Source organism: Ensifer sp. EB106-05-01-XG146 (genome assembly GCF_058791875.1).
In genome coordinates this window covers 506,960-966,416 of the sequence record NZ_JBYTDX010000003.1, presented here as the reverse complement: position 1 = coordinate 966,416, position 459,457 = coordinate 506,960, and the positions used below count along the sequence as shown (strand labels likewise).

The following is a 459,457-nucleotide window of genomic DNA, read 5'->3' as shown; positions in this document are numbered from 1 at the left end:
TCGGCCGAGGAACCGTATGGATCTCTTTCTTCCCGACGGTTCGCCCAAGGGCCTGGTGGTCTTCGTCCACGGCGGGTACTGGCTACAGCTCGACAAGAGCTTCTGGTCGCACCTGGCGGCCGGAGCAGTGGAGCGCGGCTATGCCGTCGCGATGCCGTCCTACACGCTCTGCCCAAAGATTCGCATTGCCGGGATCGTCGAAGAGGTCGCCGCCGCTATAAGCGAGGCATCGAAACGCGTCGAGGGTCCCTTGATGCTGACCGGCCATTCGGCCGGCGGCCACCTCGTCAGCCGAATGATCACGACGACCGCGCCGCTTTCGCCTGATGTCCAGGGCCGGATCCGCAACGTCGTCTCGATCTCCGGCGTGCATGACCTGCGCCCGATCATGTCGACGGCCATGAACGAGAAGCTCGCGATCGACGAGGCCGAGGCACTTTCACAGAGCCCGGCACTGCTGCGGCCGATGCCAGACGCCCGCATCACCTGCTGGGTCGGAGGCGGCGAGCGTGCGGAGTTCCTGCGTCAGAACGCGCTTCTTGCCAATATCTGGACCGGATTGGGTGCAACGACGGCTGCTGTCGCGGAGCCGGACCGGCACCACTTCAACGTCGTCGACGGCCTTGCCGACGCCAAGCATCCCCTGGTGCGGACGTTACTGTTGGGCGTGTGAACGTCGGGCTGGGTCGCTCCCGTATTCCCTTGATAAGGGTATGAAGCGCTTCTATCTGCGCCATATCTCGGTGTTTGTATCGCTACTATATCCGTCAAAACTGACTAGAGTGCTCCTCCCGGTCTCGCCGGAAGCGAGCGACGCAAAATGAAGGCAAGCATGGAGACGCCGTCGACCGTCATCGATCTCGCTTCGATCGTCCAAACCTCGCTGGCGCCCGTCTTTCTTCTCGCCGGCACTGCCGGCTTTGTCAGTGTCTATGCCTCCCGGCTTGGCAGGGTGTCCGATCGCGTCAACGAGATCGGGGAGAAATACGAGCAGAACGACGCGCGGCGGATGCAGCTTGACTATCTGCGCCGGCGGACGCTGGCGCTCGAGATCGCCGTTGCGCTGGGGACTTTCGCGGCGATCTGCACGGGCTGCGCCATTCTCAATCTGCTCGCCGGCGCGCTTGCCTTCGGGTTTCGCGAGGAGAACCTTTTCTGGTTTTTCGGCGGCGCGATCGTCTCGCTCATCGGGTCGCTGTTGGCTTTCCTGTTCGAGATGCTGATCGCCGGGCGGAACATGCTGCGCCAGATGCGCATGGATCAGGCAGCGTCGGGCGGCGACTGATGCCGGTGCCGCCGTCAGCTTTCAGGCGAATTCAACCGTCGCCTGCGCCTCGTTGACTACGTACTCGATCTTGGCGACCGGCATCGGTCCCGGTTCTTCGCACACATTTTGGCGATCGGCTTGCCCATCTCCATCGTATCGAGCACCGCCAGGATGTCACGGCTCTCGGCGATCAATTCGGAAAAACGGATGAGGACGTCTGTCCGCCGCCGGAGCGGCATGCGCGAACAGACACCCTGTCGAAACCGCGTGGCCGCGATATCGCAGGCGACGTCGATGTCGGCGGCGTTGCCATGGCGCGATCGATCTTCAGGGGCGTCTGACGTGGCACTCGCCGGGGATCGCTTTCGATCGCGATTTGATCGGGGCCGTTAGAGCAAGCGCGAGAGAGCGTCAACTCTCCCATCGCGACATCGTTTCCGGTGCCGGCCATGACGCGTTCAATCTGACGCGCCGGGTCCGGCGCGAACGGGTGGGGAAGAAGTAGTCGGTCCGGGACCGGGAGAAAGTGTGGGACCGGAGCCGTCGGGTGAGCCGTAAAGCTGCCGTGGAATGGTCAGCAAATGGCCCCGATACGGCCGCATCGAGCCCATTCCAACGTTCCATCGTCGCGGCGCATTCGGTATCCGGCCGACCTTAGGGGCGATTGAAAGTCAGTGTCGCTCCTGATCACGTCATGCGCATCAGAGAGGAATGAATATGATCACCGGTTACAAACCCGTCGCGTCGCTCGCGGCGGCAGTCTTTAGCTTCATGGTCGTCAGTCCCGCATCCGCCCTTGAGATCGCTCAGGCCGAAACGACCCAGCCGACGCAGGGCCAGGCTGGCAGCAAGGGCCCGGACGCTGCGATCAGCGACCAGAAAATCGAGGCCTTCGCGGTTGCCTATCTTCAGGTCGACAAGGTCAGGCAGGAATATTCCGCCAAGATAGAAGCAACGTCGGATGCAACGGCGAAGAAGGACTTGGAGACCGAAGCCAGCAAGAAAATGGTCGAGGCGGTACAAGCCTCACCGACCATTTCGATCGAAGAGTATTCGGCAATCCTTACAGCTGCACAGAGTGATCCGGCAGTCGCCAAGAAGGTTCAGGCAAAACTCCAAGACACCGCTCCGACACAGCAATAACCGGCTTGGACGCAACCAGTTTGACAGAGACAAATGGGTAGCCCGCACCAGGTGCGGGCTACCCGCTACGAAATGGATCTTCGCCGATCTGCCTGACCAAGGTCCAGCGCTTCAAGATCGCCTGATTATCCTCCTCCGCTTCCCTGTTGTCCTTTGACGATCACCTACGACCAGCTCGCGATCTATCTCGCTGAAACCGGCAATGAGCGCGCCAGTTCGGGCGCCTGGCAAGAATTCCGGCGAGTGCTGTAGTCTCGCGCTCGAGCACTTCGGGCGTAATTCCGATGCATCGTCCTTCGAGGCTCAGAGACATCGCCATCGATCAGGATGCTGAGTCTGTCACGGTCGGGATCCGCAGCGCATCAGCCAGGATGGAGGCTTTTCTGAGCCTTGCCGGACGTTTCGGCCAGCTGCGTCTTCTCCACATTGAGTATCCAATCCCGGAAGGTCGCAATCTTTGGATTGTCCTGGGCGTGCTCGGGGCACACCAGGTAATAGGCAAACTCGTCTATCAAAGCCGCGTCCAGGAGCTTCACCAACTCACCGCTGGCGAGTTCCGCTGCAATCATTGCAGCGGGCAGCAACCCTGCGCCATGGCCAGACAGGATCGCCTTCAAAATAAGGCTGCTATCGTCAAACGACGGACCGCGGGGAGAACGGAACTCTTCCACGCCATTTGCCTGGAACCAAAGGCTCCATCCCTTGCGGTCGGCATCATGGACATGCGGCCAGCGGATGAGATCGTCCGCGCATCGAGGGACGCCGAGGCGATCGACGAGATCAGGGGCTGCCACGGCGACCATCTCGACGGTTACGACGCGGTCGCTGCGCAAGCCCGGATAACGGCCGGCACCATGACGCACCGCGACATCGACGCTGCCGCGAGAGAAATCGGCAAGGGTGCTGCTTGCGACGATTTGGAGATCGATTTCGGGGCTGATCTCCTGGAAGGAGTGCATGCGCGGCAAGAGCCATGCCGATGCGAAGAATGGCGTGACGCTGACTGTCAGCATGCCGCTGTCGTTGGAGGCCATGACGCGTCGCGAGGCTTCGGCAATCTGGCGAAAGGCATTGCGGACCGCTGGCAGGTAGTCCCGGCCCGCATCGGTCAAATAGATGCCGCGTGTCACTCGTTCGAACAGCTTCACGCCAAGATGTGTCTCGAGCGATTTCAACATCTGGCTGACCGCGCCCGGAGTGACGCAAAGCTCGTCGGCCGCCATCTTGACCGAGAGATGGCGGGCGGCGGCCTCGAAAGCCTTCAGGGCATTGAGCGGGGGAAGGTGGCGGCTCATGATTTAGATTTTCTAAGTTATAGGGATGATTAAATCTGGTTTGTCGGCCGAGTATGATGTGCTTTATCACATTAAACTGTGCTTGTCTCGCTCCTCACGAGGAACAGGAGGCGCGATTGAAGATAGATAGATTTTCTAATGTATTTCGCTCACCGCAGTCGGGAAAAATTGAATGACGATAGTTTCGGATGATTTCACTTTGCTCAGCCTCACGGAGATCGGAGACAGAATCAAAAGAGGGAGCATTTCCTCGCTGGCGATCACCGAGGCGCAGCTTCGGCGCATCGCGCGACTGGAACCGGACCTCCACGCCTATGCGCAGGTGATGGACACAAGCGCGCTGGAACAGGCGAAGGTGGCGGATGAGGAAATCGCCGCTGGACGCCATCGCGGCCCGCTGCACGGCGTTCCGATCGCCGTCAAAGACCTGTGCTGGATCGAAGGCGTGCCAACCAGGGCTGGCACACTCGTCCATGGCAATTTTGTTCCGGACGAAGACGCCACTGTCGTCAGACGCCTCAGGCAAGCAGGCGCGATCATTATCGGCAAGACGCAAATGACCGAGGGAGCGTATTCGGACTACCATCCGGCAATAACCCCGTCTGTCAATCCGTGGAGCGCGGACTACTGGACCGGGATTTCCTCGAGCGGTTCAGCTGTCGCGGCGGCAGCGGGCCTTTGTTTCGGTGCGATCGCGTCCGACACCGGCGGCTCGATCCGCTGGCCGGCGGCCGCAAATGGTGTCACGGGCCTCAAACCGACATGGGGGCGCGTCAGCCGGCACGGCGTTTTCGATCTCGCTCCCTCCCTCGACCACCTCGGTACGATTGCGCGAAGCGCCATGGATGCGGGGATCATTCTTGCCGCCATCGCGGGAAGTGATCCGAAGGACCCAACGGCGGCGGCGCAACCGGTGCCGGATTTCGCTTCCGCTTCGCGAAGCGGGGTCGGCGGTCTGCGGATAGGCTTTGATCCAGGGTGGAACAGCGAGGACGTGGAGCCTCAGACACAGGCCGCACTCGCCGCTGCCTCGGACGTTTTTTCCGATCTTGGCGCGCACATGGTCGAGATCAGGTTCCCGGACGTGAGCCAGGCCGTTGCCGATTGGGTGCCGAACTGCGCCGTGGAGGCGGCAGCCGTTCACGCGCGAGACTTTGCTGCGAACAAAGACTTGTACGGGCCTATCCTTGCCGGCGTCATTGAAAAGGGCAAAGCCGTCTCGGAGGCGGAGTATCAGCAGATCCTTCTGCGACGCGCGATTTTCCGCCGTGACGTCGAAGCCTTGTTTGCATCCGTCGACCTGATTTTGACCCCGGTTCAGCCGTTCGCTCCCCTGACACTCGCTGCCATCGCGACACTTGGTGAGCAGCCGGATCTGATCGCTAGGCTGCAGCGCTATACCTGCCCCCTCGATATGAGCGGCCATCCGGCACTGACTTTCCCTGCAGGTGTCGCAAAGGACGAGATGCCGATCGGCCTTCAATTGCTGGCTGGTCAGTTCCAGGAACTGACCCTTGTGCGCGCCGGAGCGGCATTCCAGGGGCATACGGCTTGGCACCAGAGACACCCGGGAAAAGGGTGACGGAGACGAACGATCATGAACGCTCACCGCCAGCGCCAAGGCATCTTCTACGGATGGGTCGTCGTCGCCGCGACGTTTACGCTGACATTCGTAGGTTTTGGTAGCGCCTATACCTTCAGCGCCTTCATCGAGGTATTGCAGCAGGATCTCGGGGCATCGCGTGGCTCCGTTTCGCTTGTTTTTTCTTTGGCAGGGTTTTTGTACTTCGCCCTGGGCGTGATTTCCGGTCCCCTTGCGGATCGGTTCGGAGCAAGATCGCTTTGCCTTGTCGGCATGGTGCTTGTCGGCTTCGGCCTTGCCTTGGCGGGCCAGGCGCGCACCATCGCCGAGGTCTATGCCGCCTATGGGCTCGGAATAGGTCTGGGCGTGGGATGTGCCTATGTGCCGGCCCTTGGGGCCGTTCAGCGCTGGTTCGTCGCGCGACGTGGCCTGGCATCGGGTCTTGCGGTCAGCGGTATCGGCTTGGGCACGCTTGTCATGCCGCCGCTGGCGACTTGGTTGATCGCCGCTTTGGGCTGGAGAGAGGCCTATCTGGTGCTCGGTGGAGCGGCCGCGGCCTTCGGCATAGGCGCCGCATTGCTGCTCGAAAACGATCCGGGGCGACGTGGTCTTCGGCCGGACGGAGTCTTCGTCGAACCGGGCGTCGTGAATTCGGCGGCAAAGGAGGGCGTTTCGGTCAAGGATGCGATACGGACTCGGCAATTTGTCGGCATGTATGTCGCATGCCTGTTGAGTGCAGTCGGCGTGTTCGTTCCCTTTGTTCATCTCGTCCCGTTTGCAGTCGATCACCAGATCGCTCCGACGGTCGGCGTCCTCCTCCTGAGCGCGATCGGCGTTGGGAGCACTGCGGGGCGCTTCTGCCTTGGGGGGCTTGCCGATCGTTTGGGTCGCGACACTTTCCTGGCGGCAATGTACGCGGGCATCGCCGTGTCGCTTGCGGTTTGGGCCTCTGCGACCGGGCTTTTGGCCCTTGTTGCCTTCGCTCTGTTGTTCGGATTGTTCTACGGTGGCTGGGTCGCGGTGCTGCCGGCCGTGGTTGCCGATCATTTCGGCCGCCGCAATGTGGGCGGGATCATCGGGCTTCTTTACACGAGCGTCGCAATCGGCACGCTGATCGGCCCGAGCCTCGCCGGCTTTATCTACGACGCCAGCCACAGTTACTTCCCGGCCATTGCGATCAGCGGAGGCGCCAACGCGGTGGCCGCGCTTGTGGCGATCGTGACCATCGGTCTCAAATCAAGAACGGCTGCGGAAGGGCTTTGAACTGGCGGTGCAGTTTTTTCGTCCGTTTCGCAATTGGATATCGCTGCCATGCGTTCGCATTGCTTGCGATAAATTGCTAACGATACAACCAATGAGATATGGTCGAGGGTGAGGGAACGAATGCCGTTCCATCCCTTGAGCGTTTCGCTTGCCGTCACGCATGGCCCCAATCGAAGCCGGCCGAAGAATGGGCCTCGATACTTTGTGAGGGGGCGGTTGCGCAGGTGCCAGGAGCACGAGCCCAACACCCCCCTTTAGCGGGCGTAGTATTTCAGCCAGCCCGTCGGCCATGGACTTCGTCTCGGTGTCGGTCTTATCCGGGCCGTCATCGCGAAGAATAGCGGCTACAGAATTCAGACGTGCGGCCAGGGCCTGCCGGGTGGGATTGCAAAGGACGAACGCAGTGAAGGATCTATCCCTAGAGCCAATCGCGACCGCCTCCGTTGAGAGGGAAGTCGACGCCACTCGTGGCGGTACCGATGCGATGCCCCTTCAGAGGATCGTTGCGGAACTTGGCTTGCCATCCGAGCCTGCGGCTGTCCTGATCGGCTCGGGGCAGAACTCGGTGGCCTACGAGCTTGACGGCAGGATCCTTCGATTGCCGCGTCATTGCGGCGCTGAACGCGACCTGGTGCGCGAAGCCGCGGCGCTTCGCGCGGTGCGGCCGCTTCTCCCGGTGCCGGTACCTGATCTTGAGGTGCGCCGCATCGACGGCCAATTCGTCTCGCTGCACGCCAAGATCTTGGGCGAACCGCTTTCGGACCTGACCGGCCTGAGGATAGGCGCACAGAGGGTTTTGGCCGCGGATCTTGCCGCCTTTCTAAAGGCTCTGCATTCGCTCCCCATCGACAGCGTGGAGGCCGAGCCTGCCGAGGCGTCTTCATCCGAGTGGAATGGCCTTTTGGCGCAATGCGAAGCAGTGGCCTTTCCTCTGCTTTCGCCTGATGTCGTTACCGGTCTGCGGAAGCGCTTTTCCGACTTTTTAGCGACCTGCGACGCGCTTCCGCAGTGCCTTATTCACGGGGATTTTGGGACCGGAAACATTCTCGTCGATCGCGGCAGACTTTCAGGCGTCATCGATTTCTCCGGCTGCGGCCCCGGCGACCCAGCTTACGATTTTGCGAGCCTCGCGGCAGGGCTTGGTGACCCGTTCGTCGACCTGGTGCTCGCGCACTTTTCCCCAGACACGGCGGCAAGGGATCGTATGGGTTTTTATCGAATGACCTTTCCGCTTCTCGACATTCTGTACGGCGTCGAAAACCGCGACCCGGAGACAGTCCGCGCGGGCGTGCACGCCTTTGCGGCGTAGTCCGCTCATCCTCTCACCGGGATTTGCTTCGGCCCACCTCATCCGAACGCGGTTCGATGTCCGCCATTGGGCGCGATGTGGACTTCGCGCCTCGGTTTACAGCATCGAAAAAAGCCGTTCGGCTCTCGTTTTTTTGCGCAATCGGGGAACAGCGGGCCAAGCCTATTCGTTGAGTGAGACGGGAAAATGTGTCGGAACGAGGAGGGGTTCGCGAAGCAATGTCGGGTGAGCCATCAAATCGCCCCGGTGCGTATATTTCGTTTCCCTACGACCGAACCATGCTGGGAGAGTTTCGACGGGCTTTTCCCCGGGCCAGATGGAGCGATGATAGGCGCAATTGGTTTATTCCGGGCAAGACTGCCGACCGCCGGTTTACCAGATGGATGGACGGCCAATTGTCGGAACGAGATCCGTTCGGTGAATCAAAGGGCAGGGACGCTTACGACTTCGATCCCATCGGCAGTCCGTATCTGGAGGCAGGCGATGACCTTTGCCTGCGGACACCTTTCTCCCGCACCATCGTTGAGGAATTGCGACAGGTGCCGTGGGCGCATTGGGATGACAATTCCAGGACGTGGCATGTTCCGTTCCGCTCCTACGAGGAATTGCGGAAACGGTGGCCTGTGATCGAAGCGGCCGCCCGCCGCAATGAACCGGATGCACGAAAGCAACGCCGACTTGCGTCGCGGGGGTCCGCCGAGGAACTGGAAGCGAGAAGTCGCAGCGTCGAACGGAGAAGACGGCGATACCCTGTTCCTGCGGTTTTTCCACCACAGCTCGGGCGTGCCGTCTCCACTGAAACTTACGGCGTCGTAATATTCATCGGGATTTCACAGGAGATTGTCCCTCGAACTTTCTCCTGCTCGTATCCATTCATGAACAATAGCCTGATGGAGTTTGTCTGGGCCTCCTGGCGGCCCGCAACACTGTCGGAATTGATCTCTGTATGGCCGGCACGCACCGGTCCCCATCATCGAAGCGGCTGGTGGCTTCCAGATCTGGAGGAATTGCGGGTTTCCAGGAAACAGGCCCGAACTCAAGAGCGCCGGCGCGCGGCATCCCGTTCTCATCGGGCGATTGCCGACGCGGGACGACCAAATGCACATTGATCGCTTTTGAAACAGGCAAAAGGTCATTCTCTGCTGACACGCCACACGACATTGCCGACATCGTCGGCAACCAGCAAACTACCCGTCTTATCGATTGCCACGCCGGCCGGGCGCCCCATGGCGCTGCCGCCTTTGCCGACGAACCCGGTGAGGACATCTTTTGGCCGGCCGCTGGGCTTGCCATTCAAAAACGGGACGAAGATGACCTTGTAGCCGCTGGGTACGCTTCGGTTCCAGGAGCCATGCTGTCCAACGAATGCGCCGTTCGAATAGGTGGGGCCGAGCGACGAGCCCCTCGAGAACACCAGTCCCAATGATGCCGTGTGGGCGCCCAGCGCGTAGTCGGGCTTGATGGCCCTTGCGACGAGGTCAGGACGCTGCGGCCTGACGCGGGTGTCGACGTTCTGGCCGAAGTAGCTGTAGGGCCAGCCATAGAAGGCGCCATCGCGCACGGATGTCATGTAGTCCGGGACGAGATCGTCACCGAGTTCGTCGCGTTCGTTGACCGCGACCCACAGCTTTCCATTCTGAGGGTTCCAGGAGAGCCCGTTGGGATTGCGCAGGCCCGAGGCGAAGGGGCGCATGTGGCCGCTTGCCTTGTCGATCTCGAGCACGGCTGCACGGTGCCGTTCGACGGCCATGCCGTTTTCGGCAACATTGCTGTTGGAGCCGACCGTAACGTAGAGCTTGCGGCCGTCCGGGCTTGCGATCACATCCTTGGTCCAATGGTGATTGAGATCGCCGGGCGGTAGATCCGCGATCTTTTGCGGCGGCGCCGTGATCCGGGTCTGTCCGTTCGAATAGGGGAAGGCGACGAGAGCGTCGGTGTTGGCGACATAGAGCTTGCCCCGCGACAGCGTCATGCCGAAAGGCGAGTTGAGACCTTCGGCGAACGTGGTCCGCAGGTCGGCCACCCCGTCGCCATCGGTGTCGCGAAGCAGCGTGATCCTGTTTGCGCTTGGTGTGGTGGCGCCAGCGCGCTTCATGGCCGCGCTCATGAAGACCTTCTTCAGGCTGAAGCCCTCGTCGTGTTTGGCCGGAGCATTGCTTTCGGCCACCAGAACGTCACCGTTGGGAAGGACGCGCAGCCAGCGCGGATGGTCAAAATTCGTCGCAAAGGCGTTGACCTTCAATCCTTTGGCAGCGAGTGGATGTTCTCCGCCCCGCCACCCGGTCGCATCGGCGATGTTGACCGTCGGGATCACGGTTGGGCGTGGTTTTGGCAGAACCGGATCCGAACCGTATCCAACCTTGCCGGTGTTGCTCGCTGTCTGCCTGGCTGAGACGTTGGCGCAACCCGCCAGTAAAGCTGCGGTTAGGAGGATGACGACTGCCGCACACGGGAAACGGTTTTGCATTGGAAGGCCTCCGCAGGGATTGGCCCATCTCATCGTGAGGCGCAACGGCGCCTCGCAACATTCCAACCACAAAACAGCAAGGGTTGCGACTTGTTCCCGGCGGTAGGAACGTTTGAAGAACTTTCCCCTGTCACAATGCCTGTAAGCGGCCTATAAGACACGAATGGTTCAGCGAGCTGGAAGTGCAGATCTCCCTCTTCATGGCGGCAGGGTTCCCCCGTGGCTCGGCGATCGCATGACGAAGCTCGGGACGATCATCGCCGAAGCCATCGTCATCGAATACGGCCGTGACGAGTTTCTGCGCCGTCTGGCCCATCCTTTCTGGTTCCAGTCCTTCGGCTGCGTCATGGGCATGGATTGGCACTCATCAGGCATCACCACCAGCGTCATCGGCGCTCTCAAGCGCGGTCTCGCTCCTCGTTCGCGGGATCTCGGGATAAGCGTCTGCGGCGGTCGCGGACGACATTCGCGGCAGACGCCAGACGAACTGATCGCCATCGGCAACCGCGTCGGCATCGATGGTGCCGGCCTTGCGGCCACCAGCCGGCTTGTTGCAAAGGTCGATAGTGCCGCGGTCCAGGACGGCTTCGACCTCTACCTGCACGGTTTCATCGTCGCTGACGATGGCAAATGGGTGGTGGTACAGCAAGGCATGAACGGCGATAAACGCCAGGCCCGGCGCTATCATTGGTTGTCGGAGGGCGTTTCCAGCTTCGTCGACGCTCCCCATGCGGCGATCGAGGGAAAAGGTCAGGGGGAAATCGTCAATCTCGCAGACAGACGGGCTGCCGCATCACGCCACGGGCAGCTTGAGCTTTTGGCATCGCTTGGGCCTGACCGAATTGTCCGGGAAGTCGTCGCTCTGGATCCAAAGGGTAAACCGAAGGAGGCCGATCAGCCGTTGCTCCCACATCTCGTGATGCCGGCACATCACGACGTACGGGATGAAAACGTCAACATGCGACGGCTGCATGCGACACTTTCTGCGGCTGCCGATCGCGGGCCGGAAGATTTCGAGCAGCTTTTGATGGTTCCGGGCGTCGGTGCCCGTACGGTCAACGCGCTCGCGATGGTGGCTGAAGTCGTTCATGGCGCGCCTTGCCGTTTCGCCGATCCGGCGCGGTTTTCGCTTGCGCACGGTGGCAAGGACCGCCATCCGTTTCCCGTGCCCCTCAAGGTGTACGACCACACGATCGCGGTCATGCGATCGGCCGTGACGAAAGCGCGGCTCGGACTTGGCGAGGAACTGGAGGCGCTGAAGCGCCTTGACGACCAGGCACGGCAGCTCGAAAGATACGCCACCGGCCCGGACCTCAAGGAAATTGTTGCCGGAGAGTTTCGCCACTCGCCCGAATGGGGCGGTCGCAGTGTGTTTGGATGGGAGGAGACTGGCGGATCGGCCGAGCAGAAGTCGCTGGAACCGACGCCGTCGAACGCTCACCGTCAGGCACGCTAGAAAATCGAGTGGCCGGCGCTGGTTCAGCGAGATGAGCTTCAGTCGAGGGGCGGGAGCGAGATATTCCTTGGGGAAGGATGCCTTAGCCGATCTTCTCTCCCACCTCCAATAGATAAGCGTCATAGCCGAACAACAAATCCTGGCTCAGGTCCTTGCCGTCGAACCGCGCTATAAAGTCGTCAAGGTCGGCCTGACGCGAGAAGCCCATCGCCATGGCAGACATGCTTTCGATGTCGCCCTCTTCGTCCTCGTAAGTCGCGCTCATCTCCAGGACACCCAACCGATCGAAGTTCGCTTGCATGTGGAATGAAAGCCAGACCAGGTATTCCAGCGGGTAGCCGGGATTCCTCCCGTATGTCACCACAAAGGGATAAGCTGAACGGAACCGGCTGGCCAGAACTTCGCCATCGGTGGCAAAGACGAGCAGATCGCTATCCTCATCGAGGTTGTGAAGTTCGATTGTCAAATCATGCTTGCGCAACGCAACGTAGCCGCCAAGTTGGTCCCACGGCAAGGAAGTCAAGATGATCTCGCGCCATCGTGTGATGGCGACATCGAGATCGGTGCGGACCAAGAACATGAAGAAACCCTACAGCGTCACGACACAATCAAGAGCTTTCAGCCTTGCATAGTGCACGCTATAGTCAATAGATATTAGCGGCGCCTAAATTCATGGTAACGAGGGAGTTATCGTGATTTGAGAGGCGCCGGCGAACATCAGCTTCGCCGGCTGGCGGATCTATCGCCAGTATCCCCGCCCGGTATCGACCGATGACCGTCCCACGACGTAGCCGATGGTAAAGGCGAGGGCGCCGATCAGCAATCCGAGAGTGGTCGCGGTGTGAGGATGATCTGCTGCGGCAGTCGCGACAGCGCTCGTCTCTCTCTTCACTGCTTCGGTGGCTGTCTGCGCAGCTTTGCGAACGCCAGCGAGAGGTTCTTCGGGTGTGCCGGTAAAGCCGGCTTTTAGATCGTCGTCTTTGGCCATCGCCTTCTTCTCCTATCGCGTATGCAGGAGAAACCGAGGACAGCGCCATCGGTTCCGAATCCTTGGAAAGATCTTTTTTAAAGCACCAATTTGCTAGCGACCTTGTGCCCAGAGTTCTTCGGCAAAGTCCTAGTGGGTCGACAAGATCCGGTTGTTCAACGCTCCTTGATACGTCTTCCTGGTCGCAATTTTGTTCTCCAGCGACTCGAGGATGTCCTCGCAGAAGTCGACGTCGTAGAGTTCACGAATGGTCTGGAGACCACCGGGCGTGAACACGTTTATCTCAAGCAGCTTGTCGCCGACGATGTCGAGGCCGACCAGGAACATGCCATCTTCGACAAGCTTCGGGCGTAAGGTCTCGGCGATCGCCAGCATTTCCTTTGTCACATGCGCCCGTTTTGGCGTCCCACGCGCGTGAATATTGGAGCGCACGTCTCCCTTCGCGGGAACGCGCCTGAACGCAGCGTAGACGTCGCCGCGCTGCAAAGGTCGCCCGTTCATGAGAAACAATCTGGTATCTCCTTCCGACGCCTTAGGAAGGTAACATTGCGCAATGAGATAGCCGACCTCACCCACCGCATCGATGATTTGATTGAGGTTGGATTCGGTGCTGCTTCCGACCCGAAAAACGTTCTTGCCGCCAGATCCCTGTAGCGGTTTGATGATTACGCCGTCTGAATGATCGTCGATAAACGCCCTGATCTCCTCGATGTCCTTGGAAATCAAAGTGGTCGGACGAACGATGGCCGGGAAATCCTGGAAGTAAAGCTTGTCTTGCGCCAAGGCCAGACCACATGGGTCGTTGACGACGATCGTGCCTCTTTCTGCGGCAAGCCGACCAAAATTTGCACCCGCATGCGCGGCCCAGGGGCGAGTATCGGCATCCAGCGACGGATCGTTCCGTAAGAACAGAACATCCACCTCTTCAACATTGACAAGGGCTCTTTGCTGTTCGGGCGCGATCAAAGCGCGTAGCAGAGTTTCGGACTTCTTGGGGCGTGCGTCGCCAAGATGTGCCGCCCGGATCATCAATGCGTCGTCGGGCCCAAGTATGAAGTCACCCGGCGTGATGTAGAGGACCTCATGGCCACGAGCAAGCGCAGCAAGCGCCAAGGATGTTGTCGTATAGGACGGCCTTTCGGTTTCGATCGCGTTGACAAGGAAGGCGATGCGCATGGGGGCTCCTGGCTTAAGACAAGGGTGCAACCGGCCACACCCGGTACAATGGCCCCGAAGGCGACTTTAGGGGCCCGAAGCGTGTGGGGCTCGCGTTAGACCCAACCTGAAGACGACATGAAGGATCCGTTGCATTAACGCTCCTCGCTGCTACTGGTTCCTGTCAGTCTTGATTGTCTCCGCAGATGCGCCCTAACCCGATGGCCAGGGTTCCAGCTAGGTGATGTCTCTAATGTTCGGACCGGAGGGTCTGGCAAGTCTCGGACGAGGATTAAGTGCGGGCTCAGCGTCAATCTCCTGGCTATGTCCGCATGGCACACAGCCGCACTGGGGTGCCTGCACGCGGACACGACCGACAGGCAGAGGGCGCTCAAGCTCCCTCTGCCTCTTAAATGGTTCAGCGCTTGTGATGGACGCTTTGCAGACCGTAAACCGGCGTCTGAATACCCTCCAATCGTGCCTTCAGTTGCAGTGACAGGTACTGCGAATAATGGCGCGATTGGTGCAAGTTACCACCATGGAACCACAGGGCATCCTGTTGCGTGGGCTTCCACATGTTGCGCTGCTCGCCCTCCCAGGGGCCGGGGTCCTTCGGCGTATCGGAGCCAAGTCCCCAGACCTTGCCGACCCTGTCGGCTGTCTCCTGGTCGATGAGATCGGCGACCCAGCCATTCATCGAGCCGTAGCCCGTCGCATAGACGATGACGTCGGCCGGGATCTCCTTGCCGTCAGCCAGTTTTATCGAGGTTTCGGTGATCTCTTCCACCTGTCCTGCGGCAAGCTTCACCTTGCCGTCGATGATCAGCTGCGACGCGCCGATATCGATGTAGTATCCGGACCCGCGGCGCAGGTACTTCATGAAGAGACCTGAGCCATCCGCGCCCCAATCGAGTTGGAAGCCCGCCTTTTCCAGCGCCGCGTAGAAATCGGCGTCGCGCTCGCGCATCTTGTCGTAAAGCGGGATCTGGAACTCGTGCATGATCCGGTAGGGAAGCGACGCAAAGATGAGATCCGCCTTGCCCGTCGTTACGCCGTTGGCCAGCGCCTGTTCCGAATAAAGCCCACCGAGGCCGATATCCATCAGCGTGTCGGACTTGACGATATGGGTCGTCGAGCGCTGGATCATCGTGACGTCGACGCCCGCCTCGTACAGCGCGGCACAGATGTCGTGGGCCGAATTGTTGGAACCGATCACAACGACCTTCTTGCCCTTGTAGCCATCCGGCCCCGGGTGCTGCGAGGAATGATGCTGGTCACCAACAAAGCGCTCACGGCCGTTGAAATTCGGAATGTTGGCCTTGCCAGACATGCCGGTCGCAAAGACGAGCTGCTTTGGCCGCAACACCACTTCCTCACCGTCGCGGTCAACGACGATGGTCCATTCCTTCGCGGCTTCGTCCCATTTTGCCGATTTGGCGGTGGAGCGTGTCCAGTAGTTCAGCTCCATCACCTTGGTATAGAATTCCAGCCAGTCGCCAATCTTGTCCTTCGGTGCGAAGACCGGCCAGTTCTTCGGGAAATCGATGTAGGGCAGGTGGTCGTACCAGACGGGGTCATGCAGGCAGAGCGACTTGTAGCGCTTGCGCCAGCTGTCGCCTGGCCGGTCGTTCTTTTCGAGGATGATGGTGGGCACGCCAAGTTGGCGAAGCCGGGCCCCGAGCGCAATGCCGCCCTGTCCGCCGCCGATGATCACGACATAGGGTTGCGTCTCATAGCCGAGCGTGCGCTCCTCGTGCTCGCGCTCCTCCTTCCAGGTTTTCGTGCCGACATTCTGGCCGTGCTTGGCGCCAAGTGGCCGGGTAAAGCCGGATTTCTCCTCGTGGCCCTTGAGTTCGGCCAGTGCCGTCAGCAGCGTCCAGATCAGGCCGTTCTTGATGCGCACGAGGCCGTAGCCGCGTCCCGTCGCAGTCTCGAACGAGATCCAGCTTTCAAGCACGCCATCCGCCTCGGTTGCTTCTTCGCCGGCGGCGACGCGCCAGTTGGAGGGTTTTGCAGAGGCAAGCTGTGCCTGAAGCATGTCGCGCACCTCGTCCCGGCCTTCGACAGTCTTGAGGTTCCAGGTGAAGGCGACGAGGTCGCGCCAGTAGCATTCCTCTGCAAAGAGGTTGACCGCATCGTCGATACGGCCGGTTTCGAGTGCAGCGCCAAGGGCATCAAGCTGTGCCTGAACGCGGGTGGTGGGGGTCTTCTCGAGCATCCTTTATCCTCCTGCTCTGTGATGACAAACGGAACGGCTCCTCAACCGTCCCGCAATGGGGACCGGCCTAACGCTTGAGGTCGATCAGTATTTTCAGGTGCGTACCGGCGGGATCGAGCAACTGGTCGAACCCTGCCGAAACAGCTTCGCTCAGTGAGACATGTTTGGTGACGATGCGGCGAGCCGGTATTTGGCCGCTCGCGATCAGGCGCGCCACGCGCGGCCAGTAGTGGGTCGGATAGGCCCAGGAACCGCGGATATCGATGTCCTTGAAGGTCACGTCAAACCAGTTCAGCGGGTTCTCGCCTGGATGAAGGCCGGTCTGCACGACGACGCCCTGCTTGCGCACTGCGCTCGCGCAGTTCTTGAGCGCATGTTCGTTGCCGACGCATTCGATGGCGACATCGCAGCCAACGCCGCCCTCGGTTTCGGCCTGGACAACATCGCTGACCTTTTCGATCTTGGGATTGATGGTGCGGACCTCGCGGAGTGCTTCCTTCGCCAGTGAAAGCCGCGTCTCGTTGAGATCGGAGAGAAAAATCTTCGACGCGCCGGCCGCCCGCGCTGCCATGGCAACGAGAATGCCGATCGGTCCTGCGCCCGTGACCAGCACGCTGTTGCCGGCGGTGACGCTGCCGCGATCGCACGCATATACGGCGACTGCGGTCGGCTCTATCAGCGCGGCTTCTTCGTCGGATAGCGCATCGGGAATGGGCTGGACATTGTAGTCGTTGAGCAGCGCCGCTTCCGCCATTCCGCCGGAGTGCCAGGATAGGCCGGCCAGTGCCAGGTTGGCGCTCAGGTGAAACAGACCACGGTCGGCATAATAGTCTCCGCGGCGCGGCATGATCAGCGGCTGGACGGAGACCCTGTCGCCCGGCTTCACATGGCTAACCCCTTCGCCGATCGCCTTCACGACGCCGCCGAATTCATGGCCGAGGATCTGCGGTCCATGAGCACCCGTGAAGGGATGCGGTTCCTTCGGGATGAAGATCGGGCCATAGGCGTATTCGTGCAGATCGGTCCCGCAGATGCCGCAGAAACGATTTTCCACCAGTACCTCACCGGGGCCAGGGGCAGGCGGAGCGTCGACATCGTCAATGCGTAGGTCCTTGGCGGCGTGAAAGCGCAGAGCTTTCATTGTGTTTCCTCCTGTTTGTTCTTGCACAGGAGAGGCAGCAAGCAGCATGCCAGATCGCAACTGCGTCTATTTTGTTTGTGATATCAAAGGCTTGAAACGTGACGGGAGCGAAAGTCACCGAAAATGCAACAGTCCGGGTGCAACAGGTGTTGCAGGCGTTGCGTCAGTTGAGCCGCTTCAGACGGCGGTGGATCGTGGAACGGTTGACGCCGAGCTTTCTCGCAAGCGCCGAAACGTTGTCGCCGCAGTCCCTGAGTGCCTGGCGTAACGCATCATCCTCGCCGGGCAACGAGTGGATGGCTTCGGAGAAGAGATGTTCCGGCAGGCACTCGCTATCGATGAGACCATTTTCGGAAAGGGCCGCGGCCACGCGCAGAACATTGGAAAGCTCACGCAGATTTCCGGGCCATTCATGCGCGAGCAAGGCCGCCCGAGCCGTCTTGTCGATGCGGTAGGACTCGTGGTTCTCCTTCTCGACACGAGCGCGTAATTGATCGATCAGCCAGCTAAGATCCTGACGCTCTCGCAAGGCGGGGAGCGAGAGCGTTGCGGCGTTCAGGCGGTAATAGAGGTCTTCCCGGAAACGGCCCTGCTTAACCAGTTCCGCCAGATCGCGGTGGGAGGCGGAGACGACGCGCAGGCGGATTGGCCGGGCCTTCAGCGCCCCAATCGGCTGAATCTCATTTTCCGAGAGCACGCGCAACAGCCGGCTTTGCAGCGTGAACGGCATGTCGCCGATCTCGTCGAGGAACAGGGTGCCACCGTCCGCATCCTCGATCAGGCCGCGCTTACCTTTCTGGCTGGCGCCCGTGAATGCACCGGGTGCGTAGCCGAACAGTTCGGATTCGATGAGATGTTCGGGAATGGCTGCGCAATTTACGGCGACGAAATTGCCATTGTCGCCGCAGCTGTCATGGATCGCGCGAGCAAGATACTCCTTGCCGCTGCCCGTCTCCCCTTGAATGAGAATTGGGATGCGGCGTGTGGCCAATTTTGCCGCGCGGGTCTGCACCCGTTCCATTGTCGCGTCGCCCTGGCTGAGATCGCGCAGGGCCCGGGGGAGGCGCGCTTCGGGCGCGGCGGGCGTGCGCAGGCTGACGACGGGCGCGATGGCGCTGGCGAATAGGACTAGGCCGCTCTTGGCTCTCAGCAAGCGTTCGCCGTTCGGACGACCGCGCATGAAGTTGGGCAAATCGTCCACGTCGATATCGAACACCTCCGAGAGCGGAAGGCCGAGGAAATTGCGTGTCTGGAGGCCGCGGATGTTCATCGAGCGGGCGAGTGCGCCGAAGCCACCATGGGTCATACCGGTGATGCGGCCGCTGCCGTCGAGGGCGATGGCGGCGTCCGGGTCGACATCCAGGAATTCCGGGGAGCGGGCAAGCCGCAGGACCCAGTCGTTGCGGGTGCGGGTCATGAGGTTGGCAAGCTCGATCCGCCGCGCAGTGGCGGATACCAGATGCAGCGCCAGCTGCTGGCTTGCCTTGGCAGTGGGCGACCGGAGCTGGGAGATGTCGAGCACGGCGGTCAGATCGCCGAGCGTGTCGAAGACCGGCGCCGCCGTACAGGTCAGCCCGATATGGCTCGCGTCGAAATGGTCGTCCTGATGGATGATGACCGGCTGGCCGGAGACGATGCACGCCCCGACGGCACAGGTGCCCGCCCGGCTCTCAGACCACTCCGAGCCGAGATAGAGGCCCGCCTTGCGCAGCTGATTGTCGAAGGTCGGATCCCCCATGAAATCGACGGTGACGCCGCGGGCATCGGACAGCAACAGGACATAGTTCTGTTCGGCGACTTGGTTGAACAGCCCTTCAAGCCCGGAACGCCCGATGCGGATCAGTTCTTCCGCCTGTTCGCGATGCTCGCGCAGCTTCGATCCCGGAACGATATAGGCTTCCTGCGCGATCGTCGGATCCAGCTTGTAATCATTGAGGCAGCGAAGCCAGGATTGGACGACGGGCTCGTCGCGTGGGCTCGCGGCCCCGGAGGCGACTCGTTCTATCTCACGAATATGCGACAGCGACGTCGACATCGAGCGCCCTCCTGACGGGAAAGCTGACACACTCTCATCGACAACGTCAAGCCAACGGTGGACGGTGACGTGCGTCAGCCAAGCGCTTGCCGACGAGGCCTATCGAGGTCTGGGCTGCACGTCGTTGAGATCGGCAGCGTTCTGGCATTAACACCCCATTGCCTGAGTGCTTCCCATCCCATGCGCGATAGCCCTAGGATATGGGGTTCGCTGCCCCTTCCTCCGTCTGGAGGTAGCTGATCACGGCGTCGGCGATCATTCGGCGATGGCGGCCGATCGTGGCCGATTCGGAAAGGTCCCTGCGAAAGATAGTTCCGAATGTATATCGGTTCGAAACCCGGAAGAAGCAGAAGGCACTGATCAGCATATGCACATCTATCGGGTCGGCCTTTCGCTTGAATGCACCCTCAGCGATACCGCGTTCCAGAATGCCCGCGATCGTTTCGATGACCGAGACATTCAGATCACGGATCGCTTCCGACCGCAGCATATGCGCTGCGTGGTGGATGTTTTCGATGCTGACCAATCGCACAAAGTCGGGATTGGCCTCGTCGTGGTCGAATGTGCTGGAAATTAGCGTACGCAACGCCTCTTCCGGGGCAAGGCTTGAAAGCTTCAGGTCCTCCTCGAGCGTGCGGATCTTGCGATAGGCGCGCTCAAGCACGGACAGGTAAAGTCCCTCCTTGCCCCCGAAATAGTAATAGATCATGCGCTTGGAGGTTCGGGTCCGTTCTGCGATCGCGTCAACGCGTCCGCCCGCAAGGCCGTGCGTCGAGAACTCTTCCGTGGCGACGACAAGGATGTCTTCCTTGGTGCGTTCCGGATCGTTCTTCCGACTTGCCTCAACCCGCCCCGCCATTCTTTTTCATCACTCCCCCGGCACTCGCCGAAATTTTCCAATGAAACCAAATCGAAACGGGCGAGCGCAGAGGCTCGCCACACCGCCTCCCGTGAGATTCATATTGAGGTTACGGGGGTCTTTCAAGAGAGTCTGCTTGACATACGTACTAGTTCGTACATTTTGTAGTGGCGAAGACGACTTGAGGAGGATGTGTTCGCACCGGTGCCCTGACGCCGCCCCGTGACGCCAATGTGATGCGCGGGCGCCAAGACGGCACTCCGCTTTGGGAGGAGCGCATGATCCGCATTATCGATTTCTATTTCTTCGCGCTGAAGGTGGCGATTGCCTTGCTGCTTGCCGGCATGGTCGTCCTCGTCTTCGGCAACGTCGTTTTGCGCTATGCGTTCAATCAGGGCATCACGGTCTCTGAGGAGCTATCACGCATCTTCTTCGTCTGGCTCACGTTTCTTGGCGCCGTGGTTGCCTTGCGCGAACACGGGCATCTCGGCGTTGATACGCTCATCAAACGACTGCCGCCGGCCGCCGCGAAGGTCGCGGTGCTTCTTGGCCATGTGTTGATGCTCTACGCTACCTGGCTGATGATCAGCGGCAGCTGGACGCAGACGCTCATCAACCTGCATGTCGGCGCGCCTGCGACTGGGCTTTCCATGGGCTTCTTCTATGGGGCCGGTCTCGCCTTTGGGGTACCCGCATTCCTCATCCTGCTTGCCGACGCTTTCGCCATCGCGACCGGACGCATCGACGTGACGACGGCGGAACTGGTGCGCGACAGCGAAGACGAAGTGGCGCTTGACCCACACCCCACGGCCACGCTCGGGCCGCTGCCCGTCAAACGCTGAGGACGAGCCGATGACGGTCACCATCTTCCTTGGCGCACTTCTCGGCCCCATGGCGCTCGGCGTGCCGATTGCATTTGCGCTGATCATCAGCGGCGTCGCCCTGATGCTCTTTCTCGGGCTCTTCGATGCACAGATCGTCGCCCAAAACGTCTTGAACGGCGCCGACAGCTTTCCGTTGATGGCCGTGCCCTTCTTCCTGCTTGCAGGCGAGGTCATGAACACCGGCGGGCTTTCCCGCCGCATCGTCGCCCTGGCGATGGCCATGGTCGGTCACATCCGCGGCGGCCTCGGCTTCGTGGCGATCTTTGCCGCCTGCATTCTTTCCAGCCTCTCTGGTTCAGCTGTCGCCGACGCGGCGGCCCTCGGCGCGCTGCTTCTGCCGATGATGCTGAAGAGCGGTCATGATCCGGCGCGCGCCGGAGGGCTGCTTGCCTCTGCATCGATCATCGGGCCTATCATTCCGCCGTCGATCGGCTTCATCCTCTATGGTGTGGTTGGCGGCGTCTCGATCACCAAGCTCTTTCTTGCGGGCATTTTCCCGGGTTTGATGATCGCCGCGGCCCTTTGCATCACTTGGCTTATCGTCGCTCGCAAGGAGCAGTTCGAGCTCCCGCCAAGACAAAGCGCCCGCGTGCGGCTTGGAGCGCTGCTCGACAGTGTCTGGGCGCTTCTGTTGCCGGTGATCATCATCGTTGGTCTGAAGTTTGGTGTTTTCACGCCAACCGAAGCCGGCGTTGTTGCGGCGGTCTACGCCCTGTTCGTCTCGATGGTCATCTACCGCGAGCTGACGCCGGGCCAGCTCTTCCATGTCTTCGTAGCGGCCGCGAAAATTACATCCGTCGTGATGTTCCTGGTTGCCTGCGCTGCCGTTTCCGCCTGGCTGATTACGGTTGCAGACGTCCCCGGTGCGCTTGCCGCGCTTGTCGAACCGCTGATGGACAACCAGACCCTTCTGCTCATCGCAATCATGGTCCTGATCGTTGTCGTCGGGACAGCGATGGACATGACACCGACGATCCTCGTCATGACGCCGGTTCTGATGCCGATCATCAAGCAAGCGGGGATCGACCCGGTCTATTTCGGCGTGCTGTTTATCATCAACAATTCGATCGGCCTGATCACCCCGCCAGTGGGCACCGTTCTCAACGTTATCTGCGGCGTCTCGAAACTGACGATGGAGGACCTGATGAAGGGCGTGTGGCCCTTCCTCATTGCCGAACTGATCGTCCTTTTCCTGCTCGTCCTGTTCCCAGAACTGGTGACCGTACCGGTCTCCTGGTTCGGGCACTGACGGCAACTTTTTATTGCGCTTCAACAGGCCGGCGGGATTACCGGCTCAATCTGGGAGGATAACATGTTGAACCGATTTACAAAAATGGCACTGGGCGTCGCCCTGCCGATCGTTTTGTTTGCAGCAGCGCCAACGCTTGCAGAGATACGCGACCAGACCATCAAGTTCGCGTCAGCCAACAACAAGGGTCACCCCCAAGTGACGGGCATGGAGAAGTTCGCCGAGCTCGTGAATGAAAAGAGTGGCGGCAAGATCGAGGTGAAGCTGTTCCCCGGCGGCACGCTTGGTGGTGACGTGCAGACCGTCTCCGCTCTCCAGGGCGGCGTTATCGAGATGACCGTGTTGAACGCCGGTATTCTTGCCAACAACGTCAAGCAATTCGGTGCCGTCGACCTTCCTTTCCTCTTCAATAGTGGCGAGGAGGCGGACAAGGTGATGGATGGCCCCTTTGGCGAGAGCCTCAGCAAGCTTTTGCCCGATACCGGCCTAGTCGGACTTGGATACTGGGAACTCGGCTTCCGCAATCTCACGAACAATCGCCATGCAGTGACCAAGCTTGAAGACATCAAAGGTCTGAAGATCCGCACCATCCAATCTCCGATCCCGATCGAACTCTTCAACACGCTCGGCGCGAATGCCGTGCCGCTGCCTTATACGGAACTCTACACCGCGCTTGAGACTGGGACGGTTGATGGGCAGGAGAACCCGGCGGCAAACATCCTGAATGCCAAATTCTACGAAGTGCAGAAATACATGACGCTGACCCGTCACCAGTACAATCCGCAGATCGTGCTCGTCAGCAGGAAATTCTGGGATGGCCTGAACGACGAGGAAAAGACCGTCCTGCAGGCGGCCGCGACCGAGGCCCGCGACTATCAGCGCAAGGTCTCGCGCGAGGCGGATACCGCAGCCCTTGAGGAAATCCGCAAGACAGGCATGGAGGTCAGCGAATTCAGTCCCGAGGAGACGCAGAAGCTGCGCGACGCCGTCAAGCCGGTGATCGAGAAGTTTAGCGCCGAGATCGGCGCTGACACCGTGCAGTTGTTGTTCAAGGAGATAGGTGCCGCGCGGGGCCAGTAACCGCGCGAATACTTCGGCCCGCCCGCAAAGTCGCGGCGGGCCGCAGGCTGGCTGCCCTTTGCAACGGGCTCAGAAGATGGAAACGGAAACAATGTCCGAAACGCTTGTAAGACCCTTGAAGGCGGGCCTGATCGGTGCAGGCATCCAGGCCTCGTTGACGCCCGCCATGCACATGGCCGAAGGTGCAGCTCAGGGACTCCGCTATGCTTATGAGCTTATCGATCTTTCCGAAATTGGTGCGACGGAAAATGATCTGCCGCGGCTGCTCGCCGACGCTGAGAGGCAGGGGTTTGCCGGCCTCAACATAACCCATCCGTGCAAGCAGGCGGTCATTGCCCATCTCGATGAACTCTCGCCAGACGCACACAGGCTCGGTGCCGTCAACACGGTCGTGCTCACAGGAGGGCGACGATATGGCCACAACACCGATTGGTGGGGCTTTGCGGAAGGCTTCAGGCGCGGATTGCCCGATGCAGATCTTTCCTCGGGCGTGCAACTGGGAGCAGGAGGTGCGGGCGTCGCAACAGCCTATGCCGCGCTTTCGTTTGGCCTGAAGCGTCTCATCGTTTTCGATCGCGAGCCGGAACGGGCGCGATTGCTTGCCGCGATGCTGACCGCCTTGTTTCCAGAAGCCGACATCACCGCCGGTACGGACCTTTCTGTTGCGATGCGATCGGCATCCGGGTTGATTCACGCCACGCCGACCGGCATGGCGAACTATCCCGGGATGCCGCTTGACGCCGAACTTCTCGATCCGCGGCACTGGGTCGCCGAGATCGTCTATTTCCCGCTCGAAACGCCGCTGCTTTCAGAAGCGAGGCGACGCGGATGCCGCACGCTCGACGGTGGAGGAATGGCGGTATTCCAGGCAGTTGGCGCTTTTCGCCTGTTTACAGGTCTTGAGCCCGACACAACGCGGATGCTTGCCCATTTCAAGGCAATGACCGGCTGATTCCCGAAAATTCCACCGAGGAGCAAGTGATGAAGACCTCGATAGCAACGGTTTCGCTCAGCGGCGACCTCAAGGACAAGCTGCGTGCCATCGCCAAGGCGGGCTTTGCCGGTGTCGAAATCTTCGAGAACGATTTCCTCGCCTTTGACGAGAGCCCGCGTCAGGTTGGCCGCATGGTGCGAGATTTCGGTTTGGAGATCAGTCTGTTTCAGCCGTTCCGGGATTTTGAGGGCATGCCGGAGCCGTTGAGAGCCCGAACGTTCGACCGTGCCGAGCGCAAGTTCGACTTGATGGAGGAGCTCGGCACCGACCTCGTCCTTGTCTGTTCCAATGTCTCGCCGGCTGCCGTTGGTGGCATTGACAGGGCGGCCGCGGACTTTAGCGAACTAGGCGAAAGGGCCGCAAAGCGGGGCTTGCGCGTCGGTTACGAAGCGCTCGCCTGGGGACGTCATATCAGCGATCATCGAGACGCCTGGGAAATCGTCCGGCGCGCCGATCACCCGAGTATCGGGCTGATTCTCGACAGCTTTCATACGCTGTCGCGCAAGATCGAGATCAACTCGATCCGCTCCATCCCGAAGGAGAAGATCTTCATAGTCCAGTTGGCCGACGCCCCGCTGATCGACATGGATCTGCTGTATTGGAGCCGGCACTTCCGCAATATGCCGGGCGAGGGCGATCTCCCAGTGACAGACTTTACCCGCGCGGTGGCGGCAACTGGATATGACGGCTATCTATCGCTCGAAATCTTCAACGACCAATTTCGTGGAGGCAACCCCAGTGCGATCGCTGTCGATGGATATCGCTCGCTGATTTATCTCGGGGATCAGGTCAAGCGCGCCGAACCGGATACTCGTTTGCCGGTCCCCATAATGCCCCCTCGCGTCGACGTGAGAGGTGTAGCGTTCGTGGAGTTCAGTGCCTCGGAAGAGGAAGCAGGCGAACTCGAAGCGTTGCTCGTTTCAGTCGGATTCACGAAAACAGCACAACATCGGACGAAACAAGTGGTGGTCTATCGCCAGGGCGCCATCAATTTGGTGGTCAACACCGAGCGCGAAGGCTTTGCCAGCGCTTGCTATCTCGTTCACGGCACGTCCGCCTATGCCTTCGGCCTCATGGTGGATGATGCTGCGGCGACGGTAGAAAGGGCACGGGTGCTTGGGGCAGAACCATTCGAGCAGCCGGTTGGTCCAGGCGAGCTCGTGGTTCCGGCGATCCACGGCGTGGGCGGAGGGCTCATCTATTTTCTGGACGACAAATCCGAGCTCTCCAAGATCTGGGAGGTCGAGTTTGAGCCAGTGCGCGACGGCGGCTCTGTCATCGCGGCCGGATTATGCTCCATCGATCACATCGCTCAGACCGTAAAATATGAGGAAATGCTAACCTGGCTGCTCTTCTACACATCGCTACTCGATGCTCATAAGACGCCGATGATCGACATCGTCGATCCAGCAGGCATCGTTCGCAGCCAGGTCGTGGAAAATGACGCCGGCACGTTGCGCCTGACACTGAACGGCGCGGAAAATCGCAACACGCTGGCCGGCCGGTTCATCGCCGAAACCTTCGGTTCCGGCGTCCAGCATCTGGCCTTTGCCACCGATGACATTTTTTCGACCGCGCAGGCGTTGCGCGCCAATGGTTTCAAGGCGCTACCGATTTCGCCGAACTACTACAATGACGTTGAAGCGCGCTTCGGTCTCGACGTTCAACTCGTCGAAAGGCTGAAGTCCGAAAACATCCTCTATGACCGCGACGAGGACGGCGAGTATTACCAGCTCTACAGCCCGACCTTTGGCGAAGGTTTCTTCTTCGAGATCGTCGAAAGACGGGGCTATCGCGGCTACGGAGCCGCCAACGCGATTTTTCGCATTGCAGCGCTACGAAAGTACCTGAGGCCAGAGGGGCTGCCAAAAGGCTGACAGCCTAGCGATGGTAATTCTTTCCGTTGCTAGGGAAAGTTCGCGCCCGGTTCCCGGCCGATGGCATGCCCTATGCTGAAATCCTTTGGCGCACGACCCTTCAACCGGTCAAGCCGCGTGCGAACGGACTCTGGCCGCGAGCAGTCGCCGCCTGGAATGCTCATCTTGGAGTGGTGAGATACTCGTAAGCTTTGAAACAACTGGTGGCGGGGTTCGATTCCGTTCAGGGAGTTGCACAGCGCGAAGGTTTCTCTGGCAAGGGCAGCCCGCATCGTTGCTGCAGCCGGATAAAAACCGGCAGCAAGGTCGCCGCCGGTTCCTCAACGCGAAGCTTAAAAGTTTCTTTGGAAGCGCACGACACCACCGAAGGCGTCCTCGTGTCCGCGAAACCCGCGAAAAGCGGTGTAGTCGAGTTCCGGCGTGATCTTGAAGCCCGGCACGACCTCGTATGCAACGTTGAGCGCCGCGTTCCAGGTACCGTCCTCTTCGAAGTCGATCTGCGTGTTTATCGTCGCCTTCTCGCTGATCTTGGCGGAGAAGCCGCCCCACATCGCCCATTCGCCGTACCAGCTTCCATAATAATTCGGCCGGCTCGGGTCGGATTGGTAGGCAGCCATGACGAACAGGGAGAACGCGTCGGTGACGTCGAGGTTGACGCGCGCCTTGAAGGCCCAGGCATCATAGCGCGTGTCATAGGCCGCCATGCCGAAAAGCGTCATCCGGTCCGCTTCGTATTTCACCCCGCCGAGGAGGTGGGGAATGCTGTCGGCCCGTAGGTCAAACCACTCGCGGCTTGCCACGCCGGACGCGTCGACCGCCTCCAGTTCCCAGGAGCCATTGCCTTCCTCTGCGCCCACCATGGCGGAAAAGCCGTTGCCGAAGTCGTGGGTATAGCTCGCCTGCATCGTGCGGTCGCCCGAGTAGTAAATGACGTCGTCGTAGATGACGTTGCCGGCACCCCAGGTCCAGTTGGCAAAGAGCGAATCGGCGATGCCGACCGAGAAGCCGGCAAGCTCGATAAGCGCTTCCGAAATGTAGATGCGCTCGCCAGATGCCTTGTGCTCGAAGCGCGTCTCCAGATAGGAGCGCAGCGTACCGAACTCGGTTTCATTGCGAGCGTCGAAGCGCAGTGTCGCCCGCGCCTTGCCGGGCAAGCCATCGAGCGAGCCGCCCCAGTAGACATCGTCGCCGGCCGCAACCTCGTGGCGCAGGTAGCCGCTGATCTTCAGGCAGGTTTCGGTGCCCGGAACATAGAAGAAACCGTTGCCATAGGCATCGCAGACGCGGACATATTCGACCGGTTCCGCGTCTGCAGCCGTTGCCGCTTGGGTGGCGGCCATCAGGCAGAGCGCCGCTGCGGCACCTTTCAGGAGGAGAAGTGCCGTAGCACTGGTTGGTTTGTACATATCGAGTTCGTTCCCTTGTCGGTTCTTGAAAATTGGCAAAGCTTCGCCGGCTCCGTCCGTGGCGTGCGGGACAAGCGGGTGCTGAGCGGGTCTGTATGGAATGAGAGAAAAAAGGGCCGGTATCGTTTGCGATACCGGCCAGTCGGGGGTTACCCGCGCGGCGGCCAGACTTCGCCGGCAAGGCCGGTTTTCGGTTCACCGAGAAGCGGCGTCTTCAGGGCGCGGATGCCGTCGATGCTGATCAGCCAGATGATGTTGCGGTCGTATTCGGTAAAGACCGCGAAGCTGGCGTTTTCATAGGTGTATTCGGGCATTTCCTCAGGCTTGGGGAAGCGCGGCACGTAGTAGCCGGCGATCTTCGGATCCTTCGGGTCCTTGACGTCGAAGATCTGCAGGCCGGCATTGTAGAAGGCATAGGGCAGGATGCCGTCGCGGCTGTGACCCGGCTGGTGGGTCGTGCCGGAACGCTTCGGACCGAAGCTGCCGCGCCGCTGGCAATAGTCGGTGAATTCGGCCTCTGCCGGGGGTGTCGGACGCGGGAAGGTGGCGACGACCTTCGGGTCCTTCGGATCCTTGGCGTCGATGACCAGCACGTCCTTGTAGGGCTCGTAGCAGTTGGAGTTCATCGGGTAGCCGTTGGCAAAGACATAGCCGGTGCGCTCGTACTGGCTGGTATCGGCATTGTCGAATTCGGTACCGGCAAAGCTTGGCGGGATGCTCAGATGACCCATCATTTCCGGCGTGCCGGGATTGGTGAGATCGAAGGTGTAGAAGCCGAGGCCGCCCATCGCGCCGAAGCCGATCTTGCCACCTTTTTCCACCGGCTTCGGCAGGAACAGCGGCATGCGCGAGCCCATCCAAGACGTGCGGTTGCCGGCGCGCGGGTTCATCAGGTAGGCGTCCTCGCTTGCCTTGTCGCCGACGACCTGTCCGGGAACGGTGACCTGGCTGACGAAAAGAGGATTGGCCGGGTCCGTCATGTCCCAAGCCTGGTAGCCCGGCGAATGCAGGTAGTCCGGATACTCGGTCAATGCGTAGCTGTCGTCGGGCGCCGACGAGAGGTACATGTACTTGCCGCCAAACCAGGCGGGTGCGTCGAGCGAACCGGAGCCCTGCTGCTTGCCGATGGGCGCGTCCGGGTTGTTGATGTCGGTCGTGCGGGTGGCGATCAGCGTCCAGTCACTCGGCAGCGGCCCGTTCATCTCGTAGACCTTGAAGCCCTTGAGCGAATTGTAGTGGCGTAGCGTCTCGACGATGTCGGGCTGGGTGCGCTTGTTGTCGAGAATGCCGAAGCGGCCGATCTCGTAGGAGGCTACGACGACGTTTTTCTGGAGCTTTTCACTCCAGGCAATCGTCATACCGCCGAAATAGTCCTGGACCGTCTTGGCGTCCCAGTCTTCGCTTGAACCGTCCTGTCCCCAGACGCCGCCCTTGGAATAGACGACCTTGGCCTTGGCCGGGTCGGTGATGTCGAGCACGCGCATGTAGTCGCGGTCATGCAGGTACATGTAGCGCTTGCCGTCAAAATCCGCGACGTCGGGCCAGGCATGCCAGGGCGACGTGATGTGCGGGTAGAAGGCGATTTCCTCGACGTTGCTCTTGTAGGTTTTGTCGTCCCAATGGGTGAGCTGGCCGGGGAAGTTCGGCGATGCGCCGAGTGCTGTGGCGCGCGGCGCGTTGAACTTGCCCGTCGCCGGATCCATGCCGTAGTCCTTGCCCGGCGTCAGCGCCGGCGGCTGCTTGTCGTAGGTCAGTTCCGACCAGCGCTTGAGGTGGGGATCCTGGATGTTGATCTCCGTCGGTACTTCCTTTTCCCAACCCGCGGCAAGCGCAGTGCCCGCGGCCAGACACAAAATTGAGCACGTGATGATCAGCCTTCTCGGCATGTTGGTCTCCTCCTGGAATATCGGTGAACGGACGCGTCCAAGGCTGGCAGCGGCGCAAGCAAACGACAGCTCGGCGGCGAACACACCCCTGTGTCGCGTTCCGAATTCTTCTTTCGTCGTGTCAGTTGATCGCGAAGGCCTCCTCATGCCCGCGCAAATCACGCCGCTTCCGTTTGCTTAGGCGCCATGAAACAGGGTCGCTTTCCCCATAACAATCGCCTTAATCAGCATTAATTCATGCGGATTTCTTATGAGTTCCCGGGCGTGTTGATGGTTTGCGGGATGCAGATGACGCAACTTCCCCTTCCTCGACGGCGTAGACTTCGAGCGGATAGCCGAAATGCTCGTCCATCAGGATCCGAGCGCGTTCGGCGTTGCGGTCGAGTACGGCCTCCATCAGCTCGGTGTGCGGACCGATGGATTGCGCCTTATGCAGCGCGGCCATGGCCTCCGCGTAGCCGGTCGTCTCTCCGTGCGCCGCGCGCAGAACAGGGGCGAAGGCGAGGAACCGGTAGTGGCGTTGGAGCTGGTCGGAGATGGTCGAGCGGAAGTGCATCAGCCAACTCGATTGCGCAGCGCTCAAGAGGGCGGCGTGAAATGCCTCGTGCCGTTCCATCCAGGTATCCACGGCAAGGTCGGAAGAATCCTCGACGATCGTCTTGCAGCGAGACAGACGGTAGTGCGCCGTGACGATCGCCGATTCCCATTCCGAGCCGCCGCGCTCCATGGCTTCCAGCAACAGAGGGATTTCGACGACTGCGCGGGCTTTTGTCAGATCCTCCAGCCCCTTGCGCGACACGGGTGCGACGGTGAAGCCGCGGTTGGAGATCGCCACCACCAGCCGCTCGGCCTCCAGCCGCGACAGCGCCTCTCGAAGAGGCGTCCGCCCGACATCATAGGTCTTGCTCAGAAGGTCGGGCCGCAACGGCGCCCCCGGTTGCAGGCGGGCCATGAGGATCTCGTTTCGCAAAATCCTGTAGGCGGCCTCTGTTTTTGTGCTGTTTTCCTGCTCGTCGACCAAAGGCACCTCCAAAATTCACCGCCCGAATGTTCGGTAATCATATATGCGAGAATAATATATGATAATCGCCAATTGCTATAATTGTATACTATATCGTTGACTTTGCCGTTGGGCTGCGCTTCCTCATCGCTCGTGCTGTCACTGCGACAGCTGGAGGAGGAACCCATGGCCAACACAAAATCGAAACTCATCACAGGCCTGATGGCGGCGGGCCTGGTGCTTGCCGGCATCGGTTCGGCGGCTGCCGATCCGATCCGCATCGGCATCGCCAATTTCGGCGAACACCCACCGCTCAACGCCGCCATCGCCGGCTTCAAGGCGGCGCTCGCCGAAAACGGCTTCGTCGAGGGCAAGGACGTCGTCTACACGGAGAGCCACACCAATTTCGACGCCTCGCTGGTGCCGCAGATGATCGCCAAGCTGCAGGCCGAACAGCCAAAGCTCGTCTACACCGTCACCACCCCGGTTTCGCAGATCGCCAAGAAGGCGCTCGCAGGCTCCGGCATCCCGGTGATCTTCACGGCCGTGACCGATCCGGTCGCCGCCAAGCTCGTCCCGTCCAAGGAAAGCGGCGACGACGGCATCACTGGGGCGACCGACAGCCAGGACATGGCGGCCGTGCTCGCGTTTACCAAGAAGCTTCTGCCGAACGCCAAGCGCCTCGGTCTGCCTTACAATCCGGGCGAAGCCAACGACGTTGCGCTGCTTGAAGCGGTGCGCAAAATTGCGCCTGAGCAGGGCTTTGAAGTCGTCGAAGTCGGCGTCGACAACCTCAACGACATCCAGCAGCGCATCACCTCGCTCTCCGGTAAGGTCGACGTCATCTATGGCCCGACCTCCAACATGATCCAGCCGGCGATCGCGGCGGTCGCGTCGGCCGCGCGCCAGGCGGGCATCCCGGTCGTCAATGCCGTCGATACTGCCGTACAGGAGGGTTTCGTGCCGGCAAGCTTTGCCGTCAACTACGAGCAGGTCGGCAAGAATGCCGGCAAGATTGCGGCTGAACTCTTGAAGGGCAAGGACCCGAAGTCCATTGCTCCTGTTTTCCCTGCCTATGAGGACCACCAGGCACTGATCTCGAAGAAGGCGATGGCCGCCTTCGGCGTCGAGATCCCGGATTCGCTCGCCGACTGCAACTGCATCGTCGAGTAATCCGACGCCAGCAACGGCGGCGGCCACGACGCCGCCGTCCATGAGCGCGCCCCGCGCGCCCTGTCCATTCGTATTTACATGAATTCCGGAAGCAAGGCTGCGGAGGCGGCCTCTACGGAATTGCTCAGAGGAGGAACGGATGCTCGAAATCCGATCTGCACGAAAGGTCTTCTACAAGGGGCAGCCCGACGAGAAGATCGCCCTCAACGATCTCAGCCTGACGCTTCCGACCGGCAACTTCGCCATCGTCATCGGATCGAACGGCGCCGGCAAGAGCAGCATGCTCAATGCCATTTCCGGCGCGCTCATGCTCGATTCAGGCAAGATCCTCATCAACGGCGACGATGTGACGGCACTGCCCGTGCACAAACGTGCGACACGGGTGGCCCGGGTCTTCCAGGATCCGATGAAAGGCACCGCCGCCTCGATGACGGTTGCGGAAAACATGCTGCTTGCCGAATTGCGCGGCAAGAAACTCGGCCTTGGCCGAGGCCTCAATGCCAGGCGGCTCGCGAGCTACCGCGAACGCCTCGCGGCGCTGAACCTTGGGCTGGAAAATCGGCTGGACACGCGCGTCGAACTGCTCTCCGGCGGCCAGCGCCAATCGCTTTCGCTGATCATGGCGACCTGCGACCAGCCGGATCTGCTGCTCCTCGACGAGCACACCGCAGCCCTCGATCCCCGCACGGCTGACATCGTCATGCAGGCGACGGTACGCGCGGTCGAAGCCTTCAATCTCACCACCCTGATGGTGACGCACAACATGCAGCACGCTGTCGATTTCGGCCATAGCGTGGTGATGCTCGATGCCGGCCAGATCCGGCTCGAGATCACCGGCGCGGAAAAGGCCGAGGTCACGATCCCGAAACTCATCGGTCACTTCGGCATGAAGACCGACCGGATGCTGCTCGCAAGCTGAGACGGACATGGAAACGGTTTCTACGATATTTTCGAACTTCATCACGCTCGTCCCGGTCACGCTGGCGCAGAGCCTCATCCTTTCCTTCATCGTTCTCGGCATCATGCTGCCGTTCCGCACACTGAATTTTCCGGACCTGACGAGCGAGGGCGCATTCCCGCTCGGCGGCTGCGTCTGCGCGCTGTCGCTCGCCGGTGGCGCACCCGGTTGGCTGGCGATCCTCGTTGCGATGGCCGCAGGCTTCCTGGCGGGTAGCTGCACGGCCTTCGTGCATCTGCGCTTCCGCATCCACACGCTGCTTGCCGGCATTCTGATGATGACGATGCTCTACTCGATCAATCTGCGGCTGATGGGCAAGTCCAACCTCTCGGTGTACGGCACGCCAACCATTTTCGATGGCGTACCCTTTGCCGAGCCGGGTTTCCCGGTCGCGAAGATCGTCGTTGCAGGACTGCTCGGCATTGCCGTCTATTGCCTTTTGAACCTCTATTTCCGGACCGAACGCGGAACGGCCATGCGCGCCGTCGGCTCCAACCCGGATATGGCGGAAGCGCAGGGGATCAGCATCTGGGCCTTCACCATCGGCGGGGTCGGTCTAGCCGGTGCCTTCTCGGCCACCAGCGGCGCGCTCATGGTGCAGTCGCAGGGGTTTGCGGACGTCAACATGGGCATCGGTACGCTGATCAACGGTCTTGCGGCGCTGATGATCGGCGAAGCCATTGTCGGCAAGCAGACGATCCGGCGCCAGCTTGCGGCACCCTTCGTCGGAGCCATCGTCTACTACCAGCTTGTCTCGCTCTGCCTTGCCGCCGGCATGCCGCCGACCGACCTGAAACTTGCCACCGGCCTCTTCGTGCTCGCCATGCTGGCGCTCCCAACCCTCAAGCGCGCCCGCGGCCCCATGCCGGCCCGCGAAACCGTCCGTGAATAGAAGGACTGCCCCATGAACATCGATATCCATGCTGTCGAGGCGCTCGACCGCGACGACCCGCTCGCGGCCTTCAAGAAGCGCTTTGATTTGCCCGAAGGCGTCACCTATCTCGACGGCAATTCGCTCGGCGCGGCGCTCTTTGCCTCCTATGCCGAAATCGAGAAGGCCGCGAAACTCGAATGGGGCCGCGACCTCATTCGCAGCTGGAACACGGCTGGCTGGTTCGCCCTGCCGCTGACGCTCGGCGACCGCGTCGGCCGCCTCATTGGCGCAGCACCCGGCCAGACGGCCGTGACCGACCACACCTCGGCCAATGTCTACAAGGCGCTGCACGCCGCACTCGGCCTCAATGCGGAGCGCAAGGTCATTGTCGCGGAAAGCGAGAGCTTCCCGACCGATCTTTACATGGCTGAGGGCGTGATTGCGACGCGGCCCGGTACCGTCCTGCGGCTTGAGGGCGTCGATGGCCCGCGGATCGAAGACGTGATCGACGAGAGCGTCGCCGTGGTGCTCGTCAATCACGTCAACTACAAGACCGGCGCTCTGCGCGATATGGCGGCGCTGACCAAGCGCGCGCACGATGTGGGTGCGCTCGTCGTCTGGGATCTCTGCCATTCGGCCGGTGCGCTGCCGGTGGAACTCGATCGCTGCAACGTCGATTTCGCCGTCGGTTGCACCTACAAGTATCTGAATGGTGGCCCCGGTGCGCCAGCCTTTATCTATGTCGCCAGGCGCCATCAGGAAAAGGCCAGCCAACCGCTCAGTGGCTGGTGGGGCCACGCCCGTCCATTCGCTTTCGAGCGCAATTACGACGGCGGCGCGGGCATCTTGCGCTTCCTCTCCGGCACGCAGCCAATCCTGTCGCTGCGCACGCTTTCGGCCGCGCTCGATCTTTGGGATGAAGTGGACATGACGGCCATCCGCCGGAAGAGCATCGCACTCACCGACCTCTTCATAAAGCTCGTCGAAGCGCGTTGCGGCGCGCATGGCCTGAAGCTGGTCGGTCCAAGCGACGGCACGGTGCGCGGCAGCCAGGTCTCCTTCGAGCACGAGGGGGCCTATGAAATCATGCAGGCTCTGATCGAGCGGGGCGTCATCGGTGACTTCCGCGCCCCGGCCACCATCCGTTTCGGTTTCACACCGCTCTATACGAGTTTTAAGGATGTGTGGAACGCCGTGGACGTGCTGCATGACGTGATGGAGACTGGCGCTTGGCGCGACGCCCGCTTTGCTGTCCGTAGCGCCGTGACCTGATCGCGATCGCTTGTGAAAAATGGAAAAGCGCTTTCTCTGTCCGGGAAGGCGCTTTTTTTCGTTTGTGCTGGCTCGAGACTTATCACATCTCGATATCAATTCATTCAACCTATGTGGATTGTTATATTAGACCGCTGATTGCATCCATTACCGGAACAGGAAGGCGCAGCCTCTGAAGGAATGGCGAAAAGGCAATCTCATGGCTCAGGATACGCATGCTCAGCTCTATATCGGCGGCAAATGGAGGGCGACCTCTGAGGCGCTCGCCGTCATCAACCCCGCCAATGAGGATGTCATCGGCAAGGTGGCGGTCGCCCGCGAGACGGATCTCGCCGATGCAACAGACGCTGCCTGGCAGGGCTTTCAGGTCTGGAGCCGGAAATCGCCGGCTGCCCGCGCGGCGATCATCCTGAAGGCGGCCCAGCTTATGCGCGAGCGCTCAGAGGAGATCGCGCGTTCGATCACGCTCGAAAACGGCAAGCCGCTTTCCGAGGCGCGGTCCGAGGTCATTCGCGGTTGCGAATTCTTCGAATGGGACGCCGGCGAATGCGTGCGTCTCTACGGCCGGGTTATCCCGAGCGCGCCGGGCATCCGCTACATCGTGCTGCAGGAACCGATCGGCCCGGTCGCGGCGTTCTCGCCCTGGAACTTCCCGATGAGCCAGCCCGCCCGCAAGATCGGCGGCGCACTTGCGGCCGGCTGCTCCATCATCATGAAGGCGTCCGAGGAGACGCCAACGGGCGTCGTGCACATAGCGCGGGCGTTCCACGATGCAGGCCTTCCTGCCGGTGTGCTCAACCTCGTCTTCGGCCACCCCGCCGAAATCTCAGGCTATCTCATCCCTCAGGACCGGATCCGCATGGTCGCCTTCACCGGCTCGACCGTCATCGGAAAGCACCTGACGACGCTCGCTTCGCAAGTGATGAAACCGGCGCTGATGGAACTTGGCGGCCACGCGCCCGTCATCGTCTGCGAGGATGCCGATCCGGTTGCGGCCGGCATTGCCTGCGCCACCCGCAAGTATCGCAATTCCGGCCAGGTCTGCACCTCGCCGACGCGCTTCTTCGTGCACGAAACGCTCTACAGGCGCTTCACCGACGCCTTCGTGGAGAAGGCGCGTTCGATCAAGGTCGGTGACGGCCTCGACGCAGGGACGCAGATGGGCCCGGTGGCCAACGATCGCCGCATCGCTGCCCTCCAGGAGCTTGTCGACGATGCACGCGCAAAGGGCGCCCGCATCCTGTGCGGCGGCGGACGTCTGGACGGCAAGGGCTACTTCTTCGCGCCGACCGCGATTGCCGATCTGCCGGATGATGCCCGCGCGCTCAGCGAAGAGCCCTTCGGCCCGCTCGCGCTGATCAATCCGGTTGCCTCGATCGACGAAGCGCTTACGAAAGCGAATGCGCTTCCGTTTGGTCTTGCCGCCTATGGCTTCACCAACTCGGCCGCCAACATCGACCGCCTGATGCAGGGCATCGAGGCCGGCAATCTTTCGATCAACACGCTCGAGGCCTCCGTCGCCGAAACGCCGTTCGGTGGCGTCAAGGAAAGCGGCCTTGGCCGCGAGGGTGGCGCGGAGGGCCTGCATCACTACACCGTCGTCAAGAACGTCTCGCTGCGCACCGCCTGACGGCATCGCGCGCCGCAATGAATGGATGATCAGGCCGAAACCGCTGTCTGGGTGGTTTCGGCCTTCTTGCGTTCCATCAGCCGACAACCGGGACCATGTCGCGCAGCACCTTGCGCAGCAGTGTGCGCACCGCGAGCGTCGCGGGGGAGGGCGTGCGTTCGCGCGCCGTGATGACAGAGACATCGCGGGCAATCGACGGCTCGACCAACGGGCGGGCTGAGATCTTCCGACCGTTGAGGCCGGTAAAGGCATAGGTCGGCAGGATGGCAACCCCCGCCTCCCGCTCGACGAGCGAAAGGGCCGTGTTGATCTGGTGCACTTCGAGAGAAGGGCGCAGTGGCACGCCGGCGCTTTCGAAGCCGACCTCGGTCAGAAGACGGATATTGCTTTCGCGCGTCAGCGTGATGATCGGTTGGTCGGAAAGCGCGGACCAGGCCACTTCGGCCTTCGTGCAGATGGCGTGGCCCTCGGGCGCAAAAACCATCAGCTGGTCGCGCAGCACGCGTTGGATCTCAAGGCCGTCCTCGTCGCTGGCAAAGGTGCCGACGCCGAGGTCGCAGAGGCCACTGCGCACCCGGGGCGCGATCATGTCCGTCACGACGTCCTCGATCCTGAGTTTGAGGTTCGGATGGCTTTGAGCGACTTCCTGCAGCAGGCGCGGCAGCACGGTTGCGCCAAGGAAGGGCGGGGCGGCGATGCGCACCAGGCCCGTTCTCAGTTGCCCGAGATCGTGCACCGCATCGACGGCGCGCTCGATTTCCGCAAGGCCGGGCAGCGCGGCCGCCGCAAAGACCCGACCGGCCTCGGTCAGTTCGACGCGTCGGGTCGTGCGGTCGAAGAGCCGCGCGCCGAGCAGCGCCTCGAGGTCGCGGATCGCATGCGAGATGCCGGCCTGGCTGGTGCGCAAGCGTTCGGCGGCGCGGGAGAAGTTGCCGAGTTCGACCACGGCCTGAAAACACTTGATCTGACGGAGATTGAGCATCGCGGGATCCATACTGATTTCGGCATGAATATATACAGACTATGTGTCTTAATGAATAAAAAAATCCTGCGCTAAATGCGCCGAGAGAGACCGGAGCGGTTGCTTCACGCGCCACCGGACGGACATGCGACAGGGAGCGTCATGAAATACCAGCGTAAAGATGCAAAGGCCCATTCCCGTGCCACGATGCGCGGCATCTGGGCGGCGGCGAACACGCCGTTTACGGCCGATGGCGCCATCGACGAAGAGGGCTACCGCCGCAATGTCGAGCATTGGATTTCCGATCTCGGTATCGACGGCCTCTTCATTGCCGGCAAGCAGGGTGAGTTCTTCTCCATGTCGGTCGACGAGCGCAAGCGGATGTTCGATCTATCGGTGGAAGCGGCCGGAGGACGGGCGCAGACGATCATGTCCTGCTCCGACCAGAACATGGATGTGGTGATCGATCTTGCCCGTCATGCGCAGGCCTGCGGCGCCGACTACATCGTCGTGCATGCGCCGATCCTGCATTTCTTCAAGCAGCAGGACGAAACGCTGCTGCGCTACTATGAGGCCATCGCCTCAAAGGTGGATATCGGCATGGCGCTGTGGTCGCATCCCGACAGCGGCTATCTGATGAGCCCGGAACTGTGCAACCGGCTTGCCGACATCGAGACGGTGGTAGCGATCAAGTATTCGGTGCCGCGCGCCATGTACAAGGCGCTGACGGCGCTCGCCGGCGACCGCATCCTCGTCTCGACCGCTTCGGAAGAGGAATGGCTGGATAACGTCTTGGAACTCGGTTGGCAGCTTTATCTCTGCTCGTCGCCACCCTACACGCTCCAGACCAAGGCCGACCGGCGCATGGCCGAGTACACAGCACTCGCCTTTGCCGGAAAGGCCGAGGAGAGCCGCGCCGTCAGCGCGAGCCTGCAAGGGGTGCGTGACGCCTTCCGCAAGTCCAAGCCCGCGGAAAAGCCCCATGCGCACCAGAAGTACTGGCAGGAACTGCTTGGCCAAGTGGGGGGAGCCGTCCGCCAGCCACTGCTGGAGCTGACGGATGCGGAAAAGAGACTGACCAGAGCCGCCTTCGAGGAATGCGGCCTGAAACTGCGCTGAACGGGACAGGGAGGAATATCGATGACGAAGCTCAAGGCGTTCAATCTGCAAAAGTGGATCGACGAGCACAAGCACCTGCTGAAGCCGCCGGTCGGCAACCAACAGATCTGGAAAGACGCCGACCTCATGGTGACGATAGTCGGTGGCCCCAACAAGCGCACCGACTATCACGACGATCCCGTCGAGGAGTTCTTCTACCAGCTAAAGGGCGACATGGTGCTGAAGCTCTATGACGGCAAGGAATTCTACGACGTGCCGATCCGGGAGGGCGACATCTTCCTGCTGCCGCCGCATGTGCGCCACTCGCCGCAGCGGCCGATGGAGGGATCGATCGGCCTTGTGATCGAGCCCACGCGGCCTGAGGGCCTGCTCGACGCTGTCGAATGGTACTGCTTCGAATGCACGGAGCTTGTGCACCGCGCGGAGGTAGACCTCGAATCCATCGTCGACGATCTGCCGCCGATCTATCAGGCCTTCTACGCGGACGAAAAGCTGCGCACGTGCCCGAAATGCGGAACCGTGCACCCCGGCAAGACCCCGCCCGAGGGCTGGGTGACGCTCTGAACCCGGCAGCCAACCAGCAAAGGATCGTCATGTCGAAAGTCGAAGCCATCTGCCTCGTGGGCTGGGGCGCCATCGGACAGCGGGTGGCAGCACTTCTTAAGGCGCGGGCCGCGAACGCCCGGATTGTCGGGATCGCCGTGCGCGATCCCAGGGAAATCGAAGCGACCATGCCGGAAGGGGCGGTTCATGTTGCCGGTCCAGAAGCGCTGACGGCGACCGGCGCGACGTTGGTCGTCGAGGCGGCGAGCCGCGAAAGCGTCCAGCCCTTCGCCCGGGCGGCATTGGCGGCGGGCATGGATTTCGCGGTGTCCTCGACCTCGGCCCTGGTGGATGCCACCGTGCTCGACGAACTCGTGGAACTTGCGCGGCGGAACGGTTGCAAGCTTATCATACCGCCGGGCGCGCTCGGCGGCATCGATGCGCTCTCGGCGGCCTCACGGTTGGGTCTGGACAGCGTGGAGCACATCATCACCAAGCCCGCGAGGGCCTGGTTTGGGACGCCCGCCGAAGAGTGCTGTCGCCTAGGCGAACTTCAGGAAGCGGAAGCTTTCTTTGCAGGATCGGCCGCTGAGGCGGCGACGGCCTTTCCGCAAAATGCCAATGTGGCGGCGACCATCTCCCTTGCCGGCATCGGTATGGAACATACGCGTGTGCAGCTCGTCGCCGATCCCAAAGCAGTGGAAAACACGCACAGCATTATCGCCCGCGGCGCCTTCGGCACACTCGAAATCCGCCTTCAGAACCGCCCGCTCGCAACCAATCCGAAATCCTCGGAGATGACGGCACTGAACCTCGTTCGCCTGATCGAGAACAGGACAAGCGCGCTTGTCCTTTAGTCGGTAGCTGCCGCTCGACTGCTCGGCCATTGCCGTTCCGGGCAGATCTTTGTGCTGCCGGCAACCGCATGCGCCGCTTTATCCGTTGGCTCTATCGAAACCACCTTTGGCATCGTCGGTGAAACACGCGTGCGGTGGTGCTTGAACGCCCAGACGTTGCGGGGGCAGTCGCTCCGACGCGGGTTTTCACGCTCTTCCTAGCAAGCCGTCGGCCGATCCAGGAGAGGTAGGAGGTGGTTTTTCCTGCTGTCAACGGGGGATAAGCGGGACAGAATCGCATTGCGCGAAAGCTACGCGATACAGTGATGCGCGCCAATGTGCCTGCTGCCGAACGAAGGCTGGATCAACTTCTTGCCCGCCAGGCTCGTCTCGAAGGAGAGCGAGATGGTCACCGCGAAGTTCGAACCCCGGCAAAACGTCTAGAACGCGGGTTGATGCCGCAGAGGAAGTAACGATGGCCGGCGAGCGACGTAAGCCTGCGAGTGGCTCGATGCCTGTCTTTGTGAAGCTCGTTTCGGGAACAAGAGCGAAGCGCGGCCGTTCTACGGTCAGACCTGCCTCATCGAGCCCGCACTTGGAGCAACGGCCGAAGGGAAGAGATCTGACAGTGGCGTCAGCGCAATCGCGCCCCTACCCGAAGGGACGCAGCGCGCTGCAGCACACTGCCACACCCACAGTGAAAATACGCCCGTTTCTCGCACGACCTTCGGGCAAGGTCCGCTTGCGAGACGAATGCGTTGCGATAGAGTTGCTCTGCGATTCGTCGCCTGGAGGAAAGATGCGTCAGCAGACAAAGCCGTTTATCGTTGAGATCAAGCAGTCCCGAAAGCTTAAACCCAACGGCGAAAAACTATCGATCTGGGGGAAACTGGATTTGAGCGTTGCCGAAGAGCACGTGGCATCCGAGAACCCAGTAGAGGCACCGGCCGCCATCGAAAGCGGCGACCGGCTCTAGCGCGCGATCGGCGCAAACCCTCAAAGAGCCATCTCAAACATCCGTCGTGTCCGGTTGCAGTTCATGAAGAGAGGCGGTCGCGCGCTCTTCTGGAGCGGCCCATGGATGATTGCCCGCTTGTCGTCGTCCAGCGCCTTGCGCCAGAATTGAAGACAGGAAGTGTGAGCGGGCCGCGGTTCGCGTTCAGGCGCTATAGCAAGGTCGTCGCCTTCCGCCGAGCCGATAACAGGCGCGTTTTTGCGGCGCTTAATGGTATCGAAAGCTTCTGGCTGTATCGAAGCCCTATGCTTGGGGGTGGGTTTCGAAGTCGTGCTTTGGCGGTATTTCTGCTTCTGTTGATGCTGACGCACCTGGGCGTTGGATCGACCCACGCTGGTGATTCCAGCAACATTCGCAATTCCTGCTGGGCATCCGGCCGCATCTCAGAGAACGTGATCACCATAGCTTTGGCAGCCGAGCGGTGGTCCTGTGATGACCGGAAATTCTCGATTGATTCCGAGCGAGTGCTGCTTCGCTTCGATCTCAGGCCGGGCGATAGCCCTCCTCGATACTTTCTCTCCAGGCGGAGCGCACTTGAGGCGGTGCATCTCCTTGCAATCGACCAGGACGGCGCGGTGCGGCAAGCCTCCGTTTCTGCAGCAGCGTTGCCCAGCTCAATGGCCGGTGGGTATTTCAAGGCTCCCCTGCCTGTAGTGACAGATGCGACGCGGCAAGTCGTCGTCGCAATCGATTTGCCTAGCCATCGGATGACACTGGAGCGAGCATATCTGGCACCAGTGGATGTCGCAGTCGATAGCATCGACGATATGCAACTCCTGACGTTCGTCGCAGGCCTAGCTGGCATGCTCGCCATGCTTCTGATCTTCAATGCGGCGTTCTATCGGATCCTGCGCGAACCTTTTGTTCTCTGGCACTCGGCTTTGACGCTGTCGTTGCTGATGACCATTATGACCTCATCAAGTTTGTCAGTCGTATTTTTCGACCCGCCGGCCATGACTTTGAGCTGGATGACCACCTTGCTCTTCGGGATGACGGTCGCATCAGGAGCGATGTTTACGTACAGCTTCATCGAACCTGGACTGATGCATCCTGCACTACGGCGTCTGCTACCCTATTGTGCGGCATCGGCATTGTTCCTGAGTGCGTTTCACGCGGCATTCCCGTTCGTTGCGCGGCCAATACAATCGACCGCGTACACGGCTGCGTTTGCACCGATCCTCATCATTTTCATACTGTCGATGATCGACGCATTGCGCCGCGGGAGTCGTGCGGCAAAATTTCAGGCAGTCGGATACACGCCAATGATCGCGGTCGGATTGATCCGTCTGGTGACGGGCGTCGTACCCTGGTTCGAAAGTATCGACGCCACGCTCGCGTTTTATGCTGGCTGTCTATTCGAAGCCCTCTTCACCACGCTCGGCGTAGCTGATCGCTTCGTGACCATGAAGCGGGAGCGAGATCGCGCACGCATCGAAGCCGATCTGCTTGAACGGCTTTCCGAAACGGACCCATTGACGGGATTGCTCAATCGTCGAGCTATTGAGGGACAGTTCGCGCAGCTTCGAGCTGATGGCTTTGCAACATTGGCGGTCATTGACCTTGATCATTTCAAGTCAATCAATGACGTAAACGGACATGCCGTTGGAGATGCCGTGCTCAAAGCTGTAGCCAATGCTTTCCAGACAGGGCCGGACGTGCGGGCATACCGTCTTGGCGGTGAAGAATTTGTACTTCTCTTGCGCGGCAATGATGCCGCCACCCTGGCCGAACGCCGGCGACAGGCAATTCCGGGAATTGTCGCCAGTACCGTTCCGGGTCTCGAGCGACCTGTAACCGCCAGCATGGGAGTGGCGGATACCTTCGGCGATGAAGGTTTTGAGAAACTCTATGAACGGGCCGACAAGCTCCTCTACGAAGCAAAGAGTGCGGGCCGAAATCGAACTCGGAGCACCATCAAGGCAGAGACGGATCTGGAAATCTTTGTGAAAGAACAGGCCTTCGCCAACTAGAGCACTCACAGTGCTGAATGAACGGGGGCCGAGGTTGGTTGCGGGCTTGGCCATGTCTCCTTCTTTCGGGCCGAAGTGGTTCCGGCCCAGTGCCGAACCGGCGGAAGACGGCCGCTTCAATGTTCGGGCTCGGCCGGACAGGCGGAGACGATCTGCGGGCATACGAGGCAGTGCCCTGCGAAAGGCAAGCGGGTCCGCTCCGCGCGGCGACGGATGCCGGCCGCCACGCGGCGCAAATGCGGCCTTATAGCGGACGACCGACGTTTTAGATCGCAGCAAAACCGAAGGACGAGCCGTGACATTTGCGTCAGCACCGCAGAGAAGGTAGGGGTGCACCCCTATTGCAGCGATCGCGGCCGCGACCACTGCAAGATCCGAAAAACCATGCAAGGCAGACCATGAGCGACCAGAACGACGACTACGTGTACGACGATGTAACGGGTGAGTGGCGGCCAGCCTCCGAACTTGCTGCCGAGAAAGCAAGAGCCGCCGAGGTTCGCGATGCGTCAGGGACCGTCCTTGCAGATGGCGACTCAGTCGTTTTGATCAAGGATCTCAAGGTAAAGGGTGCCGGGCAAACGCTGAAGCAGGGAACGGTGATCAAGTCGATCCGGCTAACTGATAATCCTGAAGAAATCGATTGCCGCCATGAGGCGATCAAAGGTCTTGTTCTACGCACTGAGTTTGTTCGCAAACGCTAGACGTTCGAAGCGTAACAGGTGATCGGCAGTCCTGAAGCGGCGCCGACGTCTTCGGAAGCGCTCAGCTTGAGGGCCGAGGAGTTGTCGCCGCTTAGCCCAGCGGTTTGGTCGGCGTTCTCGGCCGTTGTAATGCCGACTCGCACTTCCAACGCATAGCGACAACGGAGCGCGACTAAGCGGATTGCGGCCCATGAGCTCGCAGTCGCGCTGGATGGCAGCCTGGTCCCAGGCTGCGGCCATCCGCTAGCTGCTTCTCTTGCCGCGCAACGGGAGGGCCGCCCTTTCGCCTACGGGAATACGAGGGCTGCACCATCCCGGCTCGACCCTTCCGGCTCGACCCATGGCGAGTGCGTCTAGCTATGGACCGCCGCGACCAGGCGGCGGCAGGCCTCCACGAGGTTCGGTTGCTGAAGCAGGGCGCCGCCGATCAGATACATGACGTCGTTGCCGTAGGCCTCACGCATCTCGGGAACGCGCTCGAAGGTCATGCCGCCACCGGGTGCAGCGACGATCGCCTTCGGCCCCCTCATGTCGGCCGCGCAGGCCCGAGCAATCGACAGGCATTCCTCTCGCGTGAAACCGAAGCGGCCTCCGAAGTTCGGGTAGATCACCGCATCCGCGCCCATCAGGCGATGCAGCGTGCCGAAGAACGAACGGTGCGAGAAGCCGCAATCGGCAGAAACCACATTTGCGCCGGAGAAGGCCGGGTGCGAAACGATCGGCAAGCTGAAGTCGGGATCGGCCGCAAGTGTGCGGACGACATCATAGCCGGTCAATGCCGGGGCCAGCATCACGGCGCCCGCACCGGCGGCCTGCGCTTCCTTCGCCCGGTCAAGCACGGCCGAAGCCGGCCCGGTGACATTCGGCACGAAGCTTGTCCTGCCGCCGGTTTTGGCATTGGCCTCGCCGACGGCCTCGATGCAGGCCTTCAGGCGTTCATTAAAAGGCGACGTCACCTGATCGACGAGACCATGGTCGTCCTTGACGAAGTGCATGCCGCCAAGCGCGAAATCATGGGCGCGGCTCGCAAGTTCGGATGTCGAAAGCCCGACGGGCTTGATCGCCGACATCAAAAGAGGGCTTTCGCCCACGCCGGCGCGGGCGCGAAGCCCGGCAATGCCGTGGCGGGGTCCTGTGCAAAGCCCAAGGATACCCGGCGAAAGACCGATATCCTCGACCTTCAGGCCGGGCTTGATGGAGCTGTTGCCGAAGATGACGTTCAAGAGCTGCAGAAAGTCGCCGCCGACATCGTCGTCGGAATAGGAGATCGAGGCGAGAAAACCCGGCCGGCCGACCGGATCCGGCTTCAGGTCTTCCAGCTTGCCGAGGATTTCATCCTCGACGTAGCCCTTGGGAACGGCGCTGCGCGGAATTTCGACGGTCTGCTCCAGAGCGATATCGAGTGCGCGCGCCTTAGCCTCGTCGGCGTCAGCGGCCTGCACGTAGTAGGTGACGGTGAAACGCGGAGCCACTAGAGCGCCTCCGCCTTCTGAGCCGAATGCACGTGGTCGATGCGGACCTCCGTCAATTCGTCCTCGCCGATCTCCAGCGGCTTGCCGACCAACTCGCTGATGGCGCCAACGAGCGCGCCGGCGTCGAGGCCATACTTTTTCATGAGGTAGGGCTTGGACGCACCATGGGCGAAGGTGTCATTGAGGCCCAGCCGCTTCAGGCGGATGCCAAGACCTTCTTCGGCCAGAATTTCCGCAACGAGCGAGCCGAGGCCACCGACGATGGTGTGGTTTTCCAGCGTGACGATCCCCCTCTTGCCCCGCGCGGCCTTCAAAAGGCCTTCGCGATCGAAGGGTTTCAGGGTCGAGGCGTGCAGATGGGTGATGCCGATGCCGCGTGCCTGAAGCGGTTGGGTGGCGCGCAGTGCTTCCTCGGTGCAGACGCCTGAGGAAACGACGAGAATGTCGTCGCCCTCGGACAGAACCCGCAGCTTGTTGAACGCGAAAGGCGTGGAGAAGAGACGCGGGACCTCGCCGCGAAGCACGCGCACATAGACGGGGCCATCGATGCTGTCGGCCACTTCGAGTACGGTCTCCACCTCGGTCGCGTCACCGGTCTCGAGGATCGTCATGTTCGGTACAGCGCGCAGAACGGCAATGTCCTCGATCGCCTGGTGGGTGATGCCGCCGGGCGTGGTGATACCGGGCAGGAAGCCCATCAGTCGCACCTTGCGATTGGAATAGGCGATGGAGTTGATCAACTGATCATAGGGGCGGCGATAGAGGAAGACCGAGAAGGTGTGAATGAACGGCCGGTAGCCTTCCATCGCCAGCCCGCCGGCAAAGGACAACATATTCTGCTCGGCCATGCCGAGCGAGAGGAACTGCTGCGGATGCCGGTCGCGGAAGCCGTCGACCTCACAGGACGAGGTCAGGTCGGCGGAAAGGCAGAGGACTTCGGGTCGCGCGGTCGCGAAGGTCTCGAATGCCTTGGCGTAGGGACGATTGACGATCTCGACCATGTTCAGGCCCCTTTCATTGCGTCGGCGTCGACGCCGAGTTCGGCCGCAAGTGCGGCCTGCATTTCAAGCCGTTCTTCCGCGCTCTTGAAGCGAACGTAATGAAGTCGCGGGAAACGCTTTTTGAGGAACTCCATGCCCTGGTAGGGCGAGGTGTTGGCGAGGATGACCAGCGGCTTGCCGGGCTCGGCGCTTCCGGCCGCAGCCCTGAGCGCTTCCAGGTCGTGGCCGTCGACCGACCGGCAGGTGACGCCGAAGGCGCTTACCCGGGCGGCGAGATTGCCAAGGTCGAGCACCGACGACATGGCGCCGTCGCATTGCTGGCGGTTCACGTCGACGACGACGCGGATGTTGTCGATGCCGTGGTAGCTCATCGCCGCAAGGCATTCCCAGGTCTGGCCTTCCTGGAACTCGCCGTCCGACATGTAGACCCAGACCTTGCCCGGCTCCTTCTTCTGCAGCCGCGCCCAGGCGACGCCCGAGGCCATGGAGAGACCCTGCGCCAGCGAGCCCGTGGTCACTTCCATGCCGGGGCTGTGCTCGGCGCCGATCATCTCGACCGAACCGCCGTCCTTGTTGAAGTGATCGAGCGCGTGCTCGTCCATGCGCCCCATCTCGATCAGCGCCGAATAGATGACGAGCGCATAGTGGGCGGGCGAGATGAAGAAACGGTCGAACGCCGGCCCAACCGGTCCGTGATAGCCGGCGCCGGTAAAGGCGTCCGGATTGTGCGCCGAAGGAACACCGCGAAACGGCAGCGGCACCTTCGGCAACGTCGGCTCGCCGAGCGTCAGAAGCTCGTTATAGAGCAGCGCAAGGCTTTCGGCAGCCGAGCAGGCCTGGCTGAGGTAACCGCCATTGTTCTTCATCGTGTGGAAGAACACCCGTCGGCGGATGCCGAGCGCGATCTCTTCCGTTGAAACCCGGTTCGTGAGTGTCATCGTCTCAGCTCCGTTCTGGGAAAAGCGCCTTGAGGCCTTCGGGCGATGGTGTTGCGATGCCGCGCTCGGTGATCAGGCCGGTGATGAGTCGGGCGGGCGTGACGTCGAAGGCCGGATTGGCGGCAGGGCTGCCCTCCGGCGAAATGCGCACGCTGGCAATCGAGCCGTCGCTGGCGCGCCCCTGGACGAAGCTCACCTCGTCGGCGGTTCGCTCCTCGATCGGGATTTCCTTGATCCCGTCGCGGACCGTCCAGTCGATCGTCGGCGAGGGAAGGGCGACATAGAAGGGGACGCCATTGTCGCGCGCAGCTAGCGCCTTCAGATAGGTGCCGATCTTGTTGCAGACATCGCCATTGGCCGTCGTCCGGTCCGTGCCGACAATGACCATATCCACATCGCCGTGCTGCATCAGGTGCCCGCCGGCATTGTCGACGATCAGCGTGTGCGGCACACCGTGGCCGTTCATTTCCCAGGCGGTGAGATAGGCGCCCTGATTGCGCGGGCGTGTTTCGTCGACATAGACATGCACCGGAATGCCTTCCTCGACAGCCATGTAGATGGGTGCAGTCGCAGTGCCATAGTCGACGGTCGCAAGCCAGCCGGCGTTGCAATGGGTGAGGATGCGCACGGGTTCACCCGGCGCCTTCTTCGCAGCAATCTCGCGGATGACCTTCAGGCCGTTTGCGCCAATGGCGCGATTGAGTTCGACATCTTCGGCCGCGATCTCGGCGGCACGATCATAGGCCGCCTTGGCACGCCCGCCTTCCGGCAAGGGGCGCAGATGGTCGCGCATGGCGTTCAGCGCCCAGCGCAGATTGATGGCGGTCGGGCGTGTTTCGTTGAGTTCCTCCCAGACGGCGTCGAGATGGGCGTTCGACGGGTCCTTGGCCATCGCAATCGCAACACCGTAGGCGGCCGTGACGCCGATCAGCGGTGCGCCGCGCACCCACATGTCGCGGATGGCGACGGCGACATCGGCGACCGTTTTCAGCGTCACGACGCGGAACTCGTGTGGCAACCAGCGTTGGTCGATGATATCGACGGAGCGTCCGTCCTCGTTGAGCCAGATCGTATGGTAGTGGCGTTCTCCGACTTTCACGCTGATGTCTCCTTCTGAAGGCGCTCCGCGAGTGCGCGGATGTCCTTGAGGCTGTGGATATGATGCCGGTTGACGGCGAGGTGACGCCCGAGCTTCAGCGCCCTGGTTTCGCAGGCAGCACGGCGATCGGGGTCGATGATGGTTTCGAAGTCGGCGTTGTGGGCGAGCCCCAGGATGCGGCGGTGCATCTCGACGCCGGCAAAGCCCAACATCTCGCGCCAGATCTCGTCGATGACGATATCGAGCGCCTGTTCGGCGCCGAACGGATCGTTGCGCGCCTCAAAGAGGCTTGCCTGGTAGAGAATGCCGTTACGCTCCGTGCGCCAGAGATGGGCGAATTCGGTGCGGAAGGTTTCCCAGATGACTTCGACCGTATCGAGCAGATAGGTGCGCATGCCATCTCGGGCACTGGGCGCGTTTTCGTGTCCGCTCTGCGAAAAATAGCTCATCCAGAAATTGGCAAGCAGCATGCCGACGTCGAAGCTGATCGGTCCGTAGAACGCGAACTCCGGGTCGATGACGCGGGTCTCGTCGTCGGTCACCATAACAGAACCGGTATGCAGATCGCCATGGCAGAGCGTTTCGGCTTTTGCCGAGAACAGATGTTTCAGCCGCTGTGCTTCGACCTTGAGGTCGCGGTCGGCGCGAAGCTTGGCCACGATCGGATCGAGCTGGGGCGTGGTGTGACGATTGAGCTCGGCCTCGAAATAGGGATCGGAAAACACCAGGTTTTCGGTGATGTCGCAAAGCTCGATATTGTCGGCGAAAAGCGCAAGGTCCGTCTTCTTCTCGCGCGTGGCCATGGAGAGGTCGGAGCCGCGAAAGAGCGTGCGGGCGACGAAGAGGCCGAGGTCACGCCCGATTTTCGGCAGTTGCCGCCCGTCGATCAGCGCGCGCCTCAAAATGACGTGCGGCGTCAGGAACTCCATGACGATGAGCGCCTGGGATTCGTCGAAGAAATAGATCTCCGGCACCAGACCGGGGTCACGCGCTGCCTGGCGCTTCAGGGCATGATATTCGAAATAGGAGCGCTTCAGCGGCAGCGGCCAGCTTTCGCCGACAAGGCGCACATAGGGCAGCGCCTGCTTGACGATGGCAGCGCCCCTGTCGCCGGAGACGATGAAGACCAGATTGAGGTTGCCGTCGCCGACTTCCTTAACGCTCCAGCGCGAAAAGTCCGGCCCGATTTTTTCTTTCAGGACGGTGTTTCCGCCGAGTTTTTCCGGCAACGTCGCAGCGCTTAGCGCCTCGAAGACCTGCTTGTCCATATCGTTTTCCTCCAACGCATGGCGCGGGCCTCCACCGCTCGCAGCCATGCCGTGTGTGGTCACAACTAAGGCGGCATTCTAGCAAATGTCAATGGCCTTGACATTTGACGGAAGCCTATCCTAACCTGCCTTCATCGGGAGGAGAGAATGAGCGAACAGGCAGTGTTTCGCATTGAGGGCGTGCGCAAATCTTTCGGGCCGGTACCGGTTCTTCGAGGGGTGGATCTCGATCTCAAGGCTGGGGCGGTTACCGTTCTGATGGGCGCCAATGGCGCCGGCAAATCCACGCTCGTGCGGATCCTGAGCGGCGTTTACACGCGCGACGCCGGCACGATCACGCTCGCCGGCATGCCCTTCGAGCCGACGGCCCCGGCCGAGGCGATCCGCGCCGGCGTTGTCACCGTGCATCAGAACATCAATGACGGGGTGGTCGCCGATCTCGACGTCGCCACCAATCTAACGCTCGACCGCTTGAACGGGCGCGGTGCGCGGCTGTTCTTCAACCCGCGTCGGGTGCGCCGAGAGGCCGCCGCGGTCGCCTCGCGCATGGGGCTTGCGATCGATCTTGCCGCCAATATCAACGACCTGACGCTTGCCGACCGGCAGATGGTGGCGATCGCCCGTGCCATGGCGCATGAGCCGAAGGTGCTGATCCTCGACGAGCCGACATCGTCGCTGTCGAGCGCGGAGGCCGACCGGCTTTTCGATCTCGTCGACCGGCTGAAGGCGCGCGGCGTCGCCATTCTCTATATCTCCCACCGCATGTCGGACATCCGGCGGCTGGCCGACAGCATCGTGGCGCTGCGTGATGGCCGCATCAGTGGCCGCTTCGAAGGGCCGGAACTGGACTATGAGGGTGCGGTCAACGCCATGCTCGGTCGCAAGGTCTTGGCTGGCGCCGTTGATCTGCGCGACGGCGGCGCTCCGGTCTTTGCGGTCAGCGGCCTGAAGTTGTCGGAACAGGCGCGCCCCTTCGATTTCACGCTCCGTGACGGGGAAATCGTCGCCGTCACCGGGCTCGTCGGCGTCGGCAAGACCGCGCTTGCCGAAACCCTGTTTGGCGCGCGCGCTCCGTTTGCGGGTGAGATGACGCTCGACGGCGCGCGTTACGCGCCGGCAAGCACCGGAAGGGCTATCGCCCGCGGCGTCTTCCTCGTCGCCAAGGACCGCGCCGAAAGCGGCATCGTGCCCGACTTCAACATCTACGAAAATATCAGCCTGCCGTTCCTGAGCCGGCTCTCGCGCTTCGGCATATCGAGCCGGCGGGCGGAAAAGACCAAGGCACGCCAGCAGATCGCCGCCCTCGGTGTCGTCTGCCGCAGCGAGCGCGACGAGTTGCAGACGCTTTCGGGCGGGAACCAGCAGAAGGTGATGGTCGGGCGCTGGCTTTCCGAGCCGTCGCGCCTGCTCATCCTCGACGAACCGTTCCAGGGCGTCGACATCGCCGCACGCCGCGACATCGGCGAGAAGCTGCGCGCCTCGGCCGCGGGCCGCGCCACGATCCTCTTCGTGACCGAACTCGACGAAGCCTTCGAAGTCGCCGACCGCATCCTCGTGATGTCGGAACAGACCATCGTCGGCGAGCACCGCAATGCCGACATCGATGTCGAGCGGCTCCTGTCGGAAATCGCCGGTCAATTCTATCAACAGGTCCATGCGTCATGAGCAGTGAACAGAGCAATTCCGCAGCACCGGTTGCGGTCCCTTCGAGCGCATCGGGAATTCGCGAGGCGGCCATCAAATACGGCTTCCTCGTGCTTCTCGCCGGGATGGTCCTCTATTTCTCGCTCGTGACCGGCGGCTTCGCCTCACCGCAGAGTGCGGTCTTCATCCTGCAGTCGGTGTCGATTACCGGCATCCTGGCGCTGGGCGTGACGGCCACGCTTGTCGTCGGCGGCTTCGATCTTTCGATCGGCTCGGTCGCGACGACGGCGATGATGGCCTCGTCCTATGTGATGGTGGTGATGGGCGGCGACGCACTGACGGCGACGCTCGTGTGCCTTGCCATCGGCGTCCTGGTCGGTTTCGTCAACGGCGTCATTATCGTCTACATGCGCGTGCCTGATCTGCTGGCGACACTCGGCATGATGTTCCTCTTGCTCGGCCTCCAGCGCATCCCGACGGAGGGTCGGTCGATTGCCACAGGCATGACGCTTCCCGACGGCTCGGTCGCCGGCGGCACTTTCAGCCCGGCCTTCCTGGCACTCGGCCGCCACCGCTTCGATTTCGTCCTGCCCAACCTCGTGCCGGTTTCGGTCGTGGTGCTGATCGTGCTGGCGATCGTCATCTGGTTCTTCCTCGAATACACCCGCTTCGGCCGCATGATGTATGCCGTCGGCTCCAACGAGCGGGCAGCCGGCCTCGCCGGTGCGCCGGTCAATGCCTACAAGATTTCGGCCTATATCATTTCCGGCGTCTTCGCCTCGATCGGCGGCATCCTGCTTGCCGCCCGTCTTGGTCGCGGAGACATCGCGTCGGGCAACAATCTGCTGCTCGATGCGGTTGCCGCAGCGCTGATCGGTTTTGCCGTGCTCGGCGCCGCCAAGCCGAACGCTTTCGGCACGGCGATCGGCGCGCTCTTCGTCGGCATCCTGCTGCAGGGCCTGACGATGATGAACGCGCCCTATTACACCCAGGATTTCATCAAGGGCGCCGTGCTCGTCGCTGCCCTGATCTTCACCTTTGCGCTCTCGAAAAGAGGCAAACGCTGAAGGGGTGCCCTTCAGCGGAAAACAAAAAGTTCACCAGTGGAGGAGACTGACATGAACATGACTCGCAGAAGCCTGGGCCGCTTGACGCTTGGGTTGATGGGGGCAGCCGCCTTCGGCGTGCCGTCCTTTGCAGCCGACATGCCAAAGCCGTTCGACAAGTCCGGCGATGTCAAGATCGCGCTTGTGCGCTACCTTTCGACCGGCGACTTCTTCCAGTCCTATCTCGCAGGCGTCGAGGCGCAGTCCAAGGCGCTCGGCGTGCAGCTTCAGGTCTTCGACAGCCGCCAGGATGCAGCGCTCCAGGCCGACATGGTCGACCAGGCGATCGCGCTTGGCGTGCAGGGCATCATCATCCAGCACGGCCTGACCGAATCGATGAAGGAAGCTGCCCAGCGCGCGGTTGACGCCGGCATCAAGGTCGTCGCCTTCGACGTAAACGTCGAGAACGAGAAGATCCCGCAGATCGAGCAGTCCGATCGCGACCTCGCCCGCCTCGCGCTCGAGCAGGCCGTCAAGGACAATGGCGAAAGCTTCAAGGCAGGCTACGTCTATGTCGCCGGCATCGCGCCGCTCGACCGCCGCGACGAGACCTGGAAGGAATTCAAGGCGAAGTACTCCGGCATCGAGGAAGCCGCGCAATTCGGAACGATGGACAACCCGATCGCCAACTCGGTAGCCAACCAGGCCCGCGCGGTGATTTCGGCCAAGCCCGACATTACCGTGATGTTCGCGCCCTATGACGAGTTCGCCAAGGGCGTGAAGATCGCCGTCGACGAAGCGGGCCTGTCTTCCAGCGTCAAGATCTACTCGGCCGACATTTCGACGTCCGACATCGCCGCCATGCGCGAAACGGGCTCGGCCTGGACGGCGACGGCCGCCACCAACCCTGCCGTCGTCGGCCAGGTCTCGGTCCGCTCGCTCGCCATGCTGCTTGCCGGCGAAGACCCGGGCCGCCAGGTAGTCGTACCGCCGACGCTGATCACCCAGAAGGACCTGAACGATCAGGACATCAAGAACATGGAAGAGCTCGGCGTGAAGCTGCCGCAGTTCGCCCATGCAGATGTTGCCATGCCCGCATGGATGCCGAAGCCTTAATCTCCCAAGGCGAAACGAAAGGGGCGGTCGATCAGACCGCCCCTTTTTTTGTCCTGGTTACTCTAATTCGCTTTCCGCCTTTGGCGGCACCCAGGCTTCGATCGCCGTCTCGGGATAGATCTGCACGGAGCCCGGCTCGAAATGGCTTTCGATCGCGTAGCCGAGGCTGGTCAGGTCTGTGCGATACCAGCCGACGATCTTGCCGCGCCATGAGGCGCGGCCTTTCTTGGCGGCATAGTCACCCATTTGAAACGCGGCATCTGCGGGCCATCGATCGACCATTTCGTCTCCATCCGAACAACTCTGGCGGGAGACTGCAGTGTGGCACGTTTTTACGCTTAGACGGAAGCGCTCAGCGCATCGCCGCTGCGATGTTGCCGCCATCCACAGTCGTCACATCCGCGGTGGTTCGTTCTGCGAGCGCGTGGTGCACGAAGGCGCGCGCTACGTCCTCGGCCGTCACTTCGAGACCGAGCAGGTTTCCGCCCATGTAGTCCTTGACCGAAAGGCCGCGGGCGGCTGCACGATTGGCGATCATCTCGTCGTTGAGCAGGCCCGAGCGGATGCGATCGGCGTTGACGGCATTGACGCGGATATGGTCGGCACCATGCTCAAGCGCATATTGCCGCGACAGAAACAGCGTCGCCGCTTTCGGCAATCCGTAGGCGCCGAACTTCGCGCCCGGGTTGACTGCCTGCTTGGAGGCGTTGAAGAGCAGCACTCCGCCGGTCTTCTGTTCCTTCATGATGCGAACGGCATTCTGCGCAACCGTCTGATGCGCGAAGAAATTCAGCTCGAAGCTACGGCGCAGCAGGGCGTCGTCCATCGTCGCAATCGGGCTTTCCCAGGCGGCGCCCGCATTGGAGACGACGATATCGACGCCGCCGAAGGTCGCGACCACCCGGTCGAAGGCGGCGCGCACCGAAGCGGGATCGGTGATGTCGCAGGCGATGCCAATCGAGTTGTTGCCGGCCGCCTTCGCCACTGCGCTTGCTTTGTCGCCATCGAGATCGAGCACGACGGCATGGGCGCCCTCGGCGACGAAAGCCTTGACGATGGCAGCGCCGATGGCGCCGGCGCCGCCGGTGACGAGCGCGACCTGGCCGGTAAACGGCTTCGGCTTGGCGCCTGCGAGTTTCGCCTGTTCCAGCGACCAGTATTCGAGATCGAAGAGATCCGGCCGGCTGACCGGCTCGAAGCGGCCAACGGATTCTGCGTCGCGCGCAGCTTCGATCCACATCTCGCCGACATCGACGGCGATCGTCGCGTCCTTGTAGGTGCGGCCATGGCCGAACATGCCGAGCCCGGGCACCAGCGTCAGGCGCGGCATGGGATCGAGCATGATGCGCTTGACGTCGTCTCGTGCGTCGTTGCTGTGGAAATACCCGGTGTAGTCGGCGGCAAAGGCGGTGACCCGCGCGTCGATCACGGCCCGGTAGCCCGAGAGATCATCTTTAGCCGGCGCCGGAAGCACCAACGGGCCGGTCTTGATGCGGATGGAAAGATCGGGCGTCGAAACGCCCCTGGCTGCCATCTCCTCAACCTGCTGCGCATTGACGAAGTCGAGGATATCGGGCGAGGTGCGGAACACACTGACCATGCGGTCAAAACGGCCTTCGCCCTTGTCGACGGCAACGGCGCCGCGCAGCATTGGCGCGATATCGGCAGGGCTTGCAAGCACTGCGGGCAGGGCGGCGGGCGTAAACGGATTGTGCCCCTTCGCTTTCACATGCTCTTCGGCAAGCGTGACATAGTGGATCATCCGATCATAGGCTTCCTTCGCCGTGTCGGCGAAGGTGAAGATTCCGTGCTTGTCGAGGATCAGCCCCTCGACTGTCGGATCCTGATCGAACACGTCCGCCGCAGCCTTCGCCAGCGCGAAGCCCGGCATGATGTAGGGCACGAAGCCCATCTTCCTGCCGAAAAGCTCGGCGCACATCTCCCGGCTCTTGGCCTGATCGGCGATGGCAAGAATGGCGGTCGAATGGGTGTGGTCGACGAACTTGTGTGGCAGGAAGGCGTGCAGCAGCGCCTCCACGGACGGGTTCGGCGAGGCCGGGTCGATGAGGTTGGCGCGCAACAGCGTCACCATGTCCTCGTCCGAAAGCCTTTCGAGCTTGCGGCTCTTGAGCAGGGGGGCGATCTTGACGGCTGGCAGGCCGGGGGGCTCGATCGTGCCCATGTCCCAGCCACTGCCCTTGACGCAGAGCACGGCATGCGTGTCCCCGACGAGGTCTGTGATTTCGGTTTTCACCGAGGTGTTGCCGCCGCCATGCAGCACGAGCCGCGGCTCGCCGCCAAGCAGTCGCGTCGTATAGGTCCGCAGCGCCAGATCGCGGCCGGTGCCCTTGGCCTGATAGCCCGCAACGACCTTCTCCGCCTCGTCGTCGCGCCAGAGATTATCCATAAGTTCAGCCTCCCGATAAACCGGCCCGGCCGGTATCGGCGGACCCAAATTCGAGGCTCAGGGGGCGCCTGAGCCGCTTCTGCCAAGCCCTTCGCGGTTCCAGCGATCGAGGACTTTGCGTGCCATCGACTCGGTGATGACGAGATGCGAGGTGAAGCCGCCCTTCAAGGCCGCCATCAGCGGTTCGAACTTGCTGTCCTCCTGCACGACCAGCATGCGCTTCTTGATCGTGCGGATGGAGCCGAGATCGGCCGAAATGCAGCGGCGATTGTGCTCGCAATCCATCCATTGGCCGTCGCGATCGATGAGCTGTCCGGCAATGACGCCGGCCGCGCCCTTTTCGCCCATCGCATGCATGTCTGCAGCCGAGAGCGCGCCGCATTTGACGAGGTGGCTGTCATCCTCGATGCCGCCGACCGAATAGAGCGCCAGACCGCAGTCGGAGATGGTCGCGAGCTGCTCCTTGATGACGGGTTCGCCGCGCAGTTCTTCGGCGAGCCGCTCGGAGGAAAGCACGAGCGGCGCATAAAAATTAATCCCTTCGGCATTGAGGCGGCGGGCGATTTCCGTCGTGCATTGATCCGGGCGGTAGGAATAGGGCGCGCCGAGGTTGCCGCAAAGTTGCACGACCGTGACGCCGCGCAGGTCCGCAAAGGGCATGACGTCGGCGATATGATAGACGGTGCGGCCCCAGGCAACACCGATCCGGTCGCCCTTGTTGATCAGTTCGAGAAAAACGGAGGCCGCGACGACGGGCATTTCGGCGGCCGGGTCCATCGCCTGCCGATCTTCCGGCACGAGCCATGCAGTCGTAAGCCCGGTGGCGTCTTCGAGCTCGCGGGCAAGCACGTCCTGCGAAAACAGTTCTGTCGACGTGGTGATCGTGACGATGCCCATCTCGCGGGCCTTGCGCAGATACATGGCGATCGAGGCGCGGGATATCTCCAGCCGCTGCGCCACTTCGTCCTGGCGCAGGCCGTGCGTATAATAGAGCCAGGCGGCCTTGTGAATGATTTGGTCTGTGGCTCGGATGGGCATTGGCGGAACCTTCGCAAGATGGATCTGACATATTTCATCTATACTGACAAAAGTCAACGTCGTTGACGAATGTCGCCACCTCGCGCGCACTGCAGAAGCTGAACCTCTATTTGAGTGATGGTCTTTACGGCGTCGCTTCTCGCCGCGAACGCGCTTGCAGCCCACAGCCGGTTGCAAACGGAATCCATATGTGAACATACTATTCATATAAGGATCCGAATGGAGATCGAGCGGCATTGCCCTCGGGAACCGTCGAACGGACCCGCAGTTGCCGACCTATTGCATCAGGGACTGACCAATGGATGACTTCATGCCCACTGTCGGGGTGTCCTCGACCCATCCCGGGGACATGCCGGAGGAGCACGCCGCGCTTCCCGTGTGGAACGCGGAAAACTGGTTCTATGAGGACTGGCCAGTCGGCCAGCGAATAAGGTCATTGCGTCGCACGATCGCCGAGAGCGACAGCCACCTCTTCAATACGCTCGTCGTCGACATCCATCCTTACGTGCAGGATCAGATGTTTGCCGAGCGCGAGGGCATCTTCGGCAGGCGTCTCGTTGCCGGCGCCTTCGTCTTTTCCGCAGGCCTCGGGCTGGTCGCCACCAACTGCGTCAACGCCTTTTCCTACGGCTATGACAAGCTGCGCTTCATCAAGCCGGTCTTCATCGGCGAAACGATCTACACGATCCGTACCAACATGGACAAAACGCCCCGCTACAGGGAGCTCGGGCTTATCCGGGCCAGCTACCAGGTCTTCAAGGGCGAGGGGGAGCTGGTGCTCTACTGTGAGCACCTGCAGACCGTGAAATACAAGAACCCCGCCGACTTCGTCGGCAAGACCGAGAAGTAAGATACCGATGACCGAAACCAACGAACTGCCGCTCTCTGGCCTTGTCGTCGTCGACATGAGCCAGTTTCTCTCAGGCCCCTACTGCTCCTTGCGCCTCATGGATCTCGGGGCGCGCGTCATCAAGATCGAGCGCCCCGACGGTGGCGACCTGTCGCGCCGGCTTTATCTGAGCGACACCGAGATCGGCGGCGATTCGACGATCTTTCATGCCATCAACCGCGCCAAGGAAAGCCTCGCGATCGACCTCAAGAACGAGGCCGATCTCAAAGCCTTGAAGACGTTGCTCGCCAAGGCCGACGTGCTGATCCAGAATTTCCGTCCCGGCGTCATCCAGCGGCTCGGGCTCGACTACGAGGCGGTCAAGGCGATCAACCCGAAGATCGTTTATGCCTCGATCAGCGGCTATGGCGAGGAGGGCCCCTGGGTGAAGCGGCCGGGGCAGGATCTGCTCGCGCAATCGCGCTCCGGCGTCATGTGGCTGAACGGTGATGAGGGCCAAGGGCCGGTGCCCTTTGGTCTGGCGATCGGCGACATGCTTGCGGGCGCCGCAGCAGCGCAAGGTATCCTTGCAGCCCTCGTCCGTCGCGGCATTTCCGGCAAGGGCAGCCTGATCGAGACGAGCTTGCTCGAGGCCCTCGTCGACTTCCAGTTCGAAGTGCTGACGACGCACTTGAATGACGGCCGCCGGCTGCCGACCCGGTCGGGTTTTCGCAGCGCCCATGCCTATCTGTCGGCGCCCTATGGGGTCTATCCGGCCAGGGACGGCTATCTCGCCATCGCCATGACGCCCATCCCGAAGCTTGCCGATCTCTTGCAAATGCCACAACTCGACGCCTATCGCGACGATCCGGCTTCCTGGTTCTCCGAACGGGACGAAATCAAGGCGCTGATCGCCAAGCGGATCGCCGAAAACACCATCGACCATTGGCTTGGCGTGCTTGAGCCTGCGGACATCTGGTGCGCCCGGGTTCTAAACTGGAACGAACTGCTCGAAAGCGAAGGCTTCCGCGTGCTCGACATGCTGCAGACGGTGGTGCGCGAAGACGACGTTTCGATCCTGACGACGCGTTCGCCGCTCAGGGTCAACGGCAAGCGTGCGCAGGTGGACCGCGCAGCACCACGGATCGGCGAGCATAGCACCTCGATCCGAGAGGAGTTCGGCCTGTGAGCGTCACATTGAAAGGCATGACCTGGAGCCACCCGCGCGGCTACGATCCGATGATCGCCTGTTCGCGGCTTTGGCAGGAACGCACCGGCATAACGGTAGAATGGGACAAGCGCTCGCTACAGGATTTTGAGACCTATCCGGTCGAGGAATTGGCGCGGGCCTATGACCTTATCGTCATCGATCATCCGCATGTCGGCCAAATCACCAAGGAGAAGTGCCTGGCGCCGCTCGATGTGGAAGGCCGCCAAGCCGAGAGGAAGGCGCTTGAGGATGCGAGCGTCGGGCGCTCCTATCCGAGCTATACCTGGCAGGGCCGGCAATGGGCCTTTCCGATCGATGCGGCGACCCAGGTCCAGGCGTGGCGCCCGGACCTGACGGACCGTATGGAAAGCTGGACCGACATGCTGGCGCTCGCGCGACAGGGAAGGGTGGCGCTGCCGATGCGCCCACCGCATTCCCTGATGAGCTTCTACACGCTCGCCGGCAATCTCGGTTCCCCCTGCCGCAGTGACGCCGCCGGGCCGCTGATCGACCCGGATGGGGGCATCAACGCCTTCGAGCGCCTGCGTGAACTGACAGACCTGATCGATCCCTCCTGCTTTTCCATGGACCCGATCGCCTTGCTGGAGGCAATGAGCGATCCGGCGTCGAAAGTTGTCTGTGCACCTCTGATCTACGGCTATGTCAGCTACGCGATGCCGGGCTTCCGGCCGTCGCTCGTGACGTTCGGCGATGTTCCGGTTGCCGGAACCAATGGTCCGGCAGGCTCGGCCCTCGGCGGAACGGGGATTGCGGTCTCGGCTTTCTCACAGGCGCGCGAAGCGGCGATCGATTTCGCCTATTTCGTTGCGAGCGGCGCCGTCCAGCGCGGTCCTTATGCCTCAGGAGGCGGGCAGCCCGGCCACGCGGCCGCCTGGGATGACGACGCCGTCAATGCCGCGACATCCAATTTCTATCGTGCGACGCGCAAGACGCTGGAGAGCGCCTGGGTTCGCCCACGGCACGATGGCTACATGGCCTTCCAGCAGGCGGCATCCGATCGCATCAACGACGGCCTCACGGGCAAAGAGGCGGCGCGAAAGGTCGTCGACGATCTCAATCGGCTGTTTGCAGAGAGTTTTGCTACAGCCTGATTTCTGAGTTCCGGGATGCCCAGGCGTCCCGGAACGGACTTAGGGCAGGGCTTGCTAGGCGAGATTCCAGATCCGGCGCGCGTTGTCGGCAAGCAGCTTGCGCTTTTCCTCCGCGCTGCAGCCTTCCAGAAGCGCGTGGGTGGCGCCGACCCAGGTCGAAAGATTGCCGCCGAGCGTGCAGACCGGCCAATCGCTTCCCCAGACCACCCGATCCCAACCAAAGACGTCGATCGTGTGCTCGACATAGGGGCGCAGCGTCTCGACCTGCCAGGCCTCGTCCGCATAGGCGACGACGCCGGAGATTTTTGCCGTGACGTTCGCACGCTGGGCGATCTCGCTCATGTGCTCGCGCCAGGGATGCTCGGCGCCGGCGCGAATGTCGGGCACGCCGCAATGGTCGAGAATAAACGGAACGTCGGGCGCCAGATCGGCAAGCGCAATCGCCTTTTCGATCTGGTGCGGCAGGACGCAGAGGTCGAAGGTGAAGCGACGGCCGCCGAGCCGGCGGATATTGTCGCGAAAAGTCGCTCCTTCGGAGAGATTATCCGGCATCACATGCAGCACGCGGCGGAAGCCCTTGACGAGGCCGTTTGCTTCCTGGCGTTCCAGATAGGCCGAAAAGCCATCCTCTTCAGGTCGGCAGGCGGCAATAGCGCCCTTCAGCAGGCTATCCGCCTGGCCTGCGAGCCGCGCGACCTCGGATGTCTCCTTCTCCATCTCTAAAGGATCGACATCGACCTCCATGTGCAGGCTGGCAGTAATGCCGAGCCGCCGCGCTTCGCGCTCGTAGGTGGCGTAGAGAAAGTCCTGGTCGAGGGCAGGCACGCCGGCGAGCCAGGGATAGGCGAGCCTCGACCTGTCGATGAGGTGAAGATGGGTGTCGATGATCAAGGCGCGCCTCCTCCGAACGGCTTCTCACATAAGAATGATCTATTCAGATAAGAAGTACGACCGTTCCCAAGTGCCGTCAATCTGTTGTGGAGGCCACGTCCGAACCGGCCAACGTCGACAGTTGCTCGGCGGTTTTCAGCAAAAGGGCGATGCTTTCAGTGATGTCTGGCGCCGAGGGCGCGTTAACGAGCGCGATATAGGGAACGGTCAGCGCCGCGATGCCGCGGCCATCAGGCCCCAGGATCGGCGCCGAGAGGTTATAGACGCCGGCTGTCTGCGCGCTCGCCATCATTTCATAGCCGCGCTCGCGGATCTGATCGAGGCGCGCGTAGAACTCAGGCCCGCGCGGGACCTCGTCTTTGCTCCTGGCATGTTCCGCGATCATCATTTCGCGCTCTTCGGCCGAGCGGAAGGCAAGCAGGATATGGCCGGAACCCGTGTCGAAGAGGCTGATATGCGACCCGACCCGGATCGAAATGCCCCAATAATCAGGCGCTTCCTGCTGGGCGATGACGACGGCGGAGCCACGATCGAAGACGGCGAGGTGGTTTGCCTGCTTCGAGCGCTGGGCCAGATCCCGCATCAAGGGCGTGGCGTAGGAGGCAAGCCTGCGGACCGGCGCATGCAGTTGCGACAACCCGAAGAGCTTCAATGTCAGCGAATAGCGATCTCCGTCGATGCGCGTGACATAGCCGCGCCGCACCAGCCGATCGAGCATGCGGTAGAACTCGTTCGGACTCCGGTTCAGGCGCTTGGAAATCTCGGCCTGCGTCAGTCCGCCGTCGACGCTGGCGAGCAGCTCGAGAATGTCGAGCCCCTTATCAAGGGCCGGTGCGCGGTAGCGATCTGACTCTTCGGTGTCCATGAAGCCTCCTTGGTGAATATTCATATCCATATACGCAGACGAAGGCGCCCACAAAGGAAAGTTCTCCCTTGACGCCTCATAAAAATGTTGTTTGTATATGAATTAGTTTCTCACAAATGAGAACGTCGCGTCAGGAAGAGGGCGTGCACATGGGAGGAGTGGATATGAAAAGGCTACTTGCCGGCGTCTCCGCCGGCGTCGTTATGCTTGCCTGTGCAGGGGGAGCGGCGAATGCCGCAGAACTGCCCGGCAAGTTCGAGGGCGTCACGATCGACGCCAAGCTGATCGGCGGACAGCAATACGAAAAGCTCTACGAGCGGATCGGCGAATGGGAGAAGGCGACCGGCGCCAAGGTCAACATCCTGTCGAAGAAGAACCACTTCGAACTCGACAAGGAGATCAAGTCGGACATCGCGACTGGCGGCGTCAGCTGGTGCGTCGGCTCGAACCATTCCTCCTTCGCGCCGCAATACCCCGACATCTACACTGATCTCCTGGCGCTCCTGCCGCCGGAGGAGATCGCCAAATTCGTGCCGGCGCTGATCGACGCTTCGACGCTCGACGGCAAGCTGGTGATGTTGCCGCGCGCCCAGTTCGACGTGTCGGCGCTCTACTACCAGAAGAGCCTCTACCAGGACGAAGCCAAGAAGACCGCCTTCAAGGCGAAATACGGTTACGACCTCGAGCCGCCGGACACCTGGGCCCAGGTCAGCGATCAGGCCGAGTTCTTCGCCGCCCCGCCGAATTTCTACGGCACGCAGTTTGCCGGTAAGGAAGAGGCAATCAACGGTCGCTTCTATGAAATGCTGGTCGCCGAAGGTGGCGAATATCTCGACAAGGACGGGCGCCCCGCCTTCAACTCGGAAGCCGGTGTCCATGCGCTTGACTGGTTCGTCAAGCTCTACAAGGACAAGGCCGTACCGCCGGGCACGACCAACTATCTTTGGGACGACCTCGGCCAGGGTTTTGCCTCGGGCTCGATCGCCCTCAATCTCGACTGGCCTGGCTGGGCGAGCTTCTTCAACGACCCGAAGTCCTCCAAGGTCGCCGGCAATGTCGGCGTGAAGGTGCAGCCGGCCGGTTCTTCCGGCAAGCGCACCGGCTGGTCGGGCCATCATGGCTTCTCGGTCACCGAAGATTGCGCCAACAAGGAAGCGGCCGCTTCGCTCGTCTGGTGGCTGACCAACGAGGACAGCCAGAAGCTGGAATCGGCTGCCGGCCCGTTGCCGACCCGGATTGCCGTCTGGGAATACAACATCAAGCAAGCCGAGGGCGACGCCTACAAGACGGAAGTGCTGCAGGCTTTCCAGGAAGCCGCAAAGCATGCCTTCCCGGTTCCGAAGACGGCCGAGTGGATCGAAATCTCCAACGCCGTCTATCCGGAACTCCAGGCCGCCATCCTCGGCGACAAGACGTCGAAGGAAGCGCTTGATGCCGCCGCTCAGAAAGCGACCGGCATTCTCGAAGACGCGGGCAAGCTCTGATCGTTACCCATGAGGCGGCGCCGATGCCTTGAAGGCGCCGGCGCCGCCTCAGCCATTTCATGCAATCCTCAGGACTGCCCGATGAAGCTCAAGAAATTGTCAGCACCGGCCCTGCTTCTGCTTCCGGCCTTTGTCGTGCTCGCGGCGGTGATCGTGTTGCCGCTCCTTTTTTCCTTCTATTCGAGCTTCACGCCGTTCCGCTTGACCAAACCGGAGACGCTGTGGGTCTTTGTCGGCCTGCGCAACTACGCGACCGTACTTGGCAACCCCGAATTCTGGGTCGCGTTTGGCCGCACCGTGCTGTTGCTGACTGTGGCTCTGAACGCCGAGATGCTGCTCGGTCTCGGCCTGGCTTTGCTTGTCAACAAGGCGACCCACGGCCAGCGCCTGCTGCGCACCATGATGATGTTTCCGATGATGTTTTCGCCGGTGCTCGTCGGCTTCCAGTTCAAGTTCCTCTTCAACGACAATATCGGCTTCGTCAACAATGCGCTGCAGTCGCTGGGACTGACGGATCAAGCAATTCCCTGGTTGATCGACGGCAATCTCGCACTGCTCTCGATCATCATCGCCGAAGTCTGGTCCTCGACCGCAGTCTTTGCGATCCTGATTCTGGCCGGCCTGCTCGCCATGCCGAAGGATCCGGTCGAGGCTGCCCATGTCGACGGCTGCACACCCTGGCAGACCTTCCGCTATGTCACCTGGCCCTATCTGATGCCGTTCGCCTTCATCGCCATGACGATCCGCTCTCTCGACGTCGCGCGCGCCTATGACATCGTCAAGATCATGACCGATGGCGGCCCGGCCAAGCGCACGGAGCTACTCTGGACGCTCGTCGGCCGCACGGCCTATGCCGATGCCCGCATGGGGCTCGCCAACGCCATGGCCTATGTCGCGATCCTCCTGTCGATCGTCTTCACCGTCTATTTCTTCCGCAAGCTCGCCGCGGCGCGCCAGCAGATCGGAGCCGAGTGGTAATGGATATCAACGCTTCGCACCGCCTGCGCCGCCGCCTGTTGAAGACGGTGCACCTGATCGGCCTGTTTCTCGCAATGGCCGTGATCTGCCTTCCCGGCCTCTGGATCGTGCTGTCGTCGCTGCGCCCGACCGTCGAAATCATGGCGAAACCACCGGTTTGGATCCCCGAGAGCATTTCGCTCGATGCCTATCGCGCCATGTTTGCGGGCGCCGGGCAGGGTGGCGTTCCCGTCTGGGACTATTTTCGCAATTCGCTGATCATCTCGGTGACCTCGACGGTGATTGCACTGGCGATCGGCATGGCCGGCGGCTACGCCTTTGCCCGCTATCGTTTCAAGGCGAAGTCGGCGATCTTCCTTGGCTTCATGCTGACGCGCGCCGTGCCTGGCATCGCGCTCTCGCTGCCGCTCTTCATGCTCTACGCCCGCACCGGGATCATCGACACGCATTTTTCGCTGATCCTGACCTATGTCGCGCTCAACGTGCCCTTCACCATCTGGCTGATCGACGGCTTCTTCCGCCAGGTGCCGAAGGATCTCGCCGAGGCCGCCCAGATAGACGGCTGCACGCCATGGCAGGCCTTCTGGCAGGTGGAGTTTCCGCTTGCCGGTCCCGGCATCGCATCCGCCGGCATCTTTGCGTTCCTGACGTCCTGGAACGAGTATGCGCTTGCCTCGCAGATCACCCGCTCGGTCAATTCCAAGACCTTGCCGGTCGGGCTTCTCGACTACACCGCCGAATTCACCATCGACTGGCGCGGCATGTGTGCGCTCGCCGTCGTGATGATCATCCCGGCGCTGACCCTTACCTTCATCATTCAGAAGCACCTCGTTTCGGGCCTCACCTTCGGCGCGGTGAAAGGATAATCGTTCATGGCTCCTGTCACCCTCAGGAAACTGGTCAAGCGCTACGGCGCGCTCGAGGTCGTCCACGGCATCGACCTCGAAGTGAAGGACCGCGAGTTCATCGCGCTCGTCGGCCCGTCGGGCTGCGGCAAGTCGACAACGCTGCGCATGATCGCAGGCCTCGAAGACGTCAGCGATGGCGCGATCGAAATCGGCGGAAAGAAGGTCAACGACCTGCCACCTCGGGCGCGCAACATTTCCATGGTCTTCCAGTCCTATGCGCTTTATCCGCATATGACGGTCGCCGAAAACATGGGTTTTTCGCTGAAGATCGCCGGACGCTCGGCAGACGAGATCAAGACGCGGGTCGATGAAGCCGCTGCCATCCTCGATCTCGGCCATCTTCTGGAGCGTCGCCCGTCGCAGCTTTCCGGCGGCCAGCGCCAGCGCGTCGCCATGGGGCGCGCGATCGTGCGCCAGCCGGATGTCTTCCTGTTCGACGAACCTCTGTCGAACCTGGATGCGAAGCTGCGCACCCAGGTGCGAACCGAGATCAAGAAGCTGCATGCCCGCATGCAGGCGACGATGATCTACGTCACCCACGACCAGGTCGAGGCGATGACATTGTCAGACCGCATCGTCATCATGCGTGACGGCTATATCGAACAAGTGGGCACGCCGGAAGAAGTGTTCCAGCGCCCGGCCACAAAGTTCGTGGCCGGCTTCATCGGCTCGCCGCCGATGAACATGGACGAGGCGATCGTCGACAACGGTACGCTCGTCTTTGTAAGCGGCATGCGGCTGCCGATCCCGCCGCGGTTTGTGAACGCGCTCCGTCCGGGACAGAAGGTCACCTTCGGTCTGAGGCCTGACGACATCTATCCGAGCGGCCATGGTCTGCATGCCGGCGACCCGGCCGCCGTGCACGAGGTCGAGCTACCGGTGTCGATCACCGAACCGCTGGGTAACGAAACGCTGGTCTTCATCCAGTTCAACGGTCGAGACTGGGTTTCGCGCATGCTCAATCCGCGCCCGCTTGGCCCGGGCGAGAAGGTGCGCATGAGCTTCGACCTCTCGCGCGCCCATCTCTTCGACATCGATACCGGCAAGGCTCTGGAAGGCTGACATGGCAAAAATCGAGAAAATTGAACTGCGCATGGTCGACCTGCCGCCGAAGGTGAAGCGGACCGATGCGATCCAGAGCTTCGTCAGCCAGGAAACCCCGATCGTCACCATCACCGACAGCGATGGCGCGACGGGCACCGGCTACAGCTATACGATCGGTACGGGCGGTTCGTCGGTGATGCGGCTTCTCTCCGACCACCTGGTGCCGATCCTGATCGGCGAGGATGCCGATTGCATCGAGGCGATCTGGCACAGACTAGAATTTGCGACCCACGCGACGACGATCGGCCCGATAACGGCGCTGGCGCTGGCGGCAGTTGACACAGCACTTTGGGACCTGCGCGCCAAAAAGCAGAAGCTGCCGCTCTGGAAGCTTGCCGGCGGCGCCAAGGAAAGCTGCCCCCTCTACACCACCGAGGGCGGCTGGCTGCACATCGAAAAGGAAGCGCTGGTCGAGGACGCGCTTGCCGCCAAGGCCAAGGGCTTTTCAGGTTCGAAGGTGAAGATCGGCAAGCCGCACGGCTCGGAGGATTACGATCGCCTGTCGGCAATGCGCAAGGCGCTCGGCGACGGCTTCGAGATCATGACCGACTGCAACCAGGGTTTCACCGTCGACGAGGCGATCCGCCGCGCGTCCAGGCTGAAGGAGCTCGACCTTGCCTGGATCGAGGAGCCGCTGCCGGCCGACGATCTCGACGGCCATATCCGGCTGACGCGCTCGACGCCCACACCGATTGCGGTGGGTGAATCCATGTACTCGATCCGTCATTTCCGCGAATACATGCAGAAGGGCGCCTGCTCGATCGTCCAGGTCGACGTTGCCCGTATCGGCGGCATCACGCCGTGGTTGAAAGTCGCGCATGCGGCGGAAGCCTTCGACATTCCGGTCTGCCCGCACTTCCTGATGGAGCTGCATGTCAGCCTCGTCTGCGCCGTGCCGAACGGCAAATATGTTGAGTACATTCCGCAGCTCGATGATCTCACGACCAAGGGCATGGAGATCCGGAACGGTCGCGCATTGGCGCCGTCCGAGCCAGGCATCGGGATTTCCTGGGACTGGGATGCCGTGCGCGCCCGCTCGATCGACGAGTTTACCCGCGAGTTTCGGGGCTAGGATAGGGAGGTCATCATGCAGCGAATGGGAATGGTGATCGGTCTGGAGGCGTCCAAGGTCGCCGAATACAAGGCGTTGCACGCCGCCGTCTGGCCGGAGATCCTCGCGCTGATTTCGCAGTGCAACGTTACCAACTACTCGATCTTCCTCAAGGAGCCGGAAAACCTGCTCTTCGGCTACTGGGAGTATGTCGGCTCTGATTTTGAGGCGGACATGGCCAAGATGGCCGCACATCCCAAGAACCAGGAATGGTGGTCGGTCTGCATGCCCTGCCAGAAGCCGCTTGAGACGCGCCAGGAAGGCGAGTGGTGGGCGATGATGGAAGAGGTCTTCCATCACGACGGCAAGGTCTCCCACAATGGCTGAAAATTTCGATCCGGGCGCGCTCAGGCAGTGGTGGCCGAAACCGGCAAAGCCCCGGCCGATCGTGATCTTCGGCGCCGGCAGCATCGTCGGCGATGCACATCTGCCGGCTTATCGCCAGGCCGGCTTCCCAGTCGCGGGCCTTTATGATCCAGACCGGGAGAAGGCCGCGAAGCTTGCCGGCGCCTGGCGCATTCCCGCCTTCGAACGGGAAGAGGACGCGCTTGCGGTCGCTGATGCAATCTTTGATCTGGCGACCCCGCCGGCGGCCCATGCCGCCATCCTGGCGAAGCTTCCAATCGGCGCCGCTGCCCTCATCCAGAAGCCGATGGGCTCGGACCTCGAAGCCGCAACCGCCATTCTCGAGACCTGCCGGACGCGCAAACTGAAGGCAGCGGTCAATTTCCAGCTCCGCTTCGCGCCGATGATGCTGGCGCTGAAAGACGCGATCGCGAAGGGATACCTCGGCGAGGTCGTCGATTTCGACGCCTGGCTTGCACTCTCCACCCCCTGGGGCTTTTGGCCGTTCTTGAAAGGCTTGCCGCGCATCGAGATCGCCATGCACTCGATCCATTATCTGGATCTCGTGCGCGGCCTGCTCGGCAACCCCTTGGGCGTGCATGCAAAGACGATCGGCCATCCGAACCATGAGGTTGCCCAGACACGGACGGCTGCGATCCTCGACTATGGTGATCGAGTGCGCTGCGTGCTCTCGATCAATCACGACCATGATTTCGGCCGTAAGTTCCAGGCCTGCGAGTTCCGCATCTCGGGCACGTCGGGTGCTGCTTATGTGAAACTCGGTGTCAACCTCGACTATCCCAAGGGCGAGCCCGACGAGCTCTGGATCCGGCCAACCGGGGCTGTCGAGTGGGTGTCAGTTCCGCTTGAAGGCGCCTGGTTCCCCGACGCCTTCGCCAACCGAATGGCCAATCTGCAGCGTTTCGCCTCTGGCGAAGACCCGGAGCTGATCGGCTCGGTGGAAGACGCCTGGCAGACAATGGCTCTCGTCGAGGCCGCCTATCAATCGAGTGCGTCGCCGGCCACGGCGATCGCGCCACTTCCGGGACGCTGAGATGTCGGAACAGATCATCCATTTCGAAGACTACGAGCTCGGCCATGAGCGCCTGACGACGGGCCGGACGATCACCGAGACCGATTTCGTCGTCCATGCCGGCCACACCGGCGATTTCTTTCCGCACCACATGGATGCGGAGTTCGCCAAGACCCTGCCGGGCGGCCAGCGCATCGCCCACGGCACCATGATCTTCTCGATCGGCGTCGGCCTTACGGCATCGCTGATCAATCCGGTTGCCTTTTCCTACGGCTATGATCGTCTGCGCTTCGTGCGCCCGGTTCATATCGGCGATACGATCCGTACCCGCGTGACGATCGCCGCCAAAGAGGACGATCCGAAGCGGCCGAAGGCGGGACGCATCGTCGAACGGTTAGAAGTCATCAACCAGCGTGGCGAGGTCGTTCTCGCCGCCGACCATATCCTGGTCGTTGAACGCAAAGCATGAGGGATCGAGAATGACAGCGGATCTTAAAGGCAAGGTCGTCCTGATTACGGCTGCGGCTCAAGGCATCGGCCGCGCTTCGGCTTTGGCCTTTGTGAAGGCCGGCGCAAAGGTGCACGCGACCGATATCAATACCGATGCGCTTGCGGCACTTGCAAAGGAAGCCGACGTCGAAACGCACCGGCTCGACGTTCTCGACACGCAAGCGGTCGAAGCGCTCGTGGCAGAGATCGGCGCCGTCGACGTCCTCTTCAACTGCGCCGGTTTCGTGCATGCCGGTTCGATCCTGGAGATGAAGGATAGCGATCTGGAGTTCGCGCTCGACCTCAACGTCAAGGCGATGATCCGCACCATTCGTGCGGTCCTTCCGGGCATGCTTGTCCGCAAGGACGGCGCGATCATCAACATGGCTTCGGTCGCTTCCAGCATCAAGGGCGTACCCAACCGGTTTGCCTACGGCGTCACCAAGGCCGCCGTCATCGGTCTCACAAAGGCCGTCGCAGCCGATTACGTGTCTGAGGGCGTTCGCTGCAACGCCATTTGCCCGGGCACAGTCGAAAGCCCGTCGCTGCAGGACCGCATGCGCGCCCAGGGAGACTATGAAACTGCGCGTGCCACCTTTATCGCCCGCCAGCCAATGGGACGGCTCGGCACCCCGGAAGAGATCGCCGACCTTGCCGTCCATCTCGCGGGCGCCACCTATACGACCGGCCAGGCCTATGCCATCGATGGCGGCTGGACCATCTGACAACAGACAAGCAGGAAGCAGAGATATGAAACTTCTTCGTTACGGCCTCCCGGGCCAGGAAAAGCCGGGCATCCTCGATGCGAACGGCACCTTGCGTGATCTTTCCGGCCACGTCGCCGATTTCTCAGGTGCGGCGCTCGACCCGGACAAACTCGCCGAACTCGAGGCACTCGATCTCGCCGGCCTTCCGGCTGTCGACGGCAACCAGCGGCTCGGCCCTTGCGTGGCCGGTACCGGCAAGTTCATCTGCATCGGCCTCAACTACTCCGACCATGCCGCCGAGACGGGCGCCACGGTTCCCTCCGAACCGATCATCTTCATGAAGGCGACGTCGGCGATCGTTGGCCCGAATGACGACCTGATCATTCCGCGCGGCTCGGAGAAGACCGACTGGGAAGTGGAACTCGGCGTCGTCATCGGCCGCAAGGCCAAGTACGTCACCGAGGCGGAAGCACTCGACTATGTCGCCGGCTACTGCACCGTGCACGACGTCTCCGAACGCGCCTTCCAGATCGAGCGCCAGGGACAGTGGACCAAGGGCAAGTCCTGCGACACCTTTGGTCCGACAGGCCCGTGGCTGGTGACCAAGGACGAAGTGGCGGACCCGCAGAACCTGCCGATGTGGCTGAAGGTCAACGGCGAAACCATGCAGAACGGCTCGTCGAAGACCATGGTCTATGGCGTTGCCTACCTCGTCTCCTACCTGTCGCAGTTCATGTCGCTGCAGCCGGGCGACATCATCTCGACCGGCACGCCGCCCGGCGTCGGCATGGGCATGAAGCCGCCGCGTTACCTTAAGGCCGGCGACGTCGTCGAACTCGGCATCGAGGGCCTCGGCAGCCAGAAGCAGTCCGTGCGCGCGGACGATTGATCATAAGACTGGAGTGACCATGACCCGCATCACTGATCTGCGCGTCTTCGACCTGCGCTTTCCGACCTCGCAGAGCCTCGACGGTTCCGACGCGATGAACCCGGACCCGGACTATTCCGCGGCCTATGTCATCCTCGACACCGATCGGGAGGGACTTGCGGGCCATGGTCTCACCTTCACCATCGGCCGCGGCAACGACATTTGCTGCATGGCGATCAAGGCCATGCGGCATCTGATCGTCGGCCAGGAGACATCAGACATTCTCGCCCATCCCGGCCGGTTCTGGCGGCACCTGACCAGCGACAGCCAGCTGCGCTGGATCGGTCCGGAGAAAGGTGCGATGCATCTGGCGACCGGCGCCGTCGTCAACGCCGTCTGGGACCTGCTTGCCAAGGAGGCGGGCAAGCCCGTCTGGCGGCTGGTCGCCGACATGTCGCCGGAAGAGATCGCCGACATCGTCGACTACCGCTACATGACGGACGTGCTGACGCGTGACGAGGCGGTCGCCATCCTCAGCAGGGCCGAACCCGGCAAGGCTCAGCGCATCGCGACGCTCGAGAATGAAGGTTATGCCTGCTACACGACATCGGCCGGCTGGCTCGGTTATGACGACGATAAGCTCCGGCGTCTCGCCCAGGAGGCGATCGACGAAGGTTTCAACCACATCAAGATGAAGGTCGGCCGCGACCTTGCCGACGACATCAGGCGACTGACAATCGCGCGCGAGGTGATCGGCCCGGACCGCTACTTGATGATCGACGCCAACCAGGTCTGGGAGGTTGGCGAGGCGATCGACTGGGTCAAGCAGCTTGCCTTTGCCAAGCCGTTCTTCATCGAAGAGCCGACGAGCCCCGACGATGTTGCCGGCCATCGCAAGATCCGCGAGGCGATCGGTCCGGTGAAGGTCGCGACCGGGGAGATGTGCCAGAACCGCATCATGTTCAAGCAGTTCATCGCCGAAGGCGCGATCGATATCGTCCAGATCGACAGTTGCCGCATGGGCGGCCTCAACGAGGTGCTGGCGGTGCTGCTCGTTGCCGCCAAATACGGACTGCCGGTCTGGCCGCATGCCGGCGGCGTCGGCCTTTGCGAATATGTCCAACACCTGTCGATGATCGATTATATTGCCGTATCCGGAACGAAGGATGGTCGCGTCATCGAATATGTCGACCATCTGCACGAACACTTCCTCGACCCCTGCGTGATCGCGAACGCCGCCTATATGCCGCCACAGCGGCCCGGGTTCTCGATCGAGATGAAGCCGCAGTCGATCGCCGACTACAGGTTCGGCGGTTAACGCAGAAGGTTTTATATAAGAATAACGTCTTCAAGATTCAAAAGCCGGAGCGATATAGAGCCGCTCCGGCTTTGTTGTTTCGTCCGATCATCGGTCAATTTCGGCGCCCAGCCCTTGACGTGATGCGTTCATTTATGAATGATCTATTCATTCATTGTGAATTCCGGAGGGGAGTCCGGGAAGAGGAGGAAATTGATGAAGACCTTTGTTCTGGCTGCAGCCGTGGCTGCGCTGTCCTTTTGCGCCGTCGCCAACGCGCAGGAATACAGCCTGAGGTTCTCGACCTCGCAGGTGAATCCGAACGAGCCGATCGTCAAAGCCATGAAAACCTATGCCGAGCGTGTCGGCGAACGTTCGGGTGGCCGCATCGCCATCACGGTCATGACCGGCGACCAGCTCGGCGCGCAGAAGAAGGTCAACGAGATGGTCATGAGCGGCGCAAGTCTGCTCAGCGCCACCGACTATGGCCAGCTCGGCCAGTTCGTCCCGGATCTCTCCATTCTGGCCGGCCCCTATGTCTACCCCGATCTGGCGGCGACCGACCGTCTCTTCGCGTCGGACCTCTACAAGGAGCTCTCGGGCAAGCTTGAGGCGCAGGGCATCAAAATCATCATGCCGAACGGCCTCTTCGGTTATCGCCACATCATCGCCAACAAGCCGGTTCGCTCGCCGGCCGATCTCGCCGGCGTCACCATCCGCGTGCCTTCGTCGCCGATCATGATGGCGACCTTCGGCAATTATGGCGCACGGCCGACCGAACTGCCCTGGGGCGACGTCTACAACGCGCTTCAGACCGGCGTCGTCGATGCGGCCGAAGGCCCCTTCGGTTCGATCGCCGGCGCCAAGCTGAACGAAACCCGCAAGGTCATCTCCAAAACCGGCCACCAGATCATGTTCACCGCCTGGGTGGCATCGAGCCAATTCTTCAACGGCCTGCCGGAAGACCTGCAGAAAATCCTGCTCGAGGAAGGCCAGACGATCGCCAAGGAGCTGACCGAAATGACGCTCGAAACGGATGACGCCTACGCCAAGCAGCTTGCGGCTTCCGGCGTCGAGATCGTCACCGACATCGACATCCCGGCCTTTATCGAAGCCTCGCGCGCTGCCTACGAGAAAGTGCCAAACATCACGCCTGGCGTGTACGACCAGGTGCAAAGGGCGATGGCGCAGTAAGCAGGCAATTGCACGACGCGGCGATAGAGACGCCGCGTCGTGCTGGCGTCGGGCGCGTTCAGGATGCCGCGACAGAAAACCATCAGGCCGGCCCAAGCGCCGGCCCTGTTCCGCCTTTCAAAATGATTGGGGCCATCATGGAAACCTCACCTTCGCCGGAAGAGACCGCTCCTCTCTTCAGCCTGCGGCGCGCCGATGAAGCGGTCGGCGTTGCCGCCCTTCTCGTCATCGTCTTTTCGATCCTCTGGGGTGTCGTCAGCCGCTACATCTTCCCGCAGCCGGCTGCCTGGACCTACGAGCTGGCGATCATGGCTTTTGCCTACCTCGTGTTCTTCGGCGCCGTCGCCGGTGTTCGTCTCGGCACGCATGCGGCGATCGATGTCCTCGTCGCGGCGCTACCCAACGGCTGGCAGCAGGCGATCGCCTGGTTCAACTACCTGCTGCTGGCGCTATTCTTCATCGTCATGACCGTTCTCTTCGGCTGGCAGGCCTGGACTTCGCGGCACGTGCACACGATCGCGATGGATCTGTCTCGCAGCCTTTCCTACGGGCCGCTGGCGCTGGCTTCGGCCGGCATGTTCGTCCAGCACCTGATCGTCGAAAGGCCATGGACCGTTCGCCTGCACCGCAATGTGGAATCGCTGATATGACCCTTTTTCATCTTGCCGGCCCCTCGCTGCTGGTCGTCGTCCTCTTCCTCCTGTCGACGCCGATCACCTGGGCGATGGCGATCGGGGCGCTTGCCTTCTTCTTCATCAACATGGACATGATCCCGCTTGCCAACTTCGCACAGGAGATGGCCGAGGGCAGCCAGTCCGTGTCACTGCTGGCATTGCCGCTCTTCGTGCTTGCCGGCTGCATCATGAATGCATCGGGCATCACCCGGCGCCTGCTGACGCTCGCCGACGTGCTGGTCGGCCACATGACCGGCGCACTGGCGCAGATGTGTACGGTGCTCGGCACGCTTCTCGGCGGCCTGACAGCGTCTGCCAACGCCGACGCTGCGATGCTCGCAAAGACGCTCGGCGTCGAGATGTCGGAACGGGGCTATAGCCGTGCCTTCGCCGCGGTCATCACCTCGTCGGCGGCGATCATTACCAGCCTGATCCCGCCTTCGATCGGTCTCATCGTCTACGGCTTCCTCGCCGAAACCTCGATCGGCCGACTGTTTGCTGCAGGCGTCGTTCCCGGCCTCGTGCTTGCGGCAGGTCTGATGGTCACCACTTATTTCATCGCCCGCAAGCGTGGCTACAAGCCGCTCCGCAAGGAACGCGCCAGCAGGGCGGAGGCGAGCCGGGCGCTGATCGACGGCCTTTGGGCGCTGTCGATCCCGGTCGTCATCTTCGCCGGCACGCGCTACGGCATCTTCACCACCACCGAGGCCGGGGCGGTTGTCGTCGTCTATGTGCTCTTCGTCGCCATCTTCGGATACCGCGAGTTCACCTTCCGGCAAATCCCGGAGGTCCTGGCAGAAGCGGTGCGCGATTCCGCCGTGGTGATGATCATGATCTGCGCGGCCGCCTCCTTCGGCTTTTATCTCGCCTGGGAACAGGTGCCGCAGGCCATGTCCGGCTGGCTAGGTGGCGCGACAGACAACCCGCTCCTCATGCTGCTCCTGATCAACGTTCTCCTCATCGTCATCGGCACGGCGATCGAAGGCTCGGCGGCGCTCATCATCCTCACCCCGATGCTGATCCCGATCATCGACGGCGTCGGTATCGACCGGGTGCATTTCGGCGTCGTCTTCATCACCAACCTGACGATCGCCGGCATCACGCCGCCGGTCGGCGGCCTGATGTACATCTCGTCGATGGTGTTGAAGGTACCGATGATGGCCTATGCGCGGGAGGTCCTGCCTTATCTCGCAATGATGATGGTGCTGCTGGTGATGCTCAGCATGTTTCCGCAGCTCTCGCTGTGGCTGCCGAACCTCGTCTACGGAACCGCGGCGGTTCAGTAGCGCGATCCAGAGCGGCTCCGGCGGCCTTTGACTTGGGCGCCGGACTAAGCCCTGGCACGTCGCTCCGACCCACCGTTGCGACAGATCACGAAAATGAATCGATCACCCCGGATCGATTCAAAACTCTCGTTGGACCTATGCGCGCCGATCGCCGAATCTTCGCGCATGACGATCGTTCAGCCCTACCAGATCTATGTCGAGCGAAGGGACGCGGCCAGAAACATGGCGCGCTACTACTCCATGCAGATCTCCATGTCCCTATTGGGCGAGGCGTGCCTGACGCGGCGCTGGGGACGGATCGGAAGTCACGGCCAGATGATGGTGCACCACTTCGCGCGGGAGGAGGAGGCGGTCAAACTCTTCCTCGAGCTAACGCGTAGCAAACGTCAGCGCGGCTATCGTCCGAGGATGTGATCCGGAAAGGTGCGCGACTTCACCGCGGCTTGAAGTCGACCAGAAGCGATTTGAGCTCGATTTCGCGGACGCGCCGCGCCGCTTCATCGGGGCTGACCCAGGCGACCAAACGCTCGCCTTTCTCCTTGTATTTTTCCGCCAGCTTGGTGACTTCGATCTGGAAGATGTCAACGATACAGGGCACCACGTCGCCGTCATCGAGCACCTTTAAGTAGGTGTAGCTGCCAATCGGCTTCTTGCGAACTTTCCCGCGAACACCGGCCTCCTGCAAGGCTTCGATCGCCGCGGCCTCGTGCGGTTCCTTCTGTTTCATCGGCCAGCCTTTTGGAATGAGCCAGCGGCCGCTGTCGCGCGACGTCACCACAAGGATCTCGATCGCGCCGTCAGGCACGTAACGATAGCAAAGTGCTGCACATTGCTGGCGAAACGAACCCGAAAACAGTTTCTCGGGCGAGGCAGCCAGCTTCTGCAACAGCGTCTTCGGTTTTGGTGGTTTCGGCGCCTTTGACTTCTTGATCGCTCTCAAGCTCCTCGATACTTGGCGCCAATTTGCGGACATCTAGGACATCCGCCCCTCATGTCAAAGGAGAAAATGGAAAGAAACGTTCCGGCAAGAGGCTCATGCCTTGGCAGATATTGCGCTCAATTCCTCAAGGTCGAGATCGCGCTCCAGTTCATGCAGCGTTTCATCGTCGATTTCGCCGGCGCGATGAAGCCGGATGAGTTCGCGCCGCCCGGTCGCGACCGCTTCGAGCACGACGTCGAAATGGGCGTGGAGGATCGGCGTGTAATGCTCCGTGCGCGCGGCATAGTCGACGATCGAAACCGCTCGGCGCTGATAGCGGTCCAGCAATTGCGGATGGATGAGATTGCCCGCCGCGTCATAGGCGCGGCTTTGAATGGTGATGAGCTGCGCCTGGGCCATCGCCGCCTCGGCCTGGCTTAGGGTGAGGGGTGCCTTTTCAGAGGAAGGCTCGACGAGCCTCGCCCAGGCGATCACCCGCCCGAGCGTCGTTCCCTGCATCAGCACCGTTCCAAGGATCACGGCAAAGGAGGTTACCAGGATGAAGTCCCGGCCGGGGAAGCCTTCGGGCACGCTCAGCGCAAGCGCGAGCGTTACCACGCCGCGAACGCCGGCCCAGGAAAGCACGGTCGCACCGCGCGCGCCGACCGGCGTGTAGCGCTTGAGCCCCAGCCTGTTGCCAAGCCAGATTGCGAAGTCGGAACCGAACACCCAGAAGAAGCGGGCGACGGTGAGCGCGAAGAGTACCATGAGGATTGGCCATCCCAAGGTCGCTGCAACGGTCTCGAACCCGCCGCCGCGCTCGACCACGCCGCGAAGCGACAGGCCGATCAGGATGAAAACCGCGGCCTCCATCAGGAAGACGATGACGGTCCAGAAGGCGGAGCCGCGCATACGGGTGGCGGCCGAGAGCACGGTGTGCTGGTGCCAACTGGCGACGAGGCCGGTGGTAACTGTCGCGATCACGCCGGAAACATGCAGGAACTCGCCGAGCAGGTAGGACGTCCAGGACAAAAGGGCCGTCGCGGCGATGATCAGGTACTCATCTCCGAGGCGGCGGGCAAGCAGCACCCACGCCGTACCGATGGCGAGGCCGACAAGGGCACCGCCGATCGCCAGCAGGAAGAAGTTGCCGACTGCCTCGCCGGCGCTGAAAGCCCCGGTGACGCCGGCGGCGATCGCGAAGCGGAACAATACCAGTCCGCTTGCGTCGTTGAGCAGGCTTTCGCCTTCGAGCAGGATCTGCAGCCGTCGCGGCAACTGCACGCGCTGCAGCACGGCCCGTGCCGAGACGGCGTCGGGCGGCGAGACGATCGCCCCGAGTGCGGCGCATGCGGCCCAAGGCAGGGACGGGAAGATGAAGTGCGTCACGACGGCAACGACGGCCGCGGTAAAAAACACTGCGCCGATCGCAAGCGAGGCGATGCCGATCAGGTGACGGCGCAGGCGGCCGACCGCGATCGTCCAGGCGCCGTCGAGGAGCAGCGGCGGCAAGAAGATGACGAGCACCAGCTCCGGGTCGACCGCGATGGCCGGCAGCCCCGGCATGAAGGCGAGCATAGCGCCACCGCTAAGAAGCGCCACCGACGGCGGCAGGCCGAGCCGATGCGCGACGTAGTGCAGCGCGATGATCGCGACAAACATGCCGATCACCAGTTCGAACAGATGTATCGGCTCCACCGGTCTCCGCCTCCATCGCTCAATGACGCGGCCCATTACAGAACACGTTTTTTCGAAACGCAATTGCGCGTGCAGCAACAGTGGCGTGGAGCCTTGCCGAAGGTGAAGGGTCGCAGAAAAGAAAAAAGGGCCAGCGGAAGACCGCGGCCCATAAAGGTGTGAAGGTCAAAAACCTCCAGAGGGGAACAGCTGCTGCGGCGGACTGGGAGGAGACCCGCCATGTGCATCAGCTGTGTGCTTTATGCCTGATTTTTGATCAGCTGGAAAACATTTATTGTGCAATGCAGCTATGCATAAACGCAAGACGTGCGCCGCGGTCGTCGGCCGGAACTGCCAAACGGTGCCAAAATGAGCGTTCGTCGGGAGGAGGGGGACGTCGCCAAGGACAGTCGCCCCGGCAGACAATCGGGACCGGCACACGTGCCGGCCCCGATGAGATAGTTGCTACACTAACGGTCGTGAGCTTGACCGCACAGCCATTTTACGACCGCTTTTACGATCGAACAGCCGGCGACCCGACTTCCGGCCTTGTCCGCAGCCGGTCCACAGGTTGTTCACAGGGAAAGGAGGCGCTAACGCGTTGAAACGCAGTTCAGTTTTCCAAACTGTGAGCTACTGCCCCTGAAAAGAATGCACCGTATCAGGTCAGCGATACCTTGCGGGTTTCCGCATCGATCATCGCAGCGGCGATCGCCGCCACAAGCAGCAAGCCTGCAAAGGTGCCGATCGCCAGGCCGAAGCCCTTCGCCACCAGCAATCCGATGAGCGAAGGCGCAAGCAGGCCACCGAGCCGAGCCATGCCGCCGGCCGCCCCCATGCCGGTCGCGCGCGAGGCGGTCGGATAGAGTTCCGGCGTATAGGCATAGAGTGCGCCCCATGTGCCGAGCAGTGCAAAGCTCATGATCAGGAGCGCAGCAGCAACGACCAAGGCCGCATCCGCCACGACGAACAACAGGCAACTGAGGGCGGAGAGCAGGCAGAAACCGACCAGCGTCGGGCGCCGTCCCCACTTCTCGACGCCGTAGGCGGCAAGCGCATAGCCCGGGATCTGCGCCAGAGCGATGAGAACGAGGAACCCATAGCCACGCACGAAGCCGAAGCCTTCTCCCGCAAGCCGCGGCGGCATCCAGGTAAAGACGCCATAGTAGGAGACCGAGACGAGGAACCAGACCGAAAGGATCAGAAGGCTGCGGCGACGCAAGTCCTTCGAAAAGATACTGATATCGGCGGTCGGTACAGGCAGGGCGATCGATACGGTCGGCTCGAGTTGCGGTCGAGCATTGGCTGCCAGCATTCGATCGACGATCGCCTTGGCCGCCTCCGCCTTGCCCGCGCGCAACAGGTAAAGCGGCGATTCCGGCACGAGGAAGCGTAGTCCGACGCCAATGACTGCCGGAATGGCCGTGACGGCAAAGATGTAGCGCCATCCGTCCGTAAGGCCGGCAAGAGCGATGAGCCATGCCGCCAGTGCCACGATCAGCGTGCCCACGGCCCAGAAGCCTTCGAGCATGACCAGCCATCGCCCGCGGCTGCGCGCCGGCAGGAATTCCGACATCATCGCATAATCGACGGGAAGTGTGCCGCCGACCGCAGCGCCGGTGAGGAAGCGCAGGACAAGCAGGACCACGAAATTCGGAGCGAAGATCGACAGAATGCCGAAGACCGCGTCGCAGGCAACGGTTACGAGCAGGACCCGGCGCCGGCCGATCCGATCGGCAAGCCTGCCGAAGCCGACGGCGCCGATCAGCATACCCAGGAAAAACAACGTGCCCGTCTGCAGCGCTTGGGGAACCGTCAGCCCGAATGTTGCGGCAATGGAGGCGGCGGTGAACCCGACGGCGAGCACCTGCATGGCATCGGCCGTCCAAACCAGGCCAAATATGCCCATCAGGCGCCGCTGATAGGGGCCCGTGCCCGCCCGGTCGAGCGCTTCCTGTATCGTGATCGTCGTCATTCGACCCTACCTTGAGATTCGACGTGTGGACACTACGTCGACCGCGCCTGCTTGGATATTGCAGAAATGCCGCAGATGTCCGGCTGAGTGCGGCCGCGAGGATCGACCAATCTTCCAGGCACCTGGCACGGGCCGGCAATTTCGACTTGCGCGACATGCACACGCGTGCAAATATGCACGCGTGTGCAAAAGGGGTTTCGCCGATGAACGATCACAAGCCGCGCTATTCGAACGACCTTTCGGGGCGGGCCCTGTTGTGTCGGGATGTCATCCGCTCTGCCGGCGCTCTGGTGCTCGACGGCTTCAAGGCAAGTGCCGAGCGTGGCTTTTCCCTAAAGGGCCCGCAGGATTTTCTGACGGAAACCGATGCGGCCTCCGAGGCCCATATTCGCGACGCAATTGCCACCCATTTTCCGGCCGATGCGTTCCTGGGCGAGGAGGGCGGCGGGACCGTTGCCGATCGCGTCTGGGTCGTCGATCCCGTCGACGGCACGGCAAACTTCGCGCGCGGAATCCCGCACTTCTGCATCTCCATAACCTATGTCGAACACGGACACGCAGAGATCGGCGCAATCTACAATCCGGCCCACGACGAACTTTATTTCTGCCGCCGGGGAGAAGGTGCAACGCTCAACGGCAAGGTCATCACGGTCTCGTCGACGGCGACCTTCGATGCCGCGTCGGTCGAAATGGGCTGGTCGCGGCGGGTGCCGGACGAGACCTATCTGGAGACGATGCGGCAGATGCTGGAGAAGGGCGCCAATGTGCGGCGCGGCGCTTCGGGGGCACTTGCGCTCGCTTACGTCGCCGATGGGCGCTCGGACGCCTATGTTGAGCTGCACATGAACTCGTGGGATTGCCTTGCCGGACTGTTGCTCGTTGCCGAGGCGGGCGGCGCCGTGTGTCCCTTCATGGAAATAGGCAGCGTGCTCGACGGCGGGCCGGTGCTCGCATCGACGCCGGCGATTGCCGGCGGCGTAAGTGTGGCTTCAGGCATCCCGGTCCAAAAAAGGGAGCAAGCCGCCAGGCTTCAGCTGGCCTGAAACCGCGGTAGCCTGAACACGCATGCCACCCGTTCGCATACACAAGGGGAAATCCAATGGACGCACCGGTCTACACCCGGCCCGCTATCAGTCTGATCGCCAGAGAACTCGGGCCCCACAGCGCCGATCTCTATATCGGCGGCAGTGACGGCGCGCGTGACCTGGACCTGCTCAAGCGTCACGGGATCTCCATTGTCGTCAATTGCGCGATCAACCTGGACATCAACCTCGTGCGCGAAGAAGAAGTCAGCATCAATGATGATCTTTGTGCAAGCGGCTATGCGGCCGTCCGCTATTACAAGCTCGGCATGATCGACGGTGATGGCAGCCCCGACACGATGATGCTCGGTGCCTATTACATTCTCGACGGTGCGCTACGCCAGACGATGCCGAAGCGCGCAACCTACCCCTTCGCCGATGGCGGCAACATCCTCGTCAATTGCCGCGGCGGACGCAGCCGCTCGGTGTCGCTGGTGGCGCTGTTCCTGCACAAGCAGCAGCCGCATCTGTTTCCCACACTCGACGCGGCCGTCGCCCACATCCGCGAGCATCGCGAACTGCGGCCGGATGAATGGTTCGAGACGCCGAAGCCCATGCTCTATGAGGCAGCGCGCCGCGCTTCGGCCTGGATCGACCTCGTCGAGGCCTCCCGTCTGGAGGTGAAGGCCGATGTCTGATTTGCCTCGGATCGCCATCATCGCCGACGCCCATTTCCATGATCTTGAAGGCGATTTCGAGTTCCCGCGGATAGAGATCGACGGCGAAAAACTGGCCGTCAGAAGCTGGGCCGACACGCGCGAATCCACCCGCGTCTTCAACGAAAGTGCCAAAGCGCTGGACGAGGCCTTGGCGGAGGTCGCGCGCCGCGGCATCCGTCACGTCGTCCTTTTGGGCGACTACACGGACGACGGGCAAAGACAGACAACGGCGCGCGTGCGCACCATTCTTGATGGGCACGAGAGCGCCCATGGCACGCGCTTTTATGCGCTTCCGGGCAACCACGACATCTTCGGGCCCAAGGGGCGACACCACACCAAACAATTTCTTGATCGGAACGACGTGAGGGTCCTCGTCACGAGCGACATAGGAAAGGCAGCCCCCGGCAGCCACGCAACGCCGCGCATGTATTGCGAGGGATATCCGACGGGCCTTGCCCCCGTGGCTACCCATGGGTACTTCCGACGGCCGGACTATCTTCATTGGGAAACCCCGTTCGGGGCGTCTGACCGCGTCGAGGATCGGCTCTACCCGGTCTCGTCTCCGGACGGCCGGAATTGCTACCGGCTGATGGATGCCTCCTATCTGGTCGAGCCCGAGCCGGGTCTCTGGCTGCTGATGATCGACGCCAACGTCTTCGAACCACGCGACGGCCTGTTTGAGGAGGGTGATGAAGCCGCTTTCGTCGACAGCACCGGCGCGGGCTGGAACGCGCTTATCAGGCTGAAACCGTTCATCGTCGACTGGATTGCCGACGTGTCCGCGCGCGCAACGAAACTCGGAAAAACGCTGCTCGCATTCTCGCATTATCCGGTGCTCGATCCCTTCGATGGCGCAACGGGAGCCGAAAGCGTTCTCTTCGGCGAGACCAATATTGCCCGCAGGACACCACAGCAGGCGGTCGCAGATGCACTGATGACCGCCGGCATGACGCTGCATTTTAGCGGGCACCTGCATGTCGAAGGCGTTACGCGCCGCGCGGGCGGCTGCCGCTCGCTGATCAATGTCGCCGTGCCGTCGCTCGTGGCCTTTCCGCCGGGCTTCAAGATCGTCGAACCGTCTCAATCGGCGTCGTCCATCGAAACCGTCGAACTGTCCGCGATGGCCGTCGATCCACGCGTGCTGCGCGCCTATCGTCGCGAAGCGGCGCGAGCCGGCGAATATCCGGACCCAGCCTTTGCCGCGGCGGATTACGGTTCCTTCCTGCAGGCACACAAGCGTGCCCTGGTCCAGCATCGCTATTTTCCGAAGGAATGGCCCGGAGATGTCGTCAACGAAATATCCGGGCTTTCGATCGCTGCCGTCTGCAAGTTGATGCCCGACGCCGGCGCCATGACGAGCGCTTCCGGGCAAGGAGCGATCGCCATCTCTGAGGACGCCGCCAGCCTCGACATGATCGAGGTGATCGCCGATTGGTATTGCCTGCGCCAGGCCGGCGTCCTTGCGCTTGACAAGATACCTGAGCGGCGGCGCGCGCTTTATCGCCTGCTCGCCAAACACTTCGGCCGTCCGCCCGGGACCGGCTGGGACGGATCGACATCAGGCTTCCTAGCGATCTTCTTCGGGGCCTTCGACGCCTTCCTCGATCGTGCCGAAGCGGGAAGCCTACACATCCGCATCGAGAGCACCTCCGACACGGAAGAGGCTGCCTGACCATGGACCAGTTGCTCTCCACGGCCTCTTCCTCCGCGCCGCCGGCGACTTTCATCGAGTTGCGGGAATCTTGCCGTCTGGGCCGACGTCATCTGAAGGGTGGGCGCCTGGAAGTGGCCAAGTTCGTGCTTGCCCATCCGTACGACGTCGCCTTTGCGAGCGCACGGGAAGTGGCCGTGCGCAGCGGTGTCTCGACGACGACAGTCATGCGGCTCGTCAGCGACCTCGGCTTTGAGACCTATGCATCCTTTCAGCAACTCTTTCGAGCGGAGTTGCTGCGCGGCCGGCAATAAGCATTGGGGAGGGGGCCATGAGCACTGCGATCGTCAGCATCAACCTCTTCGGCGCGGTGGCGCTCCTCCTGTTCGGCCTTGGTCAGGTTCGCGACGGCATGCAACGCGCTTTTGGTGCCCGTCTGAAAGTCGGACTGGCGGCCGGGACGCGTGACGGTCTTCGTTCGTTTTTCAGTGGCCTCGTCGCAACCATCGCCCTCCAGAGCTCCACCGCCACCGCTCTCATGGTCGCGTCCTTCGTCGAGCGTGATCTCATCGTGCCGCGCATGGCGCAGATCGTGCTGCTCGGCGCCAACGTCGGCACGGCGATGACGGCCTGGATCGTGGCTTTGGGGCTCGGCTGGCTCTCACCGCTCTTGCTGCTTTGCGGTTTCGTTGTCGGGCGCGGCAGCTCGAGCACGCGCAAGGGATCAGGCGCAGCGCTCGTCGGCATCGGGCTGATGTTGCTGTCGCTGCATCTGATTGGCGGTGCGACCGAACCGCTGCGGACCTCTGCCGCCCTTTCGGCTTTCTTCGGGATGCTCGACAATGCCTGGCCGGTGGCGCTCGTCATCTCGGCAGGACTCGCAGCGCTCGCGTCATCGAGCCTGGCAGTCGTTGTGCTGATCCTGTCTCTTGCAACATCCGCCAGCCTTTCGACCGGCCCGCTCATCGCCCTCGTTCTGGGAGCCAATCTCGGCGGTGCTGTGCCCCCGGTTCTAGCCACATTCAAGGCTGCGGCGAGCGCCAGGCGGGTTGCCCTTGGCAACCTGATCGTGCGTGCCGTCGGCTGCCTGGCCGCTCTGGCGCTCGCCGGGTACATCGCCCCGCATATCGACTGGCCGCCTGTCTCACGCGGCAATCTGCCGGTTGATGTGCATCTCGCCTTCAATCTCGCACTGGCGCTTCTGGCGGCCCCCCTCGCTCGGCCTCTATCCCGCCTGACCATGCGCCTGTTGCCGGACGAGCCAAAGGCGACGGACGGCCCGCTTTTCCTGGAACAGAACGATCTCGGCACGCCGGTCGCAGCGCTTGCCGGCGCAAGTCGGGAAGTGCTCGGTGTCGGCGACCTGGTCGAGCGCATGCTGGTCGAAGCAAACGACGCCCTGCAGCAGACGGACCCTTCCAGGCTTGCTGCGATCAGCACGCTTGAAGGGCGCGTGGATCGCGTGCAACACGAGATCAAGGTTTACGTCTCGCGCGTCGGCCAGTCCGAAATCGCCGAGGAACAGCGCCGCCACGCCATGGATATCGTCGACTATGCCATCAACCTCGAGCATATCGGCGACATCATCGAGAAGGGGCTCCTTGCCGAACTTGCAAAGAAGATCGCCCGCGGCCTGGCTTTCTCCTCCGATGGCCACGAGGAACTGTCGCGTCTCTTCGCCATCACGATCGACAATCTGCGCATGGCCCAGGCCGTGTTTGCCACGCGTGACAACGCGATGGCGCGGCGCCTGGTAGAAGCCAAGGAAGATGTCCGCAGGCTGGAGCGGCAGTCGGCTGAGCGGCATCTGCAGCGCCTGCGCGATGGCCGCGCCGAAAGCATCGAAACCAGCTCGCTCCATCTCGACATGCTGCGCGATCTCAAACGCATCAACGCACACATCGCAACCGTCGCGCACCCCATCCTAGATCAGAGCGGGTTGTTGATCGACAGCCGTATCCGGCCGGCGGCCACTTGAGCATTCCGGTCTAGCGTCGGGCGGTCTTGCGCTCGACCATCGTGACGGGAACGACCTGAAGTCGCGTTTCCATCTCGTCGGCTTCCAGCGCTTCGAGAACATGCTCCGTCAGAGCGGAGAAGGACTGCGCAACGGTGGTGAGTTCGTAACTCTTCCACCCTGCCTGCGGAATATCGTCGAAGCCGACGACGGAAAGATCGGCCGGCACGCGGCGGTGCATTTCGGTGCGGGCAGCGTCGAGAAAGCCGAGAGCCAAGAGATCGGTAACGCAAAACGCGCCGTCGATCGCCTCGTCGACGAGCACTTCGCAGCCAGCCTGGTAACCGCTTTCATAACTCGTGGTACCGCCCGACCAGGCGACCACCTCGACCCCGGCGGTCGCCATTTTCTTTTTGAACGCAGTGGTGCGGCGCACCTGAGCAGGGGTTTGGCTGCCACTCGAGATCACCGCAACCTTCTTGCAGCCCGCCTCGATCAGGCGCAGTGCTGCAAGGTCCGCACCGCGGGAATCGTCGCTCAGCACCATGCTGGTATCGGTGCGATCGATTTTCTGGTTGATCAGGATCAGGCGCACGCCGTTGGCAATGCACTGGTCGACGATCGATTCCGGCGGCTCTCCGGAAAGAACGATGATCGCTTGCGCCCGGAACTCGAACAGTAGCTCGATCAGCGGCGCGATATCCTTTCGCGCATCCGCGGCATTGAGCAACAGGCATTGGAGACCGCGACGCAACAGGCCGATGCTCAAGAGATCGAGCTGTTTTGCATGGAAGGGTGCGCTGAGATTGGCACCGACGACCCCGATGAGATTGGAGCGGTCGTTGTTCAGTCCCTGCGCCAGCCGGTTGACCCGGTAACCGAGCTCCCGGGCGGCTTTGAGAACCTTGCGCCGCACAGCCTGGGATACACTGGCTCCGGGCGTAAAGGTTCGCGAGACCGCCGAGCGTGAGACGCCCGCGCGTTTTGCAACCTCTTCGGCCGTCACAAAGCCCCTCGCCATGCCTTTCTCCTGCAGAATCAGATGCTTTTCATCAGGGCCACAAAAGCAGGCCCATTCCAACGAAAAAGTTCGAGCCTACCCGCTCGGTGAACCAGCCGCTGATGCCGCTGAACGGTCGCCATCGCTCCGTCTATGGCGGCTGTTTCTCCCCGCTGAAGTCATTCGCCCAACCTCAATGATCACGTGTTCCAAAAGTAATACATCATTGTCACAAAAGAGTCATCAAAAACAATGGCTTATATCATTGCGCACGTGTGCATTTTTTTGTTGACAACGGCGCCTCGCCATTGGATCATACGTTCCATAGACAGAGCTGGATTGGAATTTTTGTTCTGTCCATGTTCGTGGTGATGGCGGCGCGGTTGAGGAGCTTGCGCCGACATCTGGCAAGCGCTTGCGCCTGCCCTGCGAACGGGGAGGATTGAGTAACCGACAGCCGCGCCTTTTGCGTCATTGAGCGGCTTCTTGCGTAGGTCAGCGCCACGCCCTGGCGACTGATTTCTATTCCCCGTTGGCACTTTGAAAGTTCCGCCAGGCATCGATCGCCGGGGCAGGCAGCGCATGTTGAGTTCCAAGGGGAAGAGCATGGCCTTATTGAGTGAGACAGCCAAAGCGGCAACATTGCCCGGCAGCGCAATGGCGCCGACGGCATGGCAGCGCTGGCGCTATCGGATGAAGGTCGCGTCGCGGGAGCCGACGACGCTGATCGGCGTCCTGACGGCACTTCTCTTTACCTATCTCATCGTCGTGCCGATCATCTCGATCGTGCTCGATTCCGTGCGCGTCCAATTCGGCCACGAGCGGCGGCTCGGCAAGGACTTTGGCGAGCTTACGCTCTACTACCTTGATCGAGCCTTCCTGTCGCCGGTCTCGGTCGATCTTTTCTGGCGGCCGCTCTTCAACACGCTATCGGTCGCGCTCGGAGCGATCAGCCTGTCTTTGTTGATCGGTACGGTGCTCGCCTGGTTGATCAGCCGGACAGACATGTTCGGACGGCGCTGGTTCGCAACAGCGCTGATCGTGCCCTACATGCTGCCGGCCTGGACCTTTGCGCTTGCCTGGACAACGCTCTTCAAGAACCGCACCGTCGGCGGCCAGCCGGGCTGGTTCGAGGCCATGGGGCTGACACCGCCCGACTGGGTCGCCTATGGGCGCTTCCCGATCATCGTGATCCTGGCGCTACATTATACGCCTTTCGTCATCCTGCTGTTTGGCTCTGCCCTTCGTCGCTTCGATTCCCAGCTCGAAGATTCCGCCCGTATCCTTGGAGCCAAGCGCTACCAGGTGGCGATGCAGATCATCCTGCCGCTGATGCGTCCCGCACTTTTGTCCTCGATGGTGCTGATCTTCGCCAAGTGCCTCGGCGAGTTTGGCGTGCCCTATGTGCTCGGCCTGCCGGTCAAGTTCGAAGTGCTTTCCACCTCGCTCTTTCGCAGCATCGCGTCACGCCAGACCGGCGTTGCCGGTGTCGTCGCGGCCTCGATCATGCTGATTGGTATCGTCACCCTGATGATCGATGCGCGTCTCGTTCGTGAAGCCCGGCGCTTCGTTACTGTTGGCTCGAAGGGTTCGATGAACCGCCAGAGCCGGCTCGGCAAGTACCGCCTGCCGGCGACCGGTTTTGCCGCACTTATCTTTCTCTTGAGCGTCGGACTGCCGCTTCTGACCCTGTTCCTCTCCACCATCATGAAGCTGCCGGCGCAGTTCACGCTCGACAATTTCACGCTCGACTACTGGATCGGGAGTGATCTCCACACGGTGGCACTGCAGACCGGGGTCCTCTTAAGCCCCGATCTATGGGCGGCCGCAAAAAACACGCTTGTCATCGTCGGCCTTGCGTCCTTGACCTCGGGCATTCTCGGACTTCTTGTCGGCTATGTGGTCATCCGCACGCCGGTGAAGGTCCTGTCGGTCTATCTGCGGCAGGTCACCTTCTTGCCCTATCTGGTGCCGGGTATCGCCTTTGCCGCCGCCTATCTGTCGCTCTTCGCCGTGCCACGCGGACCGATGCCGGCCCTCTATGGTACCGTCACCATCCTGGTCCTGGCGCTGATCGCCGACCAGATGCCTTACGCCTCGCGCGCCGGTATCTCGGCCATGACCCAGCTTGGCAAGGATCCGGAAGAGGCAGCCCAGATTTCCGGCGCCGGCTGGTTCCGGCGGATGATGTTGATCGTCATTCCGATCCAGAAGGGCTCGCTGGTAACAGGCGTGCTGCTGCCCTTCATCTCGGGCATCAAGGGCCTGAGCCTCTTCGTCATCCTCGCCGTGCCGAGCACCGATGTTCTGACCACCTATTCGCTCCGGCTCGTCGACTACCACTACACGCAAGCCGCCAATGCCGTCGTGCTGATCATCGCGGCGATCGCCTATCTCGGAACCCTGGCAGCCCAGAAGCTGACCAAGACCAATCTCGCAGAAGGACTCGGAAGCTGATGCCCACCATCAATCTCAGCGGCGCCCAGAAGAACTACGGCGTCAATTCCGCCAATGCCGTCTCGAACCTCGATCTCGAAATCCGCGACGGCGAGTTCATGTGCCTTCTTGGACCCTCTGGCTGCGGCAAGACCACGACGCTGCGCATGATCGCCGGCCTCGAAAACCTCTCGGACGGCGAGATCCGCATCGGAGAGCGGGTGGTCGACTCGGTCAGGGCAGGCGTGTTCATCCCGCCGGAAAAGCGTGAGATGGGGCTGGTATTCCAGAGTTACGCGCTCTGGCCGCACCTGACAATCGAACGCAACACCGACTTCGGTCTGAGGCTGCGCAAACTGCCGAAGGAAGAGCGTGAAATGCGCGTCGAGAAAGTGATGCAGGCGCTCGACATCGCCAAGTACCGCGACCGCTACCCGTCGCAGCTCTCGGGCGGCCAGCAGCAGCGCGTGGCGCTCGCCCGCATGCTGGCGGTCAATCCAGGCGTTCTGTTGCTCGACGAACCGCTGTCGAACCTCGACGCCCGGCTCCGGCTCGAGATGCGCGCCGAGCTCAAACGCATCCACAAGGAGTTCAAGACGACCATCGTCTTCGTCACCCACGACCAGTGGGAGGCAATGACGCTGGCAACGACGATCGCCGTCATGAACGAGGGCACGCTGCAGCAGATGGGCACGCCCAACGATATCTATGATCGCCCGGCCAATCGCTTCGTCGCGGAATTCGTCGGTAGCCCGCCGATCAACATCCTGAACTTCGGATCGGCCGCCGCCTCTGAGCTGTCGCGCGCAGCCGAGGCCTATCTTGGCACGCGCCACCCGTCGCTGCGCGGCATTGGCTCGATCGGCATCCGACCGGAAGCGATCGGCTATTCGGTCAAAACCGACGATGTGCCGGCCGGCAGCTTCTCCGGCGAAATGACGGTGACAGGCGTCCTGCCGACCGGCGGCAGCTGGATCCTGGAGCTCAGGAACGGCAGCGACACGCTGTTCTTGACGACCAATGCCCTGCCGCGCGTCGAGACCGGAACGAGGGTTTCGTTCTTTGCGCCGCCTGAGGCGCTGCACGTCTTTAACAAGGACGGCCAGCGGATCGCCGAAGCGGACGCGCTGCTGCGCAAGTCCACGCTGAACTAAGGCGCTTCAGTGCCGAACGACAAACCGAAACATAATCTGAGGGAGGAACAGACGATGCAATTTCTAAGGACTGAAAGGACGCACCGTGCAATCAGGCGCGCGCTGCTGGCAACGACCATCGTCGCCTTCGCCGGACCGGCGCTGGCACAAGAGCCGTTCGACCTGAACGCGCTGATCGAGGCCGCGCGCAAGGAGCCGCCGATTACGGTTTATGACAGCACCGGCAAAATCGTCGAAATGGCCAAGGCCTTTGCCGAGAAATATGGCGTCGGCGCCGAGGGCTCCAAGGTCAAGGCGACGGCCCAGCTTGAGATGATCATTCGCGAGGCCCGTGCCAACAACATCCAGGGCGATGTCTCGATCATCAGCGACGCACCGGCCGCGATGGCGCAACTCATCCCGCAGGGCTTTGCCGAAAGCTGGCTGCCGCCGGATCTCGCAGCCAACATCCCCACTGAGTATCAGGACCCGCTGACCGTCGTTACCAGCGCCAATGTCTGGGCCTACAACACCGAGCTCTTCGACAAGTGCCCGGTCAGCAACATCTGGCAGCTGACGGGACCTGAGTGGAAAGGCAAGGTCGCCATGCAGGATCCGCTCGGCAAGCCATCCTATGTCGACTGGTTCAACCAGATGGCCAAGCACGGCGACGACAAAGTGGCGGCCGCCTATAAAGAGCTTTACGGGAAGGATCTCGAAACCGACGACGGCAGTGCGACGGCCGCCTGGGTCAAGGCGCTCGCTGCCAACGCTCCCTTGCTGACGGACGCCGATGCGGCCGCTGCTGATGCCGTCGGCGCGCCGGGTCAGTCGCAACCCTTCATGGGGCTGATGAGCTCGGCAAAGTTCCGCGACAATGCCGAAAAGGGCATGAAGCTCGGCCTTTGCAAGGACCTGAAACCCTGGCTCGGCTGGATGTATCCGGGCGTCGGGCTGATCACCAAGGGCACCAACAGCCCGAACGCCTCAAAGCTCTTCATCCACTACGTGATGACCGCCGAAGGCATCGCGCCGCAGGCAGAAGACGGAAAAATGTCGACCAACAAGGACGTTTCACTGCCCGCAGACGAGCCGTCGGGCATCGGCGCCGTTCTTGATCAGGTCATGCCCTACCAGATGGCAACGAGCCTCGACGACTGGGACGCGCGCGAGACCTGGCAGGACCTGTGGCGGCTCAGCTACCAGAAGTAATCGCCTGAACATGTGAAACGGTCTCCTTGGGAGGGGAAACCATGAGCAAAGGTAAGAACAGGGTTATGATCATGCGGGCGGTATTTGCCGCCCTTGCGGCCGCATTGGCCGTCGAGGCAAACGCCGAGGAGGCGTTTGATCTCAATGCGCTGGTGGAGGCGGCGAAGAAAGAAAAGCCGATCAATGTCTATGACAGCACCGGCAAGATCGTCGAGATGGCCGAGGCCTTCACCGCCAAATACGGGGTGAAGGCGACCGGCGTCAAAGTCTCGGCCAACAGCCAGCTGGAGATGATCATCCGCGAAGCCCAGGCCGGCAACGTCCAGGGCGATGTCGCCCTGATCACCGACGCGCCGGCAGCGCTCGCCCAGCTTCTGCCGCAGGGCTTCGTCGAAAGCTATCTGCCCGGCGACATGAAGGAGAAGATACCGGCGGCCTTCCAGAACCCGCTGGCGATTTCGACCAATGCCAATGTCTGGGCCTATAACACCGAGGCCTATGACAAATGCCCGGTCGGCAATATCTGGGAGCTGACTGAGGCAAAATGGAAAGGCAAGATCGCGCTGGTCGATCCCCTGACCAAGAGCACCTATACCGACTGGTTCAACCAGTTGGAAAAGCATGCCGACAACGCCGTGAAGGAGGCCTACAAGGTCCACTTCGGCAAGGATCTCGAAACCGCTGAAAAAAGTGCAGCGGCCGCCTGGATCAAGGCTCTGGCACAAAATGGCCCGCTGGTAACGGACGGCGACGATCCGGTTGCCGAAGCCGTCGGCGCCGCCGGCCAGAAGGAGCCCTTTTTCGGGCTCCTGAGCTCCGCCAAGTTCCGTGATAACGAAGGCAAAGGCTACAAACTCGGGCTCTGCACGGAGCTGACCCCCTGGGTCGGCTGGACCTACACCAAGCTCGGCCTGATCGCCTCGAAATCCGCGAGCCCGAATGCCGCGAAGCTCTTCATCCACTACGTGCTGACGGAAGAGGGCATCGCGCCCCAGATGAAGGACGGCAAGCTGCCGACCAATGTCGACATCAAGATGCCTGAGGACGAACCGTCGGGGATCATGGAGGTAGCGGACCGCCTCTTTCCCTATGACGCGGCCACTGGGCTTGACGATTTCGACCGGCGCGAGGAGTGGCAGGATTTCTGGCGCATGAACTACAGCAAGTAAAATCCCGGCCGGCGCGGCCTCACGAGGACAGGTCGCGCCGGCCGTTCCAGGATGAACAGGAAGAGAGCATGACCGACGCCAATCTCGCCACGAGCCGTAGCCAATCCGATAGAGACGCCAAGCGCGACTACTCGCGGCGACTGATGACGATCGCCGAAGGTGCGGCCCGCTCGGCCGCCGGCCCCTTGCTCGCTGCGTTTCGCTCGGAAATGGTCGTCGACTACAAGCGCGATCTCCACGACGTCGTGACGGTCTACGACAGGCAAGCCGAGGCATCCATCCGCGACTACATCTTCGCGCACGAGCCGAATTCGGCGATGCTTGGCGAAGAGGGCGGGCAGGTCGGTGAGGGCGACATCCAATGGTACGTCGATCCGATCGACGGGACCGCGAACTTCGCACGAGGACTTGCCTTCTGGTGCATATCGGTTGCGGCGGTTGAAGGCGGATCGGTTGTGGCCGGGGTCGTCTATGACCCGGTGGCCGATCTCCTGTTTTCGAGCGACGTCGAGCGTGCCTATCTCAATGGAAAGGTCATTGCCTCCAAAGCCATCGGTGACGAAAGCCGGGCAACGCTGATCACCGGCTACCCGGTCTCGCGCGACTTTCGCCTGGATGGCCGCAGCGAGGCACTTGCCCGCCTCGGTGATCTGGTCGAAACCTTCTCGACCGTGCGTCGCCCTGGAAGTGCTGCTTTGAGCATCGCCCATGTGGCGGCGGGTTTTGTCGATGCGGCCGCGGGCTTTGGCGTCAACGCCTGGGATGTGGCCGCAGCGACGCTGATCCTGAAGAACGCAGGCGGCCGTTATGCGCCGTTGTCGCTTGGCAAAGTGCCGGAAGGATCCGTCGACTACCTTTGCCCGGGGTATCTCGCCTATGGTCGGGGTGGCGACTATCCAACCCTGAACCGTGTCGCCGCCGCAATCTCTGCCGGGCGCAGCGCGAAGGCGCCGTCGCCATGAAAGCCCATGAGGAAACCATGCTCGACAATCTTAGCGATGCCTCAACCACGGAAATGACCAGCAGCGAATTGCCAAGGCTCAGTCTCGTCTATCCGAAGCATCCGACCTATGGCGTCGACATCTTCATTTCCGGCAAGGAAGGTGCGAGCGACCTCGAACTCCTGCGCAAGAGCGGGATCACGACGGTCGTCAATTGCGCGGTCAATCTGGACTTCAATTTCGTCGACCAGCCGAAGCTCGTCTCGGATCACCGCAACAGCATCCATGGACCGGGCGAAATCCGCTACTACAAGATCGGGCTTATCGACGGGGATGGGAACCCGGACACGCAAATGCTGGCCGCGCACTACATCCTGCGAGCGGCCCTGGAGCAGGTCCTACCCGAAAAGCCGTCCTATCCCAGGCGCGAACGTGGCGGTGTGCTCGTCAACTGCCGCGGTGGCCGATCGCGCTCAGTCGTCGTCGTGTCGCTGTTCCTGCATTTGACGCTGCCTGATCAATTCGAAACATTGGAGCGCGCCATCGACTTCGTCCGCGAGAAGCGCGAGATCCCAAAGGACGAGTGGTACAAGGCGCCCAAACCGGTTCTGGCGGCCTCGGCCGAGCGAGCCGCGGGATGGGCACGTGCGATTGAGAGCGGGAAGGCCTGACCCGAGAACGCAGTTCAGAGACCGTCTGCAGTATGGGCCACGGAAACCTGCTCTCAGTACCGCCAGGGATGCCGACGTCTCGAGGTCAGCCAGCCGTCGACGCATTCTCGGCCGCCCCTCCGGTCGCGACAGCTGGTTCTTTCGTGCATGCCAACGCGTTCGAACGCCCAAGCGGAATCGAAATCGCTTTATTAGGCGGAGCACCTTGACGCGCGCGGCCGGCGCCACCCTTGACGCCGGCAGATCGTGATTGAGTAGAATGAAAGGCCCTATTGTTTGGGCAATATGCCCTTGTTTACGAGCCATGTTTCGAAGGTGCCGGGGCACCCTTCGCTGGTCCATCGTCCCCGATAGGAAAAGCCGGGTGCTGCGCGCGCCGTCCCGACGAAGCCGTCATATGCGCTTCTATCGGCCCCGCCTATTTTGAATGCCTTACCGGGATGTTTCCTCTTTGCCTTTGTGAATTTCATCGTCCGCCCCTTACGCAGTACAACCATGAAGTCGAAAGCGTCGCACAGCGCACGGTGCAGTCAAGGATTAGGCAATGAGCAAAAGGGGTTAGTCGCCGCACTGCCTCAGCAGTCCAGCAACCTCTGAGTGAAGAAGACCCAGAATCCGCCTCTCGGGCACGCCAAAATCGCTTCCAACCGGCGAGCGTGGCAGCTGGCCGGTTGTGCCGAAGTGACGCGCGTTTAGCGCAAAATATCTTCAAATAACCTCGTTTCGCGCCTGTGTCAGAGCTCTGAAGAGCGTCTGAGAGAGTGCATACCGTTAACTCGGCCCGAAATTAAAGGATTGGCAAGGCTCCCTGCACGAAGAGGCGACTACTCTCCATCTGGTTGCAAAGAAACTGCCATGAACATACTGACCCTGCCACTGATCAGGCATTGCGCCTCGGCCCTGCTGAAATGCCGGTCCGGGAACTTCGGCCTCTTGGCAGCGCTTGTCGCGATCCCCCTCATTGCCGCTCTTGGCGTTGCGATCGATTTCGCAGCCGCGGTCAACCGAAAGGCCGCTATGCAAAGCGCGGCCGATGCTGCGGCACTGGCGGGAGCTGCAGCAGGTGTCGGTTCGGAGCAGAAGATCGCCGTGGGTTTTCTCGGCGCCCATCTTGGCAGCAGCGACACGCAAGATCTGAAAGAGCCCCCGAGCTGGAACCATCAGGTCACGGTCGAGCGGGATACGGTAGCGGTGGCCGTCAATGAGGACTACGAAACCGCCATCATGCATATGTTCGGCTTCCGGACGGTTCCGATCTCAGTCATCGCGAAAGCCGCCCGAGGGGCTGGCAGCTCGGCCTGCATCCTGATCCTTGATCCGGGCAGGGCCGATGCGCTGAAGATCATCAATTCGAACTCGGTCACCAGCGAATGCGGCTTCCAGGTGAACTCGTCCCATTCGCAACGTGCGTTCTACGCCGAAAACCAGGGGAAGTTCGCAGCACCGCTGATCGCCGTCACCGGCCAGTCGAAGCTTTCCGGCCGCCTGATTTCGCCGCCGCCGGTCGACGGATCTCCTGTCGTGCCCGACCCCATGGCCGGCATGCCCGAACCGGCGTCGCCGAACGACGCCTGTACCTCCCAAAGCCTGAAGACGATCAACAGCCAGGGCAAGTCGTCGCTCGAGCCCGGGATCTATTGCGGCGGGCTGACCGTGAATGCCACGGACGAGTTAACGCTGAAGCCCGGAATCTACGCGTTCCGCCGCGGCGCGTTGACCTTGAACACATCGGCCAAGGTCATAGGCAAGGACGTGCTTTTCTATTTCGAGGACGCGCAATCGCCGCTGTTTTTGAACGGTGCGGCAATCCTGCAGGTATCGGCGCCAACCAGCGGCGCGCATGCCGGCATCCTGATGTTCCAGGGCCGGCAGGCGAAGGACAGCAGCGTCCAGTTCCGCATCAACACGTCTGCTGGAAGCTTCTACAATGGGGCGATCTATTTGCCCTATGCGGTGGTCGACTGGAACGTCAGCGGAAGCCTCAATTCGGAATCGAAGTTTACCGCACTGATTACCAGGGTTTTGAACCTCTACGTGTCCGGAACGGCCTTCTTCAAGAAGCCGGGGGAAGAGGGCAAAGATTTCGTGCCCAACGGCTTCGGCAGGGGAGGCGGCGTGCGGCTGGTGGAATAGCGTCGAAACCAGCCCGCCGTAATTGCGTGCCCCGGTGGCTTCGCTCGTGCGCTCGACTTTTCGGCATTGCCAATCATCGCGAAGATGGAAATGCTCAGCGGCGAAGCAACAAAAGGCATTGCTCTTCGTGCGGGGCCGCAGATGGATGGATATGGCTGAACGACGATACGGCGAAGCGCCGCCCAAGACCGACAGCACGATTGCAAGCGCCGACTGGTACGGTCGCCAGATCGAGCGCGAGCGATACGACAACACGCTGTTCGTCGATCTCGACCTGACCGAGGCGCAGACCGTCGGCGTGGTCTTTCACGAATGCCTTCCGGCGAGCCCGGTTCAATGCATCGTCACATCAGGCGAGCGCCTTCGTGAACTGTACATTCGTCTCCTGTAAGTTCTTCGATAGCCGCTTCAAGGAGTGCAAGTTCGTCGGAAGCATGTTCGACGCTTGCGAGTTCGACCAGATGCAGGTGACGGGCGGCGACTGGTCCTTTACCGGATTGCCAGGCGCTGCTCTCGGCCGCGCATCCTTCAAGGAAACGCGAATGCGGGAAGCGGATCTGACCGGCGCCTCCTGCAAAGGCGGCTCGCTCAGGGACGTCGATCTTTCCGGTGCCTGGCTGCATGGGGCAGATTTTACCACCTGCGACCTCAGGGGCAGCGACCTCACCGCCTTCGATCCGGAGAATCTTCGCCTCAAGGACGCGATCATCACGATCGACCAGTCGATCATCATCGCCGAGGCTCTGGGTCTCGACGTCAGGCGAAAGTGACGCTGCCGGCGACGTATAGGACCCAACGGGTGCCTGCCGCGGACATGTCTTCGACGGCGCTATGGATCGCCTCAAAGGCATCGCTCTTGAACTTGCGCTTGGTCGCCATTGCAAATCTCCTAGAGGGCACCGGTCCTGATTTCCGCGTCAAGCTCGGCCTGCGCCGATAGAGTTCGGCGAACTTCCGGAAGGCCGGGAGGTCACTTGCCGGAAGATGGGGGAGGCGGGCCGGAGGTAAGGCCGGATTGCCCGAGAGCACCAAGAGATACCATCACACAGAGCTTTTACCGGATAGCATGCTGCAATGCCGCGGTGTCGACACCAAACGAAACCCACGGAAAGATATTTCCGTTGGCTACAGCCATCCGGACCTTTTGAACCGCCAGTAGAGAATAGAGCAGAGCGTCGCAATGACACCGAGGACGGCAAAGTAGCCGTAACGGGTTGCCAGTTCAGGCATGTGTTCGAAGTTCATCCCGTAGATTCCGGCAATGGCTGTCGGTACGGCAAGAATTGCGGCCCAGGCTGCAAGCTGCCGTGTGATGGTGCCCTGTCGTTGCTGCTCCAGGAGATTGGAGGCCTCGAACACGGACGTCATTATCTCGCGAAGGCCGCCTACCAGGCCTTCCACACGTCTGACATGGTCAAGAACGTCTTTGAAGAATGGCTTGGCATTGTCGTCGATGCAGGGCAGCTCGAGATGAGTTAGCTTACCCGCCACCTCTCCCATCGGCCCGAGCACCCGCTGGAAGCGAATGACGTGACGGCGCATCCGGAAGATGCGCCTGATCTGCTCGGGCTGCAGGAAGGACACAAGTACGTGTTTCTCGAGCTCCAGAACTTTGTCCTCAAGCGTTTCGACCACCGGCAAATAGCCGTCGACAACGAAGTCGATGATGCCGTGCAGGACATAGTCCGGTCCGTGCTCAAGAAGCTGGGGCGACTGTTCCAGGTGTTGGCGCAGTTCCTTGTGGGAGCGGGCAGAGCCGTGGCGAACAGAAATCAGGTGGTGCTTCCCCACGAAAATGCAGGTTTCGCCGTAGGTGATCTTGTCACCCTCAAGGTGGGCCGTCTTGACGATCACGAACAACTGGTCGCCGTAGATGTCCACCTTCGGCACCTGATTGCCGTTGAGGGCGTCTTCGACGGCAAGTGGGTGAAGAGCGAACATGGCCTGAAGGTCGGCCATTTCCTGCTTTGTCGGTTCAGTCAAACCGATCCAGGCGAAGTCGCTACCTGATGCTTCGAATGGTTTGGCGGCAAGCGGGATTTCTTCGGCGCGCTTGCCCGAACGATACATGTAGGAGGCGACGACTGGCATTTTTTGAAGTTCCGGGAGTTGATATCGCAGCGTGAAGCATCTGACCCAAGGTTAGATCGTGACTTGCTCGCCAATCTCGACCACGCGATTGGCTGGCAGCTTGAAATAGGACGATGGATCGATGCCGAGACCTGCAAGTGCAATGTAGAGCTTGTCTTGCCAGCCGGGCAGACCTGAGTTCGGGTCACCAATAAGGGTCCTGCGCCCGAGGTAGAAAGAGGTCTGCATGATTTCGAACTTGAAACCTGCCTTCTTGCACAGTGACAGCGCCTTCGAGACGTTCGGTTCGTCCATGAAGCCGAAGCAAAGCTCGAGCCTTGTAAACCTGTCTGACAGTTCAGTCATTGAGACGCGGTCTTCCTGCGCGACATACGGATGCTCGGATGTGCGAACCGTCAAAATAACATTGCGTTCGTGCAGGACATGATTGTGTTTGATGTTGTGGAGGAGAACGGCGGGTGTCTTATCGCCGACGCTGGTTAGAAAGATTGCCGTCCCTCGAACGGTCTGGGGCGCATGGGTGGACTTCTCTATCGAGCGGATGAATGTTTCCAGCGGGATATCGTTGCGCGCGGTCTTTTCGCGCAGCATTGCGGATCCCCGCGTCCAAGTCCACATCACCACCATGATTGTCAGTGCCAATGCCACCGGCACCCAGCCGCCATCATGAATCTTGAACAGATTGGCAAGCAAGAAGACGCTCTCGATGACGAGCAATGGCGCTAGAAGCAGTGCAGCCAGAACGGTTGAGTATCCCCAGACGGAGCGGAGAAACTGGAACGCCATCACTGTTGTCACAACCATCGCGCCTGTGACCGAGATTCCATACGCGGTCGCGAGAGACTCTGAGTCCCCGAACGAGAAAATCAGCACGATGACCCCGACGAACAGCAGCGCATTTACGGCAGGGACATAGATCTGGCCGGTGTTGGTCTCGGACGTAAATTTGATCAGCAGTCGAGGAAGAAAGCCCAAATGGACCGCCTGGCGAGCGAGAGAAAACGCTCCCGTGATGACAGCTTGGCTAGCGATGATTGTCGCCATGGTCGCGAGAATGACCATCGGCAGCAGCGCCCAGTCTGGATAGAGAAGATAGAATGGGTTGTTGACCGCGTCTGGGTGGCTCAGCACGAGCGCGCCTTGGCCGAGGTAGTTCAGCGCCAATGCGGGGAATACAAGGATAAACCATGCCGTGCTGATCGGTTTCCTCCCGAAGTGGCCGAGATCTGCATAAAGGGCCTCGGCTCCCGTGACCGTCAGAAAGACGGCGCCAAGCACGATCAGGCCTGCCCAGCCTGCATGCGTGATGAACCACAGGGCGTTGATCGGGTTCAGAGCCTGCAGGATGGTCCAGTCGTCGCCGATGTGGATGAGACCGCCCCACGCCATCGCGAGGAACCACACAACCGTGATTGGCCCGAAAAACCTTGCGACCGCTTCCGTACCCTTGGACTGCACGGCAAACAATGCAACCATAATGACCGCAGCAAGGGGAAGTACGTAGTCCGAAAAGGCTGGTGTGACGAGTTTCATGCCTTCGAGCGCCGACATGACCGAGAGGGCAGGGGTGATCATGGCATCCCCGATAAACAGGGCCGCCCCGATTAGGCCCGCGAAAAACAACACGGGCATGAAACTGCCGGTCTTCTTCATCAAGAGCGCGAGAAGCGACAATGTTCCACCTTCACCGTCATTGTCGGCGCGTAGGAGGAAAAGCACGTATTTGAACGTCACGATACACGTCAACGTCCAAACCATCAGGGAAATGAGACCGATGACTTCGTCAGGCTGCGCCCCGTCGTTCAAGAAGGGGCGAAGGGCCTCCCGAAAAGCGTAGAGCGGACTTGTTCCGATATCGCCATAGACAACGCCGATGCATCCAAGCAGTAGAACGAGAAAGCTCTGCGTTCCCGATCGAGGTCCGACAGCTTCGCTGTGAGCATTGGGCATAAGGTCTCCTGAAACACCGTCGGCATTAGCGATGGCAGATATATGCTGCATTGCGAAAGTCCAGGCAATTCTCACAGGAACCGCTCGAGAATGTCGAGTGTGAATAATCGGCCGTGGGACAAACCTAACTCGCGAAAACATCAGGGAATGGTTTGCGTTCCCACCCGCATCGGCTGAGATCAGTGTCCCGCATTGCTGAGGCGAACCAGTTGCGCTTTTCTCTCGAGAATACCGAACGATGAACGACGCAGTGAATGTCGATTGTGAAGTCTCTGGGCCCGCATCGCAGACCGAGTTAAGCGAGGTTGCCCTTGAGGCAGAGTTTCGCACGCAACCTAAAATTACACACTTATTAAGAGAGTAGGTGTAGGCAGTCTCGTGTGAGTTTGAGCGCTTCACACGAGTTTCATCTGCCATGAGTTTAGTTGTCAGCAAGACGAGTGTCGCGCGAGTTGATGAACGCTGGTCGGCAACGGGGTATTGGCTGATCTGCATCTTGATCGTCGGCCTACTCATCGGGTTCGATTTGTCCGGTGAGCGTATTCACAACGCTGACATCGACGACAGTTTGCGGGGTCTGCAAATCAAGGCATTCCTTGAGGATGGCGGGTGGCTTAGGCCGGCAATACCGCGGATCCTGATGCCCGAGCCGTATATTTCGCCTTGGTCGCGAATAGTTGACCTTCCCTACATGCTCATAGCTTTCTCTCTTCAGTCCGCCTTGGGAGCGGAAGACGCGCTCGCGGTGGCCTTCCAGGTTTGGCCAGCCGTAATGGCAGTCTTTTTCACCATTGGGGTTGTTGGGGTTTTGAGCCGGATAGCGCCACGAAAAGGTGAGCTTTCGCCCGGAATGCTATGCGCCGTCCTCGTCCTTATGGCCTTCGCGATCTGGGAATTTAGTCCTGGCCGCATTGACCACCATAACTTGCAGATGGTGCTGTTGCTCACGTTGATATACGGGATTGCTAGGTTCGATCGCATAGGCGGGGCGGTCGTCGCGATTTCAGCGACGATCTCGCTCTTGGTAGGCCTGGAGACGTTGCCTGTTATCGCGCTGGTGTTGGGAGCCTTGGCACTAGCGTGGGCCGCGGGTTTGGACGGCACCCGAACGATGCTTGCCTCAACCGCCATCACATGCCTGGTTGCGGTACGCATCCTGACCTTTTTGGTAATCGGTCCTTCCGGGTTCTGGCGTGTGGAGAACGATGCTTTCTCCGCACCATTTGCATTCGCACTGCTTGGCTTTGGAGCGATCGCAACCGTGACCTTATGGCTGGTGCCGGAGGCTTCGAGCGCGGCGTTCAAGTTTGGACTTTTGGCTACCGCCGGTTCGATGCTATCGGCTGTGCTGTTGTTCGCCTATCCACAGCTTTTGGCCGGCCCATATGCAGCCATCGACGATCTGGCCCGGATATATTGGTTTGATCGCATCGACCAGGAAAAGAGTGCCCTGGAGTTTTTCCGAACAGGGGACTACGGCTCACTTGCTCTACTGGGTATTTTCAGCTGCGTCCTGGCTGTTAGCTTGCAGCGCGCGTTGAACGCCCCCCGAACGGCAAATCCGCAATTCGCTATCATCCATGCTGTCGCCGCAGCGCTCCTCCTGACCGCGTTGGTCTCCAACCGGTATTTGCGCTTCTCTGCTGCCGTCGTTCCGTTGTTGCTGCCTGCTGCGGCGTCGATAATTCGCGAAGACAGCCAGGTGGCGGTTAGGCGGTTGGCCGCGTTTGGAGGGATGGCTGTTGTGATGGCCACCTCATTCTACTTCGTCGTGCCTTTTGAGCGTAAGACTACGGATGCTTTTGACCACCTGCTCTGGAATGATTGCAAGGGGGCGGATTTCTCGCTGCTTGCCACCCTTCCACCTGGACAAGTGATGACGCCGCCGGCACTGGGGCTTGAGATCGCCCGTAGGTCGCAGGACAGCCTTACGGTGTCGAGCGTTCCCTTTCACCGGGCCGCGCCAGCGATCGGACGGGTTCTTCAGGCCTTTATGTCGAGTAGCAACAATGAGCGGAGTGCTCTTTTATCCGGGTTCGACTACCTGGCCGTTTGTCGGGCGCCGTTAGGGCTCGTGGGAAGCGAGAAGATGCCGTTGTTCGATGCCATCATGACAGGCAGTGCTGGGCCGGTCCTTCATCCCGTATCATCAGTCAAACAGTCTGACCTCATCGTCCTGCGGATTGAAAAGTAGCGTGCGCCCAGGAGTATATGTTTGGTTTCGAAGGCCACGTTCAGCCGCGCCACGACAGGATCCGGGGCCGGCAGAAATCACGTCGAAGCGGTGAGTCGAAGCGGTGAACGGTCACGCGGAAAGTTCACCATTCCGGGTCGCTGCGGGGTTGGAATGGACGCCACCGCCGTTCCGCTCCGCTCACGGTTTGAATTGTAACGATACTTATTGTCACTTCCCACTTGCCGCCAATCAGTGCAGTGGTTCATCACGTAGTTTGTTTGGTTGCTCCGCGACCAGCTTTGAGAGAACCGGCAGTATGAAGAAACCGAACCCTCTGACGCACTCCCCGCGGACGAACATTTTCCGTCCAGGCGATGTTTTCGTTCTGTTTGGTGAGCTGTTCGATCGGGGTTATGCCACCCATCTGGTCGACCAAGCCAAGAAGGCCGGCATGGAAATTGTCGGGATCACGGTTGGCAGACGAGACGAAGCCAATGTTCTGCGGCCACTGAACGACGAGGAACTTGCGGCGGCTGAAGCCCGGCTCGGAGGCAAGATCATCAACGTGCCGATCATGGCCGGTTTCGATCTTGACGCGCCTGAAGGCGAGCCCACTCCGACCGACCTTCTCGCGAAGATGACGCTCGAGACGTGGCAAGACGAGAAGCTCGACTGGTCGCACATCGAGAAATGCCGAAACGTCGGCGTCGAACGGTTCAAGAATGCCCTTTCTGAAGTCATGGGGATCCTCGATGGCATGATCGCTGATGGCAGGAATGTCTTCTTCGCGCACACCATGGCCGGTGGCATCCCGAAGGCAAAGGTGTTCATGGTCATCGCCAATCGCGTCTACAAGGGACGTGGCGCGCGCCACATGTCGTCGCAAACGCTGCTCGACAGCGATTTGGGCAAGCTCATTCTTCAGAATTTCGACGAGGTTTCGGCCAACACGTTCCGACACCTGATCGATCTGAGCACAGCCATCCGGGCGCGCATCGAAGCTTCCGGTGGCCAGGTTCGTTATTCGGCGTTTGGCTACCACGGTACGGGCATTCTCGTTGCTAACGAGTACCGCTGGCAGACCTATACCAATTACACGCAGGGCTACGCCAAGATGCGCCTGGAGCGCATCGCTGAGGAAGCCTGGAACAAGGGCATTAAGGCGACGGTCTACAATTGCCCTGAGATCCGCACCAATTCGTCCGACGTGTTCGCCGGCATCGAGCTGCCCCTCATTCCGCTTCTGCTCGCGCTGAAAAAAGAGGGCGGTGGCGAATGGGTCGCGCAGCAATGGCAGGCCTGCCAGGATTTGTTGGCAGATGGCTTCACTGTCGATGACGTCTTGCGGAAGATTTCCGATATGCAGACGAGCGAAGTGATGCGGCCGTTCTACGACTTTTCGTCCTGGCCAATGCCGAATAATCCGGGACAGTCCGACCTGACGATCGGTACATCGAGCGAAATCACGGCGATGCACCGGGACGGCAAGGCGCTGATCTCCGATCTCTTGAGCCGGCTGGTGGTCGAAGCGGTTGGGCAGCTCATCTTTGGTGAGAGCTCGGCGCCATCGGGCCCTGTCCTGTGGCTCAACCACGACATCGTCGCGCGCACGCTGATCGAGACGAAAGGGTCAGCCCGCAACGCTCTCGAAGCGGCCTAAGCGCGACGACGCAGGCGGCTACTGCCTGTCTCCTTGAGTCGCCTCCGATTGCGCGTCTGATCAGACGCGCACGCGAGGTCGATGACCGTGACGTCAAGCAGTCTTGGCGGTACTGGTCGTTAGTTGAACCAGACGACGCGTGACGATTGCACCCGCTCGGCCGACCTCTTGGGGTGGCCCTCGGCGTCCTCGGCAAACAGCGTCTTGCGTGCCAGCCAATCCATTTGCGCGAGCGCTTCGGCGATCGTGGTGTCGGCTGCGATCGTTTCTCTCTTAAATCTTGTAGCTCAAGAAGTTTGCCGGCGTAGGGCGCGCCGAGAGAGAGGATGTGCGCCTTTGTTTCAGTATCGTGATCGTTCGGATACAGGGTTTGGTTGAAAGTCGTGTCGTCGCCGGGTTGTTTGGGCGTTTGCCTGTGACTATGTGTGTGACAGCCAAGAAAGGATCAAACTCAATGCGTATTGCCACATTCTTGCTCGTACTCTCCGCGCTTGCCGGATGCTCCCAGACCGGCGGCGGTGCGACCAGTGTCAGACAGGATTACTATGGTGGCGACGGCGGTTTTTATGCGGGCGCGGTTGCACCGCGCTGAAACCGCTCCAGCGGCGCTGTAACTGCACTGCCGGCAGCTGTGCGAACTCTGACAGGGGGTGGGCCCGCTCAGGTGATTTTGACAAGCATGAGGGGGCCATCGCCTGATCTTCGGCCGTAGTGGCGCCGAACGTCGCCAAGCCGCCACGAGAATGTTGGCTATGCGACCCTCGTCGAGAAAGCTCTCCTTCCATCAAGCCAACTCTCTGCCCTTCAGGTCCAAGCTCTGTCCGATTGTTCGGATTGCAAGGGCTTGCGCTTTGACAATGGCGCGGCCCGTAACGCCGTGATCTCCCCTGGAGCAACGTGCCGACCAACCGCTTTCATTCCCGACAGCCGGATGACGTCATCGCCCATTGCTCCGGAAAGCGTCCGTCTCAAGGACGCGATCATCATCGCCGATGCGTTGGGCCTCGACGTCAGGCGAAAGTGAGCGTCGAAGATGCCACCGTCCCAACATCGAGCTAGACGCTGGCGTCGGGTGTCTGTTGACAACCGACCAAGCGTCCCTGCTATTCAACGGGGGAGGGCTATTGTCGCGAGGAAGGTATGGAGCTTGATCTGAAGGTTTGCGCTTTGCCGCTCGGATGCCGGCTTCGACGCTTCCGCAGGCTCAGGCAGATCAAGCAGGAAACGTTGGCGGCGGATCTTGGCGTATCGCAGGGTCTGCTATCGCGATGGGAAGCCGGCCAGCATGAGCCTTCAGCAAAGGCCCGGGCCCGGGTCGAGACGCTGCTCGAGCGGCATGAGAGCGTCGGGATAGACCTGACATTGCGTCGGCTCATCGAAACGGCGCCGTTTCCGGTTCACCTTGTTTGCGACGACACCCATGCGCTTTTGAGCGTCTCACCGGCCAGGCAAGCCCAGTGGCGGATCTCTGCCGCGTCCTTTTTCGGCGTCTCGCTATGGCGATACGCGACGGCGGAAATCATCGAGAGAGAACTTCAACTGCAAGAACTTGGCTGGTTTGAAGAGGTCTGGTCAGGAGCCGTCCAGTTCACGACCGGCGGCAGCGACGACCCCGATATGCCGATCCCCCCGAGCATCATCCGATGGGAACGAATAGGCATTTCCGACGGGCGCGTCGGCCGCCTGGTAACCAGTATCGATCCCATCTGAGACGCGAATATTTCATTCGTTGTCCGAGCTGTTCTGCCCCTGCTAGCCTGCCATGACCGCCAGTTGCCCCCGAAACCGCGTACCAAAAAATTCGGCGGGCAGGGCGTCTGCGCTCACATCCCATCGGTCACGATAGATCCGCCAAGAGCACTCCGGACAATGACAAATTCGCGTCGCGCCATCACGTTTTCACTTCTCATCATCTGTGCAACGCTATCGCTGGCAGGGACCGACCTCGTCTTGCCGGCCGTTCCGCAATTGCCTGAAATCTTCGGCACTGACCGGGCGACCGCGCAGCTGGTGCTTGCCGCCTATGTCGGCGGCGGCGGTCTCGGCCTGCTTCTTTATGGGCGCCTGGCGGACCACTTTTCGCGCAAGGCGCTGCTTTTCTCTTCGCTCGCCGGATTTGCAGCCGCCTCGCTCGCCTGTGCCTTCTCGCCAAATATCACGGCACTTATCGCGCTGAGGTTCGTTCAAGGCGTGGCGTCTGCGGCGGCTCCGGTCTTTGGCCCAGGGTTGATCCGGCAGCTGTTCAGCGACAAGGCGGCGGTGCGCGCCATCGGGTTTCTCGGCAGCGTGGAATCGCTGGTGCCGGCGCTTGCGCCGATCTTCGGCGTGCTGCTGCTTTCGCATTTCGGATGGCAATCGTCATTCGAGCTGCTGGGTGTTTTGACGATGCTCGCTGCGGTCCTCATACTCGTGCTTGGGCTGCCCCGTGAGGAAGAACCCTCCGACACGCTCGGTAGTTATGGGCAACTGCTCACGGATCGCGTCTTCATGCGATACGCGCTCAGCCAGGCCCTGACGCTCGGCGGACTGCTCACCTTCGTCTTCGGCGCGCCGACAGTCATCGTCGCGTCGATGGGCGGCTCTCTGAACGACTTCATCATCATGCAGGTCATCAACATTTCCGGGTTCATCATCGTCGCCAATCTGACCGCCCGGATTGCCGAACGTTTTGGCGCTGAAAACGTCATCCTGACCGGCACCATCATGGCTGCCTTGAGTGCCCTTGCGCTGTTCGCCTACGGTCTCATGGGCGGTACCAACACGCTGATGTTGCCTCTATTGTTTACGCCCATGGCGATCGGCTTGGGTCTTCGCGGCCCCATTGGCTTCTATCGCGGCATTCTTGCTTCGGGTGCCAATAATGCGCGCGGATCGGCGCTGATCGTCTTTTTCATCTTCATGATCACCACGCTTGGAACCGTCATCGCCGCGCCAATCATCGCCGCTGGGCTCGCGGCGCTCGCGTTCGTCGCCTGTGCTATCCACCTCCTGTCGGTGGCCCTCCTGCTCCTGCTTCCGGCAATGCCGGAGCCAACGCGCGATGCTGCCGGCGTACCTACGCTGTAGGTATCCGAACCAGATGAGGACCCCTTGAACGGCTAAATCGACGAATCTCCAAAGACGTGCCGGTATACGCCGTAGCGCATGCCACTGATATCCACGTGTCGCTCAAGCGCGCCTCCGAGTTTTCTCGCGACCGCTTGGGAAGCCAAATTGTCATCAGTGATCAGGCTTATTGCCGTCCTCCAGCCAAGTTTGCTGGCTGCGAAGTCGAGAACGGCATGCATCGCCTCGGTAGCATAGCCTCGCCCCTGGAACTGGGGGTAAATTCCCCATCCCAATTCAGGTTCAAGCTTGTCCAAAGGAAGCTGCGCTCCGCAGTAGCCCGCCATTTCACCTGTTTTACTATCTTCGACAACGAAAAAGCCAAAGTCGCGCAAGTGCCAATGACCGATGAACGACAACATCCTTCGCCAGGCATCCTCACGCTTGATCGGACCCCCGACGAAGGCGGTGGTGACGGGGTCCCCCCAGAATCGAGCGAAGGCCTCAAAATTGTCCTCGCGCCATTGGCGCAATATCAGTCGTTCAGTTGCTATAGTTTGCACGATGTTCTTCTTTCAAAGGTAGCCATTCTTCCTTCCGCATCCGCCGGATACCATGCCGATCGCCGCGGCGACCGGCTCCGGATGAAAGCTGCAGTTCTGCCGGTATACTGGCGCGTTAAGAGAGTTCTGAGATCGGGTTGCAGCGACTTGGAAACATGACAGTCACGGCGCGACGCGCTACATTGTCGTTGCAGTCCACGCCACAGGTCACGGTATCGGGAGAATTATTATGCAAACGCATAAGGTCGGATACTTGATTGGTAGTCTCGCCAAAGACTCCATAAATCGCAAGCTCGCCCGTGCACTGGTGAGGTTGGCTCCTGCACAGCTTGAAATGACAGAAATATCGTTCAGGGAACTCCCGCTCTATAGCCATGACTATGATGCCGATTTTCCGCCGGTCGCGAGAGCTTTCAAAGAAGAGTTGGCTGGGGTCGACGCCATTCTCTTTGTAACCCCGGAATACAACCGTTCAATCCCGGGTGGCCTAAAAAACGCCATTGACTGGGCGAGTCGCCCCTACGGAAAGAACTCCTTCACACGCAAGCCTTCGGCTGTCATCGGGACATCGCCGGGCTCGATCGGAACCGCGGTAGCGCAACAAGGACTGCGCAGTGTTCTTAGCTTTTGCAATTCACCGCAGATGAACGCCCCAGAAGCCTACATTCAATTCACTCCGGGGCTGATTTCCGACGACGGAGAAGTGACGGTGCAAACGACCGAGCAGTTTCTCCGTGGCTACATGGAAGAGTTTGCAGCCTTCATTGCGCGCGTGCTCTCTGTCCTGCCTCGCGACGCTTGAACAAGCGGCTGCCACTCGCGTCTCCTCAAGCCGCATGCAAGGGCGTCGAACAACGCTCGAAGTGGCTCAGGCGTCCTCACGATGGTTCTGCCATGGCCACATCGAGGCTGCGGTCGAAATCGAGCGGCGCAAGACGTATACACGAAATGGCGAGCGCTGATTCAATAATCTATCGCGAGGAAGTGAATTTTGATCAATGTGTTAGAGGGCATATTTGATACATCACATTCAGTTCCATAATTCAGATTATGCGATCTGAACCTGTAGCCGGGTGGGTTCAAGGATGAAGTGCGACTTGCGATAGATACCAATGGGTTGTCACTCGCAAGGAATGGCTCATGAGACGCACCTACTCCCAAATCGATATGGATGAACGTCGTAGGATCGCCCGGTGGCGAGCGGCTGGCCTGAGTGTCACTGTGATCGCCGAGAAGCTTGGGCGGCATCGCTCGACGATTTTCCGGGAACTCAGCCGCAATGCTTTCGACGATGTGCAAATGCCGGAGCTCAGCGGCTACTACTGTGTCACGGCCAACGAGATGGCGCGTGAGCGCAGAGCCAAGCTGCGCAAGCTTGCTCGGTTTGCGCATGTGCGCCGATCGGTGATCGAGCGGATCATGCATGGCTGGTCGCCGCAGCAGATCGCCGGCCGCATGCGGCTTGAGCGTCATCCGATTTCCGTCAGCTACGAGACGATCTACAAATTCGCCTATTCCGCAGACGGCCTTGCCATCAAGCTGTGGCGGCATCTGCCGGAACGTCGCGCGAGACGTCGACCGCGGCATGCCAGGCGGCGCTACGGCCGCCGTTTCAGCCCGGAACTCAACATTCTCCATCGTCCTGACGCGGTCGACGAGCGCAAGCAGTTCGGTCATTGGGAGTGCGATCTCATTCAATTTCGCAAGAAGTTCGGCAAGGCCAATGTGACGTCGCTGGTCGAGCGAGTCAGTCGCTTTGCCGTCTTCCTGCGCAACAACGACCGGCAATCGAAGCCGATCATGGACGGGCTGATCCAGGCGCTGCAGTCCCTGCCCCATCTCGCCCGCCGGTCGATTACCTTTGACCGTGGCACCGAATTCAGCGAATGGCCGTATCTCCAGGCTGGCATCGGAACGCAGACATGGTTCTGCGACCCGCAGGCGCCGTGGCAAAAAGGCACCGTTGAGAACACCAATCGCCGTGCTCGCAAATGGCTTTCGAGAGAGGTGGATCCTCTATCGATCACCGACGGTGACCTGAAGGACATTTGCGATCGGCTTAACTCGACGCCCCGAAAGTGCCTCGGCTATCGAACGCCCGCGGAAGTCTTCCGCAAGAAACTGCTCGCGCAAATGCGGCGTGTCGGTTAGCGTTGCACGCGCAAGTCGCAGTTCGGCGTGAACTCACACCGCAAAGTTAAAGTGTCCTGATCCTGCAAAGTTGGAATGTCACTCTCCCCGGGTTTTGATGACCTGGGAGATTGCGGATGGGATTGATTGCGATGAGCGAGCGCGATCTGCAGCGGATTGAGGTTTTGTCGAAGGTGATCGCCGGACGCATGACGTTGGTGTCGGCGGCACATGTGCTTGAGCTGAGCACCCGCCAGGTTCGCCGGTTGCTGGAGCGGATCAGCACTGGCGGTGCGGCGTCGATCCGGCACCAGGCGATCGGCCGGCCATCGAACAACCGGATCTGCGACGGCGTACGCGATTACGCCATGACGATCGTGCACGAGCGTTATGCCGACTTTGGTCCGACGCTGGCGGCCGAGAAGCTTGCGGAGCGTGATGGTCTGACGGTGTCGCGCGAGACCTTGCGCCAATGGATGTCGGAGGCCGGCTTGTGGCTGTCGCGCAAGCAGCGACGGACGTTCCATCAGCCGCGGCTGCGGCGCGAGGCCTACGGCGAGTTGGTTCAGATCGACGGTTCCGAGCATCGCTGGTTCGAAGATCGCGGCGATCCATGTTCATTGCTGGTGTTCATCGATGATGCGACCGGCAAGCTGATGCAGTTGCGGTTTGTGCGCTCGGAAAGTGCGTTCAGCTATTTCGAGGCGCTGGAACTCTATCTGAAGGCGCATGGTGCTCCCGTCGCCTTCTATTCCGACAAGCATTCGGTGTTCCGGGTTGCGAAGAAGGATGCCAAGGGCGGCCAAGGCATGACCCAGTTCGGGCGTGCACTTTGCGAGTTAAACATCGAGATTCTTTGCGCAAACTCGAGTCAAGCCAAGGGCCGGGTCGAGCGGATGAACCGGACGCTACAGGACCGGTTGATTAAGGATCTGCGTCTGGAGGGCGTCTGCGGCATGGACGACGGCAACGCTTTCCTGCCTCGGTTCATGGAGCGCTATAACCGCCAGTTTGCCATTCCCCCTGCCCGATCTGATGATCTGCATCGGCCGCTGAACCTTGCCCCGGATCGGCTGCGCGACGTGCTATGCAAACGTGAGCAGCGTTATGTCGGTGCCCAGTTGACGTTTTCGTACGAGCGCCAGCGGATCATGCTGGAAGAGACCGAGGTGACGCGCGGGCTGGTCGGTCGCTATGTCGAGACCTACGCGCTTGCCGACGGCAGGCTGGATGTGCGTTGGAAGGGGCATTCCCTACCCTACCGGGTGTTCGACAAGGACCAGCGGGTGACGCATGCGGCGATCACCGAGAACAAGCGGCTCGGTGAACTCCTGACCTACATCAAGGAACGTCAGGAGCAGCAGACGAAGCCCGCCGTGAAGACGAACAGCGAGAAGAACGGCTACGTTCGACGCGCGCGCGGTCCGGGACGTCGGAAGGATTTCATGAACGATCCTGCGGTCATTGCCCGGCGGCGACAGGCGCTCTCTGACCTCGATGCGGCGGAATGACCGGCTGCTTCAACTGTCCAAGCTAAAGCCGATGGGTGCGTCTCATCCGCCCCCTCCCTTCCCTTGCAACCCGGTCCAGCCGGTTCGGTCGGGGGCTTGCCTCAGCGCCAACGGAGATGTCGAGTGTCGCATGTCTAAATGGCTGACGATGCGCCGCCCAAAGTGACATTTCTACTTTGCGCCAAAGCGGACAGTTCAACTTGGCTGCCACAGAACCTGTAGTGGCTATTTAGTAATGCGACAGTTGGGCCAGTTAGAGATGCGACAGTCTCGCCTCTCGACGCACTGGTCAAAGCCAACGTTGGGAGCAAGGATGACGACCTTCAGCCTGGTCGAGACCATGAGCGGTCGGAGTCGTCATGTCCTACTCATAGAGCACACCGAGCCAGCACAAGCGCCGAAAGACGCCATATTGGAGATCGGATTTCAACTTCCAGGCTTCTATGGTCATTTCGGTGTCCGACAGAGGCGCCAAGTCTGGATAGAGGATCTTCACAACGTCTATTGGCGTGCACCCTTCCCTGGCTTTGATATTGAGAAGATTGAGGAACATGCGCCACCAGCGTAACCGCGCTCGGACCTCCTCTTCCCGCTCGGTGGTATGGACATACGAATAGAGATAATCCGTGGCGATCAGATCGAAGAAGGTTTGCGGGTTCACCAGGAACTCCCGGCCGCGTCTGGTTGGCAGCAGCACATCTTTTTTCCGACGAAGAAGCTTCAGATGACGGGTCATGTCGCGCACCACCCAAAGCGGCGGCATGTCGCTTTCATTGAGCACCTTGTTGATGCTGTAGAGGTCTTCGGCTGTGAAGCCTGGCCAAAGGAAGTGCACAGCGGCCCAATGCACGAACTTGCGGTTCATGGCGCCGGTCGCCGTCAATCCTATGCCGCCCTCACCGTCAGCATAGGCAACCGAAAGAAGCATACCGCGAAGAAGTGGGGACAGTGCGGCGACATCGACGTCACCATGCAGCTTGATTTCCGGAAGCATCGTGCGGCTGTGATCCCTACCTCGCCCTATGCAGGTGCAAGCGAGTATCAACCGGCGACAAAACAATTGCTACTGAGAAAGCTAAAGCCGAAGGGGAGTGTCATCACCCACCCCCGCTCCGCCCTTTCAACCCGGACCAGCCGGTCGGATCGGGGGCTGACTGGCAGAGCAAGCCGGCGGGCAGTGTCGCATTTCTAAATGGCTGGCGACGTCGCAGCCCTATTCAGCTTTGACAGAACCTGTAGCCGGGTGGGTTCAAGGATGATGAGCGTCGCCAGATAATCCTGGATTGGCGACACGGTCGTCAGCCATAATTTTCGGTTCCCGAAGCGCTCGTGACCTATCCCCTGTTTTATCAGCCCAGTCGCTTCGAGGCAGATCCCCTTGGCTTGGTACGTTCCCGCCGCCGCGGCAGCAAAAAAAGAGCCGTCCCGCAAATATTTTTTTGTTATGCGCTGCGCATTTTCCCCGAAATCGCACTCTTTTAGGCCGTGAGTATAATTTCAGAAATCCATGCGCTGGATCGTACAAACCGCGATGGAGATCGATTTTCGAAAGAAAAAACCGTGTATTGTGCTAAAATATACTCGGTTCGGAACGTATCGTGTTTTCGACTGGTTTTTAGGGCGGTCAAGTTTCAGAAATACATCATTCGAATCCTTCGACCTGGGATTCGCTCGCATCGAGTCTTCTTGGTGGTCGCAGTGTCATAGGATTCCTCGTCGCTGCCGAATCCCAGCTTAACTATGCCTGGATGATCTCGTAATCCTCGTTGTTGAGCACCTTTTTCAACAAATCGACTCCTTCGTGAGACCATTTCCGAGCCATGCTCGAAGCCTTGTTTCCGGTCTTGATCTTGCAGTGATACCGGTTGTCCGTCGAACGAAGGCCGATCGCCTTCTCCTCCTTGATGCGGTTGAGGAGATGGTTCGCTGCCTGCCAGTTCGGAAGGCCGAGTCTTTGGGACAACTGCGTCAATGTGTACGGATGCGACTGGTTCGGATTGTCGACGACCGTGATGCCGAGGAGCTTCGGCAGGTAGTCCTTTTCGCCCGCGACTCTTTCGAGGACGTCGTAGTCCACCTGCACGGATCCTGACGGAATGTCGTGTCGGATGAGCTTCATCGTCCGAGCGGCCAAGGCGCGGACGAGCTTTGGGTGGATCGACGAGAGCGCAGACTGGCTCTTCAGCGCCTTGAAGATCCATTCGAAGTCACTCGTATGGATCGCTCGAATCCTGAACTCCCTTCCATCGACGGCGAACACCGCCTGGTCCGGTGGATGCTTGTCGCTGAGGCTGGGATGCCAGACGACCTGGTAGACGTTCGGAATCAGCCCGTTCTCGTCGGCGACGAGCTCTCCGATGTCCCGAAGGATTGCCTTGACGTTCGGGTCGCCGAGTCCATAGCCGAAGATGAAGACTGGATGCTCCGCGAAGTACGTGAGCAACTTGGCCGAGACGTACTTTTTCTTCTCGCTCCACTCAGCGTAGTCACGTTGCGTCAGAACGATCGAGGTGGGATTCGAGATGTCGCCGTGGATATGGAAAATCTCGCCGAAGCTGTTCGTATTGTATCGAAGGATAGTCTGCCCGGTGATGGGTTCGTATCCATCGAAGACCTGCTCGAGGAACAGGTCGTAGTTCGTCGTGATGATGGCGTGCGGCTTGATATCCGCAAGCGCCTCAAGCTCCTTCTGAAGGTGGGTGTCCGCGATCTCGGTGACCTTCGGCGTGATCGCCTCGATGTGCTTGCAGGCGAGGTGTTTCAGGAACGAATCCTTCCCGACCTTCGTGCTGAAAAACTCCTCCGGGAACTCCGCCCTCGCCTGCTTCCACGCCCATTCGAAGACCATATCCGAAAGCACGGATCCTATGGCGATAGGGTCGTCGTCATGCTTCTGCCTGAGGTATTCGTACGTATCGGAACCGCCTGGAATTTTCTGGAAAAGAACCTTCAGCAGCTCGTGCCAATTTGGCGCGCCGAAGTACCTTCGCGAGATTCCGCTTTCGACGAAAAGGATTGGTTGGCACTCGAATTCGAGAAGGAGGTCCCTGACCGCAGCATCCGCCTTCTGCCGATATGACATTTCCAGTTCCACGAATCGCCCTCCAAGATGCTGGATTCGCGCAAGAGGGGGACCGGGAGTCAAGGATTGGTAGAGTGGATCGCAGTCACGCTCGAACCTTGGATGTCATAGCGACGATGCGACCGCTGGGATAGGCATCGAACCCCTTCCCGGTGTAAAGCATAAGTGCCGCTTGCGCTACATGGCGTGCCCGGCAGCGATGCCGAACGAGGCGGCAGCCATCCAGAGGGCCATGGCGATCATCATCAGGTTTTCAGTGAGCGAGATGAAGCCGAGGGGAACGTTGCTGGACCCGCCGACGCACGCGCACTTCAGCTCCCGCCTGTCGATGTAGACCGCCTTGAAGACGGATGCCGCTCCGATGGTGCCGATGAAGAGCGCAACCGGAACCGACAGCCAGTTCAGTGCTCCAGCGATCATCAGAATTCCAGCCAGCGCTTCGGCGTACGGGTAGATGTAGCTGTACGGAACCCAGCGCTTCGCCAAGAGGTCATAGTTCAGGAACATCGTTGCGAAGCTCTCGACGTTCTGCAGCTTCAGCATTGCAAGAGCGACCATCGAGAAGGCGATGAACCATTCCGCCGCCCGCAGCGTGAGCGGATCGCCGCTGACCGCATAGCTAGCGGCTGCAGCCATCAGGGCGGTCAACGCGAACAGGACGATCACCGGGCGGTAGGTCGTGGCCTTCGGGTCCGCGACGGGCTTCCCAAGGAACCGGCGAAGATCGTCGTAGCCGCCGATCCTGTCGTCGCCTATGAACACCTGCGGCGTGGTCGCCACCCCGTGCTCCGCCTTGAAGGCGTCCGTCTCTTGGCGCGTCGTCAGGTGACGGTCATCGACTTCATAGCCCGACCGCTTCAACAAGTCCTTCGCCTTCAATCCGTACGGGCAGGTATGCTCCGCCATCACCATGCGATAGAGCACGGCCTTCTTGGAGAGATTTCCGGGATTTGTCCTGTCCAACATTTCACGTCTCCTTGTCTCTTGTGAAACTGTTGGCACGACAATACGTTCCGTACCATGGTACGGAGTCAATAGGCCATGGAAATGACAATCGGAAAACTTGCGGCAGCCGGACAGGTAGGCGTGGAGACCATCCGCTACTATCAGCGGCGTGGGCTGCTCGACACGCCGCGGCGGTCAATGGGGGTGCGCCGCTACGGTGACGGCGACGTTCGACGGCTGCTGTTCATAAGGCAGGCGCAGACGGCTGGCTTCACGCTGGAGGAGATAAAGGAGCTCCTCGATCTCGACTCGGGCGAGGACAGGGAGCGAGCACGGAGCCTGGCGCGGAACCGCATCGACGCTCTGGATACAAGGATCGCCGAGCTTCAGCGCGCACGGAAAGCACTGCAGCGGCTCGTCGGGGAATGCGCGGCGGACAAGTCTGGCCCCTGCCCGATCCTTGCGTCCTTCGACATTTAGCGCCACCTGCGCGCAGATGCCGGCAGCAAGCTTGTCGGCATCTAGGCATCTAAGAGTGCCTGCGAATACCAGCAACAGCGCGATAGGCGCCGTCAACGGCACTATGACCTTCCCTACGCTTGCTTTCGTCCGTATCGCACAAGACTTCGAGCGCCCGCAGGAGATGCTCGCCCCCGATCCGCATTGCGGTCAGGCGGTCTCGGTACCGTCAGCGCGGCTCCCGCTCCGCCACCGTTGTGCCTTCCGCTACGCGGTCGCTCGGATGCAGCACGACCCGATCCCCCGGCGAGAGCCCGGATAGCACCTCCACCAGTTTGCTGTTTCGCTGTCCCGTGCGGACGACCGTTGCATGGGCACGCCCGTCCTTGACGGCAAAGACGGCCCAGTCGTCGCCTCGGCGGAACAGCGCGCTCGCAGGCACTGTCAGGGCATCGTTGGATTCCCATATTGCAACATGAACGATGACGCGGAAGTCGTGACCCAGCCGTTCCCAGGATTCGGGTGGATCGACGAGATCGATGACAGTGCCGACGCGCTGTTCCTCGATCCCGAGGGCGGAGACTTTGGCGAAGCCGGCCGGGTCGACGCGCACCACGCGGCCGCGCAGGACCGGTCCACCCCAGCCATCGATGGTGACCGGGGCGCCGCTCCTGATCTGGACGGCCTCGGTCGAGAGGAAATCCGCGACGATCTCAAGATCCCTCGGATCGCCGATCTGGACGAGAGGCGCCCCGGCCTGAACAACTGCTTCGTCCTGCTGGACGATCCTGAGTACACGGCCGCTCTCGGGCGCACTGATCTTAACGCAGCAGTCCTGATTGGTGCCGACATCCGTTCCTGACTCGAGAAGGCGCGCCGACGCGACCGCCTGCTCCCGACGTCGCACCTCGAGCTGTGCCTTCGCCGTCGCGAGCTGGGCCCCGATCGTCTCGAGATCGAACCTCGCCTTTTCGAGATCCCGTGCGGGAATCGTGTTGCTGCGTGCGAGCCCCTCCGCGCGCGCAAGCTCGGTGCGAGCGAAGCTGACCGCTGCGTTGATGCGACGTATCTCCGCCTCAGCCAGGGTTACGACGGCGTTTGCGGCGACGAGAGCGGCCTCCAGTTCCGTACGGGAACGGACATCGAGCAGGCCAGGAGACACCGGCTGCATGACCGCGACGATCGTTCTCCCCTCCAACACTGCATCGCCGACGTGGAGGGAAGCCCCGTCGTGGCCATCAGGCCTGGATATCCGCAGAACCTTTCCGGCAACCGGAGCGGACACGGTGTAGACGTGCCGGACGCGTGTTCTTGCCTCCTCGTCGACCGACACCGCCATCGGGCCCCTCGCCGCCTGCGCCGTGTCGACGGGGATCGGCCGCGGCCAGGCGAACCACGTGACAGCGACCGTCGCCGCGCCTATCGCTCCAAGCCACCCGACCCGTTTCAACCAGTTCCGCTGCATGGTCCTATTCCCGAGTTTTGAGAACTACGACAAGGTCGAGCGCGTAGACACGGCGCCCGACGACAAGAGCCGAGATCAGCGCCGCCGCAAAAATGATCGCGCTCGCCAGCACGTAGGTGAGGTTCTCGACGACGAGCGGCACGCGCATCAGTTCCCCGGCGAGCTGCTTGTTCATGAGCCACGAAAGGCCGTAGCCGATCGCCCAGCCCGGCGGCTGCGCAAGGGCGACGATGACGGACAGTTCGAGAAGCAGGATGCGCATCGTCTCACCCTGGCTGAAGCCAAGGACTCGTAGCGTCGCGAGTTCCCGTGCGTGCTCTGAAAGCGAGATGCGTGCGCTGTTGTAGACAACGCCGAAGGCGATCACGATGGACAGCCCTGTGTAGATGCCAGCCATTGTCGTCACGATGATCGCCAGGCTCTGGCGGAAGTTCACGAGGGACACACGCTGCAGCGCCACGCCGGCTACGGTCGGCATCTGCTTTATGGCCTCGTAGAGCAGGTCAAGCTTGCCGTCGTCCACGCTGAGATGGACGCCGTTCGCGACCGGAGCCTCGCGCAGCAGCCGGGACAGGGCCCGAGCGTCCATCATTGCGGCAATGCCGAAATAATCCTCCACCAGTGCGGCTACGGTCAGCTCGACGGTCCGCCGCCGTCCGTCGAGCAGATCCACCTCGACCGTGTCGCCCACGCGCGCATCGAGAAGGCGCCCGAGGTAGGCGGAAATCGCCACTCCGGTCTCCGGCAGGCTGACCGTGCGCAGATCGATGTCGATGATCCGGCTGAGATCGGCTCCGGGTGGCCTGCCTGAGAGCAGCGTCCTGCGTTCCAGGCTTCCCTTTCGGATGCGGATGGGGACCTGCCGATAAGGCTCGGCCGCAAGCACGCCCGGCAGTCTGCTCACGTCGAACAGAACCGTCTCCGGTCGCTTCTCCGCAAAGCTGATCGTCGCATCCTGGCGGTCGGCCATGAAATAGGTCACGTCGACCAGCTCCTCCATGGCATTGCCGATAAACAGTGAGACCACGAGAATGGCGGTCGCAAACGCCATGCCGAGGGTCGCCAGTGCTGCCCGGATCGGCTTCCGCGCCATGCCCCTGACCATCATCATCATGCGTTGAGACAGCAGCGAGCCAAGCTCCATCCGGCCGAACAGCGTGCGCTGGAACGACGGAGGAGCCGGAGGCTGCATCGCAACCGCCGCGGCCAGCGAGACGATCTCGCGAAGTGATCGAAAAGCGCCTCCGAGAGCAGCGAACAGGCTGAGGAGCGCAGCGAGGAGATAGACGTCGGGGCTGTCGGCGAAGACGAGGAACGGGAACCGGTAGAAATCACCGAACAGCCTTGTCACGTACACGCCGAGCCAGGTTCCCGCCGCGCTGCCGATGACGATGCCGATAAGGGCGACGACGGCGACGAATTTTACGTAGTGGGCGACAATGCTGGTGTCGAAGTACCCGAGCGCCTTGAGCAGGCCGATCTGCTCGCGTTCGAGTGCGACGAGCCGGCTGAGCGTCAGGTTCACGAGGAATGCGCTGACGACGAGGAAGATCGGAGGAAGCGTGCGGCTCATGTTCCGCAGCATGTCGAGCCCGTGCTCGAGATAGGCATGCGAGGTCTGGTACTTCCGTCCGTGGGCCGCGCCGCCGCCGTATGGCTCGAGCAGATCGTCGAGCGCATCGATGACTTCCGTCTCCACGGCATCCGGCATCAGCTTCAGGCTCACCGAGGAGAACGCGCCCTCCAAACCGAAGACCTCGGCCAGAACGCGCTCCGACATCCAGATGATGGCAAAGCGGCGATCGTCGGGCATCCGGTCGCCGGGGCCGATCGCATAGACATACTCCGGCGACAATGCGATGCCGACGATCGTCAGCTCACGCTTGCGACCGTTGAGCGTGGCGGAGAAGCGGTCACCTGGTCCGAAGCCATGCGCCTTCGCAAAGCTCTCGTTGACCACAACCTCGTCCTGATCGCTCGCGTCAGGCAGACGTCCTTCTCGCATGTAGAGCCGATTGAGCAGCGGGGAGCCGCTTTCGGGAAGCGAGATGAACCGCCCGGTCGCGGGTTCGGGGACGTCCTGGATGTCGAGAAGCGCGAGTTTGGAGATCCGGGCTTCGACGGCGGCGACACCGGAGATTTCGGCGATGCGCTTGACCAGCGTCTTCGGAGCCCGTGTGACCTCCGCGAAGACGTCTGCAAACTGGTACCGTTCGTAATATGCGGTGCGCGTCTCATCCAGCGACCTGAATGATCCGGTCGACAGCACAAGGGATGCGACGCCGCCGGCGATCACCAGCGCGATGGCGAGGACCTGTCCCCAGAGCCGCCGCAGATCCCGCTTCAGTTTGGTGTCCAGCGTAGTCATGCCTCACCAGGTCAGCGCCGCGGCCGAGAGCCGCCGTTCATTCACCTGAATCCTTGAAATCGTTCCGTCGGTAAAGAAGAGCACGCGGTCGGCGACCGCGTGGATGCTTGCGTTGTGGGTGATGATGAGCGTCGTGGTACCGAGCTGGGTGTTGACGTTCACCAGCGCATCGATCACGCGGATGCCCGTCTTGGAGTCCAACGCGCCCGTCGGCTCGTCGCAGAGCAACACCTCCGGCCGTTTGGCGATCGCCCGAGCGATGGCGACCCGCTGCTGTTCTCCTCCCGAGAGCTGCGCGGGGAAATGGTTTCGCCGCGCCTCGAGACCGACAAGTGCCAGCGCCTCGTCGGGCCGCATGGGATTGGCCGATATTTCGGTGACCAACGCGACGTTCTCATAAGCGGTCAGGCTCGGTATGAGATTATAGAACTGGAAGACGACGCCGACGTGCTCACGTCGGTAGAGGGTGAGACCGCGCTCCCCGAGGGCCGTCAGCTCGGTGTTTCGGAAGAAGAGCTGCCCGCTCGTCGGTCTATCGAGGCCGCCCATGATGTTCAGCAAGGTCGACTTGCCGCTCCCTGACGGCCCCAGCATGACGACCACTTCACCCGCTTGTATGTCGAGGCTGACATCGCGCAGGGCATGCACGGCGACTTCGCCGGTCAAGTAGGTTCTCGTGAGGGACCGGGCACGAAATATCGTCTCCGTCATCGTCTCCTCCAAGGCGAATTGGGTCGTCTAGCCTTTCTTGCGCTGAACCGCCGGTGGGCAGTTCAGCGTTTCTCGGGTGCCATGCACGATCCCTACATCATGCCCATCATCGGAGGCAGGAGCAGCTTGTCGGCCATCTGCTTCTGCTCCGCCCCGAACGATTGATAGAGAGGCTCAAGGGCGGCTTTCAATTTCCGCACGCCTTCGAGTCGGCTGTTCAACATGCTCTCCCGCCGTTCGAGACGCTGCAACGGGGTCGCTGCGGCCCCGCCCGGCATTCCCATCGCGTCTGGCATTTGCATCATGCCATCCTTCATGCCGCCGGCATTCGCACGCAGAACGTCCGCGAAGCCGTTCCAAGACGCCTCCTGCTCCGACGTTATCTTGAGCTCCGTCTTCAGGAACGCGATCCGTCCCTCGACATGTTCGGGAGCCATCATCTCGGCCATCGGCCCCATGCCCGGCGGTCTCATTCGTCCGGGTCCGCCAGCCATCATCCGCATCATGTTGCCCATCATGTCACCCGACATCATGCCACAGGACATCATGGAATTCAGGTCCGCCGCGGAATCCGACGGCTGGGCTGCTTGCTCGCTCGTCTGCTCCACAGAGGTCTCGGGATGATGCGCGTCTTCCGCAAAGACTGGCGTCGAGAGCACGAGCACCGTACCCGCCAGCAGGATTGTCCGCAGTGTCGTCATTTCGCTTCTCCTAAGCTCCGATAAACGACTGAACCTGAGGGTACGACGGCTGAGACAGTTCACATTGACGCAGATCAAGCTCAGATCAGAACTCGCAAAGCGGGCGAGACGAAGACGAACAATCAAAGCAGCGCAGGAGAGATATTCTGTCGGCTGCCTATTGACCTTGCCATCGTTGGAAGCACCACATTCGGCCATATCAATCCTTCACGAGGAGATCTCGAATGTACCATCTCAATATCCCCGACATGACCTGCGGACACTGTGCCGGAGCAGTCGAAAAAGCGGTGAAGTCGGTCGACCCCAACGCCAAGGTCGCCGTCGATCTCGATGCCAAGACCGCATCGATCGACTCTCCGATGGCCTCCGACGCATTTGTTTCCGCGATCGAGGAAGCGGGCTACCAGGCCTCCTTCAAGAAATCCTGCTGCAGCCACGTGGCTTGAAGCATAAGGGTACGCCGCCGACATGCCGGAACACGCCGCTCAAGCGGCGCGAAGAACGACAGTTCGGCCGCAGATGTTGGCGGCGTACCGCATCACACGATCACGATCCCGCGAGCACCTGCCGTCATTGCGGCAGCTCAAAGATCGGATGACCGGGGAGGTCTTGACTGTCTTCAGAACAAGCATTGCTCAGGAGCTTCCCCATGAGACGTTCACCCGGACCTTCAAATGCAATATTGGCACTCGCATTTCTGGCGGCGACTGGGACTTCAGCCCTCGCATCTGGCTCCCACGAGCATCCAGCGGAAAACGGCAGTGCCAAGGCTCCACTGGACATAGTCCGTCCGGCCGCTGACCTGGCACCGCCGATTGCAAGAAGCGAGCCAGCGACCATCACGGTGAAACTTGACACCGTCGAGGTGACGGGCCAGCTCGCAGTCGGCGCGACTTACCACTACTGGACGTTCAACAAGAAGGTCCCTGGTCCGTTCGTGCGTGCCCGCGTTGGCGACACGATCCAGGTGGAGCTTTCCAACAAGGCAGACAGCAGCGAACGCCACAGCGTCGATTTCCACGCCGTGACCGGACCTGGCGGTGGAGCGGTCGCCCCCGAGGCAGCGCCGGGTGAGACCAAAGGCTTCTCGTTCAAGGCCTTGAAGCCGGGGCTGTACGTCTATCACTGTGCTGTGCCAATGGCCGCCCATCACATCGCCAACGGCATGTATGGCCTGATCCTCGTCGAGCCGCCGGGCGGTCTGCCGCCGGTCGACCGCGAGTTCTACATGATGCAGGGCGAGGTCTACACATCGCAACCATACGGTTCCAAGGGGAAGCTGACGGAAAGCGTCGAACGGCTCCTCAAGGAAGACCCGGAATACTACGTCTTCAACGGGGCTGCGAATGCGCTGACGGGCGACAATGCCCTGACGGCGACGGTCGGCGAGACCGTCCGCATCTACTTCGGCGTCGGAGGACCGAACAAGACCTCCAGTTTCCATGTGATCGGAGAAATCTTCGACAAGGTGTACCAGTTGGCATCGCTGACAACGGAGCCGCTATCCGACGTCCAGACAATCACCGTGCCGCCCGGAGGCGCGGCCGCGGTCGACATGAAGCTGGAGGTTCCCGGCGAATACGTCCTGGTGGATCACGCATTGTCGCGGGCGGCTCGTGGGTTGGTCGGCAAACTGGTCGTGAGCGGCGAGAACCGGACCGAGCTGTTCCAAAGCGCTAGGCCTGCGACGGCCGAGGTGGAGCAAAGCGAACACAGTGCTCACTAATTGAGCCGCGGCCGTCGTGCACCAGCCACGACGGCCGCTACTCGCCCTTCACTCGAAACTTGGCGTGGCAGGAGGTGCACGTCTGGAGCATCATGTGGAAGGCGTGCTCGGCGGGTATCGACATCGGATCGGGAGTTGCCGCCTTCCTCTTGGCGAGCAGCCCGCCCATCGTCGCGTCGCCGCCTTTCATCCGCATATGGGGACCGAGAACATCCGGGTTGCGGTCGGCCGCGACTGAAAGAGCGGACGCATAGGCGCCGAGCTCCACCGCCAGCTTGTCGAACGTCGGTCGATCAACCTCGATGCTGGCGCTGGCTTTGGTGCCTTCGGCGACGACCGGAGCTCCGAACAGGGCCGTCAGGCGTTCGCTTGAATAGGCTCGAATGGTTTCGGCGGCGGCTTGAAAGCCTTCGCATCGTAGGGCAGTGTCCCCTTGAACATGGCATCAATGTTCTTGGCGGCGGCCGCCATCGCCTTCATATCATGCTTCCTCTGACCAACGACGTCGTTGTCCGCCCTCTGTGCTGTCGCAGTCGAAAAGCCCGCTACCACGATCGCCAAGACGATGAGGCCAGACCATTTTACAACCTTCGGACACATTCGGATGCAATCCTCTCATTGAGAGCCGCTGTCGGCGTTTGATCAAGGTCAAGGCGAGATTTCACAGGATCGCGCACTGTGGCCGTCAATACAGCACGAGGTGTCGGACGAAAACATGATCGCCGCCAGCCAGACCGTCCGGAAACGCACAACAGAATTGCTGGCCATCTTGGTCGCTCTTCTGTTTCTGGTCGTGTCGATGGCTGAGGCGGCCCCCATCGAATGCGGGCGGCACATTGCGGGCAATGAACATGTCGTTTCGCCTCCGGGAAAAGCCGACCTCCATGCGGAGAAGGAAACAGGCGGCCAGAAAGCGTGCTGCAAACCCGTCTGCGGCATGTGCTATGCGGTGTTCCCAACTCCGATCTGGGGCGAAGTCGCGCTGAAAACCGGCGAGCGCCGGGATCTCGCTCCCCAGTCACCCATCTACGGTATCACCTCGCGACCCGCGATCGGCCCTCCTCGTTCCACTGGATAAGCAGCAGTCGTTTGTCGGCTGCCTTCCACGATCGCACCCACTTGGCGCGATCTTCGTCGGCATTGGCCGATACGGAACATGAGGTGATGAATATGAAACGCCGTGAATTCCTGGGCGGACTGATGTCGGGCGTTATGGTCGCCGCATCGGCTGCCGCTTTGCATCCAAATAAAAGCTGGGCCGAGGCCAGCAAGGCAACATCGTTTGGCGCAGGCACCCGGTCGCTCGCGATCACTAAACGCGTCATCGAGGTGAACGGCAGGGCCGCCGATGTATTCGGGCTTCTACAACCGGATGGCACCGTCGGCCTGACGCTCAATTCCGACAGCCCATTCGATGTCGCGCTTGCCAACCAAGGCGGTGAAGCGACACTCATCCACTGGCACGGACTCGCGCCGCCATGGGACATGGACGGCGTGCCAGACAATCCCGCAGCGCTTCTGAACGCGAAGGAGACCCGGCGCTACACGTTTCCGGTCGGCTCCGGCGGAACGCACTGGATGCATGCGCATACGCTGCAGGAACAGAATCTTCTTGCCGCGCCCCTGATCGTGCGGACCGCAGAGGACAGGCAGCGCGACGAGCAGGAAGTGGTCGTGCTGCTGCATGATTTCTCCTTCACGCCTGCCGAGGAACTGCTCGCCAAGCTTAAGGGAGCGACAGGCGGCCATGGGATGAACCACGGCGGAATGATGCAGGGCATGGCATCCAACATGCATGACGGTCACACGTCCGGAACGGCGATGGCGGGCATGACCGCCATGGACCTGAACGACATCGAGTACGATGCCTATCTCGCCAACGACCGCACGCTCGACGACCCTGAAGTCTTCACCGTCGAGAGCGGCGGACGCGTCCGCCTGCGCATCATCAATGGCGCGACGGCCACCGCTTTCACGATCGACACCGGCACGCTCATGGGACAGTTGATCGCCGTCGACGGGCAGCCGGTGCGGCCGGTTTCAGGGACAAGCTTCCCGATCTCGATGGGACAGCGGCTCGATATCCGGTTTGAAATGCCGAAAACAGCACATGCTCATCCAATCCTGGCGCTACGCGAGGGCACTGAGCATCGTACGGGGGTCATCCTTGCGCCGACGGGCGCCAAGATCGCCAGAATTGCATCGCGTGGAAAGGACTCCGGTCCAGTCGTCGGGCTCGACCTCGAAATGCGGCTTGCAGCAGCCGCGCCGCTTACTGTCCGTGCCGCCGACCGTCGGTTCGAATTGACGCTTGCGGGCAGCATGAGCGGCTACGACTGGCGGATCGAGGGCGGCGACGGCCTTGATGTCCGCGAAGGCGAAAGGATTGAGGTCGTCATGCGCAACATGTCGATGATGTCCCATCCGATGCATTTGCACGGACACCACTTCCAGGTGGTCGACATCGGCGGGAAACCACTCGGCGGCGCCGTGCGGGACACCGTTCTCGTGCCCCCGATGGGGAGCGTGAGTGTCGTGTTCGAAGCAAGCAATGCGGGCCGCTGGCCGCTCCACTGCCATCATCTCTATCACATGGCATCGGGAATGATGTCCTTCGTCGCCTACGGCTAAACAGGAGATGTCCGGCCCCCTCACTGGGTGGCTGGACGCTAGCTCTGTTGGAGGCGGGTACCGTTACGGAGAAATCCCATGGACGAGCATAAGCATCACCAAAAGCACGAAGGTCACGACCATCACCACCACGCCAATCAGAACGCGAGGGCTGCCGAAGTCCCAGGCAAGCAGGGCTCACAGCAGGATGGCGTGATCTACACCTGCCCCATGCATCCGCAGATACGCCAGCTCGGCCCCGGCAACTGCCCGATCTGCGGCATGACACTCGAACCCGCGGTCGTGACGGCCGACACTGGACCGAGCGCGGAACTCGTCGACATGCGGAGGCGGTTCTGGATCGGACTGGTTCTGACATTGCCCGTACTGGCGCTCGAGATGGGCGGACATCTCACCAACCTGCACATGCTGCTCGGTCCGCAGATGTCGAACTGGATCCAGCTCGTCCTGGCGACCCCGGTCGTGCTTTGGGCTGGCGCGCCGTTCTTCGAACGGGCCTGGCAGTCCGTCGTCAACAGGCACCTCAACATGTTCACGCTGATCGCCATGGGCACCGGGGTCGCCTGGGTCTACAGCGTCGTCGCAACCGTTACTCCCGGCCTGTTTCCAGAAACATTCCGGTCCGGCGAAGGAGCGGTCGCAATCTACTTCGAGGCGGCCGCCGTCATCACAGTGCTGGTGTTGCTTGGGCAGGTTCTCGAGCTGCAGGCGCGCGAGCAGACGGGCGGCGCGATCCGGGCACTTCTCGATCTCGCGCCGAAGACCGCCCGCCGCATACGCTCCGATGGCACCGACGAGGATGTGGATCTGGAGGCCGTCGCCGTCGGCGACAAGCTGCGGGTCCGCCCCGGCGAGAAGGTTCCGGTCGACGGCACCCTTCTGGAGGGCCGCAGCTCGGTCGATGAATCCATGATCACAGGCGAGTCGATGCCCGTCACCAAGGAGGTCGGCGCGAAACTCATCGGCGGCACCATGAACAAGACGGGCGGCTTCGCCATGGAGGCGGGCAAGGTCGGCCGCGACACCATGCTGTCGCGGATCGTGCAGATGGTGGCGGAGGCCCAGCGCTCCCGCGCCCCGATCCAGCGGCTCGCCGACGAAGTTTCCGGCTGGTTCGTTCCAGCAGTTATCGCGATCGCCATTATCGCCTTCGCGGTCTGGATGTGGCTGGGGCCGGAGCCGCGCTTCGCGCACGGACTGGTCGCCGCGGTCGCGGTGCTGATCATTGCCTGCCCGTGCGCCCTCGGACTGGCCACGCCGATGTCGATCATGGTCGGGGTCGGCCGCGGCGCACGTCTCGGCGTGCTGATCAAGAACGCCGAGGCTCTCGAACGCTTCGAGAAGGTCGACACGCTGGTGGTCGACAAGACGGGAACGCTAACTGAGGGCAGGCCGAAGGTGACCTCGATCGCCACGACTGAGAGTTTGAACGAAGAGGAGCTGCTTCGAATCGCTGCGACCCTGGAACGCGCAAGCGAACATCCACTCGCGGCCGCCATTGTCGAATCCGCGATGGAGCGCGGCCTGACGCTTGGCAATGCGGAAGACTTCGACAGCCCCGTCGGCAAGGGTGTCACTGGCTCCGTCGAGGGGCGCAAGCTGATCATCGGCAGTCATCGGATCATGGAGGAGTCCGGCGTGGACGTGTCCGCCCTGACCAGAGAGGCGGAGGATCTGCGCGGCGAAGGCGCGACCGTCATCTTCGTGGCCGTAGATGGTCGAGCCAGCGGCCTCTTCGCCATCTCCGACCCCATCAAGGCGACGACCCCCGAAGCCGTGCAGACATTGCTGAACGAGGGCGTCCGCGTTGTCATGCTGACCGGGGACAACAAGACCACGGCCGAAGCTGTCGCCCGCAAGCTCGGCATCACGGAAGTCGAAGCGGAAGTCCTGCCGGAACACAAGAGCGAGATCGTCGCGCGCCTGCGTAAGGAAGGTCGCATCGTCGCCATGGCGGGAGACGGCGTGAACGACGCGCCTGCGCTCGCCGCCGCCGATGTCGGCATCGCCATGGGCACCGGAACCGACGTAGCGATCGAGAGCGCGGGCGTGACCCTGCTCAAGGGCGACCTCCAGGGGATCGCGCGGGCCCGGCAGTTGAGCCATGCGACGATGAAGAACATCCGGCAGAACCTGTTCTTCGCCTTCATCTACAACGCCGCCGGAGTGCCCGTCGCGGCAGGCGTGCTCTACCCGGCCTTCGGCCTCCTGCTGTCCCCGATCATCGCGGCGGCGGCGATGGCCCTGTCGTCGGTCAGCGTGATCGGGAATTCTCTAAGATTGAGGAGTGTTCGGATATGAACTGGGACCGCAGATGGACCTTGTTTGCAGCCTCGCTCGCGGTGATTGCCGCGTTCTTCTTCCTTCGCGAGCACTGGCAGCATGTCTTGGGTTTCACGCCCTACCTATTACTGCTTGCCTGCCCTTTGATGCACTTCTTTCATGGCCACGGCGGCCACGGCGGTCACGGTGGCCATGGCGGACATCGCCATGACGGTGGAGACCGCGCGACGAAACCGGGCGACATCACATGACACGCTCGCTCGGCGGAAGCGGTCGCGAATGCCGCCTCCGCCGAACGAGGTCATCGAGCTGCCGAGGGGTCACTTGGCGTGCTCGTTGACCCATTTGGTCATCTCTTCGATTTCCTTCTTCTGGGCATCGATGATGTTCTTGGCCATGGTCTTGGCCTCCTCGTCATCGCCGTACTTCAGTTCGACCTCTGACATGCTGATCGCGCCCATGTGATGGCCGATCATGCCGCAGACGAACGCGACATCCGGGTCCTTGGCCATCATTCCCTGCATCATGGCCGGGTGCATCTTCTGCATCGACTCCATCATCGCTTTCTGATGGTCGGCCATTTCGCCCATATGCATGTCGCTTGGCATCTTCATGTCGCCACTCATCGAGGCTGCCGACTTGCAACCGTTAGGCATAGCCATCTGAGCCGATGCTGTTGCGGTCGTTACGAGAAGGATGGCCGCCCCTGCGACCAAAAGCTTGAGAATGCTGTTCATTGTACTCTCCATGTTCGGATGAAAGTCTGTTCAGGCCGGGAGAACCGGGGACTTGGGCGGCGGAGAAAGCGCCCGCCCGAGCAGGAAGGGCTTCGCCTCCCCCCCCAAGCGGATTGCGAAGACGTGGCGGATGGGTGTCCGCCACGAGCACGCAATCGACCAGACAACATGATGACTTCGTGCAGCAGCTCGACGGCGAGGCGATGTCGGATGAGCCGTGGACTGGCTCCGTCAAGGACGGGCAATAGAGGCCGACATGAAAGGGTGTCGCCGCCGTGCCGTGCAGATTGAATATCCCAAGGCAGAGAACGCCGATCACAATTAATCGAAGTGAAATTCGGAAGGCAGGCATGAGGCGCGGTTCCTTCGAGCCTAAAACCCGTCCGCCGATCAAAAGTTCCCCGCCCCGACCCGCATCAAATTCCGATGGCCGCCTTCGTGCCGAGCGTCGCCGCGGCAAGGACGATGTAGCGCGCCGTCTTCCCCATGCCGACAAGCAGCAGGAATGACCACCAGGGTTCCCGCAAGACACCTGCGATGACAGTCAAAGCGTCTCCGACGATTGGCATCCACGAGAGCAGCAGCGACCACCTGCCATAGCGGCGGTACCATCCGACGGCCCTATCCAACGCGGATGCCTTCAGGAAACCAGGATCGGTCATGAAACCGATCTATGAAACGTCCGAGCACGGCGCTTAAAGCGGCACCCAATACGTTTCCGACGCTTGCGACAACGACAAGCCAGGTCGTCGAGAATTTCCCTGACGCGAGCAAGCCGATAAGCACCGGTTCCGACTGGAAAGGCAACACCGTGGCCGCCCCGAACGCGGCGAGAAACAATCCGAGATATGCGGTCAGGCTAGCCATACAACCTCGTGCAAACGCTGCGACAAGGGGGCGCTTCGTGAGCCATTCGACAGCATTCTCATTTGACTTACCAGCTCGACGGGGTCGGCACGTAGTTCAGTGCCACATAATAGACGCGAATCGCATCAAGGATAGAACCTGACAATTGACAACTTCCGGGCTGCTGTTAGTCCTCCGACATGGGCAAGATGTATCGAATCACATTTTCAAAGATGCTGGTTCTGCTCCGTTTGGTGATCATCGTGTCACTGGCGGGATACTCCCTGCCGACCGCGTCGGCTGCCATGCACGCGTCATGGTCCGGGTCGGAGGTCTTGCAGTCTCACGATCACCATGGCCAAGTGGATGACCATCACGAAGGAGCGGGCAGCCACCATTCGGACGGCGACCACGCATCCTCGCCCGATGACGCTGCACTGAAAATCGCCAAGCAGGAATGCTGCGGCAGCTTCTGTGCCAGCATGGCCATCGTAGCCAGCAGCGTCCCCGTCGGCGGCGAGCGTCTGCCCATCATCCGGGAATTCATCGACGACGCCTATGTCATGGGCGAGTTCCCGTCGCTCCACCGTCCCCCGAATATCTGAACAGACCGCACCCGTTCTTCGGGTCTCACCGCGCGTTGCGAGCGTCATGCCTCGCAGCGCCGATGCCATCTCCTGTTCGGACACGATCATGAAACCCCTATTTCTGGTGGCCGCCTTGCCGCTTATCGCAAGCGGATGCGCAGCCACACTGCCTCCCGACGTCATTGCATCGGGCGACCTCGCGGCATCGCCGGCTGAAGTCCGCCCCCTCAGATACATGAGCCCGGTGTCGGGCTACACTCACCGCGCGCCCGTCGATCCCAAACCATGGCGCAACCAGAATGACGCGCAGGCTCCGGAAGGAGACGCGTCATGACCCCACGCACGTTGAAGCTGGCTGCGACGCTCGCCCTTCCCTTTGTCGTCGGAGGCTGCGTGTCGGCCACCGAATACGCGGCCAAGGACGCGGGTTTTCCTTCGGTCGAAGCCAGAACCTCCGAGGCGACGGGCAAACAGACCGTCTGGGTCCAGAACCAGCAGCAGGCGCGGGTCGTCTCCGACCGCGTCAAGACGCTGATCGCCAAGAAGACCCTCGACGCGGACACGGCGGTCCAGGTTGCGCTCCTGAACAACAAGGGCCTGCAGGCCGCCTATGCCGACCTCGGGGATTCGGCCGCCGACGCATGGCAGTCGACGATGTTCGTCAATCCGACGGTTTCCGTCGGCTTCAACGGCGTTGGCGCGCCTGGCATCGAGGCATTCAGGTCGATTGAGGGAGCGATCACATCCAACATCCTGGCGCTCGCCACCCGCGAACGGGATATCGCGATCGCCGACACACGTTTCCGCCAGGCACAGTTGAACGCCGCACTGCGGACACTTCAGCTCGCCGCCGACACCCGCCGCGCATGGATCAACGCCGTTGCTGCGTGGGAGAACGTCGCCCAGCTCAATCAGGCTCAGGCGGCCGCCGATGCCGCGTCCGAGCTTGCCCAGAAACTTGGCGAGACAGGCGCGATGACAAAGGGCTCCCAGGCCCGCGAACACGTCTTCTACGCGGAGCTGGTCGGGCAATCGGCGAAGGCCCGGCTGGAGGCCCGGCTCGCCAAGGAGGAACTGACGCGGCTGATGGGGCTCTGGGGGGCGGACGTCGACTACCAGGTGCCGAACCGCCTGCCCTCCCTGCCGAAGGGCGTGATGAAGCGTGACCTCATCGAGGCGGAAGCCTTGCAGCGTCGCGTCGACCTGCAGATGGCCAAGCTGGACCTCGACGCAACGGCGAAATCCTACAAGCTGACCGAAGCGACCCGCTATGTCACCGACCTCGAACTCCTGACCGGCTTCGAGACGGAGCGGGAAAAGGAGGATGGCGACGTCCAGACCGAGACGACAGGGATCGCTGAGCTCGAGTTCGTGATTCCGATCTTCGACAGCGGCAAGGCCCGCATGCGCAAGGCGGAACTCGCCTACATGCGCTCAGCCAACCTGCTCGCCGAGAAGGCCGTCAACGTTCGCTCCGAGGCGCGCTCCGCCTACCAGGCCTACCGCTCAAACTACGACATCGCCCGGCACTACAGGAACAGTGTCGTGCCGTTGCGCACCAAGATCGAAGAGGAGTCCCTCCTCACCTACAACGGCATGATCACCAACACATTCGAACTGCTCGCCGACAGCCGGGAAAAGGTCAGTTCCATCCTCCTCGCGGTCAATGCGAAGCGCGACTTCTGGCTGGCCGAGGCCAACCTCGCCCCGGCGATCTACGGCGGTGGTGCGGGAGCCGCCTCAGAAGAAACCGAAGTCGCCGCGGCCGCCGAAAGCGGCGGCGGCGGGCACTGAGAGAGGAACAGGCTATGTTCAACAGAAGACAATTGCTCGGCGCGAGCGCCGCACTGGTGTCGACCGCCGCCTGGGCGAAAACCAACAACATGGGCTTGCCCGAGGCTGCGGTGATGGAAACGGCCGAGACCCAGACCCCGGTCAGACCGACCTCCGGCCCCGACTACAATCCGGTCGTCACCCTCAACGGCTGGACGCTGCCCTACCGGATGAACAACGGCGTCAAGGAATTCCACCTTGTCGCCGAGCCGGTCGAGCGGGAAATGGCCGAAGCCATGACCGCCTATCTCTGGGGGTACAACGGCCAGTCGCCGGGACCGACGATCGAAGCGGTCGAGGGCGACCGGGTTAGGATCTTCGTCACCAACAAGTTGCCGGAGCACACGACCATCCACTGGCACGGCATGATCCTGCCGTCGGGCATGGATGGCGTCGGCGGTCTGTCGCAGCCGCACATCCCGGTCGGCAAGACCTTTGTCTACGAGTTCGACCTCGTGAAGTCGGGCACCTTCATGTACCACCCGCATTCCGACGAGATGGTGCAGATGGCGATGGGCATGATGGGCTTCTTCGTCATCCATCCGAAGGACCCGAAGTTCATGCCGGTCGACCGCGACTTCGTTTTCCTGCTCAACGCCTACGACATCGACCCCGGCTCCTACGTGCCGCGGATCATGGAGATGACCGACTTCAACATGTGGTGCTGGAACAGCCGCGTGTTTCCGGACATCACCCCGCTGGTGGTTTCCAAGGACGACCGCGTTCGGGTGCGGGTCGGCAACCTCACGATGACCAACCACCCGATCCACATGCACGGCTACGACTTCGAGGTCACCTGCACCGATGGCGGCTGGGTGCGTCCGGAAGCCCGCTGGCCCGAGGTCTCGATCGACATTCCGGTCGGTGCGATGCGGGCCTACGAGTTCGACGCCAGGTACGTCGGCGACTGGGCGATCCACTGCCACAAGTCGCACCACACGATGAACGCCATGGGTCACGACATCCCGACCTTCATCGGCGTGGACAAGAAGACGGTGGCCGAGAAGATCAAGAAGATCCGCCCCGAGTACATGCCGATGGGCACCAAAGGCATGGCCGACATGGGCGAGATGGAAATGGAGATCCCCGAAAACACAGTGCCGATGATGACTGGCTGGGGACCACACGGCCCGATCGAGATGGGCGGCATGTTCTCGGTCGTCAAGGTGCGCGAAGGCATCTCGGCCGGCGATTACGCCGACCCCGGCTGGTACGAGAACCCGCCGGGAACCCAGGCCTGGGAGTGGACGGGCGAGCTCCCCGACGCGACCAAGGCCAATGACGCGAAAACCCAGATCACGCCAAAGCATGGAAATCACGGCTGATCCCGCATGCCCATGTTCAACCAACCAAAGGACCTGACAATGAAAGCTGCGATCTTCGGAATCCTCGTCGCCGCACTCGCCTCCCCGGCGCTCGCCTCCGGCAACCACGCAGGCGGCCACGGCGAAGCCATGGCGGTCGGCGAGCCGGGCAAGAAGGCAAACGCCACCCAGACGATCCGGGTCACCATGAAGGAGACGGACGACGGCAAGATGATCTTCACGCCGTCGACCTTCAAGGTTCGCAAGGGCCAGACCGTAGTCTTCGCGATCAAGAACGACGGCGAACTCGACCACGAGTTCGTGCTCGACCAGGAAGACAAGATCATCGAGCACAAGGCTGCGATGGAGAAGTTTCCGGAGATGGAACACGACGACCCGAACGCCATCCGGCTCGAGCCGGGCAAGTCCGGAGAGATCATTTGGAAGTTCACCAACGATGGCACCTTCAAGATCGCGTGCCTCGTCCCCGGCCACTACGACGCTGGCATGCACGGTGACGTCACTGTCGCCAAGTAGTAATCAAGCTCCGAAAGGAAAGTTCACATGAAAACGCTGATCAAACTCACCCTTGCTTCGGTCCTCGCCCTCGGGACTGCCTATGGGGCGCTGGCCGCCGAGTTCACCAAGGGAACCGTTAAGAAGATCGATGCCAAGGCCAAGAAGGTCACGCTCATCCACGAGGAGTTGAAGAGCCTCGACATGCCGGCGATGACCATGGTCTTCCGGGTCAAGGACGACGCGGTGATGGAGAAGCTCAAGGAAGGCGCGAGCGTCGAATTCGTCGCCGAGCGGGTCGACGGCAAGCTGACGGTGACCGAGGTCAAGTAAGCCGAAGGTCGCGGCCGGAAGCCCCGGCCGCCGCCCGCGACATGGCTTCGCCTGTAGAGTGCAGCCATGTCGCGGCGCTGCTCCCCGATGGCGGGACCACTGCTACGACACCGGAACGATGCACACAGCCCGCCAGAGATCGTCCTTCCAGTCGGCCACCCCGGTCGACGTTGGAATAGGATAGCTGACCCCTCTCACCGAGACCGCTTCGGGAGCATGGCAGCGAACCGACGCCTTGTGTCTGCTTGGATCGCTGTGCGAGCCGTACCCGTCCGTGCTCACGGTCGAAAGCGAAATGTAGACGTCATAGTCATACTCGATGCTTGCCGCCGTCTGGTTTCCGACGAGGCTCAAGCTGACGATGGTGTGGTCAGGGAAACTGGCAGTGTGGAAAGGCTCGGTAGCGGCGGCAGGCGTTGCCAGCGCAAGTCCGCTCACCAGGGCTGAAACAAGAGTACGCATTCACCCCTCCCGTGGTTCATGGGATGCCTGGACTATACCACAAGGACCGGATCCAGGAGGAGTGAAATGCGCAGGGCCGCAGCGTCCTTAGTACTCTCGTGCGCCCCGATATCATCCGCGGTCGCTGCCCGCGCGGGCTGACAGCAGTAGCGTCACGACTGAACCCGCACCAGCTTCGACAACGAGACTGCACGGCCCTCCACCGACAGGAGCGCGAGTCCCAGGGCGACTGCGTTGAGCAGGTGCCATATGAAGTGCGTGCCCACGCTCCAGTATCCGCAGAGCGGCGCATCGAGGATCCGAAAGATCAAGGCAGCGGAGAAAACCGTTCCAGCCGCCGCCAGCAGCCGTGGCATCGGGCCTCGACCTGCAAGCGGTACCCGCGAGCGCCACGCCGAAGGTGGCGATCAATCCCGGAGCATAAGTCGCCGAACCTCCGAGCAGAGGCTTCGCTGTTGGTTTCCGCGCGGAACTGAGCCGGTTAGGCGCATAATTTCCATTGAGAATTGAGCCATGTGAACCTTCCCCTCAACGCGGTGAGCGACGGGGGCAACGGAGTGATCCACATGGGACTTTTAAACATCATCCGTCGGATGGCACTGCGCGAGAAGCTGTCGGTTCGCGAGATCAGCCGACGAACCGGATTGTCGCGCAACACGATCGCGAAGTACTTGAGCGCTGGCACGATCGAACCGAAGTTCGCGATACCAGAGCGACCAAGCAAGCTCGATCCTTTTGCCGATAAACTGGCCGGCTGGCTGAAGACCGAGGCCGGGAAGTCGCGCAAGCAGCGTCGAACGTTGAAGCAGGTTCACGCCGATCTGGTGGCTCTTGGCTTTGCCGGCTCTTATGGCCGGGTGGCCGCTTTCGCCCGTGATTGGCGGGCTGATCGGCAGCGTGAGCAGCAGACGACGGGCCGCGGCATATTCGTTCCGCTGTCTTTCCGCCCAGGTGAGGCATTCCAGTTCGATTGGAGCGAGGACTATGCCGTCATAGGCGGAGAGCGCGTGAAGCTTCAGGTCGCGCACATCAAGCTGTCGCACAGCCGTGCTTTTCTGCTCAGAGCCTACTTACTGCAGACGCATGAGATGCTGTTCGATGCCCACTGGCACGGCTTCCGGGTGTTCGGCGGCGTGCCTGGTCGCGGCATCTATGACAACATGAAGACGGCGGTCGATCGCGTGGGACGGGGCAAGGAGCGGCAGGTCAACATCCGCTTCCTGGCGATGACGAACCACTACGTCTTCGAACCCGAGTTCTGCAATCCGGCGGCAGGCTGGGAGAAGGGTCAGGTCGAGAAGAACGTCCAGGATGCCCGTCCACGGCTGTGGCAACAGATGCCGGACTTCCCAGATTTGGCGGCATTGAATGCCTGGCTGGAACAGCATTGCCAGAACCTGTGGCGGGAGACATCGCACGGCACCTTGCCTGGCACGATCGCCGACATTTGGGTCGCAGAGCAGGCCGCGTTGATGGCGTTGCCTAGCGCTTTTGACGGCTTCGTCGAGCAAAGCAAACGCGTCTCACCGACATGCCTCATTACCTTCGAACGGAACCGCTACAGTGTGCCTGCATCCTTTGCGAACCGGCCCGTCAGCCTGCGGATTTACCCTGAGCGGCTGGTCGTTGCGGCCGAGGGCAATATCCTATGCGAACATGCGCGGGTCATTGAGCGCAGCCACGACAAACCGCCGCGAACGATTTACGACTGGCGGCATTACCTTGCGGTCATCCAGCGCAAGCCCGGTGCCTTGCGCAATGGTGCGCCCTTCCTGGAATTGCCGTTGGCCTTTCGGCAATTCCAGGACCAGATGCTTCGCCGCCCTGGCGGTGACCGTGAGATGGTCGATATCCTCGCGCTTGTGCTTCATCACGACGAACAGGTCGTCGTCAGGGCTGTGGAACTGGCTCTGGATGCGGGCGTGGCGACCAAGACGCACGTGTTGAATCTTCTGCACCGGCTGATCGACGGCAAGACGACCGACGGCCCGGACATCGATACGCCACAGGCGCTGACCTTGCTGCGTGAACCCAAGGCCAATGTCGAACGCTACGACGGCTTGCGCGTCCGGATCGTAGGAGGTCGCCATGCGTCATGATCCTGCCAGCGCGGCCGTCGTCATCATGCTGCGCAGCCTGAAGATGTATGGCATGGCCCAGGCCGTCACGGACCTGATCGAGCAAGGGGCTCCGGCCTTCGACGCGGCCGTGCCGATCCTGTCCCAGTTGCTGAAAGCCGAAATGGCCGAGCGCGAGGTTCGATCCATCGCCTATCACATGAAGGCTGCCCGCTTCCCGGCCTACAAGGACCTCTCCGGCTTCGACTTCGCCGCCAGCGAGATCAACGAAGCGACCGTGCGCCAGTTGCACCGATGCGAGTTCATGGACGGAGCGCAGAATATCGTGCTCGTCGGCGGGCCGGGCACAGGCAAAACACATGTCGCGACAGCACTCGGCATTCAGGCGATCGAGCATCATCGCCGAAAGGTCCGCTTCTTCTCGACCATCGAATTGGTCAACGCGCTCGAGCAGGAAAAGGCCAAGGGCAAGGCGGGCCAGATCGCAGAGACGTTGGTCAGGCTCGACGTGCTGATCCTGGACGAGTTGGGATACCTGCCGTTCAGCGCCTCCGGCGGCGCATTACTCTTCCACCTGCTGAGCAAGCTCTACGAGCGGACCAGCGTGGTGATCACCACCAACCTCAGCTTCAGCGAATGGGCCACGGTCTTCGGCGACGCCAAGATGACGACCGCTCTCCTCGATCGTCTGACCCATCGTTGTCACATCCTGGAAACCGGCAACGACAGCTTCCGCTTCAAAGCCAGCTCGGCCGCTGCGGCCCAGAAGAGAGGAGAAAAAGCCAATCCCTTGACCAAACCCTGATCAGAAAACCATACTCAGAGGTGGCTCACTTCTCGGTGGAAAAACCGGCTCAGTTCCGCGCGGAAACCAACATCGCGACGCATCAAGGAGGAGGCAATCGTCTCCTTGATGTTGCCATCGGCAAGCGCCTCGGTCTGATAGAATGGCGCAAAGCCGGCGGCCGCCCCGACAGCCTTCTGCTCGATGACTAGTCGCGGCTCGTTCGGGAAGCGCGCTTTGAGGACCGCAAGTGCAGTCGGGTCCGGCTCAAACGCAATTACCTTCATTCCCTTGGCCAGGAAATAGCCGCTGACATCACCCACGTTGGCGCCGCAATCAAGCACCAGTGCACCCCTTGGCAGTCTGCGCACGGCCGTCCGCATTTTCAGCAGGGCACCTTTGAAGGCATCTCCCTGCTTGCCCCTGCGCTTTCGATAGAGATGCCAGCGCAACCACGAAACCCAGTAGGCTTCCTTCTCAAACATCAATAACCAATCCCAATACCGCGATTGCAGTCTGCTGGACGCAGACTCACGGACCGCCGAAAATCACCGCGGCCGGATAACACACGTAACCGTTGTGTGAGCGTTTTGATGGCGGTCGTGCTAATGACACACGCTGAGCAAGGGATCCGAAGTATCTAGATTACCGGCGTCGGCGTCACGGCCCCGCGCGCGCCGCGGCGGGGCAAGGGAGGGAGCGCTGCTGACGGCGTTTATCGAGCGCTCTTTGAAGCTCTGGCTGCGGACAGGAGAGCGGTGGTATCGCGAATCACCAGCGGTCCGTCGACTTTTATCGTCATCGGCCGCATGTGTTTTCCGTGGATCGCCATGTCGATCAGGAGTTCAGCCGCCTTCTGGCCCATTTCGTAGTTCGGCAGCACGAGGGTCGAGAGCGGCGGATGGGTGTAGCGCGCCAGTTCCTGGTCGTCATAGCCCATCACCGAGAGATCGGTGGGAACCCGCAAGCCCTTCTCCTGCGCCGCCTCCATGACGCCGATCGCCATCAGGTCATTGCCGCAGAAAATGGCTGTCGGCGGGTTGGGCATGGAGAGCAGGTCCAGCCCGGCCTCGTAGCCGCGGAGCGGCAGCCAGTCGCCATCGCGCACCAGCGTCTCGTCGAAAGCGATGTCGGCTGAGGCAAGCGCCTGCTTGTAGCCTTTTAGCCTATCCATGGCGGCGTCCATCCAGCACTCGCCGTTGATGAAGCCGATGCGCTTGTGGCCGAGCGCCGTCAGATGCGCCGTGGCGGCGAAACCGCCGGCGACCTCGCCCGGCACGATCGCCACATGCTGGCGCGGCTCGCAGTAACAATTGAGAAGCACGGTCGGCAGCGGCGCCAACGCCTCGGGAACGGCAACTTTGCGGGTGAAGATCGTCGCGTAAATGACGCCGGCGATGGAGGGGTCCCGCAGGACCGACCGCAGAACCGCTTCCTCGAGTTCCGGATTCGAGCGGGTGACATGCGCCGAGACCAGCATGCCTTGCTCGAAAGCATAATCGCGAATGCCATCGAGGCTGACGACCGGGTGCGGGCTGGTGGAGATTTCATCGACGATGAAGGCGATTGTGTCCTTCTCTACCGCCGGCGCCGCTGCAACCGGACCTCGGGTCGCTGGCAGTTTATAACCGATTTTATGAGCAGCCTCGCGCACCTTCTGCTGCGTTTCGGGCGAGATGCGCGAGCCCGACATCTCGTTCAGCACCAGGGAAACGCTTGACTGGGAAACGCCGGCTATCCTGGCGACATCCGTCATGGTTGGGCGTCCTTCCCCCTTTTTCTCCAGATTTCGCCCGTTTCCCTTGGCCATGTGTGCTCCCCTACCCTACAGCACCGCGCGTCTAGGAGACGTGCAAAGGTCGCTGTAGCACTTTGAATTTCTGCATGTTTTTCCCCTTCAATCGGAGACGATTAAAGGAAACATGCAGTTGAGCGTGCATTGCACCGCACGCGGGCTTTTGCAAGTGCTCATAAAATTTGGCCTTGACTGCTAATATTATTAGCGCAAGATTTGGAGATGTGAAGCGCAAAAACGCTCACGTCCGGTAGAGGAGCACCGGCCAATCTGGGAGGAGAACCCGATTATGACCACGATTTCCCGTCGTACCTTCATGCTGGCGGCAACGGCCGTCGGCGCGCTCGCCCTTGCGGGTGTCGCGATCGCCGAAGTGCCGAAGCTCGAGCAGAAGGACAAATACAAGGTCGGCTTCGCGCAGACCGAATCCAACAATCCCTGGCGCATCGCCCAGACGAACAGCATGAAGGCCGAAGCGGAAAAGCTCGGCTTCCAGCTCGTCTATACGGATGCCGCCGGTTCCGCCGCCAAGCAGGTCGCCGACGTCAACTCGATGATCGCTCAAGGCGTCGATGTGATCTTTCTCGCGCCGCGCGAAGAAAAGCCGCTGATCCCCGCCGTCATGGCCGCGAAAAAGGCGGGCATTCCAGTGATCCTGCTCGATCGCTCGGTCGATCCGTCGTTGGCCAAGGCCGGCGAGGACTATCTGACCTTCATCGGCTCGAACTTCGTCGAAGAAGGCAAGCGCGTTGCCGAATGGCTGGTAAAGAACGCCAACGGCAAGTCGAAGATCATCGAGCTCGAAGGCACGACCGGGTCGTCGCCCGCCAACGACCGCAAGAAGGGCTTTGACGAGGCGATCAAAGCGGCCGGCGGTTTCGAGATCGTCGCCTCACAGACCGGCGATTTCGCCCGTGACAAAGGGCGCCAGGTGGCAGAAGCCCTGCTCCAGGCCCATCCTGATGCGGACGTGATCTACGCCCACAACGACGAAATGGCGATCGGCGCGATCGCGGCACTCGAAGCGGCCGGCAAGGTGCCGGGCAAGGACGTCCTGGTGCTATCGATCGATGGCGGCAAGGAGGCCGTGCAGGCGGTTGTCGACGGCAAGATCGCAGCCGTCGTCGAGTGCAACCCGCGCTTCGGGCCGAAGGCGTTTGAGACGATGATGCGCTACGCCAAGGGCGAAAAGATCGACCCGATGATCATCAACGACGACAAGTTCTACGACGCCTCCAACGCGGCCGCCGAACTCGCCAACGCCTATTGATCCAATCTCCCGAGCCTCCACGGCCGGGACGGCGCAACCGTCTCGGCCGTCTTTTTGACGGCAGCATGACCTTCAGCCCGTTCAAGTGTAGGCTGATGACGCCCACCCCCAAATGGGGCGGCGGATGGCGAAGATAGGGAGGAGACCCATGCTTCTGTCCATGCAGGGCATTTCCAAAGCGTTCGCCGGCGTGCCGGCACTGAAATCCGCCTCGCTCGAGGTCGAACCGGCGGAGGTCATGGCGCTTGTCGGCCAGAACGGCGCCGGCAAGTCGACGCTCATCAAGATCCTGACCGGCGTCTATCGCCGGGACGAAGGCAGCATCGCCTACGACGGTCGGGATGTCGATTTCTCGATGCCGGCTGAGGCGCAGGCCGCCGGGATCGCAACGATCTACCAGGAAATCAATCTCGCCCCGCAGCGCTCGGTGGCGGAGAACATCTACCTCTCCCGCGAGCCGAAGCGGTTCGGCATGATCGATTATTCCGCCATGCGGCGCGGGGCCGAAGCGGTGCTCAAAACCTTCAACCTGACGATCGACGTCGACCGTCCCGTCGCGCATTTCGATGCGGCGACACGGCAGATGGTGGCGATCGCCCGCGCGGTGACGCAGAGCGCCCGGCTCGTCATCATGGACGAACCGACGTCCTCGCTCGACGAGCGCGAGGTCGCCATCCTCTTCGATACGATCCGCACACTGAAACGCTCCGGCGTCGCCGTCATCTTCATCGGCCACCGGCTCGACGAACTCTATGAGATCTGCGACCGCGTGACGATCATGCGCGATGGTCAGACGGTCGCCAAAAGCCCGATGGCGGACATGCCGAAAATGGCGCTGGTGCGCCACATGCTCGGCAAGGAGCTTGCCGCCTTTCAGGCCATGGCACCGGAGAAGGACGCGCCGGTGCGGCCCGTCCGCCTCGAACTCGACAAGGCGGGCGCCGGCGTGCGCGTGCGCGACGTCAGCCTTGCTGTGCGAGAGGGCGAGATCTCCGGCCTTGCCGGACTGCTCGGCTCCGGCCGCACCGAAACGGCGCGCCTGATCTTCGGCGCCGATAGGATGGAGCGCGGCACGATCCGCATGGAGGGACAGGGACGCAGCTATCGCGAACCGGCGGATGCGATCGCTGATGGGATCGGCCTCGTGTCCGAGGACCGGAAGATCGATGGCATCGTGCCCGACATGAGCATCCGCGAAAACATGACGCTCGCCTTGCTGCCAAAGCTGAAGAAAGCCGGTATCGTCGACCGCGCGCGCCAGGATGAGATCGTCAGCCGCTACATCCGGGCGCTTGGCGTCAAATGTGCCTCCCCCGATCAGCCGATCAAGGAGCTTTCCGGCGGCAACCAACAGAAGGTGCTGCTCGCCCGCTGGCTTGCCACAGACCCGCGGGTCCTCATCGTAGATGAGCCGACGCGCGGCATCGACATCGGCGCCAAATCGGAAATCCTCAAACTCCTGCGCAGTCTCGCCGACGAGGGTTTGAGCGTGCTGATGATTTCGTCTGAACTCGAAGAACTGCTTGCCGCCGCCGACCGCGTGACGGTCCTGAGCGACGGTACTTCCGTCGCGACGCTGTCGCGCAAGGACTTGAGCGAGACGGCGCTGCTTGCCGCCATGGCCCACCAGGAAGTCCACCAGGAAGCCCACCAGGAAGAATGACATGACGACGATCGAGACCCCTGCCCCGCAGCCGTCGGGAACCCTTTCGTCCGGAAACAGGCTTTTGACGCTCGCCAGCCGCTACGGCACCTTCGTCGCCTTCCTGGCGCTGATCCTCTTCAACGTCGCCGTCACGCCGAACTTCCTGTCCTTGCAGACGCTGAACGTGAACCTCACCCAGGTTGCGACAATCGTCATCGTCGCGACCGGAATGACGCTCGTTATTGCCACCGGCGGCATCGACCTCTCCGTCGGTTCGTTGATGGCAATTGCCGGCGCACTGGCGCCGATGATCTTCATGGGCCAGTTCTGGCCGGTGGAAAACATGGCGCTCGCGGTGGCTCTTGCCTTCCTCTTGCCGATCGCCGCCGCTGCCCTCTTCGGCCTCTTCAACGGTTTCCTCGTCACCCGCTTTTCGATCCAGCCGATCATCGCCACGCTTGTGCTGTTCATCGCCGGCCGTGGCATCGCCCAGGTGATGACCAACGGCAACCTGCAGGTCTTCAAGAATGAAGGCTTCCAGTTCATCGCACTCGGTCGCATCGCCGGCGTTCCGGCCCAGGTCCTGCTGATGATCGTCATCGTCGCAGCGGCTTTCGCGATGATCCGCTACACCGTCATCGGCCGACAGATCATCGCCGTCGGTGGCAACGAGAAGGCCGCCCGCCTGACCGGCATACCGGTGAAACGGGTCAAGCTCTTCGTCTACATGATAAGCGGCGCGCTTGCCGGTGTGGCCGGTCTCATCGTCGTTGCCCGCAACTCTGCAAGCGATGCCAACCTTGTCGGCCTCGGCATGGAGCTCGATGCTATCGCCGCGGTTGCTGTCGGCGGGACGCTACTGACGGGCGGACGGGCCAACATCGTCGGCACGGTACTCGGCGCGCTCGTGATCCAGCTGGTGCGTTACACGCTGCTTGCCAATGGCGTTCCGGATGCGGCAGCGCTCATCGTCAAGGCCGGGCTGATTGTCACCGCCGTCTTCATCCAGCAGCGCGCCAGCAAACATTAGAGGCAACCACGATGCAACCGATCCTCCGCCTCTTCCTGGTCAAGAACTCCGGCGACCTTGCCCGGTTCGGCGTCATCCTGGCGCTTGCCGGTCTCATCCTCTTCGGGGCGCTGCGCTATGAAAACTTCCTGTCGCCCTATAACATCCTGAGCTTCCTGCGCTACAACTCGATGTTCGCGCTGATCGCGCTCGGCATGGCCTTTGTCATCATCACCGGCGGCATCGACCTGTCGGTCGGCGGCACGGCGGCGATGGCAAGCGTGGTGGCAGCCCTGTTATCCCCCTATCATTGGGCGGCGGGGCTTGCGGGCGGCATGGCGGCAGGCCTTGCCGTCGGCGCGCTCAACGGCTTCATCATTACGAAGATGCGGATCCAGCCCTTCATCGCCACACTCGCGACGATGCTCGCCGCCTATGGCACCGGCCTTTTGTTAGCGGACAACCAGTCTGTCTCAGTCTCCTATGACACCGGTTTCACGGTGATCGGGCAGGACGATTTTTTGGGCTTCCCCATTCCCGCCTGGATCGCGCTTGCGGCCTATGTGTTCGGCTGGCTCGTGCTGCAAAAGCTCTCGATCGGACGGCATATCCTGGCGATCGGTGACGGCGAGGCGACGGCTGGCCTGATGGGCCTGAAGGTGGAGCGCGCGCTTGCCGGCGTCTATCTCGCCTCGGGCACGCTCGCCGGTCTTGCCGGCGTCATCCTCGCTTCCCAGTTCGGCGCGGGGCAACCGACGGAAGGCGTGGGCTGGGAACTCTTCGCGATCGCTTCCGTCGTCGTCGGCGGTACGCTGTTGACCGGCGGTTCCGGCTCAGTTGGTGCGACGCTTGCCGGCGCGCTGCTGCTTGCCATGGTCTTCAACATCCTGAACTTCGAAAACGGCCTCGGCTGGATCTCGCTTTCCGCCTACTGGCAGTCCGTTATCCGCGGCGCCTTCCTGCTCGTCGTGGTCGTGCTTCAGGCAAAGCTGATGGCACGGCATCGCAGCACCTAGACCCTCCGTCGCGAACGGGGCGCGAACATCCACAGGACGAAACGGGGAAACCTACCCCTGGATTAGCCCTCGTGGAGCAGGAACAATGCGTGACCGCTAAAGGTGCAAGCCCGCGCCAATAGGATTGCGCATCGCAGCGATAAGCAGACAGCAAAAAAGGCCGGAGCGCGCTGGCTCCGGCCTTCTTTTCTTTTTCGCTCTCAAGGCTTCTGCCAGTACATCCATGGTCAAAAGGCGAAAGCGATACGCAATTGCCGGCATCAACTTCCATTGCGCTCGACAATAACGTTTATGACACTTTTATACTTCGCCACGGCTGTTGGAGCAAGCTGTCCATTCGGGCTAGTCTCGACGAGCAGTACGTCTTTTTGAAGCGAGCCGGCTGTTCTCCGACCGAGGAAGAGATCACTTTATCTGCCAGCATCATCGCGGTTTCCGCTTCCGGCGCCGAGCGGCGAAAATGAATGTCGGCATCCCGCTCGGCCAATCGTCTTCAGGACAGGCAAGCCGTGGAGGATAAGATGACGATCACGATTACCGCCTTTGAAAAATCGCCCGATCGCGGCCGAGGTCTCGCACGCGACATGCGCGTTCGCTGGGCGCTCGAAGAAGTGGGGCAGCCCTACGAGGTTCGCCTCGTTACCTTCAAGACGATGAAGGAACCTGCGCACATCGCGCTTCAGCCGTTCGGGCAGATCCCTACCTATCAGGACGGCGACCTTGCCCTGTTCGAAACCGGTGCCATCGTGTTTCATGTCGCGGAGCGTCATGCCGGCCTGCTTCCAAGTGACGCCGATGCCCGCGCACGGGCGATCACTTGGATGTTTGCCTCGCTTAACACCGTGGAGCCGCCGATCCTCGAGCGTGAAGCGAGCACCTACGTGGAGCGGGACAAGGACTGGTATCAGGAGCGCCTGCTGATGCTCGAAGATCGTATCCGAGTTCGGCTCGCCCAATTGTCCAGGCGGCTCGCGGAGGCCGACTGGCTCGATGGCGCCTTCAGTGCCGGCGACCTGCTGATGGTGACGGTGCTGCGCAGGCTGGAAAACTCAGGCTTGCTCGACGCGTATCCCAACCTCTCCGCCTACGTCGCGCGCGGCAAGGCGCGGCCGGCCTACAAGCGCGCCTTCGATGCGCAGCTTGCGGTCTTCACATCCGCCTCATCCGCCTGAGGGTAGCGTGATCCCGGAACGCCGGGCTATCCGTGTCCCGGCTGATCGTCGACCGCAGTCGGTCGTTCGCCCCTGGTGATCTGCAGCCCCTGGCGAACCAGGCGGGAAGCGACCCGCATGAAATCTTCCATGTACAGATAGATGACCGGGGTCACGAAGAGGGTCACAAGCTGCGACACCAGCAGGCCGCCGACGACGGCGACCCCAAGCGGCTGGCGCAGTTCTGCGCTGGCGCCGCTGCCGATCGCAATCGGCAGCGTGCTCATGATCGCAGCAACCGAGGTCATCATGATCGGGCGGAAGCGCATGACACAAGCCTTATGGATGGCCTCGGCGGCCGGCGAACCGGCGCGCTGCAGCGTCAGCGCAACGTCGATCATCATGATGGCGTTCTTCTTGACGATACCGATCAGCATTAGCACGCCGACAATAGCGATGATCGAGAGGTCGAAACCGCCGAAATGGATGGCAAGCAACGCCCCGGATATGGCTGACGGGAGACCGGAAAGCACGGTCAATGGATGGATCAGGCTTTCATAGAGAATACCGAGCACGAGGTAGATCGTGACGATCGCCGCCAGCACCAGCAGACCCTGGTTGGCGGCGGCGTCTTCGAATAACTGCGTGGTGCCGTAATTGCGGGTCGTCACCTCAGACGGCATGCCGATTTCTGCCTTGAGGCGGTCGATCTCCGCAAGGGCGTCACCGAGGGCGACCTTGGCCGGCAGGTTGAAGGAAAGCGTGACCGCTGGCAGCTGGCCGAGCTGGTTGATGGTGAGCGGTCCGGATACGGTCTCGACCCGGGCGAAGGCCCCGAGCGGAACAAGGCCGCCATTGGCACTGCCGACACGCAGTTCGTCGAACTTGTCGGCTGACCATTGCATCGAGGGATCGAGTTCCAGGATCACTTCGTAGCTGTCGCCCGCCGTGTAGATCGTCGAGATCTGCTCGGTACCGAAACTGCCATAGAGCGTGGTGCGCAGTTCGCTCGCGTTGACCCCGAGCGTTGCCGCCTTGTCGAGGTCGACCACGAGGCGTGTTTGTGGAGCGTTGATCTGAAGGTCGCTGTTGACGTCGGTAAAGAAGGTCCGATCCGCGCTCATCGCATCATGGAGCTTCTGCGCCCATTCGTTCATCAACGGCTGATCGAGGCTCTGGAGCACCAGCTGGTACTGGCTGGCCGACGCGCGCGATCCGACCGAGAGGTTCTGGACCGGCGACATGAAGGCCTGGATACCGGGGATCGCCGCCAGCTTCCGGCGCAAATCCGCAAGGACGGTTTCAAGCGGCGGACGCTCGGTCTTGGGCTTTAGCTCGACGAACAGCCGACCGGAGTTGAGCGCGCTCGACGCGCCGCCCGAGCCGATCGTGCTTGCCACATGGTCCACGTAGGGCGAACTGGCAAACACCGCCTCCACATTGGACTGGAGCTTCGACATGGCGGCGAAGGAAATGTCCTGGCGTGCTTGGGTCGTAACCTGCAACTGGCCGATGTCCTCCTGCGGGAAGAACCCCTTCGGGATCGTGGCGATCTGGTAGCCCGTGATCGCGACGGTAAACAGGAAAAGCAGAAACACCAGCGCGCGCGCCTTTATGCAGAGCGATAGCAGCCGCTCATAGGCGCGCAGAAGCCCGTCGAAACCTCGTTCGAATACAAGATCCAGCTGCCGCAGCCAGCGCGCTTTCTCTGCTCCATCCGCCCTCGCCGGAAGCCGCGCTGCAAGCATCGGCGTCAGGGTAAGGGAAACGAAGGCGGAAGCGAGGATGGCAACGGTGACGACGATCGCAAATTCGTTGAGAATGCGGCCGATCACGCCGCCCATCAGCAAGACGGGAATGAAGACCGCGACGAGCGACAGCGAAATCGCGATGATCGTAAAGCCGATCTCACGCGAACCGATGAGCGCCGCCGAGAAGGCATCGATGCCGTCCTCTTCCATGTGCCGCACGATATTTTCCAGCATGACGATGGCGTCATCCACCACCAGCCCGACGGAAAGCGTGAGCGCCATCAGCGAGATATTGTCGATCGAAAAGCCAAGTGGATACATCGCCGCGAAGGTGGCGATGATCGAGATCGGAACGGCAAGCGCCGGAATAAGCGTCGCCCAGAGGCGGCGAACGAAGGCGAAGATGACGAGGATCACGAGGCCGACGGTGAGGATCAGGGTGAACTGGACGTCGTGCACCGCCCCGCGGATCGACATGGACCGGTCGCTGAGCGTTTCGATCGAGGCTGCGGCCGGAAGCGACTGGCGAAGCGACGGCAGAAGCGCCTGCACCCGGTCGACGACTTCAACAGTATTTGCATCCGGCTGCCGCTGGATGGCCAGGATGATCGCCCGCGAACCGTCGTGCCAGCTTGCCGTCTGGTTGTTGGCAACGGAATCGATCACCGTCGCGACGTCACCGAGCCGCACGGGCTTGCCGTCGACGCTTTTGACGATGATATCCGCGAAACTGGCGGCATTCATGCGCTGCGTGTTCGCAACGATCGCCGCCTGACGATCGCTGGTCTGCGCGGTGCCGAGAGGCGAATTGTCGTTCGCCGCCGCAACCGCCGTCCTCAACTGGTCGACGGAAATGCCGCGCGCGGCAAGCGCGTCAGGATGCATCTGAATGCGCACGGCATATTGCTGGCTGCCGAAGATGGACACTTCCGCCACCCCGTCGAGCACCGAAAGCGTGGGCGAAATCACCTGCTGCGCGATGGCGTCGAGGGTGGTGAGCGGCACGGTGCTGCTCTTCAGCGCCAGGAGCAAAACCGGTGCATCCGCCGGGTTGACCTTCCGGTAACTTGGCGGCGCCGGCATGTCCTGTGGCAGCAGCCTGAGCGTCCTGGTGATAGCTGCCTGCACGTCGGCGGCGGCGGCATCGATGTTGCGCCCGAGCACGAACTCGATTGAAATCGATGTCGAGCCGAGTGCATTCGTCGTCGAGATCGTGTCGATCCCGGCGATGGTGGCGAACTGCTTGATCAGTGGAATGGCGACCGACGTCGACATGGTCTCGGGCGAGGCGCCGGGCAACGAGGCAGAAACGTTGATGACCGGGAAATCCGTTCGCGGAAGCGCGGCTATCGGCAGGACGAGATAGCTGAAAACGCCTGCCAGGATGAGCGCGACCGATAACAATATGGTCGCGATCGGGCGGCGGATACTGAACTCGGACAGCGGCATTTCACGCGCTCCCGAATGATGGCAAATCCTAATCCGCGGCCAGATCGGCCGCGCCTGCAGCGACAACGACATCACCCGACTTCAGCCGCGCCTGTCCTTCGATGATGACCCGGTCACCGGCGGCAAGGCCCGTGCCGATGGCGGCCTCCTTGCCGTCGTCGGCCAGCACGGACACGGCGCGGGTCTCGACCGTGTTGTCATCCTTCACATCAAAGACGAACGGGCCGTCCTGCCCGGGCTGGACCGCAACGCTCGGGATAACAGGCGCCTGATGCAGTTGCGCCTGATCGATATCGACATCCACGAACTGGCCCGGCCAGAGCTTCTGAGCGGTATTGGGGAAGGTCGCGCGCATGGCGATGGTGCCGGATGCGGTATCGACGGCAGAATCGATGAAATCGAGTACGCCTTCGCCGATCACTGTTTGCGTGCCGCTCGACCTGGCACGAACCAGTGGAGGCGTCCCGCGGTCAATCAGATCCTTGAACGTCTGCAAGCGCTCTTCCGGCAGGCGGAACGTAACGTCGATCGGGTCGATCGCCGTGATCGTCACCAGATTGTTCGATGTCGCGCCCGATTGGCCGACAAGATCTCCGAGCGCGACCTGCACGGCGCCCAGGCGTCCACCGATCGGCGCGGTGATCTCGGTCAGGCTCAGCGCGACCTGATCGGCATCCACGGTGGCGCGATCGGCATCCAGAGTCCCCTGCGCCGCCTGCTGAAGCGAGAGAGCGGTGTCATAGCTTTGCTGGGTGCCGGTCTTGTCGTCGCGCAAGGTTTTGGCACGCTCGAGTTCCGTGTTGGCGTCGGCAAGCTGCGCGGTATCCTTGGCGACGATCGCCTGGTCACGGGCAAGCCCGGCCTTTATCGTGCGGTCGTCGAGCGTGAACAGCAGGTCGCCCGCCTTGACCATCTGCCCGTCCTTGATGTGGATGGCCGTGATCTGGCTCGCAATGCGCGCGCCCACTTCCACGGTATCGGGGGCCTGCACGTTGCCCAGGGCATGGACGACAACGGGAACATCTTTAAGCGTCACTGTCGCCGTCTGCACGGACACGGCGCCACGCTTGGTACTGACGGCCGCGTTGGCTGGCAATTTCGCTTCGCTCGGCACGGGCTTGCGCGCCACCACGAACCCGACGGCCGCGATTGCGAGAAGAACGACGGCGATACGACACGTGACACTTGATCGGCTGAGCATCGGCGCCTCCGCAGACCTTGCTGTCGGCACGCGGCGATAGGTGGTGCCGACTATCGGAAGCTGGGCCTAAATGTGGCCGCTTCAATGGCGCAACACTCTGAAAAACAATTAAAAATTGTTCATCTTCGGGTGTCGTTCATCAGGTTTTGACGGCCATCGCTTCAGTGGTGACGGTTCCTCCGTCCGTCAGGCATCGGCCGGCGCGCGCTCGACTTCGTCGGCAAGCGCCTGAAACAATTCGCGAAACCCAACCTCACGTTCGCCCGGCTCGTTGAGACGATCGAGGAAGGCGGCCTGCTCGGTGTAGTTGAGGCGCGTTCCCTCGCCGTCAGCGGAAAATTCGAGGGTTCCGAGAGAAGCCGAAATCGGCCTTCCCGCCACGGTCATCGTGTAGGAGAAGACGATGCGCTTATTCGCAACGATCTCAAGATAGATCGTGTCGTTGCACATGACCGGGCCGTTTCCGAAGCGGAAGCGGCTGTGCTCGCGGCCGCCGACCTCGAAAGACGAGGTGAATTCGTCGACCGTCCACCCCTCCCCTTCGAAGAACCAGCGTCGTTTGGTGGCGGGATCCGCAAAGGCATGGAAAACGGTCGCCGGTGTTGCGGCGTAGCTGCGGCGAATGACGAAGGTGGCGTGGCCGGCAGATCTTTCATTCATGCGCTTGGGTCTCGCCGCTGGTTGCTTCATCCACCGCCCGCTGCTGGGCGGCGATCTTTTCGTTCTGGTGCGTGGTGTTCTGGGCGACAACGATCCTCCAGGCGCCATCGTGGCGTCGAAGAATATAGAGCGGCCGCCCCTCGTCCTCGCCCGGCCGGCGGTTGCCTTCGGCATCGACAGGAATTTGCCGCACGTTCACCGCGACGACATCCGCATGCAGGAAGGTGATGCGCTCGACGTCGTAGAGCGCCTGAAAATCGCGAAACAGGTTCGGGAGTACGGCGGCGGTGAAGGCATGGATTGCCGGCGCACCGACGATTTGGCGCCCGAATGCGGTTGTCCATACGGCCTGTGGCGCCAGCAACGAGACGAAACCGTCGACGTCCCGGAGCCATTGGGTCTCTTCGACCCGGGCGACGAGCGCGAGAACGGCACTGACATCGCGGGCATCAGGTGACGATACGCCACGAGCTTGGCCGATTGCGGGAATGGGGCGCATGCGCGGCATCACGGCGTGCTCCCAACGGTGCGGTACCCGACCGCTAGAGCCTGGGCGACAGATCCGGAAACGTGGGTGCGAAATACCGGATCCACGCCAGGCCCTAGCAGCAGGAAAGCCTCGTCCGGCGGCCGGCCGGCGATAGAAGCTTCATCGACGTTGCACGGGACGGAAGAGGCGAAGATACGGACGGTGATGCGATCACAGTCGCATGCCTCCCGCGTGTCGGAGGTGTGATTGATGATCGGCCGTTCCATTGCCTGCTCCCTTAACCCGTGGGCGGAGCATTGCCCAATTCAAATGATCAATGTAATTGCTCAAATATCGATCACTTTGATCGGGATGGCCGATCATGCTGGATGCCTTGACGCTCGACCAGTTGCGCGTATTCGTCGCCGTCGTCGACCACGGTTCGTTCCGGGCGGCAGCGCGCGCGCTCGGGCGTGCCCAATCCGGCCTCAGCAGCGCCATCCTGAACCTCGAAACGGAACTGCGCCTGCCGCTGTTCGACCGCTCCCAGCACCGCCCCGAATTGACGAAGGCCGGAGCGACCCTGCTTGCAGAAGCCAGGACCTTGCTGATAAAGGCCGACGCGCTGCGGGCCAAGGCGAACGGCTTCAATCAGGGCATGGAATCGGCGCTGCGCGTGGCGCTCGACCCGCTGCTTCCTCTGCCGGATATTGCACGGGTCATCAGCGATTTTACCCGCGCCCATCCCGGCGTGCGGGTGGAGCTTGTGACGGCGCCGATGACGATGGCGTTGAGCCTGGTGCTCGACGGCGACTGCGACCTCGGCCTGACGGCGGCACAGGAAACGGACGCACATATCGCCAGCGAGGCGGTCGCAGCCTTTCCGGGCATGGTTCCGGTATGCGCCGGCGGTCATCCCCTGGCCGCACCCCGCGACGGAACCGTTGGCCTGACGACGGTCGACCTTGCCGACCATCTGCAGATCGTCGTTGCGGATCCTGCAGCCGATGCGCAGGCGGTGAGCTACGCAGTCTTCTCGCAGCAAACGCTGAGGGTCAGCGACCTTGCGACCAAACACGCCCTCATTCTTGCCGGGGCCGGGTGGGGTCATCTGCCGCTATGGCTGGTCGCGGCAGATCTTGGTGAAGGGCGGCTCTGCGAGGTGCCACTCGCGGCCCGCAACGGTCTCCCCGGCCCGCTTCTCCCCCTCTACACGATCCGCCGGATCGATCGGGTCCGCGGACCCGCAATGGAAAGCCTGTGCAGGCTCATGATTGCCCACTTCGGCGGTCAGCCGCAGGCCACATCGGCGCTCCCCTGATCGGGCTAGCAATACGCAGACGAGTTCGAGAAGGTAGCCAGGGGGTTGACGTCTGCGAGCGGAGCGTCTTCAGTTCGCCCCGAATAGGGTTGCCGCCTTGCAACGGGGCGGCCACGTCCCCATCTCCAGATCTCAAGGTCGCCTGGCCAGGCGACCTGTTCCCCATTGACCTGATCCTACGGCATCGCGCTCAAAGCGGCGAACTTCATTCAGTAAAGGGTTTCCCATGGTTCACTACCCAGACATCCTGCTTCATATCGACGGCGCCTGGCGGCCGGCGCGTTCCGGCAAGACCATTCCCGTCATCGACCCGGCCAACGAGGAAACGATCGGCCAGGTGGCCTGGGCCGAAGTGGAAGACCTCAATGAGGCGCTTGCGGCCGCCGAGAAGGGCTTCAAGACGTGGCGGGCAACCTCCGCCTTCGACCGCGCCCAGGTGATGCGGTCGGCAGCCGCCCTGCTGCGCGAACGGGCCGGCGACATCGCCTTTCTGATGACGCGCGAGCAAGGCAAGCCGCTTGCCCAGTCGAAGGGCGAGATCCTTGGCGCCGCCGACATCATCGAGTGGTTCGCCGAGGAGGGAAAGCGGGCCTACGGCCAGATCATTCCGCCGCGCGCACCCGATGTCACCCAGATGACCGTCAAGCTGCCGGTCGGTCCGGTTGCCGCCTTCACGCCCTGGAACTTCCCGATCAACCAGGTGGTGCGCAAGCTGTCGGCGGCGCTGACCACCGGATGCTCGATCATCGTCAAGGCGCCCGAGGAAACACCGGCGTCGCCGGCCGAACTCATCCGCTGCTTCGTCGATGCCGGGCTTCCGGCCGGCGTCGTCAACCTTGTCTACGGCGTGCCCTCGGTCATCTCGGAATACCTGATCACCCATCCGGTGATCCGCAAGATGTCGTTTACCGGCTCGACCCCGGTCGGCAAGATGCTGGCGGCCCTTGCCGGCCAGCACATGAAGCGCGCGACGATGGAACTGGGCGGGCATGCGCCTGTCATCGTCACTGATGATGCCGATGTCGAACGCGCCGTCGCCATCATGTCCGCCAGCAAGTACCGCAATGCCGGCCAGGTCTGCGTGTCACCGACCCGCTTCCTCGTGCAGGAGCGCGTCGCCGATCAGTTCCTCGACGGCTTCGTCGCCGCCTCGAAGACGATCAAGGTCGGCAACGGTCTCGAAGCCGGCGTCGACATGGGGCCGCTTGCCAACGAGCGGCGCATCCCGGCGATCGAAAGCCTGGTTGCCGACGCGGTCGAGCATGGTGCCCGATTGGCGACCGGCGGCCATCGCATCGGCAACCGCGGCTACTTCTTCGAGCCGACGGTTCTGGCGGACGTGCCGCTTTCCGCCCGGATCATGAACGACGAGCCGTTCGGCCCGGTCTCGATCATCAATCGCTTCCATGATCTCGACGAGGCGATCAACGAGGCCAATCGCCTGCCCTTCGGTCTTGCGGCCTATGCCTTTACCGGATCGGAGCGCAGCGCCCACCGCCTGGCAAGCGAGGTCGAAAGCGGAATGATTTCGATCAACCATCTGGGTCTGGCGCTCCCCGAAGTCCCCTTCGGCGGCATCAAGGATTCCGGCTACGGCACCGAGGGCGGATCCGAAGCGATCGAGGCCTATCTGGAAACACGCTTCGTCACGCGAAAGAGCGTCTGACACCGGCCGCAGGCAACTGCCTCGCGACCGAGAAGCAACAGGGGACGGCGCCCGATGGCGCCGTCCCCTGCTTAAAATGCGTTGCTGATCCAGTCCTCATGCCCATGACGGACGCGAACGACGAGGATGTCGCCGTCCGCCTCGACCCGGTAGACGACCAGATGCGCCTTGAACGGATGGATGCGCATCGGCGGCGACAGCTCCGTGCGTTCGCGCGCCATGCGCGGGTTGGCGGCAATCAAGGCGAATACGGCGAAGAGTTCATCGTGATATCGCCGCGCCTGGGCGGAGCCGAAAAGGCGCACCCCATCTGCGGCGATCGCGATGATGTCTTCTTCTGCCGCGACGGAAAGCCGAAACGCCATTATCCGCGCGGCACTTCAGCGCGCGTAAGCGCCGCGGAAAAGAGCTCGTCCTTGGAGCGGGACCCGACGCCGCTCTTCAGACCGTCGTCGACAAAGCGTTGCATCACCGCAACCTTGTCATTTCGCTCCTGATCCCTGCGGATGAGGTCGCGCACATAATCGCTGGCGTTGGCATAACGGCCCGTGCGCGTTTGCGCTTCCACCCAATCCTTCATCGGGTCGGGCAAGGATACGTTCATCGTCGCCATGTCGGTCTCCATTTCCTGCGGGCAAGCATGGCATACTTTGGCAAAGTTTGTCAAATCAGCAAGCCCAGGCTGCCGGTTTTCGCCCCGCACAGCCCCGCATCCTGCTACGCTCGTGCAGACCATCGTGCGGTGCATCGGAGGCGCCGGTCCGGTCTGATCGCCAAGGCGGTTGACTATCGGCATGCCAGCCTTTCTGAATGCCGTCGGCACTACTAAACGTCGGATTGCAATCAGGCCGCAAGAATGACTGAGACGCTTCATCGAAATGCAATGGCAGCAACGGGGTCCGCCCTTTCCGAGCCGGAAAAGAACGTCATCATCGGCGGCGTTCTTCTCTCCATGCTTCTGGCCGCGCTCGACCAGACGATCGTGGCGCCGGCGATGCCGACCATCGGCAAGGCGCTGGGACATAGCGACTACCTGCCCTGGGTCGTGACCGGCTACCTCCTGACCGCGACGGCAATGGCGCCGCTTTACGGCAAGATCTCGGATATCTACGGACGGCGGCCGACGATCTTTGCGGCCATCATCATTTTCCTTGCGGGATCGCTGATAAGCGCGCTGGCGCCCAACATGCTGACACTGATCGTAGGCCGTGCGGTGCAGGGTCTTGGTGGCGGCGGCCTGTTTGCGCTGGCGCAGACCGTCATCGGCGATCTCGTACCGCCCAAGGAACGGGCGCGTTACGCCGCCTGGATATCGGGAACCTGGGCGGTCGCGAGCATCGCCGGGCCGCTGCTCGGCGGCACCTTCGCCGAGCATCTGCACTGGTCGCTGATCTTCTGGATCAATATCCCGCTGGGGCTTGCGGCGATGGCGATCATCAACAAGCCGCTGAGGAAGCTGCCGACCGTCGCCCGCGCGCATCGTATCGACGGGGCCGGAGCCCTATTGCTCGTCGCTGCGACTTCGCTATTGCTGCTTGCGCTCAACTGGGGCGGCAGCCGCTATCCATGGCTTTCCGCCGTCATACTCGGCTTGCTTGGCGCTTCCGTCGTGCTCTGGTTCGCCTTTGCCTTGCGGCTGCGCAGGGCGAGCGAACCGCTGATCTCGCTGGAAGTGCTGGCCAATCCCATCGTACGCTACGGAACGCTCGCGATGTTTCTGGCGCAGGGCGCCAATGTCGGGCTCTCGGTCTATATCCCCGTCTATGCGCAAACGTTCCATGGCCTGTCGGCCAGCAGTTCGGGCGTGGTGATGCTCGGCCTGCTGCTTGGGACCGTCTGTGGAGCGACGACCAGCGGGCGGACGATACCGCGCATCGTTCACTATAAGAGGATGGCGCTGGTCGGCGGCGCGCTGGCCTTCCTTTGCCTGGCGGCCCTTGCTGCTCTCGCCGGCCGGACCTCGCTCGTCGTCCTCGAAATGCTGACATTCGCCGCCGGTTTCGGCTCGGGCATGACCTTTCCGGTGGCGACGATTTCGGTCCAGAACGCCGTCGACCAGGCGCATCTTGGCGTCGCAACCGGTGTTCTGACGTTCCTGCGATCGCTCGGTGGCGCCCTCGGCGTCGCGGCATTCGGCGCGATCGCTCTTGGCAACGGACTGCCGCTTGCTGGCGAAGGGGTGGGACCGCTCGGCACGACGGTTACGTCGGCCGTGCCCTTCACCTATATCTTCATCGCGAGCGCCGCAGCGATGGCGGCGGCGCTCGTCTTCTTTCATCTCATGCCGGAAAAACCACTGCGAGGCCGTGACGAAAATCCTGTCGCCGCAGTCGTCGATTAGCTGGCCGCGCCGGCGCCGGCGCGGTCATGAACGGCATGCGGTTCGCGGGCTCAGAACTCCGCCTTCAACGACGCGTAGAAGGTACGTCCCGGGCCGGGCTGCTGCACCAGGCTCAAGGGATCGACATAATAGGCGTCGGTCAGGTTCTCGATGCGGAAGGCCGCCGTCAGGGTCTCGTTGATCCGGTACTCGGCGAACGCGTCCACCAGCGTATAGGGCTTCCAGTCGATCAGCGAGATGAACTGGGAAGCGCCCTGGGCGGTCACGTCGCCATGACCGATCGCGCGCGATCCTGTACGAGAAATCCGCCCGCCAACCGTCAAGGCGTCGTCGAGGAATGTCTGCGACAGCGTCAGGGCGACCGTGTATTCCGGCGGCACCTGGTTGGTGGCGTAGTCGGCATAGAGCGACTTGTGTCCGCAAGTGGTCGCTGTTCGGCAAAACTCGACGTCAGTGTAGTAGTTGGCGGCGAGCTCGGCGGTAAAGCCGCCGCGTTCATAACGACCGGACAGTTCTATGCCCTGGAAGTGCGCGCCGGCAATGTTGTGAATGCGCATGCCGGAGATCCCGCGCGGATCGGTATACCATTCGCGCGAGATGTAGTTGTCGACATTCCAGTCGAAGAAGCCTAGCTTCATCATCGCCTGGTCGTCGGCCGAAAATACGCCTTCGCGCCTCAGGTTGGTGCCCACCTCCCAATTGCTCGACCGTTCCGGCCGCAGGTTGGAATTGACGTTCATGGTGAAGGCCGAAACGCCCTCGAAGATGCTCGGCGAGCGCAGTGCGTTCGAGTAGTTCACATAAAATTGAGTGCCGTCGAAAGGCTCCAACGTCACGCCCACCGAGGGGCTGAAGCCGCCGTCGCTGAGGGCCGTGTCGTAGGTGTAGCCCGGTCGGGCCTGTTCGGGGGCATTTCGATCCTCGGTCCAGTAGTGCTGGTAGCGCAGGCCACCATTGATCGTCAGCCAATCGGTGGCTTTCCAGGCAGCCTTAGTGAAGGCCGCCGCCTCCTGCCGCGTGCCATCGCGAAGGTCGAGCCAGGTCTCCAGTTCCGGTGTGAACTTGCTCGGTCGCGTATCCTCGCTCAGGAACGACAGGCCGTAGGTCAGGTCGAGCCCGCCGTAGTCGGTCGTCAAAACCGACGTGTTTGCGACATCGGCGCCCCACATGAAGGTGTCGGAGCCGGTGCGGAAATCGACCGGCAGGCCGAAATCTCCGGGCTGCGGATAGAGCACGCCGCTCCGTCGGGGATTGCGCAGCTCCAGCCGCGTGGCCCAGAGGTTGGCCTTGAGATCGATGAGGTCGTTGTCATCAGGCTTCCAGCCGTAACGGAGCGTGCCGGCATCGACCTTCGTTCCCGCCGTCTGGCCCTGCTGCACCGCCTGGCCCCGATCCGAGGTCAGGCGCGACGCCAGGAGGTCGCCGGCCTCGCTGCGAAAACCATTGTAGCCGAACTGCAGGCTGTGACCGTTCTCGAAGCGAACTGTGCCCTTGGCAAGATAGGACTTTGTCTGGAGCTGGGTGTTCAGCACCTCCTCGCCGGCGCGGTAGTTGGCGATGCCAATATTGTCGATATAGTCTTTCCAGCCCCGGGCGGGCGGCAGGCATACGCCGCTCTCATAGCAGAAGGGTCGCGGTCCCATGCTGACCGGTACTGCCGAGGGTCCGTTGGTGCCCGCGTGATAGTTGCCCTGCCGGCGATAGGCGTAACCGGCAAGGAGGTCGACGTTTTCTTCCTGCATCGCACCGACGATGCTGCCCGAGCCGCTGGTCGGATCGAAGAACGAGGGGCGGTCCATTCCGTCGCTTTTTGCCGTTGCGACCGGAGGCGCCCAGGTGCCCCCCGGCCAGGCATAGCCCGCCGTGGTGCCGGCCGGCGGCGGCGTGGATGTGTTGGTGCCAAAGCCGCCTTTGACCCGAAGGCCGAATGTGTGCCCCTCCTTCACGATGTCGCCGGCGTCCAGCGTGCGCATCGCCACCGTGCCGGCGATACCGCTCGATGCGACGTCCGAACCCTTGGTGATATCGACGCCCCCCAGGAAATCCGGATCGACGAAGGTCCGGTTGGAGATGCCCTGATAGCCCTGATAGACCGTGGCCGAATTGCTGGCTCCGTCGACGGTGACGGCAACGCGGCCCATACCCTGCATGCCGCGGATGTTGACGTCGACGGCGCCGGCGCCGTTGCGCGCTTCGCCGGAAAGCACGCCCGGCGTGCCGCGGAAAATGTCGGCCGGGCTCGAGCCGCGGAAGCGGTCGATGTTTTCTTGCGAGATGTAGGCGGTCGGCGCAGCCGTTTCATAGGGCGCATCCACCGGATTGATGATGCCGCCGCCGGCGACGATCGGCGCAAGCATCGTCTCGCCGTTGGCCGCACCGACCGCGTGCGCACCGGAAACGCGCTCGGTGATCGTGACGGTCCCGCCGTTCAGGCTATAGGAGAGGCCGCTGCCGGACAAAAGCTGGGAGAGCGCCTCTGCCGGGGGGATCGGTCCGCTGACGGCAGGCGCGGATTTCCCCTGGGTCAGCGATGCCGAATAGGCAAGTCTCAGCCCCGACTGCCGCGCAAATGCCGTAAGCGCCGCGGTCAGGGACTGCGCCGGTATGTCGAAGGTGGTGGCGCCGGAACGGGCAGACCGTTCCTGTTGTGCCAGAGCCGGCATTGCCGTTTGAAGTGAACCGACCGCCGTGGTTGCGACCACGACCGCGCCAAGAAGTTTGTTTCGCCCCGTTTGTCTGGACATCTGATCCCTATTCCCATGCTGTGAGCGAGGGATCGTTCTTCCTGCTGGCAGGACACACCCCTCAAAAGCCGAGACGAGGCGTCACCCAAAAACCCGCAACGATGTTCGAAAAAAAATGAAACCGGCTAGACCGCCGAGATCAATGTCACGAAGCGCGTCATGCGCGTGACCCGGATCGGCAGGCCGGACGCAAGTGCTGAAAGCGAGGCGTCAGGGGTTCTGAGATCCAGCACCGCGCTGACCAATGTCGACTTCAAGCGGTCGTGGCTGAAGACGATCCAGCCGCCGTGATAGCGGCTAAGGGCAGCGATGACGTCGCCGAGCCTGCGGTTTTCGGCGACGTACATGCCGGACTGCCATGCGAGTGCGATTGCCGGATCCTGCACGACAGGGTTACCGATGGCGCCGTCACCCCCGACCGACACGCGCTCTCCCTCGGCGATCGTAACGCCCATGACGTCCCCGCCTGCCATTGGCGATACGCGAACGGAATGGCGGGTGACAGCAATGCCGAGCGAACCATCGGCGGCATTGGCGTCCACGTCGAAGGCGGTTCCAAGGGCCTTGACGATGGTTTCACCTGAGGCAACCTGAAAGGGTCGTGCGTCCGCCGCCACGTCGAAGAATGCCTGGCCTTCCTTCAGAACCACCCGGCGCGCCCGTTCGTCGAAATCCACGTCCATCGCAGTGCGCGCGTTGAGGACCACCCGTGACCCGTCGGGCAGGTCGATCGAACGTGTCTCTGCCGTGGTGGTCGCATAGTCGGAGCCGAGGATGCGCAGCCAGGGGCGCGAAGCGGGAAGGACGCCTCCCAGAACAGCGATGCCGACCGCACCGGTCAGAAGACGGCGGCGCGAAAGGAGTGCGGTGTCGCGGCCGGGATAGACGAGACCGGTGCGGCGATCGCGGCGCAGATGTGCCGCATCGTCCCACAAGGCTTCCGCTTCGACCGCCGCCGCCTCGTGCTCGGCACTTTGTCCGCGCCACGCATCATAGGCGCGTTGGTCCTCGCTGGTCGCCTCGCCGGAATGCAGCCGGACGACCCAGGCGAGCGCCGCGTCTGAGATGTCCCTTGCAGGACATTGCGTTGTCGCTGATGCCGATTTCATCGCCGCCCCTTGTCAGACATGGTCCAGCTCTCGCCGCACGTCGCGGCAATGGCTCAGGGCACGCAGCATGTGCTTTTCGACCATGCTGACCGAGATGCCCAGCGTTTCGGCTATTTCGCGGTGCGAAAGGCCCTCGACCTTGTTCATGATGAAGGCCGTTCGGCAGGCCACCGGCAACTCGTTCAAGAGAACGGAAAGGGCTGCGACCTTGTCGCGAAATTCCAGCCGCAACGCAAAATCGTCCGACGATGACAGACGGTCTGCCTGGTCCAATTCGACCCGGCGCGACCACTCCCGCTCGAGCTTGATGCGAAAGTCGATCGCCGCATTTCGCGCTGCCCTGAACAGGTAGGAACGCGGGTGCTCGACGCTGCGGCGGTCTACCCTCACCATGCGCAGATAGGCGTTCTGCACAACTTCCTCACCGTCATCCCGATTGCCGATCAGGCGCGATGCGTAGCGCACCACCTCCTTGTGGTGACGCCTGAAGAGCAGACCGAGCCAGTGATTGAGAGAGCTTGCCATCAGCCACCCTTCCTAGCGAAGCGCGCCACGGCGGTCTTGGGGGTGGATTTCTTCAGGCATGATGCAAACTTCGCGGGAAAAGCTGCGGCTCGTCCGATGCCGCACGCCAATACTTGTCTCTTATACTCATGTTTTAGAGCCCGACAAGCGCCTTTGCGCGAAAACGCGGGGATTGGATCGCCGGCACCGAACCCCGGATGGTTCCGGGCAGTCGGTACCGGCGGCATTTATTGCGGATCAGAAGAAAATCGATCCAGGCTCTGTTTCAAACGGCCTGTTCGAAGTCTGTCGAAACGGAAACCGTGTGCCACTGGGCAAGAAGATCGCGATCCGAAGCGTGCTTGGCCTCGATCGCAGCCACCGTGTCGCTGCCAAGCGGAAGCCGGACCGGCGGCTGCTCCGCATCGACGAACGCAATCAGTACGTTCGCAAGCCTGTCGGGGTTGCCCGGCTGGTTGTGGCTGATCTCCTTCGCCTTGCTGCGAACGGCACCTGCGGTCTCCGCATAGTCGCTGATCTCGATCGGGCTGATGCTCAGTGACGTCGAGTCGAGAAAATCCGTGCGGAAATAACCGGGCTCGATCGCCGTTGCGTAGATTCCGAGGGGCGCGAGTTCCGCCGCCAAAGCCTCGGTCAGTCCCTCGACGGCAAACTTCGTCGAGCAGTAAACGCCGAAACCAGGTCCGCTGCGGTAGCCGCCGACGGATGAGAAGTTGAGGATCCGCCCATGGCGTTGGCGGCGCATGTGCGGCAGCACCGCGCGGGTCACGGCCAGAAGTCCGAAGACGTTGGTCCGATAGAGCGCTTCAATCTCGGGACCTGTCGCTTCCTCGACCGCGCCCAGGAGACCGTAGCCGGCGTTGTTGACCAGGATGTCGATGCGCCCGAAGCGCGCGATCGCCTGGCCCACAGCCTGATGCGCCTGGGCCTCGTCAGTGACGTCGAGCGCGACGGCCAGGAGATTGGGATGATCCCCGAAGCGGTCCGCGATCGCCCTGGGATTGCGCGCCGTCGCGACCACCTGATCACCCTTCGCCAGGGCCTTTTCAACGATAAGAGCACCAAATCCACGGGATGCGCCAGTGATGAACCACGTATGCATGTGAACCTCCGGTTTGTTTCGCCGCTCCATCGTCGGCGGCTGGGAAGGTTGTACTGCGAGACGTCTGCTGAGATAATCGACTGGATTCTTGTTGAGTTGTTGAATAGCATTCATCAATGCGAACCATATCGCCGTCCGACCTGTCGCCTTTCCTTGCGCTCGCCCGCCACCAGAGCTTCCGCCGTGCCGCCGACGAGATCGGCTGCACGCCGTCCGCACTCAGCCACGCCTTGAAGGCGCTTGAGGAGCGCCTGGACCTTAGGCTCTTCAACCGGACCACCCGCAGCGTTGCGCTGACCGAGGCGGGAGAACTTCTGCTCGCTCGCGTGGCGCCCGCCTTCCGCGACATCGAGGACGCCCTTGACGATCTCAACAATTTCCGGGGAGCGCCGATCGGACGGTTGAGGCTCAACACGGCGCGCGCTTCGGCAAAAATGGTTCTCCTGCCAATCGTTGCGCGGTTTCTCGAAAGTCATCCGAAGGTCAACATCGAGATCGTCGTCGATAACGACCTTGTCGACATGGTGTCGGAGGGTTTCGATGCGGGTGTTCGCTTTGGCGAGATCGTCGCGCAGGACATGATCGCCGTCCCGATCGGTCCGCGCCAGCGTACCGCGATCGTGGCAACACCTTCCTTCTTCGAGCGCCACGCAAGGCCGACCGCTCCCGAGCATCTGAAGGCGCTGTCCTGCATCGGACTGCGCTTCGGCAGCGGAAGGCTCTATGCCTGGGAGTTCGAGCGCGGCGGTGTCGAAGTTCAGGTCGAGGTGACCGGTGCCCTGATCGTCGATGACCAGGACATGATGGTCGACGCGGCCCTTCTCGGCGCGGGGATCGGCTTTGCCTTCGAGGACCAGGTGCGCGCGCTCATCGACGAGGGCAAGCTGGTCCGCGTCCTTGAAGACTGGTGCCCCTATTATGGTGGCTTCTATCTCTATTATCCGAGCCGACGCCAGATGCCGGCGGCGCTCAGGGCATTCGTCGATTTCGCCAGGGTCTGGGACAAGTCAACGCCTTGAGCCGGAACAGCGCAAGCGATCGTCGGGCCTGCTCGCTGCCCCCCCGCCTTTCCGCGTAATGTCCGTGCAACCTCGCGTTTACAATCGTCTCGGCAAGGTTTTACTGACATCGGTCTATGCCGCCTCAATAAAAGCGTCAGCCGAACGGCGTTGCCGGTCCAACAACATGGTGCGGATAGTGTGGAAGCTCTGGCCACGGTCTCTCAAGCAACGTCTCATTGCACACTTGCTGGTTCTGCAGCTGGCGGTGCTTCTTGCGTTCGGCCTATCCTTCGTCACGCTACTCGTCGTCGCTGACGAAGGCGGCGCGCTCGTCAGTCCCGCCCCGGTCGAGACGGCGTTCCGCGCGATCAAGCGGAGTGCCAGCGGCAAGCTCGAACTCGCTGACACCGCGGAACTGGCACGCGTTCGTCGCGAGCAACCGCATTTCTGGTTCATCGCGCGCAGCGACGGGGGCGAGATCGTTCAGTCCGGCGACGTACCGGACATCTACCGCGGCATGACCGTGGCCCTCGACCGAATGACCTATTCGGACATCCGCGACGACGGCCCGCCATCGAACTATCTCGCCGTCATCCGGCGCATGACAAACGAGGAAGGCAGCTTCACCGTATTCGGACAGGGAACGCTTCTGAGCCAACCGTCGCTCATCCTCTCGTTCTCACGCCTGTTCGTCGCGCCGATGCTGGTGCTGCTCGCGCTCGTCACGATCTTCGCGGTGCCCCGCATCGTCAACCGGGCGATCCGGGGCATCTCCGATCTCGCCCGCGAAACGGATGAGATCAACATTACGCACCGGAGCCACCGGCTGGCCGAAACGGCGGTTCCGAGCGAGGTCCGCCCGCTCGTGCGCGGCATCAACAGCGCCCTTCACCGGCTCGATCAATCCTATGGCCAACATCAGCGCTTCATTCTCGACGCCGCCCATGAGCTGCGGACGCCTGTGGCCATTCTTCAGGCGCGGCTCGACTTGCTCGCCTCAGGGCCGGAGCGCGACCGGTTGATCTCCGACTGCGAGAGGATTTCAGCGCTTGCCGAGCAGTTGCTCGATCTGCAACGGCTGGAAGCCGACGCCAGGCCCTTCACCGCCGTGGACCTCGTCGCGCTCTGCCGCAACGTCGTTGCCGACCTTGCTCCGCTCGCCATCGACGAAGGCTACGACCTGTCGTTTGAACAAAACACCGAGCAGTCGCTGATACAGGGCGACGCAGTCTCGCTTGAACGGGCGGTTACCAATCTCGTCCAGAACGCGATCGAGCATGCCGGAAACCAGGGCGTGATCGTCGTACGGGTCGCACCGGACGGCGTGATCGAAGTCAGCGACGACGGCCCGGGCATCCCGGAGGGGGAACGCGAGCGCGTCTTCGAGGCTTTTTACCGCCTCAAGCCGCGCGAACGTGGCGCTGGTCTCGGCCTCAATCTCGTTCTGCAGATCGCGCAGCGACACAAAGGCCGCGTGAGCATCCTGACCTCACAGAGCGGCGGTGCCTGCTTCCGGCTGGCCTTTCAGAACGGACGCATCTGAGCTGCAATCCGTAGTACCCCCAACAGGCAAGTGTGAGCGTAGTCCGAGTACCAGCCGCCCGGAAAGCGGCCGAAATGGGCCCTTTCGGCGGAAAAAAATCGATCCGGGATCTATTTCGGCGGTTGGAAAGCAAAATTTAACCATACTTCTCCATCTTTTGTCCATCAGTCGTCAAGAAGGGGACAATCCAGAAATCGCGCAGCGGCGTTCGCTCGCCGGGCTGAGAGCCTTTGTGAGATTTTCTGGCTTGATTTGCGTTGTTGAGTAAGATCATTCGCCCACAGTCTTTGCACCGTCTGTTGCGCCCATTGCTGATCACTTGCTGCGGCACCGCTCTCGTCGGCGCGGCTGCGTGGTCGCTTGTCGGCATGGCCGCGATCGGCAGTTCCTACGCGCATGGTTCCGGCCGCCTGCTGCCGAAGCCGCAGCTGCATTTGGCCGAGACGACCAAAGAGCGCGCCTGGGACAAGCACGCCAGAACCAACCAGGCGACGCGGCTCGTGGCCGCCGCCGCGGCGCAGCCCGTCATGGTCGCAAGCCTCGCTCCCAGCGAGGCGAGGTTCGGGCACGATGCCCTGTTCCCGATAGATGCGGAAACGATCGGCAAGAGCGCCCGGATTGCAGCCGCGGTGAAAAAGGCTGTTCTCTCGTCCGAGAAAGTCGCGAGCATCCCCGTTCCCGCTACCCAGGTTCACCACCAGATCGCAACGGTAAAGCTCCCGGCGCCAGAACGCTTCGCGCCGGTGGCGTCTGTTGCCATTGCCAAGAACCCGGTCCAGCTCGCCTACGCCACCCCCTCACAGAGCCACGTGGAAGGCAGCGCCTTTTCGGCTCTGTTGACGGCGCCGTCCGAGGACGATCTCGCGGAACAACCGGACCAGGACCAGGCTGAAGACACGGCCGCCCTGCCGAGCCATGAGGACACGCCCTCGGTCGGTCCCATGCCGCAATTCCGCCCCCGCACCGCGCAAGCGGAAAAGCCGCCCGCCGAAGACGAAAAACCTGCGACCAAGCAGGCGGAAGACGCAGCGGTGAAAAAGGAAGAAGAGACAGCCAAGGCAGACGCGGACGAAGCGCCGAAGAAGCAGAAACTTGCCTATGCACGGCCGGAAGATCCGACCGAGAACAGTGCCGGCACCGGTTTCGGCCAGGCGTTGCGTAACATGTTTGGCGGCGGAGCGAAGGCCGGCAACGGCGTCGCCGTCTACGACATCACCGCTGCCAAGGTCTATATGCCTGACGGCAGCGTGCTCGAGGCCCATTCCGGTATCGGCAAGATGGCCGACAACCCGCGCTACGTCGACGTCAAAATGACCGGACCGACCCCGCCGCACACCTATAACCTCAGGATGCGCGAAACGCGTTTCCACGGGGTCGAGGCGATCCGCATGCTGCCGGTCGACGGAAGGAACAAGCACGGCCGCGACGGTTTCCTGACGCATAGCTACCTGCTGCGCGGCAAGCGCGCGGAATCCCATGGCTGCGTCGCCTTCGCCGACTATCCGCGTTTCCTGACCGCCTTCAAGCAGGGCAAGGTCAAGCAGATCGTCGTGGTGCCGAGCGGCGGACGCGCGGCCGGCATGCGCCTGGCACAGAACGGCCGGAACTCCTGAGCGGAGCCGGCCAACGGTTGGATCGCAGGCAGCGGACGGTAAAGATCTTTCGCTGACGAGGAACGGGCACTAAGATCCGGCCCTCGACAGGAGCGAGAACGAAGAGGACCGGGAGCCCGTCATGTGCCGAAACATCAAACCCCTGTTCAATTTCGAGCCGCCGGCGACGAACGCCGAGATCCATGACGCTGCGCTGCAGTTCGTGCGCAAGTTAAGCGGAACGAACAAGCCGTCCAAGCGGAACGAAGCGGCGTTCGAGCACGCGGTCAATTCGATTGCGGCATGCGCGCAAGAACTGCTCGATGCGCTCGAGACGTCACAGCCCCCACGCAACCGGGAAGAAGAAGCAGCCAAGGCGCGCGCTCGGTCCGCCCTCCGCTTCGCCTGACGGCGGCAAGAGGCTGGCCGCGCGCTCAGCCTAAATCGCAAATACCGTTGCCCGCCGCAGCGTCACGTAACCGGTGTCGCCGGCCCTCACGATACGCTCCGGCTCCAGGTCCAACTCCAGCGGCACGCCACGCTCGGTCGTCGCGATCACCCGGCGGCCGCCAGGGCGATCCATCACCCGGCTGATATTGGCCGCGATACCCGGGCCTCCCGCCGCCCAGTCGAGATCGACCGGCCGGGCGTAAAGCTCGGCCTTGCCGTCGGCGATCCCTGCGGCATCGATGACCGCGCCATCGGCATAGGCCCGACCATCGCGCACCTCGGCGGGAAGCATGTTGGCATCGCCGAGGAACTTCATGACGAAGGCCGATTTCGGCTCGCGGCAGACCTCCTCCGGCGTCCCCTGTTGAACGATATGGCCATCCTTCAGGATCACCACGCGGTCGGCGAGATCGAGCGCCTCTTCCTGGTCGTGCGTGACGAAGAGCGTGGTGATGCCGAGCTCACTATGGATTTCGCGCAGCCAGCGTCGCAGCTCACGCCGGACATTGGCATCAAGCGCGCCGAAAGGCTCGTCCAGCAGCAGCACTTTTGGATCGACGGCAAGCGCGCGGGCAAGTGCGACGCGCTGGCGCTGACCGCCGGAGATCTGCGCCGGAAACCGTTCGCCGAGCCCTTCGAGGCGAACCAGGCGCAACAGTTCCGCGACCCGCGCATGGATGGCCGCCTTGTCGCGCTTGACCTTCGAGACCTCCATGCCGAAGGCGATGTTCTGCGCCACGGTCATATGCGGGAAAAGCGCGTAGTGCTGGAACACGAAGCCGACGCCGCGATCGCGCACAGGGATGTCGGTTGCATCCTGGTCGCCGAAATAGATGTGACCGCCATCGGCGAATTCGAGGCCGGCAACCATGCGCAATATCGTCGTCTTGCCAGAACCGGAGGGCCCAAGCAGCGCGACGAGCTCGCCGCTTTCGATCTCCAGGGAGACGTCCTTGACGGCACGGAAGGTTTGGAAAGTCTTGACGACGTGGTTAAGGCGGATCTTCATGATGCATTCTCCGCGGAATTGGCAACTGGGCGGACGCGGCCCGCCCCTTGGCGCTCCAGAGCGACCTTGGCGATGATGGTGAAGACGGCGATGAGCGCCAGAATGGACGCCGACGCAAAAGCGCCCGCCGCCTGATAGTCGTGATAGAGCAGCTCGATATGGAGCGGCAGGGTGTTGGTCTGGCCACGGATGTTACCAGAGACGACCGAAACCGCGCCGAACTCGCCCATCACGCGCGCATTACAAAGGACGACGCCGTAGAGCAGCGCCCACTTGATGTTGGGCAACGTCACCGAAAAGAAGGTGCGGAAGCCGGAAGCGCCGAGGGAAACGGCCGCCTCTTCGAGATCGCGCCCCTGGGCCTGCATCAGCGGAATGAGCTCCCGGGCGACAAACGGCGCGGTGACGAACATCGAGGCGAGCACGATGCCTGGAATGGCAAACAGGATCTTGGTGCCATAGGCATCAAGTGTCGGACCAAACAGGCCCTGCAGCCCGTAGACGAAGAGATAGGCAACACCCGCGACGATCGGTGAAACCGAGAACGGGATCTCGATCACCACCAGCAGGAAGCCCTTGCCGCGGAAATCGAATTTGGTGATCGCCCAGGCGGCGGCGACGCCGAAGGCGGTGTTGATGGGTACGGCGATCAGCGCCGCAAGCACGGTCAGCATGATCGCATGGCGCGTGTCGGGATGCAGGATCGTGTCGCGATAGACCTGCCAGCCTTTGGCAAAGGCTTCGACACCGATGATCAGCAGCGGCGCGAGAATGAGGAACGCGCCGATGATCAGCACGACGCCGATAAGGGCGCGGCGGAACACGGGGCCGTCACCGACCCGCGGCAGCGTGCGTACGGTCTTTTTGAAACTCATGGTCAAGACCTCCGCGTGTAGCGCAGCGCCCGCGCCTGCAGCCAGTTGGTTACCGCGAGCATGAGGAAGGCCGTGAGCAGCAGGACGGACGCGATCGCCGCCGCTGCCTGATAGTCGTATTCCTCAAGCCGGATGAAGATCAGCAGCGCGGTGATCTCGGTCGACATCGGCTGGTTGCCGGCGATGAAGATGATCGCGCCGAATTCGCCGAGCGAGCGGGCGAAGGACAAAGAGACGCCGGCGAGAAGCGCCGGTGTCAGTAGCGGCAGAATGACCTTGCGGAAGATTGCGAGGTCCGAGCCGCCAAGCGACTGGGCTGCCTCCTCCAGCGCCGGATCGAGATCCTCCAGTACCGGTTGCACCGTGCGCACGATGAAGGGCAGCGAGGTGAAGCACATGGCGATCATGATGCCGATAGGCGTATAGGCAACCTTGATGCCGTAGTCTTCGAGGATTGAGCCAAACACGCCGTTGGTCGTGAAAAGTGCGGTCAGCGAAATGCCGGCAACGGCCGTCGGCAAGGCAAACGGCAGGTCGACCATGGCATCGACGATGCGGCGCCCCGGAAAGCGGTAGCGCACCAGCACCCAGGCGAGCGCCAGGCCGAAGAAGAGATTGAAGAGCGTCGCGCCAAGGGCGGCCGTCACGGTGACGCGATAGCTTGCGAGTGCCCGCGGCGACGAGACGATCTGCCAGTAGTCGAGAGGGCCGAGGCTTGCGGCCTTGAACACGAGGGCTGCCAGCGGCAGAACGACGATCAGGCTCACATAGAGCAGCGTCACCCCCAGCGACAGGCGTAACCCGGGCAGGACATTGCGTCTCAAGCGTTCATTTCCTTGTCATGTCATGGTGAAACCCGGCAGACGGTTCGTCTGCCGGGTTGACTGAATGCGAGTTTAAAGAGCGATCAGCGGCTGCCGTAGAGCTTGTCCAGAATGCCGTCGGAAGCGAAGTGCTCTGCCTGGATCTTGCTCCAGCCGCCAAAGACGTCGTCGACATTGACGAGGCGAATGTCGGGGAACTGCGCCTTGAATTCCCCGGCGACCTTTTCGTTGCGGACGCGGTGGCCGAACTCGGCGGCGATGCGCTGGCCTTCCTCGGTATAGAGGAAATCGAGATAGGTCTTGGCGAGCGCCTGAGTGCCGTGCTTCTCGGCGACCTTGTCGACGACCGCGACCGGGAACTCGGCGAGCAGGCTGACCGACGGGATGACGGCCTCGACCTTGTCGGCGCCATACTGTTTGGCGATGCTGCGGGTCTCTGCCTCGAAGGTGATCAGGACGTCGCCGGTTTCGCGCTCGACGAAGGTGGTCGTCGAGGCGCGGCCGCCGGTGTCGAACACCGGAACGTTGTCGAAGATCTTGGTAATGTAGGCTTCGATCTTCGCCTCGTCGCCTTCATAGGCCTCCTTGGCCCAGGCATAGGCCGCCAGATAGGTGTAGCGCGCATTGCCCGACGTTTTCGGATTGGGGAAGACAGCGTGAACATCGTCACGGGCGAGATCGGACCAGTCCTTGATGTTCTTCGGATTGCCCTTGCGCACCAGGAAGGACGGGAAGGAATAGAACGGCGAAGCATTGTTCGGGAATGCCTTTGCCCAGTCCTTGGAGACAAAGCCGTTCTTGGCTAGGAACTCGATATCGGTGGTCTGGTTGAAGGTGACGACGTCGGCTTCCAGGCCTTCGAGGATCGAGCGGGCCTGCTTCGACGTGCCGGCATGCGACTGGTCGATGGTCACGCCCGGATGCTGCTTGATGAAGGCCTCGTTCTCGGCAACGAAGAGCTCGCGGGAAACGTCGTAGGAGGCGTTGAGAAGCTTCGTCGGCTCCTGTGCCAGCGCAGGGGTCACAAAGTGCGCGACAAGGGTGGCGCCGAGAATGAGGAGGCGTTTCATGCGGTTCTCCGGTGTTGATGCTGACCCAGAACCTATCGGCAGGCGTGTGGGAGCGCGAGGGAACGCGGACCCTGGTTGTGCCAAGCCTTAGAAATTTCGTCTCGTTTCCGCTCAGTTTCGCGGAGTTTTTGCCTCAGCTTTCCCAAGGCAACCAATAGCTTACAGTCAGGGCTTATTCAGCACGCGCCACACGTCGATATGGTCGGCCCGTTGACGATAGAACACGAGGTATGGGTACCTCTTCAGACCGACACTTCGCCAATGAGGGAGCGCCAGTTCGTAGGCAAAGCGCAACGAACCGGATTCCGGACGCGCAACAATCAACGCATAGGCAGCCTGAAACGCGTCGCCAAAAGCGTGAGCGACGTCAGCCCCAGCCTACGTTGCATAACACTCGATCGCCGCCTCGACGTCGCTGCTGGCCGGTTGACGCGAAATGACCGGCTTGTTGCTCACTTGGCCGATCGACCACGAACCCGGTCACGCAAATCGGCGAAGTAGCCAGCGTCGGTCGGGTCGGCTTGTGCGGAAGAGGCACCATCGAGCAATAGCCGACGCAGATTGAGCCAGTCCTGATCCCGGCGGATCAACTCCCGGATAGACTCGCTGCTCGTACCATAACCTCGCCGGGCGACCTGCTCGTCGACGAAGCTTTTGAGAGAGTCCGGGAGGGAAATGTTCATGGTGTTCATGGGTGGCAGAATAGCGCATTCGGCAAAAACTGGCATGAATGGTGATCTTTAACACCAGAGCCGATCGCCTTACGCGGGGAACCTCTCGGCCGCAGCAATATGACAATCGGGGACTAGATACATCCTTGGCGCTTTGACTAGATAGGCGTTCAAGGCAGGGTTGGCGATTCGATGACGATATACTTCAAGGCAGGAATTTCCGATGAAATGGCGCTCGGGATGATCGAGCGTTGTTTCTCCGATGCGAACGACTATGACGGCTATCTCGACATTTTTGCCGACTACACCGAAAAGACCGTCTCGTGGAGCAAGGGCAGATCCGTCGAGGAGTTCAAGGACCAGATCACCGAGGCGCTGCGCGCGGCCTGGGAAGCTTCGCCCTTCTGGCAGGTCTATGAGCGCCGCGAAGAGCGGGACGACGCCGGCACCAACGAAATTCGAAGGGCAGCGATCGCCCTGACCCGCACCTATGGCGGCGTGGTCGTCATCACGCTCAGCCTGCTTGGAAGGCGCAGCAGCGCGAATGACCTCGAACTGGTCTTCGTCTGCTTCCAGGAAGATGCGCAACGCCGGAATTTCCGCGTGCGTTATGACGGGAAGTTCATTCCGTCCTTGAACGCCTGACGCCCCTACCCTGGGCCATGGAGTCGAAGGGCGATGACAACCGAATATGATGCCGATGACGCCTTCGCCCTGATCGTTGCAAGTTACCGCCAGGTGACCGGCAAAGAGCTGGTCGACCATCCGATCGACGGCCGCTGGCTCTACGAGAGCGCACCCTTTGCGCTTTTGGCGCACGACCGGTCGGAGGACCCGCGTTTCTTCTACGCGAACAAAACCGCCCAGGCCTGCTTCGGCTACAGTTGGCAGGAGTTCATCGGCATGCCGTCGCGCCTCTCGGCCGAGGCGCCGAACCGCGAGGAACGGCAGCGTCTTTTAGACAGCGTCTCCACCAAGGGCTTCATCGACAGCTATCGCGGCCTTCGGATCGCCAAATCCGGACGCCGCTTCTGGATCGAGAACGCCATCGTCTGGCAATTGGTGCGCGCCAACGGCGAACATGCCGGCCAGGCCGCCATGTTCCACAGCTGGAAGGATTTGTAAGCGCGCTGCCCAAGGCGGAGGGTGTGCTCCTGTCTGCTTCCTCTCAATTCAACAGCCGGACCAGTGCCAAAGCGACGCCGGGCGACAGCGTGATGATCGCCAATCGGATGAGGTCGGCAATGACGAAGGGCATGACGCCACGATAGGTCTCAACGATCGGAACGTCGGTCGCCAGCTTGTTGATGATGAAGACGTTGAGGCCGATCGGCGGGGCGGAAAGACCGATGCCGACGACGATGAGCACGAGAATGCCGAACCAGATGGCAACGTCCTCGGTCGGCATGCCCAAGTCCAGCGTCAGGATGATCGGAATGAAGACCGGCAATGTCAGCAGGATCATCGCCAGTTCATCCATGACGGCGCCGAGCACCAAATAGGTGACGAGCATGCCGCAGATGACGACATAGGGCGGCAGGCCCGACTGTCCGACCATTGAGGCCAGCGTCGCCGGCATCTGCGTTAGCGCCAGAAACGCGCCAAAGACCTCGGCGCCGAGCAGGATCAGGAAGATCATCCCGCTCGTTTCAGCCGTCTGCAGCAGCGCGTTTTTCAGGGCGCCAAGGCTCAGGGTCCGTTGCAGCAGCCCCACCAGCAGCGTTACGGCGGCACCCACCGCGGCACCTTCCGTCGGTGTGAACACTTCGCCATAGATGCCGCCGACCACCGTGACGGCAACCGCCGCCGCGGGCACGATCGCAAAGTCCGCAGCCAGCAGCAGCAGGCCGAATATCGCCAGCAATACGCCCCCTACCGTCCCGAGCGAGCCGAGCAGCCAGCCGATCGCGCCACCGGCAAAGATGATCAGCCCTACGGGCCTCGCCCAGAAAGGACGGGGGGTTCGAACCGCCTCGGTCGCTGTGACCGGCGGCGCGAGATCGGGTTTGCGCCGGACGACGACGGCGATCGCGATCAGATAGAAGGCGGCCGCCAGCAGCCCCGGCACCAGGGCGGCCTGAAACAGCTTGGCGATGTTCTGCTCGGCGGTGATCGCATAGATCACCAGGATGACGGATGGGGGAATGAGGATGCCGAGCGTGCCACCAGCGGCAATCGTCCCGGTGCCAAGACCGACATCGACGCGCGCCCGGCGCAGTTCCGGCAGGGCCGCACGCCCGAAGGTCGCCGTGGTTGCGACCGACGAGCCGCAGATCGCGCCGAATCCGGTGCAGGCGGCGATGACCGCCATTGGCATTCCGCCCTTGAACCGTCCGAAGCCTCGCTCGGCGACGCGAAAGAGCGTTGCGGCGATGCCCGATTGCTCGGCAAGCGCGCCCATCAGGATGAAGAGCGGTATGACCGAAAGCGTGTAGCTGGCAAACTGGCTGTAGGTGTTGGTCTGCAGATAGTAGACCAGCGCATGCGGGCCAGAGAGATAGGCATAACCGGCAGCGCCCACCGCAAGCATGGCAAGGGCGATCGGCATCCGGATGGCGATCAAGAGCAGCATGGCTGCGAATCCGACGAAGGCAATGGCAAAACCACTCATCGGCCGCCTCCGATTTTCAAGAGGGAAACGGAAACTCCGATGACGGCTGCGAGCGCCGCCAGCGCCGCACAGGTCAGATAGACTGGCCAGATCGGCCAGGGCAGCTGGATCAGCGTCGTCCCGTATCCCCTCGCCTCCAGGCCACCGGTAAACAGACCCCAGGCAAAAAACGCCAGGCAGCCGGCCAAAAGCAGGTCCCAAAGGCCGTCGATGACCCGCGTGACGCGTGCGGGGAGAGCCAACGTGAAGGTATCGACGGCAATATGGCCGTTGCGGGCCTGTGTGTATGCGAGAAAGGAGAAGGCGGCGACGCCGACCGCCACCTCCACTAGCTCGTAGTCGGCCGGCACCGGCCGATTGAACAGCCATCGGCCCAGCACGCTGACGGTGACCAATCCCGCCGCAAGGCAAAGAAGCGTGCCGCCGATCAGTGCCAAACCGGCCGCGAGGCGTTCGACTTCCCTGCGGCGCGGCACTCTCACCGCGTCCTCGTATCCTACGTCTTCCATTGTTGAGGCCTCGAGCTGTTGGTTCATGCAGCGGCGCGTTCAGGCGCCACGTTCAGGCGAGTACGGCCGGCAGTGCGCTCAGGCGCCCGAATATTTCTGCACAAGCGCCTGCGCCGTGGCGATCAGCGCCTTGCCGTCGAGGTCCTTGGCCTTCATGTCCTCGATCCACTTGTCGTGGACGGGTCTGGTTGCCTCCACCCACTTCGCCTTTTCGTCCTCGCTGATCGTGCTGATTGTTCCTTCTCCGGATGTCTCGATTGCCGCGCGCACTTCGGCACCGACGCTGTCCCACATCTCGCCGGCCTTCTTGGCGAAGGCCATGCCGCTGTTGGCGTCCAGCACGGCCTTGAGGTCGGCCGGCAACCCGTCATACTTGCCCTTGTTCATCGCCAGGAAGAAGGTTGCGGTATAGAGCGTCGGCGAGCCCGGGATTTCGGTATGGAACTTGGTGAGCTCGTTCACCTTGATCGAGGGAACCACTTCCCAAGGGAGCACGCAGCCGTCGATCGACCGCTGGGCCAGTGCTTCGGGCACCTGCGGAATGGGCATGCCGACCGGCGTCGCCCCCAGTGCCGCCAGCGCCTCACCGGCAAGGCGCGTCGGATTGCGAAGCTTCAGCCCGGCGAGGTCCGCTCCGGTCTTCACTTCCTTATTGGTGTGGATCAGGCCCTGATCATGCGCCCAGAAGCACAAGAGCTGGGTATCGCCAGTTTCCTTCAGTACGTGCGTCTGGCCATATTCCTGGCAGGCTTGCGCGTTGACGGTCGCCTCCTTGGCGGCGACGAATGGCAGTTCGAACACTTCCGTGGACGGGAAACGTCCGGGCGTGTTGCCGGGCAAGGTCCAGACGATATCGACGACGCCGTTCGACGCCTGATCGTAGAGCTGCGGCGGCTTTCCGCCGAGTTGCATGGCCGGGAAGATGTCGACCTTCAGCGCACCGCCGCTTTGTTCTGCCAGCAATTTCGCCCATGGCGTCAACAGCCGCTGATGAACGTTGGATGCCGGCGGCAGGAAATGGTGCAGCTTCAGCGTGACTGTTTCCTGGGCGCGCGCCGCACCGATTTTCAGAACGAAGGGCGCTGCAAGCAGAGCGCCGCCGGTCTTCATCAAATTCCGTCTGCTCAGTTTCATAGGTTCCTCCCTGTCGACCCCACATTCACGCGCGGCGAACATCGCATGCACGCACCTGATCCTTCACGGCCCATGAAGGTTATCCGGCGGGCAGATCTCCCCGGTCGCTTGAAACTTTCCTTTGCTCCTCATCGGAAAGCTTCAATCCATTAACATGTTAAGTTTATTTTGAACCGACTGTCAAGCGACGGCATCGGGCGACAAAACGGCATGGGGGATCACCCGGACACGTCCTCGTGAACGGGCCCGCTCGAGCCTTCCCGTAAGGATTTGAACCAGTAACGCGCCAGGAGATGGGATCAGAGCGTGAGCGTCTGCACAGTCCCCGCATATTCGCAGTCGAGCTTCCAATCGGCGCCATCCTGCCGGACGTGGAGAAAAGTCGCACCGTCGCCGGGAGCCGGCCGGGTCGCGTCGACGATGCAGTGATAGCGCTTGGCCTTGTAGTCGAACTCGAACGTCTCCTGCTCGACGATATCCTGGTCGATCCCGTTTGCAAAAGGATAAGGCGCATACATTGCCGCGGTGTGGATCGAATGCACGGTCGTGATCGGCGTACCGTCCATTTCCGTCAGAAGCGCCGTTGCAATGCAGCCCCGGTGTTCATCACCGGAGAGGAGCACGACATGCTTGATCTTTCCGGCGGCGATGGCGCCGAGAACATCACGCAGACTGTTCGGATAGCCATCCCAGCCATCGGAACGCAGCGCACTCAGGTTGTCCGGGCTGAGGCTGGCATCGCGCTGGATCGCCCGGCGATGACGCGGGAGAAACATCGATGGCGACGCTATGAACTTCGGGCCATTTTTTAAAAGCCACGTCTCCAGGTCGCTCATCGTCTCGCCGACGCCCGTCTTGAACAGGGTCGCATTGGCAAGCCCGGCGCCGATCTTGCGGTGCGTCCTTTCGCTGCGCGTGTCGAGCAGGAAGAAATGGAAGCCCTCGTAGTCGAACGTCTTCAGCTTGGGATCCACTCCACGCTGGTATTTCTCGAAGGCCGCGAAACCCTCCTTCTTCAGCTTGGCATTCGTATCGATATCGTTCGGAGAGGCGAGCGGCTCCCAGTTGTCGTCGATCTCATGGTCGTCGAGCAGCATGAACGATGGTATGCGGCGCAGGACCTCGCGCACGCTGCGTTCCTGCAACCAAGCTTCGTAAGGGAGGCGATACCTGTCATCGCTCGCGGCCGGATCGTAGAGCCCTGCGGTCGGATCCACATAGACCTGATCGCCGACGAGGAGCGCGAACTTCGGCTGGATACCCACCCCCGCCCCTATTCTGTCAGCGACCTCGGCATAGGAGCGATAGGCAACCTTCCTGTCGATGAACCCGGCCGGGTACTGGCACGAAGCCAGGATGAAGCTGGTGCCGGCGGGCGAAGGCTGAACAGGAGGAGCGAGCGGGGAATCGTAGGGTATAACGCCGTCCATCATTGCCCGGTCCTGCTCGACCAGATTTTCCAGAACCGACGCTCCCATAAGGAAGTTGAGGTTCATCGAGGAACTTGCAGGCGTCGCCGTCTGCGGAGCGGCGCCGACCGTCAGGTTGGTCGTCGGGGTCGTGTCCTTGTAGACGAGGCGGTTCGGCGAAAATTTCACAGCCTTGCCCGGATTGATGTCGGGCTGCGGCGCATCCATCATCCGCGAGGCGGCCTGCGAGATCCGCTCGAAACGCTGATAGGGAAGTATCTCCAGCACCCTCTCCGGGTTCTCGTTCGACTCGCGAAGCAGCGCCCGATAGACGACGCCATTCTTGGCGAGCGCGTAGTATGTCTCCTCAATGAACGGCGGCAGAAGCTTGTCTTCCGCGTAGGCAAGCAAGACGAGCAACGCGTTTCCCGGGAAGTTCGGATCATACCCCGGCATCGATGTCGGGAGCGGCGCCTTGAACGCATCCCAGTGGTTGTCGCGCAACGCCGGGGACCAGTAGACCATCATGTGGCTGACGATGTAAGGCAGATCCCAGGGCTGGCCATCCGGGCGCTGGATGTCGTCGCCGTTTACCAGCACGCGCAGCATGATCACGCCCTCGGTCTGGCGGATCGACGGCAGCGTGCCAAGGCGAATGGTCAGCTCGCCGTTCTCCTCGGTAATGATCGGCCCGATCCAGGGCGGGTAGGCCGTCATCTCGGTGTCTGCGGCCACAGGCTGGCGTTGGATGTTCTGGTCGAGGAAAGCTTCGATCTTCTGCAAGGTCGCATGCCGGGTCGTCCCGATAAGGGCGTCCTGGTGACCGGCGCCAGGGTTGAGATAGGGTTCCAGGTAGACACGACCTGCATCGTCGAAGACGCGGCGCATGCGGTCGACGGTGGCAGGATCCGTGAGACCGTTGCCCGATCCATGGACGCTGAAGGTGGGGAACTTCCACTTATCCTGCAGGACTTCTCGTGACACCAGTCGGTTTTGCCCCCGGAAGTCGGTGAGCATGGCATTACGGACGAAATGCACCGTCGTGGAGACCGTATTGAGGCTGAGCGCGCCGAAATGCTCGTTGATGAAGCGCAGCATTTCAGGCTCCATGTTGGCGACGTTGAAGTCGCGTCCGTAGAGCGCGTCCATCCGGTGCCGGGTTCTTGTCCACGGCGTCCGCTTCCATGGCCAGATCGGATTTTCCACGTCGAACTCCTCGACCGGGTAAGGAAGCGTCGAAAGCACGCGGTCCCAAAGGTCATCGGCGAGCGTCGGCTTATCCGGATTGAAGCTGTAGCTGTCGGGCAGGAAGCCGAGAAGGTAACGCACCGCATAGGCGCGGAAGATGTTGGCAGGCGTAAAGACCACCAGCGGACCGACCTGCGTGAAGGCCACCCGGTCGACGAGGTCCTGGATCTTACCCTCCAGTGTGGCGATGCTGAAAACCATCGTGCCCATGCAATGGGCGATGACGTCGAGTTTCGGCACACCGGTCTGTGTGGCGATCGTCCGCAACACCAAGGGCACGTCTTCCTTGCCGATTTCGTCGAAGCTCCAGGCCGCACTTGCGGTCGGGTGCGCCGGGCTGGTTCTCAGGTCGGCGATCCAGACATCACGCCCCGTCTTCCAGAAATGGCTGGCGAAGTTGGGATTGACGGCGTGGTGGGCAAAGGTCGTCCCGCCGGCGCTGTATCCGTGGATCATCACCAGCGGCCGCTTCGTCGTGCCCGGATAGGGATAGCGGGTTAGCAGTACTTTCCCGACAACCGGCGGGCCGCCGAGTTGAGGCTTGCTCGTTCCGACGACGAGCGTCTGTCGTTGCGCCGCGACCGTGCCGCCGCCCTTGATCTTCAACTGCGCCGGCGGGCGGAAATCCACCGCGTCGTTTGCCGGGTCCTTGTCTTTATCGGGTGCACGGAAACTCCAGATATGCATTCCCAAAAGCAGCCGGAGAAAATACCCGAGGAAAGTCAGGAGCGCTCCGATCGCGGCGACGCCGTCGCGCTGTTCCGTGATGCGCACGAGCGGCACGCCGATACGGGCGAGATAGTCGAGGTCGAGCGTCAGCACGCGCCCGCCGGACGCTGCCTCCAACCCCGGAAATTGCTCCAGCGCGACTTCCATGAGCTGACGCCAGGGATTGGAACGCCGATCATAGGTGAAGCGCTTGGTGCCGACGATACGATCGCCCGCAAGCGAGATGCCACCGGTGATCGGGTCCGGCGCGCCGACCTTCAGATCATAGACGAAGGCGCGGATCTCGCCGGACCGGCTGGCGATGGCAAGACCTGAGCGGACGCGCTCAAAGAAGCCGGGCCCACCGTCGCCGTCGACGATCGCCTGATAGCTGTCGCGCAGGCCTCGGTTGAGCACCCATGCCTTGCCGGCACGCCAGATCCTGCCGCCGACCCACGTCGACTGGCGCTCGAGGACCCGCAGGCTGCCGGTCAGGGGCGCCGTAAAGACGGCGATCGCCTGGAGCTTCTGCTCCATCAGACCGGCGGGCGCCCATGTCTGATGGAGATTGTCCCACTGATCCGCCGGAAAAATTCGGATCATGCTACGGGCCAACGGCACGGAGGCGTCGGTCGCGACCTCAAGGGTTCCATCGCCACCATTGCTTGGCGCCAAATCGGCCAGCGCCTTCGGCTCGAAACGCAGTGTGAGCTCGACAACTCTCGTTTCAGAGGCCGTCCCGGGCGCTGAAAACCTGACCCGGCCGGCAAGGCGCTCGATGATCTCGGCATCGGTATCAGGGGCAGATGCAGCGGCATCGGTTTCACGAAACACCGGGCGGGCCAAAGCTAGGCCGGGCGCAGCAGGGGCTGGGGCGACATAATTCCAGGCGGCCGCGAGTGTCTCCGAGGCGCGCAGGGCCACTGCCGCTATGGTGAGCGCCGGATTGGTGCCAAGCGCCGTCGGGATAATCGAGCCGTCGAGGACCACGAGGCCATTATGGAAGTCGTTCGGGAGCTCCGATTTGAAAACACGCCCCAAATGATCGACGACGCCCGTCGCGCCGGTGTTGCCCATCACGCAGCCACCGAGCGGATGCACGGTCGTGAGCGGACCGCGCTTGTTTTGCAGCAGCCAGTTCAGGCTGGCCGGCAGGAGCTTCCAGACGGGATTGGCGATGACGCGCCCGCCCGTATTCTTCGCCAGCCGTGCCAGCGCCTCAACCTCGGTGTCGAAGACCGGCAGGGACGGCAGATCGTCCCAGCGCATCCGCGCAGCGCCATCATCGCTGTCGGAAGCCGTTTCATCCAGTTCCATACGACCGGCGGCGCCGTCATCGGCCATGACGGCATAGACGGCGGAATGTTCGATCCTGGCGGTCGGCGCCACATAGGCGTCATCGTCCGGGAAGCCCCGCGTATGCGTCGACCAGTCGAACCGGTCGAGCCCGTGAAGCGTGTTGAGCGTTGCAAAGATCTCGGTGAAGGCGAGGCGCAGGCCAGCTGGAACGGAGAGTTCCTCGATCAGAACACCTGCCGTTTTTCGAAGATCGAGCACGCCGGTGATCGTGGGACCGATCGCACGCTTGGAGGGCTGCACGGCCTCGTCCGAGACGGTATTGACCGGATTTGACGTGGCATAATCGGTCACCAGCATGTCGCCATTGGTCGAGCAATGGTTGCCAAAATGCACCGAGAGGCTGAGGCCTTTGGCCTGTGAGCGCTTCAGGATTTCGAACGAGCCGAGCGTGCCCGCCGCCAGCACGACCTTGCCTGCGCGCACCTGCAGCACGTCGCCGTCGCGTGCGCGCAGGGCCGCGTCGGTGTAGACGCAATCGACGATCCAGTTGCCGCCGTCCGGCTTGACGCTGAGCACGGTCGCGCCGCTGAAGATCTCTGCCTCGTTGCGCAGCGCCGTCACGAGCAGGTTGACGTCGAGCGAGTTCTTTGCGCCGAAATTACAGCCCGTCGCGCAGTCGCCGCAGCGCACGCATTTATTGAGCCTGACATTTCCCGAGCTCACCGTGTCGGTCATCGCGACCGTAATCGCTGCCTCGCGAAAACCCGTCGACGCGATGCTGCGGAAGGACTTGTGTTTCTGGGGAATGCCGTCAGGATGTTTCGAGATGCTGTTCGGGACGCCGTTTGCGGTGCCGCCCAGAAGCTCGCCCGCACGATCATAATACTGCCGCCAGGTCGTCAGGTCCTTGAGGTCGTCGGGCCAGCGCGTGTGAAACACGCTCTCGTCGGGAACTTCCATGACGCCGGCATTGATCAGCGAACCGCCGCCGACACCGTTTGCGACCACCGTGACGACCTCCGGGCCGATCCGCACGTCGACCAGCCCTTCCTTGTTGCGATCGCGGCGGATATGGCGAGGCAGTTCGGCAAGACCTGTTGGAAACGCGCCCGGCAGATACTCCTTGCCCCGCTCGAGCACCCCGACCTTGATCGGAGCGCCTCCCTTCGTGCGGCCGGCCATGGTGGCGGCAGTGATTGCGCCGCCATAGCCACTGCCGACGACCAGAACATCAAAGTGGAGCGCCGCCGGCGTCTTCCGAACCCGGTCGACCAGCCTTTCGAAACCCTGGGAAATCCACGCGGCGTGCGAGGTGTTGTCGAAGTCAATGCTGGCCATGGTCGCCTCCGGGACGCCGGTCTCGGGCACGGTGCGGGTATCCGTAGCTCCAATCGGACATAACGCTCTCCATAAGATGCGTCTGACGCCTGAACTCGGTGTGCGAGCCGCGATGGCTCATGTCTTTCGGTGACCCCCAACAGGGGGCATCGACATCCGGGAAGAATGCAAAAATCCGAAACCTGCGCGGTTTCTGCCAAAGCCGATCGAACGAAGTCGGCCAGCCCTCTTAGCGATTGCTAAATAATATGCGAGAGTCAGCAAATCGGCGAGGGATAAATGCACTTCTGCGCGAAGATGGCCCCTGTTTCGCGCATTTCGTGATCAATCACCGCGCGAAGGAAACATGGAGACGATCGCAAAATCGCTCGAAGGGTTTTTGCCGCTGAACTTGCTTGGCCGGCTTTACGGCTCTCACGGAGAGCGGCCGTCGGCGGTAGAGTTTCCGGCCGCCGTGATCTTTGTCGACGTCTCGCGCTATACGGCCCTCGTCGAGCAACTGGCGCGGCGCGGCAAGGAAGGGCTGGTGCAGATCCCGAAGCTGCTCGGTATTTCCTACGCGCGCTGCGCCGACCATGTCTGCGACCGGGGCGGCGAAGTCCTCCTCTTTGCGGGTGACTCGCTTCTGGCCTATTGGCCCGCCGACGAAACGGGTCTGGCGCGCGCGGTCAAGAGTGCGGCCGAGTGCGCCGAAGCGATCTGCAAGGAGAGCCGCGAGCAGCGAAATCCGGGTGCAGGCGAAATCGGACCTACCCTACATATCGGCATCGGCGCCGGGCGGCTCTGGGCGGCCGCCATCGGCGGCCAGCCGGTCTGGAACCTTGTGGCTGGGGGCGATGCCGTCGTTCAGGCCGCAAGTGCGCAGACACTTGCCCATCGCTGGGAAGTCGTTCTGTCACCAGAGGCGGCAAATGCCCTGACCGATGGCGAGGCAAATGCGCGCGCGCCCGTCGCCGCTCCAGCGCATCCGCACATCGCGCACGAATGGCTCGTCGCATTCCTGCCGATGCAGCTTCAAGAGTTGCTTGGCCCCTCGCCGACGATTATGGGCATCGAGCCCGCATCCCCCAACGCCTTAGCCGAAGGCAATGTCCATCGCGATGCACGGCTGGACACGCTTGCGGAGATCAGACCAGTGTCCGTCATTTTCGTCCGGATAGTCGGTCTGCAACACCAAGATGCCCAAGCGCTCGTCCGACACCAGAACCTCTGCGCAACGCTTCAGGCGATTTCGCACCGCTACGGCGGCCCTCCGGGCGAACTCCTCTTCGACGACAAGGGGCTCGTTTATCTCTGCGCTTTCGGGACACGCGGGACGTTTCACCGCGACGACCCGGCCCGCGCCGTGGATGCCGCCCGCGCCATCGGTCGCCATATCACGGAGATGGGGCTTGCCGTCTCGGTCGGCGTGGCGACGGGCGAGGCCCTGTTTCGAGTCGTCGGCAGCACGCGCCGCCGACAGCTGATGGTTCTCGGCACGCCGGTCAATCGCGCCGCGCGCCTCGTCACGACCGTCTCCAATGATGTGCTGTGCGATGCGCCGACCGAAAGGGCAAGCCGGGCGTCCTTCGATTTCGAGCAACGCGGAACCGTCCAGCTGGCGGGACTTGGCGACGTGGCGCCGGTCTTTCGTCCTCTTGAGCCGAAGTCGCGGGCCCTGTCTGCGGCAACGCTGATTGGCCGAGAGCGGGAACTCGCTTTCCTGCAGCATGCTTTCGAGGAGACGCGCGGCGGTTCGAGCCGTCTTGTCGTCATCCTGGGCGAACCCGGCATCGGCAAGAGCAGGCTGGCTGCCACCTTTACCGACAATCTTCACGCCGCGGGAGTGGCGATTGCCGTGACGCTCGCCGAACGGGACGACCGGCGAAGCTCGCTTCTGGCCTGGCGACGCGTTCTTGAAACGCTTTTGGGATTGCCCGCCGAAAGCGATGGCCTCGTCCTGCTCGAAAGCATTACCGCGCGCATCCGCACGGCGCCGTGGATCGCAGACCGCCTGCCCCTTCTTAACGACCTGCTGGCGATCGAGATTGAGCAGAACGAGGGAACGCGCCACCTGGAAGGTGCCCACCGCGCCGATGCGACCATGCGCCTCCTCGGCGATATCCTCGGCGTCTTGGCGCCACGGCCGTTCGCCCTCGTACTCGAAGACAGCCAGTGGCTGGATTCCGCCTCCTGGCGGCTGGTCGAATGGGTGCTCGGTTCTGTGCCTTCGCTGCTGCTCGTGCTCTGCGTGCGCTCCGAAGAGGTGCCCGAGGATCTGAAGCAATTGCGACGACGGGTCGAGGCGGCAGGCGAAGCCGGGACCGAGACAGAGGAGCCGGCACGGCGCTACCGCATCCTCGAACTCGAAGAGCTCGACGACGGCACTGTTTGCGAACTCGTTTCGCGCACTCTTGGCGAGGTTCCGCCACAACAGGAACTCGCGCGCAGGGTCGCCGCCCTTGCCGGAGGCAATCCCTTCTTTGCCGAGGAGATCGCGCTGACGCTGAAGAGCGAAGGCTTGATCGCCGTGCGCGATGGCCTCTGGCGCTCGATCCGCCCCCTTGAGGACCTCCAGTATTTCGAGGGAGTCGAGCGCGTCATCCGAGAGCGAGTGGATCGCCTCGATTCGACATCGCAGGACGTGATCAAAGCCGCGGCCGTCATCGGACGCTCGTTCACCTTTGCCGAGCTGGAGGCATTGCTGAAAGAAGAGCTGAATGCGGAAGGGCTCGGCTCCGCCGTCGAAAGGCTGGTCGATGCCCATCTGGTGCGCCGGCTCGGCCAAGCCGGAAGCTACGAATTCCGTCACGACCAGACGCGCGATGTGGTCTACGGATCGATGCCGGGCGACCTGCGCAGCCGCCTCCACGCATCGCTCGCCCACTGGCTGGAGCGCAGCCGCATTGAAGCAATGGGTGGAGATCTGGCGGTTCTCGTTCAGCATTTCGAGGCGGCGGACAACAAGGAGAAGGTCGTGAAATACGCGGACCTGGCGGCCGCGAGGGCTTTGCAGGTCGGCGCCTTCCGCGAGGTCGAGTTCTTTCTCGGCATTTGCATGGCGCACGAGCCGAAGCCGCAGGACTGGACGCCCGAACAGCGACTGCAGGCGGTTCGCTGGCGGCGCAAACTTGCCGAAGCGCACTACAGTCGCGGCGACATTCACGCGCAGGGCATTGCCGTCAGGAATGCGCTGAAAGCGGCCGGCCAACCGGTTCCCGTCTCTTCGTCTGCGACGCTGGTACGGCTTGCCGCGCGCAGCTTGCGGCTTGCGGCGCAGCAGATGCTGCCGGAAACAGCGAAGCTTGCCCGCCGCGAGGACCGGCTGTCCTGGGAGAGGGAAATGGCGCGGTGCCTGAACCAGGCAGCGCTGGTTGACTACTTCGAGCTGCGCTTCACCCGTGGAATGTGCAATCTCGTTGGCGCGGTGGCGCGCGCCGAACGGACCGGACGGACGATCGAAATGGCCGTCGCCGCCTCGCAGCTCGGCTGCGGCTTCGGGATGATGGGCTGGCGCTCCGGGTGCCGCTATTTCATGGAAAGGGCGGAGCGGATCGCGACCGAGCTTTCAGACACCGCGATCCATGCGCATGTCTGCAATCTCGACGCGCTCTGGCAGCTCGGGCGCGGAGAATGGGCGGGGGTGGACGCAAGGCTGGAACAGGGCCAGCAGTTCTGCCTTCGAGCCGGCGACCAATTGCGGTGGTGCAATGCCCAGGGCATGCGCTTCTGGTCGCTCTATTACCGTGGCGAGCAGGCCGCGCTCGAACCAACGGCGACCGCCCTGCTCTCGCGCGCGCAGAATGCCGGCAATATCCAGCAGGAAATCTGGGCGTTGCGGTGCAAGGCGTTGTGCGTGCTTCACACGGATCAGCCGCGCGAGGCCGTCGACATTCTCCGGCTGATCGGCTCAGCGATGCTCGGGTCGGTCGATCTGGCCGCGCAGATCTCGGCGAAGGGTGCGCTGGCGCTGGCGCTCGCGCGCACGGGGCGGCATGCGGAGAGTGTCCAGGCGGCCGCCGAAACCTTGCAACTGGTCAAATTGATGCGCCGGCCTTCGTCCCACAGCACTTTGGTCGGCATCTCCGGCGCCGCCGAGGTTTTCCTGCGGGGCCGCGAGGCCGGCCTCGCACACGCTTACGACGAATGGCCGCGCTGGGAGGCCCAAGCGCTACGCGAACTCAAACGTTATGCCCGAGCCTTTCCGATCGGCGTGCCTCAACTCGCGCTGTGGTCGGGCGTATCGCTCTGGCTGGAGGGCAATGAGGCCGGCGCAATGTCGGTGTGGAAGGATGGCATGGCGGCCGCGCAACAGCTCAGTCTTCGGCGCGACGAGGCCATGATCGCCGCCGAGCTGCGTCGCAGGCGGGACCGGCTTTAGGGACGTGACTAATCGGCGCAACTCGCGAGACTATCGTTTCCAAGCCCGCCCAGCCGTTCGGTGAGAAGCGTTTTAAGGCCAGGCTGCCCGACAAGCGACGCCGCGAGGGATGCCGGCACCCAGCGCATCGCGCGCGCGCCCTTTTCCGGAAAGTCGGGCGCCATGGACACAACGGCGATCAGGTGAACCTGGACGTGATAGACGGCGGTCTTGCCGACCTTGCTGTAGGTGTAGCCGCCGATTTCGTCGTTTAACGCCGTTCCGATAACACCGGCCTCTTCGAACGCTTCCCGGACGGCAGCGCCAGGGGTGTCTTCACCATACTCCAGGTGCCCCTTGGGAATGCCCCAGAGCCCGGTGGTGCGGCCGCAAATGAGCAGCACCTCGAACCGGTCCCCGCCGCTTTCCTTGCGAATGCAGATCGCACCAGCCTGGTCGACGACGACCGGCTCTGCGTCGGAAGCGGCTATCGCGTCAGATGACAGACGTGACACAGCGGGTGTTTGCATCATCCCTCTCATGTTGAACTGACTGGAAGCCAAGGGAAGGTCAGGCGGCTATGTGACGGTTTTATGACGATTCATAGTGAGATTCAACAGCATGCTAATGCAATTGAAAGGCCGGCAAGATGGCCGGCCGCGGGGCAGTATTCTCAGCCTCGCCGAGCCTGATGACGGCCCACAAATCGCGGGCCGTCATCACATCAAAGCTTAATCAGAACGGCGAATCCGGGAAGTAGAAGTCCTTCGCATTGTCCTTGGTCACGAGCGTTGCATCGATCGTGTAGACGCCGCGCACCGGAACCTGGCCGTAGAAGTTGGCGACGGTCATTTCGAGCGCCGTGCCGACCATTGCCGGAGGATAGAGCACGTCGACCGGGATCATCTTGTCGCCGTCCATGACCTTCTTGATCATTTCCTTCGAGCCTGCGCCGGCGACGACATACTGGATGTCGGTGCGCTTGGCCTGCTCGATCGCCTGCAGCACGCCGACGGCCATGTCGTCGTCCTGGCACCAGACAACATCGATCTTCGGGTACTTGGTCAGGTAGTCCTGCATGACCTTGAAGGCATCGTCGCGGTTCCAGTTGCCGTACTGGCGGTCGAGAACCTTGACCTTCGAGCCTTCGATGCCCTTGTCGAAGCCGTCCTGGCGCTGCTGGTCGATCGGGATCGGCAGGCCGCGGATGACGACGACTTCAGCTTCCGGCGTCGTTGCCTTGATGTACTCGCCAGCGACCTGGCCAAGCGCCGGATTGTTGCCGGCAACGTAGAGGTCACGCACCGAGTTGTCGTTGACACTCGGGGCACGGTCGACGAGAGCGACGAAGGTCCCCTTGCCCTTCACTTCCTTGATGGCGTTGACCAGTGGATCCGGATCGGTTGGCAGGATGACGAGCGCGTCGATGCCTTGCGTCTCAAGATCCTGCACGGCGTTGGCCTGGCTTGCCGGATCGGGTGAGGTCTTGACGATGACGTTCAGGCCGGGATTACGCTCCATCAGGATCTTGGCGACCCGTTCGGCATGGAACACCACGCCGGCCGTCCAGCCATGGTCGGCCGCCGGGATCGAGACGCCGATGGTTACTTTCTTTTCCTCTTGCGCGTGAGACACGCCGGCAAAGGCGGTCATCGCGGCAAGGGTCAGGCCGAATAGCTTCTTGTGCATTAAGTTCCTCCCAAATTTCAGGTCAGCCTGTTCAAGGCCGGGAGACCTGTAGGCCCGGCCGTCTCACGACTTCCGCACCAGCGAACGCTGGACGAGCATCGCAATGATGATGATCGCGCCCTGGATGGCACCGATCAGATATTCGCTGATGAAGTTGGAGAGCAGCATGATGTTGCCGACCAACTCGAGGATGAACGCGCCGCAGATCGTGCCCCAGACGCGCCCTGCGCCGCCCTTCAGCGCCGTGCCGCCGACGACGACGGCGGTGATCGCCTGCAGCTCCCACAAAATGCCCGTCGTGGCCGAGGTCGAGCCGAGGCGCGGCACATAGAGGAGAACAGCGACCGCAACGCAGAGCCCTTGAATGACGAAGGCGATGGTGCGCACGCGATTGACGGAGATGCCCGAATAGCGGGCAACGTCGCGGTTGGAACCGACAGCAACGACGTGGCGACCGTAGCGCGTGCGGTAGAGGACAAAGGCAGCAACAGCAGTCACCGCAAGGATGACGACGATCGGAACCGGCACGCCGGCGATCGTGCCGAAATAGGCTGGCCGGTACATTTCCTGCAGCTCAGGCTCCTTGAGCGTGATCGCTCCGCCCTGCGAGAGCCAGGTCGTCAGCCCGCGATAGATGCCCATGGTGCCGAGTGTCGCGATGAAGGGCTCGATCTTGCCGACGGTGGTGATGAGGCCGTTGGTGAGGCCGCAAAGCGCACCGGCGACGATGGCAAAGAGGATTGCCGCCAGGAGCATGAGAACCGGATCGGCAATGACGCCGGAGTTCATGAACAGGATCATCAGGCTGGCGATGAACGCGACCATGGCGCCCACGGAGAGGTCGAGATCTCCGGACGAAATCACGAAGGTCGCGCCAACCGCGATGATCGCAATGAAGGCGCTTCGGGTGGCGACATTGGCGAGGTTGGTGATGCTGATGAAATTGGGATTGACCAGCGCGCCGACCAAGAGAAGCAACGCCAGCGCAACGAATGGCGCCACTGCCCTCAGATCAATGTCACGCCAGCTGCGGCGGCGGATGGCTTCCTGGCTGCCTTCCTGGTTCACGCTCATGTCCAATCGAACCTCCCCCATCTGTCGGGAATCTTGTTGTTGTTGCCGTCGGCCGCGCCGCTGATGCGGCTCAAGCCGCCGTCTTTTTCTTCAGGCCTGCGGCGTAACGCATGATCTCCTGTTCGGAGATCTCGTCGCCTTCGAGAATGCCGGCGATATGGCCTTCCCGCATGACCGCGACGCGACTGCAAAGGCCAATGATCTCCGGCATCTCGGAGGAGACGACGATGATCGAGCGGCCATCCCGGGCGAGCGCCGAAATGAAGTGATAGATCTGCTGCTTGGTGCCGACGTCGATGCCCCGCGTCGGCTCATCGATGATGATGATGCTGGGGTCGGTTTCCATGACCTTGGCGAGAAGCAGCTTCTGCTGATTGCCGCCGGACATGCGCCCGGCTACGATCCTGTCGTCCCGCACGCGAATGTCGAAGCGACGCCGCGCCTTGACCAGGGCCGCCTCTTCGCTGCCGGGATCGAGATAGCCGAGGCGGCTGTGGCGGCCGAGCGATTGCAGCGTCAGGTTCGCCATCATGCCGGCATTGAGCAGGAGCCCCTTGGCCTTGCGGTCCTTGGTCATATAGGCAAGGCCAGCCTTGTTGGCCGCATGCACGTCGCCGGATGGCACCGGCTCGCCACGCACCAGCACCTCGCCGGCCGTGCGCGCGCGCAAGCCGACGATCGCCTCCATCAGCTCCGTCCGGCCTGAGCCGATCATGCCGGAAAAGCCGAGGACTTCGCCGCGGCGCACCTCGAAGCTCGCGTCGCGGACATAGCCGGTCGATACCGCATCGACGCGCAGAACCACGTCTTCGTCGACATCCGGCTCGTTCTTTGCGGGATAAAGGCTCGACAGCTCGCGCCCGACCATCAGCTGGGCGATCGCCTCGCCGTCGAGAATGGAGGTCGGCGACGTCTTGATCCACTGGCCGTCGCGCAGCACCGTCACGCGGTCGGTCAGTTCCATCACCTCGTCGAGCTTGTGCGACACGAAGACGAAGCTCGTTCCCTTGTCGCGCAGCTTGCGCACCAGCCGGAACAGGAAGTTCGTCTCCTCGCGCGACAGCACAGCCGTCGGCTCGTCCATGAACACGACGCGCGCATCGCGGCTGATGGCCTTGGCGATCTCGACCATCTGCTTTTCGGCAATCGAGAGCGATCCGATCATCGCGCTCTCATCGACATGCGAACCGAGGAGATCGAGCACACGACGGGTCTCGGCGCGCATGAACTTGCGGTCGAGCACGCCGAAACGGGTTACCTCGCGGCCGAGAAACAGGCTCTCGGTAACGGTCAGATGTTCGGCAAGATTGAATTCCTGGTGGATGATGACGATGCCGAGCGCTTCCGCAGCGCCATTGGCCGGCAGCTTCGTCGACTTCCCGTCAAGCAGGATCTCGCCCGATGTCGGCTGCTCAAAGCCCGACAGGATCTTCACCAGCGTGGATTTTCCAGCCCCGTTCTCGCCCATGAGCGCATGGATTTCGCCCTGGCGAAGCTCGAAATCGACGCTGAACAGGACCTGCACGCCGCTGAACGATTTGCTGATGCGGCGCGCCGACAGCACGACGGGAGCCCCGTCGACATGCTCCGTGGTCATTATCCCCTCCCTGCGGCCTCCACCGCTATTTCAACGATGTAAACCTTTACACTCACCGATGTAAAGGTTTACATCGTGATTGCTCGACAATTTTTTTGGCTTCTTCGTTTGACCGTCGGGCGAACCTGTGTAACGTCCTCGCAGCAAATCCCGAGGCCAAGTGTGTCCAATTCCCAGCCCGCAACCATTGAAGACGTCGCACGGATCGCCGAAGTGTCGATCGCGACCGTATCGCGGGCCATTCACATGCCGGAAAAGGTAGCCAAATCGACGCGCCTCAAGGTCAACCAGGCGATCGCGATTACCGGCTACACGCCCAATGCGATGGCGCGCAGCCTGCGGCTCGGGCGGTCGAACATGATCCTCGTTGTCGCACCGGATATCGGTGATCCGAACTTTTCAAGCATTCTAGTGGGTCTCGAAAACGAAGCGCGCGCGCATGGTTACGGCGTCCTGATCGGTCATACGCAGAACGACGCCCAGCGTGGCCTGGAATATTTGAAGTTCTTCAATTCCAACCAGGCGGCGGGCATGATCCTGTTTACGGGCATCCTTCCCTTCGGCCATCAGACGCTAACGGCGCGGCTGCCGCCGACCGTCGGCGTCTTCGAGCCGGTCTTTAACGGCGGCATCCCCTATGTCGGGGTCGATGACGTCGAGGGAGCGCGCAAAGTCGTCGATCTCCTGATTTCCGAAGGGCACCGGCGCATCGCCTTTATCGGCGATTCCAACACCCGCCTTGCCTATGGCCGCCGGCGGCAGGGATATGAAGCGGGGCTTGCAGCGGCCGATATTGCCATCAATCGTCGTCTGATCATGGAAGGCGACGGCACCGTGGAAAGCGGCAGGCTGGCGCTCGAACAACTCTTCATGCGTGACGACCTGCCGACCGCCTTTATGTGCGTCAACGACCAGACCGCACTTGGCGTGACGCTTGGCCTGCGCGCCCGCGGCTACGACATCCCTGACGATTTTTCCGTCACCGGCTTCGATGATGTCCCGCAGGCGAGTTTCATGACGCCTTCGCTGACGACCATCCGCCAGCCTCGAACCGCCATCGGCAAACACGCGATGGCGCTGCTTTTGGAGTTGCTTTCAGACCGCGCGCCCTCCGAAACCGAAATCCTGCTGCGACCGGACCTCGTCATCCGCAACTCCGTTGGCCCCCCGCCGGCACGGCGATGACGCGACATTCGCAGCCCTTCTGGAAACTCCTGCCCGTGCTTGAACCTGTGACACGGTGATGGAACCGTTTGCTCTCAAGTCGGTTCTCCCACTGTGAAGTCAAAGGAGCAACGAAGATGGATCACACTGGTCACGTACGCCTTGCAGCCACGGAACTGACACCGGCGATTTTGGAAGGGGCAACGGTTTACGGAGCGGACGACGATAAGGTCGGCACGGTCGACCACGTCCACGGCGTCGGCACAGCGAGCACCGTCGTCATCGACGTCGGCGGGTTTCTGGGCATCGGCGCAAAACCCGTTGCCGTGCCGCTTGCCGATCTCGATTTCATGCGTGACGAAGACGGCGACGTCCACGCCGTGACGACGTGGACCAAGGATCAACTCAAGGAAATGCCCGAGCATTACGACTCGTAGCTTGTCCGACATAAAGGCCTGAGGCTTCCAGCACCCAGGCTCACATTAGGATTGCGGCGGCGGCCAAAACATATCCGGCCGCCGCATACGGCTGAACACCCCGTCTCGCTGCGCCATCACTCCTGGAGCGAATGCCAGCCATTCCCCATCACCCAAGGACTGCAGTTTCAGTTTCGGCCGGGATCGGCGCCACATCCTTCGCCCTTCGCGGCAAGCCTTGCCTGATGTTCCTCGCCCCAAGTCGACAGGACCGTGACCGCCTCGTTCAGGGTCTTGCCGAACTCCGTCACCGAATACTCGACCCTTTGAACGGCGGCCGGAAAAACCTCGCGGCGAACCAGACGATCGGCTTCCATTTCGCGAAGTTGTTGTGCCAGGACCTTTTCGCTGATCCCCGGCAGAAGACGTCGCAATTCGCCGAAGCGACGCGGTTCGATGTTGACCTCCCACAATATCAGGGTCTTCCATTTGCCGCCGATCGCGTTCAGCGCCGATGCGAAGCCACAATCGTCCTGCTGCAACCGTTTCACGCGCCCCGCTCCCTACTTTCGAGTTACCGCTTACTTTAAAGTGCGTAATTTACAGGCTCCGAAAACCGCTCCTATTAGACGGCAGCTTTCAATCGGAGTTGTCGTTCATGACCAATATAGGTGTTGCCGGCGGCGGGCGCATTGGCCCCGCGCGCGCCCGGCTATTTCTGAAGCCTGGCACGTTTGCGGCAAGATATCTGTCGCGTGAACGCGCGGCCCTGGCCAGGTCCGTGCCATGACCACAAGCGATCGCCTGCAAGACAATGGACGGCCGCAGACCCTAGAGTGCGCCGGAAAGCGAACGGCAAGCTGTGCCTGCGGTGGCCTGAAGATTACCGTGAACGGACCCCCTGCCCGTGTCTACGCCTGCGCCTGTCTGGAATGCCAACGCGCAACGGGATCGGGCTTCGGCTATCGCGCCCGATTTTCCAGAGCGTCCGTCATCGGCATCGAAGGGGAACGCCGGGTGTGGCGACGCGGCAGCGACGCCGGCCGCTGGGTGGACCAGACCTTCTGCCCGAAATGCGGAACGCTGGTCTACATGGAGGCGGAGGCGCTGACGGACGCGGTGATGATCTCCGCGGGCTGCTTTGCCGACCCGGACTTCCCGCCGCCCGCCGCCGTGTTCTGGGCCTCGCGCCGACACACCTGGTACGACCTGACGGAAGGCATCGAGACATTTGGATAGGGCCGATTTCCCCTCAGACGCAACATGTCGCAATCCACCGCGGCGAGGGCCACGGCGCAACATTAGGGAGCTTGTCCGCTCATCGTGTCTCGGTATCCGCCCGTCGGGCCACGAGGCCCAGGTCCTTGGCCCCGAGCCTGCCGATGGCCGACAGGATGCGGTAGCCTCCGACGACGGTCTCCCGCTCAGCGGTGGCGAGCTTCACCTGCGCCTTCACCACGTCGGCCTGGGCTTCCAGTACGTTGAGTAGCGTGCGCTGGCCGATCGCTTGTTCTGCCATCATGCCGTCCTTGGCCATTTTTGCCGCCTTGACGGCGGCCCGGTTGGCGGACGCGGTTGCGAGCGCTCCCTGGTATTGCGCCCAGGCAGAGGCCGCCTTCGACTGAACTTCGGCGTGCTGAACGTCGACGGTGAAGTTCGATTTCCCGAGGTCCTCCTTCGAGCGCCGTACCTCGGCCGCCGCCTTTCCTCCCGGATAGATGGGTACCTTGAGCTCGATGCCCGCCTTTTGCTCCGTCGCCGATCCGTCGAACGCCATTGCGTCGATCGCGCTCACGCGCGCACCTCTGCCAATCCCGATCGCCCCCTTCACGGTCGGCAGGAGCTTTCCCTCGCTGACGGCAACATTGAACATGGCGCCTTCGGCGAGGTGCCGTTTCGCCAGAAGAGCGGGATGCTGCTTGGCGGCAATCGCCAGCGCCTTATCGATGTTGGCGGGCAGCATTTTCACGGGAACTTTTCCACCGGTTAAATTGCCCGGTTCGTCGCCGATGACCTGCCTGTAGGTCGCTTGGGCACGCTTGGCTTCGGCATGGGCGAGGCTCAGTTCCGCCTGCGCCGCAGCGCGGCGCGCCTCGGCCTGAGCGATGTTTGTTCGGGTCCGTTCGCCTGCTTGGTGGCGGGCGATCTCGGATCGCGTGAGCTCCTTGAGGAAATCCAGATCCTGTTTGCGTAGCGCGACGATGCGGCGCGTCAGCACCACGTCCATATATGCCTCGGTCGCCTCGAACAGGATGTTCTGCGCGGTGTTGCGGGTGTTTTCCTCGGCGGCGCGCTGTCGCGCCTTATTGACCTCGACATTGTTGGTCGTCTGCAGGCCGTCGAAGAGGGTCTGATCGAGAACGATACTAAACGTGCCGCGATTGGTCGCCGCACTGGAATTGTACCCGATCCCGCTGCGCCAGGTGATTTTCGGATGCATCGCCGACCGTGCGATGTCGATGTCGTACGCGCTCGCGCGCACTCCGGCCCGCGCTGCATTGAGCGTCGGGTTGTTGTGGTAGGCCTTCGCCAAGGCACTTGAAAGCGGCTCGGCATGAGCCTCAGCCATGGCAATCGGAGCAATCATTGCAACCAGGGTCACCAGTATTCGTTTCATCGAACAGGAATCTCCGTTGGGAACCCGGATGGCTCGCAAGCGAGATAATCCGGATCGAGGGCACGGAGACGCTCGGCGGACGGCGTCAAGGGACGGCCAACGGCCGAACAGCACTTGGCCGGCGCCATGGCAGAAGTACAGCGGCCCAAATTTGGTACCGATGGATCCGCCGTCACGAAAAAAGTCGTGCCGTCGCGAATCCTTTTCCGGGTTCCGCGCCTCTTGTGACTGAGACGATGGGTCTCGGTTTGCACCGGAGGTGTTGCATGACATTTTTTCGCAAGAATATAGGTAAGGGGCAGCAGATCGTGCGGATTGGCCTTGGGGTTGGCGCGGCTGTGATGGCATACAGTTTCCTGAGCGGGTGGATCGCCCTCTTGGTGGGCGTATCGGCCCTCACCTTCGTCCTCACCGGCCTCATCGGCTATTGCCCGGCCTGCGCCGTTGCCGGGATCCATGATCGGATCAAGCCATGAACACAAAGGCGGTGACGACTGAAACTTTCGAAGCCGCCCGCCACGGCGATCGCAATGCGATCGTCCGGCTGCTCGAGCGGACGCAGCCGGATATTCGCCGATATGCCCGAGCAACCTGCCGGACCGCCGATGTCGACGATGCGACACAAGAAGCGCTTTGGCTTCTGTCGCGCCATGTCGGCGCGATCCGGGCACTCGCGACCCTGTCGAACTGGTTGTTCAGCGTGGTGCGGCGGGAGTGCCTGAGGCTCGCCCGACGTACCGGCATGATCGCCGCCGTAGACGAGGACGCACTTGAAACAAGTCTGGTGCAGCGGCCCGAACATGCGTTGCGGCTTGATCTGGCAGCGGCCTTCGAGGCTCTGCCGCCGCACTATCGCGACGTGGCTCTGATGCGCGACCTCCAGGAGATGACGATCGACGAGATCGCCGCGGCTCTCGATCTTTCGCGACAGGCAGTGAAAGCGCGGCTGCACCGTGCACGCCTGCTGTTGCGCGAATATTTGGCGGAGTGAGCGAGCCGAAGAGATTGTGCGCGAGCGGCTTCAAGGAACAATGGCGCGGCTATCACGAAAACGCGGATTCCTTCGCAGTTTTCGGAAACGCCAGATCGACGACCAAACCGCCGTTCGCTGCTTCTCCGAGCGCCACGGAGCCGTTGTGTGCCGTCATAATCTGGGCAACGATGGCCAGTCCCATGCCTGTTCCCTCACTCGCGCTGGTATTGCCCCGCACAAACGGCCTCAGCATTTTCTCGCGCTCCGCGGCCGGGATTCCTGGGCCCTCATCGCTGACCCGCACGATCCGGGCTTGCAGAACCTCGACTACAAGCACTTCCGTTCCGCGTGCGTGTCGCATCGCATTGATGATCAAGTTGTCCAAGACCAGGCGAATGGCCGGTTCGGAAACGGGGACAATGACCCGCCTCTCTGCTTTGAACTCGATGTCCATGCCCTGCTTCATCACGGATGGCACATGCTCGGCAATGGCCGCGCGCGCGATGGCTGCGAGATCTACCATGGTGAAGGTCAGCGCCTGGCCTGACAAACGCGCCAACTGCAACGATGTCGTGACGATTGATGCAAGCCGCGCCGTGTCGCGAACAAGGACCTCCCGCACGTCCGGGTCCTGAACAAGGTCGAGCTTCAACCGCAATTTGGTCAGCGGCGTCCGCAATTCGTGGGATGCGTTGGCAAGAAAGTTTCGCTGCGCTTCGAACGCGTTGTCGATACAACCGAGCGCCGTGTTGAACGCGGCAACCATCGGCTTCAGTTCTATCGGAGTGTTGCGATCCGATATCCGGCGACCATTGGGAAGCCCGTCGATCTGCTCGGCTGAATCGACAACCCTTCTTACAGGGGTTGCGATCGTGCGCTTGACAGCAACGACAGCGATCGTGGCCGTGGCAACAAGAACAATACCCAGAAGATGGTAAAGCCCCTGCGGCCAAATTTCGCGCAGGACCACGAGCAGCGTTTCAGCATTCGAAAATGTCACTCCGCCGACCACAACGAGTTTGGGTGGATCCTCCGCGTTCAGTTTTCGGAGCCCGAGAAATTGCTGCTGGCCCGCCATGTAAGAAAACTCAGAGGAAAATACCTGGGGAGAGGTCGTATCGATGATGTCTTGAACCGATGCCGGCACGGCACCGTGTATGATGGTTTGGGTTCCGTCACTGACAAAGTACCAGAATTCGGACTGCTCTTCGGAAAGCCTGATAATCTTTTCCGCAATTACGCCTTCGACCTCGAGCACAAACTTGCCGGTGTGATCGTAACTCACACCATCCTGGAGAAGTTCGACGACACTTTCGACTGCGATTTTTTTCCTGCTCTGCCCATCCGTCAACAGGAACACCGCGACGGTGAGGACGGTGCTGATCACCATCATCAGCGCCATGCCCAAGATGAGCACGATGGCCACCGGAAAGGCGATTGAATTCGGACGCCTCATTACTCTTGCACCAGCATGTAGCCGATGCCGCGAATGGTCCGGATCGTTGCGCTGCAATTGCCCTCGCGCAGACGCTTGCGTAGCCGCGAGACATGGGAATCGAGCACGTTGGACTCGATCTCCTCGTCGATATTGTAGACGGCAGCTTCAAGATTGTCGCGCTGCACGACGCGCCCTGCCCGCCGGATCAACGCTTCCAGAACGGCGAGTTCGCGTCTCGGAACGCTCAGCGCGTTCTCACCGATCATGGCGGATCGATTGATGAGATCAAACGATAGATTGCCGAATTGCGTGCAGCCGGTCTCGTCCAGGCTGTAGCGACGAAGAACCGCGCGCGCCCGTGCAATAAGCTCCATGGGCTCGAATGGTTTGCCTACATATTCGTCTGCGCCCTTGTCGAGCGCAGACACGATATCGGTCGGATCGTCCAATGCCGTCAGAACGAGCGTCGCCGGCCTCGGGCGGAGTTGCCGCAGCGTCGGCAGCAGCGACAGGCCGTCACCATCAGGTAGGTTGCGGTCGATGACGACGAGATCGAACTTGAAGGCAAGCAGTGCCGCCTCGGCATCCGCAAGCGTTTCGAATACATCCGCAACGCCGATCGCGGCTTCCAGCATGGTCTTGAGCGAAGACGCCAGCTCACGATCATCTTCTACGATCAGAATTCGCATGTTGCCTGCCAGTGTCGACTAGAATTGAGTTTTGAAGATGCGAATATTCATGAAGGAAACAAAAAAGGACTCTAAACAACACGACGTAAGTCAGGTCGCAATCATCCCAATCGAAACAGCCCTCTCTAAAACATCCGGCATCCCTGCGGAATTACTCGTAAGAATACATGGGAGGATCGTAATCGCGTCCTCTACGGCGTTCATCGGACATATCAAGACGTTGCACGCAATTAGCATGAGCATCGGTTCCCGGCACGAATCCGTACTCGGCACAACGGTTTCTGTATTCTACGGTTTCGCATCCCGCCAGCACGATCAGCAGGCCCGCTGCAATGAAAAGACGCATAAAATGACCTCGGTTTATTTCTCGTTTTGTCGATGCCTGGATCCCATTGCCACCTTGCGACAATGTTACGAGACACAAGCGTAGTCCGCCTCAGCGGCTGCCAATGGAAGGGGTTGTTTTTTCGGCAGAAACGGCTGTTCCGGTTGCCGCGAGGGCGAGCTTGCCTCCCCTGTCCGTCCAGGACGGCGGCGCTCCGATGGAGGCGCCGATCATGCCGACCACACCCGGCGCACGCACGAAGTCCTCACAGGTCGCAGAACCGGGTTTCCCACCAAGCGACGTGCGAATGTCATAAACGGACGGCAAGTACAGATCGAAATCTCCAGGTTCTTTGCCGGCGACGACCATTCTTGAGAAATCCTTGCCGAAAGCCGCGGCCAGGTCATAGGTGTCACCAACCTGCGAAACGCGCGCTTCACTCGTAAACGAGTTCGCGCCCTTCGACCAAACGATCGCCGCCGTTTGTTTGCCGGTTCGATCGACGGCCTCCGCTTCGACGGCCAGCCCGCCGAGCCCGAAGGGCAGTCGTGGTATGCCGACCGGCAAGGCAAGCGAACTGCCGATGGAAATCGCCTTGGCGGCACCAGCGACGGACGGCTCGGTCGGGACAATGTCCGTAACAACCGTTCGGACCGTCAGATCTGCGGGCGTACCGAACGGGACGATCCGATATTTTTCGCTCATGGTGATGCAGATCGCGCGGTCAATCGCGTTCGTTACCAGCAGGCGGTCCTTCTGCTTCTCGACACGCTGCAGCGCAGGCGGGGCCAGAGACGTCGGCGCGATGCTCACCGTTTTGACTTCCTTCAGGCCATCCTTGCGGAAATAGACTCTCTTCTTCTCGAACTTCCCCTTCGGAGCACTGAGGTTGCTGTAGGAGGTAAGCGTTCCTGCTTCCTTCAAGGGAACGGTCGTACATCCCCCAAGAGTGAGCATGATCGACACTATTCTTGCGATTCCCCGCCCCCCTGCCACGCCCCTTCTATGGCTGTTTGTCTTCTCATTGCATGTCATTCGCCCAGAACCCTCGTTGTCAAAGACGAGCGCCGATTGGGGTCCTGCACCTTGTGAAAACATTACGAATTCAGCTCAAACGCGCTGACTACCATTTGAATTCAATATCCGGGAAAAATCAGGTCTCTGACAGCGTAATGTTCCTGCAAAAGAACAATAGGACAAGGATGTACGGTGATTTTACGCTGAGTACATTGAAGTACCTTTTTATGTTTTTTAGCGCGATAATCCTATTCAGCATTCTGTTCCTGAGCGCATACTCCATTTACTCGCAGCTCAGCGACGCCAACGATATTTTATAGGCTTGTACGTCTGCGCTGAGCGCGGGAAACAAAAAAGGTCGACAAAGGAGTGCTTTGTCGACCTTTCCTCAAGTACCCGCGCATCGGCCGAGCAGACTAGTTTCCGGTGGCGCTTGCCGGTGGCTGCGTGGCTGCCTTCAATCCACCTTCCTGCAAATCCGCCTCATCGGCCAGAATGGCGGTCGCCTCAGCAAGCAGAACGTCCTTTGCGTTCTTGCGGGCGTTTTCCATTGCGATATCGGCACTCAGGCTGCGTTCATCCGCATTCAATCCATCGTCCTCACCGGTATCCTCGCCATCGCTTCCCTGGGCTCGAGCCTTAAGACGATTTTCGCGATCCTTCATTTCCTTGCGACGTTCGGCTTCGTTGAGGGAGACAACGCCTTTTTCGCGTTGCGCCTTGATGTCGGCGATGTCTTCGAGGAGGCGCTGGAAATCGGGGTCGCTTGCAATGCGCGCATTATGGCGGTCCTGCAGTGCCGGCAGCAGCGCCGTGACGGTATCGGCCGGCGTATAATCCGCAGGCTTGATCTCTGACCACGGCAGGGCGTTATCATAGCTCGTCTCGCCAAAGCGCGTCGGGTCGGAAAGCCCCGGCAGACTGATATCGGGCGTTACGCCGTGCAGCTGCGTAGTGCCGCCATTGACCCGGAAGAACTGGGCGATCGTCACCTTGAGTTCTCCAAACGCAGGCTTGCTGTTGCGGACCATCTGGTCGAGGTCGACGACGGTTTGAACCGTGCCCTTACCGAAGCTGGGCTCGCCGATGACGACACCGCGGCCGTAGTCCTGGATGGCCGCAGCAAAAATCTCAGAGGCCGAAGCCGACCCGCGATTGATCAAAACACCGACAGGCCCTGACCAGAGAGGCTCAGGAAACTCCGAGCTTGTCACCACGACCTTGCCGTCGCCACTGCGTTGCTGAACGACCGGTCCAGAGCCGATGAACAGGCCGGTCAGGGCAATCGCCTGGTCCAGCGAACCGCCGCCATTGTTGCGAACGTCGATCAGAACGCTGTCGACCTGTTCCTGCTTCAGCTCTTCGAGAAGCTTTGCGACGTCGCGGCTCGCGCTGCGATAATCCTGCTCTCTTTTGCGCCGGGCTTCGAAATCCTCATAGAAGGCCGGAAGAGTGATCACCCCGATCTTGCGGGTGGTATCGCCCGCCTTCACAGACAGAACGCTCTTCTGCGCCGCCTGCTTTTCGAGGCTGATCTTGTCGCGCACGAGGGTGACGATGCGATGGGCGGCGTCTGCTCCCGCATCGGCCGGCAGAACGTCGAGGCGCACGACCGACCCCTTCTTCCCGCGGATCAACTGCACGACTTCATCGATGCGCGTGCCGACCACTTCCTTTATCGGGCCGTCGTGACCCTGCCCAACGCCGGTGATGCGGTCTCCGACCGCAAGCTTGCCGGACAGCTGCGCCGGCCCACCAGGCACGAGCTCGCGGATCGTCGTGTAGTCGTCGCGTTCCTGCAGTACCGCGCCGATTCCAACCAGCGAGAGCTTCATGGCGATATCGAAATCGGCCGAAGCGCGGGCGCCAAAGTAATCCGTGTGCGGATCGACCGACGTCGTGTAGGCGTTCATGAACGACTGGAAGACGTCGTCACTCTTGTACTTGGAGGCACGCTCGAGCGCGTTTGCATAGCGCTTGTCGAGCGTTTCGCGAATGGCCGCATCAGTCTTGCCACTGAGCTTCAAGCGCAGCCAGTCGCTTTTCACGCGCTTGCGCCACAGCTCGTTGCTCTCGGCTTCCGACTGCGGCCAGGGCGCCTTCTCGCGCGACAGGGAATAATCCTCCTGCTTCGTGAAATCGAAGTCCTGCTTCAGCAGTTCGCGCGCGTAGTTCATGCGGTCGACGACACGCTTTCCATAGACGTTGAAGATCGCAAACGGGATCTTCAGGTCCTTCTTCTTGATGGCGTCGTCGATCTCGTTGCGGTCAGGTTTGAAACTGTCGATGTCGGCCTGCAGGAAGAGCCCACGATCCGGATCGAGGGACTCGATGAAGCTGTCCATGATCTTGGCCGACAGGGCGTCGTCTAGCGGAACGGGCTTGTAGCTGTAGCGCGTCAGAAATTTTGCGCTCAACTGTGCGGCCTGTGCCTGCTGCTTCAGCGGCTCCAGAACAGGAGGCGAGGCAACGTCTGCATAGGCGGACGGCGCGATTGCAAGAAATGCACCAAGGAAGACGTATGAAATGCGCATTCAGCGTTGACCCAATTCTTAATGCCGAGTGTCGAAGAGGGATCTAGGTGAAGCAATTATGGCTTTTTGGCAACCGGATTGATCCGACGCCGAGGCCGGCCTTACGTCAAGGCAGGCTTCCGCCCGGGACTAATGGAGCGAGCCTGCCGCCCGGAATTCACCCGGCGCCATCCCGTAAGCGCCCGTGAAAAGTCGGTAAAACGTTGCAAGACTATCGAATCCGCAGGCATAGGCAACCTCGGTGACGGGCAAGGCGGGCCGCTCGACGCGAAGCCGCCGTGCCTGCGAAATCCGCATCGATGCCAGCGTGCGAGCGAAGGTCAATTCCGCGTGTTCGACCAGGACATGCAGCTGGCGCACGGAAATACCGAGCTCGAGCGCGACCTTTGCCGGCGTCAGTTTCTGCTGGTTTTTGTCGCGCGCCATGATCTCTTCGGCGGCATAGCGCAGGCCCGAACGAAGGGCCGCACGCACCTCGGGCATACCGGGTTTCAGTCTGTCGAGAATGGTCACCGGGTGGGCGGCATGTTCACTGATCCAGCGGCCGTGAATGCGCTTGATCGGCAGCGCATTGAGATAGTTCCAGCGCTCTCCTGCCCGGCTGACGATGATCAGGTCGGCCTCTTCCAGCACCTTCAGATGCTGCATGATGGTACAGCGATCCATGTCTGAAAAGGGCGGCGCAGAGCATGCCGGTGGTCTGCGCCTCGCCCTTGAGGCGATCGAGCATGGCCCGCCGGCGTGGATGGGCCAATGCCGAGAAAACCAAGACTTCTTCCCGCTCGCTTGACATGTTATTGTTTTACAACATATTGACGCCAGATGGGACGGAGACCGCGCAGGTAAGATCGGATTGAGAGCTTTTCGGGAGCAATCGAACCGAGCCGGTTGGCTGGACGTCGCCGATCGGAGTTCAGCGTTGCAACGATGCCCCCACGCAAGTTGCCCAAAAAAGGGAGATCATTGAGAATGTTGCCTAAGATAGTTTCAATTGATGAGTGGCAAGCCGCAATCGAACAACAGATTGCCAGGGAGAAAGCCCTCACCCGCGCACGCGATGACTTGAGCGCCGAGCGACGGCGCTTGCCGATGGTCAGGATCGACAAGGACTATTCGTTCGAAGGCCCCACGGGCACGTTAAGCCTTGCCGACCTCTTCGATGGTCGGCGGCAACTGATCGTCTATCACTTCATGTTCGCGCCCGGATGGAAGGCGGGCTGCGACGGCTGTTCCTGGGTCGTGGACGCGATGACCCACCCGGCGCATCTCAACGCACGCGATACGTCCATCGTGCTGATCTCGCGCGCGCCGCTCGAGAAGCTGCAGAAATATCAGGCCCGGATGCAGTGGCAGCACCCGGTCTGGTACTCGTCCATGGCGAGCGACTTCAACCACGACATGGGGGCCACGGTCGCCGACCCGGATGACCCGACCAGGACCAGCGAGCGTCATGGCGTCAGCGTTTTCCTCAGGGACGGCGACGATATCTACCGCACCTATTTCAACGGTGCGCGTGGCGTCGAGTATCTCGGCAGCATGTGGACGTATCTGGACCTGACGCCCTACGGTCGCCAGGAAACATGGGAAGTGTCTCCCGCGGGATGGCCACAGACCGAACCCTACGTTTGGAACCGGCGCCACGACGAATACGGGACCGAACCGGCCTTCTGATTTTCCCCGGCGGCGAGCATGGAATTGTCGTGCTGCCGTTCCTACGTCTTGTCTTGCCGATCGTCCGACCTCCGTCATTGCTGCGGGCCCGAACAGGGCTCGGGCGCGATGCTGAAGGAATATCGCCGGCCCTGGCTGGAGCGCTGAATGTGGGGATGGATCGCGCCTTGAAGAGGGGCGCTGTTGGGGGCCGCAATCGATGGGAAACGAGACACAAATCGGCAAGGAAGGTCCGGCGCCGAGGGGCAACAGGTTTTGGCGGCGGCGCGGCGTTCGGATTGCATCGATCGCGCTTGCTGCCTTGCTTTTCCTGCTGGTCGCGCCGCTTGCGGCTATTCTCTATCCGACGCTGAAGAGCTATCCCCGAAGCGACTTTCCGGCCGCGACCTTGCAACTGGAGCGCAACAGGCAGGACCTTGCCCATCTGCGGCGCCTGATCGAGGTCGACCGCAGCTTCTCGCCGACCGCCCAGGTCGCGTTTGCCGATGCCCTCGAAGTGATCGAACAACGGGCTGGTGATCTCGACCGCGCCGGTCTGGCGATCGCGGCTGCAAAAGCGGTCGCGCTCGCCGACAATGGGCACACCAGCGTGGTCGGCCTCGTCGGCGGCCACAGCTTCAATGCGGTTCCCATCCGGCTTGGCTGGTTTGCCGACGGCCTGTTTGTGATCGCCACGACAGGCGAGCAATCGCACCTTTTGGGCGGAGAGATCCTTGAGGTAAATGGAAGAGCGACGGAGGCCTTTGTCGATGCGCTTCGGCCCTATTTCGGCGGCCCCGCCAATCTCGCCAAGGAATTCGTCCCGAATGTCGCGATTTCGCCGGAATTGCTCCATGCCGCCGGCCTTGCCGAAAGCCCGCAGGAAACCGCCTATTTCATCCGTCGCGCGGATGGAAGCGCTGCGCAGATCGCTCTTGTCGCCACGTCCGGTGCGCCGGAACCCTTGAACGCCCATGTCTGGCCACGACGCGATTTCAGTCCCTTGTCACAGACCGGTCGCGGCGCCGGGTGGCGGCACGTGCTCGACGATGTCACGCTACCGGCCTATCTCACGCGCCCCGACGCCAATGTCTGGCACCACTATCCCTTGCCCGATCTTCTCTACATCCAGATCAACCGCATCAGAGATGCGACGCCGGAGGGCCTGTCGCAGGGGCTCGCCAAGGTGCTGGACGAAGCTGAGAAAAAACCGATACGCAATGCAGTCGTCGACCTGCGGTTCAACAATGGCGGCAATTACGAACTGACCGCCGATTTCTCGCGAAGGCTCCCGGCCATCCTGCCGCCGGAGGGACGGCTGTTTGTGCTGACCAGCGCGAACACGTTTTCGGCCGCGATCAGCACGGCGGCGCGACTGAAGTACTTCGGCGGCCCGCGCACGGTACTTGTCGGCGAGCCGATAGGAGACCGGCTGCAGTTTTGGGGCGAAGGCGGCCGCACGGTTCTGCCGAACTCGAAGATCACCATCCGTTACTCGACGGCCTATCACGACTGGGAACACGGTTGCAGCCTGTCGGAGATCAGGACCTGTTTCCTGCTGAATTACGTCTACGACGTCCCGGCAGGTCCCCTTCAGCCAGACGTCGCGCGCTCCACTAGCTTTGCCGACTATGCCGATGGCACCGACCCGGCAATGGCCGCCGTCATGAAGATACTCATGGTGGGCAATGCCGATTGAGAAGCAGCTTGTGGGGAGGCAGGGCCGCGGCCGTACGCCGCCGTGGCCGCTGACATCCGTTGGCCCGGCCATTCCCGGCGGCGAAGGATCTGCGGCGACGCTTTACATCTTCTCGCCCGGCAGTTCGCTGGCCTGCTTGACCCAATCCATGAACTGCGCCTCGTCGAGTTCGTCCGTCTCATAGATGTCGAGATAACGAACATCCGGCTGTTTTGACGTGCCGGGAGGTAAGGGGCTGAATTGCGCCCCGCGGAAGAAAGCGACCTTCACGTATTTCGTCATGCAATGAAAACTGAGGAACCAGACATCCTTTTCCACGCCATAAAAGGGAGAGTTCCACTTGACCGCTTTTTCGACGCCGGGAACGGTCTTGACGACCAGCCGGTCCAGCCGCTTGCCTAGATCGCTTTTCCACCCCGGCATCGCAGCGATGTACTGCTGCACCGGCGCATTTCCGTAGCCCTTTGCGATCTGCGGATTGCCGCCGGTTAGAAGGACGACGCCATCGGCCGATTTTGTCGGCGGCGTCTTGCGTCCGATCTTTGAGCGTGGCGCAAGGGAAGCGGCTTTCGGTGCGTTCTTTCCGACTTTCTTCTCAGACATCCCGGACCTCGACTGTTCCGTCAGTTCGTTCAGGGTCGGATCCACCGTGATGGGCGCGGAGCCCCATACCAAATGGCTAAGCACGATACATAGCCATCCAGCTATGCATCGGTCAAGAATAAACCTCCGGTGTCAGCTGCATTGCGGGCCGCAACTCGATCAGAAAGCCGCTTCGCCAAGTATTGGCCATCGGCACGGCATCCCTCCACAGCCGTAGGGTCATGGCATGCAAACGGTCCGGATCCCCTTGCGATCCCGACCTGTGCAGCAGCGGCTCTCGTGACGAGCCATCATTCGGGATCTCGAGCGTGCTCTCCACCACACCTTGACCGCCGGACAACACCCATGCCCAAACGGCTGTAGACCTGCTGAACTGAAAAGACGCTCTGCCGACACGACTGCGCGCGCTGTTGCAGCCTGCTCCGGTCGATTTGCCACGTGGGCCCAAGGCCACGGCCGCGATCCCTTGTCACCAGCAAGCGCCTCTACCCGGCATGTGCCGAACTGGCCGTCGCGGCCCGAACCGAATAGCGAAAGAGCGAAAGCACCCGCAACATAGGCACCCCAAGGTGCGTACTTGTAGGTGGCCTCTGCCCCCGATAGGCCTGCAGCCAAGCCCTGGAGTTTCCCTTTCCAGGTTGTCCGCTGCTTGAGGAAGATATCGATGAAGGCAATGGTTCTCTGCTCCAGCCCGCGGCGCGATGGAAACTCCACGACGATGGCGAAAGCGGTGGCCGATGGCCTGCTTGAGGCGGGCCACGAGGTCGAGACCGTTCACGTCGACGACGTCCTGTCGGCGCTGCTTAGAGACTGTCGCCAATGTCGTATGCCCGATGGCGAATGCGCGATCGACGACGGTTTCCGGCGGGCGTTCTTTAGCTCCTACCTTCCCGCTGACGGTTTTGTCGCCGCAAGCCCGATCTATTGGTATGGCGTCTCTGCGCAGTTGAAGGCGTTCTTCGATCGAATGTTCTGCTACGTGGCCGCGTCGCATCCACAATCGGCGTCCGTTGTCGCGCAGATGACTGGAAAACGGATCGGCCTCGTCCTCAGCTCAGAAGAGACCTACCCCACCGTTTCGTCCAGCCCGCAGCATCAGTTCCAGGAATTCAGCCGCTATACGCGTTCGACCTTCGTCGGCGTCGTTCATGGCCATGGCAACGCACGCACAGATATTTGCCGCGATCCGAGTGACCCGATCGGACGGGCACGCGTGTTCGGTCGGAACTTCTTCAGCGCTCACACCTCCGACTACCAGATCGACACGCCGCGATCAGGTCGCGTCTGGGCGTGAGCCGTCTTGCGTGCGCGCAATATCTTTCGGCTAGGCCAGGCGGACCTTCCGCCGCCTGGCCGCCTTTGCCTCGCTCGCGGCCGCATCGTATTGCTCCCTGAAGTAATCAAGCTCCGGAAAGTTCCGCTCCGCCCATCGGTCGAGGCTGATGAGCGTTTCGCTGAGAGACAGGCCGACTGAGCTCAGACTGTACTCGACATGGGGCGGGTTCGTCTGGTGATCGTGACGCTGCACCAACCCGTTGCGCTCGAGGTCCTTCAACGTCTGGGTCAGCATCTTTTGCGAAATGCCCTCGATCTTGCGCAGCAACGCGCCATTGCGCATCGGGCCCGCCGCGAGCGCCGACATGATGAGGATCGCCCATTTCGTCGATATCAGTTCGAGCGCATGCCGAGCCGAGCAGGATGCGTCGAACACGTCGGGATTGCTCGCAGGCGGGGCTCCAGCTTGCGGGGGCAGTTTCATCATCACCTCAAGGACATGCCGTTGCGGCCGCCGCTCTTCACGCCTCACAGGTAGTGCGCGTGATCGCGCCCCACAAGTTGCGAGTAGCACAGCCGAAGGCATGAGGGCGCGCCGGGCTACGCCCAGGGCGCACCGGCCGCCCATTCCGCTCGGATGGCCTCAATAAAAAGGCGGACCTTTGGAGAAACGTGCTTTCGTGTCGGATAGACGACGCAAACAGGCGGCTCGTCGCGTTCGAATTCTTCGAGCAGGGGGACAAGCCTGCCTTCCCTGATGTCGCGGCCCACCAGGAAGGCGCCGAGTTGCGCAAGGCCCGTTCCGGCGAGGCAAGCGTCGCGAATGGCCTCGGTGTTTCCGAGACGCAAGTTTCCCTGAACACCGACGTCCCGGTCTCCGCCGCCGACCCTGTAATGCCACGGTACCGGTCCGCCTGCGTGCTTGAACCCGATCCTGTCGTGGCGCGTCAGTTCGTCGATGGTGCGCGGCGTTCCGCGCCGCTTTAAATACTCCGGCGCAGCGCAGGTTATGAGCCGATGAGAGGCCAGGACCCGCCGCACGAGGCGACTGTCGGTGGGCCCGCCGATACGAACGGCAACGTCGATTCCGTCGCCGACGATGTCGCGATACTCATCCGAAAACGAAACCTCCGCTTCCACCTCGGGCCAACGGTTCAGGAAGCGCTGGAGAAAGGGCAGAATGTGCAGCCTACCGAGGGCGATCGGCACATCGATGCGAAGGCGCCCTCTTGGGGCCTGGTGCCGTTGTGCCAAGGCGAACTCCGCGTCGTCCACTTCTGACAGGATCCTGATCGCATGCTCGTAGAAGAGCTGGCCCTCCTCGGTGAGGCTGACGCTACGCGTTGTTCTATGGATCAGCCGCGTTGCCATATTGTCTTCAAGACGTGCGACACATTTCCCGACCGCGGAACGGGAGAGGCCGAGCCGTTCCGCCGCCAGGGTGAAGCTCTGGTCATCGGCGACACGAACAAAGGCGCGCACATCGCCGAGATGGTCCAGCATCGCAAGATCCTATTGGGGACGATTCGTCCCTTTTGTTTCCATAAGGCCGAAGTTTATCTGAATATCGGAAACAGTAAAGAATGCCTCGCAACGTCCCGGCAACGGGACATGAAGGATTGGCTGGGCGCCACAACGTGCCTCGCCCCAGAATGAAAGAGGCAATTAGATGAAACTCCAGGAAGAAACCGACGGACTCCAAAGGAAGGGAGGCCCTGACCGGGAGAATTGGCTACCGGTCTATGCCGCCGGCCTGTCGACCTTTTGCGTCGTGACGACGGAGATGCTGCCCGTTGGGTTAATGACGCCGATCGCAGACGACCTTCAAACGTCGATGGGGACCGCCGGTTTGACGCTCTCGCTGCCGGCGTTGCTTGCCGCGCTCTTTGCGCCCACCGTGGTACTCTTGGCCGGCAGGATCGACAGAAGGCGCATCCTGACCACCCTTCTCTTGCTGCTGGTTGTTGCAAACATCATTTCGGCGCTGGCCAGTACGATCGGTTTGCTCCTGGCGGCGCGTATCATTGTCGGCCTTTGCATGGGCGGCATCTGGGCCGTTGCCGGAGGCCTTGCGCTACGGCTGGTTCCGGGCCGATCGATCGGTGTCGCAACGGCGATCATTTTCGGCGGCGTTGCAGCAGCGTCGGTTCTTGGCGTTCCGGTCGGAGCCATGATCGGTGACGCGGCGGGCTGGCGCTTCGCGTTTGCCGCGATGGCGGTCTTTTGTGCGATCGTGCTTGTGGTCAATCTCTGTGCGTTGCCTGCGCTGCCCGTCCACCAGTCCGTCCGGCTCAGCCAGTTTGGCCATCAGCTCTTGAACCGCCGGATCCAGCTTGGTTTGGCGATCACGTTCCTGTTCGTTGCGGGGCATTTCATGGCCTACACCTTCATACGTCCGCTTCTGGAATTTGTTTCGGGCATCGGCACACAATGGGTCGGGCTCATGCTGTTTGCCTATGGAGCCGCTGGTATTGGCGGAAACTTTGTTGCTGGCCCTGTCGCCGCCAGGCGTACCGGCGCGACCTTGCTGTGCATTGCCGGTGCCCTTGCTGCTGTCCTCTTCGGCTTTGCTCTCTTCGGAAACTCCGCTCTTGGCGGTGCGGTCGTCCTCATCTTGTGGGGCATCGCCTATGGCGGCGTCTCGGTCTCATTGCAAACCTGGATGATGAAGTCGGCACCCTCCGACATCGAAGTCGCAACGGCGCTGTTCGTCGCAATCTTCAATATCGCCATTGCCGCCGGATCCTTTGCCGGCGGTCGCATTGTCGATCAGTTCGATCTCGGCACCAACCTGCTCGTAGCGGGCATCCTGCCGTCCCTCGGAATTCTGCTCGGATTGAAAGCCCAACGTGCGGCCACTGGCAAGGCTGACTGATCATCGGACATATATCGAGCGGATCGCACTCACCATCTGTGCACAACCGGATGGACCGGGACGGCTTTCGTCCCGGCTCCGGCGGATCAGAAACAATCGCTTGAGGAAATTCCTACTCCGGCCGGGGGGAGAGAGAAGCAAAATCATTCCGCAATACTACATAAAATACATAGACTATATGTGTATGAGCCCAGGATTCTCACGCATGATGCTGGCAACAACACGTGCGCCGGACCCGTTCCGCCCACAACGAATGACAACGCTGGCCAGCCCAGATTTCGACGGAGGATCTCATGTCCAGTTCCATTTTCGGCCAGGCCTATCGCCGCCGCAGCGTGCTGAAATCGCTCGCGGCTGCCGGCGCCCTGCCCTTCATCGCGCCACTTGCCTCCTCGACGGCCCTTGCGTCCGGCAACAAATATGCCGGCCGCACGGTCAATCTCCTGATCATCCAGCCGCATGTCGTCACGGGCAAGAAAATTGCCGAAGATTTCGAAAGACTGACCGGAGCCAAGGTCAACGTCACGGCGGTGCCCTACGACCAGGTCAGCGTCAAGGCGACGCTGGACGTGCAGTCGGGCGCCAACCAGTTCGACGTCATCGACTATTTCTATACCTACAAGGGTCAGCTCGCCGAAGATGGCGTGATCGAGGACGTGACCGATCTCATCGAGCGTGACAAGGCCGAGATCCAGCCGGAAGACTTCATCCAGACGATCTACGACCAGTACACGCTGCATGACGGCCGTCGCTATGGCCTGCCCTATGACGGCGACAGCCATCTGTTGTTCTATAACCGCGAGCTGTTTGATCGCTACGGCCTGAAGGCGCCGGCAACCTGGGACGAATACAACGAGAACGCCAGGGTGATCACCGAGGCGGAAAAGAAGAACGGCATCTATGGTGCTGCGGTTCTGGGCGCGAAGATCCCGGTCATCATTCTTTCCACCTATGCCAACCGGCTCACCGGCTTCGGCGGCAACTTCTTGAAGGCGGACGGCACCTCGGCGCTCGACAGCACCGAGGCCGTCGAAGCCCTGAAGTCGCTGCTTGCGTCGGCTCCCCATGCGCTGCCGACCCCACTTGAAACCCGCTTCGAAGAAGGGCTGCCCGCGTTTCTCAACGGCAAGGCTGCACAGATCGACTTCTGGACCGATCTCGGCGGCTATGCACAGGACCCCAAGGGCTCGAAGATCGTCGACAAGTGGGGGGTGACGCGCATTCCCGTCGGCGGCAGCAACAAAACACCCCGCCTCGCCTTCAATGCCGGCTTCGGTTTTGCGATCACCAGCGGATCGAAAAACAAGGACGTCGCCTGGGACCTGATCAAGCTTGCGACCGGCAAGGACTACCACCAGGAGCTTCTGGCGCTCACCGGCTCGGGCATCGACCCGGACCGCCAGTCTGGCTTGAAATCTAAGATTTTCAGAGACTTCCAGCCGTTGGTGCAACCGCTGCTCGATGATGGCGCATTGGAAAACAGCCTTGCCTGGCCGACCGCCGTCTATGCGCCAAAACTCGAAAATGCGCTGACCGACGAACTGGCCCTGGCGCTCGCCGGCACCAAAAGCGCGGAACAGGCGATCGCCGATGCCCACCAGGCCTGGACCGAAATCATCGAGACCAACGGCTGATTGCTTGCGGGGTGGCGCTTCCTCCCGGCGCCGCCCCGCCACTTTTTTTGAAACGAGGCAAAAGACCATGAGCGCAAGATCCTTGCCGAAACGCAGGCTCGGCCGAACCGATTTCGACATCACGCCCGTTGGCTTCGGCGCCTGGGCCATCGGTGGCCCCGATTGGGGCTGGGGATGGGGAAGTCAGGACGATACCCGGTCGATCGCCGCCATCCGTCATGCGGTCGAGCGCGGCATCAACTGGATCGACACGGCGCCCGTCTATGGCCTCGGCCATTCCGAACAGATCGTGCGCGAGGCGCTTTCGACCATCCCACGCTCCCAACGTCCGTTGATCTTCACCAAGGCCGGGCTGATCTGGGACCCGGACAACCGCAACGCCCTTCCCGCCCGCATCGGCAATGCCCAATCCATTCGCCGCGAGCTGGAGGCTTCCCTGAAGCGGCTCGGCGTTGATGTCATCGACGTCTACCAGGTGCACTGGCCTGCCAATGACGGCACGCCGGTCGAGGAATACTGGGCGACTTTTGCGGAGTTGAAGAAAGAGGGTAAGGTACGGGCCATCGGGCTTTCGAACCACGATCGGGCGCTTCTGGAGCGCGCGGCAACGGTGGCGCCCGTCGATGTGGTGCAACCGCCCTTTTCGGCAATCAAGCGCCAGTTCGCCAGAGCAGACCTGCCGTGGGTGCAGGCGCATGGCAGCGGCGTCATCGCCTACAGCCCACTGCAATCAGGCCTGCTCACCGGCGCCTTTACGCCGGCGCGCGCCCGGGCCCTTCCGCACGACGATTGGCGATCGCGCGACGAGGAATTTTCGGGCGAAGCGCTTCACCGCAACCTGGCCTTTGCCGAAGGCTTGAGGCCGATTGCCGCGCGACACGAAACGACCGTCGCTGCGATCGCTGCGGCCTGGGCGATTTCCTGGCCCGGCGTCACCGGTGCCATCATCGGCGCGCGCGAACCGCTGCAGATCGACGGTTGGATCGATGCCGCAACCCTTGCGCTCACGCCCAGCGACCTCGACGATATCGAGGACATGTTGCTGGCCACCCGGGCCGGCAGCGGGCCGACACGCCCGGATCTGGCCGAGGCCGCATGACCACCTTTGCCGTCGAGGTGCTGGAACCCGCCGGCGCGGCGGGTGTTGCCGGGCGCGGCCACGCCTTTTGGGCGCGTCTCGCACGGTTGGCCTGGATCGCACCGGTCCTCGTCGCGCTGATCGTCACGACGCTCTACCCGACTGTCTTTCTGCTGGCGCTTGCCTTCAGCAAGAGCACGCTTGGAAAGCCGTTCGGCGGCTTCGTCGGCATCAAGCACTTCGCAACGGCGCTTCAGGATCCGATCTTCCTCGCGGCCATCGGCAGAAGCGTCGCCTATGCACTTGCCACCTCGCTGGTGCAGCTTGCGCTCGGCTTCCTGATCGCGCTGCTTTTCACTTCCCTGTTGAAGGCCGGCCGCTTTTTGATGAGCCTCGTTCTGCTGCCACTGATGACCCCGCCGGTCATGGTCGGCATCGCTTGGAAGCTGATCTTCGCGCCGGCAGGCGGGCTCCTGAACGGTACCCTGATCACCTATGGCTTTATCTCCGAGCCGATTTCCTTTCTTGGTCACCCGACGCTCGCCTGGCTGGCGATCGGCGCCGCCGACCTCTGGCAATGGACGCCATTCATCGTCATTCTCTGCTTTGCGGCTCTTTCCACGGTACCCGACAGCGTTCACGAGGCAGCGCTGGTGGACGGGGCCAATGGCTGGCAGCGCTTCTGGCACATCACACTTCCGCTGGTCGCAGCACCGCTTTCGTCGATCTATCTGCTGAAGCTCATTTTGTCGTTCAAGCTCTTCGACCTCATCTACATCCTGACCTTCGGCGGACCGGGCTTTGCGACGACATCGGCCGGCTTTGCCATCTATCGGCGGGCGATCGAACAGTTCGACGTCGGCCGCGCCGCGGCCGAAACGATGATCTATGCGCTTGTCATCGGGCTTGTGACCTTGCCCGTCGTACGGCTGCACCAGCACTTCGAAAGGCGAGAGCTGTGAGACCTGCCGCGCGACATCTGTGGCTCGGCCTTGCGACAGCGCCGGTCGTCAGCTACTTTGCCTTGCCTTTCCTCTATCTCATCGCGGTTTCCTTCAAGACGAAGGACGACGTGCTCAACGGACGCTTCTGGCCGACGATACCGACGCTCGCCAACTGGCCGGCGGCCTTCGACGCGGCCAACATCCTCGGTTTCATCCTGAATTCCGTGATCGTGTCGCTGGTTTCGGGCCTCGTCACCATCGCGCTGGCGCTGCCGTCGGCCTATGCCGTCCTGCGGCTGAAGATCGGTGGCAAATGGCTGTCGGACGTAACGCTGTCGAGCTACATGGCGCCGCCGATCGTAGCGCTGATCCCGCTGTTTTTTCTGCTGAAGACAACCGGACTGCTCGATACGCGCGCCGGCCTGATTCTCGTTTATGGTTTCGCCAACGTGCCGGTCGCCTTCTGGCTGCTGATGCCGTTCCTGCGCCGGATGCCGATCGAGATCGAACAGGCAGCGGCGATGGACGGCGCCGGTCCATTTCGCACGCTGCTGCAGATCGTCGTGCCGATCATCGCGCCCGGCATCGTCGCGACCTTCATCATCGTCACGGTCTTGTCCTACAACGAGTTCCTGTTTGCTTCCGCCTTCACCTTCTCCGACGCCACGCGGACCTTGCCGGTGGGCATCTCGCTCTTCCAGGGCGACCGTCTGGTGAATTTCGGCCAGATGGCAGCCGCCTCCCTGGCAGGCATCGCGCCCGTCTATCTGGTCGCGCTGTTCATGCAACGCTACCTCGTGAGCGGGCTTGCCCAAGGCGGGGTGAAATAAGGATCGCCAACCGCAAGCTATCGCGCAATAGGAGAGTTGAACGCTTGTTGCGCCGCAGCTTTTGGTTTCTTGTCGGTCCATTGAGGCGGCGCGCCGTATTTGGCTGCTATCGCGCCGACGAGGCCCGGTGCCCGACCGAAGGTATCGCATGCGGCATATTTGGGTTTGCCACCCAACCAGGACTGCGTGCGTTGCCGGGTCGGCAGCGAGATATTCAATGCCTTCGGCTCCTTGCCGGAAATCAGCACCTGCGAAAACGCGTCGGCGAATTTCGTCGAAAAGCTATAGGCGTCGCCAACTTCCGAAACACGGGGCTTGTCGAGGATCGAATTTGCACCACGCGCCCAAAGCATGGCGGCACTTTGCAGACCGCTGGCATCGACCGCTTCGGCCTCTACAGCCAAGCCTCCCAGGCCGACAGGCAATCGCGGCACGCTGACGGGCAGGACGAACCCCGTACCAATGGTGATGGCCGTGGAAACCCCTGCGAGCGCCTTGTCTGTCGGGACAATATCGGCGATCACGGAGCGAACCGTCAGATCAGCAGGCTGATTGGCAGGAACCATCTGGTACCTGTCGCTGAGCGCGACGCAGAGCGCCCGATCGAGAGCGTTCGAAACCAAATCGCGATCGGCATCGGACTTGATCTTGGAGGCGGCTGCAAAGGAAAACGTCGTTGGTGCGATGCGGACGGTTTTTACGTCGACCAGACGTTGTCCATCAACGTAGAGGCGTTTCTTGGCCACCATGCCTTTCGACGGACCGAGCTTGCCATAGGAGGTCAAAGTCCCCGCCTCCTTCAATGGAACCGATTGGCATCCGACCAGGGTTGCCGAGAGTAGCCCTGCCAGCGCCACCGCGCCGGCCGGGACGAGCGATGAAGAAACCCAGGCAAGCGATTGAATAAAATATTCTTTTAGCACGTTTAATGATCTCCGTTGACATGCAACGGCGACCTTGGGGATGGACAATTGCTACAGAATTACAAGCAGGTTAGAGCTGACACCGAAGGGATGGTGTCTCGAAAACCCTTCAAGCATGGGCGCGGCGGTGACCGCGACCTAAATCCACGCCTCTCGCGGTCAGAGGTGGACGACCACCTTGGTTCCGCTCGCTGAACTCGTGAGACTGACACGCCCCCCGTGGTTTGAAGCCACCTGTTTTACAAGGCTCAAACCAAGACCCGCGCCCGTGTCCTTGGGAGAAACCCTGTAAAAGGGTTCAAAGACGAGTTCCTGATGCTCGGCAGGTATGCCCGGTCCTTCGTCGGAAACTTCCACGCGCCCATCGCTTGAGACCAAGACGGCAATCATGCCCGAATTGCCACCGTGATCGATCGCATTTCGGACGAGGTTTGTGACCGCGCGCAACACGGCAGGTGGGTTGCCCTTTCGCGCAAGCGTCTCCACGTCACTGTGGAAAGACACCTGATAGCCAGCCCCTATCGCCAACGGAGCGAGATCGGCAACCGCCGATCGCGCGATGTCAACCAGATCCATCGGCTCGTCCAGAACGAGCGCCTGGTCGTTGCGCTCGAAGTCCAGAAGCTGCTCTGCCGCTTCTGCGAGCCGGGCGACATCATCCATCAGGCGCGTTCTCTCCCGGCCATCAGGCATGCCATCGATGCGCGTCTGCATGATCGCAATGGGGGTTCGCAGTTCGTGGGCCGCATCGATCAGGAAGCGCCGCCGCTTTCTGGACTCGTCCTCGAGGCGCTCAAGTGCGCCGTTGAATGCGATCAGAACCGGGGCGACTTCGTTCGGGATTCCTGCGAGCGGAAGGCGCGTCCCGTGGCGGCGCGGATCGATCCGCGATGCTTCGTCGGCAACCTCGCTCACCGTCGCGAGAGCACGCCCGACGATGTGAGGAACGGCAAGAAAAATCGCCGGGAGGGCACTGGCGATCAAAGACAGGTAGATTGGATAGGCCTTCGCCAAGAGAGCCAGGGCACCCCAACCCTTGTCCGCCACGCCGCCAAACAGAATCCGGACTTCGCCAGCCGGCGTCTTCGCGTTTTCGATCGTCGCAATCTCGCCAGTGGTTGCGGCCCCCCTGATATCCGCTTCGTCGAACAGGTGGATTACCGAGGGCAGCGCGGCATAGGCGGGCGGAACGGATCCATAGGACGCGAAGGCACCGCTGGTGGTGGCGACTACGAACCACAATGCGCTGTTTTGCGCCTTGAGCGTCGTCAGGTCATGGGTCTCGGAAAGCTGCAGTTGACCATCGCTTCCGCGGCCTACGGCACGGGACACGACCGAGACGACCGTCCCCTCCATGGCCGTGTTCGGCGACATGATCGTGGTTGCCCAGATGCAGAGCCCGATGATCACCGAGGCAACGACGGCGATGATGACGAGGCTCAATTGCCAGCTGAGCCGCCACCAGAGCGACGGATTGCGTCCTGTCGTCTGACCCATCACTCTTCCTTCAGGAGGTAACCGACCCCACGGATGTTGTGAATCGAAACTCCGGCCCCAGCATCCGCCAGGCGCTTGCGCAGCCTTGAAATGTGGGCGTCGATCGCGTTCGACTGGATCTCTTCTTCGTAGTTGTAGACCGCTGCTTCGAGGGTCGAGCGGAGAACGGTTTTGTCCCGGCGCCTCGCAAGGGCCTGGAGCACAAAGAGTTCGCGCCTTGGGACGTCAAGCTTCACGTCATCGACGGTCACGGTGAGGTTCAGCGGATCGAGCGCCATTCGTCCCACCTTGATCTGAAGCTCAGCAAGCGCAGCCGGACGGCGCAACACGGCGCGCAGGCGCGCCATCAGTTCTTCGACGAGAAAGGGTTTGCCGAGATAGTCGTCCGCCCCGGTGTCGAGACCTTCAACCCGTTCCATCGGCTCGTTGCGTGCCGTCAGGACGATGATCGGCGCGTCTTGGCCAATGCGGCGCAATTGCGGGATGAAGCTCAGCCCTTCACCGTCGGGCAGGCGGCGGTCGAGAAGAATAGCGCCGTAGTCATTCTGACGCGCAAGTTCGGCTGCATCGGCGAGATGGGTCGTATGGTCGATGACGATGCCATATTTGCTGAGCGCCACAGCCAGTGCCGCCGCCAGCTCCCTCTCATCTTCGATCAGTAGTATCCGCATCGGCACCCCATGGCTTCGACCTTTCGAATCTGCCGCAAGAATTACAGCAGCATTACGGAAACCACGGGGCAGTCGAACGTAACACTGCTGCAATCGTTCAGAGCTAGCACACGCATCGAGCCGACCTCGCTCGTATCAGCAGTGATAGGCGCGGCCTTCAACGAATCGGAAAGGCAGGGAGCATGACGACGTCACAAGTGGAGTGCCCTCCCGGGTCGGGATTGAAAACTGTTAGTTCGCGCCATGAGCATAGGGCCGCTCGATGACCCGCGGGCCCCTGCTGCGCTTCCTCATACGCTCGATCCTGTCGGCACTTTTCCTCGCAGCCTTCCTGGCTGGCCCGGCGATCATTCTGATCCTGACGTCCGATCGAATTGCGATGTAGCGCGCCAACGGATCAGATCCCCGACGTGGCGATCTGGTCGATCCAGCCAGTCAAAACGTCGCCGCGCGGATTGACGGCGGACAACAATGTTCGAACTGCTTCGGGCCCATTCACGACCCTTGGTTGCCATCTTCGCCGGATGTGGGTGCCGGGGTGTTCTTCGCTTCCATCGCCGCTTCGATCTGCCTGATGACCTTGACGGCCTCCTGGAGGATTGCCCGCATCTCATCGTCATAGAGATATACCGGCATGCCGCCGGCGCGGATGATGTCCATCGTTTCGGCAGACTCGCTGAGGCGATTGGGCTGCCCGAGCAGCTCCCAACCTTCCTTGATCGCGACATAGGCCCGGGAGACAAGACGGAGCTTTTCGCCCTCCGTCAGCATGTGAACGTCGCGCGCGGCGCGGGTCAGTTCGGCGATGACGTCTTTCGTGCTTTTCATGGGACACCTTGGCTATGCAAGTACCGCGGTGCAACCGACCAATCCATTCATGGTAACTAATGTATAGATTGAGGAAAACAAGAGCCAACACCTTCACGTAAGGGCAAGCCGAGGCCCTGAAATCCATGCACCTCGCGGAAATTCACCACCGAGGACGCACGTCGGATGGCATCAACCGCTTCTTAATCCTTTGTTGACCATAATCTCCGTCGAAGAGCCGAGCCGCCGGCCGTTGCCGCCGGTGGATTGTACCTCGATTGAATCGGAAGCCGCTGTGTCTGAGTATCCTGTAACTGCGTATCCAGAGCCTGCCTCGCCTGCCATCGTCAGAGGCGTGAAGCGTATTGCCCGGTGGGCCGCTCGAGCGGCCGCCATCACCGCCCTTGCAGCATCCGCCATGACTTTCACCAGCACGGCGTCGTCGGCGGAAGTCCGGTCGCTGAAACTGTTCTTCACGCACACCGGTGAACGCGCGACGATCACCTTCAAGCGGGACGGCAAATACGACCAGAAGGGGCTCGCGCAGATCAACCGTTTCCTGCGCGACTGGCGCAGGAACGAGCCCGCCCGTATGGACCCGCGTCTTCTCGATCTTGTCTGGGAGGTCTATCAGCGCGCCGGTGGGAAGGACTATATCAACGTCGTCTCGGCTTACCGCTCACCCGCCACCAACAGCATGCTGCGCGGCCGCTCCCGCAGCACCGGGGTCGCCAAGAACAGCCAGCACATGCTGGGAAAGGCGATGGACTTCTATATTCCGGGCGTGAAGCTCACCCGGCTGCGGGAAGTCGCCATGCAGATGCAGGTCGGCGGCGTGGGATACTACCCGACGTCAGGATCTCCCTTCGTACATCTCGACGTCGGAAACGTACGGGCGTGGCCGCGCATGTCGCGCCAGGAACTCGCGCGTATATTCCCCAAGGGGCAGACACTCCACCTTCCGGCAAGCGGCGGGGCTTTGCCGGGGTATGACCAGGCGATGGCCGACTACAAGCGACGGGTCAAGGCCACCTCGATCGTCGCTGCAAACAGCGCCGGCCCAGCCAAACTGAAGGGCGGAGAACCGGCCGGCAACACGCTGTTGACCGCGATGCTTCCCACGCGCAAGAGCCGCGGTGAAGAAGCCCTCGAGCTTCAGACCATGCGGAAGGAAGCAGCCGAAAAGTCGCCGTTCTTCGACCTTGCGGCGATCACCGTGCCGCTGCCGACGCTGCGCGCCACGGCTACCGCCGCGACCGTGACGCCCGTCCCCACGCCCGAGCGGGCGCTACCCACAAACGTCTCGGCTTTCATTCCCTCCTCGTCGTTCAAGGTTGCGCTTGGCGTGGGCATGATGCGCCATCCAGCTGCAGGCGAAAGCAGCCTCACCGGCCCGTCGCCTACAAATGCCGAGTGGACAATTCGCGACGCCGCACTCTTCAAGTGGGCGCTTGCGCCGGCCAAGGAGCTTGAGCGTCTGGCACTTCCGGCGAACCTGGAGCTCTCGGTGGCAAGCGCCGACGATACACCGCGCGTTCTAAAGCGGGCGTCCCAGGCCGGTAAGGAAAACAAAAGCTTCAACAAAGAGCGCTTCTGGTCGGACGGTTGATGCGGCAAGCACCTGTCAGCATCTCGGCTTAAGGTTCGACCGGCCGGTCCGGCGTGCCACCAAGGCCGGCGTCACAGCGGCAGACGGCCCGATGATCACGCCAAGCTTTTCGGCCGAAGGAGCGGCGACCCCGCACACCTTTTGCCACGCCTTGTAACGCGGCCGCTCGGGAAAGTTCGCCCGAGCGGCCCGGTTTTCTCAGCGACCGCGGCCGCCGCCACCACCACCACGTCCGCCACCGCCGCCGCGGAAAGCAGCTCCACCGCCGCGACCACCACCTCCGTGGAAGCCGCCGCGGTTGCCACCCTGGAAGCCGCCGCCGCTGTAGCCGCCGCGACCACGGTCAAAGCTCTGGAAGTTCCGGCCGGACTCTTGGTAAAGCCGCCCATAATTGCGGCTCAGTTCGTTCTGGTTGCCGAATTGCCGTCCGGCACGGTCGAAGGACAGATGATCCGGCGCCCGTTGGCGAACCTGCTGGTTGCGGCGCGGTGCGGGCCTCGTTTCAGCACGGTTCTGGATACGCTGCGTGGCTTGGGGCCGGTTGGATGCCGCGCCTTGGGCGGCATTGCGCAGGTTCTCCCCGTCCGGCCTCTGAACCGGTTGCCAGCCATCCGGCGTATGCTTCTGCCATTGGCCGTCCTGACGGCGATAGACGCTGCCATCGCGGCCGGCATAAACGTCACCGCCCTTGCTGCCGGCGATAAAGCCCTTGTCGCCTTCCGAGTTGCGCCAGCGCAGGCCGCCGGCACTCCCGGTTGATCCGCCGCTGATGCGCGCGAACTCTCCGCCGTGCTTGACGGCTACACTGCCCCAGGAGCCGTAAACATTCTGCCCGCCCCGCGCGACCATCGCGTTGCCCGTGCGTGGATTGTAGGCAGAAATGAAACCGCGCTCGCCACCGGGACCCGCCACCGCGCCGCCGCGGAACCGTGTCCCCGTGACGGGGTTATAGGCTGCGCCGAAGACCAGGCCCCTTTCCGGGCCATAGGCGTAGCCATAGCGCCCGAAAGTGCCATAGGCCGGGTTGTACGAGGCGCCGAACCCGTAGCTGATCGGCGGCGGATAATAGGGCCAATCGTCGTCGTAATAGTCCCAATAGGGCGGATAATACCATCCCGAGCCCCAGACGACTGTATCCCAGGCAAGGTAGGTATAGAGATAGCCGAGCGTATAGCCGTACCAGATGGCATCCGGTTCCGTATCGTAGATGCGGACATAGGTCGCGTTATAGACCGGAGACGACGATGGGATCGTGTAGATCTCATCGGCAACGGCGCGCGCAACGGCGAAGGGCCCGGTCGGCGTATCGCCGACGAACCAGATGCCGTCCTTCAAGACGAAATACTTGTCCGCGACCTTGATGACCTGCTCGTTGGCATTGACGGCATAGAACATGGACGTGCCTTCGATCGGCTCGAACTTCGGCTCGCCATTGTAGTGGACGTCCACCTTCAGCGATCCATCCGTCGAAACCCGCGCGAGCTTCGGAATGCTCGCCCGCAGACGCGCCATTGCGCTTTCGGACGTGCCGGGGATCGACGCGCGCACAGCCGAGTAGGAGGCGTCGTCGGGCAGGTTTACGAAATCATCGGGCAGGTCAGGCGTGGCAAAGGTCCAGGGACCTTCGAGTGACGTTGAAGAAAACCACCGTCCGGAAACAAGTGTGTACCACGTCTTGCTGGCCCGATGGAAAAACACCGAACTGCTCGTATTGGAAATCCAATCCAGCCCGGTGCCCGCGATCGGTTCGAGGGCCGGTTTTCCTTCAAAGATCAGAAGCTCCGCCGGCTTCTCCGAATAGAAAACTTTCGGAACCTGGTTATCGCTGAAGGGCGTGGGCGGAAGAGAGGCCTTTACCCCTTTCCAGTTGTCGATTTCCGGTAGCTTGGAAAAGACGTCCGGCACCGATGCCGCTTCAACCCAACCGCTCTCCAAGGTCTTTGTTGTCAGCCAGTTCTTTTCGCTCCGCAGATAGTAGTCTGCCGCCTGATCCACCTTGAAGAGGTCCCAATTCGTATTGACCACGAAGGAGAGGCCCTCAACGCCCTTGACCGGAGCCGTCACCGGCTTGCCGTCCGTCTGCACCAGGATGGCCGGCGTCTCACTGACAAAGATCGGCGGCGGATCGGCCTTGATATCGGGGATATCGGCGAGGCGTTGGAAGTCCGCAAGGCTTGCCGCCAGGCGTTGCTGCGACACGACGATCGGATCGGTCGGGACAAGCTTGCCGATGTCGAGCGCGAGGTCAGCGAGCTGCTGTCGGTCCAGTGCGGAGAAATCGAGCTGCGTGGTGCGAACATCCGTCAGCGTAACATTCTCCGTCGCCTCGTCGGCCACAGTCTTGGCCGAAAGCCCGATGATCCCATAGATCGGCTTGGCGTCGGCGGACGGTTTGAGCTCGGTCGCGACAAGGGCTTCGAGCTCCTTGAAATCCTTCCAGGACGTGATCTGCGGCTGGAAGAGCGTGATCGTCGCGCCTTTTTCGGTGTTGAACATCCTTGGCCAGGCCGGCGCGGTGGCATCGGACTGGTTGAGATACTTGCCGGCAACAAAGCCATTTGCCCCGGCATAACTCACGGCACACCAGGAGGCTTCTGCGTCGCATTCCTTGATGTCGACTTCCTCGCCCTGGGGGATCACGCGCATGGCGTCAAATCCGGTTCCCGGGCCCACCCTGAAGTTCACATTTGCAGTCAAGATGGCGGGATCTGCAAAGGCTGAAGTTGAGAAGAACGAAGCGATCGTCAGGTACGCAAGAAGTCTACGCATGATCACATTCCCTTCCTGGGGTGTCTAAGCTGTTCGAAGTCCCTGCATGCTGGAGTGCGACTGAAAAAAAACGGACCGCCACGACAAAGTCGCCCGCGTTCGCAGCCGGTTAAAGTTGTTCAATTTCAGGATCATTGCACATTCGGTGATAGGTGCAACTGCGCAGCACGAAATCCTGGCGCGCACCGGCGCGCCTCGCGATCGTGAGGACTCTTCCGCCAAGCTGCGCTGAGCGTCAGCCGAGGTCGCCTGCCTGTTCGAGAACATCATGCGCGCGCTCGATGATCGGCGCATCCACCATGGTCCCGTTCAGCACGAAGGCGCCACGGCCGTCTGCCTGCGCCGTCTTCGCTGCGTCGATCACGGACTTTGCCCAGGCGATCCGTTCTGGGCTCGGGGAGTAAGACGCATTCAGCACCGGGACCACGGACGGGTGGACACAGCTCGCGCCATCAAACCCGTGGGCCTTCGCCTCACGAGCGGCTGCCTTCAAGGCATCCAGTCGCCTATAGTCCGCAACCGTCAAAAGCATGCCGAAGGACAGCTTGCCTTCCGCCTTGGCGGCAAGGTGGACCATCAGTTTCGGAAGTCGCAATACGTCTGGCAGCGGTTCTGCGCCCATGCTGGTCGCGATGTCTTCGCCGCCAGCGGCAAGGCCGACCACGCGGCTGACGCGGGCAATCGCGCGCGCATCGAGAACTGCCCCGGCATCTTCGAGGAGTGGCACGAAGGCGACCGGCGGCCTGCCGATCTGCCGCTCAACTGGTGCGAGATGCGCTGCAATATCCACTAGCTCCTGCGGCGACCGGGTTTTCGCGACATAGAGACCGAACGCGCCGGCACGGCAGGCGGCCTCTGCATCCGCCATCCGCAGATCCGGCGCCGAATTGACGCGGACAAAGACGGTCGCACCACCGCGTGCCACCTGCGCCACGGCGTCCTTCAACCCATCCCTTGCGGCCTGTTTCTGATCCGGGGCGACTGAATCTTCCAGGTCGAGGATGATCGCATCCGCTCCGCGTTCGTGCGCCTTGGCGATGAATTTTGCGGACGAGGCCGGGACGTAGAGTAGGGAGCGAAGCCTCATGCGGCTTTACCCTGGAGTATCGTCTCGATCGCGCCGCGATCCAGTCCCGCTTCGGCCAGAACTTCCGCCGTGTGTTCCCCAAGCGCTGGTGCCGGCCGCCGCCAGACGCCCGGCGTCTGGGAAAGCCGCGGCACGATGTTGTGCATCGGCAGGCTGCCGAACTCGTCATCCTCCACATCGACGATGATTTCGCGCTCGGCGAAATGCGGGTCCGACGCGGCATCTGCGATGTTGTAGATCGGCCCGACCGTCGCGCCGGCGTCACGCATGATCTTCAGCGCCTCGTCATGGTCGTGCCGGGCAAACCAGCCGCCAACGGCCTCGTCGACCAGATCGCGATTTTTGACGCGTTCAGAATTGGTGGCAAAGCGCGGGTCCTGGTTCATGTCGGCACGGCCGATGATCTCGAAGATCCTCCGTGCGACCTGCGGCGTCGATCCCGACAGCGCCACGTACTTTCCGTCGCGGCAGCGGTAGACATTGCGCGGGGCGGCCGTATTGGAGGCGCTGCCCACGCGCTCCTTGATCTTGCCGGTCGTCTGATAGATCGCCGCTTCTGGCCCGAGCACCGAGAACATCGGTTCCAGCAGCGACAGGTCGATGACCTGTCCTTTTGCGTAGCCGCGATCGCGCGCAAGCAACGCTGTCACGGTGGCCGAGCTGCCATAGACACCGGCGATCATGTCGGCAAGCGCCAGCGGCGGCAGCACGGGCTCGCGATCGGGAAAGCCGGTTCTGTAGGCAAAACCGCTCATGCCTTCGATGATGGTGCCAAAGCCCGGGAACTGCGCGTAAGGCCCCGTCTGGCCGAAACCGGAAATGCGCACGATGATCAGGTTGGGATTGCGGGCGTGCAGCGTTTCCGGCGAAAGCCCCATGCGCTCCAGCGTTCCCGGCCGGAAATTCTCGATGAAGACATCGGCCGTAGCGATCAGTGCCCAGAGCGCCGTCATCGCCGCCTCTTGCCTGAGGTTCAGAACGACGGAGCGCTTGTTGCGGCTATAGGTCTTCCAATAGAGCGAGTGGCCATCATCCTTCCAGTCTCTGAGCGGATCGCCCGCCGGCGGCTCGATCTTGATGACATCGGCGCCGGCATCGGCCAGCTGCAGCGACAACATGTTGCCGGCAACGAGCCGGGAAAGATCCAGAACCCTCGTGCCGACCAGCGGTCCCTTGGCGTCGGGATCGAACTGTCGCTTCGCAAATCCACTCATCGAAGGCGCTCCCCGGTATCCTTGTCGAAGAGCAGAACCTTGTCGGCATCGATCGTCAGCGTCACATCCTGCCCGGCCGAAAGTAGCTTGCCGCCGTGGACGACGACCGAGATATCCTGGCCGCCCATGTCGACGACGATTTCCTGGTCCTCGCCGGTCGGCTCGACGAGGCTGATGCGCCCCGGCACGCCCGTTGTTCCGAGCGTGATGTGCTGCGGGCGGATGCCGCAGACGACCCGCTTGCCAGCCTGCACCTGTCGCCCGAGCGGCAGGGATACGCCGCCCCGGGTCAAGGCCGTCGCTCCCTCTGTGACCGCCTCGATCAGGTTGATCTCCGGCGAGCCAATGAAGCCGGCGACGAAGAGATTGGCAGGATCGTTGTAAAGATCGAGCGGTGCGCCCGCCTGCTCGATCTTTCCGCCGTTCATCACCACAATCTTGTCGGCCATGGTCATGGCCTCGGTCTGGTCGTGGGTGACATAGACCATCGTGCGGCGAAGCCGTTGATGCAGCTTCTTGATTTCGCTGCGCATCTTCACGCGCAGCTTGGCATCGAGGTTCGACAGAGGTTCGTCGAAGAGGAAGGCACGCGGGTCGCGCACGATGGCGCGACCCATGGCGACACGCTGGCGCTGGCCCCCGGAAAGTTCCCGCGGCAGGCGGTCGAGCAGCTTTTCGAGGCCGAGGATTTCGGCCGCCTGGGTAACGCGCTTTTCGATCTCCGCCTTCGGCGCACCGGCGAGCTTCAAGGCGAAGCTCATGTTTTCCGCGACCTTCATGTGCGGATAGAGCGCGTAGGACTGGAAGACCATGGCGATGTCGCGCTCCTTGGCCGGCATATCGTTGACGACCTTGCCACCGATGGTGATCTCGCCAGCTGAAATATCCTCCAGCCCGGCGATCATGCGCAACAGCGTAGACTTGCCGCAGCCCGAAGGGCCGACGAGCACGACGAATTCGCCGTCGCCCATTTCCAGCGAGATGTCGTTGAGCACGGCGACACTGCCATAGCTCTTGCCGACGCTTCTAAGCTCTATCTCGGACATGTTTCCTCCCTTTCTTTCCGCCTCGCGCAGTTAGCGCTCGGCGACCTCAAGCCGGCCGATCGACATGCGCCCGGCGGACGCCATGCGAAGGCCAGCCATGCCGTAGCGCAGCGTCCCATCGTCCGCCTGAAGCAGCCGCTCGCCATCGACGGAAAGCGTCAGCTTGCCACCTTCGACAGTGAGATCGACCGCGTAGCTCCGGCCGTATTCGATACGGAACGGGCTGCGCGCGAGGATCTTCGTGCCGTGGTCTTCAAGAAGGATCACGGCTTCGCCGTTCTCGAAACCGGCGGCATAAAAGCGGCTCGTACCCTGAGCCCGGGCCACCACCAGGTGCGAGGCACCCGAGTGCGGCTGAAGCTCGGCCTTGACACTGACGTCGCGGAGATAGGCGTTGCCCGTCCAGGCGTCCGCGTCGGTTGCGGTATGGGCATGGATGCGGCCTTGCTGCAGGCTCCAATGGCCGCGGTTCCAGGTGAAGCGGGTGATGCCGCCCCATTCATGCGCTTCCTTCGACGGGTCGATGACGGCGCGACCCTTGCCGGATACGGAGAAGTCCGCAAGGAACAGCCGGCCGAGGAATTTCAGGCGTCCGAAATATTCGACCAGGATGCCGATCTCGTCGACCGCTTCGCCATCGCCGTCGGGGATGGTGAACGCGTAGTCCTGCCAGCCGCTCGCAGACGGCACGTGCCAGGCGCCTGTTTCCTGGATGGCGCCTGTCATGGCGCGGCGAACATAGGGCGCCACACGCAGGTTGCCGTCACCGTTCCAAGGGTCGAGCCAGAGCTTGAACGACACCCTTTGGCCGTCATCGGCAAGCGGAGTGAACATCGGGCGGTAGCGCTCGTCGTCGAAGTCGGAGCGGCGATAGAAGGGCTTCCAGAAAATGCGTCCACCATGCCCGCGCTCGAGACGGTCGAGCAGGATTTGCAGCGATCCCTTGGCGTTATCCGTATGACGCTCCGCCGATGCCTTGACGGCGATCTGGTTGAACGGCTCGGTGCGGAAGCCATGGGTGGCGCCGGGTGCGTCGAAATCGAAGCGAACGCCGCGGCGCTCGAAATCCTCGACCCAGAGCGCCGGAGCCTCCCGTCCCTGCAGGCGGAGCGCCAGCACCGTCAGTTCACGGGCAAAGGAGGGGATGTCGACGACGTTGACCGTACCGGTTACGCCGGAAGCGACGACGAAATCGTTGATCGGTTTGCGGTACTTGTCCCAGCCCGGCTGCACCTTTTGCAGCGTGCCGACGATCGCACCGGCATTGCCGGCGTTGCAGTCCGTGTCCCAGCCAGCCATGGTGGCGATCTCGACCGTGCGCGGCAGATCACCCTGACCGTAGATCAGGCTCATGATCAAGACGCCGGCGTTCGGAATGATGTGGCAGACGCCGGGATAGCGGTCATAGCCCCAATCCGCTGTCAACATGTCGCGGCAGGCACGCCAGTCGTTCCGGTTGCTGTCGTGGAAGCGGAGTACCGCGCGCGAAACCTTGGCATAGAGGGAGTCGGCCGGGATTGTCGCGAGACCCGTCTCGATCACGTCCTCGATGTTCTTGGCAACAAAAGCCTGGGCGATGGCCGCGGCGCAGAAGCGGGCGCCATGCAGGCCCTCGCCGTCATGGGCGACACTTGCCGCACGGGCTGAGGCTTCGGCTGCCTTCTTCGGGTCGGCCGGATGCACCCAGCCCCAGCTGTCGATGAAAATCTGCCCGCCGATCTGCTCGGCAACCGTCGTGCCGTTCTGGGCGATCGAGCCGGATTGCGGCGCCGGAATGCCAGCGCGCAGGTTCTGGTAGGCGGTATGCTCGGTCGAATTGCCGAAGCCGCCCCACCAATACATGCCGTGTTCCTCGGCCGCATAGTTCAGCCAGGTCTTGCCGACCTCTTCGGCGGTGGCGCCGAGACCGTAGTCGCGCAGCGCCCGGATGAAATAGACCGGACCGTTGGTGTCGTCATCGGCAGCGAAATTCTTGAAATCGCGCAGATATTCCGTCACCTCGCCATAGGTGTCCCGGACGCGTTCATAGCTCCAGATCGTCGGTTCGACAGGTGCGCCCAAGCGCACGCCGATCGCCTTGCCGATAAAACCGGAATAGATACGCTCGAAGATTTCTGTGGTGCTGAGCATCGGATACTTTCGAATTCTAGAGACTGGAAACCTGGGTGAGCTCGGGAGCGGCAAAGAGGCCTGCGCGCGCCGTGGCCCGCGCCATTTCGCGTTTGTGGTCGGCCGCCCGGATTGCGGTCACGGTTGCGGTAAAAGCATCGGCCGATCGGTAGAGATCGAGCTTGTTGACGCGGTCGAGCTGGGAGACCATCGCCCGGTCGATGATGCTCTCGCCCTGCATGGCGCCGAGGATTGCGCCGGCCATGACGCCGATCGAGTCCGTATCGCGGCCGGAGTTGATGCCGTCGATGATCGACTTGTAGAAATCACCGTCATTGACGACCGCAAAGCCGAGCGCCAGCGGCAGTTCCTCGATCGCGTGCAGACGCGACGGCTGGTAGGCGTCGGTCGCAATGCCGGCCTTCTGCGGCGTGTGCTGCACGTCGTCGCCCATTGGAGAATAGCGCGCGATGATGCGGTGGAATTCGGCGACGACTGTCGCATGATCCGCGCCCTTCAATGAGCCCGCAGCCTCGACGATATCGGCGATCGCATCACGCGTTCCGTCCTTGGCAACGGCCAGCGTTTCTTTGATGACGGTGTCGAGGGTGGTGCCCGGCACGAAAGCGGCGGCGACCGCGGCGGCGAGTACGCCGGCAGCTTCCAGGCCGAAGCTCTGCTGGTGGCCGGAGGCAAAGGCGATCGCCTCATCATAGGCTGCCTTCGGATCACAGGCGTTGGCGACGCCGATCGGCGCGATGTACATCGCCGCGCCACAGTTCACCATGTTGCCGACGCCGCCCTGGCGCGGGTCGCAGCCGGAAAGTTGATGGCGCTGGAAGATCCACTTCTCAGGATAGAACAGCCGCTCGATCAGCATCGTCTCGCGCTGCAGCTCCGGCACCCAGCGCGGCGTCCAGGCAATTTCCCGCACCATGCCCGAGGCCATATCCCAGGCATCGAGATGGCGCTTCACGTCGTCGTAGATCGACATCACGCAGAGCGTCATCAGCGTGTCGTCGGTGACGATGCCGCTGCCGCGGACACGGCCGTTGCGGGCCGCCTCACTCTGCTTCATGCGGTGCCACTCTGTGTCGAGCGATGTCACCCGGCCATAGCGCTGGCGGATTTCCGCAGCGGAGAGCTTTTCGACCGGCGCCCCGATGGCGTCGCCGTAGGCGACGCCAAAAAGAAGCGCCCGAACCCGTCCCTTAAGGGAAAGCCCTTGAGCATCATTTGTCATTGAGAACCGTCCTTGCATATTCGGTCATTTTCTCGCCGCCGGCAGCGTTCCACTCGGAAACGAACTGGTCCCACTGGTCCATCTTGGCTTCGCCGGAGACGAACTTGTAAACCCAGGCCCGGTAGACGTTCTCCGTGGCGTCGATGTCTGTGGCGTATTCCGCAGGCCAGACGAAGGCGTTGTCCGGCTTGAAGTCGGCGGAGATCGTCTTCAGCGATTGCTGCGCGGCATCGCTCAGCCACTGAACCGGCGGCTGCCAGTTGGCGGCAACGAGGAAGCGGGCATACCAGGTAGCGAGCTTGTCGGTCGGCTTGATGGTTTCGCCGTCCTTGGTGTACTGCTCGCCCTCAAAGCCGAGCCGTTCAATCGCCTGGCCCTCGGGGCTGGCGATGAAGTCGAGCAACTTGACCACCTCCTCCTTGTGCTCCGAGGTCGTTGCGATCGCGAGACCGCGCGCTTCCTTGGAGACGTCCAGCGCCATCAGGCCCTGGCCGCCCGGACCCTTCGGCGGCGAAAGCAGGCTGAGGGTCACGCCGGGATGGGCCTGGCGCATCTTGCCGCCATAGATGTCGATGACCTCTGCGGAGGAACCGAAGATCACCCCGGCACGGCCGGAATAGAACTTGTCTTCCTTCACGTCCCACTTGGTGGTGATGAATTCCGGATCATAGAGACCCTGCTCGCGGAGCGATGCGTAGAAAGCGATCTTTGCCTTTTCCGCGGCCGAAACGCGGGCATGGATCCACTCGCCAGCATCGTTCTTCAGCCAGGTTCCGGTGACGCCAAATGCCTGATTGAAGACGGCGTCGAGCTCTTGAGTGTTGTCGGCGGTGGTAACGCCGTAGCTGTCGGCCTTGCCGTTGCCGTCGAAATCGCCGTCCTTGATCGCCTTGAAGAGGGTGACGTAGTCGTCCGTAGTCTTCGGTGCTTCGACGCCCGCTTTCTCGAGCCAATCCGCGCGGATCACCGGCTGCGGTATGCGCGGCGGGTAGACATAGAGCAGGTAGGGATAGTTCTTCAGCCGCTCGACATTGTGCGGGAAGAGCGCGTCCTTGAGATAGGTCGTCTTCGGCAGCCAGGTGTTCCAGTCCTCCAGCACGCCCTGTTCGGCCATCTTGGCGTCGCCGCCCTGGAAATAGATGAGATCGGGGATATCACCGGACAGAAGCATGGCGCTGAGCTTGTCGGCATAGCCAGAGGACGGCAGGTCGACGACCTGGATATGGATGTCGGTGCCCTTGGCCTTCAGCGCCTCCTCATAGGCCTTCATCAGCTTTACGTCGTCAGGATTGCTCGTCGTGAGATCCTTCGAGACGACGCGGATCGTCACCGGATCGGCGAAGGCGGGCATGGCGACGCTCGCCATCAATGCCATGGCGGTGGTTGCGCCAAGGATCAGTTTTCCAAGCATGTTTGTTCCTCCCAATATGCTATGGCTTTTATGGTTCGGTTCTGCATCGTCAGCCCTTCAGCGCACCGCTCATGGTGCCCTTGGTGAAGAACTTCAGAATGAGTGGGTAGATTGCGAGGATCGGCGCGATCGTAAGCAGGATCATGCCTGCCTTCAGCGCGCGAATGTTGATCTGGCTCGCACCGGTGTAGTTGTTGCTGTCGACGACCCCGACCATGGCGAGCTTGTCGCCCTCGACCACGAACTGGCGCAGCACGACCTGCAGCGGCCATTTTGACTGGTCGTTGAGATAGATCATCGCCCGGAAGAACTCGTTCCAGTGGAAGACGAAGTAGAAGAGAGCGATGGTCGCAAGCGCCGACTTGGCGAGTGGTAGCGCCACGTACCAGAAGATCTGGAAAGGGTTGGCGCCGTCGAGCTCCGAGGCCTCGATCAGTTCCTTCGGCACTTCCTCGAAGAAGCGGACGAGAATGATCAGATACCAGGCGTTCACAACCTTGAAGAGGATCAGAGACCAGTAGCTGTCGAGAAGGCCGAGGCGCTTGTTGATGAAATAATCGGGAATGATGCCGGGCTCAAAGACGATCGTCACCAGCACGAAGACGAAAATCGCGCGCCGCCCCGGCAAACCCGGGCGGGAAAGTGCCCAGGCCATCAGCGCCGTCAGCACGACACCAAGGACGGTGCTGACCAGCGTGATGAAGATCGAGTTCAGGAGGCCGCGCTGGACGGCCGGGTTGTTGACCAGGAGGCTCCAGACGTCGGTCGAAAACCCGTTGGGGACCACCGTCAGGCCGCTCATGCCGGCAACCTTGCCCGGATCCGAAAAGGAGATGGCGAGCAGGTTGAGCAGCGGCTGGACCGTCAGTACGACGAGGAACATCAGCGTCGAGACGATGATCGCATATTCGAGCCGCTCGAGCGGCGTTCTGCGAACGTTGTGGGCGGCCATCACCATACCCCCTTGCCGGTAAGGCGTTTGGAAAGAAGGTGGGCGGCGACGATCATCAGCATGCCGAGAACCGCCTTGAAGAGGCCGGCGGCCGTTGCCAGCGAATACTCGCCGGTCTGCAGGCCGATGCGGTAGACATAGGTGTCGATGATATCGATCTTGCTGCGCACCACGTCGTTGGAGAAGTTGATCACCTGGTTGAGGTCGGCGTTCAGGAACATGCCGGCGTTGAGGATGAACAGCGTCGCGATCGTCGGCACGATGCCGGGAATGGTGACGTAGCGGATCTTCTGCCAGCGATTGGCTCCGTCGATCTCGGCCGCATCATAGAGTTCCTGGTCGATGGCGATGATGGCGGCAAGGTAAAGCAGGCTGTCCCAGCCGGCCGATCGCCAGATCTCGGAGAAGACCAGCACCCAGCGGATCGAGCCCGTGTCGGTCATGAAGGAGACCGGCTGCAATCCGAAGAAACCGATGATGTCGTTGACCGCGCCGTCGCTCGGCGAAAGCACCGCGATGAACACGCCGGCGATGACCACCCAGGAAAGGAAATGCGGCAGGTAGATCGCCGACTGGATGAACTTGCGGAAAGCGCCGCCCCGGATCTCGTTGAGCAGCAGCGCAACGATAATCGGGACCGGGAAGACGAAGACGATCTTCATTGTCGAGATGATCAGCGTGTTTATCAGCACCTGCCAGAAGATCGGCGAGGAGAAGAGCGTCTGGAAATGCTTGATCCCGACCCAGATGTTCGGCGGGATGATGCGCAACTGCTCGAAGGCGATCTTGGCTTCCCAGATCGGAAAATAGTGAAAGATCACGAAGAAGATCAGCCCAGGCGCCATCATCAGGTAGTAGGGCCACCATTGCCGCACGTTTTTCGTGACGCTTCGCCGATGGACGTTGGGAACGTTCCCACTTCTAGGCATGGCTGCATCCGCTACAAGATCGTTGCTTACGCTCATTGTTACCTCCCTGCCGCCGTGCGCACAGCTACCGAGGCCGAGACATCGGCAAGCGAACCGCGCTCGACCAGTCGGCACGGCAGAAATATCCGGCCGTGCTCCGGGCGGCCGGCAATCTGATCGAGCAGGCATTCGACCGCGCGAATGCCGATCTGCCGGCCAGGTTTTTCGATCGTCGTCAGACCGGGCCAGGAGAAAGCACCCGCCGGAATGCCGTCGAAGCCAAGAATGGAAATATCCTCCGGGCACCGGAGCCCCGCCTCGCGCACGGCGATCATGGCACCGAGTGCCATCAGGTCGTTGGCGACGAAGACGGCGCGACTGCCTCTCCACGGCCCGGCGAGCAAACGCCCCATGGCCTTTCGGCCACCCTCGACCGTGTAGTCGGATTCTTCCACCCGCAAGATGTCGGGGTCGATGTCGCGCGCGATGCAATGCTCGTGCACGGCGCGCAGGAACCGGGCGCGCGCAAGACGCGACCGCGGGCCGAGCATCAGGGCCGGCGCCGGGTGTCCGCGCTCAACGAGGATATCCATGCCGAGACGGACAGCCTGGGCGATATCCGATCCGACGCTCAAGGTATCCGGAAAACGCTCGGCGCTCGATCCGATGAAAACGAAGGGTAAGCCGAAGCGATCGAGATCATCGAAATTGTCGGCGACCGGATTGATGATCGCGCCATCGACACGGGCGCGCCGCAGGGCGCGAAGATGCGTCGCCTCCGTGCCGGCATCCCAGTCCGACGAGAAGACGAGAAGCGAAATGTCGTCCTTGGCGGCGCGATCCTGGGCGCCGCGGGCGACTTCGGCCCAGAAGGGGTTGGTGATATCGGGAATGACCAGGCCGAGCATGCCGCTGCGCCCCGAACGCATGCCGACGGCCAGATGATTGCGCTCGTAGCCGGTGGCTGCAACGGCCTTCAGCACGCGGTCGCGGGCTTCGTCGGAAATGCTGGCAGAACCCGCCAGAACACGTGCAACCGTGCTCTTCGAGACCCCTGCCCGCTCCGCGACGTCGATAATGGTGGCCCGTTGCCGGGGTCCGTTCTTCATGTTTCCTCCCGGGCCGGAAGCCATCATCAAAGGTGACAGGCCTCAAGCTCGTGGGAACGTTACCATGAGAGTTCACGCATTGGCAAGACATGAAAATCCCGCCTTAACGCAAGGCTCCTTTGTCGCCGATTGCGCGCGACCGATCTCGCCGTGGGCATCTTGCCCCCTCACGCCAGGAACGTACTCGACGGATGCGGGGATATTATTGAGCGATCGCCTCATGATACCAGCAAGCCATTGGCTGAAAATAGACTTCCACACATTGTTTCGAACACGCGCCGATCCGGATCAGGCACCGGGCCCGCGCTTCTGGCTCGCCGGATGCGCGGAGGGAAACCTGTGCGAAGCACGCGCGGACCTGCCGGGCGGTCTGGTCGCGGAGCTGGAAGGACTTGCCGCAACCGAACCGCCCTTCGTTCATCCCAGCACGCCTGTGAACCTTGAGTGCTATCTGTCGCTGCTTGGTGATGATGGGCCTGCCGAATACGATTGCGGCCTTGTCTTTGAGTTGCAGCACGACACTCCTCACCAAGGCGATGCGCGGCTCGTTCGCAACGACCCCGAAGAAGGCGACGGATGGGGTTCCGGAGTCCTGGTTCGATCTTGGCTTCCACGGCGTTGCCGACTTCTGGTCGCCCTGGTGCGCTGCCATTGTCGACGGTGAAGTCGCCTCCCTGGCATGTGCGGCGCGGCTCACCGATTCCGGCGCCGAACTCGGGCTTGTGACCGCCAAGGCGTTTCGAGGACGCGGTTTCGGCGCTGCTGCGACGGCTGGTTGGTCGCGGCTGCCGACGCTTCGCTCTCGCACCTTGTTTTACAGTACCGATCGAGACAACGCCTCGTCGAAGCGTGTCGCCTCCCGCCTTGGCCTCCGGCATCACGGCGCGAGCTTGCGGATAACGTGAGCTTAGCTGCCGTGCCCTCGCCCGCTTCTCTACACCGAATGCAGCGCGGTCGCTCGCCGCATCGGTTTTTGGTCAATAACGCTTCGGTCAGAACGAGCGGGGCGCGGGATCCAGAAGCTTCACGCTGCCGGCGGTCACCTGATAGATGGCGCAGGTTCGCTCTACCGAGCCGTCCTTTGTGAACCGGAAGGTGGCCGCCGCACCGACGAAACCGTTTGGCGCGCGGATGCTTTCCTGATTGATGGCGCCTTCCCCCTGGGACCGCACGAGACCAGCCGCAAGGGCGATGACGTCGAACCCATAAGCCGCGTCCGCACTTGCCGCACGCTCGTAGCGATCGAGGAAGCGCGACGTCATCCGCGAGCCGTTTTCCGGGCCGAAGAGACAGAGGTGGCTTCCGAAAAATTCGGGTCGCTTGTAGGCGGCATTCGTCCAACCGGAAGTTCCGACGACCATTGCATTCGGTTTCAGATAGCCGTTGGCCTTGAGTTGCGACAGAGAACCGACCTCCCCCCCTTCCGATCCGATGAGGAGAACCGCATCAATATCCTTTAGCTTTGCCTTGGCGGCCGCGTCACCGGAAAATGTCGTGATGCCGGTCACGGCGACAAGCGCCGGCTTGATGCCATAGCCCGCAAGACCGCGATCCAGCCTTTGCCGTTCGGCGGCAGAGACATCGCTGGGCAAAAGCACGATCAGCCGCTTGCGGCCGGAGGCAAAAGCATAGGAAGCGCCCTCGACAGCGCTATCGATGCGGTCAGAAACGAAGGCGAAGGTGCCGGCCGGCCGCTCGGCGCCGTTGCCGCGCAACGCGAGAAGTGGCGCGCGGGCAGAGCCAAGTCCCTGGCGGACGGTGCTGACAGGCACGTCCGCAACCGACAGCGCAATCAACGCCGCGTTCTGGCCCGCGAGACGCTTGGCGGCGTCCTGGACTTGCTGCGGCGAACCGTCGGTATTTTCGACCAAAAGCGAAAGCTGGCCACCACCCACCTCGTCCACGGCGAGCGACGCCCCGTCGCGGATGTCGCGTTCGCGCACCGTTTCGCCCGACGGCGCCATCAGTGCAGTGATAAGCCCGACACGCGTTGCGCCGGTTCCGAAGGCCTCCTGCGACTTCACCGCATGCTCGGATGCGCGCCGGGCATGCCTTGCCTGCGGCGATTCGACGTCGAGCACCTCAGGGGCGGTGGGAGCGCCCTGACAACCGGCGAGAACGCCAAGCGCGAGCACGCCGAGTGCCAGCCATTGTCGGCACGACGACACGCGCCGTGCCGGGGAAACCACAACGTGGGGCATGTCGATCATACCGGCTGTCTCAATTCATGAAGTGCCGCATTTTGGCGTAGAAGCAATCGCACTTGGCAATGTAGTCCTCGTCACGCCAGCTCGATTGCAGGTAACCATAGGCCTTGCCGCAGGCGACCTTGGTCTCGGACGCCCAGACGAAGGCCGGCCGCGTCGAAGCGATCCAGCGCGGATCGTCGGCAACGGCAATCGCCTCGTCCATGCGCGCCACGACTTCCTTGGTCAGCGTCGCCACGTCCTGATCGACCGTCAGCGCGGACTGGCTGATCTCGGTGCATTGCCGGGCCGCCGGCGCATAGTCGCCGATAAGGTCGGCCGCGAAACTGGATATGGGCATCAGTGCGAGCATCACCCCCGCCAGCATGCTTCTGTTCATGAAAGTTCCCCTCAATATGCGGTTCCCGGATGATTGCCGAGAACCGCTGAACTGTCGAGATCAACCCGGCGTTAGTGCACGTCCTGCGATGTTTTCGTCCCGTTTTCGTTGAACAGCACCTTCACCACTTCCGTCGAGACATTGAAGTTCTCCAACACGGCAACCGTATGCCAGCCACCACTACCGGCGTTACCTTCGGTGTCCACTTGCAGGTTGGCGTTCTGCCCATCCTGAACCACCTGGAGATAGTCGCCATCAAGCGTCGTTCCCGAAGGCAGGTTACCGAGCAAAGCCGACAAGTCGACAGAGTCGTCGTCGCCGTCGTAGTCGGTGATGACGTCGGCGATGTCGAGTTGCAGGTCTTTCGCATCGAGAACGAAGGTGTCGTCGCCTGAGCCACCAGTCAGCTTGTCGACGCCCGTCCCGCCATACAGCGTGTCGTTGCCGGAACCGCCAACCAGCGTATCATTGCCGGCATCGCCGTAGAGCTTGTCGGCTCCGCCATTGCCCGAAAGCGTATCGTTGCCCTCGCCCCCGGCCAGAATGTCGCCATAACTGCTACCGTAAAGCTTGTCATTGAAGTCGGAGCCAATGACACCTTCTATATTCCTGTAGTCTTCCTCTCCCAGGCCGACGCTGGAAAGATCTACATCATCCTCCCAACTGCTCTGTACCAGCGTAAACGTGACGGGACCGGTCGCATCTGAAAAGTTGAGCAGGTCCACGCCTGCTCCGCCATTAATGTCGTCGTCGCCCGCGCTCGCATAGATGATGTCGTTGCCGTCACCTCCGTTGAGCGTGTCGTCGCCAGCTCCGCCATGGATGACATCATGCCCCGCACTGCCGCTGATTTCATTTGCCGTGGTTGTGGATCCGTCGGACACGAAGGTGAGCGTCGAGGAATTCGACAAATCGCCATCCCTGTCTTCTCCGGTGACGCCAAAAGTCAGCGTCAAATCCGAAGCGGCGACGGTTTCGGTGTAACCTACCGTCGTGAAGGAGACATTGATGCCGTTCTTGCCAAGAACTTCGATGTAATCGAACTTGAATCCGACATCGCTCGGAAGAATTGTAACACTCGTCTGCCCCGCGACGACAGTCTTGGAAAAGGTGTATGGCGTGGAATTGCCATCCCTTACCGTGAACTCAATCGATCCTGGATCTTTAACCGTCCCGAAACGCAAGGTAACCGACGATACATCCTTATCGAATTCAATCTTGAACTTCTCCCCAGTAGAGAAGGCCGGATTGCCGATCCCGAACTCGTTTCCACCGCCTGACGCCGTGTTGGCATTGAAGGTCACTTGCCCCGAGGAGGATGCAAGTGCTGTAAACTTGGCGAAGCCGAAATCGTAGGTCTTCGTTGGGCTATTGGGGAAATCGTTCGCCGCATCAATGGTTACCTGCGTTCCAGGACGTTCCTTCAACTGTTCCAGTTGATAGGTCCCGTCCGCGTTCGTTGTCAGGCGATAGATGTCGGTACCGAAGTTGTCCTTCACGAGCACCTGCCCGGTGCCCGTTCCCGTTGTGGTCCAGCCAGTAGGCAGCCCGCCCACGCTGTCGATCTTGTAAACTTTGATGCCGTCGGCGCCTGGCGTCGCATTGATGACACCTTCCAGCGCACCGGTACCGTTGCCCATGTAGGCGCTGCTGATGGATTGGACGGTCGGGACATCGTCGACGATCCGGATGTTGAGCGTGGCATTGCTCGTCGAACCATCTTCATCTGTCACGGCGACGACGAAGTTATCGAAGACCCCGCTATCGGCTCCAGCCGCAGTATGCGCCAAGCTGTTGTCCTGCAGCAGATAGCTGTAGGTGAAGGTTGCGCCCGTCACCGTACCGTTGACCGTCGTTGGCGTGTAGCCGGTGATCGTCAGAAGTCCAAGTGCCGTGTCCACCGTGGTTCCTACGGCGTAGGCGCCCCCCGTCACGACCGAAGTACCATTAATCTTCAGGCCGGCGAGTCCGTCCGGCGTCGTCACGGAGAAGCTGCCGGTCTGCGTAAGTGCAGCCACATTCGGCGAAGAACCATCCGAGAGATTTTTCTCGTAAACCGTCTCTTCGGCGCTGGACGACAGCCCGTTGACGCTCACGCCATCATCAGTGCCAGTGATCGTGATCGTTACCGTCTGTACCGCCGTGCCGCCATGGCCGTCATCGATCGTCACATCGTACTTCTGCGTCAGCGTCTCACCAGCATTCAGCGAATCCAGCACGTTGTCGGCCACCTGGAAGCTCCAGCCAACCGAGTCGGTCGACTGGTTCAGCGAGCCGAGCGAGAAAGTGCCGAGATAGCCACCGCCCTGCGCCGTGAAACTGGCGCTGTGGGTATCCAGCGTGTCGACGTCGGAAAAGCCGATCGTGCCGCCGTGCGTGTGCGTGGCCGTATTCTCACCGGTCGCTCCGTCGGCGATCTCCGTCACCGCACCGCCTTGTGAGACCGAGGTGATTACCGGAGCATCGTTCGTGCCGGTGATCGTGATGGTCACCGTCTGGGTCGCCTTGCCGCCCTTGCCGTCATCGACGGTGACGTCATAGGTCTGGGTCAGCTTCTGGCCGGACTGCAGCGAGTCGAGCACGCTGTCGACGACGTTGAAGCTCCAGCCAACCGCGTTGCCGGCCTGATCGAGCGTCCCGAGTGCAAAGGTACCGAGGTAGCCGTTGCCGTTCGCCGTGAAGCTGGCGCCGTGCTCATCCAGCGTGTCGACGTCGGAAAAGCCGATCGTGCCGCCGTGCGTGTGCGTGGCCGTGTTCTCGCCCGTCGCCTTGTCGGCGATCTCCGTCACAGAACCGCTCTGGGTGCCCGAGGTGATGATCGGGACGTCGTTGGTACCGGTGATTGTGATCGTCACGGTCTGGGTTGCCGTGCCGCCCTTGCCGTCATCGACGGTGACGTCATAGGCCTGCGTCAGGGTCTGACCAGCCTGCAGCGAGTCGAGCACGCTGTCGGCGACGTTGAAGCTCCAGCCGACCTTGTCGGTTGTCTGGTTCAGCGGATCGAGCGCAAAGGTCCCGAGGTAGCCGTTGCCGTTCGCCGTGAAACTGGCGCTGTGGGTATCCAGCGTGTCGACGTCGGAAAAGCCGATCGTGCCGCCCTGTGTGTGCATGGCCGTGTTCTCGCCCGTCGCCTTGTCGGCGATCTCCGTCACAGAACCGCTCTGGGTACCCGAGGTAATGATGGGCGCATCGTTGGTACCGGTGATCGTAATCGTCACAGTTTGCGTCGCCGTGCCGCCATGACCGTCGTCGATGGTCACATCATAGGTCTGCGTCAGCGACTGGCCGGCCTGCAACGAGTCGATGACACCGTCAGCAACCTTGAAGGTCCAGCCGACCTTGTCGCCCGCCTGATCGACGGGATCGAGCGCGAAGGTACCGAGATAGCCGTTGCCGTTCGCCGTGAAGCTAACGTTGTGCTCATCCAGCGTATCGACGTCGGAAAAGCCGATCGTGCCGCCCTGGGTGTGCGTGGCCGTGGTCTCGCCCGTCGCCTTGTCGGCGATCTCCGTCACAGAGCCGCTCTGAGTACCCGAGGTAATGATGGGCGCATCGTTGGTACCGGTGATCGTGATCGTGACCGTCTGGGTTGCCGTGCCGCCCTTGCCGTCATCGACGGTGACGTCATAGGCCTGCGTCAGGGTCTGACCAGCCTGCAGCGAGTCGAGCACGCTGTCGGCGACGTTGAAGCTCCAGCCGACCTTGTCGGTTGCCTGGTTCAGCGGATCGAGCGCAAAGGTACCGAGATAGCCGTTGCCGTTCGCCGTGAAGCTAGCGCTGTGCTCATCCAGCGTATCGACGTCGGAAAAGCCGATCGTGCCGCCCTGCGTGTGCGTGGCCGTGTTCTCGCCCGTCGCCTTGTCGGCGATCTCCGTTACCACACCGCCTTGGGCGTCCGAGGTGATGACCGGGGCATCGTTGGTACCGGTGATCGTGATCGTCACCGTCTGGGTCGCCGTGCCGCCGTGGCCGTCATCGACGGTGACGTCATAGGTCTGCGTCAGCTTTTGGCCAGCCTGCAGCGAGTCGAGCACGCTGTCGGCAACCTTGAAGCTCCAGCCGACCTGATCGGTTGCCTGGTTCAGCGGGTCGAGCGCGAAGGTGCCGAGATAGCCGTTGCCGTTCGCCTTGAAGCTGGCGGTGTGCGTGTCGAGCGTATCGACATCGCTAAAGCCAACCGCACCGCCCTGCGTGTGTGTGACCGTGTTCTCACCCGTCGCCTTGTCGGTGATCTCCGTGACCGCACCGCTCTGCACGCCCGAGGTGATGACCGGTGCGTCGTTGGTGCCGGTGATCACGATCGTCACGGTCTGGATCGCCGTGCCGCCATGACCGTCACTGATGGTCACATCATAGGTCTGCGTCAGCGACTGGCCGGCCTGCAGCGAGTCGATGACACCGTCAGCAACCTTGAAGGTCCAGCCGACCGAGTTGCCCGACTGGCTGACCGGGTCGAGCGCGAACTTGCCGAGATAGCCTTCGCCGTTCGCCTTGAAGCTGGCGCTGTGGGTGTCCAGCGTGTCGACATCGGCAAAAGCCACCTTGCCGGCGTTGACGTGCACCACTGAGTTCTCGCCGGCCGCACCGTCGCCGCGCTCCGTGACCGTGGCGCTCTGCGCACCCGAGGTGATCACCGGTGCATCGTTCGTCCCGGTGATCGCGATCGTAACGGTCTGCGCCACGATCCCGCCATGGCCGTCATTGACGAACACGGTGTACTTCTGCGTCAGCGTCTGGCCGGCCTGCAGCGAGTCCAGCACGCCGTCGGCGACCTTGAAGTTCCAGCCGATCCTGTCAGCTGCCTGATCGACCGCATCCAGCGAGAAGGTACCGAGATAACCACGGCCCTGCGGCAAGAAGCTGGCGCTGTGGGTGTCGAGCGTATCGACGTCGGTAAACGTCACCGCGCCGTCCTGCGTGTGCGTCACCGTATTCTCGCCCGTCGCCTTGTCGGCGATCTCCGTCACCGCACCGCTCTGCACACCCGAGGTGATCACCGGGGCGTCGTTGGTGCCGGCGATCACGATCGTGACCGTCTGCGTCGCCGTGCCGCCGTGGCCGTCATCGACGGTGACGTCGTAGGTCTGCACCAGGATCTGGCCGGCCTGCAGCGAGTCGAGCACGCTGTCGGCAACCTGGAAGTTCCAGCCAAGCTTGTCGGTTGCCTGGTTCAAAGGATCGAGCGAGAAGGTACCGAGATAGCCGTTACCGCCCGCCGTGAAGCTCGCCGTGTGCGTGTCGAGCGTATCGACGTCGCGAAAGCCGATCGTGCCGTCCTGCGTGTGCGTGACCGTGTTCTCGCCCGGAAAGCCGTCAAAGCGCTCCACCACGCCGCCGAGCTGCCAACCGGACGTGATCACCGGAGCATCGTTGGTGCCGGTGATCGTGATCGTCACGGTCTGCGTCGCCGTACCGCCCTTGCCGTCGTCGACGGTGACGTCATAGGTCTGCGTCAGCTTTTGGCCAGCCTGCAGCGAGTCGAGCACGCTGTCGGCAACCTTGAAGCTCCAGCCGACCTGATCGGTTGCCTGGTTCAGCGGGTCGAGCGCGAAGGTGCCGAGATAGCCGTTGCCGTTCGCCTTGAAGCTGGCGGTGTGCGTGTCGAGCGTATCGACATCGCTAAAGCCAACCGCACCGCCCTGCGTGTGTGTGACCGTGTTCTCACCCGTCGCCTTGTCGGTGATCTCCGTGACCGCACCGCTCTGCACGCCCGAGGTGATGACCGGTGCGTCGTTGGTGCCGGTGATCGTGATCGTCACGGTCTGCGTCGCCGTACCGCCCTTGCCGTCGTCGACGGTGACGTCATAGGTCTGCGTCAGCTTTTGGCCAGCCTGCAGCGAGTCGAGCACGCTGTCGGCAACCTTGAAGCTCCAGCCGACCTGATCGGTTGCCTGGTTCAGCGGGTCGAGCGCGAAGGTGCCGAGATAGCCTTCGCCGTTCGCCTTGAAGCTGGCGCTGTGGGTGTCCAGCGTGTCGACATCGGCAAAAGCCACCTTGCCGGCGTTGACGTGCACCACTGAGTTCTCGCCGGCCGCACCGTCGCCGCGCTCCGTGACCGTGGCGCTCTGCGCACCCGAGGTGATCACCGGTGCATCGTTCGTCCCGGTGATCGCGATCGTAACGGTCTGCGCCACGATCCCGCCATGGCCGTCATTGACGAACACGGTGTACTTCTGCGTCAGCGTCTGGCCGGCCTGCAGCGAGTCCAGCACGCCGTCGGCGACCTTGAAGTTCCAGCCGATCCTGTCAGCTGCCTGATCGACCGCATCCAGCGAGAAGGTACCGAGATAACCACGGCCCTGCGGCAAGAAGCTGGCGCTGTGGGTGTCGAGCGTATCGACGTCGGTAAACGTCACCGCGCCGTCCTGCGTGTGCGTCACCGTATTCTCGCCCGTCGCCTTGTCGGCGATCTCCGTCACCGCACCGCTCTGCACACCCGAGGTGATCACCGGGGCGTCGTTGGTGCCGGCGATCACGATCGTGACCGTCTGCGTCGCCGTGCCGCCGTGGCCGTCATCGACGGTGACGTCGTAGGTCTGCACCAGGATCTGGCCGGCCTGCAGCGAGTCGAGCACGCTGTCGGCAACCTGGAAGTTCCAGCCAAGCTTGTCGGTTGCCTGGTTCAAAGGATCGAGCGAGAAGGTACCGAGATAGCCGTTACCGCCCGCCGTGAAGCTCGCCGTGTGCGTGTCGAGCGTATCGACGTCGCGAAAGCCGATCGTGCCGTCCTGCGTGTGCGTGACCGTGTTCTCGCCCGGAAAGCCGTCAAAGCGCTCCACCACGCCGCCGAGCTGCCAACCGGACGTGATCACCGGAGCATCGTTGGTGCCGGTGATCGTGATCGTCACGGTCTGCGTCGCCGTACCGCCCTTGCCGTCGTCGACGGTGACGTCATAGGTCTGCGTCAGCTTTTGGCCAGCCTGCAGCGAGTCGAGCACGCTGTCGGCAACCTTGAAGCTCCAGCCGACCTGATCGGTTGCCTGGTTCAGCGGGTCGAGCGCGAAGGTGCCGAGATAGCCGTTGCCGTTCGCCTTGAAGCTGGCGGTGTGCGTGTCGAGCGTATCGACATCGCTAAAGCCAACCGCACCGCCCTGCGTGTGTGTGACCGTGTTCTCACCCGTCGCCTTGTCGGTGATCTCCGTGACCGCACCGCTCTGCACGCCCGAGGTGATGACCGGTGCGTCGTTGGTGCCGGTGATCACGATCGTCACGGTCTGGATCGCCGTGCCGCCATGACCGTCACTGATGGTCACATCATAGGTCTGCGTCAGCGACTGGCCGGCCTGCAGCGAGTCGATGACACCGTCAGCAACCTTGAAGGTCCAGCCGACCGAGTTGCCCGACTGGCTGACCGGGTCGAGCGCGAACTTGCCGAGATAGCCTTCGCCGTTCGCCTTGAAGCTGGCGCTGTGGGTGTCCAGCGTGTCGACATCGGCAAAAGCCACCTTGCCGGCGTTGACGTGCACCACTGAGTTCTCGCCGGCCGCACCGTCGCCGCGCTCCGTGACCGTGGCGCTCTGCGCACCCGAGGTGATCACCGGTGCATCGTTCGTCCCGGTGATCGCGATCGTAACGGTCTGCGCCACGATCCCGCCATGGCCGTCATTGACGAACACGGTGTACTTCTGCGTCAGCGTCTGGCCGGCCTGCAGCGAGTCCAGCACGCCGTCGGCGACCTTGAAGTTCCAGCCGATCCTGTCAGCTGCCTGATCGACCGCATCCAGCGAGAAGGTACCGAGATAACCACGGCCCTGCGGCAAGAAGCTGGCGCTGTGGGTGTCGAGCGTATCGACGTCGGTAAACGTCACCGCGCCGTCCTGCGTGTGCGTCACCGTATTCTCGCCCGTCGCCTTGTCGGCGATCTCCGTCACCGCACCGCTCTGCACACCCGAGGTGATCACCGGGGCGTCGTTGGTGCCGGCGATCACGATCGTGACCGTCTGCGTCGCCGTGCCGCCGTGGCCGTCATCGACGGTGACGTCGTAGGTCTGCACCAGGATCTGGCCGGCCTGCAGCGAGTCGAGCACGCTGTCGGCAACCTGGAAGTTCCAGCCAAGCTTGTCGGTTGCCTGGTTCAAAGGATCGAGCGAGAAGGTACCGAGATAGCCGTTACCGCCCGCCGTGAAGCTCGCCGTGTGCGTGTCGAGCGTATCGACGTCGCGAAAGCCGATCGTGCCGTCCTGCGTGTGCGTGACCGTGTTCTCGCCCGGAAAGCCGTCAAAGCGCTCCACCACGCCGCCGAGCTGCCAACCGGACGTGATCACCGGAGCATCGTTGGTGCCGGTGATCGTGATCGTCACGGTCTGCGTCGCCGTACCGCCCTTGCCGTCGTCGACGGTGACGTCATAGGTCTGCGTCAGCTTTTGGCCAGCCTGCAGCGAGTCGAGCACGCTGTCGGCAACCTTGAAGCTCCAGCCGACCTGATCGGTTGCCTGGTTCAGCGGGTCGAGCGCGAAGGTGCCGAGATAGCCGTTGCCGTTCGCCTTGAAGCTGGCGGTGTGCGTGTCGAGCGTATCGACATCGCTAAAGCCAACCGCACCGCCCTGCGTGTGTGTGACCGTGTTCTCACCCGTCGCCTTGTCGGTGATCTCCGTGACCGCACCGCTCTGCACGCCCGAGGTGATGACCGGTGCGTCGTTGGTGCCGGTGATCACGATCGTCACGGTCTGGATCGCCGTGCCGCCATGACCGTCACTGATGGTCACATCATAGGTCTGCGTCAGGATCTGGCCGGCCTGAAGCGAGTCGAGAACGCTGTCGGCAATCTCGAAATTCCAGCCAACCTTGTCACCGGCCTGATCGACCGTCCCGAGCGAGAAGGTGCCGAGATAGCCGTCGCCACCTGCCGTGAAGCTGGCGCTGTGCTGATCCAGCGTATCGACGTCGGAAAAGCCGACCGCGCCGCCCTGCGTGTGCGTAACCGTGTTCTCGCCAGCGGCATTGTCGCCAATCTCCGCGACCTTGCCGCTCTGCGGGCCCGTCGTGATGACCGGGGCATCGTTCGTGCCGGTGATTGTGATTGTGACGGTCGTCGACGACCTATCACCATCTCCGTCAGTGATCTCGTAGGTGAACGTATCCGTCACCATCTGGCCCGCGGCGAGACTTTGCACACCGGCCGTCGTGTTGTTGAGCGTGTAGGTATAGCTGCCATCGGAATTCAGCACCAACGTGCCGAACTGACCTGCCGTCGAACCGCCGACCAGACCTGTTGTGCTCCCGAATGAAACGGACGTCACCGATACGCCGTCTGCCCCTGCGATATCCTTGACACCGTCCGTGCCGTTCTCATCCGCACCTCCCGAACCGGTCAGCACGTTGCCATCTGCAAAGACGGCGCCATCTTCGGACACGCTGTCCGTGTCGGCGGCAGCGACCGGCATGTCGTCAGAGACCGCGACCGTCACCGTGCCTTCGGCCCTGTCGCCGTCGATATCGGTCGCAACCACCTTGACCTGGCCAAGATTCGCAAGGTCGTCGGAATTGATGCCGGGATGGCTGGCGTAGTTGCCGTTCAAAGTCGCCGTTACCGTGGCGCTGTCGCCTGCGCGAACCAGGTCGAGCGTGACAAGCGTCGCACCGCCGGCCCGGCCAACGATCTGCGTATCGGAAACACGGTCCCAGACCAGCACGCCAGTCAGCCCGCTGGTGTCACCGAACGCAATCGTCGCGATCGCATCCGAACCCGCGACAAAGCCAATCGTGCCGCTGCTCGTCTCGGCGCCACCGACCGGCGTCGAGCCATTGGCAAGGTTCTGGTCATCGAGCGTCAGCGCTGCGGACGCGGCAAGCGGATCAACCGACGGACCTGCGCCGTCCACCACCTTGATCGTCTGGCTGTCGCTCGTTGCATCGTTGTCGCCGTCCCTGGCCGACAGCGAGAACGTCACGTCGAGACCGCCGGCATTGTTAAGATTGCTTGCTGCCGTGAACGACCAGGTCTTGTCCGCATTGACCGTCAGCGTACCCTCGGCGAGCGTGAAGTCCACCTTCTGGCCTGCGGTCAACGTCAGCGTCTGCGTGGTGTCGCCAACCGTCACGTCCACCGTGCCGACGCCGTCGGCACCTCCCGTCAGCGTCCAGTTGCCGGAAAGTGTCTGCCCTTCGGCAACTTGAGCCGTCTCGGGATTCGTGATGCCGATTACAGGAATGTCGTCAACGACATCCACGCGCAGCGTGGCCGTGCCGGTCGCGCCGTCACCGTCGGTGACCGTAAGGGTGAAGATATCCCGGTCCTGCTCGACATTGGCACCAGGGTTGACGCCCGAACTGGTGATGGCGCTCGTCAGTTCATAGGTATACTGCGCGACACCGGTCGCGGGATCGTAGGCCGTGATGGTGAGCACGCCGAACTGGCCCGCAACCGGCTGGCCGACCAGGCCGCCGATGGGAAAGGTCCGGCCGTTGATCGTCAGGCTGGCGATATCGCCGGCACCATCCGGATCGGAAATGGTGAAGATGCCCTTGACCGACGCGCTGCCGTCACCGGCGCGCGAACCGCTGGCGAGGCCCGCTTCATCGACCTGCCGGTCGCTGACAAAGATGCCGCCGGGGCCGCTGCTGCCGTCGGGAATGATCGACGGTGCGTCGTTGGGATCGAGGGTCGGCGGCAGAAGCTCGGTCGTCTCAAGCGTCGGAAACTGCAGCGCGGTCGGCGCCAGCAAGTTGATGACCGGTCCGGCCTCGCCGATATCGCCATTAGCCCCTGCGAAGTCGCCGCCGCTGCTCTGGTTCGAAACGACGCTGATGCTGCCGTCCGGGCCGGCCGCGACGTTGATGCCGTTTTCTCCGAGCACCGCCACGAGGGTTTCGCGCGGGATTTCGGCGTCACCGATCAGGAAGGTCGGGACCTTCAATGCCGCGTTGTGAATGGTGATCGTGGAGCCGTCAGGCTGTTCCAAAACGATATCGCTGCCAACGACCTTGATCTTTTCGATCGACGCGCCCACAGGCAAATGCACGATATTCGAAGCATCGGCGCTGATTTCCGCAGGCATGGGCGCTGTCTGGGGCACGGTTTCGGCGCCTTTCACGGGAGCGCCCGTCGCGGGGTCGATGAGTTCCGGCTCGCCTGCGGGAGCGGCCTGCGCAACCAGGCGGTCAGCCTTGCCGTCGGGCGCGTTGCGGAATTCGATTGCCTCTGCCGACAGAGCTGCGGCGTCGTTGGAAATTGCGGTGCCTTCGGTTGCCATGGAAATACCCCTCGACCTTTGCGGGCGACGAAAACATCAACCCTGCGAGAGCGCAATCGGCACTGAAGAGCCTCACCTAAAACAGCATACTATATTATGCTAATACCCAAAATTGGTGACGTTAGTACAAATTTAGTATTTCTGGTCATCGTTCGGAAACCAACCCTGCTTTTGGATCAGCGCCGCGATGCTGCCACGGCAAAACGTGCGTCATTCAATGACGTGGACGTCTATATCGCCAGGTGCCAGCGCAAGCCTTTTCCGAGACAGGCGAATGTGATCGGCCACCGTCCTCATCAGCAAGGTCAGCAAGTCCACGGCGTCCCCGATATAGAAGTGGCTTGAGCCGAAAGAATACACAAGTATAAAATTTGAATAAAATTTTAGATAAAACGTATCTCTTCGAAACACTCTAAATAATACATACCGCTTTACCGGCATTTTTCTTTTCGTTCGTACAGTGTCCTCAAGAAACCGAGAGACACGGCGATGAATAAGACGCATTGGAAGCACGGCAGGAAATACCTGAAGACTTCGGTCTTCGCGATCGGCCTTGCGTCGCTTTTCGCAACGACACCTACGCAGGCTGGCCAACCGGCCGTGCTCGGCCCCGGCCTGTTGCATCAGATGGTGAGCCTGGCAAGCCCGCTCGCCGCCATCGCAACGCAGACCATCGACACCTGGTCAAAGCAGGCTTCCGAAGCCCTCCGGCGCCAGAACGTGCAGCAAGTGGCGCTGGCGACCCGCCCTGATCTCCGGCCCCAGTCGTCCGCACAGTCGGAACCATCCGCCGTTTTCCACTCGGTTGCGTTCCGGGTGTCAGCGATCCCGGTCGCCCGCAAGTGGAAGACCGTCTACCCGGCAGTGGTGGCTGCGGACTTCAACGATTGCGCACAAAAGAGCGGTTGCGCCGCCCGCGACATTCTCGGCCAGGCGATCGAAAACGCTGATGGTCTTGCCTTTCGCCAGAAGATCAGCGGCATCAACCGGACTGTGAACCGGATCGTTCGCTACCAGCCGGACGCGGAAAACTACGGGGCCAAGGATTATTGGGCGACGCCGGACGAAATTCTTGCCCGAGGCAAGGGCGACTGCGAAGACTATGCCATTTTGAAGATGGCCGCGTTGAAGGCGGCGGGACTGCCGTCGGAGGCGATGTCGATCGTGGTTCTGCGTGACGTCAGGCGCAACCTATATCACGCGGTCCTCGCGATCACGACGAGCCAGGGCCACTTCATCCTCGATAACCTCAGCGACGAGGTGAAGCTCGATACCGCCTTGCCGAGCTATCAGCCGCTGTTTTCGGTCAGCGCCGAGCGTTCCTGGATCCACGGCATCAAGAGCACCGGCGACAAGGTCGCCTCCGCCGCACCGCTTGCCGACGTCATGCCCGGAGAAGGCATCGCCGTTCGCTGACTGTGCCCGCCAGGCTCGACTTGGCTGACGGCCTTGTGGTTAGCAGCGACCACTACTCAGTCAACCGAGAATGAAGCCGATGATCACGTCCTGATCCACGAGCGGGGCGAGTGCAGCATTGAGCTTGCCGCGCGTAACCTGCCCCTGCACCCCGATGGTGAAGCCCGCCGGCTGCGGCTCGCCCGGAGCCGCTTTCAAGCGCTGGACCAGATCGACGAACTGAACGTCGAACGAAAGCCTCAAGCCACGCGCCGCCTGCGGCTGCTGGGAGCGCAATACGCGCGTCTGAACGAAGGAGAGGAAGGCCGCGTTGTAGGCGACGATGTGCTTGCTGCCCGTGAGCGCAAAAGCTGGCGACGGGCTGGCGCGTACCTGGCTGGCGACGGCCGCCAGGCTGCCGCGCTTTCTGGCCGTCTCAAGCTGATCACGAAGGTGGCGGGTCGCGACATAGCGCAGACGTGCGGTCAGATTGCCGTCGCCTTCGAGTTCCCTTTCGCAGGACGCAACGATATCGGCAAGCCGACAGCCATTCCGTGCGGCAAGCTCGCCCAGACAGTGCCAGTAGATTTCCTCGAGCTTGATGCCGCGGCGTTGACCGCCGACGGTAACGACGCGGAACCGAAGCGCACTCATGTCCTCTTCATCTGCCAGAGGCGGCGTCTCGTTCATCGGTCAGCGCTCCCGCAGCGCTTCCTCGCGGGCCTTGTTGATCGGCTTCATCAGGTAGGCAAGAATCGTCTTCTTGCCGGTCATGATGTCGACCGAGGCAATCATGCCCGGCATGATCGCGTATTCGCGCCCGTCCTTCACGAGGGCGGCCATGTCGGTTTTGACGCGCACGAGATAGTAGGTCTCACCGCTGTTCTGGTCGACGAGGCTGTCAGCGCTGACGGTCTCGACAATTCCGCCGAGCCCCCCATAGATCGAGAAATCATAGGCAGAAATCTTGATCAGCGCCGCCTGTCCGGTGCGAACGAAGGCGACATCCCGCGGAGAAAGCCGCGCCTCGACAAGCAGCGTCTCCGACGTCGGAACGACGCCGCCGATCACCGCTCCGGGCGTCACATAGGCGCCGACGGTGTTGACATCGAGCGTATTGATGATGCCATCGACCGGCGAGCGAATGTCGGTATTGGCAACCCGGCTTGTGGCGCCGCGAATGGTCTCATCAATCACCGAAAGCTGCGAAAGCGCCTCGGTTTTTTCGGCCAGCGCCTCCTGCTTCAGTTGCAGCGAGAGCTCCGTCACCTGCAGCGACGCCTCCCTGAGCGCCGCCTCGAGTTTGCCGACCGATTCTTTCCAGAGTGCGAGCTGTCCTCTGGTGTCGGTCAGTTCCTTCTCGACCCGAAGCAGTTCGGTTTGCGCGACGAGCTTGCGCTTGCCCATCGGCGCGAGCAGCTCCTGCTCGCGCTCGGTCACCTGCATGCTCTCGCTCAGCCGGGTGATGTTGGCCTCCGCTTCCGCCAATTCCTGCTGGCGCTGTCCCTCACGGGCCTGCATCACCGACAGCTTGTTGTTGAAGTTTCCGGCCTTGGCCTGAAGCAACTGTTCCTCGTTGGCGCAGATTGCCGGGGCAACCTTGGCGATATCCTCGGGGCAGATGTACTTGCTGTCGTAGGCCCCGGTCTCCTCGAGTTCCAGCCGTGCGATCTGCGCCCGCAGCGAGCGGGCCTTGGCTTCGAGCTCGCCGAGCGACGAGCCGCTTGCCGTATCATCGAGGCGCAGGATCAGGTCGCCGCGGCGCACGACCTGGCCGGGCTGCACGGCGATCTCGCGCACGATACCGGGCTCGCTCGATTGAATGATCTGCGTTTTCGAGACGGGAATGACCTTGCCTTCGCCGCGGGCGATCTCGTCGACCTCGGCGATCGCCGCCCAGGCGACGAAGGAACTGATCAAAAGGCCGATCACCAACACTCCAGCGCGCGCGGCCAGCGGCGGTTTCTCAGTCATCTCGGCGCCCTCCGAAACGCGGGGACCGGCATTGCTTCATCGTCATTTAGATAAGGGTGGATCATAGCCCCGCCCCTTCTGCCGGCCCGGCGGGACCGGAACGTCGCTGCAACTGCTCGATAACGGCAGCCTTCGGTCCGTCGGCGACGATGCGCCCTCGGTCGAGAACCAGCAGCCGGTCGACAAGGCTCAGCATGCTATGGCGGTGCGTTGAGATCAAAAGCGTGACGTCGCCGCTGAAGACATTGGAAAGCTTGTTGATCAACTCGCGCTCGCTGGCGAGGTCCATCGCACCGGATGGCTCGTCCAGAAACACCACCTTCGGCTTGCGCAGTAGCAGCCGGGCAATGGCGACCGCCTGGCGCTGTCCACCCGAAAGCTGGGAACCGCGTTCGCCGACCGGCATGTCATAACCACGCGGATGATGCGAGACGAACTCATCGACGCCGGCCAGTCTCGCTGCCGCAACCACCTCTTCGTCGCTGGCGGTCGGGTTCGCCATCAGCAGGTTTTCCTTGATGGTCCCGGAAAAGAGGTCGGAATTCTGCGACACGAACGAGACGGCCGAACGGACGACGGAGGGGTGTAGCTGCCGAATATCGACACCATCGAGCAGGATGCGTCCGGCGCTCGGCGCGTAGAGACCCGCCAGAAGGCGGCCGATTGTCGTCTTGCCCGAACCGATGCGGCCGATGATGCCGACGCGCTCGCCCGCTTTGATCGTGACGTTCATACCGCTGACCACCTTGTGGTCCGTTTGCGGGTAAGCAAAGTCGAGATTCGTAAAGGTGATGCTGCCGTTGCGGATCTCGCGGTTGACGAAGCCGATCGTGTCCGGTCGGTCCTCCGGCTGCTCCATCACGGCATTGAGGATCCGCAGCGACAGAATGGCCTGGCGCAGTCGCGCCAGCGTCATGGCGATCTGCCCGAGCGGCGCGACGGCGCGGCCGGAAAGCATGCTGGCAGCAATGATCGCGCCGGATGAAATCTTGCCCTCGGTAAATTCATAGGCGCCGGCAACGACGATGCAGACCGTGACCAGCTGCTGCACGAACTGCGTCGCATGCGAGGCCCAGGAGGAAATCTCCTTGATCTGCTCGGACGTGTTCGAGGAATGCTTGGCGAGCTCGTTCCAGCGGCGAAGCAACTGCTTTTCCGAGTGCAGCGTCTTCACCGTCTCGATCGCACTGATCGTTTCGACCAGCAGCGCCTGACGCTGGGCTGATTCATTCGACGCGGCGGCGACGCGGTTGCCGATCTTGTATTGCGCGACATAACCGATCAGGAGACTGAAGATGAAGGCGACCGCCGGGATAATGGCGATCCAGCCCGCCACCGCATAGACGGCTGCGATGAAGACGAAGACGAAAAGACTGTCGATGATCGTGCTGAGCGTGTTCGACGTGAAGAATTCCCGAACGAATTCGTACTGCATCGCCCGGTTGGCGTATTCGCCGGTCGAAGGCGGTCGCGACGCCATGGTCGCATGCAGGATCTTCTCGAACAGCATGTAGGAGAGTTTCAGGTCCGCCTTGCGGCCGGCATAGTCGATCAGCGCCGCACGCACAGTCTTCAAAAGGAAGTCGAAGAGAATGGCGGTGCTGATCCCGAGCGCCAGCACCCAGAGGGTCGCGATAGCCTTGTTCGGCAGGATGCGATCATAAACGTTCATCGTGAAGAGCGGGGCTGCAAGCGCCAGCACGTTGATGAAGAACGCGGCGACCGCGACCTGCACATAGGCCTGCCAGAACGGCTTGACCGTGGCGGTCAGCCAATGGCGGCGGTCGATGTTGCGCGCCTCGCCGACGCCGCGGCCAGTCGCGGTGTTGAGGTAGGTGGCCGAGAAAGACAAGGCGTAGGCGAGCCCGCCGACCTCAAGGTCGGACAGGGTGATCGGCATCTCGCGGGGCGCCGCCAGTCTGTTGGAGAGGCTTAGCGTGCCGTCGGGCGCCTCTTCCAGAAGCGCCATGGCACTGCCATCGCGAAAGACCAGCAGCAGAGGGTAGACGAAATCACGATTGCCGATCGCGCGCGCGGAAACGAGCTCCGTTTCCAGGCCGACCCGCTCGGCAATACGGGAGACGTCCTCGGCGCTCGGCAACCGAGGGTCGAAGGGCACGTCCGAATAGAGCACACTATCTGACGAGGGGCGGTTCAAGAAGATGCAAATCTCCTTGAACGCCTCGGAAAAGCCGGTCAGAGACGGGCCAATCTGCACATGCCTGTCAATGCCTTGCATTACCACCGGTTGTGTCCACCCTGACGAGGACTATTCATTTCTGCCGGATCGGCGCCAACAGGTCGAGCGGCAAGTCGTTCGTCTGGCGCGACGGCACACGACGATAGGTTTCCGTGGCCGGCGCATCCGGGACATTGAACTCATTGCGCGCATAGGCTTCCGCCTGCGCCGGCGCCTTGATCTTCATGGTCGGCAGCAGCTGGCCTGTTGCTGCCAGCAGCCGGTACTCGGCAAAAAGCGCGGCATACTGCGCGGTCTTTGCGAGAACGCTGACGTTGAAACGCGAATTCTGCGCGCCGAGCACGTCGAGCAGCGAACGCTGGCCGACCTTGAGCTGCTCGCGATAGGATTCGACGAGTTGCACGTTCATCTGCGCCTGCTGGTTCAGCGTGCGGGCGATGTCGTACTGGCTGCCGCGGCGCTCCCAGGAGATGCGCACGGCTTCCTCGACCTCGCGGTGCGCCTGATGGAAGACCAGGCGCTGTTCGCTTGCGCGGCGCATCTGCTCCTGCTCGTTGGCGACATCGATGCCGCCACGATAGAGATTCCACTTCGCGACGATCCGGCCCTGTGCGTCCCAGGTGTTGCCGGTCGAGCCGTCGATATCGTTGCCTGAGCGCACGCGGCCCTCGGCGAAGACTTCGGGCAGCATGTTCGAGCGTGCCGCCTTGACCTGCGAGTCCGCGACATTGATGTCGGAGTCGGCAGCCTTGATCCGCGGATTGTTGGTGCGCGCAATGCCGATCGCCGTCTCCAGTGTCTTCGGCAGCGCGCCGGCGACCGACTTCGGCATGGATGGATTGGTGAGGGGCTGTCCGACCAGGCGGTTGAAGCTGATCTTGACCGTATCGAAGGCCTCTTCCGCTTCCTGCAGGCGGGCCTTGGCCGCCAGCAGCCGTTCGCTTGCCTGCTGACGGTCTGCCTCGGTGAGAGCGCCGCCCGAAATCAACGAACTGATATCCGACAAGATCGACTGGTGCACGCCGACGTTCTTGCGCGCTTCCGCAACGATCTGCTGCTGGAGAATATATTCGAAATACTCGCGAACGATCTGCAAGCCGATCGTCTCGGAACGCTCCAGCACCCGGAAGGAGGCGCTATCGACGCGCGCTGCTTGACGCTCGAGTTCGGCGCGACGGCCACCACCATCAAAGAGCTTCTGCGTGATGGTCAGCCCGACGTCGGAAGGATAGAGCGGATCGTTCTCGATCGAGGCAAGGCGACGGCTGCTGTCTTCGAGGTGGCGCACACCAGTCGATGCTTCGACGTCGACGCTCGGCAGATAGAGACCGCGCGCCTGCCGCAGTTCGAATTCGATTGCCTCACGGTTTTCGATCGACTGACCGATTTCCGGATTCGATTCCATCGCAATCTGAAGCGCTTCCCTCAGCGTCATCGCTTCCGCAGCACCACCCGCAAACACCGTCGACGCGAGCAGAATAGAAAGCAGCCCGCCTCCAATAAATTTCCCCACTTTCAACTCTATCCCCCTCGCAATCAGTACGACATGCTGGTTAATCCAAACGTACGTCGCAACTGCCTTATTTATCGACAGATAATACAGAGGTAATATAAAGCAGGGACCAATTTTGGGGTGGTCCCTGATAGGCCCAAGCTTTCGCACGGCTATGTTGCAAAAATGGAACAACGGTGTTGCGCCAAAAGATTCCAGTAACCTATTGAATTGAAATAAGCTCCACGACAGTACTGCAGATGACAGGCAACCCTTTGCAACAGTGGGGCCCAGCGCAACACAACCCTAAAGCGACAAACGAACTGGCCCTCAGCCGCCGCGAGCGATCGTTGCATACGACTCCGGCACAAGCAACGTTATCGCCAGTCATTCACGCCGAAGGCAGGCGGACGAAATCGACAGGCCGGGTGCCCTCGCTGGCAACTATGACCGTCTCGGAGGCAGCTGCCCGGCGCAAGCGTTCCAGATCGACACTGCCATCGAACAAAGCTCCGCCGACGCTGAGTTCGAGGTCGACCTTGCTGCCATCGGCAGAGAAATGGGCGGACGACAGCGCCGTCGTCAGGCGGTTTGAGACATGTTCCGCATCCGTCTCCGTTGCGCCGACGAGCAGGACGTCGAAACTGGCTGGGCCCGTCCGGGCGACGATATCGTCGCGACGCACGGACGTGCTGATCGTCGAAGCGACGAATTGCAGCAGCTCCTCGCTCCAGGCCGGGCCGAAAGCAGCGCCGACGTCATCGAGATTGTTGATACGCAGATGAATGAGCGCGCCATGCAGCTCCTCGCCGGCGCTTTGGCGGCGGCGTTCGAGGCCATTGACCTGCTGTACGAGCCCGCGACCGGTCACGCAGCCCGTCGTGGCATCATGGGCGACAACATGATTGATCTGGTTGCGCAGGCGCTGCGCCCGGCGAAACTGCGTCGCTGCCACGACGATCAGTGGCACGCCCATCAGCAGGGAGATTAGCGCGGCACCGACCATGGCAGCCGCATAAGGCTGGTCGACCAGGGCGACCAGGCTGAGATAGACCAGGAGCTGGGCGAGCACGGCGAATCCAACAATGCCGCCGATGGCATATCGCGCGATCCGCCAATCTTTCTGCCCGTTGAACTGCACGTCTCTTTGCATGCCTCGCTCCCGATTCACGAATGACGATCGGTCTAGCGCGAGTTTATGGATTTTCCATTTCGATGGTACCTACAACTTTATGCAGTGCGCCGGTTCTCCGCAAAAAATGCACCAAAACGGGAATCGTTTTTCCGGCGTCTGCCCGGCGAGGTGCGACGTTCGGTTGCTTATCGCTGCTCGCCTATCTCGACGCCGTCAAGCGCAGCAGATCTCTCGACACCTGGTTCCAGCTCGTCATCCAGGACTGAATGGCGAGCCGTTGCGGGCGACGCTTGGACGACCTATGACGTCGCCGCGGCCCGGAAGGCACCAGCCAGCTTCCGCACCGCCCCCTCGATCTCGCTTGGCGTATAAGCGGCAAACCCCATGAGGAACCCGGGCTCGGGCTTGCCGCCGGCGTGAAGCGCGGACAATCCCATGATCTCGATCCCGACACGTCGTGCCGCATCGACGGCCGCGGCCTCCGAGATCGCACCTGTCAGCGCGCACGGCATCTGCAGGCCGCCATCGGGCACCCGCGCTTCAAGGAAATGCGGCAGATGTTTTATGACAAGCATCGCCAAAAGGTTGAGCCGGTCGGCGTAGATGCTGCGCATTGTGCGCACATGGGCGCCGAAATGCCCGCCTTCCATGAAGCGCGCGAGTGTCATTTGCGCCATCGGAGCGGAGTGCCCGTCAAGCAGAGTACGCGCGACGGTCATCGGCTTGACCAGCTCAGGCGGCAGAACTGCATAGCCGATCCGAAGCCCTGGAAAGAGCGATTTGGTGAAGGTGCCGATGTAGATCGTCCGGTCGTGCGGATCGAGGCCCTGAAGGCAGGCCGTTGGTTTGCCGGCATAGTGGAATTCGCTGTCGTAGTCGTCCTCGAGGATCCAGGCCTGATGGCGGCTCGCCCATTCGATCAGCGCAAGGCGGCGATCGAGCGTCAGCGTGGCGCCGGCCGGGAACTGATGCGAGGGCGTCAGGAATACGGCCTTGACCTTGCGCGTCTCCGCCTTGATCTGGTTGACGGCGATGCCATGGCGGTCGACGCGGATGGGGACGCATTCGAGCCCCGCCGCATCGAACGCCTTGCGCGCGCCGTAATAGGCCGGATCCTCGATGAAGATGCGGTCACCGGGATCGAGCAGCATGTTTGCGCACAATGTCAGCGCCTGCTGCGAGCTGGTGAGGATCAGCACCCGTTCGGCCGTGGTACGGGCGCCGCGTTCTAGGTTCACATAGTCGGCAATGGCACGGCGCAGCTCCTCGATCCCTTGCGGGTCGCCGTGAAGCAGCGCCCTTCTGCCGGTTTCGCGCAAGACCTGCCGTCCGAGGCGCTCCCACAGCGCGAGCGGAAAAGTGCGCGTCTCCGGCACGCCATGGGCGAATGGGCGGGGCAACAGCTGTTCACTGACGCCGCCGCTGCCGAACATGGCATTGCCCCGCCTGCTCAAAGCCGCTGCCTGGTTGGGCGACTGCGCGCGCCTTGGAGACAGGCGCCTGCCGGGTGCAAACTCCTTCACCTCGGCCACGAAACTGCCGCTCCCGACGCGACGGTCGATGAAGCCTTTGGCATGAAGCTGGCCATAGGCCGCTTCGATCGTATCGCGCGATACGCCGAGGGATTTGGCGAGCACGCGCGAAGCTGGAAGCGGCTTTCCCGGCCCAAGCGCACCGTCGAGGATCAACTGCCGGATCGCCCGCTGGATGCGCGCATGAAGCGGCATCCCAGCCTGGGCGGGCTGGGCAATCCATGCCTTCACGGACTCGAGTTGGGAATGCTTGAACAAATGGTCTGATCATCTTCAGAAAAATGGATGGGCATATCGGGCCAATGACTGGCTATTTGTCAACGCGGCTTGCCAGTCCTCCCCGAAATTTCAGGAGCCCCGATAGATCATGTCATCACATGTTTTCCCGTCATCCCTTCGCTTCAACGACCTTGCCCATCCCATTGTCGCGGGTCTGATCTCCGTCATCGTCAACTATGGCGGCACCTTCATCCTGGTCTTTCAAGCTGCGAAAGTGGCTGGGCTCAGCCCCGAGTTGACGGCTTCCTGGGTCTGGTCGGTCTCGATCGGCGTGGGAATGACGGGGCTTTGGCTGAGCTGGCGCTATCGCGAGCCTATCATCACCGCCTGGTCGACGCCGGCCGCAGCCTTTCTCGTCACTGCGCTTGCGACCACGCCCTATGCCGAGGCCATCGGCGCCTACATGATCTCGGCTCTAGCCTTCGTCGCACTCGGGCTTTCGGGCTATTTCGAGAAGGTCATCCGGCTGATCCCGCCAGGCATCGCCGCGGGCCTGCTCGCCGGTATCCTGCTGCAGTTCGGCATCGGCGCGTTCGGCGGCGCAAGCGTCGATCCGTTGCTCGTCGGCCTGCTGATTGTCGCCTACGTCGTCCTGAAGCGCTTCTCCGCCCGCTATGCCGTGGTCGGCATCCTCGTTCTCGGGCTCCTGTTCCTGCTCGCGGAGGGCCGGGTCGACCTATCGGGTCTGAGGTTGGAGTTCGCGGCGCCCATTTTCACCATGCCGTTATTCTCGCTGAACGCGCTGCTTTCGGTCGCACTGCCGCTGTTTCTCATCACGCTGACCGGCCAATACATGCCGGGAATGCTGGTGCTGCGGAATGACGGCTTCAAGACCAGCGCCAACCCGATCGTGACGACGACTGGCCTCGGTTCGCTGATCATGGCGCCTTTCGGCTCGCACGCCTTCAATATCGCGGCAATCACGGCGGCGATCGCAACCGGCAAGGAGGCCCACGAAGACCCGTCCAGGCGCTGGATCGCGGGTATCGCCGCGGGCTTTTTCTACGTGCTCGTCGGCGTGTTCGGCGTTACGCTTGCGGCCGTGTTCATGGCGTTTCCTGCGACCTTCATCACCACGCTAGCCGGCCTCGCCCTTCTCGGTACCATTGGTGGCAGCCTTGCTGCAGCAACAGCCGACCCGGCCTGCCGCGAAGCGGCGCTCATCACGTTCCTGGCCTCCGCCGCCAACATCAAGCTGCTCGGGATCGGCGGGGCCTTCTGGGGCCTGGTGATCGGCCTTCTCGCCTACATCGTTCTGAACGGCCGCCTACCGCAGCGTCGCGGGAGCAAGCTGCCCCTGAACGAAGGCACAGCGAAGTAGCAGGATGACCGGGTCCCGCCGCGTTTGACGGCCTTCGTCGCTGATGAAGGCCCTATGGCGGGTTTTGGTCCATCTCGCCCAAAGCCCCCCAGCCCTGAAAATCAGCGAAGCCCACCAAAGGAGAAACCGAGCATTTCAAAGGGTGGCGGCAACACATGCCGCCATCCGCCGCTCCAGGCGAAGTCGCGGAATGCCAATCGGTCCGTCAGGACCGAGCTTCACACTCCTTAACGCCAGCGAGCCACGTAGGCCGCCGTCGCGGGCCGCCTGTGACGGCTTCGTTGACGCATGTGCAAACGTCAGCTTGTTGCCGCTGGACAAGGTGAATGTAACGCTATAACACAACACATGTTACGTTATTACATTATAGGAGATTTCATGTCCCGCTCCGGTTTGCCCGCGCTTTTCGCCACCACCATTCTCGCGACCCTCGCCTTTCCGTTGACCTCTCATGCCGAGGAAGAACAGCAGCGCGAGACCTGGCGTTTGTTCATTGCCGACCACACCCAGCCCGTGGTCCGCGCCATCGATTTGGAAACGGACAAGGAAATCGGCCGTTTTGACCTTGAAGGCTACGCCGCCCTTTCCCTGAGCGACACCGGACGAACCGTCTTTGCCGTCCAGGGCGAACAGAACCTGATCCATGCCATCGACACCGGCATAGCGCTTTCCGATCACGGCGAGCACCGGGACATCGAGGTCAAGGAGCCGAGGCTGCTTGAGAAAACCATTCGCGGACAAAAGCCCGGCCACGTGGTTGCCCATGGTGACGATCTCGCCATCTTCTACGATCGCGGTGGCAAGTTCGATCTGCTTGGCGAAAGCGCGCTTCTGGACGGCAAGGCGGAGCTCAAGGCTTACGATACTACCGCCGCACACCATGGCGTCGCGGTTTCGACCGGCAACCATCTTCTCGTTTCGGTCCCGAACCTCGAAGCGACGGTAAAGGAAGGTGAGCTTCCTCCCCGCCTGGGCCTGCGTGTTCTCGACAAGGAGGGCAAGCAGGTCGGCGATGTCGCAACCTGCACGGGGCTCCACGGTGAAGCGACGTCCGCCCGCCTGGCCGCCTTCGGTTGCGCCGAGGGCGTCCTGGTCGCACGCCCAGGTGGGCTCGATGGCCCCAAGCTCGAGATGCTCGCCTATGGCGACAAGCTGCCGGAAGGCAAGGTATCCACACTGCTCGGCGGCACTTCTATGCAGTTCTTCCTTGGGAACTACGGAGAAGACAAGGTCGTACTGATCGACGCCGACGCGAAGGAACCCTACCGCCTCGTCGAACTGCCGCTGCGGCGGGTGGACTTCATCCTCGATCCAGCAAAGTCACGCAACGCCTATATCCTGACGGAGGACGGCAAGCTTCACCTCCTTGACGTCGTGGATGGCGTGATCACCAAATCGGAAATCGTCACGGAGCCCTACAGCAAAGATGGCCACTGGCGCGACGCAAGGCCCCGCTTCGCCGTCGCCGGCAATCACCTCGCCATCACTGATCCGCGCCAAAGCCTGGTACGCGTGATCGACACGGAAACACTGAAGGAGACCCGCACGATCGCGGTCGAGGGACAACCCTTCGCAATCGTCGCAGCCGGTGGGTCGGGCGCAACCCACTAGGCAACACAGGCAATGAAGTCTGGACGCCGGCCAAAGGGCCGGTGTCCATAAGCAGGTGAACCGGCAGCGCCGGTTGCCCCACCATCGTTCGGCCTTTACTTCCGGAATTACACCGAGAGCCAGCGCCAAGGTCTTAGCGGATTAACTTGCGCGGCCCGTTTCTATCCTTCGCCTTGGACAATCATTTTAAGGCTGCCTTAAGGTAGCGGCCTGATCGCTCCGCCCTCGATTGAAGACGAGGACGCAAGAACGATGCGGAAAGCAAGTCTGCTGGCGCTGGTTTGGGTTTTGATTGCGGCCATCCTGCCAGCCCGGGCGCTCGAGGCGCCCCTGCCGATGGACGAGGCCTTCGTACCTGGGATCGCCAGGCAAGACGACGGCCGGCTGGCGATCACATGGACGATTGCTGACGGCTACTATCTCTACAGGGACTTCCTGGCAGCAGAAGATGAGGGTAACCGGCCGATCACCCTGCAAACCGAACCGGGGACAGTCATGGACGATCCGGGCTTCGGCACAACCGAGGTCTATTACCAAAAGGCTTCGGCCCGGATCGCGAATGCGCCTCCGCTCATTCGCCTCACCTATCAGGGCTGCCAGGATGGCGGGCTTTGTTATCCGCAGACAACGCGGACGATCGATACCGCCGCGATGACCATCAGCAAACCGGTCGGTGGTTTTGCCTTTGCGCCTGCCAAGGACGCACGGCCCGTGGAAGCGCCGGACACAGGTTTTTCCATCGCAGCTGACGGCGGAGAAACGGCGGTCGACCGGCTCATGACCGGTGGCGGGTTTGCGCTGCTTCTTGCAGGCTTCCTCGGCTTCGGACTGCTGCTCGCCTTCACGCCCTGTGTTTTCCCGATGTATCCGATCGTCGCGGCCATGCTCACGCGCGAGGGAGAGGGGCTGACGGCACGACGCGGTTTCATGCTCGCCTCCGCTTATGTGCTGGCCCTTGCGTCCGCCTTCGGTCTCCTTGGCATCGTGGCCGCTTGGTCGGGGCAAAACCTGCAGATCGTGATGCAATCGCCCGTCGCTGTCGGCGTGGTCGCGGCACTGTTCGTCCTGCTGGCGCTCTCCAGCTTCGGGCTCTTCCACATCAAGCTGCCGGCAGTGATCGGCAACCGCCTGAGCGGCGGCCGGCAGAAGGGCGGCTCGGTCGCCGCCGCCGCCCTGCTCGGTCTTTCCTCCGCCTTCCTCATCGGCCCCTGCGTAACCGCGCCGCTTGCCGGCGCCCTCCTCTACATCGCCCGGACCGGTGACATTGCGGTCGGCGCACTCGCCCTTTTCGCCCTTGGCCTTGGCAAGGGCATCCCGCTCATCATCATGGCGACAATCGGCGGCAAGGCGCTTCCACGCGCCGGCGCGTGGATGGAACGTGTCCGGCACGTCTTCGGCTTCGCATTCCTGGGAACGGCGATTTGGCTTGCGACGCCGCTTGTGCCGGAGCGCTTCGTCCTCCTGCCCTGGGCCGTGTTTTCCCTTGCCTTCGGCATCTACGCGGTCGCTCCCGACGGGCTGCGGTCCACAGGCGGCTACGGCGTACTGACGCGCTTGACCGCCGTCGTCTCGCTCATTTGGGGTAGTCTGCTGCTGGTGGGCTTCGGCCTTGGAGCCAGCGATCCGCTCACTCCGCTCGGCCCGCTCAAGAGGGCGGCGAGTGTTGACCAAACAGCCGCCATCCAGATGTCGGATTTTACCAAGGTCGGCTCGGCCGGCGCACTCTCCCGCCTTCTCGACACCGCAGCCTCCGGGAGGCAACCCACCCTCGTCTATGTCACCGCTGGCTGGTGCGTCACCTGCCGCACGATCGAGCGGTCCGTTCTGACAAAGCCTGATGTCGCGGCGAGCCTTGACGGGATCCGCTTGGTCAGCCTCGACGTCAGCACCCTCGATGCGGAGAATGGCGCACTGATGCGATCACTTGCCGTCGTTGGCCCGCCGACTATGATCTTCTTCAACCGCAGCAAAGAGGAGGCCCCCGGTACGCGCCTCGTCGGAGAAATCACGGCCGGCTCGCTTGCGGAGGCGGCACGGATGGCCAAGGGCAGCGCGCAATGAACGCCGTCGCAATAGGTCCCTTCGCTTTTTCCGCCGATCGCTTTTCGGTCATCGCCGGGTTGATCGTCTTCATGCTTGTCGGCTCGCTCCTTGCCGCCCGCATCCACAACCGGCTTGGCACCTTTACGACGGCTGCCACACTTTTCGGCGTTGTCGGCGCGCGCGCCGGGCATGTGCTCATCCATGCCGAGAGCTTCCTGCAGGAGCCGTTGCGAGTTCTCGCCATCTGGCAGGGCGGCTTTTCCCCGACGGGCGGATTCCTCGGTGTTTTCCTCGCCGCAGTGATGCTCTGGCGAAACGCACCGAAAGCCGCTCCTTGGGCGATCCTGCCGCTTGCGGCCGGCCTCTTCGTCTGGGTCGTCGCCACAACCCTCACCGATAGCGGCGCTGCACCCCGTGCCCCGGAAACGTCCTATGCCGTTCTCGCACGTAACGAGAGCCTCGCCATCGCCGAGCGCAAGGGCCGCCCGGCGGTTCTCAATCTCTGGGCAAGCTGGTGTCCGCCCTGCCGGCGGGAAATGCCGATGATGGCGGAGATGACCGAAAGGAATCCTGAGGTCGACTTTCTCTTCGCCAACCAGGGCGAAAGCCGCGCGGCGATAGAATCCTATCTGCGCCAAACAGGCGTCGACCTGGAAACCATCCTTCTCGACCCTTTCTCGGGCCTATCCCGGCACTACGGCGCGATCGGCCTTCCTGCCACACTTTTCATCAACCCGGACGGTACGCTCGCCGCCACCCATCTCGGCGAAATCTCCCGCGAGGCAATCGCCGAACGGCTCGCCGCCTTTGCATCTGAGGACAGGAAGCAGGCAGAATGACAGCCCCGGCCTTTCCGACTTTCGTCGTTTGCCTGCGCGGCATGATCCTCGAAATCGCCGCACGCGCCGTCGCTCTCGGCCCCAATCCATTCGCACAAGGAGAAATCTGATGTTCACCCGCAGAACCGTTCTGACGGCCACGGTCGCGACCGCCGCCGCCGTGCTTGTCGGAGGCCGATCATCCTTCGCCCAGCAATTGACCAAGGAGGAGGTGTTTTTCGACAAGGACGCGCCCGTCCTTGGCAATCCGAAGGGCGATGTCACCATCGTCGAGTTCTTCGACTATCAGTGCCCTTACTGCAAGAAAGTGCATCCGACGGTCGAGAAGGTGGTCAAGGCCGACGGCAACGTGCGGCTCGTGCTGAAGGACTGGCCGATCTTGGGCGAAGCCTCCGTCTTCGCCGCACAGGCAGTGCTTGGAGCCGCCCAGATCGGCAAATACCAGCCGGCGATGGAGGCGCTGATGAAAACCAAGGCGAGGCTGTCGCAGGACGACATCGAGAAGGCGCTGACCGCGGCGGGTCTTTCGATGAAGGAGCTGACCGCAGCCGTGAACACGCACAATGCCAAGATTTCCGGGCTGCTCGACCGCAACTACAGTCAGGCACTCGCCTTCAATTTCGCCGGCACGCCATCCTTCGTCATCGGTTCGGCGATCATTCCCGGCGTTCTGGATGAAAAAGGACTGAAGGACGCCATCGCCAAAGCGCGGAATTGAAGCACGAACTTGGTGAGCTTACCGGACTGCCGCTTCGAAAGGCGGCCAGAGCCCATTTGCGCGCGACCTGACCGGTTGAAAGGGTCGCGCGCCGAGAGGTTCACCTTGGCAGCCAGCCGACGAGCGGAAACCGGGATCGCTCAGCCTGGTGAGCCACCGCAGTCCGACCAGGCAGGCACCCATTCGGCCACCCGACTGCGGCCTTTCTGGCATCATTGAACGACCTTGTTAGGCCGAGAATTTCACCGTTACGCCGCGCTGCCGAAAGTACGCCTGCATCAGCTTCCGTCCGGAACGGTTGTTTTGCACGAGCCTGGTCGGGTCGAATACGGCCTCTTTCAAACCTGCCCGCATCAATGCTGCCTTGAGGGTCGCGATATGAAGATCGATGTCGGCATTGTCTGCCTGCAGCGATGCGTAAATGCGATCTGTTGCCTCTGCTACGGTCGGTTCGCTCACTATACACTCCTGTTGCTGTCTTGCTGGCGTTTGGCACGCTTGTCGGCTTGGCCCTATTTGCTGGAGCCGCCAACGTCAATCGGGAGAGGGCAGAATGTGCTTCCGACAGAACGCAGCAGGGCCTTGGAACAGGTTATCGAAGGTGTCGGCTTGACGCCTCGACGAAGGCGTCGAAGACGCGAGCGCCCGGATGGCTGTCGGCATCCAGCATTTCGGGGTGCCATTGAAGGCCCATGGCAAAGGTCTGCGAGCCGATCTCGATCGCTTCAACGACACCATCCGGGGCTCGGGCCGTAACGGTCACCGCGCCCGATACCTCCACGATCGCCTCGCGGTGAAACGTGTTCACGGTGAATGTTTCGATGCCGAGGATGTCGGCCATTCTGGTGCCGGGGACAACGCTGACGTCATGCGAGAAATTGGCCTGGTCGTGATTGAGCGCGTCGGGCCACGACGAATGGACATCGGAAACCATCCGGCAAGCGTTGAGGCAGCCGAGCATCTGCATGCCGTTGCAGATGCCGAGCACAGGCTTGTCGCGCGCAAGGAAACTTTCCATCAATGCCATGTCGACGGCTAGCCGATCCGAGGGCGGATACTGGGATTGGTCTCCTTCGACATACCAGCTTTTCGGGAAGTTGATGCGGCCGCCGACGCTTAAGAACCCATCAAAATCTTCGACGACCTGGTCGACGAGATCGGGAACATAGGGGATGCCGAAGGCAAAGGCGCCGGCGCGGCGCAGGGCGGAAAAGTAATTTCTCGAGACGTCATAGCGTCCACCGCCCGCACTGGTGTTTTCATCCATGATCACGGCGATCTTCGGCATGCGTTTCATCGGGTTCATCCTAGATTTCAATGATTCCAAGTTCGGACGTTGAGCAACCTAGCCTATCTTTGCCGCGGGGCGGAACGGGGCTTCGCTCAGCGCATTCCATCGGTTAGGCCAAAGCCATCCGAACCCTATGGTTCCCGCCGATCTCGATCAGTTCGGATCGAACAGGCGCGGTAAAAACATCCGGCGCGGTGCTGCCATCGGAAACGAAGCTGCGGCCGGCAAGTTGCGGCACGGTGGCGTCGCTCGCCTGCCTTTCCGCCGGATTCAGCGCAGCATCCGGATCGGGAATGGCGGCGATCAGGCGGCGCGTGTAGGGATGGGTGGGGACTTCGAAAATCTCGCGCCAGCCGCCCTCTTCCACGACTTCGCCGAAATACATCACCAGCACCCGGTCGCTCATATGTTCCACCACGCTCAGATCGTGGCTGATCATCAGATAGGAGAGGCCGAGTTTTTCCTGAAGGTCGAGCAGCAGATTGATGATCTGCGCGCGGATCGACACGTCGAGGGCCGAGACCGGCTCGTCGAGCACGACGATCTCAGGCTCGAGGATCAGCGCGCGGGCGATGCCGATGCGCTGGCGCTGGCCGCCGGAGAACTCATGCGGATAGCGTTTGGCCTGTTCGGGCGTCAGGCCGACATTCTTGAGCATCGCCTCGATGCGGCCTTCGATTTCCGAGGCGGCGGTAATGCCGTGCAGCCGCAGCGGTGCTGCGAGCGAGGTGCGCACGGACTGGCGGGGGTTGAGCGAGGCATAAGGATCCTGGAACACCATCTGCACCGCTTTCGCCCGGTCCATCCGTTGCGGCGCGCCGGGCCCCGCGAGCGGCTGACCGCGATAGCGGATCATGCCCTCAGTCGGTTCCTGCAGGCCGAGAATGGAAAGCGCCGTCGTCGATTTCCCGCAACCGGATTCGCCGACGATCGACAGGCACTCGCCCTTGGCAAGCTCGAAGCTGATGCCGTTGACGGCGTGAAGCGTACGCCGTCCTTTGCCGAGCAGGCCACCGCCGGAAATGGGGAAACGGACATGGAGATCGTCCACCTGAAGCAGCGGCGCGGTCATGGCTGGCTCCCTTCCCGTTCGCGTGGCGCGATGAAGCGGCTTTCCGTCAGCTTCGAGCGGTCGGCGATGATGCTGTCGATGTCGACGAGCCGCTGCCGCCCATGTTCGCTGCGGCTGCCAAGGCGCGGCAGGGCGCCGAGCAGGCCGCGGGTGTATTCGTGCCGCGGGCTTTCAAAGAGCGCCCGCGTCTCGTTCTCCTCGACGAGGCAGCCCGAATACATCACGCCGACGCGCTGGCAGATGCTGGCGATGACGCCAAGGTCGTGGCTGATGAAGAGGACGGCCGTCCCGCGCGCCGCGCAGAGTTCCTTGATGAGGCGCAGCACCTCGGCCTGCACGGTTACGTCGAGTGCCGTCGTCGGCTCATCGGCGATCAACAGGTCCGGGCTGCAGGCAAGCGCCATCGCGATCATCACCCGCTGGCGCAGCCCGCCGGACATCTGGTGCGGATAGTTCCTGGCACGGCGATCAGGGTTGGGCACGCGCACATTCCCGAGCGCTTCGACGGCGAGCTTTTCGGCTTCCGCCCAGCTTTTTCCCTGATGTAGCACGAACATCTCGGCGATCTGTCGCCCGACCGTTGAAAGCGGGTTCAGCGCCGTCATCGGCTCCTGGAAGATCATGGCGATGCGATTGCCGCGCAGGCGCCGCATCTCGCGTTTCGGCAACGCCAGCAGGTTCTGCCCCTTGAACAATATCTCGCCACTGGTAACGGCAAGCGGCCGTTTCAAAAGGCCCATGACGGCAAGCGATGTGACCGATTTTCCGGACCCGGATTCGCCGACGAGGCCATAGGCCTCGCCGGGCATGATCTGGAACGAGACGCCCTTGAGCAGTGGATGGTAGCTGGAACGGCCGAGCGAAACGCCAAGCTGCAGGTTCTTGATGTCGAGAAGCGGCGCGGTCATGGCTTGCGCGTCCTCATATGCGGATCGAGGCTGTCACGCAGACCATCGCCGAGAAGGTTGAAGCCAAGCACCGAAAGGAAGATGGCAAGGCCAGGGAAGAGCGCCGCCCAGGGGGCGAGCTGGATCAGCTGGCGTGCATCGGTCAACATCGAACCCCAGCTCGGGAATGGCGGCTGGATGCCGAGGCCGAGGAAGGAGAGCGCCGCTTCAGACAGCACCGCCGACCCCATGCCGAGCGTTGCCATGACGAGGATCGGCCCCATCATGTTCGGCAGAATCTGCGTGAACATGATGCGCAGGTCGCCATAGCCCAGCGTCTGGGCCGCCTGCACGTAGCCTTGCGATTTCAAGGAGAGAGTCGAGGAGCGAGCGATGCGGCAGGTCCAGCTCCAGTTGGTGAGGCCAAGCGCGATCAAGAGCGACGGCAGGCCGGGGCCAAGCACCGCCATGACGGCAAGCGCGAAGATCAACGAGGGGATGGCGAGCATGACGTTGGTCAGGCCGTTGACCAGATCGTCCCACCAGCCGCCCCAATAGCCGGCCGTCATGCCGAGCGTGACGCCGATGATCGAGTTGATCACCTGCGACACGATGCCAACAGTCAGCGAGATCTGCGCGCCGTAAAGAATGCGGGTATAGACGTCCCGTCCCTGCCCGTCCGTGCCGAACCAGAAGGTGGCGTCCGGCGGCAGTTCGGAGTTCATCAAGTCGGCATCGAGCACGGGGTCAAAGGGCGCGATCCAATGGGCAAGGACACCGGCGAAGATGACGAGCGCAGTCAGCGTCGCACCGAGCCAGAAGTTGAAGCCGAGGCGCACGGTCGTCACTCCTGCTTGATGCGCGGATCGATCGCGGCATAGACCAGATCGACGGCGGTGTTGATGATCAGGAACCACAGCACGATGACGAGGATCGTGCCCTGCACCACGGGAATGTCGCGGATCGCCACACTATCGACCAGCAGCGAGCCGATGCCCGGCCAGGCGAACAGCTTTTCGATGACGACGGCCTGGCCGATCAGCGAGCCGAACTGCAGGCCGACCGTGGTGACGATCAGCACCAGCGCATTGCGCGCCACGTGCCAGCGCACCACCTTCGCCTCGCTCATGCCTTTGGAATGGGCGGTGCGAATGAAGTCGGCGTTCAAAACGTCGAGCACGCCGGCCCGGGTGGTGCGCGCCAGCAGCGCGAGCGGCGTGACGCCGAGGGTCACGGCCGGCAGGATGAGGTTTCGAAACGAGCCGTCGCCGTAACCGAAACTGGGCAGCCAGTTCAGTTGCAGGGCGAAGAGATACATCATCAGAAGGCCGAGCCAGAATTGCGGCATGGAGAGGCCCGAAACCGCCCCGATCATCGTCACCGTATCGAGGATCGAACCGGGCCTGAGTGCTGCAAGAAAGCCGAGCGGCACGCCGACAACGATGGCGAAGACCATGGCGGCGACGGCCAGCTGAAGCGAGGCGCCCATGCGGTCGTTGATGAGGTCAATGACCGGCTGGCGGGTGCGGAAACTGGTGCCGAGATCGAACTGGGCGAGATCCGTAACATAGGTCACGAAGCGCTCCATCAGCGGCTTGTTCAGACCGAACTCCTCATTGAGGCGAGCGATCATTTGCGGATCGGCGGCACGCTTTCCGTCGGCAAAGAGGCTGGCCGCGAAGGTACCGGGGACGACGGAGAAGATGACGAAGATCAGCAGCGCCACCACGACGATCGTCGGGACGACCTGCAGAATGCGGCGCAGGGTAAAACGAAGCATGAGCGGTTCCATTTTTGCCACCCGGATGGGTGGGACAACTGATGTGTGGGGCGGCCGAAACCGCCCCGAACCTCTCAGGGCTTACTTGCGTGCGTCCGGCGCCGTGTCGTCGATCCAGATCTCGTCATAGGGCTGGACCGCCAGTTCCGTGGCGTTCGGGACAAGGCCGTGGATCCAGGGCTGGTAGGCCATGACCGCCTTGTTGTAGTTGAAGAACCAGACCGGCGCATCGTCCTGCACGATGTTGTTGGCCTGGCGCAGCAGATCGCTCTGCTTGGCAGGGTCGCGTTCCTGCTGGGCCGCCTCATAGAGTTTGTCGAAATCCGGGCTCGCATAGCTCGCGTAGTTGCAGGCGGACTGCGCCGTCTTGGAATAGAAGCAACGCAGTGCATTGAGCGGGTCGGGACCGGACAGGTTCGACCAGATGAAGGCCTGGAAGTTGTTCGACGTCACGGCATCGCCAAGCGCCGAGCTTTCGACCGGCTTCGGCTTCACGGTGACGCCGACCTTCTTCAGCATCGGCAGGATGGCTTCAACGATCGGCACGCCCCAGCTCTCATTCGGGCTCGCCGTGACTTCGAACTCGAAGCCATCGGCATAGCCTGCTTCCGCCAGGAGTGCTTTCGCTTTCTCTGGATCGAAGGCGTAGGGCACCTTGTCCTTGTCGAAGGCCGGCGAAGACAGCGGCAGCCAGCCGGAGGCGGGGTAGGCCTTGTTCTTGACGAGCCGTTCAATGATCAGCGGCGCATTGATCGCATGGTTGATCGCCTGGCGGACCCGCTTGTCCTTGAAGGGTTCGAAGGCCGGGTTGAAGCCGATGTTGCGCGTATAGACCTCGGCAACTTCGAGCAGGTGATCCTTCAAGGCGTCTTCACCCTGATAGGCCTGGTATTGGGTCGGGCCAAGGATCGAGACATCGATTTCCTTGTTTCGGAACGCGACGTCGCGCGCGGCGTCCTCGGCCATCAGCACGATGTTGATGCGGTCGAGATAGGGCTTGCCCTCTTCGTAGTACTTGTCGAACTTTTCGACAACGACCTGCGATCCCGGCACGTGCTCCTTGAAGACGAAGGCGCCGAGGCCAACGGGGGTCTTGGCGAAGCTCGATTCATCCTTGACATCAGACGGATAAATCACCGTCGTGTTCTGCATCAGCGGGAAGCCGGGGTTGATCGGTCCGGTATAGGTGATCTCCAGCGTGTGGTCGTCGATTTTCTTGAGACCGGAAATCTCCTCAGCCTTGCCGGCGATGAACGCATCCGCACCCTTGATGACGGCAATGTAGCTTGCGCCCGGGAAGGCGTTCTTCGGGTTGGCGATGCGCTTGTAGCTGTAGATGATGTCGTCGGCCGTCAGTGGCTTGCCGTTGTGGAAGACGGCATTTTCGCGCAGGCGATAGGTGTGCACCGTACCATCCTCGGACACCTCTTCCGAGCTAGCGAGTTCCAGGACCGGCTTGTTCTGGATCGAATCCCAGCTGTAGAGCGCGCGGTGGATCGCCTGGGTGATGAATTCCTCCTGGGTGTTCGGGCTTGCCTGAACGTCGAGCGTGGCGAAGCTCGAGCCATAGGGTGCGGTAAAGACGAGCGTTCCGCCGTGGCGTTCGCCGGCAGCCAGCGCTCCGGTTGCCACCCCGAGGCCGAGCATTGCGGCCAATGTCAATCTTTTCAGCATGCTGTTTTCCCTCTCGTGCCGTTTTCGGCTTTGTGTTGATTGGTCTTTCAGGTCGTCAGCGTGCGTCGTGCACGACGCGGCCTGCAAGCAGGGTCATCAGGCAGCGTGTGCCTGAGAGAATGGTATCGGCCGGTGCCTCCAAGAGGTCGTTGTCGAAGACGGCGATGTCGGCCCATTGTCCCGGCACAAGCCTGCCCTTCACGTCTTCGGCCTTCTGAGAATAGGCGCCGTATTCCGTGTAGGCCTGCAACGCTTCCTCGCGGCTCAGCTTTTCCGCCTCCACCATCACGGTACCCTTGCCGGTCTTGCGCGTGATCATGGCGTGAAGGTTCGGGAAGGGATCGGGCGAGCAGACGGGCGAATCCGAGCCGGTCGAGGGCTTGAGACCCATGCGCATCCAGGTGCCGATCTGGTAGGAGGCCTTGCCCCGTTCCTCACCAAGCACGGAAACGTAGCTGTCGCCGAAATCGTGGATGAAGGCCATCTGCGGCGCCGGCAGGATGCCTGCCGCCTTCATGCGCCGATCTTGCTCCGGGCTCGAGAAGCCGCAATGCTCGATGCGATGGCGCCGATCCGGATCGGGATTACCGGCCAGCGCCTTTTCGTAGGCCGTGATCAGCTGCTCGATCGCACTGTCGCCGATGGCGTGGCAAGCCATCTGATAGCCCCGGTCGTGGCAGGATTTGACGATCGCCTCGACGTCGGCATCCGGCAGCATCTGTACGCCGATATTGTCGGGCTCACCAAGATAGGGCTTCGACATCCATGCGGTGCGCCCGCCGGCCGAGCCGTCGAGGAAGATCTTCACGGCCCCGACGCGCAACATGTCGTCGCCCGCACCGGAAATGAGCCCGGCACGCCAGGAATCCTCTACGATCGAGACGCCGGGATCGCCGAGCAGTGTCAGCCAGACGCGCACCGGCAGGCGGCCGGAAAGCTTGGCCATCTCATAAGCCTGGATTTCCGCAAAGCCGGCAAGTTGGCCGACCGCCGCATCCATGCAGCTCGTAATGCCGAGCGACAGAAGATAGCGCCCTGCCCGCTCGATGCCGTCGATCAACTCCTCCGTCGTCACCTCGGGAATAGCCGTCTTGATGAGGTTCTGCGCGTTTTCCGCCAGGAACCCGTTGAGGCGCCCGTCCGTGGTGCCGATCACGCCGCCGTCCGGCACCGGCGTCGCCTCGGTGACATCCGCCAGGCTCAGCGCCAGCGAATTCGCGATGGCCACATGGCCGCAGGCGCGCGTCAGCAGCACGGGATGATCCGGTACGGCGCGGTCGAGTTCCTCGCGGGTCGGATGCCGGCCGACATCGAGCTTGACCTGGTCATAGCCCCGTGCCCGCACCCATGCGCCCTTCGGCGTGACGGCCGCGCGTTCGGCAAGTTTCTCCATAAGGGCGGCAAGCGTCGGCGCAGCGGCAGGGGTCGCGTCGACCCAGCCCATGGTGATGCCGGTGGAGATCAGGTGAAGGTGATTGTCGATAAGACCGGGGCTGGCAAAACGGCCTTCGAGATCGATCACCTTGGTATGGGGCCCCTTGAGGCTCGCCATCTCGGCATCGCTGCCGGTGGCCAGAACCTTGCCCTGCCAAATGGCAACGGCCTCGCTGATCCCCTCCTCCCTGCCTCGCCAGATTCGGCCGTTGTGCAGAATAAGATCAGCGTGAAGCTGGAAGGCCATTAACAATCCCCCTTTTGTTATCAGCCTGATTTCGTGAGCCTCCTCGCTGCCTCGAAATCAGAACTGTTTGCCTTGGGCGCAACGTGGAAGGTTTGTCGGGGTTTGGCTAATTCGCTTTTAGCAAAGGCTGATGCAATATCGGCATAGCGATTTCTTTCCAACGACTTATGATCCCCTCAGCTGCAACGCAGGGGAGATCTGGGCATGGAGATCAAGTGGCTGGAGGACTTCGTGACCCTCGCCGACACGTGGAGTTTTTCGCGCGCTGCCGAGTTGCGCAACGTGACTCAGCCGGCGTTCAGCCGCCGCATCAAACAGTTGGAGCGTTGGCTCGGGGCGACGCTGATCAACCGCGCCACCATGCCGGCGGAACTGACGCCGGCAGGTCGCAATTTCCTGCCCATAGCGCAGGAGGCAATCCGAACCTTCTATGCAGCGCGCGAATCGCTACGCCCGTCTCACGAAGAAGGCCTCATCCGCTTTGCCGCGCTCCATACGCTGACGGTAACGATCTTCCCTGGCTGGCTCAAACTGCTCGAAAACGCAGGTGGCGCTTTCAGCACCTCGCTGATGCCCGACCGCGGCGGCATCGAGGCCAATCTTGACGCCCTCATCGGTGACGAGGCGGATTTCTTTCTGACTTATGCGCATTCGGAGGTGCCATTCCATCTCGACCGCGCACAATTCTCGTCGCTGACGATCGCCCATGATCGGCTGATCCCGCTCGCCGCCGCAAACGTCTCTATCCCCGATGGTACGCTACCGGGGCTGAATATTCTCGACCGGGCTGTGGCGCAGCCGCGGCTCGCTATTCCCTATCTGAGCTACGGGTTCAATTCGTTCTTCGGGGTCGCCCTTTCGCGTCTCATGCTGCGGCGCCCGCCCTTCCGGCGCCGCACGACGCATGAAAACACGATCAGTGCCGGGCTGATGAACATGGCGATGTCGGGTGCCGGCGTCTGCTGGTTGCCCGAAAGCCTTGCCCGTGACGCGATCGATGCCGGTGGCCTCGTACCCGCCTCTACGGATAAGGGCTGGAATCTCGACCTCGAAATTCGGCTTTACCGTCACGCCGCGACGCGCAGGCGCAGGGTCGAGGACCTCTGGCAAACGGCAAAGCTCTTGCTGGAACGCGAGCCCGCCTAGACGGGCTCGCGGGAAGATCAACACGCGCAATTCGTCGCATCGCGAAAAGATGGTCTAAATCTTGACCCTCAGCGCACGCGGATCATATGCCGGTGCCAGATGCACCGTCGCGGCATAGCGAATGCCTGCAAGATCGATCTCGAAGCGCTCCCCCTCGAGGAACGTTTTGTCCACGCCTTCAGGGTTTTCAAGCAGGCCGAGTGCGACCGAACGCCCAAGCGTGTGACCGTAGGCGGCGGAGCGGACCTCGCCGACCGGTTTTCCCGCACGCAGGATCAGTTCGCCGCCCCAAAGCATGGGCAAGGGATCGTCCAGGGTAAACTGAACGATGCGGCGCGAGGGCAGGCCCTTGGTCTTTGCGGCCACGAGCGCATCGTGGCCGACAAAGCCGCCGGGTTTTCCCAGAGCAACCGCAAAGCCAAGACCAGCCTCGTAGGGGTTGATGTCGGGCGTCAGTTCCCGGCTCCAGGCGCGGTAGCCCTTCTCCAGCCGCAAAGCCTCAAGCGCATAGTAGCCGCAATCCGTCAGGCCGAAGGCGCGACCGACCTCGTGCAGCGCCTCGTAAACACCGACAGCGAATTCTGTCGGCACGATCAGTTCCCAGCCGAGTTCGCCGACATAGGTCATGCGGTTGGCAAAGGCCGTGGCGTAACCGATATCGATCTCGCGGATAGTCGCGAAGGGAAAGCCCTCGTTCGAGATATCCGCCGAGGTAAGCTTCGAGAGGATGTCGCGCGATTTCGGTCCCATCAGCGCCAGGACTGCATAGGACGACGTCACGTCGGTCAAAGTCACGTGGGCGTCCGCGGCAAGGTTCTTGCGGATCCAGTCCGCATCATGCACCGCTTGGGCCGAACCTGTGATCAGCATGAAGCGATCGGCCGCAAGTCGCATGACGGTCAGGTCGCTCTCGTAGCCGCCCCGCGCGTTCAAGAGTCCGGTATAGACAGAACGGCCGATCTCGCCGTCGATGTCGGCAGCGCAGATGCGGTTAAGCGCTGCTGCCGCATCCCGCCCCTGCACAAGCAGCTTGGCGAAGGAGGTCTGGTCGAAAATGCCGGCGGCCTCGCGCGTTGCCTTCATCTCGCGCTTGACCGCTTCATGCCAGTTCTGCCGACCGAAGGAATACTCGGTGACGGGGCGCTCGCCTTCCGCAGCAAACCAATTGGCCCGTTCCCATCCCATTTTCGAACCGAAGCACGCGCCCTTGGCGGCAAGCCGATCGTAGAGAGGCGAACGGCGGAAGGGGCGTGCCGTATCCAGCTCCCGGTTCGGCCAAGGCATCGCATAGTGCAGACCGAGCGTTTCCTTGACGCGATCGTGAAGCCAGCGCGGATTGTTGTTGAAGCCCGCGAAGCGACGGATATCGACCGGCCAAAGATCCATGGTCGGCGCGCGGTTTACGATCCACTCGGCAAGGGCTCGACCTGCCCCGCCGGCGCTGGCAATCCCCATGGAGTTGAAGCCTGCGCCGACAAAGAAGTTCTTCAGTTCGGGCGCCTCGCCGAGAATGAAATTGTTGTCCGGGGTAAAACTCTCCGGGCCGTTGTAAAACTTCTTCACCTCGGATGTTTCAAGCTGCGGCACGCGCTGCAGCGCATTGTGCATCAGGATTTCGAACTGATCCCAATCGTCAGGTAAGAGGGCGAACTCGAAATCGTCGGGAATGCCTGCCATGCCCCAGGGCTTGGCTTCCGGCTCGAAGCCACCCATGACGAGCCCGCCGACTTCCTCCTTGAAATAGATGTAGCCGTCCGGATCGCGCATGACCGGCAGGTCAGGATGTACGCCCTCGATGCGGCCGGTGACGATATACATGTGCTCGGCCGAGTGCAGCGGCACGGTGACGCCGCACATCTGGCCGACCTTGCGTGCCCATTGACCGGCACAGTTGACGACGATCTCCGCGGCAATGGCCCCCCGATCGGTTTCGACGCCGGTGACGACGCCGTTTTTGGTCGAAATGCCTGTGACCCGGACGCGCTCGATCACGCGGGCGCCGCGATTGCGGGCGCCTTTGGCGAGCGACTGCGTGAGGTCTGTTGGATTGGCCTTGCCGTCGCCCGGCAGCCAGACGGCGCCGACGAGATCGTCGATCGCCATGACCGGCCAGAGCTCCTGCGCTTGCTTCGGCGAGATCACCTCGATCGCGACGCCTTGGGCGCGAGCAGAGGCCGCCGTGCGCTTCAACACGGTCATGCGGTCTTGCGTGCGGGCAACCGAGAGCGAGCCGCAATTCTTCCAGCCCGTGGCAAGGCCGGTCTCGGACTCAAGCTCGCTATAAAGCTTGGTCGAATATTTGATGAGGCCCGTCATGTTGGCGTGGCTGCGCAACTGACCGACGAGACCGGCCGCATGCCAGGTGGTGCCGCCGCTTAACTGCCCCTGCTCCAGCAAAACGACGTCGTTCCAGCCGAGCTTGGTTAAGTGATACGCGACCGAGCAGCCTATAATACCGCCGCCGACGATGACGACCTGTGCCTGTGTTGGAAATTCCTGCGCCATGAAACGACCTCCCGAACCCATGGAAGGCCGCACGGTAACAAAACGCGGACAAAGAACAAGACACAAAGTTACAAAAGATTACATTTGTTGTTCTGCAACGACCAGGGCTGGACCTTTGCGCTCGAGCGCCTCGCGGATCGCCTCCGGCGGATGTCGATCAACAATCACTCCGGCGGCGGCTTCGAAGCGGGGAATGCGAAGCGGCGTCAGCCGTCCGAACTTGGAACTGTCGAGTACGAAATAGGCTTTGGCCGCCGTTGCCACCATGCGCGAGCGCTGCTCGGCGCCGCTGCGGGTAAAGTCGGTCACCTCTCCATCGGGCGACAGGCCCCCGCCGCCTAAGAACGCGACGTCGACGCGGAAATGGCTGATCGCCTCGAGCGCATCGATACCGATGGCCGCTTCTTCATCCGGATCGATTTCGCCGCCGAGCATATGAACGCGCACCTGGGGCTGTCGGCACATCAGCAAGGCGATCGATAGCGAAGTCGTGCAAATCGTTAAGTTTTTTCGCCCAGTCAGGGCATGGGCCACAGCAAGCGTCGTCGTGCCGGAATCAAGGAAGATCACCATGCCGTCGCGCACGAGACCTGCTGCTGCACGACCGATCAGCGCTTTTGGCCCGGCATTCTCCTCCCGCCGCTCGACGAAGGCCGCTTCCGTCGGTTCGAACAGGGTGGCGCCGCCATGGACAAGATCGAGCTGGCCGCGATCGGCAAGAAGCTTCAGATCGCGCCTGATGGTCTGACGCGAAACATCGAAGAAATCCGCAAGCTCGGTGATACCAACGGTACCGTCGGCTGCAAGCCGCCTGAGGATCTCGCCGTGACGGCGTGGAGCAAGAGCGCGGGCGTTTTGTTGTTCTGACATGTGACTATCTGTGTCCATTTTTGTCCATTTGACAAGCTGCAACGGCTGTCCACGCCGCAGCGCACGCGTAGTGGCCCCTCACCCGCACGGATTTCGAGCGGATTTCTTCGGATCCTCGTTTTAACGGGATTGGCAACGGTCCAATATGTTGCATAATGTAACTATTCTTTCCGCGCACCACTTCGACGCCCTCAGGAAGAGACAATGCAACAGCCATGTACGCAGGCTCGCCACTTCACCTTCTACCTGCTCGATGGATTTACCCTCCATGGCTTCTCCGCGGCGATCGAAGCGCTACGCCTCGCCAATGACGTGGCCGGCCGCCCGGTATACGGGTGGCACCTTGTAGCGGCGGATGGAGCACCCGCCGTTTCATCCTGCGGCACGGGCATTCCGGTAGCGGCGCCGCTCTCGGCCGAACGCAACCGGTTTGGCCGCGATGCAGATCCGGGCTTCATCGTCATCTGTGGCGGCCGCAAGAAGCCATCGGCCGACAGGGCCCTGGAGGCCTGGCTGCGATCAGGCGCTCGCAGCAACGCGCGCCTCGCCGGGCTTGGCGGCGGCGTCTACTGCCTAGCGCGCGCGGGGCTGCTCGATGAGCGTCGCTGCGCCGTTCACTGGGAACACTTTCCAGACTTCTCCGAGCGGTTCTTCATCGCGGACCCGCGCCAGACCGCCTTTGAGATCGACGGCGGGATCTATACCTGCGCCGGCGGCAACGCGCCCTTCGACATGTTCCTGCACATCATCGAAGAGGACCTTGGTCGGGACGTGGCCACCCGTATCTGCGAGGCGGCACTCTGCGAGCGGCTGCGTGAGACCGGCGAGCGCCAGCGATTACCGTTGCAGGCACGTCTCGGCATCGACAACCCTCTATTGATCCGTGTCATCGAAAAGATGGAGGCAAATCTTGCCGAGCCATTGAAGCTCGCCGACATGTGGCCCTCGACCGGACTTTCCCGGCGCCAGATCGAGCGCCTGTTTCGAAGAGAAATGGGGCGCACGCCGGCGCGCTACTATCTCGACCTCAGGCTCGAGCGCGCTCACCTGCTGCTCATAACCTCGTCGCTTCAGGTCATCGAAATCGCGGTCGCCTGCGGCTTTTCCACCGCCTCGCACTTTTCCCGCACCTACCGCGAACGCTACGGCCTTACGCCGCAGCGTTCGCGTCTCAACGAGATGGAGCGCCTGCGCGCAGGAAACGACCGCAAAGTGGTGATGGCGGAGCTCCGGGTGGCGTAGAGTGACGCGGACAAAAGCGCCGCCGTCCTTCAGAGCGAAGGAAGGGCGGCGCTTTGCGAAGGGCTGGTTGCGGGTTAGCGCCAAGCCTGGGTGCGCGCGAGCAGACCGCGCGCGATCAGCGCGTGGACAAGTTTGGCCGCAACATTAGTGTAAAAGATCATCATGCCCATGGCCGCGGCCGGCGCTATATCGCCGGCGTCGTCCATGTTTAGCACGGCGACTGACGCGAGCTTGGTGTCGGTCGAGTAGAGAAACACCACCGCCGAGACGGTCGTCATCGCATTGACGAAGAGATAGATAGCGATGTTGAGGATCGCCGGCAGGCAGACCGGCACCGTGACCCGAAAGAACAGCCGGTGGAAGGGCTGTTTCAGCGACGCGGCGACGGATTCGAACTCCGGGTCCATCTGCTTCAGCGCCGTCAGCGCGGTCAGGTGCGCGACGGTATAAAAGTGCGTCACGGTCGAGACGACGAGGATCGTCATCGTGCCGTAGATCGGGTGCAGCGGATTGGCCGGGTTGTTGAAGAAGAAGATATAGGCAAGGCCGAGCACCATGCCGGGCACCGCCATCGGCATCATCGCCAGGAAGTGAAAGAGGCCACGGCCGAAGCGGAAGCCATCGGCCTTCTCCACCATGTAGGCGCCGGCAAAGACGACGATCGAACCGAAGAGTGCCGTCAAAAGCGCGAGCCGGATCGAGTTGCCATAGGCGGCCCAGCCGCCACCGTCCATCAGGTCGAAGGCAAAATTCTTGGCTGTCAGCGTCAGGTCATAGGGCCAGAACTTCACCACCGCTGCGATCTGGCACATGGCGATCATGCCGAGGATGAAGAGGCTGACGAAGCAGGCAAAGGTGAAGCACAGACCGTCCATGCGGGCATTGGGCTTCGGCTGATAGGGCACGGCGCGCGCCGACAGAAGCGCTACCTGCCGCTTCTGCATGTGCCGGTCGACGTAAAAGGCAAGCACCGCCGGCACCAGCAGGATGACGGAAACGACCGCGCCCATCTCGAAGTTCTGCTGGCCGATCACCTGCTTGTAAATGTCGACGGCGAGCATGCCGTATTGTCCGCCGATCACCTTGGGCAGGCCAAAATCGGTGATGACAAGCGTGAAGACGACGAAGGCCGCAGAGACGATGCCGAAGCGCGCGCCGGGCACCGTGACGGTCGTGAAGGTCCGCCATTTGCTGGCTTTGAGCGATGCGGCCGCCTCATAGTGGCGAGCATCGGCAATCGAGAGCGCCGTCAGGATGATCAGGAAGGCATGCGGCAGGGTGAAGAAAACAGAGCCTATGACGATGCCGATCGGCCCGTAGATCGAATAGCCAAAAAGCCAATCCCTGAAGATGCCCTGATTGCCGAAGAGATAGACGAGTGCAATGCCCGGCAAGAGTGACGGCACCAGGATCGGGATCGTCAGGATGCCGCGGAAAAGCCCTTTGAGCGGCATGCAGCTGCGCGTCAGGCCGTAGGCAAGCGCAAAGGCGACCGAGATCGTGAACACCGTGCTGATCACCGCCATCAGCACGGAATTGTAGATCGACTGCGCAAGCGCCGGCGTCGAGAAATAGGTCGTGAAGTTCGTAAAACCCAGAGCGCGCGCGGGTCGCAGCACGACGCGCCGGAAGGTACCGGAATCATAGTCCCGCCACTCAGTCCCCTTTTCGAGGGTGGAGCCGACCAGGAAGGCGGCATCGTCGTTCGTGCCGCGAATACGGTAGTGAACGGGGCTGCGGAACTTGAAATCCGGGAATAATTTTGTGGCCGCGAGCCGTCCGTCGGAACTGCTGGAAAGCTCGGCTTCCGTCACCGCCCCGAGTTCCCGGTTCAGGTCTTCGGCGGTGACGACCGGCCCCCAGTTCGCCCCCGTCTCGTCGCTCACCTGGAACTCGAAAGCCGAAAGCTCGAACCGGTAGGTCGACAGCGACTTCGACAGCATGACGAAGAGCGGCGCGCCAAGCGCGACGACCAGATATAGCCCGATGACTGCCATGAAGCCGAGCTTGATGCGGTCGTCTTTGGAGGATTCCTGGCGCAGCCGCTTGCCGATCAGGGGAAGGTGGGGTGCTTCCAGAACCATGTTCATCGTCCAGCCCCCCTCGGATAGAGCAGCAGGCGTTCGCGCGGGATCTCCACCTGGATGGCGCCGCCGGTTTCGATCCGGAGGCGTCTCACCGCGTTGACGGAGAAGTCGGCAACCAGCGTGCGCTCGCCGAGACGCGGGGCCGTCAGGCGCGTGCGCCAGAACATGCCGAGGAACTCCATCTCGCGCACCTCGGCATCGATCAGGTTCTGCGGTGTGGCCGGCCGGTCGCTGGCGTTGACGGCATGGGCATCGGCTCCGTGGGGAATGATGTCGACCGGGCGGACGACCGCCGTTGCCGCGTGGCCGGCGGAAAAATCCTCCGTCGAACAGCAAAAGGCGGAGTGGCCGATCTCGACTTCGTCATCTCCAAGAACCCGGGCTTCGAACTGATTGGTCTCGCCGATGAAGTCGGCGACGAACAGCGTTTCGGGATGACGGTAGATTTCGGTCGGCGAGCCGACCTGCTCGATGACGCCGTGGTTCATGACGACGATCCGGTCGGCCATGGCGAGGGCCTCCTCCTGGTCGTGCGTCACCATGATGGTCGTCACACCGAGCTTTCTCTGCAGCGCCTTGATCTCATGGCGAAGGTGCACGCGAACCTTGGCGTCGAGTGCCGACAGCGGCTCGTCGAGCAACAATAGCCCCGGCGAGATGGCGATGGCGCGGGCAAGCGCGATGCGCTGTTGCTGGCCACCGGAAAGCTGGGCCGGATACTTCTTGCCGTGCGCCGAAAGGCCGACCGTTTCCAAGAGTTCGGCGACCCGGGATGCGACCCCCGCCTTCGATCGGCCGGTGTTTTCCAGGCCAAAGGCGATGTTCTGCTCGATCGTCAGATTGGGAAAGAGCGCATAAGACTGGAAGACGATGCCATAGTCGCGGCGGGAAGCCGGCAGCGTCGAGATATTGCGGCCGTCTTGCAGGATGGTGCCTTGCGTCTGCAGGTCGAGACCGGCGATGGCTCGCAGCAACGTCGTCTTGCCGCAGCCGGACGGGCCGAGAAAACAGACGAACTCGCCCCTGGCAATCGACAGCGAAATGTCGCGAAGCGCGACGAAATCGCCATAGGTCTTCCAGAGATCCGAGATCTGCAAGTAGGGGGCCGGCTCCGCGGCCGCGTCATCGGCGAAGTGCTGACGGCTGGTGGGCGTCGGTTCGATCGACAGGGCATGCCTCATCTGCAAGCTCCGCTGGCTTGAGGGATTTTCTTTCCGAGAAATGCGATCGGGCGCAGCGCAAAGGCGCTGCGCCCGGCCGATCAGGCTCAGCTCTTCGGTTCAGACTTGGCGTCGTAACGCTTCTGCCATTCCTTGAGGATGTCAGAGCGGTTGTTTGCGGCCCACTCGAAGTCGTTGACGATCATCCGGGAAGCGATGTCGTCGGGCAGGTGCTCGACCTGCTTGGCGACGCCCGGATAGGCAACGACGGCATAGCCGGCATTGTACATTTCGTTCGCTTCCTTGGTGACCGACCAGTCGACGAGCGTCTTTGCGGCTTCGAGGTTTGCCGTGCCAGCGATGATTGCGGTTGCCTCGGCCTCCCAGCCCGAACCCTCGGCGGGGAAGATGATGTCGATCGGTGCACCGGCACTCTTGGCCTTGGCGCCCGGAAACTCGAAGGACACGCCGATGACGGCTTCACCGGCGCCTGCCATCTTGCACGGCTTGGAGCCGGAATGGGTGTAGGCGGAGATGTTCTCGTGGAGCTTGTCCATGTAGTCCCAGGCCTTCTCCTCGCCCCACATCTGCATCCAGCCGGAGACGTCGAGGAAACCGGTGCCCGAGGATGCCGGGTTCGGCATCACCACGTGGCCCTTGTATTCGGGGTTCGTCAGGTCTTTCCAACTCGTCGGCGGCTTGAGGCCGAGCTTTTCGCCCTCGACCGTGTTGTAGCAAAGAGCCGCGACATAGGCGTCCATGCCAACCCAGCTCGGCGGCGTGTCCTTGTCGACGAATTTCGGGTCGAGCGTCTCGACGCCCTTGGGCTTGTAAGGTTCCAGCATGCCTTCGGTCTTCAAGAGAAGCAGCGAGGTTGCAGCGAGCCCCCAGACGACATCGGCCTGCGGATTGTCTTTTTCTGCAAGCAGCTTGGCGGTCATGACGCCCGTGGAATCGCGCACCCAGTTGATCTTGATGTCCGGGTGGGCCTTTTCGAAGGTCGCCTTGTAGCGGTCGAGGTCGACGGCTTCGACGGCGGTGTAGACGGTGAGCTGTGTTTCAGCGGCAGCGATGGCAGGAAGCACAGCGGAAACGGCGCCGGCAAGCACAAAGAGCATGCGTCTGTTCATGATTGAAGTTCTCCTCTGAGGTCCTGGTAAAACCGGGGAAGCGCGGCGGACAATCTTGTCGTTGCCCTCTTGTGATCGGCTTCGGGAAACATTCTGCGCAGCGGTTTCCTGTAAGTAAAATTTATTATTCTTATCGATTAGAAGAAAAAAACTATGGATGTTCTGCCGCAGAACTGGGCATGGAAACCGCGCTTGACCAAGGCGGCGGCAGGTTTCGATACGATTTCGCACAATCTGCCGGATGAAGGAGCAGATCTAAGATTGCGCGTCGCGCAGAGCCCCGCGACGCTGCGGGAGCAAATAGAAAGGGAGCCGCCATGGCGGCTCCCAGAGGGGTGAATCAGCGGGGGAAACGCTTGAAATCACCATGGCAAGGAGAATGTCTTGACGTTGGTAAAGCTCTTCATCGCCTCGATGACGCCTTCCTTGTAGCCGTTGCCGGAATCCTTGATGCCGCCGAAGGGGCTCATCTCGATCCGGTAACCCGGCACTTCCCAGATGTTGACCGTGCCGACCTTCAGCCCGGCGATGTATTTCTGCATTCGCCGGAAGTCATTGGTGCAGACGCCGGAAGAAAGGCCGAAGGCGGTTGAGTTCGAGAGCGCGATCAGCGCGTCGTCATCATCGGGCGCGCGCACGATCGGTATGATCGGCGCGAAGGTTTCTTCCATCACCAGTTCGCTCGAATGCTTAACGCGGTCGACAACGATTGGCGGCAAGAGGGCGCCTTTACGGCCGGGATCGTAGAGGATCTCCGCCCCTTCTTCCGCTGCCCGGTGCACCCGCCGCTCGAAGACTTCCGCCGCCTTGGCATGGACGACCGTGCCAAGGTCCGTCGCCCGGTCCATCGGATCGCCGAACCTCAGCTTTTTCGCTCGCTCGAGCACCAGCGGCACGAAGCGGTCGGCAACGCTCTCCTGGCAGAGGATGCGTTTCACAGCGGTGCAACGCTGGCCGGAGTTCTTCGTCGCGCCGGCAACGGCCAGATCCGCGGCTCTTGCGAGATCGTCGTCCGACAGATCGTTGAGGATGATCAGCGGGTCGTTGCCGCCGAGCTCCAGGATCTGCCGCTTGTAGTGGGCGTGGGCCGCGATCAGCTTGCCGACTGGAACGCTGCCGGTAAAGGTGATGAGGTCGAAGTTCGGATTGGTGATCATCTCCATGCCAATATCGGCGGGCCAGCCGGTCACGACCGAGAGCATTTCCGGCGGCAGGCCGGCCTCATAGAGAATGTCGGCGAAGATAAGCGCCGTCATCGGCGTCAGTTCTGTCGGCTTGAGCACAACGCAATTGTTCGTCGCAACCGCCGGCGCGACCTTGTGTGCCACCATGTTGAGCGGATGGTTGAACGGCGTGATCGCCGAAATGGCGTTGAGCGGTTCGCGCGTGGTGAAGATCTTGCGCGCCTTGCCGTGTGGTGTGAGGTCGCAGGAGAAGATCTCGCCGTCGTCATGAATGCACATCTGGCCCGAGAGCGTCAGCACGTCGAAGGCGCGGCCGACCTCGTAGAGCGAGTCCTGCTTGGAGATCCCGAGCTCCAGCGTGATCAGATCAGAGATCTCCTCCTTGCGGGCAACGAGCAGGTCCGCAGCCTTGAGCAGGATGCGCTGACGCTCGTAACGCGTCAGCTTCGGCTGGTAGGCGGCCGCGATCTCGAAGGCCTTGCGCGCATGCTCGGCGCTGCCCGCAGGCACCGTGCCGATCACCGCATCGTTGAAAGGGTAGCGCACCTCGATGCGCCCTTCGGTATCGACTGTCTTGCCGGCGATCCGCATGGGCTCGTGGCGAATTGCAAATGCTGTTTCCACCTTGGTCATCGCTCCCTCCCTAGTGCGTTGTCTGGGCGGCTGCGACGAGCGCGTAGTAGAACGCATCGAAATTGCGCAACGACGCGGATGTCAGCAATTCGGGCAGTTTGCGGTTGGCGATGAAAGGCACCGCCTGTTCGGTCAGGCCGCCATGCGAGCGCAGCGGTTCGTTCAGCGCCGCCAGATCATGGCGATGTTCGCTGGTGCCGAGCGTCTTGTTTTCCGAGGAGATCAGCACGAGATCGCCGATCCGATCGTCGGGCAGCTCGAAGCGTACGCAGGCTTCCGGGCGGGAGAGCACGACGTCGATGCCTTCGATCGCCTGCAGCCGCTCGATGATCTCCTCCTTGTCCGCACTTTCGGGCAGATAGGCCGTGGCAAACGAGCCGAGCGCGCCGTGATGCACGACATAGGGGTCGGTGATCGGCAGGATGACGCGCGCGGCGTCCTTGCCGAGCCATTGGTCGAGCAGGTCCTGCACGTAGATGACATCCGGCGAACCGTCCGCCTTGTGCTTCGGCTTCATACCGTGGTCGGCCGTGACGATGATGGCCGCGCCGAGCGCGTCGAGGTCGGTCAGATACTTGTCGAACATCTCATAGAAGGCGTTCGCCTGGGGTACGCCCGGCGCATATTTGTGCTGCACATAGTCGGTGGTCGTCAGGTACATGACATCCGGCCGAAATTCCTTGAGCAGCTTGACGCCGGCGGCAAAGACGAATTCGGAGAGATCGGCCGAATAGACTTCCGGTACAGCGCGACCGAGCCAGGCCGAGGCATTGTCGAGGCCGTTTTCCGCCTCGGTCGTCTTGTCCGCCTTTTCAGACGAGAAGCAGATGGCCCTGCCCTCGTCATACTTCAGCCCGTGGCCGAGCAGCGCCCTGAGCTTGTCCTTCGCCGTCACCACGGCGACCTTCGCACCCGCATCGTAGAAAGCCTTGAAGATGGTCGGGGCGCGCAGGAAGCGTGGATCGTTCATCATCACTTCGTTACCCGTCTGCGGTTCGTAGAGATAGTTGCCGCAGATGCCGTGGATCGCCGGCGGCCGGCCGGTAGCGATGGAAAGGTTGTTCGGATTGGTGAAGCTCGGGATAACGCTGAGCGCGGTGCGCTCCGTCCCGGTCTTGCGGATGCGCTCGAGCGTCGGCATCAGCCCGGCCTTGATGGCTTCGTCGAGATAGGCCGGCTCGCAGCCGTCGAGGCAGATGGCGATGGCCGGGACATTCGGCCAGGGATAGGTGCGACGGTTGGCGGTAACGGTGATCTTGGACATCTTGTTCATCGTAATTTCCTCAGTTCAGGCAGCGAGACGGCGACGTTCTTCAAGGGCGACGGCCGGGGGAGCGGCGCTGTCGACGCCCATTTCGGAGAGTGAGTTGCGGGCGGCCTCGACCACGCGGCGCATGACATGCTCGTCCATGCGACCGATGCAGCCGACGCGGAAACTGTCGACCACCGTCAGCTTACCCGGGTAGATTATGAAGCCTTTGTCCTTCATCAGGTCGTAGAAGCGGTCGAAGGCGAAGGCCGGGTGGGCCGGGCTGAAGAAGGTGACGATGATCGGCGACAGCCACTGGTCGGCAAGCAACGTCTCGAAACCGGCCTCGCGCATGCCCGCGACCATGACGTCGCGGTTGCGGGCATAACGGGCTCCGCGACCGGCGACACCGCCCTCTTCCCGATGCAGACGCAAGGCCTCCAGGAACGCCGCGACAACGTGGGTCGGCGGCGTGAAGCGCCACTGGCCGGTCTTGTTCATGTAGTCCCACTGGGCATGCACATCGAGGCTGAGTGAATGGCTGCGCCCCTTGGCTGCCTCCAGTTCGCTCTTGCGGGCGATAACGAAGCCGAAGCCCGGCACACCCTCGATGCACTTGTTGGCGGAAGAAACGATCGCCTCGTAGCGGAAATCGCCGATACCGGCCGGCACTGCGCCGAAGGCGCTCATGGAGTCGACGAGCAACTTGCGACCGCGGGAATAGACTGTGTCGGAAATCTCCTTCAACGGGTTGAGGATGCCGGAGCTCGTTTCGCAATGGACGATCACGACATGGGTGATTCCAGGGTCGGCATCGAGCGCTGCTGCAACCTCCGGACCGCGTGGCGGCATGTAGTCGCCCTTGTCGATCGTCACATAGTCACGACCGAGATAGGAAAGCGTCTGGGCGATGCGCTTGCCATAGGCGCCGTTCATCAGCACCAGCACACGGCCGTCCTTCGGGACGAAGCTGCCGAGCATCGCCTCGACCGAAAACGAACCGCTGCCCTGCATCGGCACGCAATCGAACTCGCCCTTGGCATCGCCGGCAATCTCGAGCAGTTCCTGGCGAAGCTTGGCGGTCATTGCCCGGAAATCGCCATCCCAGGAACCCCAGTCCCGCAGCATGGCTTCCTTAACCCGATAGGCCGTGGTTAGCGGGCCGGGCGTCAAGAGATAGGGCTCGCCCAGCCTCGGTGTTTCCAGGGGCGCGATGGTTCTTTCAGAAGCGGTGTTTGGCATTGTCCGTCCTCGCGGTTGGCGTGTTCGAGAACGACAATGGGGCGGAAACATCTATCTGTAAAATCGTTCTTTTGTATCAATCTATCGTTTCAATTTATATATCTAAGCAGCAGGCACGAGCCGGCTTTCCAGGAGGTCCCCGCTCTCGCGCAGGCGCGGATAGGCCATCGTCGTCACCAGCGAATTGACCTCCTTCAGCGCCCGAACGATCTCGAGATGCATGTCGCTCGACAGGATGCTGGTCGCGATGCCCTGCCGAAGCCGCTCCAGATGGCACTTGCTGCTTTCTTCGACCAGGCGACGCACATGTTCCTTCTGCCGAACCATTTCGCGCGCGATCACCGGGTCCGGGGAGACGAGAAGATTGGCCGCCAGCCTGACGTTGGAAGACACGGCCGCATGCAGCAAGGTGAGTTCACGCCATCCCTCCTGCGAGAAGGTCCCTGCGCCCGCAAGCCGCTCCTCGGCCATTTGCAGGAGGCTCTTTGCGACGACGTCTCCGGCATATTCGAGGTGGATCGCTGCCTCGGTGAGTTCGATGCCGCGCCGCGATTGCTCTTCGGTCAGGATGCCGCGGTTGACGGCGGCGATGTAGAGCTTGATTGCGCTATGGGCCACGTGGATGTGGCCATCGATGCTTCTGAGCGCCTTGACCGCCTGCGGTGTCGGCGCGTGAATGACGGTCATGACGGGCTCCAGCATCCGGGCGATAAGATTGCCCATGTGCAACACCTCGCGTGCCGCGGCCGCCAGCGCCTGCGCCGGTTTGTCGATCAGCGCCGGGTCAAGCGCGCTGACATGAGCCGCACGATCATTGGCACCGGCGGCCTCCGGCATGAGCAACCGAACGAGGCGCGCCATCGGGCCGCAGAAAATCACCCCGACGAGAACCAGGGCAGCGTTGAAGAGCACATGCAGATTGACCAGCTTGCCGGCCACAGTCTCCCCAGGAAGCCAGTCGAACGGGGAATGCATCGAAAAGAGTCCGAAGATCGCTGCGGCGAACAGGGCGCGGAAGAGGAGATTACCAAGCGGCAGGCGTCGGCCTTCGACCGGCAGACCGCGGGTCAGCCACAGCGCGATGAGCCCGCCGCCGATGTTGACGCCGAGCACCAGGGGAATGCCGACGTCCAGGGGCACGATGCCCTTCACGGCAAAGGTCAGGATCAGCAGGATCGCTGCCACGCTGGAGTGCAGCGCCCAAGTGAAGAAGGCGGCAAGGATCATCACGCTCAAGGCATCCTTGCCGACGAAAGCGACGACGGAAGGCAGCATCGGGCTCTGAGAGAGCGGCTGCGTCGCATGGCCGATCATCTGCAGCGAGAGCAGCAGCAGACCGATGCCGAGCACTGCACGCCCGGTCTCGACGGACTTGCGGGTCGATGCCTTCAGATGCGCAAGACCGCCAGCGGCGATCAGAAGCGGCGCCAGCCAATGCAAGTCGAAGGACAGGATCTTGACGACAAGCGCCGAGCCGAGATCGGCACCAAGCAGCACCGCCAGGCCGGTATCAAGCGCCAGCGCGCCGCTGACGGCAAAACCGGCGGCAAGCATGGCGACCGCCGTCGAGCTTTGCAGCGCAATGGCAACCGCGCAGCCGCAGATGGCCGCACGCGGTCGTCCACCGGCGCCACCGACGGTACGCGCGACGATGTCGCCTGCCGCCGCCTCAACACCTTTCTTCACGAGGCTGACGGCGTAGAGCAAGAGGACGGTGGCGGCGGCAAGCTCGAGGACGACGGCCGGGAGGTTCATGAGGCGCGCTCCGGATAGAGGTGGAATCCGAAAACTATCCGCGCCCGCTTTACATAAATCAAATCGTTCGTTTTAATCAAACTATCGTTCAAATCTATTCAAGAAGGCGTCGTACGCATGCGCTATGTCCAGCTCCGCGCCTTTCATAACGTGGCCATCCACGGCGGTTTCTCGCGTGCCGCCGAAGCGCTCTTCCTTACTCAGCCGGCAGTCTCGGATCAGGTGCGCAAGCTCGAGGAGGAATATGATGTCCTCCTCTTCAACCGGAACAAGAAGCAGGTGACGCTGACCCAGGCGGGCCAACAGCTCCTGGAAGTCACCCGCCGCATGTTCGACGTCGAGCAGCAGGCCCTGGATCTTTTGTCGGAATCACGGGCGCTGAGAGCGGGAAAACTTCGGATCGTTGCCGATGCCGCCCATCACCTGCTGCATATCCTTGCCGCTTTCCGGCGCACCTATCCGACCGTCCAGGTGTCGATCGATTCCGGCAACACCGAAACCGTCATCACCAGCCTGCACGCCTATGAGGCAGACATCGGCGTTCTCGGCGAGATCCCGCAATCGAGCGACTTCGACATCCTGAAACTCAACTCCACGCCGATCATAGCCTTTGCGAGCCGTGACTATCCGCTGCAAGGCAAGAAAAAGGTGACTTTCGCTGAACTCGTGAAGCACCCCTTGGTCATGCGCGAGCAAGGCTCCAAGACCCGCCAAAAGCTCGAAACGATGTCGCAGCAATGTGGCGTGCAACTGACGCCGCTCATCGAAGCCGAAGGTCGTGAGGCGGTGCGCGAGATCGTCGCCGCCGGCGGCGGGGTCGGCTTCGTTTCGTCGGCGGAGTTCGGGCAAGACAGCCGCCTCATTCCCATCGAGATCGAAGCGCCCGAGATGCTGATGGACGAAGCACTCATCTGTTTGCGCGAGCGCAGCAACGGGAAACTGGTCAGCGCCTTTTTCGACATTGCCCGCAGGCTAACCTCTGCGCCGGCCTGATCGCTACCCGGACGGCAGCAACGCAATTTATCGCGCCAACCAGCCGCCATCAACCGGGACGACCGCGCCATGCATGTAGCGGGATGCCGGCGCCAAGAGAAAAACGGCAGCCTCGCCGATATCATCGGGCGTGCCCCAGCGACCGGCCGGGATGCGGTCAAGGATTGCCGCTGAGCGGTTCGCATCCGCGCGCAGCGCCTCGGTGTTGTTGGAGACGATGTAGCCAGGCGCGATCGCATTGACGTTGATGCCCTTGCTTGCCCATTCGTTGGCAAGGATGCGGGTAATGCCCAGCACTCCATGTTTTGAGGCCGTATAGGATGCGACACGAATGCCGCCCTGGAAGGATAACAACGAGGCGATATTGACGATGCGCCCGGCTCGCTTTTCGTCCAGGAGTTTTCGGCCATAGGCCTGGCAAAGAAGAAAGGCCGCCTTGAGATTGAGGTCGATCACGTCATCCCAGTCGGCCTCCGAGAGCTCGGTGGAGGCCGACCGACGAATGATGCCGGCATTGTTGACCAGTCCATCCAATGGGCCGCACTGTCCCCAGACGCGGTCAAGCAACGTTTTGACCGCCTCTCCATCGCTAAGATCGCAGGCAAACGGCTGGATCCGGCCGCCCGCCGCTTCGACCTTTTCGACTGTTTCGGCCATGGACGAGCGTCCGACCGCGACCACTTCGCCGCCAGCCCGGGCGACCGATACCGCGATGCCTTGGCCGATCCCGGTGTTGGCACCCGTAACCAGCACGCGCTTGCCGTCGAGGCTGAAGGCCGAGAGATCGCTCATCGCAACGTCTCCATCGGGACCGGGTCGGCGTCGGTGTAGTCGACATTGTCCCCCGCCATCGCCCAGATGAAGGCATAGCTGGAGGTGCCGCAACCGGAATGTATAGACCACACCGGCGACAGCACCGCCTCTTCGTTCGCCATCACGATATGGCGGGTTTCGGAAGGCTCTCCGAGAAAATGGAAAACCCGCGCCGGCTCCGGAAGGTCAAAATAAAGATAGACCTCCATGCGTCGATCATGGATGTGCGCCGGCATCGTGTTCCACACCGACCCTTCCTTCAGTTCCGTCATTCCGACGACCAGCTGGCAGGTCTCGATCCCATTGGTGAACTGAAAGATCGATCGTTCGTTCGATGTTTCCAGGCTGCCGAGATCGAGACGTTTCGCGCCCGCGATCGTCAAAAGCGCTGTCGGGTAAGTACGGTGCGCGGGGGCTGACAACAGATAGAACTTTGCCGGCTTCGACCGGTCGTCCGACGAGAACACCACGTCCGACCCCATGCCGACATAGATCATGTCACGGGGACCGAGCACATGGCTCTTTCCGGAAACGACGGCCCGCCCCGGCCCGCCGATGTTGACGGCAATCAGCTCGCGGCGCTCGAGAAACGTCTTCGTTCCCATCGGCTTGATGGCTTCGAGCGTCAGCTCCGCCTCGACCGGCATCGCCCCACCGATCACCATGCGGTCGTAATGGGTATAGGTGAGGTTGACGCGATCGCTCGCAAACAAACCGCCAATGTGGAAATTGTGACGCAGCTCGTCGGTTCCCATCGCTGCGGCAGCAAGCGGATCGATGGCGTGGCGGGATGTAAAATCGGGGATCGTCATATCAAGTCTTTCGGTCGTTGTGGCAGGATCGAGGATGTCAGAGCGGTACGCCGCGCATCAGCGTTACGGTTGTCCCCGTCTCGGACACGCGCCGTCGCAGCGCTCCGACGTCGGGTGCTGCAGGCAAGCGGGATAGTTTCCTTGTCCCCTCTGTCGCATCGGCCTGCGCAAGCACGGCGACGGCGAGCGTGCTGACGCCGACTGGAACAGTACCGCGCAATTGCGGAACCAAGGTTTTTGCGGAAACCAGGTTGGTGTTTGGGGCAGCGATATGGCAGCGGCCCTCCCGAGGGTTCGTCGAACCGATGTCGAGGATGGCTGACAGGTCCGTCGCCGTGGCAACGACAGCGCGGCCGGCACCCTGTTTGCAAACTTCGCCGGCGTCTCGCCCGACTGCAAAGCCGCCTTCGATCGTGGCGAGCGTCCGCGGCGTGTCGATGCGGTGAAGCCGAACCTGGAAATCGCCGTCCCAGTAAAGCCAGGTCTCGACCAAGACATCGGCGAAGGGCCGCCAACGCGCATAGAGAAGGTTGTTGGCGACGAGCGCCTCTTCGTTGGTTTCGCGCACGCGGAAATGCACGCCGTCATCGCTGAAGCCGATCATGGATTCGAGCACGGAATTGTCGAACCGCCAGAGATCGTTCTCGATGCTGAAGCCGTATCGCCCCGAATAGGCGAACTTCGCGTATTTCTCAGGCGCGAAGCGGATGAAGGTGTTCTCGGCGCTCGTGTGCTGGCCACAGGAGAGCGCAATGGCATCCCCTGCCGGATTGGCGATCAGGAAACCGATATGGCGCTGCGTGGAGACGGCGGATCGCTGTGGGCAGGCGTCCTCATCGCTCGCCCAGAACGGATGGTCCGCCGGCAGCATCAGCGGAAGGAAGGCCTTCAGCGCCCAATAGGGCGATTGCGCGGAATTGTACGGTTCCGACATGATGAGGTTGGGATAGGCGTAGCCGACGGGCATCACGCCATCGCGCGCGGCGAAGGGGCGCTTCGCCCACCAGCGCAGATGACGCAGGAAGTAACCCTTCTGTTGTCCGAAGGGGATCTCCTCGTCGCCTGCGAGCGCCATGGCGCCGAAGAGGCCGGCAATGGCAAAACGATAGGTCATCGAGCGACCGAAGCAGAGCGCCGGTCCGTCATCGGCAAACCATCTCGCCATGTCTCCGGCGATCAGTCGGGCCCGCTCCCGATACCTTTTCGTCCAGTCGCCGCCATCGAGGGCCGCCAGGATCAGGCCATAGAAGTGAAAGGCGAAGGGAATGTAGTGGTCGGCGCGGCGCGTATCCCCATCGTGATACCAGCCATCGCCGAGGTAGAACGCGTCGAGTTCCTGCCGGTACTGGTTGTCGAGTTCTCGATCACAATCGACCCCGACATGTCTCAAACCCATGCTGACGAGCAACCGGAAGAACTTCCAATTGTTGTCGCCATATTCGCAGGCATGGCCTTTGAGCAGATAGGCAACAACGTTTCGCCGTTCGGCCGTAGACAGGGGCGCCCAGAGCTTGTCTGGAACGAGCCTCAGTGCAAATCCGATCGCTGCGAGTTCCACGAGGCGCTGGCTGCGGTCGAACGGGTCGCCCCAGTATTCCGGATGGGCCGGATCACAGCCATTGGCAAGACCGCGCGCGATCGGCGTCCAATCGATCCACGTTGCGCCGCCGACCTCGGCCGGTGCCAGGCCCCAGAGCAGACGGGAATAGCCCTCCAAGTCGGCGGACGCCTGGTCGAAATGTGCCGCATGCGCATCCAGCCGGATGCGAGCGCCGCCGGCAGACCGATATTGTTCAACCGGCTCCACCAGCGCCTTGAGCGCGGCCTCGACATCGGCGCGGCTTTTGAGCGGATTGCCCGCCCACGGTTTAAACAGGGTTTCGGGGAAGATCATGTCGGTCATGCCAAAGGTTTCCGTTCGAACATTGCCGCGCGGGGGGATGACTTCCCGCGCGGCCCGGCAAAGTGGAGCGGATGCTCAGGCCTTGAGAATGCGGTCGGCCGATGAGACGAGTTCGTTGCCTGCTTCCGCCGGCGTCAGCTGGCCGAAGGCGACCTTGTCGGCGAGCGGCCGGAAGACGCGCTCGTCAAGTTCACCAGCACCGAGCGGCACGGCCGGCGGGTAGGTGCCGACGCGATCCGCAATGCCGTTGACATAGTCGACCGTCTTTTTCGCCGTGGCGTCGATCGAGGGAAGAACGGCGGTCTGCACGTCGGTGTTTACAGGCACGCCGCGCTCGACCTGAAGGATCTTGCCGGCCTCCAGGTCGTTGACGAAAAAGTCGATGAATTGCGCTGCGAGTTCCGGGTTCTTCGCGGTGCTTGCGATCGACCAGTGCAAGCCGGGGCGATAGAAAAGCCCGGAGGGACCATCCGCACTGCTGACCGGCAGCGACGTGATATCGAGCGTGCTCTTGGAGATCTTCTGGAAGGCAGGGAGCTGGTTTGAGAAGGCAATCGCGATGGCCGCGTTGCCGGTCGCCAGCGGGTTGCTGTCGACCAGCACCTTGTCGAGCGCTTGTATCTCGGCGGAGACGCAGCCGCCGTTCTTGGTGAGGCTCTCCCAATAGCCGAACCAATCGGCCGCATCGCTGGCCTCATAGCCGAGCTTTCCGGCTTCCGTGTAGAGCTTCTTGCCGCGCTGATGCAAAAACGCCTCGAAGGCGTATGTGTAGCGCGACGCGTTTCCAACCGCCCAGACGTTCTTCTTGCCTATTGCCTTGGTAAGGTCGATCGAGAACTTGGCGAAGTCGTCCCAGGTGGTTTTGGCCGAAGGCGGGATAAGCCCGGCTTTCGTGACCGCATCAGCGTCGTAGATCATGGCAAAGGCGTTCAGCGACAACGGCATACCGGTCACCTTGCCGTCGACCGTTCCAAGATCGAGCACACCTGGCACCAGCTTGTCCGTGCGGATGACCTTGCCGAGATAGTCGTTGAGCGGCAGGTTGGTGGACCGGCGGCTATAATCGGCAAAGCGGCTGGGCTCGAGCTGGAAAATGTCCGGGGCGTTCCCACCGGCGATCATCGTCGTCAGTTTGGCCCAGTAATCGCTCCCGCCCACTTCGCCGACGATCTTGGCGCCGGAATGCGCCGCCTCGAAGAGCTTGGCAACGCCAAGCGTGCGCTCGGCGCGGCTGGGTGTACCCCACCAATAAAGGCGCATGGAATCCTCCGCAAAGGCGCGGAACGCGGGCATCGTCGCGAGCGTGGCGCCGGCCCCGAAAAGCGCGGCGTTACGCAAAAAATGGCGTCTGTTGATCATGTTCTCCTCCTCCATGATTTGTTCCTTTAGATCTCTCTTTGCGATCAATGGCCGATGCGGTCGCCGGCCCCGTCGAACAGGTGGCAGTTTTCCGCGGCAATCCGGACGTCCAGCGTTGAGCCGGCAGTGATCGGGCGTTGGCCATCGAGAGCAACCGTCAGCGACTGCCCGTCGGTGAGCCGCCCGTAAACGATGGTCTGACCGCCGAGATGCTCGACATGGACGACCGTCAGCGCGCCAAGTTCGAGCCCGCCGGTCGCGTCGATACCGATATGTTCGGGCCGCAGGCCGAGGCTGACCTTTGTGCCAACCGCGATGCGCTCCTCGATCGGGAGCCGCGCAATTCTGCCGGCAACATCGATCGAGATACCGCCGTCGCGGATGTCGCGTGCGACGGCATCGAGGAAATTCATCTTGGGCGAGCCGATGAAGCCGGCGACGAAGCGGTTGGCGGGCCGGTTATAGATCTCGAGCGGCGTGCCGTGCTGTTCGATGACCCCGGCGCGCAAGACGACGATGCGGTCTGCAAGCGTCATTGCCTCCACCTGGTCATGGGTGACGTAGATCATCGTCGCGCCGATATCCTTGTGCAGCTTGGCTATCTCGACGCGCGTCTGGACGCGAAGCTCCGCATCGAGATTGGACAGCGGCTCGTCGAACAGGAAGATCTTCGGGTCGCGCACGATTGCCCTGCCGATCGCTACGCGCTGCCGCTGGCCGCCAGAGAGTTGCTTCGGCTTGCGGTCGAGCAGATGGGTAATCTGCAGGATGTCGGCGGCCTTGCGGACCCGCTTGTCGATCTCCGGCTTCGGCATCTTTGCCGTTTCGAGACCGAAGGACATGTTCTTGTAGACGCTCATATGCGGGTAGAGCGCATAGGACTGGAAGACCATGGCGATGCCGCGCTGGCTCGCCTCCTTCTCGTTCATGCGCTCGCCGCCGATGGAAAGTTCGCCGCCGCTGATCGGCTCGAGCCCCGCAATCATGCGCAAAAGGGTCGACTTGCCGCACCCCGATGGGCCGACGAAAACCACGAACTCTCCGGAGCCGATCGCCAGATCGACGCCGCGGATGATGTCGAGATTGCCAAAGCTCTTCTTGATCTTGCTCAAAGCCAGCGTCGTCATCGTTTCCGTCCCTATCTCTCAATTCCAGTTGGTGTCAGCGCTTCATGCCGGTTGTCGCGATGCCTTCGATCAGCAGTCGCTGGAACAGCATGAAGAGGATGAAGATTGGCAGCACCGTCAGCGTCGACATGGCAAAGAGCGAACCCCAGTCCGACGTCCCGGTGGAGTCGACGAAGGTGCGCAGACCGAGCTGGGCGGTGTATTTTTCGATGTCATTCAGGTAGATGAGCGGCGCAAAGAAATCGTCCCAGGTCCAGATGAACGAGAAGACGGCTGCCGTCGCCAACACCGGCGTTGAGAGCGGCAGGATCACCTTCAGGAAGATGCGCAGCGGGCCGCAACCATCCATGATGGCCGCCTCGTCGAGCTCGCGCGGGATGCCCCGGAAAAACTGCACCATCAGGAAGATAAAGAAGGCGTCGATCGCCAGGAATTTCGGCACCACCAGTGGCAGGATGGAGTTCACCCAGCCAAGCTTCAGGAACATCACATATTGCGGGATCAGCACCGCATGCTGCGGCATCATCAAGGTGCCGAGCATCAGTGTGAACCAGAAACCGCGCCCCTTGAAACGCAGGCGCGTGAAGGCATAGGCCGCCATCGAGCAGGAAATGAGGTTGCCGATGACGACGAGCAGCGAAATCACCAGCGAATTGAAGAACATCCAACCAAAGCCGATACTCAAGCCGGTCCAGCCGCGGCGATAGGCATCGACTGTCGGGTCAGTCGGGATCAGCCCCGTCGAGGTGAAGATCTCGCTGTCCGGCTTGAACGAGCTCGCGACCATCCAGAGCAGCGGATAGAGCATGAGAAAGCTGACCGCGACGAGCAGCGCATAAAGCAGAGCACGTTTCCACGGGGATGTGCCAGATACGCCGGCGTCGGCGCGCGAAGCGATGGTGGTCGTCGAAAGAGCGGCATCAGTCATCGTAGTGAACCCAGTACCTGGCTGTCAGGAATGACATGGCGGTGAAGAAGGCGATGATGAGCACCAGGACCCAGGCCAGCGCCGAGGCATAGCCGAAGCGGAAATTGGTGAAGGCCTCCTGGTAGAGGTAGAGCGTGTAAAACAGCGTGGAGTCGATCGGACCGCCGGTTCCGTCGCTGATGACAAAGGCCGAGGTGAAGGCCTTGAAGGCATCGATCGTCAGGATCACGGCATTAAAGAAGATCACCGGCGTCAAAAGCGGCAAGGTGATCTTGAAGAACTGCCGGGCCTTGCTGGCGCCATCTATGCTTGCCGCCTCGTACATGTCCTGCGGGATCTGGCGCAGACCGGCAAGAAAGATGATCATCGAGGATCCAAACTGCCAAACCGCCAGGAGAACGAGCGTATAAAGCGACGTCGAAGGGTTCGAGATCCAGCTTGGCCCTTCGAAACCGAACAACGCATTAAGCGCCTGATTGAGCAATCCGTCGCCGGCAAACACCTGTCGCCACAGGACCGCCACGGCGACGCTGCCGCCGACCAGTGACGGCAGATAGAAGATCGCACGAAAGAGCGACAGGCCTTCAAGCCCCCGGTTTAGCGCCACTGCGACGGCAAGCGCAAAAAGCAACTTCAAGGGAACCGACAGCAGCACGAAGGTGAAGGTCACGTTCATCGCCGTCCAGAAGCGCGGATCATCGGTCGCGATGCGCACGTAGTTCTCCGCGCCAACCCAGTTTGCTGCGCCAAGGCCGCTGTAGTCGGTCAGAGACAAATAGAACGAGGCGACAGCAGGCCCGAGCGTCAGCAGAAAAAAGCCGATAAGCCACGGCGTGATAAAGCCGTACCCGGCCAGGCTCTCTGCGAGCCTGAACCCGCTGCCGGCAGCCGGCCTTTCAGTTGTCCCTAATGTGGACATTGTATCTCTCTCCAGCGATGCCCGGCTCCTCCCGAGCATCCGACTCCTAGCGGTTAGAAATTTTCCCGTCAACAGAAAGTTTCGTAGTTGACGAAATTATCGTATTTGTGCGAAAACTTCACGAAACCAACGTGAGGCTTATCATGCGCATCGAACGAAACAGCTACTTCAACGCGGTCGAAATGGTTGGCAATCGCCCCAATCGCGAACGTCACCAGCAGGCTTTGGAACGCTGCATTGCCAAATTGCGCCAGACCATGCCGACAATCGGTCTGCGCAATCCGAAGATTGGCCTGCCGGATCAGACGTGGAGCTATTGCGGGCCCTTTGACTGGGTCGTGAGCTTTCACGCCGGCCAGCTCTGGCTTGCGCTGGAACTCACGGGCGATCCCAGCTTCCTGAACGCCGCCCGGGCCCGCCGCGCCATTTTTCGCGACATCTTGCGCCATCGCGATGCGCAAGACCACGATCTCGGCTTCCAGTTTTCTTTGAGCTGCGTTGCGGAGTGGCTGCTGACAGGCGATCGGGAGGCTCGCGATCTCGCTCTTGAAGCTGCGGCGAGGCTGCTTGAGCGCTATCGCCCGGATGCACGATATATCCAGGCCTGGAATGCTCGCTCGATCCACGGTGGCATTCGCTCCGAATTCGTCAATGGGCGCGTCATCGTCGATACGATGCAAAACCTCGCGCTGCTACACTGGGCCCACCGCGAGACCGGCCGCGGCGATTTTGCCGAAGCCGCCGATGGCCACGCCGAAACAACCCTGAAGCACCTGGTTCGCGCTGACGACACAAGCTTCCACACCTTCCTGTTCGACCCTTCAAGCGGTAAGCCCCTGCGCGGGGAGACCCATCAAGGATATGCGGACGATTCCTGCTGGTCACGCGGCCAGGCCTGGCTGATCCATGGCTATGCGCAGTGCGCGGCAACCACCGGCAACCCTCACTTCGCCGACGCCGCGAGACGTCTGGCTGCCAAGGCCGAAGCTCTGATGGGCGACGACGGCGTCCCCGTCTGGGACTATTCGGTTCCCGATGCCAAGTCAGCGCCCCGCGACAGTTCCGCCGGCGCGATCATGGCGGCCGGCATCTTCATCCTCGCGGGGCTTTGTGAACCGGAGGAGGCACAACGCTGGTACGCATTTGGCGATCGCCTGATCGGCGGCCTGCTCGACACTTGCGATCTGACGGGCGATCCCAAGGCCGAAGGGCTGCTCGCCCATGGCGCAGCCCATGCCAGCGCCGGCTATTCCGATGCGATGCTGCCCTACGGCGACTATTATTTCATGGAGGCGCTGATGCGTTCGCTTGGGCACACGCGCTTCTTCTGGTAGTGGACGATCATGACCATGCAGCCGCGATCAATCTCGCCCACTCCGGCCAGATAGGAACCTTCGTCGAAATGGATGACGAATCGAACGCCCCGACACTTAAGGACATCGCCGACGCCGCGGGCGTTTCGGTCGCGTCCGTATCGAAGGTGCTCAACAATCGCGGTGGCGTCGGCGACGAAAGCCGGCGCAAGATCCTCGATCATGCGGAGCGCCTGGGCTACCAGGTCCGGGCGGCCCGCTCGCTGATCCGCGCCGGCGTCGAGAGCACTGTGCTGGTGATGCCGGCACAGTTTTATGCCAGTTCGGCTTTCTACGAGGACGTGATCCAGGGCGTGCTTGCAGAGGCCAGCACAAGCTCGCTCAGGATCGACGTCAGGCTTGTCTCGCTGGATGCGGAGATCGCGATCAGCGAAATCTCTGACATTCTGCGCGACATTCGCCCGGGCGCCCTTGTCGTGCTCGGCATGGACCATCCCGTCATGATCGACAGGATCGTCGATAGCGGCATCCCGGCCGTCATCATCAACGGCATGGACCGGACGATGCGGCTCTCATGCGTGCTGCCCGACAACTGGTCTGCCGGCTGGCTCGCTGCACAAAGATTACTTGCGGCCGGCCACCGCGAGATCGTGCACGTGACAATCCCCCACCGCCTGTCGCTACGCCGGCGCCTTGAAGGCTTCCGGATCGCGCTGGAGGAGGCCGGAATTGCCTTCGACGAAAATAGACACATCTTTGATCTCGGTCGCATGGGCCTGCAAGAGCCCGACACCACGCCGGCGATACGGCAGGCCATAAAGCAGGGGCGTTTCACCGACACAACCGCGTTCTTCTGCAGCACCGATCTAATCGCGATCAACGTCATGCAAGCTCTCGAAGCGAGTAGTCACTCGGTTCCGGAAGACTTCTCGATCATCGGGGTCGACGATATCGCGATCGCCCGGCACAGCCGCCCGCCGCTGACGACGATGCGGATCGACCGGGGTGAGCTTGGCCGTGCCGGCATCCAACTCCTGCTGGAACGGATCAACGACCCCGAAATCAATGTGCGCCGGGTCAATCTCGGCGTCCGCTTGGTTGAACGCTCCACAGTCGCCGTACCAAGGAGCAGCCCTCACGCGAAAAGAGCGTAAGAGGTAGCAGGATACGAAAGCGCCTCTGCCTGGCGCGCACCACGTTCGACGGACGAGACCCGTGTGTCGGGAGCGCGGAGCCGTAAAATGATGAGGTCAACCACACGGCCACTCTCAAGCGTGGCCGCACCTCACCTGCCATCGATGGATGGCTGCGTCACGCCCCACAAGCCATGTCACGCAACTGTCACGCGCAATAGATCAACGAGACTGCTAAGAAGTAGAAAAGTTATCATTGCTCGAGCGGCAACATGCCCCGATACCTCTTTCATATTCACCTGTCCGGCAGGATCAGTCGCGATGACCATGGAGCGTTTCACGCCAATGACAGTCAGGCGGTGACCAATGGCAGGTCGATCGCCGACAAGATCGCTGAAGACGACAGGCACCGTAGCGTCATCGTGACTGTCGAACGAGCCGGCGGCGTCGTTCTGGCCCGCGTGACTGCCAGGAGAGCAATGCCACCCTGGCAATCTGCGAGTTCGAAATTCGAACACGCTTGGAGCGAACTGTCCGACCTTGACGTTAGCCAATTCCGCAGGGCGCGTTAGAAATCCTGGCCTTGTTTTATTGACGTCAGCGAGGCGTCTCCTTTCGGTTAGGGGATGGCTCGCACGCGACGGTCGCCGGTGGTCCTTAAGCCCTATGCCGCGACAATAGTTGCGAGCACGCTGACGCAATCACCGGATTTGACGAGGCCGGGGAAATGGCGAGCGACGAGGATGCCGTCCATCTTTGCCCGTATGTTCAGCGGTTCGTCGCCTGTACGGCCGATCGGATAGATGCGGGCGACGATTTCCCCGCTCCTCACCTGGTCGCCGAGATCGACGAACGGTTCGACAAGGCCGCCGTCCTCGGCAAAGCAAAAGCAGTTGCCGTCGGGCATGTCGAGCCACGTGGTTTCACCGCTTTCGACTGCCCCTTTCAAGATACCTGCCGCCTTCAGCACGTTGGAAACGCCCGCCTTGGCGATACGCGCGCTCCTGGCCGTCGCCGTGCCGCCACCGCCGAGCTCGGTGGTGATGAAGACCTTGCCCATCTCCTCCGCCGCCGTGTCGTACATGCCGACGGCATCGATCTCCAGCATCTTCATCGACCATGGGGCGCCGAAGGCCCTGACGAGTTCGAAGGATTTTTCCTCCTGTGCCTTGTCTGGCAGCACATGGGCGGCGCAGAAAGGCAGAAAGTCGAGCGTCTTTCCGCCTGAATGAAAGTCGAGCACGATCTCGGCAAGCGGTAACAGCGTGCGCTGGAAATAGTCCGCGATCTTCTGGGTGACCGTGCCGTCCGGCGTGCCTGGAAAGCTTCGGTTCATGTTGCCCTTGTCGATCGGCGAGGTGCGGGTGCCGGCCAAAAAGGCCGGATAGTTCATCGCCGGCACGATGATGACGCGGCCCGTGACGTCATCGGCCTTCAGCGTGCGGGCGAGATCGAAGAGCGCAATCGGGCCCTCATACTCATCGCCGTGGTTGCCGCCGGTGAGAAGGGCCGTCGGGCCCTCCCCGTTCTTCACGACTGTCACCGGGATCATCACCGAGCCCCAGGCGGAATCGTCGCGGCTGTGAGGCAGACGCAGGAAACCATGCTGAACGCCCTCGGCCGAAAAATCGACCGTAGAACTGATCGGCGAAGGACGAAGGTTGATTTCCCGCATGGCTCAATCCTTCACGAGCAGTTTGCGCGGCACGTTGGCGAGGCACTCGACACCGCTCTCGGTGATCAGGATGCTTTCCGTGGTCTCAAAGCCCATGTCCTCGAGCCAGAGGCCCGTCATGAAGTGGAAAGTCATGCCGGGTTTGAGTTCGCTGCGGTCACCTGGACGCAGGCTCATCGTGCGCTCGCCCCAGTCCGGCGGATAGGAAACGCCGATGCCGTAGCCTGTGCGATTGTCCTTCACGATGCCGTACTTCTTCAGCACGGCGAAGAAAGCGTTTGCGATATCCTCGCAGGTATTGCCGGGCCGTGCCTTTTCGAGGCCTGCCTCCATGCCTTCCAGCGTCGCCTTCTCGGCATCGAGGAACGCCTGTGTCGGCTTGCCGAGAAAGACGGTGCGCGACAGCGGCACGTGATAACGGTGGTAGCAGCCGGCAATCTCGAAGAACGTACCTTCGCCTCTCTTCATCGGCCGGTCGTCCCAGGTCAGGTGCGGCGCGGAAGCCTCCACGCCCGAAGGCAACAGCGGCACGATTGCTGGATAATCGCCGCCGATGCCATCGACCCCTCGGGTACCGGCATCGTAAATCTCCGCGACCAGATCGCATTTGCGCATGCCGACCGCGATCTTGTCGAAGATGCGTTCATGCATCTTTTCGACGATCCTTGCGGCGTTGCGCATGTAGCGGATTTCGGCCTCGCTCTTGACCGCGCGCTGCCAGTTGACGAGTGCGGTCGCATCGATGAAACGCGCATTCGGCAGGTGCTTCACAAGTGAAGCGAAGGCGGCGGCGGAGAACCAGTAATTGTCCATCTCCACGCCGATCGTCAGTTTGTCGAGGCCCCGTTCGGCGAGCTTGGCCGAGAGGTAATCCATCGGGTGGCGCTCGGTGGACTGCACATAGTGGTCCGGATAGCCGACGATGTTCTCGTGTTTGAGGTAGGCGGTGAATTTGGCGCCGTTGGCATCCTGGCCGCGGCCATACCAGATGGGCTCGCCCGTCGGCGGCACGACGACGCATTGGTGCACGTAGAAAGACCAGCCGTCATAGCCGGTCAGCCAGTTCATGTTCGACGGATCGCTGACGATCAGCACGTCGATGCCCTTGGCTTCCATCGCTTTTCGCGTTTTTTGAAGACGCGTTTCATACTCCGGAAGCGAGAACTTCAGGTTCGCTTGTTTCATCGGTTTTTCCTCTATACCCGGCGAAAAGCCGGTCTCAACTCTCGAAGATCGTGCCGGCGCCCGCCATTGCCGCGCGGGCGCCGGCAAGCGTAGCTATGGCGGTGTCCTGAATGCCCGTGCCGGTAAGGTCCGCCACGGTGATCTGCTCGGGGCCGCTGCGGCCCGGTTTGCGCCCGGCGACGATCTCGCCGAGTTCGGGGAAGATCGTATCCTCCGTCACGAGGCCCGCTTCGATGGCATGATGCAATTCGCCGAGCCTGCGCGTCTGCTTCAGGCTATCGGCGACATAGAGGTCGGCGGTGGCGACAATGGCGGGCTCGATCTCGTTTTTGTGCTCGGCGTCCGACCCCATGGCCGTGACATGCTGGCCAGGCTGGAGCCATTCGGCCCGAAGCACCGGTGTTTCGGAAGGCGTGGTGGTGACGATGATCTCCGCACCATCGACAGCCGCCCGGCCGTCGGCCTCCGCCCGAACCGGAAAGCCGAGCTTCACCGTCAAGTCCGCAGCGACGGCCTCGGCTTTAGCAGCATCTCTCGCCCAGATGCGCGCTTCGCGGATCGGCCGCACCAGGCTTAAGGCCTCTAGCTGCAACCTTGCCTGCATGCCGGCGCCGAAGATGGCGACAACCGCGGCATCCGGGCGCGAAAGTTGTCGAGCCGCGACCGCGCCGGCCGCCGCTGTGCGCACATCCGTCAGGTAACCGTTGTCGAGCAGGACGGCCTCTACCAGGCCGGTCTTCGCCGAAAGCAGCACCATCAGGCCGCTGGTGCTCTGCAGGCCGATCTTCGGATTATTGAAGAAGCCGGGGCTGATCTTGATGGCGAAACCGTCGAGACCGGGCACGTAAGCCGTCTTAACATCGACCTCACCGCGCTCTTCAGGGATGTCGAGCCTCAGGATCGGCGGCATCGCCACCGCTTTGGTGGCAAGCGCGTGAAACGCTCCTTCGACGCAGGCAATGGCATCGAGATCGAGCGGAACGATACGCCTGAGTTCCGCCTCGGTAAGAATTCTCATCGTCGTCATGCCGCGGCCTCCGCTAGCGGATCGACCCCGCCATTGATGACCCGTCGATGCAGGTCCATGTCGACATTGCGGCCGGAGAGGATGACCGCCACCGGCCCCTCCAGCCGGCCAAACCGGCGGGAAAGCAAGGCCGCGATGCCAACGGCCCCTGCCCCCTCGATCACCTCGCGCTCCTGGGAATACGCATGCCGCATACCAGCCGCGATCTCGGCTTCAGACAACAAGATCACGTCGTCGAGCAGCGCGCGGCACATTTCGAAGGTCACGGTGTTATCAAGGCCGATGCCGCCACCGAGGGAATCGGCAAGACTTGCCACCTCCTCGACTTGCACCGGCCGCCCTGCGTTAAGGCTCGCCTTCATCGCCGCGCCACGTTCCATCGTAAGGCCGATGACGCGGGTCTTCGGTGACCGCCCTTTCACGGCCGCCGCGACACCGGCCGCAAGCCCACCGCCGGAAAGCGGCACAAAAACCGTCGCCACATCCGGCATTGCCTCGACGATCTCCAGACCGAGTGTGCCCTGCCCGGCAACGACCGTTCGATTATCGAAGGGTGGCACCATGACGAGACCCTCTTCAGCCACCAGCCGATCCACCTCAAGCTGGGCTTCGTCCTGCGATTTGCCGACGATCAGGACATTGGCCCCAAGCCTTCGGATGTCCGACACCTTGTTGTTGGGCACGAGCCTGGACACGCAGATTGTCGCGACTGATCCTTCGGCCTTGGCGGCATGGGCGAGCGCCCGGCCGTGATTGCCGGTCGAGGCGGCGACGACACCCCTCGCCCGCTCTTCCGACGTCAGCGAGAGCACGGCATTCGTGGCGCCGCGGAGCTTGAAGCTGCCTGTCGTCTGGTGGTGCTCAAGCTTCAGGCCGACGGGCACACCGAAGCGTTCGCAGAGCGAAGCGGAAAGCACGAATGGCGTATTCAAGACCCGGCCCTTTATGCGCCGCGCCGCCTGTTCGATATCCGCCACTGTCACGGGAAGGTTCGACATCGCTAGCGGTCCAAATAGGCAAGTGTCATGAGTTGCCCGAGATCCGGCCGTGCCGTCTCATTGCCGCAGAGGCGCAGGCAGGCCCAGGCGGTGGCGAGATTGCTGGTAACGACCGGCTTGCCGATGACGGCCTCGATCTCGGCCGCGACGCCTGCCGCGCGCACCGCCGTACACGATATGAAAAGCGCGTCGCTGTCTGGCGCCGTCGCTTGCTTCGCAAAGGCGACGATTTCGTCCGGAGAAATGCGCGCCATCTCCCGGTCGTCATCAAGACCGAGGCAAGTGAAACGGGCGATGTCGAAGCCAAGCGACACGAAATAGTTAGCCATCGGCTCGCTGGTCTCGATCGTGTAGGGCGTCAGTACGGAAATCCGCTTGGCACCGAACGCCTTGAGGCCAGAGGCCGCCGCCGCAGTCGGCGTGACGACGGAAGCACTTGGCTTGGCCGCATGGACCGCCGCCTTGACTTGCGCGTCGCCGATGACGACGGACGCGGAGGTGCAGGAATACATGACGATGTCTAGAGGTTCGTCCGGCAGGATCAGTGCGGCCGCCGATGTCAGCGAGGGCTGCATGGCGCGCAAGTTCTCCGGCGTCACCGGGTTCGCGTAGGGAATGCGCGTCGCATAGACGCCAATCTGCTCGCTTGCCACCATGCGATGGAAGTCCACTTCCGTGGTGTGGTCGGTCGCAAGGATGATCAGGCCGATGCGCTTGTCGAGCGGACGCTCATCCAGCTTCGGCATGCGCGAGGAAAGTGTAAGATCGACCGCTCGCATCAGCGCTCCTCCACTTGGGCGTATCGTTCTTCCAGCCAGCGCAGGAAGACGACGGAGATCAGGCTCATGATCAGGAAGAAGACCCCGACCAGCGTCATCGGCTCGATGTAGCGATAGCTGCTGTTGGCCACGCTTTTCGCCTGGTTCATCAGTTCGAGCACTGTGATGGCGGAAAGGAGCGGTGTCTCCTTGAACATGGCGATCAGATAGTTGGCCAGCGCCGGGATCATCGGCGGGATCGCCTGTGGCAGGATGACGTGGACCCAGGTCTGGCGGCCGGTGAGGTTCGTCGCCTTGGCCGCCTCCCATTGGCCGCGCGGCACGTTCTCGATACCGGCGCGGTAGACCTCCGCCGCATAGGTGCCATAGTGGAGCCCAAGGCCGATGATGCCGGCGAGCATTGCCGGCAGGCGAACGCCAATATCCGGCAACACGAAGAAGATGAAGTAGAGCTGGACCAGGAGCGGCGTGCCGCGAATGAACTCCACGATGAAGCCCGTGACCTTCGCAATCGGCTTAGGCGCGGTCATGCGCAGGATGGCAAAGACGAGGCCGATGATGGCAGCGAGTGCCGCGCCGAAAACGGTTGCCAATATGGTGATCTTCAGACCCTCAAGCAGGGTCGGCATGATTTCCCAAACGAAATTCCAGTCCCATTCCATCGTCAGGTCCTCACGCCATCAAGGCCACGTGTTACCCGGCGTTCCAGCCAGCGCATGCCGTTGGAGATGGCGAGTGCCATCAGGAAGTAGAGCACGAGAATCGTTGCGAAAGGAACGAGCGTGCTGCCGGTCTGGGCGCGGACCACCTGGGCCTGAAAGGTCATGTCGGTGAGCGAGATCAGCGACACGACGGCCGTACCCTTCAAGAGCTCGATCGCGTTGTTGCAGAAGGTCGGAAGCATCAGCGGCAGGGCCTGCGGAAGGACAACGTAACGCATCGACTGATAGCGCGAGAGATTGAGCGCTATGCAGGCCTCGCGTTGCTCGCGGCCGATCGCTTTGACCGCGCCGCGCACGACCTCCGCCCCATAGGCTCCCACGTTCAGTCCCAGCGCCAGTACGCCGGCCTGAAGCGGCGACAAGGTGACGCCGGCGAATGGCAGCACGAAGTAGACCCAGAACAGCTGGACGAAGATCGACGTGCCGCGGAAAAACTCGATATAGGTGGTGGCAAGCGCGCGAACCACGAAAATGCGGCTGACGCGTCCAAGACCCGCGACGAATGCCATGACGAGCGCGAGCAAGGAGCCGAGCACGGTAAGCTCAAGCGTCACGAGCGCGCCTTCAAGGATCAGCCCTATGTAGCCGGACCAGTCGGTCATCGTTCTTCCATATACGAGGGAGCGGACTGCCTCTCCCCGGTTTGGGAAGAGGCCCGATTGCTGCGGCCTTACTTGGCGGCGCAGAGCTTTTCGCGGGTCGTCGACATCGCGGCCGCGGCAGAGAAGCCATAGGGTTCGATGATCTTGGCAAACTCGCCCGACTGCTTGAGCTTTGCGAGTTCCACGTCGAAGGCATCGCGCAAGGCTTCCTCGCCCTTCTTGAAGGCCGCGCCGTCGCAATAGACCGGCGCGCCTTCAACCGGCGCCACGACTTCGACACTGGGGTCGTTCGCCTTGGCGACAAGAGCGTTGATGGAAAGCACCGGCAGCGAATAGACGTCGATACGGCCGTCCTGCAGCATCTTCAGGCCGCTCTGGCCATCCGGAACGACAATGACACGATCGCGCGGGACGCCGGCTTCGAGCGCGAGCTTTTCTTCCGTACCGCCACCTGGCGCGCCGATCTTGGCGTCCGGGTTGTCGGCGATATCCTTGTAGCTCTTGAGCTTCAGCGGGTTGCCCTTTTTCAGCGCGAAGGCTTCGGCGTCACAAAGGATCGGTTCTGAATAGGCAACCGCGTTGCAACGTTCCGGCTTCATGAAGAGGCCAGCAGTGATGACATCATGACGGCCGGCCTGAAGACCCGGGATCATCGCGCCATATTCCGAGATCGAGGCGACGATGTCTTCGACACCGAGGCGCTTGAAGACCTCACGCGCGACGTCCGGAGCTGCGCCAGAAACTTTGCCGTCGGCGGCAACTGCCGTGAAGGGCGGTTCGTTGGCGATGGCGACACGGGCGAAACCCTGTTCCTTCAGTTCCTCAAGCTTGCCGTCGGCCCAGGCTGGCGCTGCGGCAACCATTGCCGTGAGGGCGCCCGCGCTGGCGGTTATGGTCAAATAGGTTCTCATGCTCATAGTTGCGAACTCCTCTGGCTGTCCCGGGTTTTTGTTTGGAGCCTTGTTTCCGGGCGGCAAAGCCGCTCAGACGCGGTGCCCTGCCGCGATGATCTTGCGCAGGAAGGTCTGCGTGCGTTCCTGCTTGGGCGTGCGGAAAATCTCGTCCGGCTTGCCCTCCTCGACGATCTTGCCGCGGTCGAAAAAGAGAATGCGATCGGCAAAATCATGGGCGAAACCCATCTCATGCGTGACGAGCAGCATGGTCATGTCTGTTTCGACCGCAAGCTTGCGCATGACATTCAGCACTTCTTCGACCAGTTCCGGGTCGAGTGCCGAGGTCACCTCGTCAAACAGCATGATCTTTGGCGAAAGAGCCAGCGCCCGGGCGATCGCAACGCGCTGCTTCTGTCCGCCGGACAATTGCGCGGGCATGCTCTTTGCCTTGTCGGCCATGCCCACCATGTCGAGAAGCTCCATCGCCCGCTTCTCCGCCGCGGCCTTCGCCATGCCTTTCGTCAGCATCGGCGCGAGCGTGACATTGTCGAGCACGCATTTGTGCGGGAAGAGATTGAAGTGCTGGAAGACCATGCCGATCTTCTCGCGCATCTTGTGCAGATGGCGGTCGTCGGCCGGCGCGAGGCTGCCGTTCTTCGGCATATGATATAGCTGGTCGCCGTCGACCTCGATATGGCCGCCGCTGATCGCCTCCAATGTCATGAGAATGCGCAGGATCGTTGTCTTGCCCGATCCGGAGGGACCGATAAGCGCCAGCTTTTCACCCGGCAGCACGTCCATCGACAAACCGTCGAGTACGGTCAAGGGACCGTAGCGTTTGGTGATGTTGTCGATGCGGATGATCGGCGCTGCCATGCATGTCTCTCCCTATTGAGACAAGTGATGGAGCAACGATGCGCGGCAAACAAAATCATGTCAATGTCAATAATAATATCAGTACAATTATTCTGACATCGCCCATTTGCAAGGCAGTTCACTCAAATCGCGAGCAACAGCGCTTCTGGATTTCCGCTGGCGAGTGAGGCGAGAATGCCAAGTCCGGTGCGCAATTCCTGCTCGGTGGTCGAGCCGAGCGAAATGCGCACCGCCGGCTGCCAACCCTGGTCGGCCGTGCGGAACGAAGAGCCGGGCGCAATAGCGACACCGCGCAGACGCGCCTGGGATACGAACCCTTCCTCCGCATGCCCTTCCGGTAAGGGTAGCCACACATGCAGGCTCTGCGGATGGCTATAATAGGGCAAGCCCGCAAGCGCATCCTCGGCGATCGCGTGACGAACGCCAAGTGCCCGGCGCTGCCAATTGACGAGTTCCATCGCCGTGCCGTCGCTGACCCAAAGTGTTGCGATCTCGGCGATTGAAGGCGTCGCCATCCAGTTGGAGACGAGATGGCGGTTGGCAACCGCTGCGACATAGCGATCCGGAGCGGCAAGATAGCCGATGCGCAGGCCCGGTACCGTGATCTTTGTGAAGCTGGTGACGTAGAGGGTGCGCTCCGGCGCATAGGCCGCAATCGGCGGCGCCCGACCTTCCACAAGCGGCCCCAGGATGTCGTTCTCGATGATCGCGATATCGTGGCGTCGTGCAACCTCGGCAAGCGCCTGCCGGCGCTCGGGCCCCATCAACGCCGCGGTCGGATTGATCACCGAGGGCTGGAGAAAGACGGCGCGGATGACGCCGGTGCGGCAAGCTTCATCCAACGCCTCGGGGATCATGCCTTCGCGATCGATCGGCAAGCCCTCGAGATGAAGGCCAAGGTAGCTGGAAAGCGGCACGAGCGTGTGGTGGCTGATCGCCTCGGTCGCAACGGTCGAGCCCGGCGGAGCGACGCTCATCAGCGCCACTGTCATGCCTGAGGTTGCGCCATTCGTCAGACTGATATTGAGGGGTGATACATCGAGACCGCACCGCGACAGCCACTCGGCCGCGACGGTGCGATGGCGCGGGAAAACCATATTCGGCCGGAAGGAAAGCGCCGAACTTGACGGCAGGTTCTCCGCCAGCCACCCGAAGGCTGCGCGCATGCGCTCCAGATGGAGTTGCTCGCACACGGGCTTCAGGATCGAGAGATCCACCAGTTCGCCAAGACGCTCCGGCAGGTAGGGTGGCTCAGGCTCCTTCGGCCTTGTCTGCACGAAGGAACCGCGACCAATTTCTCCGGAAATGAGCCCTCGTCGGATCAGTTCGTCGTAGGCGCGGCTGACGGTTTGCACGGAAAGTTTCAGGTCGTCGGCGAGCTTGCGATGCGGCAGCAGGCGCGTCCCGTTCGGCAGATGCCCTTCCTGGATGGCGCGGGCGATCTGCTCGGCGAGGGAGAGATAGGCCGGCCGGCGCAACTGGGATATGTCGGGTCGCCAATTTGTCATGATTTCAACAGTGCTCAAAATCAGTTCAATTGACAACGCCAAAATGGTTTCCCATTGTCTTTTCCTCCGCTTTGACACGATCCCCGCCCGGAGGGCGCCCCGAATGAAACTTGACGCCGTCGACCTGCGTATCCTGGAGGCGATCCAGCAGAACGGACGCATCACCAAGCTGGCGCTGGCGGAACGGGCGGGTCTATCACCAACGCCCTGCTGGCTGCGCCTGCGCAAGCTGGAAAAGGCCGGCATCGTCACGGGATATCACGCGCGTGTTGCGGTGCGACGCGTTGCCCCTGTTGCCAGCGTGATGATGGAGGTGACGCTCGCCAATCATCGGCAGGTGGATTTCGAACGCTTCGAACGGGCTGTCGCGACAACGCCCGAGATCGTGGCCTGCTGGTCGGTCGGCGGTGGCGTCGATTACATCCTGAAGATCGTGGCGCGTGATATCGATGCGTACCAGCGCCTTGTCGACAGCCTGCTTGACCGTGAGCTCGGCATCGACCGCTACTTCACCTACATCGTCACCAAGACGGTGAAGGAGGAGACCGTCCTTCCACTCGAGACGTTGCTTCCCCCTTCCGAATAGAGAGATTGTCTACGGCCGGGCCAATCTTTAGCCAAAGTCTCTGACGCCCACCCCGGCAATGGACAATCTGTCCCTCGCCCTCTGGCAGACTCCCTCCAGACACCAAGAGGAGGCTGCCATGACCGCCGTATTTGCCCGCACGACCTTTCACGACGCGCTTGCCCGCCTTGCCGATCCGCACCTCTTAAGGGAGCTCTCCTATGTCGGTGGGCGCTGGATTGCTAGCCGCGACGGCGCAGGCTTCAAGGTGACGGACCCTGCCTCGTCGGCGACGCTTGCCTGGGTCGCAGCCCTTGGTGCCGATGAGGCCGCAGAAGCCATCTCGGCGGCGAGTGACGCACTGCCCGCCTGGCGCAGCATGCTGCCGCAGCAGCGTTCCGCTATTCTTCGCAAGTGGCACGACCTGATACTGGAGGCGCGCGAGGACCTTGCGCTCTTGATGACGCTGGAACAGGGCAAACCACTCGCCGAATCGCGCGGTGAAATCGACTACGCGGCCTCCTTCGTCGAATGGTACGCGGAGGAAGGAAAGCGGCTGAATGCGGAAAGCGTCACCAGCCATCTGCCCGGAGCCGAAATGATCGTGCGGCGCGAGGCGCTGGGTGTCGTCGGGATCGTGACGCCGTGGAACTTCCCCTCAGCCATGATCACCCGGAAGGCCGCAGCTGCCCTTGCCGCCGGCTGCACGGTCGTTGCGCATCCCTCCAGCGAAACGCCGCTTTCAGCGCTCGCCCTTGCCGAACTTGGCGAGCGGGCTGGGCTTCCCGCGGGCGTCTTCAATGTGGTGACCGGCGATGCCGCCACGATCGTCGGCCGCATGAATGCCGATCCGCGTATTCGCGCCATGAGCTTCACCGGCTCGACCCAGATCGGCAAGCTGATTGCGGGCCAGTGCGCTGACACCATGAAGCGGATGGTGATGGAGCTCGGTGGCCATGCACCATTGATCGTCTTTGCCGATGCCGACATCGCGAAGGCTGCCGACATCGCAATGGCGGCGAAGTTCGCCACATCCGGGCAGGATTGCCTCGCCGCCAACCGCATTTATGTCGAGCGCCCTGCACTTGCGGACTTCACGCGGGCGTTCAAGGCTCGCATCGAAGCGCTGAAGGTTGCCTCGGGCCTCGAACCAGACGCCGAGATCGGCCCCCTGATGCACGAGCGTGCCATCGCCAAGGTGGAAGAACAGGTCGCCGATGCGCTGAAGCGCGGCGCAAAGCTGCTGGCGGGCGGCAAGCGCCACAAGACAGGCGCTCTGTTCTTCGAGCCGACCCTTTTGACGGATGTACCGGACGATGCGCTGATCATGCGTGAGGAGACCTTCGGCCCGGTTGCCGCGGTCACCGCCTTCGACAGCGAGACCGAAGTAGTCGCCCGGGCAAACGACACCGAGTACGGCCTCATCGCCTATGTCGTCACCGAAAACGGCGCGCGCCAGATGCGTCTTGCACGGGCTTTGGAGTACGGGATGGTCGCGATCAATCGGGTGAAAATCACCGGTGGACCGATCCCCTTCGGCGGCTGGAAACAGTCGGGCCTTGGCCGCGAAGGCTCCCGCCACGGCATCGAGGCCTTCACCGAACTCAAATATCTCTGCATCGATACGGCCGCCTGAGCGCAGGCGCCACATTTCATACGCGAAAGGAAAGACCATGCTCGAAAAAAGCAACGAACTCAGCGCCTGGGACCGTGATCACTTCTTCCACCCCTCCACGCATATGGGCATGCATGCGCGTGGTGAAACACCGACCCGGGTGATCGGCGGCGGCGAAGGTGTGTATATTACCGACACCAGCGGCAGGACGAGCCTTGATGCCTTTGCTGGCCTTTATTGCGTCAATGTGGGCTACGGCCGGCAGAAGATCGCAGACGCGATCGCCGAGCAGGCGAAGAACCTTGCTTATTATCACGCCTATGTCGGCCACGGTACGGAAGCGTCGATCACGCTTTCCAAGATGATCATCGATCGTGCGCCGGCGGGCATGAGCCGCGTCTATTTCGGTCTTTCAGGCTCCGATGCCAACGAGACCAACATCAAGCTGATCTGGTACTACAACAACATCCTTGGCCGGCCGGAAAAGAAGAAGATCATCTCCCGCTGGCGCGGCTATCACGGCTCCGGCGTCATGACGGGCTCTCTGACCGGCTTGCATCTATTCCACAACGCCTTTGACCTGCCGCGCGCGCCGATCCTGCACACCGAAGCACCCTACTTCTTCCGACGCCCCGATCGCTCGATGGATGAAGAGCAGTTCTCGCAATATTGCGCCGACAAGCTCGAGGAGATGATCCTTGCGGAAGAACCGGAGACGATCGCCGCCCTCATCGGCGAGCCGATCCTCGGTACTGGCGGCATCGTGCCGCCGCCGAAGGGCTACTGGCAGAAGGTCCAGGCTGTGCTCGAAAAATACGACATCCTGCTCGTCGCAGACGAGGTGGTGACCGGCTTCGGCCGCCTCGGCACCATGTTCGGATCGGACCACTACGGCATGAAGCCCGACCTCATCACCATTGCCAAGGGTCTGACCTCGGCCTACGCGCCGCTTTCCGGCACGATCGTATCGGATAAGATGTGGCAGGTGCTGGTGCAAGGATCTGACGAACTGGGCGCGATCGGCCATGGCTGGACCTATTCCGCCCATCCGATCTGTGCGGCCGCGGGGGTCGCCAACCTCGAACTGATCGACGAGTTGGGCCTGGTTGAAAATGCCGACAGCACGGGCGCTTATTTCCGCTCCGAATTGACGAAGGCACTCGCTGACCACAGACATGTGGGCGAAATACGTGGCGATGGCCTGATGGCCGCAATTGAGTTCGTCGAGGATAAGGACGACCGGGTATTTTTCGATCCGGCAAAGAAGATCGGCCCGCAAGTTGCGGCTGCCCTGCTTGAGCGCGGCGTCATCGGGCGGGCCATGCCGCAAGGTGATATCCTCGGCTTTGCGCCAGCGCTTTGCCTCACAAAGGATGAGGCCAATGTTGTGGTGAAAGCGGCGGTCGAGGCCGTCACATCTGTCCTTGGCAAAGCAAAGGCAAGATGAGTGCAGATGCCAATACACGCAATTTGAACCTTGTTGTCGATGGGGAAGTGCTACGCCGCCCCATCGACAACCGTTGAGCCAGCAGTGCAATGGAAGCCCTATTGGCGAACGCCGATCTCGACCCTCGGGTCTAACGTCGAGCTGTTCCGGCATGGAAAACATCTAGCCAATCCGTATACCCTATTGGATCGGCACCAAAAATCGACCGGCAAGTAATGTTGACTCTGGTCTTCACTCGGTTGAAAAAAGGGCGACCATAAAAAAGGGATCACTCATGCCTGACGAAAACACGACGCCAACCACCCTGGTTGCGGAGGACGCAACGACTGTGCACACACCCGAGCGAGTAAAGCGAAGCGCGACGAAGCGTCAGAAAGCGGCTGGGGAAACCACACGGGCGACTTCGAAGGCAACAGCATCAACGCAACCCACCAAGTCCCGTAAGTTCAGCGAACAAGATAAACTCGAGAAGCTGAGGCAGATCGGGGCCCAGGTCGCAGACGGCACGAGCACGATCAAAGATGCGATTAAAAGCGCAGGAATATCCGAGCAGACCTACTATAACTGGAAGGGTAGCTTAAAGGCGGATGATAAGACGAGCAAAAAGCCCGCGTCGGCCAGCGACGAGTTCGCCGAACTGGTGAAGCTCGACGCCGAGAACCAGAAGCTGCGAAAACTCCTGGCGGAAAAACTGCGCACTGAGAATGCCGACCTGCGCAAGAGGCTTGGCATAGATTGAGGCCCGGAGAAGCCACGCGCTGAGCGCTGTGGCTCCACCGCTCCTTTGGCGGGCGGCTGAGATGCGAGGTTGCACCCGACGTTGTGCAGCCGATCATGCCGCAGCACGTCGATCTACATTGGGTTCAAACTATATGAAAACGCCACAACGCAGGTTCGTTGTTGAGTTCAAGTCCGGCCGCCGTCAGCCAAAAGTGCAAGCGGGTTCGATCTGGGGCAACACAGATCTCAAGACCCTTGCGCGCGAGGTTGAAAACGAAGCGGCTCATCTGTTCGGCCGTCAAGAATTGAATGCCGACGGCGGCATTGATCCCGCCTCTGATGCTCATGTCCCGAGTTTTGTTGACGAACCGGCCGTGATCACGGCGCCCGAGCCGGCGAATGAGGTGGCTGACCAGGTCGCTGCGGCGCATTTAATTTCCAATGTCGCTGATGAAGCTCGCGAGACCGCAATCGGCCCGCTCACTGTCGCCAGGACCCGCGGTTTACCGAAACGCGCCAGCGGGAAGCATCCTCCCCGCCCCTCCCCGAGGACCGCTTCGGAACCTACAGAGCAACAGTCGGATCTGGAGTCGAGATCGGCGCCAACGATGGTCTTGGAAGAGTTGGTTTCACTTGATGCGGAAAACAGCCGCCTCCGAAAACTGCTGGGGGAACAACTCCGTGCGCAGAACGTAACTCTCAAGAAGATGCTGGAACGGTTTTAGTTTCCGCTCCTTCGTTGACGCTCCGATCCGCGACGGCCCGCGTCCAAGTGACGATCATTCGTGTCGATGGCACACAGATTGTAGATCCTTCCTCGATGACGTCGACGGAGCTCGGAGCTGCGCTGGCCTTCTTTTGGAGTGGCCTGCGACGGTCATGGAAACAGACGCCCCCCCGTCAGCGAGCAGGGCGACATTGCCGATCTGTAAGCCGGTGCAGGCCAAGAGCCACCATCGCGCCAAATGACGTTAGGCAATCGCACCAGAGGAGGCCGAAAGGACGGGCAGGCTACCTCGGGGCAGGGCATTCATTCTGATCACACGGATGAAGATGCCTCCCCGTTCTTCTGCTCAAGTACCGCGTCCAGCGCTTCCACCAGGACAGAGTTCGAAAACGGCTTGGAGAGAACTGGAGCTGTGTGGCTGGTCCCAAGCAAGGCCGACGTCCCATATCCGCTTAGGACAAGAAACGGAATCGATTGCTGATAACACGCGTCAGCCACGGGAAGCCCGCTGTGTCCCTGGAGGTTCATGTCGAGCACGACGACGTCGATTTTCGTCGCGTCGTTAAGTAATTGCAGCGCCCGATCCACAGTCGGAGCAAGGCCCACAATCTGCATTCCAGCCGCAAGCAGAGTGTCCTCGATTGACATTGCCACCAGCATTTCGTCTTCAACGACGAGCACTCGACGTCCCGCTAATGTTGTTGAAATTGTCAACTTTACTGCGCTCCCGAGGGCTGTTTGCTACTGAAATCCATGCTCATTGTGCATCTGAGGCCATCCGGTTCGAACCGCAGTTCGACCGGATATCCGAGTTCGTGGGCTAGACCTCGGTTTAGAACCCGTAGACCGAACCCTTGGCGGTCCGGTTCAGACGTCGGAGGTCCGCCGCGCTCCTCCCAAAGAATGCTGCATACCTCCTGGCATTGCCATGATAATGCGACCCGACCAACCTCGTTCGAAAGTGAACCGTGTTTGATCGCATTGGTCAGCAACTCGTTGAACGCCATGGAAAGCGCCAGAGCTTTTTTCGGATCGATGCGGATCGCAGCGCCTTGGATCGAGACGCGCCCGTCCTCAATCCAAGCGGTAAGAACCGTTTGAGCGATATCGCTCAGGTTTACGGCCTGCCAAGCCTCCCGCGTAAGCAAGTCGTGCGCCTTGGCAAGAACGAGCAGACGAGTGTTAAAAGCCTGGGCGAACGCCTCGGGCGTTTCGGAGCTTTTCAATGTTTGCTCCGCGAGGGAATTCACGGTAGCCAGGGTGTTCTTCACCCGATGATTGAGCTCTCCCACCAAGAGCTTCTGCCTCTTCTCCGCCCTTCTTTCCTCTGTTCGATCTCGGAAGATCTTGAGGTAGCGATCAGGCCCGCTCTCCTCGACACGAAGCATGACACCTGAGCCCCAAAACCGTGACCCATCCTTGCGATAGTGCCAACGCTCGTTCGCGGCACGTCCCGTTTCTGCCGCGGTTCGCATTTCCTGTTGTGGGATTTCCAAGGCTCGATCCTCAGGACTGAAGAAAATACTGCCGGAGAGACCAAGGACCTCGCTGTCGAGATAGCCCAAAAGGCGTTCAGCGCCACTGTTCCAGCTTGCGATCCGTCCGTCGGCGTCGAGCGTTATGATGGCATATTCGCTCGCGCTGTCGAGGATGACACGCAACCGTTCATTGGTGCGGCGAAGTCCCTCTTCGGCACGTTGATGCGCCTCTTCCGATTGCTTCCGCTCGATGCTGAACCCGAGTTGCCGGGCGATAGTGAGGCACAGGGTGGCTTCGTCAGCGGTATAGACGTGAGCGACGTCGCGGTAGGTCATGAATTTGCCAACGACGATGCCATCGACGGTCACAGGAATGAATGCGAGGGAGCGGATACCCTCCCCTCGTATGGCGTTCTTGAGCGCCTGAGGCTCGTCAGAAAGCTCTATGTCGCTTACGAAAATGGGAATAGGATCTCGATCTCCCGGCTTCCACGGCGAGTGTCCATCAACTGCCCGACGATAGTCCTCCGAGAGCCCGCGGGAAGCGACGAATCGCATCACTCCGTGGCGGTCAAAAAGCAGGATCGAAGCCCGCGAACACCCCAGCGCCCGCTCGATCGCATCGAATGTCGCATCGAAAGCATCGGTCTCGGACTCTGCGCGGTATAGTCCGTCCGTCAATTGGAACAGCGCCTCCAACTCGTCGGCCTTCTTAATCCAGGGCGTGTCGTCGGCAGGTTCACGTTGGCTCATATGCGCCCCGCTGGGACGAGCCCGTACGGGCTCGGTTTCGATAGGGACTGCGACAACGAGCGTTTATATTTCCGCAGGCCCGGGTAAAGTTTAGGTGTGGCAGGCAGACCGGAATTCAAGCCCGAGCAGCGTCGAGTCCCGTCCGCAGGGCGAATGAATATCTCTGGTCGCGCGCCCTTATAGAATGAGCGATTAACCTATTAAATGGGACGTCGGCGAGTACCGATTTTAGGAGCAACCGGGAATGGGCACTAACCCCGGTAAACTGCTCGATTAGCAGCTTTATGCCAGCACACCACAAACAAAAGTGCGTCAAGCGTCCTTGCGGGGACCGATCAGTTTTTTAAACTAGCTAGCGGGATGCGGAGCGCCAGACAAAGCCCATCTGTCCGCCAATTTCGCGCCAGCGATCCGTTCAATCCCAAGATTGCCGCTTTCTCCAACGTTGTTCCAAATCCCGTCCTTTCGGAGCTCTGGGACAACGGATGTGATCCGTGTTCACTCCACTTGACGTGAAGTTCTTCGTCGAAAGTCGAAAGGTCGATGCTCAATTGCCCCGCAGGGCCGGAAAGGGCACCATACTTGACAGCGTTGGTGGTCAGTTCGTGCAGAAGGAGCGCCATTGACGTCAGTGCCTTGTCGCCGAGGGGAGCGTCCGTTCCGGAGATCAGGATTCGAGAGCCGTGAGCGTGGTCGTGTGGCGCAACGATCGCCTTCAACAGAGCCACAACCGTCGTCGCAATATCTCCGCGATCGTCCTCCCCGACAAGGTCGGGCAGCGTAAGTTCGTGGGCGCGAGACAGTGCGTGTAGCCGCGACCGTAGATCAGCCTCTAGATCGGAAACGGTTGTGGCTTGCCTGGCGCTCACCGAGATCAACCCGGCGGTGAGGCTGAACAGGTTCTTGATGCGGTGATTGATTTCCCGCAGCAGAATATCCTTGTGCTCTGCTGCCTGCTTGAGCGCCTGCGCCTGGGCAGCGAGTTCATCTCGTTGAGCGGCGAGTTGCTGCCTTTGCCGGTACAGTTCGAAGAACACGTCGACTTTGCTTGACAGAACGTCCGGTTCAATCGGCTTTTGGATGAAGTCCACCGCGCCAGCCTCGTAGCCGCGAAAACGGCGTCGGCCGTCTGCAATACCCGCCGTCACAAAGATGATGGGAATGTGTCGCGTGCGTTCGTTGCCGCGCATCAACTCGGCAAGTTCGAAACCGTCCAGACCCGGCATCTGAACGTCGACAAGCGCGAGCGCCACGTCTTGTCGAAGCAGGATCTCAAGCGCCTGATCGCCGGACCGCGCCTTCATGAGAAGGCGATCGTCTCGGCGGAGCAGTGCCTCCAGCGATATGAGATTTTCCTCGAGGTCATCGACCAGTAGAAACGGGACGGGCTCCATAGTTGTTCTCAGACCTCTTTCAAGTATTCGGCAATGGCATCGAGCGACAGGACGAGGGCGCTCGGGCATGATTGGATTGCAGCTTCCGGCATGGCGCGAGCGTGAGCGCCTTCGGGGTTTTGCACGATCACCGTTCCGCCTGCATTCTGGACAGCCGCCAGGCCGTCTGCCCCATCTCGGTTGGCGCCGGTCAGGACAATCGCGATAAGATCCGGCCCGAAGGCATCGGCAGCACTTTCGAAAAGTATGTCGATTGACGGGCGGGAGAAGAGGACAGGCTCATCAGAGGAAAGGGACAGGTTCCTGTCCGTTTCAACGAGCAGATGATAGTCCGGCGGTGCAAAATAGATCGTGCCGGCCTCGAGCGACTGTTTGTCCTCGGCCTCCTCGACAGGCAACCGGCACTTTGCACGAAACAGGTCGACCATAAGGCTCGGCCTGTCGGATGGAACGTGAACGACCACGATCACGGGCAACGGGAAGCTTCGCGGCAACGCCGGCAGGATTGCCGAAAGTGCTTCGACAGCCCCCGCCGAAGCGCCAATGATCACCGCTTGAGCTTTTGCTGGCGTCATTCGACACGCCTTTGGTAGATCTTCTCCTCACGCACGAAATCCGTGAACGCATCGGCATGAAGGGAAAAGCGCAAATTCTCCTTGGCGCCGAGCCCGAGGAAACCTTTGCGAGCGAGCGAGTCCTTGAAAAGACCCACCGCGCGGTCCTGAAGCGCGCGGTCGAAGTAAATCATGACGTTTCGGCACGATATGAGGTGCATTTCTGCAAAAACGGCGTCGGTCACCAGGCTGTGATCCGAAAACACGACATGGCGGCGCAAGGTCTTATCGAACAGCGCCTTGCCGTATGCCGCCTGATAGTAGTCCGACAACGATGATTTTCCACCCGATTTGCGATGGTTCTCGGTGAAAAGCTGTATCCTGTCGAGTGCATAGACGCCGGCCTCGGCCGCCTCCAGCGCTTCATGACTGATGTCAGTGGCATAGAAGATCGTTCGATCTTCGAGGCCTTCTTCGCGAAACAGGATAACCAGCGAATAAAGCTCCTCGCCGCTGCTGCAGCCAGCAATCCACACCTTCAAGGAAGGGTAGGTCCTCAAGTGGGGAACGACCTTTTCCCGGATCGCCTGGAAGTAACTCGGATCGCGAAACATCTCGCTCACTTGGACGGTCAGAAAACGCAGCAATTGCGGCAGCATTGCCTGATCGTGCAGAAGTCCCTCCTGCATCGCCGAGAAAGTATCGAACCCCAGTTGTTCGCGCGCCTTTTTCAGGCGGCGCTTGATCGAGGCCATCGCATAGTTGCGAAAGTCATAGTGGTATTTGAGAAACAGTGCTTCCAGCAGCAACCGGATTTCGATGTCTTCTACCTTTTCAACGGCGGTGGCTTCGCTCATTTGGGCATCCATACACGCACCAGCGACAGCAGCCTGTCGACGTCCAGCGGCTTGGCCATGTAATCATTCGCCCCAGCCTCAATGCAGCGCTCCTGATCGTCCGGCATTGCCTTGGCGGTCAGCGCAATGATCGGCAACTTCTTCCAAGTCGGGTTCCTTCGGATTTCAGCGGTCGCGACCAAACCATCCATCACAGGCATCATGACGTCCATCAGCACGAGCTCAATCGGGCGCCCGGGGCCAGATGAAGCTTTTTCGAGAACCTCCAGTGCCTCGCGGCCGTTGCGCGCGATCTCGACGATCGCACCGCGCGGTTCAAGAATGTTGGTTAGCGCGTAGACGTTTCGGATATCATCTTCCACCACGAGAATGCGACGCCCCTCCAACAGCGCATCGCGGTTGCGCGCCTTGCGGATCATCTTTTGCTGTTCGTCCGGCAGTTCCGATATCACCTGATGCAGGAACAGGCTCACTTCATCGAGCAGTCGCTCGGGGGATTTTGCCCCCTTGATGATGATCGACTTCGAGAAGCGCCTCAACTTCTGCTCGTCATCCGCCGAGAGTTCGCGTCCAGTATAGACGATGACAGGCGGGAAGGCATAAGCGCTCTGTGAGCTCAACGTCTCCAGCAACGAATATCCCGACGCGTCAGGCAACGACAGGTCAAGCACCATGCAGTCGAAAGTCTGGTGCTTCAGGAGGTCAAGGCATTCGGCGGCGGTGCTGGCGGTCACCGTCTCGACGTCCTGGGTGCCGATCAGTTTTGCCACCGCTTCGCGCTGCACCGGATCGTCCTCGACGACCAGGACGCGATGCATTTGTTTCGTAAACCGCGCCTCGAGCTTTTGCAGAACCTTCAACAGTTCTTCTCGATTGACGGGCTTGATGGCATAACCGGCAGCCCCGAGAGAGTAGGCACTCTCGGCGTGATCGCTCCCCGACACGACATGGATCGGGATATGACGGGTCAAGACATCATGCTTCAGCCGGTCGAGGACGGCGAGGCCCGATTGGTCCGGCAACCCTATATCGAGCACGACGGCGCTTGGCATGAATTCCTTCGCAAGCAAAAGCGCCTCTTCGGCGGTTGCCGCGACAATTGCCTGGAAGCCCATTTCCCGCGACAGATCACGCACGATGCCGGCAAAAGTGTCATCATCTTCGATTACCAGCAGCACGCGTTTTGTATTTGTTAGAACATCTCGGTCGTCGTCGATCCGGCGGATCGGCCTGGGCGTAACCGTACCTGCCTTTTGCGCCGTGACCGTCGTTGCGAGCGTTCCTGGACTTGGCGCAAGAGCTGTCGGCTTGGCCACATCGAACCGTTCCCCGATGGTAACGGTAAACGTACTACCCCGTCCCGCCTGGCTTTGAAGCACGATCGTTCCGCCCAAAAGCCGCGCCAGTTGCCGAGAGATGGAAAGGCCGAGCCCGGTGCCGCCATACTTACGGCTGATTGTGCCATCGGCCTGGTGGAAGGCATCGAAGATCGCCCGCTGATGTTCCTGTGCAATTCCGATTCCGGTGTCGCTGACGGAGAAGCTAACCTTGCCCTCGCCAACCGAACCAATCACCAAGGTGACCTTGCCGGTCTCGGTGAACTTGATCGCATTTGAAAGCAAGTTCTTGAGAATTTGTTCAAGCCGCAACGGATCGGTCTCGATAGTGAGCGGACATTCCTCAGCAAGTTCAACGGAAAACCCGAGTTTCTTCTCGGTCGCCAGCGGCAGAAACACCTGACGAAGGTTGCCGGCCAGTCGCTCGAGCGAAACGGTTTCCGGCCGGATTTCGACATGCCCGGCCTCGATCTTGGAGAGATCGAGAATATCGTTGATCAGGTTCAAGAGATCATTGCCCGAGGATTGGATCGTCTTGGCAAACTTCACCTGCTCCTCAGTCAGGTTTTCGTCGGGATTGTCCGCAAGCAGCTTGGCCAAAATCAAGGAAGAGTTCAGCGGCGTGCGCAACTCGTGGGACATATTGGCAAGGAAGTCGGATTTGTATTGGCTTGCCTGCTCTAGTTCCTTCGCCTTGGCCGATATCGATACGTTCGCGCGCTCCAGCTCGTCGCGCTGAGCCTCAAGCCGCTGGGCTTGTGTTTCCAGCTGAGCATTGGTCTGCTCAAGTTCAATTTGCTGCTGCTCGAGGTGCGCCTGAGATTCCTTCAGCGCCCGCCCCTGCTCTTCAAGCTCTTCGTTTGAAACGCGCAGCTCCTCGCTTTGCGTTTGCAACTCTTCGGACTGCCGTTGCGTTTCCTCCAGCAGGTCGTGAAGCTGGCCGCGATAGGTCGCTGCCTTCACGGCAATCGCGATAGCCTCCGATGCGCGGTCAAGAAAGGTGACGATGGTCTCGTCGATTGGCCCAAGAAAGCCGAGCTCGATCACCGAATTCACTGAACCATCGACCTTTCCGGTCTGGATCGCGAGATGGCGTGGTTTGTCCATCCCAAGCCCGGAACCGAAGGCCAGGTAACCATCCGGGACATCGTCGACGACGATTGAACCCCCTTCCGCAACCGCTTGACCCAAGAGGCCTTCGCGGGGTCGAACCGTCATTGGCAAGTTCGCCTCGGGCGGAACGCCACGACTACAAGCCCGCTGGAACGAACCATCACCGCGAATGAAGATCGCACCGGCAATGGCGCCTGCGTAAGGCGCCAGGAAGTCGAGAATACTTTTGCTCAGCTGCTCGATCGACTGATCGCCCATCATCGCCGACGCCAACCCGACCTGACCAGCCTGAAGCCATTCATCCCTTCGGCGGACGATCGTGGCCTTGCGAATGAGGAGGGCGATTGCTGCGGTCAAAGCAATTCCGAGAAGACCAGAAAGCAGAGTGCTGAGCCGCGCAGTCTTCTGCGCATTCTCCATTTCGGCCAATCGATCAAGGCGCACTTCCAGCTCAGCGCCCGACATGGCCGCAATCTGCGCGCGGACGGCATCCATTTCGATCTTGCCGCGATCGGAGTTTACCATCGCAATCGCCGCCTCAAGACCGTCGGCCCGTCTCCGATCGATGGTCGCCCCGAGTTCCGCGAGCTTGGCGTCCACATGTTGCCTGAGAGCCACCAGCCGCTGACTTTGGCCCGGATTGCTCGCAGTCAGTTGACCGATCTGATCGAGTTTTGGCCGAATGGCGCGAACTGCCGCGTTGTAGGGGGCAAGGTAGCCCCCACTATTGGTCAACAAAAACCCACGCTGACCGGTCTCGGCATCCTGAACAAGCGACAGCAGTTCGTCGAGAGAAACAATGGCAACGTGGGTTTGTACAATCCTCTCGTTGCCCCGTTGCAGGGCCTCCAGGTTGAGATAGGCAACGACGCTGCTTGCGACAAAAAAGAAGAGGGTGCCTGCCAGGCCGAGGGCCACGCCCGCTTCTAGGCCCAAAAGCGCGCGGAACGAGCGCGAACTCAAGCTCGATCTTCTGGTTGCGGTGGCGGACATTCAGACTCCGAGGAAAGAGCAAGCATTGAGTGGAAACAGCGACCGTGTGCTGACGGTGCGTGGCTGGATTGCGAAGACGTTCTGGTTCAGCGGCGGTTCCTGCCGAAGTCGGAATTCGACCAGCCCTGACGGATTCGCGCTGATTCTATGTTGCATTATCAAACCTGCCCGCCGAAGCGTACAAACTTTTGAAATAACAGGCCGCTTGTTCACCCGTCTGCCCCCAAAACCTTTCCCGCTAAACCGCGGAATGCTGAATTTGCGAGCTCTAACTATGGCTCCCTCGTTCTTTTTCCATCTCCCTGCCGCCACCTCATTCTCGCCAGGCACCGCCTGTCACATTTTGGTGACAGTGCACAGTGGTCACTGCAGTGATTTCACAGAGAGAAGCGCGGCCACTCCAGGAAGCGGTCCGCGGGCCCGACCAACCGCCACCGGGCAAATCCGTCTCCGTGGGCGGATTCCACCTTGGCGTTTAGGGCCTGCGGCACTGTCCTCTTTAGCACGACCGCGCCAAAACCCGAGCGCGGCAACTGATAGTCGCGACCTTCAGGGCCAGGGTGCTCATCCCAAGACATCGAAAAGGCAAGGCCTGCCGGGGAAGTGGCCAGCGCCCAGGTAATTGAAATCGTGCCGGCACGCGACCGCAATACGCCGCCCTTTGACGAATGAAGGGCTAACTCGTGGATCGCCATCCCAAGATTTTCGATTGCAGCTGGGGCAAGCGCGATGCCCGGGCCAGAAATCTGACAGAACGCTTCAGCATGAAACGCTGCGATCTGCTTTTCGACCAGGCCTCTTAGATCTGTTGCTTGCCAATCTGCCGACGCAATCAGGTCGTGGGATGCCGAAAGGGCCCATATGCGGTTTTCAAGGTCCTTCTGGAAAACCGCAGGTTCCGTTTCTTCGCTCCTGCTCTGCCGGATCATCGAAAGAATGATGGCATAGTGGTTCTTGACCCGGTGGTTGACCTCCCGCAGCAGCAGGCGAATTCGCCTTTCACGGTCCTTTGCGGATGTGATGTCGCGCGCAACCTTGGATGCTCCGATGATGCGGCCCTTGGAGTTGCGGATCGGGGAGATCGTCAGCGAAACGGTTACAAAGCTGCCGTCCTTGCGCTGCCTGACGGTTTCGAACGGTTCAATCCTTTCACCTTTGCGCAGGCGGTGCAGCAGATCTCGCTCTTCGTCGTGAAGATGAGTGGGTATGATCGTCAGGATTGATCGCCCGACCATCTCCTCGGCTGAGTAGCCGAACATGCGTTCGGCTGCGCCGTTCCAGGTTCGCACGGTACCATCGAGATCCTTGCTGACGATGGCGTCGAAGGACGACTCCACAATGGCCGCAAGCCTCGCTCGCAAGATATCTTCACTCCCCGCCTTGTCGAAAGAACCCAAGGGCATAGCTTACTGCTCCAACTTCACGAACATTCCCTTTCCCAAGGGCTACCAACCCCGTGGAAAGACGTGGACGTTGTTATTGTTCCAATGCCCTGAGCAACGAAAGCATGAGCGCTACGCGCCGGTCGCGATCACCTGAGTGCGGACGGCTGAACGGGTTCGATGTGCACTTGATCGATGCAAGCAAGGAAACGCCGACATTGAGGGGCTGGACCGGCCGGCTGGACATCAGGAACTTGCGCTGTCTCTCGACGTTACCTCTGTCAGAGAAATGCTGCCGCGTCCTTGCGAGGCCGACAGCAACCTTGAGAGGGAAAGATGACCAAGGGCGGGACGCGGGCCGATTTTGACCATGGCCGCTTCGCGAAGGGCCTCGCACGCGGCTTCGCCGGCGCGTTGCTTTTTGCGCTGCCTATGTTCCTCACGATGGAAATGTGGGAACTCGGCCTCTACATCGACCGCGACCGGCTGCTTATTTTGCTTGTGGTCAACATTCCGCTGCTTGTCCTCCTTGCGCGTCGGATCGGCTTTGAAAATGTATCGACGTGGCGCGAAGCGCTGCGAGACGCAAGCATTGCATACTGCCTGGGTATCGCGGCGAGTGTCTTTGTTCTTTTCATGATTGGCGTCCTAAAGATTGGCCAGGCCCTGCCGGAAGTGCTTGGAATGATCGCCATTCAGGCGGTCCCAGCCAGCATTGGCGCCTTGCTCGGCCGCAGCGAACTGGGGACACGAACCGAAAGCGGCGAGGACGAGAAGGATCCGATCGGCGAGACGCGGGGCGATGGTTACGGTGGCGAACTTTTTATGATGGTCGTTGGGGCTCTGTTTCTCGGTCTCAACGTCGCCCCAACCGAAGAAATGATCCTGATATCCTTTAAGATGTCGCTGTGGCACGCCATTGCCGCAATCTTGGCGTCGATCCTGCTGATGCATGGCTTCGTCTACGCCCTGTCTTTCATAGGCGGCCATGAACTCGATGAGAACACACCTGGCTGGCATGCCCTTATCCGCTTCACAACGCCGGGTTACGTCATCGCATTCGCGATCAGCCTCTATTGCCTATGGACGTTTCATCGGCTGGACGGCCTCGATCCAACACAAGCGATTGTCGCCACGGCTGTCCTCGCCTTCCCGAGCGCAATCGGCGCAGCCGCAGCGCGCCTCATTCTGTAGGTAACGTGATGGCAAAGTCCCCGAAACCAGGCTCCGTTGAAAATCGTCGAGCGCATTGGATCGAATGGACGACCGGTGCGGTTTCCACCATCCTGATCACGGCGCTTATTGGCTGGATCAGCTATCAGGCTGCAACCCAGGCCGATGGGCCTCCGGACCTCTCGGTGACGATCGTCAGCAGCGCGGGGAGTGCTGGCGGATATCTGGTCATGTTCGATGTTAACAATGCAGCCGACCGAACGGCGGCCGCCGTCGTCGTACGTGGCGAAATCACCGACAACGATAATGTCATAGAGACCGCGGAGATCACGCTTGACTACGTGCCTGCGCGATCGAAGGCGCGGGGTGGACTGATCTTTCGCAACGATCCTGCAGGTCGCTCCCGTGTTTCCGCGACCGGTTTCAGCGAACCGTGACCGACGACGTGCGCCAGGGCGGTGTCAAGGAACCTGTTTGTGCTCTCGCGGTTAGGACCTGAACGCCAACGGGAGTGCACGATGACTTTGACGCTCAACGACATCTCCAACGAACTGAAGAATATCGACTTCGGCATGCTTTCGACAAAGAAGGCAGACGGAACCATCTCCAGTCGACCAATGAGCAACAATGGCGACGTGGACTATAAGGGGGACACCTGGTTCTTTTGCTTTGAGCAGTCACAAAAAATCACCGAGATCAAGGCAGATCCGAAGGTAGCCCTGACTTACACCGCTCGTCCGAGCCTTCTCGGCAAACCCGGTATTTTCATTGCAATCCAAGGGAATGCTTCGCTCGTGGGTGACAAGCAGACGTTTGCCGAGCATTGGATGAGCGAGCTTGAAAGATGGTTTCCCCAAGGCGTGGACACACCCGGTCTTTTAATGATCAAGGTTCACGCGTCGAAAGTCACCTACTGGGATGGCGATGAGACGGGGAGCATCTTCGCCCCTGACGACCACCCACAAGACTAGCGCGCAAAGCCCTCCGTCCTATGCACCGGCACCCGCGCTCGCTGTTCACTCTCAAGGCGGCCAAAAGCCCATAAAAAGCGCACATCTAGACCCACAGTTGCACGCGCTCCTAACGCACCAAACGCTTGGATGTTCCTTGAAAAAACTTCGCTTTTCGGCCCGCTATCAACGGAACAGAACGACCCGTTTTGCCGTTCAATCGCGGTGAACGCCGGTGTCGTATCGGCCCAATGGAGAACATACAAATGCTGAAACGGATTGCTACTTTCGCCCTCATCGCGGCATTTGCCAGCCCCGCTCTGGCACAGCAAAAGGTCGTTTGCGATGAAGCTTCAATCGCTAAGGCCGAACAGCAAGTCGCGCAAATCTCCGACGGCGCAAAAAAGATCGAGTCCACCAAGGAACTCACCATGGCGAGAGATGCCATGATGGCGAACGACATGGAGAAATGCACGTCGCATCTCGACAATGCCATCAAGGGCATGGACGCCATGTAGAGTCCGTCCGAAGGGAGCATTGATGCTGAAGCGCAGTGTTCCCTCAGTCTGCTGCATATAATCCATCATGCTGCTCACCGGGTCGAAACGAACGGAGATGTGGCTCTTATGATCTCAAATTTTTCCTCCGGATGCCCGCATCTCGAGGATCGAAACGAGGAACAAAATCATGAAAAATATCCTGCTAGCCGCGGTCTTCCTCGGCGTATCGAGTTTGGGCGCGCTCGCGCAGACCGCCACACCTCCCGCTACGGCAGATGGTGATACGCCTGCCGTGGCAACACCAGACACCACCAATCCAACAGCGCCCGTCGCCGGTGCCAACAGTTTCACTGAAGAACAGGCCAAGGATCGCCTTACTGATGCCGGCTACACCGATGTGACCGGTCTAAAGCTCGACGACAAGGGCGTCTGGCGTGCAACTGCCTCGAAGGACGGCAAATCCATGCAGGTCGCGCTCGACTACCAGGGCAACATTGTTGCCAACTAACTCCAGAACGAGGAAATCCCCATGAAAACCGTTAGTGGACTTTTTGACGACTATTCGGACGCCCGCGCCGCTGTGTCAGCCCTTGAAGATCGCGGCGTGCCGTCGGACGACATCAGCATCGTTTCCAACAATGTTGGGGATCGGTACGGCACTGCAAACGAAAGCAACGCGGCTGAAGGCGCTGGGACAGGCGCCGGTGTCGGCGCTGCGGTCGGTGGGATTGGCGGCCTTTTGACTGGCCTTGGGGTCATGGCCATCCCGGGTGTCGGTCCGGTGGTCGCAGCCGGTTGGCTTGCCGCGACCGCGGCGGGTGCTGCCGCCGGCGCGGTAGCAGGTGGTGCCGCCGGCGGGATTATCGGAGCGATGACGGATTCGGGCGTTCCGGAAGAACATGCCCATGTCTATGCGGAAGGCGTACGGCGCGGTGGCGCGGTCGTCACGGCACGGGTCGACGACGCGCTCCAGGCGGATGCCGAAGCGATCCTACGCCGCGGTAGCTGGGTCGACCCGGTGCAGCGTCGAGCTTCTTATTCCGAGCAGGGCTGGCGGCGCTTTGATCCGACGCTCGCTCCCTATACTCCCGATGAGGTTGAACAGGAGCGGCGGCGCTACAGGCGCTGATGTCCCCAAGGCGTCTTCTCGGGTCCTAAATTCATCCGTTGCCGGCATACCGGCATAATGCCGCTGGCAACGGATAAGCATTGCCTAAACCAACGAGGCAGGGCCTGCAGTCGGCTAAACTGTCTCGAGGTTCATAGAGCCGGGCCCGACAAACAGCACCATCATTCGTCTCAACAAATAACGGAACAAGTGCGTAGCTCACTCGTTCAAGAAATGTACCTGAAATAGCAATGGAGCGTCCCCAAAATGGATTGGAACCGTGTTGAAGGCAACTGGAAGCAGATTAAGGGTAAGGTCAAGGAGCAGTGGGGCAAACTCACCGACGATGACCTCGACCAGATCAACGGTAAACGCGAGCAACTCGAAGGCAAGATCCAGGAGCGTTATGGATATGCCAAGGATCAGGCGAGGAAAGATATCCACGACTGGTATTCAAACCAGCGTTTCCATTGATCCAAAGCTACCTCCACTCTTTATCTTCAAAGGCCGCCGTTCCGGCGGCCTTTCTGCTTGCTGCCTGGCTTCAAAGCTCAGCGAAAGGCAAACAATTCGCTATCTGGGTCGCGGTAGCCCAAAATCTCTGACGACACGATCTCCGCAGCGATCTGGCTGTAGGTAATGCCATTGCCCCCATAACCCATCACAGCATAGACATTCTCCAGCCCCGGAACGTTTCCGATAAGCGGCAATCCGTCAGAGGTAATGCCAAAAGGCGCGGCCCAAAGATAATCCGGTTCGCCGATTGGTATTTCCAGGAGCGCCGACAGCTTTGCGCGCAAGATCTGGGATTTGGCTCTAAGCTTGATAGGGTCCGCAAATGCGGTGGCGCTTTCTTCGTCCTCCCCTCCAACAATCAGGCGACCATCCTTGGTCGAGCGAAAATAGAGGTATGGATCGGATGCCTCCCAAAGAACATAGTTCTTTAGCCAGTCAGGCCGTGGATGGTGCGGCTTAGTCGCAAGCGCCCAGGTGGATACCATCCGATGGCCTTGGTGGGCCACGACGTCGAGAAACTCGTAGCCCGTGCAAAACACAACGTGCTTGGCCAGTATGATTTCGCCTGTCGAGGTCGCAGCGGCGTTCCATCCTTCAACGCTGCGTACGTCGGTAATCTCCGTGTCGCCTATGAGCGAAACACCGTCCCTCTGGGCTTTGCGCCACAAGCCGGCTGTCAATTGCGCCGGATTTGCGGCTGCAGAAATATCGGACTCGATTGCCGCAGTCCGATTGAGACCGAACTCTTCGCGCAAGCAAGCAGACTTGAGAAACCTTGCTGAAATGCCAGCGGCCTGCCGCGCGTCGATTTCCAAGCGAAGCGCGCGGGCACCATAGGCATTGCCGGACAGATAAAGAGACTTCTTTTGTTCAAAGCCACAGTCGATTCCAAGACTGTCGATGAGCGTGATCAGTGTTTCCACTGCTCTTGCGGAGCGTTGCCATGCGCGCCGCGCCTTGTCCTGCCCAATCATCGTGGTGAGCTGGTGGAGCGGCACATCGATCTCGTGCTGGATCATCGCAGTGCTCGCCAAAGTGCTGCCTTGTACCGGCCAGCGTCGGTCGACGACGAGAATTTTCATGTCTCGCTTGGCAAGGGACCACGCCATCAGCGCCCCTCCGATGCCGGCGCCGACGATCAACACATCGACTTTGTCAACGGAGATGCGACTTTGCGCGACAACCTTGATATGACGCGTGTTGGACCACAGTGGCCGATTGGACCGCAATTTGCGCTTTCGCGTGATTTTCTCCAACTCTTTGCATCTCCATGTTCCGGTAGAGGTTGGATAGCCGGACGAACGCTCATTCTTCCGCTTTACTCTCGCTATCCATCGGGATCGCGATCCCTTGAATGCCTCAGCCGTCGCAACGCACGCCCGGGAGAGGCCGGTGCCGCCGAAGAATGTTCGTGCCGCAGTTGACTTGCGGGCTGCTCATCGCCCCGACACGGGCCGCACGCTGTTGCTCGCTTCGAGGCGCGCATCTTGGGATGGATAAAGGCAGTGCCTTCGAGGGCCGTTGTAGGGCTGGTAGGTGTTGTCATCGGCTCGATACGACTGATAGCGGACGGTACACGAGACGGTACGCGATTCGGCCGTCGCGTAGCCCACGAACCGCCGATCGATTTGCGCCGTCCGGTCTTTGTGGATCGGGTACATGACCGCGTAAGGCGACTGGCACGTTCGTATTTGTCCACCGTATGAGCGGTACGCGTTGGTTTCGGGGTTATAGGACCGGTAGCGGCTTGAGCACCAATCGCGGTGGGCTGTCGAGAGGCCGGTATGGGAGGTCACCAAGGTTGGAGCGGTGAGTGCCAGACGCCCCGATGTTCGCTTCGCCGAAACCGGGTTCGTGACGTAAGTGGAATAGACGGGCGGCAAACGCTGGTAGTTCTGCTGGCTCCGGTCGATCCGGACCGGTGTTGCGGTCCAAAGATCTGGAGCCGAAGCCGACTTCAGCAGAGGAGGTTCGGTGGGCTTGGCCAGCACGAGTGAGGCGACGGACGCAGCCGCGGCGCTGGCGCAAACGGACAATGCGATGCCAAATGCCAGCGATCCGATCGCTTTCATGGTTTTGCTCCTCTGCCCGTCACTGGGAATGCCTTTTGGTATCAGCGCGAAATCGAAAGCGATTGAATTTCCAACGAAAACGCCTTGCCGCGACGACCGTCGTCGCCGACAGCTAAATGCGGAGGTTGATTTTTTGTTCCCCTTACGGGCTTTGGTCGGACGGAAATTCAGACCAAGGGCGTAGCTTGACCAGAACGAGGGTTATCGAGCACTTCGAAACTCCTGAAAAGAGCGCGGACTTGCAGATTGCCCGGTGGTCCCGTCAGCTGAGCGCAGTTGGCTGTGCATCGGCGAAATGCAGCAAGCCTGGCGCGCCGGGCCCGCTTGTCATTGGCGGATCAAGCTTTCGACCCGCCGCGCCAGCACGTCAGCTGTGAAGGGTTTGGTGACCACTTCCATGCCATGGTCGAGGTGCCCGTGGTTGAGTACTGCGTTCTCCGCATACCCTGTGACGAAGAGTACGTTAAGACCGGGACGCTGGACGCGCACCGCATCCGCAAGCTGCCGTCCGTTCATGCCGTTCGGCAGCCCGACGTCGGTAACCAGAAGATCGATTGTGGGGCGTGCATCAAGCATTTTAAGGGCGGAAGGGCCGTCGCTCGCCTCCAGCACTTCGTAGCCCAGCTCTTCGAGAATTTCGACCGCGACCATCCTGACCAGGGGTTCGTCGTCCACGACTAGGATGGTGTGAACTCCGGTCGCTGCAGGCGCGGGCCCCGCGTCGGCTGGTATGTCGGAGCTATGATCTTCGGCCGCGTGGCGGGGCAAATAAATGCAGATCATCGTGCCCTTGCCCACTTCGGAGTATATGCGCACGGCACCACCGGATTGGCCGGCAAAACCGTAGACCATGGAAAGGCCAAGCCCCGTCCCCTGTCCGATCGGCTTCGTCGTGAAAAACGGATCAAAGGCGCGGGCGACCACATCCGGCGACATGCCCGTACCGGTGTCGCTGACGCACAAGGAGACATATTGCCCCGGCGGCAATCCACGTTGGGCCGCAGCGCGTTCGTCGAGCCACCGATTGCCGGTCTCGATCGTCAAGCGTCCACCATCCGGCATCGCGTCGCGAGCGTTGATGCAAAGATTGAGCAGAGCGTTCTCGAGCTGGCCAACATCGACGAAGGCCGTCCACAGCCCTCCTGCTCCGACAGTCTCGACCGCCACCCCAGGACCGACGCTTCGGCTGATCAGATCTTGCATACCCGCGACGATGCGATTGATGTCCGACGGCTTCGGATCGAGCGTCTGCCTGCGGGAAAAGGCAAGGAGGCGCTGAGTTAGGCCCGCGGCCCGCTTCACCGCCCCTTGTGCTCCCGTCATATAACGGTCGATCTCACCCACACGGCCCTGGGCGAGCCGAGTTTTCATCAGATCAAGGCTGCCGCTGATGCCGGCGAGGATGTTGTTGAAGTCGTGCGCCAGGCCCCCGGTTAGTTGCCCGACAGCCTCCATCTTCTGCGCCTGCCGCAGGGCGTCTTCCGCCTGGACAAGGGCTGCGGTGCGTTCCTCTACCCGTTGCTCTAGCGTTTCGTTGAGCGTGCGGAGGGCCGCAAGGGCATGGTCACGTTCGGCTTCGACCGCGCGCCGCTCCTCGATATCGATCAGGACACCCGGAAATTTAAGCGCAACACCGTCACTGCTGCATTCCACGCGACCGTTCGCCTCGAGCCAGCGATACCTCCCGTCCTCGCGACGCGTCCTGTATTGGTGGGCATAGGCTCCGCCTTTTGCCAGGGCCTCTCTGACCGAGGCCGTCACTCGTTCCTGATCGTCGGGATGAACGGCGCCGACGATATCGGCAAGGCTCAGGCCTGAGCGCCCTTGCTGCGGATCGAACCCAAACGCGGTCGCAAAAGCTTCGTCGACCGTAAAGCGATCGGTAGGCACGTCCCACAGCCACGTGCCGATGATCGCCCCTGCGGCCATCGCCATTTGCACACGCTGTATGTTATCGCGCGCGTGGCTTTCGCTCTCGCGTAGCGCCGCTTCGGCCTTCTTCCTCTCGGTTACGTCGCGAAATAGGACCGCCACCTGGCGCAGGCCTGCCGGCTCGATGCGGGTGGCCGAAACTTCGATATGCCTGGCGACTGATTTGAACTCCTGCTCGAAGCGCACTGGTTTGCCGGTGCGCAACACGCTGCCATAGACGTCCAACCAGACATCCGCGTTGCCGGGTTCAATCTCCCGAAGCCGTTTGCCGACGATGTCCGAGATGCCTGTATGCCGGCCATAGCCGGAATTTGCTTCAAGGTGTACGTAATCGCTGAGCGGACCATGTGGTCCGTCGATGAAGCCAATAATGCAGAAACCATCGTCGATCGCCTCGAAAAGGGCTCGATAGCGTGCCTCTCGCGCGTCGTCGTCGCTGGCGTTATGGACCTTCAGCGCGGCGCCTCCCTGCGACAGGGCCCTCAGCCTCAGGATCTCGTCTTCGAGTTGCTCGCGAGACAGCGACTTGATGTCAGACATCGATTTCGGTCTTTCCCTTCGTCGTTCCTGTCACTGCCCTTTGCGCGTCTCTGGACAGGGTCTCGTCCCACAGCAGTGAAAGCGCTCCGACGATGGCATTTCTGCTGTAGGGTTTGCGCACGATCGGCACGCCGATAAGGTCCAGCGGCAGTTCTGCTCCCTCGCCATAGCCTGTAGCAAAAACGAATGGAGTGCCTCTGCGCACGAGTTCGCCGGCGATCCCGAACGAATTGGTCTGCCCGAGATTGATATCGAGAATCGCCAGTTCCGGAGCAGTCCTCTCGATATGTGCCATGGCCTGCTGCACGGAGCTCGCCGTCGAAACCTCCGAGAACCCTTCGTCCGACAGCATCGCTTCGAGATCAAGCGCTATGAGCATCTGATCCTCAACGATCAGAACCCTGGGGTTTGCACGGCCAAGGCCGCTTTGTTCGGGAGCGGCGGTACCGACCGTATATGTTTCCATTGTCGGACCTAACGCGGTGAGTTTGACGTGTGGGGAGGGGATGCTGAACTCTGCCTCAAGCCCCGATGGTTCGAAGCGGACGGAGCTGCGCCCATGAAGATCGTAGGGGACGCTGCGCTCGATGAGGGCACTACCGAATCCCCTGCGTAACGGCAGAGTGACGAGTGGACCGTTTCGCTCGCGCCAGGAGACGTCGCAATCGGAGCCGGTCATCGTCCAGCGCACCTCTACTTCGCCAGCCGTCACCGAAAGCGCGCCGTATTTGGCGGCGTTGGTCGCGAGCTCGTGAAACACCAGCGCCATTACCGAAAAAGCACGGCTGTCGAGCCAGACGGCAGGACCTTCGAGCGTTATTGTCGACAGATTTGTCCGGTAAGGCTGGAGTTCGGCCTCCAGGAGATCCGCCAGGATCCCGCCCCCATCGCCGCGCACGACCTGGTCATGCGCGATTGCGAGCGCCTCGATGCGACCCTGCAGCGTCGAAACATATGCTTCGAGCGAATTCTTGTGCCGTTGGGGGCTCGCCACCAGAGATTTGATGACGGCGAGGATGTTCTTGACGCGGTGGCTAAGCTCCTGGTTCAGCATCCGCTGCCGAACCTCGGACTTGCGCCGCTCGCCCGCCACCAGCTCGTTGTGTCGCAGCACCACCTCGACGATCGCGACCCGGACGATCTCGGCGATTTCCCGCTCGGCCTCCGACCAGGGCTGCGCCTGCGCCTGGACTGTCTCCTTCCAGATCGCAAAGCTCTTGCGTGGTGTCAGGCGGTCGCCGAGTGGACCTGCCTCATAGGTCTTTTCAGGATTGCCGGCCCAGTTGAGGGTCTGGACCAGTTCTTTGCGAAAAAACACCAGGCAATCCGAGCCGGTTTGCGAAAGGGGAATGGCGAGAACGCCCGAAAGCCGCTCGCTGTAGGCCGATGCCTCCGGGAACTTCTGTGACAGGGCATGTGTCGCCCAAACGCGCCCTTCGCTGACAGTGCGGATGAAGTCCAGAAGAGCGGCTCTTTCTTCGTCCGGCGGAGCGGTGCCGATCCCCGCCCATTTGCCATCGACCATGACGCCGATGCCGTCGTTTGCCAGCAACTGCGAGAATTCACGCAGGCTTTGGCGCAACAGCTCACCCACATCCTCGTGATGGGAGGACAAAATGAGAAAACGGTCGAGCGCTTCGCGTGTGCCGGCGACGGCCGCAACCCGGCGACGTTCCTTCAGAGATTTCAGGTGCAGCGAGAAAAATTCGCCGAACACTTCAAGCGCAACGCGTTGAGCCATCGGCAGGGCGCGCGGCGAATAATGGTGGCAGGCGATCAACCCCCAGAGCTGGCCGTCCAGAACAACCGAAATCGACATCGACGCGGCGACGCCCATGTTGCGCAAGTATTCGCAATGGATGGGCGAAACGCTGCGCAAGTGCGCGAAACTGAGGTCCAATGGTTCGCCGGATCCGTCCAGAACCGGCTCGACCGGGACGCGCGCACCGCTCGCGTCCGAAATGACGCGAATGGTGTTCTTGAGATAAAGTGCGCGGGCCTGCTGGGGGATATCGCTTGCTGGAAAATACTGGCCCAGAAAACTCTCAAGATCGGCGCGTTTCGCTTCGCTGACGACCTTGCCTGATCCGTCCTGCTCAAAGCGGTAGATCATCACGCGGTCATAGCCGATGGTACCGGCAACGATCCGGCACGCGCGCTGCACGAGACGGTCGACGTCGGTGATGTCCTTGATACGGCCAATCATCTCGCGCGCGATATGCAAGGGCTGACCGATCGACGGCGCCGGCTCGAACTCAATGATGACGGCCGACTTGTGAAGGTGGACGGCAATGTCGAACACGCGGTCGCCAAAAGCGACATCGAGCAAAAGGGCCGGTCGTGAGGCCGCTCCCGCGGCCGCAAGCGCATTGCGCAGATCATGCAACAACTTTGGGCCGAGCACGTCGACAAGAGGCCGCCCAAGGAGGCTGCCCTCCCAGGCGAGCATCTTCGCAGCGTTTGCCGATATGCGTTCGATCGTCGTGAACCCGACATTGCACGCCAGAAGACAACCGTGCGGTTGGATGCTCCCGGGGATATGAATGGGCTCCCTGTCGCAAGTCTCGAGGGTGACGGGTTCAACTGGCGACAAGATATGTACTTTCAAAGCAAGTTTGGGCGAGAGCAAACACGGCGTTCGCCGTGACGGCAGACCGAACGACGTCAAAATCGCGGGTTCGTTCGAGGAGCGACAGGAAGGACGGCCATCGGGTCGTGTCGTTCGCCATCGAAACAAGGTGCTTCGCGCCGAAGGTTTCATCGAAACCAAGCTTCAACGCCCTCTGACGCAAGACCCGCGCACCGAGAGACGACCCTTCCACCACGTAGAGGGCACCGAGCAGCGCGCTTGGGTCGGAAAGATCGAAATCAGGCCGAATGCGGCGCGCCGGTGCCAAGCCGAGATCGCACGCGTCCTGAGCAAGCAGCTCTGCAACCCCTGATGGTCGCCAATTCCAGCCTTCAGGCCAAGAGACGTTCCTCAGCGCTTCGTCCATTGTCGCACGAAACGGCAACACGCGCGCTACGTACCGGCGATAGTCCTCGATAGTGCTGAGCTCGCCGACCGCCGCGTCTACCCGCTGATGTGCATCCCGCGTCCTATTCCTCAATTCAACGCGTTCACTTCCGCGCATGCATTTTCCGCCTAATCATAAAATACGACCCGTTCTGTGGCACGTGGCCGAGGCAGGCCCCAGACTAAAATCGCTTCAAGAACTAGGGCATGGCCACGATTGCGACAAGGCAATCGCGTTCTGTTTTTGGAGATGAGAGTGAAGGGCACGGCGCTCGAACATCCAAGGCTGAAAAACGGCTTTCAACGAAACGGCCGCGCAGGCATGGGAAAATTCCTATGATCGAGCGGTTCTATTGATGCACCCCGCAAGCGATCCAGGATCTCTCCGGATCGTGTGTAAGATGGCTCCCTCCTTGGGGACCGTCTTTTTTCAGCCACGTCTTTTCGAGTGCGCTGCACCGTCGCAGAAAGCAGGTGGGCACAGTTATCGTCGCCTCAAGAACGCGCTCCAGATATAACCTGCAACACCCGCGGTGATCAGAACCGGCGTGAGATGACGTCTGATACCGCTTTCTACCGTTTCTAAAACAACGGTCGCCTCGAGCGCCGCCAGTCTGGAAGTCCCCTCCGCTATGGCGATGAGGCGCTCGCCAAGCCGGGCCACGTCGGCCCGCAACACATCAAGCTGCTCTCTTTGCGTCGCCAAGCGTGGTGTCTTGAGAACAAACTCGGCCTTTGGCAGCGGGTCGTCACTCAACGACAAAATATCGCGTTCGCGCGGCTCGTCACTCATTGTTTGGTCCTCCTCGCCCGGTTTTTCTCAACGAGGAAAGGCCGCCCGTTGTTCCCTCGTTTTACCTTCCTCACCGTTGACAATGTGCTTTTGAAAGCGGCGCCGCGTCCACGATGGCTTGCTGGCTGCGGAATTTTCACTATCCTTGAGGAATGAGGATCCTAGGAATTTCAGGAAGTACGCGTCGGCTTTCCACCAATTCGGCCTTGTTGAGGGCTTTCCAATCCCTCGCTCCATTGAAGTCTTTGATAACATTGGTGAGCTGCCGATCTTTTCTCCCGATCTGGAGGGCGCAAACGCCCCAGAAAGCGTCATCCGCTTCGTCGAGAAAATTTCGGCAAGTGATGGGCTAATCATCTCCGGCCCCGAGTGTGTTCGCACCATTCCCGGAGGCCTCAAGAACGCCATCGACTGGCTTGTCTCGGGGGAGGCCGTAATCGCAAAACCGATAGCCCTCATCCACGCTTCGCACCGAGGCGACGACATGCTCGCAGCGCTGCGCACCGTCCTTTTGACATTAAGCTCAAATTTCTCCGAGACGATTTTCTTCCGGCTTCCCGTTATGAAGGAGACGCCAGACGCAATCATGGAAAAGCTCATGGACCCCGCTCATCGTCCGGCGGGGGAGAAATTCCTCAAGGATTTTGCATCGTTTTGCCGAAGCCAGAACGGGGACGTCCCTGACGTGATCGCTATTTGACCAGCGGCGAGACCGACCACAACCCAGAGCGCTGTGGCTCCGTATTTCGAAAGTCGCATAAAGGCTATTGTTCCTGCGAAATATCCTGCCCCAAACACTTCCCCGGCGCAGCTGAACGTGGCAAAACGCGCCCTTCCCGCCTCCCATACCAGTAGCGGCCACTTCCCGATCAAGCACCAATTCAGATGAGCCGATTTCTCAGCCCACAGGTTAATGCCTGTCAAGCTACTCATCTGCACTCAAGGGATTTCATCGCGATATCCTCATTAGCCACAGGGTTTAGCCCGGATGGGCAAATAGAGTTCCGGCAAGCGGTGTGATAGCGAGCACCAGTCGTCTTCGGACGGGGAGGAGACGGCCAGAGGCCTGGCGCTCCAATCATAGCGACAGGCCTCGCCTGGGGATCCTTTGGCTAGTTTCCACGAGGACGCAAACGTTTTACGTCCTCGACAGGAAAAGAGACGACCATTCCCAAGCGGCATGATCCCGACAGGGGAGCAAAATGGGCTATGATTGGAACGGCACGCGGGTACGTTGGATGAAGGCTTTGCGACTTGGGACCGTGGTCGCGTTGGCGGCTGTGTTGATATCGGTAGCAACTCAGGTTGTATCCAACGCGCTCTAACCTGCAGACCGAGGCCTTCCGTGCATATGCGTTGTATCGCGGTGACTGTAATGTGGGCGCGTGAAGATCGTTGACCCTGCTCAGCGCTTAGACAACCCAGAGTACCGCTTTGCGCCTTCTAGTTCGGATCCCGCATGAAATGGAGTGTGTGGACGGCTCTCGAGGGGCGGTTTCTGTCGAAGTGGGCATCATCAACGCCCCGCTTTGCAAGCGAGCGGCCCCTTCGAACAGGGGGAATAGTTGTAAGCAATCGTGCTCCTCTCCAATCCCTTCAGAGGCCTTCTCCTCATCGAGTGGGATATTGCTGGAACTCCGTCCCGCTCTACCTCTTTCTCCATCTCGGGCGGAGGAACAATAATGCACCCAGCGTCGCGACATCGAGCGGCAGAACCGACAGAGGCCAAGGGGGCGGCAACTGGAAAGCAATGGATAAGGAAGGCCGACGCCGACCAGACCAGAGCAAGCTTTCCCGAACTGTTCTTCGATCTCGTTTTTGTGTTCGCTTTGGTCCAGCTCGCAAAGACACTTGCTAGCGACTTCGGCCCCACAGCCCTTGTCGAGGCGGCGCTGCTCATTCTTGCGATCTGGTGGATCTGGATTCACTCGACCTGGGTTACAAACCTTCTCGATACCGAGCAAGATCCAGTACGGCTGATGCTCTTTCTCCTGATGTTTGGGGGTATCCTGCTGGCTATCGCCTTGCCGGACGCGTTTGGAGACCATGGATTTGCATTTGCGGTGATCTACTGCGCCATTCAGATAGGGCGTTCCTTTTTCATGCTCTACGCCTATCATCGCGTCGATCCGGCCTCTTTCCTGACGTTCCTGCGGATTACCCTCTGGCTAGTCCTTGCAAGCGCCTTCTGGCTTGTGGGTTCTCAAATGGAGACGACTCCGCGAATTGCATTTTGGAGTACCGCTCTTCTCGTCGAATATCTGGCTCCGGCCCTGCGGTACTATCTTCCTGGCCTGGGGAAATCAGCGCCCGAGACGTTGGACGTTTCTGGCAAGCATATGGCAGAACGTTGTGCGCTGTTCGTAATCATCTGCCTCGGTGAAACGATCCTGACGACCGGCCGCAACGCCGCAGAGCACATGGCGGACGACATGACCTTCGCTGTCTTCTGCAGCGCGTTTTTAAGCACCGGTTTCATGTGGTGGATCTACTTCCATCACGGCCAGGAAAAAGCCGCCAACAAAGCGGAGGCTACGTCGAAACCCGAGACATTGGCGCTCAATCTCTTCACATACGGCCATCTGCCAATCGTTTCTGGCGTCATCCTGACGGCAGTCGGAGAGGACTTCAGCCTGTCCCATGCCAAAGATGAAAGCACGATGCAAACCGCTCTGGCGATACTCGGAGGCCCGGCGCTTTTTTTGGCTGGCAACATCTGGATAAAGTTGGCCGCGGCGCACCAGTTCCCGATTTCGCACATTGTCGGGTTCGCGATCCTTGCCCTTGCAGGAGTGCTTTCTGCGCTTGCCGCCAATTATCATCTCCAGTTTCTGGCGACAGCGACCCTCTTTGGCGTTGCCATTTGGGAGTATCTGGCATTGCGTCGTGCTTCGGCTTCGACGGCATAACCGGAGCGCGAAGACGGCCGGCATAGCCGATAATCGAGACTGGGAAGGCGCGCCGGCGTCAGCAACATTAGGGCGCGGATCATCTGTCGCTTCAAGATATATGCGCAAGATATTGAAATTGAATGCGCTGTCGCCCTTGCGGCAACCTTCGGGTATCCAGCATATTCGCTCGCCGGTTCCCCGAAAGGGAACAACCGGCGATGGTACCAGTTATCTCCCGGTCACGAGCGGCTGCGCTTGTTGGTGATCGGTCGATGCCCTTCGAAAGCAGTCAGCTCATCGTGTGGAGGATTAGCTATGGACACGCTGGTACGGCATCGGCGGATCATGGTTGCCGGCATTGAGGTCTTCTATCGGGAAGCTGGACGACAAGATGCTCCGGTTGTCTTGCTACCACACGGATATCCGTGTTCATCCTACGAGTTTCGAAATCTAATGCCGCGGCTTTCCGACCGCTGGCACCTGATCGCTCCGGATTTCCCCGGTGCGGGCTACAGCGGGACGCCGGAGGATTTCGACTACAGCTTCGACGGATACGCAGCCTTTCTGAGCAGCTTCATCGACGCACTTAAGATCGATCGCTTCGTTCTGTATCTGCATGATTTCGGATCGCCGATCGGAATTCGCATGGCCATTCTACGGCCGGCATCCGTCGTCGGGCTCATCATTCAGAACGGCGACATCCCCTATGAAGATGCCTTGGGCCCCAAATATGCAGACATTGAAAAGACCTGGGCGCTTCCGTTGCCGGAAATGAAACGCGCATTGGCCGAGGCGGTGACCGAGGAGATTTTCCGGGAAGAGTTCCTGAACGACCTGGAGCCTAGTCTCGCAGAGGCCATTCCTCCCGACCTATGGAAACTGCATTGGTCCCTCATGACACCAAAGCGGAAGGAAATCGCCGTCAACCTGATCGCAGGTTTGAAGGAGAACCGGTCATGGTTTCCGCAACACCGCGGATATTTGGCGGACCATAAGCCCCCTGCCCTCATCGTCTGGGGACACAACGACCACTACATGCCGGAGAAATCTGCCCGAGCATATCTCCGCGACTTGCCGGACGCCGAACTTCATTTCATAGATGGCGGGCATTGGCTCCTAGAGACCCACCTCGATCAGGTAGCGCTGCTTATCCGTGATTTTCTCGCGCGGATTCACAATCGGCGGTAACCTGCCGGCCAGCTTCGACAATCGCGCTTTTTACGGCGCCGTGCGTTCCAACAAACGCTCAAAGGATGAGAGGCTGCGCGACTGCGCAGATGTCGGCTGGAACAAGCTGTCCATCTGGCAGTTAAACGCCTTGGAGCCACATCGATCTACAATCTTAAGGTTAGTGATGCAGCTGCATCGACGAATGCCCGACGCAGCTGCGTCCGGCATCCTGGACACTAGAAAGCCCGTCTAGCAGGTGGCAATAGCCATCGCATATGCCGGCCCTTCGTGCAGGGACCAATGGTTTTCCAACACAGATAAGCTCCGCGTGCTTTGCACCCGGAGCAAATGCCCCTCGCGATCCAGTATCACCGGCTCGTTCCAAAGCCGGTCAACCTCCAAATCCATCATTCCGAATGCCTCCTTGGTGGTCGCCGGCGCATCAGACTGCTCTGGGACCGACGACCGCGAACAGGTTGAAGAAATGAAGCTTGGCTATTCCGATCTAGTCCGATCGCCGGCGCGTAGTTCGGCACGGCTGACAATGGTCCTCAGCTCCTCGCTAAGAGCATTTTGGGAGGCGAACGCCATTCCCGGCACTACACCTGGATCTTCCTCGTGGCCTTGGATGACAAGGTCATCGCGAAGGTGTTCCATCAATTTGTGCCAGTAATCCGGATCGCCTGCCGCGATCGTCATAAGCGCGGTCAGGATCTTGCGGTGGGCCATCAGTTGCAGTTCAAGCGCTTCCATCGGGAACCTCGCTTTCCGTTCGAGCAGCCTTCAAGATCTTCGTGCAGGCACATCCACGACACGAAACAAAAACAAGCGCAGGGGGCGTTGGTTCCCGGCCGGCGCTGCCTTAAAACCCAAGGGAACTTAATTGTCGGCCACGCATTGACTAACATTGAAATCCGGCAACCCCGAAAGGCAGCTACAATGCCTTCTATTCCAGTTCTCGACGATCAGACGCGGCCGCTTGAGACGCAGGTGGTCGATCTGATCCCGGCCTTGCGCGCATTTGCGCGAACCTTTGTCAGTTCAAGCTTCGAGGCTGACGATCTCCTGCAGGAAACGCTGTTTCGCGCGTTGCGCGGTATCGATGGTTTTCAACCTGGAACAAATCTCAAATCCTGGCTTTTCACAATCATGCACAACGCGTTTCGCACGCAGTACAAGCTGCGTAAGCGCGAGGCGCCGGGTGCCGTCAACTGCGCCGACCTTCCAATTCCCATTCCGGCCCCGCAGGATTGGTGCGTGTTGAATGGCGAGTTGCGTACCGCCCTCGAGGGGCTAGCACCCGACCACAGGGAAGTACTGGTACTCGTTGCCGGATACGGCCTCAGCTACAAGGAGGCAGCTGATATGTGCGATTGTGCGATCGGCACCATCAAGAGCAGGCTCAGCCGTGCGCGCGACGAACTTGCCTATCGCATGAATGGTGTTCCCCTCGAGTGATCGAGCCTTGCGCCCCGCTGACGACCATCTTTCAGAACCGGAGAACAAGATAGATCAAAGCGGCCGCTGCCATTCCCAAAAGCAAAGCAAGTCGTTTTGCAACGCGATCGGCGGCTTCGCGGCGGATCTCGCCAGCCTCACCCCGAGTTGATGACGCGGCGATCTTTCGGTCGGCGGACTCACTTTCCGCCCGATGACCGTCGTACGCTGCCGCAGCGTCGAGCAGAACCAGTCTTCGCCTATACTGCGTCCCATCCTTGCCTTGCCTTTCCACTTGGGAGAGATTGTCCAAAAGGTCGGCGCGTTTTACGACAGCTGCAAGCGCGTTTGACGCAGCGCGGATCGTTAAGGCATCCTTCGTTTCCCCGGTGCGGTGCGTCAGGCTTTCAACGGCGGCCACCACCTCCGGGGAAAAGCCAGAATCAAGCAGTCGCTCCGATGTCCAGCCAGGCGCCTTTTCGACAACGTCATGAAGAAAGGCAACACTCTTGGCTTTGTCGCCGTCAACGGCCTCGGCCACCCGTTGGCAGTGGCGGATATAGGGTTCTCCAGCCTTGTCTAATTGGCCCGCGTGCGCGTGAAGGGCGACTTCTCTCGCCCACACACTCGGATGCAGAGAGAACGGGAGGGCGCCACGAGGGGCGCTGTTCGCGGACGCCGGCCATCGCTACTGAGTCCGGTTATGTAGCCCATCGGGGCTCGTCACGCTCCGCAAGCCTATCCCGGCAAGGGAAGGGTCCCGTCGCGCTGCGTCAGCCAGCGAAACGATGCCGACAAGCCGCTTGTTGCGGTCAACGAACGGCAGGTGCCGGTTCTGCGCGTCGCCCATGTTGGGCGCAACATCGGACACCTCCTGGTCATCGAAGCAGTATTTGACGCCGGCCGTCATGATCTCGGCCACGCGCGCACGATCGTCACGCCCGTCACCCACACAACGCTCTGCGAAAGCCCGATAGGTTATCATCCCAACCAACCGATCGTTGTCGCCAACGGGAAGAAGGCCGATACCGCTCTCGGCCCCTTCCAGTGCGATGGTGGTATCCTCGGGGCTCGCAACGCACACATCCTTGGTCATAATGTCAGCTACTCGCATGGGTCTACTCCGCTCGATGACGGTCATTGATAGGCCGTCCGGCCCTCTGGTTCCGTCTGTTCCGCCGCTCGGTCGTGCGAGCGCTCTCTCGTCGGTACATCACCCTCCGGCCGTCCCTCGTTCGCCCAGATTTCATAGGCACGCCGGCGAATGAGTTCTTCAGGCTTTGACCCACGGCCAACCGGTCAACCGCGTATTTGTTCCAGGTGGGGACTATCGGACCGTTACCGGAACAATCAGAGCCGCGACGTTTCGCTGTGCAACCCGTTGGGCAGTTAAGAAAGAGAGCGGAGGTTTTGATGACTGTTGCTATTGCTAGTCATAAGATTGGAATTGCATCCGGACGCTGCGAGGTCAATCTGCGCCAGCGGCAGGTCGATCTACGCGACAATTACAAATATTCGCTCCCGGAAACGCCATCGCCAAGGTAAGCGGGGGGCCGGAGTCGAGGAAACGGGCCGCGAGACTTCGTTCGCCGAGGCATCCAGATCCAGGACGCTGTCAGCGACCGCCTCACCGATGCCACCTAGATCGACGCCTCTGAGATCGGCAGCGTGTCCGGCGTAACTTTGGTTCAGAACGATCGGCGCATCACCCGGCACGTCCGCGAGGTGTCGGGACGGCCGGGAGGCGCTCATTGCTATGTAGAACGCAATGCTCAGCAGGTACTGCGGTATATCTGCCCATAGATCAGCCCCTGATGGATTGCCCCCATTCTTCTTTCAGCGTCCTCGAGCGAATAGGCCTCGAGCGTCAACGCCCAAAGTCGGTCGTCCATCCAGTACTCCACTCCGTAAAGATACATCGGCCGGCCAAGGCTATCATGTGAGGCACAGTCCGGGTCAGGAGCATCTCGTGTGGCACGTGCGGATTGGAGATCGATAATCACTGGTAAAATCCTCTTTCGACCCGCCTAAAACGATCTGCCGGGGCGACCTGCGCGGCGTTTATCAAGGTCAAACCGGCCGGAGGTCTGATGGTTCCGACATTTCCCACGTGCCGGCTCTCATATCGCCTAATTGACCGAGCCACTCCTAAGGGTCGCAAGCTCAAGTTGGACCCAGAAGCGTTGCCAAGCAGCTGAAGAGAGGCGTCGTTTGTTTGGTCGAGCTTTAAACGCCGTCCTTCGAGACGGTCACCTTATCCAAGATCGATTGCGCCGAGCATCGTCGCCATTACGAAAACGTCCGGCTCGCCTCCTGTAACAACAACCGTTCCGACACTTCCAAGCCCGAGTGTTCTTTCCAACCTCCCCGTGATCCCGGGCGAATAGGTGCACTTGTCGAGAATGCGAGCGGGCGGAATCAGGATTTGCAGGTTGGGGCGCATATCAAATCGCTTCAGTCGTTCTCGAGGATCATCGGGATGGCTAAATCTGGAAAGGAGACATCGAACAAATCTTCCAGCATTTATGACGAGAAGCTCTACGCCCCCGCAAAATCCCGGCCAGTTCTAAACTGGAACGGGATCGGGAAACGGGTGGCTCAAAAAGGCAGAGCCTTGCGCTCCGAACCGCCACCGCACGTCGGCAGCCCTCGTGACCCCAATACGAGGGCCTCGGCAGACATCCGTTTCGCCCTCCCCAACAGTGAGATAAAAAGGGGCCGCAAAGAGCGATCGTCCGTCAAGATGGCGGGTCACTCCGAGAGCTTGGCAAAGGCGTCCTGGCCCCGCGCACAAGACGGTTTCCCTGGCTGTCCCGCGCCTGATCCGCATCGTTCCAAGGCCCGTTTGCGGCTCGATCGCTCGGAGCAATACCGCGCTTGCGTTGTCGCAGACGAAGTTGAGGCACCAATGCAAACCGTAGGACCGGTAGACGTAAGCGGTGCCGGCGGGGCCGAACATCGCGTTGTTCCGGGCAGTTTTTCCAACGTAACTATGAGAGGCGGGATCCTCCCGCCCGTAAGCTTCCGTTTCCACGATCTTGCCGCCGATCCCATTTACTTCCAGAATGACGCCAATCAAAGCCTCCGCGACGGAAACGGCATCGCGCCCAAAAAATGCTGGAGTGATCCTTTCCAGTTGGTTGGGGTCGTGTCGCATGGTTACTCGCTAATCTTTTGGACTGCTTCAAGGCGTGGCATTGTCGAAGGCGGCGTTCGGCTGGTGCCAGAACCGTCTCGATACTCGAATACGTAGGCCGTGGGGCCCTCATTGCCGGCCACAGCGGCAGGAGCGACTGCACCCATTGCTTCGGGCATCGGATTCATTCAGCGCCGTAGCGAAAGAGGCGGTTTGGACAGCAGCGCCTTGGCATGGGCGATAAGCGGCTTCGTCATCCAGGCCCATTCGATTTGGCCACGTCGGGTGATGGAATCACCGCCTCTTTCCCGTGTGTACCTCACGCACAGGAAACTTCGATGCTAATGATCTGCACGAAGATCAACCTGCATTGCCTAGGGGTCCTAGGAAACAAGCGCCTGCTCTTTCGATCGCTCTTCCCAATGCGCCGACACCGCTTCGATACTCAGGTCCTTTCCCAGTCACGTCGTAGGAAGAACACTACTCCGCGTCCTCCGACGGCCGCCCGGCTTCCCCGCGCGGCGCGGTGGATGGAGCAACAATGGTGCCAGTTTGATCATCCCCGGTTTGACTGTTGGGAGGCAGACGCTCATGTTCCGCAATCTCCCTACTTGCTTGCTCCCAATGCCGGCGCTCCTGGCCCTCGGGGCGCCCCTCACGCTCCCAAATCTCGTAAGCGCGTCGCCGGATGAGTTCGTCTTTATCGTTCATGTTCAAGTACCTCCCTGCAGCCGTTGATCACTGAACCGAATACCGTCGCGTTTGTTCCAGCGCAGGCACAAGGTTGCTAGGAATTCATCGGGCACCGCCTCAGACGAGGCGCCCGGGCATCCTTATCCAATATGTAATCGGGGGGCTGAAGGGGGTTTCGATGACCTTGACAGAGCCAGAGTTCCTAGGCCGTAATTTTTCGAGAATGCGGTATACTGGCTGAGCGAGTTCGGCTTCGATGGCTGCGGCTCGATGCCGTCCAGGCTTGGGGCGGGGACGTAGCCGGGGAGATCATACTCGATGGCGACTGGTCGAAGCGCGCGCCCGTATCCTCCCACCACGGCGCAGTGCTCCCAACGTCAGTAACATCCCCGGGTGAGGCAATAGGCGGGGTCAAATCTTCATTTCGCTTGACACCTCTCGTCGTTGGAGACGAGGAGCGCAGGCGTGATGTGATCCCTTATCGACTGCCGCACAGGCCGACCAGGTTTTCATTCAGTTGGAACGACGATTTTCCTTACGCCATCCATAAGATCGCAACCGGCGAAACCGGCGGTCACTACCGGCCCGATGCTGAGGCGCCGTCGCGCAAACTGACCGCCCTATGGCATTTTTCGCGCATTTCCGGGTCCTGGTTACGATACACCCGTCTCTTCTGAGGATCCGCGGTCGGAGATGGCGGAGCACGAACGTGCCCGCCTCATCGACGATCTCGTGCTTATGCCGAGGGCGGTTAAGGACAGCGGGCTGGAAAACCAGCATCCATATCCCGCGCTAAAGAAGGGAATCTGGTGGCTCGAAATGCACCTCTTGGAGGCAATATTTTTCTGCTCATCTTGTTTTTCGTCGCAGGCACTCTCGTGCAGCCGGCGATGGGACAGGACACGATTACCCGAATCAAGCTCTGCTCGCTCAAACCTCCGCAGCACCATATCGCTCCCAGCATACAGCGGACCGGCCGCTCGTTTCTGCCGCCATTGGGAACCTTTGGCGACGGCAGCGATTGGATATCCGTTGTCCCGGCCTGGCGGGTCGAAGGGATGATGACCTTCGAGCCGAGGACGGCATTGACGGAAATGGCAATGGAGAAACGCGATGGCCGAGCAGCTTGATGAACGAGGCGAACCCGAGAGAACGACCCACGGCGCTAGCCGGACGAGGTTCTCGGCGCGGGAAACCCGTCAGGCGGGAATGGGTGTCCGTGTTTTCCTGGTGCTTGCCGCAAGTCTTTTCCTGGCGCTGCTCGCATGGGGATTTGTAGAATGGAGCCAGCCCGACGCCAGTCAAACAGGATCGGTAGAGCCCTCGCAACAGGCTCCGATGGAAAAGCCGCGGAGCACTGAACAGCTTCCGAGCACCGAGAGCCCGCAAGGCACGGTTCCGACAGACCGCACCCCCACCCGGCAGTCAGGCTCGGGCGCACCGAGGGAGAATTAACCCCAAACGATACCAACAGGTAAATGGGTACGAGGCCGCGCGGTTCCGCTCATAGTCGAATTGACCCCGACATAGCCTTGAAGGGTCTGCGCCCCGGCCAGGGAGGGGCCAGGCAAATCTTGCGGTTGCGGCGGAGGACTTGCGGACGTTGTACCGGATAAGGTCATCGCGTCGTTGGATGCGGTCAAAGTCCTTCGAAGCTATGACGCGGTATTCGCCGTCAAGCTCGATCGAACGCGCAACTTCTCGGAACCAAGCACAGTGCACCTTGTTCTCCTCATGAAACGAGGAGCAAGGACGTGAACCCTCAAGCCCGCGATCCGGGCGAGCGATTGCCGCCTGTACCACCGCCGAACGAGGGGCCGCGCCCGATCAGGGAGCTCGACCCCGAAGACATGCCGGATGAGAAGAGAACGCCAAATCCGGCCGCCCATTCACACCCATCACGGCTTTCGCACCACAAATGTCTTAATTCAGTCCATACGGGCTCTCGTCATGGATGGCCGCCAATAAATCGTGCAACCAGGCATCGAGGCCCTGAGACCTGCGCCTTGTCCCGGCTAGCGCGATAGCGCGCTCAAGCGTACGCTCAACGAGCAGGTCGGCGGCCTCGGGAGGCGCTCCGGCCATCAGGAGCCGCGCCCTGTAGCGCAGCTCCGGTATAAGTTCACAGACAGATTGATCGGTTAGTCCGACATATAGTGGCGCCAAGTTTGACAGATTTTGGAGGTGTTGCTCAAAGACAGCATTTACGAGATCCGACGCGCCTGCACACTTGCTTAACCGTGCGGCCGACCGGAACCGTTCGGGCACGCTCATGTCGTCGTAACCACTAAAAAAGACCACGGGTACCGATCTGAGCGCGAGTTCGTCCGCCACGGGAAAGATCAGCTCGCCATTGAGGTTAATATCCAGAACAGCAACTTGAACGTCGAAAGCCTGAGCAAGGCTCTTCAACGTTTCTTTTACTGTGGGCGTTGGGCCAATTATTGTCGCACCGGCCTTTTCGAGCCAAAGTGCGATATCATTTGCGACAAAAAATTCGTCCTCAGCAACTAGCACCCGCAATTGCTGCAGGTCCGGCATCACAAGCCATCCTTTTGCATTCTGACCACCTCAGTGTTTCCGGCGCGAGGGCCTGCTGATCGATTTCGTCGCCTGCCGTTTGTCCAGGGCTCGTTGCAGCCTAATGGCAAGGATCAGCAATCGATCCGGTACGTCATCAACTGGCACCGCATCGCTCTCGACCGGTCGGGACGCCACACCGCCTACCAGCAACTCCTCGTTTTCATCCTCGGCTTTTTTTCCCGGTGCCATCGTCTCAAACCTTGGTTATCCGAATGCCGCTCTTTCGGTCGTCCTCGCCGCCTATGGCGGCGCTTAAGAAGGATACGCTGTCGACAGCGAGAAGCCAAGCTTCCAAGCCCCAGGACATCCTGCGCTGGCAAATGGGTCACGAAAAGTCAGCGAGCGTACCGGGCATCCGATGAATCCGAACGCCGCTCGCCGCTGTGGTCAGGGGCGCTCGAACGAATGCGGCTGTGCGACCTTATCAGGTGGGTTGCCCAGGGGCACGGTCACCGTCTTTGTCGTTGAGCGGACCCGTAAGTTGTTCTGAACGTGGGGAACTCCGGAGAACAATTCGGCACAATCTTCAGCCCGGTGTTTGGCCTGCCTGCTCGATACTTCCCACGCAAGCGTCACCTCGCCGCTAGCAACCGCTACGTCGGAAGACATCGAGTCCCGACGGTCGCGGTAGCGGCATCCAATTGCTTCCTCACGTTCATCCTCCTTGTCTAGCAGCACTTCCGAGAGCTCCCACCTTCAAGACGCTGAAGCAGGTGCTCATGACGCCAGGACTTTAAAGCCGCTGCTGTGACCTCTCGCGTCGAAGAGACATCGTCACCGACCTTTGGCGTCAGGCGGTATGCAGCCGCTCCGGGAGCGCATTGGAACCAAATGCTCTAAAACGGGTTTGAGGGAACAACTAGGAGAGCTGATCATGAAGAGAACCGTCATGGCGAGCTTGCTGGCGAGCCTGTCTTTCGGCGGCGGCGCCGTTGCGCAAACTGCAACAGTCATCGTACCGGGCGAAGCTCAAACCTACCTACTTGACCAGAGCAGCCCTTCGGACGTGTATCAAGGCGACATCGCTCTAGGCACCCGTCTGCCTGATACCGTCGAAATCCAAACGTTTCCTGATCAGCCGGACTATGGATATGTCGTTCAAACGACCAAGGGTGATGATCAATCGGCAACGACGCGCGGTGATCGCGATCCTTAAATGACCCTCCTCCCGAGTTTCGATGCTAGAGCCCCCCGCTCGGCAAGTACGGGGGCAAACCGACGAAAACGACTTTATCGCTGTGTAAGGAGACCGCAAAATGCTTGGAACCGTACTTTTAGTCATTCTCATCCTGCTGCTCATCGGCGCTTTTCCGGCCTGGCCCCATTCATCCGGCTGGGGTTACGGTCCGTCTGGCGTTCTGGGTGTGGTGGTGGTCGTTCTTGTGATCCTCCTTCTGATGGGACGGATCTGATTGAGCCGGCGGGAAAGTCCGCAGGTAGGCGATGGCGCCGACCTCATCTACGTCTCCGACACTGAACCGGGTTACACCCGGTTTCGTTCCTCAAGCGGCTTTGTCTATCGGCGTCCGAACGGTGAACAGCTAAAAGATTCCCGCGTTCTTGCCCGTATCCAAGCGCTTGGCTTGCCCCCAGCTTACGAGAACGTCTGGATCTGCATGCAGCCAAACGGTCATCTGCAGGCGACAGGTTATGATGCGCGTGGTCGAAAGCAATATCGATATCACCAAGCATGGCAGGAGATGCGAAGCAACGCCAAATACAGCCAGCTTCCAGCTTTTGCTAAAACGCTCCCCCGCCTGCGACGCCGGATCCGCAAGCATATGGAGGGGCCTGTGGACGACCCTTTCACCGTACTTGCTGCCCTTGCGGCGCTGCTCGACCACGCGCCCCTTCGCATTGGAAACTCGACATACGTGAAGGAGAACGGGAGCTATGGCGCCTCAACCCTTCTTAAGCGCCACCTCAAGATTACCGACGATAGCATCGAGCTCAACTTCAAGGGCAAGGGCGGGCAACGTATCCGAAGACGGCTGAGAAATCCGCGACTGCAACGCTTACTTGAGGGAATCGCCGAACTCCCGGGTCGCCAGCTCTTCGTATCCGTGGGGCAAGACGGAAAACCCGAGCCAATCGAGTCGGGGCGCTTTAACCGCTATCTCGCAGAGATCAGCGGGGCGCCAATTTCGGCCAAAACGTTCAGAACTTGGGCTGGGAGCGTTGCCGCATATTCTGCCGCTCGCCAAGCATTCGCTCAGGGTCGACGCCCGACGATCAAAGAAATGTGCAACGCGGTGGCAGAGGCGCTGCACAACACGCCGGCCGTTTGCCGTAAGAGCTACGTGCATCCGGCAGTCCTCGCTCTGGCGCAAGCCGAGCAGAAAATCCCGCGGGTAAGGCCAAACGCAAAAGCCGTACCCGGACTTCGCGCCGACGAAATGCAGTTCCTGCGCTTTCTTAATTGGCTCGCCCGGCACGCACAGGGTTAGGGCTGTCCATTGTGCCTAAGTCTGCGGATAATGGCAGCCTCATCAGATTTCCAAAGCTTGCCGCAGAGTCTGGTCGATCAGCTTCTGCACCAGAAAGCCCATTTTGCGGTAAGACTCGCGTGCCGAAACTCCTGCGGCGCCGCTTATCGAGTTGTTTCAGTCCGGGCCGCATAGCCTGAAATGACCAGGCCTACTCTCAATGCGCGGTGGTTCAAGTTTTGGATTGCTCTGTTCGCGATCCCGGTGAGTGCATCTTCTTGGCTCGCGCGGGGGAAAGCAATATCGCAAGCCGCGGCAGTACCTCCCCCTTTTCTGCTGCACCTTCGGACCGCCGTCAGCCAATGCCGGTTTGTCGGCTAGGCTCCTCTACCCCAGTCGCGACCTTCGAGGCCAGTGAGGATGCTCTCGATCAATATCGCTCAACGACAATATCCGGACTGCGTGCGTGCTAACGTCGACGACGACGAGGCGACGAAACTTCGCTCCCAATCGCCCTTTCGTAGATGGTTCCTCATTCGGGGAAGCCGCGGCGCAAATCGCTGGAACGAAACTGTGGTTTGTATGTTTGGCTGGCCGAGGAGTGCACGGAGATGCGCATGGACACGTCGGCGCGAGATGTCAGCCCGCACAACACACCGGATTCCGATGCAGACGGCGTCGTCTGGCCTGAGAAACCGTTTGGCTCGGTCAAAGCTGATGACTGAGTGAGCTCGGGCTTTAGATCGACGGCATCACAGTCGGCCAACGAATGCTCAGCGCTTGTAACCGGAAAACGCAAGAAGCTTGTCCGTCTACAATCTCATCTGGCAAGGTTCACCGAATGCACGGACCGCGCCGACGGAAGGTAGACGGGAGCTCGGCTCGCCGGCACCTCTTCGATAAAGGAGGTTGAAAAATGCCCATGCTATTACGTTTTCTCATCTGGCATTTGTCGTCTGGATTTGCACTGGGAGCCCTCACCGCACTGGTAATCGCCGTTAGCTTCCCGCACGCGCTCGGTCATGATCGTGCGATCGAGCCCGTTGCTCTTTTCCTTCAGATATATGCCTTCGGGGCGTCGTTTGCTCTCGGCAGCCTCGGCACCGCGCTCATGGGAAAGATCGATTGATTTCGTGGCGCCGAGCCGAGTATCGTCGCGCTTAGCGACGCCCAGTCCTGGTTCGAGTATTTTCCGAACCGGCGATTGTAGTTTCGACGCTGATGCTTGTGTTGCAGTGGATATTCTTGCGCTATCGCGGCTCGCCCAAATCAAAGAAGGTCGACGCGGCAAACCATCAGATCACAAAAGCCTAGCTGTTACGGGGTCTGGGGGCGAAGGGCGCATCGGCCCTCCGCCTAGAATATCGTAAGTTAAGCTGCAGCCTTAATATTTGCAGCGGACAAAGCCAACTTGCTCAAAGCCTTGTCAGTCGCACCCTCTTCCTGAAGGGTCTGATCGAGCAAGGCGACGGCGGCGTCCAACCCAAGCTGCTTGGCCCAGGTCTTCAGGGTGCCATATCGCGCAATCTCATAGTGTTCGACCGCCTGGGCCGCAGATATCAGCCCGGCGTCAAGGGCCGGACTTCCCTTGAACTCCTCGATGATTTCTTCGCCTTCGGCAATCAGGCCTTGAATAGCTTCACAGGTTTTACCCTGTGCGCGCTTGCCGATAATCTCGAAGACCTGTTGCAAACGCTCCACGTGGCCTTCCGTTTCATCGCGATGCTTTTCGAAAGCGGCCTTGCTATCAGGGGATTGCGCAGCCCGCGCCATTTTAGGCAGTGCCTTTAGTATCTGCCGTTCGGCGTAGTAAATGTCCTTCAACGTTTCGTGAAACAGCATGTCTAAAGTCTTCTCCGGCATGGCAACCTCCTTCGCCTTGGTGGGGAGCGGTTCTAACACCGTCCGGCTTCAAAGGTTCCGCAGTGGAACAAAAAGCACGAGTCGCTCTTTGAGGGGTTTACGCAAACCTCAAAGCCGGGTGATCCGCCAAACAAAGGATACGTCGGCAATCACGGGAAAGAACCAATCGATCTCGGGCAGTGGCGAGCCGGTTTCAGCGGACGTGCCAAGATCATAAATCCGGTCTCGCGGAATTCACTGCCGCCTTGGTTTGCCCGCTTGGACGGCTGCCCGCCGGAACGGACCAAGCCGAAGGAGAAGTCGTCGCGGCAGTTGGCATGGCTCTTCGCGCGATAGAGGAGCGCATAACACTCCGCGAAAAATGGCTGACGATGCGCGCGGCAGTGACCGTACTGCCGCCGCGAGAGCCAGTAAATCGGCGGGCGGAAGAGAGAGCAGGGATGCCGCGGCCTTGCGGCATGAATTGGACCAGGAGTTTGCACCGATCCGGCGTGACGTCACAACTTAAAGGCGCCTGGAACAATACTCACGGCTGCGGGTTCAATGCCCAGATGATTCGTTTCGGCCGTCGGGGAGAAACATATGCTAAAGTGGGCTATTATATTTTTTGTAATCTCGGTCGTAGCAGGCTTGCTTGGCTTCTCGGGTGTTTCTGCAGCAAGTGCTGGTATAGCGAAGATCCTCTTTTACGTCGCTCTGGCGATATTCGTGCTGTTTCTCGTCCTTGCCTTCATGGCAGGAAGCATTGCCTTCTAGCGCGAAGGTTCTGCGCCGAGGACGGCGCAGAACCTTGTCCTGAGACCTGAAGATTGTGAATTTGGCGTTACTCGGCGCGATCCGGCTATTTTTCGTCAAAGCCCACATCCCATTATTTTTCGGAGTATTATGGCCCGGCGCCTGACGATGGCCTATCCTTAGACCCGGTCACGCAGTTGGTTTTGCGCTTGCAACGCCGCTGCTTTTCCGTCCGCCTGCGAAGGAACGCATTGCCCTTCGCTTCATTTTTTTGTCTTCAACGCATCGGATGGACGCTCCGGTTCGCGGTTGTTTTCGCCCACGGCGTCGCGATCGGAATCTGGTCCGTCTTTCGCTGGGAGATACCCCCGAGGTCTGCTCTCCTCCGGGCCTCCCAACGAGGAGACTGGTCGGTGGTGCCCGGTGCACCGTTTTTCGGTTTGTCAATGCCCATATGCAACTCCTCTCCTCCCACCCAACCAGAAAGCGGCGCACAGGTTCCGTGCCACGGCCTCCCGTGGGACAAATCAGGTTTCACGACGAGAAGCGCGGTCTCCCCGCCTCAACAGAAACTGCGCCCGCTTGCCGGACACTTTCGAAAAATCCGCTGCGCCGAAGTGGAGGACCGATTCCCGCAGGGAAGCCTCTGTAACTCGTCCAGCAGCCTCAGTTGATAATCTGAACGACACTACGAGTGCCAGTGTCCAGCACCGCGCGGTTGCCGACTACGACGTAGCGATACTTGATGTCTGGCCTCCGATGTTGAACTCACGTTCCGGCGTCGCCGCTTAGCTATCGGCCCTACGGCGAGTAGGCTGCCGGCCTTAAGATCCTCCTGATCACCTGTCGCGACCAAATCGCTTGCAAGGACCCTGCTTTTCGTCGGCCATCAGATCATCAGCATTTGACAAGTCCGATCCTTACTCCAATTCAGGAAGATGAGCTTGAGTGAAGTCGTGCGCGGCAAGGCGCATCGGGCAACAGCACGGTTTAAACGGTTCTTCGGCGAGAAACGGCGGCGCCCAAGCAGCCCCGTATCCTCGATGCGTAGCTTCTGGGGGCTGTTGTTCGCTTACTGGCTCTCTAATCGCTGGAGAGACGCTTGGGGCCTGACCATTCTCATCCTGCTGCTTACCGGATTGTCGGCTCAGGCAAGCGTATGGTTCGCGCTGACCTCAGGCGAATTGGTCAATCGGATCGCGAATTTCCACCACCCTACGGTACCGACAACGCCTGCGTCGCTTCTAAAGACCGCAGCGACGCTTGCTGCGATCGCGATCACAAGGGACGCGGGGTTTACTGCGGTCCGTCACTTCCTTTCGACCAGCCTACACCGAAAATGGCGCCAGTGGTTGGATGAACGCTTCAATCAGGCACTTCTCGATTCCAGTCACACCCACTTCCACTTGCAACAAAATGGCTTTGGTGGAGCGGGTGAAGGGAACACGTCATCGCCGGACAACATCGATCAGCGGGTGCAGGAAGCAATAAAGGGCATGACCGGCGGTGCAATCGGTCTGGGCATCGGCATCGCCGGGGTGGTGCTATCGCTCGCGTTCGTTGGCGGTAAGCTGATCGAAACGTCGAGCCCGATCCGAGGGCTTGACGTTCTTGGGGGCTACGGCAGCGCCTTCCTGACGCTGCTGGCGATTGCGATCTACGTGCCCCTCAACACATTCATTGCGGCCAAGCTGGGAGGTATCCTTCAGGGTCTGTCTATACGCATTCAATCGGCGGAAGGCAGTTATCGCAGCGAACTCAACCAGTTCTTGCGCCGCAGTTTTCACGTTGCGGTTATCAGAGGGGAGCCAGCGCAAAAGGCGCTCAATGTGCGCCGGTATCAAGATATTGACCACACATGGGCGAGGCTCAATCGGATTACCGCCGGCTATATGGGCTTTGAGCTGGTGCATAATTTCATCGGCTCACGCATCGTGGCCTACGCGCCGGGCCTGCTTCCCTATGTCGACAAGACCATCAGCCTACAAGACTATGTCACCGGTGCCGAACTAGCGACGGCCCTCATCAACGAATGCTCATGGTTTATTCATGCGATGCCTGACATCGCGACACTGCGGGCGGACGCGCGGCGCATAACAGAGCTTGCGGAAGCGATAGAAACGGTGCAGCGACCACAAGACTACTATGCTCAAAGTGGACCCGCCGCGTTTGAATATACCATAGCGGAAGCCGTAGAAGGCGGCTTGACCATCCATTCGGTCGAGCTCCTCCATACTGGTGAGGACGAGCCCTTTTTGACCGCCATTGAACTCAATTTCGCTCCGGGCGAGTGGACTTTGGTGATGGGTGAATCGGGGAGTGGAAAGACCTCACTTCTCAAGGCGATAAACGGTCTTTGGCCGCACGGTCGGGGCAAGATCACGTTGCCGGACGGTTTGCGAACTCTCTTTGCGGCCCAGGAGGTCAAACTACAGGGCGTTTGCCTGAAGGATCTCGTCTGTCTTCCGGATGACGCCCGTGAGCATAAGGACGCTGCGGTTTCCACGGCGCTTGAAGAAGCGGGGCTCCATGAAATTTCTGGGGAGCTCTTTGATGAGGGACGCGAGGGGCAGCAGTGGGACAAGCTGTTGTCCGGGGGTGAAAAGCAGAAGCTTGTTCTTGCGAAAGTCCTGTTGCTGAAGCCGGGTTTGCTCTTCCTTGACGAGGCAACAAGCGCTCTTGATGGGCAGGCGGTGCAAGCGTTTTATCAAGCGATCAAAGAGAATTGCCCGGAGGCGACGGTTATTGCCATTATGCACGATACCTCCTCGATCCAATCGGAGGGCGGAATTGATTTCTTCGATAGCGTGCTGGTGATTGAAGGAGGCATTGCTGAAAAGATGTCTATTTCGGCGTGGCGTTCTGCGCAGACGAACGCCCCACTTCGGTGATGCGGCAAGGCGTCGGCGGCACGTGACCATCGTGGCGAACCCGTGTCTCTCAACTACCAAGGCGATGGTTGGAACAATGCTTCCCGCTAGACGTTCTGTGCCGAACCGGAGTCAACGCAAATGCAAACCATCATTTGGGATAATCCTGTCAGGATTGGCGTGAATGGCGAGCGGTGTATCCACGGACCACAGGATGCCCTGCAATATCTGAGTGAGTTGCCCCAGGGCGGATGGTTCTATGAACGCGCAAGGAATCGCTGCCATGGCGCATTAGAGCGCGGCGAAGCGCTGGATCTGTCACGGAAAGCCTTCATTGGCGCAGCGATTGAAGGTTCATTCCCGATCCTCGATGACGACGTTCCTGCTATTCGGGAACCGTGATCACGAGTGACGGCGATTTTGCCCCTCGCCGTCGACGCTAGCTCTTCCCATCGCTCGCGCGAAATTGACCTGAGATCATTGACCACCTGAATATCGGCGAACAGACCGATGAGCAATTGCATGGGCTTTGCCTGGCGGCAAAGGGGGCTTGCATTTCCTGATCGATTTAATCGCGTTCAGATCCAAAGGTGGGCCAGATAGGGGCATTCGACCCAGGGTGAATCAAAATCGATCACGGCGCCCGTTCCGAATTCGAGTCCTACACGCTTCCAGATCTCTTCGACCAGCACAATCTCCAAATCAGGAGATGGCCGCAGAGGCGTCGCTGGGCTATTGTTGTTGGGTTCGGTTTGTGTAGCCAAGAGCAATTGGCAGCAAGGGGCGAGGAGATGAGCATCCTCGGAGAACGCAGACTGGCGGCAATCTTCGTTGCCGATATTGTCAGCTATTCACGTCTCGTCGAATTGGACGAGGCGTCAACTCTCGTGGCAGTCACGGACCTGCGCCGGAGACTGTTCGAGCCTCTCTTGGCGCAGCATCATGGGCGTCTCTTCAAGCTGACGGGCGATGGCCTGATCGCCGAATTCGGTTCCGTCGTCGAGGCTGTAGCCTGCGCCGCTGCGGTTCAAAAGCAATTGCCTGATTGGCAGGCGCGAATACCGGCTGAGCGCCGGATTGTCTTGCGTATCGGCATCAATCTTGGCGACGTACTGGTGGATGATCAGGACCTTTTGGGAGACGGTGTCAACGTGGCGGCCCGATTGGAACAGTGTTGCCCGCCAGGCGGTCTCCTTATCTCCGGGACAGTCTACGACCAGCTCTCTGGGAAACTCGACTGTCGGTTCGAGTTCGCGGGCGAGCAGCGTCTGAAGAATATTTCACGGCCGGTGCGGACTTACAGCTTGGTATTCGACAACGTCCTTGAGGGTGCGAAAGTCGCCTGGGCGTCGAGCGATAGACCTACGGTGGCGGTCTTGCCGTTCGAAAACATGAGCGGCGATCCCGAACAGGTCTATTTCAGCGACGGTATCAGCGAAGACATAATTACGGAGCTGTCGCGCTTTCGCGAGCTCATGGTCATCGCGCGAAACTCTTCCTTCTCGTTTCGGGGGAAAAATGTGGACGCTCGCGAGATAGGGCGTTCGCTCGGGGTTCGATACCTCGTCGAGGGCAGTGTCCGTCGCGCAGGCGAGCGCGTTCGCATCACGGCCCAGCTCATTGATGCTGGAAGCGGTGCCCATTTCTGGGCGGAACGATACGATCGCGCACTGGAGGACGTCTTCGCCCTTCAGGAAGAAATCTCCCAGAGCATTGTCGCAATGGTGGCCCAACGAATTATCCAAGATAGCGAGGTGACAGCCCGGCGACGTCAGCCGGAAGACATTCGGGCCTATGACCTCTTCCTCCAGGGGAATAGATTTTCCGACGTATTCACGCCTGAGGCCCAAGCACGTGCGCAAGCACAATTCGAAGAGGCACTCCAGATCGATCCAGGCTTTGCCCGCGCCCATGCGGGCCTCGCCTGGATTTATCTCAATCGTTCGGTCGAGATGAGCGTCGGAGTACCACGAGAGAAGGACGAGAACCGGATCGAGGCGTTTCACCAGGCCAAAGAAGCACTGGCGAAAGACCCCAACGATGCCCGGGTGCACTCCACCTTCGGATACATGTGCTTGATGTGGCGCGACTTCGAGCGGGCCGAGCGGCATTTGGGCCTTGCCCGGACCCTAAACCCTAACGATCCGCTGATCCAGATTTTCTGGGCCTGGGTCCAATCGTGCATCGGAAAGCCCGAACTGGCTCTGCACGCAGCCGAGATTGCTTTTCGACTCAACCCATGCCACCCGCCCTGGTATAATTATTATCTTTCGCACATCATGTTTCGGCTCAGGCGCTACCAAGAGGCGGCCAGTCTATTGGAACAACTAATACTGGACGCACCAGGCCGGCGACACCCGCGGTACATGGCTTTGCGCGCGGCTGCCTTCGGTCACTTGGGGCGTCTCGAAGAGGCGCAGCAGTGTGGCAAGGCTTGCATCGCAGCAGTCAGCGCGTCGTGGCAAGGCGATCCGGCTGCCGGCCCAAGCGAACATGTAGATTGGCTCGTGGACGCTTTGTATCTCCAAAGGGCCGAGGATGCAGATCGACTGCGTGAGGGCCTGCGCCTCGCCGGCTTACCGGCTTGAGTATCAAGTCTGGCGATGGCTGGCCCGACCAAAGGAGAGCCTAATCGCCCTGTCAAGGAGCACTTCGCAATTCAGTGGCCGCGGCAATGCCATTCGAGAGCTTCCGCTCGTCACTTGGGTCGGACAGTCCGAGCGATCGAAACTCGCTCCCGGGCTGTGCCTTATTCGACACGCCAGCGAAGCCGGGCGCGTTGCCTGAAACCGGGCTGCGAAGGCCCTCTACCGGCAATCGTCACCATTGCCTTGCGCGACCAATTCACCTTCGCGAAACCTCAAACAGTCGATCGAGCTGCCTGCATTCAGGATGCGGACTCTGTATGGACTGGACATGACGCTGATCATGGTTCCACCCGTTGGCCGCCTGCACTGGTGCGCTGAACCGGTCCACATGCACTCCATCTCTTCGGCGCTTTCAAAAATGGTGTAACCATTTGCCTGAAGTGCACGCTGGACGTTCTCCCGCACGTTTAGTGAGACGGAGTTCTCATTCTCCTCGCGCGGATCGCTCCTTTCGGTCGTGGGTGCCTTTGCCTCCTGCCGTTCGCGTTGCTGTTCCTTGAGGATTGCGATCTCGGCCTTGGCTCGCTCTGCCGCGGCTTCCGCAGCGATCGCCCGCCGCTCCGCCTGCTCCGCCCTTTCGGCTTCGCTTTCAGCGCGTTCAGTTGCTTCACGCTGCGCATTTGTTGCGGCCTCGAGTTCGTTGACACGGCTTGTCTCAACGCCATTGAATATCGCTTCAACCGCAGCCGTTTGCGCCAAACACTCATCGACAAGCGCGGAGACACGGGACCGGGCCTGCATCGGGCTATTCACAAGATCGGCAGAAAACTCCTTCTTCAGGGTTTCGGCATTTTCCTCGGCTTCGGACGTTTCAACCCTGCTGCGCATGAACGCGAGCGCGCCACTCACAGCGTCCCGCGCGTCGGCAAATCCGTCGACATAGCTCTCGTAGCTCCTGCCTGCTTCCAATCGAGCCGCGCAAGACGCAAGCTGAGCGACGATATCTGCCTCTGCGGTTGCGGCCGAAACCGTTTTTGGAACGAGGAACGCGGCAGCAATCAATGCTGTGCAGACACCAGTCCCTGCAGTGGTCAATTCATCACCCATTTGCTCAGATAACGAGATCCTGGAAATAAGCGGCGGAAGAAGGAAGCGGCGCGAAAGATCATGGACCGATCTTGCTTCGCCGGTTTGTTCCTTAAAACTTTATTCTGGCGCCACCCAACACAGCGAAGCTATCTTGAAGATCGGCGGTCTCCTGGTCGAGCGAATAGGTCCGGGCTCCAAGGTAGAGTTCCGTCTGTAGATAGTCGAGGTTCTGGACAATCTGCGCGCCGAAGGAATCGCTCTTGCTGCCCCTGCCCGCGATGTCCTTGCCAAAATAGGCGTCGACCGAAAACGCGGTTTTGCCGACATCGAAGATATCCGCCTGATAGCCGATCTTTACGTAGCCGTAGCGTCCATCAACCGTCTCCTTGTCCGAGTAGCCCGCTGCAAGGGTGAGGCTGAGCCCGGTATCGAGATGCAGGACCGAAACGGACGCATCGTATATCGAGTTGCCATCGCCGGGCCTTGAAAAGGCAAGTGCAGCTGCGACCTTGAAGGCGTCGTAGGTCTCATTGTATCGAACCGCCGCGTCCCAGACGGTGACGTCGGTTTCCTCCGGAACGACTTGTGTTCCGACCGACGTCGCAAAGCTGAAGCCGCCAAAGGCCGGGGTGTCGTAGCGGACGCGCAGCTTGCGGCTAAGGCCGTCATAGTTGGTGAACGCGTCCTTTACGCGGACCGTCGACAGCGTACCGTCGGAGTTTCGGAAAAACGGTCCGCCGGCCATATCCGACACCAGCGAGTAACCAACAACGTCCGTGCCGGACAAATCCACCTCGGCGGTCGTATCCGACGCCATGCTGCCCTGGCCGAACCAGAATTTGCCGTAGTCCTTCGAATTTAGATAGATTTCCGCCTTGCGCAGCAGATCAGTCCCCCAGTCGAAGTGATCCTCGTTCAACTGGTTCACATTGGTTGTCGAGTAAGGGTTCCACTCCCATTCGAGATTGGCCCCGAAAGACCAGTCGTTTTCCATGAGGCTGTAGATGCGAAAGCCCGCGCGTGACGACGAGTTCCCATTGTCGGCCGGAAAATAGTTATCCGTTTGCCCGCCGTCATCGTAGCTCAGCAGGCCTTTGTTGATCTGACCGTAGAATTCGAAATAAGCATTGTCGTCGCCGAGCCGCAGCTTCGGTATCCAATGCTCGGCTTCCTTGCTGGCCTGCGCCGGCTTTGCTGGCTCCTGGGCCGAAGCAGGTGCCGCAACCCCCAGTGCCACGCTGAAAAGTGCGGGTGAGACTACGTGTAATACATGCCGCATCAAAAGCACCTTTCAGTCACGGGCGATTCGCCTTGTCGGTCCGCAGTCAGTATTCGCCACTTTACTTTAGAAGTCTGTTGCAAATTCTCGTCGTGCACTTGTTTTGCCGCTGATCGATTAGATTATTGGCTTCTTATCCGGCGATGATACCCACGATCACCGTCCCCCATGTGGTGAGCAGTATATGGCCGATAGGGACTGCAGGCGTGTAACCAAGGACTGCTACCGAGCTCCCCGACCTGTCCTGGACGGCGGCCATGCCGGCCGTCATGGTCTGCGCGCCGGCTAGTCCACCCAACAACAGTATGGGGTTCATGCCAAGCACGTAGCGTCCAAAGTAGAGGCCTACGATCAATGGAACCATTGTGACGATCATGCCGCCGACCAGGAGCCCGACACCCGCTTCCGCGATAGCGGGGCCAAATACCGGACCTGCATGAAGGCCAGTCATCGCGACGAAGGCGGCAAGACCAAGCGCGGTCATGAGTGACACCGCAGCATCCGGTATGCGACCAAAAAGTGGAAAGCGCGTGCGCAGGTGCCCCACCACCAATCCGGCGAGGAGTGTGCCCACACTGGTGCTCAGCGAAATCCTCATGTCTCCGATAGGAAACGTGACGAGAACGCCGACAAGCCCGCCCAGGAAGATCGCAAGGCCGAGGACCAGGAAGTCCGTTGCAGTGGCCGGCGCGACCACGACACCAATGCGCTTGGCGGCGCTCACCACGACCGGTTCCGGGCCGACGAGGCGAAGGATATCCCCGCGCTGCACTGTGATCCCTGGCGCCAGAGGAATCTCCTGGCCGCCACGACTGATCGTTCGCAGATAGAGGCTTCTTGTCCAGCCTTCTGTCGCCACATCCGCAATGCTTCGGCCGTTAAGTTCAGGGCTCGTCAGCAACACGTCGGTCACCGATATCGGCACGTCCAACAGCTCACGATCCTCGACTTCCTCGGAGCGCTGACCAAGGACGGTGACCAGCACCTCTCGTGTTCCGGACACCGCAACGATATCGCCAGGTTCAATCACAAGCTCGGGAGCGGCCTCAAGGATTAAGCCCCCGCGTCGCAGGCGTTGAATGAATAGTCGATGCTCCGGAAATGTTGCCTCGGCATCGACGACCGATCGACCGGCGATGGGCGCGCCCTCCGCTATCCGGTAGGCGCGAATTTCGAACCTGTGCCAGGCGGACGCGACCCCGGTGGCCTTTCGGGTTATCCCGTATTCTTTCTCAAGTTTTAGCGCCTCGGCGACGAGGTCGATGCCAAGCAATTTTGGACCGACAACGCTGCAAAACAGGATGACGCCAACAGCGCCGAATACGTAGCAAACTGCGTCGGCCACGGCGATGTGGGCGACAAACCGTGCGCGATCCGCCTCGGGCAGCGGCAATGCGTTGATCGCTTCGGTGGCAGTGCCCATTGCCGGACTTTCAGTGAGCGCGCCCGACAAAAGCCCGGCCGCAAATCCAGGATCCAAGCCGAGGATTTTCGCGACCACAACGGCTGTGACCAGCCCGGTCACACAGACGACCACCGCAAGCAGAACAGGCTTCATGCCGTCCCGTTTCAAGGCCTGCAGGAACTGCGGCCCGACCGAGTAGCCGATACCGAAAAGGAACAGGAGAAAAAGCAGCGATTTCGCCATCCCGGCAATCGGAACATCGGCGAACTGACCGATGAGGATACCGGCGAACAACGAGCCGGTGACCGGACCCAGACTGAAACCTCCGAACTTGAGGCCGCCGATCAGATACCCGATGCTAATTGCAAGGAATACGGCAAGCTCAGGATACTTGACCAGGAATTGCTCGATCCAAATCATGACCAGACGAACTCCCTCCCACCTCAATCAAGGGCCAAGGCAGCTTTACCGCCGACGCCAAACGTCCATGCAAACCGGCAATCCATGAAAAGCATGGGGGGTCGAATTCGTCCGGGTAGCAGCCCGCGGACCCGTGCAAGCTCCGGCACTACCGTGCTTTCGCCGATCGTTTCGCCTTGGCCGCAACTGCATCAGGTTTGACTAGCTTCAGACCCCTTGCCTTCTCGTAGCCATGGATCTCCTTCACATCCAGCTTCCGCATGAAGTCGATCGTCTCCTGCGTCAGGACCTGACCCGGCACCATGATGGGGAACCCCGGGGGATAGGGGATGACGAAGTTAGCCGAGACCATTTCCGGACCTTCCTTCAGCCGCTTGTCGCACTCGGCTCCGATCAGCGGTACGTATTCGCAGACCGAAGCATCATAGGCGTGGAAGAAGGCGGCTCGCATGTCGCCTTCGGGCGACGTGCGTCCCGCGTCACCGCGATACAACGCGTGGAAGTGACTGAAATTTGGAAGGTCCGGCACATCCGTCATCAGCGACTTTACCCGTGCAGCGAAGGCAGCCCGCTCGCCCTCGCCGCCATCGGCAAGCCGTTTTTCGATACCACGGCAGATCTCGACCAGGACGCGAACGAGATGCGCGATATCACTGCGGGTATTGTTGATGTTGGACTGCAAAAGCACGCTGTTTCGCGACGTCTTGTTCAGCTGGATATCGTACTCGTTGGCCAGCAGCCCCTTGAATTGGGTTCCGTCAAAGCCAGCCGTTCCACATACCAGCGTCATACGCGTGGGATCGAGGTAGAATTCGTCTTCGTTCATGGCTTTCACCGCCGTGGCCCAGGTCGCACCCGGTGCCAGGTAGTCCTTGAACCCTGACTGGCGATACTGCGCAGGGATCATCTCATCCGCACCGAGAACGCGGAAATACTTCGAAATCAGCGGATGTTCGTTGATCGCCCGACGGATCTTGAGAGCGATCTCGATCGCGTTCATCACCAACCCATACCCATCGAGCTCCATCTGCCGGCGTGCAACGTCGAGACTGGCGATCAGCTGCTGGTTCGGACTTGTCGAGGCATGGGTGAACACCGCCTCGTGGAACTGGGCTTCGACGGTATGAAAATCGACATCCTTGACGAGCAACATTGAGCCTTGCCGGATCGCTGACATCGATTTGTGCGTCGAATTGGTCTGATAGACCCGAAGGCGAACAAGACGCGGATCGGGAAGTAGGCGTGCGGCGAGCAGCGCTTCGTCGGACGGCTCATCGCCAAGGTCCGCACGCTGCTTTTCGTAGGCACTGACCGACGCCGGATCCTGCAACCAGCTTTCGATATCCGCTGCTGCCCCCATGGCCGTGCGTGGCCGCAGGAAGGGTGAAAATCGGGCAAATCCGGACCACGCTTCATCCCAGAGGAAGATGAGGTCCGGCTTGATGGCGAGACACTCCTCCATCACGCGCCTGACGTTATACATGTGCCCGTCGAAGGTGCAGTTGGTGAGGTCGAGCAGTTTCAGCCGGTCCAGACGCCCTTCCGCCCTTAACGTCAAAAGCGCTCGCTTGATCGTCGCAAGCGGCACGGCGCCGTACATCGAGTACTCGGTCATCGGGAACGCTTCGACATAGTAGGGCTGCGCGCCGGTCAGCACCATGCCGTAGTGATGCGACTTGTGGCAGTTGCGATCGACTACCGCAATGTCGCCGGGCGCCAGAAGGGCCTGCACGGCCATCTTGTTGGAGGTGGAGGTGCCGTTCGTCACAAAGAAGACGTGGTCAGCGCCAAAGGCACGTGCCGCCAGCTCCTGAGAGCGTTTGATCGTACCTGTGGGCTCCAAAAGGCTATCGAGACCACCCGTCGTCGCACTGCTTTCCGCAAGGAACAGATTGAGCCCATAGAATTCGCCCATGTCGCGGATCCAGTCAGACTTGAAGACGGATTTGCCGCGCGCGATGGGGAGCGCATGAAATGTACCGATGGGCCGTCGCGCATATTTCTTAAGATTGTCGAAGAAGGGCGTTTCATAGCGTGCCTGCACCCCTTCGAGGATCGCGAGATGCATCTCCAGCGGCTCCTCCACCGCGTAAAACACGCGCCGCACCGCATCCGCCGTCGGATCTCCGGCGATCTTTTCGACTTGCCGGTCGGAAAGCAGATAGACGTCGAGTTCGGGCCGGATGCGTTTCAAGCCGCGCGCCAGGCGAAGCGCCGACATGTCTGGTCCCTCGGTTTCTCCCAGCGGATCAAGCACCGATCGAAGCACAGGCGCGTCGTGCCGTGAGCGGTAAGGAAAACCTTCAGCGAGCACGATAGCGATAATATCGGGGTTCAGGGCGGCCGCGCAGAACGCATCCTCGAAGGACCCGACCAGCACCGGCTCGTAAATGAAACCGTCCTCTGGCCGGCGCAGCCTCCTAATCTCTGCGGCGAATGCCTCCCAACGCGTGGCCGGCTGACTGTTGACGAACAGAACTTCGAAATAGGGCCGGCGCCCGCGAGCCTCTCCGGTTCCCGGCGGCATGATATCGGTCACTTCGGCTCCTGACATTTCGTCATGCACGTCCCATTCACTTTGGCGGCCGCGATAGGAATGGCTGAGCAGCCCATTGGAGATGCGTCGTGCAAGCCTTGCCGCTCCACCGGCATCGTCGGTGGCAATACGCTCTGCCAGAACCGAAAGCAGCCGTCTGCCCGGATAGGCGTAGTATTCCTCCGCCGGTGCCACAGCAGAAATCGCCGCTTCCAGGGCAGCCCGCGCGCCGCGATTGGCGGCCCAGGCGTCTGCCAGCGTCGTGATCTCACGCCAATTGTCGGCGCGTGCCGAATGGATGAGCAGAAACTGATCTACTTGTGCGGTCTTGTTCGGCATAGCGCGCTCCCAATTCGGCTCGTATGGGCTACCCGCGGCCACCGATCTGCGGTTTTCGTCAGTGGTCGCGGCTATTATTATCGACGCAATAAATGGGACGAAGCAGTCTCAAGAAAGGGTCTCTGATCCCGCTGGCCAGGGCTTCGAAAGACGAACCATCCCGGTCCGATAAGAAGCCGCCTACTGGAAAAGATGCGAGATACATGCCTGTAGTCGAAGGGACGCGGCACCTCCGCATCCCCATTTAACCCGGAGATGCGCTAGGTCATCATCATCACGAGCACCATGCCCCAGATCGTCAACAGGGTGTTGCCGACGGCATAGGTCACAGTATAGCCGAGGCCTGGTATCTGGCTCTTGGCGCGATCGTTGATCATCCCGAGCGAGGCAGTCGTGGTGCGCGCGCCGGAACAGCATCCCAACAGAATAGCAGGGTGGAACCGGAACACATATTTTCCGACATACATTGCCAGCACGAGCGGGACGGTCGTTGCGAATATGCCCCAAAGGAACAGGCTGAAGCCAAGCTGCTGCAAGCCAGCTACAAATCCTGGACCCGAGGAAATACCGACCACCGCGATGAAAACGTTGAGACCGACGGAGTTCATGAACCAGACCGTCGATGTCGGTATTCGTCCGAATTTCGGCCGCACGGAGCGGAGCCAGCCGAAGAAAAGCCCGGATATCAATGCGCCTCCAGACGTGGACAGGGTAAACGGCACATCGCCGACCTTGTAGACGAGCGCACCGAGCAAGCCACCGATGGCAATTGCGGCGCCGATGAAGGCGACATCGGCAATGTCACTCGGCCGGTCGGCCACACCCAGGGCTTTGGCGGCAGCCGCGGTGTCCTGCGTTCGCCCGACGATCGTCAGGATATCGCCGCGGTGGACTTGCGTGTTCGGAAGGATCGGAATTTCCGTCGCCGTAGCGCCACGGGCGATCCGGCGCAGGAACACGCCACGGGACGTTGGCCATTGTGCCAGTTCCGCCAGCGTCTTGCCGTTCGCCTCCTTGGTTGTGACAAGAACATCGACCCCTTCGACCGGCACGGCCAGCAACTCGCGGTCGTCGACTTCCTCTGCCGTTTGACCGATCACGCTTACCAGCACTTCGCGCCGCCCGGCCACGGCAACGACGTCGCCTGCCTGGATCACCGTGTCTGCCGTAGCATCCTCGATCTTTCCCCCGCGACGAATACGTTCAATGAAAATCCGCTGCTCAGGGATCATCGATTCGGCTTCACGTGCCGTCTTGCCGACGACCGGCCCGCCCTCGCGGACCCGATAGGCGCGCAACTCGTAGTGGTGCCAAGCGGTTCCAGCGCCCCCCGCTTCCTTCTTGCCACCCTGCTCGGCCTCGTAGCGTTTGCATTCCGCCTCCAGGTCGATACCCATGAGCGCAGGACCGATCAACGCCAGCACGATGGCCGATCCGATCGTTCCGAAAATATAGGTGACGGCATAGGCGACCGGCATGGCGTCCAGAAGACGTTTGGTTTCTTCCGGCGCCAAACCAAGGCGATTGATGGCATCCGTTCCCAATCCCATCGACGCCGAGATGGTCTGCGAGCCTGCATAGAGCCCCAGCGCGGAACCCACATCATAACCGGCTATCTTGGCAGCGATATATGGCGCTCCCAGGCAAAAGACACACACAACCGCCGCGAACAACGCTTGCGGGAGGCCATCCTTCGCGATGCCCCGAACGAATTGCGGCCCGACGCCGTAGCCGATCGCAAACAGGAACATCAGAAAGAACGTGGCCTTGAGCGGCGGCGAAATGGTGATCCCGAGTTGACCGATGATGACGGCAGCGATCAGCGTCGCAGTCACCGCACCGAGGCCAAGGCCTTTGTAGGTGAATGAACCGAAGTAGTATCCCAGCGCCAATGAGAGAAAGATTGCAATTTCAGGATATGTGCGAAGCGTGCTTACGAACCAGTCGATCATAATAACATCCCCAAAACGTGGTAATCGGGACAAAATCAGACTAAGCGCTCATCGCTATTTACGCGAGAATACACCCATGCCCACCCGTTACAAGACATTATTTGTTTATAGTAATACTAGTATGAAAAACGCCGCGGTAACCGCCAGAACGAAGGACATCTTACGCTCTTTGTGCCCGTTCATGCATTCCTGGAGGAAACTGTTAGATGGCCTTTATCCGGGGGCGGCCCTGTCGCTCTATTAGCAGTCTGCGACTCTGCGGAAGAAACCAGAGGCGATCGAAACCTTAAATGCTCCGGTTAGAAGCCGCAGGTCGGTCCAACGGTCGCCTGCGCGTCCCCGAGATCTGGCTGCGAAGGCTTCCTGTCTTTGAACCTTTGGACTGTCAGATCAATCGCGTTCCGGGGTGGTTTCGTCCATCCGTATCTGGCGCAACATGCTGCGCCCAGCAATAAGCATCTCGACAAGGAATGCGACAAGCGATCCGATAAGCGACAGGATCGCACCGCCGAAGAACCAGAAGAGATTTTCTTCACGAAACCCGAACTGAAGCGCACCGGCGAGTAGATTGAGGATTGCCCATCCAGTGCAGATCGCGGCAAACGTCCCGAGTGCGACAGCTATTTCCAGGGCAAGCGTACGGCGGCGCAGATAGTCCAACTGCGTGCGTCGCCCGCCCCCTCGCTCACCTTTTTCCTGTATCGCATTGAGCCGATCGGAAACCCTGCCAAGACGCATCTCGTAGACACCGACGAAACCTGCCGTACCAGCGAGGAGAAATACCGGCGCCAGAGCAGTTTGGACAATAGAGGCAAGATCCGTGACGATTGCTGGTGTTTGCATGTGTGCTCTCAACAACTTTCGCGCAATAGAACATTAGCAATCTGTAGCGGCCTCCCCAAAAGGCAAATCACTATAAGCGGGCTCGGGGGGCGGTCACTTACGATTGAAGGCCAAAATAGCCGCAGCCACTCCAGGGCAAATTCACCCTTGCGTGTGCTCGTGAAAAGAACAGGAAGCACGACCTTTGTTACGTCAAAAGAAGCGGAGAAGGCCAAAGGCAAGCACGGCCTGCCAGAACATTTGACAGAAAATCTTGCACCAGCTGAGAAGCTCGTTGCCAGCGCCGGCGGCGCCCTGAAGAGGAACGACGTCAACACGAACCACGCGGCCTGGCCGTGAGCCACCTGCACTTTTGGGTACGTGCGCCAATAGGGACCGCGTCTTGGTCCTTTAAGTCAGCTGTTCACCCATGGAGAGCCTGCGAAACGCGAGGCAGACATTGGCGACAAGCGCCTCCTTTTTGGGGCCACGGTCTGGGTAGCGGGTCATGTTGTCGCCATTGTGCATGAAGACGTAGCCGCCGCGCGCCGTCGTCGTCGGGTACTGCCAGATCCAGTCCGCAGGCTTCAGGTCGCCCTTACTGGAAGAGCTCGGCATATCTGCTCGCAGGCGCATTGCTTTCAGTTTCAAGGATCGCAGCGACCTGGTCGTCTTTCAGTTCGGCGCCGTAAATGAGCTTGTAGTTGTCGAGGATCTGCTTCTTGAAGGTGGGAGCAAAATCGGCCCCATGGGCGACCGCCGCCAGCCATTCCGATGTCAGGAAGATTTCCGGCGCATCGGGGGTGCGGGCAAAGATCGGCTGCTTGTATACGCGCTTCTCCTTCACGGCCTTCAGGCTGGCAAGGACCGGGTTGTTGAAGAAATCCTTGGGGTTGAGGTCGGTCGCATAGGCGGGAATGATGATGATGTCCGGGTTCCAGACGAGCAACTGTTCAAAATCGACGGTTCGCCACCATTCACCGGTTTTATCCGCCGCCGGGTTGGTGACGCCGCTGAGGGAAAGATCCTGCGAGCCATTGGCGATGACCTGGATCTGGTCGGCGACCTTGTCGATGTGAAGGACAGACGGAAGCGCCGACTTGTCGAGCTTGGCAACCTTTTCATTGAGGGCCTTCAACGTTTCGGACTGTGCTTCAGGATTGCCTGGGCGCGGTCGTTGCGGCCGGTCATGTAGCCACTGAGCGTGACATAGTCGAGCCGGTCCTGCTCGGAGCAGCATTGCCAGCCGACGACAGTGAGCCCCACCCGCTCCAGCGGTTCGATAAGCTTCTCGTCATGGGTCCACTGGATCACCACGTCGGGTTTTTCCGCAAGGATCGCCTCGACATTCGGTACGAAGCCATCCTGGGCGGCACTGGCATTGATTTTGGCCATTTCCGGGAGCATCTCGGCATAGATGCCGCTGGTAAAGTACCTCACCAGCGAATCCTTGTTCATGCCGACGATGCGATCGGCCTTTTCGTCCACGGCACGATAGATGATCCGCGCCGAGCGAACTGTCGTCACGACGCGTTCCGGCGGTTTTGCAAACATGACCTTCTTGCCGCGGTGGTCGAGGAAGGCCGTTTCGGTCGACGCCGCGGCCGGCAGAAACGCCGATAGGGACAGTACCAGTGCAGTGAATGTCTTGAGGCGGCTTGACATGTACGCTCCATCGCAAGGTCGGTAGGTTCGGACCAAGTTCTGCCAGTCAAGTTATCGCGCCGTGTCCAGCGCTCGGTAAATTTTTAGGGAGATTCGCCAGAAGATGCTGCTGCACCGGACGAATAGCGCGGTCTGCCTCCAGGCACCAAGGCAGTTTAGTAAACCGCATCGGTCGCGCGAAGATGCCGAGCCAGTCTACGGTTGGCGGCAGTTGACGATTTCCGGAGGTCTTCCCCGTCAATAATTGACGGTTCCCTCCTCACCGCGGCTGCAACGCGCTCGTGCGGAATGTAACCGTTACGTTCTTCAGTAGTACGATATATTCGACATAATGCTGACGAAGAGCGAACCTGGGGAAATACTGTGTGGTTTAAGCGGCTCTTGAAATGGGCCAATCGAGAATGTGACGAGAGGAGTCAAACATGAGCAAGCGGCAGCCCAAACAAAGCGGCTGGCAAACTACGCGGGACCTGAAGTGTTGAGGAATCCAGGTTGGAACAAGCAAAGGAGTGGCTGGAGTCGGTGGGCTCTGGTTGTTCTGACTGTTCCGCCGGCGATTCTGCTAGCCGTGGCAGCCGCATGGGCCTCGCTTGCATTGTGGTATCGTCTTCCCGTTTCCGAATTCACAAGAGGTTTTATCGCCGGACTCTTTGCACTTGTCGGGCTTTTGACGGTCGCCGCGCTGTTTGGCCGCTGGCGTCTCAAAGCTCTCCTGGTATTTGCAGTTGCGTTCGCAGTTGTCTTGATTTGGTGGAGGACGATCAAACCCGTCGAAGACGGTTCGTGGGCACCTGATGTTGCACGACAGGTTACAGGCGAATTTCACGGCGACCTGCTGACACTAACCAATGTTCGCAACTTCGAATGGCACAGCAGCACGGAATTCGTCGAACGGTGGACCACGCGGACCTACGATATGAGGAAGCTCCGAACAGTCGACCTGTTCATGTCCTATTGGGCGGGGCCAGAGATTGCCCATGTAATATTCAGCTTTGGATTTGAAGGCGGCGAGCAGCTCCCGTGGTCGGTCGAAGTCCGTCGGCGGGTTGGCGGCGCGTTCTCGCCGCTCGCAGATTTGTTCAAGAGCAATCCTTTGGTGATCATCGCAGCCGACGAACGGGACGTGGTGGGCGTCCGGTCAAATTTCCGCAGCGAGGATGTTCAAATCTATCGCCTGAAGGCGTCACCTGACCAGGCGCGTGCGCTTCTGCGCGAGTATGTTACAGACGCCAACGCTCTTGCCACAACGCCGCTCTTCTACAACTCGCTTACGACCAACTGCACGACGACGGTTGTCAAGATGATGCGCGTTGTAGGAGACTCGATCCCGTTCGACTGGCGTCTCATCGTCAACGGGTATCTTCCCGACTACGCTTATGATCGGGGGGCGGTCGATACGTCAGTGTCGCTCGCAGAACTCAGAAATGCCAGTCATATCGGCCAACGTGCTCGGGACGACGGGTTGTCGCCAAATTTCTCAAAGGCAATAAGACTCGGCGTGCCTTCGCCAGTGCCGCAGGGCTCGCCTTGAAGACGGCGAACGGTCATCAGGGAGCTCATCAGCAATCCGCAACAGCCTGTTTCATTCTTCGCTACGTGCGCATGTCAGTCTTCTGATGGAGTTTCTTCCCCGAGCCAACTGGGCGTGAGCCTTGCCCCGCCTTCCCCGGCGGGGTTTTCTTTTGGACGATTTTGCGCGGCGCGCCAGCCTGGAACATATGGTGTTCCCTACGCCCCAACAAACTCCATGACCTCAAAAGCAAAAGCGCCCGCAGGAGATGCAGGCGCTTGGCAATTCTTCAGTCTTTAAGATCGCCTTAGCGGGCGAAGGCCGTACGTGCGACGCGGTCGATGTCGGCGCGTTCGATGCCGAGGTCGCGAAGTTCGCGGTTCGACATGCGGCCCAGCTCGGTGACCGTCTGACGGTACTTGCGCCAGTTGTTGATGGAGCGTGCGATGTTCATTTGATCCCCCTTTCAATGGGCTTTCGAAGCCTGGCTGCCAGTCCGTGGCGCCTCGTTTCGCTTCGATGAACACCTTATAGCTCAGGCTTTCCCTAAGTTGCAGCGCTCAAAACTCAGCGCTCCCATGTGGGAAATGCATAGGCGGTCGCCAGCCGACGGTTCAGCTGCGATGGCCATGAACCATCATGAGAGCTGTGCGTTACATGTCAGATCGTGAGGTAAAGAACATGGCGCGAACTTTTAGAAGCCAAAGCCACCGGGCGAACCTACTCCATCTTGCACTCGCGGTGCTCGCAATGCTGTTCATCGCAGCGATAGTGGCACTGCTTTAGGCTCGTGCAGGACGCCATTTGCCGCCACGGATCGGCGCCACACATTGGCCCGGCATGTGTCGCTGAGGCCGATTACGACAATACCAGTTTAAAACCTATCAAAAATTTTGCATAAGGGGTCATCCGGAAAGGTGATCCCCATGAACGATCAGACAACGCTCGAGTTTCTTGCCAGCCAAATGTCGGGCGACAGCGGCGAGCCGCTCTATCGCCGCCTTGAAGAGGCGATCAAACAGGCCATCAGCGCCTCGACACTCCGCCGCGGTTCGGTCATCCCCAGCGAGCGGGACTTGAGCGAGGGCCTTTCGATTTCGCGCGTGACGGTGCGCAAGGCGATCGAAGGGCTCGTCGCTGATGGCCTGCTTGACCGCCGCCAGGGGGCAAAGACCGTTGTTTCATCACGTGTCGAGAAATCCCTGGCCACGATGACGAGCTTCTCCGAAGATATGCGCTCGCGCGGGCTGGAACCCGGTTGCACCTGGATCTCACGTGAAATCAGCCGCCCGTCACCCGCTGAAATGATGGCGCTTGGCATTCCGGCGGGAGAAAAAATCGTACGCCTTAGACGATTGAGGACGGCCAACGACACGCCGATCGCGATCGAAACGGCATCGCTTCCCGCCCGCTTTGTGCCGGATCCGGACGCCATCGGCGCGTCCTTGTACGAATATCTCGCAGCCCACGGCGCTTTGCCTGTCCGGGCACTGCAGCGCATGCAGGCAAAGCCTGCAAGCGATGAAGAGCGACGCCTGCTCGCAACGCCCGAAGACACGAGCCTGCTCGTCATGGAGCGGCGCTGTTTCCTGGCCGATGGGCAAATTGTCGAATTCACCCAGACCAAGTACCGGGGTGACGTCTACGACTTCGTTATCGAGCTGATGAGGTAATACCAGTATAATTCCTGTTGCAATCTGGTCTTACACTGTTACCGTGAGGCCTCCATTGGGAGAGCCTGCGTGACCTTCGACATCCATAGCCTCAAGCACGGTCTGATCGTTTCTTGCCAACCGGTGAAAGGCGGCGTCATGGACAATGCCGCCATGGTTGTCGGTTTCGCCTTGGCCGCGCTCGACGGCGGCGCAACCGCCCTTCGCATCGAATCTGCAGACTATGTTCGCGCCGTGCGCCAGGCGACCGATCGGCCAATTATCGGCCTCGTCAAACGCGACCTGGAGACATCGCCGATCCGCATCACCCCCTTTGTCGAGGACGTCGATGCTCTGGCGGCAGCCGGCGCCGATATCATCGCCTATGATGCCACTGCTCGCGAACGGCCGGTTGCGACCAGGACGCTGATCGAGCGCATTCACGCCGGCGGCAAGATCGCCATGGCGGATTGCTCTGTTTTCGCCGACGCCGAGCGCGCGCTTGCCGAAGGTGCCGAGATCGTCGGCTCAACCCTTGCTGGCTACACCGGACCGGTCGAGCCGACGGAGCCGGACTTCGCGCTCATCGCCGCCATGCGCGGCCTCACCCCTCACGTGGTTGCCGAAGGCTGTGTGCGCACGCCCGAACAGGCCGCTCAGGCGCTGCAGGCGGGGGCCTTCACTGTCGTCGTCGGTTCCGCGATCACGCGTCCCGAACATGTGACGGCGTGGTTCCGGCAGGCGCTCGATCAAACGCTTGCCGGAAGCGAGGCTTGATCATGACTGAGCCCCGGACCGTTCTTTCGATCGATGTCGGCGGCACGAAGATGCTGGCTGCCCTTATCCGGGGAACAGAGATCGTCGACACGCACCGGATGCCGACGCCCCGCCAAGGCGACCCGACCCAGTGGCTCGCCGCACTCTTCGGTGCGATCGCGTCCTGGCGCGGTGCGTACGGCTCGGTCGGCGCCGCGGTCACTGGCATTGTCGATAACGGCCAATGGTCAGCGCTCAACCGCAACACACTCGCCATACCTGATCGGTTTCCGCTGACAGCGACGATCGAAAGACTGGCTGACGTGCCGGTACTGGCTGCAAACGACGCCCATGCGGCCGCCTGGGGTGAATACGCCTTTGGCGCAGGCAACCGCGAAGACATGGTCTTCCTGACGATCTCCACCGGCATCGGCGGCGGCATCGTCCTGAACGGGCGTCTGCTCGAGGGCCTCGCCGGACACTTCGGCCAATCGCGTAGTGCCGAATGGGCTGATGATGTGCTCGAAGATCGCGTGTCCGGCCACTGGATCGCCAGGGAGGCATCCCCCCACCAATCCGGCGCCACCGCGCGCGACGTCTTTGCCGCGGCCCGAAATGCCGATGACTGGGCCAGGCGCATCATCGAAACATCCGCGGGGCGAACCGCGCTGCTCTGCCGCAACATCCAGCTCACGTTGGACCCGAAACGCATCGTCATCGGCGGCAGCATCGGCCTGGCCGAAGGCTATCTCGCCGCCGTCGAACGCGCACTGGAACCGGTGCCGCCACGCCTTCGACCATCGCTACACGCCGCCGCCCTTGGGGAGAATGCAGGGGTGATCGGCGTTGCTAATCTTGCAGAGTGTCAACAAAACTTGAGGGAGAACCAAAAATGACATTTGCGACAACGAAAAGACGTGCGCTGCTCGCCGCAGCGGGTATTGCGAGCCTGCTGGCGGCCACGCCGGCCCTTGCGGAAGTAACGGTGCTCGGCTGGCCGGGCGGCCCGGAAGAAACGGCACTGCGGGCTGCCGCCGACGCCTACAACGCCAAGTCAGACGTTGCCGAGAACGACAAGGTCGAACTTCTGTTCTTCAACCGAGACGGCTTCTGGGACAAGCTGCAGGCCGATCTCGCCGCTGGCTCGAAGGCCTTCGACCTCAACCTGCTCGCTACCTATTCGATCGGCCGTTACGCGCCGTTCATGGAGCCGGTCGAACTTTCGGGCGAAGCCAAGGCGGTCTATGGCGATTCCGTACTGTCGACCATGCAGTACCAGGGCAAGCAATATGGCGTGCCAACCGATCTCTCGCTTCACTTCATGTATTTCCGCAAGGACCTGATCGAGGCCCTGCTGAAAGATGACGCCGGCAAGGCGAAATATGCCGAGATCTCGGAGAAGTATCTCGGCAAGAAGCTGGAGCCCAAGATCCCGGACGAGTGGATCTGGGACGATTACGCCGCCACCGCGCTCTACTTCACTCAGGCGGTCAACCCGGACAGCCCGACCCGCTACGGCACGGTGCTGCAGCTCAAGAACCTTCTCTTCAACATCATGGTCTGGCAGTCGGTACCACGCGCCTATGGTGCGAACTGGATGGACGACAGCGGCAAGATCACCGTGAACTCCGATGCCTATCGAAAGGGCCTCGAGATCTACAAGCTGCTCTACGACAATGGCGCATCACCGAAGGACTCACTGTCTTACGAATTTGCCGAGGCGAATGCCGCCTTTGCGTCTGGCCAAGTGGCCGCAATGCTGCAATGGAATGCGGCAGCCGGCGACCTGACGAGCAAGGAGAAATCCCCTGCTGTGGCAGACGTGACCGAAACGGTCGCACCACCTGCAGGTCCTCAAGGGCGCTTCACCCATATCCACGGCCTCGGTTTCGGCCTCAACAAGAATGCCGAAAACAAGGAGGGTGCGGCCAAGTTCGCGAAGTGGCTGTCTTCCAAGGAAGCCGCGCTGATCTACGCCAAAAACAACGGCGCACCAGCCCTGACGCCGGAAGTGGTCGTTGAGGTCGCCGATTCCCGGCCTGATCTCGTCAAGCTCGGCGAATTCGCCGGCAAGTACGGTTACGTCATGAACGGTGCTACGTCAGCCAAGGCGCTGTCGGTCTACGAACTGCAGGCCAAGGAGTTCACCGGCTACTGGTCCGGCCAGCAATCGATCGAGGATGCGCTCGCTAACACCGAAAAGGGCATGGCAGACCTGCTGAAGTAAGTGAAAGGGTTGCGGCGTCCTCCAGGAGGCCGCAGCCCTCAACGACAAGCGGGTACCGGGGAATCTTTCTCCACCCCACTTGCCAGTGCTCCACACGGGATCCAGGTGCGCCGCGTCCGCGGTGCCAAAGAGCCATCCAGCTCAAGGATTTGGGCTGGCTAGATCTCCTGTAACAGGCACTGGGAAGTGGACCGAGGAAACGCCTTGCGTCCCCTTGCCCGACCGACAACAGACACAGATCGGTGCCATGACGATAGCCAGACCGCAATCCAATGCCCCTGAGTTCCGGCTGCTCGCCACGCCGCTCGTCCTCTTCCTGCTCGTTTTCCTGGGCTTCCCGGCCCTCGTCAATCTGATCTATTCGGTCTCCGAGGTCTCCTTCGAGACGCTGCGCCAGCCGACGTTTACCGGGCTCAAGAACTTTCTCTCGGTCTGGAGCGATGCGGCTTTCTGGCAGGCGAGCTGGTTCTCGCTGCGCTTCGGCCTCTTGACCGCTATTCTCGAATGCCTGCTCGGGCTGTCGCTGGCGATCTTCCTGTCGCCGCTCATCGAAAAACGGAGCTGGCTGATGGCGATCCTGATGCTGCCGCTCATGGTCGCGCCGGCACTGGTCGGCCTGATGTACCGCCTTGTCTTGCACGAATTCGTCGGGCCGGTACCTTATTATCTCTGGACCTATTTCGGCGCCAGCATCTCGTTCCTTGGGCCCGGCTCCGCCTTCTGGACCCTGGTCGTCGTTGAGACGTTGCAGTGGACACCATTCACGCTGCTGCTTTTCTACATGGCCTATCAGGCGATCCCTTCCGAGATTGCCGAAGCATCCGCAATGGACGGGGCGCGAAGCCTGCAGCGCCTGTGGTTCATCGAACTGCCGATGATGGGCCCTACGATCGCGGCCGCGTTGCTTATCCGCTTCATCGACGGCTTCCGGGTCTTTGACAACGTCTATGTGTTGACCGGGAGCGGTCCCGGCGGATCGACGGCATCGCTGTCGATCTACATCTATGAGGCCTTCTTCAAGCAGGGCGCCATCGGCAAGGCGGTTGCCGCCTCAGTCGTCCTGTTCGTCGCCTCCTTCGCCGTGCTTTATGGCCTCAATGCTCTCGCCAGCCGGCGGAAAGGAGCCAAGCGATGATGTCAGCACTCCGTTGGTTCGTTTTCGCTGTTGCCGCCATCGGCTTGAACTTTCCGGTGCTGGTGACGCTTTCCACCTCGTTCAAGAGTGCGCGCGAGCTTTCCGGCAACCCCGGTCTCTGGGTCCAGGCCCCGACATTTGAGAACTACCGCGCCGTGTTCGAGGTCTCCGATCGGCTGAACATCTTCCTCTATCTGTTCAACAGCCTTGCTGTGGCGCTGATGGGAACGGTACTTGCCGTGGCGCTGGCGCTCCCCGCAGCCTACGCGATTGCCCGCGGCAAGATTGGCGAACGCACACTCCTGCCCCTTATTGTCAACCTGCGCGCCGTGCCGCTGATCATCTTCGCGATCCCGCTCTACATGATGTTCCAGTGGCTTGCGCTGCTTGATACGCGCCTGGGGCTGGGGCTGATCCTGACGATCGTCAACCTGCCGCTTGCGCTCGTCATCCTCGTCAACGCCATCCGTGACCTGCCCGCGGAACTCGACGAGGCTGCCCTCATGGATGGTGCAAACCGCACGCAGATCCTCATCAAGGTCGTGATGCCGCTCTGCCGGCCGGCGATCGTCACCAGCCTGATCTTCGGCTTCATCACCGCGTGGAACGAATTCCTCTTCGGCCTGATGCTGACGACCTCCAAGGCAGTTCCGGTCACGGTCGGCGCATCCTTCTTTTTTGCCGCAAGCGGCGGCGGTGTGCAGTGGGGCGTAGCATCGGCAGTGATGGTCGTCGGCGCTTTGCCGCCAATGCTGCTCGGCCTCGTGATGTACCGCCAGATCAGTGGATCGATGACCGCCGGCGCGGTCAAGGGTTGATATTCCAGGAGACACGCATGGGAACGATTTCGCTCAGGAAAGCCGGAAAGCGCTACGGCGCAGTTGAGATCATCCGGGAGCTCGACCTTGAGATCGCCGACGGTGAATTCGTCGTCATCGTCGGGCCCTCCGGCTGCGGCAAGTCAACGCTGTTGCGCATGATCGCGGGTCTCGAGGCAACGACCGACGGCCAGATTTTGATCAATGGGCGGGATGCGACGTCCGCTTCGCCGGTCGATCGTCAGCTCGCCATGGTCTTCCAGTCCTATGCGCTCTATCCGCACATGACGGTGCGGCAGAACATGGGCTTCGGCCTGAGGCTCGCCAAGGTGCCGTCGGAGACCGCAAGGGCCAAGATCGAGGCAGCGGCGGAAACGCTGAAGCTCACGCCCCTTCTGGACCGCTATCCGAAGGAGCTCTCGGGCGGCCAGCGCCAGCGAGTCGCAATCGGGCGGGCAATTGTGCGCGAGCCGGTCGGCTTTCTCTTTGACGAGCCGCTTTCAAACCTCGATGCGGCGCTGCGCGTCGATATGCGACTTGAGATCGCCAAGCTGCATCGCACGCTTGGCGCCACCATGATCTATGTGACCCATGACCAGGTGGAGGCGATGACGCTGGCCGACCGGATCGTCGTGATGAAGGACGGGCGGATCATGCAGCAGGGTAGCCCGAGAGACCTCTACGAAAAGCCGGCGAACCTTTTCGTCGCGCAGTTCATCGGCAGCCCAAAGATGAACCTCCTGCCATGCCGGCGCGACCAGGGCGGCCGCCTCGACCTGAGCGGCGAAGGCGATCTAGCGCTTCCCATGCCAGGGACGGTCGAACCCGAGAAACTGGGCGCAAGGCCCGAGCACTTGGCGCTGGTTGCTCCGGAAACTGGGCATTGCCGCGGCGTCATCGAGGCGAGCGAGTATCTCGGCGGCAATATGAGCGTCTTCGTTCGCGCCGGCCGGCTCGGCCTGATCAATGTCAGCGCACCGGCCGACACACCTTTTCGCGTTGGCGAAGCCGTCGGGATCCGGATCGACGAGAGCCGGTCCTCGCTGTTCGATGGTACGGGCGCAGCAATTGGTGCCTGACACTGGGGGATCCCTCGAAGGCCTTTGAGCTAGGCAGGCGCTCAAGCGATCGGCAGCGTTCAGATGGCAAAAATCGGTTCATTGGCCGATTTCACATCAAACGCTGCGGACCCTGGCAGACGAAAGAAAAGCCTTCGATTGACCCAACAGCAAGCATGCACATTGGGGAACAGTTGAAATTTGTCGGTCGGACAGCCGACAGTGCGATTTCACATAGATACCCAGCAATCATGAGCGATAATGGTACCGAATGCCGACGAGCAACAGGGTCGTCCTGGCCGGGATGGCCCAGCGAAGTGCTCGTCGCTGTAGCGCTGAATGAAAGCCGATGAAATGTCGCGAAAGTATCTAGCACTCCAGGCCGACGGCGCCGTTGGAAAGATGGAGTTGAACCAAGAGATCGCGGCCGCGCTCGAAAGGTTGCCGGATGATCCTTCGCTCTACTTCGATCTTGGAGAAGCACATCTGCTTATTCCGCTCGAGCAGCTTGTTAACGCGCGAATGCGCGAACGAGGCATCATCAGCGCGAACCGCTATATGCTTGCGTCGGCGCGCGGCAAGCAGGAGAAGCGAAAACCCCTCACTGTACACGCCCTTGGCAACGGGCTGTGGCTCGTGGTGGACGGGAATTCAACGCTGCTCAATGCTCGTCATTCCAATTGGCGGGCTGTACCTTGCACCACGGTTGACAAACCGACGTGGGATCCGAGCTCAGCCTGACGATCACAAGTGCAGACGTAGATCCGGGTCGCGGGGTTGGCGCCTACGGAGCTAGCGCAGGTGCCTGGTGCGCCACCCCATCCTGAATAGCGCGCTCTTCCGCTGGCAGCGCCAGCAGATGAATGAACATTGGACACTCCAATCCTGTCAGCATGCCGGGCAAAGTGGCCGTGTGGCCGAGGCGAGCGGGGTTTGCATGGCACCCCCGCTTCATTCAAAAACGCCCTCGGCGATCACCCCCTACGACTGTGAGAGAGCCCCGTAACCCGGCCGTTTATAGAGCGTGCTTTCGTTCGCCACTATTTCCGGGTCGTAGACACTCGCATCCCACTCCGCCGGATCCACTTCTAAGATGGAAACGGAAAGCGAAGCGTCGCTTGAGCCTAGGATGGTTTTCGCAGCTTCGACCACTTTCGCGGCGAATTCCTGTTTCTGCTCCTCGGTGCGGCCAGGGAACATCTTTACGACTATGTGCGGCATTTCCATTCCATTCGTTGATACCAAGTGCCATGACGGGAAGACGACAGGGCCCAAGGGCAAGCCGCAAATCCTGCCGACCTCGACGAGTCCACAATGTGATTGCGGACGATCAATGCCAACTCATTGCCATTGCTTGCGTCTGCACTGACCCTATCATCCCGATACCAGGTGCTTTCGCGAACATCAAAGCTTGATGACGGTCTTCTTTGCAAGCAACCCCTGCGGAGCAAAGAGCAGAACCCCGATGACGAGCAGGATGGTGAAGGCGTCGCGGTAGCTGAGCAGGCTTTCCGGCAGATAGGCTTGCAAGAACACTTCGATGAAGCCGAGCAGAAAGCCGCCGGCGACAGCGCCGGAGAGGCTGCCGAGCCCACCGATAATTGCGGCGATAAAGGCTTTGAGCACTGGCAGGAAGCCCATCAACGGATCGACACTGCCGCGCTGGGCCACCCAGAGGATGCCGGCGACGCCGGCAAGCAGGCCGGAGATCGCAAAGGCGGTAGCGACCACCGCATTGGCGCGGATACCCATCAGCCGAACGATAGCGAAATCTTCGGATGCAGCACGCATAGCACGACCGAGCACGGTCGTGCGAAGGAAGAGGTTCAGGCCGACCAGCATGATGATCGTGACGAGGATCGAGGTTCCCTGAATGAGGCCCAGATGCAGGCCGCCGATCTCGATCGTGCCAGAAAAGCTCTCGGGCATCGGCACCGGCTTCGGACGGGCGGAAATGAAATTCTGGAAGATCACGCGCAGGATCGCGCTAACGGCAAAGCTCGTTAGAAGCAGCGTCGTGCCACTGGCGCCGCGCACCGGCCGAAAGGCGATGCGCTCCATCAGCATGGCAAGCACGATGGCGATCAAAAGAGCCGCACAGACAGCGAGCGGAAACGGCAGGTCCAGCAACAGGGCAAAGCAGAGGCCGTAGCCGGCAGCCGTCATCAGTTCGCCATGGGCGAAATTGATGAGCCCCATGATCGAAAAGACGACCGCAAGGCCAAGCGCCAGAAGCGCATAAGTGCCGCCGAGGCTGAGCGCATTGACGAGTTGCTGCAGGAACATATCCATGAATTGACCCTCCACGCGCTCGGCTCAGGCGCCGAGATAGGCGCCCTGGATTTCGGTTGAATTGCGCAGTTCGGCGGCCGTGCCCGAAAGCACGACCCGGCCATTGGCCATGACGTAGCCCGCGTCAGCAATCTCGAGCGACAGAGAGACGTTCTGCTCGACCAGGAGGATCGTCAGGCCCTTTTGTCTCAGCCCGGCGATCAGGTCGAAGATCAGATCCACCACCTGCGGCGCCAGGCCGAGCGAGGGCTCGTCGAGCAGCAACAAGTCAGGCGACGACATCATCGAGCGGGCGATCGCGAGCATCTGCTGTTCTCCCCCTGAGAGCGAGCCGGCCTTCTGGGTGAGGCGTTCTTTCAGGATCGGGAATCGCGAGAGCATGTCTTCGCGCACCTCTGATATCGCGCCGCGCGCCTTGTGCATGGCACCGCCGAGCAGCAGGTGTTCGTCGACGGTGAGGCTCGGGAAGATGCGCCGTCCCTCGGGCTTCAAGGTCATTCCGAGCCGGACAATCTGTTCCGGCGCGAGGCCGGAAACATCCCGGCCGTTGAAAGACACACGTCCGGCCTTCTTTCCCGCCAGACCGACAAGCGCGTTCAGCGTCGAGCTCTTGCCAGCGCCGTTGCCGCCGAGCAACGTCACGATCTGCCCTTTGCCGACGGCGAGATCAACACCCTTCAGGGCTTCGACCGCACCATAGGCGACCTTAAGGCCGCTCACTTCCAGAAGCGGCTTCAGAACGGGAATTTCACTCATCATCATCGGGCAAAGTCCTTGCCGTGGATTGCAAAGCGCCGCCGGCGCAGACAGGCACGATCCCCGGGGAAATCCGGGGACCACCACAGGTGATCGATCAGGGGGCTGGAACGTCGGCGGCCGCCGGAACGCCCTGACTGATCAGCTGGCGATTGCCGCTTTCGATCTGCACCAGCGATACCGAGCGCATCGGCATCCCTTGCGTGCCGGCATAGCTGATCGGGCCGGTCACACCCTGGACGTTTTCGAGCGAGGCGATCGCGTTGCGTATGGCAACCGGATCGATACTGTTTGCCTCCGTCACCGCCGCGTCGATCACCTTGCCAAGGTCGTAGCCGTTGGCGATGTAGACCGTATCCGGCACCTGACCGTATTTTTCCTTGTACTTCACATTGAAGTCAGCAAGCGGGCTGCCTTCGCTGGCAAAGCCTGCGGTTGTAAAGACAACCCCGTCGACGGTGGCACCAAGGCCGAAGGTCGTGGGCGAATCGATGCCGTCGCTGCCGAGGATCGGCGTGGCCACCCCTGCACCGCGCAGCTGACGGATGAAGGCTGGGAAATCCGGCTCGTAGGCCGCCGTCATGATGACGTCGGGCGCCGGGTTCATCGCCTTGATCTTGGTGACCTCGGCGCCGAAGTCCTGCTGGCCCATGCTGTAGGTGCCCTCACCGAGCAGTTCGCCGCCCTTGGCTTTGAACGCAACGGCGAAATACTCCGGCAGCTTCAGAGTATAGGCGCTATCCGGCGACTTCAGGATGTAGGCCTTCTTGTAACCCTTCTCGAACGCGTAGGTCGCAAGAACAGAGGCCTGGACGTTGTCGGCCGGATAATTGCCAAACATGTAGTCGCCCACCGCAAGCGGCATGGTCGGCGTCGTGGCGCAGAAGGAGAAGGCGGGGATCTGGGCTGCCTGCGTCACCTGGCCGGCAGCAATCGACGGATCGGCATCGCAAGGCGTGATCACGATCTTGACGCCTTCGTCAACCAGCTCCTGCGCCACCAGCGCCGTCTGCGCCGCATCCGAGCGCGTATCCTTGGCGACGAGCTTGATCGGGAATTTGCCGGCAGCACCACCGGCCGCATTGATCTCCTCGACCGCCATTTCCAGACCCTTCAGCGACGGCTGGTCATAGGGTGCAAGACCGCCGGTCTGTGCGGTCGCAAGACCGATAACCAGATCGTCTGCAAATGCGGGTAGCGGCGACAACGCGATACCGCCAAGCATGGTTGTGAGGCACAGGGCCGTGACGTTCTTCTTCATCCGAAAAGCTCCCTCTTTTGTTTTATGCTGGTTTATGCAGGCCCGGCGCGCCGGACGGCAGAACGGGGGTCCCGACGGGCGCGTTGCGCGCCTGCGCCGTTGAGCGGCGGCGGCCGATGTAGGCCTCGATGACATCAGGGTTAGCCTGGATTTCCGCCGGTGTGCCGATGGCGATCTGCTGGCCCTTGTTGAGCACGACGACAACATCGCAGAGCCGCATGATCAGCTTCAGGTCATGCTCGACGACGAGCAGGCCGAGGCGGTATTTCGTGCGGATGCGGTCGAGCACATGCATCAATTCCTCGGTCTCGGCCGGGTTCATGCCGGCCGCCGGCTCGTCGAGCAGCAGGTAACGCGGTTTCAGCGCCAGCGCGCGGGCGATTTCTAGCCGCCTCTGCGCACCGTAGGAAAGCGTGCCGGCCAGCCGGTCGGCAAATTCCGCGAGGCCCACTTCCGAAAGCACCGTCAAGGCACGGGCAGCGGGATCCTCACCGCCCGCCTTCAAGGCGCTCGCCGCGACCGTGACGTTCTCGATGACCGTTAGGTTCTTGAAGAGACGGATGTTCTGGAAGGTGCGGGCAAGGCCCGCGCCGGGAACCGCGTGAACGGCAAGCGACGCCACATCCTGGCCATCGATCAGTACGCGGCCCGTCGACGGCGGCACGACGCCGGACACACTGTTGATCAGCGTGGACTTGCCCGCACCGTTCGGGCCGATAAGGCCAGTGACGATACCGGGCTTGATCTCGAAATTGGCGTTCTCGAGCGCCACGAGGCCGGCAAATTTCTTGCCGAGATTTTCGACCCGGAGAGAGCCGTGACCGGCTGAAGCGGCCTCGGACGCTGGCACGCTTTTCACCGACACAACGTCCTTCTCTGTGGAGCGCTTGAACCAGCCGAAGCGCTCGTCAAGTTCGCGCACACCGAAGAGGCCATCCTGCAGGCGGTACATCACGACGAGGATTGCCACGCCGATCCCGATGTCGGTGAGGCCGAAGACGGTCGGCAGCTTGAGGAAGCCGAGATCGACGCCACCCTCGAGCTTGCGCAGGAGTTCGACAATCAGCATGATTACGGCAGCGCCGCCGACGGCACCCGAGACGGTGGTGATACCGCCGAGGATCAGCATCGCCAAAAGCATGAAGGTGAGGTTGAAGTAGAAGTCTTTCGGCGAAAACGCGCCGAGGAAATGGGCCAGCAAGGCGCCAGCAGCGCCTGCAAGCACCGCACCGAGAACCCAGGCGAAGAAGCGCTGCAGTTTGACATTGACGCCGACGGCGCTCGAGGCGATCTCGTCTTCGCGCGACGCCCGAAGCTTCAAGCCAGCACTCGAATCCCGATAGAGACGCGCAACCACCACGGCAGCGATAGCAAAGGGCACCGCCACCCAGAGATTGACCGCGCGGGGAATACCAAAAAAGGTCTGGCTGCCGCGGGTGAAATCGGTCGAGGCGACGAGCACAACATGCACGATGACGAGGAAACCAAGGGTCGCGATCGAAGCCGATGAGCCGCCAAGGCGCGCCACGGGAATGCCGATCAGCACCGCGACGAGCGCAACCACGACAAGCGCAATCGCAAGTGCCGGAAGGAAGGGCATGCCCATCCCGGCCAGCCATTCCGGCAGATGTGGCAACGCTGTCTTTTGGATGATCGGATTTAGCGTCAACAGACCCGACGCATAGGCACCGATCGCCATGAAGCCGACATGGCCGAAGGAAACGATACCGGAATTGCCGGCATAGATGCCGATGCCGAGCACGGCGATGACGTTGATCATGTAAAGCGTCACCAGGCGCTCGCCGCTGCCCGGAAAGAACAACGAGGCGATGGCGGCAGCGGCCAAAAGCGGCAGCGACGCTACAAGGATACCAACGACGGTTTCTCGCCTGACGCGCACCATCCGCATTCCCCCAGATTTTGGCCCGGCCGCGTATTTTTTGGCTCGGGCCCGTTCCCGACATGAACGTTATCGCAGATCGGCCAAATGTCAATCTTGTTTCAAAAAACATTATCTGCTAGCAATTATGTAACAAAAATTAGAAATCGGAATTCACGCCATCGTTTTTGGGAGGCAGAAATCGTGGCAATCCGGGACCGACTGACAGACGGCGCAATTACCTTCACGCGCTCGGAACTGAAGATCGTCAGGCAGCTTCTGTCGAATTATCCGGCAGCAGGGCTGAACACGGTCGCGCATCTCGCGGCCGCTGCGGGCGTCAGCAATCCGACCGTCGTGCGCTTTGCCAACACACTGGGCTTTGAGGGTTATCCGGAGTTCCAGAAGGCGCTGCTCAGTGAAGTCCAAGAGCGCATGAGCTCGCCGCTCTCCATGCTCGACGCGCGCCGCCCGTCGCTGGAACAAGAGAACTTCTACCAGTACTTCCTTCGCGCCAGCATCCATGCGCTGGTGTCTTCGATGCAAATGCTGCCTTCGGAAGACTTCGAGGCAGCCGTGGATGCGGCGGCCGACATGAGCGCTCGCATCCATTGCCTCGGCGGCCGCTTCAGCGGCTTTCTCGCGGGCCTCCTCTGGTCGCACATGAAGCAGCTCAGGGGCGACACGCGCTGGATCAACGGCAGTCAGGCCGACCAGGTCGATCAGCTTGTCGACCTCGGCAAGCGCGACGTGCTTTTCGTCTATGACTATCGCCGCTACCAGAACGACACGATCCGCTTTGCTCGTCAGGCGGCCGAGCAAGGATCGCGCATCGTGCTCTTTACTGACCGCTGGCTCTCGCCGATCGCCGATTTCGCGACAGTGACGCTGACGGCACCCGTCGACACGGTCTCGCCCTACGACACGATGGTGCCGGCGATTGCCCAGACGGAGGCGGTGATTGCGGCACTTACCGCCCGCCTTGCCACGCAGTCACGTGGTCGCATCGAGCGCATGGAGGACCTGCGCCGCGGATACGCCATCACGGAGGACGCCTTCAATCCAGCCGTTGAAGACGACCGCTGACCCTTTCCGCCGTCCCGGCGAACCAAAATAAACCGAGGAGAATTCGAATGAGTGCAGTCACTGTCAAGGTTGGCGACGATCGCTTGAGGCGCGACAGCGCCTATGAGGCTGGCCGCACCTCGCTGCTGTTCGTCGACATGCAGCGCATCTGGTGCGAGCCGAACCTCGACCCGACCCACCCGCAGGACGCCGAGAGCTATTATCACAGGCGCCTGCGCCAGACCGTCATCCCAAACCAGGTACGCATTCTGGAGGCGGCGCGAAAGGCCGGTTGCGATGTGCTGCACACGATCATCGAAAGCCTGACGCTCGACGGCCGCGACCGCTCGCTCGACCACAAGCTCTCCGACATGCACGTGCCGAAAGGTTCTCCGGAGGGGCAGGTCATTCCGGAACTTTCGCCCATCGACAACGAGATCGTGCTGCCGAAGACGTCGTCGGGCGTCTTCAACTCGACCAACATCGACTACGTCCTGCGCAACCTCAACACCCGCTACCTGATCATCGCCGGCGTCATCACCGACCAGTGCGTCGACATGGCGGTGCGCGACGCCGCCGACCGCGGTTACCTTGTCACCGTCGTCAACGACGCCTGCGCCACCTATAGCGAGCAGCGCCATGACGCGGCCCTTCGTGCCTACTCCGGCTATTGCTGGACGACCGACACTGAGACGGTGGTCAGCCGCCTCGGCACTTTGCGCCAAGCCTGAGTCGCCGCCTAAAAAATGAACGAATAGAGGGGAACCCCATGACGGAAACCAACAACGGCAAGGCGGCCGCCGCACTGACGGAACTTGCCACCTTCGTCACGACCGACATCGCCGGCATCACGCGCGGCCGCAGTTTTGCGGCTTCCGAGATCGACAGCTACCTGCGCAAGGGTGTCGGCTGGGTGCCGGCCAACCTGGCGCTCACGCCCTTCGACCTGATTGCCGAGAACAATCCCTGGGGCTCGGCCGGCGACCTCCGGCTGATGGCCGACCCCGACAGCAAGGCGCGCGTCACCTGCCTGCCAGACGAGACGCCGCTGCATTTCTATCACGCCGACATCACCGACCTCCAAGGCAATGCCTGGGACTGCTGCGTACGCAGCTTCCTGAAACAGACGCTGAAGGAATACGAACAAGTCGGCCTCAAAGTCATTTCAGCCGTCGAGCAGGAGTTCCAGTTGCTCGGCGTCGACTGGCCGGATGCGCCGTCCTTCGGCCTGCGCGCCCAGCGCCGTGCCGAACCCTTCGGGTCTCTGCTGATGACCGCTTTGCAGGAAGCCGGCGCCGAGCCGGAAATGTTCCTGCCGGAATACGGAAAGGACCAGTTCGAAATCACCTGCCGTCCCGCCGACGCGCTGACCGCCGCCGATCGCGGCGCTACCATCCGTGCAATCACCAAGGAAGTCGCCGCCCTCTTCGGCTGGAACGCGAGTTTTGCCCCGAAGACGGTCTCGAATGGCGTCGGCAACGGCGTGCACCTGCATGTGAGCTTCACCGATCTCGACGGCAATCCGGTGACCTTTGACGCCTCGCGCCCCGGCAGGCTCTCCAAGATCGCCGGCGCCTTTGCCGCCGGCGTCATCAAGCATCTGCCGGCGCTGATCGCCTTTACCGCTCCGTCGGTGCTTTCCTACATGCGGCTCGTGCCGCACAATTGGAGCGCCGCTTACACCTGCCTTGGCGAAAAGAACCGCGAAGCGACGCTCAGGATCTGCCCGACACTGGACCTTCCCGGCAGCAATCCGGCCAGGCAGTTCAACATGGAATACCGCGCCGCCGACGCATGCGCCAGCCCGCATCTGTCGCTGGCCGTCTTGTTGAAGGCCGGCCTCGAAGGCATCAAGGCCGGGCTCGAACAGCCGCCCTTGATCAATTCCGACCCCTCCGATTTCTCGGCGGCAGAGCAGGAGAAGCTCGGTATTCGTCGTCTGCCCGCGAGCCTGCCGGAAGCTCTGGATACGCTCGCCGCCGATCCGGTCGTCACGGGCTGGTTCTCTCGAGATTTCCTTGACTGCTACATGGCGATGAAGCGCAAGGAGATCGAGATCGTCGATGGGCTCTCGCCGGACGAACTTTGTGCCCGCTATGCGGCGGTCTACTGATTGACGGATGGGCAACCCATGACCTCGACAACGGCCATCAAGAGCCTAGAACCCGGCGCGCGACACGACCCGAGCGCGCCGCTGCTTTCGATCGACGAACTGCCGCCCTATGCGGTCTTCAACCCGGACGGCACCTCCCCGATCCTGCTCTTATGCGAGCACGCCTCCAACCGGATGCCACGCGCGCTCGGCGATATGGGGCTTCCGCTGCACGAGCGCCAGCGCCACATCGCCTGGGATATCGGCGCCATGGCGCTGGCTCAGCACCTAAGCCTCAGCCTCGATGCACCACTGTTCTTCACCAACTATTCAAGGCTGGTGATTGACTGCAACCGGCCGCTTCCCGCCCCCTCGATGATCCCCGAGATCAGCGAGACGACGGAGATCCCCGCCAACCGAAACCTGAGCGACGAAGAGCGGCAGCAGCGGATCGATACGCTGTTCACGCCCTTCGCTGAAGCGGTCAGCCGCCGTCTCGACCGGCTCGAAGGCGAAGGCAAGCGGCCATTTGTCGTCGGCATCCACAGCTTCACGCCGGTCTACTTCGGTAAGCCGCGCCCCTGGCAGGCCGGCATCCTCTATCGCGACGCCGTCGATTTTGCCGGTTCGCTGATCCGAGAACTGGCCAGCGAAAGCCAGCTGACGATCGGCGACAACGAGCCCTACAACATCCATCCCGACGAGGATTACACCGTGCCGGTTCATGCCGACGCGCGTGGGCTTCCGGGCGTTCTGATCGAGGTGCGCCACGATCTGATCGATACGGATGCGGGCGTCACTGCCTGGGGCGAGCGTCTCACCCGGTGTCTTAAAGCTAGCGTAGGGGAAGCCCCGTGACCGCACTCTACGAGAGAGACCAAGCGGCAATCGCCAACCTGCAGAAGCTGCGCTTCTTCCCGCTTGCAGTGACCGGTGGCCGCGGCGCGAGGCTGACGGAGGAAAACGGCCGCGAACTGATCGACCTCTCCGGGGCATGGGGGGCGGCGAGCCTTGGCTATGGCCACCCGGCGCTGGTTGAGGCAATCTCCGGTGCTGCGGCAAATCCCGCCGGCGCCAGTGTTCTTTCTGCCGCCAATGGACCGGCGGCGGCCCTTGCCGAAAAACTCCTCACGGCCTTTCCCGGATCGGGCGACAACAAGGTCTGGTTCGGTCATTCCGGATCCGATGCCAACGAGGCGGTCTTCCGCGCTGTCACCAAGGCGACGGGACGGTCGGGCGTCATCGCCTTCGTCGGCGCCTACCACGGCTGTACCGTGGGCTCGATGGCTTTTTCCGGCCACAGCGTCCAGGCGGGCGCGACCAAGGCGGACGGACTGCTCCTGCTACCGTACCCCGATCCCTACCGGCCCTACCACGACGACCCGACAGGTGGTGCGATACTCGCAGAATTACGGGAGCGACTTGAGGCGGCGCCGGAGCGTTTCGCGGTCGCCTTCATCGAGCCGATCCAGTCAGACGGCGGCCTGATCGTTCCGCCAACCGGTTTTTTTAAAGCCTTTTCCGCGATCTGCCGGGAATACGGTGTGCTCGTCGTCTGCGACGAAGTGAAGGTCGGGCTTGGCCGCAGCGGCCGCCTGCATTGCTTCGAACATGAGGATTTCGTCCCCGACATCCTGACCATCGGCAAGGGTCTTGGCGGCGGGCTGCCGCTTTCTGCCGCGATCGGCCCGGCACGCATCCTCGATTGTGCCAGCGCCTTTGCCATGCAGACGCTCCACGGCAATCCGATCTCTACTGCCGCCGGCCTTGCCGTTCTTGAAACCATTGAGCGCGACGAGCTTGCGCAGGAAGCGGAGCGCAAAGGCAAACTGCTGCGCGACGGCCTGGCAAGGCTTGCCGAACGATATCAACTGATCGGCGATATCCGCGGTCGAGGTCTTGCCTGCGGCGTCGACCTCGTTCTCGATCGGCAGACACGGGCTCCAGCGCGAGCGGAAGCAGCAAAACTTATCTATCGGGCCTATGAACTCGGCCTCGTCGTCTACTGTGTCGGGATGAACGCAAATGTTCTGGAGATGACTCCGCCGCTGACCGTCCCGGACACCGACATCGTTCAGGCATTAAACGTTCTGGATCGAGCTTTCGCCGAAGTCTCCGACGCTCCGGATACAGTTGTTTCGCAGTTCGCGGGCTGGTAAAGGCAGTCTCAAGACCTAAGCTCGCGCCCGCCACGGTTGGGATTTTTAGGTCCCACCTGTCGTGACGCGCGCACTGATGATGGCGGCGTATTTCCTTTGGCTGGAACCAGCGTCTTTGCCGTACGTTGAGAACCCGCCACAGTGCTCTAAGTCATTAAGGGTTTGAGCGTCTTAAAAAATGCCCCGCAATCCTCACGTCTCTACACGAAGTGGCACTGGGTCGGACGACCATCAAAAGGCGGAAGTGCTCGCCCAGAGAGCCCCCGCGGCAACAAAAGAGGCGGATCACAGCGCAGACGCTGACCCGTTCATCCGAGCTGGAACGAGCGAACATCTGCCTCTGCCGTTTGAGCAGACCCGACAGGCAGCGCACGCTCTGCTTCGTGCGCTTCACGACGATTTGCGGGCTATCTCAACAGCGGTCAAGGTCAAGGTCCGGGCGGCTGCTTCGTCCGTAAAGACCAAGGTCCAGGCTGCGGATAAGCAAACTCTTTCATTTCTGCTGAAAAATCTCGGCGGGGCACTTGCGAACGCTCCCAAAAAGGCAGGACGAGCGCTTCGCCGGTCTAGCCAGCCTGTCTTGCAAAGGAAAGCCAGGTGGAAATCGGCGGTGCGGCTGACCGCCGTTTTCTGTATTCTGGTTGGTGTAACGGGCTTGGTGTGGGCGCTAAAAGATGTCCCTTGGGCCGAGATCAGGGACGGTACACTAAAGCCTATCGTGGTGTTGGAAACCGCGGACGGTCAGCCGCTGGTCAGACAAGGACCTTATCAAGGACCTTACGCACAGTTCGACCAATTCACGCCACAACTGATCGATGCGGTACTGTCTGTTGAAGACCGGCGGTTCATGGACCACTTCGGCATCGATATCAGAGGCATCGGACGAGCGCTTCTTCGAAACCTCAAGGCAGGGTCGGTTGTGGAGGGTGGTAGCACGATCACCCAGCAGCTCATCAAGTTGCAGTATCTCGACAGCGATCGTACGGTAAAACGAAAGATACAGGAGTTTGTGATTGCCCTGTGGCTGGAGTGGAAACTCGGAAAGCAGGAAATCCTGACGCGTTACCTCAACAGCGCCTATCTTGGCGCTGGCGCAACGGGTATGCCGGCCGCCGCACGCATTTATTTCAACAAGGATATCGGAGCGCTAAACCTTTCGGAATCGGCGCTTCTGGCGGGATTGTTGCGGGCTCCTAGCCTATGGAACCCGATCGACAATCTTGAAGGTTCCCGAAAGCGCACATCGGTCGTCCTCGACGCGATGGTTGCGAACGGCAAGGTTGACGCGTCAAAGGCTGCGCAGATCAAGGCGAGCTTTGCTACCCTCCACCCGACAACGCCAACGCCCCGATCCGGCAGTTGGTTTGCGGACTGGGTCTCACCGCAGGCGAGCGAAATCGCCGGGACTTCGCCGGGCTCGACCACAGTTCGAACGACGCTTGTTCCCCGGCTTCAGGGGATTGCCGAAAGGGTCATCAAGAGGGCCTTGGATACTGAGGGAAGAACTGTTGGTGCATCTCAGGCCGCATTGGTGGCAATGACCCCGGATGGAGCGGTTGTGGCCATGGTCGGCGGCCGCGATTACAAAGAGAGCCAGTTCAACCGTGCCGTCACGGCAAAACGGCAGCCGGGCTCCACCTTCAAGTTGTTCGTTTACTATGCCGCTCTGAAGGCCGGACTTTCCTTATCCGACCGGGTACTGGACGCACCGATCGAAATCAACGGCTGGTCACCAGAGAATTCCGGCGGCCGCTATCGCGGCTGGGTCACGATCGCTGAGGCCTTCGCCCGGTCTCTCAACGCGCCAACAGTGGCGCTCGCCCAACATGTCGGCCTTGACAAGGTGATCAGTGCCGCGCGTGAACTCGGGATCGACGCGCCACTTGTCGATACGCCTTCGCTGGCGTTAGGCACGTCCGAGGTCAGCTTGCTTGACCTGACAAGTGCCTATGCGTCCGTGCAATTCGGCAAGGCCCCCGTTGAACCCAGGGGAATTATCGAATTTCAGGCTTCGAACCAAGCAACGGCTTTTCGAGTCGGGGCAAAAGATACGCCAAGCGTGGATCTGGCCCCGTATCGGCGCGATCTCCTTTCCCTTCTACAGCTTGTCGTGGAACGCGGTACCGGGCGCGCAGCCGACCCCGGCGCGTTTGCTGCTGGCAAGACCGGCACCAGCCAGAACAATCGTGACGCTTGGTTTGTCGGGTTCACCGAGCCACTTGTCGCAGGGGTCTGGGTCGGCAACGACGATGACACGCCGATGAAAGGCGTAACGGGCGGGGATATGCCAGCGCAGATTTGGCGGGATTTCATGCGGGAAGCGTTGGCGACCCCCGCAGCGGGCGTTCTGGTTGACGACAGCGCTCCGCCTCAGAGCTGCAACATCACCGCTTGCTCTCGCAGCTATCGCTCCTTCCGGCCATCGGACTGCAGCTACCAACCCTATTTCGGGGAGCGAAGGCTCTGCGAAAAATGACGAATACGTCGGATCAAATGCGAACCGCCCACAAAGGCGGCAAGCCTCGATGCCTTCCCCTCTCGGAACCGGCCAAGGCGGCCCAGCAAGCGGGAACCTTTTCCGTACATTCGTGTTTTTGCTTTGCTGATGATCTCGGATCCCTCCGGATCAAGGTAGGAGCCCCATCATCGCTCCGGCGAAGGTGGGGCTTTTTCACAACGCCGTCAACGCTTCGTGACAACACCGCGTAGCCGAGGGCCGCCGCCAGGCCGTGCGCAGGTCGTGCAACTGGAAGAGCTCGATCCGCTGGAACAGCTCGATCCGCGGACCATGGTCATAGCGATGACGGCAGACGTGCAATGGCCATGAGACAATTCTGCCCGAAGAGCGTTATGTAGTTGGTATGAGCAGATTCACGGAAACCGAAATCGCATTGATCGAGCGCCTACGCGCATTGAAGGCTATGCCGGACATGTCCATCAACGTGTTTGAAGTCGGCGATCCTTTGACCTCGGCAGGATTCTCGCAGGATGAAATCCTGGAGGTGCTCTACGCTCTTGAACAGGACAAAATCATCGCTCTGTTGCCTGGAAACCGACTGACAATGCTCAAAGAACTGCCGAATGGCTAGTGTGGCGCTGCGGGTTTGGCCGTAAATTGCCTCACAAGTGCAACACCGTCGAGCTTGCCCTCGACCAAATCTCGACCTCTTTGCCCTCGGTCATAAGTATCCCCGTCTCCTGGCCCTGATGGCCATAGGCGCTGGCTCGTATGCCTATGGGTAGCGAGCACCCCGAGCCACAGCATGCTGGATCCGTCATGCCTCTCCTCTCCAGTGAGACGCATAGGTCCGAGCAGCCTTCACGACCGCAAGCGGCCTTCGAAGAATGGTAGGCGGGTGATGAACGCGTTCTCCACCGGGAATAGAACACAAACTCGCACTACCGCGCGCACTGGCGTGCGCGACCAACGCGTGAGAAAATCGCGTGCTGCAGGGCGTGTGCGCTACTCGCTTTGGCGGAAATTGCGGATGCGATCGAAAAGGACTGCAAGGATTATCGCGCCGCCGATGAATGTCCCCTGCCAGAACGCATTGATGCCGAGAAGTCCGAGGCTATTGCGGATCACCTCGATGAGTGCCGCACCGACAAGTGCGCCGAAGGCAGTACCTGCGCCGCCAGCGAGATTAGCGCCCCCAATCACTGCCGCAGCGATGACTTGCAACTCCATGCCCGCTCCAATATTGGTCGTCACAGCACCCAGCCAGCCGGTCTGAATGATGCCGGCGATGCCAGCCGACAGCGCCGAGATCATATAGACGCAGACCTTGATGGGTCGTACGGGAAGGCCCGTGGCAACGGCCGCCTTTTCGTTGCCACCAATGGCGTAAATGTAGCGGCCGATCCGCGTCCACCGCAGCACGAAGCCGGTCAGGAGCGCCAGCACGATCATGTAGATCACTGGATTGGCGATACCGAAGACCGCCCCACCGCCCAGCGCCAGCAGCTTGGCATGATCGGGGCCAAATTCGAAGACGACAGTATTGTTGGACGCGACCATGGCCAGGCTCCGGGCAACCGAGAGCATGCCGAGCGTTACGACAAAGGGCGGAAAGCCGAGATAGGCAATCAAGATGCCATTGAACGCGCCGATCACTAATGCCGTGGCGACCGAGACGGCAATGCCCGTCCCTATGCCGTATCCCGCATGCATCGTGACTGCAAGTACCATACTGCACAGGCAGAGCACCGACCCTACCGATAAATCAATCCCACCGGTGATGATGACAAGCGTCATCCCGAGCGCGATGATTGCGATGAAAGTGACGTTGCGGGTGATGTTGTAGAGGTTCTTTGCCGTTGCGAAACTGTCGGTGGCGAATGACAGGAAGATGCAGGCGAGAATGACGGCGACCAGTACCCAGAAGGTCTGGCTGCCCAGGACTGTTGCTGCGAGCGTGCGCTGCCTATGGGCTATCGTCTCGTGCAGCGTCGTTGCCATGTTAACCTCGCGTTCCTCCGGCGCAAAAGACCCAGATCGTTTTCCTCTATCCACCCTCAATGGCGCCAGTAATAAGCCCTGTCACCTCTTCCGGAGAGGTCTCGATGATTGGCTTGTCCGCCACCTTTCGGCCTCGGCGCATGACAACGACGCGATCGGCGACATCGAATACGTCGGGCATGCGATGGCTGATAAGCACAACCAGAATGCCACGATCGCGCAGTTGTCGGATGAGATGGAGCACTTCAGCGACCTGGCGCACGGAAATGGCCGCGGTCGGCTCGTCCATCAGAACGATTTTCGCCTCCGAAATCATCGTACGCGCAATCGCCACCGCCTGGCGTTGACCGCCCGACATCTGTTTCACGAGGTCGCGTGCTCTGGTCTCGGAACGGAGTTCCTTAAAGATCTCCGCGGCCCTCCGGTACATTGCCTTGTAGTCGAGCACGCCCAATGGGCCGATGCCCCGCCTCAGTTCGCGTCCGAGAAAAACGTTCGCCGCCGCGGTGAGATTGTCACAAAGGGCAAGATCCTGGTGCACGATCTCAATTCCGAAGTGCCGCGCCTCGACCGGGCGATGCAGCACGATTTCGCTGCCATTGAGGCGCATCGTGCCTTCGCTCGGTCGAAAGTTGCCCGCAATCATTTTGACGAGAGTCGACTTGCCGGCGCCGTTGTCGCCCATCAATCCGACAACCTGGCCCGCCTCTAACGACAGCGAAATGTCATTGACGGCCTGTATGGCCCCGAAGTGCTTGGAAATATTGCTGAGTTCTAGCAGCACGACCAGCCTTCCAAACTCCCAAGACGCGCGGCCTTCACCAAGGCGCGTCACAATATGCCCGCCCCTTGAGTGAGAGATTGCTTATTTACGCAAATCATCACAACCGCGTCAATGATCTCTCGTCTGATAAACCTTATTTGTATGACAATTAGACATTGACGAAAGTCGCAATCATATATTAGCTACTACTGGGAGATAAGCATGCTTATCCTTGTCACCGGGGCAACGGGCAAGGTCGGGCAGCACCTCATATCCACGCTGCTTGACCGACCACGTTTTTCGAAAGCGCGCATTCGCGCGCTCTGCCACAACCGCGTGCTCAATCCAAGCGAGCGCCTCGAGATTATCCGCGGCTCCATCGCCGATCGCGCGGTCGCTGACGCCGCGATTGCCGGCGCGACCCATATCGTGCATCTGGCGACCTGCAAGGAAACGCCCGCCGACGTCATGGATGTGACCGTCAAAGGTCTCTTTTGGCTGCTCGAAGCGTTCAGAATGAGCCCAACAGCCCGGCAGTTCATTCTGATCGGCGGCGACGCCGCGGTCGGCCATTTCTTCTATCGCCATGAAGGACCGATAACCGAGGTGACACCGCATCGCGCCTATCCCGGCAGCTACGCGCTCTCCAAAGTCCTCGAGGAGGTGATGGTCGAGCAGTACTCAGTCCAATATGGGATGAACGTCTGCTGCCTGCGTGCGCCGTGGATCATGGAAAAGGACGACTTCAGGCACTCGCTTTCCTTCGGCGACGACGTTTTCGGTGGACCGGACTGGAAGACGTATTTTCCGCCCCATGAAGCCAGGCGCCACGCAAAGGCCGGAACCGTACCATTACTGCGCGATGCCGACGGAAGACCGCTCAAGCGCAACTTCGTCCACGTCAGCGACCTTGTGTCAGCGATCCTCAGCACGATCGACAATCCGCACGCAGAGCGTCAACGTTTCAACATCGCCATGGATCGTCCGGTCGATTACGGCGAGGTCGCAAGCTATCTCGAACGCACGCGCGACCTGCCGTCGGTCGATGTTCCAAGCCATTTCCACTCAAACTGGTTGGACAACAGCAAGGCAAAATTCCTGCTGGACTGGCAACCGGAATACGATCTCGAAAAGCTTATCGACCAGGCCTTTCAATACGAGCGTCCACCAAGTGACCCTCGTATCGTCTGGTATCCGGGTTGATTTGTGCCGCGGACAGAGGGTGTCCGCTTGTTTCAACGGGAGGATAAAATGAGGAAAGCATTGGTGCTCGCAGTCGCAGCGCTGGCGCTGGCCGCCGGCCCCGCCGGCGCCCAGACGAAAAAGCAGCTCGTCATCGTCGTCAAGGGTCTCGACAATCCCTTCTTCGAGGCGATCAATCAGGGTTGCCAGAAGTGGAACAAGGAAAACACAAGCTCGGAATATGAATGCTTCTATACCGGCCCGGCGTCGACTTCCGACGAAGCAGGAGAAGCGCAGATCGTCCAGGACATGCTCGGCAAGCCCAGCACGGCTGCGATCGCCATTTCGCCTTCAAACGCCAAGCTGATCGCCCAGACGTTGAAGTCGGCAAACCCGACAGTCCCGGTCATGACGCTTGACGCCGACCTTGCCAAGGAAGATGCGGGCCTGCGAAAGACCTATCTTGGTACCGACAACTATACGATGGGCGCGCGGATCGCGGACTACATCAAGAAGGCAAAACCGAACGGCGGCAAGATCTGCACGATCGAAGGGAACCCTGGCGCTGATAACATCCTGCGCCGTGCTCAAGGGATGCGTGACGTGCTGACCGGCAAGGACGGGCTGGCCGAGCTAAAGGGTGAAGGTGGCTGGACCGAGGTTGCTGGCTGCCCGGTCTTTACCAATGACGACGGCGCCAAAGGCGTGCAGGCGATGACGGACATTCTTGCGGCCAATCCCGATCTCGACGCCTTCGGCATCATGGGTGGTTGGCCACTGTTCGGTGCGCCGCAACCCTATCGCGATCTGTTCAAGCCAATGGCAGACAAGATTGCGAAGAATGAATTCGTCATCGGCGCGGCCGATACGATCGGAGAGGAAGTGGCGATCGCCAAGGAGGGTCTCGTGACCGCACTTGTCGGCCAACGACCCTTCGAAATGGGCTACAAGGCGCCATCGGTCATGCTCGACCTGATCGCCGGCAAGCCGGTAGACGATCCGGTATTTACCGGTCTCGATGAATGCACCAAGGATACGGCCGATACCTGCATCCAGAAATAGGAACGGTGGCCGGAGCGCCCTTTGACGGCCTCCGGCGCCTCCGCCCCATGAGCAGCGAGCGCGGTCAGCACGCTTGACGGCCGGCCGCGACTCCTTGCAACGACCCCGCTTGGAAGTTCCCTTCGGCGAACTATCATCGACAAGACCATTCCCCAATTTTGCAAAGCACGGAGAGCGCAATGACCAAGCGGATCATCTTCACCGGAGGTAGCGGCAAGGCTGGCCGCCATGTCGTGCAATACCTCCTCGAGCAGGGCCATCAGGTGCTCAACCTCGACACCAAGCCCCTCGATAACCCGAAAGTACGCACGCTGATCACCGACATTACCGACAGCGGCCAAGTGTTCAATGCGCTGTCGAGCTACACCGGCCTGCACGAATTCGACCCGTCGCTTGCGCCGCAACCGATCGATGCCGTTGTTCATTTCGCGGCGATCCCGCGCATCCTGATCGCGCCTGACAATGAACTCTTTCGCATCAATGTGATGGGCACCTACAATGTCATTGAGGCCGCGACGAAACTTGGCATCCGCAAGATCGTCATCGCATCCAGCGAAACGACCTACGGTCTCGTCTTCGCCAATGAGCCACGAAACCCGCACTATTTTCCGCTCGATGAGGACTATGACGTCGATCCGATGGACAGCTACGCGCTCTCCAAGGTGGTGAACGAAAGGACCGCGCGCGCCTTTGCGCTCAGAAGCGGAGCCGACATCTATGCATTGCGCATTGGAAATGTGATCGAGCCCAACGAATACCACCTTTTCCCAGGCTGGTTTACCGATCCTGGATTTCGAAAGCGCATCGCCTGGAGCTACATCGACGCGCGGGACCTCGGCCAGATCACCCTCAGGGCCATCGACACGGATGGTCTCGGGTTCCAGATCTTCAATGCAGCGAACGACGAGACGTCTTCAGACCTTCCGACGCAAGAGCTGATCGACCGGTTCTATCGGGGCGTACCGGTCAAAGGACAGCTTGGCGAATACGAGACACTTCTGTCGAACCGGAAGGCGCGCGCGATGCTCGGTTTTCAGCCGCAACACAGCTGGCGGACCTATGTTGGCGGCAGGTGACGCAATGCGTGGCTAGAGGGTTCGAGATACGAGAAAAGATGAATGGCTGAACAGCGACCAGAAAAACGCTCCGCAGGCTCGGGTACCGCGGAGGCGGCGCGTGCGACCCGACGGCTCGACGCGCCGCGCATGTCAGGGCCGAGCGTTCATATGTCGCTTGCCGAAGATATCGGGCTCAGGATCGTGCGTGGCGACTATCCTCCGGGAACGATCCTGCCGAACGAGGCCCAGTGGACGGAAATCTTCAATGTAAGCCGAACCGCTGTCAGGGAGGCGATCAAGATATTGATGGCCAAGGGGCTACTCGCATCGCGTCCAAAAATCGGCAGTTGGGTGGAGCCGAAGGAGCGTTGGAACCTGCTCGACCGCGACGTCCTGAGTTGGTACGCACACTCGCCGGATCGGATCCAGTTCCTCAAGACCGTACAGGAATTTCGTCACATCATCGAACCGGAAGCCACCGCCCTTGCAGCGATCCGCCGCAGCGAAGAACAGATGGCCGAAATCACCGAGGCACTGAGAGACATGGGGCAAGCGACAACGCTGCAGGCTCGCACCCAAGCTGACACGCGCTTCCACCTCGCGATCCTGCGCGCTTCCGGAAATGACCTCCTCATTCCGCTCGGGACGTTGATCGAATCCGCACTCAACCACCTTTTCCTGCTGGTAACCCGGAACGACAGCACCCTCGTCCATGCCCTTAGGCTCCATGAGAACATCGAGAAAAGCATTCGGCTTCAACGCCCGAACGCGGCCCGTAACGCCGTAAGGCGACTTTTAGCGAACACCGATGCACTCATTGCGCATTCAGAGCGCAACATGTGAGCTCAGGGCGCGCCGCACGTCGTCGTGAACAAACTGCTGCTGAGAGCTACCCATGCGGTGGACCGGCTAAGGCCCCCCGCGCAGCGTCAGGCCGAGGATCGCGATCGTGACAGCCTTTTACGGCTCGTGGCGTTCACGCAAATTCCGCGTATCGCGCGACATTGTGCTGCAACAAGGCGAGCATCGTGTCGCGCAACGGATCTCGCACCGCTTTCATCCAGGCGGCTGAGAGGGGTAGTCGATGCATCGGCGATCCCGATGGATGAGCGAGCGGGATGTAGCTGACACCTGACACAGCAAGTTTCGAGGTCCAGCGTGGAACGATGGCGGACCCGATTCCGGCGGCAACCAGATTGATTATCGTCTGCTTTTCATCGGCTATTTGTGCGACGCGGGGACGCATGTCAAAGTCCGCGAACAATCCCATTGTGAGGTCATGACTGTGCGGTCGCGAGCGGCGTTCTGGCACGATCAATGGCTCTTCCGCCAGATCCTGGACGGTAATTTCAGACCGTCCAGCAAGAGCACTCCCCATTGGTACCGCAACAACTGCCGTTTCATGAAACAGCAACTGCACATTCAGGGTGCGGCTGATCCCATCGCGAGGACGGATCAAAACAAGGTCGAGGCGCCCGGCCAACAGTTTCGGAATAAGCCGGACAGACTTGTCTTCAATGATCTGGGTGATGACATCAGGCGCCGCCTCCCGAAAATCCTGCAAGAGCAACGGTAAGAGACCGGCGGCAGCACTATCGATCGCGCCGATGCGCAGTATGGCGGACGGCCTGTGTCGGGCTGCACGAAATTTTTCGGCGACTTCGTCAAGCCGCCCCAGGAGCGGCCGCACTTCTTGCAAAAGCGACACGCCGTCATCGGTCAGGCTCACGCTTCGGGTTGTTCTACTCAACAACTGCGTTCGCAAAGATTCTTCCAGTAACCGGATGTGCCGGCCGAGCGAAGCAGGCAGCATGCCCGTCTTCTGGGCAGCTCTTCCAAAGTGCAGTTCTTCGGCGACCGCGACAAAACACCTGAGCTGTTCGAGTTCCACCCCCACGCCCTCCATTATATCAATAAATTATATAATTGCATGAACCTTCATGCGCAGGAAAGGAGAAACTAACCTTCTCGACAAGCGCGAGAGGACGCGCCGGGTTCGAACATAGGGAGGAGCTTGTTTTGACGAGCGACCGGGAGACGCGCGTATTGCGCAAAATCACATGGCGCATCGTGCCATTCATCATGGTTCTCTACCTGATCGCATTCATCGATCGCGTGAACATCGGCTTCGCGTCTTTGACGATGAACCAGGACCTTGGATTTTCATCGACCGTCTTCGGCGTGGGCGCGGGCATCTTTTTTCTCGGCTACTTTCTTTTCGAGGTGCCGTCGAACCTCATTCTCCACAAAGTCGGCGCCCGCATCTGGATTGCCCGGGTGATGATTACTTGGGGCCTGGTATCGGGTGCGATGGCGCTGGTCCAAGGCACGACGAGCTTCTACACCCTGCGCTTCTTGCTGGGCGTGGCCGAAGCTGGGTTCTTCCCAGGCATCATTCTTTATCTGAGCTATTGGTTTCCTGCGCGTCGCCGAGCGGCGGTCACCGCGATGTTTATGGCAGCTGCTCCGCTTGCAACAGCCATCGGGTCGCCGATTTCTGGCGCCCTTCTCGAGATGCACGGCATCTGGGGCCTGGCCGGCTGGCAGTGGATGTTCATCATCGAAGCTGTTCCGGCGGTAATCTTCGGTGTGGTCGTATTGTTTTTCCTGACGGACCGACCGGAAAAGGCAAAGTGGCTTACCGACGACGAGCGTGCTTGGCTTGTGAAGACCATGGAGCAGGAACAGGCCGGCAAGGTGAAGGCAAGCCACGGCATCTGGGCAGGGCTCGCTGATGTAAGGGTCCTTGCACTTTCGCTCATCTACTTTGGCACGTCAGCAGGTCTCTACACGCTCGGAATCTGGGCACCACAGATCATCAAGAGCTTTGGCCTTTCGTCTTTCCACGTTGGTTTGATCAATTCCATTCCAGCTGTTTTTGCTGTGATCGGCATGATTGTCTGGGCACGCCATTCCGACAGGACCGGCGAACGCACTTGGCACGTTGTCGGTTCCTGTCTGCTGGCTGCCGCGGGCCTTGTCTTTGCAACCGGTGCGACGACTGTGTTTGCCGTGATGATCGCCCTGACGCTTGTGAACATCGGGATCAGCGCCTCCAAGCCGCCGCTGTGGAGCATGCCGACGATGTTCCTCTCAGGCCCGGCCGCAGCCGCTGGTATCGCCACCATCAATTCATTGGGCAACCTCGGCGGCTTCGTCGGCCCCTCGATGATCGGCTGGATCAAGGACACGACAGGGAGTTTTGCCGGTGGTCTCTACTTCGTCGCGGCACTGCTCGTGATTTCGGCAGTGGTCACTCTGATCCTTGCTCGCGGGGCCTCCCGCGAGGCCACTCCGACGGCTTCCATTCAACATTGAAATCCAGATTGGAGAACAACAATGCGCGAATACAAAATTGCAGCGATACCGGCCGACGGAATTGGCCCGGAAGTGATCGCAGCGGGTCTTCAGGTCCTTGAGGCGCTGGAGAAGCGTAGCGGCGACTTCAAGATCCACTCCGAAACCTTTGACTGGGGCTCGGATTACTACAAAAAACATGGCGTCATGATGCCGGCCGATGGTTTGGAGACACTCAAGAAGTTCGACGCAATCTACTTTGGTGCGGTTGGTGCGCCGGATGTCCCCGATCACATCACGCTCTGGGGCCTGCGTCTTCCAATCTGCCAGGGCTTTGACCAGTACGCCAACGTCCGACCGACCAAGATACTCCCAGGAATTACTCCGCCGCTGCGCAACTGCGGGCCAGGCGACCTGGACTGGGTCATCGTTCGAGAAAATTCCGAAGGCGAATACTCGGGCCACGGCGGTCGCGCCCACAAGGGGCTGCCGGAGGAAGTTGGCACCGAGGTTGCCATCTTCACACGCGTCGGCGTTACCCGCATTATGCGCTACGCCTTCAAACTCGCCCAGTCGCGGCCGCGCAAGCTCTTGACCGTCGTCACCAAGTCGAACGCGCAGCGGCATGGCATGGTCATGTGGGACGAGATCGCTGCCGAAGTTTCGAAGGAATTCCCGGACGTGACCTGGGACAAGATGCTAGTCGACGCGATGACGGTGCGCATGACGCTGAGGCCGGAAAGTCTTGACACCATTGTAGCGACCAACCTGCATGCCGACATCCTATCGGATCTCGCCGGCGCCCTTGCTGGTTCCCTCGGCGTCGCACCGACTGCCAATATCGACCCGGAGCGTCGCTTCCCATCAATGTTCGAGCCGATTCACGGCTCAGCTTTCGACATCACCGGCAAGGGCATCGCCAACCCCATCGCCACCTTCTGGACGGCCGCCCAGATGCTCGAACATCTTGGAGAAAAAGACGCTGCGACAAGACTGATGACGGCTGTCGAACGCGTCACCGAGGCAGGCATCCTCACCCCTGATGTCGGCGGCACCGCCACCACACAGCAGGTGACCGATGCCGTTTGCGAGGCGATCGCCGGCTCAAACATCCTCGTTGCTGCCGAATGACCTTTAGCGATACATCCGCCCGCGATGCGCTGCGTCAAATGTTCGACGCAGCGGTCACCAGCGCGGATCCGGTTAGAGTGGTGTCAAACCACCTACCGGATCCGCCCAAGGGCCGCTGCATCGTGATCGGAGCCGGAAAGGCTTCGGCTGCGATGGCGGCGGCACTCGACGCCGCATGGAGCGACGTTGAACTTTCCGGACTAGTCGTGACGAGGTATGGCCATGCAGTTCCTGCCGGGCGCATCGAAATCGTCGAAGCGGCCCATCCGGTCCCCGACGCGATGAGCGTTGAGGCGGCGACACGTATCCTTGAGAAGGTCCGCGACCTTGGGCCGGACGATCTGGTCATTGCCCTGATTTCAGGCGGCGGTTCCGCTTTGCTGGTTGCTCCAGCCGGCAACATGACGTTGGCCGACAAGAAGGAGGTCAACCGGATGCTGCTTGCCAGCGGTGCGACGATCTCGGAGATGAACACCGTTCGAAAGCAGCTTTCAAACATAAAAGGCGGACGGCTCGCGCAGGCAGCATATCCTGCAAGGGTCGTCACGCTCGTGATCTCCGACGTGCCGGGCGACAACTCTTCCGAAATTGCCTCGGGACCCACTGTCTCCAACGAGACGGGCGTTGTCGAGGCTCGCGAAATCGTCGCGCGCTACAAACTCGCTCTTCCACCGGAAGCGATCGCCGTTCTCGACGGTGGCGGCTCCGCGGCGGCGAGCGCCCCGATTAACGCAGAAACGCGGCTGATAGCCTCACCGTCCACAGCCCTGCATGCGGCGGCACAAGTTGCGCAATCTCACGGGATCCGCCCCTTGATCCTTGGCGATGCGCTTGAGGGAGAAGCGAGAGAAGTCGGTACAGTCTTTGCCGGCATCGCGCTCTCCGCGCGCGACAAGGGCTTACCGGTTGCGGGACCAGCCGTGCTCCTGTCGGGCGGAGAAACGTCCGTGTCCTTGCCGAAAGGCTCGACCGGACGTGGCGGCCGCAACACCGAATTCCTGCTGAGCCTTGCGATTGGCTTGAGTGGTGCAAATTCGATCTGGGCAATTGCCGGAGACACAGACGGTATCGACGGTGTCGAGGACGCTGCGGGTGCTTTCGTCACTCCTGACACCCTTACCCGTCTGCAGCAAGTCGGCATTGCTCCGCGCACCGCGCTTTCACAACATGACAGCTACACCGCATTCAAGGCGATTGGCGACCTTGTCGTCACCGGGCCAACACTCACAAACGTCAATGACATACGCGCAATCCTGATCGGATAGAAATCATGCTCCCACGCAGCAACCGCAAGGCCAAGATCGTTGCGACGGTCGGGCCGGCTTCAAATTCGCCCGAAACGCTCAAATCGTTGTTCCTCACCGGCGTCGGACGGACTTTCAAACTGTCATCGTCAGCGGATTCCCGTTCGCGACTGAAGGCAGCACGAATAATCTCCGTGTCGCTCAGATCGGGAAAGCATGATCCTCGAAGCGGGTCGAGCCACCGCTGAGAACCGACGAGTTGGCCGGGAACGCACGGCCGAGGCGTCGGCAGGCTCCTTTTTTGGCGGTGCGCGCCTGGATAGTTTGGGCTTCAATCGGCAAGGCGGCGCTGGGTATCGGCATCGAAAAGATGCATGCTGCCGGGAGCAAAGCTCAGTCCGACCCGGTCGCCTGCTCTTGCGACCGATCGGCCATTGAAGACCACCGACAGCTCGGGCGTGGTTGCCATTGTCAGAAAGCACGTCGCACCGGTCGATTCGATCATTGCCACTGGTGCTGAGAGAATGCCCTCATCGGCTGCCGCAAGTTCGATATGCTCCGGACGCAAGCCGACGCTCAAGGCCTGTCCTGGCTGCACCGTCCGGTTAAGGGCGATCGTTTGTTTGGTACCGACATCGAGGATGATCGAGCGTCCGTCCGGACCGCCGACCGCGGGCAGGAAATTCATGGCAGGAGATCCAATGAAGCCGGCCACGAACTTGTTAGCCGGCCGGTCATAAAGCTCAAGCGGACTGCCCTGTTGTTCGATGACGCCGTCACGCATGATGACGACATGGTCCGCCATTGTCATCGCTTCCACCTGATCGTGCGTGACATAGACCGACGTGGCGCCCAGCCGATCGTGCAGCGCGCGGATTTCTTTGCGCATATGAACGCGAAGTGCGGCATCAAGATTGGAGAGCGGCTCGTCGAACAGGAACGCCTTTGGGTGCCGGATAATCGCCCGGCTCATCGCTACGCGTTGCCGCTGACCCCCGGAAAGCTCGCGCGGGTAGCGCGCCAGGAGATGCGTGAGCCCGGTGACGGCGGCAACTTCATGTGCCGCCTTCTTGCGTTCGGCCTTGGCAACGCCCCTGATGCGTAGGCTATAAGTCAGGTTTTCCTCAACCGTCATGTGCGGATAGAGCGCGTAGGACTGGAACACCATCGCCACATCGCGCTTGCGCGGCGGCACTGCATTCATCACCTCGCCAGCGATCTTGAGCGTACCGGACGATATGCTCTCCAGGCCCGCCAGAGACCGCAACAACGTCGACTTCCCGCAACCTGACGGACCGACGAGAGCTGTAAAGCTGCCTTTGCGGATCGAAAGCTCGATGTCCTTCAGCGCATGGTAGGCACCATAATACTTGTTGACGTTCCTTAGTTCGATCTGGGCATTCATTTGAGCGCTCCCGAGGTAAGACCAGAGACGATGCGGCGTTGCAGGAGGACGAAAATGGCGAGGATCGGCGTCACGTAGATCGCCGCGTAGGCCATGATATTGTTCCATTCATTGGTGTTTGGCCCCATGAAGGAGTTCAACCCCACGCTTGCCGGTTGCAGCTCGACGGCCTGGATCATCGATTTCGAATAGACGAACTCGCCAAAGGCCTGCATGAAAATCAGGATCGCACTGACGAGGATGCCGTTGCGTGCGAGCGGCAGGACGATATTGAAGAATGCGCCGACCCTGGAGTTGCCGTCGACAAGGGCTGCTTCCTCCAGTTCCTGTGGCACGCTCATGAAGGTCGCGCGCACCAGGACGACGAAGAACGGCATGCTCTTGGCCGCAATCGCCAGGATGACGGCAAGCCGCGGATAGTTGAGCAACCCAACTTGCGAAAAGCCCACGAAAATCGGCGTCACCATCAGCGACGCCGGAAGGACCTGCAACATGAGGATGAGGAAGAGCCCGATATCGATCCAGATGTTGCGATAGCGCGCCAGCACGTAGGCGCAGCCAACACCAAGCACGGTGATGACGCTGACCGCTCCGCAGGCGATGACCAAGGAGTTCCAGATGTACCGGCCCATGTTCCGGCTCTGCCACACGTTGCCGAAGATTTGCCACTGGGGATCGCTCGGCCAGAAGGTCGGCGGAGTGGCAAACATCTCCGACCCCGATTTGATCGTGGTGATGTACATCCAGTAGAGTGGGAACAGATAAAGGCCGGCGAGAATGATCGCGATTGCGAGAAGCAGGCGATCCTGGGATACATTGCTCATCCGCGCACCTCATGCCGTGTCGAACGCACGTAGACGACAGAAGCGATCATCACAAAGACGATCATGATCACCGAGATCGTCGCGCCCTTGGCGAAATCGTACTGCCGGAAAGACAGATCCCAGGCCCAGTATTGCGTGACGTTGGAGGCATTGTTCGGCCCTCCGGAGGTGATCGAGGCGAAAAGATCGAACTGCTGCAGCGTGAAAATGAGCCCGAGCGCGATGATGGCCCCTATGGACGAGCGCATCATCGGCAGCGTGATCGTCCAGAAGCGTTGCCAGACATTGGCACCATCCAATTCGGACGCCTCATAAAGGTCCCGCGGAATGGCCGACAGACCGACGGACATCAGGATCATGTTGAAGGAGGTACCGAGCCAGATATTCGCGATTATGACGGCCCAGAGCGAGTAACCGGGATCCGAGCGCCAGAAGATATTACTGTCGATGAGGCCCGTTTCCCTCAGTATGAAGTTGAGCACGCCAAAATCACCCGACAGGATCCAATTCCAGATCGCGCCAACCACGAGGCCAGGCATCACCCAGGAAACCAGAAACAGACCCCGCACCCACGAGGCGCCTGGAAAATTTGTCCAAAAGAACAGCGCCAGTCCAAAGCCGACGAGGAACTGACCGGCGATCGAGGCGACGACGAAAGTCGCGGTATTGGCCAGGATCGGCCAGGTTTCCGGCTGGGCGAAGAGATCGCGGTAGTTCTTGAGACCGACGAACGGGCGCCAGAAGCTGCCGAGGCTGAACATGTCCACCTCCTGGAAGCTCATGGCGATGTTGTAGAGCAGTGGCAGGCCGGACAGGGTTAGCAGGAAGGCGAGCGGCAGGCTCACGAGGCCGATATCGAAGCCGCGGCCGTCGATGATGCTGGATAGAAGGCGTTTCATGAGCTCCTCCGCCGCCAAGGCCTCAGCGCATTTGGGCTGACGCAGCTTGGCCTGCAAACTAGACAACCAGAACCACGCCGGCATAGCCGGCATGGTTTTTGCGGGTTTCCGTCCCAGCGCCTCAATGCGATCGAGCGCTTGCGGAAGGCGGCCCGGCTCTCCGGTTCAGGCGGGATGCCTCTGGGCCGCCTTGGCCAAGACTTTAGCCCAGGACTGCCTTTATCTTTTCAGCAGCCTGGTCGAGTGCTTCCTTCGAGCTCATCTGTCCCGTCAACGCTGCCTGGATTGCATCCTGGATTGCCTTTGAGATCTTCGGCCATTCCGGGTGCGGGCCGCGCGGCTTTGCGTATTTCAACTGCTCATTGAAGACCTTAAGGGCCGCGTCCTTGAGCGGCACGCCAGTCTCCGGAATAGCGATGTCGGAACGGGCGGGAAGCTGGCCGAAGTCCTTGAACATGCGATCGTCCTGCGAGACGAAGTACTCGAGCACCTTGAACGCTTCGGCAGGGTGTTGCGTGTTGGAGAATATCGCCCAGTTGAAATCGCCCATGGCCGATGAACGCTCCGCACCGAGCTCAGGCACGGGCAACAGAGCGACACCCCAATCGAACTTCGCCTCCTTGACCATCCGGTCGAGCTCCCACGGACCGGAGATGACCATGGCGGCGTTGCCGGAGTTGAAGGTACCGGTCGAATCCCACTGTCCGCGGGTGAGCGTGTCCGGCGACGCCAGCTTCTCCGTAATGATGGTCTTCCAGATGTCGAGCGCCTTGACGGCGCCATCCGAATTGATGTGCTCGTAGCCACCACCGGCCATTTGGGCCCAGGGGAGAAACTGGAAGGTCCCCTCCTCGTTCGCCTTAGCTGAAAACGCGATCCCATAAACGTTGGCCGCAGGGTCCGTCAGCTTGCGAGCCGCATCGACGAGTTCGTCCCAGGTTTGCGGCGGCTTGGAAGGATCGAGGCCCTTCGTCTTGAACATGTCCTTGTTGTAGTAGAGCGCAATCGTGTTCGTGGCCTTGGGAAGACCGTAATTCTTGCCATCCCACATGGTGGAGGCGAGCGGGCCAGGGAAATAGGTCGACGTCTTGACCACCGTCGACTTGGCGATCATATCGGTGAGATCGAGGAACGCGCCGCGCGACGAAAAAAGCGCATGCTCAGGATTGTCGATAGCGATGATGTCGGGTGCCTGCCCGGTCGAATAGGCGCGCATCGCCTCGCTGACGACGTCGTCAAACTGGATCTGGCGGTACTCGACCTTGATGCCAGTGTTCAGCTTGTTGAAGTCCGAAATCAAGTTCGGTGCGGGTTGAATATCGCGATCGAGCGACCAGACGCTGATCGTGACATCCTCCGCCTTGGCGGTGAGGCCGAATAGAGAGACACCTGCAAGGGCGAGCGCGCCCAGGATTGCGGATCCGCGGATAGCCATTTTCTCCTCCTTTGATTATCCCCGAGCCGGCATCCTCCATGCCGGCCAACATGCACGTCTCAGACCGGATCGATGACGAAGTCGCCGCCCCGGCACGTTTTGAGGTAATTCAGGCCGTGAACCTGGCCGGTCATCTCCAGATCGTCGCGATAGACCGGGTCATGCCAGCCTTCGATATCGATCGAGCCGGACCAACCAGCCAGCCGAAGTTCGGAGATCACGTCGGTCCAGTTCGTGTCGCCAAAGCCGGGCGTACGCATGAAGACGAATTTCTCTTTGCCGAAGATCCCGTGTTCACGGATGACGTCCCAGCGGATGGTCGCGTCCTTGCCGTGCACGTGGAAGATCTTGCTTGCCCATTTGCGGATCTGCGGCAGCGGATCGATCAGATAGACCATTTGATGGCATGGCTCCCATTCGAGCCCGATGTGGTCGTCTGGCGTCTCGTTGAAGATCAGTTCCCAGGCATCCGGATTATGCGCGATGTTCCAATCGCCGGTATGCCAGTTGCCGTCCATGGCACAGTTCTCGAATGCAATCCTCACGCCCTTGTCGGCGGCACGTTTCGACAGCTCGGACCAGATTTTCCTGTAACGCGGCAGGCTGTCGGTCAAAGGCTTGCCGCGAAGGCGGCCGGTGAACCCGGCAACGCAGGTCGCGCCGAAGTGGTGGGCATTGTCGATGCAGTCTCGCCAGCCCTGCAAGGTCTCTTCGTCGATCGCGGTCGTCTCCAACGGATTGCCGAACATGCCGATCGTGGAGATGGTGATGTCACGATCGCCGACCGCCGCAACGCAACGCTTGCCGAGGTCGGCGAGGTCCTGGCCATTCGTCGTTTGCCAGAAGAAGGGCTCGAAACTCTCGAAGCCCATGCCCGCGATCTGGGCGATACGCCTGTCGGCACCGCCCTTCGTGGCAGAGATCATCGTGCCAATACGGATGGATTTGCTTGGGTTGATCAAAATAGGCTCCCTAGGCTGCAATGGTGACGCGTTTGCCATCCCGCGCGCTGTCGATCGCGCCGAAGACCATGGCAAGGCTCTTGATGTTGTCGCTGCCGTCGGTTTCCGGCACGGTTCCCGCGTCGATCGCGCGGATGAAATTCTCGATCACGCTGGCATGCCCGTTCGTATCGGCGAGATCTTCGGTATCGGGCACCGCGACCGGTTCAACGGTGCGCATGAAGCCCTCCTGACCCGTAACGACTTTGGCGTCAAAGCGATCGCCGCCATCCCAAAGCAAGGTGCCCTTCGAACCGGTGATGCGCCACGCGCTCTCCCAACTGGTGTTGGCACCCTCAGCGCACCAGGAACCGCGATAGGTGAAGGCGACATTGTCGGAGAACTCGAAGATCGCATTGGCGGCCGCGCCATGGCGATACCAGGAGCCCTTGGGATTGTATTCGTGGCAATAGACCGCGAGCGGGTCCTTGCCCGACATGAAGCGCGCTGCATCGAAGGTGTGGATGGCCATGTCGAGCAGCAAGACATTGTCCATCTGCTCGCGAAATCCTCCGAAATGCGGGCCGAGGAAGAAGTCGCAATGCAACGCCGTCAGCTCACCGAGAACGAGCGACTCGATGAGGCGGCGTATGCGCCGAACACCGCTGATGAAGCGACGGTTTTGAACGATCGCATGGATCCGCGAGGCCGCTGCAGCAAGTCGACGCAATTCGCGTGCCTCGCCGAGCGAGGCGGCCATGGGCTTCTCACTCAAAACGTGGCAACCATGCGCAAGTCCGGCGGCCACCACCGCACGACGTGCGGCCGGAACGACGATGTCGAACAAAAGATCTGCGCGGCTCTCGCGAAGCACGGTCGGCAGGTCCGTTCCGATAACGATGCCGCCAAGGTTAAATTCGGTAGCGAGCGCCTCAGCAGTCGCCTGGTCGAGATCGACGAGGCCAACAATCTCGACTTTCACGCGAAGAAGTTCGCTCTCCGTCAGCGCCCTCAGCCAGCCTTTGGCCATAGCTCCGCACCCGCACAAAACGGCCCTGTATCGCACGTGATTTCCTCCAAGAAACGGAAGCAGCAACTCCTCAATTGGCTTCCGTAAACGTTTACGATACTATGCGGCAAAGGGTTTTTATGTCAAGAGGTGTGAAAATGACCAGTCGCGGGTCTGGGGAGGAACGCGGAAAAATGAAGGGGATTCGCGAGCTTGCCGAACACCTCGATATCTCGATCGGGACAGTATCCCGGGCGCTGAACGGTAAGCCCGACGTCAACGAAGAGACCCGAAAAAGGGTGCTCGAAGCAGCCGAGTCCCTTGGTTATGTCGCCAACCAATCGGGCCGTGCGCTCCGCAAGGGCGCGACCGGCGTCATCGGCTTCATGATGCAGACCGGCTCCGAAATCACCGGCCAGGGGGACACATTCTTCATGAGCGTCTTCGACGGTGTCCAGACCGTCTTTGCTCGTCACAAGCTCGACCTCGTCGCCCTGCTCTGCTCCTCTGAGGAGGATCCGAACGACTACTTGAAGCGCGTTGTCGCGCGCGGTTTTGCCGACGGCATCATCCTTTCGGCAACAAGGCGACACGATGCCCGCTTCGAGCTGTTGTCCAAACGCAAGATCCCGTTCATCACGCTCGGACGTAGCCTGACAGATGTCGGTCAACCCTGGCTTGATCTGGATTTCGAGGGCATGGCTGAGGCATCGATCGATCGGCTGGTTGCGCACGGCCACAAGCACATAGCGATTACGCGGCCGCATGACGACATGAACCTGGGCTATGTGTTTGAAGATCAGTGCCGCGCGACCCTGGCCCGACATGGGCTTCACCTCGACGAGCGTCATGTATTCCGCTCAACCCCGAACGAAGCGGGAGGGTATCAAATCGCCCGGGAACTGAGTGCGCTTGAGACCCGTCCGACGGCGATTGTGCTCATCAACGAAGCAATCACTGTCGGCCTTTATCGCGGACTGGTGGAAGCCAGCATAAAGCCCGGACGGGACATGGCGATCATCGGTCGTCAAAGTCCGCATTCGCAATTCCTGTCGCCCCGATTGACGGCTTTCAGCCTGTCCCTACGCGATCTTGGCATAGCACTTGCCGAATCCCTGCTTGGTACGATGCCGGCTTTTGCCGACATTTACCCGGTGAGATCTGCGCGGTTCCTCTGGCCCATGACGCTCGTCCCGGGTGAGAGCGACTGATCGACACGTTTGCTGACACTTTCGGCGAAGGCCATCATCAGCGGACCGACGCCCTTGGGATCGTCGCTCACCAGCCGTTCTGCGAGGTAGTAGCCGGGCGTACCGTCCCTGTACGTGCCTTCGAAGCCTCCGAGACCTGCAACGCAGACGATCGTCGTCAGCCTGGTTATGCCCTGGGCGTCGGCAATGAGCCGCATAGAGAGCAGAGCGTCGAGTGCGCGGCGGCCGGCCGCGATTGTCTCTGACGCTCGATCAGGTTCGACGAGCCCAAGGCGTGCGGCGCGGATCAGCGCATAGGCAAACATGGCGGAGGCCGAGCTTTCCTCGTAGTTGCCTTCGAGGTTCGGTGCGTCAAGCACCTGCATCCAGAGGCCAGACGATGTCTGCCGCGCCATGAGTTCCACCAAAAGCTGGCGTGCCCTCAGCCGATGAGGACCGGAGATTTCGTCATCAGGTAGAAGCGCCAGCGCATCCACGAGCGCCATCGCCAGCCAGCCAACAGCGCGTGCCCACACGGCAGGCGATTTGCCTGTCTCCGGATCGGACCACAGCTGTTTTCGGCTGTCGTCGTAACCATGAACATAGAGGCCGGCCGGGGTCGCCGTTAGCGAAAGCGCCGTCGAAAATTGCCGAAGGGCGTCAGTAACAAGCGCCGGCCTATCCGTGGCCAGCGCATATTCGATTTGAAACGGCAGGCCCATATAGAGCCCATCGAGCCAGACCTGGTGTGGGTAGCGCTTCTTGTGCCAGTAGTTGCCCTGGGGGATGCGCGGATGGCTTTCGAGTTGACCAGCCAGATGTTCTGCCGCCGCGAGATAGCGGGCGTCGCCGGTATCCCTGGCCAAGGCAAAGAGCGATCGTCCGGCGAGAATGTGGTCGATATTGTATTCTGTGGGATCGTAGCCGAGGAGTGAGCCATCGGGCCCGATTTGCCGATCGGCCAGCCGGTGAAGATGGTCCATCCAACGTTTCTCGCCCGTCGCCTGAAACAGCAGCTGAAGGCCTCGGTAGAGGCAGCCGTCTTCGTAACACCAGCTCCCGCCCTTGTAGGGACTGTAGCGATGCGCGAACTGGTCGAAATAGTCGGTCGGGTTCATGGGATCTCTCACTCGAAGTGCGTTGATATCGCGGCGGTGCTCAGGAGCGCCGGCTCGTCGCAATCGACGTCCGCTTGTTCCGAGACGATCGTTTCATGCCGCATCGGTCGGATCCCGTCGGCCATGACAGGAGGAGCGGCTGTGGCCTCGTAGTTGAAGGAGACGATCTTGAGCCGACGAATTTTGATGTTGCGGATTGGGGCCTCCGGCAGGCCAAGGAAGGTACCGGCGACATGGGCCAACTTCCGGATCTCGACATTCTCGATCGTGACGCCGTCGATGACAGGCGTGCCCACATCGACTGGAGCCGGCTGGCGGGATTGCACCCAGGCGTCGTGGCCGTCGGCATCGCAATGGTAGTGTGCGTTGGCAGAAAGCGCGGTCTCGACGCCGTCCATAAGAACGCTGCGCATAGCGATATCGGTGATCGCTCCACCACGGCCGCGCCGCGTCTTAAGGCGCAGGCCGCGATCTGTACCGACCATGGCGCAATTCTCGATCGAAACGTCGTGCACGCCGCCAGACATTTCCGAACCAATGACGAGCCCCCCGTGGCCACGCTCCATCAAGCAGTGGCTCACCCGCACGCCACGCGTTTCGCTCAAATGGTCATCCTCACCATTTGGGCCGCGTTTGCCGGCCTTCACGGCGATGCAATCATCCCCGACGGAAAAGCGCACGCCGGTGATTGTCACGTCGCGACAACTTTCAGGATTGAAGCCATCGGTATTTGGGCTGTCGAACGGAGCGGAAATGAATAGTCCTGCCGCCGTCAATTGCCTGCAGCCCTGCGGGTGGATCGTCCAGGAGGGCGCATTCCGGATGGCAAAGCCAAGGAGCTGCACATTTGAGCAGGAAACGAGATGAAGGCCGCGCGGGCGGCGTGCACCGTCACGCGTTTCTTTCGGCCAGGTCCACCAGTCGCCCCTATCACCGGAACCGTCGAGCGTGCCCTGCCCCTCGATTGTCAACTCTTTCACGCCAACGGCATGGAGCGGAGCTGCGAAACAGTCGGCCGGAAGGCCTTCCCAGCTCCCCAACATCCGGCCGGACGCGTCACGGGCGGGCAGGATGGGCCATCCGCGCCGCACCGACGGCGCTCGCAAGACCGCCCCTTGGGAAAGGTGGAAAGTCATGTGGCTCTTGAGTTTGACCGGAAATGCCGTCCAGACCCCAGCCGGCACCCTCAACGTACCGCCCACCGGAACCGCAGCAACGGCCTCTCTCAAAGCAGCCGCATTCCGGCGGGCACCGTCGAAATCCTCGGGAAGAACATCAAGGACAAGACCAAACTCGGCGGCGTCGACGAGCCCCGCGCAGGACGGGGTGTCAAACTCGACCGCTTCAAACCCTTCCGCTTCGAAGCAGTAACGTGTGCGAGGTTGAAGCTCGTGCAGCAGAGGCACAGCAAGGGAGGTCTCTCCCTGCCGCATCTGATTGTCCCCGTCGGACGAGGAAAGGCGCCACTTCGCTGTCGCCGGCAGGTGGTATAGCGCTCCGCGTGCCGCCAGGCAAAACGCCGCCGTTCGCGCCGACAGCGCGATGATGGATGGTCGGGTCATGATCTCTCTCGTGTAGGCTTCCCGCAGGGCGCAGGGACGCCCGCCGCGACAAGCAACGGCGGGCAGTCTTAGCGATCAGTCAAACTTGGCGAGAACGTCGTTCACCGTATCGATGATCTGTTCTGCCGCCTCCTTGGCATCGAGCTGCCCGTAGGCGTATTCCTCGAGCGTATCGATGAAGGCGGCGCGGATCTCTGGGTGTTCATTGAACGGCGAAACCGTCGGCCCGCCGGCGGCCAGCACGATGGCATTGGCGGCCCGCACCTCGGGCTCGCCCTTTTCACCAAGGCGAGCGGCAGCGGCCTTCGACGCCGGCAGGCCGCGAGAGGTACCGAGTGCATCGATCCCCTCCGGCTCGTTCAACAGGCAGTTGACGATTTGCGCCGCAGCCGCTGGGTCCTTCGAATTCTTCGAGATCGAGAACACCATGGAGGGCTTGCGATAGACGCCGTCCGTTACCGCATCAGCAAGCTTGAGCATCGGCACGGGCGTCAACACCTGACCGTCCTTCAACGGGTCGGCATACTTGGAATAGGTCGAATCCCATTCATAGGAACCGGCGACCTTCCCCTCGGCCCAGGAGGGTTTCTCGAACAGATTGACGTTGCCGTCGGCGGCCTCTTCCTTCTGGGAGCGAATGGCGCCGGTCTCGACCAGCTTGCCGAGGAAGGAAATGCCTTCAGCCAGCTCCTCAGGTGTCCAGGCGACACGGTTGGTCTCAGGATCGACGAGATCCTTTCCGGTCTTCTGGACGACGGCCAATGTCGTTAGAAGTTGCGCGGTCTCCTTGACGGCGTTGAAGGTGTAATAGTCCTTGCCAAGCTTCTCCTTAATCGTTGCCGTCGTAGCGAAGAACTCTTCCCAGGTTTTCGGGATAGGCACCCCGGCCTTCTCGAAGGTCGTGGCGTTGAAGAAGAAGACGCGGCCGGTGGTCGAGACGGAAAGCCCCTGCAAGACGCCGTTCATTGAGGCCGCCGCGAGATCGGCTTCGCTCCAGTTGGAAAGATCGATCGCCTGGAGCGTCCGCAGGTCCGCAAAACCGTCACCATTTTTCGAAAACAGCGGCAGCCACGGCCAATTGACCTGCACGATATCGGCCTCGGTCTTGCCGGCCATTTGGGTCGTTAACTTTTCGAGGTAGCCGTCAAAACCAGTGAACTCGCCTTTGACGGTATGGCCATATTTTTCACCGCAAGCTGCGATCGCCTTCTGGGTGGCAACGTGGCGGCTCTCGCCGCCCCACCACGCCATGCGTAGCTCAGCGGCGTGCGCTGCCGTGGCGAGCGCGAGAGCGCCATATGCAACGCTGGCGAGCGCAGCGATCTTTACTGTCATTCTCATTGGTTTCTCCTCCTTGAAATTGAACGACGCATCGCCTCCTCAAAGCGACACGTTGCGGCCATCGGTCTTGTCGAAAACATGAAGCTTTCTGGGGTCCGGGCGCAGCCGGATCAGATCGGAGCGGCCAAGAGCCTCGAATTCGGCGGCGCCCACTACACTCACCAGCTTTCGACCCTCGAGATCGGCGTGAAGGTAGACTTCATGGCCCATGAACTCGGCATTCGTGAGTTTCGCTGTGAACGCAGGGCCGTCGGTGGCGAGTGAGAGGTGCTGCGGGCGCATGCCGAGCACCGCCTCTGCCGGCCTCGCCGAGAGCCTTGCTTGAAGGTTGGAGCCGAGCGGCAGGCGCTGGGTCCCGATCGAAAGATGCCCGTCGACAAGTTCGGCATCGACAAGGTTCATCTCGGGGCTGCCGATGAAGCCAGCGACAAAAAGGTTCGCCGGGCGATTGTAGAGCTCCTTCGGCGCGGCGACCTGCATGATGTGGCCCGCCTGCATGACGCAGATGCGGTCGCCCATCGTCATCGCCTCGGTCTGGTCATGTGTCACGTAAATGACCGTTGAGGATAAGCCTTCGGCCTTGAGCTGGCGGTGCAGGTCGGTGATGCGGACACGCATCGAGGCACGCAGCTTGGCGTCGAGGTTGGACAGCGGCTCGTCGAACAGGAAGACGCCGGGCTTCTTGATCAATGCACGCCCGAGCGCCACGCGCTGGGCCTGGCCGCCGGAGAGCTGCTTCGGCAACCGATCGAGCAACGGCTCGATTTCAAGGATCTTGGCTACGTGAGCGATAGCCGCGTCGATCTCCGCCTTCGGCTTGCCGGCAATCTTCAACCCGAAGGCCAGATTGCCGCGCACTTTCATGTGCGGGTACAGTGCATAGTTCTGGAACACCATTGCGATGGAGCGTTTGCCGGGCGGCAGGTCGTTAACCCGCTGGTCGCCGATCACGACCTCGCCTCCCGAAATCTCCTCGAGCCCCGCGACCATGCGCAATGTGGTGGACTTGGCGCAGCCAGAGGGACCGACGAAGACCATGAACTCGCCATCCTCGATATCGAGATTGATCCCGTGCACGGCCTTGAATGCGTTGCCGTAGACCTTTTCGAGGTTCTTCAATTGGACCTTAGCCATGTTCAGCCTTTGACTCCCCCAGAGGAGATCCCTTCAATGAAGTACCGTTGCGCAGCGAAGAAGACGACCAAGGCAGGCGTGATCGTCAGCACCGACATTGCGAGAATGCGGTTCCATTCGAAGGCTTCGGTGGTGTCGATGGAAAGTTTGAGCGCGAGGCTCACGGGATATTTGTCGACCGATGACAGGTAAATCAGCGGTCCCAGGAAGTCGTTCATGGTCCACATGAACTGAAACAGGCAGACAGAGATCAGCGCCGGCGCGAGCATCGGCACGACGATGTAGACCAGCGTCTGGAGACTGTTTGCGCCGTCAACACGAGCGGCCTCTTCCATATCCGCCGGAAGCGAGCGCAGGAACTGCACCAGCATGAAGACGAAGAAGGCATCGCCCGCAAAGGCGGAAGGTACCCAGAGCGGCAGGAACGTGTCGAGCCAGCCGAGATCGCGAAAGAGAATATACTGCGGAATGCGGGTTACAACATTTGGCAGAAGCAGGATGGCAATGACCGAACCGAAGAGGATCTTCTTCAGCGGAAAGTCGAACCTTGCGAAGGCATAAGCCGCCATCGTGCATGAGATCGCCGTACCGATGACCTTGGGCAGAATGATCAGGAAGGAATTCCAGAAGAACCGGCCGAACGTATAGGGCGTCGACGTCTGCCAGCCCTTTACATAGCCGTCAGCCGTCGGATTTGCCGGCATGAAACCAGCACCAGAAAAGATCTCCGAATTCGTCTTGAAACTCGCGCCTACCAGCCAGATCAGCGGGTAGAGCATGACGAACCCAACAGAAAACAGAAGCACATAGCGAACCGCCGTGGAGATCAGGCGGACCCTTGCCCTGCGTGCAGCCACGCGATCGTTGAGAGCTTGAAACTCGGTCATCTCGTCAGCTCCTCTTGTCGCCGGCGTAATAGACCCACTTCTTGGAGGACCAGAAGGCAACAAGGGTCAGCACAGTGATGATGGCGAAGAGCACCCAGGCGATAGACGAGGCGTAGCCCATGTTGAACTTCTTGAAAGCCTCGTCATAAATGTAGATCGGCAGTAGATAGGTCGCCTTGAGTGGGCCGCCCTGGGTGATGATGTAAGGGCCGTTAAACTCCTGGAACGCCTGAACCATCTGCATGATCAAGTTGAAGAAAATAACCGGCGTTAGCAGCGGTAGGGTGATCCAGAAGAAGGTGCGCACTTTGCCGGCGCCGTCGATGGCGGCCGCTTCATAAAGTGACTTGTCGATCGATTGAAGGGCGGCAAGAAAGATCACCATGGCCGAGCCGAACTGCCAGCAGCGCAGCAGCGTGATGGTGAAAAGCGCATTCACGGGATCGCCGAACCAATCGACGGGCGCGATACCAAGGGTCGAAAGCGCCATGTTCGCAAGGCCCTGCGAAGCGAAGACATAACGCCACAAAACGGCAATCGCGATCGACCCCCCAAGGATTGAAGGCACATAGAACGCCGTTCGAAAAAGACCGATGAATTTCAACCTGTGGTTTAGAATTGCAGCGATGAAGAGCGCAAAGGCGAGCTTCAAAGGCACGGTAATGAACACGTAAAGCAGCGTTACGTTCAGCGACTTGATGAAAGTCCGGTCGCGGGTAAACAGCCGCTCGTAGTTGGCGACACCTGTCCAGCGCGGCTCGCTCATCAAGTCGTAACTCGTGAAGCTGAGATAGAATGAGCCGATGAACGGAATGGCCGTGAAGATCAAGAGGCCGATAATGTAGGGCGCCAGATAGCCAAGCCCTAAAAGACGATGCCCTTTCATGCCGGCCCTCCCGGACGGCACTGCAGAGCGGCCATTTTAGATACGGTTTCGTACAAATTACGCTCCCGGAACGGCGCAGACAGGCGCAGGCTGTAGCCTCCTTCCCGTCCGCTGACCGATCTCCTCCCAGTTCGATGCGGTGCGTGCATGCATTTCTGCGATGACATTCACGTATTTTTGTCGCAGAATGAATTCACAAAGGCGAGGAAAAAGATGGACGAAATTGAAGGTGGAATTCTCTCAGCTATTCCACCGGCGGCGCTGACGCTTAATCTGACCCGCGCTGCTATCCGGATGGAGCATTCGCAGACTTGGCGCATCGACAAGTCGAACCCGGTCGACGACCTCGTCATCTGCCTTGAAGGGCGCGGCCACTATCTGGTCGACGGCGAGCCACGCGTGATGGAGCCGGGTGATGCCATGCTGATTTCGCGCGGCCAGCGCTTCATCGGATGGAGCGAGGGACCGGAGACGTATCTTGGCCTCGCCCAGCATTTCACTCTTGATATTTACGGCCGCCACAACCTGGTCGAGCAGATGGATTTGGTGCCGAAGTTGAGACTGGCGCGGTGGGGGTTGCTTGAGCCGTTGGCGCGCCACTATCGTCAAAGCGCGCCGCCCTCTTCCGTGACGCTTGGCCAGCACCACCTGTTCATGGTTCTGTTGATCGCTTTCATCGAGGATGCGTTCATCGGGTGGCGAGACCATGCCACCTACCAGCCCGAGGGGGCAGACGCGATCGATCTCGCTGTCATGAAGGCCGCAACGATGATCTCCGCCAATCCGCTCGACCCGGATATTGCGACGAAAGCGGTTGAGGCATCACCCTACAATCGCGATTATTTCCTGCGGGAATTCCAAAAGCGCGTGGCGCGCACGCCGCGCAAGTACCAGGAACTGAAACGCATGGAGCGGGCGATGCACTTTCTCGAAGCAGGGCTTTCGGTTTCCTCTGCGGCCGCGGAAGTCGGCTATCCCGACCCCTACTACTTCTCACGCATGTTCAAGCGAACTCTGGGTCTCAGTCCACGCGATCACATGAAAAGGGTTCGCCAAAGCCGAGATGGCGGCCTCATGCACCTCGACGAGCGCGAACAGGCCCTGGTACTTGCCGACGGGCTTGCGGCCGACTAGCTCGAAGTGTGTTGGCGCTAAGCCGGACAGACAAGCACCCATGTGTCTCGCCGCGATGATGTGGGAGAACATACCCGGCAATTTCGGACATGGCCCTGGTCGGCGCGCATGTCAACAACACTCTCATGTCTCGGGCATCTTGAACCTGGCGAGCGCGTCACGATCGATCTCGATGCCAAGGCCGGGTGCATCGGGGATGGCAACGACACCGTCGACCGCCTCGATCGGCGCCTTCAGCACCGCCTGCCGGAACGGATTTTCCGTCCGGTCGAACTCCAGGATCGGTTCGATCGGGTTGACCCGCACCGGATCCGGCGTCATCGCCGCCATGAACTGCAGCGCGGCAGCGATATGCACGCCCGTGCCCCAGACATGCGGCACGATGCGAACGCCGTGCAGCGTCGCAAGGCTCGTGATCTTCGCCATCTCGGAAAAACCGCCGCAGCCGCAGAGATCCGGCTGCAGGATATCGACGGCACGGCTTTCGATCGCCGGCCACATGCCATAGCGGCCATGCCAGGTCTCGCCGCCGGCAACCGGGATCGGCTGGCCGGCCCTGACCGCGCGATAGGCGGAAAGCTGTTCCGGCACGACCGGCTCCTCGAACCAGTCGATGTCGTAGTCGGCCGCCGCCTTGCCAAGCCGGATCGCCTCGGTGACGGTGTAGCCGTGGTTGGCGTCGATCATCAGCCGCATCTCGTCGCCGATCGCCTCGCGCACCGCGCGGATGACCCGCAGATCTTCGTCGATGCCGAAGCCGATCTTGATCTTGCAGGCATGGAAGCCTTGCGCCCGGCGCTCGGCCATCTCCAGCGCATTGTCGGAGACCCGGTCGACGCCATCGCGCTTGAAGCTGCCGGTCGCATAGGCGCGCACGCTCTCGCGCCAGCGCCCGCCAAGCAGCATGGAGACGGAGGCACGATAGTGTTTGCCCTTGATATCCCAGAGCGCGATATCGATGCCGGAAAGGGCGGTGACCGCAAGCCCGCGCTGCCCCTGATCGCGCAGCGCGTTGTAGAGGATCGCCCAGAGCTTTTCCGTCTGGCGCGGGTCCTGGCCGATCAGCCAGGTCGTGTACGCCGCAACCACCGCCGCATTCGGCCGCGCCGGGCCGAGGCACTCGCCCCAGCCGATCGTGCCGTCGTCGCACTCGATCTCGACCAGCACATGGGCGCGACGGTCAAAACGCATGGAGGCGCTTTCGAACGGCACGGCCAGCCGATGTTCGAGAAGGTGGGTGCGGACGGCGACGATCTTCATGGGCTATCCTCGCAAAACACTCATTTCTGACGCTTGTTCGCACCGATGAGCGCGTCGAGCATGGCGACTTCCTCCTCGGTCAAGTCTTTCAGCGGCGCACGCACCGGACCGGCATCAAAACCCTGCAGCCGCACGCCGGCCTTGATCGCCGACACCGCATAGCCCTTGGCGCGGTTGCGGATGGCCATGAACGGATAGAAGAAGTCGTTGAGGATGCGCTCGCAGGTGGCGCGCTCGCCGGCGCGAAGGGCGGCATAGAACTCATTGGCAAGGCCGGGCACGAAGTTGAAGACGGCCGAGGAATAGGTGGTGAAGCCGGCACCGAGATAGGCCTCGGCAAACAGTTCGGCCGTCGGCATGCCGCCGAGATACATCAGCCGGTCGCCCATCTTGGCGGTGACCTGGCGCACCAGCCCGATGTCGCCGGTGCCATCCTTGAAGCCGATCAGGTTCGGGCATTCGTCGCACAGCCTTGCGAGCGTATCGGCCTGCAGCACCGCGTTGTCGCGATTATAGACCATGACGCCGATGCCGACCGACTGGCAGATCGTCTTCACATGGGCATAAAGCCCTTCCTGCGGCGCATCGATCAGATAGTGCGGCAGAAGCAGGATGCCGTCGGCACCGACGCGCTCGACCGAACGAGCGATGTCGACCGCCATCTCCGTGCCATAGCCGCAGCCCGATACGATCGCCGTGTCGCCGGAAACGTCCTTGGCCGCCCTGACGATGCCGGGGATCTCGTCCGGCTTCAGCGAAAAGAACTCGCCGGTGCCACCGGCCGCAAACAGAACCGGCGCCTTGTAGCCGGCCAGCCACTCGACATGCGCCCGATAGCTGTCCGGCGCAAACCGACCCTCCGCATCGAAATGCGTCACCGGGAACGAAAGCAGGCCCGATCCAAGCGCGGCCTTGATCTGCTCAGGGTTCATAACGTTGATTTCCTCTATGGTTGATAGCCCCAGATAATCGGGATATCACACCAATGTCAATAGTCATCATACAACTCATCATACAAGTTATTTTAGCGCGCCAGCCAACCGCCATCGACATTCAACACCGCACCATGGATGTAGTTCGCAGCCGCCGAAGACAGAAACACGGTCGCACCCGCAATGTCTTCGGAGCGCCCCCAGCGGCCCGCCGGAATCCGCTCGAGTATTGCCTTGCTACGTTCAGGATCTGCCCTTAAAGCCTCGGTGTTGTTGGTCTCGATATAGCCGGGCGCAACCGCATTGACGTTGATGCCTTTTGACGCCCATTCGTTGGCGAGAAGCTTCGTGACGCCCACAACGCCATGCTTGGCGGCGGTGTAGGACGGTACGCGAATTCCGCCCTGGAAGGAAAGCAGCGACGCGATGTTGACCACCTTGCCGGACATGCCCTTCGCAAGCAGCTCCTTGGCAAAAGCCTGGGTCGTGAAGAACAGTGCCTTGAGGTTGACATCCATGACTGCATCCCAATCAGCTTCGGAAAAATCAACCGCGTCAGCGCGACGGATGATTCCGGCGTTGTTGACGAGAATGTCGAATCCCGCACCGGCAAATACTCCGGTTGCCGCCATCGGATTGGCGAAATCAAGCGCCAGTGCAGTCGCCCTTCCCCCGGCCTTGTCGATGAGCGCAAGGGTCTCGTCGGGCGCCCTGCGCGCGGCGCAGACAACCTCAGCGCCCGCCTGAGCCAGGCCAACCGCGATCGCTTGGCCAAGACCAGTATTCGCCCCTGTGACGAGAGCCTTATGTCCTTCAAGAGAAAAGAGGTTTTTCATCGCAGATCCGCCGGTTGAATGAAATCCATATCCGTGTAATCGACGTTGTCGCCGGCCATCGCCCAGATGAAGGTATAAGAGCCGATGCCCGCGCCCGAGTGGATCGACCATGGCGGCGAGATCGCGCCTTCCTCGTTGGCGATAAACAGATGCCTCGTCTGCTGTGGCTCACCCATCAGATGGAGCACGCGAGATTTTTCGTCCATACCGAAATAGAGATAGGCCTCCATGCGGCGATCATGCACGTGGGAGGGGATCGTGTTCCAAACGGAGCCGTCTTCGAGCGTTGTGTAGCCGAGCACGAGCTGGCAGCTTTCCATCACGAGCGGGTGGATGAACTGATTGATGGTCCGCTTGTTGGAGGTTTCCATCGCGCCAAGCTTGACCTCCTTGCTTTCACCGAGTGTCACAAGCCGCGCCGGCAGGCTGCGGTGCGCCGGGCAGGAGACGATGTAGAAACGTCCGCGTCCGGCAAACGTCACCGCACCAGAACCGGCCCCGAGATAGAGCACATCGCCGCGGTTGAGCGCGTATGTCTCATCACCGGCTGTCACCGTACCGGCCTCACCGATGTTCACGACACCCATTTCGCGCCGGTCAAGGAAGGACGGCGTCTTCGTTTCCTCGACCCGATCGAGCGTCAGCGCAGCACCGTTAGGAACGGCACCTCCCATAACGAAGCGATCGTAGTGCGTGTAGACCAGCCGGATCTCACCGGGGCGGAACATATCCTGCGCCAGGAAATGCTTACGCAAGCCTTCTGTATCGAGCGCTCGCGCATAGTCCGGATTAACGGCCTGCCTTGTTTCGACGGTCAGCATTCGGTCCTCCTTTGAGGTATTGCGAACAAGAGATAATACATGTAAGTCCGTATTGTATGATAACTTGTTCAAGGTCAAGACCCGAATGAAACGCCTCCTGATCACGGGCGCGGCTGGCGCGCTTGGCCGCGCCTTGCGACCGCGACTGGCGTTGCTTGCCGAAACAATCCGTCTTGCCGACATCGCACCGGCTGATGTCACCGGCCCCAACGAGGAATGGATGCACTGCGATCTCGCCGAACCATGGGCCGTCGACGCGATGGTGGCGGGCTGCGACGGTATCGTGCATCTGGGCGGGATCTCCGTCGAACGCCCGTTCGACGAGGTTGTCACCGGCAACATCGTCGGCCTCTACAATCTCTACGAGGCCGCGCGCGCCCATGGCTTGCCCCGCATCATCTTTGCAAGTTCAAACCACACGATCGGCTACTATCCGCAGACTGATCGACTTGGGCCCGATGCACCGTTTCGCCCCGACGGGCTCTATGGTGTGTCCAAATGCTTCGGTGAATCGCTCGCCCGCCTGTACTTCGACAAGTTCGGACAGGAGACAGCACTGGTGCGCATCGGCTCCTGTACAACTGAGCCGATGGACCATCGGATGCTGTCGACCTGGTTTTCTCATGGCGATTTCGCATCGCTGATCGAAGCCGCTTTCCGCTCCCCAGTGCTTGGTTGCCCGGTCATTTGGGGCGTTTCAGCAAACGACAGCTGCTGGTGGGACAATTCGCATCTGGCTTGGCTCGGCTGGAGGGCGAAAGACAACGCCGAGGCCTGGCGCGAGAAAATCGAAACGAACGCCGCGAAACCAACTCCCGACAAATCAATGGCGCGCTTTCAAGGCGGTGCCTTTACCGACAATCCTATCTTCAAGGAGTGACAATGACCTTCACCCCTCACGGCAAACACCTGGTTGCGGGCGAGTGGATCGCGACCGAGCAGACATTCAGCAGCGAACCGGCCCATGGTGCCGCGTTTGACTTTTCCGTCGGCACGCCGGATCTGGTCGACAGGGCCGCAAAATCGGCCGAGGATGCCTTCTGGTCCTATGGCCATTCAAGCCGGAAAGAGCGCGCGGCATTTCTAGAAACGATTGCCGATGAGATAGAAAGCCGCGGGGCGGCCATTACCGAGATCGGCAGTGCAGAAACCGGTCTGCCGCCCGCCCGGCTAGAAGGAGAACGTGGACGCACCACCGGCCAGCTCCGACTTTTTGCAGCCCATCTCGGAAAGGGCGACTATCTCGACAGACGCCACGATGAAGCGCTGCCGGACAGAAAGCCCCTGCCGCGCCCCGACATCCGACTGCTTCAGCGACCTGTCGGTCCGGTTGCGGTGTTCGGTGCCTCCAATTTTCCGCTGGCTTTCTCGACAATGGGCGGCGATACCGCGTCGGCTCTTGCCGCCGGGTGCCCGGTCATCGTGAAGGGCCATTCAGCCCATCCTGGGACGAGCGAAGTGGTTGCCGAGGCTGCCCACGCAGCGATCAGGAAGCAAGGGCTTCACCCCGGCGTATTCTCACTCATCCAGGGCGGTCGCCGGGACGTCGGCACTGGCCTCGTTACACATCCCCTCATCAAGGCCGTCGGCTTTACCGGCTCGCTTGCGGGTGGCCGCGCGCTTTTCGACCTATGTGCGAAGCGCCCGGAACCAATCCCCTTCTTCGGCGAACTGGGTTCGGTCAACCCGATGTTCATCCTGCCCGAAGCCGGCAAGGTCCGCTGCGAGGAAATCGCCAAGGGTTGGGCAAGCTCGTTGACGATGGGCGCCGGACAATTCTGCACCAATCCAGGCATTGCCGTGATCGCAGCAGGCGAGGCGCCAGCGTTTGCGGAAAGCGTGCGTGCGGCGCTTTCGCAGATCGGCGCACAAGTGATGTTGACGGATGGAATTGCCAAAGCGTATCGCGATGGGCGCAATCGCATTGCCTCAGGCCGCGGCGTTCGCGACGTCTTCACATCCAGCTGCGATCGGCGCAACGTCACACCCAATCTCTTCCTCGTCTCTGCACGGGACTGGCTCGCCAACCATACGCTTTCAGAAGAAGTCTTCGGCCCGCTCGGCCTCATCGTCACGGCCGAAAGCATTGAAGAACTGGTCGTCGTCGCCAGGAGTTTCGATGGCCAGCTGACTGCAACTCTTCATCTCAACGACGGAGACACCGATCTTGCACGCCAACTTATGCCGATCCTGGAGCGCAAGGCCGGCCGTCTTCTCGTGAACGGATTTCCCACGGGCGTGGAAGTCTGCGACGCCATGGTTCATGGCGGGCCCTATCCGGCCTCTACGAATTTCGGCGCGACCTCGGTCGGAACTATGGCGATCCGCAGGTTTCTGAGGCCCGTATCCTATCAGAATGTACCTGACGGGCTTTTGCCTGCTGATTTGCTATCGGATTGAGGAGCGATTGCCTCGTCCGCCATCTTTGGCGTATCCAGAGATGAAGCGGCAGGTGCCGCCACATCCTGGAACCGGGCAACCACATGACGATAGCGACTGCTTCCGATACGAACGCCCCGCAGCCCAGGACCCTGGTGGCAAAGGTTACCGACGTTCTGCGGTCCCATATCGCCGAGGGCCGCTACCGGCCCGGCGACCGCCTGCCATCAGAGGCGCAACTGACCAAGGAATTTAACGTCAGCCGCACTGTCGTAAGAGAAGCGATTGCAGCACTGCGTTCCGACGGATTGGTCGAGGCACGACATGGCGTCGGCGTTTTCGTGCTGGAGCCTGCCCCGGCCGCAAGAAATTCGTTTCACAACGTCGATCTCGCCCGCGTCTCATCATTGATCGAGATGCTGGAAATCAGAACGGCAGTCGAAGGCGATGCGGCCGGGTTGGCCGCACTTCGCCGCTCCCCGGGACAGGAAGGCAAAATTATCGAAGCGTTCGAAGCATTTCGCATCCGCGCCGAAAGTGGTGAGCCGACCGCCGAAACCGATTTTGCTTTTCATCTCGCCATTGCCGAAGCGACGAACAATCCAAGGTTTGCCGAGTTTCTCCATGTGCTCGGGCCGGCTGTCATCCCGCGCCGTGCGGTCGCCCGCGAGGGAGAGGAAGCCGCCCTTCCCTCCGTCGAGATGCGCCGGCTTCTCGATGAACACGAGGCGATACTCGACGCGGTCCAAAGCGGGGATGAGGAACAGGCTCGCGCGGCCATGCGCGATCACCTGAAGAACAGCCAGACACGATATCGCTCCATGCTGCGAACCTTGCGCTAGCACTGGTTGAGAGAGCCGCACTTGCATTCGAACAGATTACGACTAACATGCCAGACAGGTTTGAGCATGTTGGGACGAAAATGGAAGCCGTAAACACTATGGAGCGTGGCACGTCGCTTGCGGCAAAAATCAGCGCCGCGCTGCGTCGCGATCTGGCGGAAGGCGTGTTTCGCCCCGGCGACCGGCTTCCGAGCGAAAGCGCTCTGACGCGCGAGTATTCCGTCAGCCGTACAGTCGTAAGGGAAGCGATTGCCATCCTTCGCGCCGACGGGCTGGTCGAAGCGCGCAAGGGCGCCGGCATATTTGCCCTTGAGACAAAGCCGGAAAAGGAGCAGCCTTTCAAGGATTTGAAGACCGAGCGGATTTCGTCGGTCATAGAGCTTCTTGAACTTCGGACGGTTTTCGAGGTGGAATCGGCAGGGCTGGCGGCCGCGCGCCGTTCACCCGCCCAGATCGAAACCATCCTTGAGGCCCATCATCGTGTTGGCGAGTGCCTGGCAACTGGCAATCCTACGCGCGATGCGGATTTCGAGCTTCACCTGGCGATTGCGGAAGCCACGCAAAACCGGCGTTTTCCGGAGTTTCTCCAACTGATCCGTACTGGCATCATTCCGCGCGGCGAGTTGCAGGGATCTGCGCCGGGGTCGCGCCCGAAGGACTACAACCTCCATCTTCAGGAAGAGCATGGCCAGATCGTTGAGGCAATCATCGAAGGCAATGCTGAAGCGGCGCGCGAGCGCATGCGCGCCCACTTGCGGGGAAGCCTTGATCGGTACAACGCGCTCTTGCGTTCCCGCACCATGAGCCCCGACGCAATTTAATAGACGCGCAGAGTTGTCATACAGGCAAAAGGACATGTATGGTGATGTTGTCATACATCATCTATGAGGTCCGCATGTCTCTTCCTACTTTCCCCACGATTTCGACCGATACCGGCGTCACGCGCCAGGTGCTTTCAGATTCGCCTGAGCTCATGGTCGTCTCCTTTCGCTTCGAAAACGGTGCAAAAGGCAAGCTCCACCGCCACCCGCACGTGCAATCGACCTATGTGGCGCGCGGCAAATTCCGCTTCTTTCGCAATGGCCAGACCTATGAATTGAAGACTGGCGACAGCCTCGTAATCCCCGGAAACACGGAACATGGCTGCGAATGCCTGGAGGCAGGAGAGCTCATCGACTGCTTCACACCCCGCAGAGATGACTTCCTCTCCGTCAGCTCTGCTTGACACTCGACATAACCTGTGACAGGTTCAGTGAAAGTTGTCATACAGGATTGGAGCCTGTAACGCCTCACCGCAGGCGACTGACAAACGGAGGAACCATGTCAATTCGTCGCCTACGCTTCCACGGCGTGGCCGGGCAGGTCGGGACCATTGCGGTCACGTTGCTCGGCCTTCTGCTCCTGACGTTCTTCATCGGCCGCCTTATGCCTGCCGATCCGGTCCGCGCGATCGTCGGGGAGGACGCAACCCGCGAGACCTACGAACAGGTCTATCGTTCGCTCGGGCTTGATCGACCTCTTTGGGAACAATTCGCCTACTATCTTGGAGACGTTTTCACCGGCAACTTCGGAACCTCCATCCGCACGGGCCAGCCGGTCATTCAGGATATCCTGCACGTGATGCCGGCAACGATCGAGCTTGCGACCTTCGCAATCCTCATCGGAGCCGGCCTCGGCGTTCCGCTCGGAGTGCTTGCTGCCGTCAACAAGGACCGCTGGCCCGACCATGTCGTGCGCGTCTTCAGCCTGTTCGGGCACTCCATGCCGATCTTCTGGACCGGCATGATCGCGCTTATCGTCTTTTATGCTTATCTCGGCCTCGTCGGCGGCAGCGGACGCATGGACCAGTTCTATATTGGCCTTGTCGAGGAGCGGACCGGATTCCTGCTGATCGATAGCCTGATCGCCGGCGAAATGGATGTGTTTTGGTCGGCCGTCAACCACATCATCCTGCCGGCGTCGCTGCTTGGCTACTCCTCGTCCGCCTATATCACGCGCATGACCCGCAGCTTCATGCTGGATCAGCTCGGTCAGGAATATGTCACGACGGCGCGCGTCAAAGGCCTTTCTCGCAGCCAGACGATCTGGCAGCACGCCTTCATCAACATTCGGGTGCAACTGGTCACCATCATTGCGCTTGCCTATGGCTCGCTGCTCGAAGGCGCCGTGCTGATCGAGACGGTCTTCGCGTGGCCGGGCTTTGGCCAATATCTCACCAATAACCTCATTACCGGCGACATGAACGCCGTCATGACCTGCGTCCTGATCGTCGGGATCATCTTTATCGCCCTCAATCTTCTGTCCGACGTTCTCTATCGCATCTTCGACCCGAGGACACGCTGATGACCACCCAAGCTGAAACTGCGTTCCGCTTGCCGGCTCCGCTTTACGCACTCAAGAACATCGTGCGCTTCCTGTTGAAGAGCCCAACCTCGACCTTCGGTCTTGCGGTCCTAGTGCTGCTCGTCCTTGTCGCAACCTTCGCGCCGCTGATTGCCACCCATGACCCCTATGCCCAGAACCTCGCAAACACGCTGCAGGCGCCTGGAAATGGACATCTGTTCGGCACCGACGAGCTTGGTCGTGACATCTTCAGCCGCCTGGTCTGGGGCTCGCGTATCACGCTTACGATTATCTTCCTCGTCTCGATTGTCGTTGGCCCAATCGGGCTCGTCATCGGCACGACTGCCGGCTATCTCGGCGGGAAGGTCGATACCGTGATGATGCGGATCACGGACATCTTTCTCTCCTTCCCGAGCCTCATTCTTTCGCTCGCCTTCGTTGCAGCCCTGGGTCCAAGCCTGAACAACGCCATTATCGCGATTGCGCTGACCTCTTGGCCACCGATCGCACGCCTCGCGCGCGCAGAGGCAATGACCTTTCGCAAGGCGGACTACATCTCGGCAGCCAGGCTCCAGGGCGCATCGGCCACACGCATCATCGTCAAGTCGATCATGCCCATGTGCCTGCCCTCGGTGCTCATTCGCCTGACACTGAACATGGCGACCGTTATCCTGACGGCTGCCGGTCTCGGTTTTCTGGGGCTCGGCGCCCAACCTCCGCTGCCGGAATGGGGCGCGATGATTGCGACAGGCCGCAAGTACATGCTGGACAGCTGGTGGCTCGTCACCTTCCCGGGTGTCGCCATTCTTTCGGTCAGTCTCGCTTTCAACCTTCTCGGCGACGGGCTGCGCGATGCGCTCGATCCGAAGCAGATGAACCGGAGGTAGACCGATGAGCAAAGACATTCTTCAGGTCGAAAACCTCCGCATCCGCTATGGCGGCGCAGCGACCGATGCCGTGCGCGGCGTGTCCTTCACCCTCGGCCGCGAACGCCTTGGCATCGTTGGCGAGTCCGGTTCCGGCAAATCGACTGTCGGACGGGCCTTGCTGCGACTTCTGCCGGGCGCCACGATTACCGCCGACACGCTGCGCTTTGCCGAGCTTGATCTGACAGCCCTTTCGGAAAAGGAACTGCTCAAGGTTCGCGGCCGGCGCATGTCCATGATCCTTCAGGATCCGAAATTTTCTTTGAACCCTATTCGCCGGGTCGGTGACCAGGTGGCGGAAACTTATCTGCGGCATTTCAATTGCACCAAGGCGGAGGCGCGTGAAAAGGCGCTCGCCATGCTGTCGGCAGTCAAGATCCGCGACCCGGAGCGCGTTTATGACCAGTATCCGCACGAGATATCCGGCGGCATGGGGCAGCGCGTGATGATTGCCATGATGCTGCTTGCCGATCCCGAGCTCGTCATCGCCGACGAACCGACCTCGGCACTCGACGTCACGGTGCGACTTCAGGTGTTGAACATTCTCGATGGGCTGGTGCGGGATCGCGGCATCGGGCTCATCATGATCAGTCACGACTTGAACCTTGTACGCAACTTCTGCGATCGCGTACTCATCATGTATGCCGGCCGTATCGTTGAAACGCTGGCCGCCTGCGATCTCGACAAGGCCCAACATCCCTACACCCGTGGCCTGCTGGCAGCTCAGCCGCGGATCGGCGGCCCACGCGCACCGCTCCGCGTGCTCGATCGCCGTCCCGAATGGCTGGAGGAGAAAGCCTGATGTCCGTCTCTATCGAAGTTCGCGATGTCTCTATCACCTTCGGTAGCGGTCCCACCGCGGTCAAGGTGTTGCCAACCGTCACCTTCTCCGTGGCGCCGGGCGAATGCTTCGGCCTCGTCGGCGAAAGCGGATCAGGCAAGTCCACGGTCCTGCGTTGCATCTCTATGCTGACCGACATCTGGACCGGCGACGTACTGATCGGCGGCAGGTCGGTGCGTGACATGCCGCTGATTGAGCGTTGCCGCACGCTGCAGATGGTCTTCCAGGATCCCTACGGTTCGCTGCATCCACGCCAATCGGTTCGCACGGTGCTGAACGAGCCTCTCGTCATCCACAAGCTCGGCGACCGGGAGGAGCGCATACGCAAGGCAATCACGGATGTGGGGCTGCCGGTCTCCTTCCTCGATCGTTTCCCCCACCAGCTCTCGGGCGGCCAGCGCCAGCGTGTTGCGATCGCGCGGGCGCTGATCCTCGAACCTTCCCTGCTGCTCCTCGACGAGCCGACGTCGGCGCTCGATGTTTCGGTGCAGGCGGAAATCCTGAACCTGCTTCAGCGTCTGCGTGAGGAGCGCGGCTTCACCTACATCATGGTGACGCACGATCTGGCCGTCGTGGACCATATGTGCGACCGTTTCGCGGTCATGTTGCGCGGAGAAATCACCGAAGTGCTGCCGCGCGAGGCGATCCCCGGCAACCAGGCAACCCACGCTTACGCGCGTGAGCTGATCGGCGCCTCGCTGGAGTACGAAGGCTCGCACTGAGCAAGCCGCATCTCCTCCCCAAAGAAGACTCCTCCTCCCCAACTCGCCCGGTCCTGTGCCGGGCTTTTCCTTGCCTGATGGCCCCGGTTGAGGACTATCGGGTGTCTGAGCTTGCCAATGATCCCGGGTGCACGCCTGCGACCTTTTCGGCGAGTGCAGCCCGGGCATGTGAACCTGGCCGCGGCACGCTTGCCAATCGCTGCCCCTCCCCAGACGTACCGGTGATGAAGGTCTTCGCGAGGCGAGGGCGATGGGTAGGCAACCACGCAAATCCGCACAGATGAGGAATACTTCGGCTTCAAGCGAGAGGAAACCGAACAGCGGCAGCCACGGGGTGACGTTGCCGATTTCGTTCGGCAACGCGTTGGCGCCCGGCCGACGGCACTTTTCAATGCAAAAAGAAGGCGCATGGTCACATGCGCCTTCTTTCCTTCATTTTATTAATTCCTGGAGCCGATCACCGCTCCTTGGTGACACCTTCGAAGCGCGAGAGCCAGGGGCTGACGATCATCCCTTTCACGTCGCTGCGGTACGCGGCCGTGTCGACCACTTCCGAGAAGGGTTGGATCGACATGACGACCTCGTCCATGTACTGCTGCACGCCCTCGTAGAGCTTGGCCTGCTTGGCCTGGTCGCGCTCAACCAGGGCCTCTTCGATCATCTTGTTCAGCTTCTCGTCATAGAAGCTGGTGCGCCAGCTCTGATAGTTGGTGAGCTTGGCATCGTCCGAATTGTCGGGATTGTAGGCGATAGAGCGTAAATTGTTGTCGGGGTGCGGCTGCTGGCCACCGCCGCCGCGGCCGAGAAGCAGTTCAAAGTTCCGTTCACGCATCGCGCCGTAGATCTGGTCGCCCGAACCGCTGATGAGCTCCGCCTGGATGCCAGCCTGGCTCAGCGTGTTCTGGATGGCCGTCGCAGCCTTCATGAAAGGATCTTCAGACAGCACACGCAACGTCGTCTTAAAGCCGTCCGGGTAGCCTGCCTCGGCAAGCAGCGCCTTTGCCTTGGCCACATCCAGTTTGTAGCCTTCGTCCGGCAGCGCGCCGAGGACGCCTGTCGACAAGGGCCGCTGATGCAGCTTGCCGTAGTAGGGCATGACAGCCTTGTCGAGACCCTCGTAATCGATCAGGTAGCGCAGTGCTTCACGCACTTTCTTGTTGGCGAAGCGCTCATCCTTCATCGAGACGCTGAGGTAGTAAAAACCCGAGCCTGGTGTCGATGCGATGGCGATCGCCTCATCGGCCTCGAGCGACTTCAGGTCCGGCGCCTGCAAGGAATAGGCAACGTCAATGTCGCCTTTTTCCAGAAGCAGCCGCTGCGACTGCGATTCCGGCAGATGGCGCATCAGCACCCGCTTCATTGCGGCCTTTTCACCCCAGTAGTCGTCGTTGCGCGTGAGGATGATGTACTCGTTCGATTTCCACTGCGTGAGCGTGAATGGGCCGGAACCGGCGGAGTTCAGGGTCAGCCAGGCGGCGCCAAGATCGCCGTCCTTCTCGTTTTCGAGAACCGTCTTGCTGTCGAAGATGGAGCCAGGTCCGTTCTGCGCAAGGATCATCAGCAGCAGGTTCGGGTCGTCGGGTTTCGGAAGATTGATAACGAAGGTGTGGTCGTCTTCGGCGACGAAGGCTTTGTCGGCTTCTTCGAGCGTGAAGCCCCTTGTTTTCAGGAAAGAAGACTGCGCGAGATTACGCGCAAGCAGGCGCTTCAGGCTCCAGGCAACATCCTGAGCCGTGACGGGATTGCCCGACGCAAATTTCGCATCGCTACGCAGGTGAAAACGAATTGAATTGCGATCGGCGGAGACCTCCCAGCGCTCGGCAAGGCGTGGCTGGACACTGCGGTCCTTCGGCGAAAGGATGACCAGCGTATCGTAGATGTTGTTGAGGACCTGTACGGTCTCGCGGCCAGTGATGGCAGCGGGATCGAGCGTCAGGATGTTGCTCATTGTCGTTGCGACGACGAGTTGATCTTCCGGAGTTTCGGCGAACACGCCGTGTGGCGTTGAAGCGATGAGAAGCGCGCCGAACGCGACCGTTGCTAGAAAGCGTTTCATGTTTCCTCCTATTGCGGCCGCCCATGCGGGAGTTCGGCCTTCCGGTTACAAGTTCTGCCCCACCTGTTCCTCCACAGGCACCAGGACAGATCAGCCAAGAATTTCGGCAACGGGTGCTGCGAGCGCCCGGCCAATCGCCGCCGTGGCAGCGGCTTCCAGATGGACCCCATCGACCCGCGAGGCGTGTGCGACAGAGCCGGCATCAAAGAAGGCGTGTCCAAGTTCATCTGCGAGCTTGCGGTAGAGCGGAGAAAGCCGCTCTGATTCAGCAATGCTGCGTCCCGCCGCTGGCACCCCGCCCGGACCGGCGCAACAGGGTGGAGGGGCGACGATCAGCATTTTTGGCCTCGCACCACTTGGCTTGTAGGGAAAAGTGTCGATGATTTGCGCCAACCGGCGCACGCCGGAGACCGCTCCCTCCGCCCGCCCGCCATGCACGGGCTTGATGTCATTTGTACCGAGCATCACGATGATGAGGTCGAGCGGCATGTGGCTTGCGAGCGCCACTTGCAGCGCCTTGGCCCCATTGCGGCACGCCGGTCCACCATGGTCGTCATAGCAGGTTGTGCGGCCACCAAGTCCTTCGGGAATGACCTTTGCCGCACCGTTGAGTTCACGCGAGAGCACCTCGGGCCAGCGGCCTTCAGGCGGATGGCGTAGCCCGGTCTGTGGATCCGCTCCCCACGTCAGGCTGTCTCCAAAAGCGAGAATGTTTTTCATGAAAGATACCCCGCTTCTCACCGCACGCGGTTGTTCTCGATGAACTCGAAGTTGATATCCTCGCCGAGCCCCGGCCGAGCTGGGACATGGACATAGCCCTCGCGATCCATTGGATCGGACAATGACTTTAGGTAGTCGTGCCCGTCGTCGTATTCGAGGAACGGGTGAAGCAGCCCGCGTTCGTACCAGCGGCAATTCTTCGTCGCCGCGACGACATGCAAGTTCATCGCCGTATTGCCGTGTACCTCGCACTCCATCCCGAAGGCCTCGGCAAGATGCATCGTTTTTAATGCCGGCGTGATGCCGCCCACGTCATTCACCCCGGTCCGCAAGATGTCGCAGGCGCCCGCCTTGATCCATTCGGCACGGTGCCAATGCTTGCCGCCAGCGCTTTCCGGACCAACGACGGGGATATCGAGATTGTCGGCCAGCCACTTGTAGGAAGACAGCGACTGCTCATCCATCGGCTCTTCGATCCAATCGAAGCCGAGCTTTTCCAGTCCCCGCCCCAACTCGAGCGCATCCGTGCGCGAGTACCAATGAAAGGCGTCGATCATCAGGCGGATATTCGGTCCGACGGCTTCGCGCACGGCCGCACAGGCCTTGATGTCCATTTTCACATCCGGCGCCCAGCTGACAGGCGGCATCCAGGTGTGCAACTTGATGCCCTTATAGCCGCGCTTGACGAGAGCTTCGGCAAAGCGACCATAGTCTTCAGGTGTTGCGAGCCCCCCTTCCAGTTCGTCGCCGCACATGATGGAACCGTAGGCCAACACCTTATCGCGATAGCCGCCCACCAACTTGTATACAGGTTGCTTCAAACTCCGCCCGGCGAGGTCCCAAAGGGCGCAGTCGACCACCGCGAGCGTGCGATCCGTCAACTGCGCGGCCGATCCGCGTTGCCAATGGGCAAGGTCCTGCCAAAGCCGCTCGCGATCTCGGTGGTCCTGGCCAATCAGGACTTTCTTGACGAATTTGTCGATGACATGCGACCGCACGATTTCCGGCGCCGTGAAGGAATGCCCCTCATGGCCGTCCTCCGTGCGAACAGTCAGCATAGCTTGCTCTACCTGGTGCGGCGGGCCTGGATGCGCGTGACCGGCGCTGTCCGAATGGCGGCGCGTGGTCGTGCGGAAAACCCGCACTTCGACGTCAGTGATGATCATTGGTCCTCCGGCATGTGAAAGGCGCGGCCTCGCCACACCAACTTGTCTAGGGCTAGATTAGACAGATATCAGTCAACCTGTCAAACCTGTATGACATGTTTTTAGAATATACCTGATAAGGACCCGGCCATCCTGTGATTTCGCATAGATCGGGACGCAAGCCATGATGCGAGCGGAGCGACAACTTCGTGCTTCAGCAGGGCGAGCGACCGGCCAACGTGTGAGATCAACATTGACGTGCCGAAAGAGGGGAACATGCGCAACAGCAACGGAAACGACCGTCTACTCGCGGGCCGGGTAGGTTTCCAGTCAGCCCCCGAGGATCCAGACGTGAAATTGCCCTCGATTGGAAATCGCGCTGGCTTGTAGCAACGCTCGGCAGACCCGTCCTGATCCGGGTTTCTTCACGGTTACGCACCGCTGAGCAGGGCTTCTGGTAGAAATCGAAGGCTGTGTCACCGGCAGCGCCACAGTGGGGGACCCCATTCCTTCACGACACGCTTTGGAAGCACAAATGCGGCGGCGAGACTGCCCTATCCTTTTTGACTGCGGCCGCTACCAACGAAGGGCTATCGAAAGCACTCCCCGTCCGCACGATGTAGCTCTGATCCTTCGCATACCTTCGCCATCACCTCAGCGGACAGCCTTGCAAAGATGACCTTGAACGAAGCAGATCCTCGCCGAAAATACGCTGTCCGCTATCCGGACGGACTGACATCACAAGAAGCAATCGCCCTGCTCGAGCAGGCATGCGCCGACGTCGCCCCGAACCTAACACTGAGCGAAATGAGTGACGGAGCCACGGTCGAGGGCGAGCCCTGGCACGTTCTGTCGGTCTGCTTGGCGCTGCCGCTGTTCGAGTTGACTGAGATACTCTAGCCGCCCTCGCCAGCTATGCGCCTTTGCCCCAGCCCCCCCAACGGCCGTGAAGTCCGCGTCAAAGGACCAGACGTCTACCGGGGAGCGTTTCCCGATCCGTGCTACTCGCCGGTGCTGGAAAGCAATTCGTCGAGCTGATCCAACTGCTCGGGCAATGCGGCCGCCCCGCTCTGCAGTGCTTCCTCAAGCGCTTCCTTGGACGGATAGACTTCGTGGAAAGTCAGCAACGTTCTGCCGCCCTCGTCCTTAAAGGTCACGGTCGTAATTGCGCCCTCTTCGCCCTCATCGTTGGTCCAGACTATTCGCTCGTTCGGCACCACCTCAAGATACTTGCCATAAAAGGCGATGGTGTCCGAACCGCCGGCGCCGAATTCCAGCCGATACCTGCCGCCCGTACGCACGTCCATCTGGCACGATACGAGCGAAACGCCAGGTGCCGATTTTGGCACCCACCAGCGCTGGAACAGCTCGGGCTGGCTCCACGCCCTGTAGACCATGCTCGGCGGCGCATTGAATGTCCGCGTTACGACGAGTTCGCGGTCCCCTTTGCGCTCGACTGACGTGCGGTTCTGCGCGCCAGCGGCTTTGTTGACTTGCTCATTCATCGCTTACCTCCCGTTTCAGTTCGCTGATGATCTCGTCCAGTGCTTCGAAGCGGGCCTCGAAGAGTTTGCGATGCGCCTCGATCCACTCGGCCTCTGCCTCAAGGCCACGTTTCCCAAGCTTGCAGGTTCTCACCCGTCCGACCTTCTGCGTGACGACGAGCCCCGCCCGTTCGAGAACCTGGACGTGCTTCTTCATGCCGGTCAGTGTCATCTGGAACTTGTCCGCCAGACTGGTGATCGACGCGTCCCCTTGCCCAAGTAGATCGATGATCCCGCGACGGGTCGCATCGGACAGCGCCGCGAACGAGAGATCGAGAGGGGCATTAGAATACTGAACCATGTAGTTCAGTATTTAACTTGCTTCCGAAGGAAACGCAAGCGGCGCGGCGGGGGACGCTTTCACTTCTTTTTAACCATGAATCGTGAAACTGCGCAGATCCGGAGGCATGATGCCGACGTTCGTCTAGGGTAAAAGTGCATGCGTAACCCGCAAGATCAGAAGCTCACCTCCGGCGCGACCAATTCGGAACCCGGCTACCTCATCACCCGCCGTGCCCTGCTTTCGAACCTCGGCGTCATGACCCTGCTTGGTGCCTCCGGCTGCTCGCAGTCCCTCGAACTCCCATCGCTCGAGCCGTCCAGTCGGATGTCGACTGCGAGCGTTGACTATATGTCGACCGGCGCAATCCCACCGATCAGTGTCGACAGCAACATCACCGACAACAGCACGATGTATGCCTCGCTGAACGACAATGGCTTCGTCATCCCGGCAATCCCATTCCAGAAGGTCAAACCGGAATTCCGTCGTCAGATCGTTCGCGACCCTACCGGCGAGGCGCCGGGCACGATCGTGGTGCGGCTTAGCGAGCGGCATCTCTATTGGGTGCAGGAAGGTGGCGAAGCGGTCCGCTACGGTGTCGGCATCGGCAAGGCCGGCTTCGAGTGGAGTGGGCGGGCAGAGATCCAGTATACGAAGGTGTGGCCGACCTGGACGCCGCCCAAAGAGATGATTGCGCGCAAGCCGGAGCTGGTGAAATGGACGGGCGGCCAGCCGGGTGGCCTCGACAACCCGCTCGGAGCCCGGGCACACTATATCTTCAAAGACGGCCAAGACACCGGCTATCGCGTGCATGGCTCACCGGAGTGGTGGACCATCGGCACACAGGCATCTTCCGGTTGCGTACGCATGATCAACCAGGACGTTGTCGATCTCTACAACCGGGTCAAGGCGTCGCCGACCAAAGTCCCGATTGTCGTCGCATAAGAGGGCGCTTCGAGCCCATTTCTAACAGTCACGCGGGATGCCAAACACCCAGGGCCAAGAGGATATGCGGATAGAGCCGCCGCCATCGCGGCCGAAAACGAGCCGCAAACTGGGCTGCAGCTTCCGAGCCACCAAATGAGCCACCCGGCATGCGCTCAAGACTCGTTCTGCCCTTTAGCTACCCGAACAGGGGCGCTGCACGAACTCACCGCACCGCTCCTTGAGCAGCCGGAAGGCGAGGGATGCACCGGCGACGACGGTGAGCACGCGCACAACATGGTGCAGTACGACAAAGGGCACTTCCACATGCAGCGACAAGGCAATGAGGCTCATTTCAGCGACCCCACCGGGAGAATAGGCAAGGACATAGGCAACGAAGCGGTCGCCGCCGGCCAGCGACAACAGCCAGGCGAACATGACGGTGGACAGAAGCATCAGGACCGTCGCGCCAGCGGCTAGCGCCAGCGCGCGCAAGATCAAGCGCGGCGAGGCATTGGCAAAGCGGCATCCAATCGTCGCGCCGATCACGACCTGCGCACAGGCGAGAGCGGCCACCGGCAGTTCGAAATCCGTCACACCAACCAGATGCAGGATGGCGCTGGCAAGCATTGGCCCCACGAGAAACCGTGCCGGCAGTTTTAGAAGCGTGCCAAGGGCAACGCCACCAACGACTGCACTGCCAAACCAGATAACGTCCTCCGCCGATATTGCCATTTCACCGGCAGAAAAGATGCCCGTTCTGTCAATGGTAATGCCTGCAAATGTCTGGATCAGAAAAGGCAGAGTTAAGACGACGAGGAAAATCCGGGCAGAGTGAATGAGGGCAATCATGCGCTCATCGCCGCCCTTTTCCGCGCCAAGTGTGATCATTTCGACGAGCCCACCTGGCATAGCCGAGAAGAAGGCGGTGACGGGATCAAGCCTGGCAATCCACCGAAAATAGACAAAGGCCAGTGCACCGGTGAGCGCAATGAAGGCGACCAAGCCGACGAGCGAAATGCTCCAGGCTGCCGCATGCGCGAATGTATCCGGTGAGAACGAAGTGCCGAGCATCGCACCGATCACCGCTGTCATCGGTGGTCTGGCCTGTTTTGGCAGAGAGACGGGAAGGCCTGCAAAGGCACAGACGGCCGTAGCCAGCATGGCCCCCAGCAGCCATGCGAGCGGCATATGCGCGAGCCACATCAAGGAGCCGCCGAAAGCACCTATGGAGAGCGTCAGCGCAAATCGCCCGCCCGTCTTCCTACCGGCGCGGTTCACCGGAAGCTCATAACCTGGCGCGTGTGCGTTACGACGGGTGTGGTCGCGAAGCACGGACCGACGATCTTGCGCCAAGTCTGAAAATCCGCCGAGCCTCGAAACCCGACCGTGTGATCCTCGACCGTTTCCCAATCGACGACGAGGCGATAGACCTGCGGCGTCTCGATAACACGGTGGAGAGCGATCCCGCGACATCCCCTGGCGTGGAGGAACAGCGGAGCGGCCTTTTCGACGCCCCGCTCGAAATCACCCTCCATCCCCGGCTTGATGGTCAGTTCTGCAACTTCCTGGATCATGCCTGGGCGCCCGGCTTGTGGCCATGCTCGGCGTCAATCGTGTGCTCCTCGCCGGTGTCGATCATAGTCCGGGTGGCATCGATCGATGCATAGACCCAGAAGATCCGCATGGGCTCCGTCTCCGACGCATTGATGAAGCGGTGCGGAACGTTCGCCGGTATCCAGGTCGTATCATTGGGTCCGAGGGGATAGCGCACACCGTCGATCTCGGCGATCGCCTCGCCATCGAGGATCATTACGCTTTCCTCGCAATTGTGCTTGTGCATGCCAATCGCAGCGCCTGGATCGAACGCGGTGATGCCGTTGATCATGCTATTTGAGCCGCACTTGCGCGTGACCAGCGGCGTGGTGCGTGCGCCGTTGCCACGGTCGTTGGTCTTCAATTCCCTTGGCCGCAGTACGGCCGGCATCGCAATGCTCATCGTGCTCCTCCATGTGCTGTCGCCGGCGTCTGGGCGGCGCCAATCCACACGGTCTTGATGTTGACGAACTCGCGGATGCCGTAGACCCCGAGTTCGCGCCCGTAGCCGGAGCGCTTGATGCCGCCGAAAGGGTAGCGAGGGTCGGAGGCGACCATGCCGTTGATGAAGACGGCGCCGGCTTCGATGTCGTGCGCAAGCGATCGGGCGCGTTTAAGATCGCTGGTCCAGAGCGCGGCACCGAGGCCGAATTCCGTCTGGTTCGCGAGCGCCACCGCCTCTTTGGCATCCTTAACGCGGATAATCGCCGCAACCGGCCCGAAGGTCTCCTCGCAAAACGCAGCCATGTCGGGGCGGACATGGTCGAGGACCGTCGGCGAATAGTAGAATCCATCACCTTCAAGCGGCGCACCGCCAACTCTAAGTATCGCGCCGGCAGAAAGGCTGCGCTCGACCTGTTTGTGCAGGCCAGTCATCAGGTTCTCCCTGGCCATCGGGCCGATATTCGTTTCGCGCTCCATCGGGTCGCCGATCTTCAGCTTCGCCACCTCTTGTAGGAAGAGTTCAACGAACCGGTCGGCGATGGTTTCCTCGACGATGAAGCGCTTGGCATTGACGCAGGATTGGCCGACATTGATATAGCGCGCCTTGACTGCGATCTTTGCCGCCTCTTCGAGATCGGCATCGGCGAGCACGATGAACGGGTCCGAGCCGCCGAGCTCAAGCACCTGCTTCTTCAAGGCCTTACCGGCCTGGGCAGCGACAATCGCCCCCACTTCCGTCGATCCCGTCAACGTCACGGCGGCGATCCGATCGTCCGCGATGATGCCGGCAACCTTCGACGGCTCGATCAGCAGCGTGGCGAAGAGACCTTCAGGGCAGCCGGCTTCCCGCATCACCTCTTCGATCGCGAGCGCGCATTCCGGAACATTGTTGGCGTGCTTCAAGATTGCGCCATTGCCTGCTGCAAAGGCCGGGGCCGCAAAGCGGAAGAACTGCCAGAACGGATAGTTCCACGGCATGATCGCCAAGACCACACCGAGCGGATCGAAGGCGATGACGCTCTCAGCCGCGTTCGACGCCACCGGTTCATCCGCAAGGTACTTCGGCGCATTCTCGGCGTAGAAATCGCAGTTGTAGGCGCATTTTTCCACCTCAGCTTCGGCTTCTACGATCGGCTTGCCCATCTCGCGGGTGATCATGGCGGCATAGCGAGACTTTCCGGACCGCAGCACCCGCGCCATGGCGTAAAGAAGCGTGCAGCGCTCAGCGACTGCCACTCTTCGCCAGCCGGCCTGTGCCTTCGCCGCCGCGCTCAACGCCTGGTCAACATAGGCATCGTCGTGAAGGTCGTAGCGCGCGAGCTCGCGGTCGTTGGCCGGATTGATGGAAACGATCATGCTCTTCTCCTGGTTTCTGATCTCGCCCGCCAGGCGGCGAGAAATGTCAAACTCTCGGCAGTGTTCGCCGAGGGTGTGAACTCGAAGCCGACGGCGCCCTGGAAGCCATGCGCTTTGAGTGCCGAAAGGACCGGTTCGAAATCGATCGTCCCAGTCCCTGGCTCTTGCCGCCCCGGATAATCGGCGATGTGGACGTGCCCGATGCGATAGGCATTTGCCGCGATCCACCGGGCCGGATCGATGGCGGTCGCGCTCGCGTGGAAGGTATCGAGGAGCAGCAAGAGATTGCCGGGACCAAAGACATCCTGCACGTGGCGCGCCTGCTCCAGTGTGGAGAGCGCATAGCCTGGCACCGACCGCTCACTGATCGCCTCGATCAGGATCTTCACCGGCGTGCCGGCTGTTCCCTGGATGGCGTAATGCAGGTTCTCGAAGTACACGCTTTCGGCGTCTGCATCGCTAGGTGGAATGCCGGCCATCGGGTGAAGGTAGGGCGCATCGGCGGTGAGCGCGAACTCAAGGGCGTTATCGAAGGCTGCGCGAAATTCGGACTGCCGGCCCGGCAGAGCGGCGAGACCTTTTTCGCCCTTCGCGAGGTCGCCGAATGCGCAGGAGAGCTGCGCAAAGCGGAGACGGTGTTTCTCTAAAAGACCGCGGATGATCGCCGGCTCGAACGTCTCCAGATAAGGGTGTTCAATGGCATCAAAACCCACCGCAGCCGCCGCTTCGAAGCGTTCCTCGAAGGGTAGCTCCCTGAACCGATAGCCGATATGGGCCGAGAACATGGACCGCGTGGTCACCGCACCATCCCCTCAGCAAAGATCGCGGGCGCTGACGAGCACGCCGTCCGCATCCGCATAGAGGTAGGCGCCGGGCGCGAACGTGACGCCGCCAAATTGGACCGGTATGCCCGTCTTGCCGGCACCGTCTTTCACGGACTTCTTCGGTGTCACCGAAAGGCAGAAAACGCCCACGTCCATCTCCGCGATCTCAGCACTGTCGCGCACCGCACCGTTGATCACGATGCCGGCCCAGCCATTGTCGCGAAGGATCATCGCGATCTGGTCGCCGAGCAAAGCGACGCGGCTCGAGGCGCCACCATCGACGACCATGACCCTGCCCTCGCCCGGCTTCTGCAGTTCGGCCTTCAACACAGCATTGTCCTCGAAGCATTTGACGGTCGCAATCGGACCGCTGAAGGACTTCGTCTTCCCGACTTTCAAAAAGGGAAGATCGCAGAAGTGCACTTCCTCCCCATGCGCATCGACGAGATCAGCCGTTTTCATCAGTTTCTCCTTCAATAGCTGCCGAAAACGGCCTTTAATTCCGTGACGTTTTCAGGGGAAAGCATGCGTTTCGGCGCATCGCGCAGCAGCACCAGCAGCTTGGCAGTTTCCTCCAGTTCCTCGGCTGCGTAGACCGCCGATGCGATATCCTTGCCGGTAACGACGGGGCCATGATTAGCAAGCAGCACGGCGGCATAGCGACCACCAAGCTCCGCGATCATGTCGCCCATGCTTTCATCGCCCGGCTTGACGTAGGGGAGCAGCCTCACTTGCCCCACGCGCATGACGACGTAAGGGGTGAGCGGCGGAATGCAGTCGTCCGGATCGGTGTCGGCAAGACAAGAGAGAGCCGTGGCGAAGGTCGAGTGGAGGTGAACCACCGCACCTGTCTGTGGTCGTGTTTCATAGAACGCCCGGTGCAGGAACACTTCCTTCGAGGGCTTGTCTCCGGAGATGTGCCGGCCGCTGCGATCGAGCTTCGAGATACGTGCAGGATCGAGGAAACCGAGGCACGAATTCGTCGGGGTCATCAGGATCCCGTCCTCGACCGCAGCACTGATGTTGCCGGCGGAGCCGACCGAGAAACCACGGTCGAACAACGACTTCGAAAGCCGAGCGATCTCGTCGCGCATCCTGATTTCAGCACTCATCTGCCTGCGAGCCTTTCCAACGCTTTGACAAAAAAATCGGGGGCGCCGAAATTGCCGGACTTCAGCGCCAACGACACAGCTTTTGCCCCACCCGACAACAACACCGGCACCCCGGGATCGATTTCCGGCCCAATCGTCAGCGCACCGAGATCGAGTGCCGAAACGACCGCCCCGGACGTTTCCCCACCGGCAACGACGAGGCGACGGACACCAGCCTTGACCAGTTCCTGAGCCGTTTTCGCAAAGAGTTCATCGAGCGCCGCGGCAACCGCTTCCCGGCCGAAGCGCGCTTGGACCGCCTGGACCTCGTCGGGGGTGCTCGAGGAATAGACGAGCGGCGCCCTGCCCTCGTTGGCAAGCAGGAAGGATGTCAGCATGGCGGTCGTCACCGAGCCGGCCATGACACCTCCAACGTCGATCGCGAGCGTCGGGTGGTTCTTGCGGTGGATCTCGACCTGTTCGCGGGTCGCACCGGAGCAGCTTCCGGCGAGAATGGCCTCCGGCCCATCGACGCCTGCGACGCTGGCGCTGGTTCCGGCAGCAAGGCCTTGCTCGATGAAGTTCGCGGCAAGACCGATCGCGATGCCAGAACCTCCCGTGACAAGGCGATCTCCCGCCGCAGCACGACCGATTGCGACGAGATCGTCATCCGTGATTGCATCGACGATGACGAGCGTGCGATTGCGCTCGCCGTTCTCCCGCAGCGCTGCTCCGATTTCGGCCGAGCCTTGCCGCACGACGGCGATCTCGACATGTCCAACCTCAGTCGTCGACTGGAGCCGCAGCCAGCGCCGGATGTCCGCATCGGTCATCGGGTTAAGTGGATGGTTTTGCAGGCCGGACTCGCTCAGAAGCCGATCCTTCACGAAGAGGTGACCCTTATAGACCGTTCGGTCGGCACCGGGAAATGCGGGGCAGGCAATCACGCCGCTGACGCCCAAGGCCTCAGCAAGCGCTTCGGCAACCGGGCCGATGTTGCCGGCCGGAGTGGAATCGAAGGTCGAGCAGTACTTGAAGACGATCTGCCGGCACCCCTGATCGAGCAGCCAGCGCAGGCTTTCCAGCGACTGTTCGACGGCCGACGCTACATCGATCGACCGGCTCTTTAGCGCAATGACGCCGGCTTCCACCTCAGGCTCGGCCTTTGCACGAGGGATTCCAAGGTATTGTACCGTGCGAAGACCACCCTGCCGCGGCAGGCCCTTGGCGAGCGTATTCGCGATATCGCTTGCCCCTGTAAAATCGTCTGCGATAACCCCAAGCAGCATTGAAGGTGTACTCCCGAATTTCATGCTGCGCCGAGAAGGCGCTTGAGTTTGTCGATGGCGGCATCCGGGCTCGACAGAACCGGGATGTCCGTCACCGCCCGCACCTCCGGTACGGCGCGTGCCGTGGAAAAATGCGCAAGCACGATGCTGTCGAAGCCACGCAAACCCGCCGCCGCTTCGGCGACGAGCCGATTGTGGGTCTCTACATCACCCGCCCGCACCGCCTCGATCGCTCCGTGAACCAGGAAGCTCTCCATGGTTGCGGTCGGATCGATCCTTTCGGCCTCTTCCAGAAACTCCGCCTCCATGCCGTCGCGCGCAGGCGGGAAGGTGTAGAGCATGGCAGTCCTGCCGCCTTTCCGGATCGCAGCCTCGAACATCGCCTCGTTGGGTTTCAGCACCGGGATGTCGACGGTCGCCGCAGCCTGCTCGATCGCCCGACCGAAGGCCGAGCAGGTAAACAGCACCGCCGCACTCCCGATCTGCCGCGCATATTGGGTCAGGGCCTCGATACGGGCCGTCAGGACTTCGGTGATGTCGGCGCTGGCGGCACGGTCGGGCGAAAGGCTGTCTTCCAGGAGGTTGACCAGATTGGCGTCCGGCCAGGCCGTTGCGAAAGCAAATTTGATCGGTTCCATCGCGATCGGCGTTGCATGGACGAGCGTTATCCGAGGCTGTCTCGACATGAATATACCCTTGAATGGAGCGGTCGCCGCAAGAAGCAGCGACCGCCTGGCGGCCTTCGCTAGCGTTGGCCTGCCGAGAACACCCAGACGCTTTCAGATGGAATTCGTGCCCAGACCGTGCCGGTCGCAAGCTGCCTTGCGCCGTGTGCCTTGGCGACGAAATCACCGCGACGCAGACGGTATTCCCAGCGGTCGCCGAGATAGATACTGTCGTCGAGGTTCATCTCGAGCCCACCCGCCTCGGGCTGGTCGCTGACGCTGATCTGCTCGACCCGGATCACCGCCCGCGCGTCGTCGGATGGGTTGACGCCGGAGGCATCGCGCACGGTGCCGTCAAGGCTCCAGTTGTCGCCGCCGATGACGGCGCTGCGGCCGTTGATCGACTTGACCTTCGCCTTGACGATGTTGTTCGCGCCCAGGAAGTCAGCCGAATAGAAGCTGTTCGGGTTGGAATAGATCTCCTGTGGTCCGCCTTGCTGAACGATGCGACCGTCCTGCAGCAGGAGAATGTTGTCGGCTGCGGCGAGCGCCTCGCTTTGATCGTGCGTGACGAGGATAGCGCAAATTTCAAGGTCGAGGATCAGCTTGCGGATCCAGTAGCGAGCCTCCTCCCTCAGCTTCGCATCGAGATTGGAGAGCGGCTCGTCGAGCAACAGCACGCGCGGCTCGTAAACCAGCGCCCGGCAGATGGCGACGCGCTGTTGCTGACCGCCCGACAGTTGCGACGGGAAGCGATCGGAAAGATGGCCAAGACCCATGCGCTCCAGGATCGCCTGCACGCGCTTTTCGATATCGGCCTGCGTCACGCCGCGGAGCTTCAGCCCGTAGCCGACATTTTCCTTGACGGTGCGATGTGGCCAAAGAGCGTAGGACTGAAATACCAGACCGATGTTGCGCTGCTCGGGCGGAAGCGCGAGCTTCTTTTCGCCATCGAGCACGGTCTTGCCGCCGATGACAATCTGGCCAATCTCCGGCTGCTCGAGCCCGGCGATACAGCGCAACAGTGTGGTCTTGCCGCTGCCCGACGCGCCGAGCAGGGCGACGATGGAGCCGCGCTGCGCGGTGAAGGACGCGCCTTTGAGGATCTGCAGACCGCCCAGCCACTTCTGGACATTGCTGACAACGAGTTCAGTCATGGATTTTTGCTCCCAAGCGGAGGGCGAGTGCGAGACCTGCGCCCGTCAAGACGATGCTGATGAGGGAAAGAGCGGCGATCGTGTTCATGGCGCCGGTCTGAAGAAGGGAGACCATCAGCGAACCGATGACTTCCGTGCCGGCGCCCATGAGGTAGACGCCGGTCGCGTACTCGCGGAGGAAGATGATCATGATGAGCGCCCAGGCACCGGCCAGACCCGGCCGGACGATCGGGATCACCACATCCTTCCAAGTGCGGCCGATCGTGGCGCCCGTGGTGCGCGCGGACTCCTCGAGCTCCGGCGCAACCTGAATGAGCGTGCCCTGCAAGAGGCGCAGACCATAGGACAAGCCGACGACCAGATAGGCGACGAAAAGGCTGACCAGTGTTGGCCTCAGCGGCGTAAGCAACGGCACAAACAGGAAGACCCAGAAGAAGGCAAGGCCGACGACGAGGCCCGGAAGCGCACGCGGCAGGAGGACGATATAATCCAGCACCGTGTTCGACATGCCCCAGTTGCGGTGACCGGCCAGGCCGACGGCGAGATAGATCGCCACCGCCGCAGCACCACCGACGACCGACAGGATGATCGTGTTGACGATACCGTTGTAGAGGCTCGGCACTTCGAGCATGCGGCTGAAATTGGTGAGCGTCAGTTGGTCGAAGAGGTTGACGCCCTCGCCCCAGGCATCGACGAAGGCACGTACGGTGATGCCGCCGATCGGGAGGACAACCGATACGAAGAGCCAGAAACCGATGAGCGAAAGGGCAATGACCTGGCCACTCGCGCCGAGTTTCAAGGTGGCGACCCGGGCACCCTTTCCGCCGAGCGCTGCATACTTGCGAGCATTGCGCAGCAGCCTGCGCTGCATCCAGACGAGCGGCAGCGTGATCAGTACCAAAACGACCGCGACGACAGCCATGAGCTGATAGGTCGGTGTGCCGAACAGCGTCGTCAACTTGTAGATATAGGTGGTCAGCACCATGATCCCGTTCGGATCGCCAAGAACGAGCGGAATGCCGAAGGTCTCGAAGCCGAGCAGGATGTTGAGGGCCGCCGCAAAAATCAGCGCCGGCAGCACCATAGGCAGCGTAACGTCGCGCGAAACCTGCCAGACGGAAGCGCCGGTGGTGCGTGCGGCTTCTTCGAGGTCCGACGGCAGGTTCCTCATGGCCGAAGAGACATAGAGGTAGACGTGCGGAACGTGGCTCAGACCGGCGATCAGGATCATGCCCGGCAGGCTGTAAATGTTCCAGGGTACGAAGCCCAGCACACTGCGGAAGAAGAGCGAGACGAAACCGGTCGGACCGACCGACACCGTGTAGCCAAAGGCAAGCACGATAGACGAAATAAACATAGGCACGAGCACGAGGATCTCGAGCAGTCGCCTGCCCTTGATGTCGGTGCGCGTGATCAGAAAGGCGAGCAGACCCCCGAGCGGCACTGCGATCGCCACCATGCCGAAGGAGAAGATCGCCGTCGTACCGAGAGCGCGATAGAAATTCTTGTCGGTGAAGACGTACTTGTACGCATCGAAGCCGAAGTGCGCACGGGGGCTGAAGAACGCAGCCGTCAGGAAACTCTGATAGATGATCAGGCCGACGGGTGCCAGGACGGCAACCGCGAGCAGACCGATGACGATGCGCCGATAAAAGTTTGCATTTCCATGCCGCGGCATCTTTGCCGGATACTTCTTTTCGGCTGCGGCTTTCGTCAAAGGGACTGCAGCCGGTGCTTGGATGTGGGTTGACATTCTATGCCTCTCGCAAACGGTGGCGGAACCGCGGCGCCTGAGCGCCGCGGTCGGCTAAGCATCAACGGCCGAGGGCGGCTTTCCAGTCGTTGAGGAACTGAACGCGCTTCATCTGGTCCATGTATTCCAGAACACCCTCGTCGACGGCGATCGGCTTCAGGCCGCCGCCGACGCGTTCGTTAAGCGTCTTGATGTTGAGGCCGGCGGTCACGTCTTCACGGATCGACGGCAGGCCGCCTTCAGCCAGAAGCGACTGGCCTTCGGACGACAACATGAAGTCGACGAAAAGCTTGGCCGCGTTCGAATGCGGAGCGTCCTTGGTGATCAGCGCCAGACGCGAGAAGGCCGGCGTATAGTCCGTGGCGAAATGCACGCCGAGGTTCGGGCTCTCCTTGACCCAATCGAGCGCGTAAGAGCCGATAATGTTGATGGCGATGACGTTTTCACCCGAAACGACCGTTTCCTTCATGCCGCCGGAGCTGGAATAGATCTTGGCGCCATCGTCGCCCATGGCCTTAGCAAGATCCCAGAAATCCGGCCGGTTGCGTGCGTCGTTGGAGTGGTGCAGGAAGCCGGAGCCGCTCTTTTCAGGATCGAACGTGGCAACCTTGCCCTGAAGCTCGGTCTTGTTGCTCTTCAGGAACGTGATCATGTCGCCATAGGTCTTCGGAAGCTTGTCTTCGGAAAGCGCCTTGGTGTTGTAGATCACGCCGATCGGTTCGACCGTGGTGGCGTAGAGCGTGTTCTTGTAGTTGGCCCAGCTCGGAAGATTGCCGGCTTCAGGTGAAGCGTATTCGGCCGCATAGCCATCCTGAACCAGCGTCATCTGCAGGTCCATCGCCGAACTCCAGACGATGTCGGCGGTGGTCTGGCTGGCGGCGGCCTCCGAGATCACCTGGTTATAGGCGCCGTTCGTCCCGAGATCGTTATAGGCGATCTTGATCCCGTACTTCTTGGTAAAGGCATCCTGTAGCTTCTGCGACTGGGCAGCATCGGTCGAGGTGTAGATCGAAACGGTGCCCTCCTGTTTCGCCTTGGCGATGAGTTCCGCATAATCTGCTGGATAGCCCGCGGGTACTTCCTGCGCGTGCGCCGAAAATGCCGTCATGACCGCGGTGACCGCAACGGCCGCAAGGCGGCCGGAAACATACTTGTTCATCTTCTCTTCTCCCAAAAGACGCCCGGCTCCAAATCTCCTCCGGGCAGTTCTGCGAGGGCCGTTGCCGCCCTCGCGTCTCCATGTCCACACTTTGGCTTTTAATTATCCAAAGTACAAAGCTCGATCAGGCTCTCGCAAGCTTCCGATCACCCTCACCACTGCGAACAGCACGTGCCACGAGCGAACCAAAAGCATCCGTGCCGGTGCTGCCGCCGAGGTCGCGCGTCCGCGCGTCGGGGTTCGCGAGAACCTCGTCGACCGCCCGCTCGATCTCCGCGCCCGCCGCTTCAAATTGTGGCAGACCGCGCTGCTCGCCGAGCCAGCTGAGCATCATGGCTGCGGACAGGATTAGCGAAGTCGGGTTGGCGACGTTCTGGTTCTGGATATCGGGGGCAGAGCCGTGCTGCGCCTGGGCACAGACAAGACCTGTCTCGGCATTGGCGTTGATCGAACCGGCCAAGCCGAGACTACCCGAGAGCTCGCTGGCGAGATCCGAAAGAATGTCCGAGTAGAAATTTGTCGCGACGATCACGTCAAACCGCGAGGGGTCGCGAACCAGATGGGCAGCCATCGCGTCGATGATGAATTCGTTGAGCGTGACCTCGGGGTATTCGGCGGCGACCTTGCGTACCTGCTGAAGGAACAGGCCGTCCGTAAGGATAAAGTTGTTGGCTTTGTGGACCGCAGTCACCTTCTTGTTGCGCTTCATGGCGAGCAGGAAGGCCTGTCGCGCTATGCGCTCGCAGGCAGAGGCGGTGATTTTGCGCACGGAAAGCGCCACGTCCGGCGTCGGCATGAACTCTCCCGTACCGGCATACATGTTGCGATCGGGATAAAAGCCTTCCGTCGCCTCGCGCATAATGACGAGGTCCATCTTCTTGGCGTCGTTCAAGAACGGACGGGAGCGCGCCGGACGCACATTCGCGTAGAGGTCCAGCTTGACGCGGAAGCCTGCCGAGACGTTCACGCCACCCTTGTCGCGGGCCGGATAATCCATGTGGGACTGGGGGCCCAAGATAATGCCATCAAAAGTGCGGGCACGATCCAGCGTCTCGTCGCGAAGCGTCGAGCCGAATTTTTCCAGGCTCGCGAAACCGGTGTCTTCGAAATTGTACTCGAGGCCGAGATCGAAAGCCGCGTCGGCTGCCTTCAGGACCTCCATGGTTGCCGCAGTGATCTCCGGACCGATTCCATCACACGGCGTCACGAATATTTTCATCAGCTAATCTCCCATGAGGCGACGAGCGAAGTCGCCGCTCTACGTCACCGGCGAATTATTGGCTTTTTAAATCTGAAAATGCAATCTCTATTTTTCGAGATTGTCTTTTTCATGCGCTTGGTGCGACCAGGACCAGGTAATCGGCGACTTCTTCGACAGCGCGCCCCCAAGGTGCCGACGCATAGCGTAGGAAGCCTCGACGACCTCGCCGCGCTCAAGAAGATCAAGGATTTCGAGGTGTTCCTGGCATTGCCGTACCGTACGGCTACGATCGACGCGGGATCGATATTCGAGGAGGCGTCGCATGCGGTTTACCCGCACTAGCGAGATGTGGAAGAAGGGATTGTTTGACATCTTGATGAGCTCTTCGTGGAAAAGCGCGCCATTGTGCAGAAGGCGCTCCGCCGGTAGTCGCTCGATGTCCGTCTCAAGCATGCGCATCTGGATGCGCCGTTGCTCATCGATGATCTTTCGATCGAGGCTGAACTCCGGCTCAAGCATGGCGGCCGGCTCGATCAGCATGCGAAAACGATAGATCTGCTCGAAGGCTTCCGGTGTTTTTGCGACCGGCAGGAAGCGCCAGCCATAACCCTGCTTGCGCTCAGCCCATCCTTCACGGGTCGCGCGCATCAGCACGTCGTTAACCTGGGACTTGGTCAGTTCGTAGCGCTCGCGCAGCGTCTGCTCCGTGACCTCCGCCGGGATACGGTCGGTTAGCCAGTCTTCGGCAAGGCGCTGGTAGTCGTTCGCAACTTCGAACGGCTCGGCGTCTTCACGGACCCGCTCGGCGATGGCACCTGGCGGTTCTTTCACAAAGAAGCCGCGGTTCTCCTTCTGCTCCAGCAGCCCCTGCCCGGCTAGGATCTCCATCGCCTCGCGGACCGGTGAACGGGAAACGCCGAAACGATCGGCCAATTGTTGCGTCTTTACATGGTCGCCGACAGTGAGCTCTCCCGATGTCACAAGCAGGCTGATTTCGTTGGCGATGGTCTGGGCCAATTGGCTGGAACGCATGTCGATATTCCCCGGATTCGGAAAGCTTTGCCGGGTCCAACGATATTTCACCCCACCGCCAAAGGGAACTGACATCCCTTCTTTTTGCATATTTCGCCAACGAAAAAGCCAAAGGAAGGCGGTCCATTGATTGACTTTGCTGCTATTTTGGCTTTTTAGTTATCAAAAAGCAATATAGGAGCAATCGACATGGTGCTGCGCATTCCTTCGGAACACGGAACGCTGAACGCAATTGACCTGCGCACCGCTTTTGGTCCTGACTTCGAATGCCTGCCCTGGGTTCTGCGTAATCTCCTTGAAAACGTAGCGCGCAAGGATGTGGCTCGGTTATCCGCCACCGTTTCGGCCCTCAAGGCCTGGCTTTTGACCGGCACGAGCGAGGCAGAAATCGCATTTCACCCCTCCCGTGTCCTCATGCACGATACGACGTGTGTGCCGGCTCTCGTTGATATTGCCGCCATGCGGGACGCGGTCGCGGATGCTGGTGGCGATCCGAGCGAATTGAGCCCCGTTCTCCCGGTCGACGTCTCCGTCGATCACAGCGTTGCCGTCGATCGCTACGGCCAGCCTGATGCCCGCCGTTTCAACATGCAACGGGAAATGGACAGAAACAGCGAGCGCTACCGCCTGATGAAGTGGGCAACCCAGGCTCTACCGGGTGTCAAGGTGCACGCCCCAGGTACCGGCATCATGCACACGATCAACCTCGAGCAACTCGCAAAGGTGATTTCCATCGAGGAACGCGATGGAGAAAAATGGGCCGTACCCGACACGCTGATCGGCACGGACAGCCACACGCCGATGATCAACGGCATCGGCGTATTGGCTTGGGGCGTCGGGGGTCTTGAGGCCGAAAGCGTCTTTTTTGGGTTTCCTGTGACGCTACGCATTCCCGATGTGGTCGGCGTGCGGTTGATGGGACGGCTCGCACCAGGCGTTCTGTCAACCGATCTCGCGCTGGAAGTGACCCACCTGCTGCGGCGTCACGGAATATCAGGGGAATTTGTCGAATTCTTCGGCGAGGGTGTTTCGACGCTTTCGGCCGGAGACCGCGCCGTCGTCGCCAATATGGCACCGGAATACGGCGCCTCGACGGGTTACTTCCCTATAGACGAACAAACCCTTTCCTATCTCGCCCAGACGGGTCGCTCTCCGTCCCATTGCCAACTCGTCCGCGACGCGGCGAAGATGCTCGGCCTCTGGTTCGAGCCTGCCGTTTCGCCGCGCTATACCGGCGTGATCGAGCTCGACCTTGCGGCGGTCGAACCCTTGATGGCCGGTCCACGCCGCCCGCAGGACAAGCTGCCATTGGCCGATGCCCTAGGTGCACTTGAGACCGCATGCGGCCGGCCCTTGGAGCAAGGCAAACCCGGCATACCGGACGGCGCAATCGCGATCGCCGCCATCACGAGCTGCACCAACACGTCGGATCAACGGCTGTTGGTCGCGGCGGGCCTGGTTGCCCGCAATGCGAACCGGTTGGGTCTGCGCCCACCCTACTGGGTCAAGACATCGCTGGCACCCGGCTCGCCATCGGCCGAGCGTTTCTTGAGGCGCAGTGGATTGCTTGCTGATCTTGAGGCCGTCGGGTTCGACATCGTGGGGCACGGGTGCACGACCTGCATCGGAAACTCTGGTCCGCTTCAGGGCGATATGGCTGAAGCAATCGCCGGCGGCACGATCGCGGCAGCACTGCTTTCCGGTAATCGCAACTTTCCTGGCCGCGTGCATCCAAGGCTCCAGTTCGGCTTCCTGGCATCGCCGCCTCATGTTGTGGCTCTGTCGTTGATCGGAAGGTTCATTCCAAACCCCATGAAGTGGGAAATCGCCCGGAGCCCGGAGCAGACAGCCATTCATCTCGGTGATTTGATGCCTGGCAGTGACGAGATCGACGCTGTTCTCAAGCAGCATTCCGACGCACAAGATTTTCCCCAGGCTTTCCTGGATGCGGAACGAAATGATGCCTGGCGCGCGCTGGCCGCTCCGAAGTCGCCGACGTTTCCGTGGAACGAAGCCTCAACCTACATCCGCCGGCCACCCTTTGCTGCTGTGGAGACAGCCAATCGCCTCGGAAACTACAGGGCACATCCCTTGCTCGTGTTGGGGGACGACATGACGACGGACCATATCTCGCCCGCGGGCCAGATTAGCGCTTCGAGCTTCGCCGGCCGCCACCTCGTGGCCGCTGGCGACCCTGCGGACGATCTTAACGTCTACGCCGCACGTCGCGGTAATTGGAAAGCAATGGTGCGCGGCCTCTTTGACAATCGTACAGCCGCCAACCACCTCCTTGGCGGAAGGCCTGCATCGATGACCATCCACGCGCCTACAGGAGAGGAAGCGCCGCTGTGGGAGACGGCGGAGCGCTACCGATTGGAGCACCGGTCCGTCGTTATCATTGCAGGGCAACGCTATGGCGCTGGATCGTCGCGAGACTGGGCCGCAAAAGGCATCGGGCTACTCGGCGTTCGCGCCGTGATCGCCTTGAGTTTTGAGCGGATTCATCGAACAAACCTCATTGGCATGGGCATCCTTCCTATTCTTCTGCAGGAGGAGGAAGTGCCGCGGATAACAGCCACCGATCTCCTGGAAGTCAACGCGACGACCATTTCTCCGCGCGGACCCGTGCCACTGGTCTTGAGACGTGTTTCAGGTGAATGCCTGCGATTGACGGCCCGAGCAGCCGTGGAGACGGGGCAAGAAGTAGAGAGCCTCCTAGCAGGCGGCATGATCCCCCAAATTCTGGGTCGCCACTTCAAGCAACGCGGCTGAAGCAGCAACCACCACGGTGTCGGAGAGCATCGAAGCGACCCGACACGTTCTGGCAAGCGGGCGCCTCGCTGGTCAGTAGTACGGCGACACACATTCCTGGCGCGGCCCATAATAGGGTTGGAAGGAGTTGTCGTAGGCACGGTACGAACGATAGCGGTCATAGCACCATTCGACATGCGACGACGGCGCGTTGGAATAGACCTGCCGAGGCGGTGAGGCGATTGCGCCACCGATGATCACTCCTGTCCCGAATGCGGCCAGGGGATACCACCATCCATCACTGTGGCGACGGTACCCGTCGCGGCGGTACCGGTAACCCTCATAGCCATTGTAATGGCCGTATCGTGGAGCTGCATTGTAGCGGTTGCTGCCGTAGCGGTAGCCGTCGTAGCCGCGCTTGTGCGGCGGTCCGCCGTAATGGCCTGGCTTATGATGGATCAAATCGACCGGCTGGGAGGTCTGCCCAGTGGAAACAGCGAACATCGGAACCGCCTGCGCCGAGACCGCCGATAGCGCCGTGCCGGCGGCCAAGAGTACTGCACCTATTTTCTTCATAAATTTCCCACCTACAGAGTCCTAGCGATCGGCATTCGACCTCCAACGGGTCAAATGGGCTCGGCACCACGCAGGTGCCACCGATCATCAACAGATCGAATCCCTCTGACCAAGTTAGTTACCGCGAGAGGTTCCGCCATAGGACCTCAGTCTTATGGCGGCCGGCAAAGGTCTTATGTGCTCGGCAAGCGCATCGGTTGGCGCGGCAAAAAAGGCGTCGCATTGGCTCATTCCGGAGCGAGCCCGGCCGCCGTGAAGGAGCATTTATCGATCACCAAACGGCTGTCGCTCAGTTCTCAAAAAAGAAGAGTGGCGGGACGCGCTAAATCGGCCCCCGACCACAAGTTACGGACGATCTCTCATTCAGCGCTTGAAGAGACCTCGCGCAGCCACTCGATGAACAGCCGTCCGCTTTCCTTTTTCGGTCTTCTCGCCGGCACCACGACAAAATATGCCGCCCTGGTGCGAATGGAGGCTTCGGTAAGGCGGACCAAACGAGTTTGCCGAATAAGGTCGGAGACAAGGCGGTTCCAACCGAGCGCAATGCCTTGCCCGTTCATCGCCGCATAAATGGCTTCCGTATAGAAGCTGCATCGCAGGCCGCGGGCGCGTTTCGGCGCCTTTACGGAAAATGCTGCAAGCCATTCATCCCAGCCCGTCCATGTCGGGTCATCAATATCGCTCGTAATCAGCGGATGATTGATGAGGTCTCCCGGCGTGCGGATCGGATCCGCCGTGGCCAGATAATCTGCACTGCAAATCGGGAAAACCTCGTCCTCGAACAAGAACTCCGCCTGGCCGTCCGGCCAGGTACCGGTCCCGTAGCGGATCGCCAGGTCCACATCGCTAGCCTCGATACTCGTTCGAGCATCCTGTGTGATGATGCGAAGCTTGATTTCGGGGTAGGCTCGAGAAAACGCAGCGATCCTTGGCAGCAGCCAGAAATGTGAAAAGGAGATGGTCGCTGCAATTGCCAGCTCGTCATCTGCTCCCTCCGACCGAAGATCCGCAACGGTGTCGGCAATAAGATTGAACGCGTCGCCCGCCGCTGCGTAAAGCAGCCGGCCTTTATCAGTCAGTTCGATCTTGCGATGAAGCCGCCGAAACAAGGGGAACCCAAAGTCCTCTTCGAGCAAATGGATCTGTCTGCTTATAGCCGCCTGCGTCACGCCGAGTTCCGTCGCGGCCCGTGTGAAGCTCGACAATCGAGCCGCTGCCTCAAAGGCCGTCAGCGCGGTGAGCGGGGGGAGTTTCTTCCTCAGATTGACCATCTTGGATCCATTACATTTGGTAATGTGAAACGCGCATATTTGTGCCGTTGAGCGACTGCCGCGCCTGAGCGATCCTCTTTGTGGAGCCCCTCGAGCTTCCGATCGGAACATAAGGTGGAATTATGCTGCAGACATTTTCTTCTCCCATATCATCGCTGCTTGATGCAAGAGCGGAGGGCCATTCGCTTCCCGCCGGTCTCTACACGCGAGAGGATGTCTTCGAGGCGGATCTGGAGGTCTTTTTCCGCCGGCACTGGATCTGCATTGGGCTTGAATGCGATGTACCGGAGCCGGGCGATGCAACCGTCGTCGATATTGGCAAGACCAGCCTCATCCTCCTGCGCGACGATGACGGCGGGATCCGCGTCATGCACAATGTCTGCCGCCACCGAGGCGCCCGACTGCTCGATCCAGGCAAGACGATCGTTTCGAAGCTTGTCTGTCCCTACCACACCTGGACCTATGAGCTTTCCGGTGAACTGAGCTATGCGCCCCATATGGGCAAGAGCTTCGACAAGGAATGCCGCAGCCTCAAGCCCGTGATCTTCAAGTCGGTTGGCGGCCTTGTTTATGTCTGCCTTTCGAACGATCCGCCCGAAGATATTGAGCGTCTCGTCGGGGTCATGGCAGAACGGCTTGCTCCCTACGATATCGCCAACGCCAAGGTCGCGTATGAATCCGATGTCATCGAACAAGGCAACTGGAAGCTCACGATCGAGAACAACCGTGAATGCTACCACTGTTCCGCCAACCATCCCGAGCTCTGCGTCTCCTTCGTCGACCTCGATTTCGGCTTCGATCCGGACGCTTTGAGCCCGGAAGATCGCGCCCAGGCGGAGGAGCATTTTTCGCTGTATGAGGAGCGCACCAGGCGGTGGGAGGCAGATGGCTACCCCTCCGCGGCGGTCGAGCAACTGGTGGACTGCACCACCAACTTTCGGACGCAACGGCTGATCATTTCGGGGGCGGGCGAATCCCAGACGCCCGACGCGACCGCTGCCTCGGCAAAGCTGCTCGGCACGATGTCGCGCAAGGATCTCGGCGACATGCATCTCTGGGGTCACAACAGCTGGAACCACTTCATGGGCGACCACGCCGTCGTTTCGATCGTCATTCCGCTATCGGCCGACAAGACGCTCGTGCGGACGAAATGGCTTGTGCACAAGGATGCCGTCGAGGGGGTCGACTACGAACTCGAAAAGCTCACCAACGTCTGGATCGCCACAACCGAGCAGGACGCCGAACTGGTCGCCCGCTCCCACGCCGGCGTCGAAGATCCCGCTTACGTGCCGGGTCCCTACTCGCCCTTCTCCGAAACAAACCTCGACAAATTCGCGTCGTGGTACATCGATCGGATGCGCGCCCATGGATACTAAGAGCAACTTTTCTTCCGCCGGGCGTCTCGAGCCGAGCGATATCTGGAGCCGCGACGCGGACGAGGACCTGGTCTGCATCGATGTCCATCAGGAAACACACGACGTGAAGACCTTTACCTTTGCGTCCACCGAAGGCAAACGTTTTGCCTTCGAAGCCGGTCAGTATTTCCTGTTCGACCTCGATATCGAGGGCGAGCCGGAAAGCCGCTGCTACAGCATCTCGTCCTCGCCGAAGCGCAGCAATGCGTTCTCGGTGACCGTCAAGCGCGTCGTCGACGGCAAGATCTCGAACTGGCTTCACGATCGGCTCACGGTCAACGCCAAGGTCAAGGCGAACGGTCCCCTCGGCCAGTTCATTCGCCCTAACGGTCGGAAGTACCTTTTTCTGTCGGGAGGGTCGGGGATCACACCGGTCATGGCGATGGTTCGCGAATTGGCCGATACATGCGAGCCTGTCGACGTCGTCTTCATGCACGCGGCGCGAACCCCGAAGGACCTCATCTTCCGCGACGAACTCGCGTCACTCGCCAACCGGATGAAGGGCCTGCGCTTGCAGTTTCTGCCGGAAGTCGTTACCGGCGAAACCAACTGGCATGGCCTGACGGGACGCATATCGGCTGCTTACTTGCAGCTTGCTGTTCCCGATATCGCCGAACGCATTGTCATGTGCTGCGGCCCTGCCCCGTTCATGGCGGCAGCGCGCACGATCGCTGCCGAACTCGGCGTTCCGCAATCCAACTACATCGAGGAGAGCTTCGATGCGGCCGTGATCGACACCCCGGATATTCCTATCGTCGATCAGCCGGCGACCCGAACGTTCCAGGTCGAGTTCTCCAAACAGGGCCGCAAGATCGAAATCGGGGGCGAGCAGACCGTGC

Annotated in this window: 400 protein-coding genes and 8 pseudogenes (2 of these 408 cut by a window edge); 190 read left to right on the top strand and 218 right to left on the bottom strand. The window is 61.1% G+C overall.

All coding sequences use genetic code 11. From position 1 onward, the window contains the following. Positions 1-673 carry the 3' portion of a hormone-sensitive lipase gene (locus AC3WVQ_RS33140; RefSeq protein WP_060530164.1) on the top strand. Its footprint begins 161 nt before the window's first position, so the window shows 673 of its 834 coding nt (coding positions 162-834); the start codon falls outside the window, past its left edge; the stop codon is at positions 671-673. Positions 674-832: 159 nt separating this feature from the next. Then, positions 833-1,285: a DUF2721 domain-containing protein gene (locus AC3WVQ_RS33135; RefSeq protein WP_034796355.1), complete on the top strand. Its 453-nt coding sequence runs from the start codon at positions 833-835 to the stop codon at positions 1,283-1,285. A gap of 56 nt (positions 1,286-1,341) precedes the next feature. Here AC3WVQ_RS33135 and AC3WVQ_RS33130 read toward each other — a convergent pair. Further along, a pseudogene (locus AC3WVQ_RS33130) lies at positions 1,342-1,575 on the bottom strand (aldehyde dehydrogenase family protein); the annotation flags it as partial. A 409-nt stretch (positions 1,576-1,984) separates the two neighbouring features. Between AC3WVQ_RS33130 and AC3WVQ_RS33125 the strand changes: the two are divergent. Continuing rightward, positions 1,985-2,410, top strand: coding sequence for a DUF4168 domain-containing protein (locus AC3WVQ_RS33125; RefSeq protein WP_112975597.1), 426 nt, complete (start codon positions 1,985-1,987; stop codon positions 2,408-2,410). A gap of 362 nt (positions 2,411-2,772) precedes the next feature. On the opposite strand, the gene gcvA is transcribed toward AC3WVQ_RS33125, so the two are convergent. Next, entirely contained in the window at positions 2,773-3,705 is a 933-nt protein-coding gene (gcvA, locus tag AC3WVQ_RS33120; protein WP_134887118.1) for a transcriptional regulator GcvA, read from the bottom strand. Between the two features lie 172 nt (positions 3,706-3,877). Between gcvA and AC3WVQ_RS33115 the strand changes: the two genes are divergently transcribed. The 4 genes from AC3WVQ_RS33115 (at position 3,878) to AC3WVQ_RS33100 (ending at position 8,968) form a co-directional block, all read left to right on the top strand. Then, the gene (locus AC3WVQ_RS33115; protein ID WP_060530151.1) at positions 3,878-5,287 is read left to right on the top strand and encodes an amidase; all 1,410 of its coding nucleotides are present in this window, start codon (positions 3,878-3,880) and stop codon (positions 5,285-5,287) included. Positions 5,288-5,302: 15 nt separating this feature from the next. After that, complete coding sequence (locus AC3WVQ_RS33110) at positions 5,303-6,550, top strand: MFS transporter (RefSeq protein ID WP_060580741.1); 1,248 nt, start codon at positions 5,303-5,305, stop codon at positions 6,548-6,550. Between the two features lie 289 nt (positions 6,551-6,839). Continuing rightward, positions 6,840-7,859 carry a phosphotransferase family protein gene (locus AC3WVQ_RS33105; protein WP_110819257.1) on the top strand — a complete coding sequence of 340 codons (1,020 nt, stop codon included), beginning with the start codon at positions 6,840-6,842 and terminating at the stop codon, positions 7,857-7,859. Between the two features lie 218 nt (positions 7,860-8,077). Then, entirely contained in the window at positions 8,078-8,968 is an 891-nt protein-coding gene (locus AC3WVQ_RS33100) for a hypothetical protein (protein ID WP_192444939.1), read from the top strand. A 23-nt stretch (positions 8,969-8,991) separates the two neighbouring features. Here the strand turns inward: AC3WVQ_RS33100 and AC3WVQ_RS33095 are convergent, their stop codons facing one another. Next, entirely contained in the window at positions 8,992-10,326 is a 1,335-nt protein-coding gene (locus tag AC3WVQ_RS33095) for a PQQ-dependent sugar dehydrogenase (RefSeq protein WP_192444937.1), read from the bottom strand. Between the two features lie 163 nt (positions 10,327-10,489). Between AC3WVQ_RS33095 and AC3WVQ_RS33090 the strand changes: the two genes are divergently transcribed. Then, positions 10,490-11,782, top strand: a complete 1,293-nt coding sequence (locus tag AC3WVQ_RS33090) for a DUF763 domain-containing protein (RefSeq protein ID WP_192444935.1) — start codon at positions 10,490-10,492, stop codon at positions 11,780-11,782. Positions 11,783-11,864: 82 nt separating this feature from the next. Here the strand turns inward: AC3WVQ_RS33090 and AC3WVQ_RS33085 are convergent, their stop codons facing one another. The 7 genes from AC3WVQ_RS33085 to AC3WVQ_RS33055 all read right to left on the bottom strand — a co-directional run bounded on the left by AC3WVQ_RS33085 (position 11,865) and on the right by AC3WVQ_RS33055 (position 20,178). Then, positions 11,865-12,362, bottom strand: a complete 498-nt coding sequence (locus AC3WVQ_RS33085; RefSeq protein WP_034796517.1) for a hypothetical protein — start codon at positions 12,360-12,362, stop codon at positions 11,865-11,867. Between the two features lie 159 nt (positions 12,363-12,521). Next, on the bottom strand, positions 12,522-12,770 hold the full coding sequence (locus AC3WVQ_RS33080) for a hypothetical protein (RefSeq protein ID WP_034796515.1): 249 nt from the start codon (positions 12,768-12,770) through the stop codon (positions 12,522-12,524). 129 nt (positions 12,771-12,899) lie between these two features. Beyond that, positions 12,900-13,946: a glutathione synthetase gene (locus AC3WVQ_RS33075; RefSeq protein ID WP_029742886.1), complete on the bottom strand. Its 1,047-nt coding sequence runs from the start codon at positions 13,944-13,946 to the stop codon at positions 12,900-12,902. A gap of 397 nt (positions 13,947-14,343) precedes the next feature. Beyond that, positions 14,344-16,143 carry an NAD(P)/FAD-dependent oxidoreductase gene (locus AC3WVQ_RS33070; protein WP_029742885.1) on the bottom strand — a complete coding sequence of 600 codons (1,800 nt, stop codon included), beginning with the start codon at positions 16,141-16,143 and terminating at the stop codon, positions 14,344-14,346. 67 nt (positions 16,144-16,210) lie between these two features. Then, positions 16,211-17,284: a 2,3-butanediol dehydrogenase gene (locus AC3WVQ_RS33065; RefSeq protein WP_029742884.1), complete on the bottom strand. Its 1,074-nt coding sequence runs from the start codon at positions 17,282-17,284 to the stop codon at positions 16,211-16,213. Positions 17,285-17,447: 163 nt separating this feature from the next. Beyond that, positions 17,448-19,319 (bottom strand): sigma-54-dependent Fis family transcriptional regulator, encoded by a 1,872-nt coding sequence (locus AC3WVQ_RS33060; protein WP_060530147.1) that lies wholly within the window; start codon positions 19,317-19,319, stop codon positions 17,448-17,450. A 193-nt stretch (positions 19,320-19,512) separates the two neighbouring features. Continuing rightward, a complete protein-coding gene (locus AC3WVQ_RS33055) occupies positions 19,513-20,178 on the bottom strand; it encodes a TetR/AcrR family transcriptional regulator (RefSeq protein ID WP_029742882.1) in 666 nt (221 codons plus the stop codon). A 278-nt stretch (positions 20,179-20,456) separates the two neighbouring features. On the opposite strand from AC3WVQ_RS33055, the gene AC3WVQ_RS33050 reads away from it, so the two are divergent. From AC3WVQ_RS33050 to AC3WVQ_RS33030, 5 genes are all read left to right on the top strand, one after another. Continuing rightward, positions 20,457-21,020: a TRAP transporter small permease gene (locus AC3WVQ_RS33050; RefSeq protein WP_034796497.1), complete on the top strand. Its 564-nt coding sequence runs from the start codon at positions 20,457-20,459 to the stop codon at positions 21,018-21,020. Between the two features lie 10 nt (positions 21,021-21,030). Further along, positions 21,031-22,311, top strand: coding sequence for a TRAP transporter large permease subunit (locus AC3WVQ_RS33045; RefSeq protein ID WP_060517979.1), 1,281 nt, complete (start codon positions 21,031-21,033; stop codon positions 22,309-22,311). A gap of 63 nt (positions 22,312-22,374) precedes the next feature. After that, complete coding sequence (locus AC3WVQ_RS33040; RefSeq protein WP_112975571.1) at positions 22,375-23,391, top strand: TRAP transporter substrate-binding protein; 1,017 nt, start codon at positions 22,375-22,377, stop codon at positions 23,389-23,391. A gap of 91 nt (positions 23,392-23,482) precedes the next feature. Continuing rightward, positions 23,483-24,343 (top strand): shikimate dehydrogenase, encoded by an 861-nt coding sequence (locus tag AC3WVQ_RS33035; RefSeq protein ID WP_168711262.1) that lies wholly within the window; start codon positions 23,483-23,485, stop codon positions 24,341-24,343. A 29-nt stretch (positions 24,344-24,372) separates the two neighbouring features. Beyond that, positions 24,373-26,262 (top strand): bifunctional sugar phosphate isomerase/epimerase/4-hydroxyphenylpyruvate dioxygenase family protein, encoded by a 1,890-nt coding sequence (locus AC3WVQ_RS33030; protein WP_492383572.1) that lies wholly within the window; start codon positions 24,373-24,375, stop codon positions 26,260-26,262. Between the two features lie 332 nt (positions 26,263-26,594). On the opposite strand, the gene AC3WVQ_RS33025 is transcribed toward AC3WVQ_RS33030, so the two are convergent. The 3 genes from AC3WVQ_RS33025 to AC3WVQ_RS33015 all read right to left on the bottom strand — a co-directional run bounded on the left by AC3WVQ_RS33025 (position 26,595) and on the right by AC3WVQ_RS33015 (position 30,575). Then, positions 26,595-27,668, bottom strand: coding sequence for a porin (locus AC3WVQ_RS33025; protein WP_112772006.1), 1,074 nt, complete (start codon positions 27,666-27,668; stop codon positions 26,595-26,597). A gap of 149 nt (positions 27,669-27,817) precedes the next feature. Beyond that, entirely contained in the window at positions 27,818-29,554 is a 1,737-nt protein-coding gene (locus AC3WVQ_RS33020; protein ID WP_089045147.1) for an LVIVD repeat-containing protein, read from the bottom strand. A 235-nt stretch (positions 29,555-29,789) separates the two neighbouring features. After that, the gene (locus tag AC3WVQ_RS33015; protein ID WP_192444932.1) at positions 29,790-30,575 is read right to left on the bottom strand and encodes a GntR family transcriptional regulator; all 786 of its coding nucleotides are present in this window, start codon (positions 30,573-30,575) and stop codon (positions 29,790-29,792) included. Between the two features lie 165 nt (positions 30,576-30,740). Between AC3WVQ_RS33015 and AC3WVQ_RS33010 the strand changes: the two genes are divergently transcribed. The 5 genes from AC3WVQ_RS33010 (at position 30,741) to AC3WVQ_RS32990 (ending at position 36,461) form a co-directional block, all read left to right on the top strand. Then, a complete protein-coding gene (locus tag AC3WVQ_RS33010; RefSeq protein WP_192444930.1) occupies positions 30,741-31,727 on the top strand; it encodes an ABC transporter substrate-binding protein in 987 nt (328 codons plus the stop codon). Between the two features lie 139 nt (positions 31,728-31,866). Beyond that, on the top strand, positions 31,867-32,646 hold the full coding sequence (locus AC3WVQ_RS33005) for an ABC transporter ATP-binding protein (protein ID WP_034796481.1): 780 nt from the start codon (positions 31,867-31,869) through the stop codon (positions 32,644-32,646). Between the two features lie 7 nt (positions 32,647-32,653). Continuing rightward, complete coding sequence (locus AC3WVQ_RS33000) at positions 32,654-33,577, top strand: ABC transporter permease (RefSeq protein ID WP_060517968.1); 924 nt, start codon at positions 32,654-32,656, stop codon at positions 33,575-33,577. Positions 33,578-33,589: 12 nt separating this feature from the next. Continuing rightward, positions 33,590-34,831: a kynureninase gene (gene kynU, locus AC3WVQ_RS32995; protein WP_192444928.1), complete on the top strand. Its 1,242-nt coding sequence runs from the start codon at positions 33,590-33,592 to the stop codon at positions 34,829-34,831. A 199-nt stretch (positions 34,832-35,030) separates the two neighbouring features. After that, positions 35,031-36,461, top strand: coding sequence for an NAD-dependent succinate-semialdehyde dehydrogenase (locus AC3WVQ_RS32990; protein ID WP_192444926.1), 1,431 nt, complete (start codon positions 35,031-35,033; stop codon positions 36,459-36,461). 76 nt (positions 36,462-36,537) lie between these two features. Here AC3WVQ_RS32990 and AC3WVQ_RS32985 read toward each other — a convergent pair whose 3' ends face one another. After that, positions 36,538-37,443, bottom strand: a complete 906-nt coding sequence (locus tag AC3WVQ_RS32985) for a LysR family transcriptional regulator (protein ID WP_060580828.1) — start codon at positions 37,441-37,443, stop codon at positions 36,538-36,540. A 141-nt stretch (positions 37,444-37,584) separates the two neighbouring features. Here AC3WVQ_RS32985 and AC3WVQ_RS32980 point away from each other — a divergent pair, with 141 nt between their 5' ends. The 6 genes from AC3WVQ_RS32980 to AC3WVQ_RS32955 all read left to right on the top strand — a co-directional run bounded on the left by AC3WVQ_RS32980 (position 37,585) and on the right by AC3WVQ_RS32955 (position 43,606). Further along, positions 37,585-38,541 (top strand): dihydrodipicolinate synthase family protein, encoded by a 957-nt coding sequence (locus AC3WVQ_RS32980; protein ID WP_034796473.1) that lies wholly within the window; start codon positions 37,585-37,587, stop codon positions 38,539-38,541. 21 nt (positions 38,542-38,562) lie between these two features. Beyond that, a complete protein-coding gene (locus AC3WVQ_RS32975) occupies positions 38,563-39,105 on the top strand; it encodes a 3-hydroxyanthranilate 3,4-dioxygenase (RefSeq protein ID WP_060530138.1) in 543 nt (180 codons plus the stop codon). Between the two features lie 29 nt (positions 39,106-39,134). Further along, positions 39,135-39,941 (top strand): aspartate dehydrogenase, encoded by an 807-nt coding sequence (locus tag AC3WVQ_RS32970; RefSeq protein ID WP_060517961.1) that lies wholly within the window; start codon positions 39,135-39,137, stop codon positions 39,939-39,941. Positions 39,942-40,719: 778 nt separating this feature from the next. Then, a complete protein-coding gene (locus tag AC3WVQ_RS32965) occupies positions 40,720-40,896 on the top strand; it encodes a hypothetical protein (RefSeq protein WP_167550733.1) in 177 nt (58 codons plus the stop codon). A 101-nt stretch (positions 40,897-40,997) separates the two neighbouring features. Further along, positions 40,998-42,905, top strand: coding sequence for a sensor domain-containing diguanylate cyclase (locus AC3WVQ_RS32960; protein ID WP_246810395.1), 1,908 nt, complete (start codon positions 40,998-41,000; stop codon positions 42,903-42,905). A gap of 398 nt (positions 42,906-43,303) precedes the next feature. Then, a complete protein-coding gene (locus AC3WVQ_RS32955; RefSeq protein WP_034796466.1) occupies positions 43,304-43,606 on the top strand; it encodes an alkylphosphonate utilization protein in 303 nt (100 codons plus the stop codon). A gap of 353 nt (positions 43,607-43,959) precedes the next feature. On the opposite strand, the gene AC3WVQ_RS32950 is transcribed toward AC3WVQ_RS32955, so the two are convergent. The 5 genes from AC3WVQ_RS32950 to mtnK are packed head-to-tail and all read right to left on the bottom strand — an operon-like array spanning position 43,960 to position 49,384. After that, positions 43,960-45,078, bottom strand: coding sequence for a RuBisCO large subunit C-terminal-like domain-containing protein (locus AC3WVQ_RS32950; protein WP_090298608.1), 1,119 nt, complete (start codon positions 45,076-45,078; stop codon positions 43,960-43,962). Continuing rightward, positions 45,078-46,079, bottom strand: a complete 1,002-nt coding sequence (locus AC3WVQ_RS32945; RefSeq protein ID WP_034796462.1) for a transketolase family protein — start codon at positions 46,077-46,079, stop codon at positions 45,078-45,080. Before AC3WVQ_RS32945 ends, AC3WVQ_RS32950 begins: the two co-directional genes overlap by 1 nt. 2 nt (positions 46,080-46,081) lie before the next feature. Further along, the gene (locus tag AC3WVQ_RS32940) at positions 46,082-47,017 is read right to left on the bottom strand and encodes a transketolase (RefSeq protein WP_192372044.1); all 936 of its coding nucleotides are present in this window, start codon (positions 47,015-47,017) and stop codon (positions 46,082-46,084) included. Between the two features lie 4 nt (positions 47,018-47,021). Beyond that, the gene (gene mtnA, locus AC3WVQ_RS32935) at positions 47,022-48,116 is read right to left on the bottom strand and encodes an S-methyl-5-thioribose-1-phosphate isomerase (protein ID WP_034796457.1); all 1,095 of its coding nucleotides are present in this window, start codon (positions 48,114-48,116) and stop codon (positions 47,022-47,024) included. After that, a complete protein-coding gene (mtnK, locus tag AC3WVQ_RS32930) occupies positions 48,113-49,384 on the bottom strand; it encodes an S-methyl-5-thioribose kinase (RefSeq protein WP_192444924.1) in 1,272 nt (423 codons plus the stop codon). The genes mtnA and mtnK overlap by 4 nt, the downstream gene beginning before the upstream one ends. Before the next feature lie 147 nt (positions 49,385-49,531). Here mtnK and AC3WVQ_RS32925 point away from each other — a divergent pair, with 147 nt between their 5' ends. Genes AC3WVQ_RS32925 through AC3WVQ_RS32915 form a run of 3 tightly spaced genes read left to right on the top strand, consistent with a single transcriptional unit; the run spans position 49,532 to position 53,190 of the window. Beyond that, a complete protein-coding gene (locus tag AC3WVQ_RS32925; protein WP_060517943.1) occupies positions 49,532-51,049 on the top strand; it encodes a sugar ABC transporter ATP-binding protein in 1,518 nt (505 codons plus the stop codon). Beyond that, the gene (locus AC3WVQ_RS32920; RefSeq protein ID WP_051659349.1) at positions 51,046-52,095 is read left to right on the top strand and encodes an ABC transporter permease; all 1,050 of its coding nucleotides are present in this window, start codon (positions 51,046-51,048) and stop codon (positions 52,093-52,095) included. Before AC3WVQ_RS32925 ends, AC3WVQ_RS32920 begins: the two co-directional genes overlap by 4 nt. A gap of 51 nt (positions 52,096-52,146) precedes the next feature. Beyond that, positions 52,147-53,190, top strand: coding sequence for a substrate-binding domain-containing protein (locus AC3WVQ_RS32915; RefSeq protein ID WP_192444922.1), 1,044 nt, complete (start codon positions 52,147-52,149; stop codon positions 53,188-53,190). A gap of 57 nt (positions 53,191-53,247) precedes the next feature. On the opposite strand, the gene AC3WVQ_RS32910 is transcribed toward AC3WVQ_RS32915, so the two are convergent. The 3 genes from AC3WVQ_RS32910 to AC3WVQ_RS32900 all read right to left on the bottom strand — a co-directional run bounded on the left by AC3WVQ_RS32910 (position 53,248) and on the right by AC3WVQ_RS32900 (position 56,635). Next, positions 53,248-53,472 (bottom strand): hypothetical protein, encoded by a 225-nt coding sequence (locus tag AC3WVQ_RS32910; protein WP_034796449.1) that lies wholly within the window; start codon positions 53,470-53,472, stop codon positions 53,248-53,250. 70 nt (positions 53,473-53,542) lie between these two features. Then, positions 53,543-55,597, bottom strand: a complete 2,055-nt coding sequence (locus tag AC3WVQ_RS32905; protein ID WP_192444920.1) for a bifunctional aldolase/short-chain dehydrogenase — start codon at positions 55,595-55,597, stop codon at positions 53,543-53,545. A gap of 57 nt (positions 55,598-55,654) precedes the next feature. Further along, positions 55,655-56,635: a sugar-binding transcriptional regulator gene (locus tag AC3WVQ_RS32900; RefSeq protein ID WP_192444918.1), complete on the bottom strand. Its 981-nt coding sequence runs from the start codon at positions 56,633-56,635 to the stop codon at positions 55,655-55,657. A gap of 298 nt (positions 56,636-56,933) precedes the next feature. Between AC3WVQ_RS32900 and AC3WVQ_RS32895 the strand changes: the two genes are divergently transcribed. From AC3WVQ_RS32895 to AC3WVQ_RS32885, 3 genes are read left to right on the top strand one after another with little or no spacing between them, the layout of a single operon-like run. Then, a complete protein-coding gene (locus AC3WVQ_RS32895) occupies positions 56,934-57,485 on the top strand; it encodes a MaoC family dehydratase (protein WP_060517935.1) in 552 nt (183 codons plus the stop codon). 7 nt (positions 57,486-57,492) lie between these two features. After that, positions 57,493-58,653, top strand: a complete 1,161-nt coding sequence (locus tag AC3WVQ_RS32890; RefSeq protein ID WP_192444916.1) for a CaiB/BaiF CoA transferase family protein — start codon at positions 57,493-57,495, stop codon at positions 58,651-58,653. Next, on the top strand, positions 58,650-59,786 hold the full coding sequence (locus AC3WVQ_RS32885) for an extracellular solute-binding protein (RefSeq protein WP_192444914.1): 1,137 nt from the start codon (positions 58,650-58,652) through the stop codon (positions 59,784-59,786). Before AC3WVQ_RS32890 ends, AC3WVQ_RS32885 begins: the two co-directional genes overlap by 4 nt. 54 nt (positions 59,787-59,840) lie before the next feature. On the opposite strand, the gene AC3WVQ_RS32880 is transcribed toward AC3WVQ_RS32885, so the two are convergent. Together AC3WVQ_RS32880 and AC3WVQ_RS32875 are read right to left on the bottom strand one after the other, a co-directional pair. Beyond that, the gene (locus AC3WVQ_RS32880) at positions 59,841-60,677 is read right to left on the bottom strand and encodes an amidohydrolase family protein (RefSeq protein WP_192444912.1); all 837 of its coding nucleotides are present in this window, start codon (positions 60,675-60,677) and stop codon (positions 59,841-59,843) included. A 76-nt stretch (positions 60,678-60,753) separates the two neighbouring features. Beyond that, positions 60,754-61,542: an IclR family transcriptional regulator gene (locus tag AC3WVQ_RS32875; protein ID WP_034796531.1), complete on the bottom strand. Its 789-nt coding sequence runs from the start codon at positions 61,540-61,542 to the stop codon at positions 60,754-60,756. 164 nt (positions 61,543-61,706) lie between these two features. Here AC3WVQ_RS32875 and AC3WVQ_RS32870 point away from each other — a divergent pair, with 164 nt between their 5' ends. The 15 genes from AC3WVQ_RS32870 to AC3WVQ_RS32800 all read left to right on the top strand — a co-directional run bounded on the left by AC3WVQ_RS32870 (position 61,707) and on the right by AC3WVQ_RS32800 (position 75,434). After that, entirely contained in the window at positions 61,707-63,026 is a 1,320-nt protein-coding gene (locus AC3WVQ_RS32870; RefSeq protein ID WP_192444910.1) for an extracellular solute-binding protein, read from the top strand. A gap of 81 nt (positions 63,027-63,107) precedes the next feature. After that, positions 63,108-64,004 carry a carbohydrate ABC transporter permease gene (locus tag AC3WVQ_RS32865; protein ID WP_192444908.1) on the top strand — a complete coding sequence of 299 codons (897 nt, stop codon included), beginning with the start codon at positions 63,108-63,110 and terminating at the stop codon, positions 64,002-64,004. Next, positions 64,004-64,870, top strand: coding sequence for a carbohydrate ABC transporter permease (locus tag AC3WVQ_RS32860; RefSeq protein ID WP_034796430.1), 867 nt, complete (start codon positions 64,004-64,006; stop codon positions 64,868-64,870). Before AC3WVQ_RS32865 ends, AC3WVQ_RS32860 begins: the two co-directional genes overlap by 1 nt. Positions 64,871-64,876: 6 nt before the next feature. Next, complete coding sequence (locus AC3WVQ_RS32855) at positions 64,877-65,974, top strand: ABC transporter ATP-binding protein (protein WP_089045107.1); 1,098 nt, start codon at positions 64,877-64,879, stop codon at positions 65,972-65,974. 1 nt (position 65,975) lies between these two features. Then, the gene (locus tag AC3WVQ_RS32850; protein WP_192442117.1) at positions 65,976-67,088 is read left to right on the top strand and encodes a mandelate racemase/muconate lactonizing enzyme family protein; all 1,113 of its coding nucleotides are present in this window, start codon (positions 65,976-65,978) and stop codon (positions 67,086-67,088) included. A 15-nt stretch (positions 67,089-67,103) separates the two neighbouring features. After that, positions 67,104-67,454, top strand: coding sequence for an L-rhamnose mutarotase (locus AC3WVQ_RS32845; protein ID WP_089045106.1), 351 nt, complete (start codon positions 67,104-67,106; stop codon positions 67,452-67,454). After that, entirely contained in the window at positions 67,447-68,526 is a 1,080-nt protein-coding gene (locus AC3WVQ_RS32840; RefSeq protein ID WP_192444906.1) for a Gfo/Idh/MocA family protein, read from the top strand. Before AC3WVQ_RS32845 ends, AC3WVQ_RS32840 begins: the two co-directional genes overlap by 8 nt. A 1-nt stretch (position 68,527) precedes the next feature. Beyond that, positions 68,528-68,974: a MaoC/PaaZ C-terminal domain-containing protein gene (locus AC3WVQ_RS32835; RefSeq protein WP_034796420.1), complete on the top strand. Its 447-nt coding sequence runs from the start codon at positions 68,528-68,530 to the stop codon at positions 68,972-68,974. Positions 68,975-68,984: 10 nt separating this feature from the next. Next, positions 68,985-69,719: an SDR family oxidoreductase gene (locus tag AC3WVQ_RS32830; protein ID WP_090298592.1), complete on the top strand. Its 735-nt coding sequence runs from the start codon at positions 68,985-68,987 to the stop codon at positions 69,717-69,719. Between the two features lie 25 nt (positions 69,720-69,744). After that, complete coding sequence (locus tag AC3WVQ_RS32825; RefSeq protein ID WP_034796416.1) at positions 69,745-70,590, top strand: fumarylacetoacetate hydrolase family protein; 846 nt, start codon at positions 69,745-69,747, stop codon at positions 70,588-70,590. A 19-nt stretch (positions 70,591-70,609) separates the two neighbouring features. Further along, positions 70,610-71,887 (top strand): L-fuconate dehydratase, encoded by a 1,278-nt coding sequence (locus AC3WVQ_RS32820; RefSeq protein ID WP_089045104.1) that lies wholly within the window; start codon positions 70,610-70,612, stop codon positions 71,885-71,887. A gap of 195 nt (positions 71,888-72,082) precedes the next feature. Then, positions 72,083-73,060 carry a C4-dicarboxylate TRAP transporter substrate-binding protein gene (locus tag AC3WVQ_RS32815; protein ID WP_060517914.1) on the top strand — a complete coding sequence of 326 codons (978 nt, stop codon included), beginning with the start codon at positions 72,083-72,085 and terminating at the stop codon, positions 73,058-73,060. A gap of 137 nt (positions 73,061-73,197) precedes the next feature. After that, on the top strand, positions 73,198-73,710 hold the full coding sequence (locus AC3WVQ_RS32810; RefSeq protein ID WP_060518088.1) for a TRAP transporter small permease: 513 nt from the start codon (positions 73,198-73,200) through the stop codon (positions 73,708-73,710). Continuing rightward, positions 73,707-75,020 carry a TRAP transporter large permease gene (locus AC3WVQ_RS32805; RefSeq protein ID WP_060517912.1) on the top strand — a complete coding sequence of 438 codons (1,314 nt, stop codon included), beginning with the start codon at positions 73,707-73,709 and terminating at the stop codon, positions 75,018-75,020. The genes AC3WVQ_RS32810 and AC3WVQ_RS32805 overlap by 4 nt, the downstream gene beginning before the upstream one ends. A gap of 165 nt (positions 75,021-75,185) precedes the next feature. Continuing rightward, complete coding sequence (locus tag AC3WVQ_RS32800) at positions 75,186-75,434, top strand: WGR domain-containing protein (protein ID WP_034796529.1); 249 nt, start codon at positions 75,186-75,188, stop codon at positions 75,432-75,434. A 19-nt stretch (positions 75,435-75,453) separates the two neighbouring features. On the opposite strand, the gene AC3WVQ_RS32795 is transcribed toward AC3WVQ_RS32800, so the two are convergent. The 3 genes from AC3WVQ_RS32795 to AC3WVQ_RS32785 all read right to left on the bottom strand — a co-directional run bounded on the left by AC3WVQ_RS32795 (position 75,454) and on the right by AC3WVQ_RS32785 (position 79,591). Next, positions 75,454-75,960: an NUDIX hydrolase gene (locus tag AC3WVQ_RS32795; protein ID WP_060517910.1), complete on the bottom strand. Its 507-nt coding sequence runs from the start codon at positions 75,958-75,960 to the stop codon at positions 75,454-75,456. Positions 75,961-76,053: 93 nt separating this feature from the next. Beyond that, positions 76,054-77,637 carry a Na+/H+ antiporter gene (locus AC3WVQ_RS32790; RefSeq protein WP_113080542.1) on the bottom strand — a complete coding sequence of 528 codons (1,584 nt, stop codon included), beginning with the start codon at positions 77,635-77,637 and terminating at the stop codon, positions 76,054-76,056. 640 nt (positions 77,638-78,277) lie between these two features. Then, on the bottom strand, positions 78,278-79,591 hold the full coding sequence (locus tag AC3WVQ_RS32785; protein ID WP_060517906.1) for an MFS transporter: 1,314 nt from the start codon (positions 79,589-79,591) through the stop codon (positions 78,278-78,280). Between the two features lie 203 nt (positions 79,592-79,794). Here AC3WVQ_RS32785 and AC3WVQ_RS32780 point away from each other — a divergent pair, with 203 nt between their 5' ends. Genes AC3WVQ_RS32780 through AC3WVQ_RS32760 form a run of 5 tightly spaced genes read left to right on the top strand, consistent with a single transcriptional unit; the run spans position 79,795 to position 84,961 of the window. Then, complete coding sequence (locus AC3WVQ_RS32780; protein ID WP_192444902.1) at positions 79,795-80,634, top strand: inositol monophosphatase family protein; 840 nt, start codon at positions 79,795-79,797, stop codon at positions 80,632-80,634. Positions 80,635-80,690: 56 nt separating this feature from the next. After that, a complete protein-coding gene (locus AC3WVQ_RS32775; protein ID WP_029742776.1) occupies positions 80,691-81,311 on the top strand; it encodes a dual specificity protein phosphatase family protein in 621 nt (206 codons plus the stop codon). Beyond that, positions 81,304-83,004 (top strand): metallophosphoesterase family protein, encoded by a 1,701-nt coding sequence (locus AC3WVQ_RS32770; RefSeq protein WP_192444900.1) that lies wholly within the window; start codon positions 81,304-81,306, stop codon positions 83,002-83,004. Before AC3WVQ_RS32775 ends, AC3WVQ_RS32770 begins: the two co-directional genes overlap by 8 nt. 2 nt (positions 83,005-83,006) lie before the next feature. After that, positions 83,007-83,297: a MurR/RpiR family transcriptional regulator gene (locus AC3WVQ_RS32765; protein WP_049810991.1), complete on the top strand. Its 291-nt coding sequence runs from the start codon at positions 83,007-83,009 to the stop codon at positions 83,295-83,297. A 17-nt stretch (positions 83,298-83,314) separates the two neighbouring features. Then, positions 83,315-84,961: a Na/Pi cotransporter family protein gene (locus tag AC3WVQ_RS32760; protein WP_113188238.1), complete on the top strand. Its 1,647-nt coding sequence runs from the start codon at positions 83,315-83,317 to the stop codon at positions 84,959-84,961. Positions 84,962-84,971: 10 nt separating this feature from the next. On the opposite strand, the gene AC3WVQ_RS32755 is transcribed toward AC3WVQ_RS32760, so the two are convergent. Continuing rightward, the gene (locus AC3WVQ_RS32755; RefSeq protein ID WP_034796399.1) at positions 84,972-85,961 is read right to left on the bottom strand and encodes a LacI family DNA-binding transcriptional regulator; all 990 of its coding nucleotides are present in this window, start codon (positions 85,959-85,961) and stop codon (positions 84,972-84,974) included. Positions 85,962-86,546: 585 nt separating this feature from the next. Between AC3WVQ_RS32755 and AC3WVQ_RS32750 the strand changes: the two genes are divergently transcribed. The 9 genes from AC3WVQ_RS32750 (at position 86,547) to AC3WVQ_RS32710 (ending at position 96,405) form a co-directional block, all read left to right on the top strand. Next, the gene (locus tag AC3WVQ_RS32750; protein WP_060580708.1) at positions 86,547-88,397 is read left to right on the top strand and encodes an ABC transporter permease; all 1,851 of its coding nucleotides are present in this window, start codon (positions 86,547-86,549) and stop codon (positions 88,395-88,397) included. Further along, a complete protein-coding gene (locus tag AC3WVQ_RS32745) occupies positions 88,397-89,530 on the top strand; it encodes an ABC transporter ATP-binding protein (RefSeq protein ID WP_060530112.1) in 1,134 nt (377 codons plus the stop codon). Before AC3WVQ_RS32750 ends, AC3WVQ_RS32745 begins: the two co-directional genes overlap by 1 nt. A 54-nt stretch (positions 89,531-89,584) precedes the next feature. Further along, a complete protein-coding gene (locus AC3WVQ_RS32740; RefSeq protein ID WP_034796395.1) occupies positions 89,585-90,721 on the top strand; it encodes an ABC transporter substrate-binding protein in 1,137 nt (378 codons plus the stop codon). A gap of 71 nt (positions 90,722-90,792) precedes the next feature. Beyond that, a complete protein-coding gene (locus tag AC3WVQ_RS32735; protein WP_192445023.1) occupies positions 90,793-91,890 on the top strand; it encodes an ABC transporter substrate-binding protein in 1,098 nt (365 codons plus the stop codon). Between the two features lie 68 nt (positions 91,891-91,958). Then, positions 91,959-92,852, top strand: coding sequence for an inositol monophosphatase family protein (locus AC3WVQ_RS32730; protein ID WP_192444898.1), 894 nt, complete (start codon positions 91,959-91,961; stop codon positions 92,850-92,852). 17 nt (positions 92,853-92,869) lie between these two features. Continuing rightward, positions 92,870-93,502 (top strand): dual specificity protein phosphatase family protein, encoded by a 633-nt coding sequence (locus tag AC3WVQ_RS32725; RefSeq protein WP_246810394.1) that lies wholly within the window; start codon positions 92,870-92,872, stop codon positions 93,500-93,502. A gap of 855 nt (positions 93,503-94,357) precedes the next feature. After that, positions 94,358-95,635, top strand: a complete 1,278-nt coding sequence (locus AC3WVQ_RS32720) for a pilus assembly protein TadG-related protein (protein ID WP_192444896.1) — start codon at positions 94,358-94,360, stop codon at positions 95,633-95,635. A gap of 151 nt (positions 95,636-95,786) precedes the next feature. After that, a complete protein-coding gene (locus AC3WVQ_RS32715) occupies positions 95,787-96,026 on the top strand; it encodes a hypothetical protein (protein WP_492383480.1) in 240 nt (79 codons plus the stop codon). Then, positions 96,001-96,405 carry a pentapeptide repeat-containing protein gene (locus AC3WVQ_RS32710; protein ID WP_492383479.1) on the top strand — a complete coding sequence of 135 codons (405 nt, stop codon included), beginning with the start codon at positions 96,001-96,003 and terminating at the stop codon, positions 96,403-96,405. Before AC3WVQ_RS32715 ends, AC3WVQ_RS32710 begins: the two co-directional genes overlap by 26 nt. Positions 96,406-96,433: 28 nt before the next feature. Here the strand turns inward: AC3WVQ_RS32710 and AC3WVQ_RS32705 are convergent. The 3 genes and pseudogenes from AC3WVQ_RS32705 to AC3WVQ_RS32695 all read right to left on the bottom strand — a co-directional run. Next, positions 96,434-96,514 (bottom strand): annotated as a pseudogene (locus tag AC3WVQ_RS32705) (helix-turn-helix domain-containing protein); the annotation flags it as partial. A 246-nt stretch (positions 96,515-96,760) separates the two neighbouring features. Continuing rightward, entirely contained in the window at positions 96,761-97,726 is a 966-nt protein-coding gene (locus AC3WVQ_RS32700; RefSeq protein ID WP_029742789.1) for a magnesium and cobalt transport protein CorA, read from the bottom strand. A 51-nt stretch (positions 97,727-97,777) separates the two neighbouring features. Continuing rightward, positions 97,778-99,676: a potassium transporter Kup gene (locus AC3WVQ_RS32695; protein ID WP_034796384.1), complete on the bottom strand. Its 1,899-nt coding sequence runs from the start codon at positions 99,674-99,676 to the stop codon at positions 97,778-97,780. Between the two features lie 415 nt (positions 99,677-100,091). Here AC3WVQ_RS32695 and AC3WVQ_RS32690 point away from each other — a divergent pair, with 415 nt between their 5' ends. From AC3WVQ_RS32690 to AC3WVQ_RS32670, 5 genes are all read left to right on the top strand, one after another. Beyond that, a complete protein-coding gene (locus AC3WVQ_RS32690; protein WP_492383478.1) occupies positions 100,092-101,870 on the top strand; it encodes a hypothetical protein in 1,779 nt (592 codons plus the stop codon). Positions 101,871-102,168: 298 nt separating this feature from the next. After that, complete coding sequence (locus tag AC3WVQ_RS32685) at positions 102,169-103,512, top strand: enoyl ACP reductase FabMG family protein (protein WP_090426765.1); 1,344 nt, start codon at positions 102,169-102,171, stop codon at positions 103,510-103,512. Positions 103,513-103,966: 454 nt separating this feature from the next. Then, complete coding sequence (locus AC3WVQ_RS32680; protein ID WP_167550732.1) at positions 103,967-104,104, top strand: hypothetical protein; 138 nt, start codon at positions 103,967-103,969, stop codon at positions 104,102-104,104. 548 nt (positions 104,105-104,652) lie between these two features. After that, on the top strand, positions 104,653-105,222 hold the full coding sequence (locus AC3WVQ_RS32675; RefSeq protein WP_060517886.1) for a helix-turn-helix domain-containing protein: 570 nt from the start codon (positions 104,653-104,655) through the stop codon (positions 105,220-105,222). Positions 105,223-105,381: 159 nt separating this feature from the next. Further along, the gene (locus AC3WVQ_RS32670) at positions 105,382-106,578 is read left to right on the top strand and encodes an MFS transporter (protein ID WP_090302570.1); all 1,197 of its coding nucleotides are present in this window, start codon (positions 105,382-105,384) and stop codon (positions 106,576-106,578) included. A 32-nt stretch (positions 106,579-106,610) separates the two neighbouring features. Here AC3WVQ_RS32670 and AC3WVQ_RS32665 read toward each other — a convergent pair whose 3' ends face one another. Beyond that, on the bottom strand, positions 106,611-107,120 hold the full coding sequence (locus AC3WVQ_RS32665; protein ID WP_181529560.1) for a GNAT family N-acetyltransferase: 510 nt from the start codon (positions 107,118-107,120) through the stop codon (positions 106,611-106,613). A gap of 229 nt (positions 107,121-107,349) precedes the next feature. Here AC3WVQ_RS32665 and AC3WVQ_RS32660 point away from each other — a divergent pair, with 229 nt between their 5' ends. The 3 genes from AC3WVQ_RS32660 to AC3WVQ_RS32650 all read left to right on the top strand — a co-directional run bounded on the left by AC3WVQ_RS32660 (position 107,350) and on the right by AC3WVQ_RS32650 (position 110,761). Continuing rightward, complete coding sequence (locus tag AC3WVQ_RS32660) at positions 107,350-107,922, top strand: NADPH-dependent FMN reductase (RefSeq protein WP_090426756.1); 573 nt, start codon at positions 107,350-107,352, stop codon at positions 107,920-107,922. Positions 107,923-108,260: 338 nt separating this feature from the next. Further along, positions 108,261-109,271 (top strand): IS30 family transposase, encoded by a 1,011-nt coding sequence (locus AC3WVQ_RS32655; RefSeq protein ID WP_060517157.1) that lies wholly within the window; start codon positions 108,261-108,263, stop codon positions 109,269-109,271. Between the two features lie 116 nt (positions 109,272-109,387). After that, positions 109,388-110,761, top strand: coding sequence for an ISNCY family transposase (locus tag AC3WVQ_RS32650; protein WP_492383057.1), 1,374 nt, complete (start codon positions 109,388-109,390; stop codon positions 110,759-110,761). A gap of 367 nt (positions 110,762-111,128) precedes the next feature. Here AC3WVQ_RS32650 and AC3WVQ_RS32645 read toward each other — a convergent pair. From AC3WVQ_RS32645 to AC3WVQ_RS32635, 3 genes and pseudogenes are all read right to left on the bottom strand, one after another. Continuing rightward, positions 111,129-111,755 (bottom strand): annotated as a pseudogene (locus AC3WVQ_RS32645) (hypothetical protein); the annotation flags it as partial. Positions 111,756-112,499: 744 nt separating this feature from the next. After that, complete coding sequence (locus tag AC3WVQ_RS32640; RefSeq protein ID WP_210339553.1) at positions 112,500-113,855, bottom strand: SIR2 family NAD-dependent protein deacylase; 1,356 nt, start codon at positions 113,853-113,855, stop codon at positions 112,500-112,502. Positions 113,856-114,020: 165 nt separating this feature from the next. Continuing rightward, positions 114,021-114,809, bottom strand: a complete 789-nt coding sequence (locus tag AC3WVQ_RS32635) for a glutaredoxin family protein (protein ID WP_192359070.1) — start codon at positions 114,807-114,809, stop codon at positions 114,021-114,023. A 75-nt stretch (positions 114,810-114,884) separates the two neighbouring features. Here AC3WVQ_RS32635 and AC3WVQ_RS32630 point away from each other — a divergent pair, with 75 nt between their 5' ends. Further along, positions 114,885-115,268, top strand: a complete 384-nt coding sequence (locus AC3WVQ_RS32630; protein WP_192359067.1) for a MerR family transcriptional regulator — start codon at positions 114,885-114,887, stop codon at positions 115,266-115,268. Between the two features lie 208 nt (positions 115,269-115,476). On the opposite strand, the gene AC3WVQ_RS32625 is transcribed toward AC3WVQ_RS32630, so the two are convergent. The 4 genes from AC3WVQ_RS32625 to AC3WVQ_RS32610 form a co-directional block, all read right to left on the bottom strand. After that, positions 115,477-116,712: an efflux RND transporter periplasmic adaptor subunit gene (locus AC3WVQ_RS32625; protein ID WP_192445778.1), complete on the bottom strand. Its 1,236-nt coding sequence runs from the start codon at positions 116,710-116,712 to the stop codon at positions 115,477-115,479. A 4-nt stretch (positions 116,713-116,716) separates the two neighbouring features. Further along, complete coding sequence (locus AC3WVQ_RS32620; RefSeq protein WP_192445779.1) at positions 116,717-119,080, bottom strand: ABC transporter permease; 2,364 nt, start codon at positions 119,078-119,080, stop codon at positions 116,717-116,719. A 3-nt stretch (positions 119,081-119,083) separates the two neighbouring features. Beyond that, positions 119,084-119,791 carry an ABC transporter ATP-binding protein gene (locus tag AC3WVQ_RS32615; RefSeq protein ID WP_192445780.1) on the bottom strand — a complete coding sequence of 236 codons (708 nt, stop codon included), beginning with the start codon at positions 119,789-119,791 and terminating at the stop codon, positions 119,084-119,086. Positions 119,792-119,883: 92 nt separating this feature from the next. After that, the gene (locus tag AC3WVQ_RS32610; protein WP_348646842.1) at positions 119,884-120,690 is read right to left on the bottom strand and encodes a Spy/CpxP family protein refolding chaperone; all 807 of its coding nucleotides are present in this window, start codon (positions 120,688-120,690) and stop codon (positions 119,884-119,886) included. Between the two features lie 26 nt (positions 120,691-120,716). Between AC3WVQ_RS32610 and AC3WVQ_RS32605 the strand changes: the two genes are divergently transcribed. After that, entirely contained in the window at positions 120,717-120,938 is a 222-nt protein-coding gene (locus tag AC3WVQ_RS32605) for a heavy-metal-associated domain-containing protein (RefSeq protein ID WP_060586664.1), read from the top strand. A gap of 203 nt (positions 120,939-121,141) precedes the next feature. After that, positions 121,142-122,218, top strand: a complete 1,077-nt coding sequence (nirK, locus tag AC3WVQ_RS32600; RefSeq protein WP_492383477.1) for a copper-containing nitrite reductase — start codon at positions 121,142-121,144, stop codon at positions 122,216-122,218. Between the two features lie 37 nt (positions 122,219-122,255). On the opposite strand, the gene AC3WVQ_RS32595 is transcribed toward nirK, so the two are convergent. Continuing rightward, the gene (locus AC3WVQ_RS32595; protein WP_348646666.1) at positions 122,256-122,486 is read right to left on the bottom strand and encodes a hypothetical protein; all 231 of its coding nucleotides are present in this window, start codon (positions 122,484-122,486) and stop codon (positions 122,256-122,258) included. A gap of 89 nt (positions 122,487-122,575) precedes the next feature. Further along, positions 122,576-122,698 (bottom strand): hypothetical protein, encoded by a 123-nt coding sequence (locus AC3WVQ_RS32590; RefSeq protein ID WP_348646665.1) that lies wholly within the window; start codon positions 122,696-122,698, stop codon positions 122,576-122,578. Between the two features lie 235 nt (positions 122,699-122,933). On the opposite strand from AC3WVQ_RS32590, the gene AC3WVQ_RS32585 reads away from it, so the two are divergent. The 4 genes from AC3WVQ_RS32585 (at position 122,934) to AC3WVQ_RS32570 (ending at position 127,383) form a co-directional block, all read left to right on the top strand. Then, positions 122,934-123,296 carry a hypothetical protein gene (locus AC3WVQ_RS32585; protein ID WP_492383476.1) on the top strand — a complete coding sequence of 121 codons (363 nt, stop codon included), beginning with the start codon at positions 122,934-122,936 and terminating at the stop codon, positions 123,294-123,296. A gap of 92 nt (positions 123,297-123,388) precedes the next feature. Continuing rightward, positions 123,389-124,849 (top strand): multicopper oxidase family protein, encoded by a 1,461-nt coding sequence (locus AC3WVQ_RS32580; protein ID WP_492383475.1) that lies wholly within the window; start codon positions 123,389-123,391, stop codon positions 124,847-124,849. A gap of 78 nt (positions 124,850-124,927) precedes the next feature. Continuing rightward, complete coding sequence (locus tag AC3WVQ_RS32575; protein WP_492383474.1) at positions 124,928-127,150, top strand: copper-transporting P-type ATPase; 2,223 nt, start codon at positions 124,928-124,930, stop codon at positions 127,148-127,150. After that, the gene (locus AC3WVQ_RS32570) at positions 127,147-127,383 is read left to right on the top strand and encodes a DUF2933 domain-containing protein (protein ID WP_492383473.1); all 237 of its coding nucleotides are present in this window, start codon (positions 127,147-127,149) and stop codon (positions 127,381-127,383) included. Before AC3WVQ_RS32575 ends, AC3WVQ_RS32570 begins: the two co-directional genes overlap by 4 nt. Before the next feature lie 69 nt (positions 127,384-127,452). Here the strand turns inward: AC3WVQ_RS32570 and copM are convergent, their stop codons facing one another. Both copM and AC3WVQ_RS32560 read right to left on the bottom strand, forming a co-directional pair. Beyond that, positions 127,453-127,869 carry a CopM family metallochaperone gene (gene copM, locus AC3WVQ_RS32565; protein ID WP_492383472.1) on the bottom strand — a complete coding sequence of 139 codons (417 nt, stop codon included), beginning with the start codon at positions 127,867-127,869 and terminating at the stop codon, positions 127,453-127,455. Positions 127,870-128,285: 416 nt separating this feature from the next. Then, positions 128,286-128,736 (bottom strand): annotated as a pseudogene (locus AC3WVQ_RS32560) (YqaA family protein). 179 nt (positions 128,737-128,915) lie between these two features. On the opposite strand from AC3WVQ_RS32560, the gene AC3WVQ_RS32555 reads away from it, so the two are divergent. From AC3WVQ_RS32555 to AC3WVQ_RS32530, 6 genes are all read left to right on the top strand, one after another. Next, entirely contained in the window at positions 128,916-129,320 is a 405-nt protein-coding gene (locus AC3WVQ_RS32555) for a hypothetical protein (protein WP_192359035.1), read from the top strand. Between the two features lie 88 nt (positions 129,321-129,408). Beyond that, complete coding sequence (locus AC3WVQ_RS32550; protein ID WP_246810505.1) at positions 129,409-129,636, top strand: hypothetical protein; 228 nt, start codon at positions 129,409-129,411, stop codon at positions 129,634-129,636. Continuing rightward, positions 129,633-131,096 carry a TolC family protein gene (locus tag AC3WVQ_RS32545; RefSeq protein ID WP_492383471.1) on the top strand — a complete coding sequence of 488 codons (1,464 nt, stop codon included), beginning with the start codon at positions 129,633-129,635 and terminating at the stop codon, positions 131,094-131,096. Before AC3WVQ_RS32550 ends, AC3WVQ_RS32545 begins: the two co-directional genes overlap by 4 nt. A gap of 14 nt (positions 131,097-131,110) precedes the next feature. Beyond that, positions 131,111-132,460, top strand: a complete 1,350-nt coding sequence (locus tag AC3WVQ_RS32540; protein WP_192359029.1) for a multicopper oxidase family protein — start codon at positions 131,111-131,113, stop codon at positions 132,458-132,460. 39 nt (positions 132,461-132,499) lie between these two features. Beyond that, complete coding sequence (locus AC3WVQ_RS32535) at positions 132,500-132,976, top strand: cupredoxin domain-containing protein (RefSeq protein WP_246810506.1); 477 nt, start codon at positions 132,500-132,502, stop codon at positions 132,974-132,976. 27 nt (positions 132,977-133,003) lie between these two features. Further along, entirely contained in the window at positions 133,004-133,288 is a 285-nt protein-coding gene (locus tag AC3WVQ_RS32530) for a copper-binding protein (protein WP_060585856.1), read from the top strand. A gap of 102 nt (positions 133,289-133,390) precedes the next feature. On the opposite strand, the gene AC3WVQ_RS32525 is transcribed toward AC3WVQ_RS32530, so the two are convergent. Both AC3WVQ_RS32525 and AC3WVQ_RS32520 read right to left on the bottom strand, forming a co-directional pair. Further along, positions 133,391-133,750 carry a hypothetical protein gene (locus AC3WVQ_RS32525; RefSeq protein ID WP_192359023.1) on the bottom strand — a complete coding sequence of 120 codons (360 nt, stop codon included), beginning with the start codon at positions 133,748-133,750 and terminating at the stop codon, positions 133,391-133,393. 152 nt (positions 133,751-133,902) lie between these two features. Next, on the bottom strand, positions 133,903-134,106 hold the full coding sequence (locus AC3WVQ_RS32520) for a hypothetical protein (protein WP_192445785.1): 204 nt from the start codon (positions 134,104-134,106) through the stop codon (positions 133,903-133,905). A 210-nt stretch (positions 134,107-134,316) separates the two neighbouring features. Between AC3WVQ_RS32520 and istA the strand changes: the two genes are divergently transcribed. Continuing rightward, on the top strand, positions 134,317-135,849 hold the full coding sequence (istA, locus tag AC3WVQ_RS32515; RefSeq protein WP_112977380.1) for an IS21 family transposase: 1,533 nt from the start codon (positions 134,317-134,319) through the stop codon (positions 135,847-135,849). Continuing rightward, the gene (gene istB, locus AC3WVQ_RS32510) at positions 135,839-136,633 is read left to right on the top strand and encodes an IS21-like element helper ATPase IstB (protein ID WP_192445786.1); all 795 of its coding nucleotides are present in this window, start codon (positions 135,839-135,841) and stop codon (positions 136,631-136,633) included. Before istA ends, istB begins: the two co-directional genes overlap by 11 nt. 14 nt (positions 136,634-136,647) lie before the next feature. Here istB and AC3WVQ_RS32505 read toward each other — a convergent pair whose 3' ends face one another. Together AC3WVQ_RS32505 and AC3WVQ_RS32500 are read right to left on the bottom strand one after the other, a co-directional pair. Beyond that, positions 136,648-137,097, bottom strand: a complete 450-nt coding sequence (locus AC3WVQ_RS32505; RefSeq protein WP_492383470.1) for an FkbM family methyltransferase — start codon at positions 137,095-137,097, stop codon at positions 136,648-136,650. 230 nt (positions 137,098-137,327) lie between these two features. Continuing rightward, positions 137,328-138,422 (bottom strand): substrate-binding domain-containing protein, encoded by a 1,095-nt coding sequence (locus AC3WVQ_RS32500; protein ID WP_192445793.1) that lies wholly within the window; start codon positions 138,420-138,422, stop codon positions 137,328-137,330. 274 nt (positions 138,423-138,696) lie between these two features. On the opposite strand from AC3WVQ_RS32500, the gene AC3WVQ_RS32495 reads away from it, so the two are divergent. The 5 genes from AC3WVQ_RS32495 (at position 138,697) to AC3WVQ_RS32475 (ending at position 144,519) form a co-directional block, all read left to right on the top strand. Continuing rightward, complete coding sequence (locus AC3WVQ_RS32495; RefSeq protein ID WP_057251674.1) at positions 138,697-139,677, top strand: ABC transporter substrate-binding protein; 981 nt, start codon at positions 138,697-138,699, stop codon at positions 139,675-139,677. A gap of 148 nt (positions 139,678-139,825) precedes the next feature. Next, a complete protein-coding gene (locus tag AC3WVQ_RS32490; RefSeq protein WP_060521186.1) occupies positions 139,826-141,340 on the top strand; it encodes a sugar ABC transporter ATP-binding protein in 1,515 nt (504 codons plus the stop codon). 1 nt (position 141,341) lies between these two features. Further along, positions 141,342-142,352, top strand: coding sequence for an ABC transporter permease (locus tag AC3WVQ_RS32485; protein WP_034803379.1), 1,011 nt, complete (start codon positions 141,342-141,344; stop codon positions 142,350-142,352). 11 nt (positions 142,353-142,363) lie between these two features. Further along, positions 142,364-143,347: an ABC transporter permease gene (locus AC3WVQ_RS32480; protein WP_060580698.1), complete on the top strand. Its 984-nt coding sequence runs from the start codon at positions 142,364-142,366 to the stop codon at positions 143,345-143,347. A gap of 521 nt (positions 143,348-143,868) precedes the next feature. Continuing rightward, positions 143,869-144,519, top strand: coding sequence for a glutathione S-transferase family protein (locus AC3WVQ_RS32475; RefSeq protein ID WP_192445794.1), 651 nt, complete (start codon positions 143,869-143,871; stop codon positions 144,517-144,519). Between the two features lie 26 nt (positions 144,520-144,545). On the opposite strand, the gene AC3WVQ_RS32470 is transcribed toward AC3WVQ_RS32475, so the two are convergent. From AC3WVQ_RS32470 to AC3WVQ_RS32450, 5 genes are all read right to left on the bottom strand, one after another. Continuing rightward, the gene (locus AC3WVQ_RS32470) at positions 144,546-147,698 is read right to left on the bottom strand and encodes an efflux RND transporter permease subunit (RefSeq protein WP_192445795.1); all 3,153 of its coding nucleotides are present in this window, start codon (positions 147,696-147,698) and stop codon (positions 144,546-144,548) included. Between the two features lie 28 nt (positions 147,699-147,726). Beyond that, a complete protein-coding gene (locus AC3WVQ_RS32465) occupies positions 147,727-148,827 on the bottom strand; it encodes an efflux RND transporter periplasmic adaptor subunit (RefSeq protein ID WP_492383469.1) in 1,101 nt (366 codons plus the stop codon). Positions 148,828-149,085: 258 nt separating this feature from the next. Then, the gene (locus AC3WVQ_RS32460; RefSeq protein WP_090302489.1) at positions 149,086-149,559 is read right to left on the bottom strand and encodes an SRPBCC family protein; all 474 of its coding nucleotides are present in this window, start codon (positions 149,557-149,559) and stop codon (positions 149,086-149,088) included. Then, on the bottom strand, positions 149,552-150,067 hold the full coding sequence (locus AC3WVQ_RS32455; RefSeq protein ID WP_060580694.1) for an SgcJ/EcaC family oxidoreductase: 516 nt from the start codon (positions 150,065-150,067) through the stop codon (positions 149,552-149,554). Before AC3WVQ_RS32455 ends, AC3WVQ_RS32460 begins: the two co-directional genes overlap by 8 nt. Then, a complete protein-coding gene (locus AC3WVQ_RS32450; RefSeq protein WP_060529873.1) occupies positions 150,067-150,315 on the bottom strand; it encodes a hypothetical protein in 249 nt (82 codons plus the stop codon). The genes AC3WVQ_RS32455 and AC3WVQ_RS32450 overlap by 1 nt, the downstream gene beginning before the upstream one ends. A gap of 95 nt (positions 150,316-150,410) precedes the next feature. Here AC3WVQ_RS32450 and AC3WVQ_RS32445 point away from each other — a divergent pair, with 95 nt between their 5' ends. Together AC3WVQ_RS32445 and AC3WVQ_RS32440 are read left to right on the top strand one after the other, a co-directional pair. Further along, a complete protein-coding gene (locus AC3WVQ_RS32445) occupies positions 150,411-151,349 on the top strand; it encodes a LysR family transcriptional regulator (protein ID WP_060521191.1) in 939 nt (312 codons plus the stop codon). A 226-nt stretch (positions 151,350-151,575) separates the two neighbouring features. Further along, on the top strand, positions 151,576-153,015 hold the full coding sequence (locus AC3WVQ_RS32440; RefSeq protein WP_404526398.1) for an NAD-dependent succinate-semialdehyde dehydrogenase: 1,440 nt from the start codon (positions 151,576-151,578) through the stop codon (positions 153,013-153,015). A gap of 71 nt (positions 153,016-153,086) precedes the next feature. Here AC3WVQ_RS32440 and AC3WVQ_RS32435 read toward each other — a convergent pair whose 3' ends face one another. Then, the gene (locus tag AC3WVQ_RS32435; protein ID WP_034798189.1) at positions 153,087-153,380 is read right to left on the bottom strand and encodes a type II toxin-antitoxin system RelE/ParE family toxin; all 294 of its coding nucleotides are present in this window, start codon (positions 153,378-153,380) and stop codon (positions 153,087-153,089) included. Beyond that, on the bottom strand, positions 153,380-153,628 hold the full coding sequence (locus AC3WVQ_RS32430) for a type II toxin-antitoxin system ParD family antitoxin (protein ID WP_034798187.1): 249 nt from the start codon (positions 153,626-153,628) through the stop codon (positions 153,380-153,382). Before AC3WVQ_RS32430 ends, AC3WVQ_RS32435 begins: the two co-directional genes overlap by 1 nt. A gap of 243 nt (positions 153,629-153,871) precedes the next feature. Between AC3WVQ_RS32430 and AC3WVQ_RS32425 the strand changes: the two genes are divergently transcribed. Further along, on the top strand, positions 153,872-155,356 hold the full coding sequence (locus tag AC3WVQ_RS32425; protein ID WP_192444461.1) for an MDR family MFS transporter: 1,485 nt from the start codon (positions 153,872-153,874) through the stop codon (positions 155,354-155,356). Between the two features lie 50 nt (positions 155,357-155,406). Here the strand turns inward: AC3WVQ_RS32425 and AC3WVQ_RS32420 are convergent, their stop codons facing one another. From AC3WVQ_RS32420 to AC3WVQ_RS32405, 4 genes are all read right to left on the bottom strand, one after another. Further along, the gene (locus AC3WVQ_RS32420; RefSeq protein ID WP_192444462.1) at positions 155,407-158,100 is read right to left on the bottom strand and encodes a TonB-dependent receptor; all 2,694 of its coding nucleotides are present in this window, start codon (positions 158,098-158,100) and stop codon (positions 155,407-155,409) included. A 125-nt stretch (positions 158,101-158,225) separates the two neighbouring features. Further along, complete coding sequence (locus AC3WVQ_RS32415) at positions 158,226-159,209, bottom strand: FecR family protein (protein WP_492383468.1); 984 nt, start codon at positions 159,207-159,209, stop codon at positions 158,226-158,228. Between the two features lie 12 nt (positions 159,210-159,221). Continuing rightward, positions 159,222-159,734 (bottom strand): sigma-70 family RNA polymerase sigma factor, encoded by a 513-nt coding sequence (locus tag AC3WVQ_RS32410; protein WP_060530493.1) that lies wholly within the window; start codon positions 159,732-159,734, stop codon positions 159,222-159,224. A 265-nt stretch (positions 159,735-159,999) separates the two neighbouring features. Further along, positions 160,000-160,836 carry an oxidoreductase gene (locus tag AC3WVQ_RS32405; RefSeq protein WP_192444464.1) on the bottom strand — a complete coding sequence of 279 codons (837 nt, stop codon included), beginning with the start codon at positions 160,834-160,836 and terminating at the stop codon, positions 160,000-160,002. Positions 160,837-160,952: 116 nt separating this feature from the next. On the opposite strand from AC3WVQ_RS32405, the gene AC3WVQ_RS32400 reads away from it, so the two are divergent. The 4 genes from AC3WVQ_RS32400 (at position 160,953) to AC3WVQ_RS32385 (ending at position 165,381) form a co-directional block, all read left to right on the top strand. Then, entirely contained in the window at positions 160,953-161,855 is a 903-nt protein-coding gene (locus AC3WVQ_RS32400; protein WP_192444465.1) for a LysR family transcriptional regulator, read from the top strand. 247 nt (positions 161,856-162,102) lie between these two features. After that, a complete protein-coding gene (locus AC3WVQ_RS32395; protein ID WP_492383467.1) occupies positions 162,103-163,380 on the top strand; it encodes a sensor histidine kinase in 1,278 nt (425 codons plus the stop codon). Positions 163,381-163,640: 260 nt separating this feature from the next. Continuing rightward, entirely contained in the window at positions 163,641-164,993 is a 1,353-nt protein-coding gene (locus tag AC3WVQ_RS32390; RefSeq protein WP_234824504.1) for a DUF2778 domain-containing protein, read from the top strand. A 121-nt stretch (positions 164,994-165,114) separates the two neighbouring features. Beyond that, positions 165,115-165,381, top strand: coding sequence for a DUF2277 domain-containing protein (locus AC3WVQ_RS32385; protein WP_090300725.1), 267 nt, complete (start codon positions 165,115-165,117; stop codon positions 165,379-165,381). A 30-nt stretch (positions 165,382-165,411) separates the two neighbouring features. Here the strand turns inward: AC3WVQ_RS32385 and AC3WVQ_RS32380 are convergent, their stop codons facing one another. The 6 genes and pseudogenes from AC3WVQ_RS32380 to AC3WVQ_RS32355 form a co-directional block, all read right to left on the bottom strand. Beyond that, positions 165,412-166,431 carry a sulfate/molybdate ABC transporter ATP-binding protein gene (locus tag AC3WVQ_RS32380; protein ID WP_192444467.1) on the bottom strand — a complete coding sequence of 340 codons (1,020 nt, stop codon included), beginning with the start codon at positions 166,429-166,431 and terminating at the stop codon, positions 165,412-165,414. Continuing rightward, positions 166,428-167,306 (bottom strand): sulfate ABC transporter permease subunit CysW, encoded by an 879-nt coding sequence (cysW, locus tag AC3WVQ_RS32375; RefSeq protein WP_060607813.1) that lies wholly within the window; start codon positions 167,304-167,306, stop codon positions 166,428-166,430. The genes AC3WVQ_RS32380 and cysW overlap by 4 nt, the downstream gene beginning before the upstream one ends. Positions 167,307-167,308: 2 nt before the next feature. Beyond that, on the bottom strand, positions 167,309-168,130 hold the full coding sequence (gene cysT / locus AC3WVQ_RS32370; protein WP_060607811.1) for a sulfate ABC transporter permease subunit CysT: 822 nt from the start codon (positions 168,128-168,130) through the stop codon (positions 167,309-167,311). A gap of 83 nt (positions 168,131-168,213) precedes the next feature. Then, on the bottom strand, positions 168,214-169,200 hold the full coding sequence (gene cysP / locus AC3WVQ_RS32365) for a thiosulfate ABC transporter substrate-binding protein CysP (RefSeq protein ID WP_060530496.1): 987 nt from the start codon (positions 169,198-169,200) through the stop codon (positions 168,214-168,216). A 165-nt stretch (positions 169,201-169,365) separates the two neighbouring features. Beyond that, positions 169,366-169,656 (bottom strand): annotated as a pseudogene (locus tag AC3WVQ_RS32360) (type II toxin-antitoxin system RelE/ParE family toxin). After that, positions 169,653-169,928, bottom strand: a complete 276-nt coding sequence (locus tag AC3WVQ_RS32355; protein ID WP_060530497.1) for a ribbon-helix-helix domain-containing protein — start codon at positions 169,926-169,928, stop codon at positions 169,653-169,655. Before AC3WVQ_RS32355 ends, AC3WVQ_RS32360 begins: the two are co-directional and overlap by 4 nt. A 135-nt stretch (positions 169,929-170,063) precedes the next feature. Here AC3WVQ_RS32355 and AC3WVQ_RS32350 point away from each other — a divergent pair, with 135 nt between their 5' ends. Together AC3WVQ_RS32350 and AC3WVQ_RS32345 are read left to right on the top strand one after the other, a co-directional pair. Then, positions 170,064-170,516 carry a hypothetical protein gene (locus AC3WVQ_RS32350; RefSeq protein ID WP_034798155.1) on the top strand — a complete coding sequence of 151 codons (453 nt, stop codon included), beginning with the start codon at positions 170,064-170,066 and terminating at the stop codon, positions 170,514-170,516. A gap of 33 nt (positions 170,517-170,549) precedes the next feature. Beyond that, positions 170,550-170,996, top strand: coding sequence for an MEKHLA domain-containing protein (locus AC3WVQ_RS32345; protein WP_192444469.1), 447 nt, complete (start codon positions 170,550-170,552; stop codon positions 170,994-170,996). Positions 170,997-171,039: 43 nt separating this feature from the next. Here AC3WVQ_RS32345 and AC3WVQ_RS32340 read toward each other — a convergent pair whose 3' ends face one another. The 4 genes from AC3WVQ_RS32340 to AC3WVQ_RS32325 form a co-directional block, all read right to left on the bottom strand. Next, positions 171,040-172,482, bottom strand: a complete 1,443-nt coding sequence (locus AC3WVQ_RS32340) for a TRAP transporter large permease (RefSeq protein ID WP_060581410.1) — start codon at positions 172,480-172,482, stop codon at positions 171,040-171,042. Then, positions 172,479-172,991 carry a TRAP transporter small permease gene (locus AC3WVQ_RS32335; RefSeq protein WP_162253370.1) on the bottom strand — a complete coding sequence of 171 codons (513 nt, stop codon included), beginning with the start codon at positions 172,989-172,991 and terminating at the stop codon, positions 172,479-172,481. Before AC3WVQ_RS32335 ends, AC3WVQ_RS32340 begins: the two co-directional genes overlap by 4 nt. 78 nt (positions 172,992-173,069) lie before the next feature. After that, positions 173,070-174,125 (bottom strand): TRAP transporter substrate-binding protein, encoded by a 1,056-nt coding sequence (locus AC3WVQ_RS32330; protein WP_060530500.1) that lies wholly within the window; start codon positions 174,123-174,125, stop codon positions 173,070-173,072. Positions 174,126-174,424: 299 nt separating this feature from the next. After that, complete coding sequence (locus AC3WVQ_RS32325) at positions 174,425-180,127, bottom strand: alpha/beta fold hydrolase (protein WP_192444470.1); 5,703 nt, start codon at positions 180,125-180,127, stop codon at positions 174,425-174,427. A gap of 346 nt (positions 180,128-180,473) precedes the next feature. On the opposite strand from AC3WVQ_RS32325, the gene AC3WVQ_RS32320 reads away from it, so the two are divergent. Continuing rightward, on the top strand, positions 180,474-184,487 hold the full coding sequence (locus AC3WVQ_RS32320; protein ID WP_492383466.1) for an AAA family ATPase: 4,014 nt from the start codon (positions 180,474-180,476) through the stop codon (positions 184,485-184,487). A gap of 8 nt (positions 184,488-184,495) precedes the next feature. Here AC3WVQ_RS32320 and AC3WVQ_RS32315 read toward each other — a convergent pair whose 3' ends face one another. The 4 genes from AC3WVQ_RS32315 to AC3WVQ_RS32300 form a co-directional block, all read right to left on the bottom strand. Further along, positions 184,496-184,996, bottom strand: a complete 501-nt coding sequence (locus AC3WVQ_RS32315) for an NUDIX hydrolase (RefSeq protein ID WP_060530503.1) — start codon at positions 184,994-184,996, stop codon at positions 184,496-184,498. A 205-nt stretch (positions 184,997-185,201) separates the two neighbouring features. Then, the gene (locus AC3WVQ_RS32310) at positions 185,202-186,155 is read right to left on the bottom strand and encodes a substrate-binding domain-containing protein (protein ID WP_034798145.1); all 954 of its coding nucleotides are present in this window, start codon (positions 186,153-186,155) and stop codon (positions 185,202-185,204) included. Positions 186,156-186,218: 63 nt separating this feature from the next. After that, positions 186,219-187,229: an ABC transporter permease gene (locus tag AC3WVQ_RS32305; RefSeq protein WP_034798144.1), complete on the bottom strand. Its 1,011-nt coding sequence runs from the start codon at positions 187,227-187,229 to the stop codon at positions 186,219-186,221. 70 nt (positions 187,230-187,299) lie between these two features. Continuing rightward, a complete protein-coding gene (locus AC3WVQ_RS32300; protein WP_034798142.1) occupies positions 187,300-188,826 on the bottom strand; it encodes a sugar ABC transporter ATP-binding protein in 1,527 nt (508 codons plus the stop codon). A gap of 162 nt (positions 188,827-188,988) precedes the next feature. Here AC3WVQ_RS32300 and AC3WVQ_RS32295 point away from each other — a divergent pair, with 162 nt between their 5' ends. Together AC3WVQ_RS32295 and AC3WVQ_RS32290 are read left to right on the top strand one after the other, a co-directional pair. After that, positions 188,989-190,011, top strand: coding sequence for a LacI family DNA-binding transcriptional regulator (locus tag AC3WVQ_RS32295; protein ID WP_060530505.1), 1,023 nt, complete (start codon positions 188,989-188,991; stop codon positions 190,009-190,011). 116 nt (positions 190,012-190,127) lie between these two features. Beyond that, entirely contained in the window at positions 190,128-190,427 is a 300-nt protein-coding gene (locus tag AC3WVQ_RS32290; RefSeq protein ID WP_034798138.1) for a PRC-barrel domain-containing protein, read from the top strand. Positions 190,428-190,594: 167 nt separating this feature from the next. On the opposite strand, the gene AC3WVQ_RS32285 is transcribed toward AC3WVQ_RS32290, so the two are convergent. Beyond that, the gene (locus AC3WVQ_RS32285; RefSeq protein WP_192444472.1) at positions 190,595-190,957 is read right to left on the bottom strand and encodes a winged helix-turn-helix transcriptional regulator; all 363 of its coding nucleotides are present in this window, start codon (positions 190,955-190,957) and stop codon (positions 190,595-190,597) included. Positions 190,958-191,210: 253 nt separating this feature from the next. On the opposite strand from AC3WVQ_RS32285, the gene AC3WVQ_RS32280 reads away from it, so the two are divergent. Further along, complete coding sequence (locus AC3WVQ_RS32280; protein ID WP_455580454.1) at positions 191,211-191,645, top strand: GFA family protein; 435 nt, start codon at positions 191,211-191,213, stop codon at positions 191,643-191,645. Positions 191,646-191,724: 79 nt separating this feature from the next. Here the strand turns inward: AC3WVQ_RS32280 and AC3WVQ_RS32275 are convergent, their stop codons facing one another. After that, positions 191,725-192,975: a TolC family outer membrane protein gene (locus AC3WVQ_RS32275; RefSeq protein ID WP_492383571.1), complete on the bottom strand. Its 1,251-nt coding sequence runs from the start codon at positions 192,973-192,975 to the stop codon at positions 191,725-191,727. Between the two features lie 314 nt (positions 192,976-193,289). Between AC3WVQ_RS32275 and AC3WVQ_RS32270 the strand changes: the two genes are divergently transcribed. Beyond that, the gene (locus AC3WVQ_RS32270; RefSeq protein ID WP_060520293.1) at positions 193,290-193,499 is read left to right on the top strand and encodes a YgaP family membrane protein; all 210 of its coding nucleotides are present in this window, start codon (positions 193,290-193,292) and stop codon (positions 193,497-193,499) included. Beyond that, positions 193,496-194,014 carry an RNA polymerase sigma factor gene (locus tag AC3WVQ_RS32265; RefSeq protein ID WP_192444474.1) on the top strand — a complete coding sequence of 173 codons (519 nt, stop codon included), beginning with the start codon at positions 193,496-193,498 and terminating at the stop codon, positions 194,012-194,014. The genes AC3WVQ_RS32270 and AC3WVQ_RS32265 overlap by 4 nt, the downstream gene beginning before the upstream one ends. Before the next feature lie 52 nt (positions 194,015-194,066). On the opposite strand, the gene AC3WVQ_RS32260 is transcribed toward AC3WVQ_RS32265, so the two are convergent. From AC3WVQ_RS32260 to AC3WVQ_RS32235, 6 genes and pseudogenes are all read right to left on the bottom strand, one after another. After that, on the bottom strand, positions 194,067-195,452 hold the full coding sequence (locus tag AC3WVQ_RS32260) for a sensor histidine kinase (protein ID WP_192444475.1): 1,386 nt from the start codon (positions 195,450-195,452) through the stop codon (positions 194,067-194,069). Next, the gene (locus AC3WVQ_RS32255) at positions 195,452-196,123 is read right to left on the bottom strand and encodes a response regulator transcription factor (RefSeq protein ID WP_060530510.1); all 672 of its coding nucleotides are present in this window, start codon (positions 196,121-196,123) and stop codon (positions 195,452-195,454) included. Before AC3WVQ_RS32255 ends, AC3WVQ_RS32260 begins: the two co-directional genes overlap by 1 nt. Before the next feature lie 436 nt (positions 196,124-196,559). Beyond that, the gene (locus AC3WVQ_RS32250) at positions 196,560-197,405 is read right to left on the bottom strand and encodes a DUF3313 domain-containing protein (RefSeq protein ID WP_246810364.1); all 846 of its coding nucleotides are present in this window, start codon (positions 197,403-197,405) and stop codon (positions 196,560-196,562) included. Positions 197,406-197,881: 476 nt separating this feature from the next. Then, the gene (locus AC3WVQ_RS32245) at positions 197,882-199,999 is read right to left on the bottom strand and encodes a carboxy terminal-processing peptidase (protein ID WP_192444477.1); all 2,118 of its coding nucleotides are present in this window, start codon (positions 199,997-199,999) and stop codon (positions 197,882-197,884) included. A gap of 129 nt (positions 200,000-200,128) precedes the next feature. Further along, the gene (locus tag AC3WVQ_RS32240; protein ID WP_492383570.1) at positions 200,129-200,425 is read right to left on the bottom strand and encodes a helix-turn-helix transcriptional regulator; all 297 of its coding nucleotides are present in this window, start codon (positions 200,423-200,425) and stop codon (positions 200,129-200,131) included. Between the two features lie 48 nt (positions 200,426-200,473). Next, positions 200,474-200,792 (bottom strand): annotated as a pseudogene (locus AC3WVQ_RS32235) (ArsR/SmtB family transcription factor); the annotation flags it as partial. A gap of 176 nt (positions 200,793-200,968) precedes the next feature. Between AC3WVQ_RS32235 and AC3WVQ_RS32230 the strand changes: the two are divergent. Together AC3WVQ_RS32230 and AC3WVQ_RS32225 are read left to right on the top strand one after the other, a co-directional pair. Then, the gene (locus tag AC3WVQ_RS32230; RefSeq protein WP_060520299.1) at positions 200,969-201,670 is read left to right on the top strand and encodes a DUF899 domain-containing protein; all 702 of its coding nucleotides are present in this window, start codon (positions 200,969-200,971) and stop codon (positions 201,668-201,670) included. 199 nt (positions 201,671-201,869) lie between these two features. Next, positions 201,870-203,348 (top strand): hypothetical protein, encoded by a 1,479-nt coding sequence (locus tag AC3WVQ_RS32225; protein WP_404526405.1) that lies wholly within the window; start codon positions 201,870-201,872, stop codon positions 203,346-203,348. A 102-nt stretch (positions 203,349-203,450) separates the two neighbouring features. On the opposite strand, the gene AC3WVQ_RS32220 is transcribed toward AC3WVQ_RS32225, so the two are convergent. After that, positions 203,451-203,951 (bottom strand): DUF1801 domain-containing protein, encoded by a 501-nt coding sequence (locus AC3WVQ_RS32220; RefSeq protein ID WP_060643687.1) that lies wholly within the window; start codon positions 203,949-203,951, stop codon positions 203,451-203,453. A 664-nt stretch (positions 203,952-204,615) separates the two neighbouring features. Between AC3WVQ_RS32220 and AC3WVQ_RS32215 the strand changes: the two genes are divergently transcribed. Next, positions 204,616-205,245, top strand: coding sequence for a flavodoxin family protein (locus tag AC3WVQ_RS32215; protein WP_492383465.1), 630 nt, complete (start codon positions 204,616-204,618; stop codon positions 205,243-205,245). A gap of 30 nt (positions 205,246-205,275) precedes the next feature. Here the strand turns inward: AC3WVQ_RS32215 and AC3WVQ_RS32210 are convergent, their stop codons facing one another. Next, complete coding sequence (locus AC3WVQ_RS32210; RefSeq protein WP_051659405.1) at positions 205,276-205,710, bottom strand: winged helix-turn-helix transcriptional regulator; 435 nt, start codon at positions 205,708-205,710, stop codon at positions 205,276-205,278. A 116-nt stretch (positions 205,711-205,826) separates the two neighbouring features. Further along, on the bottom strand, positions 205,827-206,729 hold the full coding sequence (locus AC3WVQ_RS32205) for a LysR family transcriptional regulator (protein ID WP_492383464.1): 903 nt from the start codon (positions 206,727-206,729) through the stop codon (positions 205,827-205,829). A gap of 166 nt (positions 206,730-206,895) precedes the next feature. Here AC3WVQ_RS32205 and AC3WVQ_RS32200 point away from each other — a divergent pair, with 166 nt between their 5' ends. From AC3WVQ_RS32200 to AC3WVQ_RS32180, 5 genes are all read left to right on the top strand, one after another. Continuing rightward, positions 206,896-208,101 (top strand): MFS transporter, encoded by a 1,206-nt coding sequence (locus AC3WVQ_RS32200; RefSeq protein WP_112975607.1) that lies wholly within the window; start codon positions 206,896-206,898, stop codon positions 208,099-208,101. Between the two features lie 293 nt (positions 208,102-208,394). After that, positions 208,395-209,735 carry an ABC transporter substrate-binding protein gene (locus AC3WVQ_RS32195; protein ID WP_192444480.1) on the top strand — a complete coding sequence of 447 codons (1,341 nt, stop codon included), beginning with the start codon at positions 208,395-208,397 and terminating at the stop codon, positions 209,733-209,735. Positions 209,736-209,802: 67 nt separating this feature from the next. Then, complete coding sequence (locus AC3WVQ_RS32190; protein ID WP_060643668.1) at positions 209,803-210,834, top strand: aldo/keto reductase; 1,032 nt, start codon at positions 209,803-209,805, stop codon at positions 210,832-210,834. Next, a complete protein-coding gene (locus AC3WVQ_RS32185) occupies positions 210,831-211,775 on the top strand; it encodes a carbohydrate ABC transporter permease (protein WP_192444481.1) in 945 nt (314 codons plus the stop codon). Before AC3WVQ_RS32190 ends, AC3WVQ_RS32185 begins: the two co-directional genes overlap by 4 nt. Then, positions 211,772-212,587: an ABC transporter permease subunit gene (locus AC3WVQ_RS32180; RefSeq protein WP_192444482.1), complete on the top strand. Its 816-nt coding sequence runs from the start codon at positions 211,772-211,774 to the stop codon at positions 212,585-212,587. The genes AC3WVQ_RS32185 and AC3WVQ_RS32180 overlap by 4 nt, the downstream gene beginning before the upstream one ends. A 17-nt stretch (positions 212,588-212,604) precedes the next feature. Here the strand turns inward: AC3WVQ_RS32180 and AC3WVQ_RS32175 are convergent, their stop codons facing one another. The 3 genes from AC3WVQ_RS32175 to AC3WVQ_RS32165 form a co-directional block, all read right to left on the bottom strand. Next, positions 212,605-213,492, bottom strand: coding sequence for a DUF3313 domain-containing protein (locus tag AC3WVQ_RS32175; RefSeq protein WP_404526487.1), 888 nt, complete (start codon positions 213,490-213,492; stop codon positions 212,605-212,607). Between the two features lie 177 nt (positions 213,493-213,669). Further along, the gene (locus tag AC3WVQ_RS32170; RefSeq protein WP_192444483.1) at positions 213,670-215,007 is read right to left on the bottom strand and encodes a sensor histidine kinase; all 1,338 of its coding nucleotides are present in this window, start codon (positions 215,005-215,007) and stop codon (positions 213,670-213,672) included. Further along, a complete protein-coding gene (locus tag AC3WVQ_RS32165; RefSeq protein WP_034798107.1) occupies positions 215,007-215,678 on the bottom strand; it encodes a response regulator transcription factor in 672 nt (223 codons plus the stop codon). The genes AC3WVQ_RS32170 and AC3WVQ_RS32165 overlap by 1 nt, the downstream gene beginning before the upstream one ends. 262 nt (positions 215,679-215,940) lie before the next feature. On the opposite strand from AC3WVQ_RS32165, the gene AC3WVQ_RS32160 reads away from it, so the two are divergent. Continuing rightward, entirely contained in the window at positions 215,941-216,063 is a 123-nt protein-coding gene (locus tag AC3WVQ_RS32160; protein ID WP_255382254.1) for a hypothetical protein, read from the top strand. A 110-nt stretch (positions 216,064-216,173) separates the two neighbouring features. Here the strand turns inward: AC3WVQ_RS32160 and AC3WVQ_RS32155 are convergent, their stop codons facing one another. Continuing rightward, entirely contained in the window at positions 216,174-216,506 is a 333-nt protein-coding gene (locus AC3WVQ_RS32155; protein WP_034798100.1) for a hypothetical protein, read from the bottom strand. A 397-nt stretch (positions 216,507-216,903) separates the two neighbouring features. Here AC3WVQ_RS32155 and AC3WVQ_RS32150 point away from each other — a divergent pair, with 397 nt between their 5' ends. Beyond that, a complete protein-coding gene (locus AC3WVQ_RS32150; protein WP_060520306.1) occupies positions 216,904-218,094 on the top strand; it encodes a peptidoglycan L,D-endopeptidase MepK in 1,191 nt (396 codons plus the stop codon). 198 nt (positions 218,095-218,292) lie between these two features. Here AC3WVQ_RS32150 and AC3WVQ_RS32145 read toward each other — a convergent pair whose 3' ends face one another. From AC3WVQ_RS32145 to AC3WVQ_RS32095, 11 genes are all read right to left on the bottom strand, one after another. Beyond that, the gene (locus AC3WVQ_RS32145) at positions 218,293-220,863 is read right to left on the bottom strand and encodes an SH3 domain-containing protein (protein ID WP_034798195.1); all 2,571 of its coding nucleotides are present in this window, start codon (positions 220,861-220,863) and stop codon (positions 218,293-218,295) included. 235 nt (positions 220,864-221,098) lie between these two features. Then, positions 221,099-221,950, bottom strand: coding sequence for an HpcH/HpaI aldolase/citrate lyase family protein (locus tag AC3WVQ_RS32140; protein WP_192444484.1), 852 nt, complete (start codon positions 221,948-221,950; stop codon positions 221,099-221,101). Then, positions 221,947-223,164 carry a CaiB/BaiF CoA transferase family protein gene (locus tag AC3WVQ_RS32135; protein WP_113189166.1) on the bottom strand — a complete coding sequence of 406 codons (1,218 nt, stop codon included), beginning with the start codon at positions 223,162-223,164 and terminating at the stop codon, positions 221,947-221,949. Before AC3WVQ_RS32135 ends, AC3WVQ_RS32140 begins: the two co-directional genes overlap by 4 nt. After that, entirely contained in the window at positions 223,161-224,210 is a 1,050-nt protein-coding gene (locus AC3WVQ_RS32130) for an ABC transporter ATP-binding protein (RefSeq protein ID WP_034798094.1), read from the bottom strand. The genes AC3WVQ_RS32135 and AC3WVQ_RS32130 overlap by 4 nt, the downstream gene beginning before the upstream one ends. Positions 224,211-224,240: 30 nt before the next feature. Then, positions 224,241-226,340, bottom strand: coding sequence for an ADP-ribosylglycohydrolase family protein (locus AC3WVQ_RS32125; RefSeq protein WP_492383463.1), 2,100 nt, complete (start codon positions 226,338-226,340; stop codon positions 224,241-224,243). A 16-nt stretch (positions 226,341-226,356) separates the two neighbouring features. Next, a complete protein-coding gene (locus AC3WVQ_RS32120; protein ID WP_060520311.1) occupies positions 226,357-227,562 on the bottom strand; it encodes an ADP-ribosylglycohydrolase family protein in 1,206 nt (401 codons plus the stop codon). After that, positions 227,552-228,973 (bottom strand): extracellular solute-binding protein, encoded by a 1,422-nt coding sequence (locus tag AC3WVQ_RS32115; protein WP_113554204.1) that lies wholly within the window; start codon positions 228,971-228,973, stop codon positions 227,552-227,554. The genes AC3WVQ_RS32120 and AC3WVQ_RS32115 overlap by 11 nt, the downstream gene beginning before the upstream one ends. Positions 228,974-229,022: 49 nt before the next feature. Continuing rightward, positions 229,023-229,925, bottom strand: a complete 903-nt coding sequence (locus AC3WVQ_RS32110; protein ID WP_034798191.1) for a carbohydrate ABC transporter permease — start codon at positions 229,923-229,925, stop codon at positions 229,023-229,025. Next, on the bottom strand, positions 229,925-230,854 hold the full coding sequence (locus tag AC3WVQ_RS32105) for an ABC transporter permease (protein ID WP_051659403.1): 930 nt from the start codon (positions 230,852-230,854) through the stop codon (positions 229,925-229,927). The genes AC3WVQ_RS32110 and AC3WVQ_RS32105 overlap by 1 nt, the downstream gene beginning before the upstream one ends. Positions 230,855-230,892: 38 nt before the next feature. Continuing rightward, positions 230,893-231,942 (bottom strand): LacI family DNA-binding transcriptional regulator, encoded by a 1,050-nt coding sequence (locus AC3WVQ_RS32100; protein WP_192444485.1) that lies wholly within the window; start codon positions 231,940-231,942, stop codon positions 230,893-230,895. Between the two features lie 202 nt (positions 231,943-232,144). After that, a complete protein-coding gene (locus AC3WVQ_RS32095) occupies positions 232,145-232,459 on the bottom strand; it encodes a hypothetical protein (protein ID WP_234798824.1) in 315 nt (104 codons plus the stop codon). Between AC3WVQ_RS32095 and AC3WVQ_RS32090 the strand changes: the two genes are divergently transcribed. Continuing rightward, a complete protein-coding gene (locus AC3WVQ_RS32090) occupies positions 232,440-232,847 on the top strand; it encodes a GNAT family N-acetyltransferase (protein ID WP_234798823.1) in 408 nt (135 codons plus the stop codon). The genes AC3WVQ_RS32095 and AC3WVQ_RS32090 overlap by 20 nt on opposite strands. 87 nt (positions 232,848-232,934) lie before the next feature. On the opposite strand, the gene AC3WVQ_RS32085 is transcribed toward AC3WVQ_RS32090, so the two are convergent. The 3 genes from AC3WVQ_RS32085 to AC3WVQ_RS32075 all read right to left on the bottom strand — a co-directional run bounded on the left by AC3WVQ_RS32085 (position 232,935) and on the right by AC3WVQ_RS32075 (position 245,720). After that, on the bottom strand, positions 232,935-234,152 hold the full coding sequence (locus AC3WVQ_RS32085; protein ID WP_192444486.1) for an ABC transporter substrate-binding protein: 1,218 nt from the start codon (positions 234,150-234,152) through the stop codon (positions 232,935-232,937). 10 nt (positions 234,153-234,162) lie between these two features. Then, positions 234,163-234,528: a hypothetical protein gene (locus AC3WVQ_RS32080; protein ID WP_060607741.1), complete on the bottom strand. Its 366-nt coding sequence runs from the start codon at positions 234,526-234,528 to the stop codon at positions 234,163-234,165. 71 nt (positions 234,529-234,599) lie between these two features. Beyond that, on the bottom strand, positions 234,600-245,720 hold the full coding sequence (locus AC3WVQ_RS32075; protein ID WP_492383462.1) for a VCBS domain-containing protein: 11,121 nt from the start codon (positions 245,718-245,720) through the stop codon (positions 234,600-234,602). Positions 245,721-246,209: 489 nt separating this feature from the next. Between AC3WVQ_RS32075 and AC3WVQ_RS32070 the strand changes: the two genes are divergently transcribed. Continuing rightward, positions 246,210-247,136, top strand: a complete 927-nt coding sequence (locus AC3WVQ_RS32070) for a transglutaminase-like cysteine peptidase (RefSeq protein WP_234798822.1) — start codon at positions 246,210-246,212, stop codon at positions 247,134-247,136. Positions 247,137-247,196: 60 nt separating this feature from the next. Here AC3WVQ_RS32070 and AC3WVQ_RS32065 read toward each other — a convergent pair whose 3' ends face one another. From AC3WVQ_RS32065 to pdxR, 6 genes are all read right to left on the bottom strand, one after another. Next, a complete protein-coding gene (locus AC3WVQ_RS32065; RefSeq protein WP_034794673.1) occupies positions 247,197-247,805 on the bottom strand; it encodes a ribbon-helix-helix domain-containing protein in 609 nt (202 codons plus the stop codon). Positions 247,806-247,808: 3 nt separating this feature from the next. Then, a complete protein-coding gene (locus tag AC3WVQ_RS32060) occupies positions 247,809-249,089 on the bottom strand; it encodes an HlyD family type I secretion periplasmic adaptor subunit (protein ID WP_192444488.1) in 1,281 nt (426 codons plus the stop codon). A gap of 61 nt (positions 249,090-249,150) precedes the next feature. Then, entirely contained in the window at positions 249,151-251,328 is a 2,178-nt protein-coding gene (locus AC3WVQ_RS32055; protein ID WP_051659312.1) for a type I secretion system permease/ATPase, read from the bottom strand. Positions 251,329-251,362: 34 nt separating this feature from the next. Next, a complete protein-coding gene (locus AC3WVQ_RS32050; RefSeq protein ID WP_082566420.1) occupies positions 251,363-252,724 on the bottom strand; it encodes a TolC family outer membrane protein in 1,362 nt (453 codons plus the stop codon). A 448-nt stretch (positions 252,725-253,172) separates the two neighbouring features. Then, a complete protein-coding gene (locus AC3WVQ_RS32045; RefSeq protein ID WP_034794682.1) occupies positions 253,173-253,934 on the bottom strand; it encodes a GGDEF domain-containing protein in 762 nt (253 codons plus the stop codon). 281 nt (positions 253,935-254,215) lie between these two features. After that, on the bottom strand, positions 254,216-255,706 hold the full coding sequence (pdxR, locus tag AC3WVQ_RS32040) for a MocR-like pyridoxine biosynthesis transcription factor PdxR (protein ID WP_492383461.1): 1,491 nt from the start codon (positions 255,704-255,706) through the stop codon (positions 254,216-254,218). Positions 255,707-255,815: 109 nt separating this feature from the next. Here pdxR and AC3WVQ_RS32035 point away from each other — a divergent pair, with 109 nt between their 5' ends. From AC3WVQ_RS32035 to AC3WVQ_RS32015, 5 genes are all read left to right on the top strand, one after another. Continuing rightward, positions 255,816-257,048 (top strand): benzoate/H(+) symporter BenE family transporter, encoded by a 1,233-nt coding sequence (locus AC3WVQ_RS32035; RefSeq protein WP_192444490.1) that lies wholly within the window; start codon positions 255,816-255,818, stop codon positions 257,046-257,048. Between the two features lie 378 nt (positions 257,049-257,426). After that, positions 257,427-258,659 carry a hypothetical protein gene (locus AC3WVQ_RS32030; RefSeq protein ID WP_492383460.1) on the top strand — a complete coding sequence of 411 codons (1,233 nt, stop codon included), beginning with the start codon at positions 257,427-257,429 and terminating at the stop codon, positions 258,657-258,659. Between the two features lie 252 nt (positions 258,660-258,911). Next, complete coding sequence (gene dsbD, locus AC3WVQ_RS32025; RefSeq protein WP_492383459.1) at positions 258,912-260,720, top strand: protein-disulfide reductase DsbD; 1,809 nt, start codon at positions 258,912-258,914, stop codon at positions 260,718-260,720. Further along, a complete protein-coding gene (locus AC3WVQ_RS32020; RefSeq protein ID WP_060530530.1) occupies positions 260,717-261,541 on the top strand; it encodes a TlpA disulfide reductase family protein in 825 nt (274 codons plus the stop codon). The genes dsbD and AC3WVQ_RS32020 overlap by 4 nt, the downstream gene beginning before the upstream one ends. Positions 261,542-261,650: 109 nt before the next feature. Next, entirely contained in the window at positions 261,651-262,259 is a 609-nt protein-coding gene (locus AC3WVQ_RS32015) for a DsbA family protein (RefSeq protein ID WP_192444492.1), read from the top strand. A gap of 228 nt (positions 262,260-262,487) precedes the next feature. Here AC3WVQ_RS32015 and AC3WVQ_RS32010 read toward each other — a convergent pair whose 3' ends face one another. From AC3WVQ_RS32010 to AC3WVQ_RS31975, 8 genes are all read right to left on the bottom strand, one after another. Continuing rightward, positions 262,488-262,721, bottom strand: coding sequence for a hypothetical protein (locus AC3WVQ_RS32010; protein ID WP_034794697.1), 234 nt, complete (start codon positions 262,719-262,721; stop codon positions 262,488-262,490). 130 nt (positions 262,722-262,851) lie between these two features. After that, complete coding sequence (locus AC3WVQ_RS32005) at positions 262,852-263,556, bottom strand: gamma-glutamyl-gamma-aminobutyrate hydrolase family protein (protein WP_192373025.1); 705 nt, start codon at positions 263,554-263,556, stop codon at positions 262,852-262,854. 103 nt (positions 263,557-263,659) lie between these two features. After that, positions 263,660-264,622, bottom strand: coding sequence for an ATP-binding cassette domain-containing protein (locus AC3WVQ_RS32000; RefSeq protein WP_034794701.1), 963 nt, complete (start codon positions 264,620-264,622; stop codon positions 263,660-263,662). Then, positions 264,619-265,530 carry an ABC transporter ATP-binding protein gene (locus AC3WVQ_RS31995; protein WP_034794704.1) on the bottom strand — a complete coding sequence of 304 codons (912 nt, stop codon included), beginning with the start codon at positions 265,528-265,530 and terminating at the stop codon, positions 264,619-264,621. Before AC3WVQ_RS31995 ends, AC3WVQ_RS32000 begins: the two co-directional genes overlap by 4 nt. Beyond that, positions 265,527-266,348, bottom strand: coding sequence for an ABC transporter permease (locus AC3WVQ_RS31990; RefSeq protein ID WP_034794912.1), 822 nt, complete (start codon positions 266,346-266,348; stop codon positions 265,527-265,529). Before AC3WVQ_RS31990 ends, AC3WVQ_RS31995 begins: the two co-directional genes overlap by 4 nt. Positions 266,349-266,353: 5 nt before the next feature. Beyond that, on the bottom strand, positions 266,354-267,289 hold the full coding sequence (locus AC3WVQ_RS31985) for an ABC transporter permease (RefSeq protein WP_060517351.1): 936 nt from the start codon (positions 267,287-267,289) through the stop codon (positions 266,354-266,356). Positions 267,290-267,370: 81 nt separating this feature from the next. Beyond that, positions 267,371-268,963 (bottom strand): ABC transporter substrate-binding protein, encoded by a 1,593-nt coding sequence (locus AC3WVQ_RS31980; RefSeq protein WP_060516616.1) that lies wholly within the window; start codon positions 268,961-268,963, stop codon positions 267,371-267,373. A 55-nt stretch (positions 268,964-269,018) separates the two neighbouring features. Next, positions 269,019-270,644: an amidohydrolase gene (locus tag AC3WVQ_RS31975; RefSeq protein WP_192444493.1), complete on the bottom strand. Its 1,626-nt coding sequence runs from the start codon at positions 270,642-270,644 to the stop codon at positions 269,019-269,021. Positions 270,645-270,848: 204 nt separating this feature from the next. Here AC3WVQ_RS31975 and AC3WVQ_RS31970 point away from each other — a divergent pair, with 204 nt between their 5' ends. Next, positions 270,849-271,790, top strand: coding sequence for a LysR family transcriptional regulator (locus tag AC3WVQ_RS31970; protein WP_192444494.1), 942 nt, complete (start codon positions 270,849-270,851; stop codon positions 271,788-271,790). Positions 271,791-271,844: 54 nt separating this feature from the next. Here AC3WVQ_RS31970 and AC3WVQ_RS31965 read toward each other — a convergent pair whose 3' ends face one another. Then, positions 271,845-274,295 (bottom strand): GcvT family protein, encoded by a 2,451-nt coding sequence (locus AC3WVQ_RS31965; protein ID WP_034794731.1) that lies wholly within the window; start codon positions 274,293-274,295, stop codon positions 271,845-271,847. Between the two features lie 78 nt (positions 274,296-274,373). Beyond that, the gene (locus AC3WVQ_RS31960; RefSeq protein WP_034794735.1) at positions 274,374-275,165 is read right to left on the bottom strand and encodes a DeoR/GlpR family DNA-binding transcription regulator; all 792 of its coding nucleotides are present in this window, start codon (positions 275,163-275,165) and stop codon (positions 274,374-274,376) included. A 204-nt stretch (positions 275,166-275,369) separates the two neighbouring features. Between AC3WVQ_RS31960 and AC3WVQ_RS31955 the strand changes: the two genes are divergently transcribed. Beyond that, positions 275,370-276,407 carry a GlxA family transcriptional regulator gene (locus AC3WVQ_RS31955; protein WP_034794738.1) on the top strand — a complete coding sequence of 346 codons (1,038 nt, stop codon included), beginning with the start codon at positions 275,370-275,372 and terminating at the stop codon, positions 276,405-276,407. Positions 276,408-276,481: 74 nt separating this feature from the next. On the opposite strand, the gene AC3WVQ_RS31950 is transcribed toward AC3WVQ_RS31955, so the two are convergent. The 7 genes from AC3WVQ_RS31950 to AC3WVQ_RS31920 form a co-directional block, all read right to left on the bottom strand. Next, the gene (locus AC3WVQ_RS31950; protein WP_034794741.1) at positions 276,482-278,491 is read right to left on the bottom strand and encodes a putative 2-aminoethylphosphonate ABC transporter permease subunit; all 2,010 of its coding nucleotides are present in this window, start codon (positions 278,489-278,491) and stop codon (positions 276,482-276,484) included. Between the two features lie 2 nt (positions 278,492-278,493). After that, positions 278,494-279,675 (bottom strand): putative 2-aminoethylphosphonate ABC transporter ATP-binding protein, encoded by a 1,182-nt coding sequence (locus AC3WVQ_RS31945; RefSeq protein WP_034794744.1) that lies wholly within the window; start codon positions 279,673-279,675, stop codon positions 278,494-278,496. Between the two features lie 86 nt (positions 279,676-279,761). Continuing rightward, the gene (locus AC3WVQ_RS31940) at positions 279,762-280,784 is read right to left on the bottom strand and encodes a putative 2-aminoethylphosphonate ABC transporter substrate-binding protein (RefSeq protein WP_192444495.1); all 1,023 of its coding nucleotides are present in this window, start codon (positions 280,782-280,784) and stop codon (positions 279,762-279,764) included. Between the two features lie 362 nt (positions 280,785-281,146). After that, positions 281,147-282,601, bottom strand: a complete 1,455-nt coding sequence (gene phnY, locus AC3WVQ_RS31935; protein ID WP_034794751.1) for a phosphonoacetaldehyde dehydrogenase — start codon at positions 282,599-282,601, stop codon at positions 281,147-281,149. Between the two features lie 10 nt (positions 282,602-282,611). Next, complete coding sequence (gene phnA, locus AC3WVQ_RS31930; RefSeq protein ID WP_192444496.1) at positions 282,612-283,874, bottom strand: phosphonoacetate hydrolase; 1,263 nt, start codon at positions 283,872-283,874, stop codon at positions 282,612-282,614. Between the two features lie 15 nt (positions 283,875-283,889). Continuing rightward, a complete protein-coding gene (locus tag AC3WVQ_RS31925; protein WP_112975318.1) occupies positions 283,890-285,092 on the bottom strand; it encodes a 2-aminoethylphosphonate--pyruvate transaminase in 1,203 nt (400 codons plus the stop codon). A gap of 102 nt (positions 285,093-285,194) precedes the next feature. Beyond that, on the bottom strand, positions 285,195-286,847 hold the full coding sequence (locus tag AC3WVQ_RS31920) for a Na/Pi cotransporter family protein (RefSeq protein ID WP_492383458.1): 1,653 nt from the start codon (positions 286,845-286,847) through the stop codon (positions 285,195-285,197). Between the two features lie 117 nt (positions 286,848-286,964). Here AC3WVQ_RS31920 and AC3WVQ_RS31915 point away from each other — a divergent pair, with 117 nt between their 5' ends. Beyond that, positions 286,965-287,840, top strand: coding sequence for a LysR substrate-binding domain-containing protein (locus AC3WVQ_RS31915; RefSeq protein ID WP_034794762.1), 876 nt, complete (start codon positions 286,965-286,967; stop codon positions 287,838-287,840). 27 nt (positions 287,841-287,867) lie between these two features. On the opposite strand, the gene kduD (AC3WVQ_RS31910) is transcribed toward AC3WVQ_RS31915, so the two are convergent. From kduD (AC3WVQ_RS31910) to AC3WVQ_RS31880, 7 genes are all read right to left on the bottom strand, one after another. Then, on the bottom strand, positions 287,868-288,632 hold the full coding sequence (kduD, locus tag AC3WVQ_RS31910) for a 2-dehydro-3-deoxy-D-gluconate 5-dehydrogenase KduD (protein ID WP_034794766.1): 765 nt from the start codon (positions 288,630-288,632) through the stop codon (positions 287,868-287,870). After that, positions 288,629-289,465 carry a 5-dehydro-4-deoxy-D-glucuronate isomerase gene (kduI, locus tag AC3WVQ_RS31905; protein ID WP_060581367.1) on the bottom strand — a complete coding sequence of 279 codons (837 nt, stop codon included), beginning with the start codon at positions 289,463-289,465 and terminating at the stop codon, positions 288,629-288,631. Before kduI (AC3WVQ_RS31905) ends, kduD (AC3WVQ_RS31910) begins: the two co-directional genes overlap by 4 nt. A gap of 37 nt (positions 289,466-289,502) precedes the next feature. Next, on the bottom strand, positions 289,503-291,359 hold the full coding sequence (locus AC3WVQ_RS31900) for a DUF2264 domain-containing protein (RefSeq protein ID WP_404526490.1): 1,857 nt from the start codon (positions 291,357-291,359) through the stop codon (positions 289,503-289,505). Between the two features lie 84 nt (positions 291,360-291,443). Continuing rightward, positions 291,444-292,727 (bottom strand): ABC transporter substrate-binding protein, encoded by a 1,284-nt coding sequence (locus tag AC3WVQ_RS31895; RefSeq protein ID WP_063894955.1) that lies wholly within the window; start codon positions 292,725-292,727, stop codon positions 291,444-291,446. Positions 292,728-292,771: 44 nt separating this feature from the next. Then, the gene (locus AC3WVQ_RS31890) at positions 292,772-293,854 is read right to left on the bottom strand and encodes an ABC transporter ATP-binding protein (protein ID WP_034794772.1); all 1,083 of its coding nucleotides are present in this window, start codon (positions 293,852-293,854) and stop codon (positions 292,772-292,774) included. 34 nt (positions 293,855-293,888) lie between these two features. Continuing rightward, complete coding sequence (locus tag AC3WVQ_RS31885; protein ID WP_034794776.1) at positions 293,889-294,782, bottom strand: carbohydrate ABC transporter permease; 894 nt, start codon at positions 294,780-294,782, stop codon at positions 293,889-293,891. After that, entirely contained in the window at positions 294,775-295,701 is a 927-nt protein-coding gene (locus AC3WVQ_RS31880) for a carbohydrate ABC transporter permease (RefSeq protein ID WP_034794779.1), read from the bottom strand. The genes AC3WVQ_RS31885 and AC3WVQ_RS31880 overlap by 8 nt, the downstream gene beginning before the upstream one ends. A 143-nt stretch (positions 295,702-295,844) precedes the next feature. Here AC3WVQ_RS31880 and AC3WVQ_RS31875 point away from each other — a divergent pair, with 143 nt between their 5' ends. The 3 genes from AC3WVQ_RS31875 (at position 295,845) to AC3WVQ_RS31865 (ending at position 298,719) form a co-directional block, all read left to right on the top strand. After that, positions 295,845-297,035: a YyaL domain-containing protein gene (locus AC3WVQ_RS31875; protein ID WP_060643679.1), complete on the top strand. Its 1,191-nt coding sequence runs from the start codon at positions 295,845-295,847 to the stop codon at positions 297,033-297,035. A 68-nt stretch (positions 297,036-297,103) separates the two neighbouring features. Beyond that, complete coding sequence (locus tag AC3WVQ_RS31870; RefSeq protein ID WP_127890390.1) at positions 297,104-298,168, top strand: LacI family DNA-binding transcriptional regulator; 1,065 nt, start codon at positions 297,104-297,106, stop codon at positions 298,166-298,168. Between the two features lie 251 nt (positions 298,169-298,419). Further along, positions 298,420-298,719: a DUF6894 family protein gene (locus AC3WVQ_RS31865; protein WP_404526436.1), complete on the top strand. Its 300-nt coding sequence runs from the start codon at positions 298,420-298,422 to the stop codon at positions 298,717-298,719. 92 nt (positions 298,720-298,811) lie between these two features. On the opposite strand, the gene doeB is transcribed toward AC3WVQ_RS31865, so the two are convergent. The 10 genes from doeB to ehuR all read right to left on the bottom strand — a co-directional run bounded on the left by doeB (position 298,812) and on the right by ehuR (position 308,412). After that, complete coding sequence (gene doeB, locus AC3WVQ_RS31860; protein ID WP_192444501.1) at positions 298,812-299,822, bottom strand: N(2)-acetyl-L-2,4-diaminobutanoate deacetylase DoeB; 1,011 nt, start codon at positions 299,820-299,822, stop codon at positions 298,812-298,814. A gap of 3 nt (positions 299,823-299,825) precedes the next feature. Next, on the bottom strand, positions 299,826-301,007 hold the full coding sequence (doeA, locus tag AC3WVQ_RS31855) for an ectoine hydrolase DoeA (protein WP_034794791.1): 1,182 nt from the start codon (positions 301,005-301,007) through the stop codon (positions 299,826-299,828). A gap of 34 nt (positions 301,008-301,041) precedes the next feature. Next, positions 301,042-302,034 carry an ectoine utilization protein EutC gene (gene eutC, locus AC3WVQ_RS31850; protein ID WP_192444502.1) on the bottom strand — a complete coding sequence of 331 codons (993 nt, stop codon included), beginning with the start codon at positions 302,032-302,034 and terminating at the stop codon, positions 301,042-301,044. After that, on the bottom strand, positions 302,031-303,032 hold the full coding sequence (eutB, locus tag AC3WVQ_RS31845) for a hydroxyectoine utilization dehydratase EutB (RefSeq protein WP_192444503.1): 1,002 nt from the start codon (positions 303,030-303,032) through the stop codon (positions 302,031-302,033). Before eutB ends, eutC begins: the two co-directional genes overlap by 4 nt. Before the next feature lie 2 nt (positions 303,033-303,034). After that, complete coding sequence (gene eutA / locus AC3WVQ_RS31840; protein ID WP_034794799.1) at positions 303,035-303,811, bottom strand: ectoine utilization protein EutA; 777 nt, start codon at positions 303,809-303,811, stop codon at positions 303,035-303,037. Then, positions 303,811-304,473, bottom strand: a complete 663-nt coding sequence (gene ehuD / locus AC3WVQ_RS31835) for an ectoine/hydroxyectoine ABC transporter permease subunit EhuD (RefSeq protein WP_034794801.1) — start codon at positions 304,471-304,473, stop codon at positions 303,811-303,813. The genes eutA and ehuD overlap by 1 nt, the downstream gene beginning before the upstream one ends. Positions 304,474-304,475: 2 nt before the next feature. Continuing rightward, complete coding sequence (gene ehuC, locus AC3WVQ_RS31830) at positions 304,476-305,135, bottom strand: ectoine/hydroxyectoine ABC transporter permease subunit EhuC (RefSeq protein ID WP_034794803.1); 660 nt, start codon at positions 305,133-305,135, stop codon at positions 304,476-304,478. Positions 305,136-305,203: 68 nt separating this feature from the next. After that, complete coding sequence (gene ehuB, locus AC3WVQ_RS31825) at positions 305,204-306,046, bottom strand: ectoine/hydroxyectoine ABC transporter substrate-binding protein EhuB (RefSeq protein ID WP_034794936.1); 843 nt, start codon at positions 306,044-306,046, stop codon at positions 305,204-305,206. A gap of 72 nt (positions 306,047-306,118) precedes the next feature. Beyond that, positions 306,119-306,904, bottom strand: a complete 786-nt coding sequence (ehuA, locus tag AC3WVQ_RS31820; protein WP_034794806.1) for an ectoine/hydroxyectoine ABC transporter ATP-binding protein EhuA — start codon at positions 306,902-306,904, stop codon at positions 306,119-306,121. A gap of 122 nt (positions 306,905-307,026) precedes the next feature. Beyond that, a complete protein-coding gene (gene ehuR, locus AC3WVQ_RS31815; RefSeq protein ID WP_060517353.1) occupies positions 307,027-308,412 on the bottom strand; it encodes a MocR-like ectoine utilization transcription factor EhuR in 1,386 nt (461 codons plus the stop codon). Between the two features lie 103 nt (positions 308,413-308,515). On the opposite strand from ehuR, the gene AC3WVQ_RS31810 reads away from it, so the two are divergent. From AC3WVQ_RS31810 to AC3WVQ_RS31790, 5 genes are all read left to right on the top strand, one after another. Next, complete coding sequence (locus AC3WVQ_RS31810) at positions 308,516-308,998, top strand: Lrp/AsnC family transcriptional regulator (RefSeq protein ID WP_492383457.1); 483 nt, start codon at positions 308,516-308,518, stop codon at positions 308,996-308,998. A gap of 118 nt (positions 308,999-309,116) precedes the next feature. Further along, positions 309,117-310,613: an NAD-dependent succinate-semialdehyde dehydrogenase gene (locus AC3WVQ_RS31805; protein ID WP_060608025.1), complete on the top strand. Its 1,497-nt coding sequence runs from the start codon at positions 309,117-309,119 to the stop codon at positions 310,611-310,613. Between the two features lie 37 nt (positions 310,614-310,650). Beyond that, positions 310,651-312,039: an aspartate aminotransferase family protein gene (locus AC3WVQ_RS31800; RefSeq protein WP_492383456.1), complete on the top strand. Its 1,389-nt coding sequence runs from the start codon at positions 310,651-310,653 to the stop codon at positions 312,037-312,039. Positions 312,040-312,313: 274 nt separating this feature from the next. Next, positions 312,314-312,778 (top strand): transposase, encoded by a 465-nt coding sequence (locus AC3WVQ_RS31795; RefSeq protein ID WP_492383455.1) that lies wholly within the window; start codon positions 312,314-312,316, stop codon positions 312,776-312,778. A gap of 133 nt (positions 312,779-312,911) precedes the next feature. After that, positions 312,912-313,484 (top strand): hypothetical protein, encoded by a 573-nt coding sequence (locus AC3WVQ_RS31790; protein WP_034794820.1) that lies wholly within the window; start codon positions 312,912-312,914, stop codon positions 313,482-313,484. 314 nt (positions 313,485-313,798) lie between these two features. Here the strand turns inward: AC3WVQ_RS31790 and AC3WVQ_RS31785 are convergent, their stop codons facing one another. The 7 genes from AC3WVQ_RS31785 to AC3WVQ_RS31755 all read right to left on the bottom strand — a co-directional run bounded on the left by AC3WVQ_RS31785 (position 313,799) and on the right by AC3WVQ_RS31755 (position 323,368). Beyond that, positions 313,799-314,167, bottom strand: a complete 369-nt coding sequence (locus AC3WVQ_RS31785) for a response regulator (RefSeq protein ID WP_210188555.1) — start codon at positions 314,165-314,167, stop codon at positions 313,799-313,801. Positions 314,168-314,202: 35 nt separating this feature from the next. Beyond that, positions 314,203-315,717: a sensor histidine kinase gene (locus AC3WVQ_RS31780; protein ID WP_492383454.1), complete on the bottom strand. Its 1,515-nt coding sequence runs from the start codon at positions 315,715-315,717 to the stop codon at positions 314,203-314,205. A 335-nt stretch (positions 315,718-316,052) separates the two neighbouring features. Beyond that, positions 316,053-317,111: a response regulator gene (locus AC3WVQ_RS31775; protein ID WP_034794882.1), complete on the bottom strand. Its 1,059-nt coding sequence runs from the start codon at positions 317,109-317,111 to the stop codon at positions 316,053-316,055. Between the two features lie 8 nt (positions 317,112-317,119). Further along, positions 317,120-317,686, bottom strand: coding sequence for a chemotaxis protein CheB (locus tag AC3WVQ_RS31770; RefSeq protein ID WP_492383453.1), 567 nt, complete (start codon positions 317,684-317,686; stop codon positions 317,120-317,122). After that, positions 317,683-318,522: a CheR family methyltransferase gene (locus tag AC3WVQ_RS31765; RefSeq protein ID WP_034794888.1), complete on the bottom strand. Its 840-nt coding sequence runs from the start codon at positions 318,520-318,522 to the stop codon at positions 317,683-317,685. Before AC3WVQ_RS31765 ends, AC3WVQ_RS31770 begins: the two co-directional genes overlap by 4 nt. Continuing rightward, the gene (locus tag AC3WVQ_RS31760; protein WP_051659320.1) at positions 318,519-321,965 is read right to left on the bottom strand and encodes a response regulator; all 3,447 of its coding nucleotides are present in this window, start codon (positions 321,963-321,965) and stop codon (positions 318,519-318,521) included. The genes AC3WVQ_RS31765 and AC3WVQ_RS31760 overlap by 4 nt, the downstream gene beginning before the upstream one ends. Before the next feature lie 377 nt (positions 321,966-322,342). Continuing rightward, on the bottom strand, positions 322,343-323,368 hold the full coding sequence (locus tag AC3WVQ_RS31755) for a PAS domain S-box protein (RefSeq protein ID WP_492383452.1): 1,026 nt from the start codon (positions 323,366-323,368) through the stop codon (positions 322,343-322,345). A 315-nt stretch (positions 323,369-323,683) separates the two neighbouring features. Here AC3WVQ_RS31755 and AC3WVQ_RS31750 point away from each other — a divergent pair, with 315 nt between their 5' ends. The 7 genes from AC3WVQ_RS31750 to AC3WVQ_RS31720 all read left to right on the top strand — a co-directional run bounded on the left by AC3WVQ_RS31750 (position 323,684) and on the right by AC3WVQ_RS31720 (position 327,552). After that, a complete protein-coding gene (locus tag AC3WVQ_RS31750) occupies positions 323,684-324,541 on the top strand; it encodes a TIGR02587 family membrane protein (RefSeq protein WP_060608044.1) in 858 nt (285 codons plus the stop codon). 8 nt (positions 324,542-324,549) lie between these two features. Further along, positions 324,550-324,957: a TIGR02588 family protein gene (locus AC3WVQ_RS31745; protein WP_060516686.1), complete on the top strand. Its 408-nt coding sequence runs from the start codon at positions 324,550-324,552 to the stop codon at positions 324,955-324,957. 81 nt (positions 324,958-325,038) lie between these two features. Beyond that, positions 325,039-325,491, top strand: coding sequence for a pyridoxamine 5'-phosphate oxidase family protein (locus AC3WVQ_RS31740; protein WP_492383451.1), 453 nt, complete (start codon positions 325,039-325,041; stop codon positions 325,489-325,491). A 245-nt stretch (positions 325,492-325,736) separates the two neighbouring features. Further along, complete coding sequence (locus AC3WVQ_RS31735; protein WP_034794901.1) at positions 325,737-325,988, top strand: hypothetical protein; 252 nt, start codon at positions 325,737-325,739, stop codon at positions 325,986-325,988. Between the two features lie 169 nt (positions 325,989-326,157). Beyond that, complete coding sequence (locus AC3WVQ_RS31730) at positions 326,158-326,478, top strand: PepSY domain-containing protein (protein WP_060530546.1); 321 nt, start codon at positions 326,158-326,160, stop codon at positions 326,476-326,478. A 21-nt stretch (positions 326,479-326,499) separates the two neighbouring features. Next, positions 326,500-327,099: a general stress protein gene (locus tag AC3WVQ_RS31725; RefSeq protein ID WP_060530547.1), complete on the top strand. Its 600-nt coding sequence runs from the start codon at positions 326,500-326,502 to the stop codon at positions 327,097-327,099. A 246-nt stretch (positions 327,100-327,345) separates the two neighbouring features. After that, complete coding sequence (locus AC3WVQ_RS31720; RefSeq protein ID WP_492383450.1) at positions 327,346-327,552, top strand: CsbD family protein; 207 nt, start codon at positions 327,346-327,348, stop codon at positions 327,550-327,552. Between the two features lie 77 nt (positions 327,553-327,629). Here AC3WVQ_RS31720 and AC3WVQ_RS31715 read toward each other — a convergent pair whose 3' ends face one another. From AC3WVQ_RS31715 to AC3WVQ_RS31690, 6 genes are all read right to left on the bottom strand, one after another. Further along, positions 327,630-328,850 carry an NAD(P)/FAD-dependent oxidoreductase gene (locus AC3WVQ_RS31715; protein WP_112985841.1) on the bottom strand — a complete coding sequence of 407 codons (1,221 nt, stop codon included), beginning with the start codon at positions 328,848-328,850 and terminating at the stop codon, positions 327,630-327,632. Positions 328,851-329,030: 180 nt separating this feature from the next. After that, positions 329,031-329,666 carry a BA14K family protein gene (locus AC3WVQ_RS31710; RefSeq protein WP_113554079.1) on the bottom strand — a complete coding sequence of 212 codons (636 nt, stop codon included), beginning with the start codon at positions 329,664-329,666 and terminating at the stop codon, positions 329,031-329,033. A gap of 327 nt (positions 329,667-329,993) precedes the next feature. Continuing rightward, on the bottom strand, positions 329,994-332,138 hold the full coding sequence (locus tag AC3WVQ_RS31705; protein WP_082566423.1) for a response regulator: 2,145 nt from the start codon (positions 332,136-332,138) through the stop codon (positions 329,994-329,996). Continuing rightward, the gene (locus AC3WVQ_RS31700; RefSeq protein WP_492383449.1) at positions 332,131-334,731 is read right to left on the bottom strand and encodes an HWE histidine kinase domain-containing protein; all 2,601 of its coding nucleotides are present in this window, start codon (positions 334,729-334,731) and stop codon (positions 332,131-332,133) included. The genes AC3WVQ_RS31705 and AC3WVQ_RS31700 overlap by 8 nt, the downstream gene beginning before the upstream one ends. Further along, the gene (locus AC3WVQ_RS31695) at positions 334,718-335,272 is read right to left on the bottom strand and encodes a biliverdin-producing heme oxygenase (RefSeq protein WP_492383448.1); all 555 of its coding nucleotides are present in this window, start codon (positions 335,270-335,272) and stop codon (positions 334,718-334,720) included. Before AC3WVQ_RS31695 ends, AC3WVQ_RS31700 begins: the two co-directional genes overlap by 14 nt. A 366-nt stretch (positions 335,273-335,638) precedes the next feature. Beyond that, positions 335,639-335,947 (bottom strand): hypothetical protein, encoded by a 309-nt coding sequence (locus AC3WVQ_RS31690; RefSeq protein WP_090299791.1) that lies wholly within the window; start codon positions 335,945-335,947, stop codon positions 335,639-335,641. A 145-nt stretch (positions 335,948-336,092) separates the two neighbouring features. Here AC3WVQ_RS31690 and AC3WVQ_RS31685 point away from each other — a divergent pair, with 145 nt between their 5' ends. From AC3WVQ_RS31685 to AC3WVQ_RS31670, 4 genes are all read left to right on the top strand, one after another. After that, entirely contained in the window at positions 336,093-336,647 is a 555-nt protein-coding gene (locus AC3WVQ_RS31685; protein WP_492383447.1) for an NADPH-dependent FMN reductase, read from the top strand. 982 nt (positions 336,648-337,629) lie between these two features. Beyond that, a complete protein-coding gene (locus tag AC3WVQ_RS31680) occupies positions 337,630-338,856 on the top strand; it encodes a low temperature requirement protein A (protein WP_192444507.1) in 1,227 nt (408 codons plus the stop codon). A gap of 297 nt (positions 338,857-339,153) precedes the next feature. Continuing rightward, entirely contained in the window at positions 339,154-340,026 is an 873-nt protein-coding gene (locus tag AC3WVQ_RS31675; RefSeq protein ID WP_060609818.1) for an alpha/beta fold hydrolase, read from the top strand. A gap of 600 nt (positions 340,027-340,626) precedes the next feature. After that, positions 340,627-341,466 (top strand): sigma-70 family RNA polymerase sigma factor, encoded by an 840-nt coding sequence (locus AC3WVQ_RS31670; protein ID WP_234824498.1) that lies wholly within the window; start codon positions 340,627-340,629, stop codon positions 341,464-341,466. A gap of 31 nt (positions 341,467-341,497) precedes the next feature. Here the strand turns inward: AC3WVQ_RS31670 and AC3WVQ_RS31665 are convergent, their stop codons facing one another. From AC3WVQ_RS31665 to AC3WVQ_RS31645, 5 genes and pseudogenes are all read right to left on the bottom strand, one after another. After that, positions 341,498-342,070 carry an HD domain-containing protein gene (locus AC3WVQ_RS31665; protein ID WP_492383446.1) on the bottom strand — a complete coding sequence of 191 codons (573 nt, stop codon included), beginning with the start codon at positions 342,068-342,070 and terminating at the stop codon, positions 341,498-341,500. 63 nt (positions 342,071-342,133) lie between these two features. Continuing rightward, a complete protein-coding gene (locus AC3WVQ_RS31660; RefSeq protein ID WP_060609849.1) occupies positions 342,134-342,559 on the bottom strand; it encodes a CBS domain-containing protein in 426 nt (141 codons plus the stop codon). Between the two features lie 23 nt (positions 342,560-342,582). Then, a pseudogene (locus AC3WVQ_RS31655) lies at positions 342,583-342,717 on the bottom strand (DUF2934 domain-containing protein); the annotation flags it as partial. Between the two features lie 1,294 nt (positions 342,718-344,011). Further along, positions 344,012-344,602 (bottom strand): DNA-3-methyladenine glycosylase, encoded by a 591-nt coding sequence (locus AC3WVQ_RS31650; RefSeq protein ID WP_492383445.1) that lies wholly within the window; start codon positions 344,600-344,602, stop codon positions 344,012-344,014. A 459-nt stretch (positions 344,603-345,061) separates the two neighbouring features. Beyond that, positions 345,062-345,292, bottom strand: a complete 231-nt coding sequence (locus AC3WVQ_RS31645) for a DUF2934 domain-containing protein (RefSeq protein ID WP_034798762.1) — start codon at positions 345,290-345,292, stop codon at positions 345,062-345,064. A 791-nt stretch (positions 345,293-346,083) separates the two neighbouring features. Between AC3WVQ_RS31645 and AC3WVQ_RS31640 the strand changes: the two genes are divergently transcribed. Continuing rightward, complete coding sequence (locus AC3WVQ_RS31640; RefSeq protein WP_492383444.1) at positions 346,084-346,404, top strand: hypothetical protein; 321 nt, start codon at positions 346,084-346,086, stop codon at positions 346,402-346,404. 793 nt (positions 346,405-347,197) lie between these two features. Here AC3WVQ_RS31640 and AC3WVQ_RS31635 read toward each other — a convergent pair. Next, complete coding sequence (locus tag AC3WVQ_RS31635) at positions 347,198-347,815, bottom strand: response regulator (RefSeq protein WP_051659462.1); 618 nt, start codon at positions 347,813-347,815, stop codon at positions 347,198-347,200. 429 nt (positions 347,816-348,244) lie between these two features. Beyond that, a complete protein-coding gene (locus AC3WVQ_RS31630) occupies positions 348,245-348,466 on the bottom strand; it encodes a BON domain-containing protein (protein WP_082566427.1) in 222 nt (73 codons plus the stop codon). 265 nt (positions 348,467-348,731) lie between these two features. Here AC3WVQ_RS31630 and AC3WVQ_RS31625 point away from each other — a divergent pair, with 265 nt between their 5' ends. The 4 genes from AC3WVQ_RS31625 to AC3WVQ_RS31610 all read left to right on the top strand — a co-directional run bounded on the left by AC3WVQ_RS31625 (position 348,732) and on the right by AC3WVQ_RS31610 (position 351,412). Continuing rightward, positions 348,732-349,013, top strand: coding sequence for a DUF1236 domain-containing protein (locus AC3WVQ_RS31625; protein ID WP_492383443.1), 282 nt, complete (start codon positions 348,732-348,734; stop codon positions 349,011-349,013). Positions 349,014-349,113: 100 nt separating this feature from the next. Beyond that, on the top strand, positions 349,114-349,269 hold the full coding sequence (locus tag AC3WVQ_RS31620; protein ID WP_034798754.1) for a DUF3309 family protein: 156 nt from the start codon (positions 349,114-349,116) through the stop codon (positions 349,267-349,269). Next, positions 349,270-350,304: a DNA topoisomerase IB gene (locus AC3WVQ_RS31615; RefSeq protein WP_492383442.1), complete on the top strand. Its 1,035-nt coding sequence runs from the start codon at positions 349,270-349,272 to the stop codon at positions 350,302-350,304. It begins immediately after the preceding gene. Positions 350,305-351,199: 895 nt separating this feature from the next. Next, on the top strand, positions 351,200-351,412 hold the full coding sequence (locus AC3WVQ_RS31610) for a hypothetical protein (protein ID WP_060516716.1): 213 nt from the start codon (positions 351,200-351,202) through the stop codon (positions 351,410-351,412). Between the two features lie 242 nt (positions 351,413-351,654). Here the strand turns inward: AC3WVQ_RS31610 and AC3WVQ_RS31605 are convergent, their stop codons facing one another. Continuing rightward, entirely contained in the window at positions 351,655-352,146 is a 492-nt protein-coding gene (locus AC3WVQ_RS31605) for a YciE/YciF ferroxidase family protein (protein ID WP_034798750.1), read from the bottom strand. A 582-nt stretch (positions 352,147-352,728) separates the two neighbouring features. Here AC3WVQ_RS31605 and AC3WVQ_RS31600 point away from each other — a divergent pair. After that, positions 352,729-352,902, top strand: coding sequence for a DUF1328 domain-containing protein (locus tag AC3WVQ_RS31600; protein ID WP_034798746.1), 174 nt, complete (start codon positions 352,729-352,731; stop codon positions 352,900-352,902). Positions 352,903-353,144: 242 nt separating this feature from the next. Here the strand turns inward: AC3WVQ_RS31600 and AC3WVQ_RS31595 are convergent. Next, positions 353,145-353,335 (bottom strand): annotated as a pseudogene (locus AC3WVQ_RS31595) (hypothetical protein). Positions 353,336-353,825: 490 nt separating this feature from the next. Between AC3WVQ_RS31595 and AC3WVQ_RS31590 the strand changes: the two are divergent. The 3 genes from AC3WVQ_RS31590 to AC3WVQ_RS31580 all read left to right on the top strand — a co-directional run bounded on the left by AC3WVQ_RS31590 (position 353,826) and on the right by AC3WVQ_RS31580 (position 358,339). Then, complete coding sequence (locus AC3WVQ_RS31590; RefSeq protein WP_492383441.1) at positions 353,826-355,772, top strand: ABC transporter ATP-binding protein/permease; 1,947 nt, start codon at positions 353,826-353,828, stop codon at positions 355,770-355,772. Positions 355,773-355,892: 120 nt separating this feature from the next. Continuing rightward, on the top strand, positions 355,893-356,153 hold the full coding sequence (locus tag AC3WVQ_RS31585) for a DUF982 domain-containing protein (RefSeq protein ID WP_082936617.1): 261 nt from the start codon (positions 355,893-355,895) through the stop codon (positions 356,151-356,153). Between the two features lie 389 nt (positions 356,154-356,542). Next, complete coding sequence (locus tag AC3WVQ_RS31580) at positions 356,543-358,339, top strand: adenylate/guanylate cyclase domain-containing protein (RefSeq protein WP_492383440.1); 1,797 nt, start codon at positions 356,543-356,545, stop codon at positions 358,337-358,339. 219 nt (positions 358,340-358,558) lie between these two features. On the opposite strand, the gene AC3WVQ_RS31575 is transcribed toward AC3WVQ_RS31580, so the two are convergent. The 6 genes from AC3WVQ_RS31575 to AC3WVQ_RS31550 all read right to left on the bottom strand — a co-directional run bounded on the left by AC3WVQ_RS31575 (position 358,559) and on the right by AC3WVQ_RS31550 (position 368,202). Beyond that, positions 358,559-359,434, bottom strand: coding sequence for a hypothetical protein (locus AC3WVQ_RS31575; RefSeq protein ID WP_146749591.1), 876 nt, complete (start codon positions 359,432-359,434; stop codon positions 358,559-358,561). A 103-nt stretch (positions 359,435-359,537) separates the two neighbouring features. Then, complete coding sequence (locus AC3WVQ_RS31570) at positions 359,538-360,707, bottom strand: porin (protein WP_089045952.1); 1,170 nt, start codon at positions 360,705-360,707, stop codon at positions 359,538-359,540. A 133-nt stretch (positions 360,708-360,840) separates the two neighbouring features. Then, complete coding sequence (aspT, locus tag AC3WVQ_RS31565; RefSeq protein ID WP_060609836.1) at positions 360,841-362,532, bottom strand: aspartate-alanine antiporter; 1,692 nt, start codon at positions 362,530-362,532, stop codon at positions 360,841-360,843. Positions 362,533-362,680: 148 nt separating this feature from the next. Continuing rightward, positions 362,681-365,407, bottom strand: coding sequence for an aminotransferase class I/II-fold pyridoxal phosphate-dependent enzyme (locus AC3WVQ_RS31560; protein ID WP_034798734.1), 2,727 nt, complete (start codon positions 365,405-365,407; stop codon positions 362,681-362,683). A gap of 260 nt (positions 365,408-365,667) precedes the next feature. Next, positions 365,668-367,359, bottom strand: a complete 1,692-nt coding sequence (gene aspT / locus AC3WVQ_RS31555) for an aspartate-alanine antiporter (protein ID WP_034798732.1) — start codon at positions 367,357-367,359, stop codon at positions 365,668-365,670. A gap of 390 nt (positions 367,360-367,749) precedes the next feature. Then, positions 367,750-368,202, bottom strand: a complete 453-nt coding sequence (locus AC3WVQ_RS31550) for a DUF2721 domain-containing protein (RefSeq protein ID WP_034798730.1) — start codon at positions 368,200-368,202, stop codon at positions 367,750-367,752. A 147-nt stretch (positions 368,203-368,349) separates the two neighbouring features. Here AC3WVQ_RS31550 and AC3WVQ_RS31545 point away from each other — a divergent pair, with 147 nt between their 5' ends. Further along, positions 368,350-368,541 (top strand): hypothetical protein, encoded by a 192-nt coding sequence (locus AC3WVQ_RS31545; RefSeq protein ID WP_192444510.1) that lies wholly within the window; start codon positions 368,350-368,352, stop codon positions 368,539-368,541. A 51-nt stretch (positions 368,542-368,592) separates the two neighbouring features. Here the strand turns inward: AC3WVQ_RS31545 and AC3WVQ_RS31540 are convergent, their stop codons facing one another. From AC3WVQ_RS31540 to AC3WVQ_RS31530, 3 genes are read right to left on the bottom strand one after another with little or no spacing between them, the layout of a single operon-like run. After that, positions 368,593-368,799 carry a hypothetical protein gene (locus AC3WVQ_RS31540; RefSeq protein WP_492383439.1) on the bottom strand — a complete coding sequence of 69 codons (207 nt, stop codon included), beginning with the start codon at positions 368,797-368,799 and terminating at the stop codon, positions 368,593-368,595. Further along, positions 368,780-369,319 (bottom strand): ABC transporter substrate-binding protein, encoded by a 540-nt coding sequence (locus AC3WVQ_RS31535; RefSeq protein ID WP_246713272.1) that lies wholly within the window; start codon positions 369,317-369,319, stop codon positions 368,780-368,782. The genes AC3WVQ_RS31540 and AC3WVQ_RS31535 overlap by 20 nt, the downstream gene beginning before the upstream one ends. Beyond that, positions 369,316-369,846, bottom strand: a complete 531-nt coding sequence (locus AC3WVQ_RS31530) for a TroA family protein (protein WP_492383438.1) — start codon at positions 369,844-369,846, stop codon at positions 369,316-369,318. The genes AC3WVQ_RS31535 and AC3WVQ_RS31530 overlap by 4 nt, the downstream gene beginning before the upstream one ends. Positions 369,847-370,375: 529 nt before the next feature. Between AC3WVQ_RS31530 and AC3WVQ_RS31525 the strand changes: the two genes are divergently transcribed. Continuing rightward, complete coding sequence (locus AC3WVQ_RS31525) at positions 370,376-371,377, top strand: Lnb N-terminal periplasmic domain-containing protein (protein ID WP_034798802.1); 1,002 nt, start codon at positions 370,376-370,378, stop codon at positions 371,375-371,377. A 286-nt stretch (positions 371,378-371,663) separates the two neighbouring features. Here the strand turns inward: AC3WVQ_RS31525 and AC3WVQ_RS31520 are convergent, their stop codons facing one another. Continuing rightward, positions 371,664-371,810: a DUF1127 domain-containing protein gene (locus tag AC3WVQ_RS31520; RefSeq protein ID WP_064817045.1), complete on the bottom strand. Its 147-nt coding sequence runs from the start codon at positions 371,808-371,810 to the stop codon at positions 371,664-371,666. A gap of 472 nt (positions 371,811-372,282) precedes the next feature. Here AC3WVQ_RS31520 and AC3WVQ_RS31515 point away from each other — a divergent pair, with 472 nt between their 5' ends. The 8 genes from AC3WVQ_RS31515 to AC3WVQ_RS31480 all read left to right on the top strand — a co-directional run bounded on the left by AC3WVQ_RS31515 (position 372,283) and on the right by AC3WVQ_RS31480 (position 379,743). Continuing rightward, positions 372,283-373,029 carry a GntR family transcriptional regulator gene (locus AC3WVQ_RS31515; RefSeq protein ID WP_034798725.1) on the top strand — a complete coding sequence of 249 codons (747 nt, stop codon included), beginning with the start codon at positions 372,283-372,285 and terminating at the stop codon, positions 373,027-373,029. Between the two features lie 69 nt (positions 373,030-373,098). Then, complete coding sequence (locus AC3WVQ_RS31510) at positions 373,099-373,785, top strand: N-acetylmannosamine-6-phosphate 2-epimerase (protein WP_034798722.1); 687 nt, start codon at positions 373,099-373,101, stop codon at positions 373,783-373,785. Positions 373,786-373,835: 50 nt separating this feature from the next. Further along, positions 373,836-374,660, top strand: coding sequence for an ROK family protein (locus AC3WVQ_RS31505; protein WP_246802715.1), 825 nt, complete (start codon positions 373,836-373,838; stop codon positions 374,658-374,660). Further along, positions 374,657-375,991 (top strand): extracellular solute-binding protein, encoded by a 1,335-nt coding sequence (locus tag AC3WVQ_RS31500; RefSeq protein ID WP_192444513.1) that lies wholly within the window; start codon positions 374,657-374,659, stop codon positions 375,989-375,991. Before AC3WVQ_RS31505 ends, AC3WVQ_RS31500 begins: the two co-directional genes overlap by 4 nt. A gap of 247 nt (positions 375,992-376,238) precedes the next feature. Continuing rightward, positions 376,239-377,126, top strand: coding sequence for a carbohydrate ABC transporter permease (locus tag AC3WVQ_RS31495; RefSeq protein WP_051659465.1), 888 nt, complete (start codon positions 376,239-376,241; stop codon positions 377,124-377,126). After that, positions 377,123-377,944 (top strand): carbohydrate ABC transporter permease, encoded by an 822-nt coding sequence (locus AC3WVQ_RS31490; protein WP_192444514.1) that lies wholly within the window; start codon positions 377,123-377,125, stop codon positions 377,942-377,944. Before AC3WVQ_RS31495 ends, AC3WVQ_RS31490 begins: the two co-directional genes overlap by 4 nt. 17 nt (positions 377,945-377,961) lie before the next feature. Further along, positions 377,962-379,023, top strand: coding sequence for an ABC transporter ATP-binding protein (locus AC3WVQ_RS31485; RefSeq protein ID WP_090301584.1), 1,062 nt, complete (start codon positions 377,962-377,964; stop codon positions 379,021-379,023). 318 nt (positions 379,024-379,341) lie between these two features. After that, positions 379,342-379,743 (top strand): hypothetical protein, encoded by a 402-nt coding sequence (locus AC3WVQ_RS31480; protein WP_060516733.1) that lies wholly within the window; start codon positions 379,342-379,344, stop codon positions 379,741-379,743. A gap of 240 nt (positions 379,744-379,983) precedes the next feature. Here AC3WVQ_RS31480 and AC3WVQ_RS31475 read toward each other — a convergent pair whose 3' ends face one another. The 5 genes from AC3WVQ_RS31475 to AC3WVQ_RS31455 all read right to left on the bottom strand — a co-directional run bounded on the left by AC3WVQ_RS31475 (position 379,984) and on the right by AC3WVQ_RS31455 (position 385,214). Beyond that, positions 379,984-380,223 carry a tautomerase family protein gene (locus AC3WVQ_RS31475; protein ID WP_060609394.1) on the bottom strand — a complete coding sequence of 80 codons (240 nt, stop codon included), beginning with the start codon at positions 380,221-380,223 and terminating at the stop codon, positions 379,984-379,986. 183 nt (positions 380,224-380,406) lie between these two features. Beyond that, positions 380,407-381,294 carry a branched-chain amino acid ABC transporter permease gene (locus AC3WVQ_RS31470; RefSeq protein ID WP_192444515.1) on the bottom strand — a complete coding sequence of 296 codons (888 nt, stop codon included), beginning with the start codon at positions 381,292-381,294 and terminating at the stop codon, positions 380,407-380,409. A 24-nt stretch (positions 381,295-381,318) separates the two neighbouring features. Beyond that, positions 381,319-382,056, bottom strand: a complete 738-nt coding sequence (locus AC3WVQ_RS31465) for an ABC transporter ATP-binding protein (RefSeq protein WP_492383437.1) — start codon at positions 382,054-382,056, stop codon at positions 381,319-381,321. Between the two features lie 91 nt (positions 382,057-382,147). Further along, positions 382,148-383,311: an ABC transporter substrate-binding protein gene (locus AC3WVQ_RS31460; protein ID WP_051659459.1), complete on the bottom strand. Its 1,164-nt coding sequence runs from the start codon at positions 383,309-383,311 to the stop codon at positions 382,148-382,150. A gap of 22 nt (positions 383,312-383,333) precedes the next feature. After that, positions 383,334-385,214, bottom strand: a complete 1,881-nt coding sequence (locus AC3WVQ_RS31455) for a branched-chain amino acid ABC transporter ATP-binding protein/permease (RefSeq protein WP_063894975.1) — start codon at positions 385,212-385,214, stop codon at positions 383,334-383,336. A gap of 180 nt (positions 385,215-385,394) precedes the next feature. On the opposite strand from AC3WVQ_RS31455, the gene AC3WVQ_RS31450 reads away from it, so the two are divergent. The 7 genes from AC3WVQ_RS31450 (at position 385,395) to AC3WVQ_RS31420 (ending at position 393,595) form a co-directional block, all read left to right on the top strand. Continuing rightward, positions 385,395-386,276 carry a MurR/RpiR family transcriptional regulator gene (locus AC3WVQ_RS31450; protein WP_492383436.1) on the top strand — a complete coding sequence of 294 codons (882 nt, stop codon included), beginning with the start codon at positions 385,395-385,397 and terminating at the stop codon, positions 386,274-386,276. 47 nt (positions 386,277-386,323) lie between these two features. After that, complete coding sequence (locus AC3WVQ_RS31445; RefSeq protein WP_082566430.1) at positions 386,324-386,986, top strand: cysteine hydrolase family protein; 663 nt, start codon at positions 386,324-386,326, stop codon at positions 386,984-386,986. Positions 386,987-387,024: 38 nt separating this feature from the next. Then, positions 387,025-388,368 (top strand): glutamine synthetase family protein, encoded by a 1,344-nt coding sequence (locus AC3WVQ_RS31440; RefSeq protein WP_192444517.1) that lies wholly within the window; start codon positions 387,025-387,027, stop codon positions 388,366-388,368. Between the two features lie 18 nt (positions 388,369-388,386). Next, positions 388,387-389,205, top strand: a complete 819-nt coding sequence (locus AC3WVQ_RS31435) for an N-formylglutamate amidohydrolase (RefSeq protein ID WP_127890642.1) — start codon at positions 388,387-388,389, stop codon at positions 389,203-389,205. Beyond that, the gene (locus AC3WVQ_RS31430; RefSeq protein ID WP_404526468.1) at positions 389,202-390,506 is read left to right on the top strand and encodes an aspartate aminotransferase family protein; all 1,305 of its coding nucleotides are present in this window, start codon (positions 389,202-389,204) and stop codon (positions 390,504-390,506) included. Before AC3WVQ_RS31435 ends, AC3WVQ_RS31430 begins: the two co-directional genes overlap by 4 nt. A 178-nt stretch (positions 390,507-390,684) precedes the next feature. Next, entirely contained in the window at positions 390,685-392,982 is a 2,298-nt protein-coding gene (locus AC3WVQ_RS31425; protein WP_113506347.1) for a PBP1A family penicillin-binding protein, read from the top strand. 385 nt (positions 392,983-393,367) lie between these two features. Further along, positions 393,368-393,595 (top strand): hypothetical protein, encoded by a 228-nt coding sequence (locus AC3WVQ_RS31420; RefSeq protein WP_060516749.1) that lies wholly within the window; start codon positions 393,368-393,370, stop codon positions 393,593-393,595. 374 nt (positions 393,596-393,969) lie between these two features. Here AC3WVQ_RS31420 and AC3WVQ_RS31415 read toward each other — a convergent pair whose 3' ends face one another. Both AC3WVQ_RS31415 and AC3WVQ_RS31410 read right to left on the bottom strand, forming a co-directional pair. Further along, positions 393,970-394,965: an ABC transporter permease gene (locus AC3WVQ_RS31415; protein ID WP_060516753.1), complete on the bottom strand. Its 996-nt coding sequence runs from the start codon at positions 394,963-394,965 to the stop codon at positions 393,970-393,972. A gap of 46 nt (positions 394,966-395,011) precedes the next feature. Then, positions 395,012-395,800 (bottom strand): ATP-binding cassette domain-containing protein, encoded by a 789-nt coding sequence (locus tag AC3WVQ_RS31410; RefSeq protein WP_234798880.1) that lies wholly within the window; start codon positions 395,798-395,800, stop codon positions 395,012-395,014. 150 nt (positions 395,801-395,950) lie between these two features. On the opposite strand from AC3WVQ_RS31410, the gene AC3WVQ_RS31405 reads away from it, so the two are divergent. From AC3WVQ_RS31405 to AC3WVQ_RS31390, 4 genes are all read left to right on the top strand, one after another. Continuing rightward, complete coding sequence (locus AC3WVQ_RS31405) at positions 395,951-396,931, top strand: NAD-dependent epimerase/dehydratase family protein (RefSeq protein ID WP_192444520.1); 981 nt, start codon at positions 395,951-395,953, stop codon at positions 396,929-396,931. Positions 396,932-396,979: 48 nt separating this feature from the next. Continuing rightward, the gene (locus AC3WVQ_RS31400; RefSeq protein ID WP_060516756.1) at positions 396,980-397,972 is read left to right on the top strand and encodes a sugar-binding protein; all 993 of its coding nucleotides are present in this window, start codon (positions 396,980-396,982) and stop codon (positions 397,970-397,972) included. A gap of 179 nt (positions 397,973-398,151) precedes the next feature. Next, entirely contained in the window at positions 398,152-399,048 is an 897-nt protein-coding gene (locus tag AC3WVQ_RS31395; RefSeq protein ID WP_060584408.1) for an NAD-dependent epimerase/dehydratase family protein, read from the top strand. A gap of 42 nt (positions 399,049-399,090) precedes the next feature. Further along, on the top strand, positions 399,091-399,873 hold the full coding sequence (locus AC3WVQ_RS31390; protein WP_060609421.1) for a FadR/GntR family transcriptional regulator: 783 nt from the start codon (positions 399,091-399,093) through the stop codon (positions 399,871-399,873). A 133-nt stretch (positions 399,874-400,006) separates the two neighbouring features. On the opposite strand, the gene AC3WVQ_RS31385 is transcribed toward AC3WVQ_RS31390, so the two are convergent. Then, positions 400,007-400,921 carry a LysR family transcriptional regulator gene (locus tag AC3WVQ_RS31385; protein WP_034798776.1) on the bottom strand — a complete coding sequence of 305 codons (915 nt, stop codon included), beginning with the start codon at positions 400,919-400,921 and terminating at the stop codon, positions 400,007-400,009. Positions 400,922-401,049: 128 nt separating this feature from the next. Between AC3WVQ_RS31385 and AC3WVQ_RS31380 the strand changes: the two genes are divergently transcribed. Genes AC3WVQ_RS31380 through AC3WVQ_RS31370 form a run of 3 tightly spaced genes read left to right on the top strand, consistent with a single transcriptional unit; the run spans position 401,050 to position 404,723 of the window. Further along, positions 401,050-402,348 carry an MFS transporter gene (locus tag AC3WVQ_RS31380; protein WP_192444521.1) on the top strand — a complete coding sequence of 433 codons (1,299 nt, stop codon included), beginning with the start codon at positions 401,050-401,052 and terminating at the stop codon, positions 402,346-402,348. 21 nt (positions 402,349-402,369) lie between these two features. Continuing rightward, on the top strand, positions 402,370-403,458 hold the full coding sequence (locus tag AC3WVQ_RS31375; protein WP_034798686.1) for a tartrate dehydrogenase: 1,089 nt from the start codon (positions 402,370-402,372) through the stop codon (positions 403,456-403,458). Continuing rightward, positions 403,455-404,723 (top strand): glycerate kinase type-2 family protein, encoded by a 1,269-nt coding sequence (locus AC3WVQ_RS31370; RefSeq protein WP_113189540.1) that lies wholly within the window; start codon positions 403,455-403,457, stop codon positions 404,721-404,723. Before AC3WVQ_RS31375 ends, AC3WVQ_RS31370 begins: the two co-directional genes overlap by 4 nt. Positions 404,724-405,033: 310 nt before the next feature. Here the strand turns inward: AC3WVQ_RS31370 and AC3WVQ_RS31365 are convergent, their stop codons facing one another. From AC3WVQ_RS31365 to AC3WVQ_RS31340, 6 genes are all read right to left on the bottom strand, one after another. Beyond that, on the bottom strand, positions 405,034-406,107 hold the full coding sequence (locus AC3WVQ_RS31365) for an ABC transporter ATP-binding protein (RefSeq protein WP_034798682.1): 1,074 nt from the start codon (positions 406,105-406,107) through the stop codon (positions 405,034-405,036). Then, entirely contained in the window at positions 406,104-406,931 is an 828-nt protein-coding gene (locus tag AC3WVQ_RS31360; protein ID WP_192444522.1) for a carbohydrate ABC transporter permease, read from the bottom strand. Before AC3WVQ_RS31360 ends, AC3WVQ_RS31365 begins: the two co-directional genes overlap by 4 nt. Then, positions 406,928-407,830 carry a carbohydrate ABC transporter permease gene (locus AC3WVQ_RS31355; RefSeq protein ID WP_060584395.1) on the bottom strand — a complete coding sequence of 301 codons (903 nt, stop codon included), beginning with the start codon at positions 407,828-407,830 and terminating at the stop codon, positions 406,928-406,930. The genes AC3WVQ_RS31360 and AC3WVQ_RS31355 overlap by 4 nt, the downstream gene beginning before the upstream one ends. A 202-nt stretch (positions 407,831-408,032) precedes the next feature. Next, a complete protein-coding gene (locus AC3WVQ_RS31350) occupies positions 408,033-409,265 on the bottom strand; it encodes an ABC transporter substrate-binding protein (protein ID WP_034798675.1) in 1,233 nt (410 codons plus the stop codon). Between the two features lie 59 nt (positions 409,266-409,324). Continuing rightward, positions 409,325-410,227, bottom strand: a complete 903-nt coding sequence (locus AC3WVQ_RS31345; RefSeq protein WP_034798673.1) for a sugar phosphate isomerase/epimerase family protein — start codon at positions 410,225-410,227, stop codon at positions 409,325-409,327. A gap of 10 nt (positions 410,228-410,237) precedes the next feature. Then, complete coding sequence (locus AC3WVQ_RS31340) at positions 410,238-411,272, bottom strand: Gfo/Idh/MocA family protein (RefSeq protein WP_082936614.1); 1,035 nt, start codon at positions 411,270-411,272, stop codon at positions 410,238-410,240. Positions 411,273-411,409: 137 nt separating this feature from the next. Here AC3WVQ_RS31340 and AC3WVQ_RS31335 point away from each other — a divergent pair, with 137 nt between their 5' ends. Continuing rightward, positions 411,410-412,426, top strand: coding sequence for a LacI family DNA-binding transcriptional regulator (locus AC3WVQ_RS31335; RefSeq protein ID WP_034798668.1), 1,017 nt, complete (start codon positions 411,410-411,412; stop codon positions 412,424-412,426). Here AC3WVQ_RS31335 and AC3WVQ_RS31330 read toward each other — a convergent pair. The 6 genes from AC3WVQ_RS31330 to AC3WVQ_RS31305 all read right to left on the bottom strand — a co-directional run bounded on the left by AC3WVQ_RS31330 (position 412,363) and on the right by AC3WVQ_RS31305 (position 419,333). Next, positions 412,363-413,523, bottom strand: coding sequence for a glycoside hydrolase family 88/105 protein (locus tag AC3WVQ_RS31330; protein ID WP_060516775.1), 1,161 nt, complete (start codon positions 413,521-413,523; stop codon positions 412,363-412,365). The two genes, AC3WVQ_RS31335 and AC3WVQ_RS31330, sit on opposite strands and share 64 nt — an antisense overlap. 8 nt (positions 413,524-413,531) lie before the next feature. Further along, a complete protein-coding gene (gene pglA / locus AC3WVQ_RS31325) occupies positions 413,532-415,085 on the bottom strand; it encodes a polygalacturonase PglA (protein ID WP_192444523.1) in 1,554 nt (517 codons plus the stop codon). 75 nt (positions 415,086-415,160) lie between these two features. Further along, positions 415,161-416,426 carry an ABC transporter substrate-binding protein gene (locus tag AC3WVQ_RS31320; RefSeq protein ID WP_192444524.1) on the bottom strand — a complete coding sequence of 422 codons (1,266 nt, stop codon included), beginning with the start codon at positions 416,424-416,426 and terminating at the stop codon, positions 415,161-415,163. A 39-nt stretch (positions 416,427-416,465) separates the two neighbouring features. Further along, entirely contained in the window at positions 416,466-417,560 is a 1,095-nt protein-coding gene (locus AC3WVQ_RS31315; protein WP_034798661.1) for an ABC transporter ATP-binding protein, read from the bottom strand. Between the two features lie 2 nt (positions 417,561-417,562). Further along, complete coding sequence (locus tag AC3WVQ_RS31310; RefSeq protein ID WP_034798658.1) at positions 417,563-418,447, bottom strand: carbohydrate ABC transporter permease; 885 nt, start codon at positions 418,445-418,447, stop codon at positions 417,563-417,565. Positions 418,448-418,451: 4 nt separating this feature from the next. Further along, complete coding sequence (locus AC3WVQ_RS31305) at positions 418,452-419,333, bottom strand: carbohydrate ABC transporter permease (protein ID WP_192444525.1); 882 nt, start codon at positions 419,331-419,333, stop codon at positions 418,452-418,454. Positions 419,334-419,546: 213 nt separating this feature from the next. On the opposite strand from AC3WVQ_RS31305, the gene AC3WVQ_RS31300 reads away from it, so the two are divergent. After that, entirely contained in the window at positions 419,547-420,467 is a 921-nt protein-coding gene (locus AC3WVQ_RS31300) for a helix-turn-helix domain-containing protein (protein WP_060609433.1), read from the top strand. A 123-nt stretch (positions 420,468-420,590) separates the two neighbouring features. On the opposite strand, the gene AC3WVQ_RS31295 is transcribed toward AC3WVQ_RS31300, so the two are convergent. The 4 genes from AC3WVQ_RS31295 to kduI (AC3WVQ_RS31280) form a co-directional block, all read right to left on the bottom strand. Continuing rightward, entirely contained in the window at positions 420,591-421,727 is a 1,137-nt protein-coding gene (locus AC3WVQ_RS31295; protein ID WP_192444526.1) for a mandelate racemase/muconate lactonizing enzyme family protein, read from the bottom strand. A gap of 20 nt (positions 421,728-421,747) precedes the next feature. Further along, positions 421,748-422,659 (bottom strand): 5-dehydro-4-deoxyglucarate dehydratase, encoded by a 912-nt coding sequence (kdgD, locus tag AC3WVQ_RS31290; protein ID WP_089046333.1) that lies wholly within the window; start codon positions 422,657-422,659, stop codon positions 421,748-421,750. A gap of 92 nt (positions 422,660-422,751) precedes the next feature. Next, complete coding sequence (kduD, locus tag AC3WVQ_RS31285) at positions 422,752-423,495, bottom strand: 2-dehydro-3-deoxy-D-gluconate 5-dehydrogenase KduD (RefSeq protein WP_060529547.1); 744 nt, start codon at positions 423,493-423,495, stop codon at positions 422,752-422,754. Continuing rightward, positions 423,492-424,316, bottom strand: coding sequence for a 5-dehydro-4-deoxy-D-glucuronate isomerase (kduI, locus tag AC3WVQ_RS31280; protein WP_112985852.1), 825 nt, complete (start codon positions 424,314-424,316; stop codon positions 423,492-423,494). The genes kduD (AC3WVQ_RS31285) and kduI (AC3WVQ_RS31280) overlap by 4 nt, the downstream gene beginning before the upstream one ends. Before the next feature lie 85 nt (positions 424,317-424,401). Between kduI (AC3WVQ_RS31280) and AC3WVQ_RS31275 the strand changes: the two genes are divergently transcribed. The 9 genes from AC3WVQ_RS31275 (at position 424,402) to AC3WVQ_RS31235 (ending at position 432,369) form a co-directional block, all read left to right on the top strand. After that, complete coding sequence (locus tag AC3WVQ_RS31275; RefSeq protein WP_192444527.1) at positions 424,402-425,196, top strand: NAD-dependent epimerase/dehydratase family protein; 795 nt, start codon at positions 424,402-424,404, stop codon at positions 425,194-425,196. Between the two features lie 2 nt (positions 425,197-425,198). Then, positions 425,199-426,716 carry an aldehyde dehydrogenase (NADP(+)) gene (locus AC3WVQ_RS31270; protein WP_089046267.1) on the top strand — a complete coding sequence of 506 codons (1,518 nt, stop codon included), beginning with the start codon at positions 425,199-425,201 and terminating at the stop codon, positions 426,714-426,716. 83 nt (positions 426,717-426,799) lie between these two features. Then, positions 426,800-427,537 carry a FadR/GntR family transcriptional regulator gene (locus tag AC3WVQ_RS31265; protein ID WP_060516792.1) on the top strand — a complete coding sequence of 246 codons (738 nt, stop codon included), beginning with the start codon at positions 426,800-426,802 and terminating at the stop codon, positions 427,535-427,537. 80 nt (positions 427,538-427,617) lie between these two features. After that, on the top strand, positions 427,618-428,358 hold the full coding sequence (locus AC3WVQ_RS31260) for a FadR/GntR family transcriptional regulator (RefSeq protein ID WP_034801882.1): 741 nt from the start codon (positions 427,618-427,620) through the stop codon (positions 428,356-428,358). A 44-nt stretch (positions 428,359-428,402) separates the two neighbouring features. Continuing rightward, on the top strand, positions 428,403-428,762 hold the full coding sequence (locus AC3WVQ_RS31255) for a cupin domain-containing protein (protein ID WP_492383435.1): 360 nt from the start codon (positions 428,403-428,405) through the stop codon (positions 428,760-428,762). Between the two features lie 95 nt (positions 428,763-428,857). Continuing rightward, positions 428,858-429,880 (top strand): ABC transporter permease, encoded by a 1,023-nt coding sequence (locus tag AC3WVQ_RS31250; protein ID WP_043619645.1) that lies wholly within the window; start codon positions 428,858-428,860, stop codon positions 429,878-429,880. Further along, positions 429,880-430,767, top strand: coding sequence for an ABC transporter permease (locus tag AC3WVQ_RS31245; RefSeq protein ID WP_034801886.1), 888 nt, complete (start codon positions 429,880-429,882; stop codon positions 430,765-430,767). The genes AC3WVQ_RS31250 and AC3WVQ_RS31245 overlap by 1 nt, the downstream gene beginning before the upstream one ends. 4 nt (positions 430,768-430,771) lie before the next feature. Continuing rightward, on the top strand, positions 430,772-431,608 hold the full coding sequence (locus AC3WVQ_RS31240; protein WP_060610052.1) for an ABC transporter ATP-binding protein: 837 nt from the start codon (positions 430,772-430,774) through the stop codon (positions 431,606-431,608). Next, entirely contained in the window at positions 431,608-432,369 is a 762-nt protein-coding gene (locus tag AC3WVQ_RS31235) for an ABC transporter ATP-binding protein (RefSeq protein ID WP_034801890.1), read from the top strand. The genes AC3WVQ_RS31240 and AC3WVQ_RS31235 overlap by 1 nt, the downstream gene beginning before the upstream one ends. 457 nt (positions 432,370-432,826) lie before the next feature. On the opposite strand, the gene AC3WVQ_RS31230 is transcribed toward AC3WVQ_RS31235, so the two are convergent. The 3 genes from AC3WVQ_RS31230 to AC3WVQ_RS31220 form a co-directional block, all read right to left on the bottom strand. Next, entirely contained in the window at positions 432,827-434,425 is a 1,599-nt protein-coding gene (locus AC3WVQ_RS31230) for an ABC transporter substrate-binding protein (RefSeq protein WP_089046266.1), read from the bottom strand. 90 nt (positions 434,426-434,515) lie between these two features. Further along, positions 434,516-435,145, bottom strand: coding sequence for an SGNH/GDSL hydrolase family protein (locus tag AC3WVQ_RS31225; RefSeq protein WP_192357274.1), 630 nt, complete (start codon positions 435,143-435,145; stop codon positions 434,516-434,518). A 17-nt stretch (positions 435,146-435,162) separates the two neighbouring features. Beyond that, positions 435,163-436,311, bottom strand: a complete 1,149-nt coding sequence (locus AC3WVQ_RS31220; RefSeq protein ID WP_060516797.1) for a mandelate racemase family protein — start codon at positions 436,309-436,311, stop codon at positions 435,163-435,165. 654 nt (positions 436,312-436,965) lie between these two features. On the opposite strand from AC3WVQ_RS31220, the gene AC3WVQ_RS31215 reads away from it, so the two are divergent. Beyond that, positions 436,966-437,190, top strand: a complete 225-nt coding sequence (locus AC3WVQ_RS31215; protein ID WP_034801898.1) for a hypothetical protein — start codon at positions 436,966-436,968, stop codon at positions 437,188-437,190. A 101-nt stretch (positions 437,191-437,291) separates the two neighbouring features. Here the strand turns inward: AC3WVQ_RS31215 and AC3WVQ_RS31210 are convergent, their stop codons facing one another. Beyond that, complete coding sequence (locus AC3WVQ_RS31210; protein ID WP_060610047.1) at positions 437,292-437,795, bottom strand: SRPBCC family protein; 504 nt, start codon at positions 437,793-437,795, stop codon at positions 437,292-437,294. After that, positions 437,788-438,135 carry an ArsR/SmtB family transcription factor gene (locus tag AC3WVQ_RS31205; RefSeq protein ID WP_060610044.1) on the bottom strand — a complete coding sequence of 116 codons (348 nt, stop codon included), beginning with the start codon at positions 438,133-438,135 and terminating at the stop codon, positions 437,788-437,790. Before AC3WVQ_RS31205 ends, AC3WVQ_RS31210 begins: the two co-directional genes overlap by 8 nt. A gap of 138 nt (positions 438,136-438,273) precedes the next feature. On the opposite strand from AC3WVQ_RS31205, the gene AC3WVQ_RS31200 reads away from it, so the two are divergent. Continuing rightward, positions 438,274-439,059, top strand: a complete 786-nt coding sequence (locus AC3WVQ_RS31200) for a L,D-transpeptidase (protein ID WP_034801903.1) — start codon at positions 438,274-438,276, stop codon at positions 439,057-439,059. A 174-nt stretch (positions 439,060-439,233) separates the two neighbouring features. On the opposite strand, the gene AC3WVQ_RS31195 is transcribed toward AC3WVQ_RS31200, so the two are convergent. From AC3WVQ_RS31195 to AC3WVQ_RS31130, 14 genes are all read right to left on the bottom strand, one after another. Further along, the gene (locus AC3WVQ_RS31195; protein WP_060610041.1) at positions 439,234-440,319 is read right to left on the bottom strand and encodes an AbrB family transcriptional regulator; all 1,086 of its coding nucleotides are present in this window, start codon (positions 440,317-440,319) and stop codon (positions 439,234-439,236) included. Continuing rightward, on the bottom strand, positions 440,316-440,615 hold the full coding sequence (locus AC3WVQ_RS31190) for an antibiotic biosynthesis monooxygenase family protein (RefSeq protein ID WP_034801905.1): 300 nt from the start codon (positions 440,613-440,615) through the stop codon (positions 440,316-440,318). The genes AC3WVQ_RS31195 and AC3WVQ_RS31190 overlap by 4 nt, the downstream gene beginning before the upstream one ends. Continuing rightward, entirely contained in the window at positions 440,612-441,037 is a 426-nt protein-coding gene (locus AC3WVQ_RS31185; protein WP_060610038.1) for a cupin domain-containing protein, read from the bottom strand. The genes AC3WVQ_RS31190 and AC3WVQ_RS31185 overlap by 4 nt, the downstream gene beginning before the upstream one ends. After that, positions 441,034-442,434: an NAD-dependent succinate-semialdehyde dehydrogenase gene (locus tag AC3WVQ_RS31180; protein ID WP_060610035.1), complete on the bottom strand. Its 1,401-nt coding sequence runs from the start codon at positions 442,432-442,434 to the stop codon at positions 441,034-441,036. The genes AC3WVQ_RS31185 and AC3WVQ_RS31180 overlap by 4 nt, the downstream gene beginning before the upstream one ends. Then, positions 442,431-443,219, bottom strand: a complete 789-nt coding sequence (locus AC3WVQ_RS31175; RefSeq protein WP_060610032.1) for a hydroxypyruvate isomerase family protein — start codon at positions 443,217-443,219, stop codon at positions 442,431-442,433. The genes AC3WVQ_RS31180 and AC3WVQ_RS31175 overlap by 4 nt, the downstream gene beginning before the upstream one ends. 27 nt (positions 443,220-443,246) lie before the next feature. After that, positions 443,247-443,720 carry a ribonuclease E activity regulator RraA gene (gene rraA, locus AC3WVQ_RS31170; protein ID WP_060610029.1) on the bottom strand — a complete coding sequence of 158 codons (474 nt, stop codon included), beginning with the start codon at positions 443,718-443,720 and terminating at the stop codon, positions 443,247-443,249. 11 nt (positions 443,721-443,731) lie between these two features. Continuing rightward, the gene (otnC, locus tag AC3WVQ_RS31165; RefSeq protein WP_034801923.1) at positions 443,732-444,370 is read right to left on the bottom strand and encodes a 3-oxo-tetronate 4-phosphate decarboxylase; all 639 of its coding nucleotides are present in this window, start codon (positions 444,368-444,370) and stop codon (positions 443,732-443,734) included. Beyond that, positions 444,367-445,638: a 3-oxo-tetronate kinase gene (gene otnK / locus AC3WVQ_RS31160; RefSeq protein WP_060610026.1), complete on the bottom strand. Its 1,272-nt coding sequence runs from the start codon at positions 445,636-445,638 to the stop codon at positions 444,367-444,369. Before otnK ends, otnC begins: the two co-directional genes overlap by 4 nt. Before the next feature lie 20 nt (positions 445,639-445,658). Then, on the bottom strand, positions 445,659-446,324 hold the full coding sequence (locus AC3WVQ_RS31155; protein WP_060610023.1) for an aspartate/glutamate racemase family protein: 666 nt from the start codon (positions 446,322-446,324) through the stop codon (positions 445,659-445,661). 59 nt (positions 446,325-446,383) lie between these two features. Beyond that, positions 446,384-447,460 (bottom strand): ABC transporter ATP-binding protein, encoded by a 1,077-nt coding sequence (locus tag AC3WVQ_RS31150; RefSeq protein WP_034801927.1) that lies wholly within the window; start codon positions 447,458-447,460, stop codon positions 446,384-446,386. Beyond that, complete coding sequence (locus tag AC3WVQ_RS31145; RefSeq protein WP_060610017.1) at positions 447,453-449,213, bottom strand: ABC transporter permease; 1,761 nt, start codon at positions 449,211-449,213, stop codon at positions 447,453-447,455. The genes AC3WVQ_RS31150 and AC3WVQ_RS31145 overlap by 8 nt, the downstream gene beginning before the upstream one ends. A gap of 61 nt (positions 449,214-449,274) precedes the next feature. Continuing rightward, positions 449,275-450,372 (bottom strand): ABC transporter substrate-binding protein, encoded by a 1,098-nt coding sequence (locus tag AC3WVQ_RS31140; protein WP_060610012.1) that lies wholly within the window; start codon positions 450,370-450,372, stop codon positions 449,275-449,277. Positions 450,373-450,496: 124 nt separating this feature from the next. Beyond that, the gene (locus AC3WVQ_RS31135; protein WP_492383434.1) at positions 450,497-451,591 is read right to left on the bottom strand and encodes an isocitrate/isopropylmalate dehydrogenase family protein; all 1,095 of its coding nucleotides are present in this window, start codon (positions 451,589-451,591) and stop codon (positions 450,497-450,499) included. 87 nt (positions 451,592-451,678) lie between these two features. After that, positions 451,679-452,695 carry a GntR family transcriptional regulator gene (locus AC3WVQ_RS31130; protein WP_244497247.1) on the bottom strand — a complete coding sequence of 339 codons (1,017 nt, stop codon included), beginning with the start codon at positions 452,693-452,695 and terminating at the stop codon, positions 451,679-451,681. 99 nt (positions 452,696-452,794) lie between these two features. On the opposite strand from AC3WVQ_RS31130, the gene acnA reads away from it, so the two are divergent. Further along, positions 452,795-455,377, top strand: a complete 2,583-nt coding sequence (gene acnA, locus AC3WVQ_RS31125) for an aconitate hydratase AcnA (protein ID WP_060610007.1) — start codon at positions 452,795-452,797, stop codon at positions 455,375-455,377. Between the two features lie 72 nt (positions 455,378-455,449). On the opposite strand, the gene AC3WVQ_RS31120 is transcribed toward acnA, so the two are convergent. Next, complete coding sequence (locus tag AC3WVQ_RS31120; RefSeq protein ID WP_060610004.1) at positions 455,450-455,932, bottom strand: BA14K family protein; 483 nt, start codon at positions 455,930-455,932, stop codon at positions 455,450-455,452. Between the two features lie 359 nt (positions 455,933-456,291). Next, the gene (locus tag AC3WVQ_RS31115; RefSeq protein ID WP_034801943.1) at positions 456,292-457,203 is read right to left on the bottom strand and encodes a LysR substrate-binding domain-containing protein; all 912 of its coding nucleotides are present in this window, start codon (positions 457,201-457,203) and stop codon (positions 456,292-456,294) included. Between the two features lie 122 nt (positions 457,204-457,325). Between AC3WVQ_RS31115 and AC3WVQ_RS31110 the strand changes: the two genes are divergently transcribed. Continuing rightward, complete coding sequence (locus AC3WVQ_RS31110; RefSeq protein WP_034801946.1) at positions 457,326-458,579, top strand: aromatic ring-hydroxylating oxygenase subunit alpha; 1,254 nt, start codon at positions 457,326-457,328, stop codon at positions 458,577-458,579. Then, positions 458,569-459,457 carry the 5' portion of an FAD-binding oxidoreductase gene (locus AC3WVQ_RS31105; protein ID WP_192444530.1) on the top strand. 197 nt of this gene lie beyond the right edge of the window, so only the first 889 of its 1,086 coding nucleotides appear in the window; its start codon is at positions 458,569-458,571; the stop codon falls past the right edge of the window. Before AC3WVQ_RS31110 ends, AC3WVQ_RS31105 begins: the two co-directional genes overlap by 11 nt.

Bases quoted from the DNA above. Each gene is read 5' to 3' on its own strand.
- AC3WVQ_RS32420 (WP_192444462.1), bottom strand. From the start codon at position 158,100: ATGTCCAGACAAACGGGGCGAAACAAACTTCTTGGCGCGGTCGTGGTC.
- AC3WVQ_RS31955 (WP_034794738.1), top strand. From the start codon at position 275,370: ATGCAACAGCCATGTACGCAGGCTCGCCACTTCACCTTCTACCTGCTC.
- AC3WVQ_RS32000 (WP_034794701.1), bottom strand. From the start codon at position 264,622: ATGACCGCGCCGCTGCTTCAGGTGGACGATCTCCATGTCCGTTTCCCC.
- AC3WVQ_RS32400 (WP_192444465.1), top strand. From the start codon at position 160,953: ATGCGAACCATATCGCCGTCCGACCTGTCGCCTTTCCTTGCGCTCGCC.
- AC3WVQ_RS31755 (WP_492383452.1), bottom strand. From the start codon at position 323,368: ATGCCCTTGGGTTCTTTCGACAAGGCGGGGAGTGAAGATATCTTGCGA.
- AC3WVQ_RS31240 (WP_060610052.1), top strand. From the start codon at position 430,772: ATGAGCAAAGACATTCTTCAGGTCGAAAACCTCCGCATCCGCTATGGC.
- AC3WVQ_RS33065 (WP_029742884.1), bottom strand. From the start codon at position 17,284: ATGAAAGCTCTGCGCTTTCACGCCGCCAAGGACCTACGCATTGACGAT.
- AC3WVQ_RS32145 (WP_034798195.1), bottom strand. From the start codon at position 220,863: ATGCGTAGACTTCTTGCGTACCTGACGATCGCTTCGTTCTTCTCAACT.
- AC3WVQ_RS31960 (WP_034794735.1), bottom strand. From the start codon at position 275,165: ATGTCAGAACAACAAAACGCCCGCGCTCTTGCTCCACGCCGTCACGGC.
- AC3WVQ_RS33005 (WP_034796481.1), top strand. From the start codon at position 31,867: ATGCTCGAAATCCGATCTGCACGAAAGGTCTTCTACAAGGGGCAGCCC.
- AC3WVQ_RS32720 (WP_192444896.1), top strand. From the start codon at position 94,358: ATGAACATACTGACCCTGCCACTGATCAGGCATTGCGCCTCGGCCCTG.
- AC3WVQ_RS32460 (WP_090302489.1), bottom strand. From the start codon at position 149,559: ATGAATGAAAGATCTGCCGGCCACGCCACCTTCGTCATTCGCCGCAGC.
- AC3WVQ_RS32730 (WP_192444898.1), top strand. From the start codon at position 91,959: ATGACCGACGCCAATCTCGCCACGAGCCGTAGCCAATCCGATAGAGAC.
- AC3WVQ_RS32590 (WP_348646665.1), bottom strand. From the start codon at position 122,698: ATGAAGGCGATGGCGGCCGCCGCCAAGAACATTGATGCCATGTTCAAG.
- AC3WVQ_RS33030 (WP_492383572.1), top strand. From the start codon at position 24,373: ATGAAGACCTCGATAGCAACGGTTTCGCTCAGCGGCGACCTCAAGGAC.
- AC3WVQ_RS32690 (WP_492383478.1), top strand. From the start codon at position 100,092: ATGAGTTTAGTTGTCAGCAAGACGAGTGTCGCGCGAGTTGATGAACGC.
- AC3WVQ_RS32675 (WP_060517886.1), top strand. From the start codon at position 104,653: ATGGAGCTTGATCTGAAGGTTTGCGCTTTGCCGCTCGGATGCCGGCTT.
- AC3WVQ_RS32615 (WP_192445780.1), bottom strand. From the start codon at position 119,791: ATGACGGAGACGATATTTCGTGCCCGGTCCCTCACGAGAACCTACTTG.
- AC3WVQ_RS32205 (WP_492383464.1), bottom strand. From the start codon at position 206,729: ATGCTGGACCATCTCGGCGATGTGCGCGCCTTTGTTCGTGTCGCCGAT.
- AC3WVQ_RS31690 (WP_090299791.1), bottom strand. From the start codon at position 335,947: ATGAGTGACGAGCCGCGCGAACGCGATATTTTGTCGTTGAGTGACGAC.
- AC3WVQ_RS31915 (WP_034794762.1), top strand. From the start codon at position 286,965: ATGCGCTATGTCCAGCTCCGCGCCTTTCATAACGTGGCCATCCACGGC.
- AC3WVQ_RS31675 (WP_060609818.1), top strand. From the start codon at position 339,154: ATGGACACGCTGGTACGGCATCGGCGGATCATGGTTGCCGGCATTGAG.
- AC3WVQ_RS32495 (WP_057251674.1), top strand. From the start codon at position 138,697: ATGACCACGATTTCCCGTCGTACCTTCATGCTGGCGGCAACGGCCGTC.
- AC3WVQ_RS32050 (WP_082566420.1), bottom strand. From the start codon at position 252,724: ATGACGCTGAGGGAAGCGCTTCAGATTGCGATGGAATCGAATCCGGAA.
- gcvA (WP_134887118.1), bottom strand. From the start codon at position 3,705: ATGAGCCGCCACCTTCCCCCGCTCAATGCCCTGAAGGCTTTCGAGGCC.
- cysW (WP_060607813.1), bottom strand. From the start codon at position 167,306: ATGAGTTTCAAAAAGACCGTACGCACGCTGCCGCGGGTCGGTGACGGC.
- copM (WP_492383472.1), bottom strand. From the start codon at position 127,869: ATGAACAGCATTCTCAAGCTTTTGGTCGCAGGGGCGGCCATCCTTCTC.
- AC3WVQ_RS32750 (WP_060580708.1), top strand. From the start codon at position 86,547: ATGGCCTTATTGAGTGAGACAGCCAAAGCGGCAACATTGCCCGGCAGC.
- AC3WVQ_RS32410 (WP_060530493.1), bottom strand. From the start codon at position 159,734: ATGGCAAGCTCTCTCAATCACTGGCTCGGTCTGCTCTTCAGGCGTCAC.
- AC3WVQ_RS31460 (WP_051659459.1), bottom strand. From the start codon at position 383,311: ATGAAGAAGAACGTCACGGCCCTGTGCCTCACAACCATGCTTGGCGGT.
- AC3WVQ_RS31205 (WP_060610044.1), bottom strand. From the start codon at position 438,135: ATGGTTCAGTATTCTAATGCCCCTCTCGATCTCTCGTTCGCGGCGCTG.
- AC3WVQ_RS32380 (WP_192444467.1), bottom strand. From the start codon at position 166,431: ATGAAGATCCGCCTTAACCACGTCGTCAAGACTTTCCAAACCTTCCGT.
- eutC (WP_192444502.1), bottom strand. From the start codon at position 302,034: ATGACGACGATGAGAATTCTTACCGAGGCGGAACTCAGGCGTATCGTT.
- AC3WVQ_RS32385 (WP_090300725.1), top strand. From the start codon at position 165,115: ATGTGCCGAAACATCAAACCCCTGTTCAATTTCGAGCCGCCGGCGACG.
- AC3WVQ_RS32870 (WP_192444910.1), top strand. From the start codon at position 61,707: ATGAAAAGGCTACTTGCCGGCGTCTCCGCCGGCGTCGTTATGCTTGCC.
- AC3WVQ_RS32840 (WP_192444906.1), top strand. From the start codon at position 67,447: ATGGCTGAAAATTTCGATCCGGGCGCGCTCAGGCAGTGGTGGCCGAAA.
- AC3WVQ_RS33075 (WP_029742886.1), bottom strand. From the start codon at position 13,946: ATGCGCATCGCCTTCCTTGTCAACGCGATCGAAACCGAAAGGCCGTCC.
- AC3WVQ_RS32555 (WP_192359035.1), top strand. From the start codon at position 128,916: ATGGGCAAGATGTATCGAATCACATTTTCAAAGATGCTGGTTCTGCTC.
- AC3WVQ_RS32855 (WP_089045107.1), top strand. From the start codon at position 64,877: ATGGCTCCTGTCACCCTCAGGAAACTGGTCAAGCGCTACGGCGCGCTC.
- AC3WVQ_RS31765 (WP_034794888.1), bottom strand. From the start codon at position 318,522: ATGAGCGAAGCCACCGCCGTTGAAAAGGTAGAAGACATCGAAATCCGG.
- AC3WVQ_RS31680 (WP_192444507.1), top strand. From the start codon at position 337,630: ATGCACCCAGCGTCGCGACATCGAGCGGCAGAACCGACAGAGGCCAAG.
- AC3WVQ_RS32155 (WP_034798100.1), bottom strand. From the start codon at position 216,506: ATGAAAAGCACGAAAGACGTCATCGCCGAACTGACCCGCGCCGCGCGC.
- AC3WVQ_RS32085 (WP_192444486.1), bottom strand. From the start codon at position 234,152: ATGATCGACATGCCCCACGTTGTGGTTTCCCCGGCACGGCGCGTGTCG.
- AC3WVQ_RS32100 (WP_192444485.1), bottom strand. From the start codon at position 231,942: ATGAAGAACGGACCCCGGCAACGGGCCACCATTATCGACGTCGCGGAG.
- AC3WVQ_RS31390 (WP_060609421.1), top strand. From the start codon at position 399,091: ATGGCTGAACAGCGACCAGAAAAACGCTCCGCAGGCTCGGGTACCGCG.
- AC3WVQ_RS32975 (WP_060530138.1), top strand. From the start codon at position 38,563: ATGACGAAGCTCAAGGCGTTCAATCTGCAAAAGTGGATCGACGAGCAC.
- AC3WVQ_RS31900 (WP_404526490.1), bottom strand. From the start codon at position 291,359: ATGATCTTCCCCGAAACCCTGTTTAAACCGTGGGCGGGCAATCCGCTC.
- AC3WVQ_RS31980 (WP_060516616.1), bottom strand. From the start codon at position 268,963: ATGCTGAAAAGATTGACATTGGCCGCAATGCTCGGCCTCGGGGTGGCA.
- AC3WVQ_RS32415 (WP_492383468.1), bottom strand. From the start codon at position 159,209: ATGAAATCGGCATCAGCGACAACGCAATGTCCTGCAAGGGACATCTCA.
- doeA (WP_034794791.1), bottom strand. From the start codon at position 301,007: ATGAAACAAGCGAACCTGAAGTTCTCGCTTCCGGAGTATGAAACGCGT.
- AC3WVQ_RS31210 (WP_060610047.1), bottom strand. From the start codon at position 437,795: ATGAATGAGCAAGTCAACAAAGCCGCTGGCGCGCAGAACCGCACGTCA.
- AC3WVQ_RS32455 (WP_060580694.1), bottom strand. From the start codon at position 150,067: ATGCCGCGCATGCGCCCCATTCCCGCAATCGGCCAAGCTCGTGGCGTA.
- AC3WVQ_RS32425 (WP_192444461.1), top strand. From the start codon at position 153,872: ATGACTGAGACGCTTCATCGAAATGCAATGGCAGCAACGGGGTCCGCC.
- AC3WVQ_RS32340 (WP_060581410.1), bottom strand. From the start codon at position 172,482: ATGAGTGGTTTTGCCATTGCCTTCGTCGGATTCGCAGCCATGCTGCTC.
- AC3WVQ_RS32815 (WP_060517914.1), top strand. From the start codon at position 72,083: ATGAAGACCTTTGTTCTGGCTGCAGCCGTGGCTGCGCTGTCCTTTTGC.
- AC3WVQ_RS31945 (WP_034794744.1), bottom strand. From the start codon at position 279,675: ATGAGGCATGCCCTGTCGATCGAACCGACGCCCACCAGCCGTCAGCAC.
- AC3WVQ_RS32830 (WP_090298592.1), top strand. From the start codon at position 68,985: ATGACAGCGGATCTTAAAGGCAAGGTCGTCCTGATTACGGCTGCGGCT.
- AC3WVQ_RS32825 (WP_034796416.1), top strand. From the start codon at position 69,745: ATGAAACTTCTTCGTTACGGCCTCCCGGGCCAGGAAAAGCCGGGCATC.
- AC3WVQ_RS32965 (WP_167550733.1), top strand. From the start codon at position 40,720: ATGCGTCAGCAGACAAAGCCGTTTATCGTTGAGATCAAGCAGTCCCGA.
- AC3WVQ_RS32185 (WP_192444481.1), top strand. From the start codon at position 210,831: ATGACCACCTTTGCCGTCGAGGTGCTGGAACCCGCCGGCGCGGCGGGT.
- AC3WVQ_RS31530 (WP_492383438.1), bottom strand. From the start codon at position 369,846: ATGTCAAGCCGCCTCAAGACATTCACTGCACTGGTACTGTCCCTATCG.
- AC3WVQ_RS31465 (WP_492383437.1), bottom strand. From the start codon at position 382,056: ATGATGATGAGTGAAATTCCCGTTCTGAAGCCGCTTCTGGAAGTGAGC.
- AC3WVQ_RS31780 (WP_492383454.1), bottom strand. From the start codon at position 315,717: ATGAGCCAACGTGAACCTGCCGACGACACGCCCTGGATTAAGAAGGCC.
- AC3WVQ_RS32110 (WP_034798191.1), bottom strand. From the start codon at position 229,925: ATGGCCGCCCACAACGTTCGCAGAACGCCGCTCGAGCGGCTCGAATAT.
- cysP (WP_060530496.1), bottom strand. From the start codon at position 169,200: ATGAAACGCCTCCTCATTCTCGGCGCCACCCTTGTCGCGCACTTTGTG.
- AC3WVQ_RS31435 (WP_127890642.1), top strand. From the start codon at position 388,387: ATGACCTCGACAACGGCCATCAAGAGCCTAGAACCCGGCGCGCGACAC.
- AC3WVQ_RS31560 (WP_034798734.1), bottom strand. From the start codon at position 365,407: ATGCCGAACAAGACCGCACAAGTAGATCAGTTTCTGCTCATCCATTCG.
- AC3WVQ_RS32765 (WP_049810991.1), top strand. From the start codon at position 83,007: ATGGACCAGTTGCTCTCCACGGCCTCTTCCTCCGCGCCGCCGGCGACT.
- AC3WVQ_RS32505 (WP_492383470.1), bottom strand. From the start codon at position 137,097: ATGTTTGAGAAGGAAGCCTACTGGGTTTCGTGGTTGCGCTGGCATCTC.
- AC3WVQ_RS32105 (WP_051659403.1), bottom strand. From the start codon at position 230,854: ATGCCTAGAAGTGGGAACGTTCCCAACGTCCATCGGCGAAGCGTCACG.
- ehuR (WP_060517353.1), bottom strand. From the start codon at position 308,412: ATGACAAATTGGCGACCCGACATATCCCAGTTGCGCCGGCCGGCCTAT.
- AC3WVQ_RS31950 (WP_034794741.1), bottom strand. From the start codon at position 278,491: ATGGTTCTGGAAGCACCCCACCTTCCCCTGATCGGCAAGCGGCTGCGC.
- AC3WVQ_RS32745 (WP_060530112.1), top strand. From the start codon at position 88,397: ATGCCCACCATCAATCTCAGCGGCGCCCAGAAGAACTACGGCGTCAAT.
- AC3WVQ_RS32605 (WP_060586664.1), top strand. From the start codon at position 120,717: ATGTACCATCTCAATATCCCCGACATGACCTGCGGACACTGTGCCGGA.
- AC3WVQ_RS32740 (WP_034796395.1), top strand. From the start codon at position 89,585: ATGCAATTTCTAAGGACTGAAAGGACGCACCGTGCAATCAGGCGCGCG.
- AC3WVQ_RS32905 (WP_192444920.1), bottom strand. From the start codon at position 55,597: ATGGATAATCTCTGGCGCGACGACGAGGCGGAGAAGGTCGTTGCGGGC.
- AC3WVQ_RS31620 (WP_034798754.1), top strand. From the start codon at position 349,114: ATGCTTGGAACCGTACTTTTAGTCATTCTCATCCTGCTGCTCATCGGC.
- AC3WVQ_RS31185 (WP_060610038.1), bottom strand. From the start codon at position 441,037: ATGAGCATTGCGATGCCGGCCGTACTGCGGCCAAGGGAATTGAAGACC.
- AC3WVQ_RS32330 (WP_060530500.1), bottom strand. From the start codon at position 174,125: ATGAAACTGAGCAGACGGAATTTGATGAAGACCGGCGGCGCTCTGCTT.
- AC3WVQ_RS32405 (WP_192444464.1), bottom strand. From the start codon at position 160,836: ATGCATACGTGGTTCATCACTGGCGCATCCCGTGGATTTGGTGCTCTT.
- AC3WVQ_RS31265 (WP_060516792.1), top strand. From the start codon at position 426,800: ATGACGATAGCGACTGCTTCCGATACGAACGCCCCGCAGCCCAGGACC.
- AC3WVQ_RS31470 (WP_192444515.1), bottom strand. From the start codon at position 381,294: ATGGATATGTTCCTGCAGCAACTCGTCAATGCGCTCAGCCTCGGCGGC.
- AC3WVQ_RS32655 (WP_060517157.1), top strand. From the start codon at position 108,261: ATGAGACGCACCTACTCCCAAATCGATATGGATGAACGTCGTAGGATC.
- AC3WVQ_RS32005 (WP_192373025.1), bottom strand. From the start codon at position 263,556: ATGAAACGCATGCCGAAGATCGCCGTGATCATGGATGAAAACACCAGT.
- acnA (WP_060610007.1), top strand. From the start codon at position 452,795: ATGGTGCTGCGCATTCCTTCGGAACACGGAACGCTGAACGCAATTGAC.
- AC3WVQ_RS31710 (WP_113554079.1), bottom strand. From the start codon at position 329,666: ATGAAAGCGATCGGATCGCTGGCATTTGGCATCGCATTGTCCGTTTGC.
- AC3WVQ_RS31485 (WP_090301584.1), top strand. From the start codon at position 377,962: ATGGGAACGATTTCGCTCAGGAAAGCCGGAAAGCGCTACGGCGCAGTT.
- AC3WVQ_RS32435 (WP_034798189.1), bottom strand. From the start codon at position 153,380: ATGGCGTTTCGGCTTTCCGTCGCGGCAGAAGAAGACATCATCGCGATC.
- AC3WVQ_RS32265 (WP_192444474.1), top strand. From the start codon at position 193,496: ATGAACACAAAGGCGGTGACGACTGAAACTTTCGAAGCCGCCCGCCAC.
- AC3WVQ_RS33070 (WP_029742885.1), bottom strand. From the start codon at position 16,143: ATGCTCGAGAAGACCCCCACCACCCGCGTTCAGGCACAGCTTGATGCC.
- AC3WVQ_RS31745 (WP_060516686.1), top strand. From the start codon at position 324,550: ATGGCAAAGTCCCCGAAACCAGGCTCCGTTGAAAATCGTCGAGCGCAT.
- AC3WVQ_RS32920 (WP_051659349.1), top strand. From the start codon at position 51,046: ATGAGCAGTGAACAGAGCAATTCCGCAGCACCGGTTGCGGTCCCTTCG.
- AC3WVQ_RS32770 (WP_192444900.1), top strand. From the start codon at position 81,304: ATGTCTGATTTGCCTCGGATCGCCATCATCGCCGACGCCCATTTCCAT.
- AC3WVQ_RS32940 (WP_192372044.1), bottom strand. From the start codon at position 47,017: ATGACACTCACGAACCGGGTTTCAACGGAAGAGATCGCGCTCGGCATC.
- pglA (WP_192444523.1), bottom strand. From the start codon at position 415,085: ATGACCCGACCATCCATCATCGCGCTGTCGGCGCGAACGGCGGCGTTT.
- AC3WVQ_RS32255 (WP_060530510.1), bottom strand. From the start codon at position 196,123: ATGCGAATTCTGATCGTAGAAGATGATCGTGAGCTGGCGTCTTCGCTC.
- AC3WVQ_RS31200 (WP_034801903.1), top strand. From the start codon at position 438,274: ATGCGTAACCCGCAAGATCAGAAGCTCACCTCCGGCGCGACCAATTCG.
- AC3WVQ_RS32985 (WP_060580828.1), bottom strand. From the start codon at position 37,443: ATGCTCAATCTCCGTCAGATCAAGTGTTTTCAGGCCGTGGTCGAACTC.
- AC3WVQ_RS32525 (WP_192359023.1), bottom strand. From the start codon at position 133,750: ATGCGTACTCTTGTTTCAGCCCTGGTGAGCGGACTTGCGCTGGCAACG.
- AC3WVQ_RS31770 (WP_492383453.1), bottom strand. From the start codon at position 317,686: ATGACGCCAGCAAAAGCTCAAGCGGTGATCATTGGCGCTTCGGCGGGG.
- AC3WVQ_RS31370 (WP_113189540.1), top strand. From the start codon at position 403,455: ATGACCTTTAGCGATACATCCGCCCGCGATGCGCTGCGTCAAATGTTC.
- AC3WVQ_RS31300 (WP_060609433.1), top strand. From the start codon at position 419,547: ATGGACGAAATTGAAGGTGGAATTCTCTCAGCTATTCCACCGGCGGCG.
- AC3WVQ_RS31645 (WP_034798762.1), bottom strand. From the start codon at position 345,292: ATGAACGATAAAGACGAACTCATCCGGCGACGCGCTTACGAGATTTGG.
- AC3WVQ_RS31725 (WP_060530547.1), top strand. From the start codon at position 326,500: ATGAAAACCGTTAGTGGACTTTTTGACGACTATTCGGACGCCCGCGCC.
- AC3WVQ_RS31750 (WP_060608044.1), top strand. From the start codon at position 323,684: ATGACCAAGGGCGGGACGCGGGCCGATTTTGACCATGGCCGCTTCGCG.
- kdgD (WP_089046333.1), bottom strand. From the start codon at position 422,659: ATGAACCCTGAGCAGATCAAGGCCGCGCTTGGATCGGGCCTGCTTTCG.
- AC3WVQ_RS32190 (WP_060643668.1), top strand. From the start codon at position 209,803: ATGAGCGCAAGATCCTTGCCGAAACGCAGGCTCGGCCGAACCGATTTC.
- kduD (WP_060529547.1), bottom strand. From the start codon at position 423,495: ATGAAAAACCTCTTTTCTCTTGAAGGACATAAGGCTCTCGTCACAGGG.
- AC3WVQ_RS31885 (WP_034794776.1), bottom strand. From the start codon at position 294,782: ATGACTGATGCCGCTCTTTCGACGACCACCATCGCTTCGCGCGCCGAC.
- AC3WVQ_RS31635 (WP_051659462.1), bottom strand. From the start codon at position 347,815: ATGCCGGACCTGCAGCAATTGCGGGTGCTAGTTGCTGAGGACGAATTT.
- AC3WVQ_RS32305 (WP_034798144.1), bottom strand. From the start codon at position 187,229: ATGAGCGTGAACCAGGAAGGCAGCCAGGAAGCCATCCGCCGCCGCAGC.
- AC3WVQ_RS32775 (WP_029742776.1), top strand. From the start codon at position 80,691: ATGGACGCACCGGTCTACACCCGGCCCGCTATCAGTCTGATCGCCAGA.
- AC3WVQ_RS31875 (WP_060643679.1), top strand. From the start codon at position 295,845: ATGCGCATCGAACGAAACAGCTACTTCAACGCGGTCGAAATGGTTGGC.
- AC3WVQ_RS32925 (WP_060517943.1), top strand. From the start codon at position 49,532: ATGAGCGAACAGGCAGTGTTTCGCATTGAGGGCGTGCGCAAATCTTTC.
- AC3WVQ_RS31360 (WP_192444522.1), bottom strand. From the start codon at position 406,931: ATGAGCAATGTATCCCAGGATCGCCTGCTTCTCGCAATCGCGATCATT.
- AC3WVQ_RS33100 (WP_192444939.1), top strand. From the start codon at position 8,078: ATGTCGGGTGAGCCATCAAATCGCCCCGGTGCGTATATTTCGTTTCCC.
- AC3WVQ_RS31260 (WP_034801882.1), top strand. From the start codon at position 427,618: ATGGAAGCCGTAAACACTATGGAGCGTGGCACGTCGCTTGCGGCAAAA.
- AC3WVQ_RS32225 (WP_404526405.1), top strand. From the start codon at position 201,870: ATGGGAAACGAGACACAAATCGGCAAGGAAGGTCCGGCGCCGAGGGGC.
- AC3WVQ_RS33090 (WP_192444935.1), top strand. From the start codon at position 10,490: ATGGTTCAGCGAGCTGGAAGTGCAGATCTCCCTCTTCATGGCGGCAGG.
- otnK (WP_060610026.1), bottom strand. From the start codon at position 445,638: ATGCTGCTTGGGGTTATCGCAGACGATTTTACAGGGGCAAGCGATATC.
- AC3WVQ_RS31970 (WP_192444494.1), top strand. From the start codon at position 270,849: ATGGAGATCAAGTGGCTGGAGGACTTCGTGACCCTCGCCGACACGTGG.
- AC3WVQ_RS32195 (WP_192444480.1), top strand. From the start codon at position 208,395: ATGTCCAGTTCCATTTTCGGCCAGGCCTATCGCCGCCGCAGCGTGCTG.
- AC3WVQ_RS33055 (WP_029742882.1), bottom strand. From the start codon at position 20,178: ATGGCGGGGCGGGTTGAGGCAAGTCGGAAGAACGATCCGGAACGCACC.
- AC3WVQ_RS32240 (WP_492383570.1), bottom strand. From the start codon at position 200,425: ATGGCGCGCGACAAAAACCAGCAGAAACTGACGCCGGCAAAGGTCGCG.
- AC3WVQ_RS31315 (WP_034798661.1), bottom strand. From the start codon at position 417,560: ATGGCTAAGGTCCAATTGAAGAACCTCGAAAAGGTCTACGGCAACGCA.
- AC3WVQ_RS32440 (WP_404526398.1), top strand. From the start codon at position 151,576: ATGGTTCACTACCCAGACATCCTGCTTCATATCGACGGCGCCTGGCGG.
- AC3WVQ_RS32215 (WP_492383465.1), top strand. From the start codon at position 204,616: ATGAAGGCAATGGTTCTCTGCTCCAGCCCGCGGCGCGATGGAAACTCC.
- AC3WVQ_RS31395 (WP_060584408.1), top strand. From the start codon at position 398,152: ATGACCAAGCGGATCATCTTCACCGGAGGTAGCGGCAAGGCTGGCCGC.
- AC3WVQ_RS33135 (WP_034796355.1), top strand. From the start codon at position 833: ATGGAGACGCCGTCGACCGTCATCGATCTCGCTTCGATCGTCCAAACC.
- AC3WVQ_RS31180 (WP_060610035.1), bottom strand. From the start codon at position 442,434: ATGATCGTTTCCATCAATCCGGCCAACGACCGCGAGCTCGCGCGCTAC.
- AC3WVQ_RS32325 (WP_192444470.1), bottom strand. From the start codon at position 180,127: ATGGCCAGCATTGACTTCGACAACACCTCGCACGCCGCGTGGATTTCC.
- kynU (WP_192444928.1), top strand. From the start codon at position 33,590: ATGAACATCGATATCCATGCTGTCGAGGCGCTCGACCGCGACGACCCG.
- AC3WVQ_RS32035 (WP_192444490.1), top strand. From the start codon at position 255,816: ATGTCATCACATGTTTTCCCGTCATCCCTTCGCTTCAACGACCTTGCC.
- AC3WVQ_RS32910 (WP_034796449.1), bottom strand. From the start codon at position 53,472: ATGGTCGATCGATGGCCCGCAGATGCCGCGTTTCAAATGGGTGACTAT.
- eutB (WP_192444503.1), bottom strand. From the start codon at position 303,032: ATGTCGAACCTTCCCGTGACAGTGGCGGATATCGAACAGGCGGCGCGG.
- AC3WVQ_RS31805 (WP_060608025.1), top strand. From the start codon at position 309,117: ATGACCGCCGTATTTGCCCGCACGACCTTTCACGACGCGCTTGCCCGC.
- kduI (WP_060581367.1), bottom strand. From the start codon at position 289,465: ATGACGATCCCCGATTTTACATCCCGCCACGCCATCGATCCGCTTGCT.
- AC3WVQ_RS32800 (WP_034796529.1), top strand. From the start codon at position 75,186: ATGACGATCGTTCAGCCCTACCAGATCTATGTCGAGCGAAGGGACGCG.
- AC3WVQ_RS33110 (WP_060580741.1), top strand. From the start codon at position 5,303: ATGAACGCTCACCGCCAGCGCCAAGGCATCTTCTACGGATGGGTCGTC.
- AC3WVQ_RS31330 (WP_060516775.1), bottom strand. From the start codon at position 413,523: ATGAACCCGACCGACTATTTCGACCAGTTCGCGCATCGCTACAGTCCC.
- AC3WVQ_RS31400 (WP_060516756.1), top strand. From the start codon at position 396,980: ATGAGGAAAGCATTGGTGCTCGCAGTCGCAGCGCTGGCGCTGGCCGCC.
- AC3WVQ_RS31795 (WP_492383455.1), top strand. From the start codon at position 312,314: ATGCCTGACGAAAACACGACGCCAACCACCCTGGTTGCGGAGGACGCA.
- AC3WVQ_RS32165 (WP_034798107.1), bottom strand. From the start codon at position 215,678: ATGCGGATACTACTGATCGAAGATGAGAGGGAGCTGGCGGCGGCACTG.
- AC3WVQ_RS32820 (WP_089045104.1), top strand. From the start codon at position 70,610: ATGACCCGCATCACTGATCTGCGCGTCTTCGACCTGCGCTTTCCGACC.
- AC3WVQ_RS31270 (WP_089046267.1), top strand. From the start codon at position 425,199: ATGACCTTCACCCCTCACGGCAAACACCTGGTTGCGGGCGAGTGGATC.
- AC3WVQ_RS31365 (WP_034798682.1), bottom strand. From the start codon at position 406,107: ATGAATGCCCAGATCGAACTAAGGAACGTCAACAAGTATTATGGTGCC.
- AC3WVQ_RS32250 (WP_246810364.1), bottom strand. From the start codon at position 197,405: ATGCTCACTCTTGGGGGATGTACGACCGTTCCCTTGAAGGAAGCAGGA.
- nirK (WP_492383477.1), top strand. From the start codon at position 121,142: ATGAGACGTTCACCCGGACCTTCAAATGCAATATTGGCACTCGCATTT.
- AC3WVQ_RS32345 (WP_192444469.1), top strand. From the start codon at position 170,550: ATGACAACCGAATATGATGCCGATGACGCCTTCGCCCTGATCGTTGCA.
- AC3WVQ_RS32805 (WP_060517912.1), top strand. From the start codon at position 73,707: ATGACCCTTTTTCATCTTGCCGGCCCCTCGCTGCTGGTCGTCGTCCTC.
- AC3WVQ_RS32785 (WP_060517906.1), bottom strand. From the start codon at position 79,591: ATGACGACGATCACGATACAGGAAGCGCTCGACCGGGCGGGCACGGGC.
- AC3WVQ_RS31920 (WP_492383458.1), bottom strand. From the start codon at position 286,847: ATGAACCTCCCGGCCGTCGTCCTCGAGCTTGCCGCCGCCACCGTCCTC.
- AC3WVQ_RS33010 (WP_192444930.1), top strand. From the start codon at position 30,741: ATGGCCAACACAAAATCGAAACTCATCACAGGCCTGATGGCGGCGGGC.
- AC3WVQ_RS31625 (WP_492383443.1), top strand. From the start codon at position 348,732: ATGAAGAGAACCGTCATGGCGAGCTTGCTGGCGAGCCTGTCTTTCGGC.
- eutA (WP_034794799.1), bottom strand. From the start codon at position 303,811: ATGCGAGCGGTCGATCTTACACTTTCCTCGCGCATGCCGAAGCTGGAT.
- AC3WVQ_RS31250 (WP_043619645.1), top strand. From the start codon at position 428,858: ATGTCAATTCGTCGCCTACGCTTCCACGGCGTGGCCGGGCAGGTCGGG.
- AC3WVQ_RS32810 (WP_060518088.1), top strand. From the start codon at position 73,198: ATGGAAACCTCACCTTCGCCGGAAGAGACCGCTCCTCTCTTCAGCCTG.
- AC3WVQ_RS32170 (WP_192444483.1), bottom strand. From the start codon at position 215,007: ATGGGTCAGACGACAGGACGCAATCCGTCGCTCTGGTGGCGGCTCAGC.
- AC3WVQ_RS32725 (WP_246810394.1), top strand. From the start codon at position 92,870: ATGCTCGACAATCTTAGCGATGCCTCAACCACGGAAATGACCAGCAGC.
- AC3WVQ_RS31110 (WP_034801946.1), top strand. From the start codon at position 457,326: ATGCTGCAGACATTTTCTTCTCCCATATCATCGCTGCTTGATGCAAGA.
- AC3WVQ_RS33085 (WP_034796517.1), bottom strand. From the start codon at position 12,362: ATGTTCTTGGTCCGCACCGATCTCGATGTCGCCATCACACGATGGCGC.
- AC3WVQ_RS32970 (WP_060517961.1), top strand. From the start codon at position 39,135: ATGTCGAAAGTCGAAGCCATCTGCCTCGTGGGCTGGGGCGCCATCGGA.
- AC3WVQ_RS31440 (WP_192444517.1), top strand. From the start codon at position 387,025: ATGACGGAAACCAACAACGGCAAGGCGGCCGCCGCACTGACGGAACTT.
- AC3WVQ_RS32580 (WP_492383475.1), top strand. From the start codon at position 123,389: ATGAAACGCCGTGAATTCCTGGGCGGACTGATGTCGGGCGTTATGGTC.
- AC3WVQ_RS32055 (WP_051659312.1), bottom strand. From the start codon at position 251,328: ATGCAAGGCATTGACAGGCATGTGCAGATTGGCCCGTCTCTGACCGGC.
- AC3WVQ_RS31870 (WP_127890390.1), top strand. From the start codon at position 297,104: ATGGATGACGAATCGAACGCCCCGACACTTAAGGACATCGCCGACGCC.
- AC3WVQ_RS32695 (WP_034796384.1), bottom strand. From the start codon at position 99,676: ATGCCCAATGCTCACAGCGAAGCTGTCGGACCTCGATCGGGAACGCAG.
- AC3WVQ_RS32130 (WP_034798094.1), bottom strand. From the start codon at position 224,210: ATGTCCGAGATAGAGCTTAGAAGCGTCGGCAAGAGCTATGGCAGTGTC.
- AC3WVQ_RS31890 (WP_034794772.1), bottom strand. From the start codon at position 293,854: ATGACGACGCTGGCTTTGAGCAAGATCAAGAAGAGCTTTGGCAATCTC.
- AC3WVQ_RS31145 (WP_060610017.1), bottom strand. From the start codon at position 449,213: ATGTCAACCCACATCCAAGCACCGGCTGCAGTCCCTTTGACGAAAGCC.
- AC3WVQ_RS33125 (WP_112975597.1), top strand. From the start codon at position 1,985: ATGATCACCGGTTACAAACCCGTCGCGTCGCTCGCGGCGGCAGTCTTT.
- AC3WVQ_RS32120 (WP_060520311.1), bottom strand. From the start codon at position 227,562: ATGACAAATGATGCTCAAGGGCTTTCCCTTAAGGGACGGGTTCGGGCG.
- AC3WVQ_RS31225 (WP_192357274.1), bottom strand. From the start codon at position 435,145: ATGAAAAACATTCTCGCTTTTGGAGACAGCCTGACGTGGGGAGCGGAT.
- AC3WVQ_RS31235 (WP_034801890.1), top strand. From the start codon at position 431,608: ATGTCCGTCTCTATCGAAGTTCGCGATGTCTCTATCACCTTCGGTAGC.
- AC3WVQ_RS32070 (WP_234798822.1), top strand. From the start codon at position 246,210: ATGAATAAGACGCATTGGAAGCACGGCAGGAAATACCTGAAGACTTCG.
- AC3WVQ_RS32065 (WP_034794673.1), bottom strand. From the start codon at position 247,805: ATGAACGAGACGCCGCCTCTGGCAGATGAAGAGGACATGAGTGCGCTT.
- aspT (WP_060609836.1), bottom strand. From the start codon at position 362,532: ATGATTTGGATCGAGCAATTCCTGGTCAAGTATCCTGAGCTTGCCGTA.
- AC3WVQ_RS31150 (WP_034801927.1), bottom strand. From the start codon at position 447,460: ATGACTGAACTCGTTGTCAGCAATGTCCAGAAGTGGCTGGGCGGTCTG.
- AC3WVQ_RS31735 (WP_034794901.1), top strand. From the start codon at position 325,737: ATGCTGAAACGGATTGCTACTTTCGCCCTCATCGCGGCATTTGCCAGC.
- AC3WVQ_RS32015 (WP_192444492.1), top strand. From the start codon at position 261,651: ATGTTCACCCGCAGAACCGTTCTGACGGCCACGGTCGCGACCGCCGCC.
- AC3WVQ_RS33020 (WP_089045147.1), bottom strand. From the start codon at position 29,554: ATGCCGAGAAGGCTGATCATCACGTGCTCAATTTTGTGTCTGGCCGCG.
- AC3WVQ_RS32635 (WP_192359070.1), bottom strand. From the start codon at position 114,809: ATGTTGGACAGGACAAATCCCGGAAATCTCTCCAAGAAGGCCGTGCTC.
- AC3WVQ_RS32480 (WP_060580698.1), top strand. From the start codon at position 142,364: ATGCAACCGATCCTCCGCCTCTTCCTGGTCAAGAACTCCGGCGACCTT.
- AC3WVQ_RS32475 (WP_192445794.1), top strand. From the start codon at position 143,869: ATGACGATCACGATTACCGCCTTTGAAAAATCGCCCGATCGCGGCCGA.
- AC3WVQ_RS32620 (WP_192445779.1), bottom strand. From the start codon at position 119,080: ATGACTACGCTGGACACCAAACTGAAGCGGGATCTGCGGCGGCTCTGG.
- AC3WVQ_RS32310 (WP_034798145.1), bottom strand. From the start codon at position 186,155: ATGCACAAGAAGCTATTCGGCCTGACCCTTGCCGCGATGACCGCCTTT.
- AC3WVQ_RS33040 (WP_112975571.1), top strand. From the start codon at position 22,375: ATGTTGAACCGATTTACAAAAATGGCACTGGGCGTCGCCCTGCCGATC.
- AC3WVQ_RS32290 (WP_034798138.1), top strand. From the start codon at position 190,128: ATGGATCACACTGGTCACGTACGCCTTGCAGCCACGGAACTGACACCG.
- AC3WVQ_RS32470 (WP_192445795.1), bottom strand. From the start codon at position 147,698: ATGCCGCTGTCCGAGTTCAGTATCCGCCGCCCGATCGCGACCATATTG.
- AC3WVQ_RS31880 (WP_034794779.1), bottom strand. From the start codon at position 295,701: ATGTCCACATTAGGGACAACTGAAAGGCCGGCTGCCGGCAGCGGGTTC.
- AC3WVQ_RS31605 (WP_034798750.1), bottom strand. From the start codon at position 352,146: ATGCCGGAGAAGACTTTAGACATGCTGTTTCACGAAACGTTGAAGGAC.
- AC3WVQ_RS32520 (WP_192445785.1), bottom strand. From the start codon at position 134,106: ATGCCACGGCTGCTGGCGGCGGCTGGAACGGTTTTCTCCGCTGCCTTG.
- AC3WVQ_RS32990 (WP_192444926.1), top strand. From the start codon at position 35,031: ATGGCTCAGGATACGCATGCTCAGCTCTATATCGGCGGCAAATGGAGG.
- AC3WVQ_RS33025 (WP_112772006.1), bottom strand. From the start codon at position 27,668: ATGTACAAACCAACCAGTGCTACGGCACTTCTCCTCCTGAAAGGTGCC.
- AC3WVQ_RS32760 (WP_113188238.1), top strand. From the start codon at position 83,315: ATGAGCACTGCGATCGTCAGCATCAACCTCTTCGGCGCGGTGGCGCTC.
- otnC (WP_034801923.1), bottom strand. From the start codon at position 444,370: ATGAGTGCTGAAATCAGGATGCGCGACGAGATCGCTCGGCTTTCGAAG.
- aspT (WP_034798732.1), bottom strand. From the start codon at position 367,359: ATGATCGACTGGTTCGTAAGCACGCTTCGCACATATCCTGAAATTGCA.
- AC3WVQ_RS33105 (WP_110819257.1), top strand. From the start codon at position 6,840: ATGGACTTCGTCTCGGTGTCGGTCTTATCCGGGCCGTCATCGCGAAGA.
- AC3WVQ_RS32700 (WP_029742789.1), bottom strand. From the start codon at position 97,726: ATGCCAGTCGTCGCCTCCTACATGTATCGTTCGGGCAAGCGCGCCGAA.
- AC3WVQ_RS31515 (WP_034798725.1), top strand. From the start codon at position 372,283: ATGAACGATCAGACAACGCTCGAGTTTCTTGCCAGCCAAATGTCGGGC.
- AC3WVQ_RS31230 (WP_089046266.1), bottom strand. From the start codon at position 434,425: ATGAAACGCTTTCTAGCAACGGTCGCGTTCGGCGCGCTTCTCATCGCT.
- AC3WVQ_RS31275 (WP_192444527.1), top strand. From the start codon at position 424,402: ATGAAACGCCTCCTGATCACGGGCGCGGCTGGCGCGCTTGGCCGCGCC.
- AC3WVQ_RS31320 (WP_192444524.1), bottom strand. From the start codon at position 416,426: ATGAGAATGACAGTAAAGATCGCTGCGCTCGCCAGCGTTGCATATGGC.
- AC3WVQ_RS31865 (WP_404526436.1), top strand. From the start codon at position 298,420: ATGCCCCGATACCTCTTTCATATTCACCTGTCCGGCAGGATCAGTCGC.
- AC3WVQ_RS32350 (WP_034798155.1), top strand. From the start codon at position 170,064: ATGACGATATACTTCAAGGCAGGAATTTCCGATGAAATGGCGCTCGGG.
- AC3WVQ_RS32135 (WP_113189166.1), bottom strand. From the start codon at position 223,164: ATGAGTGGATTTGCGAAGCGACAGTTCGATCCCGACGCCAAGGGACCG.
- AC3WVQ_RS32150 (WP_060520306.1), top strand. From the start codon at position 216,904: ATGACTTTCACCAGCACGGCGTCGTCGGCGGAAGTCCGGTCGCTGAAA.
- kduD (WP_034794766.1), bottom strand. From the start codon at position 288,632: ATGAGCGATCTCTCGGCCTTCAGCCTCGACGGCAAGCGCGTGCTGGTT.
- AC3WVQ_RS31115 (WP_034801943.1), bottom strand. From the start codon at position 457,203: ATGGTCAATCTGAGGAAGAAACTCCCCCCGCTCACCGCGCTGACGGCC.
- AC3WVQ_RS31140 (WP_060610012.1), bottom strand. From the start codon at position 450,372: ATGAACAAGTATGTTTCCGGCCGCCTTGCGGCCGTTGCGGTCACCGCG.
- AC3WVQ_RS31490 (WP_192444514.1), top strand. From the start codon at position 377,123: ATGATGTCAGCACTCCGTTGGTTCGTTTTCGCTGTTGCCGCCATCGGC.
- AC3WVQ_RS32735 (WP_192445023.1), top strand. From the start codon at position 90,793: ATGCGGGCGGTATTTGCCGCCCTTGCGGCCGCATTGGCCGTCGAGGCA.
- AC3WVQ_RS32915 (WP_192444922.1), top strand. From the start codon at position 52,147: ATGAACATGACTCGCAGAAGCCTGGGCCGCTTGACGCTTGGGTTGATG.
- AC3WVQ_RS32355 (WP_060530497.1), bottom strand. From the start codon at position 169,928: ATGCCAGTTTTTGCCGAATGCGCTATTCTGCCACCCATGAACACCATG.
- AC3WVQ_RS31760 (WP_051659320.1), bottom strand. From the start codon at position 321,965: ATGTCCGCCACCGCAACCAGAAGATCGAGCTTGAGTTCGCGCTCGTTC.
- AC3WVQ_RS31350 (WP_034798675.1), bottom strand. From the start codon at position 409,265: ATGGCTATCCGCGGATCCGCAATCCTGGGCGCGCTCGCCCTTGCAGGT.
- AC3WVQ_RS32445 (WP_060521191.1), top strand. From the start codon at position 150,411: ATGCTGGATGCCTTGACGCTCGACCAGTTGCGCGTATTCGTCGCCGTC.
- AC3WVQ_RS32045 (WP_034794682.1), bottom strand. From the start codon at position 253,934: ATGCAAAGAGACGTGCAGTTCAACGGGCAGAAAGATTGGCGGATCGCG.
- AC3WVQ_RS31405 (WP_192444520.1), top strand. From the start codon at position 395,951: ATGCTTATCCTTGTCACCGGGGCAACGGGCAAGGTCGGGCAGCACCTC.
- AC3WVQ_RS32780 (WP_192444902.1), top strand. From the start codon at position 79,795: ATGAACGATCACAAGCCGCGCTATTCGAACGACCTTTCGGGGCGGGCC.
- AC3WVQ_RS31335 (WP_034798668.1), top strand. From the start codon at position 411,410: ATGAAGGGGATTCGCGAGCTTGCCGAACACCTCGATATCTCGATCGGG.
- AC3WVQ_RS31925 (WP_112975318.1), bottom strand. From the start codon at position 285,092: ATGCCAAACACCGCTTCTGAAAGAACCATCGCGCCCCTGGAAACACCG.
- ehuC (WP_034794803.1), bottom strand. From the start codon at position 305,135: ATGACCGACTGGTCCGGCTACATAGGGCTGATCCTTGAAGGCGCGCTC.
- AC3WVQ_RS32060 (WP_192444488.1), bottom strand. From the start codon at position 249,089: ATGACTGAGAAACCGCCGCTGGCCGCGCGCGCTGGAGTGTTGGTGATC.
- AC3WVQ_RS32680 (WP_167550732.1), top strand. From the start codon at position 103,967: ATGCGTATTGCCACATTCTTGCTCGTACTCTCCGCGCTTGCCGGATGC.
- AC3WVQ_RS32960 (WP_246810395.1), top strand. From the start codon at position 40,998: ATGGATGATTGCCCGCTTGTCGTCGTCCAGCGCCTTGCGCCAGAATTG.
- AC3WVQ_RS32575 (WP_492383474.1), top strand. From the start codon at position 124,928: ATGGACGAGCATAAGCATCACCAAAAGCACGAAGGTCACGACCATCAC.
- rraA (WP_060610029.1), bottom strand. From the start codon at position 443,720: ATGAAAACGGCTGATCTCGTCGATGCGCATGGGGAGGAAGTGCACTTC.
- istA (WP_112977380.1), top strand. From the start codon at position 134,317: ATGGGACTTTTAAACATCATCCGTCGGATGGCACTGCGCGAGAAGCTG.
- AC3WVQ_RS32545 (WP_492383471.1), top strand. From the start codon at position 129,633: ATGACCCCACGCACGTTGAAGCTGGCTGCGACGCTCGCCCTTCCCTTT.
- AC3WVQ_RS32140 (WP_192444484.1), bottom strand. From the start codon at position 221,950: ATGAGGCTTCGCTCCCTACTCTACGTCCCGGCCTCGTCCGCAAAATTC.
- AC3WVQ_RS33095 (WP_192444937.1), bottom strand. From the start codon at position 10,326: ATGCAAAACCGTTTCCCGTGTGCGGCAGTCGTCATCCTCCTAACCGCA.
- AC3WVQ_RS32585 (WP_492383476.1), top strand. From the start codon at position 122,934: ATGATCGCCGCCAGCCAGACCGTCCGGAAACGCACAACAGAATTGCTG.
- AC3WVQ_RS31895 (WP_063894955.1), bottom strand. From the start codon at position 292,727: ATGATCAACAGACGCCATTTTTTGCGTAACGCCGCGCTTTTCGGGGCC.
- AC3WVQ_RS32630 (WP_192359067.1), top strand. From the start codon at position 114,885: ATGGAAATGACAATCGGAAAACTTGCGGCAGCCGGACAGGTAGGCGTG.
- AC3WVQ_RS32900 (WP_192444918.1), bottom strand. From the start codon at position 56,635: ATGCCCATCCGAGCCACAGACCAAATCATTCACAAGGCCGCCTGGCTC.
- AC3WVQ_RS32160 (WP_255382254.1), top strand. From the start codon at position 215,941: ATGACCCGCGGGCCCCTGCTGCGCTTCCTCATACGCTCGATCCTGTCG.
- AC3WVQ_RS32210 (WP_051659405.1), bottom strand. From the start codon at position 205,710: ATGAAACTGCCCCCGCAAGCTGGAGCCCCGCCTGCGAGCAATCCCGAC.
- AC3WVQ_RS32075 (WP_492383462.1), bottom strand. From the start codon at position 245,720: ATGGCAACCGAAGGCACCGCAATTTCCAACGACGCCGCAGCTCTGTCG.
- AC3WVQ_RS31215 (WP_034801898.1), top strand. From the start codon at position 436,966: ATGACCTTGAACGAAGCAGATCCTCGCCGAAAATACGCTGTCCGCTAT.
- AC3WVQ_RS31630 (WP_082566427.1), bottom strand. From the start codon at position 348,466: ATGTCTTCCGACGTAGCGGTTGCTAGCGGCGAGGTGACGCTTGCGTGG.
- AC3WVQ_RS31415 (WP_060516753.1), bottom strand. From the start codon at position 394,965: ATGGCAACGACGCTGCACGAGACGATAGCCCATAGGCAGCGCACGCTC.
- AC3WVQ_RS31550 (WP_034798730.1), bottom strand. From the start codon at position 368,202: ATGCAAACACCAGCAATCGTCACGGATCTTGCCTCTATTGTCCAAACT.
- AC3WVQ_RS32610 (WP_348646842.1), bottom strand. From the start codon at position 120,690: ATGGCCGAATGTGGTGCTTCCAACGATGGCAAGGTCAATAGGCAGCCG.
- AC3WVQ_RS31520 (WP_064817045.1), bottom strand. From the start codon at position 371,810: ATGAACATCGCACGCTCCATCAACAACTGGCGCAAGTACCGTCAGACG.
- AC3WVQ_RS31995 (WP_034794704.1), bottom strand. From the start codon at position 265,530: ATGACCGCGCCGCTTCTCGACATCAAGAACCTGCAGCTTGGCGTTTCG.
- AC3WVQ_RS31580 (WP_492383440.1), top strand. From the start codon at position 356,543: ATGAGCATCCTCGGAGAACGCAGACTGGCGGCAATCTTCGTTGCCGAT.
- AC3WVQ_RS31305 (WP_192444525.1), bottom strand. From the start codon at position 419,333: ATGAAAGGGCATCGTCTTTTAGGGCTTGGCTATCTGGCGCCCTACATT.
- AC3WVQ_RS32865 (WP_192444908.1), top strand. From the start codon at position 63,108: ATGAAGCTCAAGAAATTGTCAGCACCGGCCCTGCTTCTGCTTCCGGCC.
- AC3WVQ_RS31130 (WP_244497247.1), bottom strand. From the start codon at position 452,695: ATGCAAAAAGAAGGGATGTCAGTTCCCTTTGGCGGTGGGGTGAAATAT.
- AC3WVQ_RS31495 (WP_051659465.1), top strand. From the start codon at position 376,239: ATGACGATAGCCAGACCGCAATCCAATGCCCCTGAGTTCCGGCTGCTC.
- AC3WVQ_RS33115 (WP_060530151.1), top strand. From the start codon at position 3,878: ATGACGATAGTTTCGGATGATTTCACTTTGCTCAGCCTCACGGAGATC.
- AC3WVQ_RS33000 (WP_060517968.1), top strand. From the start codon at position 32,654: ATGGAAACGGTTTCTACGATATTTTCGAACTTCATCACGCTCGTCCCG.
- AC3WVQ_RS31720 (WP_492383450.1), top strand. From the start codon at position 327,346: ATGGATTGGAACCGTGTTGAAGGCAACTGGAAGCAGATTAAGGGTAAG.
- AC3WVQ_RS32315 (WP_060530503.1), bottom strand. From the start codon at position 184,996: ATGCAAACACCCGCTGTGTCACGTCTGTCATCTGACGCGATAGCCGCT.
- dsbD (WP_492383459.1), top strand. From the start codon at position 258,912: ATGCGGAAAGCAAGTCTGCTGGCGCTGGTTTGGGTTTTGATTGCGGCC.
- AC3WVQ_RS31245 (WP_034801886.1), top strand. From the start codon at position 429,880: ATGACCACCCAAGCTGAAACTGCGTTCCGCTTGCCGGCTCCGCTTTAC.
- AC3WVQ_RS31220 (WP_060516797.1), bottom strand. From the start codon at position 436,311: ATGATCATCACTGACGTCGAAGTGCGGGTTTTCCGCACGACCACGCGC.
- AC3WVQ_RS32860 (WP_034796430.1), top strand. From the start codon at position 64,004: ATGGATATCAACGCTTCGCACCGCCTGCGCCGCCGCCTGTTGAAGACG.
- AC3WVQ_RS31190 (WP_034801905.1), bottom strand. From the start codon at position 440,615: ATGATCCAGGAAGTTGCAGAACTGACCATCAAGCCGGGGATGGAGGGT.
- AC3WVQ_RS32660 (WP_090426756.1), top strand. From the start codon at position 107,350: ATGCAAACGCATAAGGTCGGATACTTGATTGGTAGTCTCGCCAAAGAC.
- AC3WVQ_RS31255 (WP_492383435.1), top strand. From the start codon at position 428,403: ATGTTGTCATACATCATCTATGAGGTCCGCATGTCTCTTCCTACTTTC.
- AC3WVQ_RS32650 (WP_492383057.1), top strand. From the start codon at position 109,388: ATGGGATTGATTGCGATGAGCGAGCGCGATCTGCAGCGGATTGAGGTT.
- AC3WVQ_RS31375 (WP_034798686.1), top strand. From the start codon at position 402,370: ATGCGCGAATACAAAATTGCAGCGATACCGGCCGACGGAATTGGCCCG.
- AC3WVQ_RS31570 (WP_089045952.1), bottom strand. From the start codon at position 360,707: ATGCGGCATGTATTACACGTAGTCTCACCCGCACTTTTCAGCGTGGCA.
- AC3WVQ_RS32335 (WP_162253370.1), bottom strand. From the start codon at position 172,991: ATGGAAGACGTAGGATACGAGGACGCGGTGAGAGTGCCGCGCCGCAGG.
- AC3WVQ_RS31965 (WP_034794731.1), bottom strand. From the start codon at position 274,295: ATGGCGCAGGAATTTCCAACACAGGCACAGGTCGTCATCGTCGGCGGC.
- AC3WVQ_RS31660 (WP_060609849.1), bottom strand. From the start codon at position 342,559: ATGCGAGTAGCTGACATTATGACCAAGGATGTGTGCGTTGCGAGCCCC.
- AC3WVQ_RS31650 (WP_492383445.1), bottom strand. From the start codon at position 344,602: ATGCGACACGACCCCAACCAACTGGAAAGGATCACTCCAGCATTTTTT.
- AC3WVQ_RS31475 (WP_060609394.1), bottom strand. From the start codon at position 380,223: ATGCCGCACATAGTCGTAAAGATGTTCCCTGGCCGCACCGAGGAGCAG.
- AC3WVQ_RS33050 (WP_034796497.1), top strand. From the start codon at position 20,457: ATGATCCGCATTATCGATTTCTATTTCTTCGCGCTGAAGGTGGCGATT.
- AC3WVQ_RS32715 (WP_492383480.1), top strand. From the start codon at position 95,787: ATGGCTGAACGACGATACGGCGAAGCGCCGCCCAAGACCGACAGCACG.
- AC3WVQ_RS31775 (WP_034794882.1), bottom strand. From the start codon at position 317,111: ATGGAGCCCGTCCCGTTTCTACTGGTCGATGACCTCGAGGAAAATCTC.
- AC3WVQ_RS32485 (WP_034803379.1), top strand. From the start codon at position 141,342: ATGACGACGATCGAGACCCCTGCCCCGCAGCCGTCGGGAACCCTTTCG.
- AC3WVQ_RS32430 (WP_034798187.1), bottom strand. From the start codon at position 153,628: ATGGCGACGATGAACGTATCCTTGCCCGACCCGATGAAGGATTGGGTG.
- AC3WVQ_RS31810 (WP_492383457.1), top strand. From the start codon at position 308,516: ATGAAACTTGACGCCGTCGACCTGCGTATCCTGGAGGCGATCCAGCAG.
- AC3WVQ_RS31175 (WP_060610032.1), bottom strand. From the start codon at position 443,219: ATGTTCTCGGCCCATATCGGCTATCGGTTCAGGGAGCTACCCTTCGAG.
- AC3WVQ_RS33080 (WP_034796515.1), bottom strand. From the start codon at position 12,770: ATGGCCAAAGACGACGATCTAAAAGCCGGCTTTACCGGCACACCCGAA.
- AC3WVQ_RS31610 (WP_060516716.1), top strand. From the start codon at position 351,200: ATGCCCATGCTATTACGTTTTCTCATCTGGCATTTGTCGTCTGGATTT.
- AC3WVQ_RS32895 (WP_060517935.1), top strand. From the start codon at position 56,934: ATGGATGACTTCATGCCCACTGTCGGGGTGTCCTCGACCCATCCCGGG.
- AC3WVQ_RS32260 (WP_192444475.1), bottom strand. From the start codon at position 195,452: ATGAGGCGTCCGAATTCAATCGCCTTTCCGGTGGCCATCGTGCTCATC.
- AC3WVQ_RS32625 (WP_192445778.1), bottom strand. From the start codon at position 116,712: ATGCAGCGGAACTGGTTGAAACGGGTCGGGTGGCTTGGAGCGATAGGC.
- AC3WVQ_RS32890 (WP_192444916.1), top strand. From the start codon at position 57,493: ATGACCGAAACCAACGAACTGCCGCTCTCTGGCCTTGTCGTCGTCGAC.
- AC3WVQ_RS32245 (WP_192444477.1), bottom strand. From the start codon at position 199,999: ATGCGCATTTCATACGTCTTCCTTGGTGCATTTCTTGCAATCGCGCCG.
- AC3WVQ_RS32755 (WP_034796399.1), bottom strand. From the start codon at position 85,961: ATGGCGAGGGGCTTTGTGACGGCCGAAGAGGTTGCAAAACGCGCGGGC.
- AC3WVQ_RS32955 (WP_034796466.1), top strand. From the start codon at position 43,304: ATGAGCGACCAGAACGACGACTACGTGTACGACGATGTAACGGGTGAG.
- AC3WVQ_RS32200 (WP_112975607.1), top strand. From the start codon at position 206,896: ATGAAACTCCAGGAAGAAACCGACGGACTCCAAAGGAAGGGAGGCCCT.
- doeB (WP_192444501.1), bottom strand. From the start codon at position 299,822: ATGCGGGAAATCAACCTTCGTCCTTCGCCGATCAGTTCTACGGTCGAT.
- AC3WVQ_RS31975 (WP_192444493.1), bottom strand. From the start codon at position 270,644: ATGGCCTTCCAGCTTCACGCTGATCTTATTCTGCACAACGGCCGAATC.
- AC3WVQ_RS32540 (WP_192359029.1), top strand. From the start codon at position 131,111: ATGTTCAACAGAAGACAATTGCTCGGCGCGAGCGCCGCACTGGTGTCG.
- AC3WVQ_RS32320 (WP_492383466.1), top strand. From the start codon at position 180,474: ATGGAGACGATCGCAAAATCGCTCGAAGGGTTTTTGCCGCTGAACTTG.
- ehuB (WP_034794936.1), bottom strand. From the start codon at position 306,046: ATGAGAACCTATTTGACCATAACCGCCAGCGCGGGCGCCCTCACGGCA.
- AC3WVQ_RS32220 (WP_060643687.1), bottom strand. From the start codon at position 203,951: ATGTCTGAGAAGAAAGTCGGAAAGAACGCACCGAAAGCCGCTTCCCTT.
- AC3WVQ_RS32570 (WP_492383473.1), top strand. From the start codon at position 127,147: ATGAACTGGGACCGCAGATGGACCTTGTTTGCAGCCTCGCTCGCGGTG.
- AC3WVQ_RS31985 (WP_060517351.1), bottom strand. From the start codon at position 267,289: ATGCTTCGTTTTACCCTGCGCCGCATTCTGCAGGTCGTCCCGACGATC.
- AC3WVQ_RS32230 (WP_060520299.1), top strand. From the start codon at position 200,969: ATGTTGCCTAAGATAGTTTCAATTGATGAGTGGCAAGCCGCAATCGAA.
- AC3WVQ_RS32670 (WP_090302570.1), top strand. From the start codon at position 105,382: ATGACAAATTCGCGTCGCGCCATCACGTTTTCACTTCTCATCATCTGT.
- AC3WVQ_RS31705 (WP_082566423.1), bottom strand. From the start codon at position 332,138: ATGTCTGACATCAAGTCGCTGTCTCGCGAGCAACTCGAAGACGAGATC.
- AC3WVQ_RS31445 (WP_082566430.1), top strand. From the start codon at position 386,324: ATGAGTGCAGTCACTGTCAAGGTTGGCGACGATCGCTTGAGGCGCGAC.
- AC3WVQ_RS32850 (WP_192442117.1), top strand. From the start codon at position 65,976: ATGGCAAAAATCGAGAAAATTGAACTGCGCATGGTCGACCTGCCGCCG.
- AC3WVQ_RS32535 (WP_246810506.1), top strand. From the start codon at position 132,500: ATGAAAGCTGCGATCTTCGGAATCCTCGTCGCCGCACTCGCCTCCCCG.
- AC3WVQ_RS31500 (WP_192444513.1), top strand. From the start codon at position 374,657: ATGACATTTGCGACAACGAAAAGACGTGCGCTGCTCGCCGCAGCGGGT.
- AC3WVQ_RS31695 (WP_492383448.1), bottom strand. From the start codon at position 335,272: ATGCGCGGAAGTGAACGCGTTGAATTGAGGAATAGGACGCGGGATGCA.
- AC3WVQ_RS32980 (WP_034796473.1), top strand. From the start codon at position 37,585: ATGAAATACCAGCGTAAAGATGCAAAGGCCCATTCCCGTGCCACGATG.
- AC3WVQ_RS32875 (WP_034796531.1), bottom strand. From the start codon at position 61,542: ATGGACACCGAAGAGTCAGATCGCTACCGCGCACCGGCCCTTGATAAG.
- AC3WVQ_RS32685 (WP_090426765.1), top strand. From the start codon at position 102,169: ATGAAGAAACCGAACCCTCTGACGCACTCCCCGCGGACGAACATTTTC.
- AC3WVQ_RS31790 (WP_034794820.1), top strand. From the start codon at position 312,912: ATGAAAACGCCACAACGCAGGTTCGTTGTTGAGTTCAAGTCCGGCCGC.
- AC3WVQ_RS31505 (WP_246802715.1), top strand. From the start codon at position 373,836: ATGCTGGCTGCCCTTATCCGGGGAACAGAGATCGTCGACACGCACCGG.
- AC3WVQ_RS32115 (WP_113554204.1), bottom strand. From the start codon at position 228,973: ATGCTTGGAAAACTGATCCTTGGCGCAACCACCGCCATGGCATTGATG.
- AC3WVQ_RS31355 (WP_060584395.1), bottom strand. From the start codon at position 407,830: ATGAAACGCCTTCTATCCAGCATCATCGACGGCCGCGGCTTCGATATC.
- AC3WVQ_RS31940 (WP_192444495.1), bottom strand. From the start codon at position 280,784: ATGAACAGACGCATGCTCTTTGTGCTTGCCGGCGCCGTTTCCGCTGTG.
- AC3WVQ_RS31310 (WP_034798658.1), bottom strand. From the start codon at position 418,447: ATGACCGAGTTTCAAGCTCTCAACGATCGCGTGGCTGCACGCAGGGCA.
- AC3WVQ_RS32945 (WP_034796462.1), bottom strand. From the start codon at position 46,079: ATGGTCGAGATCGTCAATCGTCCCTACGCCAAGGCATTCGAGACCTTC.
- AC3WVQ_RS31425 (WP_113506347.1), top strand. From the start codon at position 390,685: ATGCCCCGCAATCCTCACGTCTCTACACGAAGTGGCACTGGGTCGGAC.
- AC3WVQ_RS31480 (WP_060516733.1), top strand. From the start codon at position 379,342: ATGAAAGCCGATGAAATGTCGCGAAAGTATCTAGCACTCCAGGCCGAC.
- AC3WVQ_RS32030 (WP_492383460.1), top strand. From the start codon at position 257,427: ATGTCCCGCTCCGGTTTGCCCGCGCTTTTCGCCACCACCATTCTCGCG.
- AC3WVQ_RS31600 (WP_034798746.1), top strand. From the start codon at position 352,729: ATGCTAAAGTGGGCTATTATATTTTTTGTAATCTCGGTCGTAGCAGGC.
- AC3WVQ_RS31740 (WP_492383451.1), top strand. From the start codon at position 325,039: ATGACTTTGACGCTCAACGACATCTCCAACGAACTGAAGAATATCGAC.
- AC3WVQ_RS32125 (WP_492383463.1), bottom strand. From the start codon at position 226,340: ATGCTCAGCACCACAGAAATCTTCGAGCGTATCTATTCCGGTTTTATC.
- AC3WVQ_RS32845 (WP_089045106.1), top strand. From the start codon at position 67,104: ATGCAGCGAATGGGAATGGTGATCGGTCTGGAGGCGTCCAAGGTCGCC.
- AC3WVQ_RS31120 (WP_060610004.1), bottom strand. From the start codon at position 455,932: ATGAAGAAAATAGGTGCAGTACTCTTGGCCGCCGGCACGGCGCTATCG.
- AC3WVQ_RS33045 (WP_060517979.1), top strand. From the start codon at position 21,031: ATGACGGTCACCATCTTCCTTGGCGCACTTCTCGGCCCCATGGCGCTC.
- ehuD (WP_034794801.1), bottom strand. From the start codon at position 304,473: ATGGAATGGGACTGGAATTTCGTTTGGGAAATCATGCCGACCCTGCTT.
- AC3WVQ_RS32530 (WP_060585856.1), top strand. From the start codon at position 133,004: ATGAAAACGCTGATCAAACTCACCCTTGCTTCGGTCCTCGCCCTCGGG.
- AC3WVQ_RS31155 (WP_060610023.1), bottom strand. From the start codon at position 446,324: ATGTCGAGACAGCCTCGGATAACGCTCGTCCATGCAACGCCGATCGCG.
- AC3WVQ_RS31135 (WP_492383434.1), bottom strand. From the start codon at position 451,591: ATGAAAATATTCGTGACGCCGTGTGATGGAATCGGTCCGGAGATCACT.
- AC3WVQ_RS32080 (WP_060607741.1), bottom strand. From the start codon at position 234,528: ATGAACAGAAGCATGCTGGCGGGGGTGATGCTCGCACTGATGCCCATA.
- AC3WVQ_RS31420 (WP_060516749.1), top strand. From the start codon at position 393,368: ATGAGCAGATTCACGGAAACCGAAATCGCATTGATCGAGCGCCTACGC.
- AC3WVQ_RS31800 (WP_492383456.1), top strand. From the start codon at position 310,651: ATGCTCGAAAAAAGCAACGAACTCAGCGCCTGGGACCGTGATCACTTC.
- AC3WVQ_RS32490 (WP_060521186.1), top strand. From the start codon at position 139,826: ATGCTTCTGTCCATGCAGGGCATTTCCAAAGCGTTCGCCGGCGTGCCG.
- istB (WP_192445786.1), top strand. From the start codon at position 135,839: ATGCGTCATGATCCTGCCAGCGCGGCCGTCGTCATCATGCTGCGCAGC.
- AC3WVQ_RS32450 (WP_060529873.1), bottom strand. From the start codon at position 150,315: ATGGAACGGCCGATCATCAATCACACCTCCGACACGCGGGAGGCATGC.
- phnA (WP_192444496.1), bottom strand. From the start codon at position 283,874: ATGAACAAGATGTCCAAGATCACCGTTACCGCCAACCGTCGCACCTAT.
- AC3WVQ_RS32020 (WP_060530530.1), top strand. From the start codon at position 260,717: ATGAACGCCGTCGCAATAGGTCCCTTCGCTTTTTCCGCCGATCGCTTT.
- mtnK (WP_192444924.1), bottom strand. From the start codon at position 49,384: ATGGACAAGCAGGTCTTCGAGGCGCTAAGCGCTGCGACGTTGCCGGAA.
- AC3WVQ_RS32500 (WP_192445793.1), bottom strand. From the start codon at position 138,422: ATGGCCAAGGGAAACGGGCGAAATCTGGAGAAAAAGGGGGAAGGACGC.
- ehuA (WP_034794806.1), bottom strand. From the start codon at position 306,904: ATGGCAGCGCCGATCATCCGCATCGACAACATCACCAAACGCTACGGT.
- AC3WVQ_RS33035 (WP_168711262.1), top strand. From the start codon at position 23,483: ATGTCCGAAACGCTTGTAAGACCCTTGAAGGCGGGCCTGATCGGTGCA.
- kduI (WP_112985852.1), bottom strand. From the start codon at position 424,316: ATGCTGACCGTCGAAACAAGGCAGGCCGTTAATCCGGACTATGCGCGA.
- AC3WVQ_RS33060 (WP_060530147.1), bottom strand. From the start codon at position 19,319: ATGTCGACGTCGCTGTCGCATATTCGTGAGATAGAACGAGTCGCCTCC.
- AC3WVQ_RS31730 (WP_060530546.1), top strand. From the start codon at position 326,158: ATGAAAAATATCCTGCTAGCCGCGGTCTTCCTCGGCGTATCGAGTTTG.
- AC3WVQ_RS31540 (WP_492383439.1), bottom strand. From the start codon at position 368,799: ATGCCGAGCTCTTCCAGTAAGGGCGACCTGAAGCCTGCGGACTGGATC.
- AC3WVQ_RS32550 (WP_246810505.1), top strand. From the start codon at position 129,409: ATGAAACCCCTATTTCTGGTGGCCGCCTTGCCGCTTATCGCAAGCGGA.
- AC3WVQ_RS32275 (WP_492383571.1), bottom strand. From the start codon at position 192,975: ATGGCTGAGGCTCATGCCGAGCCGCTTTCAAGTGCCTTGGCGAAGGCC.
- phnY (WP_034794751.1), bottom strand. From the start codon at position 282,601: ATGACCAAGGTGGAAACAGCATTTGCAATTCGCCACGAGCCCATGCGG.
- AC3WVQ_RS32835 (WP_034796420.1), top strand. From the start codon at position 68,528: ATGTCGGAACAGATCATCCATTTCGAAGACTACGAGCTCGGCCATGAG.
- AC3WVQ_RS32270 (WP_060520293.1), top strand. From the start codon at position 193,290: ATGACATTTTTTCGCAAGAATATAGGTAAGGGGCAGCAGATCGTGCGG.
- AC3WVQ_RS32300 (WP_034798142.1), bottom strand. From the start codon at position 188,826: ATGACCACGGAGCATGTCGACGGGGCTCCCGTCGTGCTGTCGGCGCGC.
- AC3WVQ_RS31295 (WP_192444526.1), bottom strand. From the start codon at position 421,727: ATGAAGATCGTCGCCGTCCGCACCCACCTTCTCGAACATCGGCTGGCC.
- AC3WVQ_RS31455 (WP_063894975.1), bottom strand. From the start codon at position 385,214: ATGGTGCGCGTCAGGCGAGAAACCGTCGTTGGTATCCTTGTAGCGTCG.
- AC3WVQ_RS31585 (WP_082936617.1), top strand. From the start codon at position 355,893: ATGCAAACCATCATTTGGGATAATCCTGTCAGGATTGGCGTGAATGGC.